We start from the raw sequence: 456763 nt of genomic DNA on the forward strand, positions 1-456763 counted from the left end.
CCCGGAGCAGTTCCTCGATGTCGCCGGAGGGCGAGTGTCGACCAGGCCGATCAAGGGCACCCGGCCGCGGGGCGCCGATGCCGCCGCCGATGCGGCGCTCGCCGACGAGCTGCTGGCCAGTGTCAAGGAGCGCGCCGAGAACGTCATGATCGTCGATCTCATGCGCAACGACCTCTCGCGGGTGTGCGCGCCGGGGTCGGTCGGGGTCGATGCGCTCCTGGCCGTCGAGAGCTACCCGGCCGTGCACCAGCTCGTGAGCACGGTATCGGGGGAGCTGCTGCCGGAGGCCACCGTCGGCGACCTGCTCGACGCCGCCTTTCCCGCCGGGAGCATGACGGGCGCCCCGAAGCTGTCGGCCATGACGATCCTGCACCGGCTCGAAGGCGGCCCCCGCGGGGTCTACGCGGGCTGCTTCGGCTGGGTCGGCACGGGCGGGCGGGCAGACCTCGCCATGGTGATCCGCTCGATCGTCGCGACGCCCGATCTCACGTGGGTCGGGGCCGGCGGCGGCATCACGTGGCTGTCGGATGCCGCGGCCGAAGTCGCCGAGGTGGGGCTGAAGGCGCGCGCCCCGCTGGCCGCCCTGGGCGCGCTGCCACCGCCGGGATGGACCGAGGCGGTCCGCTAGTCTGGAAGGTGCGCTGTGCGCGCTCCTGAGCCTCAGATTGGTACCCGTTCCCGTGAGTCAGATCCCCGCCGCCGATTCCTCCGCGCCCTCGGACGCCTACGACGCCTATGCCGTGCAGCAGAAGTGGCAGGCGCGCTGGGCCGAGGCCGATCCGTTCAAGGCGGGCGGCGACGACGACACGCGTCCGCGCAAGTACGTGCTGGGCATGTTCCCGTACCCCTCGGGCGACCTGCACATGGGCCACGCCGAGAGCTACGCCTACGTCGACATCGTGGCGCGGTTCTGGCGCCACCGCGGCTACAACGTGCTCAACCCGATCGGGTGGGACTCGTTCGGCCTGCCGGCTGAGAACGCCGCCATCCAGCGCGGCGCCGACCCGCGCGCCTGGACCTACGCCAATATCGAGCAGCACAAGAAGAGCTTCCGCGAGTACGGCTCGTCGTACGACTGGAGCCGCATCCTGCACACGAGCGACCCGGAGTACTACCGCTGGAACCAGTGGCTGTTCCAGCGCCTGTACGAACGGGATCTCGCGTATCGCAAAGAGAGCCCGGTCAACTGGTGCCCCAACGACCAGACGGTGCTCGCCAACGAGCAGGTCGTCGACGGGCGCTGCGAGCGCTGCGGTGCCGAGGTCGTCAAGAAGAAGCTGACGCAGTGGTACTTCAAGATCACCGACTACGCCGACCGGCTGCTCGACGACCTGAACCAGCTCGAGGGCTTCTGGCCGTCGAAGGTCATCCGCATGCAGCGCAACTGGATCGGCCGCTCGGTGGGCGCCGACATCGACTTCGAGATCGAGGGCCACCCCGAGAAGGTCACGGTCTTCTCCACCCGCCCCGACACGCTGCACGGTGCGACGTTCTTCGTCGTCGCCCCCGACAGCGACCTTGCCGCAGAGCTCGCCGCCGGCGCTCCCGCCGAAGTGCGCATGCGCTTCCAGGACTATCTCGACAGCGTCGGACGCGAGACCGAGATCGAGCGTCAGTCGACCGACCGCCCGAAGACGGGCGTGTTCCTCGAGCGCTACGCGGTCAACCCGATCAACGGCGAGCGCCTGCCGATCTGGGCCGCCGACTACGTGCTGGCCGACTACGGTCACGGCGCCGTCATGGCTGTGCCGGCCCACGACCAGCGCGACCTCGACTTCGCCCGCGCCTTCGACCTGCCGGTCAAGGTCGTCGTCGACACGACGGCGCCGGTCACCGGCTCGATCTCGGTGATCGAGCTCGACGACGAGGGCAACCCCGTCGACCCCGCCGGCGACCTCGCCGACCTCGACCCCGCGCAGACGGGCATCGCCCTCACCGGCGAGGGCCGACTGATCAACTCCGGCGCTCTCGACGGTCTCAGCAAGCGCAACGCCATCGCGCGCATGATCGAGCAGCTCGAGAAGCTCGGTGCGGGGCGCGCGGCCAAGTCGTATCGCCTCCGCGACTGGCTCATCTCGCGCCAGCGCTTCTGGGGCACCCCGATCCCGATGATCCACACCGCCGACGGGCGCATCGTGCCGGTGCCCGACGACCAGCTGCCGCTGACCCTGCCCGACGCGCAGGGCCTCGACCTCACCCCGAAGGGCACCTCGCCCCTGGGCGGCGCGACCGAATGGATGCAGACGGTCGACCCCGAGACGGGGGAGCCGGCGCTGCGCGACCCCGACACGATGGACACCTTCGTCGACAGCTCGTGGTACTTCCTGCGCTTCCTCGCGCCGAACGACCACGCAGAGGCCTTCCCGGTCGCCCAGGCGCACCGCTGGGCGCCGGTCGACAGCTACATCGGCGGCGTCGAGCACGCGATCCTGCACCTGCTGTACGCCCGGTTCATCACCAAGGTGCTCTTCGACATGGGTCTGGTCGACTTCACCGAGCCCTTCTCGAGCCTCATCAACCAGGGCATGGTGCTGCAGGACGGCTCGAAGATGTCCAAGAGCAAGGGCAACCTCGTCGAGTTCGCCTCGAGCATGGTGGACCCAGGAGCGGATGCGGTGCGCACCGCGATCGCCTTCGCCGGACCCGTCGAAGACGACATCGACTGGCAGGACGTCTCCACCACCGGTTCCCAGAAGTTCCTGGCGCGCGCCTGGCGCATCGCGAAAGACGTCTCGAGCGCCCCCGATGTGGTGTGGGCCGAGGGCGATCAGGCGCTGCGCCGGGTCACCCACCGCCTCCTCGCCGACGCGCCCGGTCTGGTCGAGCAGACGAAGTTCAACGTCGTCGTGGCCCGCCTCATGGAGCTCGTCAACGCGACCCGCAAGACCATCGACAGCGGTGCCGGCCCCGCCGACCCCGCCGTGCGCGAGGCCGCCGAGGCGACTGCGATGGTGCTCGATCTGTTCGCCCCGCACACGGCGGAGGAGATGTGGGAGATCCTCGGCTACTCCGGCTTCGTCGGCCTCGTGCCGTGGCGCCAGGCGGACCCGACGCTCCTGGTCGAGGAGTCGGTGACGGCGGTCGTGCAGATCGACGGCAAGGTGCGCGCGACCCTCGAGGTGCCCGCTCGCATCGACGGCGACGCGCTGGAGGCGCTCGCCCGCGCCGATGAGCGCGTGCTGCGCTCGCTCGGCGACAAGCAGATCGTGCGGGCCATCGTGCGCGCTCCGAAGGTGGTCAGCTTCAGCACGCGCTGAGGCCTCCTCCCCACCCCGGGCGCCGCAGCCGAGTCTGCCCTGATCGGAGGCGGCCGCATCCGTCGTCGTCGTCGACACGCCTAGCGTGACGTCGATGAGACGAGCGGAGCAGGCAGAGCGCGCGTCGCCGCGTGTGCGCATCGGCGTCGGCGCGGCGATCGTGCTGGCGATCGCGGCGCTGGCGGCCACGGTCGTCGTCGGCATCGTGCGCAGCGCGCTGACACCCGTCGACGTGGTCTCGACCGCCGTCACGCCGACGGTCACCCCCGCGCCGGCCGAGCAGCTGTTCGTGCACGTGACGGGCGCCGTGCACGAGCCGGGGCTGTTCGTGCTGCCCGCCGGTTCCCGGGTGATCGACGCGGTCTCCGCCGCGGGCGGACTCGCCGACGACGCCGCGCGGGAGGGGGTGAACCTCGCGCGCGAGGTCGCCGACGGCGAGCTGCTGCACGTGCCGGCCATCGGCGAAGAGCCCTCGACCGCCCCCGCCGGCACCGAGCCGACCGATGGCATCGTCGACCTCAACACCGCCGACCTCGCGGCCCTCGACACGCTGCCGAGAGTGGGGCCCGCGATCGCGCAGCGCATCATCGACTGGCGCGAGCAGAACGGGCCGTTCACGAGCGTCGAAGATCTGCTGGCGGTGCCCGGAATCGGCGAGAAGATGCTCGCGTCACTGCGGGAGCTCGTGCGCGTGTGATGCGGATGCTGCGCCTCGCCCCCGTCGCCGCGTGCGCGTGGCTGACGGCGGGCCTGCTCGTGGCCGCGCCGCACGCCGCGGCCCCGGCTGCACTGGCGCTGTGGGGCGCGGCCCTCATCGCGGTGGCTGCCGCGCTGCGGTGGCCGGGGGCGGTGGTGGTGGTCGCCGCCTTCGCCCTCGCCGCCGCAGCGGCGACAGCCTCGAACCTGGCCCTGGCCCAGCCCGCGCGCGAACGGCTGATCGAGCTCGGGCTCGACGGCGGTCGCGCCGTCGAGGTGCACGCGCTCGTCACCGGCAAGATCGAGCCGCGCGGGGTCGACGAGCTGGCGTTCGACGCCCAGGCGACACTCGTGGTCGTCGGCGCGGCGCAGACGGCGGTCGCGGCGCCCGTGCGGATCGTCGTTCCGCGCGCGGGCGTCGCCCCCGGCACGCCACTCGACATCGGGAGCACCGTCGTCGCCGCGGGCACGACATATCCCGGTCGCACCGGCGAACGGGCGGTGCTCGTGGTCGATGCGACGCGGGGGGTGGAGGTGTGCGCGCCCCCAGGCGGCGTGCTCGCTCTCGCGAGCACGCTGCGGCACGGTCTCGTGGCAGCAGTCGACGAGCTGCCGGCACCCGGCGGGCAGCTCGTGCCGGGGCTCGCGGTGGGCGACACCTCGCTCGTCGGGGCCGACCTCGACACCGCGATGAAGACGTCGTCGCTGTCGCATCTGACGGCCGTCAGCGGGGCCAACTGCGCGCTGGTGACCGGGCTCGCGTTCGCGATCGCCGCGGGGTGCGGCTGTTCGAGGCGGCTGCGGGTGGGCGTCGCGCTCGGCGCGCTGTCGGGCTTCGTCGTGCTCGTGAGTCTCGAGCCCAGCGTCGTGCGCGCGGCGGCGATGTCGGCCGCGGCGATGCTGGCGGTGCTGCTCGGGCGCCCTGCCGTCGGGGCGGCGAGTCTGTGCCTGGGGATCGCGGTGCTGCTGATCGCCGACCCGTGGCTGTGCGGCTCGCTCGGGTTCGCCCTGTCGGTCGCGGCGACCGCCGCCCTGCTGCTGTGCGCGGGGCCCGTCGCGGTGGCGCTCGCGCGCGTGCTGCCGCGGCTTCTCGCCCTCGCGCTGGCGGTGCCGCTGACGGCACAGCTGGCCTGCGGTCCGCTGCTGGTGCTGATCGATCCCACGATCTCGGTCTACGGGGTGCCCGCGAATCTGCTGGTGGGGGCCGCCGCGCCTGTGGCCACCGTGCTGGGGCTGGCGGCATGCATCGCCGCACCGGTGGCGGTGCTGCAGTTGGGCCTGGCGGCGCTGGCCTGGCTGCCGGCCGCATGGATCTCGGGTGTCGCCACCACGGTCAGCGCGCTGCCGGGGGCGCGGCTGGCGTGGCTGCCCGACGGTGCGGGAGCGCTGCTGCTGGCGGGGGTGGGCGCGGCGACTCTCGGAGTGCTGCTGCTGCGGCACCGGCCGCGCATGCGTGCCGGTGCCGCGGCGGCGCTGGCTCTCGTGGCCGGAGTGTCGGCGGGCGGCGCTCTGCTCGACGGGGCGGCGGGCCGCTTCACGGTGCCCGCGCAGTGGGCGGTGCTGGCGTGCGATGTCGGCCAGGGCGATGCCGTGCTCGTGAAGAGCGGCGGCGCCGTCGCCCTGATCGACACCGGCCCCGACCCCGCGGCACTCCACCGGTGCCTCGATCGGGTGGGGGTCGGCCGCATCGATCTGCTCGTGCTCACGCACTACGACCTCGACCATGTCGGCGGCGTGGCGGCCGTGATCGGGCGCGTCGGGTTCGTGCTGCACGGCCCCGCGGGTGAGCCCGACGAGGTGGACGTGGTGCGGAGGCTGACCGACGCGGGCGCGGCCGAGGCGACCGCGCAGCAGGGGATGAGCGGTGTGCTGGGCGACGCGCGGTGGCGCGTGCTGTGGCCGCGTGCCGACGATGCCGCGTTCCCGTCTGGCAACGACGCGAGCGTCGTGCTCGACGTGCGCGGCGGGGCGATTCCGCCCTCGCTGCTGCTCGGCGACCTGTCGGCGGCTCCGCAGCAGACGCTCGCGGCGAGCGGTGTGCTCGATCCGCCCTACGCCCTCGTGAAGGTGGCCCACCACGGCAGCGCCGACCAGCATCCGCCCCTCTATGCGCGGGCCGCGCCCCGCGTCGCGCTGGTCACCGTCGGCCTCGACAACGACTACGGTCACCCCAGAGCCGAGACCCTCGCCCTGCTCGACGAGCTCGGGGCGGCCATCGCACGCACCGACCTCGAAGGTCTCGTCGCGGTGTGGATGCAGGACGACGGGGTGGCGGTGTGGCGCGAGCGGGCCGAGGTCGGCGCCCCCGATTAGGCTGGGACCATGGCGACCACCGCGCGACGCGCCCCCGCGACCAAGGCGAAGAGCGCGATCCCGCAGCTGTCGTGGCGCAGCCCCCAGCCCGCGCCCATCGTGCTGATCTCGGGGCCGGAAGAAGTGTGCGCGGAGCGCGCGACGGCCGGCGTGCGCGACTACCTGCGCGCCGAAGACCCGAGCCTTGAAGTCACCGACCTGCGCGCCGACGATTACGCCGCGGGGTCGCTGCTGGCCGTCACCTCGCCGTCGCTGTTCGGCGAGCCTCGGCTGGTGCGCGTCACCGGCGTGGAGAAGTGCTCCGACGCGTTCCTTGCCGAAGCCGTCGCCTACCTCGACCAGCCGCAGGAGGGCGCGACCGTCGTGCTGCGCCACACCGGAGCGAGCGTCCGAGGCAAGAAACTGCTCGACGCGATCCGCGCGGGCTCGGGCGGGGGAGTCGAGATCGCCTGCCCGGCCGTCAAGCGCGACTCCGATCGCTTCGACTTCGCCGCCGGCGAGTTCCAGGCGGCGCGCCGCCGCATCGCGCCCGCCGCGCTGCGGGCGCTCGTGGGCGCCTTCAGCGACGATCTCACCGAGCTCGCGGCGGCCTGCCAGCAGCTGATCGGCGACGTCGACGGCGACATCACCGAGCAGGTGGTGGCCCGCTACTACGGCGGCCGCGTCGAGACGTCGGCCTTCACCGTCGCCGACACCGCGATCGCCGGGCGCTACGGCGAGGCGCTGATCGCGCTTCGGCACGCGCTGGCCTCGGGGGCCGACCCCGTGCCGCTGGTGGCGGCGCTCGCCTCGAAGCTGCGCACGATGGCGCGCGTCGCCGGCAACCGAGAGCCCTCGGGCGCACTCGCGGCGCGCCTGGGCATGAAGGACTGGCAGGTCGATCGTGCCCGGCGCGACCTCGCCGGCTGGAATGAGGCGTCGCTGGGCATGGCGATCCAGGCTGCGGCGAGGGCCGACGCCGAGGTCAAGGGCGCGTCGCGCGACCCGGTCTTCTCACTCGAGCGGCTCGTCACCGTCATCGCGACCAGGGCGCCCTTCGCCGACCCCGTACGCTGACGGCTCGGCGCCCGGGCGCACGAAAAAGCCCGCCCCCAGGGGGAGCGGGCTTCTTCAGAAGCTCTGGTCAGAGAGCCGAGACCTGCTTGGCGATGGCCGACTTGCGGTTCGCCGCCTGGTTCTCGTGGATGACGCCCTTGCTGACGGCCTTGTCGAGCTTGCGCGACGCGGTCTTCAGAGCCGCCTCGGCAGCGGCCTTGTCGCCACCGGCGACGGCCTCGCGGGTGCGACGCACCGCGGTCTTCAGCTCGCTCTTGACGGCCTTGTTGCGCTCGTGCGCCTTCTCGTTGGTCTTGTTGCGCTTGATCTGCGACTTGATGTTTGCCACGTGTGGACTTTCGTTTCGGAGTGACTGGACGGTGTCCCGCGTCGGTAGAGGGGCCGCCGCGCGACGTTCGTGAGGGGTGGGTATCCCACACGCAAGCCAAACAAGGAGTCTACCAGCCTCGACACTCCCGAGCGAACCCGGCCGCCTGCGGGGGAATCGGGCGCGACGGTGCCATCATCGTCACTGATGCGGCGCGCACCCGAACCGCGCCCGATCGCGACGAAGGAGCCTCGCGTGCCACCGACCCCTGCCGTCGATCTCGGCGTCTTCCCCCGCGGCTTCCGCTGGTCGGCCGCGACGGCTGCCTTCCAGATCGAGGGGTCGCGCACCGCGGACAGCCGCGGACGCTCGATCTGGGACGACTTCGTCGACACACCGGGCGCCGTGCGCGACGGGTCGACGGCCGAGCCCGGCCCCGACAGCTACCGTCGGTGGGCCGACGACGTGGAGCTCGCCCGCGCGCTGGGGCTCGACCGCTATCGCTTCTCGATCTCGTGGACCCGCGTGCAGCCCGAGCCCGGTGCGGCGCCGAGGCGAGAAGGCCTCGACTACTACCGCCGACTGTCCGACGCGCTGCTCGAGGCCGGCATCACCCCGTTCGCGACCCTCTACCACTGGGACCTGCCGGCGGCGCTCGAAGAGCGCGGAGGCTGGCTCGACCGCGACACGGCGCTGCGGTTCGAGGAGTTCGCCGGTGTCGTCGCCGAGGCTCTGGGCGACGGCATCCGCCACTGGTACACGATCAACGAGCCGGTATCGACCTCGCTGCAGGGCTACGCCGTCGGCACGCTCGCCCCGGGGCGCCAGCTGCTGTTCGGGTCGCTGCCCACGGTGCACCACCAGCTGCTCGCGCACGGACTCGCCCAGCGCGTGCTGCGGCAGTCGGGGGCCGCCGAGGTCGGCATCGTCAACAACCACACGCTCGTGCGGCCCGCGTCGGCGGGCGAAGCCGACCAGCTGGCGGCGGGCGTCTACGACCTGCTGCACAACCGGCTGTTCGCCGACCCCGTGCTGACGGGCGACTACCCCGACCTCGCGGCCTTCGGGCTGCCGCCGATGCCCGTGCGCGAGGGCGACCTGGCTCTCATCGCCGCCCCGGGCGACTTCTACGGCGTCAACTTCTACAACCCGACGACCGTCGCCGCGGCGGCAGAGGGCAGCCCGATCCCGTTCGAGATCGTGCCGACGCCGGGGGCTGCGGTCACCGGCTTCGGGCCGGAATGGCCGATCGTGCCCGAGGCGCTCACCGAGCTGCTGGTCTCATTCCGCGACCGGTACGGCGACCGCCTGCCGCCGGTCGTCATCGGAGAGAACGGCGCGTCGTTCCCCGAGCCCGACGTCGCCACGGGCGAGATCGCGGATGCCGACCGCATCGGCTATCTCGCCGGCCACATCGCCGCCGTGGGTCGGGCGGTGGCCGCCGGCGTCGATGTGCGCGAGTACACGGTGTGGTCGCTGCTCGACAACTTCGAGTGGGCCGACGGCTTCACGCAGCGCTTCGGCCTGGTCCACGTCGACCACTCCACCGGCACCCGCACACCCAAGCGGTCGTTCCACTGGTACCGCACCCTGATCGAGGAGGCCCGCTCATGACCCGCACCCCCGGGCGCGTCGGCGCAACGTGGTTCACCCTGTTCACGCTCGCGTGGCTCGCCCTGTGGACGGTGCAGCTGACCCCGCTGCAGCTGCTCATCCCGCTGCAGCTGAACACCCCGGACGACGCCGACGGGTGGATCTCGGGCGTCGTCTCGTCGGGGCTCGTGCTGGCCGCCGGCGGCATCGCCGGAGTGATCGCGGGGCCCGTCGCCGGCGGTCTCTCCGACCGCACGCGCGGAGGATTCGGCCGGCGCCGGCCGTGGGCCCTCGCGGGGGTGGCGCTGGCGACGGTGTCGCTCGTGGGCATCGCGTTCGCGCAGGGGCCGTGGGGCGTGGGCATCGCGTGGGTGGGCGTGTCGGTCGGCACGGCGGTCGCCTCGGCCGCCTTCACGGCCCTCATCGCCGATCAGCTCACCTCGCAGCGCGGAACGGCGTCGGCCGCCGTCTCGTCGTCGCAGGCGCTCGGCATCGTCGTGGGCGTCGGGGTGATCGTGCTGCTGGAGCTGGGGATCGTCGTCGGCTACCTCGTGCTCGCCGGCTTTCTCGCCGTCGTCGGCGTCGCCGCCGCGCTGCTGCTGCCCGACCCCGCCGTGCCGGCGCAGTCGCGCGCCGCGCGCACGGTGCGCACGTTCTCGGATCGCATCGCTGCGCTGCGCGACCGCGATTTCGCATGGCTGCTGGCAGGGCGACTCACCGTCAACGTCGGCAATGCGCTGGGTACGGGACTGCTGCTGTTCTTCCTGCTCTACGGCCTGCACCGCGATGCGGCGGTGGCCGAAGACGAGCTGCTGCTGCTCATCGTGGTCTACACGGTGTTCGTGGTCGCCGCATCCGTCATCGCCGGCTGGTACTCCGACCGCACAGGGCGGCGCGTCGGCATCGTCGTCGCCTCGGCGATCGTGCAGGGCGTCGCCTCACTGGTGCTCGCCGCGATCCCGTCACTCGAGACGGCGATGGTCGCCGCGGCCCTCCTCGGCATCGGCTACGGCGCCTACATGGCGGTGGGGCTCGCCCTCGGCACCGACCTCCTGCCGTTCCCGGAGGACCACGCCCGCGACCTCGGCTTCGTGAACGTGTCGGCCAGTCTCGGGCAGCTGCTGGGTCCCCTCATCGGCGCGGGACTCGTCGCGCTCGTCGGCGGATTCTGGCTGCTGTTCGCCGTGGGCGGCGTGCTCTCGATCGCGGGCGGCTTCATGACGCTCGCGATCCGACGTCGCACGCCGGTCGCCGCCGCCGCGTGATCAGGCACGGGCGGCTTCGAGGGTCGTCAGGGCGACGTCGAGCAGCGCGTTGAACACCCGAGGGCGCATCGCGGTGACGAGGTGGCTCGTGCGGGGCACCACGATCAGCTCGGCGTGGCTCGCGATCTTCAGGAACAGCTTCTCGTTGAGCCGCAGCTGGTCGTACTGGCCGTTGATGAACCACAGCGGCACCGCGATGCGCTCGAGGGCCGCCAGCAGATCGAGCACCGACAGGCTCGCCAGCGCCACGTCCTGCGCGTCGTAGGCGTAGCCGCCGGCGCCGAAGTCGAGCCGCGTCTCCGGCGGCAGCGTGCGATCGAGCACGCGTTCACTCAGCCAGTAGCCGCGGTCGGGCAGCGCGTCGAAGCGCCGCGCGAGAAAGCGGTAGGTCGCAAGACCCGCGCCGCGGGGGAGCGCAGTGCAGGATGCCGCGATGAAGCCGTCGACGGGAGGCCGCTCGGCAGCGCCCACGTAGTCGATGCACAGGAGGCCCCCCATGGAGTGCCCGACCAGCAGCACCGGTCCGCGCTCGGCCGCCGCGCGCACGGCTGCGTCGATCGTGGCGAATGCGGAGTCGAGGGTGAACTCCTCGTGCATCCGCGCGCCGTGGCCGGGCAGATCCACCGCCGTGACGGGGTTGCCCCGCTTCTCGAGATGCTCGATCTGCGCGCGCCACATCGACGCGGACGTGCGGATGCCGTGCACGAGCACGACCTGCACGACCATGCGCCCAGGCTATTGCAGCGCGCGGCTCACAGGGCCCGAACTCAGAGGGCCCGAACTCAGAGGGCCTTGACGCGCACCCCCTTCGAGGTCGAGCCGCGCACGGCGTCCGCGTCGGCGGGCACGAACACGGCGGTGTAGGTGTGCGCCCCGCGGGCGATCTTCGACGGCAGCCGCAGCTTCGCGATGCCCCTGGTCACCTCGGCCGTGCCGACCACGGTATCGCCCTCGCGGAACTCCACGGTGCCGTCGGCCCGCGACCGGTCGGCCGTCACCACGACCGCCACGAGCGTCGTGCGGACCACTCCGTTGATGTGCACGGGCGGCACCGCCGCCAGCGTCGTGCGGGTGGTGACGCGCTCGTCGTCACCGGCCCGCAGCCCCACGAGCACGGGGTCGTGATCGGAGGAGCGATACGGGTCGGGGGCGTAGAACAGCGTGCCGTGGTAGTTGTAGCGGCTGTATTCCAGGGCGATCGACTCTCCGGAGTTGATGTTCCAGATGTCGCCGCCGGTGGCCCGCTGGGCGGCGGCGGCGCTCAGCAGGATGTGGTCGAGCGATCCCGAGAGCCCGGAGAACGAATACGACGACGTCGTGACGCCGAGCGCCTGCTCGGCGTCGGCGTAGCCGGCCTGGTAGAGCACCTGCAGCGGGTCCTCCTGTCCGTAGGAGTTGAAGTCTCCCGCCAGCACCACGGAGTCGATGTCGCCCCGGATCTCGTCGACCCAGTCCCGCAGCGCCGTCGCCTGGCGCACCCGCGACTCGTTCGAGGCGCCCTGGCCGTCGCCCGCGTCGACGTCTCCCGGCCACGGCCCCGCCGAGCCCTTCGACTTGAAGTGGTTCACGACGAACAGCAGGCGCTCGCCGCCGGCGGCGGGGCGGAACGCCTGTGCAAGAGGCTCGCGGGCGTTGCCGAAGGCCTCGTCGTCGGCCGACTGGTCGCCCAGCGCCCTCGCCTCGCCCGAGCGCGTCACCTCGTCGGGCTGATAGATGATCGCATTTGTGATGACGTCCTGCTCGGCTGCCGGCGGCAGCTCGGCGGACGACGGCACGTACGCCCACTTCTCACGCCCCGCCGCCGCGTTCAGCGCCGCGACGAGCGTCGCCGTGGCCTCGTCGGGCGTCTCGCCGAGGGCCGCCGAGTTCTCGATCTCCATGAGGCCGATCACCGAGGCGTCGAGCCCCTCGATGGCCGCGACGATCTTCTGCTGCTGCCGGGTCAGATCGGCCGCGTCCCACGCGCCGCGCTGCGCGCACCCGTCCCGCACCGTCACGCCGTCGCCGGTGCGGTCGGCGTAGGCCAGGCACGTGGAGGTCTGGGCTCCGAGTGTCGTGAAGTAGTTGAGCACGTTGAACGAGGCCACCGTCACGTCGCCGCCCACCTTCTCCGGGGCGCTCGTGCGGGTGTCGGCGAACCGCACGCCGTCGGCGCCCGAGCCGTCGGCGACGAGCGCCGAGACGGGGTTGAGCTTCCACGCGCCGTTGCGCCAGTCCACGATGACCGGCTCGGTGAAGGCGACGGCCGCCCCCACGACGACCGGCTCCGTCAGTGACACGTACGCGGGGGTCAGCCCGCTGTTGGCGGCACTCAGGAAGTTCGTCGACGCGCCGTCGTCGAGCGTGACCGCCCGCGCCGCGTTGTCTGCCGCGACGAATGCTGCCGCATCCGTCCCAGGGCGTGCGACGTCGGTGGGCTGACGCAGCGGCTCGGAGCCGGCGGCGAGACCCACCTCGCCGTACTGATTGGTCGAGAACGTGTTCGACACGGTGAACTCGCCCGCAGGGGCCACGAGCATCGATTCGAGGGTCTCCCGCTGCAGGTCGGTGGTCGGCCAGCCGACCGCGGCGGGCTCGACGGCCGCGGGCTCGTCGAGCACCGTGAGTCCGTCGAGGTTCGCGACGGTGAGCTCTGTGAGACCGCCGAACTCCGAGACCTCGCCGGTCACCTCGACGTGATCCCCGATGCGCACGGCGGCCACGGTCGCCCGCGAGTAGACGAACAGCGCGTCGGATGCCGTGTGGGTCGCGAGATCCAGGTCGCCTCCGGTGCCGGCGGTCTGGATGACGTAGCCGTTGAATCCGCCGGTCGGATAGCTCGCCGTCACGACGCCGCGCGTCGTCACGACCTCGCCGACGTGCGGCGACGCCGCACCCGTGCCCTGGATCTCGGCGATCGGCAGCACGGCGGCGTCGGCGACGGCGGCGTTCGCGGGGGCGGAAAGCGCCGCGGACACGAGCACGACGCTCGCGATCAGGGCGGTGCGCAGCAGCGCGGGGCGACGACTCACGGGGGCTCCTTCTGTTGGACGGACTGCTGTTCCCCAGAACTGCTCCCCAGATCTCCACCCTCACAGCACCCGCACAGCATCCGCAAGACCCCGCGTGCAAACGGCAGGCGAACAGCATCCGTAGAATCGAGGGGACATGTCACCGCGCGCCCTGAAGCCTCTCGAGCCGTCTGCGACCCCTCCAGAGCTGATCCGCAACTTCTGCATCATCGCCCACATCGACCACGGCAAGTCCACGCTGGCCGATCGGATGCTGCAGATCACCGGCGTGGTCTCCGACCGCGACATGCGCGCGCAGTACCTCGACCGCATGGACATCGAGCGCGAGCGCGGCATCACGATCAAGAGCCAGGCGGTGCGGATGCCGTGGGCCACCGCCGATCCCCGGGCGTTGAGCGAGCGAAGCGAGACGAAGCGCGGCGAGACGACCTACGCCCTCAACATGATCGACACCCCTGGCCACGTCGACTTCACCTACGAGGTGTCGCGATCGCTCGCCGCCTGCGAGGGTGCGGTGCTGCTGGTCGACGCGGCGCAGGGCATCGAGGCGCAGACGCTCGCGAACCTCTACCTGGCGCTCGAGAACGACCTGCACATCATCCCGGTGCTCAACAAGATCGACCTGCCCGCCGCCGATCCGGAGAAGTACGCGGCCGAGCTCGCGAACCTCATCGGCGGCAGGCCCGAGGACGTGCTGCGGGTCAGCGGCAAGACGGGCATGGGCGTCGAGGACCTCCTCGACCGGATCGTCGAGCAGATCCCGGCGCCGAAGGGCAACGCCGACGCACCGGCGCGTGCCATGATCTTCGACTCCGTCTACGACTCGTACCGCGGCGTCGTCACCTACGTCCGCATGGTCGACGGCAAGCTCGAGCCGCGTCAGCGCATCCAGATGATGTCGACCAAGGCGACGCACGACCTCCTCGAGATCGGCGTCTCCAGCCCGGAGCCGACGCCCACCAAGGGTCTCGGCGTCGGCGAGGTGGGCTACCTCATCACCGGCGTGAAAGACGTGCGCCAGTCGAAGGTCGGCGACACGATCACCGATCAGCGCAAGCCCGCGACCGAGGCGCTCGCCGGCTACACCGACCCGAAGCCGATGGTCTTCTCGGGCATCTACCCGATCGACGGCAGCGACTACGCCGAGCTGCGCGAGGCCCTCGACAAGCTCAAGCTCTCGGACGCGTCGCTGCAGTACGAGCCGGAGACCTCCGTCGCGCTCGGCTTCGGGTTCCGCTGCGGGTTCCTGGGCCTGCTGCACCTGGAGATCATCACCGAGCGCCTCTCGCGCGAGTTCGGACTCGACCTCATCACGACCGCGCCGTCGGTGCCGTACGTCGTGGCCACTGATACCGGCGAGACGGTCACCGTGACCAACCCGAGCGAGTATCCGGACGGGCGCGTCGCGGAGGTGTCGGAGCCGGTCGTCAAGGTCGGCATCCTGCTGCCGAAGGACTACGTCGGCACCGTCATGGAGCTGTGCCAGTCGCGCCGCGGGTCGCTGCTGGGCATGGAGTACCTCTCGGAGGACCGCGTCGAGCTGCGCTACAACATGCCGCTGGGCGAGATCGTCTTCGACTTCTTCGACCAGCTCAAGTCCAAGACGCAGGGCTACGCGAGCCTCGACTACGAGCCGGCCGGCGAGCAGACCGCCGACCTCGTGAAGGTGGACATCCTGCTGCAGGGCGAGAAGGTCGACGCCTTCAGCTCGATCGTGCACCGCGACAAGGCCTACGCGTACGGGCTCATGATGACCGAGCGGCTGCGCAAGCTCATCCCTCGCCAGCAGTTCGAAGTGCCCATCCAGGCGGCCATCGGCGCGCGCATCATCGCCCGCGAGAACATCCGCGCGATCCGCAAGGACGTGCTGGCCAAGTGCTACGGCGGCGACATCACGCGAAAGCGCAAGCTGCTCGAGAAGCAGAAGGAGGGCAAGAAGCGCATGAAGATGGTCGGTCGCGTCGAAGTGCCCCAGGAGGCGTTCATCGCCGCGCTCTCGGGCGACGTCGAGGGCAAAGACAAGAAGTAGGCTGGCACCCATGCGTCGGGGCAACTTCACGGACGACACGGTCGACTACGCCGCCGTCGGGGCGACGCAGGCGCCCGATCTGATGCAGTATCCGCCCGAGCGCAGCATGCCCGCCGAGGAGTCGTGGCGGCTCGGCAGCGGCGAGGAGCGCTTCCGCACCGCGGGCGATGCGCTGCTGTCGTGGTCGGCGCTCACGGGGGCCGGACTCTCGCTCGACGAGGTGCGCCCCGCATCCGGTCCGATGTACTCGGGCGTGAGCTTCGACGCCGAGGGGCACCCGATCGCACCCAGCCGCAGCGAGGCCGAGCAGCGGTTCGACTCGGACGGCACGCCCTACGTCGCCGCCGGAACGACGGTGCGCGTGTCGGGGCGCGTGCGCGGCATGAGCGCCGACGGACAGCTTCGGGTGATCTTCGCCGTCGACGAGCCGCGCCGCGTGGGCTTCGCCCTGGGCACGGTGGGCGACTCGGTCGTCTCGGGCGAGGAGTCGTTCATGATCGACTGGTACGACAACGACGAGGTGTGGTTCACGGTGCGCGCGTTCGACGCTCCCACGGCGCTGGTGTACCGCACGCTGCGCGGCATGGTGCGCCGGCGGCGCCGTGAGCTGTTCCAGCGGTACCTGCGCGCGATCTCGCCGCTGTACGCGACACCGCAGTGAACAGCTGATGGGCGCGGCGCTTCCCCTCGGCGACCCGGCCCCCGACGACGGGATGCTGCCGGACGGCATCGTCATCGACGGGCCCTTCTCGGTGTACCTGCACGTGCCGTTCTGCCGCGTGCGCTGCGGGTACTGCGACTTCAACACGTACACGGCCACCGAACTGCGCGGCGCTCGGCAGGACGCCTACGCCGACACGCTGCTGCAGGAGGTCGCGCTGGCCCGCGCGGTGCTCGAGGCGGCCGGCCCGCTGCGCCCCGCCGAGACTGTGTTCTTCGGCGGCGGCACGCCCACGCTCCTGCCCGCGGGAGATCTGGGGCGGATGCTGGCGGGCGTGCGCGATGCCTTCGCCCTGGCCCCGGGGGCCGAGGTGACCGTCGAGGCCAACCCCGACACGGTGACCGGCGCCGTGGCCGAAGAGCTCGCCGCGGCCGGCGTCACCCGCCTGTCGATCGGGATGCAGTCGGCCGTGCCGCACGTGCTGGCGGCGCTGGATCGCACGCACGACCCCGCGAACGTCGCGACGGCCGTGGCGGCCGCGCGTTCGGCAGGGCTGGACGTGAGCGTCGACCTCATCTACGGGGCGCCGGGGGAGTCGCTGGACGACTGGCGCGCGTCGGTCGAGACCGCCGTGGCGCTGGAGCCCGACCACATCTCGGCCTACGCGCTCATCATCGAAGAGGGCACCAAGCTCGCCCGCCGCATCTCGCGGGGTGAGGTCGACGCCCCCGACGACGATCTGCAGGCCGACATGTACGAGCTCGTCGACGACCTGCTCGAGACCGCGGGCTTCGGCTGGTACGAGGTGTCGAACTGGGCACGCGACGACGCGCACCGGTCACGTCACAACCTCGCCTACTGGCGCGGCGCCGACTGGTGGGGCTTCGGCCCCGGCGCGCACAGCCACATCGGCGGTCTGCGGTTCTGGAACGTCAAGCACCCCGCCGCCTACGCGCAGCGGCTCGCCGCCGGCACGTCGCCCGCGGCCGCCCGTGAGCGCCCGGATGCCGCCGCCCGCGCCCTCGAAGACGTGCTGCTGCGCTCCCGCATCCGCGAAGGGCTGCCGATCTCGGAGATCGCCGACGACCGCCGCACCGCCGTCGCCGGGCTCATCGCCGACGGTCTCGTCGAGGCGCCCGCCGCGCTGCGTGGGCGCATCGTGCTGACCCGCCGCGGGCGCCTGCTCGCCGACGCCGTCGTGCGCGCCCTGACCGACTGACCCTCGCGGGTCAGCGCACCCGCGGGGCGGGCAGGGCGGCGGCGGCCTCGGCCCGAGGCAGCGGGGCGACGTGCGGTGCGGAGTCGAACACCTGAACCTCGCCGCCCGAGCCGAAGGCCGGCCAGCCCGGGTCGCCCGACGAGACGAAGCGCACCCAGTTGCCGTGCATGCGGTCGGCGAGCTGCTGCGGGGCGGCGGGCCCCAGCATCCGCACCGCCTCGTCGGCGGCGACGCGGTCGAACACGAACGCGATCTCAAGGGCGTGCGCGGCGCGCAGGTCGCGCACCGGCGAGGCCCACGCGAATTCGTACACGTAGGTCGGCGCGGTGCGGGCACGGGCGACGTCGATCATCGCGCGCCGCAGCAGCACATCGGTCGCGAGCTGACCGAACAGTTCGCCGGTCGACGCGTCCGGCCAGTCGTGGCGGTAGGCGCGCAGCGCGCGACCGCTGATCTTGAGCGCGAGCCGGGCGAGCTGCAGTTTCAGGGGGCTGATCGCGGCGAGTGCCGCCGGCGGGAACCAGAGGCGGTACTCATCGGTGTTGGTGCCGATGACCAGAGGAACCGCCGACGCTGCGAGCGCCTCGTGCGGCGACACCGGCAGTGACGCGGGGTCGACCGCGAGCGCGAATCCCGGCGCACCGCCGAGCGGCGACGAGCCGGCGGCCAGCTCACGCCTGGCCTCCAGCAGCCGCTCGGGCGGGAGCCCCGCGAACGCCTCACGCGTCGCGGGCACCCCGAGATGCTTCGCCAGCGCGCGGGTCACGCGCCCGGCGCGCTCGGGCGTCTCCGCCACGAGCGGCCCGCTCTCGATCACGGCGCGCGCGATGAGCGGTGCTGTGTCGGGCCTGGCGAGCAGTGCGGCCACGAGCGCTCCTCCGGCCGACTCGCCGACGATCGTGATGCGCGCAGGGTCGCCGCCGAACGCCGCGATCTCGTCGTACACCCATCGAAGCCCGGCAGCGGCATCCGACAGGCCGAGGTTGAGGGGCGCCCCCTCGAGCACCGAGAACCCCTCGACGCCGACGCGGTGGGCGATCGAGACGAACACCACGCCGTCGCGCGCGAACGCCGTGCCGTCGTAGAGCGGCAGGGCGGGCGTGCCGCGCTCGAGCGCGCCGCCGTGCAGCCACACCATCACCGGCAGCCCGCCGCCGTCGCGAGAGGACGGCGTCCACACGTTCACCGTGAGCACGTCGTCGCCAGGGATCTCGACGGTGCCCAGCAGCTCGCCGATCGGTCCGTAGTACGGATGCTGCGGCACGGTCGGGCCGAAGGCCGTCGCGTCGCGCACCCCCTGCCAGGCCGGCGCGGGCTCGGGGAGGGCGAAGCGGCGCTCGCCGAACGGCGGTGCGGCGTAGGGGATGCCCAGGAACCTCTCCACTGCGCCCGTGCGCGCGCCGCGCAGGTGACCGGAAGAGACCGTGATCGTCGTCGTCGACGCGTGCGATTCGCTCATCGCGGCCGAGTCTAGCCATCGCCCGCGCGGGGGCAGGGGATAGAATTGGCACTCGAGCGTTGTGAGTGCCAACGAGGAGGCGACATGGTCACCGATCGCGGTCTTCAGGTGCTGCGCGCCATCGTGCAGGACTACGTCGACACGCGCGAGCCCGTGGGCAGCAAGACCATCGTCGACCGGCACGCCTTCGGGGTCTCGGCCGCGACCATCCGCAACGACATGGCGGCGCTCGAAGAAGAAGAGCTCATCGTCGCCCCGCACACCTCGTCGGGCCGCATCCCGACCGACAAGGGCTACCGCGTCTTCGTCGACCACCTCGCCCAGATCCGTCCGCTCAGCCCGGCCCAGCGCACGGCGATCTCGTCGTTCCTCGAGGGTCCCGCCGACCTCGACGATGTGCTCATGCGCACCGTGCGCGCCCTCACGCAGGTCACCGGCCAGGTCGCGATCGTGCAGTATCCGTCGTTCGCCCGCGCGCACGTCTCGCACGTGCAGCTCGTCGCCCTCGGCGGCGGGCGGATGCTGGTGATCCTCGTCACCGATACGGGACGCGTCTCCCAGCGCATCACCTCGGTCCGAGAGGATCTCGACGACGACGGCCTCGAACGCCTGCGCACGACGGTCGCCGACCTCATCGTCGGCCGTTCGGTGCGCGAGGGCGCCCAGCTGGTCGCCGAGCATCTCGCCGCCGTGCCGGAGGCCGCCTCGAGCCACGAGACCGCGGTCGCCGTCGTCGTGCGCGTCGTCGCCGAAGAGCTCGAGGAGTTCCGCCAGGACCGCCTCGTGATGGCCGGCGCCGCGAACCTCGCCAAGCGCGAGGCCGACTTCCGCGGCAGCATCTATCCGCTGCTGGAGGCGATCGAAGAGCAGGTCACGCTGATGCGGCTGATGACCGAGATGGTCGCCGACGAGCAGGGCCTGGCCGCCAGCATCGGCCGCGAGAACGATGCGTTCGGCCTCTCCGAGGCCTCCGTCGTCGCCTCCGACTACGACGCGACAGGCTCACGTGCCCGCGTCGGGCTGATGGGCCCGACCCGCATGGACTACTCCTCGAACCTCGCCGCGGTCCGTGCCGTGGCGCGCTATCTCACCCGGATGCTGGAAGACGACGACTCCGCGCGGTGACGCGGGCGCCCAGCATCCACCTCGGAACGATCCCGCGCCCCGCGCGGCAGGAAGGCGAAAGTGGCTGACCACTACGAAGTCCTCGGAGTCTCTCGCGACGCGACCCCCGACGAGATCAAGAAGGCGTACCGCCGGCTCGCGCGCGAGCTGCACCCCGATGTGAACCCGGGCGAGGAGGCGTCGGAGCGCTTCAAGCTCGTCACGCACGCCTACGACGTGCTCAGCGACCCCGAGCAGCGTGCGCGCTACGACCGGGGCGGAGACCAGCCGTTCGGCGGCCCGGGCGGCTTCGGCGGGTTCGGCGACATCTTCGAGACGTTCTTCGGCGGGGCGGGCGGCCAGCGCGGCAATCGGCCGCGGTCGCGCCGAGAGCGCGGGCAGGACGCCCTCGTGCGCGTCACTCTCGAGCTGAAAGACGTCGTGTTCGGCGTGCACCGCGAGCTCGAGGTCGACACGGCGGTGCTGTGCGAGACGTGCGACGGCTCGTGCTGCCAACCGGGCACCTCGCCGGTCACGTGCGACATCTGCCACGGCACCGGCCACGTGCAGCGTCAGGTGCGGAGCCTGCTGGGCAACGTCGTGACGAGCCAGCCGTGTGGCGTCTGCCAGGGCTACGGCACGACGATCCCGTACCCGTGCGCCACCTGCCAGGGGCAGGGCCGCGTGCGCGCCCGCCGCACCGTGTCGGTCGACATCCCCGGCGGCGTCGAGACCGGGCTGCGGCTGCAGCTGCCGGGCTCGGGCGAGGTCGGCCCCGCCGGAGGCCCCAACGGCGACCTCTACATCGAGGTCTCGGTCGACAACGACGCGATCTTCAGCCGCGACGGCGACGACCTGCTCGCGACGCTCGAGGTGTCGATGCCCGATGCGATCCTCGGCACGACGACCACGATCGAGTCGCTCGACGGTCCCGTCGACCTCGAGGTGCGCGCAGGCGTGCAGGCCGGCGACGTGCTCACCATCAAGGGCCGCGGCATCACGCCGCTGCGGGGAACCCAGCGCGGCGACCTGCGGGTGGGCGTGCACGTGGTGACCCCGACCCGCCTCGATCACAAGGAGCGCGCCCTCATCGAGGAGTTCGCCAAGAAGACCAAGGCGCCGGGGCCGAAGCTCGCCGAGTTCCACCAGGGGCTGTTCGCCAAGCTCCGCGACCGGTTCCGCGGCTGAGCCATGGCGCTGCACTTCGTCGTCGATGAGGCAGGCCGCGCCCGGCCGGGCGACACGGTCACCCTCACCGGCGCCGAGGCGCACCACGCCGCGGTCGTGCGGCGGCTGCGCGTGGGCGAAGAGGTGACGCTCGGCGACGGCCGCGGCGCGTGGCTGACGGGGGAGTGCGCCGCGGTCGCGCCGAAAGAGGTCGTCGTGCGCATCACCGCGCGCAGCGACGCCCCGGCGCCGACCCCGCGGGTCGTGCTCGTGCAGGCGCTGGCCAAGGGCGACCGCGACGAGCTCGCGGTGCAGGCGGCCACCGAGCTCGGCGTCGACGAGATCGTGCCGTGGCAGGCGGCGCGCAGCGTCTCGCGGTGGGACGGACCGAAAGCCGAGAAGGGCCGCGCACGCTGGCAGACGATCGCCCGTGAGGCCGCCAAGCAGGCGCACCGGGCGTGGATCCCCGAGGTGGCGGCTCCGGCGCGCACGTCGTCGCTGGCGGAGCTGGCGGCATCCGCCCACGTCGTCGTGCTCGAGCCGACCGCGCCGCACGCGCTCACCGCGCTGGACTTCACCGACGGGCGAGACGTCGTACTGGTCGTCGGCCCGGAGGGCGGCATCGCGGCGGACGAGCTCGACGCCCTCGCCGCAGCGGGGGCGACCCTCGCCCGACTCGGCGACACCGTGCTGCGCACCTCGACGGCGGGGCCCGCCGCCCTCGCCGTCGTCAGCGCCGCTCTCGGTCGCTGGTGATCCGGCCCACGCGTCGGGCCGCTCGATAGACTGTGGAGATGAGCGAACCCTCGATCTTCACGCGGATTCTTCGGGGAGAGATCCCCTCCGAGATCATCGCCGAGACCGACAACGTGTTCGCGATCCGCGACATCGCCCCCAAGGCTCCGGTGCACCTGCTGGTGATCCCCAAGACCGAGCGGTATCGCGACGTCGTCGCGCTCGCCGCGGGCGATCCCGCCCTGCTCGCCGAGGTGGTGGGCCTGGCGAACACCCTCGCCGTCGAGCACACCGGCGGCGACTTCCGCCTGATCTTCAACACCGGCGCCGACGCCGGGCAGACCGTGTTCCACGTGCATGCCCACGTGCTCGGCGGAGGGCTCGACGAGAAGAGCATGAATGCCTGACGATTCGCCGACCGTCGAGACCGTCTACGCCGACGGCGTGGCGATGGTGCAGCTGCTCGGTCCGCAGGACCGCCTGCTGAGGGTCGTCGAGCGCGAGCATCCCGACGTCGACGTGCACGTGCGAGGCAACGAGATCACCTTGACGGGGGATGCGGCCGCCGTCGCCGCCGCGAGGACGCTCGTCGACGAGCTCATCGCCATGGCGCGTGCGGGGCACGGTCTCGACCCCGCCGACATCGCCGCCTCGAACCGCATGCTGCGCGCCGAGGGCGGACCGCGGCCGTCCGAGGTGATGGGCGAGGCGATCCTCTCTTCCCGGGGCAAGGTGATCCGCCCCAAGACCGCCGGCCAGAAGGCCTACGTCGACGCCATCGATGAGAACACGATCGTCTTCGGCATCGGCCCCGCCGGCACCGGCAAGACCTACCTCGCGATGGCCAAGGCCGTGCAGGCGCTGCAGCGCAAAGAGGTCAGTCGGATCATCCTGAGCCGCCCCGCGATCGAGGCCGGCGAGCGGCTCGGGTTCCTCCCCGGCACCCTCTCCGACAAGATCGACCCGTACCTGCGCCCCCTCTACGACGCGCTCAACGAGATGCTCGACCCCGAGCTCGTGCCCAAGCTCATCGCCTCCGGCACGATCGAGGTCGCACCGCTCGGGTACATGCGCGGAAGGACAATTAATGACTCGTTCGTCGTGCTCGACGAGGCGCAGAACACGACGCCCGAGCAGATGAAGATGTTCCTGACCCGCCTCGGGTTCGGCACGCGCATGGTCGTCACCGGCGACATCACGCAGGTCGACCTGCCGCAGGGGGCATCGGGCCTGCGCCTGGTCACCCGGGTGCTCAAAGACATCGACGACATCCACTTCAGCCTGCTCACCAGCGACGACGTCGTGCGGCACACCCTGGTCGGGCGCATCGTCGACGCCTACACCGAATACGACGAGCAGCGCCTGGCCGCCCGCCGCGAGCGCGACGAGGCGACCGAGTTCGCCGGCCGCGCCGAGCGGCGCGCCGGCGCGCGCGGCGGCGGCCCCCGAGACCACCTTCCGAAGCGAGGACGCCCATGACCATCGAGATCGGCAATGAGTCCGCAGTCTCCATCGACGAGACGGTGCTGCTGCGACTGACCGAGCACAACCTCGCCGAGCTCAACGTCAGCGCCGACGCCGATGTGGCGATCCTGCTCGTCGACGAGGGCGCGATGGAGGCGCTGCACGTGCAGTGGATGGATGAGCCGGGGCCGACCGATGTGCTGAGCTTCCCGATGGACGAGCTTCGCCCCGGCACCGACGACAACCCGACGCCCGCGGGGCTGCTCGGAGACATCGTGCTGTGCCCGCAGGTGGCGGAGACGCAGGCGGTGGCCGCCAAGCACTCCACGATGGACGAGCTGATCCTGCTCACGACGCACGGCCTGCTGCATCTGCTCGGCTTCGACCACGCCGAGCCCGACGATGAGCGTGAGATGTTCGCCCTGCAGAAGGAGCTCATCGTGAGCTTCGCTGCGGCCGAACGCCGCAGACACCGCGCATGACGCCGCTTCTGCTGCTGGTTGCGGCGATCCTCCTGGTGGCTTTCGGCTCGCTCATGGCAGCATCCGATGCCGCACTGGGGGTCACCTCGCGCGCCGACCTCGCCGAGATGGCCGCCGAGGGGCGCAACGGCACCTCGATCCAGCGCATCGCCGACGACCCCGAGGCGCACGCGACGGCGGTGCTGTTCATCCGCATCCTCTCCGAGACCACGGCAGCGGTGCTCGTCACCGTCGCCTTCACGCTGCTGTTCGAGAACCTGTGGTGGGCGATGCTCGCCGCCGCCGTCCTCATGACCGGCATCTCGTTCGTCGTGGTCGGCGCGAGTCCTAGCAGCGTCGGCCGCCAGCACGCGAAGAGGCTGCTCCGAGGGGCAGCGCCGCTCATCCACGGCGTGCGCGTCGTGCTGGGCCCGCTCGCCCACGGACTCGTCGTGCTCGGCAATCGCGTGACGCCCGGGGTCTCGTCTGGCTCGTCGTTCGCCTCCGAGGAGCAGCTGCTGAGCATCATCGACGAGGCCGCCTCGCAGGACCTCATCGAAGAAGACGACCGCGAGCTCATCCACTCGGTGTTCGACTTCACCGACACCTTCGTGCGCGCCGTCATGGTGCCGCGCACCGACATGCTCACCGTCGATGCCCGCGCCTCGATGCACGATGCGATGACCCTCTTCCTCGACAAGGGCGTCTCGCGGATGCCGGTGGTCGACGACGAGGCGGACGACGTGACCGGGGTGCTCTACCTGAAGGACCTCGTGCCGTTCGCGTACCGAGACGACGCCGGCTGGCGCGACGCGCCGATCAGCCGCATCGCGCGCCCCGCCGTGTTCGTGCCGGAGTCGATGAAGGCCGAGACCCTGCTGCAGCAGATGAAGCGCGACGCCGTGCACGTGTGCCTCGTCATCGACGAGTACGGCGGCGTCTCGGGCCTGGTGACACTGGAAGACCTCATCGAGGAGCTCGTCGGCGAGATCGCCGACGAGTACGACCCCAAGGGCGACGAGGTCGTCGAGCTCGAGCCCGACCGCTTCCGGGTGAGCGCCCGCCTCGGCCTCGACGAGGTCGGCGACCTGTTCGGCATGGAGTTGGACGACGACGAGGTGGACTCGATCGGGGGCCTGCTCGGCAAGGCGCTCGGGCGGGTGCCGCAGCCGGGCGCGACCGCCGAATACGCGGGCCTCGTGCTCACCGGCGGCACCTCGCGCGGCCGAGGCCGAGGGCTTGCCACCGTCTTCGTGGAGAGGGGCCAGTGATGGCGCAGCAGGAGTTTCACTCGGGGTTCGTCACGTTCGTCGGGCGTCCCAACGTCGGCAAGTCGACCCTGACCAATGCCCTCGTGGGCGAGAAGGTCGCGATCACCAGCGACAAGCCGCAGACGACGCGCCGCGCCATCCGCGGCATCGTCAACCGGCCCACGGGTCAGCTCGTGATCGTCGACACCCCCGGCATCCACAAGCCGCGGACGCTCCTCGGCCAGCGCCTCAACGACCTCGTCGACAGCGTGCTCGGCGACGTCGACGTGATCGGGTTCTGCGTGCCGGCGACCGAGAAGGTGGGGCCGGGCGACCGGCGCATCGCGGAGTCGCTCGAGGGGTATCCCCGCGCGAAGAAGGTCGCCATCGTCACGAAGACCGATGCGGCCTCGCGCGATCAGATCACCGAGCGCCTGATCGAGGTCGACGCGCTGCGCGAGGACTGGGCCGCGGTCATCCCGCTGTCTGCGCTCACCCGCGAGCAGCTCGACGTGCTCACCGATGAGCTGCTGGGGCTGATGCCCGAGGGGCCCGCGCTCTACGAGGAGGGCGTCGTCACCGACGAGTCGATCGACGACCGCATCTCGGAGATCATCCGCGAAGCGGCCCTGGAGGGCGTGCGCGACGAGCTGCCGCACTCGATCGCCGTCACGATCGATGACATCTCCGAGCGCGACGACGGCGATCTCACCGACATCTACGCCAACATTGTGGTCGAGCGCGACAGCCAGAAGGCCATCATCATCGGCCACAAGGGGTCTCGGCTGCGCGACGTCGGTGCGCGCGCCCGCGCGCAGATCGAGCCGCTCGTCGGCACCCGCGTGTTCCTCAAGCTCCACGTGCGGGTCGCCAAGGAATGGCAGCGCGACCCGAAGCAGCTCGGCCGGCTCGGCTTCTGACCGATTGAGGCAGCCCCGGTCTAGTCGGCCCGGAGGGCCATGCGCCACGCGAGCTGCACGAGTTCGTCGTGGGCGAGGTCGTTGTGGGCGCCGGAAGCCCCATCGAGTCGATCGATCACGAGGGCCGCATCGAGGTTGTAGACCGTCGCGTCGGCGAAGTCGACGGCATCCGATCGCGAACCGGGCTCGAGCGGCGGCAGCTCGACGGCACCCGGCACACCCTGGATGCCCCACGTGCCGATGCCGCCGTACGTGGGCAGGTCGTCGCCCAGCAGGTACTGACCGGCCAGGGCGACCGCGAGGGGATAGAAGCGCCCCACCGCGTAGTCCCACTTCGAGCGGGTCGCGACGATCGGGCCCGCGGTGAACGAGGGCGTCACGACGTCGGCGAAATAGCCGCGCCCGCCCCCGATGTGGGCGGGGACGTGGTCGGCGAACGCCCACAGCGACACGGCGCCCTGTACGAGCAGCAGCGAGTCGACGGGCCGCGGCGGGGGCGACGCGACCTCGCCGCCGCCTCGGACCGCGCCCGAGACCACGACCGTGCCGAAGCTGTGGCCGATGAGGTGCACGCGTGCGGGGCTCGCCGCCATGATGGCCCGCACGAGCTGCGCGGCGCCGGTCTCGCCGAACTCGCGCGCCTGATTCTTGGCGTGCCAGAAGGTCAGCTGGCGCAGTGGCGTCAGCACGGCCTCGCGGAGCTTGCGGAACCACCCGTCGCCCAGCAGGCCATCGGCATCCGCCTGTTCGGCGGCGGACTCGTCGAACACGGCCCCCGCATCCCACCCCGATCCCAGCAGCGGTTCGTCCCCGCCCGCCCCCAGGCTCTCGGCGATGGAGCGGTAGGCATCGGCGACGTCGGGCGGGAGCGCGTCGGATGCTGCCGCATCCCGCTCGGGATCGATGTCGGCCGCGTGGGCGATGACGGTGTGCAGGGCCGCACGCACCTCCGCACTCGCGTCGAGGATCGCCGCGTACTCGTCGACCGCCTCGTCGACGGTGATCGCCTCGGGGTCGGACTCGTCGCCGAGTAGCCCGCTCGGCGCGGCGGCGACGGTGCGCTCGCTCCACGCCTTGCTCGGCCAGTGCACTCCGATCACGAGGGGCCGCACGCCGTCGTCGGCCGTGTCGGGGTCGCCGGCTCCCACCCAGCGGTCGTACTGGGCGATCGCGTCCTGATAGTCGCCCTGCCACCCGTGGCTGATGACGAACACGTCGGTGATCGCCCGCGCGGGGTCGGCGATCGCGGCGAGCGCCGCCTCGCTCGCGATGGTGCCGTCGGAGTCCGGCTGCTCGTGACCGTGCGCGTCGTAGGCGATCAGGTGGTACTCGCGGTCGGTGCCTGGGATGCGTCGCAGTGCCATGGGGTCCTCGGTTCAGCGGGCGGGAAGGGCGGGAGAGACGACCGTGTCGACGTCGCAGTGCACGCCGTAGAGCAGCCCGAGAGGGTTGGCGTGGTCGGCGAGGAACCGCCGCCGCAGCGTCAGCACCGTCTCGCCGAGCGGCGTGCCGGCGAACAGCTCGTCGAAGAACGCCTTGGCCCATTCGCTCGCGAACAGCGCGGGCGTCTTGCACTCGGTGCCGATGACGCCCCTGGCCCCCTTCGCGAGGAAGTACGACACGAATCCGCCGTAGAACAGCGGAGTCAGCTCGCCCGACTCGCAGGCGTTGATGAACACCAGCGGATGCCCCGGCAGCCGGTCGCCGGTCGGCGCATAGACCTCGAGCTCGCCGAGGGTGAGGCTCTCGGAGCCGGTGAGGATGAGACGGGAGGCGTCGGTGTCGGCGGCGGATGCTTCGGCGTGGCAGTAGAGATAGAGCACGGCATCTGAGGCGGAGGCGACAGTGCCGCGGTGAGGTCGGCGCGGGTCGTGCCCTCGGTCAGCGCGACGCCCCGATCGTGCCAGTAGGCGCGCTGCGCGGCGATCGGCTTCGACGGCATCTGCTGGTCGATCGTCTCGTTGTAGACGGCGCGCACGGTCAGCTCCGGCGTCGATGCGATCGCCGGTGGGGGAGGCACGGTGTCGAGCTGCACCAGCGGCACCTGTTCGACGATGTGGCGCATGCCGACGAAGGCGTCCCACGTCAGCGCCGCGGGGTCGAACCGATCGGTCAGATACATGAGCGCCCACGGCACCGGAAAGCCCGTCGAGACGACCTGCAGGGTCGAGACGCCCTCGGCGAGCCGCCCGCGCAGCCAGTCGCCGACGGCGCGCAGCTCGGCGCCGGCCTCGTTGCCGGCGAACACGGCCTGGTAGAGCCGGTAGCCGGCGAAGGCGAGATCGGCCAGCAGCGCCGCATTGTCTTCGGGCGGAATGGTCATCTCCAGCGCCACGTGGCTCTTCTTCACCGCCGCCAGCAGCACCGCCCGGACGGCGTCGATGCGGGCGGCCAACTGCACGGGGGTGATCTCGATGCGGATCGGATCGGGGCTCACCTGCCGCGCGATGAGTTCGTAGCCCCAGTCGGCGGGCGTCACCTGCAGCGACGCCGTGCGCGCATCGAGCACGGCCGCCGCCGCCGCGGGGCGCCCTCGGCCGAGCGCCGTGGGTGCGGCGTCGGTGCCCACGTCGAAGGTGATGTCGAGGCGCTGCACGAAGTTGCCCGACGCAGACACGATCACCGTGAGAGTCGAGGGGCCCTCGTGCCGCGCGGTGATCTCGAACAGCGCCCGGTTCGAGGTGCCGTCGCGGCTGAGTCGCAGCTGCTGCGCGAAAGGGGGCACGGTGAAGTCGGCGCTCGAGATCTCGACGGTGAGGTCGATCGTGCTCGCCCCGACGGGGAGGGGCACGGCGGCGGCAGCGGCCGCGACGGCGGTGTCGCTGCGCTCGCCGAAGAAGACGGAGAGGATGCGGGCCGCCTCCACCTGCACGGGCGCCGAAGGGTCGTCGAGCTCGGCGTTGAGCCAGCTGCGGATGAGGTCGGCATCGGGATCGCCGGGCGGTGCCTCCGGGGGCGGCGGAGGCGGCACTGATGACGCCGGCGGCGCGGGAGCGGGCGGCACCTCCGCACCGGCCGACACGGGCGTCAGCGCGCGCTCGACCTGTGCGATCGCAGTGTCGACCTCCTCGTCTTCGCCGGCGCCGAAGCCCATCTCGCCGGCGTCGACGTCGGCCTGATAGGCCGCGGCGAGGTCGGGGCGCTCGTCGAGCACGCCGGCGACCACGAGGGCCTGGTCGGCGAGGGTGGCGGCGGTGCTCCAGCGCGGATCGGCCGTGACGGCGTCGTAGAGCGCCGCGACCGAAGCCGGGAAGAACTCCGCGATGAAGCCGCGACCGCGCGGATCGCGGAACGCTCCGGCGAGCACGACGAACTCGAAAGCCCGCTCCGCCGTCGCGAACATGGCGCCCCCGCCCCGGCGCTCCCCACGAACGCCCTGGCCGACAGGCTAGTGGCCCGCCGAACCGGCGGCGACCCCTCAGCCGACCTCGTGCAGCGCCGAGCGCACCACGACGACGTCATCGCCGTAGGTCTGATCGGCCCAGGCCTGCAGCCCGCCGTCGTCCCACACGACGTCGGCCCAGACGTACCCGCGGTCGGTGGAGGCGGCCACGAGGCCGAGGCCGGCGAGGTCGTCGGTGACCGCGGTCTGCACGTCGGCGAGGCGCGCAGCATCCGTCTGGCCGTCCACCCCGCCGGTGGGATCGTCGATCGGCATCGGGTCGTAGAGGGCGAGGAGCACCGGCGCGGCGGTCACGGTGAAGGTCTGCAGATCGTAGGTGCCCTGCACGGCGTAGGCGCCCCACGTCGTCTCGCCCGACGACTCCGCGCCGTCGACGCCCTCCCACGACCAGCCTTCGAGCGGGATGCCGGAGCACTGCGGCGGGTACGACTCCGCGACCGCGCCCAGACACATCTCGACTTCGCCGCCGCGGTCCATCACGGTGCCCTGGCCGATCACCTCGCCCGCCGGGGGCACCAGCGCGACGTCGGTGGGGGTGCCGGAGGCAGGGGAGTCGGCGCCCGACGCGCACCCCGCGAGGGCGAGGGCGAGGGCCACGACGCCCGCCGAGAGGGACGCACTGCGCAGAGGTCTCATACCGTTCGAGTGTCCCGCAGGCCCCGGTCGTCTCGCCCGCACCCCGGGAAGCCTGTTACCATCGGCTCATGCGCTTCGGCGGGCTCCTCCTTCTTAGCCGCCGCGACGAGACCTCGTTCTAGGGCCTTCCTCGTCGCGGAGCTTCTCGTTGGCCCGCATCATCCGGCACAATGCCAGCCCTGTCTCGGGGCGAGGAAAGAAGCGACGACATGGAAAACACCCAGAAGCCCTCCGGACTGCCGATCCACAAGTATCGGCCGTTCCACGAGCAGATCCGCGTCGATCTGCCCGACCGCACGTGGCCAGACAAGCGCATCGAGGTGGCACCTCGGTGGTGCGCCGTGGACCTCCGCGACGGCAACCAGGCTCTCATCGACCCGATGAGCCCCGAGCGCAAGCGCATCATGTTCGATCTGCTGGTTCGGATGGGCTACAAAGAGATCGAGGTCGGGTTCCCGAGCGCGAGCCAGACCGACTTCGACTTCGTGCGGCAGCTCATCGAAGAGGACCTGATCCCCGATGACGTCACCATCCAGGTGCTGACGCAGGCCCGCGAGCACCTCATCGCACGCACCTACGAATCCATCCGCGGGGCCAAGCAGGCCATCGTGCACCTGTACAACTCGACGAGCGTGCTGCAGCGCGAGGTCGTGTTCCGCACCGACCGGCAGGGCATCATCGACATCGCCCTCGAGGGTGCCCGGCTGTGCCGCGAGTTCGAGAAGACGGTCCCCGAGACCCAGGTCTTCTACGAGTACTCGCCGGAGAGCTACACCGGCACCGAGCTGGAGTTCGCCCTCGACGTCTGCAACCAGGTCATCGAGGTCTTCGAGCCCACGCCCGAGCGCAAGGTCATCATCAACCTGCCCGCGACGGTCGAGATGGCCACCCCCAACGTCTACGCCGACTCGATCGAGTGGATGAGCAGGCGTCTGGCGCACCGCGAGAACATCATCCTCTCGCTGCATCCGCACAACGACCGCGGCACCGCCGTCGCCGCCGCCGAGCTCGGCTACATGGCCGGCGCCGACCGCATCGAGGGATGCCTGTTCGGCAACGGCGAGCGCACAGGCAACGTCGACCTGGTCGCCCTGGGCATCAACCTGTTCACGCAGGGCATCGACCCGCAGATCGACTTCAGCGACATCGACCAGGTCAAGCGCACCGCCGAGTACTGCAACCAGCTGCCGGTGCACGAGCGCAGCCCGTGGGCGGGCGACCTCGTCTTCACCGCCTTCAGCGGATCGCACCAGGACGCCATCAAGAAGGGCTTCGAGGCCATGGAGGCCCGCGCCGACGCGGCCGGTGTCACCGTCGACGAGATCGAGTGGGCCGTTCCCTACCTGCCGATCGACCCGAAAGACCTGGGGCGTTCGTACGAGGCCGTCATCCGCGTCAACTCGCAGTCGGGCAAGGGCGGTGTCGCGTACCTGCTGAAGACCGACCACGCGCTGGATCTGCCGCGCAAGCTCCAGATCGAGTTCTCGGGCGTCGTGCAGACGCGCACCGACGCCGAGGGCGGCGAGGTCACCAGCGACGAGATCTGGTCGATCTTCACCGACGAGTACCTGCCCTCCACGGTGCACGAAGACAAGTGGGGCCGCTTCGAGCTGCTGAAGACCCGCACGCAGAGCGACATGTCGGGAGAGGTCACGCTCGAAGTCACGCTCCGCGACGGCGATGAGCGGACGGATGCCGTCGGCACCGGCAACGGACCGGTCTCGGCGTTCCTCGAGGTCGTGCGCGCCCGTGGGTTCGACATCTCGCTGTACGACTACGTCGAGCACACGCTCTCGACCGGCGGCGACGCGCAGGCTGCGGCCTACGTCGAGCTGCAGGTCGACGACGAGCGCCTGTGGGGCGTGGGCATCGACGGCGACATCTCCACGGCGAGCCTCAAGGCGATCGTCTCGGCCGTCAACCGCGCGATCCGCACCCGCGAGGCCGCGCGCGAGCTCGCCGCCGTCTGACGGTCGGGCCGTTTCGTCTCGCTGCGCTCGCTCAACGCCCGGGTTGCTGTTCCCCGGGCGTTGAGCGAGGCGCGCAGCGCCGAGACGAAACGGGTGCGGCTTGCCGGGCGTTGAGCGAGGCGCGCAGCGCCGAGACGAAACGGGTGCGGGGGCCTCAGGGCTTGACGATCGGGATCGCCGCGGTCTCCACCGCGACCTTGCGGCGATACAGGCGCCGCTGCTCCGGCAGCGAGATGTCGAACATCACGGCCAGCAGCCGGATGATCGTCGTCACAGAGCCTCCCACGATGGCCGCCGCCACGAGTGGCGCGCCCAGCGCGTGGGCGACCGCCAGCACCAGGCACCCCGCACCCGCCGCGACGGCGTAGAGCGAGCCGACGTGCATGATGGCCACCGGCAGCCCCATGATGACGTCGCGCAGGATGCCGCCGCCGACCGCCGCGCACACGCCCACGAACACGGCGGGCACGAGCGGGAGCCCGACGGCGAGCGCCTTGCTGGTGCCGAAGGCGCCGAACAGGCCGATCACGACGGCGTCGAGCCCGATGATCAGGCGGTTGAGCCGCTGGAAGAGCCCGGCCAGCAGCATCCCGACGAGAGCTGCGAGGATCGCCGTGAGCAGATACCAGTTGTTCTGCAGCGTGTTCAGCGTCGTGTTCAGCAGCAGGTCGCGGATGAGACCGCCGCCCATGCCCACGACGATGCCGATGATGGTCACCCCCAGCAGATCGAGCCGGCGCTGACCGGTGAATCCGGAGGCGAAGAGGGCGCCCTGCACGCCGCCGAGGCCGACGGCGATGAGATCTGCCCACAGCGGGATGACGAAGAGCGGTTCGGTCACGCCTCCCATTGTCGCAAGGGCGGGGATAATCGAGTGTGCCCACTTACCGCGACGAGGTCGTGGTCCTGCGCACCCACAAGCTGGGTGAAGCCGACCGGATCGTGACGATGCTCAGCCGCCGCCACGGCAAGCTGCGCGCCGTCGCCAAGGGGGTGCGGCGCACGTCGTCGCGCTTCGGGGCTCGGGTTGAGCCGTTCATGGTCGCCGACGTGCTGCTCTACCAGGGGCGCTCGCTCGACATCATCCAGCAGGCCGAGTCGCTCGGGTCGTACGGCGCCGACATCGCGGTGCACTACGACCGCTACACGGCCGCCCACGCGATGGTCGAGGCGGCCGACCGGCTCAACGAGGCGGAGGCCACCCCCCAGCAGTACCTGCTTCTGGTCGGCGGACTGCGCTCGCTCGCCCGCGGGGATCACGCCGCCCGCAGCATCCTGGACTCGTATCTGCTGCGGGCGATGGCGCTGTCGGGGTGGGCGCCGGGCCTCGGTGAATGCGCGCGGTGCGGCAAGCCGGGTCTGCACACGGCGTTCGTCGCGCAGCTGGGCGGGCTCGTCTGCGGCGACTGCACACCCGTCGGCGCCGCTCGCGTCGACCGGTCGACCGTCGACCTGCTCACGTCGCTCATGGCGGGGGAGTGGGACGGCGTGGATGCTGCCACTCCCGCCTCGACGGCGGCCGCGTCGGGCCTGGTCGCCGCCTACACCCAGTGGCACCTCGAGCGCGGCATCCGCTCGCTCGCCCATGTCAGCGCCCCGGAGGGCCCGCGATGACCCCGAAGCCCTACACGCACCGCGACGCCGTGCCCTACCGCCCGCTCGACTGGACGGGGCAGTACCCGCCGTCGTTTCCCAAGGGGAGTGTGCCGAACCACGTCGCCATCGTGATGGACGGCAACGGACGGTGGGCGAACCGCCGCGGCCTCACTCGCGTCGAGGGGCACAAGGCCGGCGAGGAGGTGCTGCTCGACGTCGTCGCCGGGGCGGTGCAAGCCGGCGTCAAGAACCTGTCGGTGTATGCGTTCTCGACCGAGAACTGGGCGCGCTCGCCCGAAGAGGTGCGCTTTCTCATGGGCTACAACCGCGACGTGCTGCACCGCCGGCGCGACCAGCTCAACGAATGGGGCGTGCGGGTGCGGTGGGCGGGGCGGAAGCCCCGCCTGTGGGGCTCGGTGATCAAGGAGCTGCAGTTCGCCGAGCAGCTCACCGCCGGCAACGACGTGCTCACCCTCACGATGTGCGTGAACTACGGCGGGCGGCTCGAGCTGGTCGACGCCGTGCGCCGCATCGGCGACGAGATCGCGGCCGGACGCCTCAAGCCGTCGGCCGTCACCGAGAAGCTCATCCGGCGTCATCTGTACGTGCCCGATATGCCCGACGTCGATCTGTTCCTGCGCTCCAGCGGCGAGCAGCGCACGTCGAACTTCCTGCTGTGGGAGTCGGCGTACGCCGAGATGGTGTTCCTCGACACGCTGTGGCCCGACTTCTCCCGAGAAGAGCTCTGGCGCGCGATCGAGATCTACCTCGCGCGAAGTCGGCGCTTCGGCGGTGCCGTCGATGCGCCGAGCGATTCATGAGCGTGCGGGAATAGAGCCCGAGCGCAGAGAGGTTGCACATGTCATGACGGACGCCATCAAGATCGACGTGTGGAGCGACATCGCCTGCCCCTGGTGCTACATCGGCAAGCGCAATCTCGAGAGCGGGCTGGCGGCAGCATCCGCCGATGACGACGCCCCCGAGGTCGAGGTGACCTTCCACTCGTTCGAGCTCTCGCCCGACACGCCCGTCGACTTCGACGGCGACGAGCTGGACTTCCTCGCGACGCACAAGGGGATGCCGCGCGATCAGGTCGCCCAGATGCTCGAGCGCGTCACGGGCGTGGCCGCGGAGGCGGGCCTGGAGTACCGCTTCGACCTGCTCAAGCACACCAACACCGTCAAGGCGCACGAGCTGCTGCACTTCGCGAAGGAGCAGGGTCTTCAGCACGAGCTGAAGGAGCGCCTGATGTCGGCCTACTTCACCGAGGGCCGCCACCTGGGTCGCGTCGACGAACTCGTCGTGCTCGGCGCGGAGGTGGGGCTCGACGCCGACGCCGCGCGCGCCGCGCTCGAGACCGGCTCGTACACCGACGCCGTGCGCGCCGACCAGGCCCAGGCCCGCGCTTACGGCATCAACGGCGTGCCGTTCTTCGTGATCGACGGGCAGTACGGCGTCAGCGGCGCCCAGCCGGCCGACGCGTTCGCGCAGATCGTGCGGCAGCTGTGGGCCGAGCGCGCCGCCGACCCCTCCGACGCGGAGTCGGTCGCCTAACGGGGGAGGTTCGCCTCGATCACGGCGACGATCTCGGGGTCGTCGGGCTTGGTCTGCGGGCGGAAGCGGTGCACCTCGCCCGAGGGCGTGAGCACGAACTTCTCGAAGTTCCACATGACCGGGCCCTTGGCGCCCTCGGGGTTGCGTGACTTCTTCAGCGCCTTGAACAGCGGTGCCGCATGGCTGCCGTTGACCTTGACCTTGTCGGCGATGGGGAAGCTCACCCCCCACGTGACGGAGCAGTAGTCGAGGATCTCGTCCATCGAGCCCGGCTCCTGCCCCATGAACTGGTTGCACGGGAAGCCCACGACCGTGAACCCGCGGTCGGCGTAGGCGCGCTGCAGCTCCTCGAGCTGCTCGTACTGCGGCGTGAGGCCGCATTTCGAGGCGACGTTGACCACGAGCAGCACGCCGTCGCCGTAGTCGGCGAGGGACTTCTCGGCGCCGTCGGCCGCCAGGAACGGGATGTCGCGGATCTCCACAGTCTGGGTGTCTGCCATGTTGTCCACGATAGGCCCCGCCGTGCACGCCGTGGGCCGCGCGCGTCTGGGAGAATGGACAGGATGTCCACCTCCCTCGCCACCGCGCCCGCGCTGCGCATCGGGCCGCTCGCGCTCGATGCGCCCGTCGTGCTCGCGCCGATGGCGGGCATCACCAACACGGCGTTCCGGCGGCTGTGCCGGGAGTACGGCGCCGGCCTCTACGTCAGCGAGATGATCACGACGCGCGCCCTCGTCGAGCGCAACGCCACGACGATGCGCCTGATCACCCACCACGACTCCGAGAAGCCGCGCTCCATCCAGCTCTACGGTGTCGATCCCGCCACGACCGAGGCGGCCGTGCGGCTGCTGGTCGAAGAAGACCGCGCCGACCACATCGACCTCAACTTCGGCTGCCCCGTTCCCAAGGTCACCCGCAAGGGCGGCGGGTCGGCGCTGCCGTGGAAGCTAGGCCTGTTCCGCGAGATCGTCACGCGCGCCGCGGCCGCCGCCGGCAGCATCCCGCTGACGATCAAGATGCGCAAGGGCATCGACTCCGACCATCTCACCTACCTCGACGCCGGGCGCATCGCCGAAGACGCCGGCGTCGCGGCCATCGCCCTCCACGCCCGTACAGCCGCAGAGTTCTACTCCGGTCATGCCGACTGGGAGGCCATCTCGGCACTGAAGCAGGCGATCACGAGCGTGCCCGTGCTCGGCAACGGCGACATCTGGAGCGCCGACGACGCCGTGCGCATGATGGCGGAGACCGGCTGCGACGGGGTCGTCGTCGGCCGCGGGTGCCTGGGCCGCCCGTGGCTGTTCGGTGAGCTCGCGGCCGCGTTCGGCGCCGAGTCGCGCCCCGTCGATGCGACGCTCGGGTTCGTCGCGGCGGCCTTCCGGCGGCACGCGGAGCTGCTGGTCGAGTTCTTCGAAGACGAGGATCGCGGATGCCGTGACATCCGCAAGCACGTCGCGTGGTACTTCAAGGGGTATCCGGTCGGCGGTGAGACCCGTGCGCGGTTCGCGACGGCTTCGAGCCTGGCCGAGATCGACGAGCTGATCGAGACCCTCGACCTCGACGCGCCCTACCCCGGGGCCGCGGCGGAGGGTCAGCGCGGGCGCGCGGGTACGCCCAAGCGACCGGCTCTGCCCGATCGGTGGCTCGAGTCGCGCGAGCTCGATGCGGCCGAGACGTGCGCCATCGCCGAAGCAGAGATCGACAGCAGCGGTGGCTGACCGTTCGGCAGGCTCGGGGATCGCGGCAGACGAGGCGATCACGGCCGCCCGCCCCGACGGCTACGACGAGCACTCCGCTGCGCGCTTCCATGCCGAGCGCCACCGTTCGCAGCGTGACGACTTCGCCCGCGACCGCGCGAGGGTGCTGCACTCCGCGGCGCTTCGCCGCCTCGCCGCGAAGACCCAGGTGCTCAGCCCCGCCAGCCCCGCCGACTTCGCGCGCAACCGACTGACGCACTCGCTCGAAGTCGCACAGGTGGGGCGCGAGCTCGCCACGGCGCTGCAGCTGTCGCCCGACGTCGTCGACACCGCGTGCCTCAGTCACGACCTGGGCCACCCTCCGTTCGGCCACAACGGCGAGCGCGCTCTCAACGAGTGGGCAGAAGACATCGGGGGCTTCGAGGGCAACGCGCAGACCCTGCGCATCCTCGCGCGCCTCGAGTCCAAGGTGCTCGACGACACCGGCCGCAGTTTCGGCCTCAATCTCACCAGGGCGAGCCTGGACGCGGCGTGCAAGTACCCGTGGACGGCCGACAGCCCCCTGCCCGATCCGGGAGGAAGGCTCAAGTTCGGCGTCTATCCCGACGACGAAGACGTCTTCCGCTGGCTGCGCGAGGGGGCCCCTGGGCGCGTCCGCTGCATCGAAGCGGAGGTCATGGACCTCTCCGACGACATCGCCTACTCGGTGCACGACTTCGAAGACGCCATCGTCAACGGCTACCTCGACCCCGCTCGACTGGCCGACGCGGGCGAGCATCAGGCGCTGCTGTACGCGATCCAGACCTGGGTCGGGTTCGACTTCGCCCGCGACGAGCTCGAAGACGCGCTCTACCGCCTCATGCGCATGCCGGAGTGGTTCTCGTCGTTCGACGGCACTCGGCCCGCCCTCGCGCGGCTGAAGAACCTCACGAGCGACCTCATCGGCCGCTTCGCCCGCGCGGCCACCTCCGCCACGCGCGACGCGTACCCCTCGGCCGTCTTGACCCGCTACCGCGCGCACGTCGTCGTGCCTCGCATCATCGAGGCCGAGATGGCTGTGCTCAAGGGCATCATCGGCGCCTTCGTCGTCTCGATCGACGGACGCAGAGAGCTCTACAAAGAGCAGCGTCGCGTTCTCAAGCGCCTCGCCACGGCGCTGTGGGAGCATCCGGAGCACCTGGATCCCCTCCATGCCGCCGACTTCGCCGCGGCCGCCGACGACACGACCCGCCGGCGCGCGATCGTCGATCAGGTGGCGAGTCTCACCGACCAGCTCGCGATCGCATGGCACGGTCGCCTTGTGGGAGAGGTGGATGCCGCATCCCTCGGCATCTGGGCGCCGCCGCCCCGATCGACCGAGGCCGCCCGCTGATGGCCGGGCGCATCGCCCAGGCCGACGTCGAAGAGGTCAAGGCCCGCACGAACATCGGCGACATCATCGGCGAGCGCGTCGCGCTGAAATCGGCCGGCGTCGGATCCCTCAAGGGCCTGTGCCCCTTCCACGACGAGCGCAGCCCGAGCTTCCACGTGCGTCCGCAGGTCGGCTTCTACCACTGCTTCGGCTGCGGCGAATCGGGCGACGTGTACTCGTTCCTCCGCAAGATGGACCACCTCTCGTTCACCGAGGCGGTCGAGCGGCTCGCGGGGCGCATCGGCTTCACGCTGCACTACGAAGACGGGGGAGCGGCCCCCGAGACGACGGGGCGGACACGCCTGTACGCGGCAAACAGCGCGGCCGCCGAGTACTTCCGCGCGCAGCTGGCCACACCCGAGGCCGATGCCGGCCGCCGGTTCCTCGGCGAGCGCGGCTTCGACGCGGGGGCGGCCGCCCACTTCGGCGTCGGCTATGCGCCCAAGGGGTGGAACGGGCTGCGCGATGCGCTGCGTGCGCAGGGCTTCAGCGACGAGGAGCTCGCCACGGCTGGGCTCGTCTCGCAGGGCCAGCGCGGCGTCTACGATCGGTTCCGCGGGCGCGTCGTCTGGCCGATCCGCGACGTCACCGGTCAGGTGATCGGGTTCGGCGCGCGGAAGCTCTACGACGACGACCAGGGGCCGAAGTACCTCAACACCCCCGAGACGCCGCTGTACAAGAAGACCCAGGTGCTCTACGGGCTCGACCTGGCCAAGCGCGACATCTCGCGCAGCCACCGGGTCGTGGTCGTCGAGGGCTACACCGACGTCATGGCGTGCCATCTCGCGGGCATCACGACGGCGATCGCGACCTGCGGCACGGCTTTCGGCACCGAGCACATCACGGTGCTGCGGCGCGTGATGGGCGACGACTCGGCCGCGGGCGAGGTCGTCTTCACGTTCGACCCGGATGCCGCCGGACAGAAGGCCGCGCTGCGCGCGTTCGGCGAAGAGAAGCGCTTCGCGGCGCAGACCTACGTCGCCGTGGCTCCCGAGGGCCTCGACCCGTGCGATCTGCGACTGCAGCGCGGAGACGGGGCGGTGCGCGCGCTCATGGAGACGAAGGTCCCCATGTTCGAGTTCGTCATCGACCAGCGCATCGCCGGCTTCGATCTGGCCAGCGTCGAGGGGCGCGCAGGGGCGCTGCGCTCCGCCGCCCCGATCATCGCCGACATCCGCGACCCCGCGCTGCGCCCCGGCTACGCACGCGTGCTCGCCCGTCGGCTCGGTCTCGACCTGCCCGAGGTGACCTCGGCGATCCAGCGCGCCGGCCGCGCCGCGACCCGCTCGGGCGAGCCCGAGCGTCGGGCGGCGCCCGAGCCGGCCCCCGAGCAGGTCGCCGTGCGGGTGACCTTGGCCGACCTGCCTCGCACCGCCGATGCGGCGCTGGAGCGCGGAATGCTGATGGGGGCACTGCAGTTCGGGCATCGCATCGACGCGGCACTGCTCTCTCGGGCGCTGGCGCTGCCGCTGCGCTACCCGGCCCTCGACGCCGTGCGCCAGTCGGTGGCGGCGGCGGCCGACCGCGATCGCGCCGGGTGGGCGGTGGATGCGGTCAACGCCGTGCGCGAGCCGTATCGCTCGCTGGGGGCAGAACTCCTGACGGCCGACTTTCCCGCGCTGACCGACGACGAAGCCGTGGCGTCCGCCGCCGACCTCGCCCGCCGCATCCTGCTGCGGGCGCTGGAGCGCGAGAAGACCGAGCTTCTCGGGTCGATCCAGCGGCTCGCGGCGGATTCGCCCGAGGGGCGCGACGTGCGGGTGCGCCTGCGCGCCATCGACGCAGAACGCCAGAGCGTCGCCGACGCCCTGGACTGACGGTGGCGACCCTCCGCGCGAGCGGGCAGGATGGGGCCATGCACCGATCCAGCGCCGTCGACGTCGCGATCCGCTGCCGTGACCTCTCGATCGAGCGCGCCTCGCACGGCGGCGGGGCCTCGAGGGTCATCGACGGCGTCTCGTTCGAACTGCCGCACGCGGGCACTCTTGTCGTGATGGGTCCGACCGGGGCCGGCAAGTCGACACTGCTGGGGGTGCTCGCCGGCAACAGGGACGAGGGCGTGACGGTCGTCGGGGGAGACGCCGAGGTCGAGGGCATTCGCGTGCGTCGCCCGGGGCGCCGCATCCGCGCGCTCACCTACGTCACCGGATACCTTCCGCAGTCGGCGGGGGCGACGCTGCCGGCGCGGCTCACCGTCGCCGATGTCATCGCCGACCCGATCACCAGCCGCGACCGCCGCGTCAACCGCCGTGCGCTGGCGGTGCGCGTGGCGACCCTGCTCGACGAGTTCTCGCTCCCGCTCGGGGCGGCGAACAAATATCCCTACGAGCTGAGCGCGGGCATGCGGCAGCGGGTCGCCCTGGCGCGTGCCCTCGTGCTGCAGCCGAAGCTGCTGATCGCCGACGAGCCGTTCGCGAACATGGACGTCGAGGTGCGCCGAACGGCGCGCGCGGCCGTGCAGCGCCGCCGAGACGACTACGGCATGTCGACACTCATCGTCTCGAACGAGGCATCGGTCTCGGCAGATCTTGACGCCGAGGTCATCGTGATCCGCGCGGGGCACGTCATCGCGGCCGGCCGCAGCACCGACTCACTGCTGTGGACTCCGAGCGGCGACGCCGACCCCCGACTCGTCTCCTCATGACGTCACGGAGCACTCCGGAGCTTTGCTAGTATGGACAAGTTGTCGCCGCGAGGCGGCGGCTGATCCTCGGTAGCTCAATTGGCAGAGCAGCCGGCTGTTAACCGGCAGGTTCTTGGTTCGAGTCCAAGCCGGGGAGCGAACGCCCCAGGGCTCCACCCCTGGGGCGTTCTTCATTTCCGGCGCGACTCGCGCGTCTGGTCAGCGGGCGGCCAGAGCACGACCACGAGACCCGCCGCGGCGAGCACGGCCATGGCGATCGTCAGCAGGGCGACGGAGCCGAATTCCAGCATCCCTGCCCCCCACGCGGCGAGTGCCGAGACGGCCAGGCCCGCCAGCGCGAACGCCGTGGGTGCCCCGAGCGCCCGCCACACCGATCGCGACACGCGCGCCCAGGGGCGGCCGAACGACAGGGCGGTCGCGCAGAGGTGCCAGCCCAGCAGCAGCACCGCCAGCAGCACGGCCGGCCACAGCCCGATGCCGATCGCGGCGGCCTGGATCACCAGCACGATGCCTGCCACGAGCGGCATCGCGGTGCGTGGCACGGCCACGGCGACCCCGACGACGACGATGCCCACGACCGCCAGCACCAGGGTGGGATCCAGGAGCACGAGAAAGAGCTGGGCGCCGCCCCCGCAGGCGAGCATGGCGAGGCGCCACCACCACGCGGACGGCGGCAGTCGTCGTGCCGCCGTGAGCGCGCCGGCCGCCGCCTCGGCCAGCGCGCTCACGGCGCACCCGCCACGGTCGCACCCGGTCGCAGGCGCGCACCGGAGCGCCCCGCCGCGAGGGATGCCGCCAGCGCCGCGACGGCGGCGACGCCCTGCCACGGGGCGACGGGGATGCCGAGGCGGCGCAGGCGCCGCAGGTCGACCTCGCGCTCGAGGCGCCGCAGCGCCCACGCCTCGTCCCACCAGATGCTGCGGCCTCGGCTGCCGCGCCCCGCGGCGGGCTGCGGTGCGCCGAGGGCCGCGGGCAGTGTGTCGACGACCACGACCGTCGCGCCGCGGTGCGCGAGCCGTACGATCTCGTCGAGCACGCGGGCATCGAGGAGCGCCGAGCACACCACGGCGAAGGTGCCTGGGCGCAGTCGTGTGACCGGTCGTGCACGCGGCCACGGGTCGACACCGGTCTGCGCGTGCGCGAGCCGTTCCGACAGCGCGGTGAACTGCCGCGCCCCGGCGCGCGGCGGCACCGAGCCGACCAGCGGCCCCAGATCGTGCAGCCCGACGCGGTCGCCGAGGTGCAGATAGTGCTCGGTCACCGCCACGGCGGCGGCGACCGTGGTGTCCAGGCTCGAGGCGAAGGGGGTGCCGGGGGCGAGGTCCGCCGTCGTCGCGTCGGAGAGGGTGTCGAGCACGACCAGCACATCGGTGTCGCGCTCGGCGTGGGTCGCGTTGGTGTGCAGTCCGCCGGTGCGGGCGGTGACCGGCCAATTGATGCGGGAGAGCCTGTCGCCCGCACGGAAGAGGCGGATGTCGGCCAGCGCGCTGCCGTCGCCCAGTCGCGGGCTGTGATGGAGCCCCGCGATGCCGATCGGATGCGGCAGCGTGTCGCCCCGACCTGGCGCGTCCCGCGCGACCGCCACGGCGAGGTTCTCGCCGCGGATGCGCGTGGTCGCCGCCCACATGCCCCAGGAGTCGGTCACGCGCACCTGCGGCGCCGGCAGCTCGATGCGCCCCCAGCGCGTGGCGCGCACGCGCACGCGCACCGGCTCGTCGGTGGCGCACACGGCGCCCCAGCGCGGCCGGTAGACGGCATCGAGCACGGGGTCCATCCGCAGATCGATGGTGCGTTCGGCGACGCTCGTGCGCGCCGTCAGCTCCACCGTCTCGCCCACCGCGAGCCGATGCGCCGTGAGACGGGCGTGGGGTGCCTCCTCGCCCGCGGGAGGCCGACGGAAGACGCTCATGACGCTCCAGACCACGAGGGGAGCGCCGATCACGAGCAGGTGCGGCTGTGCCGTGAGCACCGCGACGATCACCGCGAGGGCCGCCAGCACGGCGGCCCGCACGAGTGCGGCGGTGGGGCGGTAGCGCATCTCAGGCGTCCGGCAGGTACCGGGTGGGAACGGGAACGCGCGAGACGACTCCCTCGATGACGGTGGCCGCGCTCACATTGCTGAGCCAGAGCTCGGGGCGCACCGTGACGCGGTGGGCGAGGGCGGGAACGGCGAGCAGCTTCACGTCATCGGGCGTCACGAAGTCCCTGCCCCTGATCAGGGCGTAGGCGCGGGCGCAGGCCAGCAGTGCGAGGCTTCCGCGCGGGGAGGCGCCGACCAGCAGCGAGCCGTCCTGGCGGGTCGCCGCGGTCAGCGCGACGGCGTAGCGGCCCACCTCGGGGTGGAAGAAGACGCCCTCGGCCGCCGCCTGAACACCCCGAAGCCCCTCGGCATCGAGCACGGGCTCGATCTGCACCTCTTCGCGCCGCCGCTCGATGCGCCGGCGCAGCACCTCCCACTCGGCGTCCTCGTCGGGGTAGCCGAACCGCAGGCGCAGCAGGAATCGGTCGAGCTGCGCCTCCGGCAGCGGGTAGGTGCCCTCGGTCTCGATCGGGTTCGCCGTCGCCATGACGTGGAAGGGGCTCGGCAGGGCGTGCGTCGTGCCCTCCACCGTCACCTGGCGCTCCTGCATGGCCTCCAGCAGAGCCGCCTGCGTCTTCGGGGGCGTGCGGTTGATCTCGTCGGCGAGCAGGAACCCGGCGAAGACCGGGCCTGGGCGGAACACGAAGTCGCTGCGTGACTGGTCGTAGACGTAACTGCCGGTGAGGTCGGCCGGCAGCAGATCGGGGGTGAACTGCGCGCGCCGGAAGTCCAGCCCGAGCGCCTGCGCGAAGCTGCGCGCCGCGAGCGTCTTGCCGAGGCCGGGGAAGTCCTCGATCAGCGCGTGGCCGCCGGCGACGACGGCGGTGAGCACGAGTTCGAGCGCACCGCGCTTGCCGACGACGGCACGCTCGACCTGGTCGAGAACGCGCGCGCAGGATGCCGTGGCTTCGGGGATGGTGGGGGTCACAGGCTGTTCAGCTCCCTGATGATCGTGCGCAGCCGGGCGCGGCTGAGCGGGCGGGGGTCGGATCGCACGTAGGCATCGACGGTCGGCGGCAGTGGCCGACCGTCGGCGAGTTCGTCGGCCAGTGCCGTGATGGCCGTATGGAGGGCGCCGACCGTCATCGGCCTGGAGCCCTGCGAGCCGCGCAGCTGCGACTCCCACGCGCGGGTGCGGCGGTCGACGTCGAGCGCGCCGAAACGCCGAGGCATCATCGGGGCCGGTTCGCTCTGGTCGTCCGGCGCGACGAAGACCCGCTGGAAGAACCAGACCACGAGTCCCGCTCCCATGCCCGCGAGCGCCCACGCATCCCAGCGGATGCCGAAGCCGATGAGTGCGAAGGCCGTCGCGCCGATGAGGGCCACCACGACGCCGCCGAGCAGATAGAGCGGCAGCATCCGCCTGACACGCCTCATCGCTGCACCCGTCCGGTCTGCACGGCGGCCTCGACCTCGGTCAGGCAGGCGACCGCTTCGTCGACGGCGGTGCGGGGGAGGTGATGGTCGGAGAACAGTGCGGTCGCGTAGAGGTCGGCCAGCCGCCGCGAAGGACCGGCGGGCACCTCGAGCGCGCCGAGCATGTCGATGACGTACTCCGACGCGGTGCGGCTGGCATCGCGCGGGATGCCGGCATCGGCGGCGAGCGCCTCCAGTGCCTCCCAGCAGCGCACCACGACGAGGTTCGCGTCGTCGTCGACCTCGATGCTCGCCCGCGCGCGCCGCACCACCTCGGCGACCGCCGCCGCATCGACCGACTGCTCCTCGGCGGCATCCTCCTCCTCAGGAGGCGTGCGCGACGCGATCCCGCGGGCCAGGCGCACCACGACGACGATGACGAGGGCCCCGATTCCCACGACGGCCAACACCTCCAGCGCCGTCAGCGCGACGTCGCTGAGCGTGTCGGTATCGGCGTCGACCGCCGACACGTCGTCGGAGACGTCGGGCTGCTCGATGGGCGCGGTCGTCGCCTCGGGGGCGTCGATGCCGCTCTCCCAGCGCGGCAGCGAGGTGACGACGGATGCCGGGGCCAGCGCACTGCCGAGGGCGAACAGCAGCAGCACGCCCACGGCGACGCCGAAGCCCAGAGCGGTTCGCCGGCGTGCGGGGGTCATCGGGGCTCAGGCGTCGATGTCGTCGACGCCGGGCATCCACTGTGCGCCGGGGCGACCCCAGCCGCGCTTGCGCGCGATCTTCTGCACGGTCTTCCAGTCGCCGTCGTCGAGTCGGTCGATGTAGAGCACGCCGTCGAGATGGTCGAACTCGTGCTGCAGGATCCGCGCGCGCCAGCCGTCGACGTCGATCTCGACGGGCGCCCCCTCGAGGTCGGTGCCGGTGAGCCGAACGCGGTCGGAACGGCGCAGCCCGAACCGCTCTCCGGGGAACGACAGGCAGCCCTCGGACTCGTCATCGGGGTCGGGAGCGCCCGGCTCGAGCGGATGCATCCACAGTTCGGGGTTGATCACGACACCGCGCCACGGTGCGCCGTCGTCGTCCTGGTAGGTGTACGTGAAGATACGGAGCCCGACACCCACCTGCGGTGCCGCCAGGCCCACGCCGGGGGCGGCATCCATCGTCTCGAACATGTCGGCGACGAGCGTGCGGATCTCGTCGGTGACCTCGGTCACGGGGTCGGCGGGAGCGTGCAGGACGGGATCGCCCATGATGCGAATCGGCAGAACGGCCACTCCTTGAGCCTAGTCGGCGGGGTCGGCAGGTATCGTCGAAGCGTGATGCTGGGTGCGGGGGGCGTGATCGACGACGTGGGCGATCAGCTCATCGGCGTCTTCGAGAACCCCGGACTGCTCATCGGCATCCCCCTGGCCCTCGTCGGTGCGATCCTGATGTCGTTCGGTGCGCAGTACCAGCACCGCGGTGTCGCGAAGGTCGAGCGGCTCAGCGGACAGGCCGGCGCCGCGGGCCTCACCGGCGCTCAGCTGAAGCGCCTGCTGACCCGTCCTTCGTGGGTGATCGGCACGGTCATGCTGGGGCTGGCGATCGTCTGCCAGCTCTCCGCGCTCGCCTTCGCACCGCTCATCGTCGTGCAGCCGATCGGCGCGTTCGCCCTCGTCGTGACGACGCTGCTGAACGCCCGCATCAGCGGGGTCTCGCCGACCCGCAGATCGATCACCGCCATCGTGCAGTGCGTCGGCGGCATCTTCATCTTCGTCACCATCGCCGCGCTCGTGGCCACCGAGGAGCCGGTCAGCGACACGCAGCTGATCATCGTGCTGGGCCTTCTGGTGCTCGTGATCGGCGTGCTCTCGTCGGTCTGGCTGTGGCTGCGCTCGCGGGTCGGAGCGCTGTTCTACATCGTCGCGGCCGGGGTCATGTACGGCTTCGTCGCCACCCTCGCCAAAGTGGTCATCAGCCGCATCCAGCACCAGAACTTCGAGTGGCTGACGCTGCTGTGCGTCGTCGGCGTGGTCGCCGCGGCCTCGCTGGGCGCCTACTTCGTGCAGACCGCCTACGCCTCCGGCCCGCCCGACCTCGTGATCGCGGGGCTCACCGTGATCGATCCGATCGTCGCGATCATCATCAGCATCGCGGTGCTGCGCGAGGCCGCTCACGCGCCGCTGTGGGCCTACATCGGCTTCGTGATCGGCGGGGCGATCGCCACGTGGGGGGTGTTCCAGCTCGCCCGCTATCACCCTCAGGTCATCGGAGACAGTCAGGAGCTGCCGCTTCAGCGGGGGAGCGGACCCGGCGACGCGGCCGCACCGAAGACGGGATCGATCCGCATCACCGAGGCCGTGCAGAAGGTGTGGCCGGACCCGCCCCTGCCCGAGCGTCGACGCGGCGATCGCGGCGACCCGCGCTAGGCTCGATGCGTCACCTCGGTGGCGCGGGGCGGTGGCCAAGCTGGTCAAGGCAGCGGGCTCATAACCCGACGATCGCGGGTTCAAGTCCCGCCCGCCCTACGTGAATGACAGGCTTGTCATTCCCGTCATCCGCCCGGCATAATGGGCGCAGCACAACCGAACAGCACATCGCCGTATCCGCATCCGGTCAGGTCGTAGGGGAAGACGCACCTGACGAAACGGAGAGATCATGGCGACACCTCAGGCGCGCGGAGTGGTATTCGTCCACTCGGCGCCACGCGCGTTGTGCCCCCACCTCGAGTGGGCGGTCGGTCGTGCTCTCGGGCGCGCCGTCAGCTTCGACTGGGCCGATCAGCCGGTGCTCGCCGGCAGTCGTCGGGCCGAGTTCTACTGGGAGGGCTCGGTCGGCACCGGTGCGGCCCTCGCCACGGCGATCCGCGGGTGGGAGCATCTGCGGTTCGAGGTGACGGAAGACCCGACCCCGAGAAGCGACGGCGGACGCTGGCTGCACACCCCGAGCCTGGGCATCCACTACGCGCAGACGGATGCCGCGGGCAACGTCGTGATCGGCGAAGACCGCATCCGCTACGCCATGGAGATCGCGGCCGGCGACATGGCCGAGCTCACCCGTGAGCTCGATGTCGCGCTGGGCGCCGCGTGGGACGAGGAGCTCGAGCCGTTCCGCCACGCGAGCGACGATGCCCCCGTCGTCTGGCTGCACAAGGTCGGCTGACCCGAAGGCCTCGGGAGCGCGAGGCCCGATTACCGGCCGTCGGAGAGATCTCCGGAGACCGGGAAAGCGAATCGCCTCCCGAAAACGACAGACGCCCCCTGGTCGAAGAACCGGGGGCGTCTGTCGTGAAGGCGATCAGACCGAGGCGAACGCCGCAACCGCGTTGTGGCCGCCGAAGCCGAACGAGTTGCTGATCGCGAGCTGATCGCCCGCTCCGAGCGCCTGCGTCTCGCCCGAGATGCGGAAGGGCACCTCGGGGTCCTGCGTCGTGATGTTGATCGTCGGGGGAGCGACACGGTCGCGCAGCGCGAGCACCGTGAAGATCGCCTCGAGGGCGCCGGTGCCGCCCAGGAGATGGCCCGTGGAGGCCTTGGTGGCCGACACCGGGATGTCGTCGATCCGCGCGCCGAACACGCTCTTGAGGGCGACGTACTCGTTCGGGTCGCCCACGGGCGTCGAGGTGGCGTGCGCGTTGACGTGCGTCACGTCGTCGGGCGAGGCGCCGGCCATCTCGAGGGCCAGCCGCACGGCACGCGCGGCGCCGGTGCCCTCGGGGTCGTTCGCCGTGATGTGGTACGAGTCGGCGGTGACGCCTCCGCCGACGACGGCGGCGTAGATCTTGGCGCCGCGGGCCTTGGCGTGCTCCTCGGTCTCGAGGATCAGAACGGCCGCGCCCTCGCCCATGACGAACCCGTCGCGGTCGATGCTGCCTGGCCGAGACGCGTGGGCGGGGTCGTCGTTGCGCTTGGAGAGCGCCTGCATCGACGAGAACGACGCGATCGTCACAGGATGGATCACCGATTCGGTGCCGCCGGCGATCACGACGTCGGCCAGCCCCGCGCGCAGGTGCTCCACGGCGTTGACGATCGACTCCGTGCTCGATGCGCAGGCGCTGGCCACGGTGCGGGCGAACGCGCGCGCGTGGAAGTGCAGCGAGAGGTTGCCGGCGGCCGCGTTCGGCATGAGCATCGGCACCGTCATCGGCATGACGCGGCGCGGGCCCTTCTCGCGCAGCGTGTCCCACCCGTCGAGGAGGGTCCACAGGCCCCCGATCCCGGTCGCGAAATCGACGCCGAGGCGTTCGGGATCGACCTCTGGGCTGCCGGCGTCCTGCCACGCCTCCTTGGCCGCCACGAGGGCGAACTGGGACGACGGGTCGAGACGCTTGGCGATCGGGCGCTCGAGCACGGTGTCGGGGCGCACCGCGGCCTCGGCGGCGAAGGTGACGGGAAGGTCGTACTTCTCGACCCACTCGTACTCGAGGGTGCGCGCGCCGGACTCGCCGCGCAGCAGCGCGGCCCAGCTCTCCGGGGCCGTGCCGCCGATCGGGCTGGAGGCGCCGATGCCGGTGACGACGATGCGGGGTGTGCTCATGTCTGGTGTTCCCTCAGGGTGTGCCGGTGGGGGCTGGGCCCCCACCGGAAGGTCGCTACGCCTGGTTCGACGAGATGTAGGTGACGGCGTCGCCGACGGTCTTGAGGTTCTTGACCTCGTCGTCGGGGATCGTCACGCCGAACTTCTCCTCGGCGTTGACGACGATGGTCATCATCGAGATCGAGTCGATGTCGAGGTCGTCGGTGAACGACTTCTCCAGCGCGACCTCGTCGGCCGAGATGCCGGTCTCGTCGGTGATCAGCTCGGCGAGACCCGCGAGGACCTCATCGTTGGTGAATGCCATGGTTTCTCCTTGTTCTACGGGTGCCCGGGAGGGCGGTTTTCAGTCTAGGGTCGGGCGATCTTCTGTCAGGGGAGCACGACGACCTGGGCGCCGAAGACGAGCCCGGCGCCGAAGCCGATCTGCAGGGCCAGGCCGCCGCTGAGTTCGGGGTGCTCCTCGAGCAGGCGATGGGTGGCCAGCGGGATCGACGCCGCCGACGTGTTGCCCGTCGTCTCGATGTCGCGGCCGATGACGACCGTCTCGGGAAGACCCAGCTGCTTGGCGAATTCGTCGATGATGCGCATATTGGCCTGGTGCGGCACGAACGCGGCGAGGTCTGCGGCGGTGACTCCGGCCTCGGCGAGCGCCTGACGGGCGACCTTGACCATCTCCCACACGGCCCAGCGGAACACCGTGGGTCCCTCCTGGCGCAGGGTCGGCCACGGGGCCTGGCCATCGCGGAACTCGGTGAGGGTGTGGTTCATGCCCACGGCCTCGGCCTTCGATCCGTCGGAGCCCCATACCGTCGGGCCGATGCCCGCCGTGTCGCTCGGGCCCACCACGGCCGCTCCCGCACCGTCGCCGAGCAGGAACGAGATGCTGCGGTCGGCGGGGTCGACGATGTCGCTGAGCTTCTCTGCGCCGATGACGACGGCGTAGTGCGCGGCGCCGGAGCGGATGAGGGCGTCCGCCTGGGCGACGCCGTAGGCGAAGCCGGCGCACGCCGCGTTCAGGTCGTAGGCCGCCGCCGGATTCGCCCCGATGCGGTCGGCGACGATCGCCGAGACCGACGGCGACTGCTTCGGGTTCGAGATCGTCGCGACCACGACCAGGTCGATGTCGGCGGGGTCGACACCCGAGCGCTCCACTGCCTCGCGCGCGGCATCCGTCGCCAGTTCGATCGCCGTCGTTCCGGCGTCGGCGCGCATCCGCGTCACGATGCCGGTGCGCTGCCGGATCCACTCGTCGCTCGAGTCGATCGGGCCGATCAGGTCGTCGTTGGGCACCGCGTTCTCGCCTCGTGCCGCGCCGTACGCGTAGATGCGGGTGTGTGCGGGGCCGGTGGGCTGGGTCAGGCTCAGGGTCATGCGGATGCTCCGGTGAGAAGTTCGGCGGCGGCCGCGAGGTCGTCGGGGGTCTTGACCGCCACCGCCGGCACACCGCGGAGGGCCCGCTTGGCGAGCCCTACGAGGGTTCCGGCGGGGCTGAACTCGATGATGCCGGTCACTCCGGCGGCGGCGAAAGCCTCCATGCACAGATCCCACCGCACCGGCGAGGCCACCTGGCTCACCAGCAGGTCGACGGCGGTGTCGGCGGCATCGACGACCGAGCCGTCGCGGTTGGTCCACAGCGTCGTCGTCGGAGCGGATGCGGACACCTGCGCGGCCGCGTCGCGCAACGTCTGCACCGCCGGGGCCATGTAGCGGGTGTGGAAGGCACCCGCGACCTGCAGCGGGATGACCCGCGTGGATGCCGGGGGCTCCGCCGACAGGCGTGCGAGCGCGTCGAGGGAGCCGGCGGCGACGAGCTGCCCGCCGCCGTTGTAGTTGGCGGGGGTGAGGTCGAGTTCGGTCAGCCGCGCCACGACGGCGTCCTGATCACCGCCGATGACGGCGCTCATGCCGGTCGGCTCGGTGGCCGCTGCCGCCGCCATGGCACGGCCGCGGATGCCGACCAGACGCAGCGCATCCTCTTCGGACAGCACCCCGGCCGCTGCGGCGGCGGCGAACTCGCCGACCGAGTGGCCGGCGACGCCCGAGACTCCGGAGCGGTCGGCCAGGGCGTTCCACGACAGGAGGCTCGCCGCGACGATGAGCGGCTGCGCGATCCGGGTGTCGCGGATCGCATCGGCATCCCACTCGGTGCCGGCCGCGACGAGGTCGACGCCCGACCACTCGGCGTACGCGTGCAGGCGCTCGGCGGTGCCGTCGAGCTCGAGCCAGGGGGTCAGGAAACCGGGGGTCTGCGAACCCTGACCGGGGAAGACGGCGATGATCACCCTTCCATCCTGCCAAGGATCGCCGTGCCGTTCTGGCAGAGGTGGCACAAGATTGCGCCAAGGCTTTGTGCGCGGTGAACAGCCTCAGGCGCCGGGGCGTCGCGTCGCCGCCGAGCGGCGGCGGGTCGCGTCGGTGCCGATGGAGCCCAGAATGAGGGCGGTCTGCAGGATCAGCGCCTCGCGGGGACCGGTGGCGTCCCATCCGATCACGTCCGAGACGCGCTTGAGTCGGTATCGCACCGTGTTGGGGTGGACGAACAGCTCACGCGCCGTCGCCTCCAGCGAACGGCCGTTGTCGAGATAGCTCCACAGGGTCGCCACGAGGTCGGTGCTGTGGGCCTGCAGCGGGCGGTAGATCTTCTCCACCAGGGTGAGCTTGGCCAGCGGATCACCGGCGAGCGCCCGCTCGGGCAGCAGATCGTCGGCTTCCACGGGGCGCGGCGCATGCCGCCAGGCGCGGGCGACCGCGAAGCCGGCCAGAGCCGCCCTCGCGCTCTGGCTCGCGTCGACCAGTGCCGGCACCTGCGGCCCCAGCACCAGCAGCCCCGGTCCGAAGCCCGGCTCGAGGCGACGTGCGATCTCGATGAACGGGAGCTCGGCGGCATCCTCGGTCCGATGCGGCGTCTCCGACCGCCCGATCACGAGCACCAGGCGCGAGCCCTGCACGCCGATCAGCACGTCGACGTCGAGCTTGCGCGCGGTGCGGCGCAGCTGATCGACGTCGAACTGCGGCGGGGTGGTTCCCACCAGCACCGCGACCTCGCCGTGCCCGTGCCAGCCGAGCGCGGCGATGCGGCTGGGCAGCTCCTCATCGGCTTCGCCGGTGAGGATCGAGTCGACCACGAGCGCCTCCAGGCGCGCGTCCCAGAGCCCTCTCGCCTCGGCGGCCCGCGCGTACACGTCGGCGGCGGCGAAGGCGACGTCGCGCGAGTAGAGCAGGATCGCCTCTCGGAGGTCTTCGCCGCGCCCGGCCACACGCTCCTCGGTCACTCCGACGGTGACGCGGATGAGCTGCAGCGTCTGGGTGAGGCTGACGCTGCGCAGCAGCTCACGCGGCGCCGCGGCGAAGATGTCCGCCGCGATCCAGGGAGTCGAGGTGGGATCCTCGTACCACTGGATGAACGAGGTGATGCCCGCCTGGGCGACCAGGCCCACCGCCGACCGCCGTGCCGGCGGCATGTCCGCGTACCACGGCAGAGTGTCTTCGAGGCGCTTGATGGTCGCCGTGGCGAGGTCGCCTGAGATGCGGCGGAGCCACGCGAGCGTCTCGCTCTTGTCGGCAGAGGTGCGGTCGGCCATGGATGCTGTCAGCTCTCGCCGCCCGCGTTGCCGCTGGTGCCGGCGCTGACGTCGTGCAGGCGGTACTTCTCGATCGCCTGTCCGGCCAGAGCCCGGTCGACTTTGCCCTCCTCCGCGAGCGACTGGAGCGTGCGCACCACGAGCGACGGTCCGTCGATCTTGAAGAAGCGACGGGCGGCGGCGCGCGTGTCGGAGAAGCCGAAGCCGTCGGCGCCCAGGGTCGCGAAGCGCTGCGGCACCCACGGGCGGATCTGGTCCTGCACGGCGTGCATGAAGTCGCTCACCGCGACGACGGGGCCCTCGGCGTCGCGCAGCTTCTCGGTGACGTAGGCGGTGCGGGGCTCCTCGTCCGGGTACAGGAAGTTGTGCTCGTCGGCGGCGAGACCGTCGCGGCGCAGCTCGGTCCACGACGTGACCGACCACACGTCGGCCTGCACGCCCCAGTCGTCGCGAAGCAGCTGCTGGGCCTCCAGCGCCCACGGCACGCCGACGCCCGAGGCGAGCAGCTGCGCGCGGGGGCCTTCGCCGTCGGCGGTGGAGATGCGGTGGAGACCGCGCAGGATGCCGTCGACGTCGACGCCCTCGGGCTCCGCCGGCTGCACGAGCGGCTCGTTGTAGACCGTGAGGTAGTACATGACGTTGGGGTCGGGGTGCTCGCCGCCGTACATGCGGTCCAGGCCCGCCCGCACGATGTGGGCGATCTCGTAGCCGAACGCCGGGTCGTACGACACGGTGGCCGGGTTGGTGGAGGCCAGCAGGTGCGAATGGCCGTCGGCGTGCTGCAGACCCTCGCCGGTCAGCGTCGTGCGTCCCGCCGTGGCGCCGATGATGAAGCCGCGCGCCATCTGGTCGCCCGCCGCCCACTGGGCGTCGCCCGTGCGCTGGAACCCGAACATCGAGTAGAAGACGTAGATCGGGATGAGCGGCTCGCCGTGGGTGGCGTACGAGGTGCCGGTCGCCGTGAAGGCGGCGAGGGCTCCGGCCTCGTTGATGCCGACGTGCATGATCTGCCCCTGCGGGCTCTCCTTGTACGCCAGGAGCAGCTCGCGGTCGACCGACGTGTAGTTCTGGCCGTGCGGGTTGTAGATCTTGGCGTTCGGGAAGAACGCGTCGATGCCGAAGGTGCGCGCCTCGTCGGGGATGATCGGCACGATGCGGTTGCCGAAGTCCTTCGCACGCAGCAGGTCCTTCAGCAGTCGCACGAACGCCATCGTGGTGGCGACCTCCTGCGTGCCCGAGCCCTTCTTGGGGAGGGCGTAGGTCTCGTCTCCAGGGAGGGTGAGCCCGACGTGGTGGCTGCGTCGCTCGGGAAGGAATCCGCCCAGGGCGCGGCGCTTCTCGATCATGTACTGGATCGTCTCGTCGCCGGGGCCGGGGTTGTAGTACGGCGGGAGGTAGGGGTTCTCTTCGAGCTGCGCGTCGCTGATCGGGATGCGCATCGAGTCGCGGAAGTGCTTGAGGTCTTCCAGCGTCATCTTCTTCATCTGGTGGGTCGCGTTGCGCCCCTCGAAGTGGTGGCCGAGACCGTAGCCCTTGATCGTCTTGGCGAGGATCACGGTGGGCTGGCCCTTGTGCTTGGACGCGGCGTCGTACGCGGCGTACAGCTTCTGGTAGTCGAGGCCGCCGCGGCGGAGCTTGCCCCAGATGTCGTCGTCCGACCAGTTCTCGACCATCTTGGCGGTGCGCTCGTCACGGCCGAAGAAGTGGTCGCGGATGAACTTGCCGTCTTCGGCGCGGTAGGTCTGGAAGTCGCCGTCGGGGGTCGTGTTCATGAGGTGCACGAGGGCGCCCTCTGGGTCCACCTGCAGCAGTTCGTCCCAGCCGCGGCCCCACACGACCTTGATGACGTTCCAGCCTGCGCCGCGGAAGAAGCTCTCCAGTTCCTGGATGATCTTGCCGTTGCCCCGCACGGGGCCGTCGAGGCGCTGGAGGTTGCAGTTGACGACGAAGGTCAGGTTGTCCAGGCCCTCGTTGGCCGCGACCTGCAGCTGCCCGCGGCTTTCGACCTCGTCCATCTCGCCGTCGCCGAGGAAGGCCCACACGCGCGAGTCCGACAGATCCTTCACGCCGCGGTTGGTGAGGTACTTGTTGGTCATCGCCTGGTAGATCGCGTTGATCGGGCCCAGACCCATCGACACGGTCGGGAACTGCCAGTACTCCGGCATCAGCCGAGGGTGGGGGTACGACGGGATGCCGTCGGGGGCCTTCGACTTCTCCTGACGGAAGCCGTCGAGCTGGTCTTCGGTCAGGCGGCCCTCGAGGAACGAGCGCGCGTAGATGCCCGGCGAGGCGTGCCCCTGGATGAAGATCTGGTCGCCGCCTGCGGGGTCGTCCAGGCCCCGGAAGAAGTGGTTGAAGCCGACTTCGTAGAGGGAGGCCGACGACGCGTAGGTCGAGATGTGACCACCCACGCCGATGCCAGGACGCTGCGCGCGGTGCACCGTGATCGCGGCGTTCCAGCGGATCCAGCGGCGGTAGCGGCGCTCGAGCTCCTCGTCACCGGGGAAGGACGGCTCGTTCTCGGGCGCGATCGTGTTGATGTAGTCCGTCGTCGGCACCTGCGGCACGTTCAACTGCAGCTCGTGCGACTTCTGCAGCAGGCTCAGCATGATCTCGCGACCGCGGCCGGAGCCCTTGGCATCCACGAGCTGCTGCAGGGACTCCTGCCACTCCGACGTCTCGTCGGGGTCGCTGTCGAGAGGGCCCTGCGAGTACGGATCCTGGTCGTTGACAGTCACGTGAGACCTTTCGTCGTCTGGCAGATCGTGCCAGGGATTCGCTACCGGAACGGTGCAGACATTGTTTGCCGTGCACAACGCACCACCGACCAGCCTAGCCACTGAACGGGTGCCAGGATGGACAGCATGACGATCGAGATCGGCGACCAGGCACCTGACTTCACGCTTCCCGCAGCCGGCGGCGGCACCCTCACCCTCAGCGACCTCTGGCGCGAGTCCCCGGTGGTGCTCGTCTTCTTCCCGCTCGCGTTCTCCGGGCGCTGCCAGGGCGAGCTGTGCGAGATCCGCGACAACATCGCGGTGTTCGAGCAGAGCGGCGTGACGGTCGTGGGCATCTCGGTCGACAGCACCCACGCGCTGCACGCGTGGGCCGAGCAGCAGGCGTATCCGTTCGCCCTGGTCTCCGACTTCTGGCCGCACGGCGAGGTCGCGAGGGCCTACGGCGCGTTCCTCGCCGAGAAGGGCATCGCGACGCGTGCCAGCTTCCTCATCGACACGACCGGTGTCGTGCGCTGGAGCGTCGTCTCCGACCCGGCGACCTCGCGGTCCCTCGACGGCTACCGCGAGGCGATCGCCGCCCTGTGAGAGTGGGCCCTGCCGGGATCGAACCGACGACATCCACGGTGTAAACGTGGCGCTCTACCAGCTGAGCTAAGGGCCCTGACCCGACAAGTCTAGAGTTCGGGCATGGACGACGACTTCCCGCAGTTCTCGGCTGCCCTGTCCGACGCGCTCAAGGACCGGGATCTCGCGCGCATCTCGGAGCTGCTCGGCGACCACGACGCGGGCGACATCGTGCGCGCCCTCGAGCGCGAAGACGCCGCAGACCGGGCCGTGCTGTACCGGCTGCTGCGTCGGGAGCACGCCCTCGAGGTGTTCGAGCTGCTGGAGCCGGGTCTTCGCGCGGAGCTGTTCGCGGGGCTGCGCGACGAAGAGGTGGCGCGGCTGTTCGAGCAGCTCGACCCCGACGACCGCGCCCAGCTGGTCGACGAGCTGCCCGCGGGCGTCGCGAAAGACCTCATGAGCGGGCTCTCGGCCAGTGAGCGCGAACTCACCGCCCCGATCCTCGGCTACCCGCGCGGCGCGATCGGCCGCCACATGAGCACCGAGTTCGTGCGGCTGCAGCCGCAGCTCACGGTGGGAGACGCGCTGACGCACGTGCAGCTTCGAGGACCCGGTGCCGAGACGGTCTACATGCTGCCGGTGACCGACCCCGAGCGGCGCGTCGTAGGTGTCGTCGGGCTGCGCGAGCTCGTCATGGAGCCCGGCGACCTGGGCCTCGCCGAGGTCATGACCGAGGCGCAGGTCGTGCGCGCGGTCGACCCCGCCGAGCAGGCCGCGCGGCGCGTGGTCGACGGCCAGCTGCTGGCGGCGCCGGTGGTCGACTCCGAGGACCGTGTCGTCGGCATCCTCACGATCGACGATGCGGCCAGGATCCTCGAAGACGCCGAAGACGAGGATGCGGCGCGCCAGGGTGCATCGGAGCCGCTGCGCCGGCCGTACCTGACCACTCCGGTGTTCGGCATCGTGCGCGCGCGGGTGGTGTGGCTGCTGGTGCTGGCGGTCTCGGCGCTGCTGACCGTTCAGGTGCTCGGCATCTTCGAAGACGCGATCGAACAGGTCGTGACCCTCGCGCTGTTCGTGCCCCTGCTCACCGGCACGGCGGGCAACACGGGCTCGCAGGCGGCCACCACCGTCACACGTGCGCTGGCGCTCGGCGAGGTCACCTCGCGCGACGTGCTGGTCGTCGCGTGGCGTGAGGTGCGGGTGGGGGCGACGCTGGGGGCACTGCTCGGTGCGCTGGGCTTCGTGCTGGCCACCCTCGCCTTCGGCATCGATTTCGGTGGCGTCATCGGCATCACCCTCGTCGTGGTCTGCACGATCGCGGCGACCGTGGGCGGGGCGATGCCGATGCTCGCGCGGGCGGTGCGTGCCGACCCCGCGGTGTTCAGCACGCCGTTCATCTCGACCTTCTGCGACGCGACGAGCCTCGTGGTCTACTTCGTCGTCGCGACCTGGCTGCTGGGGCTGTAGCTACCGGGTCTGTTCGCCGCCCTCCGCCTTGCGCACCGGTGCGACGACGTGGGGCAGCGACGGGTCGATGTAGCCGGGCTGGCCGACGCGCGAATGGCGGTGCGAGTAGCCGAAGTAGATGATGATGCCGATCGCGAGCCACACGAGGAACCGCAGCCAGGTCTCGACCGTGAGGTTGAGCATGAGGTACAGGCACACGAGCGCCGACAGCGCGGGCAGCCACGGATTCCACGGCACGCGGAACGGGCGCGGCAGGTCGGGCCGGGTGCGCCGCAGGGCGATCACGCCGATCGAGACGAGCACGAACGCCGACAGTGTGCCGATGTTCACCATCTCCTCCAGGATGCCGACGGGCGTGAATCCCGCAACGACGGCCACCACGAGGGTCACGATGATCGAGATCAGCCAGGGGGTGCGCCGGGTCGGGTGCACCTTCGCGAGCCCCGCCGGCAGCAGGGCGTCCCTGCTCATCGCGAAGATGATGCGCGTCGCACCGATCAGCAGTGTCAGCACGACCGTCGTCAGGCCCGCGACGGCTCCGGCCGAGATCACCGTGGCCATCCAGGTGGCGCCGTGCTGGGCGAACGCGTTCGCGAGCGCGGCGGCCGGGTCGAGCTGGTCGTACGAGACCATGCCGGTCACCACCAGCGCCACCGCGCAGTAGAGCACGGTGCAGATCACGAGTGAGGCGATGATGCCGATCGGCAGGTCGCGCTGGGGCCTGCGGGTCTCTTCGGCGGTGGTGGCCACGACGTCGAAGCCGATGTAGGCGAAGAACACCAGCGCGGCCCCCGCGAAGATGCCGCCGATGCCGAAGGCCGTCGGCTCGGCGCCGGAGAGGAACTGCAGCAGCGGCTGGTGCAGCCCGGTCGCCGCCTCCCGAGCCGCTTCGGGCGGCACGAACGGCGAGTAGTTCGCCGGGTCGATGAACCCGATGCCGGCGAAGATCACGAACAGCACGATGAACAGCTTCACCGCGACCAGCACGAGGTTGACGCGCATCGACTCCTTGATGCCGAAGGTCATGAGGCCGCCCAGCACAAGTACGAGCAGGATCGCCATCACATCGACCGTGCCGCCGTAGCCGATCGCCTCGGGGATGGGCGCACCCAGCTGTTCGAGCAGCACCCCGAGGTAGGCGCTCCACCCCTGGGCGACGACACTCGCCCCGAGGAACATCTCCAGGATGAGATCCCACCCGATGATCCACGCCAGAAGTTCGCCGAGCGCGGCGTAGGAGAACGTGTAGGCCGACCCCGACACCGGCACCGTGGAGGCGAACTCCGCGTAGCACATGGCCGCCAGCGCGCACGCGACGGCCGCGACGATGAAGCTCACGACGATCGCGGGACCGGCGACCTCGTGGGCCGCCCGACCGGTGAGCGTGAAGATGCCGGCGCCGATGACGACACCCACTCCGAAGAGGGTGAGATCCAGCGCCGACAGCGATTTCTTGAGTCTGAACTCCGGTTCGTCGGTGTCTGCGACCGACTGCTCCACCGATTTCGTGCGCATGATGTTCATGGCCGTGCCCTTCGCCAGAGGATCGTTGAATGCTAGCGGCGGCACGTGCCCGACGTCACCCCTTCGAGCCGTCCGGAGCCCAGGGTAGGTTGGAATGGTGAACGCCAGTCCCGACGACCAGCGTCGACTCCTCGACGTCGCCGCTCTCGATGCCCGCATCCGCACGGCGGACCACGCCAGGAAGAACCCGCCGCAGGCGGCGCGCGTGCAGGAGCTTCTCGCGCGGCGGCAGGAGCTCTCGCAGGAGCTGTCGACCCGACTCGGAGCGCGCGACGATCTGCGCGCGGATCTGGCCCGCCTGGAATCCGATGTCGCCGTCGTCGAGGCGCGCAGCGCGCGCGACTCCGAGCGCCTCGCCTCGTCGAGCAACGTCAAGGAGGCGCAGGGGCTCGAGAGCGAACTGGCATCGCTGGCCCGCCGCCGCAGCGATCTCGAAGACTCCGAGCTCGAGATCATGGAGCACCTCGAGACGGCCGACGCCGCCGTCGCCGAGCAGGAGGGCCTGATCGCCGAGACCAACGCCGAGGGCGCCGAGCTGAGCGCGGCCGCCAAACGCGTCGTCGCCGAGGCGAACGCGACGTGGGAGGCGGCGACACGCGACCGGGCCGCCGTCGCCGGCGAGGTGCCGGCTGACCTCCTCGCCCTCTACGACAGGCTCGCCGTGCGCAGTGCGGGCGCAGGGCTGCTGCGCGGCAGCACGTGCGAGGGGTGCCACATGGTGCTCTCGGGCACCGACCTGGCGACCCTCCGACAGACCGCCCCGGATGCCGTGGCCACCTGCCCCGAATGCGGCTGCATCCTCGTGCGCGCGGGGGAGTAGCGACGTCTGTCCGACCGGTCTGGGTCGCGCTGGGCCGTGACGGCGCATCGATCATCGTCGCCGAGCTCGGAGCCGACGCTCAGGAGCTGACCAGGCGCTCGTGCGCGCCCGAGCAGCTCGCGGGAGTCGTCGCCGAGCTGGAGGGCGAAGCGGCGCCGCGATGGGTGCTGGGCGACACCGTGCAGTGGCAGCCAGGACTGCTCGCTGCGGGCGTGCGCATCTCGCGCTGTCATGACCTGCGGCTGTGCCATGCGATCCTGCGCGACAGCGCGTGGGTCGAGGATGCGGCGCTGTCCGCGCACACCGAATGGGATGCGGCGGCGATCGGTGACGCCGAGGGCCCGCAGACGCTGTTCGACTGGGACGACGCCGCCGCGGGGCCGGCGGGCCCGCCGCAAGGCATCGACGAGGTGCTCGCGGAGTTCGCACGGCAGCGCACGGCGGTGGAGGACTCCAGCCAGACCGGGCGTCTGCGTCTGCTGCTGGCGGCCGAGTCGGCGGGTGCCCTGATCGCGGGTGAGCTGCGGGCGGCCGGGCTCCCGTGGGACGTCGCGGAGCACGATCGGCTGCTGCGCGGGGAGCTGGGCGATCCACCCGTCGCCGGTGGCAGACCGGCGCGCATGATGGAGCTCGCCGCCGAGGTGCGCGCCGCGCTGGGTGATCCCGCGCTGAGTCTTGACTCTCAGCCGAAGCTCCTTCGGGGGCTGCATCGGGCGGGAGTGCTCGTCGAGTCGACCAGCAGGTGGGAGCTGCGGGAGCAGCAGCATCCGGCGATCGCGCCGCTGCTGGAATACAAGAAGCTCTCGCGGCTGTTCAGCGCGAACGGGTGGGCGTGGCTCGACGAATGGGTCGTCGACGGCCGCTTCCGCCCTGTCTACGTGCCGGCCGGGGTCGTCACGGGGCGATGGGCGTCGTCGGGGGGAGGAGCCCTGCAGATCCCGAAGCTGCTGCGGGGCGCGATGCGTCCCGACCCCGGCTGGCGGCTCGTCGTGGCCGACGTCGCCCAGCTCGAGCCGCGCATCCTCGCGGCGATGGCGCGCGACCCGGCGCTGGCCGCCGCCGCCAGAGGCCGCGACCTGTATGCCGGCATCGTCGACACCGGCGCGGTCACGACGCGCGCCGAGGCCAAGATCGCGCTGCTGGGCGCGATGTACGGGGCGACGACCGGCGACAGTGGACGACTCGTGCCGCGGCTGCGCCGATCGTTTCCCCGGGCGATGGCGCTCGTCGACGACGCGGCGGCCACGGGGGAGCGGGGCGGCAGCGTGACGACGTGGCTCGGACGCAGCTCTCCCGAGCCGTCCGCGGGGTGGGCTCAGGCGCAGGCGGCCGCCGGCCGCGTCGGAGCCGATGCTGCCGAAGAGGTGCGGGCGCGTCGCAGAGCGCGGGACCGAGGGCGATTCACCCGCAACTTCATCGTGCAGGGCACCGCCGCCGAGTGGGCACTGGCCTGGATGGCCGATCTGCGCGCCCGCCTCGCCGCGATGCCGGCGGTGGCCGAGGAAGGGGCGGCGCACCGCTCCGGCCCGGTGTTCGCCCGACGGGCCCACCTCGCGTTCTTCCTGCACGACGAGGTCATCGTGCACACCCCCGCGGAGCAGGCGGATGCTGTCGCCACCGCGCTCGCCGAAGCCGCGGCATCCGCCACGGGACTGCTGTTCGGCGAGATTCCGCTGGACTTCCCGCTGGACGTCGAGGTCGTGGACTGAGACGCCGTCGACACGCGGACGGGCTCGGGCGAAGCTCACCCGCAGGCGACCGTCGCGCCGAGATCGACGGCGGGAGTCGAGATCAGCGGAGTGTGCAGGATCTGCGGATCCACGGCACCGGCCGCCGCGCTGACGAAGCGGAACTCCACGGCGGCGGACTCGCCGGGTCGAAGCGTCACGCGCGCCATGCTGGTGGGGAACCCCGCCTCGTCGACGTCGGCCGACAGCGCCTGGTCGCCGTCGATGCGCACGCCGGCGAAGTAGCTGCCCGCGGGGGCTGCGACGGCGACGTTGGTGGCGATGAGGCCGGCCGGCGTGCCGAACCGCCCACCGCCGGTCATGCTCTTGGTCAGCGACGTCGCGGCGTCTTCCGGTGCTGTGCTGGTCAGCTCCACCGTGACGGCGACCTCGGCCAGCCCGTCTGCGCGGCACTGAGCTGCTCCCGCGGTGATGGACACGTCGAGGAGACTGTCCATCTTCGATCCGGTGGCGTCGTTGAGGTAGACGGCGTAGGCGTCGTCGCCGGCCAGTCGATGGCGTGCGCTCGGTCCGCCGAGCACGGTGTCGGCGAAGACGGACTGCGCCGTCGGATCGGCGCTCCACACCGAGACGCGTCCTTGCGCGACCGGGTCGGCCAGGGCGCGGCCCCAGACGACGGGATCGATGCCCTCGGTCAGCAGCTGCTCGAAGATCGCCCTGGTCACGTGCTGCTGGAAAGCGGTCTGGGCGGCGGGGTCGGCCCTCGTGTAGGGGTCGATCAGCAGGCGCTTCACCAGGTTCTCGGCGGTGATCTTCGACCCGTCGTCGAGGGTCACCGGGCCGGTCGCGGCCAGCAGGCTCTTGAGGACGAGCGGATCCATCGACACGACGGCATCGGGTGCGGTGCCGGTATGGGCCTTCCACCACTGCGCGGCGAGACGGCCTGTCACCTCGAAGTCCGACGTGATCGACACGTTCTGCACGAAGCGGGCGACGTCGTCTCCGTACATGGCTGCCACACTGTCGGGCAGACTCACCAGGGCGGCCGATTCCTTCGGGAAGCGGCTCGAGTCGGCCTGGCCCGTGATCTCCAGATGACCGTCGTCGGCGCTCAGCAGCACGAAGGATCCGGTGGCGCCGCCGCCGGTGCGCAACTCCGCATTGTTCTGCAGCATGAGCAGGATCTCGCGCTCGCCGTCGGCTCCGAGCATGGCCGGCAGCACGTCGGTGACGGCGGCGAGCTGCTGGGCGGCGGGTGCCGCGGTGGTGACCACCTGCTGCATCCGCGTGACGCCGTCGGCGACGGGCGAGAGCAGCTCGTCCGGCTCGATCCCGCTCATGGCGTGCTGCGCCGTCGCGAGCGCGTCGGCGGCATCGGCCACGATGACGTGCGCCTTCGCCAGGGCGTCGAGGTCGATCGCCTCGTCGCCGGGGGAGGCCGGTTCGGCGAGCAGCTCGCCGAGCGGCACGAGGGCCGCGTCGCTGATCGCATCGACCTGGGTCGCCACGATCCGTACGGCGGTGAAGTTGGCGCCGAGCAGCGGAAGGGCCTGAAGCACTCCCCAGGTCGGGTCATTCGCGGCGTCCGCCGCGGCGCGGGCATCGTCGCTGATCTGCGACACCGCCGTGGCGATCCCGGAGGAGTCGCCCGCGCGCGCGGCCGTTGTCGCATCGTCGACGGCTGTCGACAGTGCGGCGACGCTGCGCTGCGCGACCCACGCCCGAGACGCCGCCCACGCGAACCCGGCGATCAGCGCGACCAGCATCGCCCCGCTCAGCAGCAGGGCGATGCCGGTCGTGCGATCGCGTTCGGCGCCCGGCGTCACCGCTGAGCGCGACGCGGCCTGGCCAGTGCGAGCCCGACGCCCACCAGCGCGATGACCCCAGCGAAGGCTGCCACGTTCACGAACGGGAAGTCCGATCCGGTGGCGGGCAGCTCTTCAGAGGCCGACAGCACCGCAGGCATCGCGGCGCACTCCGGAGTGGCCGGCGGATAGGCCAGCGGCACCTCCTTCGTCGGGTTCACCGACAGCACGGCCGTCACGTCACCGCGTGTCCAGGCGTAGTTGTCCGATGTCTCGACCCACGCGCCGTTCTCGTACGCCCAGCCCGGCCACCCCGTCGGATTGCCCGATGCGTCGACGCTCGCCCCCGGCCACAGCACGCGGCCCGACAGCTGATTGTCGACGAGCGTTCCCAACGGCAGCGTCACGCTGTGCGTGGCGTCGCTGATGATGAGACTCGCCGTGTGACCGGTGGCCAGATCGTCCGGATCGACGAGCTCGACGTCGTAGAAGATCCACGGAGCGTCTTTGATGCACTCGCCGACCGCGGTCGAACCACCCAGCGTCGGCTGCTTCGGCTCGTCCGGTGTGTAGTGATCGTCAGCGTTGGCAGCGGCAGCGCCGCCGAACGCAAGGAAAGCCGTGAGCGCGAGCACGGCAATAGTTCTGCGCATGATTCCCCCCAGTGCGACTCGGCGACGATCCCCATCGTCTTCCGGTCGTGGACTGAGGCTACATCATCCGAGCCGAGGGCGGTATACCGCAGATGCTGTGTGTCGCGGATTAGGATCGAGATGCGAATGGGTCGGCTGGACGGTCGCGTTGCGGTACGCCGCACCGAGGAACGTCCGGGCTCCACAGGGCAGGGCGGTGGGTAACACCCACCCGGAGCGATCCGCGAGACAGTGCCACAGAGAGCAGACCGCCGCGGCTTCGGCTGCGGTAAGGGTGAAAGGGCGGTGTAAGAGACCACCGGGATCGTGGTGACACGATCCGCACGGCAAACCTCGCCCGGAGCAAGGCCAGACAGGGGATGATGACGCGGCCCGCCGAGTCCCCGGGTAGGCCGCTGGAGCGGCACGGCAACGTGTCGCCGAGAGAGATGACCGTCCACGGGGCTGCGGCCCCCGGACAGAACCCGGCGTACAGGCCGGCCCATTCGCCTTCTCGCCCGACGACGACCTCAGTCGGCGGCCAGCGCCGCTGCGCCGATGATGCCCGCGTTGTTGCGGTGCACGGCCGGCACGATCGGGGTGTTCAGCTGCAGCAGCGGCAGGAACTCGTCGGCGTGCTTGGAGACCCCGCCGCCGACCACGAACAGGTCGGGGCTGAAGAGGAACTCGATGTGGCTGTAATACCACTGCAGCCGCTTGGCCCACTTCTTCCACGTCAGGTGATCGCGCTCCATCGCCGAATAGGCGGCGTAGGCCTCCGCATCCCGACCGTGCCGCGCGCGCTGCACGTGGCCGAGCTCCGAGTTGGGGATCAGGACGCCGTCGTAGAGCACTGCGGTGCCGATGCCGGTGCCGAGAGTGGTCAGAATCGTCAGGCCCGCCTTGCCGCGCGCGGCGCCGTAGCGCACTTCGGCGATGCCGGCGACATCCGCGTCGTTGGCGAAGTGGATCTTGCGGCCGAGCCCCTCGGTGAAGAACCTCTCGGCTTCGAACCCGATCCACCGGTCGGAGACGTTGGCCGCCGACAGCGTGCGCCCGCCCTTGACGATCGCGGGGAAGGCGACCCCCAGCGGGATCGAGTGGTCGTCGCCGACGCCGAGGCGGTCGAGCACTTCGCGCACGGCCGCCAGCACGTCGTCGGGCTCGGCGCCCTCGGGGGTGGAGACCTTGACACGATCGCTGACCAGCACGCCCTCGGCGAGGTCGACGATCCCCGCCTTGATGCCCGTTCCGCCGATGTCCACCCCGACTGCGCGCGTGCTCTGCGATGCCATGGCCCCAGCCTATCCAGCACTGCGCCGGCGATCAGTAGGATCGAAGCATCCGTACCCGAGGGTGCGGCAGCGACAGGAGACGGGCGTGACGAGCGACAGCGAGAAGTACTGGTACAACCTCTCGACCGGCCAGGTCGAGAAGGGGTTCGAGTCGCCGGCGATCGACCGTGCCGGTCCCTTCGACACCGCCGAAGAGGCAGCCAAGGCGCCCGAGGTGCTCAAGGAGCGTTCGCGCGCCTGGGCGGAGGAAGATGCACGAGACGACGCCTGGGGTTCCGAGACCGCAGGGGAAGGGCAGTGATGGACAAGCAGCGTGACTTCGTGCTGCGCACGATCGAGGAGCGTGGGGTCAAGTTCGTCCGGCTGTGGTTCACCGACGTGATCGGCACCCTCAAGTCGGTCGCGATCGCTCCCGCCGAGGTCGAAGGCGCCTTCAGTGAGGGAATCGGCTTCGACGGGTCGGCCATCGAAGGCCTCACCCGCTCCTACGAGTCGGACCTGCTCGCCCACCCCGACCCGACGACCTTCCACACGCTCCCCTGGCGCGGCGAGATCGATCCGACCGCGCGGATGTTCTGCGACATCACGACGCCCGACGGACAGCCGGCTGTGGCCGACCCGCGGCACGTGCTCAAGCGCGCGCTCAACAAGGCCGCCGACGCGGGCTTCACGTTCTACACGCACCCCGAGATCGAGTTCTACCTGCTGAAGTCGTCGAGCTACGGCCCCGAGGGGCCGGAGCCGGTCGACTCGGCGGGGTACTTCGACAACGTGCCGGGAGGCACGGCGCACGACTTCCGCCGTCGCTCGGTGCGGATGCTGGAAGACCTGGGCATCTCGGTCGAGTACAGCCACCACGAGGGCGGCCCCGGCCAGAACGAGATCGACCTGCGTTACGCCGACGCCCTCGCCACGGCCGACAACATCATGACCTTCCGCACGGTCGTCAAAGAGGTCGCCATCGAGCAGGGCGTCTATGCGACGTTCATGCCCAAGCCCCTCAGCGGCAAGCCGGGAAGCGGCATGCACACGCACATGTCGCTCTTCGAGGGAGACCGCAATGCGTTCTTCGAAGAGGGCGGCCAGTATCAGCTGTCGAAGGTCGGCCGTCAGTTCATCGCGGGCCTGCTGACGCACGCCAGCGAGATCTCGGCGGTGACCAACCAGTTCGTCAACTCCTACAAGCGGCTGTGGGGAGGGGACGAGGCCCCGAGCTTCATCTGCTGGGGGCACAACAACCGCTCCGCGCTCGTGCGTGTGCCGATGTACAAGCCCAACAAGGGCCAGTCCACGCGCGTCGAATACCGCGGGCTCGACTCCGCCGCCAACCCGTACCTCGCCTTCGCGCTGCTGCTGGCCGCGGGGCTCAAGGGAATCGAAGAGGGGTACGAGCTCCCGCCGGAGGCGGAGGACAACGTGTGGTCGCTCACCGACAGCGAGCGCCGTGCGCTGGGCTACGCACCCCTGCCGGCGAGCCTGGACCATGCGCTGGAGTTCATGGAGGAATCGGAGCTCGTGGCCGAGACCCTCGGCGAGCAGGTCTTCAACTACGTGCTGCTGAACAAGCGGCGTGAGTGGGCCGAGTACCGCAGCCAGGTGACGCCGTTCGAGCTGAAGAGCAACCTCGAGATGCTCTGAGCCTCCGGCTGCGATGAGCGAACGCACCTCGGCACGCACCGACCTGGCCAGGCTGGGCTTCGGCGACAGCGCCCGCACCGACGAGCTGCTGTCCGAGCTCGAGGAGTCGACCGGTCTCGGCCGTGCCGCGCTGCTCGCCGACGTCGTCGCCGCGGCCGATCCCGACGGAGCGCTGGCGTCGCTCGCGCGCATCGCGCGGCGCGACGCCGAGCCCGTCGCGCGCCTGTTCGCCCACGCCCAGGGGCGCAGGGCGATGTGGGCGCTGCTGGGCGGCTCGGAGGGCTTCGGCGCGTTCTATCTGCGGCATCCGCGCGAACTCGACGATCTCGTCGACGCCGGCACCGCACTGCCGTCGCGGCAGGAGCTGACCGACGAGCTGCTCGACGCGGTGGGCGCCGTCGACGGGTTCGCCGCGGTCGCCGACGAATCGGCGTGGGTGGCGCTGCGGGTGCGCTATCGGCGGCTGCTCGCCCGCATCGCGGCCTTCGACCTGCTGCACCCCGCGCCCGTCGAGATCGTGCCGTCGGTCGCCGCTCGGCTCGCCGATGCCGCGGGAGCGGCGCTGGAGGCCTCGCTCGCCGTCGCGCGGGCCCGCGTCGCAGGCGGCGGTGCAGGGGTGGGGCTGTTCCCTCACGAACAGGTCGCCGCCACGAGGCTCGCCGTGATCGGCATGGGCAAGACCGGCGCGCGCGAACTCAACTACGTGAGCGACGTCGACGTCATCTTCGTCGGGGGAGCAGACGACGCCGTCGCCGAAGAGCTCGGCGAGAGTCGGGTCATCGACATCGCCACCCGCCTGGCCGTGCAGACGATGCGGGGTCTGTCGGGGGTGGAGGTCGAACCGCCGCTGTGGGAGGTCGATGCGAACCTGCGCCCGGAGGGCAAGCAGGGCGCCCTCGTGCGTACGCTCGATTCGCACGTCTCGTACTACGAGCGGTGGGCGAAGAGCTGGGAGTTCCAGGCCCTCCTGAAGGCCCGCCCGATCGCGGGCGACTCCGAGCTGGGCGAGGCCTACATCGCGGCGGTGCAGCCGAAAGTGTGGACCAGCGCCGCGCGCGAGAACTTCGTCGACAGCGTGCAGCGCATGCGCGAGCGGGTCACCGAGCACATCCCGGCCGCCGAGGTGCCGTTCCAGATCAAGCTGGGCCCCGGCGGCATCCGCGACATCGAGTTCACGGTGCAGCTGCTGCAGCTCGTGCACGGCCTCTCCGACGAGGGCATCCGCCAGCGGGGCACGCTGGAGGCCCTCGACGCGCTGGTCTCCGAAGGCTACATCGGGCGGGCGGATGCGGCGGCCTTCGCCCATGATTACCGCGTGCTGCGGCTGCTCGAGCATCGCGGTCAGCTGCGCCGGCTCAGCCGTACGCACCTCATGCCTGACGACGACGACGCGCTGCGGGTGCTCGCCCGCTCGACGCGCCTGGCCGACTCGGGCGCCGGCGTGTTCGCGGTATGGGAGGCGACCAAGCGCGAGGTGCGCGACATCCATGTGCGGCTGTTCTACCGCCCCCTGCTGTCTGCGGTGGCGGCGCTGCCGGCCGAAGAGCGCGCGCTGTCGACCGAGCAGGCCCACGACCGGCTCGCGGCGATCGGATTCACCGATGCCGCGGGCGCCCTGCGTCATATCGCCGCCCTCACCAGCGGCCTCAGTCGCAAGGCGACGATCCAGCGCCATCTCATGCCGGTCATGCTGCGGTGGTTCGCCGACGGCGTCGACCCCGACTACGGTCTGCTCGCATTCCGGCGCATCAGCGAGCGGCTCGGCGACACCCCGTGGTTCCTGCGGATGCTGCGCGACTCGTCGGCGGCGGCCGAGAGTCTCACGCGGGTGCTGTCGGGGTCGCGCTACGTGGGCGAGCTCATGGAGTGGATCCCCGAGTCGGTGGCCTGGCTCGACGATCCCGACCTGCTGCGGCCGCGCTCGGGGCGTGTGCTGCAGGAGGAGGCCAGGGCGATCCAATCGCGGCACGAGACCACGGTCGAGGCGATGCGCGCCGTGCGCGCGCTGCGGCGACGCGAGCTGCTGCGCACCGCGATGGCGGCTCTGCTGACCGAGATGACGATCGAGCAGCTCTCGGCATCCCTCACGACAATCACCGAGGTGACGATCCAGGCGACCCTGCGCGCCGTGCGCCGCGAGGTCGTGCCGCCGCAGGACGCGGCGCTCGATTTCTCGGTCATCGCGATGGGCCGCTTCGGCGGCGCCGAGCTCGGCTTCGGGTCGGATGCCGATGTCATGTACGTCTACGAGGCCAACGGCATCGAGCCAGAACGCGCGCACAACCTCGCGCTGCAGCTGGTCGCCGGGCTGCGCACGCACTCCGAGGACCATCGGGTGCCGCTGGACCTCGACGCCGATCTGCGACCGGAGGGCCGCAACGGCCCGCTCGCACGCTCGCTCGATTCGTTCGCGGCCTACTACGGTCGCTGGTCGCTCTCGTGGGAGGCGCAGGCGCTGCTGCGGGCGCGGGGGATCGCGGGCAGCGTCAAGCTCATCGAGAAGTTCACCGAACTCGCCGACCGGGTGCGCTACCCGGCTCAGGTGCAGCTGCAGGATCTGCGCGAGATCAAGCGCATCAAGGCTCGCGTCGAGAATGAGCGACTCCCGCAGGGGGTCGACCCCGCGCGCCACCTCAAGCTCGGGCCCGGCTCGCTCAGCGACGTCGAGTGGCTCGTGCAGCTGCTCCAGCTGGAGCACGGGGCACGCGTGCCGGGGCTGCGCACCACCTCGACGCTGCACGCCCTCGCCGCCGCGCAGGAGGCCGGGCTCATCCCGGAGTCGTCGGCCGCGCGGCTGTCGGACGCGTGGCGTCTGTCGAGCCGTCTCCGGTCGGCCAACACGCTGCTATCGGGGCAGACCAGCGACGTGCTGCCGCCCGATCGTCGGAAGCTCGACGGCATCGGACGCCTGCTGGACTATCCGCCGCGCTCCGCCACGCGCGTGGAGGAGGACTACTTCGGGGCGACCCGGCGCGCCCGGCGTGTGTTCGAGAAGCTCTTCTACGGGTGAGACCGGCAGCAACGGGAAGAGCCCCGGGGATCCCCCCGGGGCTCTTCCTTCGCGGATGCTGGAACGTCAGACCCCGAAGTAGAGCTCGTACTCGAACGGGTGCGGGCGCGCTGCCAGCGGCTTGATCTCGTTCTCGATCTTGTACTCGATCCAGGTCTCGATCAGCTCGGGCGTGAACACGTTGCCCCGGGTGAGGAACTCGTTGTCCGCGCGCAGGGCCTCCAGCGAGTCCAGCAGCGAGTTCGGAACCTGCGGGATGTTCTTGGCTTCCTCGGGCGGGAGCTCGTAGAGGTCCTTGTCGACCGGCTCGTGCGGCTCGATGCGGTTGATGATGCCGTCCAGGCCCGCCATCATCTGCGCCGCGAAGGCCAGGTAGGGGTTCCCGGAGGCGTCGGGCGCGCGGAACTCGATGCGCTTGGCCTTGGGGTTGGTGCCGGTGATCGGGATGCGGATCGCCGCCGAGCGGTTGCCGGCCGAGTACACCAGGTTGACGGGAGCCTCGTAGCCCTTGACCAGGCGCTTGTACGAGTTGAGAGTCGGGTTGGTGAACGCGAGCACCGCGGGAGCGTGGGCGAGGATGCCGCCGATGTACCAGCGGGCGATGTCGGACAGACCGCCGTAGCCCTTCTCGTCGTAGAAGAGGGGCTTGCCGTCGAGCCACAGCGACTGGTGGGTGTGCATGCCCGAGCCGTTGTCGCCGAAGAGGGGCTTGGGCATGAAGGTCGCGACCTTGCCCCACTGGTCTGCCACGTTCTTGACGATGTACTTGAACTTCAGGATGTCGTCGGCCGCGTGCACCATCGTGTCGAAGCGGTAGTTGATCTCCTGCTGGCCGCCGGTGCCGACCTCGTGGTGGGCGCGCTCGAGGATGAGGCCCGACTCGATGAGGTGGAGGCTGATGTCGTCGCGCAGGTCGGCGGTCTTGTCGACGGGCGCGACGGGGAAGTAGCCGCCCTTGTAGGGCGTCTTGTTGGCGAGGTTGCCGCCCTCTTCGGTGCGGCCGGAGTTCCAGGCGCCTTCCTCGGAGTCGACCGAGTAGAAGCTCGCGTTCTGCTTCACCTCGTAGCGCACGTCGTCGAAGATGTAGAACTCGGCCTCGGGGGCGAAGAACGCGGTGTCGGCGATGCCGGTGGAGGCGAGGTACTTCTCGGCCTTCTTGGCGACCTGGCGCGGATCCTTCGCATAGATCTCACCCGTGCGCGGGTTGTAGATGTCGAAGACCATCACGAGGGTCTTCGCCTCGCGGAACTGGTCGAGGTAGCCGGTGGAGACATCCGGGATCAGCTGCATGTCCGACTCGTGGATGTTCGCGAAGCCGCGGATCGACGAGCCGTCGAAGAGCTGGCCGACGGTGAAGAACTCCTCGTCGACGGTCGAGGCGGGAATGTTGAAGTGCTGCTGCACACCAGGAAGATCCGTGAAGCGGATGTCGAGGAACTTGACGTCCTCGTCCTTGATGAACTTGAGCACCTCGGATGAATCTTTGAACATGGAGTCTCCAAGATCGGGTGGGTACGGCTCGCTGCGGAGCGGGCTGGTCAGCACGCTATCGGGGAGGCATTGCCCCGCAGTATCCCCTCTGTTTCCGGCATGTTACGCACGCAGCAGAACGGTGCCGGAAGCCTTGTCGTGAAGCCCGCGCTGATCGGCGTCCCAGATCACGGCAGGAATCACGATGATCAGCAGCAGAGTGCGCACGAGGGGACGCCACGGGCCCACCCACGCGCCGTCGAGGCGCACGAGCTTCATTCCCATGAGCCGATGCCCTGGGCTGCCCTGCAGCGTCGGCAGGAAGACGACCTGGATGAGAGCGAAGATGGCGAGGATCGCCATCGAGTCCCACGCGAAGAAGCCCGAGATCAGGTAGGCGGCGCCGTAGTCGATGAACAGGGCGCCGACTCTTCGGCCCAGCCGCCCGATCGAGCCGCTGCCGTCGGCGGGCAGCCCGAGTCGCTCGCCGGGGTAGGCGCTCGCATCCGTCGTCACGTCGGAGGTCACGTCACCGAGGGCGGGGCGCGCGTGCCTTGGTCGGGTCGATCCCCTTCGGGATCGGCAGCGACGTCAGCGACTGCGAGACCGAGTCGATGCGCTTGATGACGGCGGCCATGGTGCCGCGGTCGATGGTCTTCTTGATGGACTTGATCGTCGGGGCGAGCTTGGAGATCGGCACCTCGTCGTCGCCGTGGCCGACATAGAGCACGGTGACCGGCACACCCGATGCCACGCGCTGGACCTTCGCACGCTCGTCGTTCACGAGCCGCGTGAGGCGCCCGCGCGCGCCCTCGCCGACGATCACCACTCCGCCGCGGCCCACGGCGCGGTAGACGGCCTCCTGGGTCTTCGGGTTGATGCCGACGGGCATGTCGGAGGCCTGCCAATTGCGCCCGAGCGACGACGACAGCACGTGGCCGGCGGCGCCGGGCATGCCGTCGATCTTGCGGTACATCGCGCTCGTCGACAGGCGGGTCATGAGCATGAGCGAGCCCAGGACGCCGGCCATGAGACCCGTGACGCCCCACAGGATGATGCTCCACAGGGCGATCGGCGGGATCACGAACCCGACGCCGACACCCGCGGCGATGCCCAGCAGCACGATGCCTGCCAGGGCGAACGGCAGCCAGCGATAGGCCTCGCGGGTGAAGGTGAAGAGGGTGCGGATCTGCGAGAAGAAGCCGGGCCGCTTCTCCGGCGCGGTACTGCGTGCTGCCATGCCCTCCAGCCTACCCGGCGCCGGTGCAGGAGATTCTCCTCCCCGGCGCGATGGTCAGGCGGGTTATGCCGCATGAGGGGGGATCCCGGCCCGAGCGCCCGGTCGCGGCGGCAGGCTCGAGGCATGACCGAGTCCCTCCCCGCCCTGCTGCAGGGTGATCTGCGCGAGGTGCGTGCGCTCGGTGGGTCGGAGTCGCCGTGGCCGGGGATGCTGGTGCGCGAGGCCGGCGGCGCGCTGCGGATCGCGGTGGATGCGGCGGATCTGGGTGCCGAGTGGCCGGGGTGGTCGCTCGACGGAGAGCATCTGCTGGCGCCGGTCGAGGTCGTGCGCACCGCCGAGGGCCACTGCGCCCTGATGCCGACGTGCATCGAGCCCCTCGCGGCGTTCCTCGTCCGACGTGGAGAGCATGCTCTCGGGCCGGGCGAGATCGTGACGCTCGCGGTGAGCGTGCTGCGGGGTGCGCGAGAGGCGGACGGACGGCACGGATGCTGGTGGGTCGCCGCCGACGGACGCCCCGTGCTCGCGATCGGCGCCGAACCCGAAGAGCCGGCGACCGCGCCCCTGGCGGCGCTGCCGGTGCCCGCATCGCTCGCCGCGGTGTGGACGACGGTCGAGGCGGTGCGGGGAGGCGCCGAACTCTCCTGCGACGACGAGCGGTGGGAGCAGGCCGAGCTGGCGCTGTTCGCGGCGGCCGAACCCGCTCCGCTCGCCGTGGCCGGCCCCTCGGCCGTGCCGATGGCCGTGCCGGCGCCGTCTCCGTCGCCGCGGGACACGTGGTTCGCCCACGCCGTGCGCCACGTCGACGTCGAACTGGCCGAGCTCGTGTCGCGGGGCACGACCGGACTGTGGCACCTGCTGCGGCGCGACAGCTCACCGCAGCGCACCCGTCGTCGCGCGTGGGCGACGGCCGGCGCGGTGGCGGCGGTCGTGCTCGTGCTGGGTGTGCTGTGGCCGGGCGAAGAGAAGACGGGCCAGGGACCCGTGGCGGCGGCATCCGCTTCGCCCGCAGCCGCCGGCACCCCGATCCCGACGGCGGCGCCCGCAGCCGTCGACGGTGGCGTCGCGCCCGACGTCGGCGACCTCGCTGCGGTCGCCGACGCTCTGCTGACGGCGCGCACGAGGTGCGCGGGGGAGCGTGGCTGCCTGTCGGAGGTCGCGGCCGATCCGGAGGTCGAGTTCCCCTCAGGGGCGATCGACCTGCCGGCCTCTCAGCGCACGGTCGTGCTCGTCGACGACTACGGCGGGGCGGCGGTGGTGCGCGTGCAGCCGACCGCCGACGGGGCTCCTGCCCAGTACGTCGCGATCGTCGCCCAAGACGGAGAATGGCTGCTGCGCGACGCCTATGACGTCGCGCAGCAGCCGTGAACTCGGTGGCTCAGATGCCGGTCTGACCCTCGAAGGCGGCGGCTTCGAGGCGCGCCTTGACGGCACCGAGGAAGCGCGCCGCGTCGGCGCCGTCGACGATGCGGTGATCGTACGACAGGGCGAGGTAGACGTAGGAGCGGATGCCGATCGCCTCGACACCGTCGACCTTCACGACGCCCGGCTCCTTGACGACCGCGCCGGTGCCGAGGATCGCCGACTGGGGCAGGAACACCACCGGAGTGTCGAACAGGGCGCCCCGCGAGCCGGTGTTGGTCACCGTGAAGGTGCCGCCGGCCAGCTCGTCGGGCTTGAGCTTGTTGTCACGCGTACGCGCCGCGAGGTCGGCGATCTCGGCCGAGATCTGCGCGAGCGTCTTGCCGCCCGCGTCGCGCAGCACCGGCGTCAGCAGGCCCCGCTCGGTGTCGACGGCGATCGAGATGTTCTCGGTGGCCGGGTAGACGATGTCGGTGCCGTCGACGGTCGCGTTGATGACCGGGTGCGCCTGCAGCGCCTCGGCGGCGGCGAGCACGAAGAACGGCAGGAACGAGAGCTTTCCGCCGGTGGCCGCCACGAAGTCGGACTGCACGGCCGCGCGGTAGGCGGCCACCTTCGTGACATCGACCTTGACGACGGTCGTCAGTTGCGCCGTCTGCTGCATCGAGGCCACCGCGCGCTCGGCGAGCACCTTGCGCAGACGCGACATCGGCTGGGTGGTTCCGCGCAGCGGCGAGACCTCCACCGGTGCGGGGGCGGCTGCTGCCGCGGGGGCGGGGGAGGCTGCGGGAGCCTTCGCGGCCTCGGCGGCCTTCAGCACGTCTTCCTTGCGGATGCGTCCGCCGACACCCGTGCCGGTGACCGTGGCCAGGTCGACGCCCTGCTGCTGCGCCAGACGGCGCACGAGCGGCGTGACATAGGCGACGTCGTCGCCCAGCGACGCGGCGGGTGCGGCGGGAGCAGCGGCGGCGGCCGGGACCGGGGCGGGCGCGGCGGCGGGCGCAGGTGCCGGGGCGGCCGCTGCCGGGGCCGGGGCGGCCGGAGCTTCGGCGGCGGGCACCGGGGCGGCGGGAGTCTCAGCGGCAGGGGCCTCGGCGGGCGCGGCGGGAGCCTCCGCGGCGGGAGCGGCAGCGCCGTCGCCGATCTTGGCGAGCACCGAGCCGACGGCGACGGTCTCGTCTTCCTGCACGAGGATCTGCTGCAGCGTGCCGGCGAACGGCGACGGGATCTCGGTGTCGACCTTGTCGGTGGAGATCTCCAGCAGCGGCTCGTCGACGGCGACGTCGTCGCCGATCTGCTTGAGCCAGCGGGTCACGGTGCCTTCGGTGACGCTCTCGCCGAGTTCGGGCAGCACGACGTCCTTGCCGTCGCCGCCGCCCGCGGCGGGCGCCTCGGCGGCCGGCGCCTCTGCGGCAGCGGGAGCCTCGGCGTCGGCGGCGGGCTGCTCGGCAGGCGCCTCCTGTGCGGGCTCGGCGGCCTGCTCCGGGGCGGGGGTCGACGCCGGTGCGCCGGAGCCGTCGCCGATCTTGGCGAGCACGGCGCCGACCTCGACGGTCTCGTCCTCCTGCACCAGGATCTCTTCGATCACGCCGCTGACCGGCGAGGGGATCTCGGTGTCGACCTTGTCGGTGGAGATCTCGAGGAGACCCTCGTCTTCCTGGACGGTGTCGCCCACCTGCTTGAGCCAGCGGGTGACCGTACCCTCGGTGACGCTCTCGCCGAGCGCGGGGAGGACCACGGAAGTGCTCATGGACTTGTCTCCTTCAAGATGTCGAATTCTGGGTCTAGCTTAGTGAGCCGCCGCAGCGGCATGGTTCAGAGCGCGTGCAGCGGCTTGCCCGCGAGCGCGAGGAAGGCCTCGCCGAGGGCTTCGCTCTGCGTCGGGTGCGCGTGGATGTAGGGCGCGATGTCTTCGGGGTGCGCCTCCCAGGCGACCGCGAGCTGCCCCTCGGTGATCAGCTCGCCGACCCGGTCGCCCACGAGGTGCACGCCCACGACGGGGCCGTCGACGCGGCGCACGACCTTGACGATGCCCGCCGTGCCGAGGATCTCGCTGCGACCGTTGCCGGCGAGGTTGTACTCGTAGGCGACCACGCTGTCGGCGCCGTGGCGCTCGACCGCCTGCGCTTCGGTAAGCCCGACCGAGGCCACCTCGGGCGAGCAGTAGGTCACCTTCGGGATGTCGGTGTCGGCGACGACGACGGGGGAGAGGCCCGCGATCTCCTCGGCGACGAAGATGCCCTGCTGGAAGCCGCGGTGGGCCAGCTGCAGCCCCGCGACGATGTCGCCGACCGCCCAGACGTGCGCCGCCGCGGTGCGCAGGCGCTCGTCGGTCTGCACGAAGCCTCGGTCGAGCGCGACGCCGGCCTCTTCGTAGCCGAGGTCGGCCGTCGCGGGCCCGCGGCCGACGGCCACCAGCAGATAGTCCGCCTCGAGGCTGGTGCCGTTCTCGAGGGTCACGGTGACCGCATCCGGAGTCTGCACGGCCGAGGCGAAGCGCACCCCGAGCGAGGTCGAGATGCCGCGCTTGCGGAACGCGCGCTCGAGAGCCTTGCTGAGGGCGATGTCTTCGTTGGGCACGAGGTGATCGAGGGCCTCGACGATCGTCACGTCGACGCCGCACGAGCGCCAGACGCTCGCGAACTCGACGCCGATGACGCCGCCGCCGAGGATCACGACGCGGGAGGGGAGCTCGTCGAGGGCCAGGGCCTGGTCGCTCGTGATGACGCGCCCGCCGATCTCGAGACCGGGGAGCGTGCGACTGTACGACCCGGTCGCCAGCACGACGTCGGTGCCGACATAGAGGTCGTCGCCGACGCGCACGGCGGGGCCCGCCTCGAGCCGGCCGGCACCGGCGACGACCGTGATCCCGCGGGCCTTCACGAGTCCTTCCAGACCCTTGAACTTCTTGGCGACGATGCCCTCGCGATAGGCCGAGACAGCGGGCAGGTCGATGCCGTCGAAGCTCGCGCGCACGCCGTACCGGGCCGCATCCTTCGCGGACTCGGCGACCTCCGCGGCGTGCAGCAGCGCCTTGGTCGGGATGCAGCCGCGGTGCAGGCACGTGCCGCCGACCTTGTCCTTCTCGATCAGCGCGACCGACTGGCCGAGTTCGGCCGCCCGCAGCGCGGCGGCGTACCCGCCGCTGCCGCCGCCGAGCACGACGAGGTCGAACCGGTGCTCGCTCATGCCTGCGCGCCGTTCTCGATGAACCGGATGAGCGAGCGCACGGTCGCGCCGGTAGGACCCTTGTCGGTGTAGCCGAAGCCCCCGCCCTTGTTCATGCCGACGCCGGCGATGTCGAGGTGCACCCAGGGGATGCGGGGCGCATCGGGCTCGTCGGAGGTGCGCCCCACGAAGTGGCGCAGGAACAGGCCGGCGAACAGCGACCCGCCCGCCGGGTCGCCCACCTTGGCGTTCTGCAGGTCGGCGATGGGGGAGTCGAGCTCGTCGACCATGTGGGCAGGCAGGGGCAGCTGCCACGCGAGCTCGCCGACGGATGCGGCGGCGGCGAGGTAGTCGGCGACGGCGGCGTCGTCGCCCATGACTCCCGTGTGCCGCGTGCCGAGGGCGACCGTGATGGCGCCGGTGAGCGTGGCGATGTCGACGATCACGTCGGGGTGCTCGCGGCTGGCGGCGGCCAGCCCGTCGCCGAGCACGAGCCGGCCTTCTGCATCGGTGTTGAGCACCTCGACGGTCGTGCCGTCGAGCATCCGCAGCACATCGCCGGGGCGCGTCGCGCGGCCGGAGGGCATGTTGTCGGCCAGGCACATCCAGGCCGTGACCCTGATCGCGAGGCCGCGCTCGGCGACGGCGCGCAGCACCGCCAGAGCGGTGGCCGCGCCGCACATGTCGTACTTCATGCCGACCATCCCCGCCGGGGGCTTGAGCGAGAGGCCGCCGGTGTCGAAGGTGATGCCCTTGCCGACGAGCGCGACGTGACGTGCGGCGCCGGCGGGGGCGTAGTCGAGGCGCACGAGTCGCGGAGGGCGGTCGGAGCCCTGGCCGACGCCGACGATGCCGCCGAAGCCGCCGTCGCGCAGCGCCTGCTCGTCGTAGACGGTGACATCCACCGGCAGATCGGCGACAGCGGCCACGGCGCGCTGCGCCGCGTCGTCGGGGCCGAGCCATTCGGCGGGGATGCCGACGAGGTCTTTCACCAGCGCGACGGCCTGCGCGTCCGCGACGACGGCTGCGGCATCGGCTGCGGACACCTCGACTGCCGTGTGCACCACGACATGGGAGGCCCGCGGTTTGGGTGCCTCTTTCTTGTAGCCGTCGAATCGGTAGGCGCCCAGGGTCGCGCCCTCGGCAGCGGCCACGGCGAGGTCGTCGGCGCCCAGAACCTGCACGGCCACCGTGTCGAAACCGGTGAGCTGACGGAACGCGGCGCCGACGGCGTCGCGCACGGAGGCGGCGGTGAGCGACGGGCCGACGCCGACGACGGCGAGCGGGAGGGCGGTGCTCTCGGGGGCGTGCACCCGCTGGAACGAGCACGCGGCACCCGTGAAGCCGACGGCCTCCAGCGCGTCGGCCAGACCCGGCCACTCCGCCAGGAGGTCGGCATCCGCGCCGGCGAGCGCGGGGATCGCGAGCACGATCGCGTCGGCTTCTGCTTCTCGGAGGGGATCGGTGTGGAACGTGAGGTCGGGAAGCGACATGGCTCCATCCTACGGACGCGTGTTCGCTGTGAGCGGGACGCGCCCGACCCGTCGCCCGCGTGCGGCTCGTAGCATTGACCCATGCCCCTTCCGTCCGCTCTGTACGAGACCGCGGCCTCTGCGCCTCCCGTCCCGCGCGGGCTGCCTCTGGTGATCACGCTCACCGGTTTCGCCGATGCCGGGGGCGCCGTCGGGCGCCTCGTGGAGTACGTGCGCGACGAACTGGAGCCGACGCCGCTGACGGTGTTCAGCAACGACGTGCTGCTGGACTACCGCGCCCGTCGGCCGATCATCTCGTTCGACCACGATCACCTCACCGGCTACCGGCCGCCCCGGCTCGAGCTCTCGCTCGCCCACGACGCGCTCGGCCAGCCGTTCCTCAGCCTTGCGGGCTACGAGCCCGATTTCGCCTGGGACGCCTTCAGTCACGCCGTCGTCGCGCTCGCCGACGACCTGGGTGTGAGCACCGTGACGTGGGTGCACGCCATTCCGATGCCGGTGCCGCATACGCGCCCGATCGGCGCGACGGTCAGCGGCACGCGCACCGAGCTCACCCGCGCGCACTCGGTGTGGCAGCCGCAGACGCAGGTGCCGGCCAACATCGGCCATCTGCTCGAATACCGATTCGCCGAGTCGGGTGCTGCCGTCGCCGGCTTCGCGCTGCTCGTTCCGCACTATCTGGCCGACACCGACTACCCTGCCGCCGCCCTTGCGGGCCTCGACTCGCTGACGGCGGCGACGGGCCTTGCCTTCAGCGGCGACACGCTGCGCGGGGAGAACCGCGAATACCTCGAGAAGGTCGACGACCAGGTCGGCGGCAGTGACGAGCTGTCGCGGATGCTGCAGGGCCTGGAGGAGCGATACGACTCCTACATGGCCGGTTCGACGCGTGCGACCCCGATGATCCACACCGGCGATCTGCCCAGCGCCGACGAGCTCGCCGCCGAGCTCGAGCGGTTCCTCGCGACGCGTCCGTCCGGCGATGACGAAAAGCGGCCCTGACCGGGAATGCCCGTTCACGCCGACGCGTTCTCTTCTCTGACACCGATACACAGGCGGGGTGCGTGAGCTCGCCGTCGAGTGTGCGAGAATGGACTATCTGACCCGTTGTCGATTCCGGCCTTCGCAGTGCATGCGCGAGGTGGGGACTTGACAAGGGTCTTACTAGTGTCCGAAACCGACCGGAGGACAGGCGGGGCCCGTCCACCGGTGAAAGGCGAAACGTGACCGCAGGCACGAAGACCACCACACGCACCGCGAAGGACACCGAGGCGCCCGAAGAGGCGACCGGCACCGCGGCCAAGACCACCGCCCGCAAGCCCGCGGCGAAGTCCGCTGCGAAGACCACGGCCGCCAAGGCCACGGCGAAGGCTCCGGCGCGCACCGCGAAGCCCAAGGCGACGACCAAGAAGGCCTCCAAGGCGACCGCCGGCGACGACGAACTCGACGACGAGGACCTCGGCGACGACGAAGAGCTGAACACCGACGACTTCGGCGACGACGCAGACGACACCGCCCCCAAGAAGAAGGGTGCCGCGAGCAAGGCCGCAGCATCCGCTTCGGAGGAGGACGGCGACGCCGAGGCGGAGGCCGAGTCCGACGAGGAGGAGGAGACGAAGCCTGCCTTCAGCGAGCCGCTGCCGACCGGCGCGATCGTCATCACGAGCTCCGACGAAGACGACGTTCCCGTCTACTCGACGCAGATCACCGGCGCGACCGCCGACCCCGTCAAGGACTACCTGAAGCAGATCGGCAAGGTGCCGCTGCTGAACGCGGCCGAAGAGGTCGAGCTGGCGATGCGCATCGAGGCGGGCCTGTTCGCAGAAGAGAAGCTGTCGAAGATGTCGGCGGCCGAGAAGTCGTCGCAGCTGGGACTCGACCTGCAGTGGGTCGCCCGCGACGGCCAGCGCGCGAAGAGCCACCTGCTGGGCGCGAACCTGCGTCTGGTCGTCTCGCTCGCCAAGCGCTATACCGGCCGCGGCATGCAGTTCCTCGATCTCATCCAGGAGGGGAACCTGGGCCTCATCCGTGCCGTCGAGAAGTTCGACTACACGAAGGGCTTCAAGTTCTCGACGTACGCGACGTGGTGGATCCGTCAGGCCATCACCCGCGCCATGGCCGACCAGGCCCGCACGATCCGCATCCCGGTGCACATGGTCGAGGTCATCAACAAGCTCGCCCGTGTGCAGCGTCAGATGCTGCAGGACCTGGGCCGAGAGCCCACGCCCGAAGAGCTCAGCCGCGAACTCGACATGACGCCCGAGAAGGTCGTCGAGGTGCAGAAGTACGGCCGTGAGCCGATCTCGCTGCACACCCCGCTCGGCGAGGACGGTGACAGCGAGTTCGGCGACCTCATCGAAGACACCGAGGCGGTGGTCCCCGCCGACGCGGTGGGCTTCACGATGCTGCAGCGTCAGCTCGAGTCGCTCCTCGACTCGCTCAGCGAGCGCGAGGCGGGCGTCATCCGCATGCGCTTCGGACTCGGCGACGGTCAGCCCAAGACCCTCGACCAGATCGGCGACACCTTCGGCGTGACGCGTGAGCGCATCCGTCAGATCGAGTCGAAGACGATGGCCAAGCTCCGCCACCCGTCGCGGTCGCAGTCGCTGCGGGACTACCTCGAATGAGCGGCGACGGCACCGCCGGCCAGGCCAACGCAGGCAAAGCACTCACCGTCACCCTCGAAGGGGCGACGTATGCGCGGATCCCGATCCGCACGCGCGTCGTCATGCCCGGTGACGACCTCGACGCGTTCATCCGCGAGTATGCGGTCGATCAGGTGGAGGCGGGCGACCTCCTGTTCGTGACCGAGAAGATCGTCGCGATCACGCAGGGCCGCTCGTTCCCGATCGACTCGGTGCAGCCGCGCAAGCTCGCCTTCTTCCTATCGAAGTACGTCACCCGCACGCCCTACGGCATCGGGCTGGGCATGCCCGAGACGATGGAGATGGCGCTGCGCGAGTGCGGGACCCCCCGCATCCTGCTCGCCGCCTCGGTCGCCGCGGTGACGAAGGCCTTCGGCCGCAAGGGCGATTTCTACCGCATCGCCGGCGACAAGGCGCGCGCGATCGACGGCCCCACCAAGGGCACGATCCCGCCCTACAACAAGGCCGTCGTGCTCGGCCCCGACAAGCCCCGCGAGGTCGCAGAGCGACTCAAGGCGCTGCTGGGCGTCGACGCCGATGTCGCCGTGGTCGACATCAACGACCTGGGCGGCAACATCCTGGGCTCGACGCTCGACAAGGCGGGCGAGAAGCGGCTCGTCGCGATCCTGCGCGACAACCCGCTCGGCCAGGGCCACGAGTCGACGCCGCTGGGCATCGTCCGCCCGGCCTGAGAGAAATCACGACGAAGGCCCGCCCCCCTCGGGGAGCGGGCCTTCGTCGTGGGCGGCGGGGGAGTCTCGATACGCCCGCTTCGCGGGCTACTCGACCTTGACCCGAGTCGCATCAACGCTGCTTCGCAGCATTGATCCGACTCGCGTCAAAACCCGATCGCGGCGCGGTAGCGGGGCTTGTGGCCGGTGCGGATGCCGGTCACGCTCGGCTTGTTCTCGTAGACGCCGGCGCCCCAGTTGCCCTCCACCAGAACGGGGCCGTCGGGGGTGACCACGATGTCCCAGCCGACGTAGCGGATCTGCGGCACGACGCGGGCCACCGTGTCGACGAAGGCCTTGACCTCGTCGATCATCGGCAGCTGGAAGTCGGCGATGCGGAACCCCGAGTCGGGGTGCACCTCGTGTACGTGGGCGTGCGAGTCGTAGCCGGGGCCCACGGCGTGTCCGTCGTCGTCGAGCATCGTGTAGAAGCCGCCGAAGGTCATCTGGTCGCTCACCGCGCCGCGGCCGAACTTCTGCGCCATCGCGAGGATGTGGGTCTGCTCGCCGTCGAAGAACGCGGTCACGCGGGTCGTGTTGACGGTGCCGGGGCAGACGGCGGCGAGATCCGGATGCTGCGCGATGACCTCTTCGACGAGCATCTCGCCGCGGTCGAGCAGCCCACGGTGGAAGTCGTCCCAGTCGGTCACGTCGGCCGCGTGGTAGCGGTGCACACCCGTGCCGGCAGAGCCGACCGGCTCCTTCGTGACGATGGTGCCCTGGCGCTCGGTGAACGAGCGAAGCTCGGTGGCGCCTCCCTGCTCGACGACCATCCACTCGCGCCGCAGGTACGCCGAGAACGTGCGGTCGAAGGCGACCTTGTCTTCGAACAGGTGCCGGTAGGCGGGGTCGTCGTGGCGCTGCGAGATCTGGTTCGACACCGGGTGGGTCATGTAGGTGTCGCGCTCGGCGCGGGTGAGGATCGCGAAGTCGTAGTCGACGTAGTCCTGGAACCCGACCTGGTTGAAGCCCGCCTGCCAGAGCATGTCGACGACGACCGCCGGAGTCCATTTGCCGTGCGCGTGCGCGGTCTCTTTCGCGCGCTCCAGCACTGATCCGACGTCGATGCGCCTGGCACGGCCGACGAGGTAGCGAAAGCGGGACGAGAGGCCGAGGCCCTGCTGAGACATGCACGCTCCGAGGTGGTTCGAGGGGACCCCGATAGTCTAGATGCCGTGACGGCGGCGACCCTGGGCGAGCGCGGCGGCGCCCGCAGGAGCGCCCCCCGCGCGATCGTCGACCACTGCGTCCTCGCCGCCAATGCGCGTGCGCTGGTCGGGGCATCCGCGGCGCCGGTCGCAGCGGATCTGCGCCGTGACGCGTGGGGCCACGGCCTCATCGAGGTGTGGCGCACACTGCGCGCGAGCGGCATCGACGCGTTCGTCGTCGACGACGACGCGCGCGCGGCCCTGGGCATAGCGGGCGCGGATGCCGGCACCCTTCGCCGCCGGGGCGACACCGCCGAGGCGCCAGCTGCCGCCGACCTCTACGGTCTGCCCGGCGGCGCCGGCACGCCCGTGCTGCGCCTGCACGGCTCGGTGCTCTCCGTCAAGCCGCTGCGTGTCGGGGAGGGCGTCTCATACGGCTACCTGCACCGCGCGGCGGTCGACACCCGCATCGCCCTGGTCGCCGGCGGCTACGCGCAGGGCGTCGTGCGCTCGCTCGGCGGCGCCGTGGGCGTGCGCATCGGCGGCGAGCGGCGCCCGATCGTCGGCCGTATCGCGATGGACGTGTGCGTCGTCGACCTGGGCGAGACGGCCGCCGCGCGCGGCGACGAGGTCGTCTTCTTCGGCGACCAGGGGGCGGGGCATCCGCCGCTGGCCGATTGGACGGAAGCAACGGGACTCACGGCGGCCGAGATCGTCACGACGGTGGGGCTGCGCGCACAGCGGGAGCACGTCTCGTGAGCGGCGTGCTGCGCGTCGACCTCGACGCGTTCGCGGCGAACCTCCGGGAGATCGCGGAGCGGGTGGCGCCGGCGACCCACATGCTCGTCGTGAAAGACGACGCTTACGCACACGGGATCGAGCCGATCGTGCGGCGTGCCTGGATCGAGGGCGTGCGCTGGTTCGGCGCCTTCGACGTGCGCACGGGGCTGGCCGTGCGCGAGGTTCTCGGCGACGACGCCCGCATCTTCGTGTGGATCGTCGCGACCGCCGAAGAGGCAGCAGAGGCGGTGGCCGCCGGCCTCGATGTCGGCGTCGGTGATCCGCTGCTGCTCGAAGACGTCGCTGCCGTCGGTGGAACCGCGCGTGTGCACCTGAAGATCGACACGGGCCTGCACCGCAACGGCGTGCGACCTGAGGACTGGCCGCAGTTCACGGCTCGGGCGGCAGAGCACGAGGCGGCCGGGGCGATCGAGGTGGTCGGCATCTGGAGCCACATCGCCGAGGCCTCCGACGCCGAGGACGACGCCTCGCGCGCCGTCTTCGACGAGGCCGTGCACGTCGCCGAAGCCGCCGGGCTGCGTCCGCGACTGCGGCACCTCGCCGCGAGCGCCGCGTCGTTCGCCTGGCCGGAGTTCCGCTACGACCTCGTGCGGGTCGGGGCCTTCGCCTACGGCATCCGCCCCGCAGACGGCCCCGCCGAGAGCGAGCTCGGCATCCGCCCCATCGCATCGCTGGTCGCGCCGGTCGAAGGCGTCGCCGACGGCGTGGTGCGGATTGGGCTCGGCAGCCTCGACGGGCTGCCGTCGACGCTCGCCGGAGTGCTGACCATCGCGACTGAGGGCGGAGTGCGGATGCTGCACGCCGTCGATGCGACGGCGAGCACGGTCGACGGCTGGCCCGGCGCGACGGCCGGCGACGAGGTCGTCGTGCTCGGTGCGGGAGCTGAGCTCAGTGCGACCGATGCGGCCGAGCGGATCGGGACGATCGGCGAGGAGATCGCGCTGCGGATCTCGCCGCTCGTGCGCCGCGAGTACCGCTGAGGCTGCGGGTCAGACCGACTCGAGCAGGCGCGCGGTCTCGTCGTGCCACGAGGTGGCGACGGCGCGCAGCTTCTCTTCGTACTTGCGGCCGTGGTGCGCGCAGAAGAGCAGCTCGCTGCCGTTGACCTCTGCGGCGATATAGGCCTGTGCGCCGCAGGAGTCGCAGCGGTCGGCTGCGGTGAGTCGGTACTCGAGGACGGCGGTGTTCTCAGTCGGTGTCGAAAGCGTGGTCATCTCGGGTCCTCCTCGTGCGAATCGTGTGCTCTTCGGTTCCGTTCGGGTCTTCACATACAACCACGCGGATGTTTCGGTCATGCCGCGATCAGGTCACATTTCGCTGAGCGCGTACGTGTCTGTGCGAACGCCCAGAGTCGGTCCGATCACCGCGCGTGTGTCCTGATCGGGCGTGTCGCAGACCCCGGATACGCTTGGAGATTGTGACAGCCGAGTACTCCGCCCATCATCTCCAGGTGCTCGAAGGTCTCGAGGCCGTCCGCAAGCGACCCGGCATGTACATCGGCTCGACGGATTCGCGCGGCCTCATGCACTGCCTGTGGGAGATCATCGACAACTCCGTCGACGAGGCCCTCGCCGGCCACGGCTCGCGCATCGACATCGTGCTGCACGCCGACGGCAGCGTCGAGGTGCGAGACCGCGCCCGCGGCATCCCCGTCGACATCGAGCCGCGCACCGGCCTCACCGGCGTCGAGGTCGTCTTCACCAAGCTGCACGCCGGCGGCAAATTCGGCGGTGGCTCCTACGCGGCCTCCGGCGGACTGCACGGCGTCGGCGCATCGGTGGTCAATGCGCTGTCCGAGCGCCTCGACGTCGAGGTCGACCGCGGCGGCAAGACCTGGGCGATGTCGTTCCACCGCGGCGAGCCCGGCACGTTCGCCAACGGCAGCCCCGACTCGACCTTCACGCCGTTCGAGCGCAGCTCCGAGCTGCGGGTCGCGGGCAAGGCGGCCCGCGGGGCCACGGGCACCCGCATCCGCTATTGGGCCGATCGGCAGATCTTCACGAAGGATGCCGCCTTCGCCCTCGCCGAGCTGGAGCAGCGCGCTCGGCAGACCGCGTTCCTGGTGCCGGGGCTCGAGATCGTGATCAGGGACGAGCGCTCCGACTCCGAGCGCACCGAGCCGACCGAGACGAGCTTCCGCTACGACGGCGGCATCTCGGAGTTCGCCGAGTTCCTCGCGCCCGATCCCGCCGTCACCGACACCTGGCGCCTCACCGGCACCGGCAGGTTCACCGAGACGGTGCCGGTACTCCAGCCCGGCGGCGCGATGGTCGCCACCGAGGTCGAGCGCGAGTGCCACGTCGACATCGCCGTGCGCTGGGGCACCGGCTACGAGACGGTGAACCGCTCGTTCGTCAACATCATCGCCACCCCGAAGGGCGGCACCCATCAGCAGGGCTTCGAGCAGGCGCTCATGAAGGTGCTGCGCGCCCAGATCGACCAGAACGCGCGAAAGCTCAAGGTCGGCAACGACAAGCTCGAGAAGGACGACCTGCTGGCGGGCCTCACCGCCGTGGTCACCGTGAGTCTTCCCGAGCCGCAGTTCGAGGGGCAGACCAAAGAAGTGCTGGGTACGCCGGCCGTGCGCTCGATCGTGGCGTCGGTGGTGACCAAGGAGCTCGGCGCGCGGTTCGCCTCGACCAAGCGCGACGACAAGGCGCAGACCGCGCAGCTGCTGGACAAGGTCGTCTCGGAGATGAAGGCGCGCATCTCGGCGCGCACCCACAAAGAGACCCAGCGGCGCAAGAACGCGCTGGAGTCGTCGTCGCTGCCGGCCAAGCTCGTCGACTGCCGCGCGAACGACGTCGACGGCACCGAGCTGTTCATCGTCGAGGGCGATTCGGCCCTGGGTACCGCCAAGCTCGCCCGCAACAGCGAGTTCCAGGCGCTCCTGCCGATCCGCGGCAAGATCCTCAACGTGCAGAAGGCCTCGATCAGCGACATGCTCGGCAACGCCGAGTGCGCCTCGATCATCCAGGTGGTGGGCGCCGGCTCGGGTCGCAGCTTCGACCTCGACGCCGCCCGTTACGGCAAGGTCATCATGATGAGCGACGCCGACGTCGACGGCGCCCACATCCGGACGCTCCTGCTGACGCTCTTCTTCCGCTACATGCGCCCGCTCGTCGAGGCGGGGCGCGTCTACGCCGCCGTGCCGCCGCTGCACCGCGTGATCGTCATGAACCCGGGCAGCAAGCCGAACGAGACGATCTACACCTACAGCGAGCAGGAGCTGCATGCGCTGCTGGCCAAGCTCACCAAGTCGGGCAAGCGCTGGCAGGAGCCGATCCAGCGCTACAAGGGCCTCGGCGAGATGGATGCCGAGCAGCTGGCCACCACGACGATGGACCGCTCCGGCCGCACCCTCCGACGCGTGCGCCTGGAAGATGCCGAGGCAGCCGCATCCGTCTTCGAGATGCTGATGGGCAACGAGGTCGCGCCCCGCCGCGAGTTCATCGTGGACTCCAGCGCGCGGCTGAGCCGCGAGCGCATCGACGCCTGAGCCGCTACCGCCGCAGTTCGCGCGAGATCGCCCGTGCGGCGGCGCGCGCGTCGAGCGAGATCTGGAACAGCACGCCCTTGAGCGGATTCACCAGCCCCACGAACCGCAGCCCGGGCGCTGCGGGCGCGGATGCGGCGCCGTGCGCCACGGGCACGCCTCGGCCGTCGAGCACGCCGAGGTGTCCGACGATGGGTGCGAGCCCCGTCGTGTAGCCCACCGCCGCGATGACGGCGTCGACGGTCAGGCGGCTGCCGTCGACCAGCACGACCTCGTCGCCGTCGAAGCGGTCGAGCGCCGGGGTCGGGGTGACCGTGCCCGCCTTGAGGGACGCGACCAGACCGACGTCGATCGTCGGGGTGTGGCCCGTGGCCCTGGCCTGGGCGACCACGCCCGCCCGGGGTGCGGGCATGCCGTAGCGGGTCAGGTCGCCCACCGTGAGGCGCTGCAGCAGCCGGTTGCCGCCGTCGACGAGCCACGACGGCAGGAAGTCCATCGGCACCGCCAGCAGCGTCGTCGGGAACGGCCCGACCTGCCGAGGGATGATGTTCGGGGGAGTGCGCACCGCGATGTGCACCGAGGCCGCGCCGGTCTCGGTCAGGTCGGCCGCGATCTCTGCCCCGGTGTTGCCTGCACCGACCACGAGCACGCGCCTGCCGACGAACGGCCGCGCGTCGCGGTACTGCGAGGAGTGCACGATCTCGCCCGCGAACGTCTCCTGCCCTGGCCAGTGGGGTGCGATCGGCACGCCGTTGTAGCCGGTCGCGACGACCACCTGACGGGCCGAGAGGGGGCCCGCCGAGGTCTGCGCCGTCCAGCCATCGGCGGTGCGATCGAGACGCTCGACCACCGTGCCGAATCGGGGACGGATGCCGGCGCGCTGCGCGAACACGCGCAGGTACCTGGCGACGTCGTCTTTGGCCGTCCAGCGCCCGAACCTGCGGGGCATCCGCAGCCCCGGCAGCGCCGACTGGATGCGCGGGGTGTGCAGGTGCAGCCGGCTGTAGCGGCGCTCCCAGCTCTCGCCGACGGCCGCGCCCTTGTCGACGACGAGCACGTCGACGCCGCGCCGCCGCAGGCACGCCGCCACGGCGAGCCCGGCCGGGCCCGCACCGATCACCAGGACTTCCGCATCGTCGCGCGTCACGACCCAGAGGTTAGCGCCGCGCGGTGCGCGGGTCGATGAGGTGCCGTTCGTGCGGCGTGTCCGGCTGCCGCTGTTCCCACTTGCGCGCCAGGTCTCAGCATCCGCCCCACAGATCGATGGCGCGGATGCGGCAAAGTGGCGCGCCCGGGTGATCGAGGTCGCCGGGGCATGGCGCGGATGCGGGGACGTGGCGCGGTTCGGTGACCCCGGCGTGGGGGCTACCGCACGGCGGTGCCGACCGCGGCGATCACGCCGTCGAGGGGCTGGCCCGACGCATCCCGCTTGGCGCCCGCCTCGGGCAGCTGGCGCACAGAGCCGTCGGCGCCCACGGCACGCGGCTCGGCACCCACCCACGCGAGGGTGAGGGTGTCTTCGCCCTTCAAGAACCGCTGCGCCCGCACGCCGCCGGTGGCCCGGCCTTTCGGCGGGAACTCGCTCAGGGCCGACACCTTGCCGCTGCCCGCGTCGGCGCCCAGGAGCGCCTGACTGGAGCCCGCGATCGTGACCACCGAGACATCTGCCGCCGGATCGATCACCCCGAAGAAGACGACCCGCTCGCCCGCGGCGACCCGGACGCCTGCCATGCCGCCGGCGGCACGACCCTGCGGGCGCACCGAGTCGGCCTCGAAGCGCAGCAGCTGCGCGTCGCTGGTGACGAAGACGAGCTCGGTGCCCTCGGGTGCGAGGGCGGCGCCGACGACGCGGTCGCCGGGCTTGAGCGCGATCACCTCGATGTCGTGCTTGTTCGCGATCTCGCTGGGGGCGAACCGCTTGACGACACCCTGCAGGGTGCCCAGCGCCACCGGCGGGTTCTCGGTCAGCGGCACGAGGGCGACGACGTGCTCGTCTTTGCCGAGGCCGAGGTACTGGTCGACGCGGGCGCCGGCGGCCGGCTGCACCGAGTTGCCCGGCACGGAGGGCAGATCGACGGGGGAGAAGCGGATGAGGCGTCCCGCGGTCGTCACGGCGCCGAGCTCTCCGCGGGTCGTGGTGTCGACCGCCGAGCGGATGGCGTCGTGCTTGGCGCGCCGAGCGGGCGGAACGATGCCTCCACCGGGGGCGTCGGCGGCGAGATCGGCGCGCACCATGCGCCCCGTGGCCGAGAGGAAGACGCGGCACGGGGCATCGGCGATCTGCAGGTCGGCGGGGGCGGCTGCCCGCGATCGCGGGGCGACCGGGCCGCCGTTGAGCAGCAGTGTGCGCCGCGGCGTGCCGAAGGTGTCGGCGGCGGCTTCGAGCTCGCGGGCGACCTGCGCGCGCAGCAGCGTCTCGCTGCCCAGCAGCTCGATGAGCGCGGCGATCTCGGCCTGCAGACTGTCGCGCTCGGCCTCGAGCTCGATGCGCGAGAACTTCGTGAGGCGGCGCAGGCGCAGCTCGAGAATGTATTCGGCCTGCTTCTCGGAGAGGTCGAAGACGTCCTGCAGCCGGGTGCGGGCCTGCTCTCCGTCGTCGGAGGCGCGGATCACCTGGATGACCTCGTCGATGTCGAGGATCGCGATGAGCAGGCCCTCCACGAGGTGCAGCCGATCGCGGCGGCGGGCGAGGCGGAACTCGCTGCGGCGGGTCACGACGCGAAGCCGGTGGTCGAGGTAGACCCGCAGCAGCTCCTTCAGGCCCAGCGTCTGCGGCTGGCCCTCGACGAGGGCGACATTGTTGATGCCGAACGAGTCCTCCAGCGGCGTCAGCCGGTATAGCTGCTCGAGCACCGCCTGGGCGTCGAAGCCGGTCTTGATGCCGATCACCAGCCGCAGACCGTTGCGTCGATCGGTGAGGTCGGTGACATCGGAGATGCCGGTCAGCTTCTTCGAGCCGACGGCATCCTTGATCTTCTCGATGACCCGCTCGGGGCCGACCTGGTAGGGGAGTTCGGTGACGATGAGCCCGGTGCGGCGGGGCCCCAGCTGCTCGATGGAGACCTTGGCGCGGGTGCGGAACACGCCGCGCCCCGTGGCGTAGGCGTCTTTGATGCCGTCGAGCGAGGTGATGATGCCGCCGGAGGGCAGGTCGGGGCCCGGCACGAACTCCATGAGCTCTTCGACGGTGGCCTCCGGATGCTCGAGCAGATGCACGGCGGCGCTGACGACCTCGATGAGGTTGTGCGGCGCCATGTTGGTGGCCATGCCGACCGCGATACCGGCAGCGCCGTTGACGAGGAGGTTCGGGAACGCGGCGGGAAGCACCTCGGGCTGGAGGAACTGCCCGTCGTAGTTGGGGATGAAGTCCACGACGTCTTCGTCGAGGTTCTCGGTGAGGGCGAGCGCGGCGGGGGCGAGGCGGGCCTCGGTGTAGCGGGGGGCGGCAGGGCCGTCGTCGAGCGACCCGAAGTTGCCGTGCCCGTCGACCAGCGGCACGCGCAGCGAGAACGGCTGCGCGAGGCGCACGAGGGCGTCGTAGATGGGGGCGTCGCCGTGCGGATGCAGCTTTCCCATCACCTCGCCGACGACGCGGGCGCTCTTGACGTGGCCGCGGTCGGGGCGCAGCCCCATGTCGGCCATCTGGAAGAGGATGCGCCGCTGCACGGGCTTGAGGCCGTCGCGCGCGTCGGGAAGCGCACGCGAGTAGATGACAGAGTAGGCGTATTCGAGGTACGACCCCTGCATCTCGGCGGAGAGGTCGATGTCTTCGATCCGCTCGTCGACGGGGGGCTGAGAAGGCTGTGCGGGCATGCGATTCCGGGTCTGATCTACACCGACGGGCCGCGCGCGCACCGCTGTGCGAGACTGGCCCCGATGTCTCTCAGCCTACCCGCGGACCCGCCCGCAGCCCGGAGCCTCACCGCACTGCTGCCACAGCTGATCCTCGCTCTCGAGGGCCGCTCCGGCTGGTTCGCGCCGGCCTCCAGCGCGATCGTGCTGGTCGTCGACGGTCTCGGCGCGCACAACCTCGCCGCCCGCTCCGGACATGCGCGGTTCCTCGCCGGCGCGGGTGGGCGCAGAGACACCGCACGCACCGTGTTCCCGTCGACGACCGCGACCGCGCTCACGAGTCTGCTCACCGGCCGCGCGGCCGGTGAGCACGGCATCGTCGGCTATCGGGCGCTCGAACCCGGCCGCGACCTGGTGCTCAATCAACTGCGCGGCTGGGACACCGATGCGCTGCCGGTGACCTGGCAGCGCGCGCAGCCGCTTCTGGAATCCGAAGCCGCCGCGGGGCGGCCATGCTTCGTCGTGTCGAAGCACGAATACGCCGGCACCGGGTTCACCGAGGCGACGATGCGCGGCGCGCAGTTCCACGGCGCGCGTGAGCTCGACGAGCGCATGCGTCTGGCGGCGGGGCTCGCGCAGCAGCATCCGGGCGCTCTCATCTACCTCTATGCGCCCGAGCTCGATGCCGTCGGACATAAGCACGGCTGGGAGTCCGACCGGTGGACCGCGGCTCTCGAATCGGTCGATGCGGCCGTGCGCCTGCTGGCAGAGACCGCCGACCCCGGCACGGGCATCGTCGTGACCGCCGACCACGGCATGATCGACGTGCCGCGGCATCGCCAGATCCTGCTGAGCGACGGCGACCGACTCGTCGCGGGAGTGCGTCACATCGGCGGAGAGCCGCGGATGCTGCACCTCTATGCCGAGCCGGGTGCTGCCGATGACCTGCTCGCGGCGTGGCGCGCGGCCGAGTCGGCACGCTCGTGGGTGCTCGGCCGCGGCGAAGCCGTCGAGGCGGGGCTGTTCGGCGACGTCGACCCTGCCGTGCTGCCACGGATCGGCGATGTGCTCGTGGCCGCGCGGGCGGGAGTGGCGTACTACGACGACCGACTCGACGACAAGGCGCCGCAGAAGATGGTCGGCCAGCACGGCTCGCTCACCGGCGAGGAGCGGATCGTTCCCCTCCTCAGGCTGGGCGCCTTCGCGGCCTAGGCCGATCAGCTGTCTTCGGTGCGGGCTCCGAAGACGATCTCATCCCACGACGGCATCGACGATCGGCCCTTGCGCCTGCCCGCCTCGGCGACCGCTGGTCGGTCGGGCTCGGGCTCGGGCTCTGCCGGCTGCTCGTCGTAGCCGGGCTCGAGCGCGTCGAACAGGGCGACCCGATGGGCGGGCTCGGCATCGGTCTCGTCGCTGCCTGGCAGCGGTTCGCGCTGACCCCGCCGACGCCGCAGCGCCTCGAGCAGGTCGGCGGTCTCGGCCGACGGCGAGCTCTCCTGCGTGGCGCGCTTGATCGCGGCCTGCTGCACGGCGGGTGCGACAGGGGAGGGCAGATCGGGCGATTCGAGGTCGGCGTCGGGCAGGCGCCGCGGTCCGAATGCACCGCTGTCGAAGCGGGAGTCGTCTTTGGGGGCCGAATCGAGGGCGCGCAGGCGCGGGATCAGACCCTCGGGCAGCGACCCCTGGCGCGAGAGCTGGATCGCGTCGGAGTTCAGCGGCGAGAGCGTGGAGCGACGAGGATCGAAACTCCAGCGGGCATCGTGATCGACCTCGGCCGAGGTGAACTCGAGCTTGACGATCCAGCCGTTCTGCTCCTTCCAGCTGGTCCAGCGCTCGCTCGTGGCAGCGGCCTCGGCGAGCTTGGCCCGCACGGCCGCGCCGAAGGTGGGGTGCACATCGTGCTCGAGGTCGGTGCCGAGCAGCACCGGAACGGCGAGAGCCAAGCCGACGATGTGCTCGCGCTCGGCGAGGATCGGCCCTTCGTAGCGCACGACGTCTTCGACTCTGGCGCCCAGGAGTTCCGCGACCTCGGGCGCCGACAGACCGGAGCGGATGTGCGACTGGATCTCGCGAGGACTGACCGCGCTCGTCGCCGGCGTGCCCTCGCGCTCGCGACGCGCCTTGCGCAGTTCGATGCGCAGCACGTCGTCGAGGGCGAGGGAGAACCTCTCGCCCGACTCGTTGGCAAGGACCAGGACGTCGTCCTCCGTCCCGATCACCTTGAGCTGTTCCATGGGGAATCGCCTCTCCGATCCAGCGGTGTGCGCCCATGGTTTCACAGGGGTCGCCGCAAGCAGGGAATATCCCGCGCGCGCCGTGAGTTTCACGGGGCGACACGGCACACCACCCGCCCGAGCGCATTTGCCAAATGATGCCGCGTCATGCAAACTATCGCCGCCCGAAAGGGCCGCAGACCTCGAGCAATACGGAAGTTGAGACAGCCGCACATGGCCACCGATTACGACGCCCCCCGCAAGACCGAAGACGACAGCGAGTCGATCGAGGCTCTCAAGGAGCGCGTGCCGGACAAGCTCTCCGGCGCCGTCGGCGACGAGGATGCCGACAACCCCACCGGCTTCGAACTGCCCGGCGCCGACCTGTCCGACCTCGAGCTGGATGTCGTCGTGCTCCCCGCTCAGGAAGACGAATTCACCTGCTCGAACTGCTTCCTGGTGAAGCACCGCTCGCAGTTGGACCACGAGACCAAGAACGGCCCTATCTGCACGGAGTGCGCGGCGTAGCCTGCGCCCTCCTGATCGCCGCGGCCAGTCGGTCGGGTGTTCTCGACGAGATCACCCAGACCGACACCGGGTCGTCGGGGTCGTCGACGGGAACCGTCACGATGCCGTCGACCCCGCCGCGGATCAGATGCCACGAGGTGGCAGACAGCCCCGCGCCGCGGGCGTGGCGAGCGTCCTCGCCGGACAGGGCGACAGGGGCGCCCAGCTCATGGGCGTCGATGTGGGAACGCCCCGCGATCAGCATCCCGTCTTCGACTCGCACAGCGGGCGAGAGCATGACGAGCGACAGCACGACCAGCACCCCGACCACGACGCCGACGACGAGCGCGACCACGCTGTCGAGCGGCGCGAACACGAGCGCAGCCATCGGCGCGCACATGGCGGCGCTGACCAGCGCCCAGAGCGATGGGCTGAGTCTTTCGCGGTATCTGACGGCGGTGCCGGCGCCGTCCCGCGCTGCTGTCTTGTGCATTACCCTCGTTGGGTGACCGAAAGCGTGGACGTTCCCATCATCGCATCCGACGCGCCGGTGTACGCCCACCCCGGAGACGCCGGAGCGGACCTCGTCGCCGCAGAGGCGGTGCGTCTGGAGCCCGGTCGCCGCGCGCTCGTGGGCACCGGAGTGCGCATCGCCCTCCCCGACGGCTACGTCGCCTTCGTCGTGCCGCGCAGCGGTCTGGCCGCCAAGCACGGCATCACGATCGTCAACTCGCCCGGCACCGTCGACGCGGGCTACCGCGGCGAGATCAAGGTGTCGCTGCTGAACACCGATCTCGACGAGGCGTTCGAGGTGAACGTGGGCGATCGCATCGCGCAGCTGATCGTCATGCCCGTGCCGCGTGCGCGATTCGTGCCCGTCGAGGAGCTGCCGGACAGCGCGCGCGGCGAGGGCGGATTCGGCTCGACCGGTTACCAGAAGCAAGGAGTGCCGGCATGACCGACCAGACCCCCGCAGGCGAGCCAGAAGAGGTGGACGCCGAGATCGTCGAGGAGGCGGCTGCGGCGTTCTCGCCGGAGCAGCGTGCCGCCGCAGGGCCCTTCGACGAATCGGAGGCGAACCCCGTCCGCCCCTACATCGACCTGGGCGGTGTCAAGGTGCTGCCCCGAGAAGGACTCAACCTTCGTCTCGAGGTGGAGGAGCAGACCAAGCGCATCGTCGCGGTGGGGCTCGACTACGCGGGCTCGACGCTGCAGGTGCAGCCGTTCGCCGCGCCCCGCTCGAGCGGGCTGTGGGAAGAGACGCGCGAGCAGATCCGCGAGCAGATCCGCACTCAGGGCGGCCGCGTGCAGGAGCGCCAGGGTCCGCTCGGCCCCGAGCTGCTGGCCGAGGTCCCGGTCGTCGCGGGCCCCGACTCGGCCGCCGGAAAGCGCCTCGCGCGATTCGTCGGCGTCGACGGGCCCCGCTGGTTCCTGCGCGGCGTCATCGGGGGAGCGGCGACCAGCGACGTGGATGCTGCGGCCAAGGTCGAAGACCTGTTCCGCTCGCTCGTGGTCGTGCGCGGCGGCGCGCCGATGCCCCCGCGCGACCTCATTCCGCTGAAGATGCCGGCCTCGCCGGGCAGCGCGTGAGTCTGACCCCGCCTCCGGCCGAGCCTGAGGGGAAGCCGGAGCCGACGGCATCCGATCTGCTCGGGCAGGCCCTCGGCGACGCCGCGCGACGCGCGGGCCTGGACCCCGACGCCGATGCCGGCACCGGCCGGGTCGTGTTCGCCGCGATGGGCGGAGTGCGGGGCGTCCTGGAGTCGGTGCTGCCGAGTCTCGTCTTCCTGCTCGTCTACACCTTCACGACCGACCGGGCCACCGGCGAGGCGAATCTCTGGCTCGCCCTCGGGTTGAGCGTGGGGCTCGCCGCCGTCTTCACGGTCGCGCGGCTGATCGCCCGGACGCCGGCGACCGCCGCGTTCGGCGGACTCATCGCGGCGGGCGCGGCCGCCGGCCTCGCGCTGTGGACAGGGCGCGGTGAAGACAACTTCCTCCCGGGGTTCATCACCAACGTCGCCTATGGTTCGGCCCTCCTCGTCTCGGCGCTGATCGGCTGGTCGCTGATCGGGCTGGCCGGGGGCTTCCTCATGGGCGAGGGCACTGCGTGGCGCGCAGACAAGCGCAAGCGTCGCGTGTACTTCTGGCTCGCGATCGCCTGGGCCGCGCTGTTCGCCGCGCGCCTTCTCGTGCAGGTGCCGCTCTACTTCGCCGGCGACGTCACCGCGCTCGGAACGGCGAAGCTGATCATGGGGCTTCCGCTGTTCGCGCCCCTGCTCGCCGTCACCTGGCTCGCCGTGCGGGCGCTCTATCCGCGGTCGGCGGAGTGATACATTTATCTTGACATCAAGATAAATTTCACCCTCGCGCGGTTAGGTGAACCTCACTAGCCGAGCCACCCGGCGCGGGGGATGATGGGAGGCACGGGCCCCGGCCCCCTCCCGCCGCCGACGAAGGAGACAGACGTGTCCACGGTTGACAGCTTCGGTGCCAAGAGCACCCTGACGGTCGGCAGCACCGACTACGAGATCTTCCGGCTCGACACGGTCGCCGGCTACGAGAAGCTCCCCTTCAGCCTCAAGGTGCTGTTGGAGAACCTGCTGCGCACCGAAGACGGCGCCAACGTCACGAAGGCGCAGATCGAGGCCCTCGGCTCGTGGGACCCCGACGCCGAGCCCGACACCGAGATCCAGTTCACCCCCGCACGCGTGGTGATGCAGGACTTCACCGGTGTGCCCTGCATCGTCGACCTCGCCACCATGCGCGAGGCCGTGACCGCCCTGGGCGGAGACCCGAACCGCATCAACCCGCTGTCGCCGGCCGAGATGGTCATCGACCACTCCGTCATCGCCGACCTGTTCGGCCGTGAGGACGCACTCGAGCGCAACGTCGAGATCGAGTACGAGCGCAACGGCGAGCGCTACCAGTTCCTCCGCTGGGGCCAGACGGCCTTCGACGACTTCAAGGTCGTGCCGCCGGGCACCGGCATCGTGCACCAGGTCAACATCGAGCACCTCGCGAAGGTCATCTACGACCGCAGCGTCGACGGTGTGCTGCGCGCCTACCCCGACACGTGCGTCGGCACCGACTCGCACACCACGATGGTCAACGGCCTCGGCGTGCTGGGCTGGGGCGTCGGCGGCATCGAGGCGGAGGCCGCCATGCTCGGCCAGCCCGTCTCGATGCTCATCCCGCGCGTCGTGGGCTTCAAGCTCACCGGCGAGATCCCCGCCGGCGTCACCGCCACCGACGTCGTGCTCACGATCACCGACATGCTGCGCAAGCACGGCGTCGTCGGCAAGTTCGTCGAGTTCTACGGCGCCGGCGTCGGCTCGGTGCCGCTGGCCAACCGCGCCACCATCGGCAACATGAGCCCCGAGTTCGGCTCGACCGCCGCCATGTTCCCGATCGACGATGTGACGCTCGACTACCTGCGTCTCACGGGTCGCGACGAGCAGACCGTGGCGCTCGTGGAGGCCTACGCCAAGGAGCAGTCGCTCTGGCACGATGCCGCCAACGAGCCCAACTACAGCGAGTACATGGAGCTCGACCTCTCGACGGTCGTGCCCTCGATCGCCGGCCCCAAGCGCCCGCAGGACCGCATTCTGCTGAGCGAGGCCAAGAGCCAGTTCGAGAAGGACATCGTCGGCTACGCGACGGCGTCGACCTCGACCGACATCGTGGACCTCGAGTCGAAGCACTCGTTCCCCGCCTCCGACCCCGGCTCGGGCCCCGGGGACGAGGAGCCCGTCACCCGCGAGGTGCACATCAACAGCGGTGCTCCGGCGAACGCCTCCAAGCCCGTCAAGGTCACCCCGCCCGAGGGGAGCCCCTACATCCTCGACAACGGTGCGGTGACCCTTGCGGCCATCACCTCGTGCACCAACACGTCGAACCCGTCGGTGATGATCGCGGCGGGCCTGCTCGCCCGCAAGGCGCGCCAGAAGGGCCTGAAGCAGAAGCCGTGGGTCAAGACGACGCTCGGCCCCGGCTCGAAGGTCGTCACCGACTACTACGAGAAGTCCGGCCTGAACGAAGACCTCGAGGGCCTCGGCTTCTACACCGTCGGCTACGGCTGCACGATCTGCATCGGCAACTCGGGTCCGCTCATCGACGAGGTCTCGGCCGCGATCAACGAGAACGACCTGGCCGTCACCGCGGTGCTCTCGGGCAACCGCAACTTCGAGGGCCGCATCAGCCCCGACGTCAAGATGAACTACCTGGCCTCGCCGCCGCTGGTGGTCGCCTACGCTCTGGCCGGCTCGATGAACTTCGACTTCGAGACCGACCCCCTGGGCACCGACACCGACGGCAACGACGTGTTCCTCAAGGACATCTGGCCCGCCCCCGACGAGGTGCAGGAGATCATCGACTCGTCGATCTCGCGCGACCAGTTCATCACCCAGTACGCGACCGTCTTCGACGGCGACGAGCGCTGGCAGAACCTGCCGACCCCCACGGGCCCCGTCTTCGAGTGGGACGACGCGTCGACCTACGTGCGCAAGGCGCCCTACTTCGACGGCATGTCGATGGAGCTGACCCCGGTCACCGACATCTCCGGAGCCCGCGTCATGGCGACTCTGGGTGACTCGGTCACGACCGACCACATCTCGCCGGCCGGCAACATCAAGGCGGGCACCCCGGCCGCGCAGTACCTCACCGAGCACGGCGTCGCGCAGAAGGACTTCAACTCCTACGGCTCGCGCCGCGGCAACCACGAGGTCATGATCCGCGGGACGTTCGCCAACATCCGCCTGAAGAACCTGCTGGTCTCGGCCGTCAACGACGGTGCGATCGTCGAGGGCGGCTACACCCGCGACTTCACCCAGGAGGGCGGCCCGCAGTCGTACATCTACGACGCGAGCCAGAACTACCAGGCCGAGGGCACGCCCCTCGTGATCTTCGGCGGCAAGGAGTACGGCTCCGGCTCGTCGCGCGACTGGGCGGCCAAGGGCACGAGCCTGCTGGGCGTCAAGGCGGTCATCACGGAGAGCTTCGAGCGCATCCACCGCTCGAACCTCATCGGCATGGGCGTCGTGCCGCTGCAGTTCCCCGCTGGGCAGAGCTGGTCGTCGCTGGGCCTGGACGGCACCGAGGTCGTCTCGATCACGGGTCTCGAGCAGCTCAACGAGGGCGTCACCCCGAAGACGGTGCGCGTCGTCGCCTCCCCGAGCGAGTTCTCGCCCGAGGGCAAGCAGACCGTCGAGTTCGACGCCGTCGTGCGCATCGACACGCCCGGTGAGGCCGACTACTACCGCAACGGCGGCATCCTGCAGTACGTGCTGCGCTCGCTCGTCTGAGCGCAGTCGAGAAGGTCCCCGGTTCGCCCGAACGGGGGACCTTCTCCGTGTTCGCAGAGACTCCTCGCGTAGACTCGACGGATGCTGCGGCATCCCGCATCACGATGACGAAAGGCGGACGGCATGGGCCTTCTGGAGACGATCGGCGGTCCCCGTGACCTCGACGACCTCTCCATGGAGCAGCTCACGCAGCTCGCCGATGAGATCCGGGCGTTCCTCGTCGAGAACGTCGCCCGCACCGGAGGCCACCTCGGTCCGAACCTCGGCGTCGTCGAGCTCACGATCGCGCTGCACCGCGTGTTCGACTCGCCGAACGACCCGGTGATCTTCGACACGGGCCACCAGTCGTATGTGCACAAGCTGCTCACCGGCCGGCAGGACTTCACGCACCTGCGCGAGCGCGAGGGGCTGGCCGGCTACCCGCAGCGCTCCGAGAGCGAGCACGACGTCGTCGAGTCCTCGCACGCGTCGAGCTCGCTGAGCTGGGCCGACGGCGTCTCGCGCGCCCTCACCCGCACCGGACGCCGCGACCGCCACGTCGTCGCCGTCGTCGGCGACGGCGCCCTGACCGGCGGCATGACGTGGGAGGCGCTCAACAACATCTCCGACGACAACGACCGCAACCTCGTCATCATCGTCAACGACAACGGCCGCTCCTACGCGCCGACGATCGGCGGCATGGCGCGCTACCTCAACCGCGTGCGCACCGCCGACACCTATCGCAACCTCCGAGACACCTCGTCGAGCTTCTTCGGGCGGCTGGGGCCGGCCGGCCGCGCCGTCTACCGCGGCGTGCGCGGCGGCACGCACGGATTCCTCTCCCGCTTCACCAACAACGCGGCGCTGTACTCCAACCTCGACATCAAGTACCTCGGGCCCGTCGACGGGCACGACCTCGAGACGCTCATCGAGACCCTGCGGCTCGCGAAGGCCTACGGCGCCCCCGTGATCGTGCACGCGATCACCGAGAAGGGCCGCGGCTACGCCCCTGCGCTCCAGGACGAGGCCGACCAGTTCCACGCCGTCGGCCGCATCGACCCGGTCTCGGGCGAGCCGCTGGGCTCGTCGAGCGCGAGGGGATGGACCGACGTGTTCTCGGACGAGCTCGTCGCCATCGGCGAGGAGCGCGAAGACGTCATCGGCATCACTGCCGCGATGCTGCGCCCCACCGGGCTGCTGGAGTTCGCCCAGCGCTTCCCCGACCGCGTCTACGACGTCGGCATCGCCGAGCAGCACGCCGTGGCCTCTGCGGCCGGCCTCGCCTACGGCGGGCTGCACCCCGTCGTCGCGATCTACGCGACCTTCATGAACCGCGCGTTCGACCAGGTGCTGATGGACGTGGCGCTGCACCGCGCGGGAGTCACCTTCGTGCTCGACCGCGCAGGTGTCACCGGCCCCGACGGCCCGAGTCACCACGGTGTGTGGGACCTCGCGATGCTGCAGCTCGTGCCCGACATCCGCATCGCCGTTCCGCGCGACGAGGCGCGCCTGCGCGAAGAGCTGCGCGAGGCGGTCGCCGTCGACGACGCCCCCACCGTCATCCGCTACCCCAAGGGCGCCGTCGGCGCCGAGCTGCCCGCCGTCGAGCGCCTCGCCGACGGCGTCGACGTGCTCGCTCGCTCGGGCGGCGAAGACGTGCTGCTGGTGGGCATCGGCCCGATGGCCCACCTCGCGATGGACGTGGCCGAGCGGCTGCGCGCGCAGGGCATCGGCGCGACCGTCATCGACCCCCGCTGGGTCGTTCCCGTGCAGCCCTCGGTCGTCGAGCTGGCGGCGTCCCACCGCCTCGTGATCACCCTCGAAGACGGCATCCGCGTCGGGGGCATCGGCACGCGCGTGCGTCAGGTGCTCCGAGAGGCGGGGGTCGACACCGCCGTCGATGAACTCGGGCTTCCCGACGCGTTCATCCCGCATGCGTCGCGCGAGCAGATCCTCGCCGAAGCGGGGCTCACTCCCGCCAAGATCGCCCAGGACGTCGTGGCGCAGGTGCTCGGCACCCGCATCCCGGTGGCGCGCCCTGCGACGGCGGAGCTGCCGCTGAGCGAATGGGAGCGCGGCCGGGCCTGACCCGCCGCTCGCCACCCGGAGCATCCGCCCGCGCTGCGGGCCCAGCATCCGCGCGCCCTCGCCCGAAGCGAGGGGATATGCCGAAGCGAGGGCCCTTCGCGTCGGAAAGGCCCTCGCTTCGCGAGATCTCCTCGCCTGGGGCGAGGACAGGCGTCAGGATGCGGCGATGCCGCGGATCGCGGGAGTGTGGAAGGTGCCGGCGAACACGCGCTCGGAGGCTCCCTCGCGGTCGAGGTAGGGCGTCGCCCCACCGTCGATGAACGGCCAGCCCGCGCCGAGGATGAGGCACAGGTCGATGTCCTGCACCTCGGGCACCACGCCTTCGTCGAGCATGATGCGGATCTCCTGCGCGAGGCCGTCCTGCACGCGGCGCAGGATGGTGTCGGCCGACGCGGGGGCCTTGCCCACCGCGTCCTTGACGACCTTCGCGGCCTCCTTGGTGAATCCGGTGACCCGGCCGCCCTTGTCCTTCTCGACGACCTCTGCCAGCTCCGCGAGCGCGTGGAAGTTCTCGTTCGCATAGAACCGGTCGGGGAAGGCGTGCGACATCGTGTCCTGCACGTGGGCGGCGACCTTCCAGCCGACCAGGTCGATCAGCTGGAACGGGCCCATCGGCAGGCCGAGCGGCGCGAAGGCCTTCTCGACGTCGGCGACAGGGGTGCCCTCGTAGACGGCGCGCGCCGCCTCGCCCATGACCTTGGCGAGCAGTCGGTTGACGACGAACCCGGGAGCGTCGGCGGTGAGCACGGCGTTCTTGCCGAGTCCTCTGGCGACCACGAATGCGGTCGACAGCGCCTCTTCTGCCGTGTGCGGGGTCTTCACGATCTCGATGAGCGGCATCACCGCGACCGGGTTGAAGAAGTGGAAGCCGACGAGCCGCTCGGGGTGGGCGAGCTTCGCGCCGATCTCCTCGACAGACAGCGACGACGTGTTGGTCGCGAGGATCGCGTCGTCGGCGATGTGCTGCTCGATCTCGCCGAACACCTGCTGCTTGACGCCGACCTCTTCGAAAACGGCCTCGATCACGAAGTCGCAGTCGGCGTAGAGGCTCTTGTCGGTTGTGCCGGTCACGAGGGCGCGCAGCTTGTTGGCCGAGTCGGCGTCGAGCCGCCCCTTGGCCTCGAGCTTGCCGATCTCGTCGTGGATGTAGGCCACACCCTTGTCGACACGCGCCTGGTCGAGGTCGGTGATGAGCACCGGCACCTGCAGGCGACGGACGAACAGCAGAGCGAACTGGCTGGCCATGAGACCCGCGCCGATGATGCCGACCTTCGTGACCTTCTTGGCGAGCGCCTTGTCGGGGGCTCCCACCGGGCGCTTGGCGCGCTTCTGCACGAGATCGAAGGCATACATCGATGCGGCGAACTGGTCGCCCGTGACGAGTTCGGCCAGCGCCTCGTCTTCGCGGGCGAAGCCCTCGGCCTTCGTGCCGCTCTTGGCCTTGTCGAGCAGCTCGAGCGCGTAGTACGGCGACTTCGGCACCGTGCCGATCTTCGACTCGAGCATGCCGCGGGCCATCTTGATCGCGATGGGCCACTTGGTGAGGCGCTCGATCTTGCCCGGCTCGTTCTTGCGCTCGACCTTGATGGTCTTGCCGAGCACGCCGTCGGCCCAGGCCAGCGAGTCCTCGAGGTAGGTCGCCGCGGGGAAGATCGCGTCGACGATGCCGTAGTCGAAGGCCTGCTGCGGCTTGAGCATGCGGTTCTGCTTGAGCGGGTTCGAGATCACGACCTCGAGCGCGTTCTCGATGCCGATGAGGTTCGGCAGCAGATACGCACCGCCCCACCCGGGGATGATCCCGAGGAAGACCTCGGGAAGGGCGATCGCGGCAGCCGACGCGTCGACGGTGCGGTACGTGGAGTTCAGCGCGATCTCCAGGCCCCCGCCGAGGGCCAGGCCGTTGACGAAGGCGAAGGTCGGCACGCCGAGCTCGCCGAGCATGCCCAGCACCTTGTGGCCGAGCTGGGCGACCAGCTTCGCCTCGGCGGGCGAGCCGACGCGCGAGATGTCGCTGAGGTCGGCGCCGGCGGCCAGGATGTACTGCTTGCCGGTGATGCCGACGGCCTGGATCTCGCCGGCAGCCGCGCGGGCCTTGAGACCCTCGAGGGTCTCGCCGAGCCGGGTCATGGTGGCGGGGCCCAGCGTGTTGGGGCGGGTGTGGTCGCGCCCGTTGTCGAGCGTGATCAGGGCCAGCACCTTGCCGGAGGGCAGGCGCACGTCGCGCACGGGGGACTCGGTGATGACCTCGCCCTCGGTCTTGGCGAGGATGGGGGAGAAGTCGATGTTCGCGTACTGCTCGGAAACGGTGTTCGTCATCGTCGTGTCGCCCCTCAGCGCTTCTTGCCGTTGTAGTGCGGGTTCTCCCAGATCACGGAGCCGCCCTGCCCGAGACCCACGCACATCGCCGTCAGGCCGTAGCGCACGTCGGGGCGCTCGGCGAACTGCGCCGCGAGCTGGATCATCAGGCGCACACCCGAAGCGGCCAGCGGGTGGCCGAGCGCGATCGCGCCGCCCCACTGGTTGACGCGGGGGTCGTCGTCGGCGATGCCGAAGTGGTCGAGCAGCGAGATCACCTGCACGGCGAAGGCCTCGTTGAGCTCGAACAGGCCGATGTCGTCGATCGACAGCCCCGCCTTGCGCAGCGCCTTCTCGGTCGAGGGGATCGGGCCGATGCCCATGATCTCGGGCTGGACGCCCGCGAACGCGTACGAGACGAGCTTCATCTTGGGCTTCAGGCCCAGCTCCTTCACGGCGCCGCCTCCCGCCAGCAGCGACATCGTCGCGCCGTCGGTCAGAGGCGACGAGGTGCCGGCGGTGACGCGGCCGTGCGGGCGGAAGGGGGTCTTCAGCGCGGCGAGGTCGTCCATCGTGGTCTGCGGGCGGCGGCCCTCGTCTTCGGTGGCGAGGCCCCACGCGCCGTCGGCGCCCTTGGTGGCAACCGACACCAGGTCGGGCTGGAACTTGCCGGCGTCGTACGCGGCCTGAGCCTTGTGCTGGCTGAGCATGCCGAACCGGTCGGAGCGCTCCTTGGTCAGCTGCGGGAAGCGGTCGAAGATGCGCTCGGCCGTCACGCCCATGTTGAGAGCGCCGGGGTCGACCATCTTCTCTGCGACGAAGCGCGGGTTGGGGTCGGCGTTGCCGCCGATGGGGTAGTGCCCCATGTGCTCGACGCCGCCGGCGAGGGCGAGGTCGTACATGCCGACGCCGATCGAGCCCGCCATCGTGGTCACGCTCGTCATGGCGCCCGCGCACATGCGGTCGATCGCGAAGCCGGGAACCGTCTGCGGGAGCCCGGCGAGGATCGCGACGGAGCGACCGAGGGTCAGTCCCTGCTCTCCGGTCTGGCTCGTCGCGGCGATCGCGACGTCGTCGATGCGGTCTGCGGGAACCAGCGGGTTCCGCGCCATCAGGCCGATGGTCGCCTTGACGGCGAGGTCATCCGCTCGGGTGTTCCAGTACATGCCCTTTTCGCCGGCGCGCCCGAAGGGGGTGCGCATTCCATCGACGAAGTAGACGTCCGAAAGCTCGGCCACTCTGCCTCCAAAGTTTGGGATTGAGTCCAGCCTACGGTGAGACTCGGTCTCACCCAACCCGTTGGGTCGAACCTACGAATGGGCCTCGGGAGCATCGGGCGGGCTTTGCTTCGAGTTTACAAAGGCGGCCGCGATCACCGGCGCGGTCTGGGCGACCTGCCAGCGTCGCGCCCCCAGAGCCAGGAGTGCCTCGCCGACGGATGCCGCGTCCACCGGCTGCGGGGGCGACCACGCGACGCGTCGCAGCAGCTCGGGAGTCAGCAGGTTCTCTGTGGGCATCGCGAGCGTCTGCGCGAGCGCCTCGACGAGGGGCCTGGCCGCCTTCAGCCGTGCGTCGGCCTCGGGATTGCGGTCGGCCCACGCCCGCGGCGGCGGGAGCGTGTCGGAGTTCGACACGCGCTCGACGGGCAGGTCTTTCTCGGCGCGGCCGCGCTCGATCGCGCTCCACCAGCGGTCCAGCTGACTGCGGCTCGCACGCCCGGTGAACTCCTTGACCCCCGCGAGCTCCTGCTTCGACTTCGGGGTGGCCAGAACGGCGGCCACGAGCGCCCGATCGGGCACGAGGCGGCCCGGAGCGGTGTCCTGCTCCTGGGCGAACTCCTCGCGCGCGGTCCACAGTGCGCGCGCGACGGCGAGCTGCTGCCGGCCGCGAACGGTGTGCAGGCCGCTCAGGCGCCGCCACGGCTCACCGGGGCGGGGCTTGGGTTCGCGGTGCAGCACGGCGTCGAACTCCTCGGCGGCGAACTCGGTCTTCTCCTGTTCGGCGAGCTCCGCGACCAGCACGTCGCGCACGTCGATGAGGTGCTCGACATCGAGCGCCGCATATTCGAGCCAGGACTGCGGCAGCGGACGCGTCGACCAGTCCGAGGCCGAATGCGCCTTCGCCAGCGTGATGCCCAGGGCGTCCTCGACGACGGCACCGAGCCCGACCCGCTCGTGGCCGAGCAGGCGCGCCGCCAGCTCGGTATCGAAGATCGTCGGGGGCACGAGGTCGAGTTCGCGCAGCGACGGCAGGTCCTGGCTGGCCGCGTGCAGCACCCATTCGACGTCGCCGATCGCGCCCTGCAGGGCGGAGAAGTCGCCGATCGGCGGAGGGTCGAACAGGAAAACGCCCGCGTCGCGGCGGAACACCTGGATGAGATAGGCGCGCTGGGAGTAGCGGAAGCCGGAGGCACGTTCGACATCGACGGCGACGGGACCGACGCCGGCGGCGAGGGCGGCGGCGGCAGAGCCGAGGCCTGCGGCATCCGTGATGACGTCGTATTCAGTCACGGGCCACCCGCGTCCCGATCGTCACGATGTCCTCGGAGCCCGGCGGCAGCCCGGCCAGCATGCACACCAGCTCCGCCCATGCCTCGATGTGCGCACCCACCGGTCCTCGGGGCGACCACGACGCGCGCAGCTCGATCTGTGCGCCGTCGCCTTCGTCGGCGAGGGTCCCGAAGCCGCGCGAGAGCGTCTTGGTCGCGGTGCCCGACGCCGCGGCGTACTGCGCCCCGCGGGAGTCGAGAGCGTCGACGAGCCAGGACCAGGCGACCTCGGCGAGCAGGGGATCGGTGCCGATGTCGGGCTCGAGCGGCGCCTGCGCGAAGCACACGATGCGCCACGGGCCCTCCCACGGCGCGGGTTCGTCGGGGTCGTGCAGCAGCACGAGCCGTCCCGTGCCGTAGGGGGAGTCGACACCCTCCTGCTCGGGCCGCACGTCTCCTGCCAGGGCCATGGCCTCGGGTGCGAGTCCGGTGGGAGCGGGGATCTCGCGCACAGAGAAGTCGGCGCGGAAGTCGGTGGAGCGCACCTCCTTCGCCGCATCGGCGAACGCCGCCGACGCGGGGGGAGGGTTCTCTGCCACGCCGACAGACTAGAGTGGGCGTCCGATGGTCGTCTCCAGGCGCGCCGCGAACGGCGCCCCCTCATCCGCATTCATCGGCGCTGTCCGCGCCGCGATCGCTCTGCTGAGCGCTCTGCTGACCGGGGTGCTCGCCGCGATCGGCGTCGCGAGCCTCGTCGCGGCGCGTCGTGTGGTCACACCTGCCGCGCGGGTGCCGGACACCCGCATCCTCGACCTCGACACCGCCGCGCAGACCATCACTCTCTCGCGCACCCCCGACACCGAGCTGCCCGGCCGGTACGGTCTGTTCACGAGCGGCACCTCGCCCTATCTCAAACTCGGCTCGGTGCTGGCGGAAGACGCGGGGTCGGTCAAGCGCAAGCTGCTCACACACGTCGCCGACAGCGCCCGGCTGAGCTCCGAGGCCGCGTTCAGCGGCTGGTACTACGGCGGGCCCGCCGAGCTTCAGCTGGCCTACCACGACGTCACGGTGCGCACCGCCCTGGGCCCCGCGCCGGCGTGGCTGTTCGCAGGGGGCGACCACGCCGACACGTGGGTCGTGCAGGTGCACGGCCGCGGCACCACGCGTGCGGAATGCCTGCGCGCCGTGCCGCTGTTCGACGCCCTCGGCTTCACGTCACTGGTCGTGTCGTACCGCAACGACACCGAAGCGCCCCGCACGCGCACCGGCACCTACACGCTGGGTGCGACGGAGTGGCGCGACGTCGACGCCGCCGTCGACTACGCCCGCACCCACGGTGCTCGACGGGTCGTGCTGATGGGCTGGTCGATGGGCGGTGCGATCGTGCTGCAGACCGCGCTCGAGACCCGCCACCCCGAGCTCATCGCCGGCGTCGTGCTCGAGTCTCCTGTGATCGACTGGCGCATCGTGCTCGACTATCAGGCGCGGCTCAACCGGCTTCCGCACGCCGTGACGGGGCTCGCGATCGGCGCGCTGGGCTCCGACTGGGCGGCACCCGTGACGCGGGGGGCGATCCCCTTCGACCGGCTCGATGTCGTCGCCCGCGCGGGGGAGCTGCAGCATCCCGTGCTCATCCTGCACAGCGACGACGACGGGTTCGTGCCGTCGGACGCATCGCACGCGCTCGCGTCGGCACGCCCGGATCTGGTCGAGCTGCGCGTCTTCGACACCGCCAGGCACACCAAGCTCTGGAACTACGACCAGGAGCGGTGGAGCGACAGCATCCGCGCGTGGCTGCGTCGCACCGGCATCAGCGCGCCCGCAGACGCAGATAGCTGAAGCCCGCCGCGTCGACGAGCAGGCCGGCGGGCGTCGTGCCGACGCGGTGCGAGACCGGCAGGAAGGGGCGCGCCGCGGGGGCGATCGTCGGGGCCACGGTGACGCAGTACTCGTCGATCAGGCCCGCGTCGGCGAACTGCGCGGCCAGCGACGGGCCGCCTTCGCACACCAGCCGCCGCAGTCCTCGGCGGGCGAGCGCGTCGACGATGTCTTCTGGGCGCAGATGCCCGCCGGCCGAGGCGACCGGCACGACCGTCGCGCCGGTCGGAAGCCGTTGCGACACGTCGTCGGCGCGCTCCTGCGGGCACACCACGAGCACGCGCTCGGCCGAGCCGTCGTCGTCGAGGCGGTGGCCGGACAGATCGCCGGAGGAGGTCACGACCGCGAGGCGCGCGGTGCGCGGCACGACGTAGCCCTCGGCGCGCACGCTCTGCGCGCCGACCACGACGGCATCGGCGTCGGCCCGGATGAGACCGAGGATGCGGCGGTCCAGAGTGCTCGTGAGCGTGTCGCTCGTGCCGTCCTCACCCGCGGCCGCGCCGGTCAGGCTCGTGATCATGTTCAGCCGCAGGTAAGACTCCTCCGCGCGCCGGTAGCGCTCGGCGAGCCAGTCGCGGCCGGCGGCGGTCGCGACATCGACGACGGCGCCGGCGGAGGGGATCACCTCGGTGACGAGCTGGGACATCGGTGTCATCCTGTCACGGCGTAGGGTGGGAGGCGCCCGCCGGCACGTGCGTCGCGGTGCATCCCCGAACCTCACTCCGCCCCACAGGATCGCCGCATGACCGCCACCGCGTCGCCCACCGGCCTCGTGCACCTCGTCGACCGCAGCCCGCAGCTCTCCGGCGCCGACATGGTCGCAGCCCTCGTGCCGCCGCCGCAGTTCGACGGTGCGACCTTCGACTCGTATCGCGCCGATGCGGCCTTCCCGTCGCAGCAGGGCGCGAAGGACCGCCTCATCGCCTTCTGCGGCGCGGGGGCGCCCGCTGCCCGCGGAGGGTTCTTCCGTCGTGCCAAGAAGGAGCCGGAGACCAAGCCGGGCGTCTATCTCGACGGCGGCTTCGGCGTGGGCAAGACCCACCTGCTCGCCTCGATCTACCACGCGCTGCCGGCGCGGCGGAAGTACTTCGGCTCGTTCATCGAGTACACGGCGCTGGTGGGAGCCCTCGGCTACCAGAACACCGTCGAGCTGTTCCGCGGTGCCGACCTCCTGTGCATCGACGAGTTCGAACTCGACGACCCGGGCGACACCATGGTGATGACGCGGCTGCTGGGCGAGCTGGTCGGGGGCGGCACGCGGCTGGCTGCCACCTCCAACACCCCGCCCAATGCGCTCGGCGAAGGGCGGTTCGCGGCGCAGGACTTCCTGCGCGAGATCCACGCGATGGCCTCGAGCTTCGAGACGCTGCGCATCGACGGCACCGACTACCGGCATCGCGCCGTCGACGGGCACGCCGTATCTCTCGCCGATGACGCCTACCGCGCCGACCTCGACGCGTTCGCGGCGGCCGGCACAGCATCCGACGACTCCTTCACCGAACTCGTCGCGCACCTGGCCCATGTGCATCCGTCGCGCTACATCCGCCTCATCGACGGACTGTCGGCGATCGGCCTGCGCGACGTGACGACGTTCACGGATCAGTCGGCCGCCCTGCGCTTCGTCGCCTTCATCGACCGCGTCTACGACGCGCAGCTGCCGATCCGCGCGACGGGCGTCTCGCTCGACCTCGTCTTCCCCGATGAGATGCTCGGCGGCGGGTACCGGAAGAAGTACCTGCGCGCCATCTCGCGACTGGTCGCCTCGACGCTGGCCTGAGGCGGCGCCTCCGCGGCGCTGAAACGTGATGTTTACGTCTGCGGGGGTCGTGTAACCGGCGCGAAACACGACGCGCACGCCTGCCGAAACCCTCCGTCGCCACACTGGGGACACCCGACGACCGCCGACCCGACTTGCGCGGCCCACGGGGACACCTCGAGTAACACGACATGGATGAGGAATCTCATGGACAGCGGTAACCTCGCCTGGTCCGTCGCAGCGACGGCGCTAGTGCTCTTCATGACGCCCGGTGTGGCGTTCTTCTACGGCGGACTCGTCAAGGCGAAGAGCGTCGTCAGCATGATGATGATGAGCTTCGGAGCTCTCGGACTCGTCAGCGTGCTGTGGATCCTCTACGGCTTCAACATGAGCGCCGTCGAGAGCACGTGGGCATTCGCCGGAAACCCCTTCGCCGACTTTGGCCTGAACGGCGCCGACAGCGACACCCTCGTGGGCGTCACGTTCGGTGCGACCTTCGCGATCATCACCGTGGCCCTGATCTCGGGCGCCATCGCCGACCGCGCCAAGTTCGGTGCGTGGATGATCTTCGCGGGCGTCTGGTCGACCATCGTCTACTTCCCGGTGGCCGCATGGGTCTGGGGCGGCGGCTGGATCATGGGCCTGGGTGAGACCTTCGGCTTCTCGACCACCGTCATCGACTACGCCGGTGGCACCGCCGTCCACATCAACGCGGGTGCCGCAGCGCTGGCGCTGGCGCTCGTGCTCGGCAAGCGCATCGGCTTCCAGAAGGGCATCTCCAAGCCCCACAACGTGCCGCTGGTGATGCTCGGTGCCGCGATCCTGTGGTTCGGCTGGTTCGGCTTCAACGCCGGCGCCGAGGGAACCTTCGGCCTGCTGGGCACCGACGGCTCGTCGGTCGGCCTCATCATCGTCAACACGCTCGGCGCGACCGCCGCGGCCATCCTCGGCTGGGTCATCATCGAGAAGCTCAAGGACGGCAAGTCGACCTCGGTGGGCGCCGCCTCGGGTGCCGTCGCCGGCCTCGTCGCCATCACCCCCTCGTGCGCCAACCTCACGCCGGGCTGGGCGCTGCTGCTCGGCCTCATCGCCGGTGCCGTCTGCGCCCTGGCCATCGAGCTGAAGTGGAAGCTCGGCTACGACGACTCGCTCGACGTGGTCGGCGTGCACCTGGTCGGCGGCCTCATCGGCACGCTGTACCTCGGCTTCTTCGCGACCGGCACGGGCCTGTTCCTCGGCGGCGGCTGGGAGCAGCTCATCCTGCAGTTCATCGCCGCGGTGGGCGTGCTGGTCTACTCCTTCGTCGTGGCCTGGGTGCTGGGCTTCGCGATCGAGAAGACGATCGGCTTCCGCATCAAGAACGAAGACGAGCTCGCCGGTGTCGACACCGTCGTGCACGGCGAAGAGGGCTACGCGCTCGCAGAGCAGGCCTGATCTTCGGCAACACAGCACTGAAGGGGCGTCGCGGTTTCGACCGCGGCGTCCCTTCGGCGTGCGGAGCGGATGCGGCGCGCTAACGTGACCGCTATGGCCAGAGGATCCTGCGCGCGCTCACCGACCTGCTGCGGCCCTCCCGGCGGAGCGCGGGCTCGGCGGCGCCGGGGCGGCGCTCCGAGGGCGCAGGAGCCGGCATGAGCTCTGACGAGCTCTCGCCCGGCCAGAGCGGCCGGAGCGCGACGATCGAGATCGATCCGTCCGTCGCGGGCGGGCTGCGCATCACCTATGCACCGGAGCGGGATGGCGACCCCGACGCGGGGGAGGTCGTGTGGACCTGGGTGCCCTACGAAGAGCGCGACGGCCGAGGCAAGGACCGCCCTGTGCTGGTGATCGGGCGGCAGAACGCGGACCGCGTGTACGCGGTGCGACTGACGAGCAAGTCGCACGACGGTGATCGCGACTATCTGCCGATCGGCAGCGGCCCCTGGGACTCGCAGGGGCGCCCCTCGTGGGTCGACATCGAGCAGCTCTACAGCGTGCACGTCGACGGCATGCGCCGCGAGGCATCCGCCCTCGATCTCGACGCGTTCACCCGCGTCGCCGCCGCTCTGCATCGCCGCTATGGCTGGGCCGTGGGCGAGTAGGAGGGGAAAGGCGAAGGGCCCGGCGAACCGGGCCCTGCTGGTGGGCGATACCAGACTCGAACTGATGACCTCTTCCGTGTGAAGGAAGCGCGCTACCAACTGCGCCAATCGCCCGTGACCCCAGGGGGCCGAGTATCGATCCTAGCGGATCCGGAGGGATGGTTCGAACCGAACGGCAGGACACGCGCGGGGTGCGCCCGGTTTTGCAGTTGCCGGTTCGTCGGCTAAAGTCATACGAGTGCCCGGGGCAACCAGGGTCACGCGGATGTAGCGCAGTTGGTAGCGCATCACCTTGCCAAGGTGAGGGTCGCGAGTTCGAGTCTCGTCATCCGCTCGAGTGCAGGGGTCTTCTTCGGAGGGCCACGGCACGTGGGGTCAAACCACACGCGGTGGCGTGGCCGAGCGGCTAGGCACCGGCCTGCAAAGCCGTTTACACGGGTTCGAATCCCGTCGCCACCTCCACTCCTCAACTGAACAGCCTGTACAGGCGCGATTGGCGCAGCGGTAGCGCGCTTCCCTGACACGGAAGAGGTCACTGGTTCGATCCCAGTATCGCGCACCACCTGAAAAACCCCCGGTCACCCCGGGGGTTTTCGCATTCTCCGGCTGGGGCGTCGAGGGGGACCTCTACCGTCTGGGAGACGATCGGCCGACCGTGCACACTGTCACGGTGTATCCACACTTCGAGGAGGTGCGGCGATGACGCCGAGCACGGGACGAGTCGTCGCGGCGGTGGTGGCGCTGTCAGCGGGGTTGAGCGGCTGCGCGAGCGCGCCCGCTGAGGCGCCCGCTGAGGCTGATGTCGTGCGCGCCGAGGGGATCGACGTGCGTGTCGTGACGCTGGAGGATGCGGCATCCGCCGGCGCCGTCGCCGACGCCGTGCGTGCTCTCGGTGTCGAGACCCTGAGCCTTGCGCCACGCGAGGGGAACGTCGTGCTGTCGCCCTCGAGCCTCGGGACGGCGCTCGCGATGCTCGCCGACGGTGCCGACGGTGCGACCCTGGCCGACCTGGAGCGGGTGCTCGGGGCGTCGGGGGAGGAGCGGCGGGATGCCTTCGCCGCACTGCGAGGGGACCTCGCCGAGCTCGACGGGGACCCCGTCGCCGCGGCGGAGGGCGATGTGCCCGACGGTCCGATCGTGCACATCGCCGATCAGGTGGTGGTCGATGACGGGTTCTCCCTGCGCGACAGCTATCTGGAGGCTCTCGCCGACGGGTTCGACGCGGGGGTGCAGCACGCCGACCTGGGGTCGGATGCGGGCATCCGGGTGCTCGACGACTGGGTGCGCACGAACTCCGGCGGTCTGATCGAGAAGTCGGCGATCCAGGCCGACGCCGACCTGCGGCTCGTGCTGCAGGATGCGCTCGTGCTCGCCGCCCGCTGGCAGACGCCGTTCCCGTTCGAGCAGACCGCGGGGCGCTCGTTCACCCTCGGTGACGGCACCGTGATCGAGTCCGACGCGATGCTGCAGAACGAGGCGGCATTCGCATCGGCCGAAGTCGACGGGTGGCAGGCCGTACGGCTGCCCTATACCGAGGCGCTGCACGCCGATCTGCTGCTGCCGCCGGCCGGGACCGATCCGGCCGAGCTCACCCCCGAGCTCCTGCGCGAGCTGGCGTCGGAGTTGGATGCAGCGACCCCGGCCGAGATCGAGGTGCAGCTGCCCGTGCTCGGTCTCGCCCCGGAGCCGCTCGATCTGAGTGGGCTGCTCCCGAACCTCGGCCTGGCCTCGCTGGGCTGCGGATCCGCCGACCTGTCGGGTATCGGGCAGGGCGATCTGTGCGTCGGCCAGGCGATGCAGTCGGCCGTGCTCAGGGTGGACGAAGACGGCACGGTCGCTGCGGCGGTCACCGAACTGGGTGTCGTCGAGACGGCCGCCCGCGTTCCCGACCGTGCCGTGCATTTCGACCGGCCGTTCGTCTTCACCGTCGTCCACGACGACACCGACCTGCCGCTGATCGTCGCCGCGGTGCGCGACCCCCGCGGGTGACGGGTCAGGCGAACCGCCGCCGGTAGATCGCCATTGCGACCGCGTAGGCCACGCCGAGGATGGCGACGCACCAGGCCAGCGCGATCCAGATGGCGGAGTCGACCGGCTGGCCGGTGAACAGGCTCCTGATCGTGTCGACGATCGCCGTCACGGGCTGGTACTCGGCGAACACCCGCACGGGCCCCGGCATCGAGGCGGTCGGCACGAACGCCGAGCTGATGAACGGCAGGAAGATCAGCGGATACGAGAACGCGCTCGCGCCGTCGACGGTCTTGGCCGAAAGCCCTGCGATGACCGCGATCCAGGTGAGGGCGAGGGTGAACAGCACGAGGATGCCGGTGACGGCGAGCCAGTCGACGACGCTCGCGCCGGTGCGGAACCCCATGAGCACGGCGACCCCGACGACGACCGCCAGCGACACGAGGTTGGCCACGAGAGACGTGAGCACGTGTGCCCACAGCACGCTCGAGCGCGCGATCGGCATCGACTGGAACCGCTCGAAGATGCCGCCCTGCAGATCGAGGAACAGCCGGTACGACGTGTAGGCGACCCCCGAAGCGATCGTGATGAGCAGGATGCCGGGGAGCAGGTAGTCGACGTAGGCGCCCGATGCGGGCCCCGTGTCGATGGCGCCGCCGAAGACGAACACGAACAGCAGCATGAGGGCGACGGGGGTCACCGCCGTCGTGATGATCGTGTCGAGGCTGCGGGTGATGTGACGCAGCGACCGCCCGGTGAGCACGGCGGTGTCGGCGACGAAATGCGTGGTCATTGCTTCTTCTCATGCGCGGTGTCGCCGACGAGGGCGAGGAAGACCTCTTCGAGCGTCGGCTGCTTCTGCACGTACTCGACCCTGGCGGGCGGCAGCAGGGCCTTCAGCTCGGCGAGCGTGCCGTTCACGAGGATGCGGCCCTCGTGCAGGATCGCGATGCGATCGGCCAGCTGCTCGGCCTCGTCGAGGTACTGGGTGGTCAGCAGCACCGTGGTGCCGCCGGAGGCCAGCTGCGTGATCGTCTGCCACACCTCGAGGCGCGCCTGCGGATCCAGGCCCGTCGTCGGCTCATCGAGGAAGACGACCGGCGGATCGCCGATGAGACTCATGGCGATGTCGAGCCGGCGCCGCATGCCGCCCGAGTAGGTGCCGACGCGGCGGCTCGCGGCATCCGTCAGCGCGAAGCGCTCGAGCAATCGGTCAGCGACCGCGCCAGGAGCGGCCACGTGGCGCAGCCGCGCGACGAGCACGAGGTTCTCGCGTCCCGTGAGCACCTCGTCGACGGCCGCGAACTGCCCGGTGAGGCTGATCGCCTCGCGGATGCTGCCAGGGTGCGCCGCGATATCGATCCCGTCGATGGCGGCAGTGCCGGCATCCGCCGTCAACAGCGTCGAGAGGATGCGCACGAGGGTCGTCTTGCCGGCGCCGTTGGAGCCTAGGAGGGCGAACACGGTGCCGCGCGCGACCTCGAGGTCGACGCCGCGCAGCACATGCAGATCGCCGAAGGACTTCTCCAGGCCCGCGACCTGGATCGCAGGGGCGCTCATGACCGATCGCCCCCGTCGAGACCGGCAACACCGTCGAGGCCGTCGATCGCGGCGATGAGCCGCGCGCGCTCCTTGTCGATCCACTCCCTGGCCGCGTAGGCGCGCACGAAGCCCTCGGCGAACTCCACGGGGTCGGCGCCGGTGATCTCGCGCACGGGTGTCTCGTCGGCGGCCGCGCGCTCCCACAGATCGGCGAAGTCGCCGAACATCGCGACCAGGGTGTCGCCGTCGGTGATGCCTCCGTAATACATGACGTACCGCTCGAAGGCCGCCGCCGCCGTGCGATACGGCTCGGGGAGCGCCTTGACGCGCGCCTTGTAGTCCCGCCACTGCTTCTTCTGCTCGAGAGGTCCCGTCAGGGCCTCGATCCACTTGGCCACCATGTCACTCGCCTTTCCCGTGAAGCTCTTCCAATCGGTCTGCGAGGAAGCTCCACGTCCTCCAGAACTCATCGAGGTAGTCGCGCCCCTGCGCGTTGAGGGTGTAGACCTTGCGCGGCGGTCCCTTCTCGGAGGGCACCTTCTCGACGTCGACGAGGCCGCGCTGCTCGACCCGCACGAGCAGCGCGTACACGGTGCCCTCGGCGATGTCGGCGAAGCCGCGCTCGCGCAGCCATGCCGTGATCTCGTAGCCGTAGGCGGGCCGGCGGGCCAGGATCGCGAGCACGATGCCCTCGAGAACGCCCTTGAGCATCTCGGTCGCCTGCTTGCCCATCGGTGTCGCCTCCTGGCTACTCACTGTCACTGACTACCGGTAGATAGTAACACTGAATACCGAGCGCGCAACAGTCGATCCGCGCGCTGCGGCCGGCGTCAGGCGGCGAGGGGCAGCACCGCGAGGGCGACCACGATCGGCGCCGTCACGAGGCCCAGCACCACGTAGCGCCGCCAGGGCACCTCGACGCCCACGGCGCGCAGTCGCTCGTGCCACAGCAGCGTCGCCAGCGACGCCCACGGTGTGATGAGGGGCCCTGCGTTGACGCCGATCAGCAGGGCGGCCAGGCGCGCGGGGGAGTCGCCGGCTGCTGACTCCAGCGCCAGGTAGGCGGGGAGGTTGTTGGCGGCGTTGGCCGACAGCATCCCGAGCCCGGACAGGCGCCACAGCGCGATGAGGTCGTCGCCACCGCCCGCGGCTGCCGCGGTGAGCGCTCCAGACCCCCACGCCTCGAGCACCCCGACGGCCAGGAACAGTCCGGAGGCGAACACCACGAGCTGCCACGGTACGAGAGAGATGTGCAGGGCCTGGGGCGAGCGCGACGCGAACACGCCCACCAGCACGAGGGCGGCCACCACCGAGGGCAGCCACGGCGGCAGACCGCTGACCAACAGCGGCATCAGCGCGATCACGACGACGGATGCGGCGACCAGCTGCCCGCGATCGGCCACCCCGGGCGCCGGCCCCGGCGTGTAGCGTCCGCGCAGTCGTCGCCAGAAGACGACCACGAGCACCGCGACGGTGACGAGCACGGCGACGAGGGCCGACGGCCCCAGCAGCACCAGGAATCCGAGCGGGTGCCCGAGGTCGAGGCGGTGCTCGGCGAGGAGGTTGGTGAGGTTCGAGACCGGGAGGAAGAGCGATCCGGTGTTGGCCAGCCACACCGTCGCGAAGGCGAACGGCAGCGGCGGCAGGCCGTTGGCCCGTGCGACGGCGACGACCACGGGGGTCAGCAGCACCGCCGTGGTGTCCAGCGACAGGAAGGCCGTCGCGAGGATCGCCAGAAGCACGACGAGGGCCCACAGCATCCAGGTCCGTCCGCGCGCGACGCGCGCCAGCCACGCCGCCGCCACGTCGAACACGCCCGCGGTCGCCGCGAGCTCGGCGACGACCGTGATCGCGACCACGAACAGCAGCACGGGCCACACCCGCTCTGCGATCGCGCCGACCTCGTCGAGGCTCAGCACGCCGAAGGCGACGGCGATCGCGCCGAGCGCCAGCAGCACCGCACCCGAGATCGCCGTTCGCACCCACCCATTGTGGGGGTCGCGAGCCCGGAGCCCTTGGCACGCGACGATAGACTGGCGGGATGGAACCCGACCGATCGACCCGCACCCCGGCGGCGACCGTCGGGGCCGCACGGCTCGCCGGCGCGCGAACGCGTCAGGCCTGAGCGGGCGGGGCGCATGGGCGCCCGAAGCTGAGCGATAGCCTTGATTCCGAGCCACCTCTGGAGATTCCCTTGACTGACGTCGATCTCCCGTCGGACGTGTCGTACCCCGCCGACGGTTTCGCCCTGTTCCCCGATCGCTCCGTCGTCGCGCTGCGCGTGAACGGCGAGCTGAAAGACCTCTCGACGGTGGTGACCGAGGCCGACGCCGTCGAGCCGGTCACCGTCGACAGCGCCGACGGCCTCAGCATCCTGCGCCACTCCACGGCGCACGTGCTCGCGCAGGCCGTGCAGCGCATCCGCCCGCAGTCGAACCTCGGCATCGGCCCGCCCATCGAGAACGGGTTCTATTACGACTTCGGCGTCGACGAGCCCTTCACCCCTGAAGACCTCAAGGCGATCAAGAAGGAGATGGAGCGCATCGTCCGCGAGGGCCAGCGGTTCGTGCGCCGGGTCGTCACGGCCGACGAGGCGCGCGCCGAGCTCGCCCACGAGCCGTTCAAGCTCGAACTGATCGACCTGGCCGGCGGACCCGGTTCGGGGGCGGATGCCGCAGAGGGCGCCTCGGCCGAGATCGGGGCCGGCGAGCTCACGATCTATGACAACGTGACCCGCGACGGCGAGACGGCGTGGAAAGACCTCTGCCGCGGCCCGCACGTGCCTGGCACCCGCATGGTCGGCAACGGCTGGGACCTCACCCGCGTCGCCGCCGCCTATTGGCGCGGCAGCGAGAAGAACCCGCAGCTGCAGCGCATCTACGGCACCGCGTGGCCCACGAAGGACGAGCTGCGCGCCTATCAGGAGCGCCTCGCCGAGGCCGCGCGCCGCGACCACCGCAAGCTGGGCGTCGAGCTCGACCTCTTCTCGTTCCCCGAGGAGATCGGGCCTGGGCTGTCGGTCTTCCACCCCAAGGGCGGCATCATCCGCTACGAGATCGAGCGCTACATGCGCGAGCGGCTGCTGGCGAACGGCTACGAGGTGGTGAACACCCCGCACATCACCAAGGCAGACCTCTTCATGACCAGCGGTCACCTGCAGTGGTACGCCGAGGGCATGTACCCCCCGATGCAGCTCGACGAGATCGTGGACGCAGAGGGCAACGTCACGCGCAAGGGCCAGGAGTACTACCTCAAGCCCATGAACTGCCCGTTCCACAACCTGATCTTCCGCTCGCGGGGGCGCAGCTACCGCGAGCTGCCGCTGCGTCTGAGCGAGTTCGGGTCGGTGTACCGCTACGAGAAGAGCGGCACGCTGTCGGGCCTCACGCGCGTCCGAGGCATGACGCAGGACGACACCCACATCTACGTCACCGCCGATCAGGTCAAGGGCGAGCTCGAGCACAGCCTCGAGTTCGTGCTGCAGACCCTGCGCGACTACGGCCTGAACGACTTCTACCTCGAGCTGTCGACGAAGGAGGAGGGCAACCCCAAGTTCATCGGCGACGACCGCCTCTGGGCGGAGGCGACCGAGACCCTGCGCGAGGTCGCCGAGGCGTCGGGCCTCGAGCTCGTGCCCGACCCGGGCGGGGCGGCGTTCTACGGCCCGAAGATCTCGGTGCAGGCGCGTGACGCGATCGGCCGCACGTGGCAGATGTCGACGATCCAGCTCGACTTCAACCAGCCCGAGCGCTTCGAGCTCGAGTACACCGGCCCGGATGGCGAGAAGCACCGCCCGGTGATGATCCACCGCGCCCTCTTCGGCTCGATCGAGCGGTTCTTCGCGATCCTGCTCGAGCACTACGCCGGCGCCTTCCCGGTGTGGCTGGCGCCCGTGCAGGTGGTCGGCATCCCGGTCGCCGACGACTTCGCGCCCTACCTCGACGAGATCATCGCGAAGCTGCGGGCAGCCGGCGTGCGCGCCGAAGTCGACCACTCCGACGACCGCATGCAGAAGAAGATCCGCACGCACACGACGCACAAGGTGCCGCTGCAGCTCATCGCGGGCGCGCAGGACAGCGCCGGCGGCACGGTGTCGTTCCGCTTCCGCGACGGCACGCAGACCAACGGGGTGCCCGTCGACGAGGCGATCGCCCTCATCCGGCGCGCGATCGACGGCAAGAAGCTCGTCGACACGGCGGAGGATCTGGCATGACAGCGGATGCTGCCGCCACCGGCCCCGCCGCGGAGCCCGTCGACGGGCTCGAGGCGGCAGCATCCCTTCCCGGCGTCCCCGACGCGTTCCAGCGCCTGTGGACGCCGCACCGCATGGCCTACATCAATGCCGGGGCCGACGTGCACCGCGGTGACGGGTGCCCGTTCTGCGCCGCACCGGAGAAGGCCGACGCCGATGGCCTGATCGTGCACCGCGGGCGCACGGCGTACGTGCTGCTGAACCTCTTCCCCTACAACTCGGGGCACCTGCTCGTGTGCCCCTACCGCCACATCGCGACCTACGACCAGGCCACGGCCGAAGAGGTCGCCGAGATCGGCGAGCTCACCCAGGTCGGCATGCGGGTGCTGCGCAGCGTCTCGCGCTGCGACGGCTTCAACATCGGCATGAACCAGGGCGCCGTCGCCGGAGCCGGCGTCGACGAGCACCTGCACCAGCACATCGTGCCGCGGTGGGCGGCCGACGCGAACTTCTTCCCGATCATCGCCCGCACCAAGGCCCTGCCGCAGCTGCTCGGCGAGGTGCGCGAGGCCGTCGCCTCGGCCTGGCCGCAGGCCTGAGCGCGGGCACGGCCGTCGGCCTGGCCGCCGGCCCGACTTCGCCAGATCAGGAGATCTCGCCGGCACAGGTCGATCCGTGCGAGAGCGACCTGTATCAGCGAGATCAGGAGATCTCGCCGGGGCAAGGGGCGGGTCAGCGCACGCGGGTGACCTCGAACTGCAGGCGGGGGTGTGCGTAGAACTCCTGCGACTCGACGAGCTGCAGCTCGCGCTGCCCCGAGTCGTAGGTGGTCTGCAGCAGGTCGTAGACGCTCGAGACCGTCTTGGCGAGAGCGGATGCGGCATCCCCGTTCGCGCGGTAGTGCGCCGTGAAGAGGGCGGCGGTCACGTCGCCGGAGCCGTTGGCCTTCATCGGGATGTGCGGGGTCTGCACGATCCAGGCGCCGTCGCCCGTGACGGCGAGCATCTCGATCGTGCCCTCGGGGCGGTCGGGCCGCTCGACCGAGGTGACGAGCACCGTCGACGGCCCCATCGCGCGGGCGGCGTCGGCCGAGGCGAGGGTGGATTCGAGATCCGAAGGCTCGGTCTCGGTGAGAAAGCCCAGCTCGAACTGGTTCGGCGTGATGATGTCGGCATGCGGCACGACCCGCTCTCGGAGCAGGATCGGGATGGCCGGTGCCACGAAGCATCCGCTCTTCGCGTTGCCCATGACCGGGTCGCACGAGTAGACGGCCGAGGGGTTGGCGGCCTTGACGCGGGCGACGGCGTCGAGGATCACGTCGCCGATGCCCTCGGAGCCCTGGTAGCCGCTGAGCACGACGTCGATCTCGCCGAGCACGCCGCGCTCCTCGATGCCCGTGATGACCTCGCGCACGTCGTCGGGCGAGATGAGCGGCCCCCGCCACGCGCCGTAGCCGGTGTGGTTGGAGAAGTTCACCGTGTAGACCGGCAGCACCTCCACGCCGATGCGCTGCAGCGGGAACACCGCGGCCGAGTTGCCGACGTGGCCGTAGGCGACGGCCGACTGGATCGAGAGGATCTTCACCGCTCGATCATCCCACCTCGCGCGGCGCCGCAGCGCCGACCGCGGCGGCCAGGTCGACGGCGAGGCGCTCCGCGTCCTCGTCGGTGAGATCGTGCACCGTCAGCCGCAGGCGCGATGCCGCGGCCTCGTCGGCGAGCACGAATTCGTCGCCGGAGCGTGCGAGCCAGCCGCGGCGCATGAGCTGCTCGGTCACCGCGCGCGCCGGCACCGGCAGACCGACCCAGAGGTTGAGCCCGTCGACGGCGGTCGCCTCGATGCCGTGGGCGACCAGGCGCTGGGCGAAGGCCGTGTTGCGCGCCGCGTAATGCGCCGCGGCCGAGCGGACGCCCGCTGCCACGGAGCGGTCGGTCAGCAGCGCGTGTGCGAGGCGCTGCAGCAGATGGCTCACCCACGTGGTGCCGGGGCTCAGGCGCATCGCGAGGCGCTGCGCCGTGTCGGGGTCGCTCGCGGTGACCGCGAGGCACATGTCGGGACCGAGGAACTTCGACACCGAGCGCACGAGCGCCCAGCGGCGGTGGTCGGGGCCGATGAGCGAGTGGTAGGGCTGCGACGAGAGCATCGAGAAGTGGTCGTCTTCGATCACCATCACGAACGGATGCTGCGCCAGCACATCGCGCAGCGCCTGCGCGCGCTCGGCGCTGAGGCTCGCCCCTGTGGGGTTCTGTGCGCGCGGCGTGCACACGACCGCGCGGGCTCCCGCCTCGAGCGCCGCGCGGAGCCCATCGACGGTCATGCCCTCGGCGTCGACCGGCACCGGCACCGGGCGGTAGCCGCCCAGGCGCACGGTGTTCATGCTGGACAGGAAGCACGGGTCTTCGAGGGCGACGGCGTCGTCGCGAGTGAGGGTCTGGGCCAGCAGTCGCTCGATCGCGTCGGAGGCGCCGCTGGTGATGGTCAGGCGCATCGGGCGGTCGCCGACGGCCTCGCGCATCCAGGCCGTCGCCCAGTTCTCGAGGTCGCGGTCGATCACCGGCTCGCCGTAGAGCACGGGGCGGCCCGCCATGCCCGCGAGCGCAGCGGAGGGGTCGGGGATGAGGTCGGGGTCGGGGTTGCCGGTGCCGATGTCGCGCAGCACGGTGCCGGCAGCGAACCCCTCCTGCGCGACGGGGGCGAGCCCCGCGACCCTGGTGCCGCCGCGGCCGCGGCTGACGACGAGCCCCGCCTGGGCGAGGTGGCGGTAGGCGGCGACGACGGTGTTGCGGTTCACGCCGAGCCGGTCGGCGAGGCTGCGCACCGGTGGCACGGCCTCGCCGGGGCGCAGGTCGCCGCGCTCGATCAGCTCCCGCACGCTGTCGGCGATCTCGGTCGCCGTGGAGCCCGCGATCGGCGCGGTGGTGTCAGCATCCGTCGTCATGTGTCCTCACCCCGCTCAGCCTACGTCGTGGGCCATGCTATCTTTTGGCCTAGGCCAATCCCGAGTCATTTCCGAGGAGTCATCGTGTCCGCATCCACCACCGGTTCTTCCCGCGTCAAGCGGGGTCTCGCCGAGATGCTCAAGGGCGGCGTCATCATGGACGTCGTCACCGCCGACCAGGCCAAGATCGCCGAAGACGCCGGCGCTGTGGCCGTCATGGCGCTCGAGCGGGTGCCCGCCGACATCCGCGCGCAGGGCGGAGTGTCGCGGATGAGCGACCCCGACATGATCGACGGGATCATCGAGGCCGTCTCGATCCCGGTGATGGCCAAGGCCCGCATCGGCCACTTCGTCGAGGCGCAGGTGCTGCAGGAGCTCGGCGTCGACTACATCGACGAGTCCGAGGTGCTCTCGCCCGCCGACTACGTCAACCACATCGACAAGTGGGGCTTCACCGTGCCGTTCGTGTGCGGTGCGACCAACCTCGGCGAGGCGCTGCGGCGCATCAACGAGGGCGCGGCGATGATCCGCTCCAAGGGCGAGGCCGGCACGGGCGACGTGTCGGAGGCGATGAAGCACATCCGCAAGATCAAGGGCGAGATCGCCGCGCTGACGTCGCTGTCGAAGGACGAGCTGTACGTCGCGGCGAAAGAGCTGCAGGCGCCCTACGAGCTGGTCGCAGAGATCGCCGAGACCGGCACGCTGCCGGTCGTGCTCTTCGTCGCGGGCGGCGTCGCGACGCCGGCGGATGCGGCCATGATGATGCAGCTGGGCGCCGACGGCGTGTTCGTGGGCTCGGGCATCTTCAAGAGCGGCAACCCGGCCGAGCGCGCCGCGGCGATCGTGAAGGCGACGACCTTCTACGACGACGCGAAGGTCATCGCCGACGTGTCGCGGGGCCTGGGAGAGGCCATGGTCGGCATCAACGTCAGCGACCTTCCGGCGCCGCACCGCCTGGCCGAGCGCGGCTGGTGATCACTCACCCTCGCGTCGGAGTGTTCGCCCTGCAGGGCGACGTGCGCGAGCATGCCCGCGTGCTCACGGGGCTGGGTGCCGAGGTCTCGCTCGTGCGGCGGCCCGACGAGCTCGCCGCCGTGCAGGGACTCGTCATCCCCGGCGGCGAATCGAGCGTCATCGACAAGCTCGCGCGCGCGTTCGGGATGCAGGGGCCCCTGCGCCAGGCGATCGCCTCAGGTCTGCCGGTGTACGGCACCTGCGCGGGGCTGATCCTCCTCGCCGACCGCATCACGGGCGCGATCGACGGCCAGGAGACCCTCGGCGGGCTCGATGTGACCGTCGCCCGCAACGCCTTCGGCAGCCAGGTCGACTCGTTCGAGACCGAGCTGGCGGTCGCGGGTTTCGACGGGCCGCCGGTGCACGCCGCGTTCATCCGCGCGCCGCTGGTCACCGAGGTCGGACCGCGGGCGACGGCACTCGCCGCGCTGTCCGACGGGGGAGTGGTGGCCGTGGCGCAGGGGGCGCTCCTGGGCACCGCGTTCCACCCCGAGGTCTCGGGCGAGACGCGGTTCCACGAGCTGTTCCTGCAGAACGTGCGCGCGGCCTGACGCTCAGGCGGCGGCCAGCCGCGCGATCGCGGCCACCGTGAGGTCGACGTCGTGCGGCGTCGTCGCCCACGACGACATCGAGCACCGCAGCACGGCGCGCCCTCGCCACTCGGCGCCGGTGAGAGCCGCGGTGCCGTCGGCGAGGATCGCGGCCCCGAGCGCGCGGGTGCGTTCGTCGTCGTCGAGGCGGAACATCACCTGGGTGTAGACGACGTCGTTGACGATCTCGACGCCCGGCACGGCGCGAAGCCCCGCCTCCAATCGCCGCGCGTTCTCGACGAGGCGGTCGACGAGCGCGGCGACGCCGACACGGCCGAGCGCGCGCAGCGCCGCCCACACCGGCACGCCGCGGGCGCGCCGCGACAGCTCGGGGGTGACATCCCACGGATCGAGGCTCGAGTACACGAGGTAGTCGCCGCCGGCGCGGAACATCGCGATCGAATCGGCGGGATCGCGCACGACGGCGATGCCGCAGTCGTAGGGCACGTTGAGCGTCTTGTGCGCATCGGTCGTCCACGAATCGGCGCCGTCGAGGCCGGAGGTCAGGTGCGCGAGTGCGGGGGAGGCTCCCGCCCACAGGCCGAAGGCGCCGTCGACGTGCACCCATGCCCCGTGCGCCTTCGCCATCGGCACCAGCTCCGCGAGCGGATCGAATGCCCCCGTGTGCACTTCGCCCGCCTGCAGGCAGACGATGGTCGGCGCGTCGGATGCGGCTGCCAGCGCCTCCGCGAGCGATGCCGGCAGCATCCGCCCCTGGTCGTCGGCGTCGACGACCACGAGCTCGTCGAGACCGACGCCCGCGAAGCGCAGGGCGCGGTCGATCGAGCCGTGGCGGTGCGCGCCGACGATCACCCTGGTCGTCGGCGCCCCGCGCAGACCGCTGCGGGTGAGATCCCAGCCCGCGCGGCGCAGCACGGCGTGCTGGGCGACCGACAGGCACACCCAGTTCGACATCTGCGCACCTGTGACGAAGCCCACCGAGGCGGTGGCCGGCAGCCCCAGCAGGTCGCAGATCCAGGCGCCGGCGACCCGCTCCATCGCGACGGCGGCGGTGGTCATGGTGCTCGAGCCCGCGTTCTGGTCCCAGGCCGACACGAGCCAGTCCGCAGCGAGCGCCGCGGGGAGGGTGCCGCCGATGACGAAGCCGAAGAAGCGGCCGCCGGGAATGCCGACGAGCCCCGGCCCCGCCCGCTCGGCGAGGTCGGCCACCACCTGCTCGGCGTCGGCGCCGCGCGCAGGCAGGGCGCCCCCGAACGCGTCGACCATGGTCTCGAGATCAGCTCGCGGCCACACCGGGCGGTTGTCGAGTCCTGCCAGGAACTCCACGGCGGCGCGGTGGGCGGCCTCGAGCGCGCGTGCCCGCTCGTCCATGTCTGTGAAGTGTCGCCGAGGGCGGACGCTGATACAAGGGGCGCCGCGGTGCACGGCGGTCGCGGCATCCGGTCGCCTAGAATCGATCCCATGTCCGGACACTCCAAATGGGCGACGACCAAGCACAAGAAGGCCGTCATCGACGCGCGCCGTGCCAAGTCGTGGGCCAAGCTCATCAAGAACATCGAGGTCGCCGCCAAGCTCGGCGGCGCCGACCTGCAGGGCAACCCGACCCTGTTCGACGCGGTGCTGAAGGCGAAGAAGACCTCGGTTCCCAAGGACAACATCGACCGCGCGATCAAGCGCGGCGCCGGCATCGGCGGCGAGTCGGTCGAGTACTCCTCGATCATGTACGAGGGCTACGGCCCCAACGGCGTGGCCCTCATGATCGAGTGTCTGACCGACAACAAGAACCGCGCGGCCGCCGAGGTGCGCACGGCCCTCACCCGCAACGGCGGGACGCTGGCCGACCCCGGGTCGGTCGCCTACAACTTCACCCGCAAGGGCGTCATCGTCGTCGGCGGCGAGGGCACCAGCGAAGACGACGTCATGCTCGCCGTGCTCGAAGCCGGCGCAGAAGAGATCGAGCCGCACGCGCAGGGCTTCGAGGTCATCACCGAGGCGTCCGATCTCGTGACGGTGCGCACGGCCCTGCAGGAGGCCGGCATCGACTACGAATCGGCCGACGTGGAGTTCGTGCCCAACCTCAAGGTCGAAGTCGACGCCGACACGGCGCGCAAGGTGTTCCGCCTCATCGACGCCCTCGAAGACAGCGACGACGTGCAGAACGTCTTCAGCAACTTCGACCTGACCGCCGAGGTGCAGGCCGAGCTCGAGAACGACGAGTGACGCGAGCCCGGTCAGTGCCGCGCGCCTGGGCCCCGACGTCGGAACCCGCGCCTAGCGTGGGGGAGTGATCTCCCGCCGCACCGGAACCCTGCGCGTGCTGGGCGTCGACCCGGGGTTGACCCGGTGCGGCGTCGGCGTCGTGGATGTCGCGGCCGACCGCTCGGCGTCGCTTGTGCACGTGGGCGTGGTGCGCTCCGACCCCGGCATGCCGATCGAGCAGCGACTGGCGGCCATCGCCGCCGGCATCCGCGCTGTCGTCGACGAGCACGGACCCGCCGTGATCGCGGTGGAGCGCGTGTTCGCCCAGCACAATCGCGAGAGCGTCATGGGCACGGCGCAGGCCAGCGGCATCGCGCTGCTGGTCGCCGGCGAGCGGGGCCTTCCGGCCGCGACGCACACGCCCACCGAGGTCAAGGCCGCCATCACGGGCTACGGCCAGGCCGACAAGCGGCAGGTGCAGACGATGGTCGCCCGCGTGCTGCGACTCGACGAGCTGCCCCAGCCCGCCGACGCCGCCGACGCGCTCGCACTGGCCCTGTGCCATGCGTGGCGGGGCGGCGCCCCCGCCGCGGCATCGTCGAGCGCACTCACCCCCGCGCAGCGCGCGTGGGCGGATGCCGAGCGTCTCGCGCGCCGGTGACCCGCGCCGGCGACGGCGGGGCGGCGCGCGTGTCGCTCGAACAAACCTCCGAATCGGAACGTAGGCTCGGGGCATGATCTCTTCACTGCGCGGCCGGGTGCTGCACGTCGACGCCGACTCCGTGATCGTCGAGGTGGGCGGTGTGGGGTTCTCGGTGGCCGTTCCCGCACCCCTGGCCAGGGCGACGCACACAGGCACCGAGCTGCACCTGCACACGAATCTCGTCGTGCGCGAAGACGCGCTCTCGCTGTTCGGCTTCGAGACGAGGGAAGAGCTCGTCGTGTTCACCCAGCTGGTCTCGGTCACCGGGGTCGGACCCAAGTCGGCGCTCGGAGTGCTCTCGACGCTGACCGTGCCGCAGATCGCCGACGCCGTCACGAGCGACGACGACGCGCCGTTCCGCCGGGTGTCGGGCATCGGCCCGAAGACGGCGAAGCTCATCGTCGTGCAGCTGGCCGGCAAGCTCGCGCCGTCTGTCGCGACCGCGCCGGGGACCCCGGCGGCACCGATCGGAGTCGTCGACCAGGTCGCCCAGGCGCTCGTGGGGCTCGGCTGGTCGGAGCGCACCGCCGCCGAATCCGTCGCGGCGGTCGCGGAAGGGGCGAGCGAGGCAGACCGCAGTTCGGTGCCCGCGCTGCTCCGGCTGACGCTGGCGGCACTGGGACCTGCGCGACAGGGGGCAGGGCGTGGATGAGCTGAGAGACGCCGACACGCCCGTCGACGAGACCGAACTCGCCATCGAGGGTGCGCTGCGCCCCGCGTCGCTGTCGGAGTTCGTCGGCCAGCAGAAGGTGCGAGGCCAACTGCAGCTGCTGCTCGAGGCCGCCCGCATCCAGCAGCGTCCCGCCGACCACATCCTGCTGTCCGGCCCCCCTGGCCTCGGCAAGACGACCCTCGCGATGATCGTCGCCCACGAGAGCGGCAGGCCGCTGCGGCTGTCGAGCGGCCCCGCGATCCAGCACGCCGGCGACCTCGCGGCGCTGCTGTCGAGCCTGACCCCCGGCGAAGTGCTCTTCATCGACGAGGTGCACCGCATGGCGCGCTCGGCCGAAGAGATGCTGTACCTGGCCATGGAGGACTTCCGCATCGACATCATGGTCGGCAAGGGCGCCGGCGCCACCAGCATCCCCCTCGATCTCGCCCCCTTCACCCTGGTGGGCGCGACGACCCGTTCCGGTCTGCTGCCCAACCCGCTGCGCGACCGGTTCGGGTTCACCGCGCACCTGGAGTACTACGAGGCCGAAGAGCTCGAGCACGTGCTGGAGCGATCGGCGCGGATGCTGGGGGTCGAGCTTCCCCCCGCGGCGCGCGCCGAGATCGCGCGCCGCTCCCGCGGAACCCCCCGCATCGCCAACCGGCTGCTGCGGCGGGTGCGCGACTATCTGATCGTGCACGCCGACGGTGCCGCGAGCACCGCCGCCGTGGACGCGGCGCTCGACCTCTACGACGTCGACCGCATCGGCCTCGATCGCCTCGACCGCGCCGTGCTCGAGGCGCTCGTGCGCCGCTTCCGCGGGGGGCCGGTGGGACTGAGCACCCTCTCGGTCGCGGTGGGTGAGGAGGCCGAGACGATCGAGTCGGTCGTCGAGCCCTACCTCGTGCGGATCGGCTTCATGGGGCGCACCCCTCGAGGCCGGGTCGCGACTCCCGAGGCCTATGCGCACCTGGGTGTGCCGCACGCGGACTCGGTGCTGAGATTCGATGACCTATAATCGCTGAAGGCTCACGGCGCGCTGTCGCGTGTGCGCCAACCTCCCCGAAAGGTCTTCCCCCTCATGGCTGATTGGCTCCTGCCAGCCCTCCTCGTCGTCCTGCTCGTCTTCATGTTCTGGAGCTCGCGCCGCCGCATGCAGAAGCAGAAGCTCGAGCAGGAGGAGAAGGCCGCCCAGACCGTCCCCGGCGCGGAGGTGCTGCTGCAGGGCGGCCTCTACGGAACGATCGTGTCGTTCGACCCCGAGAACCTCGATCAGCCGGCCGTTGTCGAGATCGCCCCCGGCGTCGAGATCAAGGTGCACAGCCAGGCGATCCTGCGCGTCGTGACGCCCAGCGAAGACGAGACGGTCGAAGCCGACGGCTCGCACGACGAGCTGCCCGCCGAGCCGCACGTGGAGACCCTCGACGAGACGGCCGCGCGCCTCGCCGACGAGGGCAAGCCCGACACCGACACCAAGCCCCAGGCCTGACCCGACCCGCCCGTTCGGGCACCCGAGAAAGCTGACCGCACGTGGCGACATCCACCCCTGTCCGGCACGCCTGGCGCGCGCTGACCACGCTCCTGGTGATCACGGCCGTTCTGTTCGGCATCAACGCGCTCGGCGTGTACGTGTTCGGCAAGAGCTCGTGGACCCCTGAACTCGCGCTCGACCTGCAGGGCGGCACCCAGATCGTGCTGGAGGCGCAGACCGCCGACGGCGCGGCGCCGTCGGCAGAGCAGCTCGACCAGGCCGTGACGATCATCCGCCAGCGCGTCGACGCCTCCGGCGTCGGCGAGGCCGATGTCACGACCGAGGGCGGCAAGAACATCGTCGTGCAGATCCCCGGCGAGGCCGACGAGGCCACGCGTGAGCGCATCGAGGCCTCGGCCCAGCTGCAGCTGCGCGCCGTGCTCTACACGGGGGCCCCGGCCAACACCTACGTCGGTGAAGACGGCACGGCGACGCCCTACCCGACGCCAGACCCTTCGCTGAACTCGACGCCGACCGCCTCGCCGAGCAACGGCAGCGACCCCGCGTGGATCACCGACGCGCTGTACGCCGAGTACCTCGCATACGACTGCACCGATCCCGCCAACGACCCGGCCAGCGCCCCCGAAGACGAGCCGCTGATCACGTGCGACGCGACGGGGAGCGTCAAGTACATCCTCGGTCCGGTCGAACTCGACGGCACCTCGATCACCGATGCGAGCGCGGGCCTGGACCAGACCAACGGCCAGTGGACGGTCAACCTCAAGTTCGACGAGGCGGGCACCACCACCTTCGGCGAGATCAGCCAGCGCCTCTACGGTGCCGAGGAGCCGCTGAACCAGTTCGCGTTCGTGCTCGACGGCTCGGTGCTCTCGGCGCCCTCGATGAACGCCGTGATCCTCGGCGGCAACCCGAGCATCTCGGGCTCGTTCACGCAGGACACCGCACAGACCCTCGCCGACCAGCTCAAGTACGGCGCCCTGCCGCTGAGCTTCGAGGTCGTCAGCTCCGACACCATCTCGGCGACGCTCGGCTCGCAGCAGCTGCAGATCGGCCTCATCGCCGGCCTCATCGGCCTCGCGCTGGTCGCGGTCTACTCGCTGATCACCTACCGCGCCCTCGGCTTCGTGATCATCGCGTCGCTCGTGGTGATGGCGGTGCTCACCTACATCACGATCTGCATCCTGGCCTGGCGCCTGGGCTTCCGCCTGTCGCTGGCCGGCGTCGCGGGTCTGATCGTGACGATCGGCTTCACCGCCGACTCGTTCATCGTCTACTTCGAGCGCATCCGCGACGAGCTCCGAGACGGCAAGTCGATCACGGGCGCCGTCGAAGACGGGTGGGGGCGCGCCAAGCGCACGATCTACATCTCGAAGTCGATCAACATCCTCGCCGCGGTGGTGCTCTACATCCTCGCCGACGCGACCGTCAAGGGCTTCGCGTTCACGCTCGGCCTGACCACGGCGATCGACATCCTGATCTTCATCATGTTCACCCACCCGGTCATGCAGCTGCTGGCCCGCACCCGGTTCTTCGGGTCGGGGCATCCGCTCTCGGGTCTCGACCCGACGGCGCTCGGCGCCGTCTACCGCGGCCGGGCGCAGTTCCGCGCGCCGGCAGCCGCCACCGCCGGCAAGACGCAGGCCGAGCGCCGCGCCTCCCGGTCGCGCGGCGAGGCGGAGCGACGCCAGACCATCGCCGAGCGCAAGCAGGCGGAGATGTCGGCGCAGAACAGACCCGGCAAGGCGACGGAGGGAGACGACTGATGCGCTCCATGAATCAACTCGGCAACGACCTGTACACGGGCAAGACCTCTTTCCCGTTCGTCGGCAGGCGCAATGTCTGGTTCCTCATCGCGGCACTGCTGGTGATCGGCTCGGTGCTCGTGCCGCTCGTGCGGCCGGTGCAGTTCTCGATCGAGTTCACCGGCGGCTCGCAGTTCACCGTCTCGGGTCTGTCGAGCCCGGATCAGTCTGTCGCGACGGATGCTGTGCACAGCGTCGTCCCCGATGCGACCACCAAGGTCACCACCGTCGGCGACACGGCCGTGCGGGTGCAGACCGACCAGATGACCCCCGACGAGACGCAGGCGGTGACCGCCGCCCTCGCCGAGGCGTACGACGTGCCCACGAGCGAGGTGACGGCCTCGTTCATCGGACCCAGCTGGGGCGCCGACGTGACCAGGCAGTCGCTGTGGGGTCTGGTGATCTTCCTGGCGCTGACCTTCCTGATCCTCGCCCTCTACTTCCGCACATGGAAGATGTCGGCCGCGGCGATCATCGGCGTCGTGGACGTGCTGATCATCACGATCGGCATCTACGCCCTGGCCGGGTTCGAGATCTCGCCGGCGGCGGTGATCGGGTTCCTGACGATCCTCGCCTATTCGCTCTACGACACGACGGTCGTCTTCGACAAGATCCGCGAGAACACAAGCGAAGACGGAGAGGTCTCCGGACGCACGTTCGGCGAGTCGGTCAACCTCGCGGTGAACCAGACCCTCATCCGCTCGATCAACACGACCGTCGTGGCGATCCTGCCGGTGGGTGCCATCCTGTTCATCGGCGCGTTCTGGCTCGGAGCCGAGACGCTCAGCGACATCTCGCTGTCGATGTTCGTGGGCATCATCGTGGCCGCCTACTCGACGCTCTTCGTCGCCGCGCCGCTGTACTCGCTCTTCCGCCAGAGCGAGCCGGAGCTGCGCAAGAGGGACGAGCGGGTGCTCGCCGCACGCACGCGCGCCGGCATCCCTGCGTGAATCCGGGCATCCGAGGCCGGGCGTAGGATTGAGCCGTTCAGCGGAGGGGAGGATTCGGATGGCTGAGACCGTCCCGTCCGCCCAGTCCTCCTCGCTGCGTCGGCTCGTTCCGCGCATCTTCTCGCGGTCGGCCCGGCGTGACGACGTCGAGCAGCTGCTGCGCACGGTGCGCACGCACCACCCTCGAGGCGACCTCTCGATCATCGAGCGCGCCTACGAGGTCGCGGCCAAGGCGCACACGGGGCAGCAGCGCCAGAGCGGCGAGCCCTACATCACCCACCCGCTGGCGGTCGCCCAGATCCTCGCCGACCTCGGGCTCGGTCCCAAGGCGATCGCGGCCGCACTGCTGCACGACACCGTCGAAGACACCGGCTACGGCCTCGACGAGCTGACCGCCGAGTTCGGCGACGAGGTCGCGCTGCTGGTCGACGGGGTGACCAAGCTCGATAAGGTCAAGTACGGCGAGAGCGCGCAGGCCGAGACGGTGCGCAAGATGATCGTCGCGATGTCGAAAGACATCCGGGTGCTCATCATCAAGCTCGCCGACCGACTGCACAACGCCCGCACGTGGGGCTTCGTGCCGCCCGAGAAGGCGGCCAAAAAGGCGACCGAGACTCTCGAGATCTACGCTCCGCTGGCCCACCGCCTCGGCATCCAGACGGTCAAGAGCGAGCTGGAAGACCTCTCGTTCGCCGTGCTGCACCCGAAGCTCTACGCCGAGATCGAAGACCTGGTCAAGCAGCGCACTCCCCAGCGCGAGCAGTACGTGCACAACGTCATCGAGGCGGTCGAAGCCGACCTGAGAGAGCTGCGCATCCGCGGCCGAGTGATGGGCCGGCCCAAGCAGCTGTATTCGGTGTACCAGAAGATGGTGGTGCGCGGCCGCGAGTTCGACGACATCTACGACCTCATCGGCATCCGCGTGCTCGTCTCGAGTGTGCGCGACTGCTACGCCGTGCTCGGGGCCATCCACGCGCGCTGGACGCCGCTGCCCGGTCGCTTCAAGGACTACATCGCCACCCCGAAGTTCAACCTGTACCAGTCGCTGCATACGACCGTCATCGGGCCCGGCGGCCGCACCGTCGAGATCCAGATCCGCACGAACGAGATGCACCAGCAGGCGGAGTACGGCGTCGCTGCGCACTGGAAGTACAAGGAGCAGGTCAACGGCGGCAAGAGCGGCAAGTCGACCGACACCGACATGGCGTGGCTCGCGCACATCTCGGACTGGCAGGCCGAGACCGCCGACCCCGGCGAGTTCCTCGATTCGCTGCGGTTCGAGATCGGCGCCAAGGAGGTCTACGTCTTCACGCCCAAGGGGCGTGTGATCGGCCTGCCCAAGGGCGCCACTCCCGTCGACTTCGCCTACGCCGTGCACACCGAGATCGGGCACCGCACGATGGGCGCCAAGGTCAACGGGCGGCTCGTGCCGCTGGAGACGGAGCTGTCCAGCGGCGACGTCGTCGAGGTGTTCACCTCGAAGAACCCCGACGCGGGCCCCAGCCAGGACTGGCTCGGATTCGTCAGGAGCACGCGGGCGCGCAACAAGATCCGCGGCTGGTTCACGAAGGAGCGCCGAGAAGAGGCGGTCGAGCAGGGCAAGGAGGCGATCGCCCGCGCGATGCGCCGGCAGAACCTGCCGCTGCAGCGCCTCATGAGCCAGGACTCCTTCGCCGAGGTCGCCCATCAGCTGCGCTACGAAGACGTGTCGGCCCTCTACGCCGCCGTCGGCGAGGGGCACGTCTCGACGCAGTCGGTGATCGAGAAGGTCACGGCGCTCGTGCGCGCCGAGGAGGACACCTCGACGGGCGTCATCGATCTTCCGCATGTGGGTCGATCCCGTCAGCCCCGCAACGGCGACTCGGGTGTGCTCGTGCGGGGAGCTCCCGACATCCTCGTCAAGCTCGCCAAGTGCTGCACTCCGGTGCCTGGCGATCAGATCGTCGGGTTCGTCACGAGGGGGAGCGGCGTCTCGGTGCACCGTGCCGATTGCACGAACGTCAAGTCGCTCATGCAGGACCCCGAGCGGCTCATCCCGGTCGAGTGGGCGCCGACGACCAAGAGCGTGTTCCTCGTGCAGATCCAGGTGGAGGCGCTCGACCGCTCTGGCCTGTTGAGCGACATCACGCGCGTGCTCAGCGAGCATCACGTCAACATCCTCTCGGCGTCGGTGCAGACCAACAACGACCGGCTGGCGCTGAGCCGCTACGTCTTCGAGATGGGCGACATCGTGCACCTCGATCGGGTGCTCAACGCGGTGCGCCGCATCGACGCCGTCTACGACGTCTACCGCGTCACGTCTTCCTGAATCGCCTTGAGCAGCCGCATGGCCGCGCCGCGGTGCGGCAGCGGACCGCGTTCGTCGAGCCACGCCAGGGTGCGTTCGATCAGCGCCGGTGCTGTCGCCGCGAGCAGCTCGGCCGCCGCGCGATGCTCGTCGTCGGGCATGCGGGCGAGGTCGGCCAGTGTGCGTTCGGGCGTGGTCACCCGCACGCCGCCCACGACCATCAGATCGCGCTCGTCGACACGCAGATCGCGGTAGACGAATCGGCGCCCCACGACGTGGTGCAGCCGCCGGTCGACGGCCCGCTGCACGGTGTGCCGACCCGGCGGCTCCGGCAGCGCGCCGTGGATCCAGGCGGCGCTCAGATGGGTCGCCGCGAGCGTGTCGCCCAGCAGCGCCTCCAGCGATCGCGCACGCAGCGCCGGGGTCTCGACCGCATCGGCCGGAAGGTAGGCCTCGCCGAGTTCGACGACGTGCCCGTCGAGGCACGCCGCGGTCAGCTCAGCCTCGGAGAGGCGGGCGCCTGCGAAGAAGAGGAACGGCGAGGGCATACCGCGAGTGTGCCCCGAGCGCGCGCGCCGTGCCTGCTCCGTCCGCAGTCTGTGGACAGCTCCGCGCCGCCGCGCGGCGGGGGAGGAGCGGATGCCGCCGCGCGCCGGCGCGCCGCGGGTCAGCCGCCGAGTGCCGTCAGCCAGGTCTTGCGTGCGGCGAGCGCCTCTTTCGCCTTCGCGGCAGCGGCCTTGTCGCCCGACTTCTCGGCGGCGGCCAGCTCGGCCTCGAGCTTGTCGATCGCGTCCGTGAGCTGGCGCGTCATGTCGTTCGCCCGCGCCTTGGTCTCAGGGTTGTTGCGCTTCCAGTCGACGTCTTCGCGCTGGCGGAGGGCCTGCTCGACCTTGCGCAGCTCGTCGTCGAGGGCTCGCTCCCGATCACGCGGGAAGATGCGGCCGATCTCGTCCCAACGGCGCTGGATGCCGGTCAGAAGCGTGCGTGCCTTCGCGAGCTCCCGCTCGTCTGCGACGGCCTTCGCCTCGTCGAGCAGCTGCTTCTTGGCGTCGATCTTCTCGACCGAGGCGGCAGCATCCGCGGCCTCGCGGTCGCTGCGCGCACCGTACAGGGCGTCGCCGGCGGCCTTGAACCGCGCCCACAGGGCGTCGTCGGCCTTCTTGCCGGCGCGGCCTGCGGTCTTCCACTGGTCGAGCAGCGTGCGGTAGTCGCCGATGCCGTCCTCGCCCTTGGGCGCGAGCGCTTCTGCGCGCTCCACGAGACGCGCCTTGGCGTCGCGAGCGGAGCGGTGGGTCTCGTCGAGCTCGGCGTAGAACTCGCGACGGTGCTTGTCGACGATCGAGCGGGCGTCGCGGAACCGCTTCCACAGCTGCTGCGCGATGCCCTTGGGAAGCCGCGGACCGTTCTGCTGGTGGTTCTGCCAGCTGTCGAACAGCGCCGTCAGCTCGGCTGAGGCCTGCTTCCACTGCACACTGCGCGGGTCGCGGGCCGCGAGCGCTTCGGCCTGCTCGACGAGCACGGTGCGCTCGCGGATCGCCTCGTCGACGGCCTCTCGCGCCGCGGCGGCCTCGGAAGCGGATGCCGTGGCCAGCTCGTCGGTGAGCACCGTGAGCCGCGCCTCGAGCGCGGCGAGGTTGCCCACCGCCGCGGCGCCCGACACCTTCTCGCGCACGGCGATCGCCGTGGCACGCAGGTCGGCGGCCGATGCGCCGCCACCGCGGTGGCGCTGCTCGAGCAGCACGACCTCGGCGGCGAGGTCGGCGTACTTGCGCTCGAAGTAGGCGAGGGCCTCGGCGGGCGTGCCGTCGGGGTATTGCCCCACCTCGCGCCACTGGTCGCCCTCACGCACCGACACGGTGCCGTCGTCGGTGACACGACCCCACGGCTCGGCGTCATCGGCGACCGGCGCGGCGGGAGCAGCAGGCTTCTTCGGCGCAGACGGCACCGGGCGCGGCAGTGCGGACGGGCGCGGAACCGGGGTCGGACGCGGGGCGGCGGGAGCGGGTTCCGCCGTCTCGGGCTCTGCCGTCTCGGCTGCGGGCTCTTCGGCCGCGGCGGGCTCTTCGGCGGCCACCGGCTCTTCCGACTGCGCGGCGGCCGGCTCTGCGCCGTCGGCGGCGGGCTCGTCGGCCGACGGGTCGTCGGAGGCGATCGCCTCTTCCGGCGCCGGAGCGGCGGCGGTCTCGGGGACGGCGGCGTCTGCGGCCTCGTCGGCGGGGTTTTCGGGAGTCGAATCTGCTGCGGCAGTCACGGGATGCACCTCATCGCGGCTCACGCCGCCTGTGGGGGATGGACGCGCCCCAGCCTAGTACGGCGGGCGCGCGGCGACACGGGCGTGCGGCGCGTTACGGGGTCGCCGTCGGTGTGGCGGCGTCGCTGGCCGTGGGCTCGGGCGTCGCGCTGTCGGTCGGTGCGGGAGTGCTCGTGGCCGACGGGGTGGGAACGGGCTGGCCGGGGCCCACCGAGAAGTACGCCCACTGCGCGCCGAGGATCGCGACGATCAGCACGGCGCCGATGACGGCCGCCATGACGTTGTCGCGGGTGCGCCGGTGCTCCTGCGCCTCATGGAGCTGCTGCCGAGCCTGATACAGCCGGGCGCGCTCGCGTGCCTCGCGCGCGGCGCGATCCTTACCCACTGCGGCCACGGGCCCCTCCTCTGCGTTCGACGCACGATCCTACGCACCGCGCCGATGCGTCTCAAAAAGCCGCGGTGTCGGCCGGGCCGATTAGCCTGGACCGGTGAGCTCACCCACCGCGCTGTTCCAGGGGCAGACGCCGCTCGCGGTGCGGATGCGGCCCACCTCGCTCGACGAGGTCGCCGGCCAGTCGCACCTGCTGCGGCGCGGCTCGGCGCTGGTGACCCTCGCCGATCCCGAGGCGTCGGCGCGCTCGGCGAGTTCGGTGATCCTGTGGGGCCCGCCTGGCACCGGCAAGACGACCCTCGCCCAGGCGATCGCACGATCGTCGGGGCGGCGCTTCGTCGAGCTGTCGGCGGTGACGGCGGGCGTGCGCGACGTGCGCGAGGTGATGCAGGAGGCCCTCACTCAGCGCGACCTCTACGGCGCGTCGACGATCCTCTTCCTCGATGAGATCCACCGCTTCACCAAGGCCCAGCAGGACGCCCTGCTCCCCGGCGTCGAGAACGGCTGGGTCGTGCTGATCGCCGCGACCACCGAGAACCCCTCGTTCTCGGTGATCTCGCCGCTGCTCTCCCGCTCGCTGCTGCTCACCCTGCGCCCGCTCACCGACGACGACCTCGGCATGCTCGTCGACCGCGCGGTCGAAGATGCCCGAGGGCTCGCCGGCGCCGTGGCGCTGCTGCCCGAGGCCCGAGAGGCGCTCGTGCGGCTGTCGTCGGGCGACGCGCGGCGCGCACTGACGGCGCTGGAGGCGGCCGCATCCGTCGCCGAGACCGGGGCGACGGCCGACGCGGATGCCGATGCCGACGACGCCGAGCAGGCACGCGCCGAGGTGCCAGAGGTCACCGCCGAGCACGTCGCGCAGGCCGTCGACCGCGCACTGCTGCGCTACGACCGGCAGGGCGACGAGCACTACGACGTCATCAGCGCGTTCATCAAGTCGATCCGCGGCTCCGATGTCGACGCGGCGATGCACTATCTGGCGCGCATGGTCGAAGCGGGCGAAGACCCTCGGTTCATCGCGCGGCGCCTGATCATCTCGGCCGCCGAAGACATCGGGCTGGCAGATCCTCAGGCGCTGCAGATCGCGGTGGCCGCCGCCGACGCCGTGCAGTTCATCGGCATGCCGGAGGGCCGCATCCCGCTCGCCGAGGCCACCGCGTATCTCGCCACCACCGCGAAGTCCAACGCCGCCTACCTCGCGATCGACAAGGCGATCGCCGACGTTCGTGCCGGCGGCTTCGGCCGCGTGCCGGTGCACCTGCGCGACGCGCACTACCCGGGCGCCAAGCGCCTCGGCCACGGCAAGGGCTACGTCTATCCGCACGACAGCGAGATCGGCGTCGCCGCGCAGCAGTATCTTCCCGACGAGCTGCGAGGGCGTCGCTACTACGAGCCCAAGGCGCTCGGGGCCGAGCGCGAGGTGCAGGCGAGGGTCGAGAAGATCCGCCGCATCCTGGGGGAGTGATCGGGCTGTGACGACTTTCGAGCTGCGCCCGTGGGCGCACCGCGACGCCGAGGCGCTCGCGCGCGCCGTGCGCACGACCCCTGACCTCGATCGGCAGTTCGGCGGCGACGCGCCTGCGGCGCTGGATGAGGCGCAGCGGTGGATCGCGACGCAGCTCGCGACGACCGACACGCACCGCGGCTGGGCGATCACCGCCGACGACGTGCCGGTCGGCAGCATCGGCCTGTCGCACATCGAGCGCCGTCACGGCACCGCGTGGGCGCACTACTGGCTCGCCCTCGACGCCCGCGGGCAGGGTCTTGCCACCCGTGCCCTCGCCTCGGCGGCGGAATGGGCGTTCGCGCAGGGCCTGCACCGGCTCGAACTCGGCCACCGCGTCGACAACCCGGCGTCGTGCCGGGTCGCCGTGCGCGCGGGGTTCGGCGCCGAGGGCGTCGAGCGCGAGAAGCTGCGCTACGGGGATGCGCGCTTCGACGTCGAACTGCACGCGCGCCTGGTGGGCGACGCGGACCCCGGCGTGCAGCCGCTGGAGTTCGCCGCGCCGTCGTGGGAGGACAGGGTCGCGGCGGTCTGGGCGGATGCCGCGGCCCTCGAATGACCGCATCCCGTCGCCGACCGCGCCTCTGATAGACTTGACCGGCTCGAAACGGAGTTTTCGGGCATCCCCTCTCTTCTGAACCACCTTCCGGCATGCCCCGGCGTGCAGCCCGGACAGGGCGAAGACAGGGAGATACGTCCGCGAGCCGTGACAGTCACGGCCGCGTCATCGAAAGGAAACTTCGTGGCTACGAAGTCCCAGGACCGCCGCAAGGTCCGCCTCTCCCGTGCGCTCGGCATCCCGCTGACGCCGAAGGCCGCCCGCTACCTCGAGAAGCGTCCCTACGCTCCGGGCGAGCACGGCCGCACCAAGCGCAAGCAAGACAGCGACTACGCCGTCCGCCTTCGCGAGAAGCAGCGTCTGCGCGAGCAGTACGGCATCCGCGAGAAGCAGATGCGCAACACGTTCAACGAGGCCCGCCGCAAGGACGGTCTGACCGGTGAGAACCTCGTCGAGCTGCTCGAGATGCGTCTGGACGCGCTCGTGCTGCGCGCCGGCTTCGCCCGCACCACGGCGCAGGCCCGCCAGCTGGTCGTGCACCGTCACATCCTCGTCGACGGCCAGCTCGTCGACCGCCCGTCGTTCCGCGTGAAGCCGGGTCAGCTCATCCACGTCAAGGCCAAGAGCGAGGGCACCGAGCCCTTCCAGGTCGCAGCCGCCGGCGGTCACGCCGAGGTGCTGCCCCCGGTTCCCGGCTACCTCGAGGTCGAGCTCGACAAGCTGCAGGCCAAGCTCGTGCGTCGCCCCAAGCGCGCCGAGGTTCCTGTCACCTGCGAGGTGCAGCTCGTCGTGGAGTACTACGCGGCTCGATAAGGCGCGTTTCGTCTCGCTTCGCTCGTTCGACGAGCGGGGCATGAAGGGCGTCGGGGAGACCCGGCGCCCTTCGTCGTATCCGATTACGATGGACGGTGCCGCGTGTGCGGCCTGAGAAGGGGTCACGATGAAGAACGTCCTGTGGTTCGTGCTCGGCATCGCCGGCGGCTTCGTCGTCGCGCACTTCATGAACAAAGACCCCCGAGGCCATCAGGTGCTCGCCGAGGTCGACGCCCGCATCACAGAATTCACCGATCGCATCGGCGAGGCCTACCGTGAGCAGGAGGCCCGCCTGGCCGACATCGTCGACAGCGCGAAGGATGCCGCATCCGATGCCGTCGACAGCGCGAAGGACGCCGCCTCCGGCGCTCTGGACAGCGCGAAGGATGCCGTCGCCGAGGCCGTCGACACCGTCTCTGACGCCGCACGCAAGCTCGCCGACTGACGTCGGCTCCGATTCCCCTCGTCCCCGCCGGGGACACGCACGCCCACCCGAGGAACACCCCCACGCATATGAAGACCGCCGAGATCGCGCGCCGCTACCTGGATTTCTTCGAGAAGAACGGTCACACCATCGTGCCCTCGGCCTCGCTGGTCACCGACGACCCCGCGCTGCTGTTCACCGTCGCCGGCATGGTGCCGTTCATCCCGTATCTGTCGGGTGACGTTCCCGCGCCCTATCCGCGAGCGGCCGACAACCAGAAGTGCATCCGCACCAACGACATCGAAGAGGTCGGCAAGACCCCGCGGCACGGCACGTTCTTCCAGATGCTCGGCAACTGGTCGTTCGGCGACTACTTCAAAGAAGGAGCGATCCGCTTCGCCTGGGAACTGCTCACCAGCGCCGAGGAGGACGGCGGCCTCGGCTTCGACCCGAACGACCTCTGGGTCACCGTCTACGAAGAGGACGACGAGGCGCACGATCTCTGGCTGCGCCTGACCGACCTGCCCGCCGAGCGCATCCAGCGCCTGGGCAAGGACACGAACTATTGGTCCACGGGTCTGCCGGGGCCCGCAGGCCCCTGCTCGGAGATCTTCTTCGACCGCGGTCCCGCCTACGGCATCGACGGCGGTCCCGCGACCGACGACGACCGCTACGTCGAGATCTGGAACCTCGTGTTCATGCAGTACGAGATCACCGACGTGCGATCAAAGTACGACTTCACGATCGTGGGCGAGCTGCCCAACAAGAACATCGACACCGGCATGGGCCTCGAGCGGATCGCCTTCATCAAGCAGGGCGTCGACAATATGTACGAGACCGACCAGGTCCGCCCCGTGCTCGATGCGGCGGTCGAACTCAGCGGCAAGACCTACGGTGCGAACCACGAAGACGACGTGCGCTTCCGCGTCGTCGCCGACCACGTGCGCTCGGCGCTCATGCTGCTGGCCGACGGCGTCACGCCCTCCAACGAAGGCCGCGGCTACATCCTGCGCCGGCTCATGCGCCGAGTCATCCGCGCGATGCGCCTGCTCGGTGTCGACGGGCCGACGTTCGCGACACTGTTCGCCGTCTCGCGCGACGCCATGAAAGAGGCCTACCCCGTCGTCGAGAGCGACTGGGAGCGCATCTCGCAGTACGCCCTCGCCGAGGAGGCGACCTTCCTGCGCACCCTCGCTGCCGGTTCCGAGAACCTCGACGCATCGATCGCGGCGGCGAAGGAGGCCGGGGTCACCCGGATCGGCGGTGCCGAGGCGTTCCTGCTGCACGACACCTACGGCTTCCCGATCGACCTGACGCTCGAGATCGCCGAAGAGGCGGGCCTATCGGTCGACCGCGACGCCTTCGACACCCTCATGCAGGAGCAGCGCGCCCGTGCGAAGGCGGACGCCCGCTCGCGCAAGCGTCAGCTCGCCGACACGAGCGTCTACCGCGACTACCGCGCGCAGGGCGAGACCGTCTTCACGGGCTACACCGACCTCGAGACCTCGTCTCGCGTGCTCGGCGTGCTCGTCGACGGACTCTCGGTCGACCGCGCGACGACCGGTCAGATCGCCGAGGTGATCCTCGCCGAGACGGCGCTGTACGCCGAGAGCGGCGGCCAGGTCGCCGACAAGGGCGTCATCGTGGGCCCCGGCTTCGAGCTCGAGGTGCTCGACGTGCAGAAGCCCGTGCCCGGACTCATCAGCCACACCGTCGAGGTGACCACCGGCGAGGTCGCGGTCGGCGAGCCGGCGACGACCGTCGTGGACGCGGTGAACCGCCGTGCCGCGCAGCAGGCGCACTCCGCCACCCACCTCGTGCACGCGGCCCTCCGTGACACGCTCGGCAAGAGCGCGACGCAGGCCGGCTCGCTCAATCGCGCGGGCTACCTGCGCTTCGACTTCGCGTGGGGACAGGCGCTGTCGGCCGACACGCGCACCGAGATCGAAGAGATCGCCAACAACGCGGTGCGCGACAACCTCGAGGTGACCACGCGCATCATGGGCCTCGACGAGGCCAAGGCGCTCGGCGCGATGGCGCTGTTCGGCGAGAAGTACGGCGACACCGTGCGCGTCGTCGACATCGGCGGCCCGTGGTCGCGCGAGCTGTGTGCGGGAACCCACGTGGCCTCCAGCGCCGAGGTGGGCCTCATCAACCTCGTCGGCGAGTCATCGGTGGGCGCCTCCAACCGCCGGGTCGAGGCGCTCGTCGGACTCGATGCGTTCCGCGAGCTCGCCGCTGAGCGCGCGATCGTCTCGCAGCTGACCGCGAGCCTCAAGACCCCGCGCGACCAGCTGCCCACGCGCATCGCCGAGCTCGCCGCGAGTCTGAAGGCCGCCGAGAAGAAGATCGCGCAGTTCGAGGCGAAGGCGCTCGGCGACCGGCTGCCCGCGCTCGTCGCTGGCGCGTCCGCCGAAGGCCCCTACCGAGTCGTCGCCGAGTCGCTCGGCACGGCGTCGTCGGCCGACGACGTGCGCACGCTCGCGCTGCAGGTGCGCGACCGGCTGGGCTCCGAGGCGGCGGTGGTGGCTCTGGTAGCCGCGATCGACGGTCGACCGGTCGTGATCGTCACGACGAACGAGGCCGCCCGTGCCGCCGGCGCCAAGGCCGGCGTGCTCGCCAAGGCCGCGGCCGCGGCGCTCGGCGGCGGCGGCGGCGGTCGCGACGACATCGCGCAGGGCGGCGGTGCGGACGCTGCGGCGCTGCCGGCCGCGCTCGCCTCGGTGAAAGACGCCCTCGGGGCCGCATGAGCGGGTTCCGCCGCGGGGTGCGCCTCGGCATCGATGTCGGCAGGGCGCGCGTCGGCGTCGCGCGCTGCGACCCCGACGGGATGCTGGCGACGCCGGTCGAGACCGTGCCGCGCGACGACGCCTCCGTGGCGCGGGTACTGGCCCTGTCGGTCGAGCTCGACGCGGTCGAGGTGCTCGTCGGGCTCCCGCTGAACATGCAGGGCGACGACACGGCCTCCACGCACGACGCGCGCGAGTTCGCCGCGGCGCTGGCGAGCGCGGGCGATCTGCCGGTGCGGCTCGTCGACGAGCGCCTCAGCACCGTCTCGGCCCACGCCCAGCTGCGCCAGGCCGGGCGTTCGCAGCGATCGTCTCGTAGCATTGTGGATCAGGTCGCCGCCGTGGTCCTCCTTCAGCAGGCACTCGATGTCGAGAAGAGCACCGGCAGGCCGCCAGGAACCCCCGTCTCACCCAGCCAGGAGCCCGCCTGACATGCCCGAAACGCCGTCGCCCGACGACCAGTTCGCGGATCTGTTCCAGAAGCTCCCCGACCCCGCTGCGCGCAGCGGCTCACCTGAGCAGCCGACCGCCCCGCTGTCGCGCCGAGAGGCGCGCGAGGCCGCCGCGCGTGAGGAGGCGGCGCCGGCGCAGCCCGCCGCGGCCGCATCGGTGCAGGCGACTCCGGGCGAATCGACGCCGGCGGCGCCCGCATCCGCCCCGCGTTCTTCGACGAGCGGACTGGACGACCTCTTCAGCGGGCACCGCTCCACCGACGACATCGGCCGCACCCCGCCGCCGCCCGACAAGCGCCGTCGCCGGATCGGCGGCTGGATCGCGCTCGGCATCGTGCTGGTCGTGCTCGGCGGCATCGCCGCCGGCGGGCTGTGGGTGTGGAACACCTACGAGGACAAGATCCGCGAGGTGATGGGCTGGGAGGAGCCCAAGGACTACGAAGACGGGCTCGCCCACGGCGAGGCCGTGCTCACGATCGTCTCCGGCGACACCGGGCAGTCGATCTCGCAGAGCCTCTACGAAGAGGGTGTGACGAAGACGTCGGAGGCGTTCTACGACTACCTCATCGACTCGGGGCAGAACCCCACCTTCGAGCCGGGCTCGTACGGACTGCAGCTGCAGATGACCTCGGCGGCGGCGCTTGCGGCGATCCAGGATCCCGAGAACCGTCTCGAGAACACCGCACAGCTGCGCGAGGGCCTCACCGTCGATCAGTCGCTGACGATCCTCGCCGAGGGTCTCGGCATCCCCCTCGAAGACTTCCAGGCGGCGATCGCCGACCCGGCGGCGTATGGCGTCGACGTCGACTCTGCGATCGCGGACGCCGGCGGGCAGCCGCTGGAGGGCTGGCTGTTCCCCGCGACCTACACCTTCGGCCCCGACGTGACCGCCGAAGAGGTCATCCAGACGCTCGTCGACCGCACCGTGGAGTCGCTCGACAACGCGAACGTGCCGGAGGCCGACCGGCAGGAGATCCTCACGATCGCCTCGATCATCCAGCGCGAGGCGCGGTACGAAGACGATTTCTACAAGGTCTCGCGCGTGATCCAGAACCGCCTGCAGCCAGGCAACCAGGAGACCTACGGGTACCTGCAGATGGACTCGACGGCGCAGTACGGCTACGGCGAGATGCACGACGGGACGGCGAGTTCATCGGCGGAGGCCCTCGCCGACGACAACCCGTGGAACACCTACAAGGTGCAGGGGCTGCCCGTGGGGCCGATCTCGAACCCGGGCGACACGGCGATCGACGCGGCGATGCATCCGGCCGACGGCGATTGGCTCTACTTCGTGACGGTGAACCTGAACACCGGTGAGACGGTGTTCACCTCGAACCTCGCCGATCACGAGAAGGCCGTGGCGCAGTGGCAGGCGTGGTGTGCCGACAACCCGGACGCGGGGTGCTGACCGGAACGCGGCTCGCGGTGTGGGGCGACCCCATCGCGCACAGCCTGTCGCCCGTGCTGCACGGCGCCGCCTATCGCGTGCTCGGACTCGACTGGACCTACGAGCGGCGGCAGGTGCCCGAGTCGCTGTTCGACGAGTTCCTCGCGGGCCTCGACGAGTCGTGGCGCGGGCTGTCGTGCACGATGCCGCTCAAGGCGGCGGCCTTCGCGGCCTCGGCCGAGCGCGACCGCCGCGCCGAGCTCACCGGGGCCGTCAACACGCTGCTGCTCGAGCCCGCCGGCATCCGCGGATTCAACACCGACGTGGGCGGCATCGTGCGGTCGCTGCGCGAAGAGGGCGTGGACCGCGTCGACGACGCCCGCATCGTGGGCGCCGGCGCGACGGCGGCCTCGGCTCTCGTCGCGCTGGCCGAGCTCGGCGCGACGCACGTGGAGGTGGTCGCCCGGCGCCCTCTCGCCGTCGCGCCGCTGGAAGAGCTCGGCGATCGCCTCGGCGTCGTGGTGCTCCCCGTGCCCTTCGACGCCGCGGGGCACGCGGCCATGCCGGTGACGATCGCCGCGCTCCCAGGCGGAGCGCGGGTGGCCCCGGCATCCGTCGAGGCGCTGCGCGATGCAGGGGGCCTGCTGGTCGACGTCGTCTACGGGCACTGGCCCACCGCGCTGTCGGCCGCGTGGGAAGACGCGGGCCTGCGCGCGGTGTCGGGCCTCGGGATGCTGCTGCACCAGGCCCTGCTGCAGGTGCGGGTCTTCGTCGGCGGCGACGTGGAGGCGCCGCTTGCGGGCGAAGACGTCATACTCGCCGCGATGCGCGAGGCCCTGGCCGGGCCCGTGGGAGGATAGAGCAATGCTCCGCGTGCTCACCGCCGGCGAATCGCACGGTCCCGAACTGGTCGCCATCATGGAAGGACTGCCCTCGGGCGTCCCGATCTCACGGGCGGCGATCCAGGCCGATCTCGCCCGCCGCAAGCTCGGCTACGGCCGCGGCTCTCGGATGAAGTTCGAAGAGGACGAACTCAGCATCTCGTCGGGCGTCGTGCACGGCACGACACTCGGCAGCCCGATCGCGCTGCGCATCGGCAACACGGAGTGGCCCAAGTGGGTCGAGGTGATGAGCGCCGATCCCGTCGATCTCACCGACCGCTCGCGCGGGCGCGGCGCCGCGCTGACCCGGCCCCGCCCCGGTCACGCCGACCTCGTCGGCATGCAGAAGTACGGGTTCGACGAGGCGCGGCCGATCCTCGAGCGGGCGAGTGCCCGCGAGACGGCGGCGCGCGTGGCCCTCGGCGCGCTCGCGCGCGCCTTCCTGGGCGAGCTCGGCATCCGTCTGGTCAGCCACACCCTTTCGATCGGCCCCGTGCAGGTGCCGGAGGGCGCGCCGCTGCCCACCCCCGACGACGTCGACGAGCTCGACGCCGATCCGCTGCGCTGCTTCGACGGCGCCACGAGCGCCCGCATGGTCGCCGAGGTCGACGACGCGCGCAAAGACGGCGACACGCTCGGCGGCATCGTCGAGGTGCTCGCCTACGGTCTGCCGCCGGGGCTCGGGTCGCACGTGCACTGGGACCGGCGCCTCGACGCCAAGCTCGCACAGGCGCTCATGAGCATTCAGGCCATCAAGGGCGTCGAGGTCGGCGACGGCTTCGAGACGACGCGGCGACGCGGCTCCGCCGCCCACGACGAGCTGTTCTCGACCGCCGACGGCATCACCCGCTCGAGCGACCGCGCGGGTGGCACCGAAGGTGGCATGTCCACCGGCACCGTGCTGCGCGTGCGGGCGGGCATGAAGCCGATCGCGACGGTGCCGCACGCCCTCCGCACCATCGATGTCGCCACCGGCGACACGGCCTCTGCCCACCACCAGCGCTCCGACGTCTGCGCCGTGCCGGCGGCCGGTGTCGTCGCCGAGGCGATGACCGCGATCGTGCTGGCAGAGGTCGTGCTCGAGAAGTTCGGCGGCGACAGCGTCGCCGAGACCCGCCGCAACATCGAGGGCTACCTCGCCGCCATCCCCGCGGCACTGCGCACGGCCGCCGACAGCGACGCGGCGCTGCTCGAGCATGACCCCCGCTGACGCACGCGCGATCGTGCTGGTCGGGCCGATGGGCGCCGGCAAGACGAGCGTCGGGCGCCGCGTCGCACGCGCGCTCGGTGTGCCCTTCAGCGACACCGACAAGATCGTCGTGCGCGATCACGGACCCATTCCCGAGCTTTTCGTCACGCACGGCGAAGCACGGTTCCGTGAGCTGGAGCGCGCGGCCGTGGCGGAGGCCCTCTCGACGGGGGGAGTGGTCGCGCTCGGCGGCGGGGCGGTGCTCGACGCGCAGACCCGTGCCGCGCTGGCCGAGCACCGGGTGGTGCTGCTGACCGTCGCTCCGCACATCGTGTCGTCGCGGATCCTCGGGTCGGGGCGGCCGCTGCTGGCGGGAGACGACGACCCGATCGCTCGCTGGCGTCGCATCTATCAGGAGCGCAGACCGGTCTACGAGCGGGTGGCCGACGTCACGTTCGACACCTCGTCCGGGCCGCTGTCGAACGTCGTCGCCGACATCGTCGCCTGGGCGCAGGCCCCATCCACCGAGGAGGAGCGTTGACCGAGACCACCAGCATCCGGGTGACCGGAGACAAGCCCTACGAGATCCTCGTCGGCCGCGGCATCCTGGCGCAGCTGGGCGAGGTCATCCCTGCCGCCGCCCGCAAGCTTCTCATCGTGCACCCGCCGACGCTGCGCGAGCGTGCGGAGCAGCTGCGTGAGCAGCTGCAGACCGCCGAGCGCGCGGTGCTGCTGGCCGAGATCCCCGACGCCGAAGCGGGCAAGCGCGTCGAGGTCGCCGCATTCTGCTGGCAGGTGCTCGGTCAGGCCGATTTCACCCGCACCGATGCGATCATCGGGTTCGGCGGCGGAGCCGTGACCGACCTCGCCGGGTGGGTCGCCGCGAGCTGGCTGCGCGGCGTCGCGGTCGTTCAGGTGCCCACGACGGTGCTTGCGATGGTCGACGCCGCCGTCGGCGGAAAGACCGGCATCAACACGGCCGAGGGAAAGAACCTCGTCGGAGCGTTCTGGCCCCCGCACGCCGTCGTCTGCGACCTCGAGTTGCTCGACTCGCTCAGCCGCAACGAGCGGGTCGCCGGCTTCGCCGAGGTCGTCAAGGCCGGATTCATCTGGGCGCCGGAGATCCTCGACATCATCGAGGCCGACCCCGAAGCCGCCGTCGACCCGACGACCCCCGGATTCCGCCGTGCCGTCGAGCTGGCGATCGACATGAAGGCCCGCGTCGTCGGAGAGGATCTGCGCGAAGCCGGGCTGCGCGAGATCCTCAACTACGGCCATACCCTCGGTCATGCGATCGAGCACGCGGAGCGCTACCAGTGGCGCCACGGCGCAGCGATCTCGATCGGCATGGTCTTCGCCGCGGAGCTCTCTCGCCTGGCCGGTCGCCTGAGCGACGAGGTGGTGCAGCGGCATCGCGACATCCTCGGCTCGCTCGGGCTGCCGATGACCTATCGGCCGGGCGCGTGGCAGCAGCTGCTGGCGACGATGCAGCGTGACAAGAAGGCGCGCGGCGGGATGCTGCGCTTCATCGTGCTCGACGACCTCGCGCGCCCCACGGTGCTGCAGGCTCCCGACGAGTCGCTGCTGTTCGCGGCCTACCAGGAGGTCGCGGGGTGACCACGCCTCCTTCCGTGCGGCGGGTTCGCGCGGGGGAGTGGAGGATGGTGCGCGACCTTCGCCTCGCCGCAGTGGGCGACCCTGATGCGTCGATCGCGTTCCTCACGACGCTCGCCGAGGAGTCGGCTCGAGACGAGCGCTTCTGGCGTGAGCGGACGGAGAGTGCGGCCGACAGCGTCGATGCGGCACAGTTCGTCGCGATCGTCGAGGAGGAGTGGGTGGCGACGGCCACAGTGCTCGTCCGCGCCGCAGGGACTCGCGACCACCTCGGTCACGAGGTCACCGAGCGTCGTGCCGACGTGGTGGGCGTATACGTGGACCCCGCCCACCGCGGCCACGGGTGGGTGAGGATGCTCTTCGACCGGATCTCCTCGTGGGTCGTTCCCTCGGGAGTCGGCGCCCTCCACCTCGACGTGCACGCGGAGAACGCCCGTGCACAGGCCGCGTATCGCAGGGCCGGCTTCGCGCCGACCGGTCGCACGTTCACGGGCCCGATCGGCCCTGAGCTCGAGACGCGGCGCGATCTCACCCCGCCGATCTCGTCTCGCTGACGCCCTGGTCGCCCCTGCCCGGCTCGCCGCCGCACTTGTGCTGCGGTGGCGTGGCCGTTCCCTCATCGAGCGTCTTCCCTCCCGTCGCATGTCTTCTCTCCCGTCGCGAGTCTTCCCTGCCGTCGCGTGTCTTCTCTCCCGTCGCGAGTCTTCCCTGCCGTCGCGTGTCTTCTCTCCCTTCGCGTCTCTCCCTCCTGCAGCACGTCCCCTCCCACGACACTCCCGCGTTGATGTCACCTCGTCATCAGTTCGGGAGTCGCGGGGAGTGATGACCAGAGTCCGGGGGCGTGTGTCGAGGTCTGATGTGGGGCGCGGGAGGAGGGACGGAGGACGTCGCGCGGCGGCCGTGTCGGTGGGCAGTGGCATCCTCGCGGCATGCAGGCAAGCGAACCCGGGGTCGCCGCGGATCGGTTCGACCTCTCCGGCCATGTGAGGCGGGCGAGGCGCCGGGGCGACCTCAGTCAGCGTGATCTCGGCGCGGCGACGGGGATCGACCAGGCCACCATCGCCCGGGTCGAGCGGGGCCGTGACCTCGGTGTGCGGGCGTTGGAGCGGATCCTCGCGACGGCGGGCCTGAGCCTCGCCGTCGTCGACACGACGGGAGCCCCCGTCGCACCCATGCCCGACGATGTGTTCCACGACCGGGCGGGGCGCCGGCGGCCGGCGCACCTCGACGTGCACGCCGCACCGGAGCTCCCCACCATCCGGATGCTGCTGCACGACTGCGACCCGATAGGCAGCAGCGAGGCGTGGCACCATCAGCGTCGGGAGCGCGATCGCCTCCGCGGGCGGAGCGGTGACGATGCCGCGACGGAGCAGCTGACGACGGGTGTGGCACGCGAACGGCTTCGGAAGACGCGGATGCCGCGCCCGCGCACAGTGACGCAGGACGCGGCATCCGCTGAACCGGGTTCAGGCGGTGACGAGCTGATCCTTCTCGGCGCGCAGGCCGAGCTGAGCGGTCGGCACGTCGCGCGTCTCACGGGCGGTGAGCGCGCTGGCGGCGGCGATGAGCGCGACCACGGCGGTGAAGATGCTGATCACGACCCAGCCGCCGTCGGCCACGCCGCCGAGCGCCGTGACGATGGCAGGGGTGAAGCCGGCCAGCAGGAATCCGAGCTGGGTGCCGATCGCCATGCCCGAGAACCGCACGCGGGTCGAGAACATCTCGCCGTAGAACGAGGGCCAGACCGCGTTGGCCGCGGCGTAGCCGCACGAGAACGTGAGCACCGCGAGCACGAAGGTGAGCACGGTGTTCCCGCCCGACATCGACAGCATGTAGAAGGGCATCAGCGCGGCAGACGACAGGGCGCCGTAGATGAACACGGGCTTGCGGCCGATGCGGTCGGCGAGCTTGCCGAACAGGGGCTGGGTGCCCAGCGCGAAGAAGTTCGCGACGACGACGAGCCACAGGGTCAGGCTCTCGGCCAGACCCACCTCCTTGCCGTAGGCCAGGGCGAGGTTGCCGAAGACCGTGGAGACGGCCGCGATGAACGCGCAGCAGATGACGCGCAGCACGTCGCGCCAGTGGTCGCGAAGGAGCGGCACCAGCGGCACGCGGGCGATGCGGCCCTCGGCCTTGGCGGCCTCGAACTCGGGCGTCTCGTGCAGCGAGCGGCGGATGAAGTAGGCGACGAGCACGACGACCGCGCTCAGCCAGAACGGGATGCGCCAGCCCCACGTGTATTTGATCTCGTCAGGCAGGGCCACGACGGGGATGAAGATGAGCGCCGCGAGGATCTGCCCGCCCTGGGTGCCCGTGAGCGTCCAGGACGTGAAGAACGAACGGCGGTCGTCGGGGGCGTGCTCCAGCGTCAGCGAGGAGGCACCGGCCTGCTCACCGGCAGCGGACAGACCCTGCAGCAGCCGGCAGAGCACGAGCAGCACGGGGGCGGCCCAGCCGATCTGCTCGAAGGTCGGGAGGCAGCCGATGATGAAGGTCGAGATGCCCATCAGCAGCAGCGTGAACATGAGCACCTTCTGGCGGCCGATGCGGTCGCCGAAGTGCCCGAGGAAGAAGGCGCCGACGGGGCGCGCGATGTAGGCGAACCCGAAGGTCGCGAACGACATCACGAGGGCGGCTTCGTCTCCGGAGGGGAAGAACACCACGGGGAAGATGAGGGCGGCTGCGGAGCCGAAGAGGAAGAAGTCGTAATACTCGACAGCGCTGCCCATGAAGCTGGCGATCGCCGCCCTCACGGGGGTCTTCCGCGTCGTTGCGGACGTGGTCATGTGTTCTCTCCTATCAGATGAGGATGGGTTGGGGGTCGACAAGGGTCTGGAAATGGCGGGTCATGCGCTCGGCATCCGGGCGCACCCCCGTGATGAGCTCGAAGGCGTCCACCGCCTGGTGCACCGCCATGCGGCCGCCGTCGAGGGTGCGGCAGCCGCGGGCGCGGGCCGCCTGCAGCAGTGCGGTGTCGAAAGGGCGGTAGACGATGTCGGCCACCCAGAGTCCCTCGTGCAGCAGCTCGGGCGGGAACGGCGTGCCCGGGTGCTCCTTCATGCCGGTGGGCGTGCAGTGCACGATGCCGTCGACGCGTCCCAGCAGATCGGGCAGGGCGACGACGGATGCCGCCGCCACGGCGCGCTCGTGGCGTGCGGCCAGTTCGTCGGCGAGCTCGCCGGCGCGCCCGAGGTCGAGGTCGACCACCGTCAGGCGCACGACGCCCAGCCGCAGGAGCGCGTCGGCGACGGCGGAGCCCGCACCTCCCGCACCCATGATGACGACGTCGTCGAGGGCGGCCCCGGGAAGGCCCGCGCGGAATCCGGCCTCGAACCCCGTTGTGTCGGTGTTGTAGCCGATGCGGCCTTCGGGGGAGAAGACGACGGTGTTGACGGCGCCGAGGGCGGCGGCCCGAGGGTCGACGCGGTCGAGGTGGTCGAGCACGAGGCGCTTGCACGGGTGCGTGACGTTCAGCGCGTCGAAGCCGAGGCGCTGCGCCCAGTCGAGGATCTCGCCGATCCGCTCGGGGGCGAGGTGGAGGTCGATCAGGTCGATCGTGCGGTAGACGTAGTCGATCCCGAGCGCGCGTGCCTCGACCATGTGCATCGGGGGCGTCAGAGACGGCGTCACGCCGGTGCCCACGAGCCCGACGAGATAGGGGCGCGGCTGTTCCACGAGCACTCCTTCGTACGTGCGGTCAGTCAGCTATGTACTAACTGGTACGTTCACCATACACGCGATCGGAGGGCTGTCAAGGGTGGGATCGAAACGGCTCAGGCCGACAGCCAGCTGACGACGACGTCGCCGATGACCGACCGGAGGTGCCGGCGCTGCGCCGGATCGGCGAAGTCGAGGCCGAACAGGTAGCCGAACGTCCACCGGTTGGCGACCTGGAACACGCAGTAGGAGCTGATCACCAGGTGCACGTCGATCGCCTCGACTTCGTCGCGGAACACACCGGCTGAGCGACCACGGTCGAGGATCTCGTCGAGCAGCGTCTTGGCCGGCTGCGCGAGGGCGCGCAGGCTCTCGATGCGGCGGATCGACTCGCCGCGGTGGATGTTCTCGATCGCCACGAGCCGCACGAACGCGTCGTTGCCGACGTGGTGATCGAACGTGAGTTCGGCGAGCTGCCGGATGGCCGCGACCGGGTCGGTGCGGTCGACGTCGATCGCGCGCTCGGCCTCGCGGATGCCGCGGTACGCGTTCTCGAGCACGGCCTCGTAGAGGCCCTCTTTGCTGCCGAAGTAGTAGTAGATCATCCGCTTGGTGGTGCGGGTGCGCTCGGCGATGTCGTCGACGCGGGCGCCGGAGTAGCCCTGCTCGGCGAAGACCTGGGTCGCGACCTCGAGAAGCTCGGAGCGGGTGCGTTCGGCGTCTCGCTGGGGGATCGTCACCCTCTCAGGATATTCCCGTTGAATGTACCGGCTGGTACATTGCTGGGCATGCGGACCTCCATCGCGACCGTGTGCGTCAGCGGAACCCTTGCCGACAAACTCCACGCCTGCGCCGCTGCAGGATTCGACGGCGTCGAGATCTTCGAGCCCGACCTCATCGCGGCGCCCGAGAGCCCGGAGGAGATCCGCGCGCTTGCGGAGCGCCTGGGGCTGAGCCTGGATATGTATCAGCCGATGCGCGACGTCGAAGGCGTCGACGAGGAGGAGTTCGCCCGCGTGCTGCGGCGCGCCGAGGCGAAGTTCCGGCTAATGCAGCGGCTCGGCATGGACCTCGTGCTGTGCTGCAGCAATGTCGCCACCGCGACGATCGACGACGACGAGGTGAGCGCGTCGCAGCTGCGCCGGCTCGGCGATCTGGCCGCAGGCTACGGCATCCGCATCGCCTACGAGGCGCTCGCGTGGGGGCGCTTCGTCGACGACTACCGCCGGTCATGGGACATCGTGCGGCTGGCAGACCATCCGGCCGTGGGCATCTGCCTCGACTCCTTCCACATCCTCTCGCGCGGACACGACCCTGCGGCGATCGCCGAGATCCCCGGCGAGAAGATCTTCTTCGTGCAGCTCGCCGACGCGCCGCTGCTGTCGATGGACGTGCTCTCGTGGAGCCGTCACCATCGCCTCTTCCCGGGGGAGGGCGGCTTCGATCTCACGGCCTTCGTCGGCCACATCCTGCGCGCCGGCTACCTCGGCCCCCTCTCGCTCGAAGTCTTCAACGACACGTTCCGTCAGACCGACGCCGCCCGCACGGCGGCGCATGCCCGTCGGTCGCTGCGCTGGCTCGAAGACGGCGTCGCCCGCGCAGGGGCTCTTCCCGATCCGGGCACCGTCGCACTCCTGCCCGACAGCGCAGCGCCGTCGGGGTTCGACTTCGTCGAGATCAAGGCAGAAGACACGTCGGAGGTCGAGCAGGTGCTGGCCGCCGTCGGCTTCACGCCGCGAGGGCGCCACCGCACCAAGCCCGTCACCCTGTGGAGTGCCGGGAGGGCCCGCGTGGTGCTCAACGAGCAGCATGCCCGCGACCTCGCACCGCACCTCGCGGCGATCGGCTTCGAGGTCGACGACGCGGATGCGGTCACTCGCCGTGCGGCAGAGCTGCGCCTGCCGAGGGCCTATCGCCGCACCTATGCGACCGAGCAGCCCCTGCCGGCCGCGGTCGCCCCCGACGGTACGGAGGTCTACTGGGCGCAGGCTCCCGACGCGGGGGAGCCTGCGTGGGTCGCCGAGTTCGAGCACGGCGAGCGCGCGGTGCCCGGTTCGATCGTGCGGGTCGACCACGTGAGTCTCACGCAGCCCTGGCAGGTGGTCGACGAGTCGGTGCTGTTCTACACCGCGACCTTCGCCCTGCGCTCCGAGAGCGCGACGCAGGTCGCCAGCCCCCGCGGTCTCGTGCAGAGCCGCGTGATCGCCTCGCCGGACGGCGGCATCCGCATCCCGCTGAACGTGGCGCCCCCGATCGTCGCCGATCCCGGACCCGCCCGAGGGCTCGCGCAGCACGTCGCGTTCTCGTGCAGCGACGTCGCCGCCGTCGCGCGGCGGGCCAGAGAGCGTGGCCTGGCGCTGCTGGAGATCCCCGACAACTACTACGCCGACCTCGCCGCGCGCACCGATCTCGGAGACGACGAGATCGCGCGGCTGCGTGATCTCGGGATCGTCTACGACACCGACGGCGAGGCGGAGTACCTGCAGTTCTACACGCGCACGTTCGGCCAGGTGTTCTTCGAGTTCGTCGAGCGCCGAGGCGGTTACGGAGGGTACGGAGCGGGGAACGCACCGGTGCGGCTGACGGCCCAGAATGCCTTCGCGGGCGCTGGTAGGGTGCAGCCGTGACCACGCCCCACCGTCTGCTGCTCGTCAACGGCCCCAACCTGAATCTGCTCGGCACGCGCCAGCCCGAGATCTACGGCAGCGACACCCTCGCCGATGTCGAGGCGGTCACCGAGGCTGCCGCATCCGCCCTGGGCTTCGAGGTGCGTGCGCTGCAGAGCAATCACGAGGGCGTGCTCATCGACGCGATCCACGAGGCCAGGACCGACTGCGCCGGCATCGTGATCAATGCGGGCGGGCTCACCCACACCTCGGTGGCCCTGCGCGACGCGCTCGCCTCGGTGGCGCTGCCGGTGGCCGAAGTGCACATCTCGAACATCCACGAGCGCGAACCGTTCCGCCACTTCTCCTACATCACCGACGTCGCGATCGTGCACGTCATAGGCGAGGGCGTGCCCGGCTATGCGACGGCCACTCGGCGCCTCATCGAGGCGATCGCGGGCGTGGCCGAGGGGTGAACGGCTCCGCACGCCGCGGCGCATCTCATTGCGCGTGAGTGCGCGCTGACGTAGACACGGAGCAACCGACGAACGGAGCTCCGATGTACTACAGCAGCGGCAACTACGAAGCATTCGCCCGGCCTCGCAAGCCCGACGGCGTCGACGACAAGTCCGCCTGGTTCGTGGGAGCGGGGCTGGGCAACATGGCCGCGGCGGTGTTCATGATCCGCGACGGCCGGATGGCCGGCGAGCGGATCACGATCCTCGAGGAGCTGAAACTGCCCGGCGGGGCGCTCGACGGCATCAAGTATCCCGAGAAGGGCTTCGTCATCCGCGGCGGGCGCGAGATGGAAGACCACATGGAGTGCCTCTGGGACCTCTTCCGCTCGGTTCCCTCTCTCGAGGTCGAAGATGCGAGCGTGCTCGACGAGTTCTATTGGCTCAACAAGGACGACCCCAACTACTCGCTGTGTCGCGTGACCGAGAAACAGGGGCAGGACGCCCGCACCGACAAGCTGTTCGCCCTCTCGGATGCGGGACAGAAGGAGATCGTGAAGGTCATCCTCGCGACGCGCGAGGAGATGGAGGACAAGCGGATCGACGAGGTCTTCACCGACGCGTTCTTCTCCAGCAACTTCTGGATCTACTGGCAGACGATGTTCGCCTTCGAGACCTGGCACTCCGCCCTCGAGATGAAGCTGTATCTGCATCGGTTCATGCACCACATCGGCGGGCTTCCCGACCTCTCTGCACTGAAGTTCACCAAGTACAACCAGTACGAATCGCTCGTGCTGCCGATGTACCGGTGGCTGCTCGAGCAGGGGGTCACGTTCCTGTTCGAGCACACGGTGACCGACGTGCAGTTCGACTTCTCCGCGGGGCGCACGGTGGCGACCCGGATCGACTGGGTGGCCGGTGACGGGCGGAGCGGGGGAGTCGACCTCACCGAGGACGACCTGTGCCTGGTGACGATCGGCTCGCTCACCGAGAACTCCGACGACGGCGACCAGCACACGCCGGCGCGGATCAAGGACGGCCCCGCGCCCGCATGGGACCTGTGGAAGCGGATCGCGGCGAAGTCGCCTGATTTCGGGCATCCCGAGGTCTTCTGCGGCGACATCGCCAAGACCAAGTGGGAGTCGGCCACGGTGACCACGGTCGACGAGCGCATCCCCGCCTACATCGAGAAGATCGCCCAGCGCGATCCGTTCAGCGGCAGGGTCGTCACCGGGGGCATCGTCACGGCGAAGGACTCGTCGTGGTACCTCAGCTGGACCGTCAACAGGCAGCCGCATTTCAAGGCCCAGAAGCCGAACGAGATCGTGGTGTGGGTCTACGGGCTCTTCGTCGAGCGGGACGGCGACTTCGTCGGCAAGCCGCTGCAGGACTGCACCGGCGAGGAGATCACCCAGGAGTGGCTGTATCACCTGGGCGTGCCGGTCGACGAGATCCCGGAGCTGGCGGCATCCGGGGCCAAGTGCGTGCCGGTGATGATGCCGTACGTGACGGCGTTCTTCATGCCGCGCCGGGCGGGCGACCGCCCGCAGGTGGTGCCGCCGGGAAGCGTCAACTTCGCCTTCATCGGGCAGTTCGCCGAGACCACGCGCGACTGCATCTTCACGACCGAGTACTCGGTGCGCACCGCGATGGAGGCGACCTACCAGCTGCTGGGCATCGACCGAGGGGTGCCGGAGGTCTTCAACTCGACCTACGACATCCGCTATCTGCTCAAGGCGACCACGCGCCTGCGCGACGGAGCGGCCGTCGACATCCCCGGTCCGAACTTCGTCAAGGGCAGGCTGCTCGACCGTCTCGACAACACCCAGATGGGGGTGCTGCTCACCGACTTCGGCCTGCTGCCGGCGCACGGGGACACCGTGGCGAGGGCACGGGCAGACGACGCCGTCGAGTGATCAGGCGGGCGCGGTGAGCGGCTGGCGGGCCGGCAGCGCCGCGCACACGCCGATCGCGACGACCGTGAAGCCCACGGCGACCCAGAAGGCGATGTCGAACCCGTCGGCCACGGCGGCGATGCTCGTCGCGTCGGCGGTGACGGCCTCGAGCACGACGGCGAGGATCGCCGTGCCGAACGCGCCGCCGAGCTGCTGCGCGAGGCGCGTGATGATGCTCGCGTGCGGCACGGCGTCTCGATCCAGCCCGACGAAGGCGACCGACATGACCGGGATCATGACGGCGCCCATGCCGAATCCTCGGACCAGCAGCACGGCCATCAGCAGCCACTGGCTCGTGCCGCCGTCGGCGAGGGCGAACGGCACGGTGGCGAGCCCCATTACGGCGAAGCCGCCGATCGCCACCGTGCGGGCGCCGATCGAGTCGGTGAGGCGCCCGGCGAGCGTACGGCTGAGCAGGGCCCCGATGCCCTGCGGGATCAGCAGCAGCGCCGCCCCGAGCGCGTCCATGCCGTGGACGAGCTGGAAGAACAGCGGCAGCAGCAGCATGGCGCCGTACAGCGACGCTCCGGAGAGGAAGAGCACGGCGGAGGCGGAGGCCACCGAGCGGGTGCGCAGCAGTGCGACGTCGACGAGGGCAGACTGCGGATGCCGCAGCTGCGTGATCATGAAGGCGATCAGCAGCGCGACGCCGGCCACGAGCGGCGCCCACACGTCGGTGCGCGAGAAGCCGCCGTCGCCGCCGGCGTTGGACAGTCCGTAGAGGATGCCGACGAGGGCGGGGGAGACGAGCACCAGCCCCACCCAGTCGAGCACCGGCTTGCCGCGGGGCTCGTCACGGGGGAGGAACCGCCACGCGAGGGCGAGCCCGATGAGGCAGAACGGCACGTTCACCCAGAAGATCCAGCGCCAGTCGAGGTAGTTCAGGATCAGGCCGCCGATCGTGGGTCCGAGGATCGGCCCCAGGGCGGCGGGCAGGCTCACCATGGCCATGAGGCGGCCGAGACCCGCCCCGGTGGGCACCTGCTGAATGGCGAGGGTCGCCATCAGGGGCATCATGAGCCCGCCGCCGAGGCCCTGCAGCACGCGGAACGCGATGAGGCTCGGGGCGTCCCACGCGAGGCTGCACGCGATCGAGGCGACCAGGAACACGGTGAGCGCGAACATCCAGACCCGCTTGCCGCCGAAGCGCGCCTGCGCCCACCCCACGACGGGGATCGCGACCCCGAGTGCCAGCAGGTAGGCGGTCGTGACCCACTGGATCGTGCTGATGGACACGTCGAGCTCGGTGGCGAGGGTCTTCAGCGCGATGCTCATGATCGTGCTGTCGAAGATCACGGCGAGTCCGCCGACCACGAGCACGAGAGCGGAGACGATCGCCGTGCGCGGCACGGCGGGTGCGGAGGTCTGGGTCATGCGGATTCCTTCTTAAGATACGTTGCTGTACCTAATTCCCCGAGTGTACGCCGCCGCGATAAGATACACAAATGGATCTTGAGGCGACTCCGAAGCGCCGCCGCGGCAAAGACCTGGAAGACGCGATCCTGCGCGCCGGGTGGGAGCTGCTGCTCGATGCGGGATATCACGGCTTCACGATCGACGCCGTCGCCGATCGCGCCGAGACCAGCCGATCGGTGCTCTACCGCCGCTGGGACGACCGCGCCGCCCTTCTGGACGCCGTGCTCACCTTCGGACTGAATCAGGGGCGCCGAGACGAGCCCGAAGACACCGGCACGCTCCGCGGCGACATGATCGCGGCATTGCAGAGCGCCAACGCGCGCAACAGCGCGATCGCGCCGCTGCTGAGCGTGTTCATGGGGGAGTACTACGCCGCCTCCGGCCAGAGCGTGGCCGACGTCCGGGCGCGGGCCTTCGGCGACCGCGCCGGGCGGTCGCTTCGCATCATCCTCGAGCGCGCCGTCGCCAGGGGTGAGGCCGACCCCGCTCGGCTCACCCCGCGGGTGCGGACCGTGGCCACCGACCTCTTCCGCCACGATCTGCTCATGAACGCGAGACCCCTCACCGACGAGCAGATCGTCGAGATCATCGACGAGGTGTTCCTGCCGCTGGTGGCGCCCGCGAGGGCGTGAGCGCGCCGCATCCCGTAGAATCGAATGTCGGGCGTGACCTGCCCACTTCCGCGCCCCCTCGGGCCGCGATCGCACATCGACTTCACGAACGGAACTCCACACCCATGGCATCGACCGCAGACATCAAGAACGGCGTCGTCCTCAACATCGACGGACAGCTCTGGAGCGTCGTGGAGTTCCAGCACGTCAAGCCCGGCAAGGGCGGTGCGTTCGTGCGCACCAAGCTCAAGAACGTCATGACCGGCAAGGTCGTCGACAAGACGTTCAACGCGGGCGCCAAGGTCGAGACCGAGAACGTCGACCGCCGCGACTTCACCTACCTCTACAACGACGGCGAGGGCTTCGTCTTCATGGACGTCGCCGACTACGACCAGATCACGGTAGGAGCCGCCACCGTCGGCGACGCCGCCAACTTCCTGCTCGAGAACCAGCAGGTGCAGATCGCCCTCAACAACGGCAACCCGCTGTACATCGAGCTGCCCGCCTCGGTCGTGCTCGAGATCACCTACACCGAGCCTGGCCTCCAGGGCGACCGCTCGTCGGCGGGCACCAAGCCCGCCACGGTCGAGACGGGCTACGAGATCCAGGTGCCGCTGTTCCTCGAGACCGGCACCAAGGTCAAGGTCGACACGCGCACCGGGGACTACCTCGGCCGCGTCAACTGAGCGCGTGAGCGCCCGTTCCAAGGCGCGCAAGCGCGCCCTCGACATCCTCTTCCAGGCCGACGTGCGCGGCGAAGACGTGCCGGTGATGCTCGCCGCCGAGGCGCAGCGCGCCGCCGGCGAACCCGACCGTCAGGCCTCGTGGCTGTATGCCCGCGAGATCGTCGACGGGGTCGTCGACAACCTCGGCGAGATCGACGAGCAGATCACGACCTACGCCAAGGACTGGACCCTCGCGCGCATGCCCGCCGTCGACCGCGCCGTGCTGCGCATCGGCGTGTGGGAGATCCTCTTCAACGACGAGGTGCCGGCGGCGGTCGCCATCGACGAAGCGGTGGAGCTCGCGAAGGAGTACTCGACCGACGAGTCGGGCTCGTTCGTGCACGGCGTGCTGGGTCGCATCTCACGCGCCTCCTGATCCCACGCGGCCGCTGTCGGCGCCGTCGGCCAGGATGGATGCTGTGACCGCGCCCGCCGACCGCCCCTCGCCGTGGCGGGCGGCGCTCGCAGCCCCCTCCGCGGGGCCGCAGGTGCCGCTCGCGCTGGGCGTCGAACTGCGCAGCCGCGAGCGCAGCGCGGGCGCGTGGTCGGCGGCGAAGGCGCAGACGGCCACCGCACGCATGCTGGCCCGCGGTACCGCCGGTGACCTGCAGGTGGGGCTGCGCCCGCTCTCGCGCAGCGCGGCGACCGGCGGCTGGATCCGCTCCGATGTCTCGTGGGACGTGGTGCGGCGCGCGTCGGGCAGGTTCGACCCCGAGCACGTCCGGTGGTTCCGCGAGCTCTACGGCATCGCGCATGACGCGCGACTGCTCGGGGGCTACACCGACGCATCGGACTGGCTGACCCTCGACACGGTCGAGTCGCGGCATCTGTGGGCGCACCTCGCGGCGGCCGAGGGCATCGGGATCCCGCTCGTGCCCGTCGCGAAAGACCACGACGTGAGCCTCGTCGCCCAGGCTGCGGTCGACGTCGCGCTGTCGGGCGACGGAGAAGGACTGCGGCTCGACGCGCGCGTGAGCATCGCCGGCGCCGAGGTGCCCGCATCCACGGTGCGCCCGGTGGCGCGCACGGGCCTGTACGCCTACGCGCTCGAGGGCCCCCGCGTGCGCCTCACGCTGGCCCCCGCCGCCCTCGGCGACGCGGCGCACGCGGTGCTCGCCGCGGCCGCACCGATCTTCGTTCCCGCGGGAGAGGTCGACGAGTTCCTGCGCGACGCGTACCCGCGCATGGCGCGTCGAGAGCCGGTGCGTGCAGCGGGAGGCCTGACCCTGCCGCGACCCGAACAGGTCTCGCTCGTGCTCGTCGCGGCCTTCGCCGCCGGCGACGTCGTCGACTACCGCTTCGAGTGGGTGCTGCCGGGCACGGGGCGGGTGCCGTTCGACGCCGCGCACCCCGAACTCGACGACGCATCGGCGCTGCGGAGCGCGACCGTGCAAGCGTGGACGGATGCCGGCGAGCTGCCGTTCGCGGCGGCCGCGCGGCTCCGCGGCGTCGACACCGCCGAGTTCGCGGCCCAGGTGCTGCCCGCCCTCGAAGAGGTCGAGGGCCTGCGGATCGAGGTGACCGGCGCCCCGAAGCGCTACCGCGAGCTCGGCGGCGACCCGCGCATCACGGTGTCGACCGTCGAGACCACCGACCGCGACTGGTTCGACCTCGGCGTGCTCGTCGAGATCGACGGCCGCCGCATCCCGTTCACCCCGCTGTTCACGGCGCTGGCGCTGCGGCGCAAGAAGCTGCTGCTGTCGGACGGCCGATACTTCTCGCTGGCACACCCCGCCCTCGACCGCCTTCGAGAGCTCATCGACGAAGCGGCCGAGCTGGACGAGTGGGAGACCGGGCCGCGCATCTCGCGCTACCAGCTGCCGCTGTGGTCGGAGTTCGAAGACCTCGCCGACGAGGCTGCGCCGGCCGTCGCATGGCGCGAGACGGCGAGCGCGCTGCGCGAGGTCGCCGGCGTCGAGGCGATCGCACCACCCCCGGGGCTGCGGGCCGAGCTCCGGCCCTACCAGCGCGACGGCTGCTCGTGGCTCGCCTTTCTGTGGCGCCACCGCCTCGGCGGCATCCTCGCCGACGACATGGGCCTCGGCAAGACCCTGCAGGTGCTCGCGCTGCTGCAGCACGCGAGGGAGACCGGCGAGACCAGACCCTTCCTGGTCGTCGCCCCGACCTCGGTTCTGGCGACCTGGCGCGACGAGGCGGCCAGGTTCACGCCGGAGCTGCGGGTGCGCATCGCGGGGGAGACCTCGGCCAAGGCCGGCACGCCGCTCGCGGTCGTCGCCGCCGACGCCGACCTGGTCGTCACCTCCTATGCGCTGCTGCGGCTCGGCGACGACGAGTTCGGGGGCATCGACTGGGCGATCGTCGTGCTCGACGAGGCGCAGTTCGTCAAGAACCCGCAGACCCGGCTCTACCGCGCGGCGAAGCGCCTGCGCGCCGAGATCGTGCTCGCCGTCACCGGGACGCCGCTGGAGAACTCGCTCGTCGAGCTCTGGACGCTGCTCTCGCTCACCTCGCCCGGACTGTTCGCCTCGGGCAGGCGCTTCCGCGAGGAGTACGTCAAGCCGATCGAGCAGGGCAAGGTGCCAGAGAACGAAGAGGGTGGGCCCTATCGCGCGAAGCGTCTCGACCGCCTGCGCCGCCGCATCCGACCCTTCGTGCTGCGGCGCACGAAAGAGCTCGTGGCCCCGGAGCTGCCCGAGCGTCAGGAGCAGGAGGTGCGGGTCGAGCTACCCGCGGCGCACCGCGCGCGGTACGACATCGTGCTGCAGCGCGAGCGGCGCAAGGTGCTGGGGCTTCTCGACGACCTCGACCGCAACCGGTTCATCGTGTTCCGATCGCTCACGCTGCTGCGGATGCTGGCGCTCGCCCCCGCGCTGATCGACCCCGCCGACGCGCGGCTGGGCTCGAGCAAGATCGAGGCGCTCCTGGAGCGGGTCGACGAGGTGGCCGCCGAGGGCCACCGGGCGCTCGTGTTCAGCCAGTTCACCTCGTTCCTCGATCTCGTCGAACGCGAGCTCGACGCTCGCGACATCTCCTACGTGCGACTCGACGGGTCGACGCGGCGCCGTGAGCAGGTCATCGCTGGCTTCCGCGACGGCGATCAGCCCGTCTTCCTCATCAGCCTCAAGGCGGGCGGCTTCGGGCTGACCCTCACCGAGGCCGATCACGTGTTCCTGCTCGACCCCTGGTGGAATCCCGCCGCCGAGGCGCAGGCCGTCGACCGAACCCACCGCATCGGGCAGACCCGGCCGGTCAACGTCTACCGGCTGATCGCGGCCGGCACGATCGAAGAGAAGGTGCTCGAGCTGCAGCAGCGCAAGGCGCGCCTGTTCCGATCGGTGATGGACGACGACGAGCTGTTCGCGCAGGCCCTCACCGCCGACGACATCCGAGGGCTCTTCGAGACGGGCTGATCGACACGCCACGGGGTGCCATTTGCCCGGCTCGCCCTCAGGGGGTGTGCGGCACCCTCCCGTAAACTCGGCGCTGAAGGAGATCAGTATGCGCATCACGGGGCTCGGACACGCGGGCATGTTCATCGAGACGACGGGCGGCAGCATCCTGTGCGACCCCGTCATCGGGCCGAGCTTCTTCGGATCGTGGTTCCCGTTCCCCGACAACCGGGGACTCGACTGGGAGCGCTTCGGCAGAGCCGACTTCCTCTACATCTCGCACCGCCACCGCGACCACTTCGACCCGCGGCTGCTGCAGCGCTACGTGCGCAGCGACATCCCGGTGCTGCTGCCGGAGTACCCCACCGACGACCTCGAGACCGATCTGCGCGCGCTCGGCTACGACAACATCGTCTACACGCAGGCGGGCGTCCCGCTGGAGTACGACAACGGCCTGACGATCATGGTCACGCCGCTGCGCGCCCCCAGCGACGGGCCGATCGGCGACTCGAGCCTGTCGGTCGACGACGGCACCGCCAGCATCCTGAACCAGAACGACTCGCATCCACTCGACCTCGAGAGACTGCTCGGATTCTCGAAGCCCGACGCGTACTTCACGCAGGTCTCCGGAGCGATCTGGTGGCCGATGGTCTACGACCTGCCGCAGGACGCCAAGCAGAATTTCGCGAAGCTCAAGCGCGACGCGCAGAACAAGCGCGCGATGTACTACATCGAGAAGGTCGACGCCGAGCACGTGTTCCCGATGGCGGGGCCGCCGATGTTCCTGCGGGAGGAGCTGTTCCGCTACAACGGCTGGGGCGAGCACGACGACTCGATCTTCACCGATCAGGCGCAGTTCCTCGAGCACATGGCGGCGCTGCGTCCAGAGCAGAAGGGGCACCTGTTCGTCCCCGGCACGCAGGTCGACCTCGATCACGCCGACGCGACGGTCACCCAGACGCTGTACACCGAGGCCGAGATCGCGCACGTCTTCGACCAGAAGTGGGACTATCTCGCCGCCCAGCGCGACAGCCGGCAGGACGAGGTCGCCGCGGAGGAGGCCACTCGGGCTGCCGTACTGCCCCCCGACGAGATGCTCGCCGCCATCAAGGAGTGGTGGGAGCCGCTGCTGCGGCGCGCCCGCACGATCCGCAGCGGTGTCGGCGGCAACGTGCGCTTCCGCATCGGCGACCTCGACATGGTCGTCGACTTCCCGAGGGCCAAGGTGCGCGAATACGCGGGGGAGGAGTGCATCTACTGGTACACGATCCCCGCCGATCTCGTCTCGACCAACATCGCCGACGGCGAGATCGACTGGTCGAACTCGATCTTCCTGTCGATGCAGTTCGAGGTCGGCCGCAGCGGCAAGTTCAACGAGTTCCTCACGACCTTCCTCAAGTGCCTCTCGCGCGACCGCATCGAGTACGTCGAGAACTGGTACGCCGAGCAGACCGACCAGACCGAGGATGCCGAGATCGGCGACTGGCAGGTGCAGCGCCGCTGTCCGCACCTGCGCGCCGATCTCACCAAGACCGGCAAGATCGAGGACGGCGTGCTGACCTGCGCCCTGCACGACTGGAAGTGGGACCTCGCGTCGGGCAAGTGCCTGACGACGCCCGGCCACCCCATCCGGGCCAGCAAGCTCGAAGACGCCACCCAGCCCGCCGCGTGATCGGACCCGGTCGTTGAGCCGCCGCGCACTCCCGAGAGGCTCCGGGCGTTGAGCGAGCCGGAGGCGAGACGACGCGCAGCCCGCACGCCGATCCGCAGCGTCGATCCTCTCCATCTCGTCGACGTGTTCGTCTATGTCGTGGTGCTCAATCTCGCGGTGCAGTGGTTCCCCGGGGTCATCGCCGAGTCGTTCACGGTGTCGCTGCTGACGGCGGTGCTGCTCAAGCTCGTGCTCGAGGTCGTGCTTCGCGCCAAGACGTGGGTGCTCGCCCGCATCCGCTCCGCCTCGACGGCGCCCGGCCGCATCGTCTCGGCGGGGATGCTGCTGCTTCTGCTGCCGGCGAGCAAGTTCCTGGTGCTGTGGCTCGAAGACCTCGTCTTCGGCGACGCGGTCGCTCTCGGCGGTTTCTGGTCGGTGACGCTGCTGATCTTCGCGCTCATGGGCGCCCGCTGGGGCGTCCGCGCGCTTTTGGCGCGCTAAGGTGGACCGAACCACAAGCAACCTTTAACCCCGTCCTGTGAGGCGGAGAAGGGAGCGGCGGATGAGCACGCGCACCGTGCTGCACGAAGCCGACATCGCCCGTGCCCTGACTCGGATCTCGCACGAGATCCTCGAGTCCAACAAGGGCCCGCACGACCTGGTGCTGCTGGGCATCCCGACCAGGGGCGTTCCCCTGGCGGACCGCATCGCCGCCCACATCGCCGAGTTCTCCGGGCAGGCCGTGCCCACCGGATCGCTCGATGTCACGATGTACCGCGACGATCTGCACCGCAATCCCACCCGCGCCCCGCATCCGACTCAGATCCCGGCGGGTGGACTCGACGGCAAGGTCGTCGTGCTGGTGGACGACGTGCTCTTCTCGGGCCGCAGCATCCGCGCCGCCCTCGACGCGCTGCAGGACATCGGGCGCCCTTCCGCCGTGCGCCTGGCGACCCTCGTCGACCGCGGGCATCGCGAGCTCCCCATCCGCCCCGACTTCGTCGGCAAGAACCTGCCGAGCTCCCGCGACGAGCGCGTCAACGTACAGCTCGCCGAGATCGACGGCATCGACGAGGTGACGATCGGATCATGAGGCACCTGCTCGACACCCGCACCCTCGATCGCGCCGCCGCGATCCGCATCCTCGACGTCGCCGAAGACATGGCAGACACCCAGCAGCGCGAGGTCAAGAAGCTGCCGACCCTCCGCGGCAAGACGGTCGTCAACCTCTTCTTCGAAGACTCCACCCGCACCCGCATCTCGTTCGAGGCTGCGGCCAAGCGCCTGAGCGCCGACGTCATCAACTTCTCGGCGAAGGGCTCCAGCGTCTCCAAGGGGGAGTCGCTGCAGGACACCGCGCAGACCCTCCAGGCGATGGGGGCGGATGCCGTCGTCATCCGCCACGGCGCCTCCGGCGCGCCTCGGACCCTCGCCACGAGCGGGTGGATCACGGCGGGCGTCGTCAACGCTGGCGACGGCACGCACGAGCACCCCACCCAGGCGCTCCTCGACGCCTTCACGATGCGCAAGCGCCGCCACGGCGCCGCGAGCCGCGGGCGCGACCTCGCGGGGCTGAAGGTCACGATCGTCGGCGACGTGCTGCACTCGCGGGTCGCGCGCTCCAACGTGTGGCTGCTGACGACGCTGGGCGCCGAGGTCACCCTCGTCGCCCCGCCGACCCTCGTTCCGCAGGACGTCTCGGCGTGGCCGGTGACGGTGCGCTACGACCTCGACGACGCGATCGCGCACGAGCCGGACGCCCTGATGATGCTCAGGATCCAGCTGGAGCGCATGAATGCCGCGTATTTCCCGACTGAACGGGAGTATTCGCGCCGGTGGGGACTCGACCCGCGGCGGCTGGCGGCTCTCGGGCCGGATACGATGGTCATGCACCCCGGCCCGATGAACCGCGGCCTGGAGATCTCCGCTGAGGCAGCCGATTCGGCACGCTCGACGGTGCTCGAGCAGGTCGCCAACGGAGTCTCGGTGCGCATGGCTGTGCTGTACCTGCTGCTGGCGGGCGAGCCCGCCCACGACGGAACATCCACGCGCGAGAACGAGAAGGAGGCGGATCGATGAGCGAGACCCTCCTGATCACCGGTGCGAGGCTCACCGGGGCGGATGCTGCAGACATCCTCATCGAAGGCGGCATCATCACCGAGGTGGGCACAGGCCTGTCTCGCTCCGGCGCGACCGTCGTCGATTCCGACGGACTCATCGCCCTGCCGGGGCTGGTCGACCTGCACACCCACCTGCGCGAGCCCGGCTACGAGGCCTCCGAGACGATCCTCACCGGCTCCCGCGCCGCCGCCGCCGGCGGCTACACGACCGTCTTCGCGATGCCGAACACCTCGCCGGTGGCCGACACCGCGGGCGTCGTGGAGCAGGAGCTCGCCCTCGGCGAGGCGGCCGGCTACGTCACGGTGCAGCCGATCGGCGCCGTCACCGTGGGGCAGCAGGGCCAGCGTTTGGCCGAGCTCGGCGCCATGGCCTCCTCGCGCGCCCGCGTGCGCGTGTTCAGCGACGACGGCTTCTGTGTGTGGGACCCGCTCATCATGCGCCGCGCTCTGGAGTACGTGAAGGCGTTCGACGGCGTCGTCGCCCAGCACGCGCAGGATCCGCGGCTGACCGAGGGCGCACAGCTCAACGAGGGCATCGTGTCGGCAGAGCTCGGCCTCGCCGGCTGGCCGGCCGTCGCCGAGGAGTCGATCATCGCCCGCGACGTGCTGCTGGCCGAGCACGTCGGCTCGCGCCTGCACGTCTGCCACCTCTCGACGGCGGGCTCGGTCGACATCATCCGCTGGGCCAAGAAGCGCGGCATCGATGTGACCGCCGAGGTCACCCCGCACCACCTGCTGCTCACCGACGACCTGGCCCGCGGCTACGACGCGCGCTTCAAGGTGAACCCGCCGCTGCGAACGGCAGAAGACGTGCAGGCGGTCCGTGAGGGGCTCGCCGACGGCACGATCGACATCGTCGCGACCGATCACGCGCCGCACCCCGCCGAGGCGAAGGCGTGCGAGTGGCAGGCGGCGGCGAACGGCATGGTGGGCCTGGAGAGCGCACTGCGCGTCGTGCAGCAGGCGATGGTCGACACCGGGATGCTGCAGTGGCACGATGTCGCGCGCGTCATGTCGCACACGCCGGCCCGCATCGGGCGGCTCGCCGGCGCCGGAACGGCCATCGAGGCCGGGCAGCCGGCATCCATCACGCTCTACGACCCCCGCCCGTCGCGCGCGTTCGCGCTCGACGATCTGCACGGCCGCAGCGTCAACTCGCCGTACCTGGGCAGGGAGCTCCCCGGCGAGGTGCGCTGGACGATCCACCGCGGCACCGTGACGGTGCGCGACGGCGCGCTCGTTGAGAACCCGGAGGTCTCCGCATGAGCCGCGAGGGCGCCCTCACCGTCATGATCGTCGTGGCCGTGCTGCTCCTCGCCGTCCTCGCGTGGGCGTGGTGGCGGCGCAGCCGCCGCGATGGAGCACCGCTCGTGGCACCGGGCGAGCTGCCCCAGGGCGCCGCGGTCGTCGCCTCGTTCGACGGCTTCTACGTGGCGACCACCCACCACGACCAGCCGCTGGAGCGCATCGCCGCCCCCGGTCTCGCGATGCGCTCGAAGGTCTCGGTGACGGTCGCCGACGCCGGCGTGGCGCTCGATCTCACCGGGCAGCCGCGCTACGTCATCGCCCGCGACGCGATCACCGGCGTCGGCCAGTCGACCGTCGCGATCGACCGGGTGGTCGAGAAGGACGGACTGACCCGCATCTCGTGGCGCGCTCTCACCGGCGACGTCGTCGACACCTATCTGCGCCCCCAGGGCGCCTCGGCCCGCGCCCTGACCGACGCGGTGGCCGGCATCATCCCTCAGACGGCAACAGGAACGGAAGCATGACCCTGTTCACGACAGACCCCGCCGTGCTCGTGCTCGAAGACGGCACCCGCCACCTCGGGCGCGCCTACGGCGCCCGCGGAACGACCATCGGCGAAGTCGTCTTCGCCACCGGCATGACCGGCTACCAGGAGACCCTCACCGACCCCTCCTACGCCGGCCAGATCGTGCTGCAGACGGCGCCGCACATCGGCAACACCGGCATGAACGACGAAGACCCCGAGTCCCGGCGCATCTGGGTCGCCGGCTACATCGTGCGCGACCCCTCACGGGTCGTGTCGAACTGGCGCGCCGACGAGTCGCTCGACGACGCCCTCACCCGCGACGGCATCGTGGGCATCAGCGGCATCGACACCCGCGCGATCACGCGCCACATCCGCTCGGCGGGCTCGATGCGCGGCGCGATCTTCTCGGGGGACGCCGCCGGCGCGGATGCCGAGGAGCAGCTGCGCATCGTGCGCGAGGCCCCGCAGATGGCCGGGCAGAACCTCTCGGCTGCCGTCTCGGTGGCCGTCGTCGAGGTGACGCCGGCCACCGGCGAGCGCATCGGCAACCTCGCGGTGCTCGACCTGGGCGTCAAGCAGGCCACGATCCTCAACCTCGCCGACCGCGGCTTCGACGTGCACGTGCTGCCGCAGGACGTCACGATCGACGACATTCGCGCGATCGACCCCGTCGCGGTGTTCTACTCGAACGGACCGGGCGACCCGGCCGCATCCGGTGATCACGTCGCGCTCCTTCGCGACGTGCTCGATGAGCGCCTGCCGTTCTTCGGCATCTGCTTCGGCAACCAGCTGCTGGGCCGCGCCCTCGGCTTCGGCACCTACAAGCTGCCCTTCGGCCACCGCGGCATCAACCAGCCCGTGCTCGACAAGGCGACCGGCCGTGTGGAGATCACCGCCCACAACCACGGCTTCGCCGTCGACGCGCCCATCGAGGGCGTCGTCGACAGCCCGAACGGCTACGGCCGCGTGGAGGTCAGCCACGTGGGCCTCAACGACAACGTCGTGGAGGGCCTGCGCGCCCTCGACCTGCCCGCTTTCTCGGTGCAGTACCACCCGGAGGCGGCGGCTGGCCCGCACGACGCCAACTACCTGTTCGACCGCTTCCGTGACCTCGTCGTCGCGACCCTCGAGGAGAAGAATGCCTAAGCGCGACGACATCAACAGCGTCCTGGTGATCGGCTCCGGCCCGATCGTCATCGGCCAGGCGTGCGAGTTCGACTACTCCGGCACTCAGGCCTGCCGTGTGCTGCGAGAAGAGGGCGTGCGCGTCATCCTCGTCAACTCGAACCCCGCGACGATCATGACCGACCCCGACTTCGCCGACGCGACCTACGTCGAGCCGATCACCCCCGCGGTCATCGAGTCGATCATCGCCAAGGAGAAGCCCGACGCGATCCTGCCGACCCTGGGCGGCCAGACGGCGCTGAACGCCGCGATGGCCCTCAACGAGCAGGGGATCCTCGACAAGTACGGCGTCGAGCTCATCGGCGCCAAGGTCGACGCGATCCGCAAGGGCGAAGACCGCCAGATCTTCAAGGAGCTCGTGCTCGAAGCCGGCGCCGACGTCGCCAAGTCGGTGATCTGCCACTCGATGGACGACCTGCTCGCCGGCGCCGCCGAACTCGGCTACCCGCTCGTCGTGCGGCCGTCGTTCACGATGGGCGGTCTCGGCTCGGGCTTCGCCTACGACGAGACCGACCTGCGCCGCATCGGCGGCGCGGGCCTGCACGACTCGCCCACGAACGAGGTGCTCCTGGAGGAGTCGATCCTCGGGTGGAAGGAGTACGAGCTCGAGCTCATGCGCGACACCGCCGACAACACGGTCGTCGTCTGCTCGATCGAGAACGTCGATCCCGTCGGTGTGCACACCGGCGACTCGATCACGGTCGCCCCCGCGCTCACCCTCACCGACCGCGAGTACCAGAAGCTCCGCGACATCGGCATCGACATCATCCGCGCCGTCGGCGTCGACACCGGCGGCTGCAACATCCAGTTCGCCGTCGACCCGGCCACCGGGCGCATCATCGTCATCGAGATGAACCCGCGCGTCTCGCGCTCGTCTGCGCTGGCCTCGAAGGCGACCGGCTTCCCGATCGCCAAGCTCGCCGCCAAGCTCGCTATCGGCTACCGCCTCGACGAGGTGCCCAACGACATCACGCAGGCGACCCCCGCGAGCTTCGAGCCGACGCTCGACTACGTCGTGGTCAAGGTGCCGCGGTTCAACTTCGAGAAGTTCCCGGCCGCCGATGTGACCCTCACCACCACCATGAAGTCGGTGGGCGAGGCGATGGCGATCGGCCGCAACTACGCGACGGCGCTGCAGAAGGCGCTGCGCTCGCTCGAGAAGCGCGGGTCGTCGTTCCACTGGGGCGACGAGACCCGCTCGGTCGCCGAGCTGCTCGAGATCGCGAAGACACCGACCGACGGTCGCATCGTCGTGTTGCAGCAGGCGATGCGTCTGGGCGCGACGATCGACGAGGCCTTCGAGGCCACCAAGATCGACCCCTGGTTCCTCGACCAGATCGCCCTCATCAACGAGGTGGCGGACTTCGTGCGCACCGCGGGGGAGCTGGATGCCGCGACCCTGCGCATCGCGAAGGAGCACGGCTTCAGCGACGCGCAGCTCGCTCAGCTGCGCGGTGTCTCCGAGGCCGAGGTGCGCAGCATCCGCCACGCCCTCGACGTCCGCCCCGTCTACAAGACGGTCGACACGTGCGCGGGGGAGTTCCCGGCGCTGACGCCGTACCACTACTCCAGCTACGACGCCGAGACCGAGGTCACCCCGTCGGAGCGCACCAAGGTCGTCATCATCGGCTCGGGGCCCAACCGCATCGGTCAGGGCGTCGAGTTCGACTACTCGTGCGTTCACGCGTCGTTCGCCCTCGCCGACGCCGGCTTCGAGACCGTCATGGTCAACTGCAACCCCGAGACCGTCTCGACCGACTACGACACGAGCGACCGCCTCTACTTCGAGCCGCTGACGCTCGAAGACGTGCTCGAGGTGCTGCACGCGGAGTCCCGCTCCGGCGAGATCCTCGGCGTCATCTGCCAGCTGGGCGGTCAGACCCCGCTGGGTCTTGCCAAGGGCATCGAAGAGGCCGGCTACACGATCCTCGGCACCAAGCCCGCCGCGATCGACCTCGCCGAGGAGCGCGAGCTGTTCTCGCGCCTGCTCGACGACGCGGGGCTCGTCGCACCGCGCAACGGCACCGCGATCGACGTCGACGGCGCGGTCGCCGTGGCCGAGGAGATCGGCTACCCGGTGCTCGTGCGCCCCAGCTTCGTGCTCGGCGGCCGCGGCATGGAGATCGTCTACGACACCGCGAGCCTGCGCGACTACTTCGTGCGCGTCGCCGATCAGGCCATCATCGGCCCCGGCATGCCGCTGCTGGTCGACCGCTTCCTCGATGACGCCGTGGAGATCGACGTCGACGCGCTCTACGACGGCGACGAGCTCTACATCGGCGGCGTCATGGAGCACCTCGAAGAGGCCGGCATCCACTCCGGCGACTCGTCGTGCACACTGCCGCCGATGTCGCTGGGCCGCTCCGACATCGACCGCGTGCGCGTCGCGACGCGCGCCATCGCCGAGGGCGTGGGTGTGCGGGGCCTGCTGAATGTGCAGTTCGCGATCAGCGCCGGCGTGCTCTACGTCATCGAGGCGAACCCGCGGGCGAGCCGCACGGTGCCCTTCGTCTCCAAGGCGCTCGGCATCCCGCTCGCGAAGGCCGCCGCCCGCATCATGGCCGGTGCCACCGTGGCCGAGCTCAAGGCCGAGGGGATGCTCCCCGCGCAGGACGGCTCGCGCGTGCCGCTCGACGCCCCCGTCGCCGTCAAAGAGGCGGTGCTGCCGTTCAAGCGGTTCCGCACGAAGGACGGTCGCATGGTCGACTCGGTGCTGGGTCCCGAGATGCGCTCCACGGGCGAGGTCATGGGCATCGACCGCGACTTCCCGACGGCCTTCGCCAAGAGCCAGGACGCGGCCTACGGCGGCATGCCGCTGGAGGGCACCGTCTTCCTCTCCGTCGCCGACGACGACAAGCGCGCCGTGATCCTGCCCGCCCACCGCCTGCAGGAGCTCGGCTACACCCTGGTCGCCACCGAGGGCACCGCCGAGATCCTCGCGCGCAACGGCATCCGGGTGGGCCTGGTGAACAAGTACTCCGAGACGCACGAGACGGGCGAGACGAACATCGTCGACCTCATCAACGCGGGTGAGATCGACATGGTCGTCAACACCCCGTCCGGGGGGATGGCGCGTGCCGACGGCTACGAGATCCGCGCCGCGGCGGTCGCCGCAGACAAGGCGCTGTTCACGACGATGGCAGTCCTCGGCGCCGCCGTCAGCGCGCTGCCGGTGCTGCGGGCGGGCTTCGACGTGAAGAGCCTGCAGGAGTACGCCGCGGAGCGGGCGGCCCGGGTATGACCTCTGCCTTCGGCGCGCGGCTGCGCTCGGCCCTGGCCGAGCGCGGTCCGCTGTGCGTCGGCATCGATCCGCACGAGGGTCTGCTCGCCGAGTGGGGGATGGATGCCTCCGCAGCCGGCGTCCGGGAGTTCGGGTTGCGTGTGGTCGAGGCCGCCGCAGGCCGCGTCGGCGTCGTCAAGCCCCAGGTGTCGTTCTTCGAGCGCTGGGGCGCTGCCGGCTACGCAGCGCTCGAAGAGGTCATGGCCACAGCCCGTGCGGAGGGCCTCCTCGTGATCGCCGACGCCAAGCGCGGCGACATCGGCACCACGATGGACGGCTACGCGGCCGCCTGGCTCACCGCCGGCGCGCCGCTGGAAGCAGACGCCCTCACCGTGAGTCCGTACCTCGGCCCCGACTCGCTCCGCGGCACCATCGCGACAGCGGTGCGCGCCGACAAGGGGCTGTTCGTCCTGGCCGCCACCTCGAACCCCGAAGGGTTCGGCCTGCAGTCGGCCGAAGTGCTCGTCGCCGACGCGCAGGAGGGGCAGACCGTCGCCGACTGGGTCGCGCACGGCGTCGCGTGGGCCAACGGCAGCGCCGTCGCCGCGGGCGGCCTCGGCTCGATCGGACTCGTCGTGGGCGCCACCGTCGACCGCGACACGATCGGCCTCGGTGACACCGCGCTGGAGGGCGCACCCATCCTGGCGCCTGGTTTCGGCGCCCAGGGCGCCCTGCCGAGCGACCTCCATCGCATCTTCGGCCCGCACGCGCGCAACGTCGTCGCGAGCGAGAGCCGCAGCATCCTGTCGGCAGGGCCGGGGGGCATCGCCGACGCCATCACCACCCGCAATGCCGAGTACAGGAGAACCCGTGCCTGACGCTCAACGTCCCCCCGAAGTCGACCGCGTCGCCGCCTCCCGGCGCGCCGTGGCCGCACGCCGCGCCCGCGCGGCGCTGAAGAAGGATGTCGCCATGCGCGTCATCTCGCCCCAGGAGCTGCTGCGGCGCGCCTGGGCCGACCCCGATTCGCCCGCAGCCGCGATGCGCGTGCCCGAGTTCCTCACCGCGATCCCCGCGATCGGCGAGGGCAAGCGCGACCGTATCCTGGCCGATCTGGCGATCTCTCCGGTGAAGCGGCTCGGAGGTCTCGGCACTCGGCAGCGCACCGCGCTGCAGCAGTTCCTCGATCGCCGTTGGCCAGAGCCCCGGCCGCGCCCCGCGCGCAGCAGCCTGCTCGTGCTGGCCGGCCCCACGGCCGTGGGCAAGGGCACGGTAGCGGCGCGCATCAAGGAGCTGCATCCCGAGATCCACCTGTCGGTCTCGGCCACCACCCGGCCGCCGCGCCCCGGCGAGGTCGACGGCGAGCACTACTACTTCGTCGACGACGCCGAGTTCGACCGTCTGATCGAAGACAGCGAGCTGCTCGAGCACGCCACGGTGCACAACCGGTTCCGCTATGGCACGCCCCGAGGCCCGATCGAGCAGGCGCTGGAGGACGGCCGCACGGTGCTGCTAGAGATCGACCTGCAGGGCGCTCGGCAGGTGCGTGCGGCCGAGCCCAGGGCCAACCTCGTCTTCCTGCTGCCGCCCAGCTGGGACGAGTTGGTGCACCGGCTCGTCGGCCGTGGAACCGAAGACGACGAGGAGCGGGCACGTCGCCTGCGCACGGCCAAGACCGAGCTGGCGGCTCAGCCCGAATTCGACCACCACGTCGTCAACGACACCGTCGACTCCGCCGCCGAGCAGGTCGCAGCCCTCGCCCGCTGACCCGCGACGGCGCGAGCTGCGCGTCCGGTAGAATGGTTCGATGCCCGGGCGTCTGCCGGGGCGACAGACTTTCCCCCACCGACACTCAGGAGGTCCCTCATGGCCAACCGCGACCAGGGCATCATCGACCCGCCCATCGACAGCCTGCTCGAGAAGGTGGACTCGAAGTATCAGCTCGTGATCTACGCATCCAAGCGTGCGCGCCAGATCAACGACTACTACTCCGACCTGCACGAGGGCAACCTCTTCGACAACGTCGGCCCTCTGGTCGACTCGACGGTCGAAGACAAGCCGCTGACGATCGCGATGCACGAGATCCACGAGGACAAGCTGCGCCTGCGCACGGCAGAGTAAGTCCTCCTCCCCGACGGCCGGCCCGCCGAGGCGTTCCACATCCTGCGATGTCGGACGCGTCGCGTGTCGGCCGTCGCGGGCATACTGTGAGCGCACCCCACCCCCTTCTGGAGCATCGATGACCGCCCTTCGCCTGTTCACCTCGGAGTCTGTGACCGAAGGGCACCCAGACAAGATCTGCGACCAGATCTCGGACTCGATCCTCGACGCCCTGCTGGCAGAAGACCCCGACAGCCGTGTCGCCGTCGAGACGCTCGTGACGACCGGCCTCGTGCACGTCGCCGGCGAAGTGCGCACCGACGGCTACGTAGACATCCCCGGCATCGTCCGCCGCGTCGTCAACCGCATCGGCTACACCTCCAGCGACACCGGCTTCGACGGCGACTCGTGCGGCGTCACGGTGTCGATCGGCGAGCAGTCCGGCGACATCGCGGCGGGCGTCGACAACGCGCTCGAGCACCGCGAGGGCGGCTCGGTCGACCCGATCGAGGCACTGGGCGCGGGCGACCAGGGCATCATGTTCGGCTACGCGACGACCGAGACGCCGCAGCTCATGCCGATGGCGATCTGGACCGCGCACCGCCTGGCCGAGCGGCTGAGCGACGCGCGCCGCAGCGGCGCCCTCGGGTTCCTCCGCCCCGACGGCAAGACGCAGGTGACCCTCGGCTACGACGGCGCGGTGCCGACGACCGTCGAGACCGTCGTGCTGTCGACCCAGCACAATCCCGACATCTCGATTCCGGCGCTGCGCGCCGCCGTGCAGGCCGAGGTCATCGACCCCGTGCTCGCGCAGACGGGACTCGACCTGTCGGACGTCCGCTACGTCATCAACCCCGCAGGCCCCTTCGTCACCGGAGGTCCCAAGGGCGACGCGGGACTCACCGGCCGCAAGATCATCATCGACACTTACGGCGGCGCGGCCCGCCACGGCGGCGGCGCGTTCAGCGGCAAGGACCCGTCGAAGGTCGACCGCTCCGCCGCGTATGCCATGCGCTGGGTCGCCAAGAACGCGGTCGCGGCGGGGCTCGCCGACCGCCTCGAGGTGCAGGTGGCCTACGCGATCGGCAAGGCCAACCCCGTGGGACTGTACGTCGAGACGTTCGGTACGGGGCACGTCTCCGATGAGCAGATCACGGCGGCGATCCGCGAGGTGTTCGACCTGCGTCCCGCCGCGATCATCCGCGACCTCGATCTGCTGCGCCCCATCTACGCACAGACGGCGGCCTACGGCCACTTCGGCAGGGAGCTGCCGGAGTTCACGTGGGAGCAGACCTCCCGCGCCGACGACCTGCGCGCGGCCGCCGGACTCTGAGGTGAGCGCGCGCCGAGGTCGCGCATGACGATGCGGCGCGTGGCGCGCGTGCTCATCGACTCGCCGCTGCCGCAGCTCGACCGTATCTTCGACTACGCGATCCCCGATGAGCTGGCGGCGGATGCCGCGCCCGGTGTGCGGGTGAAGGTTCCGCTGCGCAGCGCCGGGCGCATGATCGACGGCTACCTCGTCGAGATCGTCGACCTCGACACGGCGGACCGCCCGCTGTCCGAGCTCGACGCCGTCGTCTCACCGGTGCCGGTGCTGACCCCCGAACTGTATGCGCTGGCACGTCGCGCAGCCGATCGGGCAGCGGGGTCGGCATCCGACATCCTCCGCGTCGCCATCCCGCGGCGCATGGTGCGCGCAGAGAAGGCGTGGCTGGCCGCCGGTGCGCGCGAGATCGCGCAGGTGGGTGCCGAGGCGGCGCAGTGGGCGCAGCGCGTGCTCTCCGCCTTCCCCGGACTCGCCGAGGCCGTCTCGGCGGGCGAGCGGGTCGCCGTCGACGCGCCGGCGCACCCCGTGCAGCCGGCGCCGGGGCTCGACGTCGGCGCGTGGGCCGAGCTGCTGTCGGCCGCCGCCGTGCAGACCCTCGCCGCCGGCCGCAGCGCCGTGCTGGTGGTGCCCGACCACCGCGACCAGGCTCAGCTCGAGGCGATGCTCGAGGTGCACGCTCCCGACCGCGCCGTCGTACGGGTCGATGCGCGCCAGAGCGCGCCGGAGCGCTACGCCGCGTATCTGAGGATCCTCGACGGCACCCCCTGCATCGTCGTCGGCAACCGCTCCGCCGTCTATGCACCCGTGCACGCGCCGGGTCTCGTGGCGCTGTGGGATGACGGGGATCCGCTGCTGTCCGAGCCGCTGAGTCCCGGGGTGCACGCGCGCGACGCGGCACTGCTGCGGCAGGAGCTCGAGCACTCGGCGCTCGTGTTCGCCGGCCACACCCGCACCACCGACGTCGAGCGACTGGTCGGCATCGGCTGGGTCCGCAGCATTCTCGCCGCTCGTCGCACGAGCCCCCGCATCGTGCTGAGCGCGACGCGCGAGGGCGAGTCGCGCGGCGCCCGTGTGCCGTCGGCCGCCTTCGCCGCCGCGCGCGAGGCGCTGCACGAGGGGCCCGTGCTGGTGCAGGTCTCTCGGCCCGGCTTCGCCCCCGTGCTCGTGTGCGGCGACTGCCGTCGCCCCGCCCGGTGCGCCCACTGCGCCGGGCCGCTGCGCGCGCGGCGCAGGGGAGCGGTGCCCGAGTGCGCGTGGTGCGGCCGCAGCGCGGCAGGGTGGCGCTGCCCGCACTGCGAGTCCGAGCGGTTCCGCATGGCCTCGTCGGGCAGCGAGCGCACCGCCGACGAGCTCGGCCGGGCGTTCCCCGGCGTGCGTGTGATCGTCGCCGACGGCGAGCACCCCGTCTCGCACGTCGATGCCCGCCCGTCGCTCGTGGTCGCGACCCGTGGCGCGGAGCCCATCGCGGCGGGCGGCTACCGCGCCGTGATCCTTCTCGACGGCGATCGGATGCTGCAGGCAGAGGATCTGCGCGTGGGCGAGTCGTGTCTGCGCTGGTGGTCGAATGCGGCCGCCCTGGCGCGGCCGGGCGCTCCCGTGCACCTGGTCGGCGTCGCGGGCCCTGTCGCCAGGGCGCTGGCCACCTGGACGCAGTCCGCCTATGCGCGGGCGGAGCTCGCCGAGCGCACTCCACTGCGGATGCCCCCCACCGTGCGCGTCGCGTCGCTGACCGGCGGCCGCCCAGCGGTGCAGCACGCGCTGACCGTTCTGCGCGAAGAGGTGCCGTCGCTCGATGACGAGGCCGTGCTCGGGCCGATGGCGGAGGGCGAGGGCGTGCGCGCACTCGTGCGCTTCGACTACGCGAGCGGGCGCGCCGTGACCGAGAGCCTGCGGGCCGCCGTGGTCGCCGATGCCGTGCGTGCGCGCAAGGCGCCCAAGGGGCGACCGGCGGTGCCCCGCAATACACTCAGAGTGCGGGTCGACGTGCCCGATCTCGACCTGTGAAGGAACCCATGCGCCTCGTCTTCGCCGGCACTCCCGACGCCGCCGTGCCCTCGCTGCACGCCCTCGCAGCGAGCTCCCACGAGATCGTCGCCGTGGTCACCCGGCCCGACGCCCCCCTCGGGCGCAAGCGCGTGCTCACCCCCTCGCCCGTCGCGGCGGCGGCGGCGCAGCTGGGGCTCGAGGTCGTCAAGGCCGAGCGCCTCGACCCCGCAACGACCGAGGTCATCCGGGCCCTGCGTCCCGACCTCGGCGTCATCGTCGCCTACGGCGGACTCGTGCGCGAGCCGCTGCTGTCGAACCCGTCGCACGGATGGGTCAACCTGCACTTCTCGAAGCTGCCGCAGTGGCGCGGAGCGGCGCCGGTGCAGCGCGCGATCATGGCGGGGGAGACCGAGCTCACGGCGAGCGTCTTCCAGCTGGTAGCCGCGCTCGACGCCGGCGACGTGTTCGCCGAGCGCACGCTCGCGATGCCCCAGGACGTCACCGCCGGCGATGCCCTCACCCTGCTCGCCGCCGACGGTGCGCATCTGCTGGTCGACGTCGTCGACGCCATCGCCGACGGCTCGGCGCAGGCGCGGCCGCAGACCGGCGAGGCGACCTACGCGCACAAGCTCTCCGACGACGACGGCCGCATCGACTGGCAGCAGCCGCGCGCGGGCGTGCTGGCGCGTTGGCGCGGAGTCACGCCCGAGCCAGGGGCGCACACGGTGCTCACCGGTGCGCGAGTCAAGCTGCTCGCGGTGCGCGCAGCATCCGCCGATGACGCCCCGCTCGCACCGGGCGAGATCGCGCTGCAGGAGCGGGAGCTGCGGGTCGGCACCCTCGACCATCCGGTCGTGCTCGAGCGGGTGCAGCCGGCCGGCAAGGGGGCGATGGCCGCAGCCGACTGGTGGCGCGGCCTGCGGGTCGAGACGGCGCGCTTCGACCCGGCGCCGGATGCCGCAGCCGCCGCGCAGAGCGGGGCGCAGGCATGACCGCGGTCAGTCCCGCGCGCCAGGTCGCGTTCGAGACGATCCGTGCCGTGCACGAATCCGACGCCTACGCCAATCTGCTGCTGCCGCGCGCGATCGCCAGGGCCCAGCTGAGCACGGCCGATGCGGGTCTTGCCACCGAGTTGACCTATGGAACGCTGCGGCGCCAGGGCACGTACGACGCGGTCGTCGGCATCGCGGCAGAGCGCAGCATCCACGACATCGATCCACCCGTTCTCGACGCGCTGCGGCTGGGCGTGCACCAGCTGCTGTCGACCAGGGTCGCCTCGCACGCCGCCGTCAACGAGTCGGTCGAGCTCGCCCGCGGGGCGGGCGGACGCGCGGCCGCGGGGTTCGCCAATGCCGTGCTGCGCCGGGTGTCGCGCGAGAACCCCGGCGACTGGCTCGCACGCATCGAGCAGGGCGCGCGCTCCGACGACGAACGTCTGGGGCTGACGACCTCGCACCCCGTGTGGGTCGTGCGGGCGTTCCGCCGGGCTCTCGCCGCCGAGGGCAGGGCCGACGAGCTCGATGCGCTGCTGGCCGCCGACAACGCGTCGCCGCGGGTGACGATGACGGCGCTGCCCGGCCTCGCCGACGTGCCCGACGACGCTCAGCGCACGCCGTTCTCGCCGGTCGGGTTCCGCCTCGCCGGCGGCGATCCCGAGGGCATCATCACGGCGTCGGGCGGCACGCTGCGCGTGCAGGACGAAGGCTCCCAGCTCGCCGCCCTCGCGCTCGCCCGCGCCGTGCCGGTGGTGCCGGGGGAGCGCTGGCTCGACCTGTGTGCGGGGCCAGGCGGCAAGACCGCGATGCTCGCCGCCGAGGCGCTCGCCCACGGTGCGACCCTCGATGCCAACGAGGTCGCCCACGCTCGCGCAGGACTCGTGCGGCAGGCGGTCGCCGGTGTTCCGCTGGCGGTCGAGGTGACCGAGCAGGACGGCCGCGAGCGCGCCGCGGAGGCCGCCGGCGAGTACGACCGGGTGCTCGTCGACGCGCCGTGCACGGGCCTCGGGGCGCTGCGCCGGCGCCCGGAGGCTCGATGGCGCAAGGCGCCGTCCGACGTCCCCGACCTCGCCGCTCTGCAGGGCGAGCTGCTGAGAGCCGCCGTGACCGCGATCAAGCCGGGCGGCATCGTGGCCTATGTCACGTGCTCGCCGCATCTGGCCGAGACCACGACCGTCGTGGCCGAGCTCCGTCGCGAACTCGGCGATGCGATCGAGGAGCTCGACGCCCGCGCCGTCGTGCGCGCCGTCTCGCATGCCGAGCCCGACCTGCCGCCGCAGGCCGACGGGTCGGGGCGCGCACAGCTGTGGCCGCATCGGCACAACACCGACGCCATGTCGATCTCGCTGCTGCGCAAGCGCTGATACGCTCCGCGCGCCGGTCGCGCCGGCCCTCTGCGACGCAGCCTGCCCGACCGGTGGTCGCACTTTAGTGTTACCGCGGTGCCGGGTTGCCGCAGGTTGTGCGACCGGAGGGGCGGATGGTGTGCAGAAGGTGCGGGTGCGGCATCCGTAGGTCGCAGGTTGTGCGACCGGTGGGGTGTGCGGTGCGCAGAAGGTGCGGATGCGGCAACCCGAACGCGCGGATTGTGCGACTGGCCGGGGAGCCGGTGCGGCTCCGGCATCCCCGTGCCCGCAGGTTGTGCGACCAGTCGGAGTGCCGCTGCGCAGAAGATGCGGATGCAGCATCCGAACCCCGCAGGTTGTGCGACCGCGTGGCGCCCCGGGGTACAGAACCTGAGGATGCGGCCGGTCTGGGTCACACTATAGTGTGACCAACCCGGTCGCCTGGCGGCCCCGAGCCCCGACCCCCGAGCCCCGGACCCCCGACCCCGCACCCCACCCCCCGCAGCGATAATGAGACGGTGACCGACAGCATCCGGATCAACCCGAGCATCCTGGCCGCCGATTTCGTCAACATGCAGCGCGACCTCGCGCGCATCGCCGCCGCCGACTTCGTGCACGTCGACGTCATGGACAACCACTTCGTGCCGAATCTCACCTTCGGCCCGCAGATGGTCGAGCGCATCCAGGCGACCAGCCCCGTTCCGCTCGATGTGCACCTCATGATCGACGACCCCGACCGCTGGGCCCCCGGCTATGCCGAGCTCGGCGCCGCGAGCGTCACGTTCCACCTCGAGGCCGCCCACGAGCCGGTCGTCCTCGCCAGGCGGCTGCGGCAGATCGGCGCCAGAGCAGGCGTCGCCGTCAAGCCCGCGACCCCCGTCGAGCAGCTGTTCGATGTGCTCGACGAGTTCGACCAGATCCTCGTGATGACCGTCGAGCCCGGCTTCGGCGGTCAGGGATTCATGGCCGAGCAGCTGCCGAAGCTGCGGCGCCTCGCCGACGAAGCCCGCCGCCGGGGGAGCGCGGTCTGGCTGCAGGTCGACGGCGGCATCGCCGAGTCGACGATCGCGCGCGCGGCAGAAGCGGGAGCCGACACGTTCGTCGCGGGCTCAGCCGTGTTCGGCGCTCATGATCCGGATGCCGCCATCGCCGGTCTCCGACTCGCGGCGGCGCAGCACTCCCACTGACCGGTAGCCTGTCAGGGTGAAGACGTTCGACGCCCTGTTCGCCGAGCTCGCCGCCAAGGCGGTCGAGCGCCCCGAGGGATCGGGCACCGTCGCGGAGCTCGACGCCGGCGTGCACGCGATCGGCAAGAAGATCGTCGAAGAGGCCGCCGAGGTGTGGATGGCCGCCGAGTACCAGTCCGATGCGGAGACGGCCGAGGAGATCTCGCAGCTGCTCTACCACCTGCAGGTGCTGATGCTCGCCAAGGGACTGACCCCCGAGGACGTCTACCGACATCTGTGAGCGCGCCCCTCCGCCCGCCCACGAACCGAAAGCCCTCACCCATGCTGCGAATCGCCGTGCCGAACAAGGGCTCGCTCGCCGAGACCTCCTTCGAACTGCTCGCCGAGGCCGGATACACCGGCCGCCGCGACCCCAAAGACCTGCACGTGATCGACCCGGTCAACGACGTCGAGTTCTTCTACCTGCGTCCCAAAGACATCGCCACCTACGTCGGCTCCGGCGCCCTCGATGTGGGCATCACCGGCCGCGATCTGCTGCTGGACGCGCGGATGCCGGGTGCCCGCGAGATCGAGGCCCTCGGGTTCGGCGGCTCGACCTTCCGCTTCGCGGGCCCTCCCGGCCGGTACTCCGAGCTGGGCGAGCTCGAGGGGCTGCGCGTCGCGACCGCCTACCCGGGCCTGGTCGACGCGTTCCTCGACGAGCAGGGCGTCGCCGTCGACCTCGTGCCGCTCGACGGCGCGGTCGAGTCGGCCGTGCAGCTGGGTGTCGCCGACGCGGTCGCCGACGTGGTCTCCACCGGAACGACGCTGCGCCAGGCGGGCCTGGAGATCTTCGGCCCCGTGCTGCTGGAGTCGGAGGCGGTGCTCATCACCGGCCCCCGTGAGGCCGACGGCACCGAGACGCTGCTGCGGCGCCTGCGCGGCGTCATGGTCGCGCGCCGCTACGTGCTCGTCGACTACGACCTGCCGGTCGCCCTCGTCGAGCAGGCCGTCGCGATCGCGCCCGGAATCGAGTCGCCCACCATCTCGCCGCTGCGCGACCCGGAGTGGGTCGCGGTGCGCGTCATGACCCCTCGGAAGGGCGTCAACAACGTCATGGACGAGCTGTACGCCATCGGCGCCCGGGCGATCCTGGTCAGCGCCATCCACAACGCGAGGCTGTGATGAGTCTCGTCTGCCGGGTGATCCCGTGCCTCGACGTCGCCGCCGGGCGGGTCGTGAAGGGCGTGAACTTCGAGAACCTGCGAGATATGGGCGACCCCGTCGAGCTCGCAGCGGAGTACTTCCGCCAGGGCGCCGACGAGATCACCTTCCTAGATGTCACCGCGACCGTCGACGAGCGGGCCACCACCTACGACGTGGTCCGCCGCACGGCGGAGGAGGTCTTCATCCCTCTCACCGTCGGCGGCGGAGTGCGCACGGCCGACGACGTCGCGCGGCTGCTGGGCGTGGGCGCCGACAAGATCGGCGTGAACTCCGCCGCGATCGCCAGGCCCGCCCTCGTCGACGAGATCGCCGACCGGTTCGGCGCGCAGGTGCTCGTGCTCTCGCTCGACGTCAAGCGGGCCGCCCCCGGCACCGACGAGCGCTACCCGTCGGGTTTCGTCGTCACGACCCACGGCGGCCGCACCGAGACCGACCTCGACGCACTCGCGTGGGCGCAGGAGGCGATCGACCGCGGGGCGGGGGAGCTGCTGGTCAACTCCATCGACGCCGACGGCACGAAAGAGGGCTTCGACCTCGAACTCGTCGGGCTCATGCGCGAGATCTCGTCGGTGCCGGTGATCGCCTCCGGTGGCGCGGGCGCCGCGGCCGACTTCGCCCCCGCGATCCACGCGGGAGCCGACGCGGTGCTGGCCGCATCCGTCTTCCACTCCGGCCAGCTGACCATCGGTGAGGTGAAGGCCGCCATGAGTGCGGCCGGGATCGAGGTGCGCGCATGACCGCATCCGTCGACGACCGCATCGCGCGCGTCGCGTTCAACGAGCAGGGGCTGGTCGCCGCCGTCGTCCAGCAGTGGGACACCCGTGAGGTGCTCATGCTCGGGTGGATGGATGCCGAGGCCCTCCGGCGCACGCTCACCACCGGCCGCGTCACGTTCTGGTCGCGCTCCCGTCAGGAGTACTGGCGCAAGGGCGACACGTCGGGCCACGCCCAGTTCGTGCGGTCGGCCAGGCTCGACTGCGACGGCGACACGGTGCTCGTGGAGGTGGAGCAGGTGGGGGTCGCGTGCCACACCGGCACGCGCACGTGCTTCGACGCCGACGATCTGGCGCCGCTCGTGACCGATCTGCAGCCGGGACGCACGGAATGAGAGCTCGCGCGCGCCTGCTGTCGGTGCTCGTGATGCTCGCCACCGGCGCCGTGGGGGTCATCTCGTCGACGCAGACGTGGCTCACCGTGGTGCTCGACGACGGTGCGCAGCACGAGCTCGCCGTCTCGGGTGCGGCGGCGCTGCCGGTGCTGGCGCCGCTGAGTCTGGCCGTGCTCGCCCTCGGCGGCGCACTGTCGATCGTGGGCAGGGTGCTGCGCTACGTCTTCGGCGCCCTCGCCGTCGTCATCGGCGTCGTGCTGTTCGCCCTCACCTGGCCGATCGCGATCGCGCACCCCGTCACGGCGGTCGCGAGCGTCGTCACCGAGGCGACCGGCATCGCGGGCATCCAGGCGATCGCCGACCTCGTCGCCGACATCGCGGCGACGCCCTGGCCGGTCGTCTCGCTCGTCGCGTGGTGCGTGCTGATCGCCGCAGGAGTGTTCACGCTCGCGACCGCCCACACCTGGGCGGCCACCGGACGACGGTACGACACCGCCGCCGACCACTCGGCCGCCGCTCCGACGGCTGCCGCGGGGTCGCGCCCGCACGACGCCATCGACGACTGGGACGACCTGTCGCGCGGCGACGATCCCACGACCTGACCCCCGCTAGACTGGCGGAACCCGCGCACACCACGGAGGAGATCCATGAGCACCAACCCCATCGGCGACCCCGGCCACGGACACTCGCCGGCGGCGTGGACCGCCGTCATCATCATGCTGATCGCGGTGACGCTGGGCACGGTGTTCTTCTTCCTCGACCTGCCGGTGCTGGTCTGGGCCAGCGCAGGCCTGCTCGTCGTCGGGCTCCTCGTCGGCTGGGGCATGGCCAAGGCCGGCTACGGCGTGAACGGACCGAAGTACGCGCCGAAGGCGCACTGACGTGCTCGCCGACCTCACGGCCGGCGCGGTGGCGGATGCCGAAGAGCGCGCGCACTCCCGCTCGCTGGCCGACGTCGAGCGCGATGCTCTCGCGCAGGCGCCCGCGCGCGACGCGTTCCTCGCGCTGACGCCCGCCGACCGCGTCAAGATCATCGCGGAGGTCAAGCGTGCGAGTCCGTCGCGCGGCGACCTCGCGAGCATCCCCGACCCGGCGCTGCAGGCGCGGCTGTACGAGCAGGGCGGCGCGAGCGCCATCTCGGTGCTGACCGAGCAGCGCAAGTTCAAGGGGTCGCTGGCCGACCTCGAGGCCGTCAAGGCCGAGGTGTCGCTGCCCGTGCTGCGCAAGGACTTCATCGCGACGCCGTACCAGGTGCTCGAGGCCCGCGCCTCCGGCGCCGACCTGGTGCTGCTGATCGTCGCGGCGCTCGACCAGGCGCTGCTGACCGAGCTGCACGCCCTCGTGATCGAGCTCGGCATGACGCCGCTGGTCGAGACGCACTCGGCCGACGAGGTGTCGCGCGCCGTCGACCTCGGGGCGCGCCTGATCGGCGTGAACGCGAGAGATCTGTCGACGTTCGAACTCGATCGCGATCTGTTCGGCCGGGTGGCCGGCAGCATCCCCGACGATGCGATCAAGGTCGCCGAGTCGGCGGTGCTGCGCCCCGAAGACGTCGCCCACTACCGGCAGGCCGGCGCCGACGTCGTGCTCATCGGGGAGGCGCTCGTGACGGGCGACCCGGTGGCCACTCTCGAGGCGTTCCTCGCCGCCGGCGAGGGGAGCGTGCAGCGATGACGAGTCTGCGCGACGCCCACGGACCCTTCTTCGGCGACTTCGGCGGGCGATTCATGCCCGAGTCGCTCATCGCGGCGATCGACGAGCTCACCGCCGTCTATGAACAGGCCATCGCCGACCCCGCCTTCATCGCCGAGTTCCAGGGGCTCCTGAACTCCTATGCCGGCCGCCCGTCGATCATCACCGAGGTGCCCCGGTTCGCCGAGCACGCAGGGGGAGCGCGGGTGTTCCTCAAGCGCGAAGACCTCAACCACACGGGATCGCACAAGATCAACAACGTGCTCGGCCAGGCCCTGCTCACCAAGCGTCTGGGCAAGACCCGCGTCATCGCCGAGACCGGCGCGGGGCAGCACGGCGTCGCCACGGCGACGGCCGCCGCCCTGTTCGGCTTCGACTGCACCATCTACATGGGCGAGGTCGACACCGAGCGGCAGGCGCTGAACGTGGCGCGGATGCGGCTGCTCGGCGCCGAGGTGGTGCCCGTCACGACGGGCTCGCGCACGCTGAAAGACGCCATCAACGACGCGTACCGCGACTGGGTGGCCAGCGTCGAGACGACCAATTACATCTTCGGCACGGCCGCGGGCCCCCACCCGTTCCCCGCGATGGTGCGCGACTTCCAGAAGGTCATCGGCGAAGAGGCGCGCGCGCAGCTGCTCGACGAGGTCGGCCGCCTGCCCGACGCCGTGCTGGCCTGCGTGGGCGGCGGGTCGAACGCGATCGGCATGTTCGACGCGTTCCTCGACGACGAGGGCGTGAAACTCTACGGCGTCGAGGCCGCCGGCGACGGGGTCGACACCGACAAGCACGCGGCGTCGATCGAGCGCGGCCGTCCAGGCGTGCTGCACGGCGCGAAGACCTTCGTGCTGCAGGACGACGACGGCCAGACCATCGAGTCGCACTCGATCTCGGCGGGTCTGGACTACCCGGGCGTCGGCCCGGAGCACTCGTGGCTGGCCTCCATCGGCCGCGCCGAGTACATCCCGGCCACCGACGACGAGGCGATGCAGGCGCTGCGACTGCTCAGCCGCACCGAGGGCATCATCCCCGCCATCGAGTCGGCGCACGCCCTCGCGGGGGCTCTGCGCATCGGGCGCGAGCTCGGTCCCGATGCCGTGCTCGCCGTGTGCCTGTCTGGCCGCGGCGACAAAGACATGGACACCGCGGCCCGCTACTTCGGCCTGTACGACGGGGAGGACCCGGTGGACATCGCGCCCCCCGCAGACGCCGCCAAGGGCGAGGGGACCGAGCTGTGACCTCGCGCGTCGCCGCCGCCATCGCCGCTGCCCGCGCCCAGGGCCGAGGGGCGTTCATCGGCTACCTGCCGCTGGGCTTCCCCGACCTGCAGACGAGCATCGACGCGGCCGTCGCCCTCGCCGAGAACGGCGCCGACATCCTCGAGCTCGGCCCGCCGTACTCCGACCCCGTGATGGACGGCACCGTCATCCAGGAGGCCACGCAGGCGGCCCTCGCCGGCGGCTTCCGGCTGCGCGACACGTTCACGGCGATCCGCGAGATCACGGCCAGGGTCGACGTGCCGGTGGTCGTGATGACCTATTACAACCCCGTGCTCCAGTACGGCGTGGACCGTTACGCCGACGACCTGCTCGCCGCGGGGGGTGCCGGCCTGATCACCCCCGACATCACCCCGGATGCCGCCGCCGACTGGATCGCGGCGAGCGAGCGCACGGGCCTGGATCGCATCTTCCTCGCAGCCCCCACCTCGACCGACGAGCGTCTCGAGCTGATCGCGCGCTCCTCGACCGGGTTCGTCTACACCGTCTCGACGATGGGCATCACGGGGGAGCGGGCAGAGCTCGACGCCGCCGCCCGCCGCCTCGTGGAGCGCCTGCGCGCCCACGGGGTCCAGAACGCATGCGTGGGCATCGGCATCTCGACGGCCTCGCAGGTCGAGGGAGTGCTGGAGTACGCCGACGGAGCGATCGTGGGCACGGCGCTCGTGCGCGCCCTGCGGGACGGCGGGGTCGACGGCCTCGCCGAGACGGCGCGCGCGCTCTCCGCCGGCGCCCGCTGACGCCGAGGGGACGGGGCACGCGCCGACGGCGGATAGACTGCCCCTCGTGCTTTCCACCGCCCTGAACGTCGTCGCCAGCATCCCGAGCCCCTCGGTCAGCTACATCGACCTCGGCCCGCTGCGCATCCACTTCTACGCCCTGTGCATCATCGCGGGCATCATCGTGGCGGTGCTGATGACGAACCACCGCCTCACCAAGCGCGGCGGCGAGCCCTGGGTGGTCATCGACATCGCGCTGCTGGCCGTGCCGCTGGCGATCATCGGAGCGCGCATCTATCACGTGCTCACGCACCCGGGCTTCTACTTCGGCGAGGGCACCGACCCCTGGGCGGTCTTCCGCATCTGGGAGGGCGGCATCGCCATCTACGGCTCGCTCATCGGCGGCGCGATCGGCGCATGGCTGGGATGCCGCTGGACCGGCATCCGCTTCACGAGCTTCGCCGACGCGCTGGCCCCCGGCCTCATCGTCGCGCAGGCGCTGGGCCGCTTCGGCAACTGGTTCAACCAGGAGCTGTTCGGTCTGCCGACCGACGTGCCGTGGGGGCTGGAGATCCCCAGCGACAACCCCGCTTTCCCCGCCGGCCTCGCCGACGGCACGCTGTTCCACCCCACTTTCCTCTACGAGGTGATCTGGAACCTGCTCGGCGCGGCCGTGCTGCTGTGGGCAGGGCGCCGCTTCACGCTGCAGTGGGGGCGCCTCTTCGGTCTCTACCTCATCTGGTACAGCGCGGGCCGCATCGTGTGGGAGTCGATCCGCATCGATCCGAGCGAGATCTTCCTGGGCCTGCGGGTCAACGTGTGGGCGGCGATCCTCGGCGTCGTGCTCGGCCTCGTCGTGATGATCGTGCAGAAGCGTCGGCACACCGGGCTCGAGCCGTCGGTCTACGTCCCCGGCCGCGAGTGGTCGCCGACGAGCACGGTACAATCACAGGACAGCACCGACTTCGTCGACACCAGCGCACCATCTGCCGACGAAGACGCCGCAGGCACCGCCACAAGCACACTCGCCGCGAAATAGCGCACGCGCTCAGCGTGCAGGGCCGACGTCGTCCCATCTTGAACATCAAAGTGAGGACGGTTGGTATGCCATCGACCCCCCGTCGCTATGCGAAAGAACCGGTCGCACTGCGGCCCGCCTCCGGCGGCTTCCCGGCCCGCCAGGGCATGTACAACCCCGCATTCGAGAAGGATGCCTGTGGCCTGGCCATGGTCGCGACACTGCGCGGCCACGCCGGCCACGACATCGTCTCGCTCGCGCTGACCGCGCTGCGCAACCTCGAGCACCGCGGCGCCATCGGCTCCGACGCGGGCACCGGCGACGGGGCCGGCATTCTGACCCAGATGCCCGACGAGTTCCTGCGGGCGGTCGTCGACTTCGATCTTCCTCCGGTGGGCGAGTACGCCGCGGGGCTCTCGTTCCTGCCGCTCGACGAGCAGGCCCGCGCCGAGATCAAGGCGGGGGTCGAGCAGGTCGCCGCGTCCGAGGGGCTCACCGTGCTGGGCTGGCGCGTCGTTCCGACCGAGCAGGAGCACCTCGGCAAGCTCGCCTTCGAAGCGCGGCCCGCCTTCGAGCAACTGTTCGTCTCGCGCCCGGCCGTCGGCGACCAGCCCGCGCTGTCGGGCATCGACCTCGACCGACGCGTCTACCGCCTGCGCAAGCGCGCGCGGCGCGAGCACGACGCCTATTTCGTGTCGCTGTCGTCGCGCACGCTCGGCTACAAGGGCATGGTCACCACCTTGCAGCTCGAGCCGTTCTACCCCGACCTGCAGGACGAGCGCTTCGCGACCGAGCTTGCCGTCGTGCACTCGCGCTACTCCACCAACACCTTCCCGTCGTGGCCGCTCGCGCAGCCGCTTCGGATGCTGGCCCACAACGGCGAGATCAACACGGTCAACGGCAACCGCAACTGGATGCGGGCGCGCCAGTCGCAGCTCGAGTCCGAGCTCATCGGCGACATCCGGCCGCTGCTGCCGATCTGCACCGAGGGTGCCAGCGACTCGGCGTCGTTCGACGAGGTGCTGGAGCTTCTGACCCTCACCGGACGCAGCCTCCCGCACGCCGTCATGATGATGGTGCCCGAGGCCTACGAGAAGCAGGCCGACGTCGACCCGGAGCTGCGTGCCTTCTACGAGTACCACTCGATGCAGATGGAACCGTGGGACGGACCGGCGGCGCTCATCTTCACCGACGGCACGCTGGTCGGCGCCACCCTCGACCGCAACGGGCTGCGCCCAGGCCGGTGGACCGAGACCACCGACGGGCTCGTCGTGATCGGCAGTGAGACCGGCGTGCTCGACTTCGAGCCCGAGCGCATCAAGCGCCGCGGGCGACTGCGCCCCGGTCGCATGTTCCTCGTCGACACGGCCCAGGGTCGCATCATCGAGGAAGACGAGATCAAGCGCGGGCTCTCGGAGCTCGAGCCGTGGCAGGAGTGGCTGGATGCCGGACGCGTGCGGCTGGCCGACCTGCCCGAGCGCGAGCACATCGTGCACCCGATCGCCTCGATCACCCGACGCCAGCGCACCTTCGGCTACACCGAGGAGGAGGTGCGCATCCTGCTGACCCCGATGGGGCAGAACGGCGCCGAGCCGCTCGGAGCGATGGGCAGCGACGCACCCATCGCGGTGCTCAGCGAGCGCCCGCGGCTGCTGTTCGACTACTTCGTGCAGCAGTTCGCGCAGGTCACCAACCCGCCGCTGGACAGCATCCGCGAAGAAGTCGTGACGTCGCTGTCGCTGGGCCTGGGGCCCGAGCGGAACCTGCTCGACTGGGGCCCCGACCACGCGCGCACCGTGACGCTCGACTTCCCGGTGATCGACAACGACGAACTCGCCAAGCTCCAGCACATCGACAAGGCGCTCCCAGGGCGACGCTCGGTCATCATCCGCGGGCTCTACCACCTCGATGCCGCCCCTGGCGGGCTCAAGGCGCGCCTCGACGAGATGTGCGAAGAAGTCGACCGCGCGATCGCCGAGGGGGCGGAGTTCATCATCCTGTCGGACCGCGACTCCAACAAGGACCTCGCGCCGATCCCGTCGCTGCTCATGGTCTCGGCCGTGCACCACCACCTCATCCGCAACGAGAACCGCATGAAGGTGGGTCTCGTCGTCGAGGCCGGCGATGTGCGCGAGGTGCACCATGTCGCGACGCTGCTGGGCTACGGCGCTTCTGCGGTCAACCCCTACCTCGCGATGGAGACGGTCGAGTACCTCGTGCGCTCGGGCTTCATCACCGGCATCAGCCCTGAGAAGGCCGTCAAGAACCTGATCTACGCCCTGGGCAAGGGCGTGCTGAAGATCATGTCGAAGATGGGCATCTCCACGGTGTCGTCGTACGCGGGCGCGCAGGTGTTCGAAGCCGTCGGACTGTCGCAGGACTTCATCGACGAGTACTTCACGGGCACCGAGTCCAAGCTCGGCGGCATCGGCATCGAGCAGATCGCCGAAGAGAACCGGGAGCGCCACGACTTCGCCTATCCGGAGGACCAGGCCGTGCGCGCGCACGAGCGCCTGTGGACCGGCGGCGAGTACCAGTGGCGCCGCGACGGTGCGCCGCACCTGTTCAACCCCGACACCGTCTTCCGGCTGCAGCACTCCACGCGCACGCGCCGCTACGACATCTTCCGCGAGTACACGAAGCTCGTCGACGATCAGTCAGAAGAGCTCAAGACGCTGCGCGGCATGTTCAAGCTGCGCACCGGGCACCGCCAGCCCGTGCCGATCGACGAAGTGGAGCCCATCGCCTCCATCGTCAAGCGGTTCTCGACCGGCGCGATGAGCTACGGCTCGATCTCGAAAGAGGCGCACGAGACCCTCGCCATCGCGATGAACCGCCTCGGCGCGAAGTCGAACACGGGCGAGGGCGGCGAAGACGTCGAGCGCCTCATCGACCCCGAGCGCCGCAGCGCCATCAAGCAGGTGGCCTCCGGTCGGTTCGGCGTGACGAGCATGTACCTCACGCATGCCGACGACATCCAGATCAAGCTCGCCCAGGGCGCCAAGCCCGGCGAAGGCGGCCAGCTGCCGCCTGGCAAGGTGTACCCGTGGATCGCGCGCACCCGCGGCGGCACCGCGGGCGTCGGCCTCATCTCGCCGCCTCCGCATCACGACATCTACTCGATCGAAGACCTCAAGCAGCTGATCTTCGACCTCAAGCGCGCCAACCCCGCCGCGCGCGTGCACGTCAAGCTCGTGAGCCAGTCGGGCATCGGCGCCGTCGCCGCCGGCACAGCCAAGGCCCTCGCCGACGTCATCCTCGTCTCGGGGCATGACGGAGGCACCGGTGCGAGTCCGCTGAACTCGCTCAAGCACGCGGGAACTCCGTGGGAGCTGGGCCTGGCCGAGACCCAGCAGACCCTCATGCTCAACGACATGCGCGACCGTGTGGTGGTGCAGGCCGACGGCCAGCTCAAGACCGGCCGCGACGTGATCGTCGCGGCGCTGCTGGGCGCCGAGGAGTTCGGATTCGCGACGACGGCGCTCGTGGTCGAAGGCTGCATCATGATGAGGGTCTGCCACCTCGACACGTGCCCCGTGGGCGTCGCGACGCAGAACCCCACGCTGCGCGCGCGCTTCACCGGCAAGCCGGAGTTCGTCGTGAACTTCATGGAGTTCATCGCGCAGGAAGTGCGGGAGTACCTCGCCGAGCTCGGGTACCGCTCGCTCGACGAGATCGTCGGCCACAGCGAGCTGCTCGACGTCGACGGCGCGGTCGAGCACTGGAAGGCCAGCGGGCTGGACCTGCGGCCCATTCTCGAGGGCCCCGCGTTCGCCGCGGATGCGCCGCGGCGCAACAGCCGTGCGCAGGACCACGAGCTCGAGGAGCATTTCGACGTACAGCTCATCGAGCGTGCGCAAGACGTCATCGCCCACGGCGGATCGATCGAGATCGACCTGCCGGTGCGCAACACCGCACGTGCGGTGGGCACGATGCTGGGCAATCGCGTGACGCTCGCGCACGGCCAGAACGGCCTGCCCTCCGGCTCGATCACGGTGAGCCTGACCGGTTCGGCCGGCCAGTCGTTCGGCGCGTTCCTTCCCGCCGGCATCACGCTGCGACTCGAGGGCGACTCGAACGACTACGTCGGCAAGGGCCTGTCGGGCGGCCAGATCGTGGTGCGCCCGCCGCGCGCCGCCGTCTTCGACGCGTCGCAGAACGTGATCGCCGGCAACGTCATCGGCTACGGCGCGACGCAGGGAACGATGTTCCTGCGCGGCGTCGTGGGGGAGCGGTTCCTGGTGCGCAACTCCGGGGCGACCGCCGTCGTCGAAGGGGTCGGCGACCACGCGCTCGAGTACATGACGGGCGGGCTCGCCGTGATCCTCGGCGGCACCGGCCGCAACCTCGGCGCCGGCATGTCGGGCGGCACCGCCTACGTCTACGACCTCGATCGCAAGCTCGTCAACCGCGAGGCGCTCTCGGGCGGCGAGCTCGAGCTCGGTCCGCTGGGATCGGGCGACGCCGAGATCCTGCGCGATCTTCTCGAGCAGCACGTGGCGGAGACCGGCTCGACACTGGGGCAGCAGATGCTCGACGACTTCGAAACGGAGTCGGCGAAGTTCGTGAGGGTGATGCCCCGCGATTATGCCGCGGTGCTGCAGACCCGACAGGAGGCTGCGGCCGAGGGGCTGGACCCCGACGGCGACGTGGTCTGGACTCGCATTCTGGAGGTGACGGGTGGCTGACCCGAAGGGCTTTCTCAAGGTCACCGAACGAGAGGTGCCGGCTCGGCGCCCCGTTCCGGTGCGCATCCTGGACTGGAAAGAGGTCTATGAGCCCGGCGACTCGGCGGTGCTGCGGCGCCAGGCGGGTCGCTGCATGGACTGCGGCATCCCGTTCTGCCACAAGGGATGCCCGCTGGGCAACCTGATCCCGGAGTGGAACGACCTCACCTGGCGGGGTGAGGGACGCTCGGCCATCGAACGCCTTCACGCCACGAACAACTTCCCGGAGTTCACCGGACGCCTGTGCCCGGCCCCCTGCGAGAGCTCGTGCGTGCTGGGGATCAACCAGCCCGCGGTGACGATCAAGCAGATCGAGGTCTCGATCATCGACGAGGCGTTCGCCAGCGGCTGGGTCGAGCCCGAGCCGCCCGGGCGCCTCACCGGCAAGACCGTCGCGGTCGTCGGCTCCGGGCCCGCAGGTCTTGCCGCTGCCCAACAGCTCACCCGCGCGGGGCACACCGTCGCGGTCTTCGAGCGCGACGACCGCATCGGGGGCCTCCTGCGCTACGGCATCCCCGATTTCAAGATGGAGAAGCGGCACCTCGAGTCCCGCCTTCGTCAGATGCAGGACGAGGGCACGCGCTTCCGCGCCGGCGTCGAGATCGGCACCGACATCACGTGGGATGAGCTGCGTGCGCGCTACGACGCAGTGGTCATCGCGACCGGGGCCACGGTTCCGCGCGAACTCGCCATCCCCGGGCGCGATCTTCCCGGCGTGCACTTCGCGATGGAGTACCTCGTCGAGTCGAACAAGGCGACCGCCGGCGACAGCGTTCCCAACCAGATCTCCGCCGAGGGCAAGCACGTCGTCGTCATCGGCGGCGGTGATACCGGCGCCGACTGCATCGGCACCGCCCACCGTCAGGGCGCGCTGAGCGTGACCAACCTCGCGATCGGCAAGCAGCCTGCGGACGCCCGCCCGGAGCACCAGCCGTGGCCCATGATGCCGACCGTCTTCGAGGTGCAGTCTGCGCACGAAGAGGGCGGCGAGCGCCAGTACCTGGCCTCCACGGTCGAGTTCCTCGGCAACGAGGTCGGCGAGGTGCGCGCACTGCGGCTGGCCGAGACCGAGTACACCGCCGACGGGCGCCGCGTGCCCAAGAGCGGCACGGAGCGCGAGATCCCGGCAGACCTCGTGCTGATCGCGATGGGCTTCACCGGCCCGGAGCGGGCGCTGCTCGAAGAACAGCTCGGGGCCCGGTTCAGCTCGCGGGGCAATGTCGAGCGCGCCGCCGACTACCAGACCACGGCTCCCGGCGTGTTCGTGGCCGGCGACGCCGGCCGCGGCCAGTCCCTCATCGTGTGGGCCATCGCCGAGGGCAGGGCGGCAGCATCCGCCGTCGATGAGTACCTGATGGGATCGACGTCGCTGCCGGCGCCGGTCCGCCCGACCGATATCGCGATCGGACTCCAGCCCGCGTAGGCTGGATCCGTCGCCTGTCACCCCTGAATCGGAGAGAACACACACCGATGAGACGTGCAAAGATCGTCGCCACCCTCGGGCCCGCGACTTCGAGCTATGAGATGGTCCGAGCGATCATCGATGCCGGAGTCGACGTCACCCGATTCAACCTCAGCCACGGTGACTACTCCGAGCACCAGCAGCGCTGGGCCAACGTGCGCAAGGCGGCAGACGACGCCGGCCGCGCCGTCGCCATCCTGGTCGACCTGCAGGGCCCGAAGATCCGTCTGGGCAAGTTCGCCGACGGCCCGCACGAGCTCGCAGTCGGCGACGTCTTCAAGATCACCACCGACGACATCGAAGGCACCAAGGAGATCGTCTCGACGACCTTCAAGGGTCTGCCGGGTGACGTCAAGGCGGGGGACTTCCTGCTGATCGACGACGGCAAGGTGCGCGTCGAGGTCACCGATGTCGACGGGCCCGTCGTCACGACGAAGGTCATCGTGGCCGGTCCGGTCTCGAACAACAAGGGCATCAACCTGCCCGGCGTCTCGGTGAGCGTTCCCGCGCTGAGCGAGAAGGACGAGTCCGACCTGCGCTGGGGTCTTCAGCAGGGCGCCGACCTCGTCGCCCTCTCGTTCGTGCGCAACGCCAAGGACGTGAGCCGCGTGCACGAGATCATGGCCGAAGAGGGCCGCAAGGTCCCCGTGATCGCCAAGATCGAGAAGCCCCAGGCCGTCGACAACCTCGAAGAGATCATCGACGCGTTCGACGGCATCATGGTCGCCCGCGGCGACCTCGGAGTCGAGCTGCCCCTGGAGGCGGTGCCGATCGTGCAGAAGCGTGCGGTCGAGCTGTGCCGCCGCATGGCCAAGCCGGTCATCGTCGCGACGCAGATGCTCGAGTCGATGATCGAGAACCCGGTGCCGACCCGTGCCGAGACCAGCGACGTGGCCAACGCCGTGCTCGACGGCGCCGACGCGGTCATGCTCTCGGGTGAGACGAGCGTGGGCAAGTACCCCGTCGTGGTCGTCGAGACGATGGCGCGCATCGTGGAGTCGACAGAAGAGCACGGCCTGGAGCGGATCCGTCCGTTCACCGCCAAGCCGCGCACGCAGGGCGGCATCATCACGCTGGCTGCCGAAGAGGTCGCGGAGTTCGTCGAGGCGAAGTACATCTGCATCTTCACCGAGTCGGGCGACACCGCCCGCCGCATGTCGCGGCTGCGCCCCGGCATCCCGATGATGGCGTTCGCCGTCGACCCGGCGATCCGCCGCCGCATGGCCCTCACGTGGGGCGTGCAGTCGACGCTCGTCGAGCACGTCGCCCACACCGACCTCATGTTCGTGCAGGTCGACGACTTCTTCCTCGGCAACGGACTCGCCGCCGAGGGCGACAAGGTCGTCGTGATCTCGGGTTCGCCCCCAGGGATCATCGGATCGACCAACGACATCCGCATCCACCGGATCGGCGACGCCGTGCACGGCAACGCCCCGATCTATCGCGAGTAACGGGCGATCTCACCCGTCTCGGACGACTCGCACCGACGGTCGCGCTCACTACGCTGAGCGCGACCGTTCGTGTTCTGCGAGGAGTGTGCGATGTTCCTGTGGTGGCTGCTGAGTCTGGTCTACGTCGTCTCGTACGTCTTTCTGCTGATCTTCGTCATCACCGATCTCTTCCGCGACGAGAGTGCGGGCGGCTGGGTGAAAGCGCTGTGGATCATCTTCCTGATCTTCGTGCCCTTCCTCACGGGGATCGTGTACGTCATCGCCCGCGGTGACGGCATGGCCGCGCGCGCGGCGGCGGTGCGGGGGCGGGCGCCGGAGGACGATGACTACCGCCCTGCGGCGTCGGCGACGCCGGACGAGGACATCGCGCGCGCGCAGCGACTTCTGGATGCCGGGACGATCTCTCAGGGCGAGTTCGAGGCGCTCAAGAGCAAGGCGCTGGGCAACCGGTTCTACGGTGCGTGAGGGGCCGCTCGGAGGGTGCCGGTGGTGGGAGTCGAACCCACACGCCCTCGCGGGCAACCGAGTTTGAGTCGGTCGCGTCTGCCATTCCGCCACACCGGCCAGTGCGGATCGACCATACCGTAAGATTCAATGGTGACTGAGCAAGAGCAGACCGCTGCGCCCACCGCATCCGCCCCTCGCCGGGTCGTCGTCGCAGAGGATGAGTCGCTCATCCGCCTCGACATCGTCGAGATCCTGCGCGACAACGGCTTCGATGTCGTCGGCGAGGCCGGCGACGGCGAGACCGCCGTGCAGCTGGCCACGGAGCTGCGTCCCGACCTCGTGATCATGGACGTGAAGATGCCGCAGCTCGACGGCATCTCCGCCGCCGAGAAGCTCTCGAAGAACCACATCGCCCCCGTCGTGCTGCTGACCGCGTTCAGCCAGAAGGAGCTCGTCGAGCGCGCGAGCGAGGCCGGAGCACTGGCCTACGTCGTCAAGCCCTTCACCCCGAACGACCTCCTGCCGGCGATCGAGATCGCCCTGGCGCGCTACGAGCAGATCATCACGCTCGAAGCCGAGGTCGCCGACATGGTCGAGCGCTTCGAGACCCGCAAGCTCGTCGACCGCGCGAAGGGCCTGCTCAACGAGAAGATGGGCCTGTCGGAGCCCGAGGCGTTCCGCTGGATCCAGAAGGCGTCGATGGACCGCCGCCTCACGATGCAGGACGTCGCCAAGGCGATCATCGAGCAGCTCGCCCCCAAGAAATGAGTCGGCTGCGGGTCAATGCCGCGCAGCGGCGTTGACGCGAGCCGACTCAGGTCGCATCTCGATACGCGCTTCGCGCTACTCGATAACCGTAGGCCGCGCAGCTGCCGTATCGAGACCTCCTGGATGATCCGGGGGCCTCAGGAGGCCGGCAGCTCCTTGATCATGTTGGTGATGCGCACCGTCGAGCACCGGCGACCCTGATCGTCGGTGACGACGATCTCGTGCACGGTCAGGGATCGGCCGAGGTGGATGGGCGTGCACACGCCCGTGACGACGCCCGAGGTGGCGGAGCGCGTGTGGGTGGCATTGATGTCGATGCCCACCGCGAGGCGGCCGGGGCCGGCGTGATAGTTCGCGTGCATCGATCCGAGCGACTCGCCCAGCACGACATATGCGCCGCCGTGCATGAGTCCGACGGGCTGCGTGTTGCCCTCGACGGGCATCGTGGCCACGGCGCGCTCGGCCGTCATCTCGACCCACTCGAAGCCCATCTTCTCGGCGAGGGCGCCGACGCCGCGATGGGTGGCCCACTCGAGTCCTTCGGAGTGCGTGCGGGAGTCTGCCATGGCTCGCTTTCGGGTCGGCGGGGTGTCGTACCCGGCGCCTAAGCTTGCAGGGTGACGGACTCCGCAAAGCCTACCCTCCTGGTCGTCGACGGTCATTCGCTGGCATATCGGGCGTTCTTCGCCCTCCCGGTGGACAACTTCACGACGAAAGACGGCCAGCACACCAACGGCATCTACGGCTTCCTGTCGATGTTCGTCAACCTCGTCAAGGCCGAGAAGCCGACCCACCTCGCGGTCGCCTTCGATACGTCGCGGCAGTCGTTCCGCACCCGGGAATACGCGGAGTACAAGGCGAACCGCTCGGAGTCGCCGGCCGAGTTCAAGGGGCAGATCCCGCTGCTGCAGGAGTGCCTGGCGGCGATGAACGTGACGGTGCTCACGAAAGAAGACATCGAGGCAGACGACATCCTCGCGACCCTCGCGACCCAGGGCGCCGACCAGGGCTACGACGTGCTCGTGTGCTCGGGCGACCGCGACACCATCCAGCTCGTCACCGACGACGTCACGCTGCTCTACCCGAGCGTGCAGGGCGTCTCGCAGCTCAAGCGCTACGACCCCGCCGCGGTGCAGGAGAAATACGGCCTGCCGCCGCAGAACTACCCCGATATCGCCGCCCTCGTGGGGGAGACCAGCGACAACCTGCCCGGCGTGCCGAAGGTGGGGGAGAAGACCGCGGTCAAGTGGCTCACCCAGTGGGGGAGCCTCGACGCCCTGCTCGAGAACGCCGACAAGATCTCCGGCGTCGTGGGCGGCAACCTCCGAGAGCACCTCGACGACGTGCGCCGCAATCGTGCCCTCAACCGCCTGCTGCGCGATGTGGAGCTGCCGGTGGGCCCCGCCGATCTCGCGGTGCAGCCGATCGATGCGCAGGCCGTGCGCGACATCTTCGCCCGTCTCGAGTTCCGCACGCTGCTGCCCCGGGTGTTCGAGGCCTCCGGAATCGTGGCCGCCGACGAGCCGGTCGAGCCTGCGACGCCGCTCCCCACCGCGACACAGCTCGACCCGGCCGCCCTTGCTGCCTGGGCGGCATCGGCCGAGAGCGAGCTGGGCGTCACGGTCGCGGTCGATGGTGGCAGACCCGCGCGGATCGGGCTCGCCGGCGCGACCGAGGCCGTCGAGACGACCTGGACGACGGATGCCGCAGCCGCTCTCGCGCCCTGGCTCGCCTCGGACGCCCCCAAGGTCTTCTCCGACGCCAAGCCGCAGCTCAAGGCGCTGCGTCGCGACGGCCTTGCCGTGGGCGGACTCGCGTTCGATGCTCTGCTCGCCGGGTGGCTGCTGCGCCCGAGCCTGCCGGACAAGTCGCTCGCAGACCTCGTCGACCGCTACCTCGGCGAGAAGCTGCCTGAAGCCGACCCCACCCAGCTCGTGCCCGAGACGGAGGGTGCGACCCCCGGCCAGCTCTCATGGTTCACGGTGCGTGTGGTCGAGGCGCTGCGCGCCGAGCTGCCCGAGAGCGTGGCGGAGGTGCTGACAGACATCGAGCTGCCGACGCTGCTGGCGCTGGCCGATATGGAGCTGGCCGGCGTCGCCGTGTCGCACGAGAAGCTCTCGGGGTTCTCGGGCGAGCTCTCGACCAGGGCCGACGCGCTCGCGCAGGACGCCTATGCCGCGATCGGGCGCGAAGTGAACCTCGGCTCGCCCAAGCAGCTGCAGGAGGTGCTGTTCGACGAGCTGCAGCTGCCCAAGACGCGCAAGACCAAGACCGGGTACACCACCGACGCCGCCGCCCTCGCCGACCTGCAGGAGAGCGTCGACCACCCGTTCCTCGCCCTGCTGCTGGCCCACCGCGAGGCCACCAAGCTCCGCCAGATCATCGATTCGCTCGACGTCGCGATCGCTGCCGACGGCCGCGTGCACACGACCTACGTGCAGACCGGCAGCCAGACGGGACGCCTGTCGAGCACCGACCCGAACCTGCAGAACATCCCGGTGCGCACGGCCGAGAGCCGCCGCATCCGCGCCGCCTTCGAGGTGGGCAGCGGCTACGAGACGCTGCTGACGGCCGACTACTCGCAGATCGAGATGCGCATCATGGCGCACCTGTCGGGTGACCCCGGCCTGATCGAGGCGTTCAACTCGGGGGAGGACCTGCACCGGTTCGTCGGTGCCCGTGTGTTCGGCGTCGAGCCGGCAGAGGTCACGCCGTTCATGCGCACGAAGGTCAAGGCGATGTCGTACGGACTGGTCTACGGCCTCAGCGCCTTCGGCCTGTCGAAGCAGCTGCGCATCGAGCAGTCCGAGGCCAAGCAGCTGATGATGGAGTACTTCGCGCGGTTCGGCGCCGTGCGCGACTACCTGCGCTCGTCGGTCGAGCAGGCCAAGATCGACGGCTACACCGAGACGATCTTCGGGCGCCGCCGCCCCTTCCCCGACCTGTCGAGTCCCAACCGCGTGCTGCGCGAGAACGCCGAGCGGGCCGCGCTGAACGCCCCGATCCAGGGCAGCGCCGCCGACATCATGAAGATCGCGCTGTTCCACATCCACGAGCAGTTCGCCGCCGAGGGACTGGCCTCCCGCATCCTGCTGCAGATCCACGACGAACTCGTGATCGAAGTGGCCGACGGCGAGTGGGATGCCGCGGAGCGCATCGTGCGCGAGCGCATGGGCGACGCGGCGACGCTCTCGGTGCCGCTGGACGTGCAGATCGGCAGAGGCGCGAACTGGGACGACGCCGCGCACTGAGACACGCGCGCATCGACGGTGCGCCGACCGCGCGCGGAACGGGGCGGGTCGACGTAGGCTCGAGGGATGACAGATTCTGCCCGCACCCCGACGCCGATCGACACGATCGCCGACGCCTGGGTCGACACCCTCGCCGAACTCGAGCCGACGCTGGCGACCTACATCGGCCGCTTCGAGTACAACGACCGCTTCGGCGACACCTCGCCGGCCGGGCACGACGCCCTCGCCGCCGCCGCGCGGGCGACCCTCGCCGACATGAAGGCCGCCACGCCGGTCGACGACATCGACGCCGTCACCCGCGACGACCTCGTCCGCGAGCTCGAGCTGAGCCTCGAGCTGTACGACGCGAAGTGGCACCTGCGCGACCTCAACGTGATCGCCTCTCCCGCGCAGGATCTGCGGTCGGTCTTCGACCTCATGCCCACCGACACCGCCGATGACTGGGCCGTCGTCTCCACGCGTCTGCGCGCGCTGCCCGCCGCGATCGCCGGCTACATCGAGACGCTGCGCGAAGGCATCTCGCAGGGCATCGTGCCCGCCCGCCGCCAGGTGAACGAGGTCGTCACCCAGATCGCCCGCTACACCTCCGACAACGGCTTCTTCGCGGAGTTCGCCGGCAACGCGGCACCCGCCGAAGGGAGCCTTCCGGCATCCCTCGCCCGGCAGCTCTCCGACCACGCAGGGGCTGCGCGGGTCGCCTACGACGAGCTCGCCCAGTTCCTGGCGGGCGAGCTCGCTCCGGTGGCAGGCGAGGCCGACGGCGTGGGCCGCGAGCTGTATGCGCTGCACTCCCGCCGGTTCCTCGGCGCCGAGATCGATCTCGACGAGACCTACGAGTGGGGCATCGAGGAGCTCGCCCGCATGGTCGCCGAGCAGGAGTCCATCGCGAACGAGATCCTCCCGGGCGCCACGGTCGAAGAGGCCGTCGCGTTCCTCGAGAAAGGCGCGTCGCGCAAGCTCGTCGGCACAGAGGCGCTGCAGAAGTGGATGCAGGAGACCAGCGACCGGGCCGTCGCCGAGCTCGGCAAGAGCCACTTCGACATCGCCGAGCCGATCCGCAGGCTCGAGTGCATGATCGCGCCCACGAAGGAGGGCGGGATCTACTACACGGGTCCGACCGACGACTTCTCGCGCCCTGGCCGCATGTGGTGGTCGGTGCCCGGGGGCGTCGAGGACTTCGACACCTGGCGTGAGCTCACGACCGTCTACCACGAGGGCGTGCCCGGTCACCACCTGCAGATCGCGCAGGCGGTCTACAACCGTGCGCAGCTGAACTCGTGGCGACGTCTGCTCGCCGGCACGAGCGGTCACGCCGAGGGCTGGGCGCTGTATGCGGAGCGGCTCATGGAGCAGCTCGGCTACCTCGACGACCCCGCCGACCGGCTTGGCATGCTCGACGGCCAGCGCATGCGTGCCGCGCGCGTCGTGCTCGACATCGGCGTGCATCTGGGCAAACCGCGTCCCGATGGCGAGGGCACGTGGGATGCCGACTACGCGCTGGAGTTCATGCGCCGCAACGTCAACATGTCCGACGAGTTCGTGCAGTTCGAGGTCAACCGCTACCTCGGCTGGCCGGGGCAGGCACCCTCGTACAAGGTGGGGCAGCGCATCTGGGAGCAGCTGCGCGACGACGTGAGCGAGGCGCAGGGCGACGCGTTCGACATCAAGGCGTTCCACAAGCGCGCCCTCGACATCGGCGGCGTCGGCCTCGACACGCTGCGGGCCGCGCTCGCGCGCTGACGCGCATCGACCGGATGCCGAGGTCAGCGGCCCAGCAGGGCAGTGACCTCGGCATCCGTCGTCTGGGTGAAATCGTCGTAGTACTGCCCGACCGCCCAGAAGCCGCGCTCCCTGTGCGGACAGACGAACTCGTCGACCTCGGCGGGAGGGGTCCAGGATGCCGGTGCCACCGGCACCGCGAGGATGAGGCGCGCACAGCCCTGCGCCCGCACCGCCAGGCACGCCGCCGCAGCGGTGGACCCGGTCGCGATGCCGTCGTCGATGACGATCGCAGTGCGCTGCGCGAGGTCGGCGCCCAGCGCCCCGAACGTGCGGGAACGGCGCTCCAGTTCGGTGCGCTCGCGCCGCTCGGTCTTCTCCAGCTCGCGCTCGGAGACGTGCTCGGCGCGCACGGCGCGGCCGTCGATCACTCTCACCCCGTCGGCGATGGCGCCGACGGCATACTCCTCGTTCCGAGGCGACCCGAGCTTGCGCACGACGGCGGCCGCGAGCGGCAGGTCGAGCGCGCGGGCCACCTCGGCCGCCACCACGACCCCGCCGCGGGGGATGCCGACGGCGACGGCATCGGAGCCCAGCCAGGCCTCGAGCGCCTGCGCCAGGTGCCGCCCGGCATCGGAGCGGTCCGCGAAGATGGCCACAGCGTCACGCTACGCCCGAGGCGGGAATGAAAGCGGCCCGGCGCCGGTTCGTATGCATGCGCATGGAATGGAGACGCACATGACCATCGACCCCACGGCAGTGGAATTCGGCCTCGACACCTTCGGCGACGTCACCCACGACGACGCCGGCACGCCGCTCAGCGACGCCCAGACGATCCGCGACGTCGTCGACCAGGCGGTGCTCGCCGACGAGGTCGGCCTCGCCTTCTTCGGGGTGGGGGAGCACCATCGCCACGAGTTCGCTGTGTCGAGTCCCGAGATCGTGCTCGCAGCCGCCGCGGCCCGCACCCGCAGCATCCGCCTCGGCACCGCCGTCACGGTGCTCTCGAGCGACGACCCGGTGCGCGTCTACGAGCGGTTCGCGACCCTCGATGCCGTCTCGAACGGGCGCGCCGAGGTGATCCTCGGTCGGGGCTCGTTCACCGAGTCGTTCCCGCTGTTCGGCTACGACCTGCGTGACTACGAGCGCCTGTTCGAAGAGAAGCTCGAGCTGTTCGCGCAGCTGATGACCGAGAGGCCGGTCACATGGCAGGGCACGATGCGAGCGGCCCTCGAAGGGGCCGATGTCTTCCCCAAGACCGAACGCGGACTCACCGCATGGGTGGGCGTGGGCGGCAGCCCCGAGTCGGTCGTGCGCACCGCCCGCTACGGGTACGGCCTGATGCTCGCGATCATCGGCGGCTCCGCGGCGCGATTCCGTCCGTACGTCGACCTGTTCCACCGCTCGCTCGACTCGTTCGGGCAGCCGGCACGACCCGTCGGTGTGCACTCGCCTGGTCACATCGCCGACACGGATCAGCAGGCGTGGGAGGAGCTCTATCCCGCGATCGAGGCGAACCGCAACGCCATCGGCGCCGAGCGGGGCTGGCCGCCGTACAGCCGGCTGCAGTTCCAGCACGACGTCGGTCCCGAGGGCTCCGTGTACGCCGGTGCGCCCGAGACCGTCGCCCGCAAGATCGCCGACACTGTGCGGACCCTCGGCGCGCGGCGGTTCGACCTCAAGTTCTCCAACGGCACGCTCTCGCACGGGCGGATGCTGCGCTCGATCGAGCTGTACGGCACGCAGGTCGCCCCGCGCGTGCGTGAGCTGCTCGCCGACGGCTGACCGGCAATACGATGGCGGGATGACCGACGCCGCTCCGGGCGCAGCGACCGCTGACGCCGGAATCTCCCCGCGCCTCGACCGCCTGCCCTTCACCCGCCGCCACCTCCGTGTGCTGACCGGATCGGGCATCGGCTGGGCGCTCGACGCGATGGACGTCGGACTCATCTCGTTCGTCATCGCCGCGCTGGCCGCGCAGTGGTCGCTCGACCCCGGTCAGACGGCCTGGATCGCCTCGATCGGCTTCGTGGGCATGGCGATCGGCGCGACCGTCGGCGGGCTGCTGGCCGACAGGTTCGGCCGACGCCAGGTGTTCGCGGTGACCTTGCTCGTGTACGGAGTCGCAACGGGTGCGAGCGCACTCGTGGGCGGGCTCGCGCTGCTGCTCGTGCTGCGGTTCCTCGTCGGGCTGGGCCTGGGCGCCGAGCTGCCGGTCGCGAGCACCTACGTGAGCGAGTTCGCCCCTGCGCGCATGCGGGGCCGGCTCATCGTCATCCTCGAGGCGTTCTGGGCGGTCGGCTGGACGGCCGCGGCGCTGATCGGCTACTTCGTCATCCCCGCCTCCGACGCGGGCTGGAGGTGGGCGTTCGCGCTCGGCGCGATCCCCGCCTTCTACGCACTTGTCGTGCGGTGGGGTCTTCCCGAGTCGGCGAGATGGCTCGAGCGGCGAGGCCGCAGTGGCGAAGCGGATGCCGTCGTGCGCTCGTTCGAGCAGTCGCCCTCGTTCGGCGGCGCCGCGCGACGGCTCGAGAGCACGCCGGCGCCGGTCGCCGCTGCGCCCGAGGCGGCCGCATCCCGTGCCTCGCAGCGGCTCGCGGCTCTCTGGTCGCGCGAGTTCCGCCTCCGCACGGCGTGCCTGTGGCTCGTGTGGTTCTGCGTCAACTTCGCCTACTACGGGGCCTTCATCTGGATCCCGTCGATCCTCGTGGCTCAGGGGTACGACCTCGTGCGTTCGTTCGGCTTCACGCTCGTGATCACCCTCGCACAGCTGCCCGGCTATGCCGTCGCCGCATGGCTCATCGAGGTGTGGGGGCGCCGGGCGACGCTGTCGGTGTTCCTCGTCGGCTCCGTGGTCTCGGCTCTGCTGTTCGGCACGGCGGCGGGGGAGGGCGGGGTCATCGCGGCCGGCATGGCGCTGTCGTTCTTCAACCTCGGCGCCTGGGGCGCCCTGTACGCCGTGACGCCCGAGATCTACCCGACGTCGCTGCGCGCAACCGGGTCGGGCTGGGCGGCAGGTGTCGGCCGCATCGCGTCGATCGTCGCCCCGCTGTCGGTGCCGGTGCTGCTGGCCGCCGGGGGAGCGCCCCTGCTGTTCACGGTGTTCGGCGTCTTCTTCGCCGTCGCGGCGGCCGCCGCCTGGGGCCTTGCCGACCGCCGCGGCCAGGCCCTCGACGACCGCTGACCTCACCCCCTGTTCCGATTACGGCCACGACGCGCCGCGCCCGGGGTGCGGGCACGCGGCGCGTCGCGACCGTAACCGGTGCGGGGGAGGGGCGCTTAGGCTTGTGCGGTGGATGCTGTGCGGTTCGTCGCGATCGGAGACTCGTTCACCGAAGGGGTCGGCGACGAGCTGCCCGACGGTCACGTGCGGGGCTGGGCCGATCTCGCCGCACAGGGCTGGGCCGATGCGGCGGGGGAGCAGGTCCACTATGCGAACCTCGCGATCCGCGGCAAGCTCGCGTGGCCGATCGTCGAGCAGCAGCTCGAGCCCGCCCTGGCGCTGAAGCCGACGCACCTGTCGTTCAACGGCGGCGGCAACGACATGCTGCGCCCGCGCACCACGATCGCGCACATCGTCGACGCCTTCAGCCGCGTGCTGCAGCGGTGCGACGAGGAGGGCGTGCGGCTCATCCTGCTGTCTGGGGCGAACCCGTCGGCGCAGCTGCCGATGTCGAAGCTCATCCAGCGTCGCGGCGACGATCTCTCGGCCGCCGTCGTGGCACGCGTGGCCGATCGACCCGACGTCGTGCGAGCGCTGAACTGGCCCGACCGGGAGCTGTCGCTGCCCGGGTACTGGTCGCAGGACCGTCTGCACATGAACGCGCGTGGACACCACCGTGTGGCGGCCCGAGTGCTGACGGCGCTGGGTCTTCAGGCCCCAGACGACTGGTGGTCGCTGCCCGAGCTGCCCGACTTCGCCCGCCTGGGCGGCCGCGAGTACCTGCGCGAGCACCTGGGCCCGTGGGTGCGCAGACGGGTCACCGGCACCTCGTCGGGCGACGGCCGCGAGCCCAAGTTCGGCGAGTGGGTCGTGCGCGAGCCGCAGCGCTCGTGAGCGAGGACCTCGAGCTCGCCCGCGTCGACGGGTTCGAGCTGGGCGTGTTCGCCGTGACCGAAGAGCAGCTCGGCGCACTCCTCGGCGAGACGGCGCAGCATCCGCGTCGCCCCGCCGTGCGCGTCAGCTGGCTGCGGGCGATCCGCTTCTGCAACGCCGCGTCGGAGTGGGAGGCGCTCGACGCCGCCTACTCGTTCGACGGAGAGGATGTCACCTGGCACCGCGACGCCGACGGATACCGGCTGCCGACGGAGCGTGAGTGGGAGCTCGCATGCCGTGCGGGGTCGACGGGCGCCCACTACGGTCCGATCGCCGAGATCGCGTGGACGAGCGCCGACGGGCTCGGCACGCCGCAGGATGTCGGCGGTCGACTCCCCAACCTCTTCGGCCTCTTCGACATGCTCGGCAACGTGTGGGAGTGGTGCTGGGACGAGTTCGACATCGGCGACCGGCGCCGTGTGATCCGGGGTGGCGGATTCGCCGACGACCGCCAGCTCGTGCGCGCGACGACGCGACGCGGTGCCGATCCGCGGTCAGGTCAGCGCGATGTCGGCTTCCGCGTCGCGCGGGGTCCACTCGACTGACTCCGCACGCGGGGCGCTCCCGCCCGCCATGTGGCACACATGGCGGGGGAGAGGGGCGGATGCTGCGCCACGCACAGCCGGTGGGCGCTGTCAAGCCCTCATTCACGAGGCGACGGGTCGGCCAGGATGGGGCGTTGTGCCGGATGGGCACGTTCGACCCGAAGGAGCATGTCATGAGCATCGGAGCAGGAGTCGCACTCTTCGTCATCGGAGCGATCCTCGTGTGGGGCGTCAACGTCGAGGTGGAGTGGGTGAACCTCGACATGATCGGGTACATCCTGATGGGCGCCGGCGTGCTGGTGTTCCTGCTCGGCCTCGTGCTGATGATGCGCCATCGTCAGACCGAGACCGTCACGCACACCTCCGTCGACCCGGCGGCCGGTCAGAGCACGACGCGTCGGTCGACCTCGATCTCGGGCGACGAGGTCGTCTGAGCGGAGCCCTCAGCGACGGCGGCGTGGTTCGTCGAGGCCGAGCAGTTCGCGGGTTCTGCGGCGCTCGACCACGATGAACCACGCCCCGACGGCCCACAGCGGCACCTGGGTGAGAAAGGCGACGCGGAAGGCCTGCAGATCGTAGGTATCGGGTGTGCCGGCACCCTGTAGATCGAGCGCGAAGCCGATCGCGAAGATCGCGATGAGCGCCGCGAGGAATCCGCCGACGTTCGTGATGCCGGTCGCGGTGCTCAGCCGATGGGCCGGGTTGTGCGTTCGCGCGTGATCGAACGCGATCATCGAGGCCGGTCCGCCCATCGCCAAGGCGAAGGCGAGCGCGTACAGCAGCCACAGCGGCGCCGGCACCGGCCATGCGATCACCACGATCCACGCGACCGCCTGGGTCGCCACGGCCGGCAGCACCAGTGCTCGTGAGCGCAGGTGCGGGATGCGGCGCGAGAGCTCGCCCATGACGGGTCCCAGCAGCATCCCCACGACGACATAGGCCGAGGTGACTGCGGTCGCCTGCCCCCGGGTCAGCCCCTCGCCGGCGGTGAGGAACGGCACGCCCCACAGCAGGATGAACGCCGTGCCGGCGAAGGGCGTCGTGAAGTGCGACCAGAAGGCCAGGCGTGTGCCGGGGTGCGCCCAGGCGGCGCGGATGCCGACCCCGGTGTCCATCGACGAGCGCACGATCTGCACCGAGCCGGTGCCGGTGTCGACGGTCACGTCGGCGGCGACCTCGGGAGGGTGGTTGCGGATGAGCAGGAAGACGAGGATCGCGAACAGTGCGCACAGCCCCGCGATGCCACCGAACGCGATCGTCCAGCTCGTGGTGTGCAGCAGCAGGGCGAGTGGAGCCAGCGACAGCAGCTGGCCCGCTTGGCCGACCAGACCCGTGAGCTGGCTCATCAACGGACCTCGCTGGGAGGGGAACCAGGTGGCGATCAGGCGGAGCACGCTCGGGAAGATCGCCGCGTCGCCGGCACCGAGCAGCGCGCGGGCGGCGATGGCGACGCCGACGCTCACCGAGAGGGCCATCGTGAGCTGACCCACCGCCATCAGCACCATGCCGATCGTCATGATGGGGCGCGCGCCGAACCGGTCGAGCAGCAGTCCGATCGGAATCTGCATGCCGCCGTAGACGGCCAGCTGCACGACGGCGAACATCGACAGTGTCGACGCGTCGGCGTGGAAGCGCTCGGCGGCGTCGACTCCGACGGCGGACAGTGAACTCCGGTTGACGACCGCGAGCATGTAGGCGGTGACCCCGACGGCCCAGATGAGCCACGCCCGCCAGCCGGGGGCGGGAGCGAGGGGAGTGGTCACGGTGCGCCCAGCCTATCGCCGGCCGTGGCAGGGCTCCGCGGCAACCGCGCTCAGGCGCGCGGAACGAGATAGGTGAGTTCGGCGAACTGTCCGTTCTGACCGACCGACGCCAGATGCAGGCGGTCGGAATCGAAGCGGCGGGGGAGCAGCGGGCGCCCGGAGCCGAGCGTGACAGGTGCCACCGACAGGCGGATCTCGTCCAGCAGCCCTGCGTCGGCGAACTGCCCCGCGAGGTCGCCGCCTCCGACGACCCAGACGTCGCCGGGCCCCGCCGATTCGCGGATGCGATGCCAATGGTCGACGACCGCACCCTCGGCGAAGCGCACGTCGGCGCCGGCGACCTCGGGAAGCACTCGCGACGTGAACACCCACGTGGGACGCGCGCCGTAGAAGCCGGGCCACTTCTCGGGGTGGTCGACGAGATCTTCGTGCCGCAGTACCCACTCGTACGTCGTCGAGCCCTGGACGATCGCTCCGACGCCCTCGAGGAACGCGGGAAACCCGTCGCGTTGCTGCTCGACGGCGAAGAGCCAGTCGAGCGAGTCGTGCTCGTCGGCGAGGAACCCGTCGAGCGTCGTCGCGGTGTAGTAGATGACGCGGGTCATGCGCTCCACGCTACCGAGGGGAGTCAGCTGCGGGGCGTCACGTTCGTATGAAGTGACATAATGTGCATTATCGGCGATACCGACGCGCGTCTTCCCGTTCGCAATCGGGCGTGGATGCGCCAGGATGGTGCAGACGACAGCTGGGGGCCTATGTCTGCCGAATCCCACCGGTCGAGCGAACTCGCCGACCTCGACGAGCTGCTGCGCGCCGATGCGGGCGACGACGACGCGGATGCTGCGCACGAGCGTCCGCGTGGACGCCGCGCCGGCCGCATTGCGCTCGCGATCACCGCCATCGTGCCGCTCGTGCTGATGGCCGCCGCCGGCGGCTACGTCGCGTGGGCGCTGAATGCACCTCTGCCGGAGCCCGTGTCGAGCTTCCGCACCGTCGAACCGCCGGCGACCGATGCGGTGTCGCTCGCGCTGCCGTCGGGCGGAGCATCCGCCATCAGCATCGCGGGTGGCGAGGACTATCTCGGAGATGAGGCCGACGGCATCTGGGCTTCCAGCGGATCGAACGAGCCGCGGTCGATCGCGAGCATCAGCAAGCTCATCACGGCTCTCGTGATCCTCGATGCCCACCCGCTCGACGGCCCGGACGACGCCGGCCCCACGATCACGTTCAGCGAAGCCGACCACCGGCTCTACGACCAGTTCTACGTGCGCGGTGCCACGATCGCGGCGATGCCCGCCGGCAGCACGATGTCGCTGCGTGACGCACTGGCCACGATCCTCATTCCATCGGCGAGCAATTACGCGGTCGCCGTGTCGTCGTGGGCCTACGGGTCGCAGTGGGCCTTCCTGCAGGCCACCCGCGAGTGGCTGCGCGGGAACGGGCTCGATGACACGACGATCGTCGAGCCGACCGGCCTCGATGCGCGCAACACCAGCACGCCCGCCGATCTGATCGCACTCGGCAAGCTCGCCGCGGCCGACCCGACGATCGCGCAGATCGTCGCGACCCCGTCGTTGTCGCTCCCCGGCCCCGGGCTCATGGTCAACACCAATGATCTGCTCGGCGTCGCTGGTGTCACGGGGCTGAAGACGGGCAATCTGGGCACGGGCAGATACAGCCTGCTCTACACCGCCGATCTCGAGATCTCGGCGACCGAGACGCTCAAGGTCACCGGTGTGATGCTCGACCGGTATTCCCGCGCCGCCGTCGCCGACGACGTCACGGCTCTGCTGGCCAGCATCCGCTCCGGCTTCCGCGAGGTGCCGGTGGCGGCGCGCGGCGAGGTCGTCGGCTCGTTCTCGACGCCGTGGGGATCGACCGCCCGTGCGGTCGTCGCCGACGACACGGCGATCTTCGCGTGGTCCGACACCCCGATCGCCGCGACGATGACCACCGCCTCTCCCCCGGCGTTCGCCGACGGCGAGGTCGTGGGCACGATCACCTGGACGGCGGGCCCGCACACCGCCACCGCAGACATCGTGATCGACGGCGATCTCGAGCCCCCCACCGACTGGTGGCGTCTCACTCACCCGGAGGAGCTGACCGCCTCGACGCGCGCAGCCGAGGCCGCTCCCCTGTCACCGTGACGGCATGCGCCGCCGATCTACGGCCCGACGTACTGCGCCAGGTGCTCGCCCGTGAGGGTCGTCCGGTCGGCGATCAGCTGTGCGGGGGTGCCCTCGAACACCACCCGGCCGCCGTCATGCCCTGCGCCGGGGCCGAGATCGATGATCCAGTCGCCGTGCGCCATGACGGCCTGGTGGTGCTCGATGACGATGACCGATCGCCCCGAGTCGACGAGGCGATCCAGCAGCGCGAGCAGCTGCGCGACGTCGGCCAGGTGGAGTCCCGTCGTGGGCTCGTCGAGCACATACACATCGCCCTGCTCCGCCATCGCCACCGCGAGCTTCAGCCGCTGGCGCTCACCGCCTGACAGCGTGGTCAAGGGCTGACCGAGACTGACGTATCCGAGTCCCACATCGTCCAGGCGCCGCAGCACCGCGTGCGCGGCCGGCACCTTCGCTTCGCCCGCTGCGAAGAACTCGAGCGCTTCGGCGACCGGCATCGCCAGCACTTCGCTGATGTCCTTGCCGCCCAGGCGGTACTCCAGCACGGTGCCGTCGAACCGCCTGCCCTCGCACACCTCGCACGGCGAAGAGACGGTGGCCATCGGCCCCAGATCGGTGAAGACCACGCCTGCCCCGTTGCAGTTGGGGCAGGCGCCTTCGCTGTTCGGGCTGAACAGCGCCGGCTTGACTCCGTTCGCCTTCGCGAAGGCCTTGCGGATCGGCTCGAGCATGCCGGTGTAGGTGGCGGGGTTCGATCGGCGAGAGCCGCGGATGGCGCCTTGATCGATCACGACGACGCCGTCGCGTCCGGCGACGGAGCCGTGGATCAGCGAGCTCTTGCCCGACCCGGCCACGCCCGTGACGACGGTCAGCACGCCCAGCGGGATGTCGACGTCGACGCGCTGGAGATTGTTCGCGGAGGCCCCGCGCACCTCCAACCTGCCTCGGGCGGGGCGCACGGCATCCTTCGGTCGCGCCCGATCGTCGAGGTGGCGGCCGGTGAGGGTGTCGCTCGCGCGCAGCTCGGCGAGCGAACCCTCGAACACCACCTCTCCCCCGGCGCCGCCCGCGTGCGGACCGAGGTCGACGATGTGATCGGCGATCGCGATCGTCTCGGGTTTATGCTCGACCACGAGCACGGTGTTGCCCTTGTCGCGCAGCTGCACGAGCAGATCGTTCATCCGCTGGATGTCGTGCGGATGCAGGCCGATCGTCGGCTCATCGAACACGTACGTGACGTCGGTGAGGGCGGAGCCGAGGTGCCGGATGAGCTTCGTGCGCTGGGCCTCTCCCCCGCTGAGAGTGCCGGAGGGGCGCTCCAGCGACAGGTAGCCGAGCCCGATGTCGACGAACGAGTCGAGGGTCTCGCGCAGGGTCTGCAGCAGCGGTGCGACGGAGGGATCGTCGAGGGTGCGCACCCAGTCGGCGAGGTCGCTGATCTGCATGGCGCAGGCATCGGCGATGCTCACTCCCCCGATCGTCGACTCGCGTGCGTGCGGGGCGAGTCGCGTGCCTGCGCACTCGGGGCACGTCGTATAGGTGACGGCGCGGTCGACGAACGTGCGGATGTGGGGCTGCATCGCGTCGCGGTCCTTCGACAGCATCGATTTCTGGATGCGGGGCACCAGGCCTTCGTAGGTGATGTTGATGCCGTTGATCTTGACCTTGGTCGGCTCCTTGTAGAGAAAGTCCTGGAGCTGCCGCTTGGAGTATTCCCGGATCGGCATGTTCGCGTCGACGAAGCCGGACTCGCTGTACAGGCGCACGTTCCAGCCGTCGGCGGTGTACCCGGGGATCGTGAGTGCGCCCTCGGCGAGCGACTTCGCGTCGTCGTAGAGCTGGGTCAGATCGATGTCGGTGACGCTGCCCATGCCCTCGCACCGCGGGCACATGCCGCCCAGCTGCGAGAAGCTGCGCTTCTCGGCGAGCTGCCTTCCGCCGCGCTCGACGGTGATCGCGCCCGCGCCGTGCACGGTGGGCACGTTGAACGAATACGCCTGCGGCGAGCCGATGTGCGGGCTGCCGAGCCGGCTGAACAGCAGCCGCAGGAAGGCGTTCGCGTCGGTCACGGTGCCCACCGTCGAGCGCGGGTTCGATCCCAGCCGCTCCTGATCGACGATGATGGCCGTGGTGAGCCCTTCGAGCCGATCCACGTCGGGGCGGGCCAGTGTCGGCATGAACCCTTGGACGAACGAGCTGTAGGTCTCGTTGATCATGCGCTGCGACTCGGCGGCGATGGTCTCGAACACCAGCGAGCTCTTGCCCGATCCCGACACGCCGGTGAACACCGTCAGTCGCCGCTTGGGGATGTCGAGGTCGACGTCTTTGAGGTTGTTCTCGCGCGCACCGAGCACGCGGATGAGGTCGTGGCGGTCTGCGGGATGAGTCACGTGCGCGATGCTGTCACGCCGACTCGCGCACTGTCCAGCCGAACCGCTCGCCTAGGCTCGGAGCATGCTCGACACGCTCACCGGTTTCGTCGTGGTGGGCGTCGCGATCGTCGTCGGCTGGATCATCGGGCGAATCGATCTGCTGGGCGAGCACGCGCGTCCCGTGCTCAGCAGACTCATCTTCTTCGTGCTGTCGCCGTTTCTGCTGTTCACGGTCCTGTCGCAGACCGACGTGCGGATGCTGTTCTCCGCACTTCTGCCCGCCTCCGCCCTGACCGCCGTCGTTGTCATCGGCGCGTATGCCGCCGTCGCCCGATGGGTCTGGCGGCGTTCGGTCGGTGAGACGCTGGTGGGAGCGCTGTCGGCGGGACAGGTCAACTCCAACAACATCGGCATCCCGCTCTCGCTGTATCTGCTCGGCAACGCCGCCTACCCCGCGCCGGTCATCCTGCTGCAGCTGCTCGTGTTCACGCCCGTCTCGATGACGATCTTCGAGGCCATCACTTCGGGTCGCCGCTCGATCTGGGGTCCCCTCCGGCGTACGCTCACCAATCCGATCGTCATCGCCTCGGTGCTCGGGGTCGCCGTGTCGCTGAGCGGGATCGAGCTGCCGCCGATCGTGATCGAGCCGGCGAACCTGATCGCGAACGCGTGCGTGCCGGTCCTGCTGATCTCCTACGGCATCTCGCTGCACGGGCAGCGCGTGCTCGGCGCGGCAGGACGCCGTCGCGATGTGCTGCTGGCCTCGGCGCTCAAGCTCGTCGCGATGCCGCTCATCGGCTGGGCGGTCGCGCAGTTCGTCTTCGGCATGTCGGCGCACGAAGTGCTCATCGTCGTCGTGCTGGCGGCCCTTCCGACCGCTCAGAACGTCTTCAACTACTCCCAGCGCTACGGCATCGGCGAGACGATCTCGCGCGACACCATCTTTGTGACGACACTCGGTTGCGTACCGGTGCTCATGCTCGCCATGCTGATTCTGGGCTGATCGCGCCGGGGTTCCCAGGCGCGACACGCCCCTCGCTCCCCCGCCGAACCTTCAACCTGGGGTTTATGCTGACGGCAGACCTCTCAGGTAACTCTCAGAAAGGACGCTCATGTCCGAGTCGCTCGAAAAGTCGGCTGTCAACGGCATCCGCACCGCCATCGGCATCGGCGGCGTGCTCGCCGTCATCGCCGGCATCCTCATCCTGGTGTGGCCGGTCAAGACCGCCATGGTCATCACCGTCATCCTCGCGATCTACGCCGTCGCGGCGGGCCTGGTCTACCTCGGCCTCGGCATCTTCTCCAAGGGCAAGGGCGGCTGGTCGCGCATCGGCCACATCGTCCTCGGGCTGCTGTTCATCATTGCCGGTGTCATCGCCTTCGCCAACCTGCAGACCACGACCGCGTGGCTCGCGGTGATCGTGGCGATCATGGTGGGTATCGCGTGGATCGTCGAGGGCGTCGTGTCGCTGTCGACCCTGGGCGATGCCGTGTCGAAGGGCTGGACGGTCTTCTTCGCGATCGTCAGCATCATCGCCGGCATCTACCTGCTGTTCACGCCCTTCGTCGGTGCGCTGGCGCTGTGGTGGCTGCTGGGCATCGCGCTGATCGTCATCGGCATCGTCAACGTCGTGCGCGCCTTCACCTTCGGCAAGCACGCCTGACCTCGAACGGCGAAGGGGCTCGGGATCGCACGATCCCGAGCCCCTTCTCTCATGCCTCAGGCGGCAGCATCCGCTCCCACCAGTCGAGCACGGCGGCGAACCGCTCGACGCGGTGCCGCGGCTGTCCGGACCGGGTCAGCTCGTGGTTCTCGCCGGGGAAGATCAGCAGCTCGGCCGGCGTGCCCTGGCGCTTGAGCGCACTGTAATAGCGGGTCGCCTGTTCGAGCGGGCACCGGTAGTCGAGCTCCGAGTGGATCACCAGGGTCGGCGTCGTGACCCGGCCGACCACCGCCATCGGGCTCTGCCGAGCGATGTCGTCGGGTGAGACGCCGACGTACTCGTCGCCGAAGAACGACCCGATGTCGCTCGTTCCCTGAAAGCTCGTCGGCTCGAGGAACCCCCTCTCGACGATGGCACCTGCGAAACGGTGCTCGTGCGCGATGATCCAGGCGGTGAGGTAGCCGCCGTACGACCCGCCCATGATGCCGACACGACTCCCGTCGAGTCGGGGATCGGCGTCGAGGGCGCCGTGGAGGAAGTCCATGACGTCGGTGTGGTCGACGGTGCCCATCGCGCCGCGGATGCTGCGCCCGTGCGCGCGCCCGTAGCCCGCGGAGCCGCGGGGGTTGCAATAGACCACGGCATAGCCGGCGTCGACGAGCACCTGCGTCTCGTCGAACAGGTGCACGCCGTACGACGCGAACGGACCTCCGTGGATCTGCAGGATCACCGGGAACGGGCCCTCGCCCTCGGGCGCGGCGACCCAGCCGTGCACCGGATACCCGTCGCGCGCCGTCGCGGTGAACTCGGTCGGCTCCGCGAGGCCTGTCTGCCCGATCGCGGAGCCGAAGCCCGTGAGCGGTCGTACGGAGCCGCCCGAGACAAGAACGAGCTCGCCGAAGGTCGTCGGCGTCGCCACGGCGGCGACGACCCGATCGCCCGCGGCGGCGTGCCCGGTCACCTCGACGTCGCCGCCGAGCAGCTCTGAGATCTCACCCTCGCGGGTGACCCGTACGAGCCGCACGCGACCCCGCGTGCGATCCTGCACGAGGAAGTCGTCGCCGTACGCCGTGATGTGGCTGCCGACCTCGCCGAGGTCGATCGTGTCGGCGTCGGTGAGCCGGCGCGGACCCTCGTCTTCGAGCAGCCACAGCCCGACTCCTGGTGCGATGAAGTCCTGCCCCGCGTCGCCGACCTCGTCGGCCAGGACGGCGATGGTGCCGTCTGCGGCGACCTCGAGCCCGCTGAGCGAGAGCCCCGCCGAGCGGTCGAGTACGGTGCGCTCCCCCGATCCGTCGGCGGCGACGGCGATCAGCACGGTGCGCAGGTCGCGGCGGTCGGATTCGATCGCGTCACGCGAAGTGAGGATCTCGCCTCCCGAGAACGCGAGCCCGGCGTGGTCGTCTGATCCGGAGGTGAGCTGTCGCGGTGCCGAGGCGATGACGGTGCGCTTCGGCGGCTCCTCGCCCTCGGGGAGCACGGCCGGTGCGGGCTCGTAGAACGGCTCGGCGAGCGGGTCGGGTGCGGCGACGACGAACAGGTGGGTGGGCCGGTCGGCGAGGTAGCCGAGGCCGTTGGCGTGCCAGCGGATGCCGGTGATCCGCCGCGGCGCCTCGGCATCGGCGCCGAGCCCGTCCACGGTGCCGTAGCGTCCCGGTTCTGCGACCCGCGCGAGGTAGGCGAGCGTCGCGCCGTCGGGCGACCACGCGAACTCCGACACGCCGAGCGCGGCATCCGTCGCCTGCACGGGCTCGCCGCCCGCGGCGGCGACGACGTGCACCTGGGGCCTTGCCTTCGCATCGCCGCGGAGGAAGGCGATGCGGGCGCCGTCGGGCGACAGGCGGGGCGCCGCATCCGCCGTGCCCCGGGTGAGGCGACGCGGAGCGCCGTCCGGCAGATCGACGCGCCAGAGCTGCCCCACGGCGCGGTTGGCGGTGAGGTCGGGGCGCGAGGCGGCGAAGACGGCGAACGAGCCGTCGTGCGCCACCTGCGGCCGACCGACCGAGACGAGCTTCTCGATGTCGGCGGCGCGCACGCTCACTCCCCCGTGAACGAAGAGGTGTCGCCGACGAGGCGGGTGTTGTCTGCAGGCACGGGGTCGAGGGCGGCGCGCGCGACCTCCGCGGCGAACTCCGCGACGTTGTAGAGCTTGCCGGCGTCTTCGCGCCGAGCGGCGATGGCCCCCGGGTTGGCGCGTTCGAGCAGGGTCGCGGTGATGGTGCCCTCGATCATGTCGCCCGAGACCACGGTAAAGCCGATGCCCTTCGCCTCGAGGGCGGGGATGCGCTCGCGCAGCGCGTCTTCGCCCGCGCGCTTGGAGAGGGCGACCGGCTCGTACTCTGCCATCGTCGCGGTCGTGCGGATGAAGTGGGCCTGGTGACTCGTGACGAACACGACGCGGGAGCCCTCGCCCAGGAGCGGCAGGGCGGTCTCCAGCACGTTCACCTGCGCGTCGCGGTTCAGAAGCAGCGCATAGTCCTGGGCCATTCCGGACTCCATGCCGCCGGAGGCGTTGAGCACGAGCACGTCGAGCGAGCCGAAGGTGCGGGCGACCTCGTCGAACATCGCCTGCACCGATGCGGGGTCGGTGAGGTCGGCGCCCACGACGAGAGCCTCGACGCCCAGTTCGCGCAGCTCGGCCGCCAGCTTCTCGGCGCGCGGGGCCTTGTTGCGGAAGTTGATCACGACGTTCGCGCCCGCCTGGGCGAAGTAGCGCACGGTATCGGCGCCGATGCCGCGAGACGATCCGGTGACCAGTGCGGTCTTGCCTTCGAGGGAGCCGGCGGGAAGAGGGGCGATTGTCTCAGTCACGCCTCGACCTTACCTTCGCCGGTGCGGCCACTTCTGTGACGTTGCCGCCTCTGTTGACATAGCCGCGTGATAGGTTCGCAACAACGGGGAGGCCGACGTGGAGTTCATCCAGACCATCGAAGACTTCGCGTGGATCGGGTGGCTCGTCCTGATCCTCGTGTTCCTGGTGATCGAGATGCTCACGCTCGATTTCACCTTCCTCATGCTCTCGATCGGCGGTCTCGCCGGCCTCGGAGCCGATCTGCTGGGCGCTCCGCTCTGGCTGCAGGTGATCATCGCCGCGGCCGTCGCTGCCGTGCTGATCCTCGTGCTCAGACCTCCGCTGCTGCGCCGACTGCGCCGAGGGGAAGACCCGACCCCGTCGAACGTCGATGCGCTGCTCGGTCTTGCGGGCCGCGTGCTCGCCACCACGTCCGAGGTCGCAGGGCAGGTCAAGCTCGCCAACGGCGACATCTGGACCGCGCGCGTCGAGGGGCGCGGCGCACTCGACCCCGGCACGCCCGTGCGTGTCGTCCGCATCGACGGCGCCACCGCCTTCGTCCGACCCGAGCTGGAGGAGCAGACTCCGTGAACGACTTCGAAAGCATGATCCCGACCGCCGTCGGATGGCTGCTGGCCATCGCGGTCTTCATCTTCGTGCTGGTGGTGATCGTCCGCGCGATCCGCATCATCCCGCAGGCCAACGCCGGCATCGTGGAGCGCCTCGGTCGCTACCACAAGACGCTCATGCCCGGTCTGAACCTGCTGGTGCCCTTCATCGACCGGCTGCGGCCGCTCATCGACCTCCGCGAGCAGGTCGTCTCGTTCCCTCCGCAGCCGGTGATCACCGAAGACAACCTCGTCGTCTCGATCGACACCGTCATCTACTTCCAGGTGACCGACGCGCGGGCGGCGACCTACGAGATCGCCAACTATCTGGGCGCCGTCGAGCAGCTGACCACGACGACCCTGCGCAACGTGGTCGGAGGCCTGAACCTCGAAGAGGCGCTCACCAGCCGCGACGAGATCAACGGTCAGCTGCGGGTCGTGCTCGACGAGGCCACGGGCAAGTGGGGCATCCGCGTCGGCCGAGTGGAGATCAAGGCGATCGACCCGCCGCACTCCATCCAGGACTCGATGGAGAAGCAGATGCGCGCCGAGCGTGACCGTCGCGCCGCGATCCTGACGGCCGAGGGCACCAAGCAGTCCGCGATCCTCGAGGCGGAGGGGCAGCGTCAGGCCGAGATCCTCAAGGCCGAAGGCGACAAGCAGGCCGCAGTACTGCGCGCACAGGGCGAGGCGGAAGCCATCACGACGGTGTTCAACGCGATCCACGTGGGCAAGCCCGACGAGAAGCTGCTGGCCTACCAGTACCTCCAGACCCTGCCGAAGATCAGCGAGAGCCCCTCGAGCAAGCTGTGGATCATCCCGAGCGAGCTGACAGAGGCGCTCAAGGGAATCGGCGGCGCGTTCTCGGGCGCGGTGAGCGATGCGGCCCAGCGCGCGCAGGAACGAGAGATCCCGCCCGCACCGTGACCCACCCCTGGTTCGCGCCGACGGCGCGCCCGCGGATCCTCGCTCATCGGGGGCTGGCGACGGCGACGGACGCCGAGGGCAGGGCGATCGTCGAGAACTCCCTGCTGGCGGTTGCCGCCGCCCACGCGCTGGGTGTCGACTACGTCGAGAGCGACTGCCACGTCACCGCCGACGGCGTCGTGGTGCTCTTCCACGACGACGACCTGCACCGCGTGACGGGCGACCCCCGACGCGTGGCGGAGGTCACCGCCGCCGAACTCGAGCGCATCATGGAGCCGCGCGGCGGGCTGCTCACTCTCGCCCACGCCCTCGACGCGTTTCCCGACCTGCGCTTCAACCTCGACGTCAAGGCCGAGGCGGCCGCGCTGCCGGTCGGCCGACTGGTCGCCCCGCACGTGCAGCGGGTGCTGGTGACGAGCTTCTCCGACCCGAGGCGCCGGCGAGCCCTGGCCGCGGCGCTCGAGGCGACCGGAGGCTCGCGGCCGGCGACGTCGGCGGGCACGGGCACCCTCGTGCGACTGCTCGTCGCCCTCGCCGTGCGCGCCGATCGCTGGGCCGCCCGGCTCCTGCGCGACGTCGACGCCCTGCAGATCCCTGAGCGACACCGTCGAGTGCGCGTGCTCTCGACGCGTCTGCTGACCGTCGCCCACGCGGCCGGAGTCGAGGTGCACGTGTGGACGATCAACGCGCCCGACGACATGCGCCGCCTCGCCGCCCTGGGGGTCGACGGCATCGTCACCGACCGGGCCGACCTCGCCGTCGAGGTCTTCCGTCGCGCGTAGCAGATTTCGGCGATCGGCGGGCCTGAGCATCCACTGTGAATGCCTTCTGCATGCCCTCCGTTCGGATGATCCGCACAGGTCGCTTCGTTATACCTGAAGACGCGACGAGAGGACCACACAATGGCAGAACGCAGCCTTCGCGGCGTGCGACTCGGCGCCCAGAGCCTACAGAGCGAAGAGGGCGTCGTTTTCCACGACCGTGCACAGCACACCTACACCTGCACGTCCTGCGGACGTGACACCGTCCTCACCTTCGCGGCCGACGCCGAGGTGCCCGACGCCTGGGAGTGCCGCACGTGCGGTGCCGAGGCTCTGCGGCGCGTGGGCGACACGACCGCGACGGTCGATCACAGCGACGACAAGACCCCGCGAACGCATTGGGACATGCTGATGGAGCGTCGTACGCTTCCCGAGCTCGAGGAGCTGCTCGAAGAGCGCCTCGCCTACGTGCGCGCGCGCCGCGGCGCCGCCGAGAAGGCGACGGCCGACAAGCTCAGCGCCTGAGGCGCGTCTCGGCACACACCGGCCTCAAGAGGTTCCGGCGCTTCGGCGCCGGAACCTCTTCGTCGTTGCGAGGCCCGCGAGAACGAGGGCGGCGAGGCTGCCCCACCCGATGATCCCGGCGACGGCCGGCCCGATCACGACGGCCGGGGTGAGACCCGTGCGCAGCGGCACGTCGGTGAGCATGTAGCCCGCCACACCCGCGTCGAGGCCGTCGATCGTCGTGCCGTCGGGGGCGATGACCTGACTGGTGCCGACCGTCGACAGATTGACGACGGGGCGCCCCGTCTCGATGGCGCGCATGCGCGCGAAGCCCAGCTGCTGCAGGTTCTCGTCGGTGTCGCGGAAATCGGCGTTGTTCGTCTGGAACATGTAGACCTCGGCGCCGTCACGCGCGCCCTGCCAGATGACGTCGTCATAGATCACGTCGAAGCAGATCGCGAGGCCCACCCCCACGCCGTCGACGTCGAAGAAGGGGGCGTTCGTGCCGGGCGTGTACTCGCGCTGGATGAGTCCGACGAGGTCGGGCACGAGCATCTCGTAGAACCAGCGGTCGGGAACGTACTCCCCCATCGGCACCGGATTGCGCTTATCGTGCAGCTGCACCGCGCCTTCGCCGCCGACCCACAGCATCGAGGTGTTGAACACCGCTCCGTCGCGCTCCGTCGCGGCGTTGACCAGCAGCGGCGCGTCGACCTGATCGGCGAGGGCATCGAGCATGCGCGCCGTGGTGTCGTTCGACAGCGGGTCGGAGTCGATGCCGCCCTCTGGCCACAGCAGCACGTCGAGGTCTTCGCCGAAGAGCGGCGCGGATGCCGTCAGCTGCGCCTCGAGCACCGAGTTGCGCTCTCGATCGTCGAAGTAGCCCGAGGGGCCGTTGCCCTGCACGCTGCCGACGCGCATGGTGCCGGCATCCGTCGTGGGGAACTGCGGGGTCACCAGCAGCACGACGACGGCGGCGGCGACCGGGGTCGCCGTGCGCAGATCCGAGAAGGCGCCGAGCCGCACCCACTCGATGAGTGCGGCGCAGACGAACACCATGAGAAAGCTCAGCCCGGTCACCCCCGTCCACGAGGCGACCTCGGCCAGCGGACTCGTCGATTGGCTCATGCCGATGCGCGCCCACGGGAAGCCCGTGTAGGGCCATGACCCCATGAACAGCTCGCGCATCGTCCACAGCCCCGCAACAAGCGCGGGGAGGGCGACCAGGCGCCACCAGCGCCCCGGCCGCACGCGGGGCATCCAGCGGTAGGCGAGGGTGATCGGCATCGACCCGAGCGCGATGAACAGGGTCTCGATGCCGGCGAGGGCGAACCACGGGATCACGCCGAGGTAGCGGGTGATCCAGTCGATCAGCAGCAGATAGAACGTCGCGCCGAAGACGAGGCCGACGAGCACCGCACCGCCGAGGCTGCGCCCGACGAGGGCGATCAGCGACAGCGCGACCCCGACGAAGGCGAGCGGCCACCAGCCCGTGGCGGGGTAGGCCAGCTGCAGCACGAAGCCCGCGAGAGCGGCGACGGGAACGGCGGCCCACAGCGGCAGGAGCGCGCGCACAGGCGCCGGGGTGTCGGGCACCCCTCCACCCTACGTGCGCCGCGGAGGGTCAGACCGACGCGTACGAGACGATGCCCCGCCGAACGTTCTCGAGCGCCGTGCGGGCGGTCGCGGCCACCGGGGCGTCGGCGACGATCGAGAGCTGGTCGAGCAGATCGATCGTCTGCTTGGCCCACCGCACGAAGTCGCCGGCGGCCATGTCGGCCTCGTCGAGCACGCGGTCCAGCAGCGCGCCGCGCGCCCACGAGTGCATCGCCTGGCATAGCCCGACGGCGGGCGGCTCGGAGCCGGGCAGCCGGTGGTCGCGCTCGAGGTCGTCGAGGCGCTGCCAGAGGTCGTAGGTGGCCGCCAGCGCATCGCGGAAGGCGCCCCGAGGCAGTCGTCGCTCGCCTCCGGCGTCGTCGCGGCGAGGCTCGTAGACCAGGGCGCAGGCGAGAGCGGCGAGGGATGCGGCGTCCAGCCCGTCCCACAGCTTCAGGCGCAGCGCCTCGGCCACGAGCAGGTCGCGCTCGCCGTAGATGCGGCGCATCGTGCGGCCGGCCGGCGTCAGGGTCGTCGCGCCGTCGGCCTCGACTCGCACATAGTCGAGCGCCGCGAGCACGTCGACGACGCGGTCGAAGATGCGGGCGACCGTGCCGGTGCGGGTCTCGATCTGGCGGCGAAGCCCGTCGATGGTGCGCTTGAGGCGGAAGTAGCGCTCGGCCCAGCGGGCGTGGTGCTCGCGGTCGGGACATTCGTGACACGGATGCCGCTGCATCCGCTTGCGCAGTGAGGCGATCTGCTTCTGGCGGGCGTCGCGCGTGGCCCGAGAGGCGTTGGCATCTTTGCGGTTGAGCTTCTCGAGGTCGGCCAGCTCCCGGCGGATCGAGCCGTATTCGACGAAGTCGCCGCGGTCGCAGGTCATCGCCTCGCGATACCCCTGAAGCGAGGCCTCCTGGTCTTTCACCTCTCGGGCAAGACCCACGACGGCCCGGTCCGCCTGGAACTGCGCGAACGACGACTCGAGGATCTCGCGGGCGCGCGCACGCCCGAACTGATCGATGAGGTTGACGGCCATGTTGTAGGTGGGGCGGAAGCTGGAGTTCAGCGGATACGTGCGGCGGGAGGCGAGCGCGGCGACGGCCTGCGGGTCGAGCCCCTCGGTCCACTGGATCACCGCGTGGCCTTCGACGTCGATCCCGCGGCGGCCGGCGCGGCCGGTGAGCTGGGTGTACTCCCCCGAGGTGATGGCGACCCTCGCCTCGCCGTTGAACTTCTCGAGCTTCTCGAGCACGACGGTGCGCGCCGGCATGTTGATGCCGAGCGCCAGGGTCTCGGTCGCGAAGACGACCTTCACGAGCTTGCGGCGGAAGAGCTCTTCGACCACCTCTTTGAACGCCGGCAGCAGTCCCGCGTGGTGCGCGGCGGCACCCCGCTCGAGATTCTCGCGCCACTCCCAGAAGCCCAGCACGGCGAGATCCTCGTCGGGAAGTGCCCGCGTGCGCTCCTCGACGATGGCGCGGATCTCGCTTCTCTCGGCGGGCGTCGTCAGCCGCAGCCCGAAGCGGCGAACCTGCTGCACCGCCTGATCGCAGCCGACCCGGCTGAAGATGAAGAAGATCGCCGGCAGCAGGTTGGCCCGCCCCAGCAGCTCGACCACCTCGGGCCGGTCGAGACGTTCGATGCGCTGCACGTTCGCCGAGCGCACGGGCCGCTTGCCGCCTTTGTGCGGGCGGCGCCGCGGATCGTCGTGGCCGCTCGAGCGCGACTGCTGGGCACGACGGTTGTTCTCGAAGTTGGGGCCCTTGAACGAGCGGATGCGCATGAGCTCCTGGTTGACCTGAGCCGTGGCGATGCCCGCGCGGTCGTCGAACAGGGGCAGCAGGTCGCCGCGCACGAGCACGTGCTGCTCGAGCGGCACGGGGCGGGTCTCCGAGACGATGACCTCGGTGTCTCCCCGCACGGTGTCGAGCCAATCGCCGAACTCCTCGGCGTTGGAGACCGTCGCCGACAGCGATACGAGCCGCACCGCCGGCGGGAGGTGGATGATGACCTCCTCCCACACCGCCCCGCGGAACCGGTCGGCCAAGTAGTGCACCTCGTCCATCACGACGAAGCGCAGGCCCCGGAGGGCCGGCGAATCGGCGTAGAGCATGTTGCGCAGCACCTCGGTGGTCATCACGACGATGCGCGCGTTGCCGTTGATGTTGGTGTCGCCGGTGAGAAGGCCCACGGCATCCTCGCCGTAGACCTGCTGCAGTTCGCGGAACTTCTGGTTCGACAGCGCCTTCATCGGCGTCGTGTAGAACGCCTTCTGATCGGAATGCTGCATCGCCAGGTGGATGGCGAACTCGCCGACGATGGTCTTGCCGGCGCCGGTGGGAGCCGCCACGAGTACGCTGCGGCCGTCTTCGAGGGTGCGGCACCCTTCGAGCTGGAAGGGATCGAGGGCGAAGCTCTGGGCCGCCGCGAACTCCGCCGTGAGCGGATGGCTGCGCGAGGCCTCTGCCGCCGCGTAGCGCGCGGCGGGGTCGGTCACGCGCCGGTCTCCGGGGGCAGCAGGTCACCCTCGCGTTTGCGCTTGCGACGGTCGAAGAGCATCGACACACCGGCGGCGGCGAAGAACAGCACGATGAGGATGCCGGCGAGCATCAGCATCGAGACGACGTCGGCGGCAGGGGTCGCGACGGCGGCGAACAGCGTCGCGATGAGCACGGCGGCACGCCAGCCCTTGAGGATGCCTCGTCCCGACATGACTCCCGCGAGGTTCAAGGCGACCAGGAACACCGGCAGCACGAACGAGACGCCGACCACGAGCAGCAGCTTGAAGACGAAGTCGTAGTAGTACGACGCCGTGTAGAACTGGGCCGTGCCCTCCGGGGCGAAGGTCGCCATGATCTCGACCATGTGCGGCAGCACGATCCAGCCGACGACGGTGCCGGCGAAGAACAGCGGAACGGCGGCGCTGACGAAGCCGATCGTGTAGCGCACCTCTTTGCGGGTGAGTCCCGGCATGAGGAAGGCCCACACCTGCCACAGCCACACCGGCGCCGACAGCAGCAGGCCGATCGCGAAGGCGATGCGCATGCGCATGTCGAACGGCGCCGTGACGGTGTCGAAGTTGAGCTGCGCGAGCTGATCGCCGCGGCGGTCCGCGACCATGCGGATCGGCTCGGTGAGCAGCTCGATGACGGGACCGGTGATGATGAAGGCGATCACCATGCCCACCACGAGCGCGATGGCGGCGATCATGAGACGCTTGCGCAGCTCCAGCAGATGCTGGGCAAGCGTCATCCGACGGTCGTTGCGGGGCTCGGCCGGCTCCTCGACGCGCGGGGGTCGTTCAGCGACCACGTCGGGTCAGGATTTGGGATCTGCGGTTCCACCCGCGGTCGCCGACGTGTCGGCCTCGGAGGTGACCGTCGTCGTCGGCGCGGCGGGGGCGGCCGGAGTCGTCTTGACGTCGTCTTCCTTCATGGCCTTCATCTCGCCCTTGAAGACGCGGGCCGACTGGCCGACGCTCTTCGCGAGGGCCGGGAGCTTGGCGGCGCCGAACAGCAGCAGGATCACCGCGAGGATGATCAGGAGGTGCGGCCACCCGAATGCGTTGCCCATGGGGAGTTCTCCTCGTCGATTGCGGTGTGCCCTCAGTGTAACCCGCTCCGCCCTCGCGCGACCGCGCGCGGCGCGCGGGGTCAGCGGTACTGCGCGAGCCCTGCGGCAGCCCACTCCGCCGCAGCGCGGCGCGCCGACTCGGGTTCGAGCACCTCGAGCTCGCCGCCGAGCTTGGCGACCAGGCGCCGCAGGCTCACCTCATCGGCGACCGGGATCGTGGCCGTCGAGACTCCGCCTGCCGTCTGCACCTCGGCGCGGCCCAGGTACTCCCCCAGCAGCGGGGCCACGGATGCCGCGAATCGCGCGGTGACGACGAGATCACCGTCGCCCGTCTCGAACCAGCCGGGAACCCGCTCCTCGCCGTGGGTGATCGCGATGCCGGTGAGCTCGAGATCGCTCACGCGGTCGAGGTGGAAGGTGCGCATGGCCTGGCGCAGGTGGCACCAGCCCTGCAGGTACCACTGGCCGTCGGCGATCTGCACCTTCACGGGGTCGACCGTGCGGGTGGTGGCGGCAGCATCCGGTGCCTTGTAGGTGAACGACACGGCGACACCGCGCGCGAGCGCGTCGGCGACCACCTCGCGGGCGGCGTCGACCGGCCCCGGCACGACGATGACGTCGGCGGGGGTGCTCGAGGCGCCGAGGGCGAGCTTGGCCAGCAGCCCCGCGAACACGTCGCTGTCGGCCACGCCGGGAAGAGTGCGGGCCAGCTGCAGACCGGCCAGCAGGGCGGCCGCCTCGCGCGCCGTCAGCCGCGGCGCGCGCTGCAGCCCCACGGTGTTGGTGAGCGAGATGAGGTCGCGCTGATCGAGCAGGTCCCAGTCGATGTCGAAGAGGTCGTTCGACATCTGCCAGTAGCCCGAGTCGCCCGGCAGGCCGATCACGGTGAGCTTCTGCACCATCTCGCGCATGACGGCGGGCGTGACATCGAATTCGTCGGCCGCCTCGATGACCGACACCTCGCCCTTGCCGACCAGATACGGCACCAGCTGCAGCATGAGGGCGGCACGATCGGTGGCCACCAGCGGCGCCCTGCCGCCGGTCACAGGACTGCTCCATTGCGCTCGGCGGCACCGCGCAGCCGCACGATCACCTTGTCGCGCAGGTCGGCGGGCTCGACGACCCGCACCTCCGGACCGTACGAGGCCAGTTCGTCGGCGAAGATGTGCGCATCGACATAGGGCACGCGGATGCCCTGGTCGGCGGGCGCCGCACGTCGGCCCAGCCGGAGCGCGGCCTCGGTGCCTGGGTGCACCTCGAGAAGCGCGTGCTGACCGGCCGCGACGGCGTCGAGCCCTCGGCGCGCGCGATCGCCGGCGCCCTCGCGCAGGGCGGGATCGAAGCTCTGGCGCGTCGTCGACACCGGGCCCACGATGCGCGAAAGCAGAAAAGTGCGGTCGGCCCCCGCATCCACGTCGATCCCGAACACGTGCCAGCGGGCCTCGTACTCGACGAGCGCGAGCGGCTGCACCCGACGCTGACGTGGCTGCTCCTCCCCCGGCTTGAGGTAGGGGAAGGCCACCGTGCGACTCTGCTCGATCGCCTGCTGAAGGGCGGGGAACGAAGGCTCGTGGATGCTGATGCGCGGCGCGTAGCCCATGATCGGCGCGTCGACGTCGTTGCCGAGAGCGCGGATCTTGCGCAGGCCCGACCGGGCGTCGGCCGACATGGAGCTCTCGCTCCACACCCCGCCGGCCAGCGTCAGCAGCGCGAGTTCGGCTGGGGTGAACTCCATCTGCTCGGGCAGCGCATACTCCGCGCTCGGGATGCGGTAGCGGGCCTCCCGCAGATCGTCGGGGTCGGCCCAGTCGCCGATCGTGTCGATCGGCACGCCGAGTCCGCGGAGGTTCTCCTTGTCGCGTTCGAACATCTTCTCGAGCGCATCTTTCGAGGCGCCGGCCTCGGTCTGCTCGCGGTAGCCGGACACGCTGGAGAGCACGGTGTCTTTCGTGATGCCCTGCTCGGTCGCCATCAGCGCGACGACGAGGTTGACCAGCCGCTCCTCGGGGGGGATCTTCGTCGGGTTCGCTGCCACTCCCTCATAGTAGGGCGCGGCAGGCGGCTCACTGCGTGGCGGCCTGGTCGAGTCCGAGGATGTCGACGACGAACACGAGCGTGGAATCCGCCGGGATGCTGCCCTGCTCCTGATCGCCGTAACCCAGGTCGGGCGGGATCACGATCATCAGCTGCGAGCCGACCGTCGCGCCCTTGAGCGCGTCGGCCATGCCTTCGACGACCCCGTCGAGGGTGAGCGAGGCGGGAGTGCCGTCCCACGTCGTGTCGAACACGGTCTTGTCGGCCCACGTGACGCCCGTGTAGTGCACCCGCACGGGCTGATCGCCGGTGACTTCGGGTCCGTCGCCCTTGATGAGGGTCTGCACCACGAGGTCCTCGGGCGCGGCGCCGTCGGGGATGACGACGCCGGGGCGCCCGTCGGGAGCGCGCACGACGCTGGGAAGCCCGTTGCCGGTGTTGAACTGCAGGTCGCCGGTGGCGTGCGGCAGGTAGACCTTGCGCACGTCGACCACGGCCAGCGCCGAGTCGTCTTCGCCGAGGCCCAGGCTCGCGACCGTGTCGGCCGAGATGTCGCCGGGGGCCAGGCCGATCGCGACGCGCGAGCCCTCGGTCGCGCACTCGAGCGCGTCGCCGAAGCCGGGCAGCAGCGTCGTCCACTGCGACAGCAGGGCCGGCTGGCTGAGGTCGCCCGAGTAGGTCGACTGCACGAGGGTCGTGCCGGTGGCGCCGTCGATGAGCGTCAGCTCGAACACCACGAGCTGCGACTCCGAGGTGATCGCAGTGCCCTCGCCGGTGATGAGGTCTTCGGCGACGGTCTCGTCGGCGCGGAACGGCGTGTACACATCGACGCTGGGCGCCGAGCCGAACTCGCCTTCGACGCTGACATTGTCGAGCACCGTGCCGGTGCCGCTGGGGCGCGTGCACCCTTCCGCGCCGGACGCGGCCGAGCAGCCGACGAGTCCTACCGAGACGAGGGCGAGGGCCGCGACGGCCGCAGGGATCTTGCGCACCGGGCTAGTTTAGGCGTCTTCGCCGGACTCGCCCGACGCCGCTTGACGGGCGCCCTCCGCGGCGCGCTGCGCCTCGCGCACGCGCTTGCGCAGGTTCTTGTCGGTGATCTGGCGGTCGCCGACGGCACCCGGGGTCCACAGCTCGACATCCTCGTCGCCGTAGCTCGACTTCGATGCGCGCCGTTTCTGCTCGGGCGCGACGGCACCCGGGGCGAGGCGCCGCGCCCAGATGAGGAACCCGGTGTGGGCGACCATGCGGTGGTCGGGGCGCACGGCGAGTCCCTCGACGTGCCAGCCGCGCACCATGGTCTCGCTCGCGTCGGGCTCGGTGAACAGGCCGGTGCCGCGCAGGTATTCGGCGACGCGGCTCAGCTGCGTGGCCGTCGCGACGTAGCAGAGCACGACCCCGCCCGGAGTGAGGGCATCGGCGACGACGTCGATGCACTCCCACGGTGCGAGCATGTCGAGCACGACGCGGTCGACGGATGCCGGGGCCACCGCGCGCGGCAGGTCGACGGCGAGGTCTCCCACCACGACCTCCCAGTTCGCAGGGACGGCGCCGGTGAAAGTCTCCACGTTGGCGCGGGCGACCTCGGCGAAGTCCTCACGGCGCTCGAACGAGATGAGTCGGCCCTCCTCGCCGGTGGCCCGCAGCAGCCACAGCGACAGCGCACCCGAGCCGACTCCGGCTTCGACGACGACCGCCCCGGGGAAGATGTCCGCCTGCGACACGATGTGCGCAGCATCCTTCGGGTAGACGATCGCCGCTCCGCGCGGCATCGACATGACGAAGTCGCGCAGCAGGGGGCGCAGGGCGAGGTATTCGTGACCGCCGGAGTTCGTGACGACCGAGCCGTCGGGCAAGCCGATGAGCGCCGTGTGCTTGAGCACGCCGTGGTGGGTGTGCAGTTCGCCGTCTTCGCGCAGCGTGATCGTGTGCAGCCGGTTCTTGGGTCCGGTCAGCTGCACGCGGTCGCCGACCCGGAACGGGCCGCTCGGTCGGGGGCCGGTCATCGTGCGTTCTCCTCGGTGCGGCGCGCGACGCGGGCGTCGTGCAGATCGAACACATCCTGTGCGGTGCGGCCGTCGAGCGTCGGCCAGATGGCGTGCACGCCGGTGCCGGTGAGCGACACCATGTGCGGCACGCCGAGCGTCGTCGTGCCGGCGGCGACCGCCGAGCGCGCCCCGTTGGGCGAATCCTCGATCGCAACCGTGTCGCGCGGGTCGACCCCGAGCGCCTCGCAGGCCTGCAGGTAGGGATCGGGGAAGGGCTTGGGCCTGGTCGCATCGTCGCCGGCGATCACGACGTCGAAGGCGTCGAAGTCGATGAGGTCGACGACCGTCTCGGCCATCCGCGAGAGCGACATCGTCACGAGCGCCGTGCGCACGCCCGCCTCGCGCAGGCTCGCCAGCAGCTCCCGTGCGCCGGGGCGGAAGGGCACGCCCTGCGTGCGCAGCGAGGTCATGACCTCGTCGGTGAGGAAGTCGACGATCTCGTGCACGCCCATGCGGACGCCCGCCTCCTGGAAGATGCGGGCGGCATCCTCGAGCCCGAGGCCCACCATGCCGAGCGCCTGCTCGTGGGTCCAGGTGCCGCCGAAGCGCTCGACCAGCGGGGTCTCGGCAGCGATCCAGTAGGGCTCGGTGTCGACCAGGGTGCCGTCCATGTCCCAGAGGACGGCGGCCAGAGCGGGAGAAGTCACTGCTTCATGGTATCCGGGCCGGTCCACAGCCCTTCCCGGCGCCAGCGGCCTATTCTGGGAGGACGCCCGAACGGCGGGCGAAGGAGGTCGTGTGGACGCACTGGGTCGCAAGGTTCTGGTCACCGCGTTCGACGGATGGAACGACGCCGGCGAGGCCGCATCGGCGGCCGTGTCGCTGCTGCGCGAGCAGGGCAGCTACGAACCGGTGTACTCGGTCGACCCCGAGTTGTACTTCGACTACCAGTACACGCGGCCCCAGGTGAGCATCGACGCCGACGGGCGCCGCACGCTCTCGTGGCCTGAGGCGACCCTGCTGCGGCCGGCGAAGACGACCCGCGGCGGCACGCAACTATGGCTGCTGACGGGTGTCGAGCCGGCCAGGGCCTGGCAGGCGTTCGCCGCCGAGTTCATGGATGTGGCGCTGCGCGAAGACATCACGGGGTTCGTCTCGATCGGCTCGATGATGTCGGATGTGCCGCACACCCGGCCCATCTCGGTGTTCGCCGGCAGCGACAACGAGCACGTGCGCGCCGCCCTCGAACTCGAGCGCAGCACGTACGAGGGCCCCGTCGGGATTCTGAGCGTGCTGTCGCAGGCGGCCGACGCCGCCGGAATCGCGACGGCGACCCTGTGGGCGAGCGTGCCGCACTACGTGGCCGGGCACACGCCCTCGCCCAAGGCGACCCTTGCGCTGCTCGATCGGCTCGAGGACCTCACCGGGGCGACGGTGCCGCGCGGCGACCTCGCGACCGAGGCCAAGGCCTGGGAGGCCTCGATCGACGCGGCCGCTGCCGACGACGAGGAGATGACGGAGTACATCCGCCAGCTCGAGCGCACCCGCGACACGTGGGACTCCCCCGAGGCCTCCGGCGACGCGATCGCCCAGGAGTTCGAGCGGTACCTGCGCCGCGGCGGAGAGGGCCCGACCAAGCCCGGCCGCGACGACCCCCGGCGCTGACGCCCAGCGCCGCTGCGCGTGCGCTTCGAGCGGCGCGGCATGTGCCCTTCTCGCCACGGTCAGCGCCAGCATCCGCGCCCCCGCCCGCCGAGATCAGGTGATCTCGCCGCTGCAGGTCGTTCGGACGCTGAACGGCCTGTGTCGGCCGAATCACCTGGTCTCGGAACGCGTGACCTTCGGATGCTGAACGGCGTGATCGGTCGAATCACCTGATCTCACACCGAACGGATGTGGTGGCCCCCGCATCCGACACCGCCCGATCCCTCCACCCGGCCGCCCAGATCAGGTGATCTCGCCGCGGCAGGTCACTCGGCGGCGAAACGACCTGCCTCGGCCGAATCACCTGATCTGGCGAGCGGATGCGGCGACATCACCTGATCCGGCAGGGTGAAGCCGCGCCCGCCTCTCAGGAGGCCTGCAGCACGCCCGTGCCCAGCAGCACGAAGACCGTGCCGCCGAGCAGGATGCGGTAGATCACGAACGGCAGGAAGCTGTGGCGCGAGATCCACCGCATGAAAAACGCGATGACCCCGAGCGCGACGACGAAGGCGACCGCCGTGGCCACGGCGGTCTCGCCGAGGGTGAAGACCCCCGGCTCGTCCCAGCTCTTGAACAGCTGGTAGAAGCCGCTGCCGAAGACGGCGGGGATCGCCAGGAGGAACGCGTACCGCGCGGCGGCCGCCCGCTCATACCCGAGGAAGAGCCCCGCCGTGATCGTGCCGCCCGAGCGCGAGACGCCGGGGATGAGGGCGAGCGCCTGGGCGAAGCCGTAGATCACGCCGTGGCCCACGGTGATGTCTTCGAGCTTGCGGCGCTTCGCGCCCACCCAGTCGGCGATGCCGAGCAGGATGCCGAAGGCGATGAGCATCGTCGCGGTGATCCACAGCGACCGCAGCACCGTCTCGATCTGGTCTTGGAAGAGCAGACCCAGCACCACGATCGGGATCGAGCCGACGATGATGAGCCAGCCCATCTTGGCGTCGGGGTCGCTGTGCGGCAGCTTTCCGGCCAGCGCCTGGAACCAGTGCGAGACGATGCGCACGATGTCGCGCCAGAAGAACAGCACGACGGCCGCCTCGGTTCCCAGCTGCGTGATCGCCGTGAAGGCGGCACCAGGGTCGGCGGCGTTCGGCAGGAACTCGCCGAGGATGCGCAGGTGCGCGCTGGAAGAGATGGGCAGGAACTCGGTGAGGCCCTGCACCAGGCCGAGGACGATCGCTTCGAAGAGGTGCTCCACGGGGGCCTTTCAGTAGGTGCGGATGAGGTCTGCGAGCACGCGCTGGCCGAACACGAGCGATTCCACCGGAACCCGCTCGTCGACGCCGTGGAACATGCCGGTGAAGTCGATGCCGGCCGGCAGGCGCAGCGGTGCGAAGCCGTAGCCGGCGATGCCCAGGCGCGAGAGCGCCTTGTTGTCGGTGCCGCCGCCCATGAGGTACGGGATCACCGGCACGCCGGGGTCGTGGCGGTCGAGGGCGGCGACCATCGCCTCGACGAGGGGCCCAGAGAAGGGCACCTCCATGCCGATGTCGCGCACGACCGTCTCGACCTCGATCTCGTCGCCAACGATCGCGCGGATCTCGGCGAGCACGGCCTCTTCGGTGCCGGGCAGCGTGCGCACATCGATGAGGGCCTCGGCGCGGTCGGGGATCACGTTGTGCTTGTAGCCGGCGGTGAGCCCCGTGGGGTTCGTCGTCGTGCGCAGCGTCGAGCGCAGGAACGGGGATGCGGCGCCCGCTCGCTCGACGAGGGCGTCGGGGTCCGCGGTGCTCTCGCCGGCGAGGCTCGCGACCGCATCGAGGAACTGCGCCGTCGTGTCGGTCAGTTCGATCGGCCACGGTGTGCGGCCGAGCCGCGCGACGGCCTCCGAGAGCTTCGTGATGGCGTTGTCGGTGGGATAGCTCGATCCGTGGGCGGCGCGACCGCGGGCGACGAGCTTGAGCCAGATCAGCGCCTTCTCGCCCACCTGCAGCAAATAGGCCCGGCGGCCGGCCACATCGATCGAGTATCCGCCCACCTCGCTGATCGCCTCGGTGGCGCCGGCGAACCACTCCGGACGGTCGTTCGCGACGAGCATCGACCCCTCGACCCCGCCGTTCTCCTCGTCGGCGAAGAAGGTGACGATGAGCTCTCGCTCGGGCAGATCGCCCGCACGCAGGATCTCGGCGACCGAGGTGAGGATCATGGCGTCCATGTCCTTCATGTCGACCGCTCCCCTGCCCCACAGCATCCCGTCGCGGATCTCGCCGGCGAAAGGGTCGACGCTCCAATCTTCGGCGACGGCGGGAACGACGTCGAGGTGGCCGTGCAGCACCAGAGCGGGCTTGGCCGGGTTGCGGCCGGGGATGCGCACCGAGACGTTCGTGCGACGGTCGATCGGCTCGTAGTACTCGGGCCTCAGGCCGAGCCGCTCGAGGTAGGCGCCGACGTACTCGGCCGCTTCGCGCTCGCCGCGGGCCCTGCCGCCGCCCCAGTTGGTCGTGTCGATCCGGATGAGATCGCGCGCGAGGCGCACGACCTCGGGCAGGTCGTCGTGGGGTGCGGGCATGCCGACCAACCTACCCCGGCTGTCGGGCATGGGCCGATTCGTTCGCACGGTCGGATCATGGTAGTGTCGATCCTCGGTTGCGAAACCGAAAAAACCACTCTGCGCGGGTGGCGGAATAGGTAGACGCGCTAGCTTGAGGTGCTAGTGCCCGTATAGGGCGTGGGGGTTCAAGTCCCCCCTCGCGCACAGAACGAAGGCCCCCTTTCGAGGGGGCCTTCGCTGTTTCCGACGGATGCGGATGCTGCCGCGACAGCGAGCCGTCAGCCCACCGAGACCCCGAACACCAGCCCCAGCAGGTAGGTGATCGCCGCGGCCCCGAAGCCGATCGCGAGCTGGCGCAGAGCGCGGCGCAGCGGCGGGCCGCCGGAGAGCAGCCCGACCATGGCACCCGTCGACATCAGCGCGATGCCGACCAGCAGGAGCGCCAGCACGACGGCCGAGACGCCGCTCAGGCCGATCAGCCACGGCACGACCGGGATGATCGCCCCGGAGGCGAAGAAGAGGAAGCTCGAGATCGCCGCGCCGAAGTCGCTGCCCACCACTTCGTGCGTGTCGATCGGGCCGGTCTCGGCCCGCACGTAGGGCACGGACCGATCGGAGGCCTGGGCGGCCTCCACGACGGCGCGCGCTCGGTCGAGGGCCTCCGCCGCCGGAATGCCGCGGGTGCGGTACACGAGCGCGAGTTCGTTGGCATCGAGGTCGAGGTCGGGCAGGTTCGCATCGGCGTAGTCGCTGGGCTCGGTCGCGGCCAGGAGCTCCCGCTGCGAGCGCACCGAGACGAACTCGCCCGCCCCCATCGACAGGGCCCCGGCGAGCAGGCCCGCGACGCCGCTGAACAGCACGAACTGCGGCGAGACCCCGGTGGCGCCGATGCCCATGACGAGCGCGAGGTTCGAGACGAGTCCGTCGTTGGCCCCGAAGACCGCGGCGCGGAAGGTGCCGGACAGTCGCCGCCGCCCGCGGGCGGCGAGACCGCGCACCACCTCGCGGTGGATCTTCTCGTCGGCGGCCATCGCGGGGCTCGCGAACGGCTCGTTGTCGTAGGGCGAGCGCCCCTCGGCGTTCTGGGCGAGCGCCAGCACGAAGATCGAGCCGAACCGGCGGGCCATCCAGGCCAGCATCCGCGTTCCGGTGTCTGCGCGGGGCAGTCGAGCGGGCTCACCGCCGAGCAGCGACAGCCAATGCGCCTCGTGGCGCCCCTCGGCGTCGGCCAGTGCTCGCAGGATCTCGCGCTCCTCGCCCTCGCGTCGTTCGGCCAGATCCCGATAGACGCGGGCCTCGGCGCGCTCGTTGACGAGGTACTGCGCCCACCGTCTGCGGTCGCGGGCGGTGGGCGTGGTGGGCGCGCTCATGAGAGCCTCCGAAGCGGCTGTGGGGTGCGGGGACCCGTCAACGCTAGCCAGCGGCCGGGGGCGGTGGGCGCTCTGCGGCATGATTGCCAGCATTTCGGATCTCCGAAGCGCTGCGGGTGCTCAGGAGTGGACGCGCCGCCGCAGCACGTCGATGCGGGCCTGCAGCTGCACGACGGTCGCGTGCGAGACCGCCGGCCCGCCGCAGATGCGGCGGAGCTCTGCGTGCACCAGCCCGTGGGCCTCGCCGGACTGTCGCGCATAGAGCCCCACCAGGCTGTTGAGCAGCTGACGCTGCTCTTTGAGGGTGCGGTGCAGCGCCTGCGGAGGTGCGGCGGCCTCGCCGCCTTCGCCCGCCGCCTGCTCCTTCGCCTCGCGCACCTTGCGGTGCCGGCCCTGGCGCGCCTGCCGCTGCATGAGCAGTTCGTGCACGTGCTCGGGTTCGAGGAGCCCGGGAAGACCCAGGAACTCCTCCTCTTCCGGTGTGCCGGGCACGGCGAGCTGGCCGAACTCGCGCCCGTCGTAGAGCACGCGATCGAAGTGCGCGAGCGAGCCCAGGGCTTGATACGTGAACTCGTAGGTGAGGTCGTCGGAGGCCTTGTCGCCCTGCTCGGCGGCCTCCAGCAGCGAGTCGTCGAGCGCCCACTCGTCGTCGCCGTCGCTCTCGCGGTCGAGGGCGTGATCGCGCTGCACCTCCATCTCGTTCGCGAGGGCCAGCAGCTGCGGAACGTTCGGCAGGAAGACGGATGCGGTCTCTCCGCGCCGCCGCGCCCGCACGAAGCGGCCGATCGCCTGGGCGAAGAACAGCGGCGTCGAGGCGCTCGTGGCGTAGACCCCGACCGCGAGGCGCGGAACGTCGACGCCCTCAGACACCATGCGCACCGCGACCATCCAGCGAGAGGTGCCCTGCGAGAAGGTCTCGATGCGGCCGGAGGCCTCCGCCTCGTCGGAGAGCACGACGGTGGCGGGCTCCCCCGTGATCTGCTGCAGGATCTCGGCATAGGCGCGCGCCGCGGTCTGGTCGGTGGCGATGATCAGCCCGCCGGCGTCGGGGACCTGCTCGCGCACCTCGCTGAGGCGTCGGTCCGCCGAGCGCAGCACGGCGGGGATCCACTCCCCCTCGGGGTCGAGCGCGGTGCGCCAGGCCTGCGCCGTGATGTCTTTCGTGTTGTCCTGCCCGAGCTGGGCCTCCATCTCGTCGCCGGTGCGGGTGCGCCACCGCATCTGCCCGGCGTAGACGAGAAAGAGCACGGGCCGCACGACGCCGTCTTGCAGGGCCCGTCCGTAGCCGTAGGCGTAGTCGGTGCGCGAGAGGCGGATGCCCTTGGCGTCGGGGTGGTACTCGACGAACGGGATCGGGGCGGTGTCGCTGCGGAACGGCGTGCCGCTCAGCAGCAGCCGGCGGGTCGCCCGGCCGTACGCCTCTCGGAGCGCGTCGCCCCAGCTCAGGGCGTCGCCGCCGTGGTGCACTTCGTCGAGGATCACCAGGGTGCGCGCGTCGGCGGTCACGCGCTGGTGCACCGACGCCTTGACGGCGACCTGCGCATACGTGACCGCGACGCCGTGGTACTGCCGCGCGGGGAGGCCGTGCCGGTTGCTGAACGCCGGATCGAGGCGGATGCCCACGCGTGCGGCCGCGTCGGCCCACTGGGTCTTCAGGTGCTCGGTGGGGGCGACCACGACGAGCCGGTCGACGACGCGGCGCCGAAGCAGCTCGGTCGCCAGGCGCAGGGCGAAGGTCGTCTTGCCGGCACCGGGGGTCGCTGCGGCGAGGAAGTCGCGGGGGCCCTTTCCGACGCCGTCGGGGCCGTCCATGGCGAAGTACTGGTCGAGGGCTTCGGCCTGCCAGGCCCGCAGACGCTGCGCTGTGCCCCATGGCGCGCGCTGCGGGAACGAGGGCGAGAGGTGCTCGGCGGCGAAGCTGCCGAAGTGCTCCGGCTGCTCGAGAGCGTGGGTCTCGTGCGTCGAGTCGCTCGTCGAGGCGGGTGCGGCAGCAACCTGCATCGTCGTCGGCTCGTCCTGCACGGCTCCCCTTCCCGTCGCGCCCGGAAGGCGCGCGAGAGACCACCCTAAGCGATGCCACCGACCCTCTCGCGCAGCGCCGAGGGTACGCTCGAACAAGACCCAGTGAGGAAGCGATGCCGACGACGAGTGACCCGAGAACCCCGTTCATCCCCAATGACGGCACGCATCCGTGGCGCCGATATGTGGCGATCGGCGACTCGTTCACCGAGGGGGTCGGCGACCCCGAGCCCGATCTTCCGAACGGGCTGCGCGGCTGGGCCGACCGTGTCGCCGAGGTGCTGGCGAACCAGGTCGACGACTTCGCCTACGCGAACCTCGCGGTGCGCGGCAAGCTCATCCGTCAGATCCTCGACGACCAGATAGAGCCGGCGCTGGCGCTGCAACCCGACCTCGTCACGTTCTCGGCCGGCGGCAACGACGTGATCCGCCTGGGCGGTGATCCGGATGCCGTCGCCGTGCTGTTCGAAGACGCCGTGCGGCGCCTGTCGTCCGACGGCGCCACGGTCGTGGTGTTCACGGGGATCGACACGAACTTCACCCCGGTGTTCCGCGGCATCCGCGGACGCGTGGCGATCTACAACGAGAACATCCGCGCGATCGCCGAGAGCTACGACGCGATCGTCGCCGACCAGTGGGCGCACAAGACGGTGCAGGACATGCGGTTCTTCGACGACGACCGCCTGCACATGAATCCGCTCGGCCACCACGAGACGGCGCGCATGGTGCTGCGCACGCTCAACGTGCCCAACGACCTGCAGCCGATGCAGCCCGACCCGCTGCCGGCCCGCACGTGGCGCGAGGCGCGCTCGGGCGACCTCGTGTGGGCGCGGGAGCACCTCGTGCCGTGGGTGCTGCGGCGCCTGCGCCACCAGTCGTCGGGAGACAACATCACGGCCAAGCGCCCCGAGCCGCTGCCGGTGGTCACCCTCGCGCCCGCCAAAGACAGGCTCGCGGGCCCGGGCCAGCAGGTCTAGCGGCGCTCGGCCTCAGCATCCGCTCGCGGCATCAGGAGCTTCGGCTGAGGCAGGTCGTTCTGTCTCCGAATGACCTGTGTTGGTGAGATCACCTGTTCTGGGCGCTGGACCAGCGGTGCAGGCCTTGGGCGATCGCGGTGATGACGGTGTCGCGCACGTAGTCCCACTCGAAGAAGACCTGGGCGTAGTCGAACCGCAGCACGGTGTAGCCCCGAAGAGCCAGCCGGGCGTCCTGCTCCAGGTCGCGGCGACGCGAGGCGGCATCCGAGTGGTGGGCGAACCCGTCGAGCTGCACGACCAGCCTGTCGCCGATGAGGCCGTCCACGCGGTGGCCGTCGATGAGCGCCTGCTGTCGCACCTTCACGCCGATGAGCCGCATCCCGTCGGTGAACTCCGTCTCCATGCCCGAGTCGGAGAGATCGTGGGCGATGCTCGCGATGCGGGCGGCGGCAGTGCTTCGCCACGCCACCCGCGACAGTACGACGGGGTCGACTTTTCGCAGGCGGACCGCGGATTCCCAGAGCGCCAGCGCATCCTTGGGATCAAGGCACCGCGCCGCGTGGAAGAGCATGTTGAGCACGGGATCCTCGTTCGCGCTGCGCCCGACCGGAGCGGGACCGACGGCCCAGTGCACGGTCGCATTCTCCGGGTGCAGCCGCGACGCGGTTCCCTGCACCGCGACATGGGTGGCGGTGTTCGCGGGTGTCCACAGCCCGAGCAGCTCCGCCAGGCTCACGCAGGTGACGCGGCCGCCCAGCTCGGCGGCCCGTCGACGCCGTTCGTCGCAGTCAGGCGACACAAGCCACGATCTGCGCACCCGGCCGACGACCCCGTCGCGCACCGCCTGCGCCTGTTCCGACGGGCTGAATCCGCCGGCGCGCGCGACGGCGGAGTGCGCGACTCCGTTGTTGCTTGCGATCCACGTCCGGAACAGTGTCTGGCGGTCGAGGGCCTTCGCGGTCACGGTCGCGTTCGTGGTCATGAGCCGACCCTGACGGATGCAGCAGCATCCGCGCGAAACGCACCCGTGATCCGGGCAAAGCCGCTGACGACACGTCTCTGGGGAGGAGGTGAGCCGGGTCCCCTCTCGCGAGATCAGGAGCTTCGGCTGAGACAGGTCATTCCGTCGCCGAACGACCTGTGCCGGCGAGATCTCCTGATCTGAGCAGATAGCAGAGCAGGAGCGGATGCGGGGCGTTGGAGCGTCCGCACGCGCGAGATCAGGAGCTTCGGCTGGGACAGGTCGATCCGGCCGAGATTGGCATGTACCGGCGAGATCTCCTGATTTCGCCGCGAGCGACGAACGAGGCAGTGGAAGCGGATGCTGCCGCGCCGAGGTCAGCCCTTGCCGAGCAGCTTCTGCAGCTCCGCGAGGTCGGCCTCGCTGGGCGCACCCGTCGCGCCGCCCAGGCCGAAGCCCGATCCTGTGGGTGCGGCGGGAGCCGCGGCGATGCCGGCGTTCTCGGCGGCGCGCTTGGCGGGGTTGCCCGACCGCGAGCCCTTGGCCTTCTGCTGCTTTCCGCGCTTGCTCGAGGCGCCGGGGCGCCCCATCGAGCCCATGCCCGGGATGTTGGGCACACCGCCGCGGGCGACGGTCTTCATCATCTTGGCGGCCTGCTCGAAGCGCTGCACGAGCTGGTTGACGTCGGTGACGGTCATGCCGGAGCCGCGGGCGATGCGCAGGCGCCGAGAGCCGTTGAGGAGCTTCGTGTTGCGGCGCTCGGCGGGGGTCATCGAGCGGATGATCGCCTCGGTGCGGTCGATCTCGCGCTCGTCGAAGTCGTCGAGCTGCTGCTTCATCTGGCCCATGCCCGGGAGCATCCCGAGCATCTTCTTCATCGAGCCCATCTTGCGCATCTGCTGCATCTGCTCGAGGAAGTCCTCCAGCGTGAACTGCTCGGTCGCGATCTTCTCGGCGACCTTGCGGGCCTCTTCCTCGTCGAACGCCTGCTGCGCCTGCTCGATGAGGGTGAGGATGTCACCGAGGTCGAGGATGCGCGAGGCCATGCGGTCGGGGTGGAAGGCCTCGAGGTCGTCGAGGCCTTCGCCGGTCGACGCGAAGATGATGGGACGGCCGGTGACCGAGGCGACAGACAGCGCTGCGCCGCCGCGGGCGTCGCCGTCGAGCTTGGAGAGCACGACGCCGGTGAAATCCACACCCTCCTGGAAGGCCTTCGCGGTGTTGACCGCATCCTGACCGATCATGGCGTCGATGACGAAGAGCACCTCGTCGGGGTCGACCGCCTTGCGGATGTCGGCGGCCTGCTTCATGAGCTCGGCATCGACGCCCAGGCGGCCCGCCGTGTCGATGATGACGATGTCATGCTGCTGACGGCGGGCGGTCTCGACGCCGTCGCGGGCAACGCGCACCGGATCGCCGACGCCGTTGCCGGGTTCGGGCGCATAGATCGCGGCACCGGCCTGCTGGGCGACGACCTGCAGCTGGTTCACGGCGTTCGGCCGCTGGAGGTCGGCGGCGACCAGGAGCGGGGTGTGGCCGTCCTTCTCGAGCATCTTGGCGAGCTTGCCGGCGAAGGTCGTCTTTCCCGAGCCCTGCAGGCCCGCGAGCATGATGACGGTCGGCGGGGTCTTGGCGAACTCCAGCCGGCGCTGCTGGCCGCCGAGAATGGCGACGAGCTCTTCATTGACGATCTGCACGACCTGCTGCGCCGGGTTCAGCGCCTTGTTCACCTCGTCGCCGAGGGCGCGCTCGCGCACCTTGCCGGTGAACTCCTTGACGACTTCGAGGGCGACGTCGGCATCGAGCAGTGCGCGCCGGATCTCGCGGACGGTGCCGTCGACGTCGGCCGGGGTGAGCTGCCCCTTCTTGCGAAGGTTGCGGAAGGTCTCGGTGAGCCGGTCGGAGAGGGTGCCGAAAGTAGCCATGATCCCCCGATTCTACGGGCTGGTGGCCGGCCGGTTGAGCGCGCGCGGGTCAGGGCGCGTACGAGAGGGCATCGTCGACCAGGGCGCTGAGTGAACTGCGCCCCGGCCCCGCCTCGGACCAGCTCCACACCGCCGCCAGCAGCGCCCCCGCCCACGCCGCAGCGCGCACCTGCGCCTCCAGCGGACGGGTACCGTCCCGCTCCAGACGATCCGCGACGGCGTGCGCCAGCCGCACCTGGCGGACGGCCCGTTCGCGTTCGAGGTCGTCGCCGATCCCCATCGCGGATGCCTGGGCCACCGCCAGAGCGAGACTGTCGGGTGCGAAGCCGTCGCCGATGCTGCGCACGGCCTCCCGCGCGGGCGCGGCGCCATCCCGCAGGGCGGATGCGGCAGCATCCAGTCGCTCGTCGAAGGCCCCCCACAGCACGTCGGCCTTCGAGGAGAAGTAGTTGAAGAAGCTCGAGCGGCTGACCCCCGCCCGCCGCGTGATGTCGTCGACCGTCGTCGCCGCGTACCCCTGCTCGAGGAAGAGCTCGCTGGCGGCCTCGGCGAGTGTCTCGCGTGACGACGCTTTCGGACGGCCCACGGTCATCCCCTCAGCGTAGAGCGCGCTCGAGCTCAGCGGCGAGCGTATTGTTGGACGCGATCCAGAAACGCCATGAGCGAAGGAGAACCGTGCTCGACATCCTCTCCCCCGGCCTCGCGCCGCACTTCGTGCCCTACCAGGAGGGCTGGGACCTGCAGCGTCGTGTCCACGCCGAGGTGGTCGCCGGTTCCCGCCCCGACACGCTCATCCTCCTCGAGCACGATCCGGTCTACACGGCGGGGGTCCGCACGGCCCGCCACGAGCGCCCCACCGACGGCACGCCCGTCGTCGACGTCGACCGCGGCGGCAAGATCACGTGGCACGGGCCTGGGCAGCTCGTGGGCTATCCGATCGTGCGCCTGCCCGAGCCGATCGACGTCGTCGCCCATGTGCGCCGCCTCGAAGGTCTGCTCATCGACGTGCTCGGTCGCCACGGCATCGAGGGCTTCCGGGTGGAGGGGCGCAGCGGCGTGTGGGTGCACCGCCCGCTCGGCGACGACAAGATCGCCGCGATCGGCGTGCGGGTGCAGCGGGGGGTGACGATGCACGGCTTCGCCCTCAACTGCTCGAACTCCCTCGCCCCCTTCACCGGCATCGTGCCGTGCGGCATCTCGGATGCCGGGGTCACCACGATGAGCGAACTGCGGGCGCGAGAGGTCACCCCCGCCGACGTCGTCGCCGATGTCGAGGCGGCCTTCCGCGTCGAGTACGCGGCGGTCGCGGCATGAGCGCCTGCGGTCAGCCCTCGAGCCCGGGGGCGACGGCACCGGAGGGGCGGCGGATGCTGCGCCTCGAGGTGCGCAATGCCCAGACGCCCATCGAGCGCAAGCCCGAATGGATCAAGACCCGGGCGCGGATGGGCCCCGAATACCAGGCGCTGCAGTCGCTCGTGAAGACCGAAGAGCTGCACACCGTCTGTCAGGAGGCGGGCTGCCCCAACATCTACGAGTGCTGGGAAGACCGAGAGGCCACGTTCCTCATCGGCGGATCGCAGTGCACTCGGCGGTGCGACTTCTGTCAGATCGACACCGGCAAGCCCGCCGACTACGACACCGACGAGCCGCGCAGGGTGGCCGACAGCGTCAAGCGGATGCAGCTGCGCTACGCCACGGTCACGTGCGTCGCCCGTGACGACCTCCCCGACGGCGGGGCGTGGCTCAACGCCGAGACGATCCGCCGCATCCATCACGAGAACCCCGGCACCGGGGTGGAGCTGCTCGCGACAGACTTCAATGGCGACCCGGCGCTGCTGGGCGAGGTGTTCGCGGCGCGTCCGGAGGTGTTCGCGCACAACGTCGAGACGGTGCCGCGCATCTTCAAGCGCATCCGCCCCGCGTTCCGCTACGAGCGCTCGCTCGACGTGCTCACCCAGGCGCGGGCGGCGGGCCTCATCACGAAGTCGAACCTCATCCTCGGCATGGGCGAGGAGCCCGAGGAGGTCTTGCAGGCTCTGCACGACCTGCACGAGGCGGGCACCGACATCGTCACGATCACGCAGTACCTGCGCCCCACTCCCCGCCATCTCCCGGTGGCGCGGTGGGTCAAGCCGCAGGAGTTCGTGGAGTTCAAAGACGAGGCCGAGCGCATCGGGTTCCTCGGCGTGCTCGCCGGTCCCCTCGTCCGGTCCTCGTATCGCGCGGGGCGGCTCTGGGCGCGCTCGATGCTCTCGAAGGGCCGCGAGATCCCCCCGGAGTTCGCGCACCTGGCAGCCGAGGTGGCCGACGAGGGGCGTGCATTCGCACAGGCTGTCTGACGCCGGCGCCTGACAGGCGGCGGGCGGTTCCGTAGGGTGGGGCCATGAGCGAACGACCTGTGGCGACGGCATCCGATCTCCTGCGCGGCTTCACCGAGGCCGAACTGCAGCAGAAGGCGAAGGACCATCTCTGGATGCACTTCGCCCGGCAGTCGGTCATGACCGACGGCCCCGGCGTGCCGATCATCGTCAAGGGCGAGGGGCACCACATCTGGGACTCCCAGGGCAAGAAGTACATCGACGGGCTCGCGGGGCTGTTCGTCGTGGCCGCCGGCCACGGCCGGCGTCGCCTGGCCGAGATCGCGTCGAAGCAGGCCGAGCAGCTCGCGTTCTTCCCGATCTGGTCGTACGCGCACCCCGCCGCGATCGAGCTGGCCGACCGCATCGCCGACCACGCCCCCGGCGACCTCAACAAGGTCTTCTTCTCCACGGGCGGCGGCGAGGCCGTCGAGACGGCGTTCAAGCTCGCCAAGTACTACTGGAAGCTGCAGGGCAAGCCCACCAAGCACAAGGTGATCTCGCGTTCGGTGGCCTATCACGGCACGCCGCAGGGGGCGCTGGCGATCACCGGAATCCCCGCGATGAAGGAGATGTTCGAGCCGCTCACCCCCGGCGGGTTCCGCGTGCCGAACACGAACTTCTACCGCGCGGCCGACATGGGCGCCCCCACCGGGAGCCTTGAGGAGTTCGGCGTGTGGGCGGCCGACCGCATCGAGGAGATGATCCAGTTCGAGGGGCCGGACACGGTCGCCGCCGTGTTCCTGGAGCCGGTGCAGAATTCCGGCGGGTGCTTCCCGCCTCCGCCCGGATACTTCCAGCGGGTCCGCGAGATCTGCGACCGCTACGACGTGCTGCTCGTCTCCGACGAGGTCATCTGCGCGTTCGGTCGCATCGGCCACATGTTCGCCTGCGACGCCTATGGCTACCAGCCAGACATGATCACGTTCGCCAAGGCGGTCACGAGCGGGTACTCGCCGCTGGGCGGCACCGTCGTCAGCGACCGCATCTACGAGCCGTTCGCCCACGGCGACCGTGCCTTCTATCACGGCTACACCTTCGGCGGGCATCCGGTGTCGGCCGCCGTGGCGCTGGAGAACCTCGCGATCTTCGAGGAGGAGCGTCTGCTCGAGAACGTCCGCGAGAACTCCCCCGTGTTCCGCTCGACCCTCGAGAAGCTCACCGACCTGCCGATCGTCGGCGACGTCCGGGGCGACGGCTACTTCTTCGGTATCGAGCTCGTCAAAGACAAGGTCACGAAGGAGACCTTCGACGACGACGAGTCGGAGCGGCTGCTCAGAGGGTTCCTCTCCAAGGCGCTGTTCGACGCGGGCCTCTACTGCCGCGCCGACGACCGCGGCGACCCGGTGATCCAGCTCGCGCCGCCGCTGACCATCGGCCCCGCCGAGTTCGACGAGATCGAGCAGATCCTGCGGAGCGTGCTGACGGAGGCCTGGACGCGTCTGTGAGGTTTCGATACGCCGCCTGCGGCGGCTACGACCATCGAGTAGCGCGAAGCGCGTATCGAGATGCGGCCTAGACGCGCCACGCCTCAAGGCCGCTGCGCGGCATTGACCCGTGGCGCGTCTAGTCCGCGCTGGTGACCGACTGCACCGCGCCGTCGGAGTCGAGGTTCACCAGCAGAACGTCGTCGGTCTGGTCGGGGTCGAGCGCATATTCGAGCACCGCGAACGGGTCGGAGCCGCCGTGCTCATCGGCGAGGATCGTCATGCTCATCAGCTGCAGCGAGCGGATGATGTCGATGTGGGTGTCGCCCGAGATGTCGACGAGATAGTCCTCGATCTCTTCGCCGAGGTGCTCCTGCTGCTGAAGCAGATACTCCGTCACCTCGCTCGTGCGATCGCTGAGTTCGGCGACCATGGCGTTGCGGGCGCTGCGATCGATCGACTCGAGCGCCGAGACGAGCCCCGCGGCGACGTCGAGGGCTGCTACCGAGACGTCGTCCTGATCGGGCGCGGTCAGATCGACGGTGACCGTCTGATCTCCGAGCTCGACGTTCTCCGACCAGAAGATCGATCCGTCGGGCCCGGACTCCAGCAGTCCGAAGAAGTCGTGCTCGATCGCCATACGCCCATGAAACCAGCCTCGCCGCTCAGGCGAAAGTCCGGTCTCGCTCCGGCGTGTCAGTCGACGAGCGAGGCCGCGAACACGTGCGGCGTGAAACCGGTGAGGTCGCCGATCTCCTCGCCCTGGCCCAGCAGCTTGACCGGGATGCCGGTGCGCTCCTGCACCGCCAGCACGAATCCGCCCTTGGCCGAGCCGTCGAGTTTGGTCAGCACGAGCCCGGTGACCCCAGCGTGCTGGAGGAACGCCTCGGCCTGCATGACGCCGTTCTGGCCCGTCGTCGCGTCGAGCACGAGAAGCACCTCGCTGATCGGCGCCTGCTTCTCGATGACGCGGCGGATCTTGGTGAGCTCGTCCATGAGCCCTCCCTTGGTGTGCAGGCGCCCCGCCGTGTCGACCAGCACGATCTCGGTGCCGGTGCGCTTGGCGTAGTCGATGGTCTGGAACGCGACGGATGCCGGGTCCTGGCCCTCCTGCTGCGGGCGCACGATCGCCGCTCCCCCGCGCTCGGCCCACGTGGCCAGCTGGTCGACGGCCGCCGCACGGAACGTGTCGGCGGCGCCGACGACGACCGACCGGCCGTAGCGCTGCAGGAACTTGGCGAACTTGCCGATCGTCGTCGTCTTTCCGACGCCGTTGACTCCCACCACGAGCACGACGGCCGGGCGCTCGGTCAGCCGCAGGGTGGTGTCGAATTTCGCGAAGTGCTCTTCGAGCGACTCCTTCAGCATCCGCTGCAGGTCGCGCGGATCGGTCGTGCGGTAGCGCTCGACCTTCTCCTGAAGCTCTTCGACGAGCCGCTCGGTGATGTCGGGTCCGAAGTCGGCGGTCAGCAGCGCCGTCTCGAGGTCTTCCCACGTCGTCTCATCGATCGTGGGCTTCACGAACACGCCGCGCAGCGCGCGACCGAGTGACCATCTCTCCGCCATTGCTCCAGCCTACGAGTTGTCGTGCACGGCGGGCGTCAGCTCGCGGCGCGGTCGACGACCCGCTGGCCGACGACCGCCGAGACGCCGTCCTGGCGCATCGAGACGCCGTAGAGCGCGTCGGCGATCTCCATCGTCCGCTTCTGATGCGTGATGACGATGAGCTGACTCGACGCACGCAGCTGCTCGAAGACACCCAGGAGCCGGCCGAGGTTGGCGTCGTCGAGAGCCGCCTCGACCTCGTCGAGGATGTAGAAGGGACTGGGGCGGGCCTTGAAGATCGCCGTCAGCAGCGCGACGGCGGCCAGCGACCGCTCGCCGCCCGACAGCAGCGAGAGCCGCTCGATCTTCTTGCCGACCGGGCGCACCGCCACTTCGATGCCCGTCGTGAGCGGATCGTCGGGATTGGTCAGCGAGATGCTGCCCGAGCCGCCGGGGAACAGGATCGGGAACACCTCGCCGAAGGCGGTCTTGGTGTCTTCGAAGGCGGCGAGGAAGATCACCTGCATCCGCTCGTCGAGCTCCTCGATGATCGTCAGAAGATCCGTGCGGGTCTGGGCGAGGTCTGCCAACTGCTCGGTGAGGAACTTGTGGCGCTGTTCGAGCGCGGCGAACTCCTCGAGGGCCAGCGGATTCACCCGTCCGAGCTGCACGAGCTTGCGCTCAGCGTCGTGCAGCCGACGCTTCTGCGCTGCCCGGTCGAAGGCCGACTCCGCGCCGTCATCGCCGGTGATGGGCTGATCGGGGCCATATTCCGAAATGAGAATGTCTTCGTCGAGGGCGAGCTCCGAGGCGACGCGTTCGAGCAGGCCGGTGACATGCAGGCGCTTCTCGTGGATCTGGAGCTCGAGTCCGTGCACGCTCTCGGTCAGCGATGCGAGGCGCTCGCGCACCACACCGTCCTGGGCACGCAGCTCGGTGAGCTCGGCCGACACCGCCGAGCGCGCCGCCTCGGCGGTGGCGAGGGCCACGCGCGCCGCGCTGACCGAGCGATCGACCGAGTCGAGCACGGCGGGCAGCTGTGCAGAGACGGATGCGGCGACCTCGCGCTGCGCGCGGCGCACGACGGCGCGGCGGGCGGCCTCGGCTGCCGCATCTCGTTCGCGTTCGCGCTGCCGCTCCAACTGCACGACACGCGACTCACCGGCCCGCACGCGCTCGCGAAGGGTCTCGACTTCGAGCCTGGCCGTCATCTCGTGCTCGCGAGTCGCCTCGAGGGCGACCAGCAGCCCTTCGCGTGCCGACGCGTCGAGGATGGGCCTGGGCGCTTCGAGCGCTTCTGCCAGTCGGGCCTGGGCCACCCGTGCCGCGCCGTCGGCATCGGCGACGGCGGCCTGAGCCTGTGCGAGCCCCGCTTCGAGTCGCTCGCACTCCGCCACCGACGCCTCGTGCCGCACGGATGCGCGATTGACCTGCTCGGTGTGCGCGGCCAGTGCGGCGTCATGGGCGCGCAGCGTCTGGAGGGCTGTCTTGCTGCGCTGGCGGGCTTCGTCGAGGTGCGCGGTGCGGTCGCCGAGGGCTTCGCGCAGCGAGTCGGCGACCACGGTCATCTCGGTGCGGCGCACGGCGGCCGCGTCACGCTCGGCGGCGAGCTCCAGTCTCGACCGACCGCTCCCGGATCCTGCGTGCACGGTGAACGCGGTCACGACTTCGCCGGCGCGGGTGACGATGGTGATCGGCGTTGCGTGGTCGGCTGCCGCGGCGCCCGCCTCGAGGGCGGCCTCGAGGTCGTCGGCGATGACGGTGTGACGCAGGATGCCGAGCACGCCCTCGGGGGCCTGCACGACGGCGAGGGCGGCGGTGACGCCGGGGAGGTCTGGCACCTGTGCGGCAGCCCCAGGGGCGTCGGCGATCGCGAGGTCGACCGCGCCCAGATCTTCGTCCCGCGCCGTCGCGGCCGCGCGCCGCGCCGCGTCGCGGGTCTCGACGAGCACGCCTTCGGCGAGCGGGCCGAGGGCGGCGGCGATCGCCGCCTCGAAACCCGAGGTCACCTTGATCGCGTCGCCGACGAGGCCCCGCACGCCGGTGGCGCCACGGGCGACCAGCTCGGCCGCGGCGTTGCGCACGTCGAGTGCGCGGCCGAGGGCCGTGGTCTGCGCGGTGAGTGCCTCGACCTCGCGTTCGGCGGCATGCAGGCGCTCGCGAAGTTCGGTGACGGCATGCTCGGCGTCGGCGGCGTCACGCTGAGCGCGCTCGTATGCTGCGGCGTACTCCGCCGACGAGCCCTCGGGAACAAGTGCCGGGTCGACGCCGGCCAGGGCCTCTTCGGCGTCCGTGCGGCGGGCTACCGCAGCCTCGAGGGCGCGCTGCTGGCGCTCGACGGCGCTGCGCACGGCGCCGAGGGCCGATTCCGCGGCCTCCGCGGTGCCGCGCAGGCTCGTGATGCGCATGTCGTGCTCCGAGACCAGTGCGCTCTGCGCCGCGATGTCGGTATCGAGGGCGTCGAGCTCGGCCCGCGCCCGCATGACCGCGCGCGCGGCCTCGGCAGCGGCATCCTGCGCGTCGCCCAGGCCCGCCGCGATCTCGTCGATCTCGGTGCGGGCGTCGTCGATCATGCCCTGCGAGACGGTGGTGCGCTCGACGTCCTGCTCGTCGTCGGCTTCCGCCAGCAATGCCAGGCGCTGCCCCGCGAGCGTGTACAGACCGCGCAGTCGCTCCTGCACGCGCTCGAGTTCGAACGCGGTGCGACGGGCATCGTCGACCTGCTCGGACTGCTGCTGCGCCTCGAGCTGCTCGAGGCGCGCGCGCACCTGCGTCGCCTGGTCCTGCAGCACGAGGCGCTCGGCGTGACGCTCCTGCTCGCTGCGCGCGTGCGAAGCCAGCTCGCTGCGCAGGCCGACGAGTTCGTCCGCGAGCAGTCGCGCCCGTGCGTCGCGCACGACCGCCGCGATGCCGGCGGCCTCCCTGGCGATCTCGGCCTGCTTGCCCAGTGGCTTGAGCTGACGCCTCAGCTCACCGGCCAGATCGCTCAGGCGCGTGAGGTTGGTCTCCATCGCGTCGAGCTTGCGGAGCGTCTTCTCCTTGCGGCGGCGATGCTTGAGGATGCCGGCCGCCTCCTCGATGAAGCCTCGGCGGTCTTCCGGGGTCGCCTGCAGCACGCTGTCGAGGCGCCCCTGGCCGACGATGACGTGCATCTCGCGGCCGAGCCCCGAGTCGCTGAGCAGCTCCTGCACGTCGAGCAGACGGCACGCCTCGCCGTTGATGGCGTATTCGCTGGCGCCGTTGCGGAAGAGCGTCCGGCTGATCGTGACCTCGGAGTACTCGATCGGCAGCGCACCGTCGCTGTTGTCGATCGTCAGCTGTACCTCGGCGCGTCCGAGGGGCCCGCGGGTCGCCGTTCCGGCGAAGATGACGTCTTCCATCTTGCCGCCGCGCAGCGTCTTGGCCCCCTGCTCGCCCATCACCCAGGCGAGTGCGTCGACGACGTTGGACTTGCCCGATCCGTTCGGCCCGACGATGCAGGTGACCCCGGGCTCGAGTGCGAAGGTCGTGGGCTGCGCGAACGACTTGAAGCCCTTGAGCGTGAGGCTCTTCAGGTGCATCCGTGGTCCTTCGGGGTGGGGCGGTCCGGTCCACCGTAGCGGATCGGCCGACCCACCCCGTCGAGGCGCGGCGAGACGCTCAGACCTGGGTCTTGCGCTCGGCCAGAAGCTGGCGCACGACACCGAAAGCGCCGAGGATCGCGAACCCGATCGTCATGACGATGGTCATCGTCATCTCTTCCCACAGCTGCGGGTTGTCGGTGATGTTGTACCAGTAGTCGCCCCAGAACAGCTCGTCGGTCAACGAGGCCGGCATCGGGTAGCCGAGGGCGCTTGCGACGTCGAAGACGAGTCCCCCGAGGAACGCCAGCACGAGGGTGACCGCTGCGACGGCGACGATCACCGCGATCCCCGCGCCGCCGACTCGTCCCCCGCTGCCGCGGCGGTAGAGCCACGCACCGCCGGCGACGACGGCGAACGCGACCAGCGCTGAGATGAAGCCCAGCTGCCAGATCACGCACCACAGTGCGACACCGAGGGGCAAGGCGGCGAGGGCGAACAGCGCGCCCCGTGCGACGTTCTCGGCGGGCAGGGCCGCGGCCGCTGACGCGGCCGGCGGCTCGGCGGTGGTCGAATCGGCGTGCGCGCTCAGGTCGGCGCTGTCGGGCGGGGATGCGGGGAGGTCGGTCATGTGAATCCGTATCTCGGGGGGTGAGATGCGCCGGGCGGCGCGTAGGAGACGATAGCCCTCGCATGGTGGATTCATAGGCAACTCGCAGGGTCGCCGTGCGGCGTGTCTCGATGCGACCGCGGCCTTCCCCACTTGACGGCGCGGAGAAAGGGGACTAGCGTCACTACCCGCATCCGAAGCACGAAAGGAGGTCACCGATGCTGCACATGACTCTCGGCGCTCTGCCGACAACCGCGCCGATGGGCGCAGTCGCTCCGGTGACCCGCTGCTTCGCGGGGATCACTCCCACCGCCGCCTGATCGGGTCGCCGGAGCACTCTGCCCGCCGCACGGCGTTCGTGTCTGCGCGCCGCGGCCGGCATCTCCAGCTCCGCGCACGCCGCCGCTCGATGAGCCGCGCCGCCGCCTCAGGCCACCCCGCATCGGCGTGCACATGCACGCCCACCCGCAACCGCACACCATCCGACACCATCCGGAAGAGACCATGGACGACACCACGACCCAGACCCGGTCGCTCGATCTGGCCCGGCGCATCACCGCGCCGATCCCGCTCGAATCCGATCGCATCGCGCTGAGCGACCGCCTCTCGCTGCGCCTCGGTCTGTGGCTGCTGCTGCGCAGCGCCCGTCGCATCGACGAGCGCGCCGAGCACGATCCGCAGCACGACCGCTACGCCGAGCACACGCGAAGGCGCGACAACGAGCGCGCCAGAGACACCCGCGAGAGCGCGCAGCTGCAGGAGCAGCTTCTGCATCTGTCACGCATCTGACCCGTCCGGGGGCGCATTCCGCCCCCGGACGGACCCACCCACGAGGAGAGGCCACCATGCCCACCACCGTCACCGAGGCGGAGTTCCGCCCGCTCACCATTCCCGCCGCCGTCGATGCCGACGACGCGGCCGACTTCATCGCCATGGTTCGCGCGCGCAACGAGATCTACCGCGAGATCGCCGGTCACGGCGACGAATCGATCTCGCCCGCCGAACTGCTCCCCCACTATCAGGCCGATCCTGACGAAGACCGCTTCGTCTGGATCGTCGTGGCAGACCAGGAGGTCGTCGGCCGCATCGGCGTCGACATCCCCCGGCACCCCGGATCGCGCTCGGCATACTGGATCGTCGAGCTGCTGCGGCGCGTGCAGGGCCGAGGCATCGGCGCACGCGCCTACGAGCTCGTCGAGAAGGTGGCGCGCGAGCACGGTCGAACCGTGCTGCAGTCCTGGGCGCAGCATCCGGCAGCCGCCGGCCGTCAGCTGAGTCCCCCCACGGGATTCGGCGCGATCCCCGAAGACCGCGCGGCGCGGTTCTACCTGCGCAACGGCTACGCGCTGGAGCAGGTGGAGCGCAACAGCGCATTCGACCTCACCGGCTCGTTCGACACCGTTCGGCGCCTTCTCGCGGAGGCCGAACACGCCGCGGGCGGTTACAGGATCGTGCAGTGGTCGCCGCCGACGCCGCCGGAGCTCGCCGAGGGCTACGCCTGGATGAAATCGAGGATGAACACCGACGCACCCGCCGCGGGGATGGAGTTCGACGAAGAGGTGTGGGACGCCGAGCGCGTCGCGCGCCACGACGCGCGCTACACCGACCCGGGGCGGCTGCTGCTGGTCACCGCCGCGCAGCATGTCGCGACCGGTGAGCTCTGCGCCTTCAACGAGCTCGTCGTGGGTGTCGACCGCACCGAGGCGTCGCATCAGGAAGACACCCTCGTGCTGCGCGAGCATCGCGGCCACAAGCTCGGCACGCTCGTCAAATGCGCGGGGCTGCTGTCGTGGCGGGAGCTCGTGCCCGACTCTCCGCGCGTGCTCACCTACAACGCCGAGGAGAACCGGCCGATGCTCGACATCAACGAGGCGATCGGGTTCGTGCCGATCGCCTACGAGGGCGCATGGAAGAAGGTGCTGACATGACGCCCGCCACACTCGAGGTGGAGCGGATCGGGGTTCCACCGTCGCTCGCCGACGCGCAGGCAGAGCCGTTCGCGGCCATCGCCCGCCTGAGCAACGCGATGTGCCGTCACGACACCGGCCACGCGCACTTCGACACGACCCCGGGCGAGATGCTGCCGTCGTGGCACGACACCGCCGATCGGCGACACACCGGTTTCGCGGTGCGCCGCGACGGCGAAGTGCTCGGCGTGGCCGTGCTGCAGATTCCCACCGAAGCAGACGCCCGCAATGTCGAGTTCGACATCATCGTCGATCCGCGACGGTGGGGCGAGGGTGTCGAAGACGAGCTGGTGCGGCAGGTCGAATGCGAGGCCGCAGCGCTGGGGCGTACGGCGCTGCAGACCTACACGCTGCATCGCGCGGATGCTGTCGCCCGCGTCATCGCGCCGGAAAGCGGCTGGGGCGGTGTTCCGGCCGACGACAGGCAGACCAGGCTCATGCGCGCGGCCGGCTATCGGCTCGAGCAGGTCGAGCGCAACAGCGTGCTCGACCTGCCCGGCTCTCGCGAGGCGATCGAGCGCATGCTGCAGACGGCGCGTGAAGCGGCGGGAGCCGACTATCGGGTGCTGACCTGGACCCTCCCCACACCCTCCGAGCACCTCGACGGCTTCGCCTTCGCGATCTCGCGCATGTCGACCGATGTGCCGATGGCGGGCATGCTGCAGGCCGAGGAGGTGTGGGACGCCCACCGCGTGCGCCGACGTGACAGGCGTCTGATCGACAGCGGTCTGACCGTGTCGGTCGCCTGTGCCCAGCACGTGGCGACGGGCCGCATCGTGGCCTACACCGAGCTGACGATCGGAGACGACCCCACGGGCGCCACTCATCAGTGGGGCACCCTCGTGGTGCGCGAGCATCGGGGCAGGCGCCTGGGAATGCTCGTCAAGTGCGCCAACCTGCTGCGCTGGAGCGAGATCGCCCCCCGCTCACCCCTGGTGTCGACCTTCAACGCGGAAGAGAACCGCCACATGCTCGACGTCAACGAGGCGATGGGGTTCGTGCCGGCCGCCCTCGCGGGCGCGTGGCAGAAGACGGCGGCGCCGATCAGCTGAGGCGCTGGCAGTGCGGGCAGTAGTGGCTCGAGCGGTTCATGAACTCGACCCGAACGATGGGCCGCCCGCATCGGGGGCAGGGCTGTCCGGGGCGACCGTAGGCGTTGAGCGAGTGCGCGAAGTAACCGGCCTGGCCGTTGACGTTGACGTACTGGGCGTCGAAGCTCGTGCCGCCTTCGGCCAGTGCCTTCTCGAGCACAGCACGCACCTCGGCCAGCAGCCGTGTCACGCGACGCGTCGGAAGCGTGTCGGCCGGCGTCCCAGGGTGCAGGCGCGCGGCCCACAGCGCCTCGTCGGCGTAGATGTTGCCGATGCCGCTCGCCACGGTCTGGTCGAGCAGCACGCGCTTGACGGCCGAGCGCCTGCGTGCGAGGGCTCTGCGGAACCAGCGGTCGTCGAACGCGGGGTCGAGCGGGTCGCGCGCGATGTGCGACACCTGCGTGGGCACGGCCGCGAGGGCGTCGCCGCGGCCGCCGGGTGCGGCATCCGCCGTCGGCACGAGCGTGTCGAGGGCCAGCGAGCCGAACGTGCGCTGGTCGCGGAACAGGATCGACAGCTCACCGTGCAGCGGATGCTGCAGCTCGATGCGGATGCGCTCGTGCGGCTCCTGCGGGCTGCCGGCCTGTCGCAGCAGCAGCTGTCCGCTCATGCCGAGGTGGCCGATGATCGCCTCGGTCGGCTCTGTCGCGGTCAACGGCAGCCAGAGGAATTTGCCCCGCCGCACGGCGGAGCGGATGACGCGGCCGGTGAGGGCCGCCTCGAAGTCGGCGGGTCCGGCGCCGTGGCGCGTGAGCGCGCGCCCGTCGAGCACGGTCACGCCGGTGATGAGGGCGTCCGTGACGGCGGGTTCGAGGCCGGCGCGGACGACCTCGACCTCGGGAAGCTCAGGCACGTCCGCTGAGCAGGCGCCAGGCGGCGAGGGCGGCCGCGCCCTCGGCCTGCTTCTTGCTGGTGCCGACTCCGGTGCCCACGATGTCGCCGGCGGCGACCGTCGCGGTGAACTCACGGCTGTGATCGGGCCCGGTCGCGGTGACCTCGTAGGCGGGAGCCGGCGCCGACATCGCGGCGGTGAGCTCTTGCAGCGCCGTCTTCGGGTCCATCGCCGCGCCGTAGCGCTCGGGGTCATCGAGCAGCGGCTGCACGAGGCGCAGCACGAGGGCGGTCGCCGCGTCGGGCCCCGCCGACAGATAGGTGGCGCCGATCAGCGCCTCGGTGGTGTCGGCGAGGATCGAGTCCTTGTCGCGTCCACCGGTCAGCTCTTCGCCGCGGCCGAGCAGCACGTGAGCGCCGAGCCCGATGCCGCGGGCCACCTCGGCCAGCGCGACGGTCGACACGACAGCGGCGCGACGCTTGGCGAGGGCTCCCTCGTCGAGGTCGGGGTGGCGCGTGTACAGGCGAACCGTCACAGCCTGGCCGAGCACCGAGTCGCCGAGGAACTCGAGCCGCTCGTTGTGCGGGAGGTGCCCGTTCTCGTAGGCGTACGAGCGATGCGTGAGCGCAAGCGACAGAAGCTCGGAGTCGATGTCGACTCCGAGCTTGTCGGTGAGCGCCGTGCGCTCAGAGGTGACGTCGGTCACGATCCCGGCCGGGATCAGACGTCGGCGACCTTGCGGCCCTTGTACTCCAGGAACAGCTCGGTGCCCTGCGAGTCGGTGACGACCTTGGCCTGGTGGGGACGGCTGTAGACGACCTTGCCGTTCTCGACGGTCTTGACCAGCGCGGGGGCCTCGGCCTTCCACTGCGCACGACGCGAACGCGTGTTGGAGCGGGAGACCTTCCGCTTCGGGGGGTTACCTGCCATGGCTTGCTCTCTTCTGTCTCGCGGCCGGGCGCAGGGCGCTCAGCCGTCGTGGTCTGTGGTGTAGTCCTGGAGCGCGGCCCAGCGCGAATCGACCTGCTGGGGCTGCGGGGTTCCGGTGCTCTCGGTCAGTCGCTCGCCCGTGACCGGATCGAGGCCGGGGCAATCCGGCTGACACACCGGCTGAAACGGAAGCGACAGGACCATCGCATCCCTGACCAGAGTTTCAAGATCCACGTGGTCGTCTTGAACCTCGAAGTCAGTTGCTTCCTCCCCAGGATACGCGAAAAGCTCCTGAAACTCGACTTCGACAGGCGCGTCGATGTCGGTCAGGCATCTTCCGCAGACGCCGCGATAGTGCGAGAGGGCCGTTCCCGACACGAGGATGCCCTCGTGCACCGACTCGAGTCGCACGTCGAGCTGCACCTCCTCGCCGGCGTCGACGGCCACGAGTCCCTCGCCCCATTTCTCGGGGGTGGGCACGTCGATCTCGAACTCGCGCATCTCGCCGGGGTGACGCACGATGTCGTGGGCGCTCAGCACGAAGGGGCCCGAGATGTGTCTTCTCACGGTGGTCAATCGTACCCGCGCGCGACTGTGCAGCGGCCGTGCGCGGCCGGTGTCAGATGCCGCGGGCGCCGGTGTCGAGAAAGCGGGCGACGGCGGCGGGGACGAACGGCGACACGTCGCCGCCGAGCGAGGCCACCTGGCGCACGAGCGAACTCGACACGAGGGCATGTGCGGGGTCGGGCAGCAGGAACACGGTCTCGACGTCGGCCAGGTGGCGGTTCACGATCGCCATCGGAGTCTCGTACGCCACGTCGACCTGGGAGCGGATGCCCTTGACCAGCACACCGGCGCCCACGTCGGTGACGTAGTCGACGAGCAGACCCATGCTCCACGACGCGACGACGACCTCGCCGTCGATGTCGCTGTCGGCGATCGACTGCTCCAGCAGCGACAGACGCTGCGCGATCGGCAGCATGGCCTCTTTGCCCGGGTTGTGCACCACCAGCACATGCAGGGTGTCGTACAGGCGTGCAGCCCGGCGGATGACGTCGAGGTGACCGAGGGTCGGCGGATCGAAAGACCCCGGGACGACGGCGATCCGACTGTTCATACGTCTCAGCCTATCCGCGCGCCGCCTCAGTTCTTGGCCAGCGCCGCCCGTTCCTCACGGCCCACCCTGCGCTCGATGGCGTCGGCCAGTCCGGTGTGCTGGAGCAGCGTCGGGTCTTCGGCGAGCACGCGCTCCGCCTCGGCTCTGGCCTCGGCGATGATGTCGGCGTCTTTGACGACGCGCAGCAGCTTGAGCGACGACCGCGCTCCCGACTGCGCATCGCCGAGCACATCGCCCTCCCCGCGCAGCTCGAGGTCCACCTCGGCCAGCTCGAACCCGTCGAGAGTGGCCGCGACGGCCTCGACCCGCGCTCGTGCGGGGGTGCCGGGGGCGGCCTCGGTCACGAGCAGACAGAGCCCTGGCACGCTCCCCCGGCCCACTCGGCCTCGCAGCTGATGCAGCTGCGAGACGCCGAACCGGTCGGCCTCGAGGATCGCCATGGTGGAGGCATTGGGCACATCGACGCCGACTTCGACGACGGTCGTCGCCACGAGCACATCGATCTCGCCGCGCGAGAACGCCTGCATGACGCCGTCTTTCTCGTCGGAGGGCATCTTGCCGTGCAGCATCGCGAGGCGGATGCCGGCGAACGAGGGCAGCTGAGAGGCCAGGTGCGCGGCCTGCACCACGCCCCAGCGGGGCTTCTTGGCTTCTCCCTCGACGGGTGGCGCGGTGTCGGCGTCGTCGCCGGCGGCAGCCTCGGCGTCGATCGCCGCGCAGACGACGAACGCCTGGTGACCCGCGCCGACCTCTTCTGCGATGCGCTCCCAGACCCGGCCGAACCAGTTCGGGCGCTCGGCGAGCGGTGCCACGAAGCTCTGGATGCTGGCGCGGCCGGTGGGCATCGTGCGGATCGTCGACACGTCGAGGTCGCCGAACACGGTCATCGCCACCGTGCGCGGGATCGGCGTCGCCGTCAGCACGAGGGCGTGCGGCGCCGACCCCTTCGCCCGCAGCGACTCGCGCTGCTCGACGCCGAATCGGTGCTGCTCGTCGACGACGACGAGGCCGAGATCGGCGAAGGTCGTCGCCTCGCTGAGCAGAGCGTGGGTGCCCACCACGATGAGCGACTGCCCGGAGGCGGCGCGCAGGGCGGCCTTGCGGCGCTCGGCCGCCGGCAGCTGTCCCGTCAGGAGTGTCGGCATGAGCTCAGGTGCGAGCCGAGGCCCCAGCATCCGCGCGATCGAGCGCACGTGCTGCGCGGCGAGCACCTCGGTGGGTGCGATGAGGGCCGACTGCCCGCCGCTCTGGGCGACCTGCAGCATCGCCCGCAGCGCCACGAGCGTCTTGCCCGAGCCGACCTCGCCCTGCACCAGCCGGTTCATCGGCCAGTCGCCCTCGAGGTCGTGGGCGATCTGGGCGCCGACGGCGACCTGATCGGGGGTGCGTTCGAACGGCAGTGCCGCATCGAAGCGCTCCAGGATGCTGCCGGCCGGGCGCGCGGTCGCCGACAGCGCGCGCACGAACTGCCGCTGCTGCAGCAGCGCCGTCTGCAGCACGAACGCCTCGTGCATGCGCAGCGTGTCGCGCGCAGGGGCCATCTCGTCGTCGAAGGCAGGGCGGTGGATGCGCTCGATCGCGGTGCGCGCATCGATGAGGCCGTGCCGCTCGCGGAAGAGCGAGGGCAGCGGATCGTCGATCGGTCCGAGACCGTCGAGCACGAACGCGACGGTCTTGGCGATCGTGAAGCTGGGCACCGAGGCGGTGGCGGGATAGATCGGGATAGGCAGGTGGGCGTTGGCCTGCGCTGTCAGCACGGCGGTGGCCTCGTCGTCGAACAGTTCGTAGTCGGGGTGCGCGAGCTGCTTGGCGCCCCGGTACTCCCCGACCTTTCCGGCGAAGATGCCGCGGCGGCCAGGGGTGAGGTCTTTGAGCCGCCACGGCTGGTTGAAGAAGGTGAGCGAGAGGTCGCCGTGGCCGTCGCTGATCACGAGCTCCTGCAGCGTGCCCCTGCGGTTCTGCATGCGCCGCTCGCCGGCGCGTTTGACCTCGGCCACGATCGTGACCTGCTCCCCCACCGGCAGCGACGAGATCTGGGTCAGCTCGCCCCGCTTCGCGTAGCGGCGGGGGTAGTGCTGCAGCAGATCGCCCACGGTGCGCATGCCGAACGCCTTCTCGAGCGCGGTCGCCGTCTTGCCCCCGACGGCGCCGTCCAGGCGCGTGCGTAGGGTCCACTCCGGCATGCGACGAGTCTAGGTCGGCGCGCCGACACCTTGGCCTCACCGCCGACGCATAGCCGGCTGGCTTACGCTGGCCTGATGATCCGCCGGCTCCTCGCCCGCGTCTACTGGGCGTGCAGCCGGTGGACGCTCAAGACCGAACCCGCCCCCGATCGCCCGACGGTGCTGTTGGGCGTGCCGCACACCTCCAACTGGGACTTCGTGCTCATGCTCGGCATCGCCTGGCGCCTGGGCATCCCCATGCGCTGGCTCGGCAAGAAGAGCCTGTTCGCCGGCTGGGCGGGGCCCGTCATGCGGGCTCTGGGCGGCATCCCCGTCGACCGCGACGACCCGTCGCGGGTCGTCGGCGACGTCGTCGCCCGCATCCGCTCCGGCGAGACGTTCGGACTGGTCGTGACCCCCGAGGGCACGCGTGGCGCGGGCAGCTACTGGAAGAGCGGCTTCTACCGCATCGCGCGCGAGGCGGGGCTCGATGTCACCCTCGGCTACGTCGACCGCACGACGATGACGACGGGCCTCGGTCCCACGATCCGCCTCACCGGCGACGTGCGCGCCGACATGGACGTCATCCGCGCCTTCTACGCCGACAAGTCGGGGCTGCGGCCCGAATACCGCACCGAGCCGCGACTGCGCGAAGAGGACGCGGCCGCGGTCTGACGCCGCGGCTATCGTGAGAGCGTGACACGCATCATCGCGGGCCGCGCCGGCTCGATCTCACTCGAGGTGCCCGACGCCGGCACCCGCCCGACGAGCGATCGTGTGCGCGAGTCGCTCTTCGGCGCCCTCGAGTCGGCGGACGCCCTGCGCGGAGCGGCCGTGCTCGACCTCTACGCCGGGTCGGGCGCGCTGGGGCTCGAGGCCGTCAGCCGCGGCGCCGCGTCGGCCGATCTCGTCGAGAAGGGGCAGAAGGCGGCCGCGATCGCCCAGCGCAACGCGGCCAAGGTGCTGCGCGCGATGGGCGGCGACGCGCAGGTGCGCGTGCACCGGAGCGCCTGCGACGCCTATCTGAAGGCGGCGCGAGGGCCCTTCGACCTCGTCGTGCTCGACCCGCCGTACGATCTGCCGCAGGCCGAGCTGGCGGCCGCGCTCGAAGCGCTCGTTCCGCTGCTCGCCCCGGAGGCGACCGTCGTCGTCGAACGCGCGACGCGCTCGGGGCCGCCGGCGCTCCCGGCGGGACTTGTCGCCGTTCGAGACCGCCGCTACGGCGACACGACGCTGTGGTGGTCTCAGCCCGCCGCCGGCTCAGAGCGGTAAGGATCCCAGCCGCCCCGGCCCGAGAAGACGACTCCGTCGACCCGCACAGGTCCTTCGGCCGCGGGCACCACGGCGCCGATGGCGCGGAAGCCGTCTGGCAGCGCCGCGGTGGGCGGGAAGGCCGCCAGCAGCGCGTGGTCCTCGCCGCCGGCGAGCGCGAACTCGTCGCCGCCCAGGAGCGCCGAATCGATGTCGACCGTCACGCCGGAGGCTGCGGCCAGGCGCGACGCGTCGAGGGCGAGCCCGTCGGAGACGTCCATCATCGCGGTCGCGCCGCTGCGTGCCGCCACGACGCCTGCCGCGATCGGCGGATGCGGTCGCAGCTGCCGCGACACGGCATGCCGCTCCGCCGCATCGAGCTCGTCGAGCCCGGCTGTCGGGCGCGCGGTGCCGTCGGCATCCGCCCAGCGGTCGAAGAGGATCGCGAGACCGCGTGCGGCGATGCCGGCGTCGCCGCACAGCGCCAGCACGTCGCCGGCGCGGGCGCCCGAACGCACCACCGGCGCGGACGCGGCGAGGGTGCCCAGCGCCGTCACGGCGACCGTGAGCGTGCGCGAGACGGTGAGGTCTCCGCCCTCGACGGCGCACTCCGGCGCGAGCGCGGCGCAGGCCCCACGCAGACCGTCGGCGATCGCGAGCACGAACGACAGCCGCGTCTGCGGGGGCAGCGTGAGGGCGACCAGCAGCGCCGTGGGCGATGCGCCCATCGCCGCGATGTCGGCGAGATTGACGGCGGCGGACTTCCAGCCCAGGTCGAATCCGCTCGACCACGCCAGCCTGAAGTCGGGGCCCTCGACGAGCGTGTCGACCGAGGCGACGATGCGCTCGCCCGGCGCGGCGAGCACGGCGGCGTCGTCACCGGCGCCGACGAGCGCCCGCCCCGGACCCAAACGCGTGAGGATCGCCGCGAGCAGCTCTCGCTCGGTGAGCGCCGAGACCGTCGGGTCGGCGGCGTCGGGGGTCATCCAGCCAGGTTAGCCTGGAGGGGTGCCCCGCCGATCCCTCGCCCTCGTGCTGGCCGCGGCGCTCGCAGCCACCCTCACGGGATGTGCGACGACGGTCTCGCTGACGCCGGCTGCGGATGCGAACGCCGCCGAATGCGCCGACGTCACGGTGCGGCTGCCCGACACGCTCGACGGACAGCCGCGACGCTGGACGGATGCCCAGGCGACGGGAGCCTGGGGCGAGCCGACGGCGATCATCCTCTCCTGCGGCGTCGAGCCTCCTGGACCCACGACGCTTCCGTGCCAGACCGTCGACGGCGTGGATTGGATCGTCGACGACACCGATGCGCCGAACTACCGCTTCACGACGTTCGGCCGGGTGCCGGCGGTCGAGGTCTACCTCGACTACGACGTGGCGTCGGGTCAGGGTGCCCTCTCCGGCCTGTCCGCCGCGGTCAAGACGCTGCCGACCGACGGCTCGCCCTGCACCGAGCGCGGCTGACCGGCCGTCAGGCGGCGGGCTCCAACGCCATGTCGATCAGCTCGGAGATCAGCTCGGCGTAGGTCATGCCCGAGGCGATCCAGCACTTGGGGAACATCGAGATGGGCGTGAACCCCGGCATCGTGTTCAGCTCGTTGACGACCAGGCCGTCGGCCGTGAGGAAAAAGTCCACGCGGGCGAGTCCTCGACCCTCGACGGCATCGAACGCGCGCACCCCGAGATCCTGGATCGCGGCGATCTGGTCGGCGTCGAGGTCGGCGGGGCACACGACGTCGGCGCCGTCGCCGCCCAGGTACTTGCCCTCGAAGTCGTAGAACTCCCTCGTCGTGAGCACGATCTCACCGGGCAGGGAGGCACGGGAGGCTCCGCCCTCGCGGCCCTGCAGGATCGCCACTTCGACCTCGCGGCCGCTGATCGCCGTCTCGACGAGCACCTTGCGGTCCTCCGCGAACGCCATCGCCAGTGCGTCGTCGAGCTCGTCGGCCGTGTGCGCCTTCGACACGCCCACGCTGGATCCGGCCCTGGCGGGCTTCACGAACGCCGGATAGCCGAGCTCCTCGATGTCGGCGCGTACGCCGCGCTCGTCGTCGCGCCAGCGCTCGGCGGTGACCGTCACCCAGGGCGAGACCGGGATTCCGGCTGCCTGCAGCACGATCTTCATGAAGTGCTTGTCCATGCACAGCGCGGAATCGAGCACCCCGCCGCCGGCATAGGGCAGCTCGAGCGTGTCGAAGAAGCCCTGGATCGTGCCGTCCTCGCCGTGGGTGCCGTGCAGGATCGGCAGCACGACGTCGACGACGCCGAGATCGTCGACGGTGCCGTCGGCGCGGCGCACGCGCAGCATCCGCTCCGCTCCCGGCTCGGGCCACACGATGCGGGTGCCGTTGTCGACGACTTCGGGCAGCCGATCGGCGACGAGGGCGAACTTGTCGGGGTCGTCGTCTTCGAGCACGAAGACGCCCGCTCGGGTGAGTCCGACCGGGATCACCCGGTAGCGGTCACGATCGATCGCGTGGAGCACTCCGCCCGCCGTGGCGGAACTGATCGAGTGCTCGCTGGAGCGACCTCCGAAGAGCACCACCACCGCCGGCTGATCCATGCTGCGTCCTCTCCCCTTGGGGGTCGTCGTCGTCGGTCGTCAGGTGCGGGGCGATCTCCCGCGGGTCCATCGTGCCGTCGAGCACGCGCTTGACCTGCTCCACGATCGGCATCTGCACGCCCGCGGCGCGTGCCAGCTGCAGCACGGGCGCCACCGAGGCCAGTCCCTCCGCGGTCTGGTTCATCTGCTTGACCACGTCCTGGAAGCTGTAGCCCTGGCCCAGCAGACGCCCCGCCGTGTTGTTGCGGCTGAGCGGGGACTGGCAGGTCGCGATGAGGTCGCCGAGGCCGGCGAGACCCTGCAGGGTCTCGGGCTGCGCGCCCTGTGCGACCGCGAAATCCGTCATCTCGACGAGACCCCGCGTGATGATGGAGGCCTTCGTGTTCTCGCCGTAGCCGACGCCGTCGACGATGCCGATCGCGACGGCGATGAGATTCTTGAGCACTCCGCCGAACTCGGTGCCGATGACGTCGGTGTTGACGAACGTGCGGAAGTACTTGTTGCGGGCGCGCCGCGCGACGGCATCGGCCGTCTCCTGACTCGTCGACGAGATGACGGCGGCCGTCGGCTGCTCGCGGGCGATCTCGAGGGCGAGGTTGGGGCCGGAGGCGACGGCGATGCGATCGGGGTCGCAGGCGAGCTCCTGCTCGATGACCTGGCTCATGCGCAGGCCGCTCGCCTTCTCGACGCCCTTCATCAACGAGACGACGGGGGCGTTCGAGCCTGCGAGCAGTGGCCTGATCGCCTTGAGGTTCTGCCGCGCGGCCTGGCTGGAGATGGCGATGTACACCTGATCGGCGCCGTCGAGCGCCTCGGAGAGGTGATGAGTCGCGTACATCTCGCGGGGCAGATTGACCCCGGGAAGGTATTCGCTGTTGCGCTTGGCCTCGTGGATCTCGAGCGCGGTCTCGGGGCGGCGCGCCCACATCGTCACGTGGGCGCCGCCGTCGGCGAGCACTTTGCCGAAGGTCGTGCCCCAGCTGCCCGCGCCGATCACCGCGACGCGGGGCCGGTCGGCATCCCGTCTAGGACTCAAGGCGACCCGTCTCCTTCTGGCCGTGGGCGGAGGGGTCCCACCGCACGGCGGGGGCCGGCTCCGCGCGCAGTTCGGCGACCAGGCCGCTGATGGCGGCCATCACCTTGTCGGTCGCGGCCGTCAGGGCGGCGGCCTCGGTCTCGCGGCCGGCGAACTCCGACAGGTCGACCGGCGGGCCCACGAGCACGCGCACGCGGCGACGCAGCGGCCACAGGCTGAGCTTGCCGTAGCGCGGCAGGATGTCCTGCGCGCCCCAGTGCGCCATCGGCACGACCGGGATGCCGCCCGCGAGGGCGAGCCGCACGGCGCCGGTCTTGCCGCGCATCGGCCACAGGTCGGGGTCGCGGGTGAGCGAGCCCTCGGGGTACACGATCACGCCGCGGCCGTGCTCGACGAGGTCTGCCGCGCTCTGCATCGTCTGACGCGCCGCGGCGGCGGAAGCCGCGCGGGCGACGGGGATCATGCCGGTCGCCCGCAGCGCCCAGCCCAGCACCGGCACGCGGAAGAGGCTCTCTTTGGCCATGAACCGCGGTGCACGGCCCAGCCGCCACACCGCGACGGCGACGATCAGCGGGTCGATCTCGGTGGCGTGGTTGGGCGCCAGCACGTAGGCGCCCGTCCGAGGAAGATGCGCGCCGCCGCGCACCTCGATCTTGGCGATGAGTCCCACCAGGGGCACGACGATCGCCGCCAGAGGCCAGAACAGGGTCGGTCGCGTCTTCTCGGCCGTGGCCTTCGGGCGGCGCTCACGCGCAGGGCGGTCAGCCGATGACATCGAAGTCCGCGCCGAGAGCGGCGAGCTTGTCGAAGAGCTTCTCGTAGCCGCGGCTGAGGATGCCCACGCCCGAGACGACCGATTCGCCCTCGGCGGTCAGCGCCGCGATCAGGTGCGAGTAGCCCCCACGCAGATCGGGCACCTCGATGCGGGCGCCGTGCAGCGGCGTGGGGCCGTTGATGACGGCGGCCTGCTCGAGTTCGCGCTGTGCGACGCGGCGGTAGTCGCCGTCGAGGCCGTGCGGGTGCACGACGATGTCGGCACCCATCTTCACGAGCGCATCGGTGAACCCGAAGCGGTTCTCGTACACGGTCTCGTGCACGATCGACTCCCCCTCGGCCTGCGTGAGGGCGACGATGAGGGGCTGCTGCCAGTCGGTCATGAAGCCGGGGTGCACGTCGGTCTCGACGGTGACGGGCGTGAGCGGACCGCCGCGGCGGAAGTTGATGCCGTCTTCTCGCACGTCGAACCAGCCGCCGACCTTGCGGAACACGTTGAGGAAGGTCAGCATGTCCTGCTGTTTGGCCCCGCCGACGAAGATCTCACCGTCGGTGGCCAGGGCCGCGCACGCCCACGAGGCCGCTTCGTTGCGGTCGAAGATCGCACGGTGGTCGTAGCCGCGCAGCGTGTCGACGCCTTCGATGAAGATGACGCGATTCGGCTCGACGGTGATGATCGCGCCCATCTTCTGCAGCACGGCGATCAGGTCCATGATCTCCGGCTCGATGGCGGCGTTCTTGAGCTCCGTGATGCCCTCGGCCTTCACGGCGGTCAGCAGCACCTGCTCGGTGGCGCCGACACTCGGGTAGGGCAGCTCGATGTGGGCGCCCTTCAGACCGTTCGGTGCCGTGATGCGGATGCCCTCGTAGCTCTTGTCGACGATGGCGCCGAAGGCGCGCAGCGCATCCATGTGGAAGTTGATCGGACGGTCGCCGATACGGCATCCGCCGAGGTCGGGGATGAGGGCTTCGCCGAGCAGATGCAGCAGAGGCCCGCAGAAGAGGATCGGGATGCGGGAGGCCCCGGCGTGGGCGTCGATCTCTTCGAAGTGGGCGGCGACCGCGCCGCTCGGGTCGAGGATGAGCTCGCCCTCGTTCTCGCCGTCGGCGACGGTGACGCCGTGCACCTCCAGCAGCGACCGCACGACCTTGACATCGCTGATCGAAGGGACGTCGCGCAGGATGCTGGGTGTCTCGCCCAGAAGGGCGGCCACCATCGCCTTGGTCACGAGGTTCTTCGCGCCCTTGACCTCGACGCGGCCGCGCAGCGCGCGCCCGCCGCGGACGGCGAGCACTTCGCCTGACCCTCCTGACGGTGACACTGCGGACTCGTTCAGGAGTGTCTTCATACGGTGGGCCTCGCTTGGTTCTCTGAGTTCATGGTCCCGGGATGCCGGGGCCGTCGTCTGCTCCCGTCGTGGGGAAGCATCCGACTCACTGCACGGGCAGCGTCCGTGGACGCCACGCCTCGCGGCGGGCCTCGAACTGCGCGATCTTGTCTTCGTCACGCAGGGTGAGTCCGATGTCGTCGAGCCCTTCGATGAGCCGCCACCTAGTGTAATCGTCGATCTCGAACGGCACCCGGAGCTCGCCGAGCACGGCCTCGCGGGCTTCGAGGTCGACGGTCATCGAGACGCCGGGCGCAGCATCCAGCGCCCTCCAGAGCCGCTCGATGTCGGCCTCGGAGACGACGCCGGCCAGAAGGCCCTGCTTGCCCGCGTTGCCGCGGAAGATGTCGGCGAAGCGAGGGCTGAGCACGACCGCGAAGCCGTAGTCGCGCAGCGCCCACACGGCGTGCTCTCGGCTGGAGCCGGTGCCGAAGTCCGGGCCCGCGACGAGGATGCTGGCACCCGCGTAGGCCGGCTGGTTGAGCACGAACTCGGGATCCTGCCGCCAGTTGGCGAACAGGGCGTCGTCGAAGCCCGTCTTGGTGACGCGCTTGAGGTAGACGGCCGGGATGATCTGGTCGGTGTCGACCGCGGAGCGCTTCAACGGCGCCGCGATGCCGGTGTGTGTCGTGAACTTGTCCATCAGAGGCCCACCTTCTCTCGCGCGGGCAGATCAGAGGGGCTCGCGAGGTGGCCGAGCACCGCGGTGGCGGCGGCGACCAGGGGCGAGACCAGGTGGGTGCGTCCGCCCTTGCCCTGGCGCCCCTCGAAGTTGCGGTTCGACGTCGAGGCGCAGCGCTCCCCCGGTGCCAGCTGGTCGGGGTTCATCCCCAGGCACATCGAGCAGCCGGCGAAGCGCCACTCGGCGCCGAAGTCGATGAACACCTTGTCGAGGCCCTCGGCCTCCGCCTCCAGGCGCACGCGAGCGGAGCCGGGGACGACCATGACCCGCACGCCATCGGCCTTCGTGCGGCCTTCGATGACCGAGGCGAAGGCGCGCAGGTCTTCGATCCGGCTGTTGGTGCACGAGCCCATGAAGACGGCGTCGACGGGCACGTCCTTCATGGGTGTGCCGGCGGCGAGGTCCATGTATTCGAGCGCGCGCTCGGCGGCGGCCCGTTCGTTCGGGTCGGCGAACGACGCGGGGTCGGGCACGGCCTCCGACAGCGACACGCCCTGGCCGGGGTTGGTGCCCCACGTCACGAAGGGCTCGAGCTCGTTCGCGTCGAGGAACACCTCGGCGTCGTAGACGGCGCCCTCGTCGGACGGCAGAGTGCGCCAGTAGGCGACGGCGTCGTCCCAGTCCTTGCCCTTGGGCGCGTGCGGCTTGCCCTCGACGTAGGCGAAGGTCGTCTCGTCCGGCGCGATCATGCCGGCGCGGGCGCCCGCCTCGATCGACATGTTGCACATCGTCATGCGCCCCTCCATCGAGAGGGAGCGGATGGCGCTGCCGCGGTATTCGAGCACGTACCCCTGTCCGCCGTTGGCGCCGATCTTGGCGATGATCGCCAGGATGATGTCTTTCGCGGTGACGCCGGGGCGGAGGTCGCCCTCGACCGTGATGGCCATGGTTTTGAAAGGCTTGAGCGGCAGCGTCTGGGTCGCCATGACGTGCTCGACCTCGCTGGTGCCGATGCCGAACGCCATCGCGCCGAAGGCGCCGTGGGTCGACGTGTGGCTGTCGCCGCACACGACCGTGATGCCGGGCATCGTCAGGCCGAGCTGCGGGCCGACGACGTGCACGATGCCCTGCTCGCGGTCGCCCAGCGAGTGGATGCGCACGCCGAACTCCTCGGCGTTGCGTCGAAGGGTCTCGATCTGGGTGCGGCTGGTGAGGTCGGCGATCGGCTTGTCGATGTCGAGCGTCGGGGTGTTGTGGTCTTCGGTGGCGATCGTCAGATCGAGGCGGCGGAGCGCCCGACCCTCGGCGCGCAGACCGTCGAAGGCCTGCGGGCTCGTGACCTCGTGGACGAGGTGCAGGTCGATGTAGATGAGGTCGGGCTGGCCGTTCTCGCCCTTGACGACGAGGTGGTCGTCCCAGACCTTCTCGGCCAGCGTGCGCGGCCGTTCGGGGATGACAGCAGTGTCGGAAACAGGTGTGCTCATTGCCTTGTCGTTCTCCTGAGGAAGAGGATCAAGCCCGCGACGAACTCCGCGACGAGGGAGGCCTGGGAACTAGGACTCGTCGCGGCCGCTAAGGAGAAGGCGAGCGATCCGCACCCTGGGAGCCTACCACCGCCCGCTCAGGCCGGGCGGCGCCCCTCGCGCCTCGCGGCGCGCGGAGACGAGACTCGCGATGGTCGCGACCGCCATGGAGACGATGATGACGGCCAGCGACAGCCACGTGGAGATCTCGGGCGCCCACTCCACCGGCTCGCCGCCGTTGATGAAGGGCAGTTCGTTGACGTGGAGGGCGTGGAAGAACAGCTTCAGACCGATGAAGCCGAGGATGAAGGCGATGCCGTAGTGCAGGTACTTGAGGCGGTCGAGCAGGCCCCCCAGCAGGAAGTAGAGCTGGCGCAGGCCCATGAGGGCGAAGAGGTTCGCCGTGAAGACGATGAACGCGTTGTGAGTGATGCCGAAGATCGCCGGGATCGAGTCGATTGCGAAGATGAGGTCGGTCACGCCGATGACGATGAAAACGAGGATCATCGGGGTGAAGATCTTCTTTCCGTCGACCACGGTGCGCAGTTTCGCGCCGTCGTAGTGGTCGCTGATGTCGATGAAGCGGCGCAGGAACCGCACGATGCCCGATTCGGCCTTCGCCTCGTCTTCGTGGGCGCCGGGGAACGCCTGACGCCACGCGGTCCACACCAGGAACGCGCCGAAGATGTAGAAGATCCAGCTGAAGTTCTCGATGAGGGCGGCGCCCAGCATGATGAAGATCGCTCGAAGCACGAGCGCGATGATGATGCCCACCATGAGCACTTCCTGCTGATAGCGCCGAGGCACCGCGAACTGGCTCATGATCAGCACGAAGACGAACAGGTTGTCGACCGACAGGCTGTATTCGGTGAGCCACCCGGCGACGAACTCGCCCATCGCCTGCGGGCTCTGGGTGACCCACAGCAGCACGACGGCGAACACGAGCGCGAGCCCGACGTAGAACACGACCCACAGGGTCGCCTCCTTCATCGACGGGATGTGCGGACGCTTGAGGATGAGCAGCAGGTCTGCGAGCAGGATGAGCGAGAGCACCACGAGTGCGGTGATCTCGAACCAGACCGGGATCTCGAAGCCCATGTGCGCCTTTCGGAGGGTGCGGCAAGCGTCGAGAGTCTCTCCCCCGCCCCGTCTCCGGTGGCGGCGCGTGCCCGGAGACCCACCGACGGGACTCGTGATGACGGACGCGCGAGAGCGGGATACTCCCTCTCGCGAGAGGCAACATTACAGGGTCGGGATGCCGCATCCTTCTCATTCCGAGACGAACCCGCAATCTTCGACACTCCCCTGCTGAGAGACAATGGCACTCCGCGGCGCACCGCCGCCGCGGCATCGGTGGATCTGGGAGGACGATGCCCGATCAGCGCGACGACGCCGACCTGGTGACCAGGGCCGCCGGCGGCAGCGAACACGCGTTCCGGCAGCTGTATCGCGCCTACGCGCGGCCGGTGTACTGGATCGCGCACGGACTGCTGCACGACGCGTCGGATGCAGAAGACGTGCTGCAGGAGACGTTCCTGGTGGCGTGGCGGAAGCTCGCGGGGTTCGAACTCGCGGGCGATTCGCTGCTGCCCTGGCTGGCGACCATCTGCCGCTTCCAGGCGGCGAACCGCATGCGCACGCAGCGCCGGGATCGCGAACACACCGCGAACGCGGTCGACGACACGCTGCCGGCGACCGTCGACGTGGAGCAGCAGGTGATCGCCGACGATCTGGCGGCACGGATCGCCGACGCCGTCGGCGGCCTCGGCGAACTCGATCGCGAGATCTTCCGGCTGTGCGCCGCCGAGGGCTACGCCTACCAGGCTGCCGCCGAGCGCCTTGGGGTCGCCCACGGCGTCGTCAGAAACCGTCTCTCCCGCATCCGCACGCGCCTGCGGACCGTCGTTGAGGAGAGCACATGAACGAGCGGATCGCCGAGGAGCAGCCGCTCCCCGAGCTGAGCGATCGCCGCGTGGCCGAGTTGGAGATGTCGATCTTCCGCCGCATCGGCTCGGAGCGCCGTGCCGCGCAGCAGCGTCGCCGCCGCATCTGGATCGGCGCGGGCGCCGCCGCCGGCGTCATCGTGATCGCCGCCGTGATCGCACCGGTGCTGCCGGCGGTGATGGTGGGATCGTCGTCGGGGTCGTCGAGCGCGGAGTCGGCGGCCGACGCCCCCGTGCAGAGCGATCAGGACATGGCCGGGGGCGTGGACGAGACGTCCGGCGGGTCGGCGGGCGAGGAGGGTGAGGCGGCCGCGCGGCAGATCATCGCCACGGCGAACGCGGCCGTCACGGTCGCCGACGTCGAGGCCGCGGCCGAGACCATCGCCGATGAGGCGGTCGACCGCGGCGGGTACGTCGAGTCGATGAGCGTCGGAGGCTCGGGGGGCGAGGCGCCCGTCGACGCCGACGGGGTGATCGTCGGCCCGTATCCGTCTGAGGGTGGCGGGTGGATCACGGTGCGGGTGCCGGCCGACGAGCTCACCGGCGCACTGGGCACGCTGTCGGACGTCGGAGAGGTGACCTCGTCCGAGGTCACACGTTCCGACGTCACCGGACAGACCGTCGACCTGCAGGCGCGCATCGACGCGGCACAGGCATCGGTCGACAGGCTCACCGTGCTCATGTCGCAGGCCGGCGACCTGGGAGACCTGATCGAGGCCGAGTCCGCCCTCGCGGACCGGCAGGCGAACCTCGAGAGCTACCAGCAGGAGTTGAAGCTGCTGAAGGATCAGGTGGCGATGTCGTCGCTCACCGTGTCGCTCTCCCCGGAGGTCGCGGTGGCGACGGCCGATCCGGCCGGCTTCGGCGACGGGTTCGCAGCCGGGTGGAGCGGACTGGTCGCGACGCTGAACGGCATCGTGGTCGCCCTCGGGTTCCTCCTGCCGTGGATCGTGCTCGCAGGTGTCGTGCTCGTCGCCGTCTGGGCGGCGCGGCGCGGGCTGCGGGCCCGTCGCACTCGCTCGCGCACGCCCGAGGACGGCGAGGGCGGCTCGATTTTGTGAGCCGCGCGGGCCGTGGCATACTTGAACGGTTGCCTCCGGAGCTCCGGAGAACACGGCCCCATCGTATAGCGGCCTAGTACGCCGCCCTCTCACGGCGGTAACGCGGGTTCGAATCCCGCTGGGGTCACAGTGAGAAAGAGCCGGTCCGACAGGGCCGGCTCTTTTGTTTCGCGCGCAGGTTGCCCGCCGAGCGGGTGCGCGGTTGACTCGGATCATGCGAGTGACCAAACACGAACACGCCGGCCTCACGATCCGCGAAGGTGGGAAGACCCTCGTGGTCGATCCGGGGAATTTCACCGATCCGCTGTTCGATCTCGGCGATCTCGTCGCCGTGGTGCTCACCCACGAGCACCCCGATCACTGGACGCCCGAGCATCTGGATCGCCTGCGCACCGCCTACCCCGGCGTGCCGATCTACGGCCCGGAGGGCGTTGTCAAGGCGGCGGCCGGGTACGACATCATCGCCGTGCACCCCGGCGACACGCTCGCTGTCGATCCGTTCACGCTGCGCTTCTTCGGCGGCACGCACATCGAGATCCACTCGTCGATCCCCCTCATCGACAATGTGGGCGTGCTCGTCAACGACGAGTTCTACTACCCCGGCGACTCGTACACGGTGCCCAAGGGCGCCGACGTGCAGCTGCTGGCAGCGCCGATGGGCGGCCCGTGGCTCAAGATCGGCGAGGCGATGGACTTCGTGCTCGCGGTGTCGCCGCGGCGCGCCTTCGGCACGCACGACATGGGGCTGTCGGTCATCGGCCGCGGCATGCACCGGGCGCGCCTGAAGTGGGCGACCGAGCAGGGCGGCGGGGAGTTCTTCGAGCTCGATCCGGGAGACAGCGTCGACCTCTGAGGAGGCCGCTTTCAGACGGAAAGACGGATGCCGGGACCCTCGGGCCCCGGCATCCGTCGTCTGTCGTCATTCACTCCGCGTCGAGATCGGTCTCCAGCAGCGTCACGAGCTCGTCGAGCGCCCGGTCGGCGCCGTCGCCCTCGGCCTTCAGCGTGACGACGGTGCCCTGTGTGGCGCCGAGCCCCATGAGGGAGAGGATGCTGCCCGCGTTCAGATCCGGACCGCCCTCGACCGCGATGGTCACCGGCACGCCCTTCTCCTGAACGGCCTGGACGAACAGCTTCGCGGGGCGGGCGTGCAGCCCGGAGCTGCTGGCGATGGTGGCCTGACGTTCTGGCATTTCTCTCCTTAGGTGCTCACGCGGGGACCGCGGTGGCCGCGGCGGCGTCCGCCTCGGCCTGCTGCAGCGACTTCGGGGCGATGAACCGCTTGAACGTCACCACGAGCAGGGCTGATACGACCGTACCTGCCGCGAGTGCGACGAGGAAACCCCAGATCGGGTTGATCGCGAACAGCACGAAGATGCCGCCGTGCGGGGCGAGCAGCTGCACGCCGAAGGCCATGCTGAGGCCTCCGGTGAGGGCGCCGCCGACCATGGAGGCGGGGATCACGCGCAGCGGGTCGGCCGCGGCGAACGGGATCGCCCCCTCCGAGATGAACGCCGCTCCCAGCAGCCATGCCGCCTTGCCGTTCTCGCGCTCGACGGGGGTGAACAGCGGCCGTGCCAGCACGGTCGACGCGAGGGCCATCGCCAGCGGGGGCACCATGCCCGAGCACATGACGGCCGCCATGATCATGTAGGGCGCGGGGTTCTCCGGGGAGCCGGCCGCGAGTCCCGCGACCGCGAACGAGTAGGCGACCTTGTTGATCGGCCCGCCCAGGTCGAAGCACATCATGAGGCCGAGGATGACGCCGACCACGATGATCCCCGACGTGTTCGACAGCGCCGTCAGCCAGTCGTTGAGCCACGTCATGAGCGTCGCGATGGGCTTGCCGAGCACGAGGATCATGAGGCCCGAGGCGACGATCGAGCCGAGCAGCGGGATGATCACGACGGGCATGAGGCCTCGGAGCCAGCGCGGCACGTTCCAGGTGCCGATCCACCACGCGGTGACACCGGCGAGGAGGCCGCCCACGATGCCGCCGATGAAGCCGGCGCTCATGAACGAGGCGATCGCGCCGGCGACGAAGCCAGGAGCGATGCCAGGGCGGTCGGCGATAGCGAAGGCGATGTAGCCGGCCAGGGCGGAGACGAGGAAGCCCATGCTCGTCGCACCGATCTGGAAGGCGACGGCGCCGAGGTAGTAGATCAGTCCCTCCGGCGGCAGGTTCCAGATCGCATAGTTCTGCAGCGTGTAGACCGCGTTGCTCACCGTCGCGTCGGGGTGCGTGAGGGCGATGTCGTAGCCGCCCAGGAGGAACCCGAGGGCGATGAGCAGGCCACCGCCGGCGACGAACGGGATCATGTAGCTGACGCCGGTGAGCAGGATCCGCTGGATGTTCGCACCCCACGACAGCTTCTCGGTGGGCCCGGTCGCGGCGGCGACGCTGCCGGTCGTGCTCACCCGAGCCCCTGACGGGTTCTTGGCGACCGCGATCGCCTCGTCGATCATCTGGCGCGGCTGCTCGATGCCGCGCTTGACGCCCGAGCGCACGACGGGCTTGCCGGCGAACCGCGCCTCGCCTCGGACGTCGACGTCGTTGGCGAAGATGACGGCATCCGCGGCGTCGATGACGCTCTGATCCAGGGGCTTGTAGCCGCTGGATCCCTGCGGCTCTACGACGAGGTCGATCCCGGCCTCCTTGCCTGCGGCAGTGAGGGCGTCGGCGGCCATGAAGGTATGGGCGATGCCGGTGGCGCACGAGGTGACCGCGACGATGCGGGCCGGGTGGCCGTCGATCGTGAGCGATTCCGCCGTCGCGACGGATGCTGCCCCCGGTGCCGTGGGAGCGGCCGTGGCTGCGGCATCCCCTCCCCCGATCGCCGCGTCGACGATCGCGACGACCTCGTCGGCGGTCGTCGCCGCGCGCAGTCCGCCCGTGAAGTCGGACTGCATGAGGCTGCGGGCGAGCTTCGAGAGCACCGCGAGGTGCGCCTCTGCCGCGTGCTCCGGCGCCGCGATGAGGAACACGAGATCGGCGGGTCCATCGGGCGCGCCGAAGTCGACCCCTGGACTCAGTCGCGCGAACGCGAGCGAGGCCTCGGTGACCGCGGCGCTCTTGGCGTGCGGGATCGCGATGCCGCCGGGCAGGCCCGTCTCGTCTTTCGCTTCACGGGCGAGGGCGTCGTCGGCCAGAGCGTCGGCGTCGGTCGCCCTGCCCTGGGCGGCGACGCGGGCGGCCAGGGCGCGGATGACGGCTGCCTTGTCATCGCCGAGGCCCACGTCGAGGCTGACGAGCTGTGGAGTGATGGTGTCGCTCACGGTGTTCTCCTGATCGGTGTCAGTGGCGCAGGGCCAACTCCCGCACGGGCACGTCGCCGGTGGGAAGGTCATCGGGCGCGGGCGCCTGCGTGCCCGGCAGAGAGGCTGCGGCGGAGCCGTAGCGGATCGCGGAGCGCAGGCGCTCCGGAGCGGGAAGCCCCGCCACGTCGGCGAGCAGGTAGCCCGCCAGTGAGCTGTCGCCCGCTCCCACAGTGCTGGCCACCGTGATGGGCGGCGGTACGCCCGCCCAGGCGCCGTCGGCGGTCACGAGCACGGCGCCCGCACCCCCGAGGGTGATGAGGGCCGCGCGCACCTTGTCGGGCACGAGCGCGCGGGCGATCTCGCGCACGGCGGCAGCGAGATCGTCGCCGTCGGCGATGTCGACTCCGGCGAGTTCGGCGAGTTCTTCGTCGTTGGGCTTGATGAGGTCGACGCCGGCCGAGGCGACGACGGCGTGCAGGGCGGCGCCCGAGGCGTCGACGGCGATCCGGGGGCCGTGTCCGGCGGTGCGCACGGCCTCGACGACGCGCACGTAGAAGTCGTCGCCGCAGCCGGGGGGCACCGACCCGGCCAGCACCAGCCAGTCCGCGGAGGCGGCGGCATCCACTACTGCCGCGATGATCGCACGCGTCTCGTCGTCGCTGCGCACGGTGCCGGGGAGGTTGAGCTTGGTGGTCACGCCGTCGCGGTCGGTGATGGTGAGGTTCGCACGCGCGTGGCCGGTGACCGGCACGCGCTCGGCGGCCACACGCGACGCGCGCAGCGCGGCGTCGAACGGGTCGTCTGCGCCGAGCGGCAGCACCGCGAGGGTGGGATGGCCGGAGGCGGCGACGACCCGCGAGACGTTGATGCCCTTGCCTCCGGCGTCTTCTCTGGCCCCGCGGGCGGACTGCACCTCGCCGACCCGCAGCGGCTCGTCAAGAGCGATCGTGCGATCGAGGGAGGGGTTGGCGGTCAGGGTGATGATCATGCGATGCAGACCTCCACATCGGCGGACTCGAGGGCGACGGCGAGCTCGTGCTGCGGGGTCCTGTCGGTCACGAGCACGTCGAGGTCGTCGAGCGCGGCGAACGAGACGAGCAGCTCGCGGTCGTGCTTCTCGGCGTCGGCGGCGACGACGACGCGCCGGCAGGCGGCGACGATCGCGGCCTTCACCGATGCCTCCTCGGGGTCGGGGGTGCTTACGCCGAAGCCGGCGGCGATGCCGTTGGTGCCGATGAAGCCGATGTCGGGGCGGAAATGCGAGATCGCCCGCACGGTCTCGGCGCCGACGGCGGCGGCGGTGATGCCGCGCACCCGCCCGCCGATGACGGTGAGCTCGATGCCCCTCGCGCCGGCCAGCGCGCCGGCGAGCACCATCGAGTGCGTGACGACGTCGATGCCGCCGTCGAGGTCGGTGCGCCCGATCAGCGCGTGCGCGATCGCCGCGGTGGTGGTGCCCGCGTCGAGGTAGAGGGAGCCGCGAAAGCCGGACGGCACGAGGTCGATGCACCTGCGCGCGATCGCCGCCTTCGCCGCGCTCGCGCGGCCTGTGCGCGTGGCGACAGAGGTCTCGGCGGTGCTGGAGCGCTCTGCCGTGACGGCGCCGCCGTGCACGCGGCGCAGCGCCCCGGCCCGTTCGAGCAGATCGAGGTCGCGGCGCACGGTCTCGGTCGTCACGTCGAAGCGGCGCGCGAGGGAGACGACGCTGACGCGCCCCTCGTCGGCGAGCTGCCGCTCGATGAGCGCCTGCCGCTCCGTTGCGTACATCGACATCCTCCTCGAATAGCCACACACTACAACACGAAACAACACAAAAACAAGACCAGGATTAGGGTCGGATCGTGCCGGACAAGCCCACCGCAGAGGTCGTCGTGGACGAGACGCTCGTGCGCGCGCTGCTGCGTGACCAGTGCGCAGAGCTGTCGGGTGCGCCTCTGCATCACGCGGCCGACGGCTGGGACTGTTCGGTGTGGCGCGTGGGTGACCGCCTGGCAGTGCGCCTCCCCCGCCGCGCCGCCGCAGCGGACCTCATCGCGCACGAGCAGACGGCTCTTGCGATCATCGGTCCGCAGATCGAGCAGACCGGTGTGCGTGTGCCGCTGCCGCTCGTCCACGGTCGGCCGACAGCCGGGTACCCCTGGTCGTGGTCGGTCGTCCCCTGGATCACCGGGATGCCGGGACTCGCGGTCGCCCGCGAGCAGCGCCGCGGCTGGGCATCGTCGCTCGCGGCAGCCCTGCGCGCACTGCACCGGCCCGCGCTCGCTGACGCGCCGGTCAACCCTGTGCGCGGGCGGCCGCTGGCAACCCGTGACGAGGCGGTCTCGGCGCGGTTCGAGGCCGCGCGGCGGCGCGGCTCGGCCGCGGAGGAGGTGCTCACCCATGCGCAGCGACTGTGGCGCGACGCCGTCGAGACGCCGGACTGGAGTGCTCCGCCGGTGTGGATCCACGGAGATCTGCACCCGGGCAATCTCGTCGCCATGGGCGGGCGCCTGGTGGGCGTCATCGACTTCGGTGATGTGACCGGCGGCGATCCGGCCTACGACCTCGCCGTCGCGTGGCTCGCGTTCGACGCCGCCGGCCGCACGCTCTTCCGGGCGGAGCTGCCCGGAGTCGACGAGGCCACCTGGGTACGCGCCCGAGGATGGGCCGCGGCGGTGGCCGTGCTGCTGCTCGAGCACAGCGACGACAATGAGCCGTATCGCCTGCTCGGGTCGGAGGCGCTGGCAGAGCTCGTCTGCGAACCCTGACGGTCAGTCTTCCGCGGCTGCCGGTGCGACGTACACCTCGACGGCGCCGTCACCGTGCCGGGTGAACCGCACGACACTGCCGACCTCCAGATCATCGCTCAGCGGCGAGTCGGCGGTGACGGTCACGTCCACGACCGGGTCGAGCCCCGCCGGCGTGCAGCCTGCGGCTGCCCACTCGGCGGCGACGGCGACGAAGAGGCACTGTGCGCCCTCGTCGTTCACGCCCGCCCAGGGGCGTGCGGCTTCGAACGCCTGGAACGCCGTGAGCTGCTGCCTCGTGAGTCCGTACCAATCGAGAGCCGAATCCGCCGGGAAGCCGCCCGTCGCCTGCGCGGCCGACACGGGCGCGAGTGTCGCTGTGGGGCGGGGCGCCAGCAGCGCCGTGGCGATGAGCGCGGCCGCGGCACCGGCTGCCGCGGCGGCGGCGAGCAGGGGCCACCGGCCGATCCGATGGCGAAGCGAGGGGGCGACGGCAGCACCGTCGTCTCCCGCGACGGGGGGTGCAGTTACGGCATCGCTCGGCGTGCTCGGTGGCCTCGGCGCGTCCGCGGGCGGTGCGGGAGTCGGTCTCGGCCCGTCCTGCGCCCCGGATCCTGCGTCGCGTCCAAGGGTTTCGAGTTCGCGCAGCCGTGCGAGCGCAGTCGCATCGCCCGAGATATCGCCCCCTGGACCATAGGCGCGGCGGCGCAGGGCGGCGAGTTCGGCATCCGCTTCGGGTGGGCGGCCGGCGACTCCCATGCGGTCCATTATGGGGGCCCACGCCGTCGCGTTTGTAGACCACGCACAAGAAACTCGGTCTCGCAAGTGATGACACTGGGACTCTCGTGCAGACACTCGCGTCGATGCGGGGCGCGGGGGCTCGTCCTGCTACTTTCAGGGAACTCTCAGGCAGGCCCCCGCGATCACGATGCCACTGTCGGCGCCGTGAGGGGGGATCCCCCGAACGATCTCTGCCAGGCCGCCCGCGGCCGATCCGGAGTGCCCATACGCCTGCGCGCAGGCGCGACACCATGGAGTCCTCAATGACGAGAACAGCAACACATACGCACGGCCTCGGCATGCGCATCACCGTCATCGTGCTCAGCGTCCTGCTGGCAGCGATGGTGTTCGTGTACGTCGCGACCATCAGCAAGATCGCCGACGGCGCCGGCCAGTTGGCCTCCGGTGCCTCCCAGGCCGATGACGGTTCCGCTGAGCTTGCGGCGGGAGCCGTGACGCTTGCGAGCGGCGCCGATGATCTGTCGACCGGTGCGACTCAGCTCGAAGAGGGTGCGGCGTCGGCTCACGAGGGCTCGACGAAGGTCGCCGACGGCGCCGCGTCGGCGTCGGCCGGCGCGTCGAAGCTCTCGGCCGGGGCCACGACGCTCGCCACGGGTGCGCAGACGCTCGCCGACGGCACGGTCACGAACCGCGATGGCGCGGTCAAGCTCAACGCGGGGGCGGCGAAGGCGGCCGCCGGCGCGTCGCAGCTGGCCGAAGGCGCCGACGATCTGTCGGCAGGGATCGACAAGGCGGGTGCGGGCATCGCGAAGCTCGACGCCGGTGCGGGTTCGCTCGCGGCGGGCACGAAGGATCTCTCGACCGGTGCGAAGAGCCTGTCCGACGGTGCCGACGCGGCCGCCGCCGGGGCCGCCACCGTCGCCACCGGCGCGGCGAACCTCGCCAAGGGCGTGGCAGGGTCGCAGGCATATGCCGGTGCCATCCTGGCGGCACTTCCCAGCACGTCGACCGAACTGCAGAAGCTGCAGAACCTCGCTGGTGCGGCGACGTCGCTCCAGACGGCTGCGGCGAACGCTGTCACGCACTCCACGCAGCTCAAGGCCGCTCTCGCGACGTTGAGCGACAGCGACCTCACGAACGACGCCTCGATGACGACGATCATGACCCTCGCCGCGCAGGTGGAGGGCGAAGTGGCCGCGATCGCGACTCCCGCAGCCTCGGCTCCGACTCTCGCTGCCGGCGTGCTGGGCGCGCGCGGCGGCGTCAGCAACCTGATCAACGGGGACGCCGCCAACCAGTGGCCGGGGCTGGTCGCACTGACCGACGCGACGAAGGGCGCCCCCGCGCTGGCCGCGGGCGCTGCGGACCTGTCCGCGGGCATGGACGAGATCGCCGACGGGGCGACCACGCTCGCCGCCGGTGCGGCCAAGCTCGACGACGGCGCCGGCCAGGTCAGCGACGGACTGTCGACCCTCGCCGCCAAGTCGGGCGAGCTCGTGGCCGGCGGACAGAAGCTCGCGACGAAGTCGGGCGAACTCGCCACCGGCGTCAGCACGATCGCCGGCGGCACGCAGCGCCTCAGCGATGGGTCGCTGCGCCTCATGAGCGGTGCGCAGAACCTGGCGACCGGTGCCGGCACGCTCTCCAGCGGGGCCTCTGACCTCGCCGTCGGTGCACAGACCCTCGCTGACGGTGCGGCCGACCTCGACAGCGGTCTGGGCGAGCTCTCGGCAGGCACGGTGACGCTCGCCGACGGCTCGGTGCAGCTGGCCTCCGGCTCCGAGACGCTGTCGGCCGGCGCCGCCTCGCTCAGCGACGGAAACGGTCAGATCGCCGACGGCTCCGACCAGCTCTCCAGCGGCGCCTCGGGCGCACTGCCCACGCTGGTTCCGTGGATGCTGATCCTCGGTGCCTTCGGCGCGATCGCCCTCGCCCTCTGGGCGGTCCACCGCATCCGCTCGCGCAGCGAACTCGCTGTCGCCTGATCCCCCCCCGAATCGAAGCGCCCGTCGCGGATCCCCGATCCCCGGCGGGCGCTTCGGCGTCCCGTCGGTCACCGACCCGCAACTTGGCGGCTTCGGTCGCCTCCTCCGGGTCGCGGGCGGCAGAAGGTGCCAACTCGCGGGCAGGAAGGGAAGAAACAAGAAACCCCCGCCTGAGCGGGGGTTTTTCCTTGCTGGGGTACCTGGACTCGAACCAAGAACAACTGAACCAGAATCAGCCGTGTTGCCAATTACACCATACCCCAAGGGGGTTCGGCCGAAGCCTTACCGAGGGTCAAGCTTAGCCCACGGTGAGCACCTCGCCAAACCGGCGGCGTGTCACCCGCGCGTCGCGACGAGCGCCCCGAGCCGACGGATCGACTCGGCCTTGCCGAGCAGCTCCATCGACTCGAACAGCGGCGGCGAGACCCGCCGCCCGCTGAGCGCGACGCGCAGCGGGCCGTAGGCCACACGGGGCTTGAGGTCGAGGCCGTCGATGAGGGCGACACTCAGCGCGTCCTGCACGGCGGCTGCGGTGAACTCCGACTCCGGTACCAGCTCGAGGGCCGAGACCGAAGCCACCAGCACCTCGTTCGCGTTCGCCGGCAGCGACGCCAGCGCGTCGTCCTGGTAGGCGATGTCGTCCGTGAAGAGGAAGCCCAGAAGGCCGGGGACATCTCCGAGCACCTGCACCCGCTCCTGCACGAGCGGGGCGGATGCCGCCACCAGGGCAAGCTGATCGACGGTGGGCTCTGCGGCCACGACCCCGGCGGCGGCGAGATACGGGACGATGCGCGCCGCGAAGTCGTCGGGCGCCAGCATCCGGATGTGATCGCCGTTGATCGACTCGGCCTTCTTCTGGTCGAACCGGGCGGGATTCGGGTTGACGTCGACGATGTCGAAGGCGGCCGTGAACTCCTCGAGCGAGAAGACGTCGCGGTCGGGGCCGATCGACCAGCCGAGCAGGGCGAGGTAGTTCAGGAGCCCCTCGTGGATGAATCCGCGCTCGCGCTGCAGGAACAGATCCGCCTGCGGATCGCGCTTGGAGAGCTTCTTGGTGCCGGTCTCGCCGAGCACGAGCGGCATGTGGCCGAAGCGCGGGACGAAGTCGGTGACTCCGGCATCGACGAGTGCGGCGTACAGCGCCAGCTGGCGGGCGGTCGAGGGCATGAGGTCTTCGCCGCGGATGACGTGCGTGATGCCCATGAGGGCATCGTCGACCGGGTTCGTGAAGGTGTACAGCGGCTGGCCGCCCGCGCGCACGATGACGAAGTCGGGGAAGGAGCCTGCCGGGAAGGTGACCTCGCCGCGGATGAGGTCGACGTAGGTGACGTCGTGGTCGGGCACGCGCACGCGCCAGGCCGGCTCGCGACCCTCGGCGCGGAACGCCGCGCGCTGCTCGTCGGTGAGGTCGCGGTCGAAGTTGTCGTAGCCGAGCTGCTTCGCTCGCCCCGCGGCCTCGTTGCGGGCGTCGATCTCCTCTGCCGTCGAGTAGGACTCGTAGACCGTCCCGGCGGCCTTCAGCTGCTCGAGCACGCCCGCGTAGATGTCGAGGCGCTGACTCTGCCGGTAGGGCGCGTGCGGCCCGCCGACCTCGACGCCCTCGTCCCAGTCGATCTCGAGCCACGTCAGCGCATCGACGAGCTGGCGGTAGCTCTCCTCGCTGTCGCGCGCGGCGTCGGTGTCTTCGACGCGGAAGATGAGCTTGCCGCCGGTGTGCCGGGCGTAGGCCCAGTTGTACAGGGCCGTGCGGACCATGCCGACGTGCGGCAGTCCGGTCGGCGACGGGCAGAAGCGCACGCGGACGTCGGTGCCGGAGGCGGTGGTGGTGCGGGGATCGGGTGAAGAAGGCATCCCCACGATTCTAGGCGCGCGTGCGCGGCGTGACGGAGGCGACGACCGTCTCGAGGGCCTCGATCACGGCGGCGACGGCGGGGATGCGGTCGGCCCCGTGTGCGGTGACGACATGGATCGTGCGGGCGTCGGCCGCAGGCAGGGGCCGCGTGACGACGCCGTCGAGGGTCGGGAACGACTCGACCGCCATGCGCGGCAGGGTCGCGACACCGATGCCCTGAGCGACGAGGCTTTCGACGGCGACCGTGTTGTCGGTCTCGAACCCGATGCGCGGAGCGAATCCGGCGCGTTCGCAGACCTCGAGCAGGTGCCCGCGGCAGCGGGGGCACCCGGCGATCCACTGCTCCCCCGCCAGATCGGCCATCGACCCTCCTCGGCGCGCGACAGGGTGGGCCGAGGGCAGCACCAGCAGCAGGTCATCGACGCCGATGTCGCGAACCGTCAGACCGCGTGCGCTGGTGCCGTGCGGGTCGTGCCGGTCGCCCGGGTAGCCGAAGGTGAGGGCGATGTCGACCTCGTCGTCACGCACGGCGGCGACAGCCTCAGGCGGCTCGGCCTCGACGTAGGTCACGGTGAGGCCGGGGCGCGTGCCGGAGAGCGCGGCCAGCAGCCGCGGGACCACGGTCGGGGACGCAGAGGGGAAGCCCGCGAGCCGCACGGTCGCTGCCTCGACGCCCTTCAGCCGAGCCAACTCGTCTGCAGCAGCGTCGAGGGCGCCCGTGACGGCGGGCGCGTGCCGGGCGAGCACGCGGCCCGCGGCCGTCAGGCGCATGCGCCTTCCCGCTCGTTCGACGACGGGCACTCCCAGCCTCTGCTCGAGGCGGCGCATCTGCTGGCTCAGCGCAGGCTGGCTGTAGCCGAGCAGCCGAGCGGCGCCGGTGAGCGAGCCGGTGTCGGCGATGGCCTTGACGACCCGCAGGCTCGCGGCGTCGAGTTCGAGTTCGGGCATGCTTCATACATAACACATCCGCATGTTCAGCATTGAACACCTGCCGTAGACGTATATGCCGGCGCAACGGATGCTGGAGCGATGGACGTCATGGGCGAGACCGCGCCGCATCCGCTGGCCGCGCAGTTCGCGAACGGACGCGGGTACCTCGCGGCCTGCACGGCGGGACTGCCGATGTCGGGCACGCGCCGCGCGGTGCGTGACGACCTCGACCGGGCCCCCGACCCCGAGCGCTATTGCGCCATCGTCGAGCGCAGCCGCGGCCACTTCGCCCGCCTCGTCTCGATCGCCGCCGAGCGCGTCGCGATCGGCTCCCAGACCTCGGTGCAGGTCGCGCTGGTCGCGGCCTCCCTCCCGCCGGGTGCAGAGGTGCTGTCTCCGGATGGCGAGTTCTCGTCGCTCGTTCTGCCGTTCGTGCAGGCGGGAGCGCGCGTGCGCACGGCACCGCTCGAAGACCTCGCGGGCGCCGTGGGCCCCCGGACGCGACTCGTGGCCTTCTCGCTCGTGCAGTCGGCGACGGGAGAGGTGGCCGACGTCGACGCGATCTGCCGCGCGGCCGCCGCGGTCGGCGCACGCACCGTGTGCGACATCACGCAGGCCGCGGGATGGCTGCCGGTCGACGCCACGCGGTTCGACGCCGTCGTCTGCCACACCTACAAATGGCTGTGCGCGCCACGTGGCGTCGCCTTCCTCGCGCTCAGCGCCGAATTCGCCCGCACGCTGACCCCCGTGCAGGCCGGCTGGTACGCCGGCGACGACCCCTGGGCGTCGTGCTACGGCGCCGAGGTCGATCTGGCCGGCTGTGCGCGCCGCTTCGACGTGTCGCCCGCCTGGCAGGCGTTCGTCGGAGCCGAGCCGGCGCTCGCGGCCTTCGCGGATGCCGATCTCGACGCGATCCATCGGCACGACACGGGTCTGGCCGCCGCGTTCCGGGAGCGCGTCGGCCTCGCGTCGGCAGAACGACCGAGCGCCATCGTGACCTGGGACGACCCCGAGGGCGACGACCTCGCGCGCCTGCAGGCCGCAGGGCTCACAGCATCCGGTCGGAACGGCCGCGCTCGCGTCGCGTTCCATGTCTTCAACGACGACCGCGATCTCGACGAGGCCGTCGCGGCGCTGCGGGGCTGATCAGCGCCGGCCCATCGGGGCCAGCGCCACGACGACGGCCACGATCGACAGGGCCACGAGTGCGAGACCGCCGTAGCCGATCCAGCCGAGCACGATGCCGGCCAGAATCGCCCCCGTTCCCCCGACGAGGCTCATCGCCAGGTCGCTGCGGCCCTGGCGCCTCGTGCGCAGCTCTTCGCTCGACGATTCGGTGAGCAGGGCGGATCCGGCGACCGTCGACGCGCTCCAGCCCAGCCCGAGCAGCACGAGGGCGACGGTGACGCCCACGGTCGAGTCCTGTGCGATCGCGGCGGTGAGCAGGGATGCGGCCAGCAGCGCCTGCCCGACGAGCACGGTCGCGATCCGACCCAGACGGTCGGCGAGGATGCCGAAGACGGGCGCGAGCGCGTACATGCCGGCGATGTGCAGGCTGATGGTGAGACCGACCACCTGGATCGATGCGCCGTGGTGGGTCAGGTGCACAGGGGTCATCGCCATGACGGCGACCATCACGCCGTGCGCACCGGCGACGGCCACGATCGCGTACCGGGCGGTGCGGGGGCGATCCGCGCGGGCGATCGCGGAGCCGGCGCGCCCTCCCACGGCGCCGACCAGCCGCTGGGCGAGCAGCAGCGGGTCGGGGCGCAGCCCGATCAGATACAGGGCGACGCCGAGCAGCTGCGCCACGACGGTGAACACGTAGGGGCCGGTGAGTGCCGGCATCCCGAGCGCGTCGCCGATGACCTCCCCTGGGCCGATGAGATTCGGCCCGAGCACGGCGCCGATCGTGGTCGCCCACACGACGATCGACAGGTCGCGGCCGCGCGAGCGGTCGGTCGAGAGATCGACCGCGGCGAAGCGGGACTGCAGGTTCGCCGCCTGCCCCGCGCCGATGAGCGCGAACCCGGACAGCAGGAGGGGGAACGAGCGCAGGGCGGCCGCGACGATGACCACGGCGACACCGCCCAGGGCGATGAGCATTCCCGACGCGAGGGAGATCCGGCGACCGCGTCCGCGTGCGAGAGCGGCGAGGGGAACAGCCAAGAGCGCCGTGCCGAGGGTGATCGCCGCGGTCGCGAGGCCCGAGAACGCCTCATCGCCGGAGATATCGGCCGCCAGCAGCGCGCCGAGCGAGATCGTCGCGCCGAACGCGATGCCGCCGAGGATCTGCCCGAACGAGAGAACCCACAGAGTGCGGCGCCTGATCGCGATCAGGCCCGCTTCGTCCAGTGGGGGTACCGGCTGCTGGCCCTCGGGTGCCCGGGCCTCAGGCATTCCGGGCCGTGTTGCGCAGGATCCCCAGCCCCGTGATCTCGACCTCGACCGCGTCTCCGGCCTCGAACGGGCCGACGCCGGCGGGGGTGCCGGTGAGGATCACATCACCCGGCAGCAGGGTGAAGGCAGCGGAGGCGTAGGCGATGATGTCGGAGACCGAGTGGATCATGTCGGATGCCGGGGCCTGCTGCTTCACCTCGCCGTTCAGGCGCGTCGTGACCTGGGCGGCATCGATGTCGAACTCGGTCTCGATGGCGGGCCCCAGCGGGCAGAACGTGTCGAAGCCCTTCGCCCGCGCCCACTGGCCGTCGGCGTACTGCAGGTCTCGGGCGGTGACGTCGTTGGCGATCGTGTAGCCGAAGACGTAGTCGAGGGCCTTCTCGGTCGGCACGTTCTTGGCGATGCGCCCGATGACGACGGCCAGCTCGCCCTCGAAGTCGGTGCGCTGCGACTGCGGCGGGCGCACGATCGCATCGCCCGGCCCGATGACGGCGGTGTTGGGCTTGAGGAACAGCAGCGGCGCCGCGGGAGCCTCCCCGCCCATCTCGGCGGCGTGGTCGTGGTAGTTCTTGCCGACGCACACCACCTTCGAGCGCGGGATCACCGGCGCCAGCAGCGCGACGTCGGCGAGCGGCACGCGCTCGCCCGTCGTGTCGAAGCCGGCGAACATCGGGTCGCCGGCGAGCACGACGAGTTCGCTCCCGTCGACGATCCCGTACTTGATGGCGTCCTGGTGGCTGAAGCGCGCGATCCTCACCCGCCCAGCCTACCGGGGCGGTCTCAGGCGTCGAGGCGGAGGAGCCACCCGTGCCGGTCTTCGCGGCGGCCGTACTGGATGTCGGTGAGCTCTTCCCGGAGCGACAGCGCGAGCGAGCCGGTCGGCTGCTCGTCGATGAAGTCGGCGCCCTTGAGCGTGCCGATCGGGGCGACGACGGCGGCGGTGCCGCACGCGAACACCTCGACGATCTCGCCGGAGGCGACGCCCTCGCGCCACTCGGCGAGCGAGACGTGACGCCCCTCGACCTTGTGACCGCGGTCGCGCGCCAGCTGCAGGAGGGATTCGCGGGTGACGCCCTCGAGGATCGAGTCGGACTGCGGCGTCACGATCGTGCCGTCCTTGTAGACGAAGACGATGTTCATGCCGCCGAGCTCTTCGACGTCGCCGTTCTGGTCGAGGAAGACGACCTGGTCGCAGCCCTGCTCGTAGGCCTCGGCCTGCGGCAGCAGGCTCGCGGCGTAGTTGCCGCCGGTCTTGGCGGCGCCCGTGCCGCCCTTGCCGGCGCGCGCGTAGTCTTCGCTGAGCCAGATCGACACCGGCTTCGCGCCGCCCTTGAAGTAGGCCGCCACGGGAGAGGCGATCAGGTAGTAGGCGACCTTGTTGGCGGGGCGCACGCCCAGGAAGGCCTCCTTGGCGAACATGAACGGGCGCAGGTACAGGCTCTGGTCGGCGCCGGAGGGCACCCACGCGCCGTCGACGGCGATGAGTTCGCGCAGCGACTGAATGAAGTACTCCACCGGCAGCTCGGGCAGGGCGAGACGGCGGGCGCTGCGCTGCAGGCGCCGGCCGTTCTGCTCGGGGCGGAAGGTCCACACCGACCCGTCCTCGTGCCGGTAGGCCTTGATGCCCTCGAAGATCTCCTGCCCGTAGTGCAGCACGGCAGCGGCCGGGTCGAGCGAGATCGGCCCGTAGGGCTGCACACGCGGGCGGTGCCAGCCGCCGCCGACCGACCAGCAGATGTCGACCATGTGGTCGGTGAAGGTCGTGCCGAACACGGGGTCGCGCAGCAGCTCTTCGCGCTGGGCGGCCGACTTCGCGGCGAGGTTCTTCGTGACGGCGAACTCGAGCGGGGCGAGGGCGGCGTCGGTGCTGGTGAGGGTCATGTTCACGTCCTGGCTTTCTGTGCGCGTAGGCGCTGCCCCCAGGGTACGCCCGGGGTCACGGCGGCTACGGCTGCAGGCGGGCGGCGATCGCGTCGCCGACCTCCGCAGTGGATCGGATGCTGTCGCCCCGCGCCGCGATGTCGTCTTCGACGGCCAGGGTGACGGCGTCGGCCGCATCGTGCAGCCCGAGGTGATCGAGCAGCAGAGCGGTGGAGAGGATCGCGGCCGTGGGGTCGGCCTTCTGCTGTCCCGCGATGTCGGGCGCCGAACCGTGTACGGGCTCGAACATCGAGGGGAATGCGCCGTCGGGGTTGATGTTGCCCGAGGCTGCGAGGCCGATGCCACCGGTCACGGCGCCGGCCAGGTCTGTCAGGATGTCGCCGAAGAGGTTGTCGGTGACGATCACATCGAAGCGGCCCGGGTTCGTGACCAGGAAGATCGTCGCCGCGTCGACGTGCAGATAGTCTACGGCGACCTCGGGGTGCTCCTGCGCCACCTCGCCGACTACGCGCGACCAGATGGAGCCCGCGTGCACGAGCACATTGGTCTTGTGCACGAGGGTGACCTTCTTGCCACGCCGCTCGGCGAGGTCGAACGCATAGCGCACGACCCGCTCGACGCCGAAGGCCGTGTTGACGCTCGTCTCGTTGGCGACCTCGTGCGGGGTGCCCTTGCGGATCGCGCCGCCGTTGCCGACATACGGACCCTCGGTGCCCTCGCGGACGACGACGAAATCGATGTCTCCGGGGGCGGCGAGGGGGCCCGGGACCCCGGGGTAGAGCTTCGACGGGCGCAGGTTGACGTAGTGGTCGAGCTCGAACCGGAGCTTCAGCAGCAGTCCGCGCTCGATGTTCGCGTCTTTCAGACGGGGGTCGCCAGGCACTCCCCCGACCGCGCCGAGCAGGATCGCGTCGTGACCCTTGATGGCGGCGAGGTCGTCGTCGGTGAGCGTGTCGCCGGTCTCGAGATACCTCGCCGCGCCGAGTGAGAAGCGCGTCTTGTCGAACGTGACGTCGGAGCCGGCGGTCGCGGCGTCGAGCACCTTCTCGGCCTCTGCGACGACCTCTGGGCCGATGCCGTCACCCGGGATGACGGCCAGCTTCACGACGCGCGACATTGCTCTCCTTCTCAGCGGCGGGATTCCTCCAGCGTAGTGGCCGCGACGACCGCGGCGACGACGACCAGGACGGCCCCGATGAGCGCGGCACATCCTGCGCCGGCGTCGAAGGCGAGCGCGGCGGCCTCGCGCAGCGAGGCGGCGGCGTCGGGTGCGAGTCCGTCGGCCGTGGCCATCGCCCCCGCGAGCGTCTCGCGGGCAGAGGCAGCCGCATCCGCCGACAATCCGGCCGGCAGCGCCAGGTTCGCGCGGTACGTCGCGGCCAGGATGCCGCCGATCACCGTCGTGCCGAGCACCGCGCCGACCTCGTATGCCGTCTCCGAGACGGCGCTGGCTGCGCCCGCCTTGGACGGCGGTGCGCTGGCGAGCACGAGCTCGTTCGACACCGTCTCGGCCGCCCCGATGCCGATGCCGAGGTTCATGAAGGCGGCGACCAGCAGCGGCAGGGAGCCCGCGGTCATGCTCACCCACACGAGCAGATAGCCGGCGACCGAGAACACGAGCGCCGACGGCACGACGATGCGGGGCGACACGCGCGCAGAGATCGGCACGACGACCAGGCCCGAGACGATCATGAGGGCGAGGCCGGGCACGAGGGCGAGGCCCGCCTGCATGGGGCTGAGCCCGACGATGAGCTGCAGATGCTGTGAGACGAAGTAGAGGAAGCCGACCAGGGCGACCACGCTCAGCAGGTTCACCAGCACCGATCCGCTGAACGAGCCGCGGCGGAACAGCGCCATGTCGAGCATGGGCACGTCGAGGGCGAGCTGGCGCCGTACGAACAGCACGCCGGAGCACACGCCGGCGGCGACGAGCACGCCGATGAGGGCGGTCGGGCCGTGCACGGCGAACTCCTTGATGGCATAGACCACAGGAACCATCGCCCCCATCGACAGCAGGATGCTGATCGCATCGAGGCGGCCGGGGTGCGGGTCGGAGCTCTCGGGCACGAGCAGCGGCGCGAGCACGAGCAGCGGCACGAGCACGGGAACGGCGAGGAGGAACACCGAGCCCCACGCGAAGTGCTCCAGCAGCACTCCGCCGACCACCGGGCCGAGCGCGGCACCGGCCGAGAACGCCGCCGCCCAGACGGCGATCGCGAGGCGTCGCTGGGCGCGATCGGTGAAGATGCCGCGGATCAGAGACAGCGTCGACGGCATGAGCATCGCGCCGAACACGCCCATCGCGGCGCGCCCGGCAATGAGGGCTCCCGCGGTCGGGGCGAAGGCCGACAGCGCCGAGACGAGGGCGAAGCCGGTCGCGCCGATGAGCAGCATCCTGCGCCGGCCGAACCGATCGCCGAGCGTGCCCATCGTCACGAGCAGTCCCGCCAGCACGAGCGGATAGGCGTCGACGATCCACAGCTGCTGGGTCGCGGTCGGGCCGAGCTCGAGCGCGATCTGCGGCAGCGCGAAGCTCAGCACCGTGTTGTCGACCGAGATCAGCAGCACGGGCAGCATGAGCACGACCAGGGCTGCCCAGCCGCGCCACCCGACGCGCTGCGCGCGGGTGTCGGCGAGGGTGAGTTCCTGGGTGAGAGTCATCATTTGTCTATACCGTCCAGCCGGTATAGTAACAGCATCCGCCCTCCCCTGCCAGGATGGAACCGATGAGCAGACCCCCGCGCGCCCGCGACAGCGTGCTTGACGCGTTCGAGCAGCTGCTGATCTCCGATGGAGCGAGGGCCGCCACGATGGACGCCACAGCGCGAGCGGCCGGGGTCTCCAAGGGGGGCCTGCTGTACCACTTCGCCTCGAAGGACGCTCTGGCGGCCGGGGTCATCGAGCGGCTGTCGGCGCTGGTCACTGATGACGTGGATGCCATCCGCACCGCCCCGGAGGGACCGGTCGCCTTCTTCCTGCGGTCGTCGGTGATGGCCGACGATCCACTCGATCGCGCGATCATCGCCGTCTCGCGCCTCGCCCAGGCCGGCAGCGCCGCGGCCAACGCGGCCCTCCGCGAGATGCGGGAGCGCTGGGAAGAGGCGCTGCGCCCGCACGTGCGCGATCAGGCCGCGCTCGACCTCGTGATCCTCGTCAGCGACGGGCTCTATTTCAACAACGCCCTCGGCGGCGACACCGCCACGGCGCCGGTGCCCGAGGGCGCCGCCCTCGACGCGCTCATCGCGCTCGTCGAGGGCAGCGTGCGGTCCTGACTCAGGCCTCGGTGATCTCGATCTGGCGGAAAAGATCGGCATCGATCGCGGCACGCACTTCGTCGAGCAGCTCGTCGGCGACGGGAGAGTCGACCGTCAGCACCGAGAGGGCCTGACCGCCGGCGGCCTGCCGCGCGATCTGCATACCGGCGATGTTGATGCCCGCCTCGCCGAACTTCTGGCCGTAGACCGCGACGATGCCGGGGCGGTCGGTGTAGAGCATGACGATGTGGTGCTGCTCGATCGGCAGCTCCAGCGCGTAGCCGTTGATGCCGACGAGCTTCTCGATCTGCTTGGTGCCGGTCAGGGTGCCCGAGACGGCGAGCTGCGAGCCGTCGGACAGGGCGCCGCGCAGGGTGATGACGTTGCGGTACTCGGGGCTGTCGGCATCCACCAGCAGCCGCGATTCGATGCCGCGCTGATCTGCCAGCAGCGGCGCGTTCACATACGAGACCGTCTCGCTGACGATGTTGGTGAACACGCCCTTGAGGGCGGCGAGCTTGTAGACGCTGACGTCGTACTGGCTGAGCTCGCCGTGCACCTCGACGTCGAGCGACGTGAGCGGAGAGTGCGCGAGCGCCGCGAAGATCTGACCGAGCTTCTCGACGAGTGGGATGCCGGGGCGCACGTACGGGTCGATGACGCCGCCGGCGACGTTGACCGCGTCGGGCACGAGCTCGCCGTCGAGGGCGAGGCGCACGGACTTCGCGACCGAGATGCCGGCCTTCTCCTGCGCCTCGTCGGTCGAGGCGCCCAGGTGGGGCGTCACCACGACGTTGGGAAGCGAGAGCAGCGGGAACGCCGTGCCCTCGGGCTTGGGCGGTTCGCTCGTGAAGACGTCGAGGCCGGCGCCGGCGATCGTGCCCTCGGTGAGCGCCGTGTGCAGCGCCTCTTCGTCGATGAGACCGCCGCGGGCGACGTTGACGACATAGGCGGTCGGCTTCATCAGCGCGAACTGCTCGGTCGAGATCATGCCGGTCGTCTCGGGGGTCTTCGGCATGTGGATCGTGACGAAGTCACTCTGGGCCAGGAGCTCGTCGAGGGTCACCAGCTGCACGCCCAGCTGCTGCGCGCGGGCGCTCGTGACGTAGGGGTCGTACGCGATCACTCGCGTGTCGAAGGCCTGCACTCGGGCGGCGACGAGCGCGCCGATGCGGCCGAGTCCGATGATGCCGATCGTCTTCTCGAACAGCTCGGTGCCGGTGAACGAGCTGCGCTTCCACGCGCCGCCGGCGAGCGACCCGTGCGCGGCGGGCACGTGGCGGGCCAGGCTCAGCATGTGGGTGACGGTGAGCTCGGCGGCCGAGATGATGTTGGAGGTCGGCGCGTTGACCACCATGACGCCGGCGGTCGTGGCCGCCTTGATGTCGACGTTGTCCAGGCCCACACCCGCACGGGCGATGACCTTCAGCACGGGCGCCGCGGCGATGGCCTCGGCGTCCATCTTCGTCGCCGAGCGGATCAGCACGGCGTGCGCGTCGGCCAGAGCCGGCAGCAGCGCCGCCCGATCGGCCCCGTCGACCGAGCGGACCTCGAAGTCGGGACCGAGCGCATCGATCGTGGCGGGTGAGAGTTCTTCGGCGATCAGGACGACGGGCTTGGACACGCTGGCAGACACCTTCGAGGCAGGAAGTGGGATCGCCACCAGCCTAGTGGCCGGTTCACATGCGCCTTGCCGTGTGACAGAGATCGTCAGGCGCCGTAGAGACTGGATGTCACCGACGCGTAGGCGAAGATGTCGAGCCAGAAGACCGCGACGAGGCACAGCCCCGTCAGCAGCACGAGCGTCAGCTCGAAGAAGCGCCGACGCCATCCGATCGCGAACGCACCGGCGAACACGGCGAGGGGGAACACGATCGGCAGGGCCAGCACGAACCACCCGTAGGCGCTCAGGCCCACGTCTCCCCCGGCCTGCTGCACCATGAACGACACGGCGCCCCACACGGCGTAGGCGTAGAGCAGGCCGAACAGGCCCGCGGTCACCGCGATGACCCACACCGGCAGCGCGGTGCGGCGGACGGATGCTGTCGCCTCGGCCATCAGCGCACCCCCGCCATGAGGAACGGCCACGGAATGAGCACGACGACGCCGACGATGAGCGGCAGCATCCGCTTCCAGACCGCGGCGCCGCGGGTGAGCACGAGCGTCGTCGCGAACCACACGAGCGGGGCGAGCGAGGCGAGGAGCCACGCCGCCGTGAAGCCGGCCGGCTCGAGGAAGAGCTGTGCGACCAGATTGAGGCTCTGACCGCCGACGAACCAGCCGACGGCGTAGAGCAGGTGGATGCCCCCGAGCACGCCGAAGGTCACGAGCGCGACGTTGCCGAGGGGCGCGGGCTCGCCCGTGATGTCAACGGTCGATGCCGTCGCGGGCGAATCCTGCGCCGGAGCCACCGCGGCATCCAGGGCCTCGCTCCCCTTGCCGACCGCGGTATAGCCGGCGGGAAGCCGCGAGGGGGCCGGCGCGTCGTCCACCCCGGCATCGAGGGTCGGGTCGTCGTCGCCGTCCCAGGTCAGGGCGTCGTCGTCTTCGCGTGGCACCCCTCCAGCGTAACCGGCGAGGTCCACAGGCTCTGCCCGCGTCGACTCCGATGTCGACAGAGCGCGCGGGGGCGGCGCGGCTCGGTGTGCGCCGCCCCCGCGCGTCACATCGCCGGCACAGCGGGAGTGCCGCCCGAGCCGCGACGATGCAGATGCACGTGGGTGCGCACCCAGTGGGCCGTGCGCCGCAGCATCCGCCTGGCTGAGGACTCCGGCGCGACGAAAGTGGCGCGCCGCCCCTGCTGCTGACGGCGCAGCCTCGCCTGTTCCACCAGCTCCGCCGTCTGACGCTGAGCGTGGTCGTACGCCACGGCGCTCATGTAGCTGTCCATGTCCTCGTCACTCCGCTATGAAGGCGGCGCCGCTGTGCGCGCCCCCGCCCTGTCCGCCGACTCGTTCGTCGGCACCTGCCGAGCCGGCGTTCGCCACCGCCGCGACGATGCCGAGTCCCGCCGCCAGCAGCACCGCGGCGATGCCGGCCATGACTCGTGTGCGAATGGCCGTGGTGTCCATGACCGTCCCCCGTTTCTGCCGCTGCCCGCTGCACCGGCTGATTCCACGGTGCGGCGCCGGGGTACCCGCGGCGTACGCGGCGATACCCATCCGGTACCCGTCGCTCACGCGGGCTGTTGACGGGTACCCATGCCGGGCCCACACTGCTCGCATGAGCGTGAGGGTGCTGGGGCCGCTCGACACCGGGGCGGCGCTGAGTCCGAGGGAGCGGACGATCCTGAGCGCGCTCATCGTGCGGCGCCCCGATGCGATCCCGCCCGGTGAGCTCGCCGACGCATGCTGGGGCGCCGACGCTCCCCCGACCTGGGCGCAGCAGGTCAAGAAGTCCATCTCGACGATCCGTCGGATGCTGGGGGCAGACAGTGTGCGCACGTTGGGCGCCGACTACGCCTTCGGCCTCGACCCCGACACCCTCGACGCGACGCGCTTCGAACGACTGGTCTCGGCGGCTCGCCAACAGCAGCTCCACGGCGAGCACGATCGCGCGATCGATGCCTACCAGCGCGCCCTCGCGCTCTGGCGCGGTCGGCCCTTTCCCGACATCGCCGACTGGGAGCCGGGTGTCGTCGAGACGATGCGGCTGACCGAGATCCGCGACAGCGCCGCAGAAGAGCTGCTCGACGCACGACTGAACGCGGGCGATGAGCGCGCGGTCATCCCCGACGCCGAGCGTCTGGTGCGCGAGAATCCCCTGCGTGAGGACCGGTGGGCGATTCTGGCGCTGGCCAACTATCGCGCCGGGCGCCAGGCCGAGGCGCTGGCGACGGTGCGCGCGGCCCGGGAACGTCTGCTCGACGAGCTGGGCATCGAGCCGGGCGCGCGGCTGCGCGATCTCGAAGTGGCCATGCTGCGCCAGGATCCGGGCCTGGTGCGCACGGTCGCGACGCCGAGCGCCTCATCGCAGTGCCCCTATCCGGGGCTGGCGGCATTCGGCCTCGACGACGCCGAGGTGTTCTTCGGCCGCGAAACCGACGTCGAGGCGCTCGTCGATCGTCTGCGCCCCGGCGCTCTCGTCGCCGTCGTCGGCCCGTCCGGGTCGGGCAAGTCGTCTCTCGTGCTCGCCGGCGTGCTCCCCCGCCTCGTGGCGGGCGGCCGCGTCGCGCGGATCGTGCGGCCGGGGACCGGCGGCGCGGCGTCGTTCGCGGATGCGGTGGAGCGCGGCGGCGTGGTCGTCGTCGACCAGGCCGAGGAGCTGATGCAGGTCACCGGTGCCGAGATCGAGGACTTCTGCGCGCGTGCGGCCGAGTTCCTCACCGACGGTGGCACGATCGTGCTCACGCTGCGCTCCGACTTCCTCGACCGAGCCACCGCGCTCCCCCATGTCGGCGAGGCCGTCGCCCGCGGCGTCTACGCCCTGGCCCCGCTGTCGGCGGCGAGTCTGCGCGAGGCGATCGAGCAGCCGGCGCGGCACGCCCACCTGAGGTGGGAGCCCGGCCTGGTCGAACTCGTGCTGCGCGACGCCGCCGACAGGTCGACGACGCTGCCGCATGTGTCGCACGCGCTGCGAGAGACCTGGGCGCGCCGCGCCGGGGCGGTGCTCACGGTCGAGGGGTATGAGGCGACGGGCGGCATCGCCGGTGCGATCGCGCAGTCGGCCGAGACGCTCTACCGGCAGCTCTCGCCTTCCGAGCGGACGCTGTGCAGAGCTCTCATGCTGCGGCTGGTCGCCCGCGATGCCGAGGGGCTCTCGCTCCGCCGCCGCACTCCCCTCCCGGCACTGCTGGCCGATGCCGATCGGCGCGGCGTGATCGAGAAGCTCGTCGCCGCGCGGCTCGTCGTCGTCGACGGCGAGGCGATCATGATCGCGCACGAGGCGATCGCCACCGCCTGGCCGCGCCTGGACGGCTGGCTGGAGGAGGATGCTGCCGGCGCTCGGCTGATGGGGTCGCTCGAACTCGCGGCGCAGACCTGGGACGCCGATGGCCGCCCGGCCGACGCCCTGCTGCGCGGCGGCCGCCTGCAGGCGCTGCGTGAGTGGCGGGAGGACGCCCAGCCCGATCTCACCGAGGCCGAGGCCGCCCTACTGGATGCGTCGACGACGGCCGAGCGCGACGAACTCTCGGCGCTGCAGGAGCACACCCGCCAGCAGCGCCGGCAGAACCGGCGCCTGCGCTGGGCGCTGGGCGGCATCGGCGTGGTGCTCGTGGCGGCGGTCGCCGCGGGAGGGCTGGCGGCAGCATCCGCCCGGAATGCCACCGTGGAGGCCGTCACCTCACGGGCACTGAGCCTGCGCACGACCGACCGCGAGCTGGCGGCCCTGATGGCCGTCGCCGCGCACGAGTCCTGGCCTGGCGACGAGCGCACGTCGACCGCCCTGGTCGGCTCGGTGACCGAAGCGGCGGGCTATATCGGCACCACCTACGTGCCCGATGCCCAGTGGCGGGTCGGCGTGTGGCCGATCCCCGGCACGACGCAGGCGGCCATCGTGCGCGATCAGGTCAACGTGGAGATCATCGACTACGTGACGGGCGAGCGGATCCGCAGCCTCACGCCGGCGCTCGAGCGTCCTCCGGGGATCATCCGCCCCTGGGTGCGGGTGAGCGCCGACGGCAGCACGATGGCGATCGCTCAGCACTTCGCCGACCCGCAGACCGGTGCAGGCGAGGTCGAGCACGTGTCGTTCTTCGATCTGGAGTCCGGTCGGCAGGTCGGCTCGACGATCGTGACGACGACCGCCACCGACACGATCTCGCTCAGCCCGGACGGCGCCCATCTCACCTGGGCCGCGACCGGAACGCTCGTGGTCGTAGACCGCGACACCGGTGAGGTGCGCACCGCCGAGGTCGAGACGACTCCGCCGGAGGCGATGTCGTGGTCGGCGGCGTCGGCGTATGGTTCAGACGGCTCGCTGCGCGTGGCCACCGTCACGGGGCGCCTGCTCGAGATCGACCCCGAGACACTCGCGGTGCGGGGCAGCGTCGCGATCCCGCCGCGACGCATGAACAACGCCATCCTCATCGCCGACGACGGCACCGTGTTCGGCATCGGGATCGAGGGGGTCGCCGTGATCGACTCGGCCGGTGTGCAGGTGTGGACGCGGGGCTTCGAACGCACCTGGGAGTGCTCCCGTCCCCTCGTGAGCTCGACCACCGAGATCGCCGGGTGCGGCGACGAGCGCGGCAGCGTGCAGCTGTGGAACCTGCGCACCGGGATGCGCATCGCCGAGCCGTTCGACTATCAGGGTGGAGGCTCCGGCGACCTGGCGCTCGTGGACGGCGATCGGGAGCTGCTGCTGCTCAGTGCGATCCTTCCCCGCATCGGGCGGCTGCGCGTCGACGGCTCGGGCGCAGGCGCCGAGATCGTCGCGCGCGGTCAGACGACGGCGGCGGGCTTCAGCCCCGACGGCACCCGCATCATCGTGCGGGGAGAGGTGGTCGAAGGCGCAGAGACACCGCTGAGCGTGTGGGACGTCGAATCGGACGAGGCCGTGTTCCGCATCCCCGACGACGTCGTGGACGACTACGACGGCTACCTCGCCTCCGATCCGCGCTGGCTGACCGATGACCTGCTGGGCATCTGGCGCATCGACACCGACGACGACGGCACCGAGACGCCGCACATGACCGTGCTCGACATCTCGACCGGGCGCTTCGTCGCCACCGAGCTTCCCGACGACACCTGGGACGTGTATCCCTCGCCCGATCGCGACCGCTTCTACGTGACGCAGGCCGTGCCCGACGAGAACTCGTTCCCGCAGTTCGAACCGTGGGTGAGCGTGTTCGACCCGTCGACGCTGACGCTGCTGCCGCAGCGCTTCAACGCAGCCGACTACCTGTATTCGGTCGCCTCGTCGACCGACGGCTCGCAGGTGTTCGTGACCCGCTGGATCAACGACTCGCTCGGGTTCCGCACATCGGTCTATGACGGCGCCACCGGCGAGGCGACCGGAGAGGGCCTCGAGCGCATGTTCAGCGTGGCCTGGGCCGGCGGAGACACCGTCATCGGCGCGGGCGACACCGGGCTGTACGAGTATTCGTCTCGCACGCTCGAACGCATCGGCACGCTCCCCGCGCAGAAGTCGCGGGTCTCGAAAGTGTCATTGACCGGCGATCTCCAGACGCTCATGTCGGCGTCGACCGGCGATGACGGCGTGTCGCTGATCGACCTGGCCACCCGCCGCAGGCTCGGCGACGCGATGTTCGCCGGCGACGACGGGATCGCCGACGTCGCGCGTGACGGTTCCGCGTTCGTGATTTCTGTGCCGCAGGGCGTGGCGCTCTGGAGCCTGGATCCGGACGCCCAGTCCGACGCGCTCTGCCGCATGGCCGGCCGCGAACCCACGGCCGACGAATGGGCGAACTACTTCAGCGAGCTGGGCGCCCAGCATCCGCTCTGCGCAGACGTGCTCGGATAGCGCGGATGCCGGAAGCCCGGCCCCCTTGTAAGGGGCCGGGCTCCGTGTGGCTCTGAATCAAAGCCGGCTCGGCGGGTCAGCCGAGGCCTGGGTCACCGAGGGTCAGCGTGCGGCCGAACCCTCCGTGTAGTCCTCGTCCTGCTGCTTCCAGGCGAACAGGCCACGCAGCTCCTTGCCGACCTGCTCGATCGGGTGCTGCGCCTCCTTCTCGCGGAGAGCGTGGAACTCGGGGGCGCCGGCGTCCTGGTCCGCGATGAAGCGCTCGGCGAAGGCACCCGACTGGATGTCGGCGAGCACGCCCTTCATGTTCTCCTTCACCGAAGGATCGATGACGCGGGGGCCCGAGACGTAGTCGCCGTACTCGGCCGTGTCGGAGATCGACCAGCGCTGCTTGGCGATGCCGCCCTCCCACATGAGGTCGACGATGAGCTTGAGCTCGTGCAGCACCTCGAAGTAGGCGATCTCGGGCTGGTAGCCGGCCTCGGAGAGCGTCTCGAAGCCGTACTGCACCAGGTGGCTCATGCCGCCGCAGAGCACCGCCTGCTCGCCGAACAGGTCGGTCTCGGTCTCTTCCGTGAAGGTCGTCTTGATGACGCCGGCACGCGTGCCGCCGATCGCCTTCGCGTACGAGAGCGCCGTGGCCCATGCGGTGCCCGACGCGTCGCGCTCGACGGCGATGATGTCGGGGATGCCGCGGCCGGCGACGAACTCGCGGCGCACGGTGTGGCCGGGGGCCTTCGGCGCGATGAGGATCACGTCGACGCCCTCGGGCGCGTCGATGTAGCCGAAGCGGATGTTGAAGCCGTGCGCGAAGGCGAGCGTCTTGCCGGGGGCGAGGTTCGGAGCGATCGACTCGCTGTAGATGCCACGCTGGTGCTGGTCGGGCGCGAGGATCATGACGAGGTCGGCCCACGCGGTCGCGTCAGCGACCGAGAGCACCTCGAAGCCCTCGTCCTTGGCCTTCTGGGCCGACTTCGAGCCGTCCTTCAGCGCGATCGCGACCTCGACGCCCGAGTCGCGCAGGTTCAGCGCGTGGGCGTGGCCCTGCGAGCCGTAGCCCACGATCGCGACCTTCTTGCTCTGGATGATCGACAGGTCGGCGTCGTTGTCGTAGAAGATCTCAGCCATGTTGTGTGTGTTTCTCCTTGTATCGGTCCCCGAGCGTGTCGAGGGGTCGGTCGTTGTTCAGCCGCGCAGCACGCGCTCGGTGATGGACTTGCCGCCGCGGCCGATCGCCAGCAGGCCCGACTGCGACAGCTCTTTGATGCCGAAGGGCTCGAGCGCGCGCAGGAGCGCCTCGACCTTGCCCTTGTCACCGGTGACCTCGATCACCAGCGCGTCGCTCGCGTAGTCGACCACCGACGCGCGGAAGAGGTTGACCACCTCGATGACGTTCGACCGCGTCGCGTTGTCGGCGCGCACCTTGATGAGCATGTGCTCACGCTGCACGGATGCCGACGGCTCCAGCTCGACGATCTTGATGACGTTGACGAGCTTGTTCAGCTGCTTGGTGACCTGCTCCAGCGGCAGCTCGTCGACGTCGACGACGACCGTGATGCGGGACAGCCCCGGCACCTCGGTCACCCCCACGGCGAGGGATTCGATGTTGAAACCGCGGCGGGCGAACAGTCCTGCGACGCGGGTGAGCAGACCCGGCTTGTTCTCGACGAGAAGGCTCAGCACATGGCTCGACACGACTCAGTCCTCCTGCTCGAACGCCGGCGCGTGGTCGCGCGCGTACTGGATGTAGCTGTTGCTGACCCCCTGCGGCACCATCGGCCACACCATCGCGTCGGCGCTCACGACGAAGTCGATGACGACGGGGCGGTCATTGGTCTCGAGAGCGGTCTGGATGGCAGCATCCACGTCTTCTTCTCGCTCCACGCGGATCGCGAGGCACCCGTAGGCCTCGGCGAGCTTCACGAAGTCGGGAATGCGCACCGTGCCGTGCCCGGTGTTGAGGTTGGTGTGCGAGTAGCGGCCGTCGTAGAAGAGCGTCTGCCACTGGCGCACCATGCCCAGGCTCGAGTTGTTGATGATCGCGACCTTGATCGGGATGTTGTTGATGGCGCAGGTGGCCAGCTCCTGATTGGTCATCTGGAAGCAGCCGTCGCCGTCGATCGCCCACACCGTGCGGTCGGGTTCGGCGACCTTGGCCCCCATCGCGGCGGGAACCGAGTAGCCCATCGTGCCGGCGCCGCCGGAGTTGAGCCACGCGTTGGGGCGCTCGTACTTGATGAACTGCGCCGCCCACATCTGGTGCTGGCCGACGCCGGCGGCGTAGACGCCCTCGGGGCCGGTCAGCTCGCCGATCCGCGAGATGACATACTGCGGCGACATGAGCCCGTCGGCGGGCGGCGTGTAGCCGAGGGGGAACTCCTCGCGGAGCCCGTCGAGGAACGCCCACCACTCCGAGGTGTCGGGTCGCGCCGCTGTCGTGGCGCCGTGATAGGCGGCGGCGAGGTCGACGAGCACCTCTTTGAGGTCACCCACGATCGGCACGTCCGCGGTGCGGATCTTCGAGATCTCGGCGGGGTCGATGTCGACGTGCACGACCTTCGCGTTGGGGGCGAACAGCGCCGCCTTGCCGGTGACGCGGTCATCGAAGCGCGCACCGAGGGCGATGATGAGGTCGGACTCCTGCAGCGCCAGCACCGCGGGCACCGTGCCGTGCATGCCGGGCATGCCGAGGTGCTGCGGGTGCGAGTCGGGGAAGGCGCCGCGGGCCATCAGGGTCGTCACGACGGGTGCGCCTGTGGCCTCGGCGAGTTCGCGCAGCTCGCCCGATGCGTGCGAGCGGATCACTCCGCCGCCCACGTACAGCACGGGCTTGACCGATTCGGCCAGCAGCTGCGCGGCGGCCTGGATCTGCTTGCCGTGGGCCTTGGTCACGGGGCGATAGCCGGGGAGCTCGACCTTGGGCGGCCAGATGAAGGGCGCCTCCGCCTGCTGGGCGTCCTTCGTGATGTCGACCAGCACCGGTCCCGGTCGACCGGTCGAGGCGATCTCCCACGCCGCGGCGATGGCGGCGGGGATCTCGTCGGCCGTCTTCACGAGGAAGGAGTGCTTGGTGATCGGCATCGTGATGCCGACGATGTCGGCCTCCTGGAACGCGTCGGTGCCCATGAGGTTCGAGAACACCTGGCCGGTGATGCACAGGATCGGCACCGAGTCCATGTAGGCATCGGCGATCGCGGTCACGAGGTTCGTCGCGCCGGGGCCCGACGTCGCGATCGCGACGCCGGTCTTTCCGGATGCTGCGGCATAGCCTTCGGCGGCGTGCCCGGCGCCCTGCTCGTGACGCACCAGGATGTGCCGGATCTCGGAGGTGTCCATGAGCGGGTCGTAGACCGGGAGGATCGCTCCGCCCGGCAGACCGAAGACATCGGTCACGCCGAGCATCTCGAGCGAACGGACGACCGCCTGAGCGCCCGTCAGCACAGGTGCGCCGGCGGTGCGGGCCGGAGGTCGTGGAACCACGGTGGCGGAATCGGAGGGCATGGTGATGCTCCTTGAAATGCAGACAGAAGGAGAAGGTCGGGCCGGGGCTACCCCGTGACCGCGCCCTCCGCAGCGGAGCGCACGAGCTTGGAGTACTTGGCCAGAACGCCACGGGTATAGCGCGGGGGCAGCGGCTCCCAGCCTTCCCGGCGGGAGCTCAGCTCGGCCTCATCGACGAGTAGGTCGAGAGTGCGAGCCGCGATATCGACCCGTATCAGATCACCATCGCGCACGAAGGCGATGGGACCAGCGTCCACCGCTTCGGGTGCTATGTGGCCGATGCACAGGCCGGTTGTGCCGCCTGAGAATCGTCCGTCCGTCAAGAGTAGTACATCTTTTCCGAGTCCCGCGCCCTTGATCGCGGCCGTGATCGCGAGCATCTCGCGCATGCCGGGGCCGCCCTTGGGGCCCTCGTAGCGGATGACCACGACGTCGCCCGCCTGGATCTCGCCGGCCTCCAGGGCGTCCATCGCCGAGCGCTCGCGCTCGAACACGCGGGCGGGGCCTTCGAACACGTCGGCGTCGAAGCCCGCGGACTTCACTACGGCGCCCTCCGGGGCGATCGTGCCGTGCAGGATCGTGAGTCCGCCGGTCACGTGGATCGGGTCGTCGAAGCGGTGGATGACGTCGCCGTCGACCGGGTCGGGATCGAGGTCACGCATGTTCTCCGCGAGGGTCTTGCCCGTGACCGTCAGCGCGTCGCCGTGCAGCAGGCCCTCGTCGAGCATCGCCTTGAGGATCACCGGGATGCCGCCGTGCTTGTCGACGTCGTTCATGACGTACTTGCCGAACGGCTTCATGTCGGCCACGTGCGGCACCTTGTCGCCGATGCGGTTGAAGTCGTGCAGGTTCAGCTCGACCTCTGCCTCGCGGGCGATCGCGAGCAGGTGCAGCACGACGTTCGTCGAGCCGCCGAGCGCCATCGCGAGGGCGATCGCGTTCTCGAAGGCCTCGGGGGTGAGGATGTCGCGGGTCGTGATGCCCTGCTTGAGCAGGTTGATCACGGCCTCGCCTGAGCGGTGTGCGAAGTAGTCGCGGCGACGGTCGGCGGAAGGGGGCGCGGCCGAGCCTGGCAGGCTCAGACCCAGAGCCTCGGCGACCGAGGCCATCGTGTTGGCGGTGTACATGCCGCCGCACGCGCCTTCACCGGGGGCGAACGAGCACTCGATGCGCTTGAGCTCCTCCTCGGTGATGCGGCCGGCCAGGCACGCGCCGACGCCCTCGAAGGAGTCGACGATCGTGATCTCCTTGAGCGAGCCGTCGGGCTGCTTGAGCCAGCCGGGGGCGATCGAGCCGGCGTAGAGGAAGACGCTCGACAGGTCGAGGCGGGCGGAGGCCATCAGCATGCCGGGGATCGACTTGTCGCAGCCGGCCAGCAGCACGGTTCCGTCGAGGCGCTCGGCCATCACGACGGTCTCGACCGAGTCGGCGATGACCTCGCGCGAGACCAGCGAGAAGTGCATGCCCTCGTGGCCCATCGAGATGCCGTCCGACACCGAGATGGTGCCGAACTGCAGCGGGTAGCCGCCGCCGGCGTGCACGCCCTCTTTCGCACCCTGAGCGAGGCGGTCGAGGCTGAGGTTGCAGGGGGTGATCTCGTTCCAACTCGAGGCGATGCCGATCTGCGGCTTGTCCCAGTCTTCGTCACCCATGCCGACGCCGCGCAGCATTCCGCGCGAGGTCGTGGCCTCGATGCCGTGGGTGACGACGCGGCTGCGGGGCTTGATGTCGATCTGATCGGGGGCGGATGCTGCGTCTTGGGGCATTCTCGAAGTCTATTCCTGCGCGGGGGCGCCGGTTGCGAAGCCCGCGCGCATGGCGGCGAGCCGCGTCAGCAGCGCCGCGAAGGCCGGGATGTCGGCGACGCGCACGGCCGCGGAGCTCCGGCCCTCCCCCACCCGGACGCCGAGGTCGCGGGCGCCCAGACTCGCGATCGCGTCTTCATCGGTCACGTCGTCGCCCGCGAAGAGCACGGCCGTCGCACCGGTCGTCTCGCGCAGCGCCGCGACCGCGGTGTCTTTGCCTTCGTGCCGAAAGGCGAACTCGACGATGTTGTGCCCCGTCCGACGCCGCCAGTGCGGGGCCTCCGCCGCCACGAGCGCGTCGACGGCCTCGTTCGCCGCGGCGGAGTCCTCCGGCGACGAGAGTCGCGTGTGCAGGCCGAAGCCGAAGCTCTTCGGTTCGATCCACACGCCCGGCCGGTCGGCCACGGCCGCCTCGGCGCGCGCACGCAGCCGGTCGCGGCGCTTCTGCTCGTCTTCGGCGTCGGCGGGCACCGCGACGCCGTGCTCCGGCGTCCAGAACTCGACTCCGTGGGAGCCCGCCAGCAGCACCCGCGACGCGTCGTCGTGCTCGGCGATCTCACGCAGATCGTGCAGGCTCCGCCCCGAGACGAAGGCCACCGTCGTGCGCGGCAGCGCGACCAGCGCGGCGACGGCATGCCGGGTCTGCGGGGTCATCCTCGCCGTCATCGGCTCGTCGACCAGCGGCGCGAGCGTGCCGTCGAAATCGAGCGCGACCAGCAGCGTGTCGGTCGAGGCGACCCGGGCGAGCGCGGCATCCGCTTCGATCGAGGCGGTGGCGGCGTCGATGGTCATCTCGTGCCCTGCGCCCGGCTGTCGGCGCGCACCCGGGCGAGCGCGTCGAGGAACGACCGCGACCAGGCGTCGACGTCGTTCTCGATCACGCGGCGGCGCAGCGACCGCATGCGGCGGCCCTGCTCAGCCCCCGGCATCGTGATCGCGCGCTCGATGGTGTCTTTCAGCGATCCGATGTCGTGCGGATTGACCCGCAGCGCCATGCCGAGTTCGTCGGCCGCTCCCGCGAACTCGCTGAGCACGAGCACTCCGCGGTTGTCGATCCGAGAGGCGACGTACTCCTTGGCGACGAGGTTCATGCCGTCGCGCAGCGCCGTGACCAGCATGACGTCGGCGGCGAGGTACAGCGCCACCATCTCCTCGCGCGGGTAGCCCTGGTGCAGGTAGCGGATCGCGGTGTGGCCCATCGTGTCGAAGTCGCCGTTGATGCGACCCACCGTCAGCTCGATCTCGTCGCGCAGCTGCATGTAGGCCTCGACGCGCTCCCGACTGGGGCTGGCGACCTGCACGAGGGTCACGTCTTCGACATTGACGCGCTCATCGTGGAGCAGTTCGCCGAAGGCCTTGAGGCGATGCCGGATGCCCTTCGTGTAGTCGAGCCGGTCGACGCCGAGCAGGATGCGCTTCGGATTGCCGAGGCTCTCGCGGATCTCGGCGGCGCGGGCCTGCACTTCGGGCCTGCGGGCGAGTTCGACGTACGCGTCGACGTCGATCGAGATCGGAAAGGCCTTCGCCAGCGCGACGCGCGTCGAGCCGTCTTCCTGGGGGATGCGGATGCCGGAGGCCCGCGTCTCGTAGTGGAAGAGCCGGCGGATCGAGCGCGTGAAGTTGCCCGCGTCGGCGACCCGCTGAAAGCCGATCACGTCGGCGCCCATGAGTCCCTCGAGCACCTGCTTGCGCCACGGCAGCTGCGAGTAGAGGCCGTATGCCGGGAAGGGAATGTGGTGGAAGTAGCCGATCGTGAGGTCGGGCCGAAGCTCGCGCAGCATCTTCGGGACGAGTTGCAGCTGGTAGTCCTGCACCCACACCGTTCCGCCCTCCGAGACGACGGATGCGGCGGCCTCGGCGAACCGGCGGTTGACCTCGACGTAGGTCTCCCACCAGAGCCTGCGGTACCGGGGAGGGGAGATCACATCGTGATAGAGCGGCCAGAACGTGTCGTTCGACATGCCCTCGTAGTAGAGCTCGACGTCGTCGGCGCTCAGAGCGACGGGAACGAGCAGCATCCCGTCGAATTCGAACGGATCCAGAGTGAGATCGGGCTGCCCCGCCCAGCCCACCCATGCTCCGTCGGTGCGCTTCATCACCGGCTCGAGGGCGGCGACCAGTCCCCCCGGAGAGTGTTTGAACTCGCCGTCTGCGCCGCGGTCCACGGGAAGACGGTTGGCGACGACGACGAACTCAGCTGTGGACACGAACGCTCCCGGTTTCGGCTCTGACCTTCCAGGCTACCGGCGGACCGGTAGCGTTGTGGCATGCGCGACTACCTCTTCGGAACGGGCATCGTCGGTGCCATCACCAGCGGCCTCACCCTCATGCGCACCATGCGCGGTGGAGCGCCCTTCACGTGGCGGGCGGCGCTGGCCATGATCAGCTGGCTGATCACCCTGGCCCTCGCCATCGGCGCGATCGTCGACACGCGCAACGCTCGCCGCGGCCACTCGGTCGCGGCAGATTCCCCCGTCGCCGAGAAGCAGCACAAGCTCGCGGCGAAGGGCGCGCGCCGCCACCGCTGAGCGGCTACAGCTCCAGCTCGTAGTGCACGAAGCCCGACTTCTGGGCGACGCGGTCGTAGAGCGCCCTGGCGGTCGTGTTGGTCTCGGCCGTGAGCCAGTAGACCTTTTCGCAGGAGTTCTCGCGCGCCCACCCGGCGACATGCGCGATGAGCGCCCCGCCTGCGCCGACCCCGCGGGCGGCGGGATCGACGAAGAGGTCTTCGAGGTAGCAGTAGGTCGTCGTGGCCCAGGTCGCCGGGTGCGTGAGCCAGTGCACGATGCCGACCGCACGCCCCTCGTCGTCCCGCGCGATCGCGCCGTGCAGGTCGACGCCGTCGACGAGCCGACCGAAGGTGCGCGCCGTCACGTCGTCAGAGAGGTCGGCCTCGTAGAACGTGAGGTACCCCCGCCAGAGGCCGAGCCACTCGTCGTGATCCGACTCGGTGAGTGCGTGGATGCTGAGCATGCCGCCCACGCTACCGAGTAGTGACTCACCGTGTGAGGATCAGGGCGTCGCCCTGTCCGCCTCCCCCGCACAGCGCCACAGCAGCGGTGCCGCCGCCGCGGCGGACGAGTTCGTGCACGGCGTGGACGACGAGCCGGTTGCCGGAGGCGCCCACGGGGTGTCCGAGGGCGATGCCGCCGCCATGGATGTTCACGACGTCGTCTGCGAGCCCCAGCTCGGCCTGCGATCGGGCCACGACGGCGCCGAACGCCTCGTTGATCTCGACGAAGTCGAGGTCTGCCACGGCGATGCCCTGCTTCTGCACGGCCTTCGCGATGGCGTGCGCCGGCTGAGCGTGCAGCGAGTTGTCCGGCCCCGCGACCTGGCCGGACGCGCCGACGACCGCCAGCACCTCCCAGCCGTTCTCGTCGGCGTGCGACCGGGTCGTCAGCACGACCGCCGACGCTCCGTCGGAGATCTGCGACGAGTTGCCTGCCGTGATCGTCCCGCCCTCGGAGAACGCCGGGCGCAGGCCCGCGAGGGTCTCGACGGTCGTCTCGGGGCGGATGCCTTCGTCGCGGTTCACGACAACGGGCGCGCCTCGGCGCTGCGGGATCTCGACCGGCACGATCTCGGCATCGAAGACGCCCGCCTCAGCCGCCGCGGCAGCACGCTGGTGGGAACGGGCGGCGACCGCATCCTGCGCCTCCCGCGTGACCTCGTAGCGCGGATTCAGCCGCTCGGTCGAAGCGCCCATGCTGTCCCGGTCGAACGCGTCGGTCAGGCCGTCGTACGCCATGTGGTCGAGCACCTCGACCGATCCGTAGCTCCAGCCCTCGCGCGAGCCCATCAGCAGATGCGGCGCCCTGCTCATCGACTCCATGCCGGCTGCCACGACCACGGTCGCATCTCCCAGGCGCAGCATCCGCGCGCCGTCGATGATCGCGGTCAGACCCGACAGGCACACCTTGTTGATCGAGCCGGCGTGCACGTCCCACCCGATGCCGGCCCCGATCGCAGCCTGGCGGGCGGGATTCTGGCCCGCCCCGGCGGGCAGCACCTGGCCGACGAGCACGGCGTCGACCGCGGCGGCGGGAATGCCGCCCTTCTCGAGTGCTCCGGCGATCGCTGCCGACCCGAGCTGCACCGAGCTGAGGGTCGACAGCTGGCCCTTGAGCCGCCCCTGCGCCGTGCGCGCGGCGGCGACGATGACGACGTCGTCGTGGTTCATGTGTCTATTCTCCTTCGTCGCCCGACAGGCGCACGATCAGCGGGGGCTCGGTGGCGGCGACGACCTCGTCGACCGTGACGCCGGGCGCGGTCTCGACGAGCACGAGCCCGTCGGCGGTGACGTCGATGACGGCGAGGTCGGTGATGATGCGGTCGACGACCCCGCGGCCGGTCAGCGGCAGCGAGCAGCCGTCGACGATCTTCGCCGAGCCGTCGCGGGCGACGTGCTCCATCAGCACGATCACGGTGGCCGCGCCGTGCACGAGATCCATCGCGCCGCCCGGGCCCTTGACCATCTTCCCGGGGATCATCCAGTTCGCGAGGTCGCCCGCGGCCGATACCTGCATGGCACCGAGGATCGCCGCGTCGATCTTGCCGCCGCGGATCATGCCGAAGCTCGTCGCCGAGTCGAAGAATGCGGCGCCGGCAAGAGTCGTCACGGTCTCTTTGCCCGCGTTGATGAGGTCGGGGTCGACCGAGTCCTCAGCGGGGTACGGACCGACCCCGAGAATGCCGTTCTCGGACTGCAGCACGACGGTGACGCCGTCCGGCACGTAGTTGGGCACGAGGGTCGGCAGACCGATGCCGAGGTTGACGTAGGCGCCGTCGCCGAGCTCGCGTGCGGCGCGGGCGGCCATCTCGTTGCGCGTGAGTGCCATCTCAGGCCTCGCTTCCTGTATCGGAGGACCGAACGGTGCGACGCTCGATGCGCTTCTCGATGCCCGTGCCCACCTCGACGATCCGGTGCACATAGATGCCCGGGAGGTGGATGCCGTCGGGATCGAGCTCTCCGGGCTCCACCAGCTCCTCGACCTGCGCGATGCACACCCGACCCGCCATCGCGGCGAGCGGATTGAAGTTGCGGGCCGCCTTGTTGAAGACGAGGTTGCCGTGCCGGTCGCCACGCAGGGCGTGCACGAGGGCGAAGTCGGTGACGATCGCCTCTTCGAGCACGTAGTCCCGCGTCGTGCCGTCGACGGCGAAGCTTCGCACGTCCTTGGCAGGCGAGGGCACGGCGACCGAGCCGTCGGGCGCGTAGCGACGAGGGAGTCCGCCCTCGGCGACCTGCGTTCCGACGCCGGTCTGGGTGAAGAAGGCGGCGATGCCCGAACCGCCGGCGCGGAGCTTCTCGGCGAGGGTGCCCTGGGGGGTGAGTTCGAGCTCGAGCTCACCCGAGAGGAACTGGCGTTCGAACTCCTTGTTCTCGCCGACGTACGACGAGGTCATCTTGCGGATGCGCTTGGCGTTCAGCAGCACACCGAGGCCCCAGTCGTCGACCCCGCAGTTGTTGCTGACGATGCTGAGGTCGCTCGTGCCCTGCGCGAGCAGCGCCTCGATGAGGGCGATGGGGTTCCCAGACAACCCGAACCCGCCGACGGCCAGCGTCGCCCCGTCGGGGATGTCGGCGACCGCTTCGGCGGCCGATCTCCAGGTCTTGTCGATCACGGACGACTCCTTCGTTGCGTGCGTGGGCGCCTGCGGGGCGGGACCTCCATCGTGCGCGGTGCGAGCGGGATCGCCCGCACGCGCGCTTGCGATGTGGATACCGGTGCGCATAGTGTCCACATCATGGACGCAGCGAAGTCCGGCACCGTGCCCGGGGCTCAATCCGTCGGCCGCGCGGCGCGGCTGCTGCGACTGGTCACCGGCGCTGGAGCCGAGGGGCTCACGGTCGGCGATCTCGCACGGCAGGCCGAGCTCACGCGGCCCACGGCGCATCGGCTGCTGACGGCGCTCCGGCACGAGGGTCTCGTCGATCACGATGAGCGCAGCGGCCGCTGGATGCCGGGCCCGGAGCTCTATCTCATGGGTACGGTGGCGGCATCCCGTTACGACATCACCTCGATCGCGCGGGATATCGTGCGATCGCTCGCCGTGCGCACGGAAGAGAGCGCGTTTCTATCGGTGCGCCGGGGTGACGAGACCGTATGCCTGCTCCGTGAGGAGGGGAGCTTCCCCATCCGCTCGTTCGTCCTGGCCGAAGGGGTGCGCTTTCCGCTCGGCGTGGCGTCGGCCGGGTTGGCTGTGCTGGCGTTCCTGCCGCCTCACGATGTGGACGCGTACTTCGAACGCCATCCCGAGCTGGCACAGCGATGGGGCTCGGCGCACAGCGAGAAGCGCCTGCGGGCGCGACTGCGCGACACGAAGGAGCGCGGATACGCCGTGAATCCGGGGCTGATCCTCGAAGGCAGCTATGGGCTCGGGGTCGCAGTGTTCGATCGCGACGGACATCCGCAATGGGCGCTGAGCCTCACGGGTGTCGAGTTCCGCTTCGGCCCCGAGCGCCTCGCCGAACTCGGCCGCACGCTGCTGGCCCACGCGCATCAGCTCACGACGAGGGTCGCCGCTGCGCGCTGAGGCTCAGCGGGCGGTCCAGCCGCCGTCGATCGTGTAGGAGGCACCCGTGACCATGCCGGCCTTGTCGGAGACGAGCCAGCCGGCGAGCGAGGCGACCTCGTCGACCTCGACGAGCCGCTTCACGGCGACGTCAGCCAGCATGATCCGCTCGACGACCTCGTCTTCGCCGATCCCGTGGATGCGCGCCTGGTCGGCGATCTGCTTCTCCGCGAGGGGCGTGCGCACGTAGGCGGGGTCGATGCAGTTGCTCGTCACTCCGTGCGGCCCGCCTTCCAGGCCCGTCACCTTCGACAGACCCTCGAGCGCGTGTTTGGCCGTCACGTAGGCGACCTTGTAGGCGCTGGCGCGCAGCCCGTGCGCACTCGAGATGTTCACGACGCGCCCCCAGCCGCGCGCGTACATGCCCGGCAGCGCCGCGCGCGTGAGCAGGAACGGCGCTTCGACCATGAGCCGCTGGATGAACCGGAAGGTGTCGGGGTCGTACTCGTGCAGGGGTGCGACCTTCTGGATCCCGGCATTGTTCACGAGGATGTCGACGTCGAGGGAGAGGTCGTCGAGAGCCGGCGTGTCGCTGAGATCGACGACCCACGACTCCCCGCCGACAGCGGTGGCGGCAGCATCCGCCCCCGCGGCGTCGATGTCGGCGACGATCACGTGCGCTCCGCGTCGAGCGAACTCCTCCGCGCACGCGAGGCCGATGCCGCCTGCGGCGCCCGTGACGAGCGCGCGTCGTCCGGCGAGATCCTGCTCCTTCATGTCAGCAGACTCGACCGCATCCGCCGACACGTCAAGATCGCTGTACATACCGGCAGTATATAACAGGGGTATGCTTTGGTCCGTGACCCACGAGAAAGACATCGAACACCTCATCTTCGCCGCGCACGCGCTCGCGCGCATGACCGCGGCCGAGACCGGCAGCCAGACGCCGGCGGCGCAGTGGCGCACGATCGCGTTCCTCGAGGAGCGAGGGCCGCTGCGACTGGGCGAGCTGGCGGCTCTCAGCCGCGTGACCCAACCCGGCATCACCCGGCTGACCGGACAGATGGCCGACGCGGGCCTCGTCGAGCGCACCGCCGACCCGGCGGACTCGCGCGTCACCGTGATCTCGCTGACCGATGCCGGCAGCGCGGCGCTCGATCAGTGGCGCACGCAGCTGACGGCCGCCCTCGCTCCGCGCTTCGACGACCTCGATGAGAGGGAGTGGGAGGCGCTGCGCACGACGGCGGCCGTGCTCGCCCGCAAGACCGGCGCGCTGGAGGCCACCCGATGAGCCACGCGAGCACGGGATCGGTGTGGCGTCAGCCCAAGGCCGTGTGGGCGGTCGCGTTCGCGTGCGTCGTCGCCTTCATGGGCATCGGCCTGGTCGATCCGATCCTTCCCGCCATCGCCGAGTCGCTCGAGGCCTCCCCCGTCGAGACCGAGCTGCTGTTCACGAGCTATCTCGTCGTGACGGGTCTGGCGATGTTCGTCACCAGCTGGATCTCGAGCCGCATCGGCGCGAAGGCGACGCTGCTGATCGGTCTCTCCCTCATCGTCGTGTTCGCACTGCTGTGCGCGCTGTCGGGCAGCGTCGATGCGATCATCGGCTTCCGCGCGGGGTGGGGCCTGGGCAATGCGCTGTTCATCTCGACGGCTCTCGCGACGATCGTGGGAGCCGCCTCCGGTGGCAGCGCAGCGGCGATCGTGCTCTATGAGGCAGCGCTGGGCCTCGGCATCGCCGTGGGGCCCCTCCTGGGCGGCATCCTCGGCGAGGTCAGCTGGCGCGGGCCGTTCTTCGGTGTGGCGGCGCTCATGGCGATCGCCTTCATCGCCATCGTGGTGCTGCTGCGCACCGATGCCGAGACCCGTCAGCCGATCCCGTTCTCGGCGCCGTTCCGCGCCCTCGGGCGCCCCGCGCTCGCGGTGCTGGCGGCGGCCGCGGTCTTCTACAACATCGCGTTCTTCGTGCTGCTCGCCTTCTCGCCCTACCCGCTCGGGTTCGGGGCGATGGGCATCGGCCTCACCTTCTTCGGTTGGGGCGTGGCGCTGGCGATCACGAGTGTCTGGGTGGCGCCGCTGATGCTGCGCCGCCTCGCCCGCACGACGGCCATGCTCATCGTGCTTCCGCTGCTCGCGATCGATCTGCTGGCGGCGGCCGTGCTCTCGGCGGACCCTGCGGGGCTCGTGGTGTGCATCATCGTCGGCGGCCTGCTCCTGGGCCTGATGAACACGATCCTCACCGAATCGGTGATGGAGGCCACCGATCTGCCCCGGTCGGTGGCCAGCTCCGCCTACTCGGCGGTGCGGTTCCTCGGCGGTGCCGCCGCTCCCCCGATCGCGACGCTGCTGTGGCACGCCTACGGCCCCGCCGTGCCGTACGTGTTCGCCGCGTGCTCGATCGCCGTGGCTGCCGCCGTCATCGCGTTCGGCCGCCGGGCGCTGGCGCGCATCGACGAGCGCGAGGCGGATGCTGCCGAGGAGGCCGTCGCGGTGCTCATCGGAGACGCCGCGTAGCGGCATCCGTCCGGGAGATGCGAAAGGGACCCTCGTGGAGGGTCCCTTTCTGCGTGGTGCACCCCCAGGGACTTGAACCCTGAACCCACTGATTAAGAGTCAGTTGCTCTGCCGATTGAGCTAGAGGTGCGGATCGATCCGCCGTGGCGAACCGAGGACCAACGTTACCATCACGATTGCGTCTCCCGAAATCGGCGCGACCCCGGGCGCGTCTACCATGGTGGTTGTGACTGCTCCCCCCTCGACTGTGCGCTTCGATGCGCCCTACGACGGGGATCTGTCGGCCGATCTGGAGCTCGCGCTTCGCCTTGCGGATGCTGCCGACGCGGTCGCGATGGCCCGCTTCGACGCACCGGACCTCGACGTGCAGCTCAAGGCAGACGCGACGCACGTGACCGAGGCCGACCTCGCGACCGAGCGGGCGATCCGTGATCTGCTGGCCGCCGAGCGCCCCGAGGACGGCGTGTTCGGTGAGGAGTTCGGCTCCGCAGGGTCGACCGAGCGCCAGTGGATCATCGATCCGATCGACGGCACCGCCAACTACCTCAAGGGCATCCCGATGTGGACGACGCTCATCGCGCTCGTCATCGACGGGGTGCCCCGCGTCGGCGTCGCCAGCCAGCCCGCGATCGGGCGCCGGTGGTGGGCAGCCACGGGGCTCGGCGCATGGACGAACTCCACGGCCGGACCGCGCCGCATCCGGGTGTCGGCCGTCGCCGACGTCGCCGAGGCGTCGGCGAGCTTCCAGAGCATCACGCAGTGGCGCGAGGTCGGCCGCACCGACGCGCTCCTGCGGCTGACAGACGCGGTGTGGCGCGATCGGGGCTACGGCGACGCGTGGCCCTACATGCTCCTGGCCGAGGGGCGTCTCGAGTTCGTCGCCGAGTTCGGCGTGAAGGAGTACGACATCGCCGCCCTCGTGCCGATCGTGCACGAGGCCGGCGGACGGTTCACCTCGTACGACGGCGACGACACCCTCTCGGCACGCTCGTCGCTCGCGACCAACGGCCGCCTCCACGATGACTTCCTCGATCTGCTGCACCGCCCATCGACGCCCCCGGAGCCCACTGAATGACTCGCACGACGTCTCGTCTCGGCCTCGCACTCACGCTCGCTCTGACGACCGCCCTCGCCACTGCCTGCAGCTCGACCGCGCCGGAGGCGGTGGAGACGACCGCCGCACCGACGGCAGCGGCGACGACGGCCGCGCCGACCCCCGACGCGACCCCCACCGAAGAGCCCGTCTCGTCTGACGCGCCCACCTGCGAGACGATCATCCCGGCGTCGACCGTCGCGGAGTTCGAGGACCTCGAGTGGACGGCCCAGGAGGAGCCCTTCGTGCTCGCGGGTGACGAGATCACCGGTGGCCTGCAGTGCAAGTGGGGCGACCTCACGGCGGCGACCGACCACATCCAGATGTTCGGTTGGGCACCCATCGACGAAGCCGATGCGATCGCGGCGCAGGACCAGCTCGTCGCCGACGGGTGGAGCCTCGAAGAAGGCGACGAGGGGATCTACGTCACCGAGAGCGCCGAGACGGCCATCTACACCGACGACGACGGCTACGGGTGGACCTATCTGTTCGGCGACGGCTGGGTGAAGTTCGCCGACACGAAGCAGAGTCTGCTCCTGGTCGAATGGCCGCAGGCCTGACCCGTGGCGATCGGGGCGACGGTCCACACCTTCGCGGTGGAGCTGGCAGACGTCGACCGCGGGGTCTACGAGCAGCTCTCGCTGCGCGTGGCGCAGCATCCGTCTGAGACGGGCGTCTTTCTGCTCACGCGGGTGCTCGCCTATTGCCTCGAGTACGAAGAGGGCATCGCCTTCAGCGAGGGGATCTCGGCCACCGCCGAGCCGGCCGTGTTCGTACGCGATCTCACCGGCGCGCTCCTGGCCTGGATCGAAGTGGGCGCGCCCGATGCCGCTCGACTGCACGACGGCAGCCTCAAAGCAGACCGCGTCGCGGTCTACACGCACCGGGAGCCGACGCGCCTCGCCGCCGGCTGGGCGGGTAAGCGCATCCACCGAGCCGACGAGATCAGACTGCGCAGCTTCGACCAGGGCTTCGTCGAGGCCGCCGCCGCGGGGCTCGAACGTCGCAACAGCATGACTCTCTCGGTCACCGAGAGTCAGCTGTATCTCGAGCTCAACGGCGCCACCTTCGACAGCGCGCTGCACGAGACCGCCATCGCGTGAGGCGCTCAGGTCTGGCGGCGGATGAACCCCATCAGCCAGGCGATGACACCGACGATGAGCAGCACGAGGCCGATCCACAGCAGGAACTTCGCCGCCTCGACGAAGACGCCCAGCAGAAGCAGCACGATGCCGACGATGATCAGCAGGATCACGAGTGAGGTCATGATGAGACTCCATCACATCGGCGCACGCGTGTACCGGGGGTTGACAGCAGCGCTGCCGCTTCGGTAGCGCACTCGCCCACGGGCACTCGTGCCGGTAGCGTCGGATCGGCGGGACGCATTCGGCAGGAGGATCGCTGTGGAGAAGTTCGACGTGATCGTCGTGGGGGCCGGCGTCGCGGGCCTCACCGCCGCACGGCTGCTCTCCCGAGCGGGGCGCAGCGTCGTCGTGCTCGAGGCTCGCGATCGCATCGGCGGACGGGTGCACACCGATCGGTCGAGCGGGCTCGCGACCGACCTCGGTGCCTCCTGGATCCACGGCATCGACGATTCGCCGGTTGCGGCCGCGGCAGCGGCCTTCGGCATGTCCACCGTCGAGTTCACGGTGGGCAGCTACCAGCCCGACAGCCGACCGATCGCCTACTACAACCCCGACGGCGAGCGACTGACGGATGCTGACGCCCAGCGCTTCGCCGACGACGTGCACGCGCTCGATGCCGAACTTCTCGGCGTGGTCGCCGCCTCCGCGCCGGACGCCTCGTATCGCGATGTGACGGACGCTGCTCTGGCCCGGATGGGCTGGGACTCCGAGCGCACGGCGCGGGTGCGCGAGTACCTGGAGCACCGCTCCGAGGAGCAGTACGGCGCCTGGATCGATGACCTCGCCGCGCACGGCCTCGATGACGATCAGGTCGAGGGCGACGAAGTCGTGTTCCCGGGCGGCTACGACCGCCTGCCCGAGCACCTCGCCGCAGGCATCGACGTGCGGCTCGGACACGTCGTCGCCGCGGTGCGATGGTCGCCGTCCGGAGCTGTGGTCGAGACCGCCGACGCGGCGTTCTCCGCCGGCAGCGCAGTGGTCACGGTGCCCGTCGGGGTGCTGCAGTCGGCGGACTTCTCGATCGACCCGCCCCTCCCCGAACCGGTCGCCGGGGCCCTGTCGCGGCTGCGCATGAACGCGTTCGAGAAGATCTTCGTGAGCTTCGACGAGAAGTTCTGGGAGGACGACGTGTATGCGATCCGCCGGCAGGGTCCGCGGGCCGCGTGGTGGCACTCCTGGTACGACCTGACGGCCCTCCACGGCGTGCCGACGCTCCTGACGTTCGCCGCGGGCCCGGCGGCCGTCGAGACCCGCCAGTGGAGCGACGAGCAGGTGGTGGCCTCGGTGCTCGAGGGCCTGCGCGAGCTGTACGGCGACCGGGTCGGGGTGCCCATGCAGGTGCGCCGCACGGCCTGGCAGGACGACCCGTTCGCGCACGGCGCCTACGCCTTCATGACCGTCGGCTCCACCACGGCCGACCACGATGAGCTGGCGACACCGATCGGGGGCGTGCTGCATCTGGCCGGCGAGGCGACCTGGACCGATGACCCGGCGACGGTCACCGCGGCGCTGATGTCGGGGCACCGTGCCGCCGAGCGCGTGCTCGGCCGAGAGATCCCGATCGCCGAGATCTGGGCGGGCGACTGAGGTTCCTCCTCAGCGGGGCAGGAAGTTCTCGCGTGCCAGCGGCGCGATCTCGAGTTCGTCGGTCTCGCCCGCTCCGACCCAGCGCAGCTCGTCGATCTCCGCCGCGATGACCGGCACCTGAGCGCCGATGGCGACCTCGAACACATCGGCGACCACCGCGAAGCCCGGCTCGTTGGCGGCCGCGGCGGTGAACTCTCCCAGCGGCCGCAACGAGCCGGCATCCAGCACCAGACCGAGCTCTTCGGCGAGCTCGCGCCGCAGTGTCTCGGCGGGCGTCTCCCCCGGCTCCGGCTTGCCGCCCGGCTGCATGAACGCCGTCGTACCTGCTTTGCGCACCAGCAGCAGGCGGCCTCCGGCGTCGACGATCACCGCCGCCGAGACGCGGATGCTGCGGGCTGCGGTCGGATCGTCGAGGGTGCTCACCGCAGCACGCTAACAGCAGTCGTCCACCTCGCCCGCCGTAGAATCGGGTGTGCCTCCCGAGACCCCCGCCGAATCCGCGCCGACCCGCATCATCGATCCCGCCGACCTGGCGACGACCCTGCGGGTGCTCGAGAGCATGGCGGGCCTCGACGAGACCCACCCCGATTTCATCGCGGTGCGCCGGGGCACCGCCCAGATGTTCCGCGCCGTCAAGCGCCACCGTCGCCGCGAGATCCGCGAAGCCGCCGCGGCCGCCGACAGGGCTGTCGTCGCCGCCACCGCCACGGGGGCGCCCGACCGGATCGACGACGAGACCCGCGGCATTCCGATCTCCACCTCGACGACCGCGCCGACCGCCGGGACGCTCCGCAAGGCGCGCGACTGCTACATCTGCAAGCAGCCGTACACCGTCGTCGACGCGTTCTATCACCAGCTGTGCCCCGACTGCGCGGCGATGAGCCACGCCAAGCGCGACGCCCGCACCGACCTCACCGGCAAGCGGGCGCTGCTGACCGGCGGCCGCGCCAAGATCGGCATGTACATCGCGCTGCGGCTGCTGCGCGACGGCGCGCACACGACGATCACGACGCGCTTCCCTCGCGACGCCGTGCGGCGATTCTCGAGCCTGCCCGATGCCTCCGAGTGGCTCGACCGGCTCAAGATCGTCGGCATCGACCTGCGCGATCCCGCCCAGGTGCTGGGCCTGGCAGACGACGTCGCCGCGGCCGGTCCTCTCGACATCCTCATCAACAACGCCACCCAGACCGTTCGCCGCTCCCCGGGCGCGTACCAGCCGCTCGTCGATGCCGAACTCGCACCGCTGCCCTCGGGGCCGCTTCCCGAGCTCGTGACCTTCGGGCACACCAACGACCAGCATCCGCAGGCGCTCGAGCGCTCGGTCTCGGCGCACCCGATCCTCGCGGCGGCCGCGTCGCGGGCCGACGAGCTCACCGAACAGGCGATGGCGGCGGGCTCCAGTTCGCTCGAGCGGCTCGCCGCCGGCACGGCGATCGACGCGGGCGGGCTCATCCCCGACGTCGATCACGTGAACTCGTGGACGCAGCGGGTCGAAGACGTCGATCCCCTCGAGATGCTCGAGGTGCAGCTGGCCAACACGACCGCGCCCTTCCTGCTGATCTCCAAGCTCCGCCCCTCGATGGCGGCCAGCACCGCCCGGCGCACCTACATCGTGAACGTCAGCGCCATGGAGGGCGTGTTCAACCGCGGTTACAAGGGCCCCGGGCATCCGCACACCAACATGGCCAAGGCGGCCGTGAACATGCTCACCCGCACGAGCGCGCGCGAGATGTTCGAGAGCGACCGCATCCTGATGACGAGCGTCGACACCGGCTGGATCACCGACGAGCGCCCGCACTACACGAAGGTGCGTCTGGCTGAAGAGGGCTTCCACGCGCCGCTCGACCTCGTCGACGGCGCCGCCCGCGTGTACGACCCGATCGTCCGCGGCGAGGCCGGTGAAGACCTGTTCGGCGTGTTCCTCAAGGACTACGCGCCGGGCCAGTGGTGAACCGCATCCGCCTGCCCGAGGTCGGCCACCGGGTGGTGGTGCGCTACCTCCTGCCCGACGGGATGGCGACCGACGCCCTCGGCGAACTGCTCAGCGCGGATGCCGAGACCGTGGTCGTCGACGGCAAGCGGGGCATCGAGCACATCCCGCGCGAGACCATCGTCGCCGCGAAAGAGGTTCCCCCTCCTCCGGCGCCCCGCCCGCTACCTTCGATCGAGCCTTGACGACCGTCCACCTGTCGGATCGGTGGGGCGGATGCTGCGTGCGAGCGCACTCCCGGCGCCACCGGCCCCGCGGCTCCGACGCCTGAACGGGATCCGCGGGGGCCGTGAGGCTCAGAACTTCAGCAGCACCTTGCCCGCACGCCCAGGGGCGTCACTGACGGCGACGGCCGCGCGCACCTGGTCGAACGGGAACACGGCCTCGACCGGCAGCTGCACCTGGCCCGAGCCGATGCGCTGCACGAGTTCGCCGAACAGCGCGGCCCGCGCCGCGGCATCCATCGAGGCGCTCACCTTGCTGCCCCAGAAGCCCTTCACGACCGCCTGCTTGAAGATCAGGTCGCCCGAGCCCAGCTCGAGGGTGGGCGAGGCCATCGCGCCGAACGAGACGAGCGTGCCGCCCTCGCCCAGCAGCGACAGCAGGTCGCCGGCCGCGCTCCCGCCGACCGAGTCGACCGCCGCCCGAGTCGCCGCGCCGTCGAGCACGGCCGCGGCGCGTTCCCGCCAGTCGGGCTGCTCGGTCGAGACGACATCGTCGATGCCGGCCTCGGCGAGCTCCGCGACGCCGGCGTCACGACGCACCAGCCCCAGCACGCGTACCCCGCGGGCCGCGGCGAACTGGGCGAGCAGGCGCCCGACGGCGCCGTTCGCGGTGTTCTGCACGATCCAGTCGCCCTCGTGCACCTCGAGGAACTCGAGCAGGCTCAGTGCGCTGAACGGCATCGACACCAGCTGGGCCGCGGTCTCGTCGGAGAGCGAGTCCGGCACCGGGATGAGCGCCTTCGCATCGGCCACGAAGTACTCTCCCCACACGCCGAACGTGCCGCCCGTCGCGACGCGGCGTCCGACCTCCAGGCCCTCGACGCCTTCGCCCACGGCATCGACGATGCCGACCGCCTCTGTTCCGGCGGCGGCCGGGAGTTCGGGCTTGTAGCCGTAGGTGCCGCGGATCGTCCACAGGTCGTGGTTGTGGATCGGAGAGAGCAGCGTGCGCACGCGCACCTGCCGCGCACCCGGCTCCGGCAGGTCTCGGTCGACGACGTCGAGAACCTCGGCCGGGTCGCCGAAGGTGGAGTGACTGAGTGCGCGCATGGTGGTGCTCCTTGGGATCGTGGCCGGCGGGGTGGCGACAGGGCCGTCTTCCAGTCTCCCCCGCATTCGCACACCGAGGGCCGATCAGGTGGAGCCTCTTTCGCGCGGCCCGCAGAACAGCCGTGCGCGCACGCAACAAGGCCCCGGGTTCTGCACAGATGCGCAGAGCCCGGGGCCTGAACTCGTGACAGCGGTTGAGTGGAGATGGGGGGAATCGAACCCCCGTCCATCGCTGGGATACTGCGGATTCTCCGGGCGCAGTCTGTAGAGGCGTTCTGCTCGGCTCCGACCTTTGTCACAGACACCTAAGTCGACGAGCCCAGCCTGATAAGAGTCCCGCGTGACGCTCAGGCGTCGTCACGCAGCAAGATCCCTAGATGACGCCAAGGACCGTGACGGGATCAGTCACGGATTGACGGACTCGGGCTCGCTGCTCAGGCAGCGAGGGCGAAGTCGGACTGCTTCTTTTCGGCAGTTATTGGTTTGCAGGGGGCGTTCACGAGATAACCCTGCATCCTCGGCCCGCTTCACGCAGATTCACAGGCGATGTCGAAACCGATCATCCCCGTGGTGCCCTGTCATGCAGGGCTGACCTCTTCGCAGAGGGCCGCTGTCACGCTGTGGAGTTGTCGATCCTGGGGAGCTGTCGCACCCGAGCGTCCCAGAATACAACGAATCCGCGACACCGGCCATTCCGGCACGGGTCCGCGGTCGCCGCCTGGGTAATGTCATCGGGTGAGCACGAAGAACCTCTGGATCGTCGCGGGCGCAGCGGTCGCCGTCGTCGCAGCGCTGATCATCGCCCTGGTCGCTTCCGGCGCGGGCGCGCCCGCACCCACGCCGACTCCGACCGTGAGTGCCACGCCCACGCCGACGCCGTCGGCCACGACACCGACGCCCACGCCGACCCCGACGCCGACCGATTCGGGCGCGCCGCAGGCGGAGGGCACCTGCCAGAACACCGCGACCCCCGAGTTCCTCGCGATGATGGACGACCGCGAGTGGACCGTGAAGAACACGGCGGGCCAGGAGTCGGGCGCGAAGCCCTTCGCCGTCTTCCCCGATGGCAGCCCCGACGGCTGGATCTCGTGCCGCTGGGCGGCCGATCCCGATGCGGCCACCGACAACATCATCGACCTCGCGTGGGCGCCGTTCACCGTCGACCAGATCGACGGCGCCACGGCGGCGCTCGACGCCGAGGGCTACAGCCACAAAGACGGCGGGGCCGGCGGCATCCTCTACGTCTACGACGACGAGTCGGGCGGGCCAGAGGGCGACGCCTACCTGTTCACCCAGTACGACGTGCGGTGGGCGATGACCGAAGAGGAGCTGGGCTTCATCCAGGCTCCGGCGGCCCAGTGACCGGCGGGGTCGTCGCCCGTCCGCACGTCGCGGAGCGGCTCGCGAAGCTGATCCAGCAGCCGACCGTCTCGGCCGAGCGCGAGACCAGAGGCGACGCGCCCTTCGAGGCGCTCATCGCCCTTCTTCCCGAGCTGTACCCGCTCGTGCACCGCGAGCTGAGCCTCGAGCGGGTCGGGCCCTCCGGCCTCCTGTACCGCTGGGCGGGAGTGAGCGCGCAGCATCCGCTCGTGCTCATGGCGCACTACGACGTCGTGCCGGTCGACCTCACCGACGACTGGACGCATCCGCCGTTCGCCGGCGTGGTCGAAGACGGCTGGGTGTACGGGCGCGGCGCGCTCGACGACAAAGGACCGCTCGTGGTCGTGCTCGAGGCCGTCGAGAATCTGGTGGCCGCGGGCTTCACGCCCGCTCGCGACGTCTACCTCTCGTTCGGCGGGGACGAGGAGGTGTTCGGTGCGAGCGCCGAAGCCGCCGCCGCGCTGCTGGCCGAGCGCGGCATCGAGCCGTGGCTCGTGGTCGACGAGGGCGGCGCCGTCGTCGATGCGCCTCTGCCGTTCGTCCGAGGCCAGGCGGCGATGATCGGCGTGGGCGAGAAGGGCATCCTGACGCTGCGGCTGACCGCACGCGCCGACGGAGGGCACGCCTCGGCTCCGCCGCCGCTGACCGCCGTGGGGCGCGTCGCCCGGGCGGTTCACCGGCTCACCCCCGGCACTTTCCGCCCGCGCGTGCCCAGGGCGATCTCGCGGATGCTGCGCCTGCTCGCCGATCGAACGCCGGGGCCGGCGCGGCTGCTCTATCGCGCCCTCGCGGCCGCCCCTCCGGTCACGGCGCGGGTGCTGGCCGCGATGGGCGGGGAGCCTGCGGCGATGGTGCGCACGACCGTCGCCGCCACGATGCAGTCGGGCGGCACCGCCGACAACGTGCTGCCCTCGCAGGCGTCGGCGACCATCAATCTTCGGATCGCGCTCGGCGAGACCGTCGAGTCCACCGTGCGGCGGGTGCGGCGCCGTATCGCCGACCCCGAGGTCGCCGTCGAGATCGTCTCCGGCGATGAGCCGTCGCCGGAGACGTCGGTCGACGGACCCCAGTTCGCGCTGCTGGCCGAGGCCCTCGGCGTCTCCCACCCGGAGGCCGCGGCGGTGCCCTATGTCATGATGGCCGCCACCGACTCTCGGGCCTTCCACCGCCGCTTTCCCGCAGTGTTCCGCTTCGCGCCCCTGGAGATGAGCGCCGCCCAACGCGCCGCCATCCACGGCGTCGACGAGCGCGTCGAGATCGCGGCCCTCGAGCGCGGCGAGCGGTTCCATCGCGAGCTCATCCAGCGGCTACAGTGATCGCACCCGCACCCCGCTTCAGAACGGAGCACCGATGACGCAGCGCGTCTCCATCGGCACGCTGGCAGGCGTCGTCGGCTTCCTGGCCTTCGTCGAGTTCACCTCCGGCGTGCTGCAGGGCTACTACACGCCCATGCTCACCGACATCGCCCGGCACCTGGGCATCCACGACGCCGACGTCAACTGGCTCGAGGGCACCCAGCTCATGCTGTCGGCCCTGGTCGTGCCCGCCTTCGCGAAGCTCGGCGACATGTACGGCCATAAGCGGATGCTGGTGATCTCCACGGCGGTGACGGCTGCGGCATCGCTGGCGCTGCCGTTCACCGACTCGTTCGCGCTGTTTCTGGCGGCATGGGCGATCCAGGGCTTCTACGTCGTGTGGCTGCCGCTGGAGATCGCGCTCATCTGGTCGCGCTCTCGCCGGATGGAGGGCCGCTCCGTCATCACGGCACGAGCAGCGGGGTTCCTCGTGGCAGCGCTCGAGGCCGGCGCCATCACCGGCGCTCTCGTGGGCGGCGCGCTGATCGACGAGCTCCCCCTCACGGTGGTGCTGCTCGTTCCCGCGCTGCTGGTCGTCGTCTGCTTCTTCGTCATCCTCTTCGGCGTGCGGGAATCGCCCGAGACCACGGGCGGGCGTCTCGACACGGTGGGTCTCACCCTGGTCTCCATCGCCCTGCTCGCCTTCACGGGCGGCCTCAGCCTGCTGCGCCTGAACGGCCCCGCCGATCCGTGGGCGTGGGCGGTCGTCGCGCTCGGCATCGCGCTGCTGGTGCCGTTCGCGCTGTGGGAGCTGCGCCACGACGACCCGCTCATCGACGTGCGGATGTTCCGCTCCCCCGCCCTCGGCCCGGTGTTCCTGACCGCCGGCCTTTTCGGGGTGAGCGTGCTCGGCGCGCAGGCGCCTCTTTCGACGTTCGCCCGCACCGACCCCGAGGTCTACGGCTACGGCCTGGGCACGACGGGGTTCGCGACATCGCTCATCATCGGGGTGTACCTCGTCGCGATGATCACGGGTGCTCTGCTCTATCCGCTCGTCTCACGGCTGCTCACCCCGCGCGTCACCCTCATGATCGCGGCGCTGCTGGTGGGTGTCGGGTTCCTTCTGTTCCTTCCCTTCCACGCCGCCTACGCGCAGGTCATCTCGAACATGGTGATCGTGGGCCTGGGCTCGGGGGCGCTGGTCGCCGCGCTGCCCGCTGCCGCAGCATCCGCCGCGCCACCGACACAGACGGGCGTCGCGACGGGCCTCACCAACTCGGTCAAGACCGTCGGCGGGGCGATCGCGTCGTGCGTGTTCGGCATCGCGCTGTTCCACGGCGCGACGGGCTCGGGCGTCGCCGCCGATGGCACCGCGGGCTCGTTCTCGGGGTACCTCACGGTCTGGGTCGTCTGCGGCGTGACCGCGCTGGTCGCCGCCGTGCTGCTGCTGTTCGTGCCCCGACGCGCCTTCACCGATGACGCGCTCGTCGCCGCCGAGTACAGTCAGCGATCATGAGCGACGTCATCATCACGGTGCGCGGAGAGCGCGAGCATCGGGTCGCGCCGGAACAGGCCGTCGCCCGCATCGTGGTGCGGGCCGACGGACCCGACCGCGGCGAGGTCGTCGAGCGGATGACCGCCGCCGCGACCGTGCTGCGCGACGATCTGACGGCGCGCAAGACGGCGGGCGGCATCGCGGACTGGTCGAGCAGGCGCGTATCGGTGTGGGCGGATCGCCCGTGGAACGCCGAGGGCAAGCGGCTCGCGCCGGTGCACCGCGCGTCGGTCGAGATCACGGCGACGTTCACGGATTTCACCGCACTGTCGTGGTGGCTCAGCGAGATCTCCGACCGCGACGAAGTCGCCGTCGAGGAGGTCAGCTGGGAGCTCACCCCCGAGACGGCGCGCCGCGTCGAGGCCGACGTCGCCGCATCCGCCGTGCAGGTCGCCGTCGCGCGCGCGACCGCCTACGCCGCCGCGATCGGGCTGACCACGGTCGTTCCCGAGCAGATCGCCGATCTCGGGCTGCTGTCGTCGGGCGGTGCCGAGACGGCGGCTCCCCGCATGATGAAGGCGGCGATGATGTCGGATGCCGGCGGCTCCGGCGCGCCGTTCGCCTTCGAGCCGGAGGAGATCACCGTCACCGCGGCCGTCGAGGCGCGCTTCCGCGCGCGCTGACGCCCGGCAGCGTCACTCGCCGAGACGGTTGCGCGAGCGCATGGCGCGTTCTGCCTCGCGCTTGTCCTGGCGCTCTCGCAGTGTCTGGCGCTTGTCCCACTCGTGCTTGCCCTTGGCCACCGCGATCTCGACCTTGGCCCGCCCGTCCGAGAAATAGAGCTTCATCGGGATGAGCGTGTACCCGCCCGCCGAGACGGCGTGCGAGAGCTTGACGATCTCGTCTTTGTGCAGCAGGAGCTTGCGGATGCGCTTGGCCGAATGGTTGGTCCAATGCCCCTGCGAGTACTCGGGGATGTGCACGGCGTCGAGGAACGCCTCGCCGTTCTGGATGTAGGCGTAGCCGTCGGCGAGGTTCGCCCTGCCCTGCCTGAGTGACTTCACCTCGGTGCCGGTGAGCACGAGACCCGCTTCGTAGATCTTCTCGATGTTGTACTCGTGGCGCGCGCGACGGTTGGTCGCGATGACCTTCTCGCCGCGTTCCCTGGGCATGGCCTTCTCCTGGGTCGTCGCCGCGCCCGGTGCGCGGCAGCCTGTCAGTCTATCCGACGCGCGGGCGCACTCAGGCTCGGAGCCAACGACGGATGGCGAACCCGGCCGAGAACGCGGCCAGCACGACGCCGATGCCGACGATCACCGGGATGACCACGGCGAGGTCGGAGACGCCCACCCACGTCGCGATGAAGGTGATGCGCTCGCGCAGGTAGTCGTTGACGCCGAACTCGACGATCCCCCACACCGCGACGCTGGCCAGGGCCGAACCGATGAGCGCCGCGAAGACGCCCTCGAGGATGAACGGCGTCTGGATGAACCGGTTCGAGGCGCCCACGAGCCGCATGATGCCGAGCTCGCGGCGGCGGGCGTACGCCGACAGGCGGATCGTCGTCGCGATCAGCAGCACCGCGGCGATGAGCATGAGCCCGGCGATGCCGACCGCGACGTAGGTGGCTATGGTCAGCGCGGAGAACATCGGCTCGAGGTAGGCCATCTGGTCCTGCACCTCTTCTACCCCGGCCATGCCGCTGAAGGCCTCGCGGATGACGTCCGACTGCGTCTGGTCGACGAGGTTGATGCGGAAGACGGCGTTGATCTGGTCGGCCGTGATGAAGTCCTCGTAGCCCTCGCCCAGCAGCTCCAGCGCCTCGGCGTACGCCTGCTCGTTGTCGAGATAGGTGTAGTCGCGGATGAGCGGGGCCAGCGCCGGGCCCTCCAGCTCGGTGCGCACCTGCTCGGTCTGCTCTTCGGTGGCGAGCCCGTCGGTGCAGGTGTCGGTCTGCGACACCGTGGTGCACATGTAGACCTCGACCTGGGCGCGGTCGGTCCAGAAGTCGCGCATCTGGGCGATCTGCATCTGCATGAGGATGGCCGAACCCACGAAGGTGAGCGAGACGAAAGTCACGAGCACGACCGAGATGACCATCGAGGCATTCCGCCGCAGGCCCGTGAATGCCTCGGAGAGGATGAGTCCGAATCTCATGAGGTGGGTCCTACGCTGTCGTCGGGGTCGGACTCGCCCAGGCCCAGCCGGTCGGCCAGCCCCAGCTCGTCGACGTCGACCTCGGGGATGTCCGCGATCGGGATCGGCGATGTCGTCGAGCGCGCGACCGCGTCGTCGGCGGATGCCGGCGCCTCAGGACGCGCCGGGGGTGCGGCATCCGTCTCCTCCGGCGGCGCGACGACCGCCGGGGCCGCATCGGCGAGGGCGACTTCTCGCTGAACCTCGAGCACGGCGGTGAGGGCCGCCACAGCGGCGGCACCCCGCTCGACGGCGGGGGTGAGCGAGGGGATCGCCGAGGTGTCGCCGTAGCCGCCGTGGCGCTCGTCACGCACCATGACGCCGTTCTTGAGCTCGATCACGCGACGCTGCATCTGATCGACGAATCCGGCCTCGTGGGTGGCCATGAGCACCGTCGTGCCGTTGGCGTTGATGCGCGCCAGCAGCTGCATGATGTCCACCGAGGTGGCCGGGTCGAGATTGCCGGTCGGCTCGTCGGCCAGCAGCAGCTGCGGGCGGTTGACGAGGGCGCGGGCGATCGCCACGCGCTGTTGCTCACCGCCGGACAGTTCGTGCGGCAGCCGCTTCTCTTTGCCGTCGAGACCGACCAGGGCCAGCACCTCGGGGACGGCCTGATGGATGAAGGCGCGCGACGAGCCGATCACCTGCAGGGTGAAGGCCACGTTCTGGAAGACGGTCTTGCCCGGCAGCAGTCGGAAGTCCTGGAAGACGGCGCCGACATGCCGGCGGAAGTAGGGCACCTTGCGGTTCGAGAGCGTGCGGAGGTCTCGGCCCAGCACGACGACGCGACCGTCGGTGGGGCGCTCTTCTCGCAGGATCAGGCGCAGGCACGATGACTTGCCCGAGCCGGATGCGCCGACCAGAAAGACGAACTCCCCGCGCAGCACCTCGAAGTCGACCCTGTCGAGGGCGGGTTTCGGGGAGCCGCGGAAGTTCTTCGTGACGTTCTCGAAGCGGATCATGGCCTGTCGAGCCTAAGCGGCCGCCCCGGTCACGCCCGCTGCGACACCCTTATTCGATCAGTCGTCGTCGTCCTTGCGCTTGCGCCAGCGGATGCCGGCCGAGATGAACCCGTCGATGTCGCCGTCGAAGACGGGGCTGGGGTTTCCGACTTCGTAGCCGGTGCGCAGGTCCTTCACCAGCTGCTGGCCGTAGAGGAAGTACGAGCGCATCTGGTCGCCCCAGCTCGCCGTGATGACGCCGGCGAGCTCCTTCTTCGTCGCCGCCTCCTGCTCCTTCTGCAGAAGCATCAGACGGGTCTGCAGCACACGCATCGCGGCGGCGCGGTTCTGGATCTGCGACTTCTCGTTCTGCATCGACACGACGATGCCGGTCGGCAGGTGCGTGATGCGCACGGCGGAGTCGGTCGTGTTGACCGACTGGCCTCCGGGGCCCGACGAGCGGAAGACGTCGACGCGGATGTCGCCCTCCGGCACGTCGACCTCCTGCGCTTCCTCCATCACGGGGATGACCTCGACGGCGGCGAAGCTCGTCTGCCGCTTGTCGGCGGAGCCGAACGGGCTGATGCGCGCCAGGCGATGCGTGCCGGCCTCGACCGAGAGTGTGCCGTACGCGTAGGGGGCGTCGATCTCGAACGTGGCCGACTTGATGCCGGCGCCCTCGGCGTAGGACGTGTCCATGACCTTGACGGGGTACTTGTGACGTTCGGCCCAGCGCAGGTACATGCGCATGAGCATCTCTGCGAAGTCGGTGGCGTCGTCGCCGCCGGCGCCCGAGCGGATCGTCACGACGGCCGCGCGGTCGTCGTACTCGCCGTCGAGGAGGGTCTGCACCTCGAGGTCGCCGATCACCTTCTCGAGCGCGGCGAGTTCACGCCGCGCCTCCTCGGCCGAATCCTCGTCCTCCATCTCGTTGGCGAGCTCGACGAGGACGTCGAGGTCGTCGAGACGCTGCTCGACCTCGGTGACCCGCTTGAGCTCTGCCTGACGGTGGCTGAGGGCGCTGGTGACCTTCTGCGCCTTCTCGACGTCGTCCCAGAGGTCGGGCGCGCCGGCCTCGTCGGAAAGGCGCGCGATATCGGCGGTGAGCGCCTCGACGTCCACCACGGCCTTGATGTCGGCGAAGGTGGTGCGCAGGGCCTGGATGTCGGCGGAGAGATCGAGTTCGAGCATGACACTCCAGACTAACGTGGATGCGGTGACCGACCGTGAGGAGCCGCTGAACCCGCGGGCGCTCCTCTGGCGCTTCGCGCCGATGATCTACGGCCCGACGGTGCTGTTCGCCCTCGGCGAGGGAGCCGTCATCCCGCTGATCCCGGTGATCGCCGCCGAGCTCGGCGCCGATGTGCCTGTCGCAGCCCTCATCGCCTCGGCGCTCGTGGTCGGCCAGCTCTGCGGCAATCTGCCGGCCGGCTGGGCCGTCGCCCGCATCGGCGAGCGGCTTACGATGGCTTTCGCGGGCGTCATCGCCGTGGGCGGCGTGGTCGCGATGGCCGTGGCTCCCGTGCTCGCGGTGTTCGCCGCGTCCGTCTTCCTCATCGGCTTCTGCGCGGCGGCGTTCGGGCTCGCGCGCCACTCGTTCATGACGACGCGGATGCCGCTGGCCTACCGCGCCCGTTCGCTGTCGCTGCTGGGCGGCACGTTCCGCCTGGGCATGTTCGTCGGCCCCTTCGTGGCGGCCGCGCTTCTCGCGATCTTCGGCGACGAGCACGCCGCGATCTGGTTCTTCGGCGCATGCCTGGTGGCATCGGTGCTGCTCGTGCTGCTCGGGCCCGACCCCGAGGCCGAGTTCGCCGATGCGCCGTCCGGCGCAGACCCGGCAGCGGCAGAAGACACCGGAGAAGCGGTGACCGGGTCGATCCCGACGGCACGCGGTGCGGGACGAGTGGGCGTGTTCGCCACGATGTGGCGGCACCGCGCGGTGCTCTCCCGGCTCGGTGTCGCGGCGGCGTCGCTGTCGGCGGTGCGGTCGGCCCGGCAGGTCGTGCTGCCGCTGTGGGGCGTGTCGATCGGGCTCGACGCGTCGACCATCGCGCTGGTCGTGGGCATCTCGGGAGCCATCGACTTCGCGCTGTTCTACGCCAGCGGGCAGGTCATGGATCGGTTCGGTCGGCTGTGGGCGGCGCTTCCGGCCATGGTGCTCATGGGCGGCGGCTTCATCGCCCTCGCCTTCACGCACGACCTCTCCTCGAACGCCATGTGGTTCGCGATGTTCGCCGCCGTGCTCGGCGTGGGCAACGGGCTGTCCAGCGGCATCCTGCTCACTCTCGGCGCGGATGTCGCACCACCGGCCGATCCTGCCCCGTTCCTGGGCTCGTGGCGCACCCTGACCGACGCCGGCGGCGCTCTGGCCCCGTTGCTGGTGTCGGCGGTGGCCGCAGCCACCTCGCTCGCGGTGGCGACGGGGGTCGTCGGGCTCATCGGCTTCGCCGGTGCCGTCGCCTTCGTGCGCTACGTGCCGCGGTTCGTGCCGCGCCCGCGGGAGTGAGTCAGCGCAGCGCACTGCGACTGGTCGCCGTCGACTGCAGCGCGATGCCGTCTGGCACGAACAGGGTGAGCACGGGCGGGCGCCAGGTGTCTGCGAGGGTGACGCGCGCCGAGGTGCCGTCGGGGCTGGCAGCGGTCACCACGACGGCTGCGGCGCCGGCCGAGGCCAGCAGAGCGGCCGCGCCGCGGGCGACGTCGGCGTCGGTGAGGCGCGCGTGCGGTTCGCCGCTGGAGACCTCGAGCGTGAACTCGTCGGCGGCGGCCAGGGCAGCGGCATCGGCCCAGCCGTCCAGCCGTTTCTGCGTCAGATACAGGCTCGTCGCGTCGACGCACACCAGGATCGCGGCCAGCGCGATGAGCGCGTAGGCGATCGTGAGGGGCAGGATGCTGCCGTCGTCGCGCGTCATCGGCTCCCCCACAGTCGAGAGATCTTCTGCGCCGACGCCGATTCGACAGCCACCGAGGCCAGGTCGGAGAGACCGAGCGCCTCGGGCACGAGCGGCAGGGCGACCTGCGTAGACACGGTGACGACGAGGGTCGCCCCCGCCCGCGGACACTCCCCGGCCGGGCGGCAGGTCAGCGCCACCTCGACCGCATCGGCGTCGAGCCCGTAGCCGTCGACGACCGAGGCGACGATCAGGTCGACCCGCTCGGCAGCCTCCGTCTCATCGGATGCCGTGGCCACGGCGCGCGCGACATGCCTCGCCGCGGCGTCGACCCCCATCGTCTGACCCTGGATCTGCCCCAGGGCGACGACGAGGTAGACCAGCGGCACCAGCAGCACGACACCGGCGAGGATGAACTCGAGCGCGGCCGATCCGGCGTCGTCAGTCCAGCGACTCGAGCGGGGCACGGGCGGTCACCTCCAGCATCCGACTCGCACCCAGCAGTCCCGCCAGCGGAAGCGTCGCACGAACGGTGACTTCGACCGCGGGCGCTCCGAGAGCCTCCGTGCGCCGCGCGCTCACGTCGGCGTCGTACGCGTCGCCCACCGAACGGGCGATGAGCGCCCGCGTGCGTTCGGCGCCCTCGGCGAGGGACGTGTCGGCGAGGGCGGCGTGGTAGGCGCCGTCGGACGCGGCATCGTGCAGCACGTTGCGCACGTACACGGCCAGCCCGAACTGCAGCACGGCGAGGGTGAGCACCGTCAGCAGCGCACCCACGAGCACGAACTCCACGGGGCTCGAGCCGCGCTCGTCGCCGAGCCGAGGCCGAGCCATGCGTCACAGACCCGAGACGCTCGCGATGGCCTGCTCGAACAGGCCGGTCAGCGCGGGGCCGGCCACCGCCCACAGCAGAACGACGATTCCTGCCGTCATCAGCGTGATGAGCACCCACCCGGGCACGTCGCCGCGCTCGTCGTCGAGCTCTGCCCTCAGCCGCGCGCGTGCGCGCACGAGTGCCTGCTCCAGTGATGCACGATTCATGTGCGTTCTCCTTTCCATCGGTCACCCGATTCCGAGTCGGAGCATGAACACGCCGGGGAACACGGCGATGAGGATGCTCAGCGGGAGGATCAGGAAGACCAGCGGGAAGAGCATGAGGATCTCCCGACGACCCGCCTGTTCGATGAGGCTGCGCTTGGCGTCTTCCCGTGCGTCGCCGGCCTGCGACTGCAGCACCTGCGCCAACGGTGCTCCTCGGTCGATCGCCGCGACCAGCTGATCGACGCTGCGGCGCAGCGCCGGCAGGTCGACGCGCTGCGCGAGCTCTTCCAGAGCGTCGGTCAGAGTCGAGCCGGTGCCGACCGACAGCAGGGCGACGCGCATCTCGGCTGCGAGCTGCCCCGCGCCGACCTCGGAGACGCGCCGCAGCGAATCTAGGATGCCTTCGCCCGCCGACAGGCACAGCGAGAGGAACTCGAGCACCGTGGGCAGCTCGTCGGCGATGCGGGCCGTGCGTGCGCGTGCCGCGCGCGTGAGCTGCAGGTCGCACGCGACGAGTCCCGCCACCGCCCCGAGAAGAGGAAGCAGAGCGGATGCGGGGCTCCCGGCGCCCGCCAGCACGAGCACCACGACGGTGACACCGCCGACGGCCAGTCCCGCGAGCGCCCAGGCGAGCCGGCGGGCACGGAAGGCAGCGGCATCCGCGGGCAGGCCCGCCTGACGCAGGCGTCGCTCGAGCGCCGGCGACGCCCCCGCAGCCCTGCTCCCGCGCGCGCGCCATCGCCGCGCGAGCGAGCGCACGTCGACTGCCGCCGCCTGCGGAAGCGACACTCCCCGCGGGTCGGTGACGTCGCGGATGTACGGACCGATGCGCCGCGCGAGCGAGGGGGCGCCCCACCGCGGTGCCGCAGAGAGCGCCAGCAGCACGCCCGCACCCAGCGCGGCGCCGAGGAGGATCGCGAGGGCCGCCGCCGTCATCCGAACCACCGCCGAGGCTCGGGAAGACGACCGACGCGCACCATCAGCCGGTAGGCCACCACCGAGACGATCGCGCTGACCACGATGAGCACGACGCCTTCGGCCGTCGCATACGCACGGGCCGCCTCTGGACGGGTGGACAGCAGCGCGAGGATCACCCAGGGTGCGGCGACCCCGAGCACCGCGGCGCCGCGCGTCCAAGACTGGCGGGAGTCGACCTCCGCCCGCAGCGCCGCATCGGCGCGCACCGAAGCCGCCAGCGACCGCAGCACCGTCGTCAGCTCGGTGCCGCCGACCTGGCGCGCCATCCGCAGAGTCTCGATCACGCGATCACCCACGGGGTCGGCCAGTGCGCCCTTGAGCGTGCGGGCACTGGAGTCGAAGTGCCCGGACGCGGCCAGATCGCGCGCGAAGCCGACGAAGGGCTCGCGCAGGGGGTCGGGGGCGGAGGTGGCCAGATCGGCCACGGCGTCGGGGAGCGATCGCCCCGCGCGCACCGAGGCGATGAGCAGGTCGCACACGTCGGGCCAGAGACCGCGCCGGGTGCGCACGAGGCGCGCGGCGCGGACGCGCAGCCAGGCGAGCGGAGCAACTCCGCCGGCGAGGGCCGCAAGACCGGCGAGCACCGGCACGGGGCTGATCAGCCAGGCGACAGCACCGGCCAGGGCAGCGGATCCCGCGCATGCGGCGGGCAGAGCGCCGCTCGGCGCCGCGTGCAGACCCGCGGCATCCAGCAGCGCCCTGGTCGCGTCTGCGCGCTCGTCCCGTGCGCGCGTCCGGACCTTGCGCGGCCACACCCACGGAGACACCACCAGCAGCACTCCGGCGGCGAGCATGGCACCCCAGACGAGGGTCATGTCGGCGCCGCACGATAGAGCGTGCGCGTCTGGATGACCCCGTCGACGACCCCCGTGGGCGCGACGATCTCGACGATTCGTCGCCGCCCCGAGCGGCCCTTGGCGCAGTGCACGACGAGGTCCACGCACGACGCGACCGCGGGCACCACGAAGCCCGCGTCGATGTTGCGCCCCGCCAGCAGCGGCAGCGCGGCGAGCTTGCTCAGCGCCTCGCGCGCCGAGTTCGCGTGGATCGTGGCTGCACCCGGCACGCCCGTGTTCAAAGCGAGCAGCAGGTCCAACGCCTCGGCATCGCGCACCTCGCCGATCACGAGTCGATCGGGCCGCATGCGCAGCGCCTCCTTCACGAGTCGCCGCAGCGACACCTCGCCGGTGCCCTCGAGGCTCGGCTGCCGACCCTGTAGCGACACGAGGTCGGCGCGGTCGACGGCCAGCTCGAAGGTCTCCTCCACCGTGACGATGCGCTCCTCCGGCGGGCACGCGGCGATGAGTGCTCCCAGCAGGGTCGTCTTTCCCGCGTGGGTCGCGCCCGACACGAGGACGCTGCGGCCTTCTGCCAGTGCGTCTCGGAGCATCCGCGCCACCTCGTCGGGGAGGGCGCCTGCGGCGACCAGGCCGTCGAGGTCGCGGTAGGCCGGGAGGAACCGCCGGAGGTTGACGACCCAGTGACGACGCGTGATGTCGGGAATGACCACGTGCAGCCGGGAGCCGTCAGGCAGCGACGCATCGACGAACGGCGAGCTGAGGTCGACCCGACGGCCGGTGGCATGCAGCATCCGCTCCACGAGGTCGCGCACGGACTCGTCGGTCAGGGCGAGCGGCACACGTTCGCTCACACCGCCGCGGGCGACGAAGATGCGATCGGGGGCGTTGATCCACAGCTCCTCGACGGTCGGGTCATCGAGGTAGCGCTGCAGCGGTCCGTAGCCGGCCACGACCGCGAGCACGTCGCGCACACACGCGCCCTCGTCGTCGACCGGGGCGACTCCGCGCGCCAGCGCGAAGTCGTTGTGACGGCGCACCTCGGCACGCGCCACCTGTTCCGCCGCCTGCGGATCGCGCGCCGGATCGATGCGCTCCTCCCGCAGCCGGTCGCGCACGCGCTCGGTCACGACGGCCGAGGGTGCCGCAGACGCGACGGGCGCGAGGCTCATCGCGCCATGATGCCAACGCGCTGCGCCGAGCCGCTGAAGTTATCCACAGCGATTCGGGGGGAATCCCCCACAGGAGACGCACAGTCGTCTCACTAGACTGATTCCACTCGCGGGAGTGGTGAAATCGGCAGACACGCAGGATTTAGGTTCCTGTGCCTTCGGGCGTGTGGGTTCAAGTCCCACCTTCCGCACGAGTCGTCGCTCACCACCCAGCCACCGCCGTATGACGGGACCACCCTTGCATCAGATCGCCCTGATCCCCTGGCTCGATCCAGAGACGATCATCGCCGCCGCCGGCCCCTGGGCGCTGCTGGTGGTGTGCTTCATCGTCTTCGCCGAGACGGGACTGCTCGTCGGCTTCCTGCTCCCCGGCGACACGCTGCTGGTGATCTCGGGGCTGCTCACGCACACCAACGACATCTTCGGCCTCAACATCTGGATCGTGGCCCTCCTGATCGCCCTGGCCGCCTTCATCGGCGGCGAGGTCGGCTACCTCATCGGCCACAAGGGCGGCCCCGCCGTCTTCGAGCGCAAGGAATCGGGGCTGTTCAGCCGCAAGAACGTCGAACGCACCAACGCCTTCTTCGAGCGCTACGGGGGTCTCACGGTGATCCTCGCCCGGTTCGTTCCGATCGTGCGCACCTTCGCCCCGGTCGCCGCGGGTGTCGGCCACATGCCCTGGCGCCGGTACAGCCTCTACAACCTCATCGGCGCGCTGCTCTGGGGCTTCGGCCTGGTCATGCTCGGCTACGTCATCGCCTTCATCCCGCCGGTCGCCTGGTTCGTTCAGGAGTACATCGACCTGATCCTCCTCGCCGCCGTCGGCGGAACGGCCCTCGTGACGCTGTGGCACTACTTCGCCGAGCGCCGCAAGGCGCGCGCCGAGACGGCAGCGGGCCTGCCCGCGGTCGATCCCGTCGTGACCGACGGCCCCGAGACGGAGCCCGGCAGCTAGGCCGACTTCTTCTTCGCGCCCTTCTTCTTCGACGGCGCGGATGCTGCCGCATCCGTCGCGCCGGTGCGTGCCGCCCGAGAGCGCTCGACGCTGGCCCGCAGCGCCTCCATGAGGTCGATGACCTCGCCCTGCGGCTCGTCGGCCTGCTCGCCGAAGGTCTCGGACGTGTCGAGCGCCTCGCCCTTCTCGAGCTTCGCCTCGATGAGGGTGCGCAGCTCCTGCTGGTATTCGTCGGCGAACTGCGAAGGATCGAAGTCGCTCGAGAAGCTGTCGACGAGCGACGCCGAGAGCTCGAGCTCCTTCGCCGAGATCTTCACGGGTTCGTCGAGCGCCGCGAAGGCCGCTTCGCGCACCTCGTCGGCCCACAGCAGCGTCTGCAGCACCAGCACGTCGTCGCGCACCCGCAGCGCCGCCAGCCGGGTCTTCTGCCGCAGCGAGAAGCGCACGATCGCGGTGCGCTCGGTCTGCTCGAGGGTCTTGCGCAGCAGCACGTACGCCTTCGGAGATGCGGAATCGGGCTCGAGGTAATAGGCCCGGTCGAGGGTCAGCAGGTCGACCTGATCGCTCGGCACGAACTCCACGACCTCGATCTCCCGGCTGCGCTCGGCCGGCAGCGAGGCGATGTCGGCGGAGGTCAGCACGACGGTGCGCTCGCCGTCGTCGTAGGCCTTGTCGATGTCCTGATACGCGACCGTCTGACCGCACACCTCGCACGTGCGCTGGTAGCGGATGCGTCCGCCGTCCTCCCCGTGCACCTGATGCAGCGGCACGTCGTGGTCTTCGGTCGCGGAGTACACCTTGACCGGAACGTTCACGAGTCCGAACGTCAGCGCACCCTTCCAGATCGCCCTCATGCCCCCAGTACACACTGGGAAGCCCCGCCGAAGCCAGGGGTTGCGCTCGCCCGTGCGGCGGGTCGCACGGCAGGATGAAGCCATGCCGGGCGAGCAGCTGGTCACGATCGAGGGGCGACGGCTGCGCCTGACGAACCTCGACAAGGTGCTGTATCCGTCCACCGGCACGACCAAGGGCGAGGTGATCGACTACTACTCCCGCATCGCCCGGATGCTGCTGCCGCACCTCGCGGGTCGCCCCGTCACCCGCATCCGCTGGCCGGAGGGCGTCGACCATCCGTCGTTCTTCGCGAAGGACCTCGAGCGCGGCGCGCCCGACTGGGTGGCGCGGCGCGCGATCGACCACTCCGGCGGCGCCAAGGACTATCCGCTCGTCGACGGGCTGCCGACGCTCGTGTATCTCGCCCAGGTGGCCTCGCTGGAACTGCACGTGCCGCAGTGGCGCTTCGACGAGAAGGGACGGCGCGCACACCCCGACCGACTCGTGCTCGACCTCGATCCCGGCCAGGGGACGGGGCTGGCGGAATGCGCTCAGGTGGCACGCTGGGCGCGCGACATCCTCACCGGCATGGGGCTCGGGCCCGTGCCGGTGACCAGCGGCAGCAAGGGCATCCACCTCTACGCCCCGCTCGACGGCGCGCAGACGAGCGAGCAGGTGACGGCGGTCGCGCACGAGCTCGCGCGGGCCATCGAGGCCGATCATCCCGACCTCGTCGTCAGCCAGATGGCCAAGATCCAGCGCGGAGGCAAGGTGTTCATCGACTGGAGTCAGAACAACGGCGCCAAGACCACGATCGCGCCGTACTCGCTGCGCGGCCGCGACCAGCCGACCGTCGCGGCGCCGCGCACCTGGGAGGAGCTCGACGATCCTGAGCTGCGCCACCTCCTGCTCGACGAGGTGCTCGAGCGAGCGACGCGCGGCGACCTGCTGGCCGCGCTGAGGCCGCAGCCCACGGCATCCGCTCCGCTTGCCGCCTACATCGCCAAGCGCAGCGCGAGCGCCACGCCCGAGCCGGTGCCGGCGTCTCCCACCGCCGACGCGTCGGCACCCGCCGGCCGCCCACGGTTCGTCATCCAGGAGCACCACGCGTCCCGGCTGCACTGGGACTTCCGGCTCGAGCACGACGGCGTGCTGGTGAGCTGGGCCGTGCCCAAGGGGGTGCCCGCCGACTCGGGGCGCAACGCGCTCGCGGTCATGACCGAAGACCACCCGCTGGAGTACGCCGGCTTCGAGGGCCACATCCCCCGTGGCGAGTACGGCGCGGGCACGGTCACAATCTGGGACGCCGGCGACTATGACCTCGAGAAGTGGCGCGACGACGAGGTCATCGTCACAGTGCACGGCCGCCCAGGGGGGCCGCTCGGCACGGTGCGACTCGCCCTCATCCGCACGGGGGGCATCGGCGAGAAGTCGACCTGGCTGCTGCATCGCATGAAGACGGATGCGGCAGGCAGGACGCAGGAGGCCCTCACCCCCGCCGAGGCGGTCGCCACCGTGCCCGCGTCGGACGTGCGAACGACGCGGTCCCCGCGGCCGATGCTGGCCACCGGGGCGACGCCCGCGCTCGCCCGCAGCGCCGCGCGACGGTGGGGCGCGTGGGCGGAGGTCAAGTGGGACGGCATCCGGGCGCTCGGCGTGTGGGACGGCACGGCGCTGCGGCTGTGGGCCCGCAGCGGCACCGAGATCACGGCGCGGTACCCCGAGTTGACGGCGGGCGACCCGGGATTCGGGCCCGAGCCGGTCGTGCTCGACGGCGAGATCGTCGCCCTCGACGCGCAGGGCCGCCCGAGCTTCACGCGCCTGCAGAACCGCATGCATCTGACCAAGCCCCGTGAGATCGAGCGCGAGGCGCAGCGCACACCCGTGCGCTGGTTCCCTTTCGACGCGCTGGGTCGCGGCGACAGCGACCTCGACGATCTGCCGCTGCGCGAGCGTCGCGCGCTGCTCGAGCAGGTGTGCGGATCGACGATCCCGCAGATCGTGCTGCCCCCCGTGTTCGACGACGTCGACGACGCGCTCGCCGCGAGTGCGCAGTTCGGGCTGGAGGGGGTGGTGGTCAAGAACCCGGACTCCCGCTACCGCCGGGGGGCCCGATCGGATCAGTGGCTGAAGGTCAAGCTGACCCGCATGCAGGAGGTCGTGGTCGGCGGCATCCGACCGGGCCGCGGCGGACGCACCGGCGCCATCGGGTCGCTCCTGGTCGGCATCCCCTCCGCCGACGGCCTGCAGTATGCGGGCCGCGTCGGCACGGGCTTCGGCGAAGCCGCCCTCGCGCGCCTGGAGGGGATGCTGCAGCCCCTGCGCACCGACGAGAACCCGTTCGTCGGCGTTCCCGCCGCCGACGCGTCGGACGCGCTGTGGGTGCGTCCGGAGGTCGTCGGAGAGGTGGAGTTCGGCGAGCTCACGCCCGCCGGCATCCTCCGTCACTCCCGCTGGCGGGGCCTGCGGCCCGACAAGTCCCCCTCGGACGTGGTCGTCGAGAAGTGATCAGGCGTGCGCGTCGTTCTCGACGTGCCCGGCGGGCTCGAGCTGGAACGTCGAGTGGGCGACGTCGAAATGCTCTGCGAGGCACGACTGCAGCGTGCTCAGCAGCGCCGGCGCGTCGCCTGCTGCCAGGTGCTGCGGATCGACGACGACATGGGCCGTGAACACCGGCGCCCCTCGCGTGAGCTGCCACACGTGCACATCGTGCACATCGACCACGCCGGGCGCGGCGAGGATATGCGCGCGGATGTCGGCGACGTGCACGCCGGCGGGCGCGCTCTCACTGAGCACCGCGGCGACCTCGCGCAGCAGCGTCACAGCACGGGGCAGGATCATCGCGGCGATGAACAGCGATGCGACCGCGTCGGCCGGCATCCATCCGGTCGTCGCGATCACGATCGCCGCGACGATGACGGCGGCAGAGCCGATGAGATCGCCGAGCACCTCGAGGTACGCGCCGCGCACGTTGATGCTCGTGCGCTGGGCGGCGCTGAGCAGCCACAGCGACACGGCATTGGCGACCATGCCCGCGATAGCGGTCCCGAGCATGAGGCCGCCCTCGACCTCCGCGCGCGATCCGTCGAGCAGACGCCGGATCGCCTCCACGGCTACCCAGACGGCCAGCACGATCAGGATCACGGCGTTGATCGCCGCGCCGAAGACCTCGGCGCGCTGATAGCCGAAGGTGCGCCGGTCGTTGGCGGGGCGGGCCGCCACGACGCTGGCGATCAGGGCGATGACCAGGGCCGCGGCATCCGTGAACATGTGCGCCGCGTCAGCCAGCAGCGCGAGCGATCCCGACAGCACCGAGCCCACGATCTGCAGCACCATGACGACGCTCGTGATCGTAAGCGAGATCGCCAGCAGGCGACGATGGCTCGCCCCTCTGATCCCGTGCGCGTGCCCGTGCGCGTGGTCGTGCATGTCTTCAGGCTATTGCGGGCGCCCCCGTGCGGCGGGCGGGTGCAGCCAATCGGGAATGAGGACGATTATCGGTCGCGACCGAGCTGCTCCAGCAGCGGCACGAGCGCGGCGAACGCGCGCGCCCGGTGCGAGAGGGCGTTCTTCTCGTCGGCCGTCCACTCCCCCACGGTGCGCTCGGCGTCGGACGCCTGGCCGTCGGGAATGAACACCGGGTCGTACCCGAAGCCGCCCGCTCCTGCGGGCGAGGTCGCGAGCCGACCCGGCCACACGCCTTCGACCACGTGCTCGGCGGCATCCGGCACGACGAGGGCGATCGTCGAGACGAACTGCGCCGTCCGATGGGGGTCGGCGATGTCGCTGAGCTGGTCGAGCAGCAGCTCGAGGTTCGCGACGGCGTCTTTGCGGTGCCCGGCCCAGTACGCGGAGAACACGCCGGGCGACCCGCCGAGCACGTCCACGCTGATGCCGCTGTCGTCGGCGAGGGCGGGAAGCCCCGTGTGGGCGGCCGCCGCGCGCGCCTTGATGAGCGCGTTGGCCGCGAACGTCGTGCCGTCTTCGACCGGCTCGGGACCGTCGTAGCCGATGACCTCGAGGTCGGGGCGGGTGGCGGCCACGATCGCCTGGAACTCCTCGACCTTGTGCGGGTTGTGCGTCGCGAGCACGATCCGCGGCATCGTCAGCGCTCCGCCGCCAGCGCCGAACTCTGCAGGTCGCGCAGCTGTGCGCACCCGTTCACGCCCAGCTCGAGCAGCGCGTCGAGCTCGCGCTTGTCGAACGGCGCGCCCTCGGCCGTGCCCTGCACCTCGACGAACAGGCCACGGCCGGTGACCACGACGTTCATGTCGGTCTCGGCGCGCACGTCTTCGACGTAGGCGAGGTCGAGCATGGGTTCGCCGTCGATGATGCCCACCGAGACGGCGGCGACCGAATCGATCAGCGGGGTCGACTTCTGCGCGATGAACTTCTGCCTCCGGCCCCACTCGATCGCATCCGCCAGCGCCACGTAGGCCCCCGTGATCGCCGCCGTGCGGGTGCCGCCGTCGGCCTGCAGCACGTCGCAGTCGATCACGATGGTGTTCTCGCCGAGCGCCTTGGTGTCGACGACGGCGCGCAGCGCCCGCCCGATGAGCCGCGAGATCTCGTGCGTGCGTCCGCCGATGCGCCCCTTGACCGACTCGCGGTCGTTACGCGAGTTCGTGGCCCGTGGCAGCATCGCGTATTCGGCCGTCACCCAGCCCTTGCCCTTGCCGGTGAGCCAGCGGGGCACGCCGTTCGTGAACGACGCCGTGCACAGCACCTTGGTGCCGCCGAACGAGATGAGCGCCGAGCCCTCGGCCTGCGCGCTCCAGCCGCGCTCGATCGTGATGGGGCGGAGCTCGTCGGGTGTGCGCCCGTCGGCGCGGATGATCTCGGTCATGGTTCTCCTTCGGAAGCGGATGCCGTCAGCGCGGCAGATCGATGGCGCCCGTCTGCACGAGGCGCACGGTGCTGACCTCGCGCCCCATCAGCCGGTGCGCGAGGTGGAGGAAGTCGTCGGCGGAATCGCCCGTGGCCTCGTAGTCGTGCGCGGCCACGGCGTCGGGGCCGGCGAGCAGGTCGCGCGAGACGAGTTGGCGGTAGACGTCTTTGGCCGTCTCGGTGTCGCTCGAGACCAGCGACACGTCGGGGCCCATCACATAGCTGATCGCACCCTCCAGGAACGGATAGTGGGTGCAGCCGAGCACGAGCGTGTCGACGCCGGCGTGCCGAAGCGGTGCCAAGTACTCCTCGGCCACCGCCAGCACCTCCGGCGAGTCGGTGATGCCGGCCTCGACGAACTCGACGAATCGCGGGCACGCCTGGGCAAACACCTGCAGGTTCTCGTTGACTTCGAGCATGTCCTGGTAGGCCCGGGAGCCGATCGTGCCCGTCGTGCCGATCACCCCGATGCGGCCGTTGCGCGTCGTCGACATCGCCGTCCGCACGGCGGGGCCGATCACCTCGACCACCGGCACGTCGTAGCGCTCGCGCGCATCGCGCAGCATGGCGGCCGACGCGGTGTTGCAGGCGATCACGAGCATCTTCACGCCCTCGTCGACGAGGGTGTCGAGCACTTCGAGGGCGTAGCGGCGCACGTCGGCGATCGGCTTGGGGCCGTAGGGCGAGTGCGCCGTGTCGCCGATGTACCGGAGGGATTCGCGCGGCAGCTGGGCCGAGATCGCGCGTGCGACGGTGAGCCCGCCGACGCCGGAGTCGAAGATTCCGATCGGGGCGTCGTCCACGTCCCCAGCCTACGCCAGCGGGTACGCCCGCCCACGTCAGTAGGCTGACCGCATGAGCGCCTCCACCGCCCTGCTCACCGACCGCTACGAGCTCACGATGCTCGACGCCGCGCTGCGCGACGGCACCGCACAGCGTCGCTGCGTCTTCGAGCTGTTCGCGCGGCGCCTGCCCGGCGGCCGCCGCTTCGGGGTCGTGGCCGGCACCGGCCGGCTGCTGTCACTGCTGAGGGAGTTCTGCTTCGGCGACGACGAGCTGAAGTTCCTGCGCGACGAGAAGGTCGTGGATGCCGCGACCGTCTCGTTCCTCGAGGGCTATCGCTTCTCGGGCACGATCACCGGATATCGGGAGGGCGAGCTGTACTTCCCCGGGTCGCCCGTGCTCACGGTGGAAGGGACGTTCGCCGAGGCGGTGATCCTCGAGACACTCGCGCTGAGCGTGCTCAACCACGACTCGGCCATCGCCACCGCCGGGGCACGCATGAGCATCGCTGCGGGAGATCGGCCACTGGCGGAGATGGGCTCGCGCAGAGCCGGCGAGTCCTCCGCCGTCGCCGCGGCCCGCGCGGCCTACATCACCGGCTTCGGCGCGACGAGCAACCTCGAGGCAGGACGCCGGTGGGGCGTTCCGACGATGGGCACGGCTGCTCACGCCTGGACGCTGCTGCACGACTCGGAAGAAGACGCCTTCCGCGCGCAGGTCGAAGCGCTCGGCACCGACACGACCCTGCTCGTGGACACCTACGACATCGCCGAGGGCGTGGCCACCGCCGTCCGCGTGGCCGGCACGGCCCTCGGCGGCGTGCGCATCGACTCGGGCGATCTGCCGATCGTCGCCGCACAGGTGCGCGAGCAGCTCGACGCGCTGGGGGCCTCGCAGACCCGCATCACGGTGACCAGCGATCTCGACGAGTACGCGATCGCCGCACTCGCCGCCTCCCCGGTCGACGCCTACGGCGTGGGCACCTCGCTCGTCACCGGCTCGGGCACGCCCACCGCCGGCATGGTGTACAAGCTCGTCGCCCGGCAGGATGCCGCAGGCGGCTGGGTCTCGGTGGCGAAGGCCTCGGCCGACAAAAGCTCGAAGGGCGGTCGCAAGGCCGCCTTCCGCACCCTCGACGCCGGCACCGCGACGAGCGAGCTCATCGCGGTCTCGGACGGCTTCGAACAGCTCGAGACGGCAGCGGCCCATCCCGACGCGCGCGCCTTGCAGACGCAGCTGGTGGTCGAGGGCGAGATCGACACCACCGCGGAGGGGGCCGACGGCGTCGCGGTCGCCCGTGCGCACCACGCCAGGGTGCGCGAGGAACTGCCGGTCAGGGCGCTCGCGCTCAGCCGATCGGACCCGGCGATACCCACGGTCTACATCGACGCGTGAGGGCTCAGCCGACCATCGATTCGTAGATCTCTTTGCAGGTGGGGCACACCGGGAACTTCTCCGGATCGCGACCGGGGGTCCACTTCTTCCCGCAGAGTGCTCGCACGGGCTTGCCGGTCAGCGCCGACTCGAGGATCTTGTCCTTCTTCACGTAGTGCGAGAAGCGCTCGTGATCCCCCGGTTCGATCTGCTCTTCCTGGAGGAGCTCTTCGAGCTCGCGGTCGAGCGTGGCCAGTCCGCCCTGATCGGGGCTGTCTCCGGGGGTGCTCATGCCAGCCAGTGTAGCCGCCGGGCCCGCACCGAGGGCGGCTCAGGTCGACTCCGCGAACTCCATGATCCTGCCCGCACGCCGGCGGAAAACGACCGAGCCGATCGCGATGCCGGCCACGAGCGTGCCGACTCCGATGCCGATGCCCGCCCACATCGCGGACTCGGCCGCCTCGATGTCGTCGGTCAGCGCGATCCAGGCCCACCAGAGGGCCGGGGCGCACAGCGCGAGCGAGCCGAGCATCACCAGCGCCTGCGCGATGCCACCCGCCGAATCGAACCGCTGCGGCTGTCGAAAGGGGCTCTCCCCCGGCGGGGAGACGGCATACGGCGCTGCAGCCGACGCGATGCTCGAAAGCCCGAGGCCCGCACCGAAGAGCCCCGTGCACACCCCGATCATCGCGGGCAGCAGCGCCCACCTCCCGTGCACCGAGATCGCCAGCGGCATGACCACCGCCAGCGCGGGAAGGCCCACGAGCAGCACCGGCACGAGCCGCCCGACCCGATCCGAGACGCCTCGCACTCCCGCCGAGATGTGCATCCAGACCGCGGTCGAGTCATAGGCGAGATCGTTGTGCGGCAGCCAGCCCAGGAAAAGAGCGATGAAGGGCACCGGGATCAGTGCGACCGTCTGCAGCGGCACGCCCACGATCAACAGCGGCGCCATCGTCAGTGCGGCGGTGATCGGCACCACGACGAGATTCACGACGTAGCGGCGGTCGCGCAGCCAGTACATGAGGCTGCGCGCCGCGATGGCGCCGCCGGGGGTGCCGGGGGCGACGGCGAACCAGCCCAGCCCTCCGCGCTCTCGCGTGGCTCGTGGGCGCTCGGTCGTGGTCAGCAGCACCCGCACCAGCAGCATCCACACCAGCCACAGCACTACAGGCGATCCGATCGCCACCACTGCCGGCACCGTCGGATCTGCGCCCTCCGCGACGACGGCGGGAATCGCCCACGCCGCACCGAGCGGTGTGACCGCGAGCACATCGACGGCCTCGCTGAGCTGACTGGGCACCGTGCCATGCCAGTCGAGCGATGCGAGGAACACCCCCACCGGCACGACGACCACCACGATCGTCAGCGCGAACAGCCCCGACAGCTCGCGCGAGCGACGCTCGCGCAGGAACAGTGCCGTCAGTGCCATGCAGACCCGCGCCAGCAGCACGCACACGGCGATGCCGAGCGCCACGCTGACCCCGGCCAGCAGGGGCGAGACCCCGCGCTCGGTCCAGACGATCGCGACGCAGATGCCGACGGCGAGAACCACGAGCACCGGCACGCTCAGCGCGCCCGCCAGCGCGAGCGCCGCCGCGAGGCGTCGGGGGGCCAGTCCCAGCACAGCGAAGCGGCGCGGGTCGAGGGGGTCTTCGACCGCCGCGACGAGCGGCGCGAGGGCGAAGCCGAAGGCGACCGCCGATCCGCCCAGCACCGTCACGACGCGCACCACCTCGTCATCGTCTCCGCTCAGCCCCAGGACGGCCCAGCACGCGGCGCCGGTGGCGGCCATCAGCAGCACGAGGCCGGTGACCACCCTGGCGACGTGCCGGGCGTCGCCCCGCAGCGTGCCGATCAGCAGATCGAATCTCAGCCGGAGAACGTGTGCAGCCATTCCAGGCCCTCCACGTCGCTGAGGCCCCCGGCGAGCTCGACGAAGCGCTGCTCGAGTGTCAGCTCGCCGCGGACATCGTCGACCGTTCCCTCGGCCAGCACCTGTCCGGCCACGATGACCGCGACTCGAGTGCACACGCGTTCGACGAGGTCCATGCCGTGACTGGAGAGGATCACCGTGCCGCCGTGGGCGACGTAGGTCGACAGGATGTCGAGGATGACGGCGCTGGAGACGGGATCGACCGCTTCGAACGGCTCGTCGAGCACCAGCACGCGCGGCGAATGGATCATGGCGCCGGCGAGCATGATCTTCTTGAGCATGCCTGCCGAGTAGTCCGAGACGACTCGGCCCAGCGCATCGGCGAAGTCGAAGGCGCGCGCGAGATCGGCAGTGCGGCTCTCGACCACGGCGGGCCGCAGGCCCCGCAGCACGCCGTAGTAATAGAGCAGCTGCCGACCGGTGAGTCGATCGAACGTCCGCAGACGGTCGGGCAGCACGCCCAGCATCCGTTTCGCGCCGACCGGATCGGATGCCGCATCCACACCGGCGACGGTGAGTCGGCCGGCGTCTGGCCGAAGGAGGCCGGCGATCATCGAGAGCGTGGTGGTCTTTCCTGCGCCGTTCGGACCCACGAGACCGTAGAAGGTGCCCGCCGGTACTGTCAGGTCGATGCCGTCGACGGCGCGTGTCTCGCCGAACGACTTCGTGATGCCGCGCAATGCCAGTGCCGGCTCTCCGTCGGTCGCCGCAGGCGCCGTGAACACTTCGGCGACATCGTCGGCGTGGTCCGGGTTCGCCGCAGGCTGCGGCGCACCCGGCTCGATCTCGGGCAGTGTGTCGACTACGCCATCGGGCTCGACTGCGGCGTCGGGCTCGACTGCGGCCGCGGCTGCCGCCTGAATCCCGATCTCGACGTCGGCTTCGGGCGCGACCTCGGTCTCCGGGGCGGGTGTCGACGACTCCGGCAGCGGCGGCTGCGGAGGGATCTCCGGCAGCGGGAGCGGCGGCTGCGGAGGGATGTCCCGCGGCGGGAGCGGCGGCTTCGGGGGGATCACGAGGTCGGCCTCGGGAACGGTCGGCGTGGTCGCGGAACCCCCGGTCGACCCGGACTTCTTCTTCGGGGCCGGACGCGCAGCGGCCGGCTTGCGCTTCTTCGCCGGCGCCTTTCCCGCGCGCTGCGGCGCGATCCGCTTCGCAGCGGCCTCCGCCGCCACCTCGGGCTCGGTCTCATCGGGCTCGGAGGGCAGCGGGAGGGACGGCGTCACCGATCCAAAGTATCAACCGGAACCGGCACCGGCCAGGCTTGACGGACGGCCCGGAGTATGCCACCGCAGATCACGAAACCGCAACGGGCTGCCGCCGTTCTGGGCCTTCCCAGCCAGCGCCGCTAGCATGGGCGATGGCACGAGGGAGTGTCACATCGGTGAACACACCGCGACTTTCCCCACTTCAGGAGCAGATCCGTGACCATCCAGACCGTCATCCTCGCCGCAGGCATGGGCTCTCGGCTCGGACGCAGCCTGCCCAAGCCGCTCACTCAGCTCGGCGACGGCCGCAGCATCATGCAGCAGCAGCACGACAACATCCGCGCAGCCTTCGGCCGCGACGCCCGGATCACCGCTGTCGTCGGCTACCGCGCCGAGACGATCGTGGAGGCCTTCCCCTCCGCCGATTATGTCTACAACGACCGGTACGACCAGACGAACACCTCGAAGAGCCTGCTGCGCGCGCTCAGCGCGACCGGCAAGGCCGGAGTGCTCTGGATGAACGGCGATGTCGTCTTCGACCCCCGCGTCCTGGGACGTGCGATCGCGCTCATCGAGCAGCAGCAGTCGTTCGTCACGGTGAACACGTCCAAGGTCAGCGATGAAGAGGTCAAGTACACGGTGGATGCCGGTGGGCACATCGACGCGCTGTCGAAGACGGTCGTCGGGGGCATCGGCGAGGCCGTGGGCATCAACTACATCTCCGCGGCCGACAAGCGCGCCTTCGTACGGCACCTGCACCGCGTCGATGATCAGGACTACTTCGAGCGCGGTCTCGAACTCGCGATCGCCGAAGACGGGCTCAAGCTGCGCCCGCTCGACATCTCAGACCTGTACGCCGTCGAGGTCGACTTCGCCGAAGACCTCGAGCGCGCGAACCTGTTCGTCTGACGGCGGTCATCCAGCAAAGGCGCGGCGGCCGCGCATAGGATCGCACGCGTGGCAGAGAAGGTGCATCGCATCCACTCCCTCCCCGGTGACGCGCCGTGGGCAGGGGGTCTGCCGCCTGCGGGGTCGGACGAGCACCCGCTGACCGTGCGGGCCCTGGACCGCGTGCTCGCCGTGCAGCGACCCGCCGTGCTGGCGCACCTGCGCAGCATCCGCCTGCGACACCCCGGTGCGGGGCCGGCCGAGATCATCCGGCTGCTCGAGCGGCGTTACCTCGCCGCCGTGACCACCGGCGGCGCGGCCGTGGGCGCGACCGCCGTCGTCCCCGGGATCGGCACGGGCATCACCCTCACCCTGAGCGGTGTCGAGACCCTGGGATTTCTCGAGGCGTCGGCGCTGTTCGCCCAGTCGATCGCCGAAGTGCACGGCATCCCCGTCGCCGATCCCGATCGCGCTCGCGCGCTCGTGATGACCCTGCTGCTCGGCAGAGAAGGGGTCGACCTCGTCGCACAGCTCGCCGGGCAGGCCACGGGTCGCGGGCCGACACGGTCGGCGTACTGGGGCGAACTGGTCACCAGCACCCTGCCGCGGGCAGCGGTCGGACCGATGGTCGATCAGCTCAAGCGCGCATTTCTGCGCCATTTCGCGACCCGCGGCGGTGCATCGTTCATCGGCAAGGCGCTTCCCTTCGGCATCGGCGCCGCCGTGGGCGGCGCGGGCAACCACGTGCTCGGGCGCCGCGTCGTGGTCAACTCACGACGTGCGTTCGGGATCCCGCCGCTCGTGCTGCCACCGGAGACCGCTCCCCGTGAGGGGGCGACGAAGGTCGAGCTCAGCGCGGGGCGCGGCATCCGCCGCATCGGCGGGGCGGTGGTCGGCGGCATCGCGACCGGTGCGACCGCGGCCGGCGGTGCCGTCAAGAAGGCGGCGGCCGGGGTCGGTCGACGACGGGAGGTCACACCCCCATCGGACGACGACGCGGCCGCGCCCGGCGACTCCTCCCCATCTCGTCGTTAGTTCGGATTCTCCCCCGTCATCCGCATTCCGGCGCAACCGGACGCCTGCGGCGTCGGCTGCCGCTCCTAGCGTGCGGACATGCTCAGAGCGCTCGAATCCCCCGCCCCCGTCCGTCCGGTGCCCTGGCGCGCGGAGCGCGCCGCCGGAGCGCATCCCCGCGTGATCAACGCCGGCCGAGAGCCGCTAGATTTCGTGCGCGCGTTCATCGACGCCGCCCCCGTGCGCGCCACGGAGCACTGGGGCCAGGTGCTGCCGGGCGAAGCGATCGAGATCTGCCTGTGCGACGCCGACGTCGAGCGCACCGAGGCGATCGTCACGATCGCCTGGTTCCAGCCACGCGACGGCCTCGAGTACCTGTGGCGGCTCGTGCTGTGATGCGCCGGCCCGCACAGTGGGAAGATGGCGATATGGGAATCACGGCGCACCGCCCAGAAGACCCGACGGAATGGGCAGGACTGCCCAGCGAGCCCGTGCGGCGCACGACGCCCGCCGAGCAGCTCGACGCCGCGATCGAGGACGACGGCATGGGGCTCGTCACCGGAGGAGACGTGTCGTGGGTCGCCGTGCCCCTTGCCCCGCCTGCTGACGGTTCCGACGCCTCCGACCGGCCGGGTCCCCCGCGCTGACGCCTCCTCCACGGCCCGCACTTTCGACGGGTAGTGCCAGGATCCGCCGGCTCGCCCGCTCCAGGCCGCGGCGGAGTCCCACCATGGCGGGATGACCTCACCACCACCCGTCGTTCTGACATCGGCGACCGCCGCGGACTTCCTGGCCTCACTGCCGGCTCTCGCCGGCTGCACGACACGCGAGTCGCTGCTGATCGTGCCCTTCCACGGCCGCCGCACGCTCGGGGTCATGCGCTTCGATCTGCCCCAGCCCGACGACCCGAGCGTCCTGGACCACCTCGCCGCCGTCGCGATCGGGATGCTCTCGCGCATGTCCACGTGCGATGGCGCGGCCCTCGTCGTCTACTGCGGCATCGACTTCCCCACGGCGTGGCGGCGGTGGGAGCCCCTGCACCGCACGCTCGGCGGGCGCCTCGACGAAGCGGGCTTCGCTGTCATCGACGCGCTGTGCGTCGCGAACGACGGCTGGGGCAGCCGCTCCGCCCCGGTCGTGCCGCCCGGCGGCAGGCCGCTGCGCGAGATCGACGACAGCGAGATGACCGCCGCGCTGGCCGCGCACGGGCTGGCGGGACGACCAGGAGAGTACGACGCCGACGCGCAGCTGCCGCCTCCGGAGCGCAGCCGCGCAGCGCGGCTGGGCGAAGCGGTGGCGCGGCTGGCGGAACACGGGGAGGAGGTGGATGCCTTCGGCATCGTCTCCGCCGCTGGAACCGTCGACCCGGTCGCACTCGTCGAACGCCTGCTCCCGCGCGCGTCGCAATCCGGCCCGCTGCGCGAGCTCGCCCACCTGGTTGCGGCCTGCACCGTGCCGGCGACGCGCGATCAGATCATCCTGCAGATCGCGTTCGGCCAGGACATGTCACGGCGCGTCGCCCGCACGCACGCGCACCTGCACGACCTGCAGGCCCGAACGGGGGCATCGATGGACGACGTGGTGGCGAGCGAGACCGCGCAGGGCCGACCGCCGTTCGGGGACGATGGGACGCTGCTGATGGGGAGATCCGACCGGATTCCCGACGCGGAGCGCCTGCGGCAGGGCATCGCCCTGCTGCGACACGCGGCGGCGCACGTCGAGGGCCGTCACCGCGCCGGCGCGCTGTGCGTGCTCGCCTGGCTGAACTGGGCGATGGGCCGCTCGACCGTCGCGCTGCGCCATGTCGAGCAGGCCATGACGGCCGACCCTGCGCTCACGATGGCCCCGCTGCTGCGGCGGCTGTTCGACAGCGGCACCCTGCCCGACTGGGTATACCGATGTCGCGACGACGCGGCCGCGCCCGAGCAGATGCCCCGTCGCGCATAAGCTCTCACCGTGGCCCCCGCTCTCATCACGCTTCTGCTGCTCAACGCCCTGTTCAATGCGGTCGTGTGGCCGCGCTTCTACGGCCGGGTCGCCAAGGATGCACGTGCACGGGATGCCGACGGCAAGCCCACCGCGTTCCTCATCGTGCATGCCGTGCTGATCGGGACGGCGCTGCTGCTGGCCGTGGTCTCGGCCGTGGTGGCGGTGGCCGCGATCTTCACCGGCGTGTGATGCGCTGAACCGGATCCGCGCGCGGCACGCCCCGCTGTCCTACTCTCGGATCATGGACAGCACCCTCGCGTGCCTCGCGGCGTGGATGCCGCAGCAGCGGTGGTACGGCGCGAAGGGGCGCCGACCGCACCTGCGGCTGGTGTCGTGGTGGGACCACGAGAGCCACGAGGAGTCGGTGCGCGTGCGCACCTATCTCATCGCCGACGAGGGGGCGCTGCCTCCCGTGCTCTATCAGGTGCCGATCGTCGCACGCGAGACGGCGGGTGTCGACGCGTCGGGTCCCGCCGTCATCGGCAGCCCGGAGCCGGGGACGACACTCATCGACGGCCCTCACGACCCCGCGTACACCCGGGCGCTCCTGCGTCTCATCGCGACCGGGGCCACCGCCCGCGGACCGCATACCGGTGCGAGCGGCCATCCGCTCACCGGTGCAGCGATGACGCCGCACAGCGCCTCGGTGCTCACCGGTGAGCAGTCGAACACATCCATCGTGTACGACGCAGACGGGGGCGCCGCACCCGTCATCTGCAAGGTCTACCGCCAGCTGCAACCGGGCCTGAATCCCGATATCGAACTGCAGACGGCGCTCGCGCGTGCGGGCTCGCCCCATGTGCCTGCTGTCTTCGGTCACCTCGAGGGCGCCTGGCCCGACCCGGCGGGAGGCGGAACCGTGAAGGGCTCGCTCGCCTTCGCGCAGGAGTTCGTCGCCGGTGCGCAGGACGCGTGGCGGGTCGCCCTGCGCACCGCGGCCGCCGGCCGGGGCTTCGAGGACGACGCGCGCACCTTGGGCGCTGCGACGGCAGAGGTGCATCGCACCCTCGCCCGCGTGCTGCCCACTGTGGAACCCACGTCGGGCGACCGCGATGCCGTCGCCGAGGCATGGCGCAGGCGGCTCACCATCGCCATCGCGGAGGTGCCGGATCTCGCCGATCGACGCGGCGCCATCCAGGATGTCTACGACCGTGCCCTCGGTGCGTCGTGGCCGCGGCTGCAGCGGATCCACGGCGACTACCACTTGGGACAGGTGCTGCGGGTGCCGGGTGGGCAATGGATCCTGCTCGACTTCGAGGGCGAGCCGATGCGGCCGATGCGCGAGCGGCTGCTGCCCGACCTCGCCCTGCGCGACGTCGCGGGCATGCTCCGCTCGTTCGACTACGTGGCAGGCTCACTCCGCCTCTCCGTCGCCGAGCACGCCGGGGGCGACCGTCGAGCCAGGGAGTGGGCGGCGACGGCCCGCGCCGCCTTCCTCGGCGGGTACGCGGCAGCATCCGGTGCGCCCCCCGGCGACCACCGTGAGCTCCTCGCGGCGCTCGAGCTCGACAAGGCCGTGTACGAGGCGATCTACGAGGCGCGCAACCGCCCTTCGTGGGTCGCGATCCCGCTGCGGGCGGTCGCGAGTCTGTCCGGGTCGTTCTGAGAGTCGGCACAGCCGCGGTGGCTACCCTGGATCGCCTATGACCAGTTCGACACCCACGCCGCCCGCACGCAGCGCCACAGGCCGTCTGCGCAGTCTCGACGGCATCCGGGGGCTCGCAGCGACCGCGGTGCTGCTGCATCACTGGCTGCTCATCGCCGCCCCCTGGCTGAGCGGGACCGTGGTGTGGGCGTGGATCTCGCAGTCGCCGGCGAAGATCTTCACGGTGGGCACGGAGGCGGTGCTGATCTTCTTCGTGCTGTCGGGGCTCGTCGTCGTGCTGCCGGTGTTCAAGCCGGGCTTCTCCTGGACGGGCTTCCTGGCGGCGCGGGTCGTGCGGCTGTACGGCCCGGTGATCGTCGCGCTGCTGTTCGCGGCGGCGCTCATCATGCTCGTGCCGCGCACCGCCGCGATGCCCGAGGGGTCCTGGATGGCCGACACCCACGCCACCAGCGTCGCGCTGCCCGCGCTTGTCGAGCAGATCACGCTGCTGCCGCATCAGTATCCGCTGGACAATCCGCTGTGGTCGCTGCGCTGGGAGGTGATCTTCTCGGTGCTGCTGCCGATCGCCGTCGCCATCGCACTGCTCGTGCGCCGCTGGTCGTTCGCCGCCGCGCTGCTGTGCTGCGCGCTCAGCGTCGTCGGCCGCATCACCGGGCTGAGCATCATGCTCTACCTGCCGCTCTTCCTCATCGGCACGATCATGGCCACGCGTCTTCCCGAACTGCTGGCGTGGGCCCACCGCCCGCGGCCGCGCTGGTTCTGGCCGCTGTTCACCGTCGCCAGCCTGGCGCTTCTGACGGCCAGCTGGCTGTGTCGCCCGTTCGCGCCCGCCGGGACCGAGCTCAGTGAAGCGCTGTGGGCGCTGGCGGCGCCTGGGGCGGCGGGGGTCGTGCTCGTCGGTCTCGGCTGGCCGGCTGCCGGCGTGGTCCTGCGCACGCGCGTCGTGCAGTGGCTGGGCAAGGTGTCGTTCAGCCTCTACCTCGTGCACGTGCCGATCCTCGCCACCCTCGCCTACGCGTTCGGCTCGGAGAACTGGGGTCTCGTGGGGCTCGTCGGCATCCCGCTGAGCTTCCTGGTGGCCTGGGGGTTCTATCACCTCATCGAAGCTAAGCTTCATCGAGTGGCGCGCCGCGTGCAGCAGAGCGTTGCCGCACGTGCGCGCAGCAGGGTCGTCGATCCGCTGACCTGACACCGCCCTGCGCGAACCGACTGATCGCAGCTCAGACAGGACCCATCCACTCTTCATGCCTCTTCCTCTCCCCTCGGCCCTCGCCCGCCCGCTCAGGATCCTGGCGCGCACCGCGAAGTCGGAGCGCCTGGCAGCCGCGCGCACCCGCGCGATCCGGCCCCGCACCGTGCTCTACGAGTCGTTCGGCGGCAACGGCGCGCTGTGCAACCCCGAGGCGATCTTCCGCGGGCTCCTGGCCGATCCGGACTTCACCGACCTCTCGCACGTGTGGGCGGTGCGACCGGGTACGGCAGACGAGCTGCGGGCCGAGTTCGCCGGCGCCGAGAACGTGACCTTCGTCGAACGCGACAGTGCGGACTACTGGGAAGCGCTGTCGACGGCGCGCTACCTGATCAACAACGCGACCTTCCCGCCGCAGTTCGGAAAGCGCCGAGGCCAGGTGTACGTCAACACCTGGCACGGCACACCGCTCAAGCTGATGGGCTTCGATATGCCCGGGGGCGCCTGGGAGTCCGCGAACACGCTGCGCAACTTCCTCTCGGCCGACTTCCTGCTGGCAGCCAACCCGTTCATGGCCGAGACCATGTACGAAGGGGCCTACCAGCTGCGCAATCTCTATCAGGGGCTGATCGTCGAGGAGGGCTACCCCCGCATCGACCGCCAGCGACTGACGGATGCCGATTCCCGCGCTCTTCGCTCCGTGCTGTCCGCCCGTCTCGGCGCCGAACTGGCGGACGATCGCATCGTGCTGTTCGCGCCGACCTGGCGTGGCGCGTCGTTCGCGTCGCCCGATGCCGACCTCGAGCGGCTCGCGGCGCAGGTCGCGAGCCTGCGCAGCGAGCTCGGCGACGGCGTGCAGGTGCTGCTGAAGACCCACCAGGTCGTCCATGACCTCGCCGCGCGGGTGCCGGCGCTGCGCGACGTGCTCGTTCCGAACTCGATCCCCTCCAATGTGCTGCTCGGCGCGGCCGACGCCCTCGTCACGGACTACTCGTCGATCTTCTTCGATTACCTCGCGACGGGTCGCCCGATCGGCTTCCTCGTGCCGGACGACGCCGAGTACGAGGCGCAGCGCGGCACGTACATGAGCCTCGATGAGCTCCCCGGCCCGGTGGAGCGCGACGCCTCCGTGCTCGGCCGACGGCTGCGCGGCCTCCTGAACGGGGAGGATCCGCAGCATCCGCGCTACATCGAGTGGGCGCAGCGATTCGTGCCCTTCGACGACGGCTCCGCCACCGCGCGGGTGATCGACGTCGTGTTCCGCGGGCGCACGGAGGGCCACCGGGTGCGCCGCGCCGCCAGCGACGACCGCCCCCGCCTGCTGCTGTACCTCGGCGGGATGCGACTGAACGGCATCACGAGTTCGGCCGTGAACCTCGTGAACACGATCGACCCGGACCGCTACGACGTCACCGTGCTCATGGCGCTGCCCCGCGGAGCCGTGACGCGCCTGAACCAGGAGCGGATCGACCCTCGGGTGCGACAGGTGTTCCGCATCGGCGGCATGAACGGCCCGAAGTACCGTCAGGTGCTGCGGCGACTGGACGACCGCAGCACAGATCCGCTCCGTGCGCATGCCCATGCCGGTCACGGCAGGCTCTGGCAGGACGAGTGGTCGCGCATCTTCGGCGCAGCGCGGTTCGACTGGATCGCCGACTTCAGCGGGTACAGCCCGTTCTGGGCGCATCTCATGCTGCACTCCCCCAGCGCCGTGCGCGCCATCTGGCTGCACAACGAGATGGCCGCAGACCGCGAGCGCAAGGTGGGCGGCAGGCAGCCGCACCGGCGCAGCCTCGGGCGCGTCTTCAGCATGTACCGCACCTACGATCAGCTCGTCTCGGTGTCGGAGCACCTCACCGCCCTCAACCGGGAGGAGCTCGCCGAGTTCGCTCCGAAGTACCACTTCCACACTGTGCGCAACCTCCCCGACCAGGGCAGGTTCGCCCAGTTGCGTCGGGAGGGCGCCGTCGCCGACGAGGTGGCAGAAGGCGAACCCGAGCCCGATTGGCTGCGGGCGCTGACCGGCGACACGCGCACGGTGCGCCGATTCGTCTCGGTGGGGCGCCTGTCGACCGAGAAGAACCACGCACGCCTGATCAGAGCTTTCGCCGACGTGCACGCCGACCACCCCGGCACTCAGCTGTTCATCGTCGGCGGCGGCCCGCTCGAGGCTGAGCTGCGCGCACAGATCGCCGCAGCGGGCCTCGGGCACGCGGTCTTCCTGACCGGCGCCCAGCACAACCCCATCGGGATCATGGACGCGTGCGACTGCTTCGTGCTCTCGAGCGAATACGAGGGTCAGCCGATGGTTCTTCTCGAGGCGGCGCAATGCGAGCTGTCGATCGTGACGACCGCCTTCGCCTCCGCGCGCGGCGCGCTCCCGGGTGAGACGATGCTCATCGTGGACAAGGACGACACCGCACTGGCGGAGGGGATGCGCGCGTTCCTGCGCGGCGACGTCGCCCCCAGCACGATCGACATCGCGCAGTACGTCGCGGCCACCCGCGGGCAGTTCGCCGCGCTCATCCCGCCGCGCTCGTCATGACAGACCCCGGCAGGGATGCCCCCGTGCCGCCCGCCGGGTCGGGGGTGAGCTTCGTCATGCCCGTGCTGAACGAACGCGACTACCTCGAGCGCGCCGTACGCACCGTGCTGGCGCAGCGGGTCGACGGACCGTCAGAGCTCGTGCTCGCGCTCGGCCCCTCCCACGACGGCACCACCGAGCTCGCCGAGCGCCTCGCGGCGGAGGATCATCGCATCCGCCTCGTCGACAATCCCGCAGCCGACATCCCGGTCGGGCTCAACCTCGCCATCCGCGCCTCGTCGCATCCGACGGTCGTGCGCGTGGATGCGCACTCCGAGCTCGAAGCGGACTACGCGAGGGCCGCCGTCGCGGTGCTCGACCGCGAACGGGCCGCCAACGTCGGCGGCGTCATGCGCGCCGACGGCCGCACTCCGTTCCAGCGCGCCGTCGCCCGCGCGTACAACTCGCCGATCGGACTGGGCGGCGGCGCCTATCACGGCGGCCATGCGGCCGGCCCCGCCGAATCCGCGTATCTGGGAGTCATGCGACGGGCCGTGCTCGAGGAGGTGGGGATGTTCGACGAATCGATCCGCCGCGGCGAGGACTGGGAGCTGAACCTCCGCATCCGCTCTGCCGGCTACCGGGTCTGGTTCGATCCCGCGCTGTCGGTGACCTACTGGCCGCGCGAGAGCTGGCCGCGGCTCGCACGGCAGTTCTTCGCGACGGGCCAGTGGCGCGGCGAGCTCGTGCGCCGGTTCGGCAGACGCAACGCCCTGCGCTTCTTCGCCCCGCCCGCCCTCGTGCTGGCGGTGGTGCTCAGCCTCGTCGTCTGGGCGCTGCAGCTGGCCGGCGTCATCGAGGGCGGCTGGTCGCTCCTGGCGTCGCTGGCCCATCTGCCCGTCGCCGCGTACGCGGTGCTGGTGATCGGCGTCGCCGTCGGCACGGGCGGAGGGCGCGGATGGCGGGACAAGGGATGGACCCTCGCGGTGCTGCCGACGATGCACCTGTCGTGGGGCGCGGGATTCCTTCTCGGGGCGGCACGCGGAGCACACGACAGCGTCGACACGTCGCGCCTCGTGCGCAATACGCCGCTTCCGTGAGCGATCAGGCCCGGACGAACCCCTGGTCGAGGATGCGCGAGACGACCCGCTCTGCCGCATGGCCGTCGTCGCGCGCGTTGAATCGGCGGCGCCACTGCGCATAGCGCGGGGCGAACTCGTCGGCGAAAGGGGCACGCAGCACGTCTTCGAGCTGCTCCTGCGTGTGCACGACGGGGCCGGGTGCGTGCGCGACGAGGTCGAAGTAGAACCCGCGCAGCTCCCCCCGGTAGTGCTCGAGATCGGGCACGAGGAAGATCATCGGCTTGCCCGTCACGCTGAAGTCGAACATCACCGACGAGTAGTCGGTGACGAGCACGTCGGCCGCCAGCAGCAGTTGCGCCATATCGGGGTAGCCGGTCACATCGATCACCCTCGCGCCCGTGGCGTCGCTCCCCGGCAGCAGGGTGCGCGAGTGTCCGCGCACCAGCACGGTGGCATCGGTCGCCGCGGCGAGGGCCGCCGGGTCGACGAAGTCGACGATCTGCTCCCGGTCGTCACGCCACGTCGGCGCGTACAGCAGCACGCGTTCGCCCGCAGGGATCCCCAGCGTCTGCCGCGCGGCCGCCGGGTCGCCGGTGACCAGCACGTCGTTGCGGGGGTAGCCCTCGACCCAGACGGGTCGCCGGCCGAACGCGTACGCACGGCTCAGGATGCGCGCCGCGTACGGGTTCTGCGCGAGCAGCACGTTCCACCGTCGCGACTCCTTGATCACAGCCCCCGCACGCCGCAGCGCGAAACCCGGACGGTGCAGCGCGAGGCGCTTGAGCGGAGTGCCGTGCCACGTCTGCACCACCACCTGCCCCGGCCTGCGGGCGAACCGTCGGCGCAGCCAGTCATTGACCACCAGCAGGCGCGCAGCGCCCCGAGCGCGCCACCACTGCGGGCTTCCCTCGACGACCGCCACCGCGCCCTCCGGCACGCCGACCGACAGATCGGTGACGCTCCAGTACCGGGTGACGCCGGGAGCGCGCCTGGCCAGCTCGCGGTCGATCGCGAGGGGATTGCACCCGGCGGATCGCCCGTAGAAGCTCTCGAAGAAGACGGCGTTCTCGAGCTCCGCGCTTCCCGTCGCATAGCGCCGCTCGAGGGCGTCCTGGGCCTCACCGGAGTCGTAGGCGGGGTCCACGGGAGGCCCGATCCGCACGATGTCGTCGGCGATCCCGGCCCGCAGTTGTTCGAACCGGGTGAGCGGAGCGGGGGCGAGGGCGGAGAGAGGCTCGCCGTCGGCGACGATCCGGTACCCGCCGGACGGGAGCGGCAGCAGCGCACCGCCCCACCGTGCCGCGCGCAGGGGCAGGTCTGCGGTCCACCCCTCGGCGCTCGCGCGCACGACACCCTCGGTCTGCGCGCGCGGACCTTCGAGGCGCACGCGCGCCGGCGGCGTACCCGTACCCGTCACCACCAGCAGGTCGTGGTCGATGTCGAAGCGCGTTCCGATCATGCGGCAGGCTCCCGCCGCAGCAGGTGCAGCACGACGCGATAGACCCGCTCCGTGCTGCCGCCGTCGCGGAAGGCGTGCACACGCGCATCGAGTTCGCGCGCCCGCGCCAGTGCGCGCTCGCGCGTCGATTCGTCGCCCAGCACCGCCGCCAGCTGCACCGCGGCCTCCTCCCAGTCGGTCGCCCACTTCTCGCCCGCGACATCGCGGTAGCGGCCGTAGAACCCCCGGCGCACACCGTACTCGTCGGCATCCGGCGCGAGGAAGACCACCGGCAGCGGCACCAGCGAGGTATCGAAGACGAGCGACGAGTAGTCGGTCACGAGCACGTCCATCGCCGGCAGCAGCGGCGTGATGTCGCGGACGAGATCGCTCGACAGGCCCCGCACGCGTGACGTCGCCGCGGGCGGCTCGTAGTCACCCGCGCCCAGAGGATGCGATCTCACGAACAGCATCGCGTCGTGCCGATCGAGCACGTCCACGATGCGGCTCCACTGCGCGGGCGTCGGCACGGCCGGGTCGGAGTCGCCGTCGCGCCACGTCGGCGCGTACAGCACGGCGCGGGTGTCGTCGGGGACAGGACCGACCAGACGCGTGAGCTCCGCCCGCGCCGCCGCGCGGCGCTCTGGCGCCGTGGCGCGCGAGAGCACGTCGACGCGGGGCTCCCCCGTGACCGGCACGCGTGCGTCCGGCAGTGCGAACGCGGATTCCAGACGGCCCCGCGCAAGATCGGAGGCCGCCGGCAGCACCGCGATGCGCCGCGTCGCCGAGCGGTACATCTCGCCCAGCACGCGGCGCACGAGCGCGGACCCCGGCAGGATGCTGCTGCGCAGCGTCTCGGGCGAGTCCAGCCCGATGCGCTTGAGCGGGATCCCGTGCCACAACTGCACGACGAGTGCGCCCGACACGGCATACCGGTTGACGTCGCCGAAGCCATGGGTCACGACCACCACGCGCGCGCGGGCCGTGCGCCAGAACCCGCGCAGCGACGTCTTGGGAAGGGTCGGGATGCCCCTCGCGCGCGCATCCGCCTCGTCGCGCGCGGAGCCGGTGAGCCAGACCATGTCGTGACGGCCGGCGGCGTGCTCCCACAGGGCCAGTGCACCGTCGCCGATCCCCGCACCGCAGCCGAACACCCAGCGGTCGTCGCTGCGAGGGATCAGAAGGGTCGCGAGGCGGCCCGCGGCGTACAGCGGGATGCTCAGCAGCTTGCTCGCATTGCCGGCACCGAACGAGAATGACGCCACCCCGCGAGCCTATCGCGGGGTGGCGTCGTGCTCCGTGCCGGGGGCTACTGCTCGAGCGTGCCCAGGGTCACCGTCGCGTCGTGGCTCTCGCCATCGCGCACGTAGGTCAGCGTCGCCTCGCTGCCTGCGGCAGCGGCGCGCACCTGCGCCGTGAGGTCGACCGAGTCGGTGATCGGCACGCCGTTGAACACCGTGATGATGTCGCCCTTCTGCAGGCCCGCCGCGGCGGCCGCGCCGCCGGCGACGGCCTCGTCGATGTAGGCGCCGGTGATCTCGGTGCCCTCGACGGATGCCGCCGACATGACGTTCGCGCCGAGAAGGCCGTGGGTGGCCGCGCCGTCGGCGATGAGCTCGTCGCTCACACGCTTGGCGATGTTCGACGGGATCGAGAAGCCGACGCCGATCGATCCGGACTGGCCGGACGACGAGTCGCTCGCCGACGCGATCGCGACGTTGATGCCGATGAGCTTGCCCTCGCTGTCGACCAGTGCGCCGCCCGAGTTTCCGGGGTTGATGGCCGCATCCGTCTGGATCACCGCGATCTTGATCGTCTCCGAGGTCGACTGCTGGCTCTGACCGTCGCCGAAGTCGAAGAAGAACGGCGAGTCGCCGCTCTCACCGCCCTGGCCGGAATCGCTGTCGCTGTCGGCCGAGTCGGGAGCGGCGGACGAGGCGATCTCGATCGAACGGTTCAGGGCGCTGACGATGCCCGTGGTCACCGTGTTCGACAGGCCGAGGGGGGCGCCGACGGCCACCGTCTCGTCGCCGACGTTCAGCGCAGACGAGTCGGCCCATTCGATGGGCGTCATGTCGGTCGCGCCCTCGAGCTTGATGACCGCCAGATCGTAGGTCGGGTCGGTGCCGACGACGGTCGCGTCGTAGACCTTGCCGTCCGACGTGGTGACGCTGATCGTGGCACTGCCGGTCGCGCCGTCGAGCGTGACGACGTGCGTGTTCGTCAGCACGTAGCCGTCGCTGGTGAGCACGACACCCGAACCGGTGCCGCCGCTGCTGCCGCTGCTGGCCGAGATCGTGACGACGCTCGGCACGACCTTCGCCGCGATGGCGGTGGTCTGATTGACCGAGTCGGTGTCGTTGACCGTGACCGTCGTGGGCCCGGAGGCCGCCGTCGAGGTGGTCTGGCCGAACACGTTGACTCCGGCATAGGCTCCGCCCAGTCCCGCCGCGCCGCCGACGAGCGCCGCAGCGACGAGGAGTCCCACCACCTTGCCCGCGCCGGACTTCTTCTCGGCCGCGGGAGCGGTGGTGACCGTCGGAGCGGTGCCGCCGACCGGCTGGCCGAATCCGCCCAGGGGCAGCGTCGGCTGGGTCTGCGACGCGGCGCCGTAGGGGGGTTGGCCGGCATAGGCGGGAGGGCGCGGGGTGCCGTAGGGCAGGGTCGGCTGAGTGCCCTGCTGCCAGCCGCCGGTGGCGGTCGGCAGCGGCGGACGCGGAGGAACGGGCTGACCCTGGGCCGTCGGATTCTGGGCCGTCGGATTCTGGGCCGTCGGGTTCTGGGGTGTCGGGTTCGCCGCTGCGGGAGGCTGAGACGCCGCCGCAGCGTCGTCGGGGGTCGACGCGGGCGTCGAGGTGTTCTCGGGACGCTCGCCCTGGGTGTCGCTCATCGTTGCTCCTTCTTCCAAGCAGGATCCACCTTGGTCGGCGATGCTGTGCGTTTCTTATGGTCGCGCCGGGACTCGACTATGCGCTGACTGCGCAGACGTCGAGTAACGTGTCGACGATGTCCGATCTTCCCGGCGCGTGGCGCCGCACGGCCGCAGGCGCGGGCCTGCTCGATGGCGACGGTCGATCCCATCCCACCATCTTCGCCGAGATGTCGGCCCTCGCGGCGCAGACCGGCGCCCTCAATCTGGGCCAGGGCTTCCCCGACGAGGACGGGCCGGCCGTCGTGCTCGAGGCGGCAAGGACCGCGATCGCCGACGGTGCCAATCAATACCCGCCAGGGCGCGGCGACGCCGTGCTGCTCGAGGCGATCGCCGCGCACCAGCGGCGCTTCTACGACCTCGCGCCCGACCCTGGCCGGGAGGTGCTCGTGACGGCCGGCGCGACCGAGGCACTGGCCGCCACGCTGCTGGCGCTCATCGACGGCCCAGACGACGAGGTCGTGGTCTTCGAGCCCTTCTACGATGCCTACGCCGCGATCGTCGCGCTCGCGGGCGCCCGCCTCGTCACGGTGGCGCTCCGCTGGCCGGACTTCCAGCCCGACCTCGAGCGCCTGCGCGACGCCGTCACCGATCGCACGAGGATCATCCTCGTCAACGACCCGCACAACCCCACCGGTGCCGTGTTCGCCCCAGAGGTGCGCAGCGAGATCGTCCGGCTGGCCGAACGCCACGACGCGATCATCGTCACCGACGAGGTCTACGAGCACCTCGTCTTCGACGGACCGCACGTGCCGATCGCCACTCACGACGGCGCGGCCGAACGCACCCTCACCATCTCGTCGGCGGGAAAGACCTTCTCGACGACCGGCTGGAAGATCGGGTGGGTGACCGGCCCCTCCGCGCTGATCGACGCTGTGCTCACCGTCAAGCAGTTCCTCACCTACGTCAACGGCTCGCCGTTCCAGCCGGCCATCGCCGCGGGGCTCGCTCTTCCCGACGCGTTCTTCACGGGCATCGCGCAGACCCTCGCCGCCAAACGCGATCTGCTCGTTGCCGGACTGCGCGCCGCCGGTCTGCCTGTCTCGATCGCGGGCGGCGGCTACTTCACCGTCGCGGACGCCGCAGGGTGCGGCGCGACGGATGCTGCGGCTTTCTGCCGCGCGCTCCCCCGACGCGCCGGTGTCGTCGCGATCCCCCTCACGGCCTTCGTGACGCCCGCGCACCGCGGCGACTACGCGACGCTCGTGCGCTTCGCCGCGTGCAAGAAGCACGACGTGCTGGCGGAGGCGTCACGTCGGCTGGCGGCGCTGGGCGCCTGACTCACCCGGCAGCGCGCGGCACCACGTCATAGCGACGCAGCTGCAGTGCGGGGTTGACGCGCCGCACGTCCTCGACGACGGCGCGATCGACCTGCCCCACCGCCACTTCCGTGCCGGTGCCCGCGCCCGCCACCTGCACACCGCGCGGATCGATGATCGCCGACAGCCCCACCCCCAGCGGCGGCGGGTGGTCGGCCGCTGCCACGTAGACCGTGTTCTCGATGGCCCTCGCCTGCAGCAGGGTGCGCCAATGCTGCTCCTTGAGCGGGCCGCGCACCCACTCTGCCGGAACGAGCAGCACGTCGGCCCCTGCGTCGGCCAGCACGCGGGCCGACTCCGGAAAGCGCAGGTCGTAACAGGTCATGAGCCCGAAGCGCAGTCCCTCCACGACGAAGGTCTGCGGGGCTTCGAGTGTGCCGGGCTCCACCCAGTCCGACTCTCGCTGGCCGAATGCGTCGTACAGGTGCTGCTTGCGGTACACAGCGACCACACCCGAGGCGTCCACCGCGACGGCCGCGTTTCTGACGCGGCCGTCCGAGCCGCTTTCGAGAAGTCCCGCCACCACGTGCACGCCATGGTGCTCGGCCATGCGCTGCAGAGCCGCCGAGAAGGGGCCGGACACGGGCTCGGCGTTCGCGGCCAGTGACGCGTCGAAAGGATCGACGAAGTAGCTCGCATATTCCGGCAGCAGCACGAGACGAGCGCCGCGCGCGGCCGCTGCCGCGACGAGCGCATCGATCGCGGCGAGATTCGCGGCGCGATCCGCGATCGGCGCGAACTGCGCGACCGCGAGGTTCAGCGCATCGCCCGCGCGGCTCACAGCGGCCTCCCGGTTGAATGGCGCGCGCGAACGACGACAGGTGCGGCGATCCACAGCAGCACGATGACAGCCGACAGCGCGATCACGATGATCCACGCCGCGCCCGCATCGAGCACGACGTCGAAGACGAAGGCGACGACGCCGACGACCAGAAGCGCGACCGTCACCAGCACCGTGACGAGAGCGGCGTGCCCGTAGGCGACGACCTGGGGCTTCGCGCGGCGGCGGAACAGCATCCGATGGAGCGCGACAGGGGCCAGCGCCAGGATCGAACTGAGTGCGGCGAGCACCACCAGCACGAGGTACAGCGTCGACTGCGACGCATCGAGGTCGCCGAACGCGGGCTGGAAAGCGAGGGCGAGCAGGAAGCCCGTGAGGATCTGACTTCCCGTCTGCAGCACGCGCAGCTCCTGCAGCACGTCGTTCCAGTTGCGGTCGGCACGTTCGGCCGGAGACTCGTCGCGGCCGTCCCGCAGGTCATCGCCGTTGTCGGCGTCGCGAACCGGGGGCATGCAGTCATCTTCGCCGTGCGGCGGCGGTGACGGCAACCGCGACGGCGGAGAGCCGACGCCGTGGTGCGACCCGCTTCGAATCCGTGCTAGGCTCTTTACTTGTGCCGCGGGGTGGAGCAGCTCGGTAGCTCGCTGGGCTCATAACCCAGAGGTCGCAGGTTCAAATCCTGTCCCCGCAACAAATGAAGGCCCCGGAAGCATCGCTTCCGGGGCCTTCGCCTTCGCCGGAATGTGCCCGCACAGGGCGCTCGTCCCCTCAGACGTCGGGGTCCATGGCGGTTCCCATTTCGCTCAGGAACCGGGCGATCACGTCGAGCTCCTGCTCGTCGTACTGCATCACGACGCCGCGCATCGCCCCGAGGCGTGCGCCGAAATGCCGATAGAAGGCTGTGCGCGCTTCGTCGGTGAGCACGACGATGCGCGCGCGACGATCGAGCGGATGCGGCTGCCTGCGCAGGTGGCCCGAAGCGGTGAGCCGATCGAGCAGCTTCGTCGTCGAGGCGGTCGAGATGCGCAGGTGTTTGGCGACCTCGTGCGGGCTGACTGCTCTTCCCTGCTGCTCGCGCATGATCATGAGACGGAGAGCGGCGACGTCGGTCGCATTCATGTCCATGTCGCCCTTCATGCCGCTGTGCATGCGCTCCATCGCGTCGCTGAAGGCGCGCACGCCCGCGAGCACGTCCATCGCGGACTGCTCCTGCGGTGTGGCGGGAACCCATCTGTCTGACACGTAGACACTTCCTCCTCTCATGCGTAGCATCGATCGCAGGGATTCGCTAGACAAACTAGCAATTGAGGGGACTCGATGAGCGAAACGCTGACCGACACCGAACTCGTCGTACTCGTCGACGACGAGGGCCGCGAGATCGGCACTGCGCCCAAGTCCACTGTCCACGGTAGCGACACCGCGCTGCATCTGGCTTTCTCCTGTCATGTGCGCAACGAGGCGGGCGAGGTGCTGGTCACCAGGCGTGCGCTCGAGAAGGCGACATGGCCAGGGGTGTGGACCAACGCGTTCTGCGGTCACCCGCGGCCGGCGGAGCCGGTGATCCACGCCGTGCACCGCCGCGCAGAGCAGGAACTGGGTCTGACGCTCGACAGAGTGGAGGTCGCACTCCCCCTCTTCCGCTACCGCGCCGTAGACGCCGCGGGCATGGTCGAGCACGAGATCTGCCCCGTGTACATCGCCACGACGTCGCAGACGCCGTCGCCCGATCCGCGTGAGGTCGCGGAGGTGCGCTGGGTGGCTCCGCAGGATCTCGCCGATGCGCTCGAGGCCACGCCATGGGCGTTCAGCCCGTGGCTCGTGCTGCAGGCCCAGCAGCTGCACCTGTTCGGCCCGACCGGCACCACTGCGCGTTCATGACCGCCGCACGAGAGCCGCTCGCCCAGTTCGACCGCGCTGCGCAGCACGCCGCCGCCGTCGTCATCGGCGAGTACTCGACCTCATTCGCCCTGGCCTGCCGGCTGCTCGGTCGGCGCGTGCGGGTCGACATCCGCTCGATCTACGCACTCGTCAGGGTCGCCGACGAGATCGTCGACGGTTCGGCGGCCGGGGCGGGCCTCGCGCCGGCCGCCCAGCGGGAGGTGCTCGACGAGCTGGAGGCCGAGACACTGTCCGCCGTCTCGAGCGGCTTCAGCGGCAACCTCATCGTGCACGCGTTCGCCCGCACGGCGCGCACGTGCGACATCGGGCCGGAGCTCATCATGCCGTTCTTCCGCGCGATGCGCACCGACCTCGATGTCTCAGTGCACGACCGCACCTCGCACGACGACTACGTGTACGGCTCGGCCGAGGTGGTCGGACTCATGTGCCTGAAGGCGTTCCGCAACGCCGGAAGGGCGCAGCCCGCCCCGCCCGATGCTCTGCTCGAAGAGGGCGCGCGCCGGCTCGGCCGCGCCTTTCAAGACGTCAACTTCCTTCGCGACATCGCTCAGGATCGCGACCGACTCGGCCGCGACTATCTCGCCGTGGACTCGACTGACGGCCGCACGGCGGTGCTGGACCGCATCGACGCCGACCTCGCCGCGGCGTCGCTCGCCGTCGCCGAGCTCCCCGACGACTGCCGACGGGCGGTCACCGCCGCCCACGACCTGTTCGCCGAGCTGTCGCGCCGCCTGCGGGAGCGACCGGGCTCCGAGCGCGTGCGCGTGCCAGACGCGGTAAAGGCGGCGATCGTCGCCCGCGCCTGGCTGGGCTTCGCCCCGCGGAGGACGAGCTGATGCGCGGCCCGCGCACGGCGGTCGTCGTGGGGGGCGGCATCGCCGGCCTCGCCAGCGCTGCGCTGCTCGCCCGCGACGGGTGGGACGTGACGCTCGTCGAGAAGCAGCCAGAGGTGGGTGGGCGCGCCGGGTCTTGGTCGGCCGGCGGCTACCGCTTCGACACCGGGCCGTCGTGGTACCTCATGCCGGAGGTGTTCGACCGCTTCTTCCGGCTGTGCGGAACGACGGCGGCCGCCGAGCTCGACCTCACGACGCTCGACCCCGGCTACCGCGTCTACGCCGAGGGGGAACCGACTCCGTTCGACGTGCCCCGAGGCCGGGATGCGGCGGCAGCCCTCTTCGAGCAGCGCGAGCGGGGCGCAGGTGCCGCTCTGCACGACTACCTCGACTCGGCTGCCGAGGCCTACGCCCTCGCCGTCGACCGGTTCCTCTACGACCCGTATGCCGACACCGCGGGGCTGCGCGATCGCGAGCTCCTGCGGCGGCTGCCCGCCCTCGCCCCGCTGCTGACCCGATCGCTTCAGCGCCACGTCGCGTCTCGATTCCGGGATCCGCTTCTGCGCCAGATCCTCGGGTACCCGGCCGTGTTCCTGGGCGGATCACCCTCGCGCGTGCCGGCGCTCTACCACCTCATGAGCCACCTCGATCTCGAGCAGGGCGTGCAGTACCCCCGCGGCGGCTTCGCAGAGGTCATCGCCGCCGTCGCGCGCCAAGCGCAGCTGCACGGCGTGCGCGTGCGCACGGGGGCCGAGGTCGAGAGCATCGCCGTGCGCGACGGGCGCGCCCGCGGCGTCGTGCTGACCGGAGGCGAGGCGATCGACGCCGACGTCGTCGTCTCGGCGGCCGATCTGCACCACACCGACACCACTCTGCTGCCCGCGGGGAGCCGTGACCGCTCCGAGCGCTGGTGGCGGCGACGCACCGCGGCACCCGGGGCGCTGCTGCTGCTCTTGGGTGTGCGCGGCGAGCTGCCGGAGCTCGCGCACCACACGCTGCTGTTCACGCGGGATTGGCGGCGGAACTTCGACGACATCTTCGCGCAGCCCGGCAGGGTGCCCGACCCCGCCTCGATGTACGTCTGCCGCCCGAGCGCGAGCGACCCCGACGTCGCCCCGCCCGGTCACGAGAATCTCTTCGTGCTCGTCCCGATCCCCGCCGACTTCGGACTGGGTGCGGGCGGCGTCGACGGCGAGGGATCCGCGGCGGCCGAAGCGGCCGCCGACCGCGCGATCGCGCAGCTGGCGCAGTGGACCGCGGTCCCGGACCTCGCCGAGCGCATCGAGGTGCGCCGTGTCATCACTCCCACGGACCTCGCGAGCGACCTGCATGCGTGGCGCGGAAGTGCGCTGGGGCTCGCGCACACGCTGCGTCAGAGCGCCGTGATGCGCCCCCGCAACCGTGCACGATCGGTCGACTGCCTCTTCTTCGCCGGCGGATCGGCGCTGCCGGGAATCGGACTGCCGATGTGCCTCATCTCGGCCGAGCTCGTCTCGACGCTGGTGCGCGCGGAGCTCGCGGGCGGACGCCCCGCCGCCCGCATGACAGCGGAGGCGTGAGGCGTGCCGGGGACCTATCTGCTGGCCCTGCTGCTGTCAGCGGCCGGCGTCGCCCTGCTCGACGTGCGCCATCGGCTCGCCGCACGGCGCTCCCCCTGGCGCGCCGCCGTCGCCGTGGCGGCGGGCAGCACCGTGCTGCTCGCGGCGGATGCGGTCGCCATCTCCCGCGGGATCTTCGTGCGCGGCGACTCGGCGATGCTGATCGGCATCGACCTCGCGCCGCACCTGCCCCTCGAGGAGCCGCTCTTCGTCGCCTTCCTCTCCTATCTCGCTCTCGTGGTCTGGTGCGCGCTGGACCGCGTGCTGTCGGAGCGCGCCGCCGGGGAGAAGTCGTGACCTACGCCGTGCTCTCCGCCGTACTGCTGCTCGTGGCCGCCGCTGTCGCCGCCGCCAGCGCCCGGCGCCCCCGGTTCGCCCACCGCATGGCCTGCTCGGCGGCCGCGGCGGCGGTCCTGTGCATCCTGACCGCCGTCTTCGACAACCTGATGATCGCCGCCGACCTCTACCGCTACCCGGCCGAGCACCTGAGCGGCTGGCGCATCGGACTGGCGCCTCTCGAAGACTTCGCCTACCCGATCTGCGTCGCCTTCCTCGTGCCGTCGGTCTGGGTGCTCACCGAGCGCAGGGCCGCATGACGGCGGGGAGAGCGTCGTCGAGGGGGATGCTGAAGCAGCTCCTCGTCGCCTCGCGGCCGGTGAGCTGGGTCAACACCGCCTATCCGTTCGCCGCGGCGTACCTCGTGACCACCGGCGGGATCGACGCGACGTGGGTCGTGGGCACCGTCTTCTTCCTCGTGCCGTACAACCTCGCGATGTACGGCATCAACGACGTGTTCGACTACGAGTCCGACCTGCGCAATCCGCGCAAGGGGGGCGCGCACGGCGCCGTGCTCGATCCGCGCGCACACCGGGTCACCCTGTGGGCGGCGGCACTGAGCTGCCTGCCGTTCGTCGTGTACCTCGGGGTGGTGGGCTCGCCCGCGTCGTGGGTCGTGCTCGCGCTGAGCCTGTTCTTCGTCGTGGAGTACTCGGCTCCGCCGTGGCGGCTGAAAGAGGTGCCCATCGCCGACTCGGCGACCAGCAGCATCCACTTCTTCTCCCCTGCCGTCTACGCTCTCGTGCTCGCCGGAGCGACCTGGACGCCGGGGCTCGTCGCCCTCATCTGCGCCTTCGCACTGTGGGGCGTCGCCTCGCACGCCCTCGGCGCGGTACAGGACATCGTCGCCGATCGCGAAGCGCGCATCTCGTCCATCGCGACCGCGCGAGGCGCGCGGTGGACGGTGCGTTTCGCGATCGCGTGCTATGCGGCGGCCGCCGTGCTGGTGCTCGCCACGGCATGGCCGGGTCCGCTCGCCGCGGTCGTGGCCGTGATGTACATCGTCAACGCCTGGGCCTACCGCAACGTGGCAGACCACCAGGCGACGGCGGTGACCGCCGCCTGGCGCAGGTTCCTGTGGCTCAACCAGATCGCGGGCGCCGCGGTGACGGTGCTGCTGATCTGGTACGTCGCGATCGGGTGATCACCCTCCGAGCGCGATGAGCTTCTCGACGGCTGCCGTGAGCCGGTCGTCCGCCTCGCCGTAGGCGGCCCAGTCACCGGCCTCGAGGGCCTCCTGGCGGTCGAGCATCGCCTTCTGCGCCGCCTGCAGCGCCGCCTGGTAGTCGTCGGTCGGCTGCTCGCTCGTGCCGCCGGACTCGCTCGGAGAGGGAGTCGGCGTCGGCGTCGCGGTCGCGCCCGGCGTGGGGGTGACGTTCTCATCGCCCGTCTCCGCGCCGGAGTTGCCGCCGAAGAGCGAATCGAGCGCCTCGCTGAGCGTGTCTTCGAACGCCACGTCGCCGCCGAAGGCGACCAGGATCTTGCGCAGGGTCGGCAGCTGCGTGCCGCTGGAGGCCTGCACGAAGACGGGCTGGACATAGAGCAGGCCGCCGCCGACCGGGAGGGTGAGCAGGTTGCCGTTGAGCACCTCGGACTGGCCCTGCTTGAGCAGGTTGATCTGCGACGAGATCGTCTCGTTCGAGTTGAAGGTGTTCTGCACCTGGCCGGGACCCGGCACCGTCGTGTCGGCGTCGATCACCAGCATCCGCAGCTTCCCGTAGTCGGCGCCGACCTTGCCCTTCTCCCCACCCGCATCGGAGTCGACGGAGAGATAGCCCATCAGCACGTTGCGCGATGCCGCGCCCAGCGACGACGGGATGAACGAGGTGAACATCGAGTAGGTCGCCTCGTCCTGCCCCGGCATCTGCATGGTCAGGTAGTACGGCGGCTGCAGGTTGGTGTCGTCCTGGGGGTCGTTCGGGGTGGTCCAGGCGTTGTCGCGCTGGTAGAACGACTGCGCGTCGTCGACGTGGTAGACCCCGAGCATCGCCCGCTGCACCTTGAACAGGTCGGTCGGGTAGCGCACGTGGCTCATGAGGTCGGCCGACATCTCGCTGATCGGCTCGAGCGTCGAGGGATAGACCTTCTGCCACGCCTGCAGGATCGGGTCTTCGTCATCCCAGGCGTAGAGCGTCACCGAGCCGTCATAGGCGTCGACAGTGGCCTTGACGGAGTTGCGGATGTAGTTGATGTTGTCGAGGCCGAAGCGCTCGACGGTCGTGTTCGAGTCGGAGATCGCCTCCGACAGGCTCACGGTCGTGGAGTACGGGTAGTTGGCGCTGAGCGTGTAGCCGTCGATGATCCAGACGATGCGACCGTCCACCACGCTCGGGTACGGGTCGCTGTCGAGGGTCAGGTACGGCGCGACCTTCTGCACGCGCTCGGCGGGGTCGCGATCGTAGAGGATCTGCGACTCCTCGTTGAGGTAGTCGGAGAACAGGATCTGCTCGGACTGGAACTTCAGCGCGTAGATGAGCCGGTTGAAGACGTTCCCGAGGCTCGGCCCGCCATCGCCCGAGAAGGTCGTCTTGGTCTCGCTCGCGCCGTCTTCGCCGGCCGGGTAGTCGAGCTCCAGGTCGGTCGCCCCCTCGGGCGCGCCCACGATCGAGTAGGTCGGCGAGTACTCACCGAAGTAGACGCGCGGCTCGAAGTTCTCGAGGTCGGAGAGGAATCCGGATGCCGGGATGCCCTGCTCGAGGAAGACCGGATCGCCGTCGGAGGTGCGGTCGTTGCCCTTGAGCGCGACGATCCCGTAGCCGTGCGTGTACACGAGCGCGGAGTTCTGCCAGTCGGCCGCCGCGCCCAGCTGCTCGAGGTTGAGCTCGCGCACCGAGACGATCGTGTCCTGAGACTGGCCGTCGATCTCGTAGCGGTCGACGTCGAGCGGGTCCTGGAACTGGTAGTACGAGCGGTACTGCTCGAGCTGGCGCACCGTCGGCGAGATGATCGCGGGATCCATCACGCGGATCGAGGCGGTCGTCTCGGCGTCGTCGCGCAGCTGCCCTTCCTTCGCGTCGGTCTTGGCGGCGTAGTTGGTCTTCTCCAGCTCATCGATGCCGTACGCGGCCTGGGTCATGTCCACGTTGCGCTGGTAGTACTCCTGCTCGAGCGAGAAGCGGTTCGGCTGCACCTGGAAGGTGTTGACGACCCACGGGTAGCCGATGCCCAGCACGATCGACGAGACCACGAGCAGCGCGGTGGCGATGAGCGGGTAGCGCCAGCGGCCGATGATGGCGGTCACGAAGAACAGCACGGCGACCACGGCGGCCACGATCGCGAGGATCGTCAGCCCCGGGATGACGGCGTTGGCCGTCGTGTAGCCGGCGCCGGTGATGCGGTCCTCGGTCTGGGTCAGGGTCTTGTAGCGGTCGAGCCACAGGCTCACCCCCTGCACGGCGAGGTAGAGGCCGGCGAGGACGGCCAGCTGGATGCGTGCGGACTTCGAGATGCGCAGCTCCCGCTCGCCCACCCGCACGGAGCCGTAGAGGTACGAGACGAGCACGGTCACGAGCAGGCAGATCAGCAGCACCGCCGAGACGAAGCCCAGCAGCGCACTGTAGAAGGGCAGCCCGAAGAGGTAGAAGCCGGTGTCGAGTCCGAACTCCGGATCGGTGGTGTCGGTGGCGACGCCGTTGAGCCACAGCCACGTGGTCTGCCACTGCGCGGAGGCGGCGAAGCCGGCGAAGAAGCCGAAGAACACCGGGATGCCCCACATCGACAGGCGCCGCAGGGGCTCGACGACCTCCTGGTAGCGGTCGAGTTGCGAGCTCAGGCGCGCGTACACCGGGCGCAGCCGGTAGGCGAGCTGGATCGCGACCCACACCGGCACCGCCATGCCCACGAAGCCGATGACGAACATCACGACGCGGGCGGTCCACTGCGTCAGGAGCACCGACTCGAATCCGAGCTGGTCGAACCAGAGCCAGTCCGCGTAGAGCCCCGCGAACAGGAAGAACGCCACCACCAGCGCCGCGATGATCGCCAGCGAGATGGCGATGACGCGTCGTGATCGGGAGGGCGTGGCTTGATTCGGCGCTGAGGTCGTCGTCACCCTCACATCCTAAGCGGCCGATTCAGGGCGGATGCTGGGGGAACGCCTAACCGCAGGTGGGCAGGGCGCCCAGGTCGCCGTCGTCGCGGATCGCTTCGAGCACGGCGAGGGAGTCGTCGAGGGTCTCGACCGAGAACACCTGGAGTCCCGCCGGCACATGGCCGACGACCTCGTCGCAGTTCGCCGCGGGAGCCAGGAACCACGTCGCCCCCGCATCCCGCGCGCCCCACAGCTTCTGACGGATGCCGCCGATCGCCCCGACCGTGCCGTCGGCGCTGATCGTGCCGGTGCCGGCGACGCGCTCGCCCCCGTTGAGCTCACCGGGGCTGAGCACGTCGATGATGCCGAGCGCGAACATCATTCCGGCGCTGGGCCCCCCGACGTTGTCGAGCTGGATGGTCACGTCGATCGGGAAGACGTAGTCGTTCATGAGCGTGATCCCCAGCAGCCACGTCGTCGTGCCGTCCGATTCCTCGGAATGCGGGGTGACCTCGACGGTCTGCTCGGCGTCGTCGCGGATGACCGTGAGCTCGATCGGGTCTCCCTGACCGGCGTTCACGATCTCGCGGAGGGCCGCCGCATCCGCGACAGGCGTGCCGTTCGCGGCCGTGATCACGTCCCCCTCTTCGACGAGACCGGTCGCGGCGGCGCCGTCGACGACCGAGTACACCGTCAGCTGCGACTGCACGTCGTAGCCGAGCTCGGTCAGCGCCGCCGCCGTCGCCTCCTTCTGCGAGTCGACCATGAGCGCCGCGCTCTCTTCGTTGCGCTGCTCGGTCGTCTGCCCCTCGGGGAAGACCGAGTCGATCGGCAGCACCGCCTTGCTGCGGTCGAACCACGCCGCGGCGAGCTCGAACCATGACGGCGTGCGCTCGCGGTTGCCCACCACCTGCACCGTGAGCAGGTCCAGCGACCCTCCCGTCTCGTAGGTCTGGGCGCCGTCGACCGAGATCAGCGGCACGTCCTCGCCGTCGGAGCCCTGCACGGTGCCCAGGGTGTCGTAGACGGGCCCCGGCTGCTGGATCACATATCCGGTGGGGAGGAACGTCAGCACCAGCAGCACGACCAGAGCGAGGGCGAGCGCGCCCATTCCCGCCTTCATGCTGCGCGGGATCTCGCGCCGCGGGGCGGGCTGGATGGTCACGTTGTCGTCGAACAGCGCCACAGGTGCCTCTCTCTGCCAGGTCGTTCGCGACCGGCGTAAGGCGATCGGGGCCGGGCCGGGAGGTGCGATGAGCGGTGCGACTAGCGTAGGACCAACTGGTCTTGAACCGGCTGAGAGGGTGACGACGTGGCAGAAGACGACCGCAGTCCCGAAGAAGAGTTCCAGGAGCTGATCCGTCAGCTCTTCGGCGGCGCGGGCGGGGTCGACCCCGAACAGCTGTCCAAGCTCAGCGGCATGGACATCGACCCTGCGATGATGCAGCAGCTCATGCAGCAGCTGCAGCAGGCGTTCGCCGCCGGCGGCCCCGACGGCGGGATCGACTGGGAGCTCACCCGCCGCCAGGCGCTGCACATCGCCAACCAGGACGGTCTGGGCATCACCTCGGGGCAGCGCGGCGATCTCGATGAGGCGTTCGCACTCGCGACGCTGTGGCTGAGCGAGGCCACGGCGATCTCGGGGCTCGCCACCGCCCCTCAGGCGCTCACCCGCGGCGCGTGGGTCGAGGCGACGCTGCCGGTGTGGCAGGCGCTGGCGGAGCCGGTGGCGACCAGCATCGCCGATGCGCTCACCGGGGCGCTGAGCGAGCAGGCGCCCGACGACATGCAGAGCCTCATCCAGGGCGCCGGCCGATTCATGCGCACGGTGGGCGGATCGCTGTTCGCGACGCAGCTGGGGCACGTCGTGGGCAACCTGTCGAAAGAGGTCGTCAGCGGCGGCGATGTCGGCATCCCGGTGATGCCCGACGGCGAGGCGGCGATCCTGCCGCAGAACTTCTCCGACTTCGGCGAAGGGCTCGAGATCCCCGAGGATCAGCTTGCCCTCTACATCGCGACCCGCGAGCTCGCCCACGCGCGCCTGTTCCGCCACGCCCGCTGGCTGCGGCTGCACGTCATCTCGCAGGTGACGGACTTCGCCCGCGGCATCCGCGTCGACACGTCGGCGCTCGAAGATCTCGCCGGTCGGTTCGATCCCAGTGAGCCCGATGAGCTCCGTCGCGCGCTCGAGAGCGGGGCGCTGCTGCCTCCGCGCAGCCCCGAGCAGGACACCGCTCTGGCGCGACTCGAGAACCTCCTCGCCACGATCGAGGGCTGGGTCGATGTCGTGACCGCACAGGCCACCGGGCGCCTGCCGATGGCCGATCGCATCGCCGAGGCGGTGCGACGTCGCCGTGCCGTCGGCGGACCCGCGGAACAGGCGCTCGCGTCACTCGTGGGGCTCACGCTGCGCCCGCGGCGCATGCGCGAGGCCGCGGCGATGTGGCAGGCCGTGACGGATGCCGTGGGCGTCGGCGCCCGCGACGCGCTGTGGGACTATCCCGACCTCATGCCCACCGCCGACGACCTCGACGATCCCGCAGCGCTGGTCGCTCGGCTCGAGGCGCGTGCCCGCGGCGAAGAACCGGAGCGCGACGAGCTCGACGACGCGCTCGCGCGTCTGCTCGCCGGCGAGGAACCCGCAGCTCCCGCAGCGGAGGAACCCGCCGACGGCGACGACGACGCTCCCGACGAGCCGCGTCCGGTCTGACAGGGCTCCTCCCCAGCGCCGACATCGGGTGGCGGGGGTGCGCACCCTGTGGACAGCGTGCGCAGCCGTTCGCCCGCCCGGCGAGAATCGGGGCATGCTGCGCCTCGACCCCGCGTATCCCCCGCTGTGGCGGTCGGCGAGCTCTGTGCAGTTCGGCCTCGACGCCGTGGTGGTCGTCGATGCCGGCGAACGATGGCAGCAGCGGCTGCTGCATGAACTCACGCGCGGCATCCCCGACGATGTCGTCTCCGGCGTGCTGGTCTCGATCGGAGCACCACGCGCTCCGTCGCAGCAGATGCTGCAGGCGCTGCGACCCGTGCTGATGGCCGCGACGACGACGTCCCGATCTGTGACGCTGCAGGCTCCGGCAGCCCTGCCGAGCGCGCAGGTGCAGACGCTCGCGACGGCCCTGCGCGCGTCAGGGCGAGCGGTCGAGGTCGAGACGTGGTTCGGCGTCGAGTCGCGCGAGGTCGATCGCCCGTCCGGGGCGCCCGTCGTGCTGCTGGCGCACCATCTGGTCGAACCGCGGCGGGCCGCCGAGCTGATGTCGCACGACGTCCCGCACCTGCCGCTTGTGTTCACCGGGCGTCGCGCCGTGATCGGCCCCCTCGTGGTGCCCGGCCGCACGGCCTGTCTCGCCTGCGATGCGGCGCACGAGCGGGAGCGCGATGCCGAGTGGCCGATGCTCGCCGCTCAATTGCTGGCACGCGACCCGCTCGTCGTCGACGACGCGCTGCTGCTGCAGGCCGGCGTCATCGCGGCGCGGCTCATCGACGGCGCGGGCGGTCGGTCGACGGTGCTCCACGCCGGGTCGTGGCGCCGGTCGATCCGCGCGCATCGACCTCACGCGTCGTGCCTGTGCCGAGCTCACGCAGGAATCGAGACGGCGCCCGACCACGCTCCCCCGTCGACCACGACAGCTCGAGGGTCCGCGCGGCGCGCGTGATGCCGACGTAGGCGAGACGCCGCTCTTCGTCGACCGCCTCGGGGGTGGTCGCCCAGCCGATGGGCAGCTGCCCGTCGGCGAGTCCGGCCAGGTGCACGTGCTCCCACTCAAGACCCTTGGCCGCGTGCAGCGTCGCGAGGGTCACGGTGCGCATCGTCAGTTCGTCCTGGGTCTGTGCGCGGGCCGTGAGCTCATCGGTGAACGCCCTCAGCGTCGTGCCCGTCGGGGCCTCTTCGGCCAGGCGCAGGATGGCGGCCCTGGCCTCCCACGCATCACGCAGCGCCCCGCCCGCCTGCGGCGGCTCGTCGCTGTAGCCGAGCGAGCGCAGCACGTCGCGCACGGCGACGAGGAATCCCGACTCCAATGGTGCGACCGAGGCACCGCGCAGCGCGAGCACCGCTTGGCGCACTTCGGGGATGTCGAAGAACCGTCGCCCGCCGAGCACCGTGGTCGCGATGCCGCGCGCGGCCAGGGCCTGGGCGAGCATCGCGGACTGGGCGTGCGCCCGATACAGCACGGCGATGCGGTGCGGATCCACTCCACCGGCGATCTGACCGGCGATGCGCTCGGCGATCCCCTGCGCCTCGTGCGCATCGTCGGCGTAGGCCGTGACGGTGGGCAGGTCGCCGGCCGCGCCGGCGTGAGCGGAGGTCAGCTCGAGGGCGCCCCGGCGACCGTTCATGAGCGCGTTCGCCACGGCGAGGATGCCGGGTGTCGAGCGGTAGTTCGTCTCGAGCCGCACGACCTTGGCCTGCGGGAATCTCGAGGCGAATTCGAGAAGGAACCGCGCGTCGGCGCCCGCGAAGGAGTAGATCGTCTGGCTCGCATCGCCCACGACGCACAGGTCGCGCCGATCGCCCAGCCACAGTTCGAGCAGTCGGTTCTGCAGAGGTGAGACGTCTTGGAACTCGTCGACCGTGAAGTGGCGGTACTGCTCGTGCACCGCCGAGGCGACCTGCGGCTCCGCCTCGAGCATGCCGGCGCAGGCCAGCAGCACGTCTTCGAAGTCGAGTCTGCGCCGCTCGTCTTTGAGCTTCTCGTACGCGCGCTGCAGGTCGACCACACGTGAGACGTCATAGCGTCCGACTCCGGCGGGGCGGGCCGCGGCGTAGTCGTCGATGCTGCGCATCGTGACCTTCCGCCACTCGATCTCGGAGGCGATGTCGCGCAGGGTCGCGGTGTCGGGCTCGAGGCCGATGCCGTCGGCCGCGTGGGCGAGAAGGCGCACCTTGTTGTCGACGAGCCCGGGTGCGGTGTCGCCGGCGAGCGTCGGCCAGAAGAAGTTCAGCTGCGCCAGGGCCGCCGCGTGGAAGGTGCGCGCGGCGACGCCCGAGACGCCGAGTCTGCGCAGGCGTCCGCGCATCTCGCCGGCGGCCTTCGCGGTGAAGGTCACCGCCATGACCCTTCCAGGCGAATAGGCGCCGGTGTCGACCCCGTGCGCGATGCGGTGCGTGATCACGCGCGTCTTGCCGGTGCCGGCGCCGGCGAGCACCGAGAGCGGTCCCCGCAGGGTCGTGACGGCCTCGCGCTGCTGGTCGTCGAGCCCGTCGAGTGCGCCGCCGCTCATCGGCCCGCGTGCCAGTCGGCGATCAGCTGGTGGGCGATCGATGCCGTGCCCGGCAGCATCACGTCGCCCTCACCACGAAGACCCTCGCCGATCTCGGCGCGCGTGAACCAGCGCACCTCGGCGATCTCGTCGCCGTCGGCGACGGCCGCATCGGACAGCGCCTGCGCCCGGTACCCGAGCATGAGCGAGCGCGGGTACGGCCACGACTGCGAACCGCGGTACTCGAGGGCGCCGACCTCGACGCCCGACTCCTCCCTCACCTCACGACGCACGGCCTCTTCGGCCGACTCCCCCGCCTCGACGAAGCCCGCGAAGCACGAGTAGCGGTTCACCTCCCACAGGGCATTGGAGCCCAGCAGCAGCCGATCGGGGTCGTCACGGTGCGTGACGGCCACGATGACGGCGGGATCGGTGCGCGGAAAGTGGTCGCGGCCGCACGCGTCGCAGTGCCGCGCCCACCCCGCGTTGACGATGCGGGTCTGCCCGCCGCACGCAGGGCAGAAGGGCGCACCCAGCAGCCACCGGCCCAGTGCCAGCGCGGCCACGAACGCGGCGGCGTCGGCGGCGGTCAGCATCCCCCCGGCCACGCGCAGCCCCGCCCACCCGCCCGGTGCGTCGAACGGCGCATCGTCGGAGTGTGCGAGCACGGCCGCCAGCAGCGCTGAGCCCTCGTCGTCGCGCCCCAGGAAGGCCCACAGCGCGCCGGCGGGCACCGCGGCGGGGGCCACGAGCTGCAACCCGTCGCCGTCGAACGGCGCCCTGTCGCCGGCGACGACCAGCACGCGCGTCGACGAGTCGGAGCGCAGCCGATCGAGCAGGCCGGGCTCGCTGCGCTCATCCCCCGCGCGGTCGAGTCCCCCTCTGGCCAACGGCGGCTGCGGAATGTCGGACATGGGCATCGCGGCCTCTCTGCGGATCGCACACGCGGCCTGTCGACAAGCGGGCGTGGCGCGGGGGTGCACCGGCGCGCCACGCCTACCCTGGGCACATGGCACGCTCACCCCTCACTCTAGCCGCGTCGGTCACCTCGGCTCTGCCCCGGGTGGGCGTCGTCTCGGTGGCTGCTCTGACGGAATCGGCGGCCGGCCGCTACGACAGCGCACTGGTCGGTCTCGATGACGGACGCAGCGTCGTGGTGCGGGTTCCCGCCACCGCAGAGGCGGCGACCGACCTCGTCGCCGAAGTGCGGGCGCTGCGGGCTCTGACGCCCGGTGTGCGCGCCCTTCTTCCCTTCCGCGCACCCGAGCTCCTCGGCGAGACGGGACTCGACCGCGCGAGGGTCGTGGTCGTCGATCACCTGCCCGGCTACCGCGTCGATGCGGCGCACGTTCCCGCCGGCCCAGGCATCGCCACGAGCCTCGGGGCGGCGCTGGCGGCGCTGCACAGCCTCCCCCTCTCGGTCGTGCGCACCGAGGGTCTTCCGGTGCGCACTCCCGAGCAGGTGCGCGACGATGCTCGTCGCCTCATCGATCGCGCGTCGGCGACCCATCGCACGCCGATCTCGCTGATCGCCCGCTGGACACGCGCGGTCGAGAACGACGACCTGTGGCGATTCGAGGCGGCAGTCGTGCTGGGCGGCGCCTCGGCGGCGGCCTTCCTGTTCGACGATGTCGACGGGGTGCCGACGATCACGGGCGCGCTCGAGTGGGCGGGGCTGTCGGTGGGCGACCCCGCCGCAGACCTGCAGTGGCTCTCGGCGGCGCCCGACGCGGCCGGCGAGGTCTTCGACGCCTACGCCGCCGCCAGCGCACGCACCCCCGACGCACTCGTGCGCGAGCGGGCCAGGCTGTACGCCGAGCTCGAGTTCGCGAAGTGGCTCGTGCACGGCTACGACGCCGACCGCGCCGACGTGCTCGACGACGCCGAGGCTCTGCTGCGCTCGCTCGCCGACGGCACCTCGGGCGAAGACATCGTCGCCGTCTCGGCGCACGGCGTCGACGACGCGATCGCGCTGCTCGACCGCGTGCCCGAACGCGCCGATGCGGCGGGAGACACCTCGCTGCAGACCGACACCTACGCGGCCGACGACCTGTCGCTGTGGAGCGAGGAGCTGCCCGCAGACACGACCGCCGAGCGCGAGCCTTCATCCGCCGCCGACCAGACCGTGGCGGAGCCCCCCTCGGAGGCCCCCGCCGACGATCCCGAGCGCACCCAGCCGATCGCTCCCGTCGACGTCGACGACTTCGTGCCGCTGTCGTTCGCCACGGGCGAGCTCGACGCGGCGCTGGCCGCCCCGCGAGAGCGGGCGCAGACCTCGGACTGGACCGAGGCGCAGGCCGAGGTCGACAGCGCGCGGGCGGCCGACGCGGCCCTGCGACGCTGGCTCGCCGACTGACCGGGTACCGGAGGGCTTACCCCCGCAGCACGAGGTCTGCCGCGACATAGAACAGCACGACGTCGATGCTCTCCAGCGGCACGCCGTTGCGGCGGTGATAGGCCTCGCGATACAACTCGAGCTGCAGCATCCGCTGGGCTCTCTCATCGTCGGTGCGCGGCGCCGCACCCGTCTTCCAGTCGACGATCTCGATGCGGTCGCCGCGGGCGTACACGGCATCGAGCTTGCAGATCACGACGTGCGGCGTGCCGTCGAGGGCGGTCGTGGCGAAGTCGATCTCGGTCTCGACCTCGAGCGGCTGCAGGTCCGCCCACTCGCTGCGCTCGAACGTCTCGCGCAGGCGTGCCAGCGCCTCGGCATCCGCGAGGGTGGCCGCGGATGCCGGCGCGTCGTCTTCGAGCTCCCACAGGGCGTCGTCGAGCCCGCCCGCACGCCCGACCAGACCTGAGCGCTGCTCGACCCAGGCGTGGAACAGGGTGCCCAGGCGCGTCTGGCGATAGGGACGCTCGGGCAGCGGACGGGCGAGTCTGGCCACGGCGCCGTCGTAGTCGACGACGAAGTCCTTGTAGCGGGAGGCGGCGATACGGGTGGGAGCGGCGCCGGGAGCACGCCTGTTGCGCTCTTCGCGCTCGGCCAGCAGCAGGGCGAGGTCGCGGTGAGCGGGAGGCCGCGGCGACTCCCGCGCGCGGCGCACGGCGTCCGCGGCGCGTTCGACAGCGGCGCGTCGAGCGCCCAGCGGGTCGATCGGCCACTGCAGCAGGCGGCGTTCGCCGAGATAGGGGTTCTCACCGGGTTCGGTCTCATCGAGGGCGACCCCGAGGCCCTCGGCGATCTCGGTGAAGAAGACGCTGCGCTCGCGAGGCTTCTTCGTGCCCGACCACGCCGCCCCCGTCAGCAGCAGGTGGTCGCGGGCGCGGGTCACGGCGACGTAGGCGAGTCGCCGGTCCTCGTCGAGCTGGCGCTGCCGACCGGCGGCGAAGAACTCGTCGAAGGCGACCTTGAGGTCCTGCTGGGTGGGGCTGGTGTCTGCATCCCAGCGCAGCGTCGGGAGCCACGGCGCATCGCCGCGGAACTCGTAGGGCAGAATGCCGAACCGCAGCCACCCCTTGCGGTCGCGCGGCATGCTCGGCAGCTCGTCGGTGACCATGCGCACCACCGCCACGGCGTCCCACTCCAGCCCCTTGGATCCGTGGATGGTCAGCAGCTGCACCACATCGGGCTCTGGAGGCTCGGTGCGGGGCGCGAACTCGTCGAGCTGCTCGGCGTGATCGAGCCACGCCAGCAGATTCGAGATCGATCCGCTGTCGTCTGCGGCGAGGAAGCCGTGCAGCTCGTCGACGAATGCGCGTAGCTGCGCCGAGGCGATCCTCGCGGGGCCGCGCAGCTCGTTGGCGGCCAGCTCGATGTCCAGTCGCAGCTCGCGTTCGACCAGCCTGACCAGTTCGGGGATCGGCATGCCCGCCGCCCGCCGCAGCTCGGCGAACACGACACCGGCCTCGTGGAGGCGCTCGCGGGCCGCGGGCGTGAGACCTGCGAGCCAGCCGTGGTCGGGGCGGGTGCGTGCGACGAAATCGAGAGCGTCGATGAGCGAGCCCTGATCGTCGCCGGCGCTCGCCCTGATCTGCGCGACCACCTCCGGCGCCAGCGGCTGCAGCGCCGTGTCATGGCGGGCCAGCCGCACCGCCAGCGCCGACAGCTCGCGCAGATCGGGCAGCCCGATCGCCCACCGCGGGCCGGAGAGGAGTCGGATGAGCGCCGAGCCCGCCGCCGGATCGCTGATCACGCGCAGCGCCGCGACGACGTCGACGACCTCTGGGGTCGACAGCAGGCCGCCGAGCCCCAGAATCCGGTGCGGAACACCCCGGCGACCCAGCGCATCGCCGAAGCGCACCATGTGCTTCTTGCTGCGGAACAGCAGCGCACCCGTCGTGGCGAGGCCCCCGACGGCCCGCGCCCGACGCACGGACGCGAACCACTCGGCGACGCGGTCGGCCTCGGCGTCGACGTCGTCGTCGAAGGCCAGATCGACCTGGCCGGCCGATGCACCAGGGCGGGGTCGCAGCTCGGCCACCTCGACCGGGGCGTGCGCCGACAGCTCTGCGAGCACGGCGTTCGCCGCGCCGAGCACGCGGATGCTGTTGCGCCAGCTCGTCATGAGCGAGAAGCCCGCGCACCCGCCGTCCTGGGCGAACGCGGCGGCGAAGCCCCCGAGGTTTCCGGCGCTCGCCCCGCGCCAGCCGTAGATCGCCTGGTGCGGGTCGCCGACAGCCATGACCGCGGTGCCGGCGAACAGCCCGGCCAGCAGGTCGGTCTGCACGACCGAGGTGTCCTGGTACTCGTCCAGCAACACGACGCGGTAGCGCCCTCGCAGCTCATCGCCGACGACAGGGTGCCCACGGACGATCTCGACCGCCGCCGCCACCTGATCCGAGAAGTCGAGCACCCCGCGGCGCAGCTTCTGCGCGGCGTACTGGCGGGCGAGATCGGTCAGCAGCGCCAGATCGTCGACGTCGGCGGCGGCATCCGCGACGTCTTTGTAGACGACGGTGCCCTTGCGCGTCGACGGGCGCTCGAGCACATCGCGGAAGCGCGCGGGGAAGGCCGCCAGCTCGTCGAGGGCGACGAGATTGTCGACGCTGTCGCGGGCGATGCGCAGCGCGCCGTCGACGAGTGTGCCGACGCTGCGCTCGACCGCGGCCAGTCGGGGATCGTCAGAGGCGAACAGCACCTGGCGCATGAGCAGCCACGCGGCCGACTCGCTCAGCACGACGGCCTCGGCGTCACGGCCGATGCGCACCGCGTGCTCGCGCACGATCCGGTCGGCGAAGCTGTTGTAGGTCGCGACCGTGGGGCGGTGCAGGAGCGCGTCGGGCTCGACCTCGGCCGCCACCGCACCGCACTCGATCGCCAGCGCATCCAGCACGGCGTGCCGCTCGCGCCCGCGGCCCCCGCTGCGCTCCAGCTCACCGAACACGTCGAGCCTTCCGGCCGCGTGGAGCGCCGGCAGGTGCGGGAGCAGTCCGCGGCGCTCGAACTCCGAGAGCCGGTCGAGCCGCGCGCGGATGCGTTCGGCCAGCTCCCCTGCCGCCTTGCGGGTGAAGGTGAGCCCCAGCACCTCGTCTCGACCGACGAGGCCGTTGGCGACGAGCCACACGACGCGCGCCGACATCGTCTCGGTCTTGCCGCTGCCGGCGCCGGCCACCACGAGCGCCGGCTGCAGCGGCGCCTCGATGACCGCCGTCTGCTCGAGGGTGGGCGGGAACTGACCGAGCGCGGCCGCGATCACGCCTGCCGCGAGCGGTGCCGTCATGACGCGCTCACCGCCCCGATGGTGTGGATGCGGCAGAGTCCGTAGGAGTGCTCGTCGCGGCAGTGCTCCTCGTAGGGCGCCGCGAAGGTCGTGCCGCGCATCACCTCGACGGCGGCCGCGATGCGATCGTGGAAGGCGGTGCGCGTCTCGTCGTCGAAAGGCGGCTGCCGAGGAGTGACGTAGTCGACCCGCGAGGTGGGCCGCAGCACGAGCAGCTTCGCACCGCCCGGCGGGTGGCCTGCGGCCTCGGGGATCGCGCCGGATTCGAACGCCAGCTGGTACGCCGCGAGCTGGGGGTTGTCGACGACACCCTGGTCGCGCTGAGGTTCGCGCTTGCCGGTCTTCAGATCCACGATCACGACCGTGCCGTCGGGGGCGAGCTCGACGCGGTCGATGTAGCCCGAGAGCACGACGCCATGCGGGTGGGCCGGCTCACCCGGCAACGGCACCGGCACCTCGAAGTGCGGCTCTGCGCCGATGAGTGTGCCGCCGTCCCGATCGAAGTCGCGCAGATACGCGTGCAGACGGCGCACGAGATCGCGCGCCGTCGCGCGCTGCGCCTCTTCGCGCCAGCCCGACTCGAAGCTCAGCTCACCCCAGCGCGACTCGACGGCTGCCCAGAGCGCTGCTTCGTCGGCCCCGTCGGCGTGTTCGAGGGCGGCATGGATGATGGTGCCCAGGCCCGCCGACGTGTTCGACGCGTCGCCGCCGAGGTCGGCGATCACCCAGTTGAGCTCGCACTCCTCGAGGGCGTGCAGACGTGAGGGCGACACGCGGATGTCGGCGACCTCGAGGTCGCGCAGCGGTCCGCGCGCGCTGGGAGCGGTCACGCCGTACCACTGCTCCGGCGCCGCGCCCGGTATGGCGGCATCGGCGAGCAGAGCCAGCTGACCGGCCGCGAACACCGCATCCGCCCCCGTCGTGAGGGCGCGCCGGTGCTGGGCGACCAGCCCGCGCAGCGAGAGCGGATGCTCAGCGGTCGGGGCCTGCGGATCGGGGAAGAACTCGGCGAACACGCTGGGCCCGGTGTCGTCGTCGTCCACGGCGGTCATCACCACCCTGGCAGAGGCGCGCGACACGGCGCGCACCAGCAGCCGGAGTTCGTCATGCATCGCGGAGCGACGGCGATCGAGGGCTGCCGGCTCATCTCGGCCGGCAGCGGCGTCGGCGAGGCGCCACGTCTCCAGCAGCGATCCGCGCAGGCGCGTATTGGGCCAGACGCCGTCCTGCAGACCGGCGATCACGACGGTGTCGAACTGCACGCCGAGTGCCGAAGCCGGGGTGAGGATGCGCGCGGCGTCGTCGGGCAGCACGGCATCGAGGCGATCGTCGGCGACGTCGCTGTCGAGAATGCTGCGCACGAATGCCCGCGGATCGGGGTCGAGCGTGCGCTCGACGAAGCGCTTGGCCGACTGGAACAGCGCCACGACGGCGTCGAGGTCGCGCCCCGCCTGGTCGGCGAGCGGTCCGCGCCCGGCCGCGAGATCGCTCCACACGCGCTCGAGCCCGCTGCGCTCCCACACCACCCACAGCACTTCGTGCGCCGTCGCGCCCTCGGCCAGCAGCCGCGACACCTCGTGCAGAGTGCGCGCCAGCACGCCGGCGCGCCGCGCCTCGCGTGTGTCGAGCAGGTCGAGCTCCAGCGGGGTGCGCATCGCGTCGACCAGCAGCTCGCGCCCGCTGCGCTCCCCGCCGGCGGACAGCTCGGCGTGACGCAGCGCCGACCGCAGGCGTCGCAGACCGATCGCGTCGAGGCGACCGTACGAGCCCACGAGCAGGTCCGACAGCTCGTCGGCCGACCACTCGTCGGCGGCGGCCAGCTCGACGACGCGCACGAGATCGCGCGCGGGGGCGAGCACGCCCAGTGGGCTGCCTGGGCCCGCCGTTCGAGCCGGCACGTCGCGCGCGCTCAGCTCGGCCTCGAGCGTCTGCACCTGACGGGTGTCGTGGGCGATGACGGCCAGGTCGCCCCAGGGCACCCCGTCGTGCAGCCGGCGCTCGCGCAGCAGGCGTGCGATCGCATCGCACTCCTCTGCCGCCGATCGCGCGACGAGGGCCTGCACCGAGGCGTCGGGCTGGGCGCCCGTCGGTCGCTGACGATGGGCGACGACGCCGACGGCCCCGATGTGCTGCGTCAGCCGTCGAACGAGGTCGACCTGCGCCGCACTGCCCCGATGCGCCGTCGACAGCACATGCGGGGTGCCCAGCGCCGCCGCCAGTCGCGCGAAGTTCTCGGGGGTCGCGCCCCGGAACGATCCCGCCCCCACGTCGGGGTCGCCGAGGGCGAGCACGGCCACGCCGCGGGCGGCGCACGCCTCGACGAGCTCCACCCCGCCGAGGGTGAGCTCTTGCGCGTCGTCCACGATCAGCACGGCCATCTCGTCGAGCAGCTGCGCCCCGGGAAGCCCCGCACGCACGATCGCGACCGCCTCGCGCACGAGCCCGGCCGCGTCGCGGTGCGCTCCGCGCATGTCGTCTCGGACCTGGATGTATTCGCTCGAGAACGAGGCCAGCGCCGTCCACACCGCGAGATCCCGCTGGGCGCCCCACTGGGTCAGCTGGGCGGGAGGGATGCCGAGGGCGGTGCATTCCGCCAGGAACGCCCGAACCTCGGTGCGAAAGCCCTTGGTCGCCCTGATCTGCGGCGTCAGCCATTCCGGCCAGCGGCTCTCGCCGCTCTGCTCGTCTTCGACGTCGCCTGCCAGCAGATCGGCGATCAGCTGGTCTTCGTCGGCGCCGGTCAGCAGCTGCGGCGGCTCGCGCCCGTCGGCGACCGCGCCGGCGCGCACCAGTTGAAAGGCGAAGGAGGCGATCGATCGCGCAGGGGCGCCCGAGGTCGCCCGCGCGATCGTCAGCGACAGCCGGTCGCGCAGCGCGGTCGCGGTCTGCCGCGACGGGGTCAGCACGACGATCGCGTCGGGGTCGACGCCTGCCGCGATCAGTGTGCGCACTCGCTCGAGGGCGACCGCCGTCTTGCCTGTGCCGGGTGCGCCGACGACGACGGCGGAGGCTGCGTGCGGCAGTTCGATGACGGCACGCTGCGCCGCATCCCAATCCTCCACCCCCGCAACGTTAGCGGCGCCCGACGACATCACGGTGCCGTAGGCTGGCGATGCGCCCGCAGAGCACGGCGGGGCAGAAGGGCACTCACGTGGAGATCCGCATCGGCATCGTCAACACCGGCCGCGAGCTCAACTTCGAGACGAACGACTCGGCCGCAGACGTCAAGAAGTCGGTCGCGAGCGCCCTCGACTCCGGAGCCACCCACGTGTCGTTCACCGACGCCAAGGGCAACAGCTACATCGTGCCGACCGCGGGCATCGCCTTCGTCGAGTTCGGCACCGAAGAATCACGTCGCGTCGGCTTCGTCGCCTGACATGGAGATCGTCTACGCCCTCATGATCGGGGCGGTGTGGGGTCTGGCGGCGCATTTCATCGTCCCCGGGCGCGCGCGGCGCGGCGCCGCGATCGGTCCCTTCGCGGGTGCCGTGATCGGCGGACTCACGTGGCTCGTCATGACATGGGCGGGTGTGGGCACCGACAGCGCCTGGCTGTGGATCGTCGCGTTCTTCACCCCGCTGCTCAGCTTCGTCGTGGTGGGGGCGCTGACGGCGACCCGTCGCAGCCACGACGAGCGGGCCCGCGCCGCGCTGCGCGTCTGAACCGCGGGCGGCGGATGCCGATCGCCTCGGTGTGCGCTACGCCGCGAGTCCCATGTCTTCCATGCGGCGCGCATGCGCTGCCATCAGCGCCGTGAACACGGGCTCCACCTTCTTCTCGCCGGCGGGGTCCAGCGCCGTCTGACGCAGCGCCGCGCGGGCGATCAGCAGGGTGTCGCCCACGAGGCGCCTCCCCCACATGGCCAGCAGCGACTTCCACTCGCCGTCGTCGCTGGCGATGGTCTGCGCGATCATCTCGACGATGGCCTGCCGATCGCTGTCCGCCTCGAGCGTGCGGGCCACCCGCCTGCCGGTCTCGCCGTAGCCCGCCGACAGCGCCTCATAGAAGTCGTCGAGCATCCCGGCCGTGATGTGCACCGACATCATCGTCTCTTCGGGTCGCACCCCGTGGGTCGCGGCGCGGAACGCGTCGAGCGGCTCGCGGAACGGGAGCATGAGGGCCGTCGGGTCGGCGCCACGCTCGCGGATGATCGCGACGAGTCGCTCGTGCTTGGTCAGCGCGGCGCCGGCGGCCTTCGACAGGGCGTCTTTGCGATCCAGCTCCGGTGTGGAGGCGATCAGCTCAGACAGGGTCTCGAAGAACCCCAGCTGCAGGTAGGCGGCCTGGCCGAGGAAGGTGTCGATGTCGGCGGCGAGCTCCTCGAAGTCGACGCGCCGTGCGTCACCGAGGTCTCCACGGGCCCGAAGCTGCAGGTGGCGCCCCTCGGGACGACGCTGCCAGAACCACTTCACCACGGCTACAGCCTAGAGCCGGTAGGCTGGTCTGCGTCCCCGGCTGTGGATCGGGGCCCCGCGCCTGCGGCTGAGTGAAGGGCGTGGATCCGACATTCCCAGGCGCTCATCTCACCGCCGGACAGGTTCATATCGTGACGACCTTCGCCGAACTCGGCGTCGATCAGGACATCGTCGACGCTCTCGCTTCGAAGGGGATCGTGGACGCCTTCCCCATCCAGGAGCAGACGATCCCCCTCGGCCTTCCCGGCCAGGACATCATCGGCCAGGCCAAGACCGGCACCGGCAAGACGTTCGGCTTCGGCATCCCCGTCGTGCAGCGTCTCGGCCTCGACCCTGAGCATGGCGTCAAGGCCCTCATCGTGGTGCCCACTCGTGAGCTCGCTGTGCAGGTCTACGAAGACATGGACATGCTCACGCAGAACCGCTCGACCAGCGTCGTGGCGATCTACGGCGGCAAGGCCTACGAGGGTCAGATCGAGCAGCTCAAGGCCGGCGCGCAGATCGTCGTCGGCACGCCCGGTCGCCTCATCGACCTGGCCGGGCAGCGACTCCTCGACCTCTCGAACGCCACCGAGGTCGTGCTCGACGAGGCGGACAAGATGCTCGACCTCGGCTTCCTCCCCGACATCGAGAAGATCTTCCAGAAGGTGCCGGCGGTGCGCCACACGCAGCTGTTCTCCGCCACGATGCCCGGGCCCATCGTCGCCCTCGCGCGCCGGTTCATGACCAACCCCATCCACATCCGGGCCAACGACCCCGACGAGGGGCTCACGCAGGCCAACATCAAGCACCTCGTCTACCGCGCCCACTCGCTCGACAAGGACGAGGTGATCTCGCGCATCCTGCAGGCGGAGGGACGCGGCAAGACCGTGATCTTCACGCGCACCAAGCGCGCCGCCCAGCGACTGGTCGACGAGCTCAGCGACCGCGGCTTCAACGCGGGCGCCGTGCACGGCGACATGAGCCAGGAGGCCAGGGAGCGCTCGATGGCCGGTTTCAAGGCCGGCAAGAAGGACGTGCTCATCGCCACCGACGTGGCAGCCAGAGGCATCGACGTCGACGATGTCACGCACGTCATCAACCACACGATCCCCGACGACGAGAAGACCTATCTGCACCGCGCAGGTCGCACCGGCCGCGCCGGCAAGACCGGCATCGCGGTGACCTTCGTCGACTGGGAAGACCTGCACAAGTGGGCCCTCATCAATCGTGCGCTCGAGTTCGGCCAGCCCGAGCCCGTCGAGACCTACTCGTCGAGCCCGCACCTGTTTGAAGACCTCGACATCCCCGCCGGCACGAAGGGCCGCATCGCGACGGCCCCGAAGACCCAGACGATCCGCACGCAGCGTGCGCAGCCGGCCAGCGCCTCCGACGCCGCCGCAGAGGGCACCGCCGAGGCGGGTTCGCGCCGTCGCCGGCGTCGCCGCTCGGGCCAGGAGCGCGTCGGGGCGACCTTCGCCGAGGGTGCGGATGCCGCCGGCGCACCGTCGACCGCCGATTCCGGAGCGGCCGCCGAGCGCGGCACCGACGGAGCAGGCACGCACGACGGCGCGGGCAGAGAGCACCACGACGGCAAGCCGGCAGCGGCGCGTCGCCGTCGGCGACGTCGCGGTGGCGGTGGCGGCGGCTCGGCCGCAGGCGCTGCCGCCGGGGTCTGACGACACACTCGCCCGCAGGCGTCCGCGCCCCCTCTCCGGCCCGCTATGTTGAAACCGAGCGGCACCGTGCCGCCGTTTCCGAAAGAGGCAGAGAGTGCGATTCTTCGAGACCGTCGAGTACCAGGGATTCTGGGGCTCGTTCTGGGACCTGATCTGGTGGTTCCTGTGGCTGTTCGTCTTCTTCGCGTACCTGATGGCGCTGTTCGCGATCATCGGCGACCTGTTCCGTGACCGCAAGCTCAGCGGAGGGTGGAAGGCGGTCTGGATCTTCTTCCTGATCTTCTTCCCGATCATCACGGCGCTCGTCTACCTGATCGCCCGCGGCGGCGGCATGGCCGAGCGCGGCGCGGCCCAGGCGCAGCAGTACAAGGCGGCGCAGGACGACTACATCAAGTCGGTCGCAGGCACGAGCCCGACCGACGAGATCGCGAAGGCGAAGTCGCTGCTGGACGCCGGCACGATCACCCAGGCCGAGTACGACCAGCTCAAGGCCAAGGCGCTGGCCTGACCGACGCCGCGAAGCGCCCTCGTCCGCCTACGGGTAGACGGGGGCGCTTCCCGTTGCGGCGTCGATGATGCGCTGCACCATCGCGTCGGCGGTGGTGTTCTCCCCCGGCAGGTTGGGCTTTCCTGCCCCGTGGTAGTCGCTGGACCCGGTCACGATGAGATCGCGCGCGGCCGCGAACCGGCGCAGCACGGTCAGCCCCTCCGCGGTGTTCTCACGGTGATCGAGCTCCAGCCCGGCAAGGCCCAGGTCGACGAGGTCTTCCAGAAGCTCGAGCGGCAGCATCCGCCCGCGGCCCGCCGGAGTCGGATGGGCGATCACCGGCACGCCGCCGGCTGCCACGATGAGGCGCACCGCGGCGCGGGCGTCGGGAGCATAGTGCGGCTCGTAGTAGCCCTCGCGAGGATGCAGGATGCCGTCGAACGCCTCGCCGCGGTCGGCGACGATGCCCCGAGCGATGAGCGCGTCGGCGATGTGCGGACGCCCGACCGTCGCACCATCGGTCGTCTGCGCGGCGACGTCGTCCCAGGTGAGCGGATAGTCACGCCCGATCGCCCGCACGATGCGCTCGGCACGGCCCAAGCGATCGTCGCGCACCCGCTCGGTCTCGGCCCGCAGCGCCGCATCGTCGGGGTCGATGAGGTAGGCGAGCACATGGACGCTGCGCCACTCGTGGCGCGCCGACAGCTCCATGCCGGGGAGCAAGGTCATCCCGAGCGACAGCGTCGCCTCAACGGCCTCCGCCCAGCCGGCGGTCGTGTCGTGATCGGTGAGAGCGACCGTGCGCAGGCCGTGCCGGTGCGCCGCCGAGATGACGCCGGCGGGCGGCTCGGTGCCGTCGGAGTGGATGGAGTGCAGGTGCAGGTCGCTCGGCCCTGCGAAGCGCTGCGATCCACCCACTCTGCGAGCGTAGCGCGCCGCGCCGCTGGCCGATCTCCCAGCCTGCTGACATAGAGTCGCCGTCGTGCTTCGCCTGCTGGGGGTCCTCGTGACCGTGGTCTGCGCGATCGCCGCCGCCGTGCTGACCTGGCCGTCGTTCTTCCGCGTCGATCGTGTGTTCCCGATCGCCCAGATCGTGTCGTTCCGCACCGTGCTGGCCATCGGCTTCGCGCTGCTGGCCGTGCTCGCGCTCCTGTTCGCACTGATCCGGCCGTTGCGCGGCTTCGCCCTCTCGCTGGCGCTCGTCATGGCGGCGGCCGCCGTCGCCGGCGGGACGATCGTCGTCATGCGGGGAACGGGCACCTCGGCGCTGCCGGCCAAGGGCGACGACAGTGTGCGCGTGCTCACCTGGAACACGGCGGGCGCGGACATCGCCGATACGGTCGCGCAGATGGCCGTCGCGATGGAGGCCGACGTCGTGGCGCTGCCCGAGACGACCATCGAGACCGGCGAGGCCGTCGCCCTGGCGATGCGCGATCTCGGTCATCGCATGTGGGCCTATCACGCCGAATACGGCGACGACGGCTGGGGAGCCCTCTCGACGACGCTGCTGATCTCACCCGACCTCGGCGACTACGCGGTGATCGAGTCGTCGATCGACGGATCGTCCAATACGTCGACGGTGCCGAGCGCCGTGGCGATGCCGGTCGACGGCGACGGACCGACCATCGTGGCGGCCCACGCCGTGGCGCCGCGGCAGGACGACATGGGGCACTGGCGCAACGATCTGCAGTGGCTGGCCGATCAGTGCGGTCAGTCGAATGTGATCCTCGCCGGTGACTTCAACGCGACCGTCGACCACTTCGGTCAGCTCGGAGTCGACGGCGGTATGCTGGGACGCTGCACCGACTCCGCCGTGCAATCGGGCAACGGCGCCGTCGGCACCTGGCCCACCGACCTCACCGCCCTTCTGGGCGCTCCCATCGACCACGTCATGACCGGCGACGCGTGGGTGGCCACGGGATCGCTGGTGCTCACGACCCTCGACGATTCGGGAAGCGACCACCGTCCCCTGGTCGTGCAGCTCGAGCCGGCAGGGTGACCGGTCCGGTCGTGCGTGCGAGACTGGGGGCATGAGCACGACCGGCGAAACCTCCCCCACTGCGACCACCGACGCCCCCGCCGTGGAGCCCGCCGCGGAGCCGACCGAGAACTCCACGACGAACAGGCGCCAGCCCTTCCCCCGGGGGTTCCTCGACTCCATATCGACGGGCTGGGCCGACCGTCCCGAGCACACTCCGCCTGCTCGACCGCAGGCATCCTTCGCCGCGGCGCGCCGCGCCGCCGTCTCGGCCGCCTTCCCCGGAAAGCGCGTGGTCGTACCGGCGGGATCGGTGAAGCAGCGCAGCAACGACACCGACTATCCGTTCCGGGCGCATTCGGCGTTCTCCCACCTCACCGGCTGGGCTGCCGACTCGGTGCCCGACTCGGTGCTCGTGCTCGATCCGACCTCCGACGGCCACGACGCCACCCTCTACCTGCGCGAGCGCGCCGACCGCACCACCGCCGAGTTCTACGGCGACGCCTCCATCGGCGAGTTCTGGATCGGCCCGCGGCCCGCCCTCGGCGGGGTGGCCGCAGACCTGGGAGTCGCGACGGCGCACATCGACGAGTTCGCGCCTGCGGACGGCGATCTGACCGTCGACGACGACGACGAGCTCACGCGCTTCGTCTCCGAGCTGCGTCTCGTCAAAGACGAGTACGAACTCGAGCAGATGCGCCTCGCGGTGGAGGTCACCTCACGCGGGTTCGACGACATCATCGCGAACCTCCCCCGCGTCATCGAGCACCCCCGCGGCGAGCGGATCGTCGAGGGCGTCTTCCACCAGCGCGCGCGCAGCGACGGCAACACCGAAGGCTACGACACCATCGCCGCCTCCGGCCCGCACGCCTGCTACCTGCACTGGACCCGCAACGACGGCGCGGTCGTACCGGGAGATCTCATCCTCATCGACGCGGGTGTGGAGGTCGACAGCCTGTACACCGCCGACATCACCCGCACCCTGCCGGTCTCCGGCACCTTCACCGACGTGCAGCGCAAGGTCTACGAGACGGTGCGCGAAGCGGCGGATGCGGCCTTCGCCGCCGCGAAGCCGGGCGTGAGGTTCCGCAGCGTCCACGAGGCCGCCATGAAGGTGATCGCCGCGCGCACCGCCGAGTGGGGTCTGCTTCCGGTCACCGCCGACGAGGCCCTGGACGCCGACGCCGGCGGCCAGCACCGCCGCTACATGGTGCACGGCACGTCGCACCACCTCGGCATCGACGTGCACGACTGCGCGCAGGCGCGTCGCGAGATGTACTACGACGGGCTGCTCGAGCCGGGCATGGTCTTCACGATCGAGCCTGGCCTGTACTTCCAGATCGACGACCTCACGGTGCCCGAGGAGTACCGCGGCATCGGCGTGCGCATCGAAGACGACATCGTCATGACGGCGGAGGGCCCCGTGAACCTGTCGGCCGGCATCCCGCGCACCGCCGACGAGGTCGAGGCCTGGATCGCACGCCTCAACCCGTGACCTTCGCCCCCGCGCCCGCCTTCACGACGCGGCCCCAACTCACCGGCACTTTCGGCATGGCCGCCTCGACGCACTGGCTGGCCACCGCAGCCGCGCAGGCGATGCTCGAGCGGGGCGGCAACGCGTTCGACGCGGTGGTGGCCGGCGGCTTCGTGCTGCACCTGGCAGAGCCGCATCTCAACGGTCCAGGCGGCGACCTCGTCGGCATCTTCACGACCGCCGACGACCCGGCGAGCCCCCTCGTGCTGATGGGACAGGGGCCGGCACCGGCCGCAGCGACCATCGGGCACCTGCGCGGCGAGGGACTCGACCTCGTCCCCGGTGCGGGCGCCCTCGCCGCCGCCGTGCCCGGTGCCGTCGACGCGTGGCTGCTGCTCCTGCGCGATCACGGCACGATGGAACTCGACGAGGTGCTCGAGCCGGCGATCCGGTGCGCCCGCGATGGGACGCCTGTGCTGCCGACCACCGCAGCGACGATCGCCCGCGTCGCCGACCTCTTCCGCGATCACTGGCAGACCTCGGCATCGCTGTGGCTGCCAGAGGGCGGGGTGCCGCAGGCGGGGTCGCTGCACCGCAACCCGGTGTACGCCGAGGTCCTCGAGCGGCTCGTGGCGGCCGGCGCGGATGCGCCAGATCGCGAGACGCGCATCGACGCCGCACGGCACGAGTGGAGCACGGGCTTCGTCGCACACGCGGCGGCCTCCTTCGTCGCCGGTCCGCACCGCCACTCCTCGGGCACCGATCACGCCGGCGTCATCACGGTGGACGACTTCGCCGCCTTCACCGCCGGATACGAGGATGCCGTCAGCATCCGCTTCCGCGGCGTCACGGTCGCCAAGGCCGGCGCGTGGACGCAGGGGCCCGCGCTGCTGGAGGCCCTGCGCATCCTGGAGCCCCTTCCCGACGGCCGGCTCGATGTCGCGAGCGCCGAGGGCGCCCACACCGTGATCGAGACGCTCAAGCTGGTGCTCGCCGACCGCGACGCGTACTTCGGCGACGGAGCGCCGCTCGACGAGCTCCTGTCGGCGGAGTACGCCGCCGCACGGCGTGCGCAGCTCGGAGAGACGGCGTCGCGCGAGTGGCGGCCGGGCGCGCTGAAGGCGCGGGAGCCGTTCCGCCCGCCGCTGCGCCGCGACCGCGACCGGCAGGCCGCCGGCACGGGAGAGCCGACCGTCGACCATCGAGGTGCGACGCGCGGCGACACCTGCCACATCGACGTCGTCGACCGCTGGGGCAACATCGTCTCGGTGACCCCCTCCGGCGGCTGGCTGCAGTCGTCGCCGACGATCCCCGAACTCGGGTTCTGCCTGGGCACGCGGCTGCAGATGACCTGGCTCGACGAGGACTCGCCGTCGGCGCTGCGCCCAGGCGCACGACCGCGGACGACCCTCACCCCGACCCTGCTGCTCGACGATGCCGGCGCGATCGCCGCCCTCGGCACCCCTGGAGGCGACCAGCAGGACCAGTGGCAGCTGCCGATGCTGCTGCGCATGATCGTCGGCGGGTACACGGCGCAGGAGGCCATCGACGCCCCGACGCTGCACACCACGGCCCTCATCGACTCGTTCTGGCCGCGCACGTGGGAGCCGGCGGGCGTCTACGTCGAAGACCGGCTCGGCGAGGAGGTGATCGCCGACCTCGAACGGCGCGGCCACGATGTCGTGCGCGCAGGCGATTGGCGGCTCGGTCGGCTCTCGGCCGTCGGCATCGATCGGGCGCACGGCACGCTGTGGGCCGCGGCGAACCCGAGGGGCATGCAGGGCTACGCCGCGGGGCGGTGACGCGCGGGCCTGTCAGCCGAGGGCGCGCATCCACTCGACCACGGGGGAGGCCAGCTGCTCACCGACCTCGTCGGCGGGGAGCTTGCGACCGGCGACCTCGAACGAGTGGCCACCGCCCTCGACCCAGTGCGCCTGCGCCTCGCGGCATGCGGCGATCGCCTCCCGCAGCTGCGTGAGCGGCTGCACGAAAGGGTCGTTCGTGCCCTCGACGAACAACTGCGGCTGCGCGATCGCCGGCAGGTGGGCGACGCGGGGCTTCTCGGGCTTCCCCGGCGGATGCAGGGGGTAGCCGAGGTAGACGAGCCCTGTCGGCGCGATCGCCCCCTCGGCCGCTGCCATCGAGGCCATCCGCCCGCCGTAGGACTTGCCGGCCGCGAACAGCGGCGCCCTCGAGCGTTCGAGAACGAACCGCTCGACGGCCGACCAGGTCGCGATCGCGTGTGCCGCAGGCCCCGGCATCCGCCTTCCCGCCTCCAGGTAGGGGAACGTGAAGCGCACCGTCGCGACGCCGTGCGCACGCATGCCGCGGGCGAACCCGACGAGGAACGGATGCTGCATCCCGGCGCCCGCGCCGTGCGCGATCGCGACGGTCGCCCACGGCTCCCCCGGCGACTCGGCGATCGCCGAGATCTCGACCGTCCCCGCCGACAGCGCGACGGCGATGCGGTCGGACTCAGCGGGCGTCGTCACCGGAGCGCTCGGGCTCGGCAGTCGAGGGCTCGGACTCGGCGGGTGTCGTCGATGGCGGTGACGGCTGCTCCGCGACAGGTGCGGGCGCGGGGTCGACCCGCTCGCCGTACTGCGGGGGTGCGGTCACCCGCTGGCCGTACTGCGGAGGCTCGCCGCGATCGGGCGTGGGCTGGGTCGCCCTGGTCGCCGAGGGACTCTGCACCCCCAGCACCTGCCGCGCACGCGGTGCGCTGTGCGAGGCGACGGTGACCTCGTAGTGGTCGGCGAGCACCTGCATCACCGACGCGTAGTCGCGACGGCGTCGGATGATCGAGTAGCTCACGATGCTCGTCATCATGCCGATCGCGATGCCGATCAGGAGCACCCCGACGAACACCTGGATCTGCACCGACGGCATGCCCAGCACGAAGATGGCCGCGAACAGGAAGCCCAGGAAGAGTCCGTTGACGGCGCCCGACCTGGCGGCCCTGGCATATCCCAGCCTGCCGGTGATCCGTTCGATCGAGCGGAGCTGGTTGCCGACGATCGCGATCTCTCGGGCGGGGATCTCGGCGGCGATGAGTGCCGAGACGGCCTTCTGCGCCCCCTCGTAGGTGGGAAAGCTCGCGACGGTCGGCCCGACCTCGTCGCCGGCCTGCGGACGCGCTGCCCCGAACATGCTCATCTCCCCATCCTCGCATGCACCCCGCACTACGCTGGTTGGTGTGAGCACGCAGAGGGTATTCGTCGCGCGCCTGGCAGGGTGCACGGTCTTCGACCCCGCGGGCGACCGGCTCGGCAAGGTCCGAGACGTCGTCGTCATCTACCGAAAAGACGATCCGCCCCGGGTGATCGGCCTCATCGTCGAGATCCCCGGGCGCCGCCATGTCTTCCTCTCGATCGGCCGCGTCACCTCCATCGCGACCGGTCAGGTCATCACCACCGGCCTGATCAACGTGCGCCGCTTCCAGCAGCGCGGCGGCGAGGTGCGCGTCATGGCGGAGCTCCTCGGCCGCAAGGTGTACTTCGCCGACGGCTCGGGGCACGCCGTCATCGAAGACGTCGCCATCGAGCGCAATCGCCTCGGCGAGTGGGACATCGGGCAGCTGTTCCTGCGCAAGCCCAAGACCAGCGCATCGCCGTTCGCGAAGGGCCCGACGACGTTCGCCGCGTGGTCCGACGTCGCCGAGCGGCAGAACCCCGGCGAAGCGCAGTCGGCCGAGCAGCTGGTCGCCAGCTACTCCGAGCTCAAGCCGGCAGACCTCGCCAACACGCTGCTCGACCTGCCAGAAGAGCGCCTCATCGAGGTGGCGGAGGAGCTGCCGGACGACCGGCTCGCCGACGCCCTCGAAGAGATGCCTGAGGACGAGCAGGTGCACATCCTCGAGGCGCTCGGCGACGAGCGCGCCGCCGACATCCTCGACCAGATGGAGCCCGACGACGCCGCCGACGTGCTCGCGCAGCTGCCGGAGGATCAGCGCGAGGAGCTGCTCGACCTCATGGAGCCCGAAGAGGCCGACGACGTGCGCGCACTCCTGAAGTACGGGCCCGACACGGCGGGCGGTCTCATGACCAGCGAGCCGATCGTGCTGTCGGCAGACGCCACGGTCGCCGAGGCGCTCGCTCTCATCCGCCGGCACGAGCTGCATCCGGCACTCGCCGCCGCGGTGTTCGTGACGCTCCCTCCCTACGAGACGCCCACGGGCCGGCTCCTCGGCACCGTGCATTTCCAGCGGATGCTGCGCTACCCGCCCCATGAGCGACTCGGCGCGATCATCGACGACACCCTCGACCCGGTGCCCGCGACCGCCTCTGCGGCCGAGGTCGCCCGACTGCTGGCGTCGTACAACCTCGTCTCGCTGCCGGTCGTCGACCCCGCCCACCGGCTCGTCGGCGCGGTGAGCGTCGACGACGTGCTCGACTACCTGCTGCCAGAGGACTGGCGCTCGCACGACCCTGAGCACGAGCAGGCGACCGCGCCGGCGGCCAACGCACCCGCGGTCGGCGGGAGGAGGCGATGATGGCACGCGCGACCCGCCAGGTGGCACTGGATGCCCCCCGCGGGCGATCCGGCATGCTGCAGCGCACCCCGCAGCCTTCGCGCGACCGGTTCGGCCGCTTCACGGAGTGGATCGCCCGCGCCATGGGCACGCCGATGTTCCTGCTGCTGCTGACGCTGTTCTGTCTGCTGTGGATCGCGTGGAACACCCTCATGCCCGAATCGGTGCGCTTCGACTCTGCCGCCAACGGCTTCACGGCGCTGACCCTCATGCTCTCGCTGCAGGCATCGTATGCCGCGCCCCTCATCCTGTTGGCGCAGAACCGTCAGGATGACCGCGACCGCGTGCAGATCGAGCAGGATCGCCAGCGCGCGGAGCGCAATCTCGCCGACACCGAGTACCTCGCCCGAGAGATCGTCGCACTGCGCATGGCGCTCACCGACATCACCGATGCCGCCGTCACCCGCGACGTGCTGCGCTCAGAGCTGCGGGGCCTCGTCGAGCAGCTCGACGAGCGCGCCGCTGCCGACGACGACCGCACGCCGTGACGCTCCTCGACGACGCGGTGCGACGGGCCGTCGGCGCCGTCGTGGACCCAGAGCTGCGTCGCAGCCTCGCCGACCTCGACATGCTGCGCGAGATCACGGTGACCGGCCGGACGGCACAGGTCGGCATCGCCCTGACCATCGTCGGGTGCCCGGCCGCCGACCGCATCTCGGCCGACGTGCGGGCCGCCGCTGCGGCCGTCGACGGGATCTCCGACGTCGACCTCCGCGTCGGGGTCATGACGCCGGACGAGCGGCGCGCTCTCACCGAGAAGCTCCGCGACGGCCGCCCGGCCCGCCAGATGCCCTTCGGCCCCGACTCGCTCACTCGCGTCGTGACCGTGACCAGCGGCAAGGGCGGCGTCGGCAAATCGACGCTCACGGCGAACCTCGCCGTCGCCCTCGCCCGCCGCGGCCTGTCGGTGGGCCTCATCGACGCCGATGTGCACGGCTTCTCGATCCCGGGGCTCATGGGCCTCGTCGACGCGACCGGCGCGGTACCGCAGCCCACCCGCATCGACGACCTCATGATCCCGCCGATCGCCCATGGCGTGAAGGTCATCTCGATCGGCATGTTCCTGCGCCGCGGCGACGCCGCCGGGCCGGTGGGCGCCGTCGCCTGGCGCGGGCCCATGCTCCACCGCACCGTGCAGCAGTTCCTCACCGACGTCTGGTTCGGCGACCTCGACCTGCTGCTGATCGACATGCCGCCGGGCACCGGCGACATCGCGATCACGGTGGGACAGCTTCTGCCGCACTCCGAGGTGCTCGTGGTCACGACGCCCCAGGCCGCCGCATCCGACGTCGCCGTGCGCAGCGGGCTGCTGGCCCACCAGACGGGGCAGCGCGTGATCGGCGTGATCGAGAACATGGCGGCGATGACCCTGCCCGACGGCACGGTCGTCGATGTGTTCGGCAGCGGCGGAGGGGCCGCCGTGGCCGCAGCCCTCGGCGCCGACCGGCCCGTGCCGCTGCTGGCATCCGTGCCGCTGAGCCCCGCGTTGCGGGTCGCCGCCGACGCGGGCGAGCCGATCGTGACGCGTGCGCCGGAGGATGCCGCGGCCCACGCGATCGAGGAGGTGGCGGCCGCACTCGCGCGCGCTCCACGTGGGCTCAGCGGGCGCGCCCTGCCGGTGCGGCCGAGCTGATCAGGTCGCTTCGGAGTCGAACGGCGGCACCTCACCGGGTGCGAGCGCGATCGGCGCCTTCTTCGTCGGCGCGGCGGGCGCGGTCGAGGTCGCCACGGCGGCGCCTGTGGCAATGGGAGCATCGTCCAGGAGCGCCTCGCGGATGATGCGCCGCGGGTCGTACTGACGGGGGTCGAGGCTGCGCCAGTCGACGTCGTCGAAGTCCTCGCCCATCTCGTCTTTGACCCTCGTCTTCGTGGACGAGAGGAAGTCGCGCACCCGGTGGGTCATGCGGGCAAGGCCCTCCGCATACCGCGGCAGGCGCTCTGGGCCGATGATGAGTGCGGCGATCACGCCGAGCAGCAGCAGCTTCTCGATGGTGATGCCGTTGAACATGGTCCCAGGTTACCGTCGCGCCTGCACCGCCCCGCGCCACGGCGCACCTAGGCTGTCAGCGGAGGAATCATGGGCGAGTACGACGCGAACAACCGCTTCGCCGCTGAGGCGACGATCGAGCCGGACCACATCACCCGGGCTCGCGGTTTCGCCCTCGAGTTGGGCGTCGCTCCGGTGAGCGCCGCAGTGGGCGCCCAGTGCGCCGTGATCGCCGCCGCCTCGCAGGCGCTGAACATCGTCGAGATCGGCACCGGTGCCGGGGTGAGCGGCCTCTGGCTGCTGCACGGCTCGCCGCGGGCGACGCTCACGACGATCGACAAGGAGCCCGAGCACCTCGGGGCAGCCCGGCAGGCGTTCGCCGACGCGAAGATCCCGCCGGCACGCGCGCGCTTCATCACGGGGCGGGCCGCAGAGGTGCTCCCCCGCATGAACGAGGCCTCCTACGACATCGTGCTGATCGATGCCGACCCCGACGGCGTCATCGAGTACGTCGAGCACGGACTGCGGCTCGTGCGCGCGGGCGGCACGGTGCTGGTTCCGCGAGTGCTCGCCGGCGGCGCCGTGGCCGACCCGGTGCGACGCGACGCCGTGACCACCGCCTACCGCTCGCTCATCCAAGAGACACAGTCGTCCCCCGCTGTCGTCGGTGCTCTCTCCATCGTCGGCGAGGGACTGCTGCAGCTTGCGACGGTCGCGCGCGATTGACCCCTGATACGACGGAACGGCCGGTCAGACGACCGGCCGTTCCGATACGGATGCTGCAGGATCAGGCTGCGCTGACGACCCCGCCCAGCACCTCGTAGAGTTCCTTCGCCTCGGCGTCGTTCACGGAGACGACCAGGCGCCCACCGCCCTCGAGCGGCACCCGCACGATGATGAGGCGGCCCTCCTTCACGGCCTCCATCGGACCGTCTCCGGTTCTCGGCTTCATGGCTGCCATCGCGGCTCCCTTTCGTCGTGGATGTGATTCACAAGTTTATCGTGAGGTCAGCACAAGAGGTGAATCGTCGGTAACCGAAACGCTCACGGGATCTGCCAATACGTGTTGCCGAGTGCATACATGTTGTAGATCCACCACCATTGACCGACCAGACACGCCGTCAGCACCCCCGCGCGCCACGTCCGCGACCGCGGCAGAGCGACCGCGCCCCACAGGGGCGAGAGCGGCACGAGAAGGCGGAAGATGCTGGACTGCGGGAAGAACACCGCGAGCAGATAGAGCAGATAGCTCGCGGCCCACAGGCGCAGATCGGATCCCAGTCGACGCACGTGCGGTTCGAACAGCAGCAGCGCGGCGATCCCGACCACCCCGACGATCAGCGCGACGTACCCGACCACCGCGGTCATCCCCCACGAGGTGAACCAGAACGCCGCCGCCTGCACGAACCCGTCGAACGGCACGAACGCGGGCTGCGCGTCGGCGATCCAGTTGCGCCGCCAGGCGAGTTCGGTCGCGAGGTACGCGCCGGGGTCACCCGTGGCGATCCCCGCCAGCACCTGCCACGAGAAGCCCACCGCGACGGCGAGCAGCCCCGTCGCCACGATGTGCACGACATCGCGGACGGGCAGCGGATCGGTGCGCCGCTGGAACCACCGCACGATGCCGTGCAGCGCAAGGAGCAGGGCGAAGGCGAGCACCCCCGGCCGCGTGTAGCCCATCAGGGGAATCAGCAGATACAGCCACCCGTAGCGTCGCCGCAGCAGCGCCCACAGCGCCAGGAAGAGCCAGAGCAGGAACAGCGACTCCGCGTAGCCGACGTGGAACAGCGCCGCCAGCGGGCCGCACGCGAAGAAGACGGCGGCCCACGTGGCAGCCACCTCGCCGATGCGCTCGCTCAGCATCCGATACAGCACGTAGGTGGCGCCGAACCCGGCGGCCAGCGATACCACGACCGCGCCGGCCCCCCACGAGCCCATCACCGCACCGACGAGTGCCGAGAGATATGCGTAGACGGGCATGAATGCCCACTGGTTCTCGGCGACGAGCCCCGAATCGGTCAGCGGCAGGTCGGACGGGTACCCGTTGACGGCCACGTACCAGTACCACTGCGCGTCCCATCGCAGCAGCAGCTGCCCGAGATCGGCCGGGTCGCCGCTGTTGTGCGCCGCCACCTGCGCGGCGATCGCGAGCAGCGCGAACGTCACGACACGGGCCGCGACATAGATCAGGGCGATGCGCGCGAGCGGAGCGAGTCGCACCCCCGCCGTCGCGCGGCCGGTCAGCTCAGCCACGCACGCAGGCCGTGCTCGACGGCCTCGATCTGCGCGAGGGGAACTCGCTCTTCGTCGTGGTGGGCGAGGTGCGGATCGCCGGGCCCGTAGTTGACGGCGGGCACGCCCATGGCCGAGAAGCGGGCGACGTCGGTCCAGCCGTACTTCGGCTGCGGCGTCGCGCCGACCGCGGCGACGAACTCCTGCGCGAGCGGCGCGTCGAGCCCGGGGCGCGCGCCTTCGGCCACGTCGACCACCTCGACCTCGAACCCCTCGAACACGTCGCGCACGTGCTGCTCGGCCTCTGCCGCGTCGCGGCTGGGCGCGAAGCGGTAGTTGACCTCGACTTCGCACGCGTCGGGGATGACGTTGCCGGCGATGCCGCCCGAGATCGCGACGGCATTGAGCCCCTCGCGGTAGTCCAGCCCGTCGACCGTCACGGTGCGGGGCCGGTAGTCGGCGAGCCTGCGCAGCACAGGGGCGGCCTTGTGGATGGCGTTCTCGCCGATCCAGGCCCGCGCGCTGTGCGCGCGCACGCCGTGAGTGCGCACGAAGGCGCGGAGGGTGCCGTTGCACCCGCCCTCGACCTCGCCGTTGGACGGCTCCCCGAGGATCGCGAAGTCGGCCGCGAACAGGTCGGGTCGCGTCGCGGCGAGCAGCGTCAGGCCGTTGCGGGCGGAGTCGACCTCTTCGTGGTCGTACCAGAGCCACGTGATGTCGAGCCGGGGGTCGGCGAGCTCGGCGGCGAGCTTGAGCTGCACCGCCACTCCCGCCTTCATGTCGACCGTGCCCCGCCCCCAGAGGTAGGACTCCCCGTCGATCTCGATGTCGCGCGTGGGCACATTGCCGTTGATCGGCACGGTGTCGATGTGGCCGGCGATCGCGACCCGGGCGGGGCGCCCGAGCTGCGTGCGCGCGACGATCGTGTCGCCCTGGCGGAAGACCTCCAGGTGCGCGCACGCTGACACGGCGTCGAAGATCGCGTCGGCGAGCGTGGTCTCGTCGTCCGAGACGCTCGGGATGTCGCAGATCGTACGGGTCAGATCGACAGAGGTCGCGGAGAGATCGAGCACCGGCATCCCCCGATTCTAGCGAGGCGCCCACGGGCGATACCGTGGAGGGATGAGCGAACAGCGATGGATCTGGGGCGCAGGGCTTGCCACGCACGCCGCCGACGGCACGACCCTCGACGCCTGGTACCCCGCGGTGCACACGGGCCGCCTGCCCGACGACCCCGCCGAGCACCTCGGTCCGCTCGCCGGACTCGAGGGTCCCGACCCGCGCCGGGCGGTGACGGTCGAGACGGTCGTCGTCGAGATCGACCTCGACGAGGCCCCCGCTTCCACCCCCGATGCCTATCTGCGCCTGCACGCCCTGTCGCACCTGGTCGTGCGGCCCAACGAGGTGAACCTCGACGGCATCTTCGCGCATCTGCCGAACGTCGCGTGGACCAACGCCGGTCCCGTGCACCCCGCCGACCTCGAGCGCCTTCGGCCCCAGCTGCTGCGCGCCGGCATCCACGTGACCGGCCTCGACAAGTTCCCGCGGCTCCTCGACTATGTGACCCCGGCGGGCGTGCGCATCGCCGACGCCTCGCGCGTGCGCCTGGGCGCTCATCTGGCGCCGGGCACGACCGTGATGCACGAGGGCTTCGTCAACTTCAACGCCGGCACCCTCGGCGCCTCGATGGTCGAGGGCCGCATCTCGCAGGGCGTCGTGGTGGGCGACGGCAGCGATATCGGCGGCGGCGCATCGATCATGGGCACGCTCTCGGGGGGCGGCGCGCACCGGGTGTCGATCGGCGCCAGGACGCTCCTGGGTGCCAATGCGGGCATCGGCATCTCGCTCGGCGACGACTGCGTCGTCGAGGCGGGACTCTACGTCACGGCGGGCACGAAGATCGTGCTCGCCGGCGAGGCGCCGACGGCGGACGGCAGCAGGCCCGTCGTCAAGGGCGCCGCGCTCTCCGGAGCCTCCGGCATCCTCTTCCGCCGCAACTCGCTCACCGGCGCGGTGGAGGCCGTGCAGCGGACGGGCGTGGGCGTCACCCTCAACGCGGCCCTGCACGCCTGACGCGCGACGACGCGAGGCTCTAGAGTCGGGCCATGACCAAGCGTCTGTCGAAGGACATCTACGAGCGGGAGCTCTCCGCCCTGCAGGCGAAGCTCGTCGACATGCAGGCGTGGGTGCAGGCCACCGGCGCCCGCATCGTCATCATCTTCGAGGGCAGAGATGCCGCAGGCAAGGGCTCGACGATCAAGCGCGTGTCGGAGTACCTCAACCCCCGCGTGACGCGGATCGTGGCCCTTCCCACCCCCACCGAGCGCGAGCGGAGCCAGTGGTACTTCCAGCGCTACATCCAGCACCTGCCCGCGGCGGGCGAGATCGTGCTCATGGACCGCTCGTGGTACAACCGCGCGGGGGTCGAACACGTGATGGGCTATTGCACCAACGCGCAGTACCACCGGTTCCTCCACCAGGCGCCCATCTTCGAGCGGATGCTGGTCGAAGACGGCATCCTGCTGCTGAAGTACTGGTTCAGCGTCTCGGACACCGAGCAGGAGCGCCGCTTCCGCTCGCGCGCCGAAGACCCGATGCGCCGGTGGAAGCTGAGCCCCAACGACGTGCTGTCGATCACCAAGTGGGAGGACTACTCCCGCGCGAAGGACGCCATGTTCGTGCACACCGACATCCCGGAGGCGCCGTGGTGGGAGGTGCCCAGCGACGACAAGCGCCGCAGCCGCATCAACATGATCGCGCACCTGCTCTCGCGCGTGCCGTTCCAGATGGTCGAGCGCGAGGAGGTCGTCATTCCGCCGCGCCCCGAATCGGGCGGCTACGAGCGCCCGCCGCGCAACCTCGACGGCTATGTGCCCGACTACGCGGCGACGCTCACCCACCGCACGCCGGCCGCCGACGAGTGAGCCGGCTCACCGCCAGACGATCCGATCCTCGACGTCGTCGGCGCGCAGGTGCACGCGCGGCCCCTCGACCTCGCGCACGCGACCGCCGAGCCAGTACGTCTGATCGGGCCCCCATCCGGCGATGACGCTCGCCCACCCGTCGTCGACCTCGATCGCCCGTCCGGCAGCCGTGAGGTAGGCCCACGCGGTCAGGTGCACGGCGTCCCACTCCTGCGCGACCGCGCCCCAGTCCGGCAGCAGCCAGCCGCCGTCGCGGCCGGTCGCGCGGTACCAGTCGTGGCGCCGGCTCGCGGTGGCCTGCAGCGGATGCCGCCGGCACAGCTCGACCCAGTCGTCGGCGCCGACGATCTCGAACGTGCGTCCGCCGCCGCGCACCGGCACGGCGACCGCCCGTGTCGCCCCGAATCCGTCTTCGAGCATCGGGATGCCCGCTGGCACACCAGAAGGCAGAAGCCCGGTGCTCGCCGGCGCACCCGTCGGAAACGACCACCACGTGCCGCTCCAGTTCGCCGCGGGGTCCACCGGCCGCTCGGCAGCGGCCCTGCGCTCCTCCTCGCGCGTATCGACGCTCCAGGCGGCTGCAGCGCCCGCGGCCGGGTCGAAGGGCGCCCCGTCGTCGATCGGATCGAACTCCACCGCCCACTGCTCCGGGGTGCGTACGCGGCGCCACCATGCCGCCGAGGGGTGGGCGGCGAGACCGTGCCCGATCTCGTCGAGCGCGGCCCGCACGGCGGGTTCCGCCGCGACCAGATCGTCGCCGTCGAGCGGCTGCCAGTAGGCGGCGGCGTCGACACTGCGGCGCAGCGCCTCTTCGAGCGCACCGGCCTCCGGATCCAGCGTCCCGACACCCCGCACGCGGGCGGCGAGGTCGTCGATCGTGTGGTCGACCGGCACCGGCTGTCGTGACGTGTCGGTGAAGGGCGTGCCGTGCTCGTCCCACCCGAACCGTGTGATCGACGCGCCCGACGCGAGTGCCGCGTTGTACGACAGATCCCCCATCAGGCGACCGACCTCGGGGTCGGCCTCACGCGTGAGTTCCAGCAGCAGGCGGCGGCCGCGCGGGCCGGCCGAGAGACCTGCCGAGCGCGCCTCAGTCACGCACACGCACCGATAGGCAGGTGACGCATCCCTCGAGCTTCTCGAACTCCGTCACCTCGGCCGTCACGACCTCGAGTCCGCGCTTCCGGTAGACCTCCGCGGTCTCGGGCGCGTCGGCCGACATCAGCACCGTGCGCTCGTCGAGCACGACCACGGCGGTGCCGTGCTCCTCCGGGATGCCCACGAAGACCGGGAACGACTCCGGCGCGTCGACCAGCGGCGCATAGCCGACGACGGTGCCGTCGGGGAGCGCCGTCACCGCCGACTTCAGGTGCAGCACGCGGTGCACGGGAACCTCGACGATGCTCCAGCCGCGGGGCTCCAGCATCCGTCGCAGCTGCGCGATGCCCTCGGCGTCGGTGCGCGACGACGCGCCGACATAGACGACCCGCCCCACCTTGAGCACGTCTCCCCCGTCGAGCGTGCCGGGGGCTGCGACCTCGGCCATCTCGAGGTCGAGCCGGGCGACGGCCGCGCGGATGCTGGGCGCCTCGCCTCGGCGCGATGCGGCGCCGGCACGGCACAGCACCGCCAGATCGTCGAAGACGATGACGGCGTCTTCGACGAAGACCCCGTCTGGCTGGTCGTCGGCGGGATCGACCTCGACGATCTGCCAGCCTCGGGCGCGGAAGACCTCGACGTAGCCCTCCCACTGCTCGAGTGCGACGACCGGGTCGACGGGAAGACGCTCGAGGTGCGTGAGCTCGCCGTCGGCCAGCCGCGGCGAGGGCCTGCGCACCAGCAGCCGAGGTGCCGTCATGAGCCGAGGATCCGCGCGCGGGCGTCGCGGCGCTCGTCGGCGCTGATGACTCCGCGGGCGACGAGGTCGTCGAGCTCGGCCAGACGCTCTTCGACGGTGCGCTCGGCGGGCGCCGGGGCCTGCGGACGCAGAGCCTCACTGTTCACGAGCTTGGCCGCGATCGCGGCGTCGGCGGCGAGCGGGTCGATTCCGGCGTTCTTCAGCACCGTGTACTTGCGCACCGCCACCACGATGCCGAACACGACCACGCCGATGAAGATCACGATGAAGATCGCCATGAACACGCCCATCCCGGCGAAGATGCCGGTCGGCTCTCCGAAGCCCGGCACCTGCACGACATCGTCGGGAATCGGGAAGTCGTCGAGGAAGCGCACGCCGGAGATCATGCCCCGACCCTAGCGCGGCGCGTGCCCCGCGCGGTCAGACCGCGCCGGGGTAGTCGCGCTTGCCGGCGCCGACGTAGAGCTGCTGCGGGCGCCCGATCTTGGTCTGCGGGTCGCCCTGCATCTCGGTCCAGTGCGCGAGCCACCCAGGCAGTCGCCCGATGGCGAACAGCACCGTGAACATGCGCGTCGGAAAGCCCATCGCCTTGTAGATGACGCCGGTGTAGAAGTCGACGTTCGGGTAGAGGCGGCGCTCCTTGAAGTAGTCGTCTTCGAGGGCGACCTGCTCGAGCTCCTGAGCAAGGTCCAGCAGCGGGTCGTGCACGCCGAGCTCGGAGAGGATCTCGTCGGCCGACTCCTTGACGAGCTTGGCCCGAGGGTCGTAGTTCTTGTAGACGCGGTGGCCGAAGCCCATGAGCTTCACCCCGTCTTCCTTGTTCTTGACCCGCTCGACGAAGCGCTGCACGCTCTCGCCCGACTCCTGGATGCGCGCGAGCATGTCGAGCACCGCCTCGTTCGCACCGCCATGCAGCGGGCCGTACAGGGCGTTGATGCCCGCCGAGATCGACGAGAACTGGTTGGCGCCGGTCGAGCCCACCAGGCGCACCGTCGACGTCGACGCGTTCTGCTCGTGGTCCTCGTGCAGGATCAGCAGCCGCTCGAGCGCCCGCGACATGACCGGGTTGATCTCGTAGGGCTCGGAGAGCACTCCGAAGTTGAGCTTGAGGAAGTTGTCGACGAAGCTCAGCGAGTTATCGGGGTAGAGGAAGGCCTGGCCGATGCTCTTCTTGTGGGCGTAGGCGGCGATCACCGGGAGCTTCGCGAGCAGACGGATCGTGTTCAGCTCGACGTGCTCGGGGTTGGCGGGGTCGGACTGGTGCTCGTAGTAGGTCGACAGCGCCGCGGTGGCCGACGAGAGCACCGACATCGGGTGCGCCGTGTGCGGCAGCGACGAGAAGAAGCGCTTGAGGTCTTCGTGCAGCAGCGTGTGGTGGCGGATCTTGTCGTCGAACTCGGCGAGCTGGTCGGCGGTGGGCAGTTCACCGTAGAGCAGCAGCCAGGCGACCTCGAGATACGTGCTGTTCTTGGCCAGCTGCTCGATCGGGTATCCGCGGTAGCGCAGGATCCCCTGGTCGCCGTCGATGAAGGTGATCGCCGACTTCGTGGCCGAGGTGTTGACGAAGCCGTAGTCGAGCGTCGTGAAACCGGTCTGGCGGGTGAGCGTCGAGATGTCGATGCTGGGAACCGAGCCGTCGGTGCCGGCGAGCAGTGGCAGCTCCGCGGTCGTGTCGCCGATCGAGAGAGTGGCCTTCTGGTTCTCGGTGCCCGCTTCGCTCACGGCGCCTCCTCGCGATTCATGGTCGTGCCGGGGTGTCCGCACAAGGTCGCGGGATGCCGCCGACCGTGCCGCTACAGCCTATCGGGCCTTGCGGCCCACTGCGGACAGGGCCAAACAACGCCGACATCCGATGGAGGTTTCCACCGGATGTTGTCGCCGCCGGCCGCGCGGCGCTCAGCGCGAGGTGAGCCTGGCCGCCGCGGCGGCGATGCGCTCGTCGGTCGCGGTGAGCGAGAGCCGGATGTGCTCGCCGAAGTGCGCACCGTAGAAGTGCCCAGGACCGGCGAGGATGCCGAGGTCGGCGAGCCTGCCGAGGCTCTCCCATGCGTCGCGGCCCTCGGTCGCCCACAGGTAGAGCCCCGCCTCGCTGCCGTCGATGCGGAAGCCTGCGGCTTCCACGGCGGGCTTGAGCACGGCGCGGCGGGTGCGATAGAGCTCCTTCTGCGCGGCGACGTGCGCGTCGTCGCCCAGTGCGACCGTCATCGCCGCCTGCACGGGGAGGGGCAGCATGAGCCCGAGGTGCTTGCGGGAGGTCAGGAGCCTCGACACCAGCTCGCCGTCGCCGGCGAGGAACGCGGCACGATACCCCGCGAGGTTCGACTGCTTGCTCAGCGAATAGATCGCGAGCACGCCCTCGGCGCTGCCGCCGGTGACCAGAGGATCGAGCACCGAGGGGATCGGCTGGCAATCCCACGGGGCGTCCCAGCCGAGCTCCGCATAGCACTCGTCGCCCGCGATCACGGCGCCGAGTTCCCGCGCCCGCGCGACGGCGACCGCGAGGGCGGTGGCATCCCAGACGCGACCGTCGGGGTTGCCGGGCGAATTGATCCAGACGAGCCTCGTGCCCGCCGGCCACGCCGCCGGATCGTCTTCGGCGAGCGGGGTGGCACCCACCAGACGCGCGCCGACCTCGTAGGTCGGGTAGGCGGCGCGCGGATGCACGACGACATCCCCGGGGCCGAGCCCGAGCAGCAGCGGCAGCAGCGCCACGAGCTCTTTCGAGCCGACAGTCGGGAGCACCTGATCGACCGTGAGCGACGAGACGCCGCGGCGGCGCGAGAACCACTCCACGATGGCCTCGCGCAGCGCCGGAGCGCCGACGGTCTGCGGGTAGGCGTGCGCGTCGGTGGCGGACTTCAGCGCGGCGGCGACGACATCCGGCGTCGGGTCGACGGGAGAGCCGATCGACAGATCGACGATGCCGTCGGCGTGCGCGCGCGCTCGGGCGGCGTAGGGTGCGACGGCATCCCAGGGGTAGTCGGCGAGGTCGAAGACGCCCATCGGCCGGTCAGTCCTGCGGCGGGAGCGCGGCGATCAGCGGGTGGTCCTTGTGGATCACGCCGACCTTCGCAGCGCCTCCGGGAGAGCCGACCTCGTCGAAGAACTCGACGTTGGCCTTGTAGTAGTCCTGCCATTCATCGGGCAGATCGTCTTCGTAGTAGATCGCCTCGACGGGGCACACCGGCTCGCACGCACCACAGTCCACGCACTCGTCGGGGTGGATGTACAGTGACCGGTCCCCCTCGTAGATGCAGTCCACGGGGCACTCGTCGATACAGGCCCGGTCCTTCACATCCACGCACGGAAGTGCAATCACATAAGTCACCTGAGCAGTCTACCGATCGGCCGAGACGGGTCCGTCCGGACGCGTCACATGAAGCCGCTCAGGCCAGGCGACCGCGACGGCCACCAGCAGCGGCACGGCGATGGTCCAGACGACTCCGAGCATGCTCTGCGGAACGATCACCGAACCCCCGGGGCCCGTGCCCGAGACCACGAGCGTCGCGATCATCATGCCGAACCCGGTCGCCAGCGTCGCCCAGCGGTCGAGGGTCAGCAGACGCACCGCCGCCAACAGCGCCGCGGAGCCGATGACGGCCAGCACCAGGCCGAGCGGGAACCAGCCCAGCTCGTATGCATGCGAGACGGTGCCCGCCAGGCCGTAGACGGCGCCGACAAGAAAGGCGACGACCCACGTGGCGATGCGGGCGAACAGGGCGCTTCTCATGAGTCCATTCTGCCCGCGTGCGGCCAGCGATCGTGCGGATGCCGCATCCGCCGCGCGCCGCATCGCATCACGCGGCCCAGCCCCACAGCCGCAGGAGTGCCGCCACGACGGCGGCCGCGACGACCACCACGAGGAAGGGCGCGCGCAGCAGCAGCAGTCCCGCGGCCACGAGCACCGCGGGAACGCGCGCGTCGACGACGACGGCCTGCCCCACCCCGAGGGTCTGCACGGCCACGAGCGCCGACAGCAGCGCCACGGTGAGGAGGTCGGCGGTGCGGGCAGGGCGCTCCGCTTCGAGCCAGCGCTGCGGCACGAGGTAGCCGAGCGTCTTCAGCGCCACGCACAGGATCGCCGCGATCCAGATCGCACTCCACAGGGTCATGGCAGTCCCTCCCGCTCCGGCACGTCGGGCGGCTCGTGGAACGCGTCGGCGCCCTGCGGATCTCCCGGCGGGCGACCGAGCCAGTTCGTCCACCCCACGACGATCGCCACGAGCGCGGCGACCAGCACCGGCAGCCCCGGCATCATCACGGGGGTGAGGATCGTTGCCACGACCGCCGCCGCTACGCCCACCGCGATCGGCTGACGCGACCGCAGTCGCGGCCAGAGGAGGGCGAGGAACGCGGCCGCCGCGGCGGCATCCAGTCCGTAGGCCCGCGGGTCGCCCAGCACGTCGCCCAGCAGGGCGCCCGCGAGGGTCGACGCGTTCCAGCCGAGGTAGATGCCGATGCCGGTGGCCCAGAACCCCACGGTGCGTGCGCGTGAGGTCGTCTGCGCGAGCGACACGGCCGTCGACTCGTCGATCGTGAACTGCGCCGCGGCGGCGCGGCGCCAGAAGCCGCCGCCGATCACCGGCGACATGCGGATGCCGTAGGCGACGTTGCGCACGCCCAGCAGGGCCGCCGACGCGATCGCGGCAGGGGCTGCCGCGATACCGCCGGCGCCGATCACGCCGACGAAGGCGAACTGCGAGCCGCCCGTGAACATCACGAGGCTCAGCACGCAGGTCTGCCACACATCGAGGCCGGCCGCCACGGCAAGAGCCCCGAACGAGACGCCGTAGGCGCTCGTCGCCAGAGCGACGCCGATCGCGTCACGCCACGCGCGACGCGTCTCGGCGGAGGGGTCGGGCACGGCGGTCACCGATCGAGCCTATCGACGCCGCCGGGCGCATTCGTCGGGCCACCGGCGCACGGGTGGTCCGGCGGGTAGCCTCGGATCATGCACCGCATCTACACGATGGCCGTCGCCAGGGTCTATCCCCTCTACGTCGAGAAGCTCGCCAGGAAGGGGCACACCCAGGAGGAGCTCGACGAGGTCATCGAATGGCTCACCGGGTTCGACCAGGCGCGCCTGCAGCATCACCTCGACGCAGGCACGACCTTTCAGGACTTCTTCGCCGACGCCGATCTCAACCCGAACGCGGCGCTGATCACCGGGGTGATCTGCGGCATGCGCGTCGAAGAGATCGAAGACCCCCTCATGCAGCAGATCCGCTACCTCGACAAGCTCGTCGACGAGGTCGCTCGCGGCAAGGCGATGCACAAGGTGCTGCGCACCGCCTGACGCCGATCAGGCGTTCGCGTCCTGCTTCTTCAGGCGGCTCGCGGCGCGTCCGCGCTCGGTCGCGTCGAGCACGACCTTGCGGATGCGCACCTTCTCGGGCGTGACCTCGACGCATTCATCGTCGCGGGCGAACTCGAGGCTCTCTTCCAGCGACAGCTGGCGCGGCGGCGTCATCGACTCGAACGTGTCGGCCGTGGAGGAGCGCATGTTGGTGAGCTTCTTCTCCTTGGTGATGTTCACATCCATGTCGTCGGCGCGCGAGTTCTCGCCGATGACCATGCCCTCGTACACCTCGTCCTGGGGCTGCACGAAGAAGCTCATGCGCTCCTGCAGGGCGATGATCGCGAAGGGCGTGACGACGCCCGAGCGGTCGGCGACGATCGAGCCGTTCTGGCGCGTGACGATGTGACCGGCCCACGGCTCGTAGCCGTGCGAGATGGCGTTGGCGATGCCGGTGCCGCGGGTCGTGGTGAGGAACTCGGTGCGGAAGCCGATGAGACCGCGCGAGGGCACGATGAACTCCATGCGCACCCACCCCGTGCCGTGGTTGGTCATCGTGTCCATGCGCCCCTTGCGGGCGGCCAGCAGCTGGGTGATCGCGCCGAGGTACTCCTCGGGGGCGTCGATCGTGAGGTGCTCGAAGGGTTCGTGCACCTTGCCGTCGATCTTCTTGGTGACCACCTGGGGCTTGCCGACGGTGAGCTCGAAGCCCTCCCGCCGCATGTTCTCGACGAGGATCGCGAGGGCGAGCTCGCCTCGGCCCTGCACTTCCCACGCGTCGGGGCGGCCCACGTCCACCACCTTGAGCGACACGTTGCCGATGAGCTCGCGGTCGAGGCGGTCCTTGACCATGCGGGCCGTGAGCTTGTGCCCCTTGACCTTGCCGACCAAGGGCGACGTGTTGGTGCCGATCGTCATCGAGATGGCGGGGTCGTCGACCGTGATGGCCGGCAGCGCCCGCACGTCTTCCGGGTCGGCGATCGTCTCGCCGATCGTGATCTCCTCGATGCCGGCGATCGCGACGATGTCGCCGGGGCCGGCCGACTCGGCGGGGTAGCGCTCGAGGGCGCGGGTCTTGAGGAGCTCCGTGATGCGGGCGTTGGAGTGCGTGCCGTCGTGGCGCACCCACGCGACCGTCTGACCCTTCTTCAGCGTGCCGTTGAACACGCGCAGCAGCGCGAGACGGCCGAGGAACGGCGACGAGTCGAGGTTCGTCACCCATGCCTGCAGCGGCGCCTCGTCGTCGTACGAGGGGGCGGGCACGTGCTCGAGGATCGCCTCGAACAAGGGCTCGAGGTCGTCGTTGTCCGGGAGGTCGCCGTTGGCGGGGCGGGTGCGCGACGCCGCGCCCGCGCGACCCGACGCGTAGACCACGGGCACGTCGAGCAGGGCGTCGACGTCGAGGTCGGGTACGTCGTCGACGAGGTCGGAGGCCAGGCCCAGCAGCAGGTCGTGCGCCTCCTCCTCGACCTCGGCGATGCGCGCGTCGGGGCGGTCGGTCTTGTTCACGAGCAGGATGACGGGAAGCTTGGCCTCGAGCGCCTTGCGCAGCACGAAGCGGGTCTGCGGCAGCGGGCCCTCGCTCGCATCGACCAGCAGCACGACGCCGTCGACCATCGACAGGCCGCGCTCGACCTCTCCGCCGAAGTCGGCGTGGCCGGGGGTGTCGATGACGTTGATCGTCACCGGCACGTCGGTGTGCACGCCGTTGTAGGTGATCGCCGTGTTCTTGGCGAGGATCGTGATGCCCTTCTCACGCTCCAGGTCGTTGGAGTCCATCGCGCGCTCTTCGACGTGCGCGTGCTCGCCGAACGAGCCCGTCTGGCGCAGCATCGCGTCGACGAGTGTGGTCTTGCCGTGGTCGACGTGCGCGACGATCGCGACGTTGCGGAGATCGGGACGAAGGGCGCGCGCCATGAGGGTTCCTTGGAAGAAGAAGGGGATGCACCCGGACTCGGGTGCATCCCATTCTACAAGGCGGATGCCGCAGCGTGCGGCGCGGGCCGGATCAGCTCGCCGGGCGGTAGCGCTCCTGGTCGGCCAGCAGCGCCGCACGCGCCTCGCGGCGCGCGCGCTGCTCGGTCGGATCGGGCACCGGGACGGCCGCGATGAGCCGCTGCGTGTAGGCGTTCTGCGGGTTGCGCAGGATCTGCTCCTTGGTGCCCTGCTCGACGATCTTGCCGTGCTGCATCACGGCGATGCGGTCGGCCAGCAGGTCGACGACGGCGAGGTCGTGCGTGACGAACAGGGTCGCGAACTGCTTCTCCTGCTGAATGCGCTGGAGCAGCTCGAGCACGCGCGCCTGCACCGAGACATCGAGCGCGCTCGTCGGCTCGTCGGCGACGAGCACCGTCGGGTCGAGGGCGAGTGCGCGCGCGATGCCGATGCGCTGGCGCTGACCGCCCGAGAGCTCGTGCGGGAAGCGGTTGCGGAAGTCGCGGGGAAGCTCGACGAGGTCGAGCAGCTCCTCGACACGCTTCGAGATCGCCTTGTGGTCCCAGCCGGCGAGCTCCAGCGGCTCGCCGATCGAGACGCCGACGGGCCAGCGCGGGTTCAGTGAAGAGCCCGGGTCCTGGAAGACGATGCCGAGCTTGCGGCGCACGGCACGGAGGTCCTTCGCCTCGACGCCCGCCATGTCCTGGCCGGCGACGCGGAGCGTCCCCTCGGCGACGGGGATGAGCCCCACGATCGCGCGGGCGATCGTGGTCTTGCCGGAGCCCGACTCCCCCACCAGGCCCAGCACCTCGCCGGGCTGGATCGTGAGGTTGGCGTCTTCGACGGCACGGAAGGCGGGCACGCGGCCGCGCTTGGGGTAGTCGATGCTCAGGTGCTCGAGCACGAGCGCCGCAGACGACGAGTCGCCGCGCGCAGCGGCATCCGCCCCCGCCTCGCCGAGACCGAGGTGCGGAACCGACGCCATGAGCGCACGCGTGTAGGGGTGGTGCGCGTCGCCGAAGATGCGGCCGACCGGGCCGTGCTCGACGACGTCGCCGTCTTTCATCACCATGACGTCGTCGGCCATGTCGGCCACCACGCCCATGTCGTGGGTGATGAGGATGATGGCCGAATCGAGCTTCTGGTGGAGGTTGCGCAGCAGATCGAGGATCTCGGCCTGCACCGTGACGTCGAGCGCGGTCGTCGGCTCGTCGGCGATCAGCACGCGAGGATCGAGCGCGATCGACTGCGCGATCATGGCGCGCTGCCGCTGGCCGCCGGAGAGCTGGTGCGGGTAGGAGTTGAACGCCTTCTCGGGGTCGGGCATCTCCACGAGCCCCAGCAGCTCGATCGCGCGCTCCTTGGCCTGCTTGCGCGTCATGCCCTTGCGGTGCGTCAGCAGCGTCTCGGAGATCTGGAACCCGATCGTGTAGACGGGGTTCAGCGCCGTCATCGGCTCCTGGAAGATCGCAGCGATGCCCTCGCCTCGGACCTTGCGCAGCTCCTCGGGATGAGCCCCGATGACCTCGCGTCCGGCGAGCTTGGCCGAACCCGTCACGCGGGCGTTCTTGGGCAGCAGGCCCATGATGGCCATCGAGCTCGTGCTCTTGCCCGAGCCGGACTCGCCGACGATGGCCAGCACCTTGCCGGGCATGAGGTCGTAGCTGACGTGCTTGGCGGCGGCGGCCCAGCTGCCGCCGACCCAGAACTCGACGCTCAGGTTCTTCACCGAGAGCGCGGGGCCCCCCGTGGGTACGGCCGCGGTGTGCGCTCGGCGGCGGTCGTTCGTGCTCATCGGCTGGTCTCCCGTGTCAGGATGGGCGAATGCCACAACCGGTCGTCTTTCGTCCTCGCGGCGGGCTGATCCTCGCCGTGATCGCCATCGCGCTGAGTGCGGTGGTGCTCGTCTTCGCCGGCATCACCGGCGGCGCTGAAGGCCTCGTGCTGTGGGGCTGGCCGATCGTGGCCTTCGCCTGGCTGGCGTGGCTCGTCTACATCCACCCCTGCGTCGTGATCACCGACGGTTTCGTCGAGATCCGCAACATCCTCCGCACGCACCGCGTGCCGTGGGGCGACGTCGACGAGGTCGGTTCGCAGTACGCCCTGACGGTCCGCACGCGCGCGGGGCGCAGCATCCGCGCCTGGGCGGCACCGGCCCCCAGCGCCCGCCGTGCCATGAGCACGCGCCGCGAAGAGGTCGCCCACTCGCCCGGCGACGGAGACATGCGCCGCCCGTCGGATGCCGAGGGCACCGAGTCGGGCGATGCCGCGACCATCGTGGGTCGGCACCTCGAGAGCTACCGGCGTGCCGGCGGACCCGCCCTCCCGGGCAGCGCGACGACCACCTGGAACGTTCCGCTGACGGTCCTCACGGCGGTGCTGCTGGTGGCCGCCGCGGCGAGCCTCGTGGGCGCGGCCGCTCACGGCTGACCGTCCTTCGGCGACTCGCCGTCGACGTCGGTGGCGGGGCGCTCGGCCGGGTCCTCGATCACCGACTCGTCACGCACGGTGACCTGGTCGGCGATCTCGGGGTCGTCGTAGCTGGTCTCGCCCTCGACGATCTGCACGCCCTGCACCGACGGCACGGCGGCGGCGGCGCGACGCGCCTTGCGCTTGCTGACCTTCGACTGCTGCCGCGGGTCGAACGCATCGCGCAGACCGTCGCCGATGAAGTTGATGCACAGCGCCAGGATGATGATGAACAGACCCGGCCACCAGAACAGCCACGGACGGGTGCGGAACGCCTCGCGGTAGGTCGAGATGATCTGACCCAGCGACACGTCGGGATAGGTGATGCCGAATCCGAGGAAGCTCAGCGCCGCCTCCGTCAGCACCGCCGCGCTCATCAGCAGCGTCGTGTTGACGATGATGATGCCGACCGCGTTGGGCAGGATGTGCTGGAAGATGATGCGCCGGTTGCTGGCGCCCGCCACGCGCGCCGCATCCACGAACTCGCGTTCGCGCAGCGCGAGGAACTCGCCTCTGACCAGGCGCGCGAGACCGGTCCAGCTCAAGATGCCCAGGAAGATGCCGAACACGATCGCGTTGCCGCCGAAGATGCGGCCGAAGATCGAGCCGATGACGATGATCGGGATGATGATGATCACGTCGGTGAAGCGCATGATCAGCGAGTCGATCGTGCCGCGGTAGAAGCCAGACAGCGCTCCCAGCAGCACGCCGATGCCCAGCGACACGGCGCCGACCAGGAACATCACGGTGATCGACTGCTGCGTGCCGCGCATGACCTGCGCGAAGACGTCCTTGCCGAGGGTGTCCTGACCGAACGGGTGCTCGCCGAGGCTGAACGGCCAGAGCGTCAGCGTCGGCAGGCCGCCGTTGACCACGGGGTAGGTGGTGAACCAGTCCAGCGGCCACCAGCCCTGGATGCGCCAGCCGTTGATCTCGAGCGTGCCGTCGGGGGTGGCCTGCAGGCTGCCGGTGCCGCCGATGACGGTGCCGACCGAGGTGAAGGCCAGGAGGATCACGAGGACGAGCACGACCATCGCGATCATCGCGCCGGTGTGACGGAAGAACCGGCGGCGCACGAGCGCGCCCTGACTGAGGCCGGCGACGGCCTTCTGCTCGAGCGACTGCTCGGATCCGCGGTCCTGAGGGGCGTCGGTGGGAAGTGTGGTCGACATGATTCAGCTCACCCGGATCCGGGGGTCGAGTGCGGAGTACAAGAGGTCCGCGATGAGGTTGAAGATGACCGCCAGCACACCGGTCACGACGAAGAAGCCCATGACGAGGTTCACGTCGCCGGCGCGGAGGCCGTCGGTGAACAGTGCGCCCATGCCCTTCCACGCGAAGATCGTCTCGGTGATCACCGCGCCGCCGATGAGCGCGCCGATGTCGAAGGCGATGATCGTCGCGATCGGGATGAGCGCGTTGCGCATCGCGTGGCGGACGATCACGGTGCGCTCGGTGAGACCCTTGGCGCGCGCCGTGCGCACGTAGTCCTGGTTGAGCACCTCGAGGAGGCTCGATCGCGCGTAGCGCGTGTACGACGCGATCGACACGACCGCCAGCGCGATCGTCGGCAGGATCAGGTGGGCGAACCCGTCGAGGATCTGGAACCACATGTCGCCCTGCAGGTTCGGGGTCTCGGATCCGATCGTCGCGATGACGCCCGACTGCGGAATGCGGTCGAGGTAGTCGGGGTAGATCAGCAGCACGCGGTCGACGACGACCACCAGGAACGTGATGAAGCTCACGATGCCGGCGGTGCGGGCCACCTGCTTCTTGTCGTCGCCGCCGATGAGGAAGCCGACGCCCACGCCCACCGCGATGCCGACGATGGCCAGCAGCCACAGCATCCATCCGGTCGGGACGTAGAGGAACAGATACTGCAGGGGGTACCAGAGGGCCACCCAGATGCCCACGACGATGAGCGAGGCGATGAGGGCGCGGCGGTTCGACAGCCCCGTCGAGACCGCGGTGACGCCGAATGCGGCGGCGATGCCCGTGATGATGATTCCGATAAGGCCGACCGAGGGCTGGGCGAACCAGCCGGTGAGGTCGAGGACGAGCAGGAGCCCCGCGGAGCCCACGAAGCCCGACGCGAAGGTGATGAGCCTGGTCTTCCAGCTGCCGCCCAGAGCGGCGGCGAGGATGAAGCCCGTGAGGAACCCCACGAGCGGGTAGACCCACCACTCGATCACCGGATTCGCCAGGAACGCGTTGAAGCGGATGGCGCCGAACTCCTTGAGGAGCACCGCGACCCAGAAGATCGGCAGCGAGTAGACGATGAAGGTCAGGAAGGTGACCGAGTAGTCGAAGGCGCTGTACTGGCGGAGGGCCGTCAGGATGCCGATCGTGAGGCCGACGAGGATCGCGATGATGGTCGCGGCGGTCACCAGCTGGATCGTCGATCCGGCGGCGGTGGCGACCGCTTCGGTCACCTGCTGGTTGCTGCGGCTGAAGGCGATGCCCAGGTCGCACTGGAACACGAGGCACTTCGAGGCGCCGGCGAGCCAGGTGAAGTAGCGCAGCACCGGGTGCACGTCGAGGTGCAGCAGCGCGATGCGGTTGTCGATGAGCTCCTGGCGGTTCGCGGCGTTGCTCTGCTTGAGGTCGGCAAGGGGGTCGGTTCCGATCGCCGTCAGTGTGTAGACGATGAAGGAGGCGACGAGGAGGACGAGGACGGTGGCGCCGAGTCTCCTCAGAATGAAGGTCAGCACGGAAGCGCTCGCTCCAGGTTCGGGGCAGGGGTCATTGATTCGATCCGATCGGGATGCGGTATGCCCAAATTACTACGTCGGGGGCTTCGTCGAAGAATGGACGCCCGCCCGACACGACTGTGGGTGCCGAGGGTCTCTCGGCACCCACAGTCTGTATCCGGTTGTCCGGCACGAAGGGGGCGGCGGGCAGCCGCCCCCTTCGTGTGGCCGATTACTCGGCCGAGGCGTTGGCCGGAGCCCACTCCCAGAAGTTCCAGAAGTAGTCGGGGCTCAGCGGCATCTGCTTGACACCCGTCACGTTCTTGCTCGAGACGGTGAGTCCAGGGAACTGGAAGATCGGGATCGTCACGGCGTCGGCCCAGATGAGGGTCTCGGCCTGCGTGAGGAGCTCGGTCTGCTTGTCGGCGTCAGCGGTCACGTTGAGCTCGGCCAGCAGGTCGGTGACCTCCTGGTTGCAGTAGCCCATGTAGTTGCCGCCCTTGGCTGCCGGGTCGTCGTAGCACGCGTAGATCTGGTCGGATCCACCGACGGCCAGCGAGGTCTGCGACCACGCGAAGATCGTCGCGTCGTGCGGGTTGACCGGCTCGGCCGACGGGTCGGTGAAGACCCAGTTCGGCTCGCTCTGGTCGACCAGCTTGAAGCCGGCCTTGGCAGCCGAGGCCGCGATCAGCTCGAACTCCTGCCCACGACGGACGTTGCCCTCGGGGTACCAGAAGCCGACCTCGATCTCGCCCGAGACGCCCGCCTCGTCGAGCAGCGCCTTGGCGCCCTCGATGTCGACGTCGGTGTAGTCGGCGGAGCCGTTGGCCTCGGTCAGCACCGGGTAGCGCACCGTGTCGGCCGCGCTGACGAGGTTCGCGTTGCGCACGACCGCGTCGGACTGCAGCGGAACGATGATCTTGTCGACGATCTCCTGGCGCGGGATCGTCTTCAGGAACGCCTGGCGGACCTTGAGGGCCTTGGCCTCGTCACCGTCGTAGGTGGCGGGGTCGAACGGGCCGCCGTTGTTGACCGTGAGGTCCACGTGCTCGTGCGACGCCTGGATGCCCTGCTGCACCTCGGCGGTGTCGATCGACTGCGCGAGCTGGAGGATGTCAGACGTGGGCTGGCCCGACCAGATGTCGAGCTCGCCCGACTGCAGAGCCTGCAGCGCGGTGGTCGAGTCGGCGATGGCGCGCACCGTGATCTTCTCGTACTTCGGCGACTCGCCCCACGTGAACAGCGGGTTGGCGACGATCGTCGTGTACTCGTCTTCCTTGGTGTCGAGCAGGTTGTACTGACCGGCGGTGAGGAAGGCGGCGGGGCTCTCAGGCATCGTCGTGTAGACGTAGGCGTCGTTCCACGCGGTGGCGAGGGCGGTCAGCACCTCGGTGTCGCCGTCCTGGATGGCCGAGATGACCTTCTCCTTGGCACCCTCGGCGAACTTCTTGGCCGCGTCGGTGTACTTGGTGAAGTCGTCGTCCGACTGCGAGCTCTGGTAGGTGTCCCAGGCGGCCTGCACGTCGGCGTACTCGTCGGGGTAGGCCAGGGCGTAGGTGCCGTGGGCCGACACGCCGAGGGGCTGGATGAGCTCCCAGTCGACGTAGGGCTCGTCGTAGACGAGGGTGATCTCCTTCTCGCCGACCTCGGGGGTCGCGGTGATCAGGTTGTAGCCGGTGGTGGCCGCGGGGCCCCAGCCGCCCTCGACGTTGCCCGACATGGCTGCCCACTGCATGAGCATGTCGGCCTCGTCGATCGGCACACCGTCAGACCAGACGGCGTCGGCCGTGATCTTGTAGTCGACGGTCAGCGGGTCGTCGCTCGTCTTCTCGTAGGTGCCGAAATCCGTGTTCTTCACGAGCTCGGGGGTGTTGTCGTAGTAGGCCCACGACGACGCCGAGTCGGTCAGGTACTTGATGTTCGCGTTGGCGGTGTTGTTTCCGGCGCTGCTGTTCGAGTTGAACGCCATGAAGCCTTCGTTGTAGGCGGTGTTGATCTCCGTGCCTTCAACGACTTCCGACTGGTACGGGTTTCCGCAGCCCGAGAGCACGAGTGCTCCCGCGGCAACGACACCCACGCCCGCCATAAGACGTGCGATCTTCACATTTCCTCCTGTGCAAGGGTTAAGTGCCCAGCCTGTGGCAGCTCTGGACACGGACACGGCAACCCTAAGCACGCCCCCTCGCACCGGCAAAACGCCTTGGGAAACCGTTACATATCCTTTACTCCGCGTGACATGGCTGTGCCATTCTGACAACGTGCCCGGCTCGACACCCTCAGATCTGCCCAGTCTTCCGCCCCTCACCCGCGGAGAGCGGGTGCGCGTGCGGTGGGAGATCTGGATCGTCCTGGCCATCTCGGTGGGCCAGTCGGCGCTGTACAGCCTGCTGTCGTTCGTTCGCTCGATCCTGCGCGCCCTCGAGTCCAGCGGCACGCTCGCCGATCAGCAGACGACGCTGAACCCGACGCGCGATTCCGCCGCGTTCTGGGATGCCCTCTACCAGCTGCTCAGCATCCTCTTCTCGCTCTCGCTCGTGGCGATGGTCGTCTACCTGCTGTGGGAGCCCGGGTCCAACGCGCTGCGGCGCATCGGCCTCGACTTCCGCCGCTTCGGGTCGGACGTCGGCCGCGGTGCGCTGCTGGTCGTCGTGATCGGCGTGCCGGGACTCGCGCTGTACGCCGTGGGACGGATGCTGGGCCTCACCCTCCAGGTGAGCGCGTCGCCGCTGGATGCCGCCAGGTACACCGTGCCGCTGCTGGTGCTCGCCGCCGTGCGGGCTGCCCTGGTGGAAGAGGTGGTCTTCATCGGGTACCTCTTCGACAGGCTGCGCCGGCTGGGGTGGTCCTCGTGGTCGATCATCCTCACGACGGCGGGACTGCGCGGCGCGTACCACGCCTACCAGGGCGTCGGCGCGATCGTCGGCAACGTCGCGATGGGCGTCGTGTTCGGCTGGTGCTACCGGCGATGGGGCCGCGTCATGCCGCTCGTCGTGGCCCACACCCTCATCGACGTCGTCGCCTTCGTCGGCTATCCGCTCGCGGTCGTGCTGTGGCCGGGCGTCTTCGCCCCCGCGGTCTCCCCCACCCCCACCCCCACCTCCACCGCCACCCCCTAGCCGTCCACGCAGCCGCCGACGTCGCCGCCGCGAAACCCCCACCATCACACGTGAGACCCCGAATTGAGCGCCAGACCCCCCGCCCGCACGAGGGTCTCGGCGTGAAGGGCGGGTTTCGGCGAGCTTGCCCGGCGCGGATGCGGCGGCCTCCGCTGACCGCTGTGCGCGCAGCGTCCGCTCCTCCCCAGCCCGCGTGATGGAGCTTCTGTGCCCGGTGGGGCGGATCCGATCACACCTCCTGTCAGGTCGCTGAGAGGCTCTCGCCATGCCCGTGCTCACCGCATCCACGACGATCCGACAGAGCCCCGTGCTGCTGATCACGGCGCGCGACCGCGCGCTGCGCGAGGTGCTGCCCAAGGGCGCACCCGTCGTGCGCGTGTGTCGCGGCGTGGTCGCGCCGAAGCGCGAGTGGGAGGCGTTGCGGCCGTGGGAGCGGTATCTGGCCCGCGTGCATGCGGTCGCCCTCACCCACCCCGGCGTCGTGTTCACGCTCGAGTCGGCCGCGGCACTGCTCGGGATGCCTCTCTTCGGCGAACCACGCCATGTGCATGTGCTCGCCGTCACGGGCAAGTCCCGGCAGTTCGACGGTGTCGTGGTGCACAGCTCCAAGGGTCAGCCCGATCTCATCGAGCTCGACGGCCACGTGCTCACCTCCGTGGCACAGACGACGGTCGACCTCTGCCGGGTCCTCCCTCCCGCTTTCGCGCTCGCGACCGCCGATGTGCTCCTGCGCGCCGCCGCCGCTGCCGGCGAGGCGACCATCGATCTCAGAAAGCACGCGCGTGCGACGGCGAACCGCCGAGGGCTCCGCCAGGTCGACTGGGTGGCGGCCCGTGCATCCGCCGCGGCGGAGTCGCCGGGCGAGAGCGTCAGCCGCGCTGTCATCGAGTGGCTGGGGTACGAGGAGCCCGAACCGCAGGAGGTCTTCCACTTCGAAGATGTCGAAGACCGTGTGGACTTCTTCTTCCGCAGAGTCCGCGTCGCGGGCGAGTCCGATGGCTACGGAAAATACGACGCCGACGACGCGGAGGCCTCAAAGCAGCACTTCGTCGACGAGAAGCGACGCGAAGACCGGCTGCGACGCCATCTCGGCGGTTTCGCGCGATGGGACTGGGCCGACGCGATGCGGTTCGAACCCCTCGACCGAGCGCTGCGCAGCGCGGGGCTGAGCCCTCTCTACCCGCGTCACGCCGCGATGCTCGCCACGCTCAAGAGCAACCCCCGGTCGCTTCCGCCCGTCGCCTCGTCGCGCCGGCCGCCGGGCGAGCGCTGATCCCCGCGTCGGCTGCCCGATCGCAGACCACCGGACGCCCGCCGCACCCCGCTTCCCACCGCGGAGATGCCGAAACCCACCGCCGGCGCCGATACCCCGCGTTGCGACGTGGGCTTCGCGACCAGACACGGGTCTCGGGTTGCTGTGACGTGGGCTTCGGGGCCAGAGACGGGTCTCGGGTTGCTGTGACGTGGGCTTCGGGGCCAGGCGGGTCTCGGGGCCGAGAGCGGGCTCTGGGCCGCCAGTGGACCGAAGGTTCCGGGGCGGTCTCGACCCGAGCGCTGAGACCCGCTCCCCACACCGAGACCCTCACGTCGGGCGTGGGTCTCGGTGCAGGAAGTGGGTCTCGGCGCGTGCGCGACGGGCTTCGCGCCCGCCCGCGGCTAGGCGAAGGCCTCGGGCGGGGGGCAGGCGCAGACGAGGTTGCGGTCGCCGTAGGCCTGGTCGATGCGGCGCACCGGCGGCCAGTACTTGGTCCGCACGAGCGCGTGCACGGGGTAGACGGCCTCTTCGCGGGAGTACGGACGCCGCCACTCCCCCTCGATCACCGACTGCGCCGTGTGCGGGGCGTTCACGAGCGGGTTGTCTGCGGCATCCCATTCGCCCGATGCGACCCGGTCGGCCTCGGCGCGGATCGCGATCATCGCCTCGATGAACCGCTCGATCTCGCCGAGATCCTCGGATTCGGTGGGCTCGATCATGAGCGTGCCCGCCACGGGGAACGACATGGTCGGGGCGTGGAAGCCGTAGTCGATGAGGCGCTTGGCCACATCGTCGACGGTGACGCCCGTCGCCTCCTTCAGGGGCCGGAGGTCCAGGATGCACTCGTGCGCGACGAGTCCGGCGGCCCCGGTGTAGAGCACCGGGTAGTGCTCGCGCAGCCGGTGCGCGATGTAGTTGGCCGACACCACGGCGGCGGCCGTCGCCTTTCGCAGGCCCGCGGCGCCCATCATCCGCACGTAGGCCCACGAGATCGGCAGGATCGAGGCCGAGCCGTAGGGCGCCGCCGAGATCGGGCCACCGTCGAAGACGAAGCCGCCGGCATGGTCGGCGCGCTGGGCGAGCGGGTGCGAGGGCAGGTAGGGCGCGAGATGCGCCTTGGCCGCGACAGGCCCCACACCGGGGCCGCCCCCGCCGTGCGGGATCGCGAAGGTCTTGTGCAGGTTCAGGTGCGACACGTCGCCGCGGAGGTCGCCGAAGCGCGCGAACCCGAGCAGCGCGTTGAGGTTGGCGCCGTCGACGTAGACCTGTCCGCCTGCGTCGTGCACGGCCTGCGTGATCTCGAGCACGTCGTGCTCGTAGACGCCGTGCGTCGACGGGTAGGTGATCATGAGGGCGGCAAGCGCATCGGCGTGCGCCGCGATCTTGGCGCGCAGGTCGTCGAGGTCGACGTTGCCGGCCTCGTCGCATGCGACGACGACGACCTTCATGCCCGCCAGCACCGCAGACGCCGCGTTCGTGCCGTGCGCCGAGGAGGGGATCAGGCACACCGTGCGGCCCTCGTCGCCGTTCGCGAGGTGGTACCCGCGGATGGCCAGCAGCCCGGCCAGCTCGCCCTGCGAGCCGGCGTTCGGCTGCAGCGACACGGCGTCGTAGCCGGTGACCTCTGCCAGCCACGTCTCGAGCTGCTCGATCATCGCGAGGTAGCCGGTCACGTCGTCGGCCGGGGCGAAGGGGTGGACGCCGGCGAACTCCGGCCACGACACGGCCGCCATCTCGGTGGCCGCGTTGAGCTTCATGGTGCACGACCCGAGCGGGATCATGCCGCGGTCGAGGGCGTAGTCGCGGTCGGCGAGCTGCTTGAGATAGCGCATCATCGCCGTCTCGGACCGGTGGCTGTTGAACACCGGATGCTGCAGGTACCCCTCGACCCGGTGCAGGTCGGCGGCGACGCGGGCAAGCGGCACCGCGGCCTCGAACGGCACGGCGCGCTCGCCCTGCTCTCCCCCGCCGATGACCTCGGCCTCGGGGACGCCGAACGCCCACGCGACGGCGGCGAGGTCGGCGGCGGTCGTCGTCTCGTCGACCGAGACCCCGACGGTCGCATCCGACGCCAGGAAGAGCTGGTAGCCGCGCTCACGCGCGCGGTCGACCACGCGCTGCGCCGACCCTGGCACGGTGACGCGCAGGGTGTCGAAGAACGCGTCGGAGGCCAGGCTCAGGCCGTACGAGCGCAGCACCGAGGCCAGCGCCTCGGCCTTGCGGGCGACGTCGGTCGCGATCGCCTTGAGGCCCTGCGGCCCGTGGTACACCGCATACATCGAGGCCATGACGGCCAGCAGCACCTGCGCCGTGCAGATGTTGGAGGTGGCCTTCTCGCGGCGGATGTGCTGCTCGCGCGTCTGCAGAGCGAGCCGATAGGCGGGGTGGCCGGCGGCATCCTGCGAGACGCCGACGAGGCGTCCAGGCAGCTGCCGCTCGAGGCCTGCGCGCACCGCCATGTACCCGGCATGCGGGCCGCCGAAGCCGAGCGGCACGCCGAAGCGCTGCGTCGTGCCGACCGCGACGTCGGCGCCCAGCGACCCGGGCGAGCGCAGCAGCGTGAGCGCCAGCAGGTCGGCGGCGACGACGACGAGCCCGCCCCCGGCATGCACCGAGGCGATCACGGCGGAGGGGTCGCTCACGCGCCCCGACGCGCCCGGGTACTGCACGAACGCGCCGAACGCCTCGGGCAGCTCCCCGAGGGCGGCCACGTCGAACTCGACGAGCTCGATGCCGACGGCGGCGGCACGGTGGGCCAGCAGCGCCTTCGTCTGCGGCAGCGCGTCGGCGTCGACCAGGAACACGTTCGAGGTCGAGCGCGACCCGCGGCGGGCCACCAGCATCCCCTCGACGACGGCCGTGGCCTCGTCGAGCATCGACGCGTTGGCGGTCGCGAGCCCCGTGAGGTCGGTCACCATCGTCTGGAAGTTGATGAGCGCCTCCAGGCGCCCCTGCGAGATCTCGGGCTGGTACGGCGTGTAGGCGGTGTACCACGACGGGTTCTCGAAGACGTTGCGTGCGATGACGGCGGGCGTGTGGGTGTCGTAGTAGCCGAGGCCGATCATCGGGCGCGCGGTGCGATTCTGCGACGCGAGCGCGCGCAGCTCGGCGAGGGCCTCGGCCTCGGTCGCCGCGGCCGGGATGCCGCTCGTCGACCGAGGTGCGACGTGGATCGATGCCGGCACCGCCGCCTCGACGAGCGCCTCGACGGTGTCGTACCCGAGCGCGTCGAGCATGACGCGCTGCGCGTCGGCGTCGACGCCGATGTGACGGTCTGCGAACCCGGTCACGCCTCGCCGCCCGTGAGCGCCTCGTAGGCGGCGCGGTCGAGCAGGGCCTCTGCGGCCGACGCGTCGACGCGCACCTTGATGAGCCACCCCGCGCCGAAGGCATCGGAGTTGACCAGCGACGGGTCGTCGACGACGGCGTCGTTGAGCTCGACGACCTCGCCCGACAGTGGCGCGTAGAGCTCGCCGACCGACTTGGTCGACTCGATCTCGCCGCACACCTGGTCGGCGGTGAGGGCGGTGCCCGCGGCGGGCAGGTCGACGTAGACGACGTCGCCGAGCTTGTCGGCGGCGTAGTCGGTGATGCCGACCGTGGCCACATCGCCCTCGAGGGCGACCCACTCGTGCTCGGCGGTGTATCGGAGGCTGTTCAGATCGGTCACTTCGCGTTCCTCTTGTAGAAGGGCAGGGTGGCGACGGTCGCGGGGATGCGGGTTCCGCGCACGTCGATGGTCAGGTCGGTTCCGGGGGCGCTGTGGGCGGGCGAGACGAAGGCCATGGCGATCGGATGCTGCAGCGTGGGGCTCAGGGCGCCGCTGGTGATCTCGCCCACGCGCTCGTCGCCGGCGTACACCTCGTAGCCCGCACGCCCCGCACGCTTGCCGTCGGCGACGAGGCCGACGAGCACCGGCGCGTCGGCGGCGACGACGGAGGCCAGGCCCGCCTTGCCGACGAACTCGCCCTTGTCGATCGCAACGACGCGACCGAGGCCGGCCTGAGCGGGGACGATGTCGAGCGAGAGCTCGTGGCCGTACAGCGGCATGCCGGCCTCCAGGCGCAGCGTGTCGCGCGCCGCGAGCCCTGCAGGCACGAGACCGAGGGGTGCCCCGGCGTCCAGCAGGGCGTCCCACAGGGCGCCGGCGGCGGCGACCGGGATCATGAGCTCGTAGCCGTCTTCTCCGGTGTAGCCGGTGCGGGCGATCAGGAGCGCCTCGCCGCCGAACTCGCCGCGGACGGCCGCGTAATAGGGCACGTCGGTCAGCGCCCGCTCGAGGCCCTCGATGCCCGGCGTCGCCTCGACGATCTGCCTGGCGACCGGCCCCTGCACCGCGATGAGCGCGAAGCTGTCGCTCGCGTCCTCGACGGCGGCGACGCCCTGCCCGATGGCCGCGAAGTCGGCGGCGCGCTCCGCGAGGGCGGTGGCGACGGCCTCCCGGTTGCCGGCGTTGGAGATGACGAGGAACCAGCCCTCGTCGAGCCGGTAGACGATGACGTCGTCGACGATGCCGCCCGATGCGGCCAGCACGAGCGAGTACTTGGCCTTGCCCACCGGCATCGTCGAGAGGCGTCCGGCCAGCGCATAGTCGAGGAAGGCTCCGGCGCCGTCGCCCTCGACGATGAACTCGGCCATGTGCGAGATGTCGAACAGTCCCGCGGCCGTGCGCACGGCGTGGTGCTCGGCGAGGTCGGAGGTGTAGCGCACCGGCATCATCCACCCGCCGAAGTCGGTGAACGAGGCGCCGAGGGCCTCATGGCGCGCGCGCAGCGACGTGTACCGCGGGTCGGCGGTCGGATCGGACATGAGTTCTCCCGGTTCGGCGAGCAGACGCCGAACGGCGCCTGAGAACTCCCCCTCTGTCATGGGCCTGAGAGTTTCGCGCCCTCGCAGCGGGAGGAGGCTTTCACCGTCGGCGGATGCCACAGGGCATCGCTTTTCAGAGCGGCCGGTGCGTCGCGGTACGCGTACCTGAGAGATTGGCGGGGAGGCTTGCTCCTTCGGTGCCCGGCGTGGTGCGCTCCGGGGCTCTCCCGCGACGAACATGCGGCCCGATGTTCGATTGCCCGGCCAGCATACCGGGCGGGATCACCCCGTGCACGCTCCCGTCGACACCTCGCGTGTCAGGGTCGGCGCCACCTCCGCGACGGGGTCGAGCTCTGCCATCGTCATGGCGTAGCCGAGCTCGGCGTCGTCTTCGGCGCGGGCGAAGACGATGCCGGCCACCGTGCCGTCCTCCGTCAGCAGCGGCCCACCGGAGTTGCCCGGCCGCACTTCGGCGGCCAGGGCGTAGACGTCGCGCAGCTGCACTCCGGTGTCGTAGATGTCGGGCACCGGCACGGCGCCCGCGCTGAGCACCTTCGCGGCGCCCATCGAGAACGGTCCGCCGTAGGGGTAGCCCTGCACGACAGCGCTCGCGCCGACCTCCAGCGTGTCGCCGAGGTCGAGGGGCTCTGCCGTGAGGCCGTCGGCGGCGAGGACGGCGAGGTCGTGCTGCGGGTCGAAGTACACGACCCGCGTCTCTACGGTCTCTCCCCCGGGGAACTGGGCGACCGGGCGGTCGACGCCGGCCACGACGTGGGCGTTCGTGACGATGCGGTCGTCGGCGACGACGAATCCGGTGCCGCTGGAGCTCGTGCCGCACGCGTAGGCGGTGCCCGAGACGCGGGCGACGGATGCTGCCGCCAGGGCGAGCTCGGGATCGTCGAGGTCGACGTCGGGCAGGGCCGTGTCGGCATCCACGTCGAAGAGGAGCCCCAGCGCGGGAAGCCCCTCCGGCAGCACCGCCTGGCGCAGCCGGGCGAGCCCCTCCGAGACGGGCGTCGGAGTGAGCCCGTCGATCGTGCGCAGCACCTGGGACGATCCGAGTGCCGACGAGATGATGGGCGCGCCCGTCACCGAGACGGTGGAGGCGACGAGCGAGAGCGACAGGGCCGTCACGACGACGCTCAGCGCGCCGCCCAGCATCCGATCGAACACGCGCAGCGGCGTGCGTTCGACACCGCGGCTCAGCACGTCGCCGACCGCGCCGCCGATCGCCGTGCCCGCGATGACGAGCACGACCGCGAGCAGGATCACCGCGAGCGTGCGCCACTGCGGCCACGGCCACGCGTCGTTGACGATCGGAACGAGCCAGAACGCCGCCGCGCCGCCGACGACGAGGCCGATGAGCGACCCTGCGCTCGCGACGAGCCCTCGCACGAGCCCGACGATCAGAGCGACGACGAGGATCGCGATCAGCGCGATGTCGACGAGGGTCACCCGCACAGCGTAGGCAGGGAAGCTGGGCGATCGCCCCGGTTGCGGTTCTGGTCAGCATGACTCTAAGATGGGCGCGTCCCCACTTAGAGTCACTGTGACACGAACCACGGGGACACGAACCCATGAGCAGCGAAGACATCACCCGCGTGGCCGTCTCCACGGTCATCCTGAGCCTGAAGCGCGAGCCCGGCGACGAGCACGCGTCGGTCGTCATGCCGCTCGTGCGCCGCGTGCGCGATCCCTTCGAGGGCCGGTGGGCGCTCCCCGGGGGCTGGCTCGACGTGCACGAAGGGCTCGACGCGGCAGCCTCCCGCACCCTCGCCGAGACGACGGGGCTCTCGCCGAGCTACCTCGAGCAGCTCTATGCCTTCGGCGCCGTCGACCGCTCCCCCACCCGGGTCGTCTCGATCGTCTACTGGGCGCTCGTGCGCGCCGACGAGGTCGAGCAGGCCCACCCGCAGGAGAACGTGGCCTGGTTCGACACCGCAGACCTGCCGCCGCTCGCCTTCGACCACGACGAGATCGTGGGCTACGCCCTGTGGCGCCTTCGGAGCAAGGTCGGCTACAGCCGCATCGCCCACGGGCTGCTGCCGGGCGAATTCACCCTCGCCGAGCTGCGCGAGGTCTACGAGGCGATCTTCGGGCGGCGCCTGGATCCTGCGAACTTCCGCCGCCAGGTCGAGAACTCGGGAAACCTCATCCCGACCGACCGCTTCCGCACCGGCAGCCACCGCCCCGCGCGCCTGTACCGCTACAACCGCGAAGTCGAGCTCGCCGACCGCGGCCCCCTCACCCACGGCCTCGCGCCGGCTCCCCTCCCCAGCGAATCGAGCAGATCATGACCGCCACCGCACTGTCCCTCCAGCCCCGCCCCATCGACCCGTCCGTCGACCACGAGATCCAGGCGATCGTCTCGGGCGACCTCGTCGGCGAGACGTGCAACACCGACCTCGCCGCCGGCCCCTGGGACTTCGATTCCCGCCCCGGCTACGGCCCCGGCGCCTCGATGGGCGACGTCATCCCCACCGGCGCCCCGCGGCAGGGAGAGCTCCCCGCCGAATACCGCGCGGCCTCCGACGAAGAGCTGGCGGCACGCATCCGCGCCGCCAAAGCGACCCTCGGCGACCGGGTCGTGATCCTCGGGCACTTCTACCAGCGCGAAGAGGTCGTGGAGCACGCCGACTATCTCGGCGACTCGTTCCAGCTCGCGGGCTTTGCGAAGCAGCATCCGGCGGCCGAGGCGATCGTGTTCTGCGGCGTGCACTTCATGGCCGAGACCGCCGACCTGCTCTCACAGCCCGAGCAGGCCGTCATCCTGCCGAACCTCGCGGCCGGCTGCTCGATGGCCGACATGGCCGACATCGACCAGGTCGAGGAGTGCTGGGAGCAGCTGAGCGAGCTCTACGGCGACATGGAGGCGGTCGACGCCGACGGCCGCGTGCCCGTCGTGCCGGTGACCTATATGAACTCGTCGGCGGCCATCAAAGGGTTCGTCGGGCGGCACGGGGGCATCGTCTGCACCTCGTCGAACGCCCGCACAGTGCTCGAGTGGGCGTTCGCCCGCGGCCGGCGCGTGCTCTTCTTCCCCGACCAGCACCTGGGCCGCAACACCGCCAAGGCGATGGGCGTGCCGCTCGCGCAGATGCCGATGTGGAACCCGCGCAAGCCCCTCGGCGGCTCGTCGGCCGCCGAGCTGCAGGAGGCGACCGTGATTCTGTGGCACGGCTTCTGCTCGGTGCACCGGCGGTTCACCGTCGCCCAGATCGACAAGGCCCGCGCCGAGCACCCCGGCGTGCGCGTCATCGTGCATCCGGAATGCCCCATGGAGGTCGTCGACGCCGCCGATGAGGCGGGCTCGACCGACTACATCCGCAAGGCGATCGCCGCCGCGACCGAGCCGACGACCTTCGCCGTGGGCACCGAGATCAACCTCGTGCAGCGCCTGGCCGCCGAGCACCCCGAGCACGAGATCTTCTGCCTCGACCCGGTCGTGTGCCCGTGCTCGACGATGTACCGCATCCACCCCGGCTACCTCGCGTGGGTGCTCGAAGAGCTCGTCGCGGGCCGCGTCGTCAACCGCATCACGGTGCCCGCAGACGTGGCCGACCCTGCGCGCGTCGCCCTCGAGCGGATGCTGGCGGCCCGGCCATGACGACGCCGCACGCGGTCGTCGTCGGCAGCGGCATCGCCGGGCTCACGGCGGCGCTGCACGCCGCGGCGAGCGGCTGCCGGGTGACGCTTGTGACGAAGGACGAGCTCGAGCACGCCAACACGCGCTTCGCGCAGGGCGGCATCGCGGGGGTCATGTTCGACGACGACTCCGCCGAGGACCACGTGCGCGACACGCTCGTCGCCGGCGCCGGGCTGAACGACCCCGAGGCCGTGCGGGTGCTCGTCGACGAGGGGCCTGCGCGCATCCGCGAGCTGATCGCACTCGGTGTCGCCTTCGACCGCGACGCCGACGGCGCGCTGGTGAAGGGCCTCGAGGCCGCCCACTCCTACCCGCGCATCCTGCACGCCGGCGGCGATGCGACCGGCATCGCCATCGAGCGGGCCCTCGTCGCGCATCTTCGGGCGGGCGAGGTCGAGGTGATCGAGCACGCCTTCCTCGTCGACCTCGTCGTGACCGCCGGCCGCGTCACCGGCGTCGACCTGCTGGTGGGACAGAGCCGCACCTCTCTGACCGCAGACGCGGTGATCCTCGCCACCGGCGGCGCGGGCCAGCTCTACGAGCACACCACGAATCCACCGGTCGCGACCGGCGACGGCATCGCCGCGGCGCTGCGCGCGGGCGCGGCGGTGCGCGACCTCGAGTTCTTCCAGTTCCACCCGACGGTGCTCGCGGTCGGCGACGCGTTCCTCGTGTCGGAGGCCGTGCGCGGAGAGGGCGCGACCCTTCTCGACGCCGAGCGCCGCCGGTTCGCCTTCGACGCGCACCCCGACGGCGAGCTGGCGCCCCGCGACGTCGTCGCCCGCGCGATCGCCGAGCGCATGGCGGCGCAGCACGGTGCACCGGTGCTGCTGGACGCGACCGGGCTGCGCCCCACCCCTGCAGAGACAGCGGCTTTCCTGGCGCGGCGTTTTCCGACGATCGACGCGGCGGTCAGGGCACGAGGTCTCGACTGGGCGCGCGAGCCGATCCCGGTGACGCCCGCCGCGCACTACCTCATGGGCGGCGTGGTCACCGATCTGCGCGGCCGCACGAGCCTCCCGGGGCTCTACGCCGTCGGAGAGGCCGCCTGCACCGGCGTGCACGGCGCCAACCGGCTCGCCTCGAACTCGCTGCTCGAAGGTGCGGTCTTCGGCGCGCGCGCCGGCGATGCGGTGGCGGCGGATGCCGCATCCCTGGCATGGCCGGTGGCCCCGGCATCCGCCCCGCGCGAGCCGAGGGACTCGGGCGGCGTCGCGCCGGCCTTCACCCGCGCCGCGCTGCAGGAGCTGCTCTGGGAGCACGCCGGACTCGTGCGGGACGCGGCGGGGCTCGAGCGTGCCGCATCCGTGCTCGCCGCGTGGCGCGCGCAGCCCCGCACGCCGTGCACGGTCGCCGAGTTCGAGGACGACAACCTGCTCGCGGTCGGCACGGCTCTCGTCGACGCGGCCCTGGTGCGCACCGCATCGGCCGGAGCGCACTTCCGCTCCGACGCGGCGGCGACCCCTCTCGCGGTCCCCCGTGCCGCTGCACCCGAATCACATGCTGACCAGCCGATCGCGCTGAGCGCGGCGCGACTCACGCCGCTCACCACCCGAGAAGGAGCAGCCTGATGCTCACCCGCGCCGTCATCGACCGCGTCGTCACCGCCGCTCTCGAAGAGGACGCGCCGTGGGGCGACCTCACGAGCGACTACCTGATTCCCGCGGATGCCGTCGCCACCGCGGACCTCGCCGCCCGCGAGCCGGGGGTCTTCAGCGGCGCGGAGGTGTTCGAGGCGGCGTTCCGGCTGACCGACCCTCGGGTGCACGTGCAGCCGGTCGCCGAGGACGGCGAGTGGTTCGAGCCGGGCGCCGTGCTCGCCGTCGTCACGGGGCCCGCCCGCGCCGTGCTCACGGCGGAGCGGATCGGCCTCAACTTCGCCCAGCGCATGTCGGGCATCGCGACCCTCACGGGGCGCTACGTCGCCGAGGTCGCCCACACCGGTGCGCGGATCGTCGACACCCGCAAGACCACGCCGGGGCTGCGGGTGTTCGAGCGCCATGCCGTGCGCAACGGCGGCGGCTACAACCACCGCTTCTCGCTGTCTGACGCGGTGATGGCCAAAGACAACCATCTCGCGGTGCTCACCCGTCACGGCGCCTCGCTCACGCAGGCGCTGCTGGCCGCGCGCGCCCGCCTGCCGCACACGGCCCACCTCGAAGTGGAGGTCGATCGCGTCGACCAGATCGAGGCGGTGCTGGCCGCTGACGTCGACACGATCATGCTCGACAACTTCTCGCTCGACGACCTGCGCCGCGGGGTGGAGCTCATCGCGGGGCGCGCGACGGTCGAGGCGTCGGGCGGGGTCACCCTCGAGACGGTGCGCGCGATCGCCGAGACCGGGGTCGACGTCATCTCGGTGGGCGCACTCACCCACTCGGCGCCGGCGCTCGACCTGGGCCTCGACATCCGCATCTCGACCGAGGGCTGACCGTGCTCTACCTCGACAGCGCGGCGACCACGCCGGTGCGCCCCGAGGTGCTCGAGGCGATGCTGCCGTTCCTCACCGACCGCTTCGGCAATCCCTCGAGCCACCACACCGTGGGCGAGCAGGCGGCCGCCGCCCTCGACGACGCGCGGCGACGGGTCGCGACGGTGCTCGGCTTCCGCCCCGGCGACGTCGTCTTCACCTCCGGCGGCACCGAGGCCGACAATCTCGCCATCAAGGGCATCGCGGTCGCCGCGCTGGTGAACGACGCGAAGCGACATGTCGTGACGACGCCGATCGAGCACGAGTCGATCCTCGCGTCGGTCGACTACCTGCAGCGCGTGCACGGGTTCGATGTGACCCTCGTGCCCGTGGACGGTGACGGGCTGGTCGATCCCGCGGAGGTCGCCGCATCCGTCCGAGACGACACGGCGCTCATCAGCATCGGGTACGCCAACAACGAGGTGGGCACCGTGCAGGATGCCGCCGGCCTCGCAGCCGTCGCGCACGAGCATCGCGTGCCGCTGCACCTGGATGCCGTGCAGGCGGCCGGCTGGCTGCCGCTTTCGGGGCTCGGCGCCGATGCCCTCTCGATCGCGGGACACAAGCTGGGCGCGCCGCAGGGAACCGGCGCCCTCGCGGTCCGAGGGCGCGTGCCGGTCGAGCCCCTGCTGCACGGGGGCGGCCAGGAGCGCGGACGCCGCAGCGGCACCGAGAATGTCGCAGGGGCCGTGGCCCTGGCCACTGCCCTGGAGCTCGCCGAGCGCGAGCGTGAAGCGGATGGGGCGCGGATCGGAGCTCTGCGCGACGCCTTCATCGGCGGCGTGCTCGCGGCCGTACCGGCCGCCCGGCTCACCGGCCACCCGGTGCGGCGCCTCCCCGGCACCGCGAGCTTCACGTTCGCCGGCACGAGCGGCGAGGCGGTGCTGCTCGAGCTCGAACGGCGAGGTGTCGTCAGCTCGAGCGGCTCGGCGTGCGCCGCCGGCAGCGACGAGCCCTCGCACGTGCTGCTCGCCATGGGGATCGAGCCCGAGGTCGCCCAGACCGCCGTGCGCTTCACCTTCGGCCACGGCGCCGACGTGCCGCCCGAGGCTCTCGCGGCGGCGGTCGCCGCATCCGTCGCCGCCGTCGGCGGCTGACCCCGACCGCCACGCGAGCACCTAGACTCGCCCCGTGCAGCCCGTCGTCACGATCATCGTCCCCGGCTTCGAGGTGGCGCCCTACGCGCACGAGGCGCTGGAATCGCTGCGCGCGCAGACGCTGACCGGGTGGTCGGCGATCCTCGTCGACGACGCATCGACCGACGGCACCGGCGAGATCTTCGCCGCTGCCGCCGAGGCAGATCCGCGGTTCCGCCTCGTGCGGCACCGCACCCGCCAGGGGCTCGCCGTCGCCCGCAACACGGGGCTCGATCTGGTGCGCACGCCGCTGGTCGGCTTTCTCGACGCCGACGATGTGCTCACGCCAGGGGCTCTCGAGCGGCTCGTCGGCGTGCTCGACGACACCGGCAGCGACTTCGCCGTCGGCGCGTACGTGCGGCTGCGGCCCGATGCCGACGGCGGCTATGCCGCGGGCGAGGTGCAGCCGTGGGTGGCTGCGGCGACCGATCCCGAGCGGCGGCGCACGACGATCGACGAGCACCCCGAGGCATCCGGCAACATCGTCGCCTGGTCGAAGGTGAGCCGCATGGACCTCTGGCGGCGCACCGGGCTGCGCTTCCCCGCCGGTCGCCTGTACGAAGATCAGGTGGTCGCCCAGCAGATGTACGCGGCGGCTCGCGGATTCGACGTCGTGCCCGATGTCGTCGTGCAGTGGCGCGTGCGCGCCGACGGCACGTCGATCACCCAGACCAAAGACGCACTGCCGGTGCTGCGCGAGTACCTCGCGGCGATGGCCGGGGGGATCGGCGTGCTCGAGGCCGCGGGGCATCGGGCCGCCGTGCGCGCCCGGGTGCGACTGATCCAGCAGATGGATCTGCCGAGCCTCGTCGAGATCGCCCAGACCCACCCGGACGTGACCTACCGCCGCGAACTCGGCGCGTTCGTGCGCGACCTCGCCGGCCGCGGCGGCGACCTCCCGCCGTCGGATGCGGCCGCCGCCGCATCCCTCTGGTGACCGTCCCCGCCTGATGCCCCCTCCCCGCGAGTTGGCACCTGTTGCCGCTGGTGCGGGGGCTCGGGCGACCAGAGGTGCCAAGTCGCGGGTGTGAGAGGGTGCGCGCGCTGATCTCGCGAGTTGGCACCTGTCGCCGCTTCGGCATGTGCGAGACCGACGAGAGGTGCCATATTGCGGGGAGGTGGACGCACCGATCGGCTCCTGCACAGTGTGCGGGTCGAGGCAGTTGTGCCCGGATGACCCCGGCCGCTCGCCACGGATCCGCGCGATCCCACAGAGTGGGCGGATGCTGCATCCTCGCCCCCTTCCCGCGACGCTCGGCGAGGCCTTCACGCGGGAGGAGGCGCTCGAGGCCGGTGCGACGGATCGACGCCTGCGCGCAGCCGACCTCGAGCGGCCGTACCGTGGGGTGCGGCAGCGCGTAGGGACCGATGCCACCGAAGACGACACGTCGCCGAAGAGCGGCTGGGAGCAGGAGCGGGCCGCGCGAGCCGCCGTGCTCCGGCGGGTGCGCGCGTACGCACTGGTGATGGAGCCGCACGCGTTCTTCATCGGGCGTACGGCGGCTGTCATCCACGGCTGTCAGGTCGCGAACACCGGGCCCCTCGACGTCGGCGTGCTCGCGCCCCACCGCGCGCCACGCCATCGGGACATCCGTGGCTTCCAGTTGACCTCGAGACTCGGCACGGTCGTCGAGGCCTCGGGGTTCAGGGTCACCGATGTGCCCACGACGTGGGCGACCCTCGCGCGTGACCTCCCACTGCGGAGACTGATCGAGGTGGGCGACGCTCTCGTGCGCATACCCCGAGACGAGCGCGGACAGCCGCGACCCGAGGCGCAGCTCGCATCGCCGACCGCCTTGCGCCACGCCGCCGACCTGTCACGTCGACGGGGTGCACCGAAGCTGCGGGAGGCGATCGAGTTCATCCGCGTCGGGAGCGCGTCACCACTCGAGACCGACGTCCGTCTGGACGCAGAGCTCGCAGGACTCCCCGAACCCGAGCTCGACGTCGACATCCACGATCGCGAGGGCCGACGGATCGGCATCACCGAGCTCGTCTACCGACAGCAGAAGGTCGTCGTCGAGATCGAGGGCGACCAGCATCGTGTCGACGAGAACCAATGGAACCGCGACATCGAGAAGTACAACGCGTACACAGCAGAAGGGTGGGAGGTCGTCCGACTCACCCGCGAGCACATCGTCGGCGAGCATCCGACGGCCGTGGCGACGGTGCGTGCCGCGCTGCGGCGGCGTGGCTGGCGCGGCTGAGCCGCCCCGCATCCTCCTCGACGTGGCGTTTTCGGTCGCCCGCCAGCGCCCGGAGCGACTACAGGTGCCAAGTTGCGATGGGTGGCTCGAGTCCAACCCCACCGCAATATGGCAGGTCTGGGCGGTCTCGGACGGTCCCGACGGCAACAAGTGCCAAGTTGCGGGGTCTGGAGGGGCGCTGTGGGCGCACGTTCAGTCGAGAGGGGGCTCGGGGGGCAGAGCGGGGGCGGGCTGCTCGTCGACCAGCAGCTCGATCGCACCGGTGACGGCGGCATCCGCCGGCTCGCGATCGGCGCGACGGTCGGGCAGCGCCGCAGGCTCGGCCTCGCCTTCCGCGGCCAGCACCCGCACGCCGGCGAGCTGCTCCGATGCCAGCTGCGCGTACAGGCCGTCCCGCGCCAGGAGCTCGGCGTGGGTGCCCGACTCGACGATCCGCCCTGCATCCACGACGTGGATGACATCGGCCGAGATCACCGTCGACAGGCGGTGCGCGATCGAGAGGGTCGTGCGTCCGCGGGATGCCGCCTCCAGCGCCTCCTGCACGACACGTTCCGACACGGTGTCGAGCGCCGAGGTCGCTTCGTCGAGCAGCAGCACCGGCGGGTCCTTCAGCAGCACGCGTGCGATCGCGATGCGCTGCTTCTCGCCGCCCGACAGGCGGTAGCCGCGCTCCCCCACGACGGTGTCGTAGCCGCGCTCGAAGCCGGCGATGACGTGGTGGATGTTCGCCGCGGTGCAGGCGGCGACGAGCTCCTCGTCGGTGGCCGCCGGCTTGGCGTACCGCAGGTTCTCGGCGATCGTCGCGTGGAAGAGATATGTCTCCTGCGAGACGATGCCCACCGCATCGATGATCGAGGCCTGTGTCAGCGAGCGCACGTCGGCACCCGCGAACAGCACAGCGCCCTCTGTCGCCTCGTACAGCCGCGGCGCGAGGTAGAGGATCGTGGTCTTGCCCGCCCCCGACGGTCCGACGAAGGCGACGTGCTGCCCCGGCGCGGCGGTGAACGACACGTCGTGCAGCGTCGGGCGGGCGGATGCCGCCGCATCCGGATATCGGAAGCCCACGCCGCGGAACTCGACGCGGCCCACGGGAACGGGCGCCGACGCCACGGGCGCGGCATCCGGCGCATCCTGGATGAGCGGAACGAGATCGAGGTACTCGAAGATGCGCGCGAACAGCGCGCCGGAGGTCTGCACGTCCAGCGCGACCCGCATGAGCCCCATGAGCGGCTGCAGCAGGCGCGCCTGCACGGTCGTGAACGCCACGATCGTGCCCGCCGTCAGCGCCGACGAGGCGTCACCGGTGAGCAGGAACCCCGTGACGAGGTAGATGACCGCCGGCACGCTCGCCATGAGCACCTGCACCACCGCGAAGAAGCCCTGCCCGCTCATGGCCCTGCGCACCTGCAGCACGACCTGGTTGTCGTTCTCGGCGCGGTAGCGAGCCGATTCGGCGGGTTGGCGGTTGAACGCCTTCGACAGCAGGATGCCGCTGACCGACAGTGTCTCCTGCGTGATCGAGGTCAGCTCCGACAGCGACTCCTGCGTCTGGCCGGCGATCCGTGCGCGCACCTGGCCGACGCGGCGCTGCACGACGATCAGCACCGGCATGAGGGCGACGGCGATGAGGGTCAGCCGCCAATCGAGCAGGATCATCGCCACGAGGGAGGCGATGACGGTCACGACGTTGCCGAGGATGCTGGTGACGGTGTTCGTGAGCACGCCCGACACTCCGCCGACGTCGTTCTGCAGTCGGGACTGGATGACACCGGTCTTGGTGCGAGTGAAGAAGCCCAGCTCCATCGCCTGCAGATGATCGAACAGCTTCACCCTGAGGTCGCCGGTGACCCGGTTGCCGACGGTGGAGGTGAGCCACGTCTGCACGACGCCGAGGGCCGCCGACAGCAGGAACAGCGCCACCATGAGCACGACCAGCCGCACGAGCAGCGCGAGGTCGGGTGCGCTCCCGTCGACGGGGAACAGCGCGTCGTCGAAGATGCGCTGCACGATCAGCGGCGGGATCACTGCGATGCCGGCCGAGACCATGACGATCACCGCGGTGAGCGAGATCCGGCCGAGGTAAGGGCGGAACAGCGCGACGATCCGCGGGCCGAGATCCGGGATGCGGGGAGCCTCGGCATTCTGTCTGCGCTGCGCGTCTTCGTCCACCGCGCCGCGGAATCCGCCGCGCATCCCCGGGTGACCGGCCGGACCCATGCTCATCGAGCCAGCGTAACCGGCGGGAATGGGATGTCGGCCGCGGTGGTTATCATCGAAGCTTGCCTTCGCGACGCGTCCGTTCCGGCCGCTGTCGAACGACCACGCCGCGACCCCGAGGAGACGACATGGCTGCCACCGACACCGCGTCCACACCCACCGTCAGAACTGCCCAGCTCACGAGCGAGCAGACCCGCGTCATCTGGCTGCTGCTGGCCGCCGCGTTCGTCGCGATCCTCAACGAGACGACGATGGGCATGGCGATCCCGCACCTCATCACCGACCTCGGCATCACGGCGCTCGCCGCCCAGTGGCTCACGACCGCGTTCATGCTCACGATGGCGGTCGTCATCCCCATCTCGGGGTTCCTCCTGCAGCGGTTCACGACGCGCCAGGTGTTCGTCACCGCGATGACCCTCTTCTCCGCGGGAACACTCATCGCGTTCCTCTCCCCCGGGTTCACCATGCTGCTGGTCGCACGGGTCGTGCAGGCCTCGGGCACCGCGATCATGATGCCGCTGCTCATGACGACGCTCATGACCGTCGTACCGGCCCATGCCCGCGGCCGCATGATGGGTCGGGTCAGCATCGTCATCGCCCTCGCACCCGCGATCGGCCCCACGCTGTCCGGACTGCTGCTCGAGACCGTGGGCTGGCGCTGGATCTTCGGCGTCGTGCTGCCGATCGCCCTGGTCGCCCTCTTCGCGGGCGCCAAGTGGATCCACAACCTCGGCGAGCCGACGCATGCCCCGATCGACATCCTCTCGGTGGTCCTGTCCGCCTTCGGCTTCGGCGGCATCGTCTACGGTCTCAGCCTCATCGGCGGGGCCTCGTCGCACGGCGGGACCGAGGCCGAGGCAGCCGCGGCAGCCGCCTCGACGACCATGCTCGTCGTGTCGTTCGTCGTCGGCGGCATCGCCCTGGGCCTGTTCCTCTGGCGCCAGGTCGTGCTGCAGCGGGTCGACGACGCCCTGCTCGACCTGCGCGTCTTCCGCTCGGCGAACTTCTCGCTCGCCGTCGCGCAGCTCACGATCATGTCGGCCGCCTTCTTCGGCGCCATCACCGTGCTGCCGCTGTACCTGCAGAATGTGCTGGGCCACCCCGCCATCGAGGCGGGTCTGGCTGTGCTCCCCGGGTCGCTCGTGATGGGCTTCGCCGGCCCCGTGATCGGCCGCATCTACGATGCCCGCGGCACGCGCACGCTGCTCATCCCCGGCGCGATCATCACGGTCGGCATGCTCTGGTACTACACGACCTTCGATGAGCACACCTCGATCTGGCTCGTCGCGGGTGCCCAGACCGTGCTCTCGCTCGGCCTCGCACTCTCGTTCACTCCGCTGTTCACCGCGTCGCTGGGTTCGCTCGAGCCGCGCTTCTACTCCTATGGCAGTGCCGTCGTCGGCACAGTGCAGCAGGTGGCGGGCGCAGCCGGCATCGCCCTGATGATCACGGTGATGACATCGGCGACGGCGGATGCTGCCGCCTCCGGTGCCACCGAGGCTGCGGCCGGCGCAGCCGGCACCCACGCGGCGTTCCTCGTGGCCGCGATCGTGTCGCTGCCGCTGCTGGTGGGTGCCGCGCTCATCCGCAAGCCAGAGGACGACGGCGTCGCGGCGGTCGCCGCCCACTGACCTCGGGTCAGGAGAGCTGGCCGGCGATCTCGTCGGCGTCGCTGTGGATCGTCGCACTGTCGACGAGGTCGCTCGCTCCGTCGAGCAGCGTCTGCGTCCACTGGTCCACCAGGTGCTGCGCGTCACCCGAGTCGACGATCTCCGCCTGCAGCCGCTCGAGCTCGCTCCGGTAGAGGGCGGCGAAGTCCGCATCGGCGAGGAAGCGCTCGGCGAGCACGTTCGACCCGCCGAAGCCTCCGCCCTGGCCGCCGCCGAAGCCTCCGCCGCCGTCACCACCGGCATCACCTGGGCGGCCACCGCCATCTCCTCCGCGGTCGCCGCCATCACCGCCACCGCCGCCGAACCCCCCACCCCCGGGGCTCGCGCCGAAAGCGAGGTTGAGGTCCCAGGTGACCACGGTCATGCGGGAGGTGGCGGGGTCGTAGTAGAGGTAGGAGTTGTTGCCCGGCCCGTCGATGTCGTCGGAGTTGCCGACGAGCTCTTGGAAGGCGAGGTAGGTGGCGAACCCATCGACGTCGAGATGCTCGTCGAGATCGGCGGCGAAGGTCTCATCGTCGACCTCGTTGATCCACTCCAGGAAATCGATCAGCGGCTGCAGATCATCGCCGCCGCCCTCCTGGTCGAACACCTCGGCGTAGGCGTCTGCGTCATCGCCGCGATAGCTGTAGTCGCCACCGGCCTCCGCCTTGTAGAGCATCCCGTCGCCGAGCTCGCGCTCCATCCAGCCGTCATCGGGATTCTCGATCACCAGCCGCAGCCGCTCGTCCGATCCGTCGGCGCTGAAGCGCACGGCGATCGCCTGCTGCGAGGCCAGACCCGCCTCTGCGAGCATCCCCAGTGCCACGGCCTCGTTCAGGGCGGTCTCGCTGCTGTTTCCGCGCACGACGAGCTCGGTGGTGCCGTCGTGGTTCTGGCCGTCGACGTACTTGTCCAGGCGCACCAGCCACGGGAGATCCTCCGGGCTCTCGCTGCTGAGCTCGGCGTCGGCCGATGTGGACAGGCCCCTCAGCGACGAGTTGCCCTTGAGTTTGAGCCCGGCATCCTCGTAGGTCTCGCCGTCGATGACCACCGTCGCCTCGATCCAGTCCTTCTCTTCGGTGTCGAGGTAGGTCTGGATCATCGCGTCGTAGTCGGACTGGTCGTAGTCGACCGAGATCGTGTGCACGACCTCGGAGTCCCACAGGTCGGACTCCGCACCGGTCGCGTCCGAGGCTGGCGTGGCCGTGCACCCGGTGAGCACCAGAGCGCACGCCATCGCGATCAGGGCGAAGCGACGGAGGAAGGCGACCATCCGTCCAGTGAACAACAGCAGGTTATGGCGCGGTTATGAACACCGTCTTGTCGGATCCCACAGCATTCCGTGTGGTCTGACCACTTGGGCGTACCGTGGGGGTGAGGACGGCGACCGTCCGTCCGATGGAGGAAAGAATCATGAGTGCCAACGTTGACACACGGGTTCGTGACGACCGCGGCGTCGTGCCGCAGGGCGTCATGCGGGCCGCCGTGGTCGTTGCCCCCGACAAGCCCCTTCTCGTCACCGAGGTGCCGATCCCGGCGCCCGGCCCCGGGCAGGCCCTCGTCCGCGTGATCACCACCGGCGTCTGCCACACCGATCTCCACGCCGCGCGCGGCGACTGGCCCGTGCCGCCGAAGGCGGATCTCATCCCCGGTCACGAGGGCTATGGCGAGGTCGTCGCCCTCGGCGAGGGTGTGACGACGCTGTCGGTCGGCGAGAAGGTCGGCAACGCGTGGCTGTGGAGCGCCTGCGGCACGTGCGAGTACTGCCGCACCGGCTGGGAGACGCTGTGTCTGCAGCAGAAGAACGGCGGCTACGGCGTCGACGGCTCGTTCGGCGAGTACATGCTGGTCGACGAGCGGTTCGCCGCGCGCATCCCCGAGGGCTCCGACCCCGACGAGGTCGCGCCGATCCTGTGCGCCGGCGTCACGGTGTACAAGGGGCTCAAAGAGACCGAGGTGAAGCCGGGACAGTGGGTCGTGATCTCGGGCATCGGCGGGCTCGGCCACGTCGCGGTGCAGTACGCCGTGGCGATGGGCATGCGGGTCGCGGCGGTCGACGTCGACGACGCCAAGCTGCTGCTGGCCAAGCACCACGGGGCTGAGGTCACCGTGAACGCCGCCAAGACCGATCCCGTCGCCGCCATCCAGGAGCGCACGGGAGGCGCGCACGGCGTGCTCGTCACGGCGGTGCACACCGAAGCGTTCGGCCAGGCGACGGGCATGTGCCGCCGCGGCGGCACGGTGGTGTTCGTGGGGCTCCCCCCTGGCACCTTCCCCGCCGACATCTTCTCGACCGTGCTGAACCGCATCACGATCCGCGGCTCCATCGTCGGCACCCGCCAAGATCTGGCGGAGGCCCTCGACTTCTACGCGCGGGGCAAGATCCACCCGACGATCACCGAGGAGAAGCTCGACGACATCAACGACGTCTTCGAACGCATGGAAGCGGGAAAGATCGAAGGCCGCATCGTCATGCGGTACGTCGACGCCTGATCCGCACGTCACGGGGCGGGGCTTCAGCCCCGCCCTTCGTCGTTCATTCGAGCGGGATGCCGGCGGTCTGGCACGTCGCGCAGTACTGCCACGACGTGCTCGACGTCGAGTGGTCGCGCACGGCGTCGCCGCATCTCGGGCACGGCGCTCCCCCTCGGCCGTGCACCTGCATCGCCGCGACCTTCGCGGCTTTGAGCGCGTGCGGAGGGATGCCGCGACGTGCGGCGATCGCGGCGCGCACGACACCGGTGGTCGCCGCGAACAGCGCGTCGCGCCCGACCTCGTCGAGAGCCGATGCGTGCGCGACGGGCGACAGGCGCGCTTCATGAAGGATCTCGTCGGAGTAGGCATTGCCGATGCCGGCAAACGACTCCTGCTCCTGCAGCAGCGCTTTGAGCTGCTTGCGCCGGCCGGCGACCACCGCATCGAAGCGCTCGAGCGTGAACCCATCGCTCGCCGGGTCCGGCCCGAGCCCGGCGATCGCCGGCACATCGAGCGGATCGTCGACGACGTGAAGCGCGAGCGAGAGCCACTGCCCGGCATCGGTCAGATCCAGCATGTCGTCGTCGAGCTCGATGCGCGCGATCACCGGCGCACCGCCGGGTGCCGCCTCGCCGTTCCAGCGCGCCCACCCCGCCCGGCCGAACGAGATCACGAGCGCGCCGGCATCCGTCGAGACGGAGAGGTGCTTGCCGAACCGGCGCACGCCGGTCACCGTCGCTCCTTCGAGCGACGCGGGCGGTCGGTCGCGCGTCTTGATCGCGCGGAACTCGTCGACCTCGACGCGCGTGATGCGTCGCGACGTCAGCCGCTCGTCGAGGAACTCGGCGAGAGCCTGCACCTCGGGCGACTCGGGCATGGCGTCATCCTGCCACGCCACGCCGACAGCGCATCAGACGCTGCAGCAGCCTCCGCCGCAGCACGACGCGCCTTCGTCGCTCACGAGCAGATTCTTGTCGTCGGCGACCGCGGGCAGCGGCTGCAGCGTGGGCGTCGGCAGGTTCGATGTGGCCATTGCTCCATGCTACGTCCGCGCGCGCGAGGGTGGACGCGCAGCCCCCGCGGGTCGCGTACCGTTGAAGCGAGGAGGGCTCAGCATGAAGATCGTCGCAGGAGCCGACTGGCGTGACGGGCTGCCCTTCGAGGCGCCCGTCCTGGTGTCAGAAGTCATCCCGGGAGAACCGACCCGCTGCTTCACATGCGGCACCGATTCGGCGCTGCGGGAGCGCACCGAGCTGTGGGCGGTGAAGCACCGCCACCCCAAGCAGCACGCGGGCTTCGTGCGCTTCTACTGCGCAGAGCACAAGCCTGCTCCGCCGGCGCGCCCGCAGGTGACGCCCGACGTGCGCCCGGCATCCCGGGCGCCGCGCGCCGCGCGTGCCGAGCGCTCGTCCACACCCGCGCGGCGCGCGGCAGCCGCGGAAGAGCGGCCGAAGGCGCTGTGCCCGAACTGCTTCGTCGAAGTGCCCCCCAGCGGCGTCTGCGGCATGTGCGGAGAACGCGTCGACTGACACCGCCGGTCCGCGAACCATGGGGGTTCGCTTTACGTCATTGCCATTGACTTTACAGTGTGTATAGTGGATGCACGCCGAGGGCGACGAGCTCTGCAGTCGCCCCCGGCTTCCAACGCTCCACAGCGCGAGGCACCGATGGCGGTGTCCGTCGCGGAAAGGCACGTTCAATGGCGGACACGGCTTTGCTCGGCGACCCCACGGTCAACACGGTGCTGGGACCCGTCCCCGCGGCCGACCTCGGCGTCACGGCCGTCCACGAGGCTCTGCTCTCGGTGTACCCGGGGGCGCAGTACGCGCCCGACATCACGATCGATCGCGCTGAGATCTTCGAGATCCTCGTGACCAGACTGGCCGCTTTCCGGGCGGCCGGCGGCGGCACGATCGTCGATAGCACCGGCATGTTCCACGGGCGCGACGTCAAGCTCTATGAGGCGCTCTCGCGCGCGACGGGAGTGCACATCGTCGCGTCGACCGGTCAGGGACCTGAGGAGCTGCTCGGCGGCTACTTCCTCACTCCGCAGACGAATCCGCCCACTCCGTGGCCCGCCGACAGGTTCGCGGCGCTGTTCGGCAGAGAGGTCGACGACGGCATGGTCGTGCCCCGGGTCGAGCGGCGCGGTGGCGCCGGTCTCATCGCGATCGCCGCCACCCGGGGGGGCATGACGGCCACCGACGAGAGCCTCGTGCGCGGCGGCGCCCGCGCGGCCCTCGCCACCGGCGCACCGGTCTCGCTGCGCTTCGGCGCCGACGCGCTCCACGATCTCGACATCGCCCTGTCCGAGGGCCTCGGTGCCGACCGCATCGTCGTGGGCGGTCTCGACAGGCGGGATGCCGTCGCCACCGGCGCGGCGCAGCTCGTCGCCGCGCGCGGCGCCTTCGTCGCCCTCGACCACGTCGGGCGCGCCGACGCCGATGTCGTCACCGATCGGGAGCGTGTGACGATCGTGCGCGAGCTCATCGCGGCGGGCCACGGCGACCGGATCCTGCTGTCGAGCAACGTGGTCGGCGTCGCCAAGGGGGTCCCCGATGACGCCCTCCCCTACGAGCTCGTGCTCACCGGCTTCGCGCCCACGCTCCTCGCCGCCGGCGTCTCCGACCACGACGTGCGCCGCATCCTCGTCGACAACCCCCGCGCCCTGCTCACGGTGCGCGCCGCGCAGAACTGAGAGCCCCATGTCGAAGGTGAACACGGTGCTGGGCACGATCCCGGCCGAAGAACTCGGATTCGTCTCGGTGCACGAGCACATCGGCTACGGCATGCCGGGCAGCGAGCTCGACACGACGTGGTGGAAGTCGCCGGAGCAGCGCTACGACGAGACGGTGCCGAAGCTGCGGGCGTTCCGCGAGTACGGCGGCTCGACGATCGTCGACGCGACCGGCATCTGCAACGGCCGCGACGTCGACTACTACAGGTCGCTCTCGGAGAAGACCGGCGTGCAGATCATCGCGTGCACGGGCTTCGTCGGCGGCGACACCGCCCTGGCCCACTTCGCCAGGGCGTCAGTCGAGTACCTCGCCGAGGTGTTCGTGCACGAGATCACCGTCGGCATCGGCACGACCGGCGCCAAGGCCGGTGTCATCAAGGTGGGCGTCAGCCGCGGCGGGCGCATGACCGAGCTCGACAAGCGCATCTACCGCGCCGCCGCGCGCGCCGCCCGCGAGACGGGCGTGCCGATCCTCACGCATCTCGCGATCGACGCCGAGAACGCCGTGGCGATCTTCCAGGAGGAGGGCCTCCCCCTCGATCGCGTGCTGTTCGGCCACGTCGACGACGGCGTGAACGCGCCGATCACGCGCGACACCTGGATCGCCGAGCAGGGCGGTCGTCTGGGCTTCGACACCTTCGGGTACGAGACCGAGCTCCCCGATCCGCCGTTCTGGGCGCGCCCCCGCAAGGAGCGCCTCGATCACTTCCTCGGGTTCGTCGAGCGCATCGGCATCGACAGGGTGCTCGCCGCCGCCGACGCCAACTGCAGCCCGCTCGGCTGGCCGGGGGTCAAGGGGCACACCGTGAACTACCTGTTCGAGCAGCTCATCCCGGATCTGAAGGACGCCGGGTGGAGCGACGCGCAGGTGCGCACGCTCTTCGTCGACAACCCCGCCAACTTCCTCACGATCAAGAACTGAACACCCTCACCGCCTGGCCGGCGCATCGACGCGTCGAAAGAGAGAGATCCATGAAGACCGAAGAACTCCGGACCCTCCGCATCGCCATCGTCGGCGGCGGCTACGGCGGTGCCGCCGCCGCGGTCGCGCTGCGCCACGCCGGTGCCCAGAACGTGCACGTCTACGAGCAGGCCGCCGCGCTCGCGCCCATCGGCGCCGGCATCGGCATCCGTCCCCCGGCCGTCGAGCTGTTCCGTACGTGGGGCATCTGGGACGAGATCGCGAAGGTCTCGGGCGCCAGCGACCACCTCGAGATCCTCACCGCCGACGGCACGATGGTGCTGGCGCAGGAGGAATGGCCAGGGCTCAACGACTACGCCCAGCCCAACCACAACCGCATCATCCACCGCGGCGACTTCATCGACGTGCTGCTGGGCGCCCTTCCGGCCGACTCGGTGCATCTCGGCCACCGCCTCGAGAGCATCGTCGATGACGGCGCCACCGCAACCCTGCGGTTCGCGAACGGCGAGGTCGTCGAAGCCGACCTCGTGATCGCCGCCGACGGCATCCGCTCGGTCGTCCGCCACGCTCTCTTCTCGCAGAAGCCGCCGGTGTTCGCCCACGAGCATGCGTACCGAATCGTCGTGCCGATCGACCAGTCGCACGGGCTCGTCTCCGATGCGAATCCGCGCTTCTACATAGGCCGAGACGGCGTCATCGCCTACAACCTGCCGCTCGCCTACCGCGGCGAGCTCTCGTACGACATCACGGCGCCCTCCGACGACGACACGTGGGCGCCCGAGATCAGCAACGACTACCTCGTGTCTCTCCTCGACGGCTTCGATGAGCGCATCGTCGCCGTGGCCCGCGAGCTCGACATCGACCAGGTCACGAGCCGCTCGGTGTACGACATCGACGCGGTCGACACCTGGCACACCGACAGCGTCGCCCTGCTCGGCGACGCCGCCCACGCGATGCTGCACCACCAGGGCTGGGGCGCCAACTCGGCGATCCTCGACGCCGAAGGGCTCGCGACCGCTCTCGTCGCAGCAGACACGGTCTCCGAGGCACTCGCCGCCTACCAGGCGGTGCGCAAGCCCATGACCGACCACCTGCAGGCCATCTCGCGTCAGGGCTGGAACGGCGAACAGGTCGAGTCGGCCTTCCCCGCCAACGCCTGATCCGGAGCCCCTCATGCCGATCCACCCCGAGATCGCGAAGATCCTCGCGGTCATCCCACCCGCAGGCGCCACCCCGCCCGACGTCACCGCCTGGCGCGCGATGGGCGAACAGCACGTGCCGCCCGCAGACGAGCGGATGCCGCAGCTCCACGCCGTCGACGACGCCGTCGTGCCGGGGCCCGACGCCGACGTCCCGGTGCGGATGTACACGCCGGTCGAAGCCGACTCCTACGGGATCCTCGTGTACCTCCACGGCGGCGCGTTCTTCTCGGGGAGCCTCGACACCCACGACGCCGTCGCGCGGGCGCTGGCGGCCGCATCCGGCTTCCGGGTGATCTCGGTGGGCTACCGCCTGGCCCCCGAGCACGCCTTTCCCGCCGGGATCGACGACAGCTACGCCGTCGTGACGTGGATCGTCGAGCACGGCGACGAGCTGAAGTGGGACGGCACTCGGCTCGCCGTCGCCGGCGACAGCTCGGGCGGCACGTTCGTCGCGGCCGTCGCGGCGAAGGCGCACGACGAGGGGCGCGACGCGATCACGCACCAGGTGCTGCTCTACCCGTCGGTCGACCTCGACTTCGACCTCGACCGCTACCCGTCACGGCGTGAGAACGCCTTCGGCTACGGGCTCGAGTCGGTCGCCCTCGCCCCGCACAACTCCTTCTACCTCGACGGCGGCGCCGATCCGGCCGACCCCCTGGTCTCGCCCATCCGACGCGCAGATCTGAGCGGACTGCCTCAGGCGCTCGTCGTGACCGCCGAGTTCGATCCGCTCCGCGACGAGGGCGAGGCGTACGCGCAGCGCCTCGCCGATGCGGGCGTGCCCGCCACCGTGCACCGGTACGCGGGAGCGAACCACGGGTTCGTCGTGAACTTCGGGTGGATCCCCGAGTTCGCCGCCGTCTTCGCCGAAGTGGGCGACTTCGTGAACGACCGCCGATCATGACGGTGCGCATCCACCCGCTCGTCTCCCCCTGGGGCCGGTTCACCCTGCGCAGCTTCTTCATCGATGCCCCCGAGCCCGCGATCGTCGACACCGGCATCGCGACCTCGCCCGCAGAGGGCATGGCGCCCGCGCTCGAGGCGCTCGGCCGTCGCATCGAGGGCGTGCGCTGGATCCTGCTCACCCACGGACACATCGACCACGTCGGCGGCGCCCACGCGCTGTGGGAGCTCACCGGACGCAGGGCCGAGGTGGTGGTGCACGAAGCGGATGCCCCCTTCGTGCGGTCGCGTCGCGCCCACGTCGACGAGTTCCTGGAACTGCGGGGCGACTACATCCACGACCCGCAGGCCCAGGCCCGAAAGACCGCCGACGCCGCCGCGCAGATCTCCGGCGAGTTCGAGCCGACCCGGCTGGTGCGCGGCGGCGAGGTGCTCGACCTCGGCGGCGACGTGCGCGTGCGCGTGCACGCGATGCCCGGGCACACATCCGGCGCCGTCGCCTACGAGGTCGAGGGGCAGGGCGACGTGTTCGTCGGCGATTCGGTGCAGGCCTACGGCGCCGCGAGCGGATTCCCCGGCTACGAGGATGCCGACCTCTACCGCGCGAGCATCGAGCACCTGCGCGACAGCGTGCGGCCGCAGCGGCTCTACCTCGGTCATTCCTACCGGCGCGCCGACGGCACCCCGTTCCCCGAAGTGCTCGACCAGACCGACACCCGCGAGGCGATCGACGGGAGCCTCGAGCTCGAGACCCGCATCCGCGCCGCCGCGCGCGACCAGGCCGAACTCGGGTTCGACCCCACCGACTCCCCCTACTCCCCGTTCGCCGCCGCCGCCGCTTCGCTCGGCTACACCGGCGACCCCACCCTCGAGCCATCGCCGTTCTTCACGACGATGCACGCCTACCGTCGGCTGTTCGCCGGCGTTGAAGGAGGACCACAGGCATGACGCACCAGACGACGTTCACGGCGGGTGGCCGCAGCATCCGCATCACGAAAGACCTGCGCGTGCCGATGCGCGACGGGGTGGAACTCGCCGCCGACGCCTACACGGGCGACGACGACGCGCCGCGGCCGGCCCTCGTGGCCCTGAGCCCGTACGGCAAGGAGCTGCAGGCGCTCGCCCTCACGATGCCCCCGCAACGCCGCCCTTCGCCGATGTGGGACGGCTGCATCGAGGCGGGCGACATCGCCCGCGTCGTCGACGAGGGCTACGTGCACGTGATCGGCGATCTCCGCGGCTCCGGGGCCTCGGAGGGCGAGCACATCGGCAACTACAACGCCGGTGGCGTGCCCCTCGGGCAGGACGCCTACGACTTCATCGAGTGGGTCGCCGCCCAGCCCTGGTGCGACGGCAGCGTCGGCATGATCGGCATCTCGTACTTCGGATCGATGCAGGTGCTCGCCGCCGCCGAGCGCCCCCCGCACCTGAAGGCCATCTTCGTCTCGGGCGGCCACTACGACTTCTACGAGACCACCTATCACGGCGGAGTCATGTGGTTCATGCCGCGGGCGGCCCGCGAGGGGCGTGGCGGTGACAGCGGCTGGGCGTTCACCGACCGCACGAAGAGCCGGATGCTCGAGAACGTGCCCGCCGACGAGGTCGCAGCGCGGGTGGCCGAGCGCCTCGCCGACCCCGACGTGGCGGCATGGCCGAACCTCGTGCACACGCTGCACTACCCGACGCACCACGAGGCGTGGTTCGACATCATCACGAACAACTTCGACGGCGAGTGGTACGAGGAGCGCAACCCGATCACCCTCGCCCGCAACATCGAAGTGCCCGTCTATCTGCAGATCGACCAGGGCCGCGGCTGGACGGTCGACGGCACGATCGAGCTGTTCGAGGGCCTGCAGGGCCCCAAGCGCCTCGACATCGGCTCGTACCCCCCGATGCAGTCCCGCCCGTGGGTCGAAGAGCACGACAAGATGTTCCGCTGGTACGACTACTGGATCAAGGGCATCGACAACGGGATCATGGACGAGCCCGCTCTCAACGTGTTCGTCGAGGGGTCGCGCGAGGTCGTCTCGGCCGCCGCGTGGCCGCCGAAGCCCGTCGAGCACCGGGCGCTCTACCTGCGGCCCCGTGGTCGACTGCTGACCGAGCCCGAGCCGATGGGCGTCGAGCACGTCGCGACCGACGGATTCTTCCAGGCGCCGCTGACCGTCACCGACAGAGTCGAACTGCTCACGTGGTCGACGCCGGCGTTCGAAGAGCAGACCGAGATGATCGGGCCGGGCGCCGCACACCTGCACGTCGCGATCGACCAGGACGACACGAACTTCATCCTGCGCCTGTGGGATGCCGGGCCCTCCGGCACACGGCAGCTCATCACCTCGGGCTACCTCAAGGCCTCGCAGCGCGCGCTCGACGCCGATCGCACGCGCGAGGGCGACCCGCGTCACCCGCACACGCGCGAAAGCGTCGAGCCGGTCGTGCCGGGCGAGGTCGTCGAGTACGTCGTGCGCCTGTACCCGTTCGCGGCGACGTTCCTTCCAGGGCACACGCTGGTGGTGGAGCTCTCGAACGATGAGCCGCTGGTCGACGAGCACAACTCGCTGCTGCCACCCGACGCGTTCCACCTGCCGGTGGGCCGCCCCGTGACGCACACGATCTACCGCGACGCCCGGCATCCGTCGCGTCTGGTGCTGCCCTTCACGGTCTGAGCGCGGCCCCCGGAGGCACAGCTCACTGAGATTTCGGCCGACGCGCCGGGGCGACCGCATCCGCCCCGGCGCGTCCGCGCCGACATCAGCGACCTGTGCAGCCCTTGTGCATGAGGCCCGAGACCGTCCAGACCTCTCCGTTGACCGTCACGACATAGGCCGTGCCGCCGCGGAACGAGACCGACACGGGCAGGTCGAGCTCGTCGGCCACGACCGAGAGCCTCCCGCGGGTGCCGACCAGCAGCAGCTCGCCGCTGTCGGGCAGCGCCGGCGAACCCGGCGGCACGTCTCCCGGCGAGTCGCCCTGCGACACGGCGTAGAGGCCGCACGGACCGAACTCGACGTCGGTGAGCAGACTGTAGCCCGACGCCACCTCGACCGGGCGCGGCTTCGTCAGCCCGAAGACGAGCACGGTGCCGGTCGACGGGTCGTGCGGCACGGGCCCGGCCTCCGCCATGAACACGAGCCTGCCGCGCGCGGCGAGGCCCGTCGGCACCGTGTTCTCAAACTGCACGAGTGCGCGGATGCGGCCCGACATCGACACCTTCAGCACCCGGTTGTGGTGGCCGTCGGTCACGAGGAATCCGCCCGTGACCGGCTCCAGCGCGAACGGCACACCCCGCGTGAGGAAGAAGTCGATCTCGGGCGGAGGCGGATTGCGCAGCGACCAGTCGCCGATGTCGGCGATGACCGTGAAGCTCGTCGGCCCGTCGATGCGGTAGATGCCGTCGACCTCATTGGACGGGGCGCCCGGCACGTCGTCGCCGACGTTGGCGACCAGCACGTAGGCCGTCTTGTCGACGAACGCGATGTCGATCGGTCCGCCGATCGGGATGACGGCTTTCGGCAGCCCGGTCGCGAACGGCGTCGCGGCCCCCGTGCGCGGATCGATGCGCGTGACCTGGCCGATCGCGCCTTCGACCACGTACAGGGCGCCGTCTGGCCCGATCGTGCTGCCGCTGGTGCCCTGCAGCCCGTCGGCCAGCAGCGAGAGGGTGGGAGCGGTGTGCCTGCCCGAGGGGGCGGCGGCACTCGCTGCGGCTGGTGCCAGCAGCGACGAGATCACCAGCGCCGCGGCGGCGGCGCCGGTGAGCAGCGTTCTTCTGATTCGCATGAGGATTCCTCCGGTCGACTGTGTCGTCGCCGGTCGTCCAGCGTGATTCTCCTGAGGCCGGCGTGTGGATGCACCGCACAGACGCGTCAGAACACCGCTGCATGCTCCGTCGTCAGTGCAGCTGGCACACAGGATCCTCCCGCGCACGGGCGGGGTCAACACCCTTTCGTGCGTCGCGCTCAGTTCAAGGCGGAGGTGAGCCGCATCACTCCATCGAGGAACGTCGAGCTTCGAGGCTCCTCGCGCCACTGCGCGAGGGTGAGCTCTCGCCCCGCCTGCCGGTAGTCCTCTTCGACCTCGCGCATCTGCGCGACGAAGCCCGCACCGCGCACGAGCATCATGACTTCGGCGTTGAGGCTGAAGGAGCGGATGTCCATGTTGCTCGAGCCGATCACGGCGATGTCGTCGTCGATGGAGAAGTGCTTGGAGTGCAGGATGTAGGGCGCCGGGTAGAGGAAGATCCGCACCCCCGCCTCCAGCAGCACTTCGTAGTACGAGCGCTGGGCGTGCCACACCATGAACTGGTCGCCGATCTCGGAGACGAACAGCTGCACCTCGAGCCCGCGCTGACACGCGGTGGTGATCGCGTAGACCATCGCCTCGTCGGGGACGAAGTACGGACTCGTGATGATGACGCGCTCGGTCGCCCCGTGGATGAGCGAGAGGAACAGGCGCAGGTTGTTCTCGGTGTCGTACGCGGGACCGCTCGGCACCACCTGGCAGAGCAGATTCTCATCGCTGCGCGCCACGTCGCCCGCCGCCAGCGTCTCGGCTGACGCGAGCTCGCCCGTCTCGACCTTCCAGTCCGAGAGGAACACGGCGTTGATCGCCGCGACCGCGGGCCCCTCGATGCGCGAAACCAGCTCCTGCCACATCAGCCCACGCTTCTGGTTCTTCGGCGAGTTGTAGTCGCGCGAGATGAGGTTCTGCGAGCCGAGGTAGCCGACCGTGCCGTCGACGACGACGATCTTGCGGTGGTTGCGCAGGTCGGGGCGCTGGTACTCGCCGCGCAGGGGCCGCACCGGCAGCATCCACGCCCACTGCACGCCGATGCGGTCGAGCAGTGCCGTCGTCTCCTTCCAGTTGCCGAGGCGCCGCGTGGCGACGTAGTCGGCCAGCAGCCGCACCGTGACCCCCCGCGCGACGGCGCGCTCCATCGCGTCGAAGAAGCCCTGCGTCGTGGTGTCGCACGAGACGATGTAGAACTCGACGTGCACCCAGGATGCCGCCCGGTCGATGTCGGCCGCCATCGCGTCGATCGACTGCCGATAGTCGGCGTACAGCCGCGCACCGTTGCCGTCGACCGGCGGCAGATGGGTCAGCGCGGTGTTCTGCGCGAGCACCGTCGCGAACGACGCCGACCAGTCGCCCTCGACAGGTGTGACCTGCTCGCCCGCCCGCGCTGCGATCAGTTGGTCGATCGATCGCTGCTCGTCTCGGCGTTTCGCCGGCAGCCGGAAGCTGCCGATCAGCAGATAGAAGACCCATCCCACGAGCGGCACGATGACGATCAGCAGGATCCACGCCATCGCCGCCGTGGGCTTGCGCCGCCGGGGGATGACGATGAGAGCGACGGCGATGATCGCCGCCTGCACGGCCAGGCCGATCAGCCAGCCGAGATTCGCGCCGAGCGCTCCGTTCACCGTGACCTCCCGAGAGCCGTTCCCTCGTGTCTACCGCAGAACGGATGCTGCGCGGTTCACCCCCGGCGGACGATTCGGGCGCGATCCCAGAGAATGGGACCATGACCTCCACCCCCACCGTGCTGTTCGTCTGCGTGCACAACGCCGGCAGGTCGCAGATGGCCGCGGGCTACCTGCGCGAGCTCGGCGGCGGGCGCATCGAGGTGCTCTCGGCGGGCTCCGAACCGGCCGACCGGATCAACCCGGTCGCGGTCGCCGCCATGGCCGAGGAGGGCATCGACATCGTGGGCGAGACCCCGAAGGTGCTCACCGTCGATGCGGTACGCGAGTCGGACGTCGTCATCACTATGGGCTGCGGCGACACGTGCCCGATCTTCCCCGGCACGCGCTACGAGGACTGGCAGCTCGACGACCCCGCAGGCCAGCCGATCGAGGCCGTCCGCGCCGTGCGCGACGAGATCCGCGCGCGCGTCGAAAGACTCGTGGACGAGCTGCTCCGCTGAACGCGGTCAGAGCTCGGCGACACGCCCGGACTCGACGCGCCAGTGCCGGTCGGTGCGCACGGTCTGCAGCATCCGCCGATCGTGGGTGACCAGCAGCAGGGTCCCCTCGTACGACTCCAGCGCCTGCTCGAGCTGTTCGATCGCCGGCAGGTCGAGGTGATTGGTCGGCTCGTCGAGCACGAGCACGTTGACCCCGCGCGCCTGCAGCAGAGCGAGCGCGCCGCGGGTGCGCTCCCCCGGCGACAGCTCACCCGCGGGACGCGAGACGTGATCGGCCTTCAGGCCGAACTTGGCCAGGAGCGTGCGCACCTCGGCCGAGGCCATCTCGGGCACGAGCTGCTCGAACGCGCCGGCCAGCGGCAGCGGGCCGGTGAGCAGCGACCGCGCCTGGTCGATCTCGCCGATCTGCACGTTCGCGCCGACGCTCGCAGACCCCGAATCCGGATGCTGTCGCCCCAGCAGCGCCCGCAGCAGCGTCGACTTGCCGGCGCCGTTGGGCCCGGTGATGCCGATGCGCTCCCCCGCGTTGACCTGCAGCGACACCGGCCCGAGCGTGAAGTCGCCCTGGCGGTACGCGGCAGCGCTCAGCGTCGACACGACGGTGCTCGCGCGAGGCGCCGCGCCGATCGTGAACTGCAGCTGCCACTCCTTGCGCGGCTCCTCGACCTCGTCGAGCCGCGCGATGCGGCTTTCCATCTGCCGCACCTTCTGCGCCTGCTTCTCGCTGGACTCGGTCGACGCCTTGCGACGGATCTTGTCGTTGTCGGGGGCCTTGCGCATCGCGTTGCGTACGCCCTGGCTCGACCATTCCCGCTGCACGCGGGCCCGCGCGACCAGATCGGCCTTCTTCTCGGCGAACTCGTCGTACTTCTCGCGCGCGTGCCGCCGAACCGTCGCCCGCTCCTCGAGATAGGCGTCGTATCCGCCGCCGTAGAGCCGGTTCGTGTGCTGCGCGATGTCGAGTTCGAGCACGCGCGTCACGCTGCGCGCGAGGAACTCGCGGTCGTGACTGACCAGCACGACGCCCCCGCGGATGCCGCGCACGAACGCCTCGAGTCGCTCCAGTCCGTCGAGGTCGAGGTCGTTCGTGGGCTCGTCGAGCAGCACGATGTCGAAGTGCGACAGCAGCAGTGCCGCGAGTCCGACGCGGGCGGCCTGGCCGCCGGACAGCGACGTCATGAGCGTGCGCTCCGGCGCGTCGCCGAGATCGAGTCCCAGGTCGTCGAGCACAGCGGGCAGGCGCTCGTCGAGGTCGGCGGCGCCGCTGGCCAGCCAGCGCTCGAGTGCCGTCGAGTACACGTCGGCGGGATCGGCTCCGGTGACCGGTGCCGGGTCGGCGAGAGCCGCGGCCGCCGCATCCATGTCGCTCGTCGCCTGCGCGCACCCGGTGCGCCGCGCGACGTACGCCGCGACGCTCTCGCCCTCGAGCCGCTCGTGCTCCTGCGGCAGCCAGCCGACGAACGCATCGGCGGGTGCGACCGAGACGCTCCCACCCTGAGGCTGGTCGACGCCGGCCAGCAGCCGCAGCAGCGTGGACTTGCCCGCGCCGTTCGCACCGACCACCCCGACGACGTCGCCCGCCGCGACGGTCAGGTCGACTCCCTCGAAGAGTGTGCGGTGTCCGTATCCGCCGGCAAGGTCTCGGGCCACCAGTGTCGCGCTCACCGATCAATCCTGCCATCACGTCCGCACCGCATCCCTGAGCGACGAACGGTACCGCGCGCAGGAGTGGCTCAGCGGCACCGCGCCGCACGGACGACGGCCGCGTCGCTGCTCGCGTTGCGCAATGCGCCATCGTGCCCTCGTCGCCGCCGTCATGATGACCTCGCTCGCGCTCACTGCGTGCACCGCCGTGTCGCCCGCTGCGTCGCCCTCCGCCTCGGACCCGGCGGCAGGTGCCCCCGCAGTCCCCTCTCCGACCGCGTCCGAGACGGTGACGACGGCCGTTCTCGTGGTCTCCACGACGGGCGTCGCCGTGCAGTCGGGCAGCGCCGTGGAGGAGATCGCCTACTCCGACGGTGCCGCACTCGTCGCCGCCGTGACCGCCGCCAGCGGGATCGACCCGGTCGTCACCGAGGAGGACGTTCCCGCCCCGTACGAGGGCACGGTGACGACATACGATTGGGGCGACGGTGCCGTGGTGATGGTGGGCGACGGCCCCGGCGTCTCCATCTCGGTGCGTCGAGAGACCCTCGCCGGGCTGCCGGTGTCGACCCCTTCGGGCATCGCGGTCGGCTCCGACCGGGCCGACGTCCTCGCTGCGGGAGGCCTCGCCATCTCGGACGAAGACCAGGACGGAACCCCCGAGCAGCTCAGCGTGGATCCGCTGGATGCTGCCGGCACCGAGTCGCTCACGAGCCCGGGCACCGTCGGCACGACGTTCGTCCTCGTGATCCTCGACGGTGACACGGTCTCCGGCATCCAGGCGCCGGGCAACGACTTCGCCGACGTATGACGCACCGGCAGCGTGAGCGGATGCGGATGGAGATCATCATCGAGGCCGACGGCGAGCACACCTGCTGCGGCCTCGAAGTCACGCGCTATCAGCGAGTGACGTGGACGTACCTCACCACCCGCGACGGCCGGTTCTTCCAGGCCCTCCATCCGCTCGACGTCCCGGTCTCCGAGGTCACCGGGA

Annotated in this window: 415 protein-coding genes, 14 tRNA genes, 2 other RNA genes, 1 pseudogene and 2 riboswitches (2 of these 434 running past the window's edge); of the genes and pseudogenes, 233 read left to right on the forward strand and 199 right to left on the reverse strand. The window is 70.7% G+C overall.

Annotation, left to right across the window (positions count from 1 at the left end):
* From OAW74_RS04695 to holA, 5 genes are all read left to right on the forward strand, one after another.
* Positions 1-628: the end of an anthranilate synthase component I family protein gene (locus tag OAW74_RS04695; protein WP_262873170.1), read on the forward strand. The gene continues 677 nt to the left of window position 1, outside the view; the window shows 628 of its 1305 coding nt (coding positions 678-1305); its start codon lies beyond the left edge, outside the window; its stop codon occupies positions 626-628.
* 52 nt (positions 629-680) lie between these two features.
* Positions 681-3257 carry a leucine--tRNA ligase gene (gene leuS, locus OAW74_RS04700; protein ID WP_262873171.1) on the forward strand — a complete coding sequence of 859 codons (2577 nt, stop codon included), beginning with the start codon at positions 681-683 and terminating at the stop codon, positions 3255-3257.
* Between the two features lie 94 nt (positions 3258-3351).
* Positions 3352-3954 carry a ComEA family DNA-binding protein gene (locus tag OAW74_RS04705; RefSeq protein ID WP_262873172.1) on the forward strand — a complete coding sequence of 201 codons (603 nt, stop codon included), beginning with the start codon at positions 3352-3354 and terminating at the stop codon, positions 3952-3954.
* A 5-nt stretch (positions 3955-3959) separates the two neighbouring features.
* Entirely contained in the window at positions 3960-6266 is a 2307-nt protein-coding gene (locus OAW74_RS04710) for a ComEC/Rec2 family competence protein (RefSeq protein WP_262873173.1), read from the forward strand.
* A gap of 9 nt (positions 6267-6275) precedes the next feature.
* Positions 6276-7322, forward strand: coding sequence for a DNA polymerase III subunit delta (gene holA / locus OAW74_RS04715; protein ID WP_262873174.1), 1047 nt, complete (start codon positions 6276-6278; stop codon positions 7320-7322).
* Positions 7323-7389: 67 nt separating this feature from the next.
* Here the strand turns inward: holA and rpsT are convergent, their stop codons facing one another.
* On the reverse strand, positions 7390-7650 hold the full coding sequence (gene rpsT, locus OAW74_RS04720) for a 30S ribosomal protein S20 (protein WP_262873175.1): 261 nt from the start codon (positions 7648-7650) through the stop codon (positions 7390-7392).
* 234 nt (positions 7651-7884) lie between these two features.
* On the opposite strand from rpsT, the gene OAW74_RS04725 reads away from it, so the two are divergent.
* Together OAW74_RS04725 and OAW74_RS04730 are read left to right on the forward strand one after the other, a co-directional pair.
* Complete coding sequence (locus OAW74_RS04725; protein WP_262873176.1) at positions 7885-9243, forward strand: GH1 family beta-glucosidase; 1359 nt, start codon at positions 7885-7887, stop codon at positions 9241-9243.
* On the forward strand, positions 9240-10487 hold the full coding sequence (locus tag OAW74_RS04730) for an MFS transporter (protein WP_262873177.1): 1248 nt from the start codon (positions 9240-9242) through the stop codon (positions 10485-10487). Before OAW74_RS04725 ends, OAW74_RS04730 begins: the two co-directional genes overlap by 4 nt.
* On the opposite strand, the gene OAW74_RS04735 is transcribed toward OAW74_RS04730, so the two are convergent.
* Positions 10488-11213 (reverse strand): alpha/beta fold hydrolase, encoded by a 726-nt coding sequence (locus tag OAW74_RS04735; protein ID WP_262873178.1) that lies wholly within the window; start codon positions 11211-11213, stop codon positions 10488-10490. It lies immediately after the preceding gene.
* Between the two features lie 56 nt (positions 11214-11269).
* Positions 11270-13498 (reverse strand): ExeM/NucH family extracellular endonuclease, encoded by a 2229-nt coding sequence (locus OAW74_RS04740; RefSeq protein WP_262873179.1) that lies wholly within the window; start codon positions 13496-13498, stop codon positions 11270-11272.
* Between the two features lie 136 nt (positions 13499-13634).
* On the opposite strand from OAW74_RS04740, the gene lepA reads away from it, so the two are divergent.
* From lepA to hemW, 3 genes are read left to right on the forward strand one after another with little or no spacing between them, the layout of a single operon-like run.
* Positions 13635-15527: a translation elongation factor 4 gene (gene lepA / locus OAW74_RS04745; protein WP_262873180.1), complete on the forward strand. Its 1893-nt coding sequence runs from the start codon at positions 13635-13637 to the stop codon at positions 15525-15527.
* A gap of 10 nt (positions 15528-15537) precedes the next feature.
* Positions 15538-16188 (forward strand): DUF1990 family protein, encoded by a 651-nt coding sequence (locus tag OAW74_RS04750; RefSeq protein WP_262873181.1) that lies wholly within the window; start codon positions 15538-15540, stop codon positions 16186-16188.
* 7 nt (positions 16189-16195) lie between these two features.
* The gene (gene hemW / locus OAW74_RS04755) at positions 16196-17407 is read left to right on the forward strand and encodes a radical SAM family heme chaperone HemW (protein ID WP_262873182.1); all 1212 of its coding nucleotides are present in this window, start codon (positions 16196-16198) and stop codon (positions 17405-17407) included.
* Between the two features lie 10 nt (positions 17408-17417).
* Here hemW and OAW74_RS04760 read toward each other — a convergent pair whose 3' ends face one another.
* Positions 17418-18866 carry a carboxylesterase/lipase family protein gene (locus OAW74_RS04760; RefSeq protein ID WP_262873183.1) on the reverse strand — a complete coding sequence of 483 codons (1449 nt, stop codon included), beginning with the start codon at positions 18864-18866 and terminating at the stop codon, positions 17418-17420.
* An 84-nt stretch (positions 18867-18950) separates the two neighbouring features.
* On the opposite strand from OAW74_RS04760, the gene hrcA reads away from it, so the two are divergent.
* The 8 genes from hrcA to era are packed head-to-tail and all read left to right on the forward strand — an operon-like array spanning position 18951 to position 25967.
* Entirely contained in the window at positions 18951-19991 is a 1041-nt protein-coding gene (hrcA, locus tag OAW74_RS04765; protein WP_262873184.1) for a heat-inducible transcriptional repressor HrcA, read from the forward strand.
* Positions 19992-20051: 60 nt separating this feature from the next.
* The gene (dnaJ, locus tag OAW74_RS04770; RefSeq protein ID WP_262873185.1) at positions 20052-21158 is read left to right on the forward strand and encodes a molecular chaperone DnaJ; all 1107 of its coding nucleotides are present in this window, start codon (positions 20052-20054) and stop codon (positions 21156-21158) included.
* 3 nt (positions 21159-21161) lie between these two features.
* Positions 21162-21893, forward strand: coding sequence for a 16S rRNA (uracil(1498)-N(3))-methyltransferase (locus OAW74_RS04775; RefSeq protein WP_262873186.1), 732 nt, complete (start codon positions 21162-21164; stop codon positions 21891-21893).
* Positions 21894-21931: 38 nt separating this feature from the next.
* Positions 21932-22279, forward strand: coding sequence for an HIT domain-containing protein (locus OAW74_RS04780; protein WP_262873187.1), 348 nt, complete (start codon positions 21932-21934; stop codon positions 22277-22279).
* Positions 22272-23351 carry a PhoH family protein gene (locus OAW74_RS04785; protein ID WP_262873188.1) on the forward strand — a complete coding sequence of 360 codons (1080 nt, stop codon included), beginning with the start codon at positions 22272-22274 and terminating at the stop codon, positions 23349-23351. Before OAW74_RS04780 ends, OAW74_RS04785 begins: the two co-directional genes overlap by 8 nt.
* Positions 23348-23818, forward strand: a complete 471-nt coding sequence (gene ybeY, locus OAW74_RS04790; RefSeq protein WP_262873189.1) for an rRNA maturation RNase YbeY — start codon at positions 23348-23350, stop codon at positions 23816-23818. The genes OAW74_RS04785 and ybeY overlap by 4 nt, the downstream gene beginning before the upstream one ends.
* Positions 23815-25068: a hemolysin family protein gene (locus OAW74_RS04795; protein WP_262873190.1), complete on the forward strand. Its 1254-nt coding sequence runs from the start codon at positions 23815-23817 to the stop codon at positions 25066-25068. Before ybeY ends, OAW74_RS04795 begins: the two co-directional genes overlap by 4 nt.
* Complete coding sequence (gene era, locus OAW74_RS04800) at positions 25068-25967, forward strand: GTPase Era (protein WP_262873191.1); 900 nt, start codon at positions 25068-25070, stop codon at positions 25965-25967. Before OAW74_RS04795 ends, era begins: the two co-directional genes overlap by 1 nt.
* 20 nt (positions 25968-25987) lie before the next feature.
* Here the strand turns inward: era and OAW74_RS04805 are convergent, their stop codons facing one another.
* The 3 genes from OAW74_RS04805 to OAW74_RS04815 form a co-directional block, all read right to left on the reverse strand.
* The gene (locus OAW74_RS04805; RefSeq protein ID WP_262873192.1) at positions 25988-27331 is read right to left on the reverse strand and encodes a hypothetical protein; all 1344 of its coding nucleotides are present in this window, start codon (positions 27329-27331) and stop codon (positions 25988-25990) included.
* A gap of 12 nt (positions 27332-27343) precedes the next feature.
* Positions 27344-28099 (reverse strand): CHAT domain-containing protein, encoded by a 756-nt coding sequence (locus tag OAW74_RS04810; RefSeq protein ID WP_316250205.1) that lies wholly within the window; start codon positions 28097-28099, stop codon positions 27344-27346.
* 1286 nt (positions 28100-29385) lie between these two features.
* Positions 29386-30006, reverse strand: a complete 621-nt coding sequence (locus tag OAW74_RS04815; RefSeq protein WP_262873193.1) for a hypothetical protein — start codon at positions 30004-30006, stop codon at positions 29386-29388.
* A 209-nt stretch (positions 30007-30215) separates the two neighbouring features.
* Here OAW74_RS04815 and leuA point away from each other — a divergent pair, with 209 nt between their 5' ends.
* Positions 30216-31976 (forward strand): 2-isopropylmalate synthase, encoded by a 1761-nt coding sequence (gene leuA, locus OAW74_RS04820; RefSeq protein ID WP_262873194.1) that lies wholly within the window; start codon positions 30216-30218, stop codon positions 31974-31976.
* Between the two features lie 154 nt (positions 31977-32130).
* Here the strand turns inward: leuA and OAW74_RS04825 are convergent, their stop codons facing one another.
* The gene (locus OAW74_RS04825) at positions 32131-32817 is read right to left on the reverse strand and encodes a trimeric intracellular cation channel family protein (protein ID WP_262873195.1); all 687 of its coding nucleotides are present in this window, start codon (positions 32815-32817) and stop codon (positions 32131-32133) included.
* A gap of 35 nt (positions 32818-32852) precedes the next feature.
* On the opposite strand from OAW74_RS04825, the gene recO reads away from it, so the two are divergent.
* The 3 genes from recO to OAW74_RS04840 are packed head-to-tail and all read left to right on the forward strand — an operon-like array spanning position 32853 to position 35126.
* Positions 32853-33590 carry a DNA repair protein RecO gene (recO, locus tag OAW74_RS04830; protein WP_262873196.1) on the forward strand — a complete coding sequence of 246 codons (738 nt, stop codon included), beginning with the start codon at positions 32853-32855 and terminating at the stop codon, positions 33588-33590.
* Positions 33587-34393 (forward strand): isoprenyl transferase, encoded by an 807-nt coding sequence (locus tag OAW74_RS04835; RefSeq protein WP_262873197.1) that lies wholly within the window; start codon positions 33587-33589, stop codon positions 34391-34393. The genes recO and OAW74_RS04835 overlap by 4 nt, the downstream gene beginning before the upstream one ends.
* A gap of 43 nt (positions 34394-34436) precedes the next feature.
* Entirely contained in the window at positions 34437-35126 is a 690-nt protein-coding gene (locus tag OAW74_RS04840) for a DsbA family oxidoreductase (protein WP_262873198.1), read from the forward strand.
* Here OAW74_RS04840 and OAW74_RS04845 read toward each other — a convergent pair.
* Complete coding sequence (locus tag OAW74_RS04845; RefSeq protein WP_262873199.1) at positions 35123-35626, reverse strand: glutathione peroxidase; 504 nt, start codon at positions 35624-35626, stop codon at positions 35123-35125. The two genes, OAW74_RS04840 and OAW74_RS04845, sit on opposite strands and share 4 nt — an antisense overlap.
* Before the next feature lie 63 nt (positions 35627-35689).
* On the opposite strand from OAW74_RS04845, the gene dusB reads away from it, so the two are divergent.
* The 5 genes from dusB to OAW74_RS04870 all read left to right on the forward strand — a co-directional run bounded on the left by dusB (position 35690) and on the right by OAW74_RS04870 (position 41014).
* Positions 35690-36844, forward strand: coding sequence for a tRNA dihydrouridine synthase DusB (gene dusB, locus OAW74_RS04850; RefSeq protein ID WP_262873200.1), 1155 nt, complete (start codon positions 35690-35692; stop codon positions 36842-36844).
* On the forward strand, positions 36837-38195 hold the full coding sequence (locus tag OAW74_RS04855) for a deoxyguanosinetriphosphate triphosphohydrolase (protein WP_378733384.1): 1359 nt from the start codon (positions 36837-36839) through the stop codon (positions 38193-38195). The genes dusB and OAW74_RS04855 overlap by 8 nt, the downstream gene beginning before the upstream one ends.
* Complete coding sequence (gene dnaG / locus OAW74_RS04860; RefSeq protein WP_262873201.1) at positions 38195-40051, forward strand: DNA primase; 1857 nt, start codon at positions 38195-38197, stop codon at positions 40049-40051. The genes OAW74_RS04855 and dnaG overlap by 1 nt, the downstream gene beginning before the upstream one ends.
* A 38-nt stretch (positions 40052-40089) precedes the next feature.
* Positions 40090-40878 (forward strand): ATP-binding cassette domain-containing protein, encoded by a 789-nt coding sequence (locus tag OAW74_RS04865; protein ID WP_262873202.1) that lies wholly within the window; start codon positions 40090-40092, stop codon positions 40876-40878.
* Between the two features lie 63 nt (positions 40879-40941).
* A tRNA-Asn gene (locus OAW74_RS04870) sits at positions 40942-41014 on the forward strand.
* Between the two features lie 34 nt (positions 41015-41048).
* Here the strand turns inward: OAW74_RS04870 and OAW74_RS04875 are convergent.
* Genes OAW74_RS04875 through def form a run of 6 tightly spaced genes read right to left on the reverse strand, consistent with a single transcriptional unit; the run spans position 41049 to position 45603 of the window.
* Complete coding sequence (locus OAW74_RS04875; RefSeq protein WP_262873203.1) at positions 41049-41606, reverse strand: hypothetical protein; 558 nt, start codon at positions 41604-41606, stop codon at positions 41049-41051.
* Positions 41603-42916 carry a DUF58 domain-containing protein gene (locus OAW74_RS04880; protein ID WP_262873204.1) on the reverse strand — a complete coding sequence of 438 codons (1314 nt, stop codon included), beginning with the start codon at positions 42914-42916 and terminating at the stop codon, positions 41603-41605. The genes OAW74_RS04875 and OAW74_RS04880 overlap by 4 nt, the downstream gene beginning before the upstream one ends.
* A gap of 1 nt (position 42917) precedes the next feature.
* On the reverse strand, positions 42918-43886 hold the full coding sequence (locus OAW74_RS04885) for an AAA family ATPase (protein ID WP_262873205.1): 969 nt from the start codon (positions 43884-43886) through the stop codon (positions 42918-42920).
* Positions 43883-44335, reverse strand: a complete 453-nt coding sequence (locus OAW74_RS04890; protein WP_262873206.1) for a hypothetical protein — start codon at positions 44333-44335, stop codon at positions 43883-43885. Before OAW74_RS04890 ends, OAW74_RS04885 begins: the two co-directional genes overlap by 4 nt.
* Positions 44332-45030, reverse strand: a complete 699-nt coding sequence (locus OAW74_RS04895; protein ID WP_262873207.1) for a DUF4129 domain-containing protein — start codon at positions 45028-45030, stop codon at positions 44332-44334. Before OAW74_RS04895 ends, OAW74_RS04890 begins: the two co-directional genes overlap by 4 nt.
* A gap of 6 nt (positions 45031-45036) precedes the next feature.
* On the reverse strand, positions 45037-45603 hold the full coding sequence (def, locus tag OAW74_RS04900; protein ID WP_262873208.1) for a peptide deformylase: 567 nt from the start codon (positions 45601-45603) through the stop codon (positions 45037-45039).
* A 45-nt stretch (positions 45604-45648) separates the two neighbouring features.
* Here def and OAW74_RS04905 point away from each other — a divergent pair, with 45 nt between their 5' ends.
* From OAW74_RS04905 to OAW74_RS04915, 3 genes are all read left to right on the forward strand, one after another.
* Positions 45649-46737, forward strand: coding sequence for a multidrug DMT transporter permease (locus OAW74_RS04905; protein WP_262873919.1), 1089 nt, complete (start codon positions 45649-45651; stop codon positions 46735-46737).
* Positions 46738-46762: 25 nt separating this feature from the next.
* Positions 46763-46836, forward strand: a tRNA-Ile gene (locus OAW74_RS04910).
* Positions 46837-46966: 130 nt separating this feature from the next.
* Positions 46967-47470 carry a DUF3145 domain-containing protein gene (locus tag OAW74_RS04915; RefSeq protein WP_262873209.1) on the forward strand — a complete coding sequence of 168 codons (504 nt, stop codon included), beginning with the start codon at positions 46967-46969 and terminating at the stop codon, positions 47468-47470.
* A 135-nt stretch (positions 47471-47605) separates the two neighbouring features.
* Here OAW74_RS04915 and OAW74_RS04920 read toward each other — a convergent pair whose 3' ends face one another.
* The 6 genes from OAW74_RS04920 to aceE all read right to left on the reverse strand — a co-directional run bounded on the left by OAW74_RS04920 (position 47606) and on the right by aceE (position 55163).
* Entirely contained in the window at positions 47606-48844 is a 1239-nt protein-coding gene (locus OAW74_RS04920; protein WP_262873210.1) for a beta-ketoacyl-[acyl-carrier-protein] synthase family protein, read from the reverse strand.
* A 55-nt stretch (positions 48845-48899) separates the two neighbouring features.
* Positions 48900-49148, reverse strand: coding sequence for an acyl carrier protein (locus tag OAW74_RS04925; protein WP_065570643.1), 249 nt, complete (start codon positions 49146-49148; stop codon positions 48900-48902).
* Positions 49149-49213: 65 nt separating this feature from the next.
* Positions 49214-50215: a beta-ketoacyl-ACP synthase III gene (locus OAW74_RS04930; RefSeq protein ID WP_262873211.1), complete on the reverse strand. Its 1002-nt coding sequence runs from the start codon at positions 50213-50215 to the stop codon at positions 49214-49216.
* Positions 50212-51126 carry an ACP S-malonyltransferase gene (locus OAW74_RS04935; RefSeq protein WP_262873212.1) on the reverse strand — a complete coding sequence of 305 codons (915 nt, stop codon included), beginning with the start codon at positions 51124-51126 and terminating at the stop codon, positions 50212-50214. The genes OAW74_RS04930 and OAW74_RS04935 overlap by 4 nt, the downstream gene beginning before the upstream one ends.
* Positions 51127-51210: 84 nt before the next feature.
* Complete coding sequence (locus OAW74_RS04940; protein WP_262873213.1) at positions 51211-52425, reverse strand: PucR family transcriptional regulator; 1215 nt, start codon at positions 52423-52425, stop codon at positions 51211-51213.
* An 8-nt stretch (positions 52426-52433) separates the two neighbouring features.
* Positions 52434-55163 (reverse strand): pyruvate dehydrogenase (acetyl-transferring), homodimeric type, encoded by a 2730-nt coding sequence (gene aceE / locus OAW74_RS04945; RefSeq protein WP_262873214.1) that lies wholly within the window; start codon positions 55161-55163, stop codon positions 52434-52436.
* Between the two features lie 126 nt (positions 55164-55289).
* On the opposite strand from aceE, the gene OAW74_RS04950 reads away from it, so the two are divergent.
* Entirely contained in the window at positions 55290-55748 is a 459-nt protein-coding gene (locus tag OAW74_RS04950) for a peroxiredoxin (protein ID WP_262873215.1), read from the forward strand.
* 3 nt (positions 55749-55751) lie between these two features.
* On the opposite strand, the gene OAW74_RS04955 is transcribed toward OAW74_RS04950, so the two are convergent.
* Positions 55752-55824 (reverse strand) — tRNA-Val (locus OAW74_RS04955).
* Between the two features lie 26 nt (positions 55825-55850).
* On the opposite strand from OAW74_RS04955, the gene mgtE reads away from it, so the two are divergent.
* Positions 55851-57197 (forward strand): magnesium transporter, encoded by a 1347-nt coding sequence (gene mgtE / locus OAW74_RS04960; protein WP_262873216.1) that lies wholly within the window; start codon positions 55851-55853, stop codon positions 57195-57197.
* Here mgtE and OAW74_RS04965 read toward each other — a convergent pair whose 3' ends face one another.
* Positions 57198-58721, reverse strand: a complete 1524-nt coding sequence (locus OAW74_RS04965) for an amino acid permease (protein WP_262873217.1) — start codon at positions 58719-58721, stop codon at positions 57198-57200. It abuts the gene before it with no gap.
* A 97-nt stretch (positions 58722-58818) separates the two neighbouring features.
* Between OAW74_RS04965 and OAW74_RS04970 the strand changes: the two genes are divergently transcribed.
* Together OAW74_RS04970 and OAW74_RS04975 are read left to right on the forward strand one after the other, a co-directional pair.
* The gene (locus OAW74_RS04970) at positions 58819-59541 is read left to right on the forward strand and encodes a zinc ribbon domain-containing protein (RefSeq protein WP_262873218.1); all 723 of its coding nucleotides are present in this window, start codon (positions 58819-58821) and stop codon (positions 59539-59541) included.
* On the forward strand, positions 59508-61250 hold the full coding sequence (locus tag OAW74_RS04975) for a bifunctional 3'-5' exonuclease/DNA polymerase (RefSeq protein WP_262873219.1): 1743 nt from the start codon (positions 59508-59510) through the stop codon (positions 61248-61250). The genes OAW74_RS04970 and OAW74_RS04975 overlap by 34 nt, the downstream gene beginning before the upstream one ends.
* A 35-nt stretch (positions 61251-61285) precedes the next feature.
* Here OAW74_RS04975 and OAW74_RS04980 read toward each other — a convergent pair whose 3' ends face one another.
* Positions 61286-63055, reverse strand: coding sequence for a DUF4012 domain-containing protein (locus OAW74_RS04980; RefSeq protein WP_262873220.1), 1770 nt, complete (start codon positions 63053-63055; stop codon positions 61286-61288).
* On the reverse strand, positions 63052-63687 hold the full coding sequence (locus OAW74_RS04985; RefSeq protein ID WP_262873221.1) for a cell wall protein: 636 nt from the start codon (positions 63685-63687) through the stop codon (positions 63052-63054). Before OAW74_RS04985 ends, OAW74_RS04980 begins: the two co-directional genes overlap by 4 nt.
* A gap of 127 nt (positions 63688-63814) precedes the next feature.
* Here OAW74_RS04985 and rnpB point away from each other — a divergent pair.
* Positions 63815-64175, forward strand: an RNA gene (gene rnpB / locus OAW74_RS04990) — RNase P RNA component class A.
* A 21-nt stretch (positions 64176-64196) separates the two neighbouring features.
* Here the strand turns inward: rnpB and ppgK are convergent.
* On the reverse strand, positions 64197-64961 hold the full coding sequence (gene ppgK, locus OAW74_RS04995) for a polyphosphate--glucose phosphotransferase (protein WP_262873222.1): 765 nt from the start codon (positions 64959-64961) through the stop codon (positions 64197-64199).
* Positions 64962-65046: 85 nt separating this feature from the next.
* Between ppgK and OAW74_RS05000 the strand changes: the two genes are divergently transcribed.
* Genes OAW74_RS05000 through OAW74_RS05010 form a run of 3 tightly spaced genes read left to right on the forward strand, consistent with a single transcriptional unit; the run spans position 65047 to position 69609 of the window.
* Positions 65047-65262, forward strand: a complete 216-nt coding sequence (locus tag OAW74_RS05000) for an SPOR domain-containing protein (RefSeq protein WP_262873223.1) — start codon at positions 65047-65049, stop codon at positions 65260-65262.
* Positions 65262-66599 (forward strand): type I glutamate--ammonia ligase, encoded by a 1338-nt coding sequence (gene glnA, locus OAW74_RS05005; protein WP_262873224.1) that lies wholly within the window; start codon positions 65262-65264, stop codon positions 66597-66599. The genes OAW74_RS05000 and glnA (OAW74_RS05005) overlap by 1 nt, the downstream gene beginning before the upstream one ends.
* Positions 66600-66612: 13 nt before the next feature.
* Complete coding sequence (locus OAW74_RS05010) at positions 66613-69609, forward strand: bifunctional [glutamine synthetase] adenylyltransferase/[glutamine synthetase]-adenylyl-L-tyrosine phosphorylase (protein ID WP_262873225.1); 2997 nt, start codon at positions 66613-66615, stop codon at positions 69607-69609.
* A gap of 66 nt (positions 69610-69675) precedes the next feature.
* Here the strand turns inward: OAW74_RS05010 and glnA (OAW74_RS05015) are convergent, their stop codons facing one another.
* From glnA (OAW74_RS05015) to OAW74_RS05025, 3 genes are all read right to left on the reverse strand, one after another.
* Positions 69676-71100: a type I glutamate--ammonia ligase gene (glnA, locus tag OAW74_RS05015; protein WP_262873226.1), complete on the reverse strand. Its 1425-nt coding sequence runs from the start codon at positions 71098-71100 to the stop codon at positions 69676-69678.
* Between the two features lie 102 nt (positions 71101-71202).
* Complete coding sequence (locus OAW74_RS05020; protein WP_262873227.1) at positions 71203-71607, reverse strand: RDD family protein; 405 nt, start codon at positions 71605-71607, stop codon at positions 71203-71205.
* Position 71608: 1 nt separating this feature from the next.
* Positions 71609-72319, reverse strand: a complete 711-nt coding sequence (locus OAW74_RS05025) for a DUF4191 domain-containing protein (RefSeq protein ID WP_262873228.1) — start codon at positions 72317-72319, stop codon at positions 71609-71611.
* 123 nt (positions 72320-72442) lie between these two features.
* Here OAW74_RS05025 and OAW74_RS05030 point away from each other — a divergent pair, with 123 nt between their 5' ends.
* Positions 72443-73684 (forward strand): hypothetical protein, encoded by a 1242-nt coding sequence (locus tag OAW74_RS05030; protein WP_262873229.1) that lies wholly within the window; start codon positions 72443-72445, stop codon positions 73682-73684.
* A 10-nt stretch (positions 73685-73694) separates the two neighbouring features.
* Here the strand turns inward: OAW74_RS05030 and sucB are convergent, their stop codons facing one another.
* The 3 genes from sucB to OAW74_RS05045 form a co-directional block, all read right to left on the reverse strand.
* The gene (sucB, locus tag OAW74_RS05035) at positions 73695-75428 is read right to left on the reverse strand and encodes a 2-oxoglutarate dehydrogenase, E2 component, dihydrolipoamide succinyltransferase (protein ID WP_262873230.1); all 1734 of its coding nucleotides are present in this window, start codon (positions 75426-75428) and stop codon (positions 73695-73697) included.
* 65 nt (positions 75429-75493) lie between these two features.
* Complete coding sequence (lpdA, locus tag OAW74_RS05040; protein WP_262873231.1) at positions 75494-76867, reverse strand: dihydrolipoyl dehydrogenase; 1374 nt, start codon at positions 76865-76867, stop codon at positions 75494-75496.
* Complete coding sequence (locus OAW74_RS05045) at positions 76864-78339, reverse strand: leucyl aminopeptidase (protein ID WP_262873232.1); 1476 nt, start codon at positions 78337-78339, stop codon at positions 76864-76866. The genes lpdA and OAW74_RS05045 overlap by 4 nt, the downstream gene beginning before the upstream one ends.
* A gap of 81 nt (positions 78340-78420) precedes the next feature.
* On the opposite strand from OAW74_RS05045, the gene OAW74_RS05050 reads away from it, so the two are divergent.
* From OAW74_RS05050 to OAW74_RS05060, 3 genes are all read left to right on the forward strand, one after another.
* Positions 78421-79341, forward strand: coding sequence for a proteasome assembly chaperone family protein (locus OAW74_RS05050; RefSeq protein ID WP_262873233.1), 921 nt, complete (start codon positions 78421-78423; stop codon positions 79339-79341).
* Between the two features lie 221 nt (positions 79342-79562).
* Positions 79563-80966 (forward strand): RNA polymerase sigma factor, encoded by a 1404-nt coding sequence (locus tag OAW74_RS05055; protein ID WP_262873234.1) that lies wholly within the window; start codon positions 79563-79565, stop codon positions 80964-80966.
* The gene (locus OAW74_RS05060; protein WP_262873235.1) at positions 80963-81676 is read left to right on the forward strand and encodes a coenzyme F420-0:L-glutamate ligase; all 714 of its coding nucleotides are present in this window, start codon (positions 80963-80965) and stop codon (positions 81674-81676) included. The genes OAW74_RS05055 and OAW74_RS05060 overlap by 4 nt, the downstream gene beginning before the upstream one ends.
* Positions 81677-81822: 146 nt before the next feature.
* Here OAW74_RS05060 and OAW74_RS05065 read toward each other — a convergent pair whose 3' ends face one another.
* Complete coding sequence (locus OAW74_RS05065) at positions 81823-82845, reverse strand: sugar-transfer associated ATP-grasp domain-containing protein (RefSeq protein ID WP_262873236.1); 1023 nt, start codon at positions 82843-82845, stop codon at positions 81823-81825.
* A gap of 45 nt (positions 82846-82890) precedes the next feature.
* Between OAW74_RS05065 and OAW74_RS05070 the strand changes: the two genes are divergently transcribed.
* Both OAW74_RS05070 and OAW74_RS05075 read left to right on the forward strand, forming a co-directional pair.
* Entirely contained in the window at positions 82891-83622 is a 732-nt protein-coding gene (locus tag OAW74_RS05070; protein ID WP_262873237.1) for an alanine racemase C-terminal domain-containing protein, read from the forward strand.
* Positions 83619-84644, forward strand: coding sequence for an alanine racemase (locus OAW74_RS05075; RefSeq protein ID WP_262873238.1), 1026 nt, complete (start codon positions 83619-83621; stop codon positions 84642-84644). The genes OAW74_RS05070 and OAW74_RS05075 overlap by 4 nt, the downstream gene beginning before the upstream one ends.
* Positions 84645-84653: 9 nt before the next feature.
* Here the strand turns inward: OAW74_RS05075 and OAW74_RS05080 are convergent, their stop codons facing one another.
* Positions 84654-84878, reverse strand: coding sequence for a DUF7455 domain-containing protein (locus OAW74_RS05080; RefSeq protein ID WP_262873239.1), 225 nt, complete (start codon positions 84876-84878; stop codon positions 84654-84656).
* 203 nt (positions 84879-85081) lie between these two features.
* Here OAW74_RS05080 and OAW74_RS05085 point away from each other — a divergent pair, with 203 nt between their 5' ends.
* Positions 85082-87163 carry a DNA gyrase/topoisomerase IV subunit B gene (locus OAW74_RS05085; RefSeq protein WP_378733398.1) on the forward strand — a complete coding sequence of 694 codons (2082 nt, stop codon included), beginning with the start codon at positions 85082-85084 and terminating at the stop codon, positions 87161-87163.
* Positions 87164-87167: 4 nt separating this feature from the next.
* Here the strand turns inward: OAW74_RS05085 and OAW74_RS05090 are convergent, their stop codons facing one another.
* Entirely contained in the window at positions 87168-88307 is a 1140-nt protein-coding gene (locus tag OAW74_RS05090; protein WP_262873240.1) for a flavin-containing monooxygenase, read from the reverse strand.
* Positions 88308-88525: 218 nt separating this feature from the next.
* Positions 88526-90973 carry a DNA gyrase/topoisomerase IV subunit A gene (locus tag OAW74_RS05095; protein ID WP_262873241.1) on the reverse strand — a complete coding sequence of 816 codons (2448 nt, stop codon included), beginning with the start codon at positions 90971-90973 and terminating at the stop codon, positions 88526-88528.
* Between the two features lie 63 nt (positions 90974-91036).
* Here OAW74_RS05095 and OAW74_RS05100 point away from each other — a divergent pair, with 63 nt between their 5' ends.
* Complete coding sequence (locus OAW74_RS05100; RefSeq protein ID WP_262873242.1) at positions 91037-92164, forward strand: alkaline phosphatase family protein; 1128 nt, start codon at positions 91037-91039, stop codon at positions 92162-92164.
* A gap of 5 nt (positions 92165-92169) precedes the next feature.
* Here the strand turns inward: OAW74_RS05100 and sepH are convergent, their stop codons facing one another.
* Positions 92170-93186, reverse strand: coding sequence for a septation protein SepH (gene sepH / locus OAW74_RS05105; protein ID WP_262873243.1), 1017 nt, complete (start codon positions 93184-93186; stop codon positions 92170-92172).
* Positions 93187-93399: 213 nt separating this feature from the next.
* On the opposite strand from sepH, the gene OAW74_RS05110 reads away from it, so the two are divergent.
* Positions 93400-93693, forward strand: a complete 294-nt coding sequence (locus tag OAW74_RS05110; RefSeq protein WP_262873244.1) for a DUF4193 domain-containing protein — start codon at positions 93400-93402, stop codon at positions 93691-93693.
* Here OAW74_RS05110 and OAW74_RS05115 read toward each other — a convergent pair.
* Positions 93668-94165, reverse strand: a complete 498-nt coding sequence (locus OAW74_RS05115; protein ID WP_262873245.1) for a DUF3093 domain-containing protein — start codon at positions 94163-94165, stop codon at positions 93668-93670. The two genes, OAW74_RS05110 and OAW74_RS05115, sit on opposite strands and share 26 nt — an antisense overlap.
* A gap of 12 nt (positions 94166-94177) precedes the next feature.
* Here OAW74_RS05115 and dut point away from each other — a divergent pair, with 12 nt between their 5' ends.
* The 5 genes from dut to dxs all read left to right on the forward strand — a co-directional run bounded on the left by dut (position 94178) and on the right by dxs (position 101039).
* Complete coding sequence (gene dut, locus OAW74_RS05120; RefSeq protein ID WP_262873246.1) at positions 94178-94630, forward strand: dUTP diphosphatase; 453 nt, start codon at positions 94178-94180, stop codon at positions 94628-94630.
* Positions 94627-95262: a DUF3710 domain-containing protein gene (locus OAW74_RS05125; RefSeq protein ID WP_262873247.1), complete on the forward strand. Its 636-nt coding sequence runs from the start codon at positions 94627-94629 to the stop codon at positions 95260-95262. The genes dut and OAW74_RS05125 overlap by 4 nt, the downstream gene beginning before the upstream one ends.
* Positions 95259-96002 carry a DUF3159 domain-containing protein gene (locus tag OAW74_RS05130; protein ID WP_378733403.1) on the forward strand — a complete coding sequence of 248 codons (744 nt, stop codon included), beginning with the start codon at positions 95259-95261 and terminating at the stop codon, positions 96000-96002. Before OAW74_RS05125 ends, OAW74_RS05130 begins: the two co-directional genes overlap by 4 nt.
* Before the next feature lie 135 nt (positions 96003-96137).
* Positions 96138-98972, forward strand: a complete 2835-nt coding sequence (locus tag OAW74_RS05135; protein ID WP_378733405.1) for an aconitate hydratase — start codon at positions 96138-96140, stop codon at positions 98970-98972.
* A gap of 123 nt (positions 98973-99095) precedes the next feature.
* Positions 99096-101039 carry a 1-deoxy-D-xylulose-5-phosphate synthase gene (dxs, locus tag OAW74_RS05140; RefSeq protein WP_262873248.1) on the forward strand — a complete coding sequence of 648 codons (1944 nt, stop codon included), beginning with the start codon at positions 99096-99098 and terminating at the stop codon, positions 101037-101039.
* A gap of 153 nt (positions 101040-101192) precedes the next feature.
* On the opposite strand, the gene OAW74_RS05145 is transcribed toward dxs, so the two are convergent.
* From OAW74_RS05145 to OAW74_RS05160, 4 genes are all read right to left on the reverse strand, one after another.
* Positions 101193-103355 carry a 3-hydroxyacyl-CoA dehydrogenase NAD-binding domain-containing protein gene (locus tag OAW74_RS05145; RefSeq protein WP_262873249.1) on the reverse strand — a complete coding sequence of 721 codons (2163 nt, stop codon included), beginning with the start codon at positions 103353-103355 and terminating at the stop codon, positions 101193-101195.
* A gap of 14 nt (positions 103356-103369) precedes the next feature.
* On the reverse strand, positions 103370-104572 hold the full coding sequence (locus OAW74_RS05150; RefSeq protein WP_262873250.1) for a thiolase family protein: 1203 nt from the start codon (positions 104570-104572) through the stop codon (positions 103370-103372).
* Between the two features lie 72 nt (positions 104573-104644).
* On the reverse strand, positions 104645-105844 hold the full coding sequence (locus tag OAW74_RS05155; RefSeq protein WP_262873251.1) for a ribonuclease D: 1200 nt from the start codon (positions 105842-105844) through the stop codon (positions 104645-104647).
* Positions 105837-106421, reverse strand: a complete 585-nt coding sequence (locus OAW74_RS05160; protein WP_262873252.1) for a DUF3000 domain-containing protein — start codon at positions 106419-106421, stop codon at positions 105837-105839. Before OAW74_RS05160 ends, OAW74_RS05155 begins: the two co-directional genes overlap by 8 nt.
* 25 nt (positions 106422-106446) lie before the next feature.
* Here OAW74_RS05160 and OAW74_RS05165 point away from each other — a divergent pair, with 25 nt between their 5' ends.
* Positions 106447-107661, forward strand: coding sequence for an alpha/beta hydrolase family protein (locus tag OAW74_RS05165; protein WP_262873253.1), 1215 nt, complete (start codon positions 106447-106449; stop codon positions 107659-107661).
* Here the strand turns inward: OAW74_RS05165 and OAW74_RS05170 are convergent.
* Positions 107633-108346, reverse strand: coding sequence for a dihydrofolate reductase family protein (locus OAW74_RS05170; RefSeq protein WP_262873254.1), 714 nt, complete (start codon positions 108344-108346; stop codon positions 107633-107635). The two genes, OAW74_RS05165 and OAW74_RS05170, sit on opposite strands and share 29 nt — an antisense overlap.
* A 96-nt stretch (positions 108347-108442) precedes the next feature.
* Here OAW74_RS05170 and zapE point away from each other — a divergent pair, with 96 nt between their 5' ends.
* The 3 genes from zapE (at position 108443) to OAW74_RS05185 (ending at position 111537) form a co-directional block, all read left to right on the forward strand.
* Positions 108443-109477, forward strand: coding sequence for a cell division protein ZapE (gene zapE / locus OAW74_RS05175; RefSeq protein WP_262873255.1), 1035 nt, complete (start codon positions 108443-108445; stop codon positions 109475-109477).
* Positions 109478-109663: 186 nt separating this feature from the next.
* The gene (locus tag OAW74_RS05180) at positions 109664-110890 is read left to right on the forward strand and encodes an ammonium transporter (protein ID WP_262873256.1); all 1227 of its coding nucleotides are present in this window, start codon (positions 109664-109666) and stop codon (positions 110888-110890) included.
* Between the two features lie 197 nt (positions 110891-111087).
* Entirely contained in the window at positions 111088-111537 is a 450-nt protein-coding gene (locus OAW74_RS05185; protein WP_262873257.1) for a type II toxin-antitoxin system PemK/MazF family toxin, read from the forward strand.
* 38 nt (positions 111538-111575) lie between these two features.
* On the opposite strand, the gene OAW74_RS05190 is transcribed toward OAW74_RS05185, so the two are convergent.
* Positions 111576-111651, reverse strand: a tRNA-Val gene (locus OAW74_RS05190).
* 147 nt (positions 111652-111798) lie between these two features.
* Between OAW74_RS05190 and OAW74_RS05195 the strand changes: the two genes are divergently transcribed.
* The 4 genes from OAW74_RS05195 (at position 111799) to OAW74_RS05210 (ending at position 113526) form a co-directional block, all read left to right on the forward strand.
* A tRNA-Gly gene (locus tag OAW74_RS05195) sits at positions 111799-111871 on the forward strand.
* Between the two features lie 54 nt (positions 111872-111925).
* Positions 111926-111999, forward strand: a tRNA-Cys gene (locus tag OAW74_RS05200).
* A 25-nt stretch (positions 112000-112024) separates the two neighbouring features.
* Positions 112025-112099: transfer RNA gene (locus tag OAW74_RS05205), tRNA-Val, on the forward strand.
* A gap of 137 nt (positions 112100-112236) precedes the next feature.
* The gene (locus OAW74_RS05210; protein ID WP_262873258.1) at positions 112237-113526 is read left to right on the forward strand and encodes a serpin family protein; all 1290 of its coding nucleotides are present in this window, start codon (positions 112237-112239) and stop codon (positions 113524-113526) included.
* 4 nt (positions 113527-113530) lie between these two features.
* Here OAW74_RS05210 and OAW74_RS05215 read toward each other — a convergent pair whose 3' ends face one another.
* The 5 genes from OAW74_RS05215 to OAW74_RS05235 form a co-directional block, all read right to left on the reverse strand.
* Positions 113531-114298 carry an ABC transporter permease gene (locus tag OAW74_RS05215; RefSeq protein WP_262873259.1) on the reverse strand — a complete coding sequence of 256 codons (768 nt, stop codon included), beginning with the start codon at positions 114296-114298 and terminating at the stop codon, positions 113531-113533.
* Positions 114295-115065 (reverse strand): ABC transporter ATP-binding protein, encoded by a 771-nt coding sequence (locus tag OAW74_RS05220; RefSeq protein WP_262873260.1) that lies wholly within the window; start codon positions 115063-115065, stop codon positions 114295-114297. The genes OAW74_RS05215 and OAW74_RS05220 overlap by 4 nt, the downstream gene beginning before the upstream one ends.
* Positions 115062-115448, reverse strand: a complete 387-nt coding sequence (locus tag OAW74_RS05225; RefSeq protein ID WP_262873261.1) for a DUF1048 domain-containing protein — start codon at positions 115446-115448, stop codon at positions 115062-115064. Before OAW74_RS05225 ends, OAW74_RS05220 begins: the two co-directional genes overlap by 4 nt.
* A 1-nt stretch (position 115449) precedes the next feature.
* Complete coding sequence (locus tag OAW74_RS05230) at positions 115450-115779, reverse strand: PadR family transcriptional regulator (protein ID WP_262873923.1); 330 nt, start codon at positions 115777-115779, stop codon at positions 115450-115452.
* A 98-nt stretch (positions 115780-115877) separates the two neighbouring features.
* A complete protein-coding gene (locus OAW74_RS05235) occupies positions 115878-117029 on the reverse strand; it encodes an SLC13 family permease (RefSeq protein ID WP_262873262.1) in 1152 nt (383 codons plus the stop codon).
* A 212-nt stretch (positions 117030-117241) separates the two neighbouring features.
* Between OAW74_RS05235 and thrS the strand changes: the two genes are divergently transcribed.
* Both thrS and OAW74_RS05245 read left to right on the forward strand, forming a co-directional pair.
* Complete coding sequence (gene thrS / locus OAW74_RS05240; RefSeq protein ID WP_262873263.1) at positions 117242-119260, forward strand: threonine--tRNA ligase; 2019 nt, start codon at positions 117242-117244, stop codon at positions 119258-119260.
* The gene (locus tag OAW74_RS05245; RefSeq protein WP_262873264.1) at positions 119257-119838 is read left to right on the forward strand and encodes an HIT family protein; all 582 of its coding nucleotides are present in this window, start codon (positions 119257-119259) and stop codon (positions 119836-119838) included. The genes thrS and OAW74_RS05245 overlap by 4 nt, the downstream gene beginning before the upstream one ends.
* Before the next feature lie 133 nt (positions 119839-119971).
* Here the strand turns inward: OAW74_RS05245 and pdxY are convergent, their stop codons facing one another.
* Complete coding sequence (pdxY, locus tag OAW74_RS05250; protein WP_262873265.1) at positions 119972-120823, reverse strand: pyridoxal kinase PdxY; 852 nt, start codon at positions 120821-120823, stop codon at positions 119972-119974.
* A 7-nt stretch (positions 120824-120830) separates the two neighbouring features.
* Entirely contained in the window at positions 120831-122177 is a 1347-nt protein-coding gene (locus OAW74_RS05255) for an aminotransferase class I/II-fold pyridoxal phosphate-dependent enzyme (protein ID WP_262873266.1), read from the reverse strand.
* An 84-nt stretch (positions 122178-122261) separates the two neighbouring features.
* On the opposite strand from OAW74_RS05255, the gene pdxS reads away from it, so the two are divergent.
* Positions 122262-123152, forward strand: coding sequence for a pyridoxal 5'-phosphate synthase lyase subunit PdxS (gene pdxS / locus OAW74_RS05260; protein WP_262873267.1), 891 nt, complete (start codon positions 122262-122264; stop codon positions 123150-123152).
* Positions 123152-123742, forward strand: a complete 591-nt coding sequence (gene pdxT / locus OAW74_RS05265; protein ID WP_378733660.1) for a pyridoxal 5'-phosphate synthase glutaminase subunit PdxT — start codon at positions 123152-123154, stop codon at positions 123740-123742. The genes pdxS and pdxT overlap by 1 nt, the downstream gene beginning before the upstream one ends.
* 3 nt (positions 123743-123745) lie before the next feature.
* On the opposite strand, the gene OAW74_RS05270 is transcribed toward pdxT, so the two are convergent.
* Complete coding sequence (locus OAW74_RS05270) at positions 123746-125113, reverse strand: pyridoxal phosphate-dependent decarboxylase family protein (protein WP_262873268.1); 1368 nt, start codon at positions 125111-125113, stop codon at positions 123746-123748.
* 90 nt (positions 125114-125203) lie between these two features.
* Between OAW74_RS05270 and OAW74_RS05275 the strand changes: the two genes are divergently transcribed.
* The 8 genes from OAW74_RS05275 (at position 125204) to OAW74_RS05310 (ending at position 133848) form a co-directional block, all read left to right on the forward strand.
* Positions 125204-125962, forward strand: coding sequence for a YebC/PmpR family DNA-binding transcriptional regulator (locus tag OAW74_RS05275; protein WP_262873269.1), 759 nt, complete (start codon positions 125204-125206; stop codon positions 125960-125962).
* A gap of 64 nt (positions 125963-126026) precedes the next feature.
* Positions 126027-126602, forward strand: a complete 576-nt coding sequence (gene ruvC / locus OAW74_RS05280) for a crossover junction endodeoxyribonuclease RuvC (protein WP_262873270.1) — start codon at positions 126027-126029, stop codon at positions 126600-126602.
* 73 nt (positions 126603-126675) lie between these two features.
* Positions 126676-127296 carry a Holliday junction branch migration protein RuvA gene (ruvA, locus tag OAW74_RS05285; protein WP_262873271.1) on the forward strand — a complete coding sequence of 207 codons (621 nt, stop codon included), beginning with the start codon at positions 126676-126678 and terminating at the stop codon, positions 127294-127296.
* Entirely contained in the window at positions 127289-128314 is a 1026-nt protein-coding gene (gene ruvB, locus OAW74_RS05290; protein ID WP_262873272.1) for a Holliday junction branch migration DNA helicase RuvB, read from the forward strand. The genes ruvA and ruvB overlap by 8 nt, the downstream gene beginning before the upstream one ends.
* Positions 128315-128377: 63 nt before the next feature.
* The gene (locus tag OAW74_RS05295; protein ID WP_262873273.1) at positions 128378-128785 is read left to right on the forward strand and encodes a preprotein translocase subunit YajC; all 408 of its coding nucleotides are present in this window, start codon (positions 128378-128380) and stop codon (positions 128783-128785) included.
* Between the two features lie 41 nt (positions 128786-128826).
* A complete protein-coding gene (gene secD / locus OAW74_RS05300) occupies positions 128827-130551 on the forward strand; it encodes a protein translocase subunit SecD (RefSeq protein ID WP_262873274.1) in 1725 nt (574 codons plus the stop codon).
* Complete coding sequence (gene secF, locus OAW74_RS05305; protein WP_262873275.1) at positions 130551-131540, forward strand: protein translocase subunit SecF; 990 nt, start codon at positions 130551-130553, stop codon at positions 131538-131540. The genes secD and secF overlap by 1 nt, the downstream gene beginning before the upstream one ends.
* Before the next feature lie 58 nt (positions 131541-131598).
* Positions 131599-133848 carry a RelA/SpoT family protein gene (locus tag OAW74_RS05310; protein ID WP_262873276.1) on the forward strand — a complete coding sequence of 750 codons (2250 nt, stop codon included), beginning with the start codon at positions 131599-131601 and terminating at the stop codon, positions 133846-133848.
* Here OAW74_RS05310 and OAW74_RS05315 read toward each other — a convergent pair.
* The 3 genes from OAW74_RS05315 to OAW74_RS05325 all read right to left on the reverse strand — a co-directional run bounded on the left by OAW74_RS05315 (position 133827) and on the right by OAW74_RS05325 (position 136472).
* Positions 133827-134375 (reverse strand): type IV toxin-antitoxin system AbiEi family antitoxin, encoded by a 549-nt coding sequence (locus tag OAW74_RS05315; RefSeq protein ID WP_262873277.1) that lies wholly within the window; start codon positions 134373-134375, stop codon positions 133827-133829. The genes OAW74_RS05310 and OAW74_RS05315 overlap by 22 nt on opposite strands.
* A 119-nt stretch (positions 134376-134494) precedes the next feature.
* Complete coding sequence (locus tag OAW74_RS05320; RefSeq protein ID WP_262873278.1) at positions 134495-136078, reverse strand: DUF349 domain-containing protein; 1584 nt, start codon at positions 136076-136078, stop codon at positions 134495-134497.
* A gap of 94 nt (positions 136079-136172) precedes the next feature.
* Positions 136173-136472 carry a dioxygenase gene (locus OAW74_RS05325; RefSeq protein WP_262873279.1) on the reverse strand — a complete coding sequence of 100 codons (300 nt, stop codon included), beginning with the start codon at positions 136470-136472 and terminating at the stop codon, positions 136173-136175.
* A gap of 145 nt (positions 136473-136617) precedes the next feature.
* On the opposite strand from OAW74_RS05325, the gene OAW74_RS05330 reads away from it, so the two are divergent.
* From OAW74_RS05330 to OAW74_RS15525, 13 genes and pseudogenes are all read left to right on the forward strand, one after another.
* A complete protein-coding gene (locus OAW74_RS05330; RefSeq protein ID WP_378733662.1) occupies positions 136618-137934 on the forward strand; it encodes a replication-associated recombination protein A in 1317 nt (438 codons plus the stop codon).
* 7 nt (positions 137935-137941) lie between these two features.
* Positions 137942-138532 (forward strand): GNAT family N-acetyltransferase, encoded by a 591-nt coding sequence (locus tag OAW74_RS05335; RefSeq protein ID WP_262873281.1) that lies wholly within the window; start codon positions 137942-137944, stop codon positions 138530-138532.
* Between the two features lie 183 nt (positions 138533-138715).
* On the forward strand, positions 138716-139345 hold the full coding sequence (gene rpsD / locus OAW74_RS05340; protein WP_262873282.1) for a 30S ribosomal protein S4: 630 nt from the start codon (positions 138716-138718) through the stop codon (positions 139343-139345).
* A 127-nt stretch (positions 139346-139472) separates the two neighbouring features.
* Positions 139473-139790, forward strand: a complete 318-nt coding sequence (locus tag OAW74_RS05345; protein WP_262873283.1) for a perilipin family protein — start codon at positions 139473-139475, stop codon at positions 139788-139790.
* A gap of 68 nt (positions 139791-139858) precedes the next feature.
* Positions 139859-142519 carry an alanine--tRNA ligase gene (alaS, locus tag OAW74_RS05350; protein ID WP_262873284.1) on the forward strand — a complete coding sequence of 887 codons (2661 nt, stop codon included), beginning with the start codon at positions 139859-139861 and terminating at the stop codon, positions 142517-142519.
* Positions 142516-142989: a Holliday junction resolvase RuvX gene (ruvX, locus tag OAW74_RS05355; RefSeq protein WP_262873285.1), complete on the forward strand. Its 474-nt coding sequence runs from the start codon at positions 142516-142518 to the stop codon at positions 142987-142989. The genes alaS and ruvX overlap by 4 nt, the downstream gene beginning before the upstream one ends.
* A 1-nt stretch (position 142990) precedes the next feature.
* A complete protein-coding gene (gene mltG, locus OAW74_RS05360; protein ID WP_262873286.1) occupies positions 142991-144418 on the forward strand; it encodes an endolytic transglycosylase MltG in 1428 nt (475 codons plus the stop codon).
* Complete coding sequence (locus OAW74_RS05365; RefSeq protein WP_262873287.1) at positions 144412-145257, forward strand: shikimate dehydrogenase family protein; 846 nt, start codon at positions 144412-144414, stop codon at positions 145255-145257. The genes mltG and OAW74_RS05365 overlap by 7 nt, the downstream gene beginning before the upstream one ends.
* Positions 145258-145261: 4 nt before the next feature.
* Positions 145262-146488 (forward strand): chorismate synthase, encoded by a 1227-nt coding sequence (aroC, locus tag OAW74_RS05370; RefSeq protein ID WP_262873288.1) that lies wholly within the window; start codon positions 145262-145264, stop codon positions 146486-146488.
* The gene (locus OAW74_RS05375; protein ID WP_262873289.1) at positions 146475-147008 is read left to right on the forward strand and encodes a shikimate kinase; all 534 of its coding nucleotides are present in this window, start codon (positions 146475-146477) and stop codon (positions 147006-147008) included. Before aroC ends, OAW74_RS05375 begins: the two co-directional genes overlap by 14 nt.
* Entirely contained in the window at positions 147005-148084 is a 1080-nt protein-coding gene (gene aroB, locus OAW74_RS05380; RefSeq protein ID WP_262873290.1) for a 3-dehydroquinate synthase, read from the forward strand. The genes OAW74_RS05375 and aroB overlap by 4 nt, the downstream gene beginning before the upstream one ends.
* Positions 148085-148128: 44 nt before the next feature.
* Entirely contained in the window at positions 148129-148635 is a 507-nt protein-coding gene (locus tag OAW74_RS05385; protein WP_262873291.1) for a GNAT family N-acetyltransferase, read from the forward strand.
* 375 nt (positions 148636-149010) lie between these two features.
* Positions 149011-149217, forward strand: a pseudogene (locus OAW74_RS15525) (helix-turn-helix domain-containing protein); the annotation flags it as partial.
* A 330-nt stretch (positions 149218-149547) separates the two neighbouring features.
* Here the strand turns inward: OAW74_RS15525 and OAW74_RS05390 are convergent.
* The 3 genes from OAW74_RS05390 to OAW74_RS05400 form a co-directional block, all read right to left on the reverse strand.
* Positions 149548-150867 (reverse strand): MFS transporter, encoded by a 1320-nt coding sequence (locus tag OAW74_RS05390; RefSeq protein ID WP_262873292.1) that lies wholly within the window; start codon positions 150865-150867, stop codon positions 149548-149550.
* Positions 150868-150880: 13 nt separating this feature from the next.
* Positions 150881-151756, reverse strand: coding sequence for a shikimate dehydrogenase (locus OAW74_RS05395; RefSeq protein WP_262873293.1), 876 nt, complete (start codon positions 151754-151756; stop codon positions 150881-150883).
* A gap of 98 nt (positions 151757-151854) precedes the next feature.
* Positions 151855-152478, reverse strand: coding sequence for a TetR/AcrR family transcriptional regulator (locus OAW74_RS05400; protein ID WP_262873294.1), 624 nt, complete (start codon positions 152476-152478; stop codon positions 151855-151857).
* A 48-nt stretch (positions 152479-152526) separates the two neighbouring features.
* Here OAW74_RS05400 and OAW74_RS05405 point away from each other — a divergent pair, with 48 nt between their 5' ends.
* From OAW74_RS05405 to OAW74_RS05415, 3 genes are all read left to right on the forward strand, one after another.
* On the forward strand, positions 152527-154365 hold the full coding sequence (locus OAW74_RS05405; protein WP_262873295.1) for a sugar phosphate isomerase/epimerase and 4-hydroxyphenylpyruvate domain-containing protein: 1839 nt from the start codon (positions 152527-152529) through the stop codon (positions 154363-154365).
* A complete protein-coding gene (gene aroQ, locus OAW74_RS05410; protein ID WP_262873296.1) occupies positions 154362-154820 on the forward strand; it encodes a type II 3-dehydroquinate dehydratase in 459 nt (152 codons plus the stop codon). The genes OAW74_RS05405 and aroQ overlap by 4 nt, the downstream gene beginning before the upstream one ends.
* An 83-nt stretch (positions 154821-154903) precedes the next feature.
* Positions 154904-156715 carry an oleate hydratase gene (locus tag OAW74_RS05415; RefSeq protein WP_262873297.1) on the forward strand — a complete coding sequence of 604 codons (1812 nt, stop codon included), beginning with the start codon at positions 154904-154906 and terminating at the stop codon, positions 156713-156715.
* On the opposite strand, the gene OAW74_RS05420 is transcribed toward OAW74_RS05415, so the two are convergent.
* On the reverse strand, positions 156716-158128 hold the full coding sequence (locus OAW74_RS05420; RefSeq protein WP_262873298.1) for an MDR family MFS transporter: 1413 nt from the start codon (positions 158126-158128) through the stop codon (positions 156716-156718).
* Between the two features lie 71 nt (positions 158129-158199).
* Here OAW74_RS05420 and OAW74_RS05425 point away from each other — a divergent pair, with 71 nt between their 5' ends.
* The 34 genes from OAW74_RS05425 (at position 158200) to OAW74_RS05590 (ending at position 196875) form a co-directional block, all read left to right on the forward strand.
* Positions 158200-158802 carry a TetR/AcrR family transcriptional regulator gene (locus OAW74_RS05425; RefSeq protein WP_262873299.1) on the forward strand — a complete coding sequence of 201 codons (603 nt, stop codon included), beginning with the start codon at positions 158200-158202 and terminating at the stop codon, positions 158800-158802.
* Positions 158803-158906: 104 nt separating this feature from the next.
* On the forward strand, positions 158907-159467 hold the full coding sequence (gene efp / locus OAW74_RS05430) for an elongation factor P (protein ID WP_262873300.1): 561 nt from the start codon (positions 158907-158909) through the stop codon (positions 159465-159467).
* A gap of 4 nt (positions 159468-159471) precedes the next feature.
* Positions 159472-159882 (forward strand): transcription antitermination factor NusB, encoded by a 411-nt coding sequence (gene nusB, locus OAW74_RS05435; RefSeq protein WP_262873301.1) that lies wholly within the window; start codon positions 159472-159474, stop codon positions 159880-159882.
* Between the two features lie 43 nt (positions 159883-159925).
* Entirely contained in the window at positions 159926-162877 is a 2952-nt protein-coding gene (locus tag OAW74_RS05440; RefSeq protein WP_262873302.1) for a DEAD/DEAH box helicase, read from the forward strand.
* Positions 162878-162965: 88 nt separating this feature from the next.
* Positions 162966-164528 carry a Rieske 2Fe-2S domain-containing protein gene (locus tag OAW74_RS05445; RefSeq protein ID WP_262873303.1) on the forward strand — a complete coding sequence of 521 codons (1563 nt, stop codon included), beginning with the start codon at positions 162966-162968 and terminating at the stop codon, positions 164526-164528.
* A 48-nt stretch (positions 164529-164576) separates the two neighbouring features.
* Entirely contained in the window at positions 164577-165008 is a 432-nt protein-coding gene (locus OAW74_RS05450; protein WP_262873304.1) for a hypothetical protein, read from the forward strand.
* Between the two features lie 61 nt (positions 165009-165069).
* Positions 165070-165600 carry a bifunctional pyr operon transcriptional regulator/uracil phosphoribosyltransferase PyrR gene (gene pyrR, locus OAW74_RS05455; protein ID WP_262873305.1) on the forward strand — a complete coding sequence of 177 codons (531 nt, stop codon included), beginning with the start codon at positions 165070-165072 and terminating at the stop codon, positions 165598-165600.
* On the forward strand, positions 165597-166586 hold the full coding sequence (locus OAW74_RS05460; RefSeq protein WP_262873306.1) for an aspartate carbamoyltransferase catalytic subunit: 990 nt from the start codon (positions 165597-165599) through the stop codon (positions 166584-166586). Before pyrR ends, OAW74_RS05460 begins: the two co-directional genes overlap by 4 nt.
* A complete protein-coding gene (locus OAW74_RS05465) occupies positions 166583-167893 on the forward strand; it encodes a dihydroorotase (protein ID WP_262873307.1) in 1311 nt (436 codons plus the stop codon). The genes OAW74_RS05460 and OAW74_RS05465 overlap by 4 nt, the downstream gene beginning before the upstream one ends.
* Positions 167890-168399 carry a PH-like domain-containing protein gene (locus tag OAW74_RS05470; protein WP_262873308.1) on the forward strand — a complete coding sequence of 170 codons (510 nt, stop codon included), beginning with the start codon at positions 167890-167892 and terminating at the stop codon, positions 168397-168399. Before OAW74_RS05465 ends, OAW74_RS05470 begins: the two co-directional genes overlap by 4 nt.
* Positions 168396-169547 carry a glutamine-hydrolyzing carbamoyl-phosphate synthase small subunit gene (gene carA / locus OAW74_RS05475; protein ID WP_262873309.1) on the forward strand — a complete coding sequence of 384 codons (1152 nt, stop codon included), beginning with the start codon at positions 168396-168398 and terminating at the stop codon, positions 169545-169547. The genes OAW74_RS05470 and carA overlap by 4 nt, the downstream gene beginning before the upstream one ends.
* Entirely contained in the window at positions 169540-172827 is a 3288-nt protein-coding gene (carB, locus tag OAW74_RS05480) for a carbamoyl-phosphate synthase large subunit (RefSeq protein ID WP_262873310.1), read from the forward strand. Before carA ends, carB begins: the two co-directional genes overlap by 8 nt.
* On the forward strand, positions 172824-173684 hold the full coding sequence (gene pyrF / locus OAW74_RS05485) for an orotidine-5'-phosphate decarboxylase (protein WP_262873311.1): 861 nt from the start codon (positions 172824-172826) through the stop codon (positions 173682-173684). The genes carB and pyrF overlap by 4 nt, the downstream gene beginning before the upstream one ends.
* Positions 173656-174573: a guanylate kinase gene (gmk, locus tag OAW74_RS05490; RefSeq protein ID WP_378733429.1), complete on the forward strand. Its 918-nt coding sequence runs from the start codon at positions 173656-173658 to the stop codon at positions 174571-174573. The genes pyrF and gmk overlap by 29 nt, the downstream gene beginning before the upstream one ends.
* Positions 174574-174672: 99 nt before the next feature.
* The gene (gene rpoZ, locus OAW74_RS05495; RefSeq protein ID WP_262873313.1) at positions 174673-174927 is read left to right on the forward strand and encodes a DNA-directed RNA polymerase subunit omega; all 255 of its coding nucleotides are present in this window, start codon (positions 174673-174675) and stop codon (positions 174925-174927) included.
* A 118-nt stretch (positions 174928-175045) separates the two neighbouring features.
* The gene (gene metK / locus OAW74_RS05500) at positions 175046-176239 is read left to right on the forward strand and encodes a methionine adenosyltransferase (protein ID WP_262873314.1); all 1194 of its coding nucleotides are present in this window, start codon (positions 175046-175048) and stop codon (positions 176237-176239) included.
* Positions 176240-176269: 30 nt separating this feature from the next.
* Positions 176270-178240, forward strand: coding sequence for a primosomal protein N' family DNA-binding protein (locus OAW74_RS05505; RefSeq protein WP_262873925.1), 1971 nt, complete (start codon positions 176270-176272; stop codon positions 178238-178240).
* Between the two features lie 8 nt (positions 178241-178248).
* Positions 178249-179214: a methionyl-tRNA formyltransferase gene (fmt, locus tag OAW74_RS05510; RefSeq protein WP_262873315.1), complete on the forward strand. Its 966-nt coding sequence runs from the start codon at positions 178249-178251 to the stop codon at positions 179212-179214.
* Complete coding sequence (locus tag OAW74_RS05515; protein WP_262873316.1) at positions 179211-180581, forward strand: RsmB/NOP family class I SAM-dependent RNA methyltransferase; 1371 nt, start codon at positions 179211-179213, stop codon at positions 180579-180581. Before fmt ends, OAW74_RS05515 begins: the two co-directional genes overlap by 4 nt.
* A gap of 500 nt (positions 180582-181081) precedes the next feature.
* Positions 181082-181750: a ribulose-phosphate 3-epimerase gene (gene rpe, locus OAW74_RS05520; protein ID WP_262873317.1), complete on the forward strand. Its 669-nt coding sequence runs from the start codon at positions 181082-181084 to the stop codon at positions 181748-181750.
* A gap of 16 nt (positions 181751-181766) precedes the next feature.
* Entirely contained in the window at positions 181767-182030 is a 264-nt protein-coding gene (locus tag OAW74_RS05525; RefSeq protein WP_262873318.1) for a phosphoribosyl-ATP diphosphatase, read from the forward strand.
* A 41-nt stretch (positions 182031-182071) separates the two neighbouring features.
* Complete coding sequence (gene hisG / locus OAW74_RS05530; protein WP_262873319.1) at positions 182072-182914, forward strand: ATP phosphoribosyltransferase; 843 nt, start codon at positions 182072-182074, stop codon at positions 182912-182914.
* Positions 182914-183693, forward strand: coding sequence for an imidazole glycerol phosphate synthase subunit HisF (gene hisF, locus OAW74_RS05535; protein WP_262873320.1), 780 nt, complete (start codon positions 182914-182916; stop codon positions 183691-183693). The genes hisG and hisF overlap by 1 nt, the downstream gene beginning before the upstream one ends.
* A complete protein-coding gene (gene hisI, locus OAW74_RS05540) occupies positions 183690-184064 on the forward strand; it encodes a phosphoribosyl-AMP cyclohydrolase (RefSeq protein ID WP_262873321.1) in 375 nt (124 codons plus the stop codon). Before hisF ends, hisI begins: the two co-directional genes overlap by 4 nt.
* Positions 184061-184666, forward strand: a complete 606-nt coding sequence (locus OAW74_RS05545; RefSeq protein WP_262873322.1) for a Trp biosynthesis-associated membrane protein — start codon at positions 184061-184063, stop codon at positions 184664-184666. The genes hisI and OAW74_RS05545 overlap by 4 nt, the downstream gene beginning before the upstream one ends.
* 45 nt (positions 184667-184711) lie before the next feature.
* The gene (locus OAW74_RS05550; RefSeq protein ID WP_262873323.1) at positions 184712-184945 is read left to right on the forward strand and encodes a DUF6704 family protein; all 234 of its coding nucleotides are present in this window, start codon (positions 184712-184714) and stop codon (positions 184943-184945) included.
* Between the two features lies 1 nt (position 184946).
* Positions 184947-185738: an indole-3-glycerol phosphate synthase TrpC gene (gene trpC / locus OAW74_RS05555; RefSeq protein WP_262873324.1), complete on the forward strand. Its 792-nt coding sequence runs from the start codon at positions 184947-184949 to the stop codon at positions 185736-185738.
* Positions 185735-186994: a tryptophan synthase subunit beta gene (gene trpB, locus OAW74_RS05560; protein ID WP_262873325.1), complete on the forward strand. Its 1260-nt coding sequence runs from the start codon at positions 185735-185737 to the stop codon at positions 186992-186994. Before trpC ends, trpB begins: the two co-directional genes overlap by 4 nt.
* Complete coding sequence (gene trpA, locus OAW74_RS05565) at positions 186991-187773, forward strand: tryptophan synthase subunit alpha (protein ID WP_262873326.1); 783 nt, start codon at positions 186991-186993, stop codon at positions 187771-187773. Before trpB ends, trpA begins: the two co-directional genes overlap by 4 nt.
* Before the next feature lie 46 nt (positions 187774-187819).
* Positions 187820-188791 (forward strand): prolipoprotein diacylglyceryl transferase, encoded by a 972-nt coding sequence (lgt, locus tag OAW74_RS05570; RefSeq protein ID WP_262873327.1) that lies wholly within the window; start codon positions 187820-187822, stop codon positions 188789-188791.
* 65 nt (positions 188792-188856) lie between these two features.
* Entirely contained in the window at positions 188857-193458 is a 4602-nt protein-coding gene (gene gltB / locus OAW74_RS05575) for a glutamate synthase large subunit (RefSeq protein WP_378733436.1), read from the forward strand.
* Positions 193451-194920 carry a glutamate synthase subunit beta gene (locus tag OAW74_RS05580; protein ID WP_262873328.1) on the forward strand — a complete coding sequence of 490 codons (1470 nt, stop codon included), beginning with the start codon at positions 193451-193453 and terminating at the stop codon, positions 194918-194920. The genes gltB and OAW74_RS05580 overlap by 8 nt, the downstream gene beginning before the upstream one ends.
* Before the next feature lie 47 nt (positions 194921-194967).
* On the forward strand, positions 194968-196410 hold the full coding sequence (gene pyk, locus OAW74_RS05585) for a pyruvate kinase (protein ID WP_262873329.1): 1443 nt from the start codon (positions 194968-194970) through the stop codon (positions 196408-196410).
* A gap of 90 nt (positions 196411-196500) precedes the next feature.
* Positions 196501-196875 (forward strand): SHOCT domain-containing protein, encoded by a 375-nt coding sequence (locus OAW74_RS05590; RefSeq protein WP_262873330.1) that lies wholly within the window; start codon positions 196501-196503, stop codon positions 196873-196875.
* Between the two features lie 16 nt (positions 196876-196891).
* On the opposite strand, the gene OAW74_RS05595 is transcribed toward OAW74_RS05590, so the two are convergent.
* A tRNA-Leu gene (locus tag OAW74_RS05595) sits at positions 196892-196974 on the reverse strand.
* Positions 196975-197004: 30 nt separating this feature from the next.
* Between OAW74_RS05595 and OAW74_RS05600 the strand changes: the two genes are divergently transcribed.
* Positions 197005-197625: an ANTAR domain-containing response regulator gene (locus tag OAW74_RS05600; protein WP_262873331.1), complete on the forward strand. Its 621-nt coding sequence runs from the start codon at positions 197005-197007 to the stop codon at positions 197623-197625.
* A 137-nt stretch (positions 197626-197762) separates the two neighbouring features.
* Here the strand turns inward: OAW74_RS05600 and OAW74_RS05605 are convergent, their stop codons facing one another.
* Complete coding sequence (locus OAW74_RS05605; RefSeq protein WP_262873332.1) at positions 197763-198191, reverse strand: PaaI family thioesterase; 429 nt, start codon at positions 198189-198191, stop codon at positions 197763-197765.
* 51 nt (positions 198192-198242) lie between these two features.
* Here OAW74_RS05605 and polA point away from each other — a divergent pair, with 51 nt between their 5' ends.
* Positions 198243-200876: a DNA polymerase I gene (gene polA / locus OAW74_RS05610; protein ID WP_262873333.1), complete on the forward strand. Its 2634-nt coding sequence runs from the start codon at positions 198243-198245 to the stop codon at positions 200874-200876.
* Positions 200877-200942: 66 nt separating this feature from the next.
* Positions 200943-202616: a DUF885 domain-containing protein gene (locus tag OAW74_RS05615; RefSeq protein WP_262873334.1), complete on the forward strand. Its 1674-nt coding sequence runs from the start codon at positions 200943-200945 to the stop codon at positions 202614-202616.
* Positions 202617-202639: 23 nt separating this feature from the next.
* On the opposite strand, the gene OAW74_RS05620 is transcribed toward OAW74_RS05615, so the two are convergent.
* Complete coding sequence (locus OAW74_RS05620; RefSeq protein ID WP_262873335.1) at positions 202640-203254, reverse strand: phosphoribosyltransferase; 615 nt, start codon at positions 203252-203254, stop codon at positions 202640-202642.
* A 79-nt stretch (positions 203255-203333) separates the two neighbouring features.
* Between OAW74_RS05620 and OAW74_RS05625 the strand changes: the two genes are divergently transcribed.
* From OAW74_RS05625 to OAW74_RS05645, 5 genes are all read left to right on the forward strand, one after another.
* Positions 203334-204380, forward strand: coding sequence for an LLM class flavin-dependent oxidoreductase (locus tag OAW74_RS05625; RefSeq protein ID WP_262873336.1), 1047 nt, complete (start codon positions 203334-203336; stop codon positions 204378-204380).
* 19 nt (positions 204381-204399) lie between these two features.
* The gene (locus tag OAW74_RS05630; protein WP_262873337.1) at positions 204400-205779 is read left to right on the forward strand and encodes an MFS transporter; all 1380 of its coding nucleotides are present in this window, start codon (positions 204400-204402) and stop codon (positions 205777-205779) included.
* A 108-nt stretch (positions 205780-205887) separates the two neighbouring features.
* Entirely contained in the window at positions 205888-206652 is a 765-nt protein-coding gene (locus tag OAW74_RS05635; protein WP_262873338.1) for an SGNH/GDSL hydrolase family protein, read from the forward strand.
* On the forward strand, positions 206649-207236 hold the full coding sequence (locus OAW74_RS05640; protein WP_262873339.1) for a formylglycine-generating enzyme family protein: 588 nt from the start codon (positions 206649-206651) through the stop codon (positions 207234-207236). Before OAW74_RS05635 ends, OAW74_RS05640 begins: the two co-directional genes overlap by 4 nt.
* A 173-nt stretch (positions 207237-207409) precedes the next feature.
* Positions 207410-207670: a DUF6458 family protein gene (locus OAW74_RS05645; protein ID WP_262873340.1), complete on the forward strand. Its 261-nt coding sequence runs from the start codon at positions 207410-207412 to the stop codon at positions 207668-207670.
* A gap of 9 nt (positions 207671-207679) precedes the next feature.
* Here the strand turns inward: OAW74_RS05645 and OAW74_RS05650 are convergent, their stop codons facing one another.
* Together OAW74_RS05650 and OAW74_RS05655 are read right to left on the reverse strand one after the other, a co-directional pair.
* Positions 207680-208927, reverse strand: coding sequence for an MFS transporter (locus OAW74_RS05650; RefSeq protein WP_378733664.1), 1248 nt, complete (start codon positions 208925-208927; stop codon positions 207680-207682).
* A 122-nt stretch (positions 208928-209049) separates the two neighbouring features.
* Positions 209050-209604 (reverse strand): dihydrofolate reductase family protein, encoded by a 555-nt coding sequence (locus tag OAW74_RS05655; RefSeq protein WP_262873342.1) that lies wholly within the window; start codon positions 209602-209604, stop codon positions 209050-209052.
* Between the two features lie 150 nt (positions 209605-209754).
* On the opposite strand from OAW74_RS05655, the gene OAW74_RS05660 reads away from it, so the two are divergent.
* Positions 209755-211146, forward strand: coding sequence for a D-alanyl-D-alanine carboxypeptidase family protein (locus OAW74_RS05660; RefSeq protein ID WP_262873343.1), 1392 nt, complete (start codon positions 209755-209757; stop codon positions 211144-211146).
* A 17-nt stretch (positions 211147-211163) separates the two neighbouring features.
* Here the strand turns inward: OAW74_RS05660 and OAW74_RS05665 are convergent, their stop codons facing one another.
* Positions 211164-213518 (reverse strand): excinuclease ABC subunit UvrA, encoded by a 2355-nt coding sequence (locus OAW74_RS05665; protein WP_262873344.1) that lies wholly within the window; start codon positions 213516-213518, stop codon positions 211164-211166.
* A 64-nt stretch (positions 213519-213582) separates the two neighbouring features.
* Between OAW74_RS05665 and OAW74_RS05670 the strand changes: the two genes are divergently transcribed.
* Together OAW74_RS05670 and OAW74_RS05675 are read left to right on the forward strand one after the other, a co-directional pair.
* Positions 213583-214503, forward strand: coding sequence for an AEC family transporter (locus OAW74_RS05670; RefSeq protein WP_262873345.1), 921 nt, complete (start codon positions 213583-213585; stop codon positions 214501-214503).
* 109 nt (positions 214504-214612) lie between these two features.
* Entirely contained in the window at positions 214613-215164 is a 552-nt protein-coding gene (locus tag OAW74_RS05675; protein ID WP_262873346.1) for an HdeD family acid-resistance protein, read from the forward strand.
* A 49-nt stretch (positions 215165-215213) separates the two neighbouring features.
* On the opposite strand, the gene OAW74_RS05680 is transcribed toward OAW74_RS05675, so the two are convergent.
* The gene (locus OAW74_RS05680) at positions 215214-217199 is read right to left on the reverse strand and encodes a S9 family peptidase (RefSeq protein WP_262873347.1); all 1986 of its coding nucleotides are present in this window, start codon (positions 217197-217199) and stop codon (positions 215214-215216) included.
* Positions 217200-217201: 2 nt separating this feature from the next.
* On the reverse strand, positions 217202-217975 hold the full coding sequence (locus OAW74_RS05685; RefSeq protein ID WP_262873348.1) for an SDR family oxidoreductase: 774 nt from the start codon (positions 217973-217975) through the stop codon (positions 217202-217204).
* 97 nt (positions 217976-218072) lie between these two features.
* On the opposite strand from OAW74_RS05685, the gene OAW74_RS05690 reads away from it, so the two are divergent.
* The 4 genes from OAW74_RS05690 to OAW74_RS05705 all read left to right on the forward strand — a co-directional run bounded on the left by OAW74_RS05690 (position 218073) and on the right by OAW74_RS05705 (position 220776).
* Positions 218073-218546 (forward strand): NfeD family protein, encoded by a 474-nt coding sequence (locus tag OAW74_RS05690; RefSeq protein ID WP_262873349.1) that lies wholly within the window; start codon positions 218073-218075, stop codon positions 218544-218546.
* Between the two features lie 14 nt (positions 218547-218560).
* Positions 218561-219490, forward strand: a complete 930-nt coding sequence (locus OAW74_RS05695; RefSeq protein WP_262873927.1) for an SPFH domain-containing protein — start codon at positions 218561-218563, stop codon at positions 219488-219490.
* Positions 219487-220272 carry a glycerophosphodiester phosphodiesterase family protein gene (locus OAW74_RS05700; protein WP_262873350.1) on the forward strand — a complete coding sequence of 262 codons (786 nt, stop codon included), beginning with the start codon at positions 219487-219489 and terminating at the stop codon, positions 220270-220272. Before OAW74_RS05695 ends, OAW74_RS05700 begins: the two co-directional genes overlap by 4 nt.
* Positions 220273-220392: 120 nt before the next feature.
* Positions 220393-220776, forward strand: a complete 384-nt coding sequence (locus OAW74_RS05705) for an RNA polymerase-binding protein RbpA (protein ID WP_262873351.1) — start codon at positions 220393-220395, stop codon at positions 220774-220776.
* A 24-nt stretch (positions 220777-220800) separates the two neighbouring features.
* On the opposite strand, the gene lnt is transcribed toward OAW74_RS05705, so the two are convergent.
* The 9 genes from lnt to OAW74_RS05750 form a co-directional block, all read right to left on the reverse strand.
* Entirely contained in the window at positions 220801-222351 is a 1551-nt protein-coding gene (lnt, locus tag OAW74_RS05710; protein ID WP_262873352.1) for an apolipoprotein N-acyltransferase, read from the reverse strand.
* 28 nt (positions 222352-222379) lie between these two features.
* Positions 222380-224848 (reverse strand): DEAD/DEAH box helicase, encoded by a 2469-nt coding sequence (locus OAW74_RS05715; RefSeq protein ID WP_262873353.1) that lies wholly within the window; start codon positions 224846-224848, stop codon positions 222380-222382.
* The gene (tatC, locus tag OAW74_RS05720) at positions 224845-225603 is read right to left on the reverse strand and encodes a twin-arginine translocase subunit TatC (RefSeq protein ID WP_262873928.1); all 759 of its coding nucleotides are present in this window, start codon (positions 225601-225603) and stop codon (positions 224845-224847) included. Before tatC ends, OAW74_RS05715 begins: the two co-directional genes overlap by 4 nt.
* A 66-nt stretch (positions 225604-225669) precedes the next feature.
* Entirely contained in the window at positions 225670-225924 is a 255-nt protein-coding gene (tatA, locus tag OAW74_RS05725; RefSeq protein WP_262873354.1) for a twin-arginine translocase TatA/TatE family subunit, read from the reverse strand.
* A gap of 80 nt (positions 225925-226004) precedes the next feature.
* Positions 226005-226970 (reverse strand): helix-turn-helix transcriptional regulator, encoded by a 966-nt coding sequence (locus tag OAW74_RS05730; RefSeq protein WP_262873355.1) that lies wholly within the window; start codon positions 226968-226970, stop codon positions 226005-226007.
* On the reverse strand, positions 226967-227896 hold the full coding sequence (locus tag OAW74_RS05735) for a helix-turn-helix transcriptional regulator (RefSeq protein WP_262873929.1): 930 nt from the start codon (positions 227894-227896) through the stop codon (positions 226967-226969). The genes OAW74_RS05730 and OAW74_RS05735 overlap by 4 nt, the downstream gene beginning before the upstream one ends.
* A 91-nt stretch (positions 227897-227987) precedes the next feature.
* Positions 227988-228950, reverse strand: a complete 963-nt coding sequence (locus tag OAW74_RS05740) for an FKBP-type peptidyl-prolyl cis-trans isomerase (RefSeq protein ID WP_262873356.1) — start codon at positions 228948-228950, stop codon at positions 227988-227990.
* Positions 228951-228959: 9 nt separating this feature from the next.
* Positions 228960-229964 (reverse strand): tRNA (adenine-N1)-methyltransferase, encoded by a 1005-nt coding sequence (locus OAW74_RS05745; RefSeq protein WP_262873357.1) that lies wholly within the window; start codon positions 229962-229964, stop codon positions 228960-228962.
* Complete coding sequence (locus OAW74_RS05750; RefSeq protein ID WP_262873358.1) at positions 229961-230653, reverse strand: HAD family hydrolase; 693 nt, start codon at positions 230651-230653, stop codon at positions 229961-229963. Before OAW74_RS05750 ends, OAW74_RS05745 begins: the two co-directional genes overlap by 4 nt.
* 91 nt (positions 230654-230744) lie before the next feature.
* On the opposite strand from OAW74_RS05750, the gene OAW74_RS05755 reads away from it, so the two are divergent.
* A complete protein-coding gene (locus OAW74_RS05755; protein WP_262873359.1) occupies positions 230745-231611 on the forward strand; it encodes a PAC2 family protein in 867 nt (288 codons plus the stop codon).
* Between the two features lie 406 nt (positions 231612-232017).
* Here OAW74_RS05755 and OAW74_RS05760 read toward each other — a convergent pair whose 3' ends face one another.
* Positions 232018-232848, reverse strand: a complete 831-nt coding sequence (locus tag OAW74_RS05760) for an undecaprenyl-diphosphate phosphatase (RefSeq protein WP_262873360.1) — start codon at positions 232846-232848, stop codon at positions 232018-232020.
* Positions 232849-232857: 9 nt separating this feature from the next.
* Positions 232858-234159, reverse strand: a complete 1302-nt coding sequence (locus OAW74_RS05765; RefSeq protein WP_262873361.1) for a M20/M25/M40 family metallo-hydrolase — start codon at positions 234157-234159, stop codon at positions 232858-232860.
* 101 nt (positions 234160-234260) lie between these two features.
* On the opposite strand from OAW74_RS05765, the gene OAW74_RS05770 reads away from it, so the two are divergent.
* Positions 234261-234345, forward strand: a tRNA-Leu gene (locus tag OAW74_RS05770).
* Positions 234346-234419: 74 nt separating this feature from the next.
* Here the strand turns inward: OAW74_RS05770 and OAW74_RS05775 are convergent.
* Both OAW74_RS05775 and OAW74_RS05780 read right to left on the reverse strand, forming a co-directional pair.
* Positions 234420-235511 carry a VIT1/CCC1 transporter family protein gene (locus OAW74_RS05775; RefSeq protein ID WP_262873362.1) on the reverse strand — a complete coding sequence of 364 codons (1092 nt, stop codon included), beginning with the start codon at positions 235509-235511 and terminating at the stop codon, positions 234420-234422.
* A 120-nt stretch (positions 235512-235631) separates the two neighbouring features.
* Positions 235632-237512 carry a DEAD/DEAH box helicase gene (locus OAW74_RS05780; protein ID WP_262873930.1) on the reverse strand — a complete coding sequence of 627 codons (1881 nt, stop codon included), beginning with the start codon at positions 237510-237512 and terminating at the stop codon, positions 235632-235634.
* A 134-nt stretch (positions 237513-237646) separates the two neighbouring features.
* Here OAW74_RS05780 and OAW74_RS05785 point away from each other — a divergent pair, with 134 nt between their 5' ends.
* Entirely contained in the window at positions 237647-238507 is an 861-nt protein-coding gene (locus OAW74_RS05785) for an SGNH/GDSL hydrolase family protein (protein WP_262873363.1), read from the forward strand.
* A gap of 88 nt (positions 238508-238595) precedes the next feature.
* Here the strand turns inward: OAW74_RS05785 and OAW74_RS05790 are convergent, their stop codons facing one another.
* The 3 genes from OAW74_RS05790 to OAW74_RS05800 form a co-directional block, all read right to left on the reverse strand.
* Positions 238596-239489, reverse strand: a complete 894-nt coding sequence (locus OAW74_RS05790; RefSeq protein ID WP_262873364.1) for an endonuclease domain-containing protein — start codon at positions 239487-239489, stop codon at positions 238596-238598.
* A 356-nt stretch (positions 239490-239845) separates the two neighbouring features.
* Positions 239846-241393 carry a signal recognition particle protein gene (gene ffh / locus OAW74_RS05795; protein WP_262873365.1) on the reverse strand — a complete coding sequence of 516 codons (1548 nt, stop codon included), beginning with the start codon at positions 241391-241393 and terminating at the stop codon, positions 239846-239848.
* A gap of 49 nt (positions 241394-241442) precedes the next feature.
* Positions 241443-241985 carry a TetR/AcrR family transcriptional regulator gene (locus OAW74_RS05800; RefSeq protein WP_262873366.1) on the reverse strand — a complete coding sequence of 181 codons (543 nt, stop codon included), beginning with the start codon at positions 241983-241985 and terminating at the stop codon, positions 241443-241445.
* Between the two features lie 83 nt (positions 241986-242068).
* Here OAW74_RS05800 and lipB point away from each other — a divergent pair, with 83 nt between their 5' ends.
* From lipB to OAW74_RS05815, 3 genes are read left to right on the forward strand one after another with little or no spacing between them, the layout of a single operon-like run.
* Positions 242069-242707 (forward strand): lipoyl(octanoyl) transferase LipB, encoded by a 639-nt coding sequence (gene lipB / locus OAW74_RS05805; RefSeq protein ID WP_262873367.1) that lies wholly within the window; start codon positions 242069-242071, stop codon positions 242705-242707.
* A complete protein-coding gene (gene lipA, locus OAW74_RS05810) occupies positions 242704-243732 on the forward strand; it encodes a lipoyl synthase (protein ID WP_262873368.1) in 1029 nt (342 codons plus the stop codon). Before lipB ends, lipA begins: the two co-directional genes overlap by 4 nt.
* A 44-nt stretch (positions 243733-243776) precedes the next feature.
* Entirely contained in the window at positions 243777-245198 is a 1422-nt protein-coding gene (locus tag OAW74_RS05815) for an aspartate aminotransferase family protein (protein ID WP_262873369.1), read from the forward strand.
* 118 nt (positions 245199-245316) lie between these two features.
* Here OAW74_RS05815 and OAW74_RS05820 read toward each other — a convergent pair whose 3' ends face one another.
* From OAW74_RS05820 to OAW74_RS05835, 4 genes are all read right to left on the reverse strand, one after another.
* Positions 245317-245817: a DUF2004 domain-containing protein gene (locus tag OAW74_RS05820; RefSeq protein WP_262873370.1), complete on the reverse strand. Its 501-nt coding sequence runs from the start codon at positions 245815-245817 to the stop codon at positions 245317-245319.
* Positions 245818-245873: 56 nt separating this feature from the next.
* Complete coding sequence (gene ftsY / locus OAW74_RS05825) at positions 245874-246743, reverse strand: signal recognition particle-docking protein FtsY (protein WP_262873371.1); 870 nt, start codon at positions 246741-246743, stop codon at positions 245874-245876.
* A 35-nt stretch (positions 246744-246778) separates the two neighbouring features.
* On the reverse strand, positions 246779-250282 hold the full coding sequence (gene smc, locus OAW74_RS05830; protein WP_262873372.1) for a chromosome segregation protein SMC: 3504 nt from the start codon (positions 250280-250282) through the stop codon (positions 246779-246781).
* 79 nt (positions 250283-250361) lie between these two features.
* Positions 250362-250913 carry a hypothetical protein gene (locus OAW74_RS05835; protein WP_262873373.1) on the reverse strand — a complete coding sequence of 184 codons (552 nt, stop codon included), beginning with the start codon at positions 250911-250913 and terminating at the stop codon, positions 250362-250364.
* 483 nt (positions 250914-251396) lie between these two features.
* On the opposite strand from OAW74_RS05835, the gene OAW74_RS05840 reads away from it, so the two are divergent.
* Genes OAW74_RS05840 through OAW74_RS05850 form a run of 3 tightly spaced genes read left to right on the forward strand, consistent with a single transcriptional unit; the run spans position 251397 to position 253911 of the window.
* A complete protein-coding gene (locus OAW74_RS05840; protein ID WP_262873374.1) occupies positions 251397-251681 on the forward strand; it encodes a hypothetical protein in 285 nt (94 codons plus the stop codon).
* A gap of 56 nt (positions 251682-251737) precedes the next feature.
* Positions 251738-252820, forward strand: coding sequence for a GNAT family N-acetyltransferase (locus OAW74_RS05845; protein ID WP_262873375.1), 1083 nt, complete (start codon positions 251738-251740; stop codon positions 252818-252820).
* Entirely contained in the window at positions 252817-253911 is a 1095-nt protein-coding gene (locus OAW74_RS05850; protein WP_262873376.1) for a GNAT family N-acetyltransferase, read from the forward strand. Before OAW74_RS05845 ends, OAW74_RS05850 begins: the two co-directional genes overlap by 4 nt.
* Here the strand turns inward: OAW74_RS05850 and mutM are convergent.
* The 6 genes from mutM to OAW74_RS05880 form a co-directional block, all read right to left on the reverse strand.
* On the reverse strand, positions 253904-254803 hold the full coding sequence (gene mutM, locus OAW74_RS05855) for a bifunctional DNA-formamidopyrimidine glycosylase/DNA-(apurinic or apyrimidinic site) lyase (RefSeq protein ID WP_262873377.1): 900 nt from the start codon (positions 254801-254803) through the stop codon (positions 253904-253906). The genes OAW74_RS05850 and mutM overlap by 8 nt on opposite strands.
* The gene (gene rnc, locus OAW74_RS05860; RefSeq protein WP_262873378.1) at positions 254796-255488 is read right to left on the reverse strand and encodes a ribonuclease III; all 693 of its coding nucleotides are present in this window, start codon (positions 255486-255488) and stop codon (positions 254796-254798) included. The genes mutM and rnc overlap by 8 nt, the downstream gene beginning before the upstream one ends.
* A 14-nt stretch (positions 255489-255502) precedes the next feature.
* Positions 255503-255712: a 50S ribosomal protein L32 gene (rpmF, locus tag OAW74_RS05865; protein WP_050721097.1), complete on the reverse strand. Its 210-nt coding sequence runs from the start codon at positions 255710-255712 to the stop codon at positions 255503-255505.
* 39 nt (positions 255713-255751) lie between these two features.
* On the reverse strand, positions 255752-256267 hold the full coding sequence (locus OAW74_RS05870; protein ID WP_262873931.1) for a YceD family protein: 516 nt from the start codon (positions 256265-256267) through the stop codon (positions 255752-255754).
* Positions 256268-256331: 64 nt separating this feature from the next.
* Positions 256332-256829: a pantetheine-phosphate adenylyltransferase gene (coaD, locus tag OAW74_RS05875; protein WP_262873379.1), complete on the reverse strand. Its 498-nt coding sequence runs from the start codon at positions 256827-256829 to the stop codon at positions 256332-256334.
* Between the two features lie 26 nt (positions 256830-256855).
* Positions 256856-259012: an ATP-dependent DNA helicase RecG gene (locus tag OAW74_RS05880; RefSeq protein ID WP_262873380.1), complete on the reverse strand. Its 2157-nt coding sequence runs from the start codon at positions 259010-259012 to the stop codon at positions 256856-256858.
* A 75-nt stretch (positions 259013-259087) separates the two neighbouring features.
* Here OAW74_RS05880 and OAW74_RS05885 point away from each other — a divergent pair, with 75 nt between their 5' ends.
* Together OAW74_RS05885 and rsmD are read left to right on the forward strand one after the other, a co-directional pair.
* The gene (locus OAW74_RS05885) at positions 259088-259666 is read left to right on the forward strand and encodes a 1-acyl-sn-glycerol-3-phosphate acyltransferase (protein WP_262873381.1); all 579 of its coding nucleotides are present in this window, start codon (positions 259088-259090) and stop codon (positions 259664-259666) included.
* Positions 259667-259687: 21 nt separating this feature from the next.
* Entirely contained in the window at positions 259688-260263 is a 576-nt protein-coding gene (gene rsmD / locus OAW74_RS05890) for a 16S rRNA (guanine(966)-N(2))-methyltransferase RsmD (RefSeq protein WP_262873382.1), read from the forward strand.
* Here the strand turns inward: rsmD and thiL are convergent.
* Positions 260236-261228 carry a thiamine-phosphate kinase gene (gene thiL, locus OAW74_RS05895; protein ID WP_262873383.1) on the reverse strand — a complete coding sequence of 331 codons (993 nt, stop codon included), beginning with the start codon at positions 261226-261228 and terminating at the stop codon, positions 260236-260238. The two genes, rsmD and thiL, sit on opposite strands and share 28 nt — an antisense overlap.
* A 22-nt stretch (positions 261229-261250) precedes the next feature.
* On the opposite strand from thiL, the gene OAW74_RS05900 reads away from it, so the two are divergent.
* Entirely contained in the window at positions 261251-261709 is a 459-nt protein-coding gene (locus OAW74_RS05900) for a DUF3515 domain-containing protein (protein ID WP_262873384.1), read from the forward strand.
* Positions 261710-261716: 7 nt separating this feature from the next.
* On the opposite strand, the gene OAW74_RS05905 is transcribed toward OAW74_RS05900, so the two are convergent.
* From OAW74_RS05905 to OAW74_RS05935, 7 genes are all read right to left on the reverse strand, one after another.
* On the reverse strand, positions 261717-262808 hold the full coding sequence (locus OAW74_RS05905; protein ID WP_262873385.1) for a D-alanine--D-alanine ligase family protein: 1092 nt from the start codon (positions 262806-262808) through the stop codon (positions 261717-261719).
* A complete protein-coding gene (locus OAW74_RS05910) occupies positions 262708-263844 on the reverse strand; it encodes an NAD(P)H-dependent glycerol-3-phosphate dehydrogenase (RefSeq protein WP_262873386.1) in 1137 nt (378 codons plus the stop codon). The genes OAW74_RS05905 and OAW74_RS05910 overlap by 101 nt, the downstream gene beginning before the upstream one ends.
* Positions 263834-264619, reverse strand: a complete 786-nt coding sequence (locus OAW74_RS05915) for a lysophospholipid acyltransferase family protein (RefSeq protein ID WP_262873387.1) — start codon at positions 264617-264619, stop codon at positions 263834-263836. Before OAW74_RS05915 ends, OAW74_RS05910 begins: the two co-directional genes overlap by 11 nt.
* On the reverse strand, positions 264606-265967 hold the full coding sequence (murA, locus tag OAW74_RS05920; RefSeq protein ID WP_262873388.1) for a UDP-N-acetylglucosamine 1-carboxyvinyltransferase: 1362 nt from the start codon (positions 265965-265967) through the stop codon (positions 264606-264608). Before murA ends, OAW74_RS05915 begins: the two co-directional genes overlap by 14 nt.
* A gap of 85 nt (positions 265968-266052) precedes the next feature.
* Positions 266053-266649, reverse strand: a complete 597-nt coding sequence (gene leuD / locus OAW74_RS05925) for a 3-isopropylmalate dehydratase small subunit (RefSeq protein WP_262873389.1) — start codon at positions 266647-266649, stop codon at positions 266053-266055.
* Positions 266649-268112, reverse strand: a complete 1464-nt coding sequence (gene leuC, locus OAW74_RS05930; protein WP_262873390.1) for a 3-isopropylmalate dehydratase large subunit — start codon at positions 268110-268112, stop codon at positions 266649-266651. Before leuC ends, leuD begins: the two co-directional genes overlap by 1 nt.
* Positions 268113-268235: 123 nt before the next feature.
* The gene (locus OAW74_RS05935) at positions 268236-269249 is read right to left on the reverse strand and encodes a TerC family protein (protein WP_262873391.1); all 1014 of its coding nucleotides are present in this window, start codon (positions 269247-269249) and stop codon (positions 268236-268238) included.
* Between the two features lie 272 nt (positions 269250-269521).
* On the opposite strand from OAW74_RS05935, the gene OAW74_RS05940 reads away from it, so the two are divergent.
* From OAW74_RS05940 to OAW74_RS05955, 4 genes are all read left to right on the forward strand, one after another.
* Positions 269522-270073 carry an RNA polymerase sigma factor gene (locus OAW74_RS05940; RefSeq protein ID WP_262873392.1) on the forward strand — a complete coding sequence of 184 codons (552 nt, stop codon included), beginning with the start codon at positions 269522-269524 and terminating at the stop codon, positions 270071-270073.
* Positions 270070-271155 carry a DUF4349 domain-containing protein gene (locus tag OAW74_RS05945; RefSeq protein WP_262873393.1) on the forward strand — a complete coding sequence of 362 codons (1086 nt, stop codon included), beginning with the start codon at positions 270070-270072 and terminating at the stop codon, positions 271153-271155. The genes OAW74_RS05940 and OAW74_RS05945 overlap by 4 nt, the downstream gene beginning before the upstream one ends.
* Positions 271156-271209: 54 nt before the next feature.
* Positions 271210-271282: transfer RNA gene (locus OAW74_RS05950), tRNA-Glu, on the forward strand.
* 87 nt (positions 271283-271369) lie between these two features.
* A complete protein-coding gene (locus OAW74_RS05955) occupies positions 271370-272008 on the forward strand; it encodes an MBL fold metallo-hydrolase (protein WP_262873394.1) in 639 nt (212 codons plus the stop codon).
* Between the two features lie 70 nt (positions 272009-272078).
* Here the strand turns inward: OAW74_RS05955 and OAW74_RS05960 are convergent, their stop codons facing one another.
* Genes OAW74_RS05960 through OAW74_RS05975 form a run of 4 tightly spaced genes read right to left on the reverse strand, consistent with a single transcriptional unit; the run spans position 272079 to position 276180 of the window.
* Entirely contained in the window at positions 272079-272348 is a 270-nt protein-coding gene (locus OAW74_RS05960; protein WP_262873395.1) for an HPr family phosphocarrier protein, read from the reverse strand.
* A 16-nt stretch (positions 272349-272364) separates the two neighbouring features.
* Positions 272365-274431, reverse strand: a complete 2067-nt coding sequence (locus OAW74_RS05965; protein WP_262873396.1) for a PTS fructose transporter subunit IIABC — start codon at positions 274429-274431, stop codon at positions 272365-272367.
* 19 nt (positions 274432-274450) lie between these two features.
* On the reverse strand, positions 274451-275401 hold the full coding sequence (locus OAW74_RS05970) for a 1-phosphofructokinase family hexose kinase (RefSeq protein WP_262873397.1): 951 nt from the start codon (positions 275399-275401) through the stop codon (positions 274451-274453).
* Positions 275398-276180: a DeoR/GlpR family DNA-binding transcription regulator gene (locus OAW74_RS05975; protein ID WP_262873398.1), complete on the reverse strand. Its 783-nt coding sequence runs from the start codon at positions 276178-276180 to the stop codon at positions 275398-275400. Before OAW74_RS05975 ends, OAW74_RS05970 begins: the two co-directional genes overlap by 4 nt.
* Before the next feature lie 74 nt (positions 276181-276254).
* Here OAW74_RS05975 and OAW74_RS05980 point away from each other — a divergent pair, with 74 nt between their 5' ends.
* Positions 276255-277160 (forward strand): aminoglycoside phosphotransferase family protein, encoded by a 906-nt coding sequence (locus OAW74_RS05980; protein ID WP_262873399.1) that lies wholly within the window; start codon positions 276255-276257, stop codon positions 277158-277160.
* Positions 277161-277163: 3 nt separating this feature from the next.
* Here the strand turns inward: OAW74_RS05980 and OAW74_RS05985 are convergent, their stop codons facing one another.
* Positions 277164-277898, reverse strand: coding sequence for a hypothetical protein (locus OAW74_RS05985; protein ID WP_262873400.1), 735 nt, complete (start codon positions 277896-277898; stop codon positions 277164-277166).
* A 284-nt stretch (positions 277899-278182) separates the two neighbouring features.
* Between OAW74_RS05985 and OAW74_RS05990 the strand changes: the two genes are divergently transcribed.
* Entirely contained in the window at positions 278183-279865 is a 1683-nt protein-coding gene (locus OAW74_RS05990; RefSeq protein ID WP_262873401.1) for a hypothetical protein, read from the forward strand.
* A 191-nt stretch (positions 279866-280056) separates the two neighbouring features.
* Here the strand turns inward: OAW74_RS05990 and OAW74_RS05995 are convergent.
* The 3 genes from OAW74_RS05995 to OAW74_RS06005 all read right to left on the reverse strand — a co-directional run bounded on the left by OAW74_RS05995 (position 280057) and on the right by OAW74_RS06005 (position 282665).
* A tRNA-Gln gene (locus OAW74_RS05995) sits at positions 280057-280128 on the reverse strand.
* Between the two features lie 73 nt (positions 280129-280201).
* On the reverse strand, positions 280202-281716 hold the full coding sequence (gltX, locus tag OAW74_RS06000; protein ID WP_262873402.1) for a glutamate--tRNA ligase: 1515 nt from the start codon (positions 281714-281716) through the stop codon (positions 280202-280204).
* Between the two features lie 10 nt (positions 281717-281726).
* Positions 281727-282665: a LysR family transcriptional regulator gene (locus OAW74_RS06005; protein ID WP_262873403.1), complete on the reverse strand. Its 939-nt coding sequence runs from the start codon at positions 282663-282665 to the stop codon at positions 281727-281729.
* An 81-nt stretch (positions 282666-282746) separates the two neighbouring features.
* Here OAW74_RS06005 and OAW74_RS06010 point away from each other — a divergent pair, with 81 nt between their 5' ends.
* A complete protein-coding gene (locus OAW74_RS06010; protein ID WP_262873404.1) occupies positions 282747-283793 on the forward strand; it encodes an aminotransferase class V-fold PLP-dependent enzyme in 1047 nt (348 codons plus the stop codon).
* On the opposite strand, the gene OAW74_RS06015 is transcribed toward OAW74_RS06010, so the two are convergent.
* From OAW74_RS06015 to OAW74_RS06035, 5 genes are all read right to left on the reverse strand, one after another.
* Positions 283794-285047: an MFS transporter gene (locus OAW74_RS06015; protein WP_262873405.1), complete on the reverse strand. Its 1254-nt coding sequence runs from the start codon at positions 285045-285047 to the stop codon at positions 283794-283796. It lies immediately after the preceding gene.
* On the reverse strand, positions 285040-285804 hold the full coding sequence (locus tag OAW74_RS06020) for a fumarylacetoacetate hydrolase family protein (RefSeq protein WP_262873406.1): 765 nt from the start codon (positions 285802-285804) through the stop codon (positions 285040-285042). Before OAW74_RS06020 ends, OAW74_RS06015 begins: the two co-directional genes overlap by 8 nt.
* A 23-nt stretch (positions 285805-285827) precedes the next feature.
* The gene (locus OAW74_RS06025) at positions 285828-286928 is read right to left on the reverse strand and encodes a branched-chain amino acid aminotransferase (RefSeq protein WP_262873407.1); all 1101 of its coding nucleotides are present in this window, start codon (positions 286926-286928) and stop codon (positions 285828-285830) included.
* A gap of 64 nt (positions 286929-286992) precedes the next feature.
* A complete protein-coding gene (locus OAW74_RS06030) occupies positions 286993-288045 on the reverse strand; it encodes a 3-isopropylmalate dehydrogenase (RefSeq protein WP_262873408.1) in 1053 nt (350 codons plus the stop codon).
* Between the two features lie 11 nt (positions 288046-288056).
* Positions 288057-289589 carry an MFS transporter gene (locus OAW74_RS06035; protein ID WP_262873409.1) on the reverse strand — a complete coding sequence of 511 codons (1533 nt, stop codon included), beginning with the start codon at positions 289587-289589 and terminating at the stop codon, positions 288057-288059.
* Between the two features lie 65 nt (positions 289590-289654).
* Here OAW74_RS06035 and OAW74_RS06040 point away from each other — a divergent pair, with 65 nt between their 5' ends.
* Positions 289655-290200: a TetR/AcrR family transcriptional regulator gene (locus OAW74_RS06040; RefSeq protein WP_262873410.1), complete on the forward strand. Its 546-nt coding sequence runs from the start codon at positions 289655-289657 to the stop codon at positions 290198-290200.
* A gap of 1 nt (position 290201) precedes the next feature.
* Here the strand turns inward: OAW74_RS06040 and serA are convergent, their stop codons facing one another.
* From serA to OAW74_RS06065, 5 genes are all read right to left on the reverse strand, one after another.
* Complete coding sequence (serA, locus tag OAW74_RS06045) at positions 290202-291806, reverse strand: phosphoglycerate dehydrogenase (protein WP_262873411.1); 1605 nt, start codon at positions 291804-291806, stop codon at positions 290202-290204.
* 86 nt (positions 291807-291892) lie between these two features.
* Positions 291893-292240 (reverse strand): bacitracin resistance protein, encoded by a 348-nt coding sequence (locus tag OAW74_RS06050; protein ID WP_262873412.1) that lies wholly within the window; start codon positions 292238-292240, stop codon positions 291893-291895.
* The gene (locus OAW74_RS06055; RefSeq protein WP_262873413.1) at positions 292240-292740 is read right to left on the reverse strand and encodes a DNA polymerase III subunit gamma/tau; all 501 of its coding nucleotides are present in this window, start codon (positions 292738-292740) and stop codon (positions 292240-292242) included. The genes OAW74_RS06050 and OAW74_RS06055 overlap by 1 nt, the downstream gene beginning before the upstream one ends.
* A gap of 104 nt (positions 292741-292844) precedes the next feature.
* On the reverse strand, positions 292845-293060 hold the full coding sequence (locus OAW74_RS06060; protein ID WP_262873414.1) for a hypothetical protein: 216 nt from the start codon (positions 293058-293060) through the stop codon (positions 292845-292847).
* Positions 293061-293079: 19 nt separating this feature from the next.
* Positions 293080-293253 carry a hypothetical protein gene (locus OAW74_RS06065; RefSeq protein ID WP_262873415.1) on the reverse strand — a complete coding sequence of 58 codons (174 nt, stop codon included), beginning with the start codon at positions 293251-293253 and terminating at the stop codon, positions 293080-293082.
* A 151-nt stretch (positions 293254-293404) separates the two neighbouring features.
* On the opposite strand from OAW74_RS06065, the gene OAW74_RS06070 reads away from it, so the two are divergent.
* Positions 293405-297607 (forward strand): nSTAND1 domain-containing NTPase, encoded by a 4203-nt coding sequence (locus OAW74_RS06070; RefSeq protein WP_262873416.1) that lies wholly within the window; start codon positions 293405-293407, stop codon positions 297605-297607.
* 102 nt (positions 297608-297709) lie between these two features.
* Here OAW74_RS06070 and ilvC read toward each other — a convergent pair whose 3' ends face one another.
* Genes ilvC through OAW74_RS06100 form a run of 6 tightly spaced genes read right to left on the reverse strand, consistent with a single transcriptional unit; the run spans position 297710 to position 305120 of the window.
* Positions 297710-298735 carry a ketol-acid reductoisomerase gene (ilvC, locus tag OAW74_RS06075; RefSeq protein WP_262873417.1) on the reverse strand — a complete coding sequence of 342 codons (1026 nt, stop codon included), beginning with the start codon at positions 298733-298735 and terminating at the stop codon, positions 297710-297712.
* A 57-nt stretch (positions 298736-298792) separates the two neighbouring features.
* The gene (ilvN, locus tag OAW74_RS06080) at positions 298793-299302 is read right to left on the reverse strand and encodes an acetolactate synthase small subunit (RefSeq protein ID WP_262873418.1); all 510 of its coding nucleotides are present in this window, start codon (positions 299300-299302) and stop codon (positions 298793-298795) included.
* Between the two features lie 3 nt (positions 299303-299305).
* Entirely contained in the window at positions 299306-301108 is a 1803-nt protein-coding gene (locus tag OAW74_RS06085; RefSeq protein ID WP_262873419.1) for an acetolactate synthase large subunit, read from the reverse strand.
* Positions 301109-301155: 47 nt separating this feature from the next.
* Positions 301156-302874, reverse strand: a complete 1719-nt coding sequence (ilvD, locus tag OAW74_RS06090) for a dihydroxy-acid dehydratase (protein ID WP_262873420.1) — start codon at positions 302872-302874, stop codon at positions 301156-301158.
* Positions 302875-302883: 9 nt separating this feature from the next.
* Positions 302884-303705 (reverse strand): trehalose-phosphatase, encoded by an 822-nt coding sequence (gene otsB, locus OAW74_RS06095; protein WP_262873421.1) that lies wholly within the window; start codon positions 303703-303705, stop codon positions 302884-302886.
* Positions 303702-305120, reverse strand: coding sequence for an alpha,alpha-trehalose-phosphate synthase (UDP-forming) (locus OAW74_RS06100; RefSeq protein ID WP_262873422.1), 1419 nt, complete (start codon positions 305118-305120; stop codon positions 303702-303704). The genes otsB and OAW74_RS06100 overlap by 4 nt, the downstream gene beginning before the upstream one ends.
* Positions 305121-305180: 60 nt before the next feature.
* Between OAW74_RS06100 and OAW74_RS06105 the strand changes: the two genes are divergently transcribed.
* Positions 305181-305441 (forward strand): hypothetical protein, encoded by a 261-nt coding sequence (locus OAW74_RS06105; RefSeq protein ID WP_262873423.1) that lies wholly within the window; start codon positions 305181-305183, stop codon positions 305439-305441.
* Between the two features lie 4 nt (positions 305442-305445).
* On the opposite strand, the gene OAW74_RS06110 is transcribed toward OAW74_RS06105, so the two are convergent.
* Genes OAW74_RS06110 through OAW74_RS06125 form a run of 4 tightly spaced genes read right to left on the reverse strand, consistent with a single transcriptional unit; the run spans position 305446 to position 308541 of the window.
* Positions 305446-305886, reverse strand: coding sequence for a GNAT family N-acetyltransferase (locus OAW74_RS06110; RefSeq protein ID WP_262873424.1), 441 nt, complete (start codon positions 305884-305886; stop codon positions 305446-305448).
* A gap of 25 nt (positions 305887-305911) precedes the next feature.
* Positions 305912-307096 (reverse strand): acetyl-CoA C-acetyltransferase, encoded by a 1185-nt coding sequence (locus OAW74_RS06115; RefSeq protein WP_262873425.1) that lies wholly within the window; start codon positions 307094-307096, stop codon positions 305912-305914.
* 4 nt (positions 307097-307100) lie between these two features.
* Entirely contained in the window at positions 307101-307754 is a 654-nt protein-coding gene (locus OAW74_RS06120; RefSeq protein ID WP_262873426.1) for a 3-oxoacid CoA-transferase subunit B, read from the reverse strand.
* A gap of 1 nt (position 307755) precedes the next feature.
* A complete protein-coding gene (locus OAW74_RS06125) occupies positions 307756-308541 on the reverse strand; it encodes a CoA transferase subunit A (protein WP_262873427.1) in 786 nt (261 codons plus the stop codon).
* Between the two features lie 123 nt (positions 308542-308664).
* Here OAW74_RS06125 and OAW74_RS06130 point away from each other — a divergent pair, with 123 nt between their 5' ends.
* Positions 308665-309453, forward strand: coding sequence for an IclR family transcriptional regulator (locus OAW74_RS06130; RefSeq protein ID WP_262873428.1), 789 nt, complete (start codon positions 308665-308667; stop codon positions 309451-309453).
* Positions 309454-309456: 3 nt separating this feature from the next.
* Here OAW74_RS06130 and OAW74_RS06135 read toward each other — a convergent pair whose 3' ends face one another.
* Positions 309457-310209 (reverse strand): SDR family oxidoreductase, encoded by a 753-nt coding sequence (locus tag OAW74_RS06135; RefSeq protein WP_262873932.1) that lies wholly within the window; start codon positions 310207-310209, stop codon positions 309457-309459.
* An 82-nt stretch (positions 310210-310291) separates the two neighbouring features.
* On the opposite strand from OAW74_RS06135, the gene OAW74_RS06140 reads away from it, so the two are divergent.
* Both OAW74_RS06140 and OAW74_RS06145 read left to right on the forward strand, forming a co-directional pair.
* The gene (locus OAW74_RS06140; RefSeq protein WP_262873429.1) at positions 310292-310723 is read left to right on the forward strand and encodes a MarR family winged helix-turn-helix transcriptional regulator; all 432 of its coding nucleotides are present in this window, start codon (positions 310292-310294) and stop codon (positions 310721-310723) included.
* Positions 310720-311946 carry an MFS transporter gene (locus OAW74_RS06145; RefSeq protein WP_262873430.1) on the forward strand — a complete coding sequence of 409 codons (1227 nt, stop codon included), beginning with the start codon at positions 310720-310722 and terminating at the stop codon, positions 311944-311946. Before OAW74_RS06140 ends, OAW74_RS06145 begins: the two co-directional genes overlap by 4 nt.
* Positions 311947-312000: 54 nt before the next feature.
* Here the strand turns inward: OAW74_RS06145 and OAW74_RS06150 are convergent.
* Positions 312001-312076 (reverse strand) — tRNA-Lys (locus OAW74_RS06150).
* Positions 312077-312163: 87 nt separating this feature from the next.
* On the opposite strand from OAW74_RS06150, the gene OAW74_RS06155 reads away from it, so the two are divergent.
* Genes OAW74_RS06155 through OAW74_RS06165 form a run of 3 tightly spaced genes read left to right on the forward strand, consistent with a single transcriptional unit; the run spans position 312164 to position 314142 of the window.
* Positions 312164-313021, forward strand: a complete 858-nt coding sequence (locus OAW74_RS06155) for an inositol monophosphatase family protein (RefSeq protein ID WP_378733476.1) — start codon at positions 312164-312166, stop codon at positions 313019-313021.
* Positions 313018-313599 carry a hypothetical protein gene (locus tag OAW74_RS06160; RefSeq protein WP_262873432.1) on the forward strand — a complete coding sequence of 194 codons (582 nt, stop codon included), beginning with the start codon at positions 313018-313020 and terminating at the stop codon, positions 313597-313599. The genes OAW74_RS06155 and OAW74_RS06160 overlap by 4 nt, the downstream gene beginning before the upstream one ends.
* Before the next feature lie 3 nt (positions 313600-313602).
* Positions 313603-314142, forward strand: a complete 540-nt coding sequence (locus OAW74_RS06165; RefSeq protein ID WP_262873433.1) for a YaeQ family protein — start codon at positions 313603-313605, stop codon at positions 314140-314142.
* Positions 314143-314147: 5 nt separating this feature from the next.
* Here OAW74_RS06165 and OAW74_RS06170 read toward each other — a convergent pair whose 3' ends face one another.
* Positions 314148-314306, reverse strand: a complete 159-nt coding sequence (locus OAW74_RS06170) for a hypothetical protein (protein WP_262873434.1) — start codon at positions 314304-314306, stop codon at positions 314148-314150.
* Positions 314307-314442: 136 nt separating this feature from the next.
* Between OAW74_RS06170 and OAW74_RS06175 the strand changes: the two genes are divergently transcribed.
* Complete coding sequence (locus OAW74_RS06175; protein ID WP_262873435.1) at positions 314443-315771, forward strand: flavin monoamine oxidase family protein; 1329 nt, start codon at positions 314443-314445, stop codon at positions 315769-315771.
* Positions 315772-315780: 9 nt separating this feature from the next.
* On the opposite strand, the gene OAW74_RS06180 is transcribed toward OAW74_RS06175, so the two are convergent.
* On the reverse strand, positions 315781-316194 hold the full coding sequence (locus tag OAW74_RS06180) for an NUDIX hydrolase (protein ID WP_262873436.1): 414 nt from the start codon (positions 316192-316194) through the stop codon (positions 315781-315783).
* Between the two features lie 49 nt (positions 316195-316243).
* On the opposite strand from OAW74_RS06180, the gene OAW74_RS06185 reads away from it, so the two are divergent.
* Together OAW74_RS06185 and OAW74_RS06190 are read left to right on the forward strand one after the other, a co-directional pair.
* Positions 316244-317722: an SDR family oxidoreductase gene (locus OAW74_RS06185; RefSeq protein ID WP_262873437.1), complete on the forward strand. Its 1479-nt coding sequence runs from the start codon at positions 316244-316246 to the stop codon at positions 317720-317722.
* Complete coding sequence (locus OAW74_RS06190; RefSeq protein WP_262873438.1) at positions 317716-317946, forward strand: putative acetyltransferase; 231 nt, start codon at positions 317716-317718, stop codon at positions 317944-317946. The genes OAW74_RS06185 and OAW74_RS06190 overlap by 7 nt, the downstream gene beginning before the upstream one ends.
* Positions 317947-318057: 111 nt before the next feature.
* Here OAW74_RS06190 and OAW74_RS06195 read toward each other — a convergent pair whose 3' ends face one another.
* Both OAW74_RS06195 and ssrA read right to left on the reverse strand, forming a co-directional pair.
* Positions 318058-319035, reverse strand: coding sequence for a zinc-binding dehydrogenase (locus OAW74_RS06195; protein ID WP_262873439.1), 978 nt, complete (start codon positions 319033-319035; stop codon positions 318058-318060).
* Between the two features lie 196 nt (positions 319036-319231).
* Positions 319232-319602: a transfer-messenger RNA gene (gene ssrA / locus OAW74_RS06200) on the reverse strand.
* Positions 319603-319770: 168 nt separating this feature from the next.
* On the opposite strand from ssrA, the gene OAW74_RS06205 reads away from it, so the two are divergent.
* The 4 genes from OAW74_RS06205 to OAW74_RS06220 are packed head-to-tail and all read left to right on the forward strand — an operon-like array spanning position 319771 to position 323888.
* Complete coding sequence (locus OAW74_RS06205) at positions 319771-320397, forward strand: hypothetical protein (protein WP_262873440.1); 627 nt, start codon at positions 319771-319773, stop codon at positions 320395-320397.
* Positions 320394-321731 carry a M20/M25/M40 family metallo-hydrolase gene (locus tag OAW74_RS06210; RefSeq protein ID WP_262873441.1) on the forward strand — a complete coding sequence of 446 codons (1338 nt, stop codon included), beginning with the start codon at positions 320394-320396 and terminating at the stop codon, positions 321729-321731. The genes OAW74_RS06205 and OAW74_RS06210 overlap by 4 nt, the downstream gene beginning before the upstream one ends.
* A 34-nt stretch (positions 321732-321765) precedes the next feature.
* Entirely contained in the window at positions 321766-323226 is a 1461-nt protein-coding gene (locus OAW74_RS06215; protein WP_262873442.1) for an MFS transporter, read from the forward strand.
* Positions 323223-323888, forward strand: a complete 666-nt coding sequence (locus OAW74_RS06220; RefSeq protein WP_262873443.1) for an SIMPL domain-containing protein — start codon at positions 323223-323225, stop codon at positions 323886-323888. The genes OAW74_RS06215 and OAW74_RS06220 overlap by 4 nt, the downstream gene beginning before the upstream one ends.
* A 12-nt stretch (positions 323889-323900) precedes the next feature.
* On the opposite strand, the gene smpB is transcribed toward OAW74_RS06220, so the two are convergent.
* The 4 genes from smpB to prfB all read right to left on the reverse strand — a co-directional run bounded on the left by smpB (position 323901) and on the right by prfB (position 327533).
* On the reverse strand, positions 323901-324377 hold the full coding sequence (gene smpB / locus OAW74_RS06225; RefSeq protein WP_262873444.1) for an SsrA-binding protein SmpB: 477 nt from the start codon (positions 324375-324377) through the stop codon (positions 323901-323903).
* A gap of 70 nt (positions 324378-324447) precedes the next feature.
* On the reverse strand, positions 324448-325362 hold the full coding sequence (gene ftsX, locus OAW74_RS06230) for a permease-like cell division protein FtsX (protein ID WP_262873445.1): 915 nt from the start codon (positions 325360-325362) through the stop codon (positions 324448-324450).
* Positions 325359-326363: a cell division ATP-binding protein FtsE gene (gene ftsE / locus OAW74_RS06235; RefSeq protein ID WP_262873446.1), complete on the reverse strand. Its 1005-nt coding sequence runs from the start codon at positions 326361-326363 to the stop codon at positions 325359-325361. Before ftsE ends, ftsX begins: the two co-directional genes overlap by 4 nt.
* Positions 326364-326420: 57 nt before the next feature.
* Positions 326421-327533 carry a peptide chain release factor 2 gene (gene prfB / locus OAW74_RS06240; protein WP_262873447.1) on the reverse strand — a complete coding sequence of 371 codons (1113 nt, stop codon included), beginning with the start codon at positions 327531-327533 and terminating at the stop codon, positions 326421-326423.
* Between the two features lie 82 nt (positions 327534-327615).
* Here prfB and OAW74_RS06245 point away from each other — a divergent pair, with 82 nt between their 5' ends.
* Positions 327616-328848 carry an MFS transporter gene (locus OAW74_RS06245; protein WP_262873933.1) on the forward strand — a complete coding sequence of 411 codons (1233 nt, stop codon included), beginning with the start codon at positions 327616-327618 and terminating at the stop codon, positions 328846-328848.
* Position 328849: 1 nt separating this feature from the next.
* On the opposite strand, the gene OAW74_RS06250 is transcribed toward OAW74_RS06245, so the two are convergent.
* Genes OAW74_RS06250 through OAW74_RS06280 form a run of 7 tightly spaced genes read right to left on the reverse strand, consistent with a single transcriptional unit; the run spans position 328850 to position 333221 of the window.
* Positions 328850-329254 (reverse strand): pilus assembly protein TadG-related protein, encoded by a 405-nt coding sequence (locus OAW74_RS06250; RefSeq protein WP_262873448.1) that lies wholly within the window; start codon positions 329252-329254, stop codon positions 328850-328852.
* Positions 329251-329700, reverse strand: a complete 450-nt coding sequence (locus OAW74_RS06255; RefSeq protein WP_262873449.1) for a TadE family protein — start codon at positions 329698-329700, stop codon at positions 329251-329253. The genes OAW74_RS06250 and OAW74_RS06255 overlap by 4 nt, the downstream gene beginning before the upstream one ends.
* Positions 329675-330067, reverse strand: coding sequence for a TadE/TadG family type IV pilus assembly protein (locus OAW74_RS06260; RefSeq protein WP_262873450.1), 393 nt, complete (start codon positions 330065-330067; stop codon positions 329675-329677). The genes OAW74_RS06255 and OAW74_RS06260 overlap by 26 nt, the downstream gene beginning before the upstream one ends.
* A gap of 3 nt (positions 330068-330070) precedes the next feature.
* Positions 330071-330274 (reverse strand): hypothetical protein, encoded by a 204-nt coding sequence (locus OAW74_RS06265; RefSeq protein WP_262873451.1) that lies wholly within the window; start codon positions 330272-330274, stop codon positions 330071-330073.
* 21 nt (positions 330275-330295) lie between these two features.
* Positions 330296-331210: a type II secretion system F family protein gene (locus OAW74_RS06270; RefSeq protein WP_262873452.1), complete on the reverse strand. Its 915-nt coding sequence runs from the start codon at positions 331208-331210 to the stop codon at positions 330296-330298.
* Complete coding sequence (locus OAW74_RS06275; RefSeq protein WP_262873453.1) at positions 331207-332067, reverse strand: type II secretion system F family protein; 861 nt, start codon at positions 332065-332067, stop codon at positions 331207-331209. The genes OAW74_RS06270 and OAW74_RS06275 overlap by 4 nt, the downstream gene beginning before the upstream one ends.
* A complete protein-coding gene (locus OAW74_RS06280; RefSeq protein ID WP_262873454.1) occupies positions 332064-333221 on the reverse strand; it encodes a CpaF family protein in 1158 nt (385 codons plus the stop codon). Before OAW74_RS06280 ends, OAW74_RS06275 begins: the two co-directional genes overlap by 4 nt.
* 109 nt (positions 333222-333330) lie before the next feature.
* Here OAW74_RS06280 and OAW74_RS06285 point away from each other — a divergent pair.
* Positions 333331-333412, forward strand: a tRNA-Leu gene (locus OAW74_RS06285).
* A gap of 32 nt (positions 333413-333444) precedes the next feature.
* Positions 333445-334176, forward strand: coding sequence for a DedA family protein (locus OAW74_RS06290; protein ID WP_378733485.1), 732 nt, complete (start codon positions 333445-333447; stop codon positions 334174-334176).
* Here OAW74_RS06290 and ku read toward each other — a convergent pair.
* Positions 334173-335030: a non-homologous end joining protein Ku gene (gene ku / locus OAW74_RS06295; RefSeq protein WP_262873455.1), complete on the reverse strand. Its 858-nt coding sequence runs from the start codon at positions 335028-335030 to the stop codon at positions 334173-334175. The two genes, OAW74_RS06290 and ku, sit on opposite strands and share 4 nt — an antisense overlap.
* 82 nt (positions 335031-335112) lie before the next feature.
* Here ku and OAW74_RS06300 point away from each other — a divergent pair, with 82 nt between their 5' ends.
* The gene (locus OAW74_RS06300; protein WP_262873456.1) at positions 335113-337518 is read left to right on the forward strand and encodes an ATP-dependent DNA ligase; all 2406 of its coding nucleotides are present in this window, start codon (positions 335113-335115) and stop codon (positions 337516-337518) included.
* Here OAW74_RS06300 and OAW74_RS06305 read toward each other — a convergent pair whose 3' ends face one another.
* The 4 genes from OAW74_RS06305 to murI all read right to left on the reverse strand — a co-directional run bounded on the left by OAW74_RS06305 (position 337519) and on the right by murI (position 340700).
* Positions 337519-338439, reverse strand: coding sequence for a cation diffusion facilitator family transporter (locus OAW74_RS06305; RefSeq protein ID WP_262873457.1), 921 nt, complete (start codon positions 338437-338439; stop codon positions 337519-337521). It lies immediately after the preceding gene.
* A gap of 65 nt (positions 338440-338504) precedes the next feature.
* A complete protein-coding gene (rdgB, locus tag OAW74_RS06310; RefSeq protein ID WP_262873458.1) occupies positions 338505-339113 on the reverse strand; it encodes an RdgB/HAM1 family non-canonical purine NTP pyrophosphatase in 609 nt (202 codons plus the stop codon).
* A 2-nt stretch (positions 339114-339115) separates the two neighbouring features.
* Positions 339116-339856: a ribonuclease PH gene (gene rph, locus OAW74_RS06315; RefSeq protein ID WP_316250206.1), complete on the reverse strand. Its 741-nt coding sequence runs from the start codon at positions 339854-339856 to the stop codon at positions 339116-339118.
* 25 nt (positions 339857-339881) lie between these two features.
* Positions 339882-340700 carry a glutamate racemase gene (murI, locus tag OAW74_RS06320; RefSeq protein ID WP_262873459.1) on the reverse strand — a complete coding sequence of 273 codons (819 nt, stop codon included), beginning with the start codon at positions 340698-340700 and terminating at the stop codon, positions 339882-339884.
* Positions 340701-340752: 52 nt separating this feature from the next.
* Between murI and OAW74_RS06325 the strand changes: the two genes are divergently transcribed.
* Positions 340753-342075 carry a nicotinate phosphoribosyltransferase gene (locus tag OAW74_RS06325; protein ID WP_262873460.1) on the forward strand — a complete coding sequence of 441 codons (1323 nt, stop codon included), beginning with the start codon at positions 340753-340755 and terminating at the stop codon, positions 342073-342075.
* 4 nt (positions 342076-342079) lie between these two features.
* Here the strand turns inward: OAW74_RS06325 and OAW74_RS06330 are convergent, their stop codons facing one another.
* Genes OAW74_RS06330 through OAW74_RS06340 form a run of 3 tightly spaced genes read right to left on the reverse strand, consistent with a single transcriptional unit; the run spans position 342080 to position 345216 of the window.
* Entirely contained in the window at positions 342080-342346 is a 267-nt protein-coding gene (locus tag OAW74_RS06330) for a DUF3039 domain-containing protein (RefSeq protein ID WP_262873461.1), read from the reverse strand.
* A gap of 39 nt (positions 342347-342385) precedes the next feature.
* Positions 342386-343951: a hypothetical protein gene (locus tag OAW74_RS06335; protein WP_262873462.1), complete on the reverse strand. Its 1566-nt coding sequence runs from the start codon at positions 343949-343951 to the stop codon at positions 342386-342388.
* Positions 343927-345216 carry an ABC transporter ATP-binding protein gene (locus OAW74_RS06340; RefSeq protein WP_262873463.1) on the reverse strand — a complete coding sequence of 430 codons (1290 nt, stop codon included), beginning with the start codon at positions 345214-345216 and terminating at the stop codon, positions 343927-343929. Before OAW74_RS06340 ends, OAW74_RS06335 begins: the two co-directional genes overlap by 25 nt.
* A gap of 198 nt (positions 345217-345414) precedes the next feature.
* Between OAW74_RS06340 and OAW74_RS06345 the strand changes: the two genes are divergently transcribed.
* The 10 genes from OAW74_RS06345 to OAW74_RS06390 all read left to right on the forward strand — a co-directional run bounded on the left by OAW74_RS06345 (position 345415) and on the right by OAW74_RS06390 (position 355508).
* Positions 345415-346107, forward strand: a complete 693-nt coding sequence (locus tag OAW74_RS06345; RefSeq protein WP_262873464.1) for a phosphocholine cytidylyltransferase family protein — start codon at positions 345415-345417, stop codon at positions 346105-346107.
* A 48-nt stretch (positions 346108-346155) separates the two neighbouring features.
* Positions 346156-347121, forward strand: a complete 966-nt coding sequence (locus OAW74_RS06350) for a hypothetical protein (RefSeq protein ID WP_262873465.1) — start codon at positions 346156-346158, stop codon at positions 347119-347121.
* 78 nt (positions 347122-347199) lie between these two features.
* Positions 347200-347496, forward strand: a complete 297-nt coding sequence (locus tag OAW74_RS06355) for a hypothetical protein (RefSeq protein ID WP_262873466.1) — start codon at positions 347200-347202, stop codon at positions 347494-347496.
* A 32-nt stretch (positions 347497-347528) separates the two neighbouring features.
* Positions 347529-347747: a hypothetical protein gene (locus OAW74_RS06360; RefSeq protein ID WP_262873467.1), complete on the forward strand. Its 219-nt coding sequence runs from the start codon at positions 347529-347531 to the stop codon at positions 347745-347747.
* Between the two features lie 91 nt (positions 347748-347838).
* Positions 347839-349047 carry a DUF4192 domain-containing protein gene (locus tag OAW74_RS06365; RefSeq protein ID WP_262873468.1) on the forward strand — a complete coding sequence of 403 codons (1209 nt, stop codon included), beginning with the start codon at positions 347839-347841 and terminating at the stop codon, positions 349045-349047.
* A 9-nt stretch (positions 349048-349056) separates the two neighbouring features.
* Complete coding sequence (locus OAW74_RS06370) at positions 349057-349278, forward strand: SCO4848 family membrane protein (protein ID WP_262873469.1); 222 nt, start codon at positions 349057-349059, stop codon at positions 349276-349278.
* Between the two features lie 52 nt (positions 349279-349330).
* Positions 349331-350695: a maltokinase N-terminal cap-like domain-containing protein gene (locus OAW74_RS06375; protein WP_262873470.1), complete on the forward strand. Its 1365-nt coding sequence runs from the start codon at positions 349331-349333 to the stop codon at positions 350693-350695.
* 37 nt (positions 350696-350732) lie between these two features.
* Positions 350733-351884 carry an acyltransferase family protein gene (locus OAW74_RS06380; RefSeq protein WP_262873471.1) on the forward strand — a complete coding sequence of 384 codons (1152 nt, stop codon included), beginning with the start codon at positions 350733-350735 and terminating at the stop codon, positions 351882-351884.
* A 55-nt stretch (positions 351885-351939) separates the two neighbouring features.
* On the forward strand, positions 351940-354429 hold the full coding sequence (locus tag OAW74_RS06385; RefSeq protein WP_262873472.1) for a glycosyltransferase: 2490 nt from the start codon (positions 351940-351942) through the stop codon (positions 354427-354429).
* The gene (locus tag OAW74_RS06390) at positions 354426-355508 is read left to right on the forward strand and encodes a glycosyltransferase family 2 protein (RefSeq protein WP_262873473.1); all 1083 of its coding nucleotides are present in this window, start codon (positions 354426-354428) and stop codon (positions 355506-355508) included. Before OAW74_RS06385 ends, OAW74_RS06390 begins: the two co-directional genes overlap by 4 nt.
* Before the next feature lie 4 nt (positions 355509-355512).
* Here the strand turns inward: OAW74_RS06390 and OAW74_RS06395 are convergent, their stop codons facing one another.
* The 3 genes from OAW74_RS06395 to OAW74_RS06405 are packed head-to-tail and all read right to left on the reverse strand — an operon-like array spanning position 355513 to position 359818.
* On the reverse strand, positions 355513-356949 hold the full coding sequence (locus OAW74_RS06395; protein WP_262873474.1) for a CDP-glycerol glycerophosphotransferase family protein: 1437 nt from the start codon (positions 356947-356949) through the stop codon (positions 355513-355515).
* Positions 356946-358193, reverse strand: coding sequence for a CDP-glycerol glycerophosphotransferase family protein (locus tag OAW74_RS06400; RefSeq protein ID WP_262873475.1), 1248 nt, complete (start codon positions 358191-358193; stop codon positions 356946-356948). The genes OAW74_RS06395 and OAW74_RS06400 overlap by 4 nt, the downstream gene beginning before the upstream one ends.
* Before the next feature lie 44 nt (positions 358194-358237).
* Entirely contained in the window at positions 358238-359818 is a 1581-nt protein-coding gene (locus OAW74_RS06405; protein ID WP_262873476.1) for a S1C family serine protease, read from the reverse strand.
* A gap of 116 nt (positions 359819-359934) precedes the next feature.
* On the opposite strand from OAW74_RS06405, the gene OAW74_RS06410 reads away from it, so the two are divergent.
* Positions 359935-361137 (forward strand): aminotransferase class I/II-fold pyridoxal phosphate-dependent enzyme, encoded by a 1203-nt coding sequence (locus tag OAW74_RS06410; RefSeq protein ID WP_262873477.1) that lies wholly within the window; start codon positions 359935-359937, stop codon positions 361135-361137.
* Position 361138: 1 nt separating this feature from the next.
* Here OAW74_RS06410 and OAW74_RS06415 read toward each other — a convergent pair whose 3' ends face one another.
* Both OAW74_RS06415 and OAW74_RS06420 read right to left on the reverse strand, forming a co-directional pair.
* Positions 361139-361957, reverse strand: a complete 819-nt coding sequence (locus tag OAW74_RS06415; protein ID WP_262873936.1) for a carbon-nitrogen hydrolase family protein — start codon at positions 361955-361957, stop codon at positions 361139-361141.
* Positions 361954-362469, reverse strand: a complete 516-nt coding sequence (locus OAW74_RS06420; protein ID WP_262873478.1) for a DUF6328 family protein — start codon at positions 362467-362469, stop codon at positions 361954-361956. Before OAW74_RS06420 ends, OAW74_RS06415 begins: the two co-directional genes overlap by 4 nt.
* A gap of 105 nt (positions 362470-362574) precedes the next feature.
* Here OAW74_RS06420 and OAW74_RS06425 point away from each other — a divergent pair.
* A tRNA-Met gene (locus OAW74_RS06425) sits at positions 362575-362648 on the forward strand.
* 77 nt (positions 362649-362725) lie between these two features.
* On the opposite strand, the gene OAW74_RS06430 is transcribed toward OAW74_RS06425, so the two are convergent.
* Positions 362726-363199, reverse strand: coding sequence for a MarR family winged helix-turn-helix transcriptional regulator (locus OAW74_RS06430; protein WP_262873479.1), 474 nt, complete (start codon positions 363197-363199; stop codon positions 362726-362728).
* Between the two features lie 75 nt (positions 363200-363274).
* Here OAW74_RS06430 and idi point away from each other — a divergent pair, with 75 nt between their 5' ends.
* From idi to OAW74_RS06460, 6 genes are read left to right on the forward strand one after another with little or no spacing between them, the layout of a single operon-like run.
* On the forward strand, positions 363275-363835 hold the full coding sequence (idi, locus tag OAW74_RS06435; RefSeq protein WP_262873480.1) for an isopentenyl-diphosphate Delta-isomerase: 561 nt from the start codon (positions 363275-363277) through the stop codon (positions 363833-363835).
* Positions 363832-364692, forward strand: coding sequence for a phytoene/squalene synthase family protein (locus tag OAW74_RS06440; protein ID WP_262873481.1), 861 nt, complete (start codon positions 363832-363834; stop codon positions 364690-364692). Before idi ends, OAW74_RS06440 begins: the two co-directional genes overlap by 4 nt.
* Positions 364692-366248 (forward strand): phytoene desaturase family protein, encoded by a 1557-nt coding sequence (gene crtI, locus OAW74_RS06445; RefSeq protein WP_262873482.1) that lies wholly within the window; start codon positions 364692-364694, stop codon positions 366246-366248. The genes OAW74_RS06440 and crtI overlap by 1 nt, the downstream gene beginning before the upstream one ends.
* Before the next feature lie 3 nt (positions 366249-366251).
* The gene (locus OAW74_RS06450) at positions 366252-366584 is read left to right on the forward strand and encodes a lycopene cyclase domain-containing protein (protein WP_262873483.1); all 333 of its coding nucleotides are present in this window, start codon (positions 366252-366254) and stop codon (positions 366582-366584) included.
* Positions 366581-366883, forward strand: coding sequence for a lycopene cyclase domain-containing protein (locus OAW74_RS06455; protein ID WP_262873484.1), 303 nt, complete (start codon positions 366581-366583; stop codon positions 366881-366883). Before OAW74_RS06450 ends, OAW74_RS06455 begins: the two co-directional genes overlap by 4 nt.
* A 26-nt stretch (positions 366884-366909) precedes the next feature.
* On the forward strand, positions 366910-367767 hold the full coding sequence (locus OAW74_RS06460; RefSeq protein ID WP_262873485.1) for a prenyltransferase: 858 nt from the start codon (positions 366910-366912) through the stop codon (positions 367765-367767).
* Here OAW74_RS06460 and OAW74_RS06465 read toward each other — a convergent pair whose 3' ends face one another.
* Both OAW74_RS06465 and OAW74_RS06470 read right to left on the reverse strand, forming a co-directional pair.
* Complete coding sequence (locus tag OAW74_RS06465; protein WP_262873486.1) at positions 367768-370674, reverse strand: UPF0182 family membrane protein; 2907 nt, start codon at positions 370672-370674, stop codon at positions 367768-367770.
* A 46-nt stretch (positions 370675-370720) separates the two neighbouring features.
* Entirely contained in the window at positions 370721-371839 is a 1119-nt protein-coding gene (locus OAW74_RS06470) for a YlbL family protein (protein WP_262873487.1), read from the reverse strand.
* A 126-nt stretch (positions 371840-371965) separates the two neighbouring features.
* Here OAW74_RS06470 and OAW74_RS06475 point away from each other — a divergent pair, with 126 nt between their 5' ends.
* Positions 371966-373363, forward strand: coding sequence for a zinc-dependent metalloprotease (locus OAW74_RS06475; RefSeq protein ID WP_262873488.1), 1398 nt, complete (start codon positions 371966-371968; stop codon positions 373361-373363).
* A 767-nt stretch (positions 373364-374130) separates the two neighbouring features.
* On the opposite strand, the gene OAW74_RS06480 is transcribed toward OAW74_RS06475, so the two are convergent.
* On the reverse strand, positions 374131-375876 hold the full coding sequence (locus OAW74_RS06480) for an ATP-dependent helicase (protein ID WP_262873489.1): 1746 nt from the start codon (positions 375874-375876) through the stop codon (positions 374131-374133).
* Positions 375873-376775 carry an NAD(+) diphosphatase gene (gene nudC / locus OAW74_RS06485; RefSeq protein WP_262873490.1) on the reverse strand — a complete coding sequence of 301 codons (903 nt, stop codon included), beginning with the start codon at positions 376773-376775 and terminating at the stop codon, positions 375873-375875. The genes OAW74_RS06480 and nudC overlap by 4 nt, the downstream gene beginning before the upstream one ends.
* Before the next feature lie 89 nt (positions 376776-376864).
* Between nudC and OAW74_RS06490 the strand changes: the two genes are divergently transcribed.
* A complete protein-coding gene (locus tag OAW74_RS06490; RefSeq protein WP_262873491.1) occupies positions 376865-378211 on the forward strand; it encodes a phosphotransferase in 1347 nt (448 codons plus the stop codon).
* Positions 378212-378227: 16 nt separating this feature from the next.
* Here the strand turns inward: OAW74_RS06490 and OAW74_RS06495 are convergent, their stop codons facing one another.
* Together OAW74_RS06495 and OAW74_RS06500 are read right to left on the reverse strand one after the other, a co-directional pair.
* Positions 378228-381521, reverse strand: coding sequence for an ATP-dependent DNA helicase (locus OAW74_RS06495; RefSeq protein WP_262873492.1), 3294 nt, complete (start codon positions 381519-381521; stop codon positions 378228-378230).
* Positions 381518-384583 (reverse strand): ATP-dependent DNA helicase, encoded by a 3066-nt coding sequence (locus OAW74_RS06500; RefSeq protein ID WP_262873493.1) that lies wholly within the window; start codon positions 384581-384583, stop codon positions 381518-381520. Before OAW74_RS06500 ends, OAW74_RS06495 begins: the two co-directional genes overlap by 4 nt.
* A gap of 89 nt (positions 384584-384672) precedes the next feature.
* Between OAW74_RS06500 and OAW74_RS06505 the strand changes: the two genes are divergently transcribed.
* Both OAW74_RS06505 and OAW74_RS06510 read left to right on the forward strand, forming a co-directional pair.
* Positions 384673-384897 (forward strand): DUF3107 domain-containing protein, encoded by a 225-nt coding sequence (locus tag OAW74_RS06505; RefSeq protein ID WP_262873937.1) that lies wholly within the window; start codon positions 384673-384675, stop codon positions 384895-384897.
* Between the two features lies 1 nt (position 384898).
* Entirely contained in the window at positions 384899-385183 is a 285-nt protein-coding gene (locus tag OAW74_RS06510; protein ID WP_262873494.1) for a hypothetical protein, read from the forward strand.
* 36 nt (positions 385184-385219) lie between these two features.
* Here OAW74_RS06510 and OAW74_RS06515 read toward each other — a convergent pair whose 3' ends face one another.
* Positions 385220-385936, reverse strand: a complete 717-nt coding sequence (locus OAW74_RS06515) for a ferritin-like domain-containing protein (protein ID WP_262873495.1) — start codon at positions 385934-385936, stop codon at positions 385220-385222.
* A gap of 131 nt (positions 385937-386067) precedes the next feature.
* Here OAW74_RS06515 and OAW74_RS06520 point away from each other — a divergent pair, with 131 nt between their 5' ends.
* Complete coding sequence (locus OAW74_RS06520; RefSeq protein WP_262873496.1) at positions 386068-387594, forward strand: DEAD/DEAH box helicase; 1527 nt, start codon at positions 386068-386070, stop codon at positions 387592-387594.
* Between the two features lie 94 nt (positions 387595-387688).
* Complete coding sequence (locus OAW74_RS06525) at positions 387689-388102, forward strand: SHOCT domain-containing protein (RefSeq protein WP_262873497.1); 414 nt, start codon at positions 387689-387691, stop codon at positions 388100-388102.
* Between the two features lie 27 nt (positions 388103-388129).
* Here the strand turns inward: OAW74_RS06525 and OAW74_RS06530 are convergent, their stop codons facing one another.
* Entirely contained in the window at positions 388130-388999 is an 870-nt protein-coding gene (locus OAW74_RS06530) for a PHP domain-containing protein (RefSeq protein WP_262873498.1), read from the reverse strand.
* A gap of 64 nt (positions 389000-389063) precedes the next feature.
* Here OAW74_RS06530 and OAW74_RS06535 point away from each other — a divergent pair, with 64 nt between their 5' ends.
* The 3 genes from OAW74_RS06535 to OAW74_RS06545 are packed head-to-tail and all read left to right on the forward strand — an operon-like array spanning position 389064 to position 393335.
* Positions 389064-390080, forward strand: coding sequence for an endonuclease/exonuclease/phosphatase family protein (locus tag OAW74_RS06535; protein WP_262873499.1), 1017 nt, complete (start codon positions 389064-389066; stop codon positions 390078-390080).
* Between the two features lie 31 nt (positions 390081-390111).
* Positions 390112-391554, forward strand: a complete 1443-nt coding sequence (locus OAW74_RS06540; protein ID WP_262873500.1) for an aminopeptidase P family protein — start codon at positions 390112-390114, stop codon at positions 391552-391554.
* Positions 391551-393335: a gamma-glutamyltransferase family protein gene (locus OAW74_RS06545; RefSeq protein ID WP_378733502.1), complete on the forward strand. Its 1785-nt coding sequence runs from the start codon at positions 391551-391553 to the stop codon at positions 393333-393335. Before OAW74_RS06540 ends, OAW74_RS06545 begins: the two co-directional genes overlap by 4 nt.
* A 12-nt stretch (positions 393336-393347) precedes the next feature.
* Here OAW74_RS06545 and OAW74_RS06550 read toward each other — a convergent pair whose 3' ends face one another.
* Both OAW74_RS06550 and OAW74_RS06555 read right to left on the reverse strand, forming a co-directional pair.
* On the reverse strand, positions 393348-394025 hold the full coding sequence (locus OAW74_RS06550; protein ID WP_262873501.1) for an alpha/beta hydrolase family protein: 678 nt from the start codon (positions 394023-394025) through the stop codon (positions 393348-393350).
* Positions 394009-394689, reverse strand: coding sequence for a general stress protein (locus tag OAW74_RS06555; RefSeq protein WP_262873502.1), 681 nt, complete (start codon positions 394687-394689; stop codon positions 394009-394011). Before OAW74_RS06555 ends, OAW74_RS06550 begins: the two co-directional genes overlap by 17 nt.
* 40 nt (positions 394690-394729) lie before the next feature.
* Between OAW74_RS06555 and OAW74_RS06560 the strand changes: the two genes are divergently transcribed.
* The 3 genes from OAW74_RS06560 to OAW74_RS06570 are packed head-to-tail and all read left to right on the forward strand — an operon-like array spanning position 394730 to position 397697.
* Positions 394730-396025: a magnesium transporter gene (locus OAW74_RS06560; RefSeq protein WP_262873503.1), complete on the forward strand. Its 1296-nt coding sequence runs from the start codon at positions 394730-394732 to the stop codon at positions 396023-396025.
* Positions 396025-396552 carry a DUF1003 domain-containing protein gene (locus OAW74_RS06565; RefSeq protein ID WP_262873504.1) on the forward strand — a complete coding sequence of 176 codons (528 nt, stop codon included), beginning with the start codon at positions 396025-396027 and terminating at the stop codon, positions 396550-396552. The genes OAW74_RS06560 and OAW74_RS06565 overlap by 1 nt, the downstream gene beginning before the upstream one ends.
* A complete protein-coding gene (locus OAW74_RS06570) occupies positions 396549-397697 on the forward strand; it encodes an Mrp/NBP35 family ATP-binding protein (protein ID WP_262873505.1) in 1149 nt (382 codons plus the stop codon). Before OAW74_RS06565 ends, OAW74_RS06570 begins: the two co-directional genes overlap by 4 nt.
* Here OAW74_RS06570 and OAW74_RS06575 read toward each other — a convergent pair whose 3' ends face one another.
* Positions 397698-398072, reverse strand: a complete 375-nt coding sequence (locus tag OAW74_RS06575; RefSeq protein WP_262873506.1) for a Sec-independent protein translocase TatB — start codon at positions 398070-398072, stop codon at positions 397698-397700. It abuts the gene before it with no gap.
* Between the two features lie 69 nt (positions 398073-398141).
* Here OAW74_RS06575 and OAW74_RS06580 point away from each other — a divergent pair, with 69 nt between their 5' ends.
* The gene (locus tag OAW74_RS06580; protein ID WP_262873507.1) at positions 398142-398777 is read left to right on the forward strand and encodes an O-methyltransferase; all 636 of its coding nucleotides are present in this window, start codon (positions 398142-398144) and stop codon (positions 398775-398777) included.
* A gap of 61 nt (positions 398778-398838) precedes the next feature.
* Here OAW74_RS06580 and OAW74_RS06585 read toward each other — a convergent pair whose 3' ends face one another.
* The 3 genes from OAW74_RS06585 to dapE form a co-directional block, all read right to left on the reverse strand.
* On the reverse strand, positions 398839-399012 hold the full coding sequence (locus OAW74_RS06585; protein ID WP_262873508.1) for a DUF3117 domain-containing protein: 174 nt from the start codon (positions 399010-399012) through the stop codon (positions 398839-398841).
* Between the two features lie 83 nt (positions 399013-399095).
* Positions 399096-400304: a hypothetical protein gene (locus OAW74_RS06590; RefSeq protein WP_262873509.1), complete on the reverse strand. Its 1209-nt coding sequence runs from the start codon at positions 400302-400304 to the stop codon at positions 399096-399098.
* Positions 400292-401362, reverse strand: a complete 1071-nt coding sequence (gene dapE, locus OAW74_RS06595; RefSeq protein WP_262873510.1) for a succinyl-diaminopimelate desuccinylase — start codon at positions 401360-401362, stop codon at positions 400292-400294. The genes OAW74_RS06590 and dapE overlap by 13 nt, the downstream gene beginning before the upstream one ends.
* Positions 401363-401405: 43 nt before the next feature.
* On the opposite strand from dapE, the gene dapD reads away from it, so the two are divergent.
* Together dapD and ppk2 are read left to right on the forward strand one after the other, a co-directional pair.
* Positions 401406-402356 carry a 2,3,4,5-tetrahydropyridine-2,6-dicarboxylate N-succinyltransferase gene (gene dapD / locus OAW74_RS06600; protein ID WP_262873511.1) on the forward strand — a complete coding sequence of 317 codons (951 nt, stop codon included), beginning with the start codon at positions 401406-401408 and terminating at the stop codon, positions 402354-402356.
* A gap of 32 nt (positions 402357-402388) precedes the next feature.
* A complete protein-coding gene (gene ppk2 / locus OAW74_RS06605; protein ID WP_262873512.1) occupies positions 402389-403207 on the forward strand; it encodes a polyphosphate kinase 2 in 819 nt (272 codons plus the stop codon).
* A 6-nt stretch (positions 403208-403213) separates the two neighbouring features.
* On the opposite strand, the gene OAW74_RS06610 is transcribed toward ppk2, so the two are convergent.
* The 9 genes from OAW74_RS06610 to OAW74_RS06650 form a co-directional block, all read right to left on the reverse strand.
* Entirely contained in the window at positions 403214-404305 is a 1092-nt protein-coding gene (locus OAW74_RS06610) for a hypothetical protein (protein ID WP_262873513.1), read from the reverse strand.
* Positions 404298-405065: a dimethylargininase gene (ddaH, locus tag OAW74_RS06615; protein ID WP_262873514.1), complete on the reverse strand. Its 768-nt coding sequence runs from the start codon at positions 405063-405065 to the stop codon at positions 404298-404300. Before ddaH ends, OAW74_RS06610 begins: the two co-directional genes overlap by 8 nt.
* Positions 405062-405451: an SHOCT domain-containing protein gene (locus OAW74_RS06620; protein ID WP_262873515.1), complete on the reverse strand. Its 390-nt coding sequence runs from the start codon at positions 405449-405451 to the stop codon at positions 405062-405064. Before OAW74_RS06620 ends, ddaH begins: the two co-directional genes overlap by 4 nt.
* 34 nt (positions 405452-405485) lie before the next feature.
* A complete protein-coding gene (locus OAW74_RS06625) occupies positions 405486-406787 on the reverse strand; it encodes a citrate synthase (protein WP_262873516.1) in 1302 nt (433 codons plus the stop codon).
* 174 nt (positions 406788-406961) lie between these two features.
* Complete coding sequence (gene dapC, locus OAW74_RS06630) at positions 406962-408068, reverse strand: succinyldiaminopimelate transaminase (protein WP_262873517.1); 1107 nt, start codon at positions 408066-408068, stop codon at positions 406962-406964.
* Between the two features lie 7 nt (positions 408069-408075).
* A complete protein-coding gene (gene fdxA, locus OAW74_RS06635; protein WP_262873518.1) occupies positions 408076-408393 on the reverse strand; it encodes a ferredoxin in 318 nt (105 codons plus the stop codon).
* A gap of 9 nt (positions 408394-408402) precedes the next feature.
* Entirely contained in the window at positions 408403-408795 is a 393-nt protein-coding gene (locus OAW74_RS06640; protein ID WP_262873519.1) for a DUF6113 family protein, read from the reverse strand.
* Positions 408796-408862: 67 nt separating this feature from the next.
* Positions 408863-409177 carry an AzlD domain-containing protein gene (locus OAW74_RS06645; RefSeq protein WP_262873520.1) on the reverse strand — a complete coding sequence of 105 codons (315 nt, stop codon included), beginning with the start codon at positions 409175-409177 and terminating at the stop codon, positions 408863-408865.
* Positions 409174-409938: an AzlC family ABC transporter permease gene (locus OAW74_RS06650; protein WP_378733511.1), complete on the reverse strand. Its 765-nt coding sequence runs from the start codon at positions 409936-409938 to the stop codon at positions 409174-409176. Before OAW74_RS06650 ends, OAW74_RS06645 begins: the two co-directional genes overlap by 4 nt.
* 78 nt (positions 409939-410016) lie before the next feature.
* On the opposite strand from OAW74_RS06650, the gene OAW74_RS06655 reads away from it, so the two are divergent.
* Positions 410017-410361, forward strand: coding sequence for a DUF2200 domain-containing protein (locus OAW74_RS06655; RefSeq protein ID WP_262873521.1), 345 nt, complete (start codon positions 410017-410019; stop codon positions 410359-410361).
* A gap of 6 nt (positions 410362-410367) precedes the next feature.
* Here the strand turns inward: OAW74_RS06655 and typA are convergent, their stop codons facing one another.
* Positions 410368-412278, reverse strand: coding sequence for a translational GTPase TypA (typA, locus tag OAW74_RS06660; protein ID WP_262873522.1), 1911 nt, complete (start codon positions 412276-412278; stop codon positions 410368-410370).
* A 91-nt stretch (positions 412279-412369) separates the two neighbouring features.
* On the reverse strand, positions 412370-414091 hold the full coding sequence (locus OAW74_RS06665; protein WP_262873523.1) for an ABC transporter ATP-binding protein: 1722 nt from the start codon (positions 414089-414091) through the stop codon (positions 412370-412372).
* 29 nt (positions 414092-414120) lie between these two features.
* Between OAW74_RS06665 and OAW74_RS06670 the strand changes: the two genes are divergently transcribed.
* The gene (locus OAW74_RS06670) at positions 414121-414726 is read left to right on the forward strand and encodes a PH domain-containing protein (protein WP_262873524.1); all 606 of its coding nucleotides are present in this window, start codon (positions 414121-414123) and stop codon (positions 414724-414726) included.
* On the opposite strand, the gene OAW74_RS06675 is transcribed toward OAW74_RS06670, so the two are convergent.
* The 3 genes from OAW74_RS06675 to OAW74_RS06685 form a co-directional block, all read right to left on the reverse strand.
* On the reverse strand, positions 414717-415937 hold the full coding sequence (locus OAW74_RS06675) for an ABC transporter permease (protein ID WP_262873525.1): 1221 nt from the start codon (positions 415935-415937) through the stop codon (positions 414717-414719). The two genes, OAW74_RS06670 and OAW74_RS06675, sit on opposite strands and share 10 nt — an antisense overlap.
* A 3-nt stretch (positions 415938-415940) precedes the next feature.
* Positions 415941-417476 carry an ABC transporter permease gene (locus tag OAW74_RS06680; RefSeq protein WP_262873526.1) on the reverse strand — a complete coding sequence of 512 codons (1536 nt, stop codon included), beginning with the start codon at positions 417474-417476 and terminating at the stop codon, positions 415941-415943.
* A gap of 211 nt (positions 417477-417687) precedes the next feature.
* The gene (locus tag OAW74_RS06685; protein WP_262873527.1) at positions 417688-419559 is read right to left on the reverse strand and encodes an ABC transporter family substrate-binding protein; all 1872 of its coding nucleotides are present in this window, start codon (positions 419557-419559) and stop codon (positions 417688-417690) included.
* A gap of 154 nt (positions 419560-419713) precedes the next feature.
* On the opposite strand from OAW74_RS06685, the gene OAW74_RS06690 reads away from it, so the two are divergent.
* Positions 419714-420571: a CPBP family intramembrane glutamic endopeptidase gene (locus OAW74_RS06690; protein ID WP_262873528.1), complete on the forward strand. Its 858-nt coding sequence runs from the start codon at positions 419714-419716 to the stop codon at positions 420569-420571.
* A 265-nt stretch (positions 420572-420836) separates the two neighbouring features.
* Complete coding sequence (locus OAW74_RS06695) at positions 420837-421844, forward strand: hypothetical protein (protein ID WP_262873529.1); 1008 nt, start codon at positions 420837-420839, stop codon at positions 421842-421844.
* Positions 421845-422227: 383 nt separating this feature from the next.
* On the opposite strand, the gene gcvP is transcribed toward OAW74_RS06695, so the two are convergent.
* The 4 genes from gcvP to OAW74_RS06715 all read right to left on the reverse strand — a co-directional run bounded on the left by gcvP (position 422228) and on the right by OAW74_RS06715 (position 428090).
* Entirely contained in the window at positions 422228-425062 is a 2835-nt protein-coding gene (gcvP, locus tag OAW74_RS06700) for an aminomethyl-transferring glycine dehydrogenase (protein WP_378733669.1), read from the reverse strand.
* Between the two features lie 50 nt (positions 425063-425112).
* Positions 425113-425496, reverse strand: a complete 384-nt coding sequence (gene gcvH / locus OAW74_RS06705) for a glycine cleavage system protein GcvH (protein WP_262873531.1) — start codon at positions 425494-425496, stop codon at positions 425113-425115.
* On the reverse strand, positions 425493-426635 hold the full coding sequence (gene gcvT / locus OAW74_RS06710) for a glycine cleavage system aminomethyltransferase GcvT (protein WP_262873532.1): 1143 nt from the start codon (positions 426633-426635) through the stop codon (positions 425493-425495). The genes gcvH and gcvT overlap by 4 nt, the downstream gene beginning before the upstream one ends.
* 46 nt (positions 426636-426681) lie before the next feature.
* A riboswitch (glycine riboswitch) is annotated at positions 426682-426777 on the reverse strand.
* A 1-nt stretch (position 426778) separates the two neighbouring features.
* Positions 426779-426875, reverse strand: a riboswitch (glycine riboswitch).
* Positions 426876-426917: 42 nt separating this feature from the next.
* Positions 426918-428090, reverse strand: a complete 1173-nt coding sequence (locus OAW74_RS06715; RefSeq protein WP_262873533.1) for a MarP family serine protease — start codon at positions 428088-428090, stop codon at positions 426918-426920.
* Positions 428091-428212: 122 nt separating this feature from the next.
* Here OAW74_RS06715 and OAW74_RS06720 point away from each other — a divergent pair, with 122 nt between their 5' ends.
* The 7 genes from OAW74_RS06720 to OAW74_RS06750 all read left to right on the forward strand — a co-directional run bounded on the left by OAW74_RS06720 (position 428213) and on the right by OAW74_RS06750 (position 436094).
* Positions 428213-428932 (forward strand): NUDIX hydrolase, encoded by a 720-nt coding sequence (locus OAW74_RS06720; protein WP_262873534.1) that lies wholly within the window; start codon positions 428213-428215, stop codon positions 428930-428932.
* On the forward strand, positions 428929-430242 hold the full coding sequence (gene nadA / locus OAW74_RS06725; protein WP_262873535.1) for a quinolinate synthase NadA: 1314 nt from the start codon (positions 428929-428931) through the stop codon (positions 430240-430242). Before OAW74_RS06720 ends, nadA begins: the two co-directional genes overlap by 4 nt.
* Positions 430239-431852, forward strand: a complete 1614-nt coding sequence (gene nadB, locus OAW74_RS06730) for an L-aspartate oxidase (RefSeq protein ID WP_262873536.1) — start codon at positions 430239-430241, stop codon at positions 431850-431852. The genes nadA and nadB overlap by 4 nt, the downstream gene beginning before the upstream one ends.
* Entirely contained in the window at positions 431852-432712 is an 861-nt protein-coding gene (gene nadC / locus OAW74_RS06735) for a carboxylating nicotinate-nucleotide diphosphorylase (RefSeq protein ID WP_262873537.1), read from the forward strand. Before nadB ends, nadC begins: the two co-directional genes overlap by 1 nt.
* A gap of 2 nt (positions 432713-432714) precedes the next feature.
* Positions 432715-433848 carry a cysteine desulfurase family protein gene (locus OAW74_RS06740; RefSeq protein ID WP_262873538.1) on the forward strand — a complete coding sequence of 378 codons (1134 nt, stop codon included), beginning with the start codon at positions 432715-432717 and terminating at the stop codon, positions 433846-433848.
* Positions 433849-433882: 34 nt separating this feature from the next.
* Positions 433883-434824 (forward strand): glycosyltransferase family 2 protein, encoded by a 942-nt coding sequence (locus OAW74_RS06745; protein ID WP_262873539.1) that lies wholly within the window; start codon positions 433883-433885, stop codon positions 434822-434824.
* A gap of 286 nt (positions 434825-435110) precedes the next feature.
* Positions 435111-436094, forward strand: a complete 984-nt coding sequence (locus tag OAW74_RS06750) for a DUF559 domain-containing protein (protein WP_262873540.1) — start codon at positions 435111-435113, stop codon at positions 436092-436094.
* Between the two features lie 192 nt (positions 436095-436286).
* Here the strand turns inward: OAW74_RS06750 and OAW74_RS06755 are convergent, their stop codons facing one another.
* Positions 436287-438311, reverse strand: coding sequence for an ABC transporter ATP-binding protein (locus tag OAW74_RS06755; protein WP_262873940.1), 2025 nt, complete (start codon positions 438309-438311; stop codon positions 436287-436289).
* A 128-nt stretch (positions 438312-438439) separates the two neighbouring features.
* On the opposite strand from OAW74_RS06755, the gene OAW74_RS06760 reads away from it, so the two are divergent.
* Entirely contained in the window at positions 438440-439942 is a 1503-nt protein-coding gene (locus tag OAW74_RS06760) for a DHA2 family efflux MFS transporter permease subunit (protein ID WP_262873541.1), read from the forward strand.
* A 7-nt stretch (positions 439943-439949) separates the two neighbouring features.
* On the opposite strand, the gene OAW74_RS06765 is transcribed toward OAW74_RS06760, so the two are convergent.
* The gene (locus OAW74_RS06765) at positions 439950-441233 is read right to left on the reverse strand and encodes a CotH kinase family protein (protein ID WP_262873542.1); all 1284 of its coding nucleotides are present in this window, start codon (positions 441231-441233) and stop codon (positions 439950-439952) included.
* Between the two features lie 200 nt (positions 441234-441433).
* Between OAW74_RS06765 and adhP the strand changes: the two genes are divergently transcribed.
* On the forward strand, positions 441434-442453 hold the full coding sequence (gene adhP / locus OAW74_RS06770) for an alcohol dehydrogenase AdhP (RefSeq protein WP_262873941.1): 1020 nt from the start codon (positions 441434-441436) through the stop codon (positions 442451-442453).
* A 43-nt stretch (positions 442454-442496) separates the two neighbouring features.
* On the opposite strand, the gene OAW74_RS06775 is transcribed toward adhP, so the two are convergent.
* Entirely contained in the window at positions 442497-443312 is an 816-nt protein-coding gene (locus OAW74_RS06775; RefSeq protein ID WP_262873543.1) for a DNA-formamidopyrimidine glycosylase family protein, read from the reverse strand.
* A gap of 33 nt (positions 443313-443345) precedes the next feature.
* The gene (locus OAW74_RS06780; protein ID WP_262873544.1) at positions 443346-443468 is read right to left on the reverse strand and encodes a hypothetical protein; all 123 of its coding nucleotides are present in this window, start codon (positions 443466-443468) and stop codon (positions 443346-443348) included.
* 82 nt (positions 443469-443550) lie between these two features.
* On the opposite strand from OAW74_RS06780, the gene OAW74_RS06785 reads away from it, so the two are divergent.
* The 7 genes from OAW74_RS06785 to OAW74_RS06815 all read left to right on the forward strand — a co-directional run bounded on the left by OAW74_RS06785 (position 443551) and on the right by OAW74_RS06815 (position 450865).
* Complete coding sequence (locus OAW74_RS06785; RefSeq protein WP_262873545.1) at positions 443551-443964, forward strand: glucose-6-phosphate dehydrogenase; 414 nt, start codon at positions 443551-443553, stop codon at positions 443962-443964.
* A 170-nt stretch (positions 443965-444134) separates the two neighbouring features.
* Positions 444135-445133 (forward strand): phosphotriesterase family protein, encoded by a 999-nt coding sequence (locus OAW74_RS06790; RefSeq protein WP_262873546.1) that lies wholly within the window; start codon positions 444135-444137, stop codon positions 445131-445133.
* 7 nt (positions 445134-445140) lie between these two features.
* The gene (locus tag OAW74_RS06795; RefSeq protein WP_262873547.1) at positions 445141-446094 is read left to right on the forward strand and encodes a phosphotriesterase family protein; all 954 of its coding nucleotides are present in this window, start codon (positions 445141-445143) and stop codon (positions 446092-446094) included.
* A gap of 50 nt (positions 446095-446144) precedes the next feature.
* Positions 446145-447254 carry an FAD-dependent oxidoreductase gene (locus OAW74_RS06800; RefSeq protein ID WP_262873548.1) on the forward strand — a complete coding sequence of 370 codons (1110 nt, stop codon included), beginning with the start codon at positions 446145-446147 and terminating at the stop codon, positions 447252-447254.
* Between the two features lie 13 nt (positions 447255-447267).
* Positions 447268-448200 (forward strand): alpha/beta hydrolase, encoded by a 933-nt coding sequence (locus OAW74_RS06805; RefSeq protein ID WP_262873549.1) that lies wholly within the window; start codon positions 447268-447270, stop codon positions 448198-448200.
* A complete protein-coding gene (locus tag OAW74_RS06810) occupies positions 448197-449147 on the forward strand; it encodes an MBL fold metallo-hydrolase (RefSeq protein ID WP_262873550.1) in 951 nt (316 codons plus the stop codon). The genes OAW74_RS06805 and OAW74_RS06810 overlap by 4 nt, the downstream gene beginning before the upstream one ends.
* The gene (locus OAW74_RS06815) at positions 449144-450865 is read left to right on the forward strand and encodes a CocE/NonD family hydrolase (RefSeq protein ID WP_262873551.1); all 1722 of its coding nucleotides are present in this window, start codon (positions 449144-449146) and stop codon (positions 450863-450865) included. Before OAW74_RS06810 ends, OAW74_RS06815 begins: the two co-directional genes overlap by 4 nt.
* Positions 450866-450950: 85 nt before the next feature.
* Here the strand turns inward: OAW74_RS06815 and OAW74_RS06820 are convergent, their stop codons facing one another.
* Positions 450951-451979, reverse strand: coding sequence for a ScyD/ScyE family protein (locus tag OAW74_RS06820; RefSeq protein ID WP_262873552.1), 1029 nt, complete (start codon positions 451977-451979; stop codon positions 450951-450953).
* A gap of 179 nt (positions 451980-452158) precedes the next feature.
* Complete coding sequence (gene cls, locus OAW74_RS06825) at positions 452159-453622, reverse strand: cardiolipin synthase (RefSeq protein WP_262873553.1); 1464 nt, start codon at positions 453620-453622, stop codon at positions 452159-452161.
* 101 nt (positions 453623-453723) lie between these two features.
* Here cls and OAW74_RS06830 point away from each other — a divergent pair, with 101 nt between their 5' ends.
* Positions 453724-454125, forward strand: coding sequence for an arsenate reductase ArsC (locus OAW74_RS06830; RefSeq protein ID WP_262873554.1), 402 nt, complete (start codon positions 453724-453726; stop codon positions 454123-454125).
* Between the two features lie 6 nt (positions 454126-454131).
* Here the strand turns inward: OAW74_RS06830 and OAW74_RS06835 are convergent, their stop codons facing one another.
* Complete coding sequence (locus tag OAW74_RS06835) at positions 454132-455790, reverse strand: ABC-F family ATP-binding cassette domain-containing protein (RefSeq protein WP_262873555.1); 1659 nt, start codon at positions 455788-455790, stop codon at positions 454132-454134.
* A gap of 121 nt (positions 455791-455911) precedes the next feature.
* Between OAW74_RS06835 and OAW74_RS06840 the strand changes: the two genes are divergently transcribed.
* Together OAW74_RS06840 and OAW74_RS06845 are read left to right on the forward strand one after the other, a co-directional pair.
* Positions 455912-456580: a hypothetical protein gene (locus tag OAW74_RS06840; protein ID WP_262873556.1), complete on the forward strand. Its 669-nt coding sequence runs from the start codon at positions 455912-455914 to the stop codon at positions 456578-456580.
* Between the two features lie 26 nt (positions 456581-456606).
* Positions 456607-456763, forward strand: partial view of a hypothetical protein gene (locus OAW74_RS06845; RefSeq protein ID WP_262873557.1) — the beginning only. It continues 236 nt past the right edge of the window; only the first 157 of its 393 coding nucleotides appear in the window; it begins with the start codon at positions 456607-456609; its stop codon lies beyond the right edge, outside the window.

The sequence above is a fragment of the Microbacterium fluvii genome, from assembly GCF_025515205.1.
In the GTDB taxonomy this organism is placed as follows: domain Bacteria; phylum Actinomycetota; class Actinomycetes; order Actinomycetales; family Microbacteriaceae; genus Microbacterium; species Microbacterium fluvii.

Excerpts from the sequence above, each read along its gene's own strand:
- OAW74_RS05420 (WP_262873298.1), bottom strand. The coding sequence starts at position 158,128 with ATGACCCAGACCTCCGCACCCGCCGTGCCGCGCACGGCGATCGTCTCC.
- OAW74_RS06060 (WP_262873414.1), bottom strand. The coding sequence starts at position 293,060 with ATGAGCGCCGTGGCGTACGACCACGCTCAGCGTCAGACGGCGGAGCTG.
- OAW74_RS04950 (WP_262873215.1), top strand. The coding sequence starts at position 55,290 with ATGACGATCGAGATCGGCGACCAGGCACCTGACTTCACGCTTCCCGCA.
- OAW74_RS04920 (WP_262873210.1), bottom strand. The coding sequence starts at position 48,844 with ATGAGCACACCCCGCATCGTCGTCACCGGCATCGGCGCCTCCAGCCCG.
- OAW74_RS05110 (WP_262873244.1), top strand. The coding sequence starts at position 93,400 with ATGGCCACCGATTACGACGCCCCCCGCAAGACCGAAGACGACAGCGAG.
- OAW74_RS05905 (WP_262873385.1), bottom strand. The coding sequence starts at position 262,808 with ATGGATCAGCCGGCGGTGGTGGTGCTCTTCGGAGGTCGCTCCAGCGAG.
- pyrR (WP_262873305.1), top strand. The coding sequence starts at position 165,070 with ATGAGCACGCGCACCGTGCTGCACGAAGCCGACATCGCCCGTGCCCTG.
- OAW74_RS06585 (WP_262873508.1), bottom strand. The coding sequence starts at position 399,012 with ATGGCAGCCATGAAGCCGAGAACCGGAGACGGTCCGATGGAGGCCGTG.
- hisG (WP_262873319.1), top strand. The coding sequence starts at position 182,072 with ATGCTGCGAATCGCCGTGCCGAACAAGGGCTCGCTCGCCGAGACCTCC.
- ftsE (WP_262873446.1), bottom strand. The coding sequence starts at position 326,363 with ATGATCCGCTTCGAGAACGTCACGAAGAACTTCCGCGGCTCCCCGAAA.
- ruvX (WP_262873285.1), top strand. The coding sequence starts at position 142,516 with ATGAGCGGGTTCCGCCGCGGGGTGCGCCTCGGCATCGATGTCGGCAGG.
- leuD (WP_262873389.1), bottom strand. The coding sequence starts at position 266,649 with ATGGACAAGTTCACGACACACACCGGCATCGCGGCGCCGTTGAAGCGC.
- hemW (WP_262873182.1), top strand. The coding sequence starts at position 16,196 with ATGGGCGCGGCGCTTCCCCTCGGCGACCCGGCCCCCGACGACGGGATG.
- OAW74_RS05210 (WP_262873258.1), top strand. The coding sequence starts at position 112,237 with ATGACGCCGAGCACGGGACGAGTCGTCGCGGCGGTGGTGGCGCTGTCA.
- OAW74_RS06330 (WP_262873461.1), bottom strand. The coding sequence starts at position 342,346 with ATGAGCACCCCCGGAGACAGCCCCGATCAGGGCGGACTGGCCACGCTC.
- OAW74_RS06120 (WP_262873426.1), bottom strand. The coding sequence starts at position 307,754 with ATGGCACTCACGCGCAACGAGATGGCCGCCCGCGCCGCACGCGAGCTC.
- OAW74_RS06220 (WP_262873443.1), top strand. The coding sequence starts at position 323,223 with ATGAGCGACGTCATCATCACGGTGCGCGGAGAGCGCGAGCATCGGGTC.
- OAW74_RS05615 (WP_262873334.1), top strand. The coding sequence starts at position 200,943 with ATGACAGATTCTGCCCGCACCCCGACGCCGATCGACACGATCGCCGAC.
- OAW74_RS05935 (WP_262873391.1), bottom strand. The coding sequence starts at position 269,249 with ATGGGCTTCGAGATCCCGGTCTGGTTCGAGATCACCGCACTCGTGGTG.
- OAW74_RS06030 (WP_262873408.1), bottom strand. The coding sequence starts at position 288,045 with ATGTCGCGCGTCGTGAAGCTGGCCGTCATCCCGGGTGACGGCATCGGC.
- OAW74_RS05225 (WP_262873261.1), bottom strand. The coding sequence starts at position 115,448 with ATGGTGGCCAAGTGGATCGAGGCCCTGACGGGACCTCTCGAGCAGAAG.
- OAW74_RS04865 (WP_262873202.1), top strand. The coding sequence starts at position 40,090 with ATGCACCGATCCAGCGCCGTCGACGTCGCGATCCGCTGCCGTGACCTC.
- OAW74_RS05605 (WP_262873332.1), bottom strand. The coding sequence starts at position 198,191 with ATGGCAGACTCCCGCACGCACTCCGAAGGACTCGAGTGGGCCACCCAT.
- OAW74_RS06785 (WP_262873545.1), top strand. The coding sequence starts at position 443,551 with ATGAAGATCGTCGCAGGAGCCGACTGGCGTGACGGGCTGCCCTTCGAG.
- OAW74_RS04840 (WP_262873198.1), top strand. The coding sequence starts at position 34,437 with ATGACGGACGCCATCAAGATCGACGTGTGGAGCGACATCGCCTGCCCC.
- nudC (WP_262873490.1), bottom strand. The coding sequence starts at position 376,775 with ATGCCCATGTCCGACATTCCGCAGCCGCCGTTGGCCAGAGGGGGACTC.
- lpdA (WP_262873231.1), bottom strand. The coding sequence starts at position 76,867 with ATGAGCGAGCACCGGTTCGACCTCGTCGTGCTCGGCGGCGGCAGCGGC.
- OAW74_RS06270 (WP_262873452.1), bottom strand. The coding sequence starts at position 331,210 with ATGACGGCGGCGGCCCTCGCGATCCTCCTCGGCGCCGCGCTGGGTGCG.
- OAW74_RS04750 (WP_262873181.1), top strand. The coding sequence starts at position 15,538 with ATGCGTCGGGGCAACTTCACGGACGACACGGTCGACTACGCCGCCGTC.
- OAW74_RS05390 (WP_262873292.1), bottom strand. The coding sequence starts at position 150,867 with ATGACCACGTCCGCAACGACGCGGAAGACCCCCGTGAGGGCGGCGATC.
- nadB (WP_262873536.1), top strand. The coding sequence starts at position 430,239 with ATGACGACGCCGCACGCGGTCGTCGTCGGCAGCGGCATCGCCGGGCTC.
- dusB (WP_262873200.1), top strand. The coding sequence starts at position 35,690 with ATGTCCACCTCCCTCGCCACCGCGCCCGCGCTGCGCATCGGGCCGCTC.
- mgtE (WP_262873216.1), top strand. The coding sequence starts at position 55,851 with ATGGACGACGACTTCCCGCAGTTCTCGGCTGCCCTGTCCGACGCGCTC.
- OAW74_RS05835 (WP_262873373.1), bottom strand. The coding sequence starts at position 250,913 with ATGACCGACCTCCCCGCATCCCCGCCCGACAGCGCCGACCTGAGCGCG.
- OAW74_RS04975 (WP_262873219.1), top strand. The coding sequence starts at position 59,508 with ATGCGGCTGCATCCTCGTGCGCGCGGGGGAGTAGCGACGTCTGTCCGA.
- OAW74_RS04775 (WP_262873186.1), top strand. The coding sequence starts at position 21,162 with ATGGCGCTGCACTTCGTCGTCGATGAGGCAGGCCGCGCCCGGCCGGGC.
- mltG (WP_262873286.1), top strand. The coding sequence starts at position 142,991 with ATGCCCGAAACGCCGTCGCCCGACGACCAGTTCGCGGATCTGTTCCAG.
- OAW74_RS06025 (WP_262873407.1), bottom strand. The coding sequence starts at position 286,928 with ATGACCCTCACCAGCACCGACGCCGCCCTCGCCCCGCTCGAGTTCGCC.
- rpoZ (WP_262873313.1), top strand. The coding sequence starts at position 174,673 with ATGGCCAACCGCGACCAGGGCATCATCGACCCGCCCATCGACAGCCTG.
- OAW74_RS06495 (WP_262873492.1), bottom strand. The coding sequence starts at position 381,521 with ATGACGGCACCGCTCGCGGCAGGCGTGATCGCGGCCGCGCTCGGTCAG.
- OAW74_RS05470 (WP_262873308.1), top strand. The coding sequence starts at position 167,890 with ATGAGCCGCGAGGGCGCCCTCACCGTCATGATCGTCGTGGCCGTGCTG.
- OAW74_RS05010 (WP_262873225.1), top strand. The coding sequence starts at position 66,613 with ATGAGCGAACGCACCTCGGCACGCACCGACCTGGCCAGGCTGGGCTTC.
- OAW74_RS06040 (WP_262873410.1), top strand. The coding sequence starts at position 289,655 with ATGAGCAGACCCCCGCGCGCCCGCGACAGCGTGCTTGACGCGTTCGAG.
- OAW74_RS05850 (WP_262873376.1), top strand. The coding sequence starts at position 252,817 with ATGACGCCCGCCACACTCGAGGTGGAGCGGATCGGGGTTCCACCGTCG.
- OAW74_RS06790 (WP_262873546.1), top strand. The coding sequence starts at position 444,135 with ATGGCGGACACGGCTTTGCTCGGCGACCCCACGGTCAACACGGTGCTG.
- OAW74_RS05125 (WP_262873247.1), top strand. The coding sequence starts at position 94,627 with ATGACCGACCAGACCCCCGCAGGCGAGCCAGAAGAGGTGGACGCCGAG.
- OAW74_RS06760 (WP_262873541.1), top strand. The coding sequence starts at position 438,440 with ATGGCTGCCACCGACACCGCGTCCACACCCACCGTCAGAACTGCCCAG.
- ybeY (WP_262873189.1), top strand. The coding sequence starts at position 23,348 with ATGACCATCGAGATCGGCAATGAGTCCGCAGTCTCCATCGACGAGACG.
- OAW74_RS06050 (WP_262873412.1), bottom strand. The coding sequence starts at position 292,240 with ATGGCCGAGGCGACAGCATCCGTCCGCCGCACCGCGCTGCCGGTGTGG.
- metK (WP_262873314.1), top strand. The coding sequence starts at position 175,046 with ATGACCGCCCTTCGCCTGTTCACCTCGGAGTCTGTGACCGAAGGGCAC.
- OAW74_RS05230 (WP_262873923.1), bottom strand. The coding sequence starts at position 115,779 with ATGGGCAAGCAGGCGACCGAGATGCTCAAGGGCGTTCTCGAGGGCATC.
- OAW74_RS05960 (WP_262873395.1), bottom strand. The coding sequence starts at position 272,348 with ATGCCAGAACGTCAGGCCACCATCGCCAGCAGCTCCGGGCTGCACGCC.
- efp (WP_262873300.1), top strand. The coding sequence starts at position 158,907 with ATGGCATCGACCGCAGACATCAAGAACGGCGTCGTCCTCAACATCGAC.
- dapC (WP_262873517.1), bottom strand. The coding sequence starts at position 408,068 with ATGGGCGTCTTCGACCTCGCCGACTACCCCTGGGATGCCGTCGCACCC.
- OAW74_RS04815 (WP_262873193.1), bottom strand. The coding sequence starts at position 30,006 with ATGAGACCTCTGCGCAGTGCGTCCCTCTCGGCGGGCGTCGTGGCCCTC.
- OAW74_RS05775 (WP_262873362.1), bottom strand. The coding sequence starts at position 235,511 with ATGAGCGCGCCCACCACGCCCACCGCCCGCGACCGCAGACGGTGGGCG.
- zapE (WP_262873255.1), top strand. The coding sequence starts at position 108,443 with ATGACCGCCACCGCGTCGCCCACCGGCCTCGTGCACCTCGTCGACCGC.
- OAW74_RS05465 (WP_262873307.1), top strand. The coding sequence starts at position 166,583 with ATGAGCGAGACCCTCCTGATCACCGGTGCGAGGCTCACCGGGGCGGAT.
- OAW74_RS04845 (WP_262873199.1), bottom strand. The coding sequence starts at position 35,626 with ATGGCAGACACCCAGACTGTGGAGATCCGCGACATCCCGTTCCTGGCG.
- ddaH (WP_262873514.1), bottom strand. The coding sequence starts at position 405,065 with ATGACGGCACCTCGGCTGCTGGTGCGCAGGCCCTCGCCGCGGCTGGCC.
- OAW74_RS06265 (WP_262873451.1), bottom strand. The coding sequence starts at position 330,274 with ATGAATCGTGCATCACTGGAGCAGGCACTCGTGCGCGCACGCGCGCGG.
- OAW74_RS05275 (WP_262873269.1), top strand. The coding sequence starts at position 125,204 with ATGTCCGGACACTCCAAATGGGCGACGACCAAGCACAAGAAGGCCGTC.
- OAW74_RS06375 (WP_262873470.1), top strand. The coding sequence starts at position 349,331 with ATGGACAGCACCCTCGCGTGCCTCGCGGCGTGGATGCCGCAGCAGCGG.
- thiL (WP_262873383.1), bottom strand. The coding sequence starts at position 261,228 with ATGACCCCCGACGCCGCCGACCCGACGGTCTCGGCGCTCACCGAGCGA.
- idi (WP_262873480.1), top strand. The coding sequence starts at position 363,275 with ATGAGCGAAACGCTGACCGACACCGAACTCGTCGTACTCGTCGACGAC.
- OAW74_RS04835 (WP_262873197.1), top strand. The coding sequence starts at position 33,587 with ATGACCCCGAAGCCCTACACGCACCGCGACGCCGTGCCCTACCGCCCG.
- OAW74_RS06390 (WP_262873473.1), top strand. The coding sequence starts at position 354,426 with ATGACAGACCCCGGCAGGGATGCCCCCGTGCCGCCCGCCGGGTCGGGG.
- OAW74_RS06380 (WP_262873471.1), top strand. The coding sequence starts at position 350,733 with ATGACCAGTTCGACACCCACGCCGCCCGCACGCAGCGCCACAGGCCGT.
- OAW74_RS06215 (WP_262873442.1), top strand. The coding sequence starts at position 321,766 with ATGACGCAGCGCGTCTCCATCGGCACGCTGGCAGGCGTCGTCGGCTTC.
- OAW74_RS06335 (WP_262873462.1), bottom strand. The coding sequence starts at position 343,951 with ATGGCTGCACACGTTCTCCGGCTGAGATTCGATCTGCTGATCGGCACG.
- nadA (WP_262873535.1), top strand. The coding sequence starts at position 428,929 with ATGACCGCCACCGCACTGTCCCTCCAGCCCCGCCCCATCGACCCGTCC.
- hisI (WP_262873321.1), top strand. The coding sequence starts at position 183,690 with ATGACCGCATCCGTCGACGACCGCATCGCGCGCGTCGCGTTCAACGAG.
- OAW74_RS04890 (WP_262873206.1), bottom strand. The coding sequence starts at position 44,335 with ATGAGGCGTGTCAGGCGGATGCTGCCGCTCTATCTGCTCGGCGGCGTC.
- OAW74_RS05660 (WP_262873343.1), top strand. The coding sequence starts at position 209,755 with ATGTCTGCCGAATCCCACCGGTCGAGCGAACTCGCCGACCTCGACGAG.
- OAW74_RS06105 (WP_262873423.1), top strand. The coding sequence starts at position 305,181 with ATGCGCGACTACCTCTTCGGAACGGGCATCGTCGGTGCCATCACCAGC.
- ilvC (WP_262873417.1), bottom strand. The coding sequence starts at position 298,735 with ATGGCTGAGATCTTCTACGACAACGACGCCGACCTGTCGATCATCCAG.
- OAW74_RS05415 (WP_262873297.1), top strand. The coding sequence starts at position 154,904 with ATGTACTACAGCAGCGGCAACTACGAAGCATTCGCCCGGCCTCGCAAG.
- OAW74_RS06620 (WP_262873515.1), bottom strand. The coding sequence starts at position 405,451 with ATGATCTCCGGCGTGCGCTTCCTCGACGACTTCCCGATTCCCGACGAT.
- gcvT (WP_262873532.1), bottom strand. The coding sequence starts at position 426,635 with ATGTCCGATCCGACCGCCGACCCGCGGTACACGTCGCTGCGCGCGCGC.
- OAW74_RS05460 (WP_262873306.1), top strand. The coding sequence starts at position 165,597 with ATGAGGCACCTGCTCGACACCCGCACCCTCGATCGCGCCGCCGCGATC.
- lipA (WP_262873368.1), top strand. The coding sequence starts at position 242,704 with ATGAGCGCCTGCGGTCAGCCCTCGAGCCCGGGGGCGACGGCACCGGAG.
- secF (WP_262873275.1), top strand. The coding sequence starts at position 130,551 with ATGCGCTCCATGAATCAACTCGGCAACGACCTGTACACGGGCAAGACC.
- OAW74_RS06805 (WP_262873549.1), top strand. The coding sequence starts at position 447,268 with ATGCCGATCCACCCCGAGATCGCGAAGATCCTCGCGGTCATCCCACCC.
- gcvP (WP_378733669.1), bottom strand. The coding sequence starts at position 425,062 with ATGCTCGACGCGCTCGGGTACGACACCGTCGAGGCGCTCGTCGAGGCG.
- OAW74_RS04985 (WP_262873221.1), bottom strand. The coding sequence starts at position 63,687 with ATGCGCAGAACTATTGCCGTGCTCGCGCTCACGGCTTTCCTTGCGTTC.
- OAW74_RS05885 (WP_262873381.1), top strand. The coding sequence starts at position 259,088 with ATGATCCGCCGGCTCCTCGCCCGCGTCTACTGGGCGTGCAGCCGGTGG.
- OAW74_RS04730 (WP_262873177.1), top strand. The coding sequence starts at position 9,240 with ATGACCCGCACCCCCGGGCGCGTCGGCGCAACGTGGTTCACCCTGTTC.
- OAW74_RS05310 (WP_262873276.1), top strand. The coding sequence starts at position 131,599 with ATGGCTGAGACCGTCCCGTCCGCCCAGTCCTCCTCGCTGCGTCGGCTC.
- glnA (WP_262873226.1), bottom strand. The coding sequence starts at position 71,100 with ATGTTCAAAGATTCATCCGAGGTGCTCAAGTTCATCAAGGACGAGGAC.
- OAW74_RS05315 (WP_262873277.1), bottom strand. The coding sequence starts at position 134,375 with ATGCCCTCGCCGTTCCTCTTCTTCGCAGGCGCCCGCCTCTCCGAGGCT.
- OAW74_RS06440 (WP_262873481.1), top strand. The coding sequence starts at position 363,832 with ATGACCGCCGCACGAGAGCCGCTCGCCCAGTTCGACCGCGCTGCGCAG.
- OAW74_RS06015 (WP_262873405.1), bottom strand. The coding sequence starts at position 285,047 with ATGCCTGAGGCCCGGGCACCCGAGGGCCAGCAGCCGGTACCCCCACTG.
- sepH (WP_262873243.1), bottom strand. The coding sequence starts at position 93,186 with ATGGAACAGCTCAAGGTGATCGGGACGGAGGACGACGTCCTGGTCCTT.
- OAW74_RS05955 (WP_262873394.1), top strand. The coding sequence starts at position 271,370 with ATGCGAGTGACCAAACACGAACACGCCGGCCTCACGATCCGCGAAGGT.
- OAW74_RS06795 (WP_262873547.1), top strand. The coding sequence starts at position 445,141 with ATGTCGAAGGTGAACACGGTGCTGGGCACGATCCCGGCCGAAGAACTC.
- ilvD (WP_262873420.1), bottom strand. The coding sequence starts at position 302,874 with ATGCCCCAAGACGCAGCATCCGCCCCCGATCAGATCGACATCAAGCCC.
- rph (WP_316250206.1), bottom strand. The coding sequence starts at position 339,856 with ATGACCGAGATCATCCGCGCCGACGGGCGCACACCCGACGAGCTCCGC.
- OAW74_RS05185 (WP_262873257.1), top strand. The coding sequence starts at position 111,088 with ATGAGCTCTGACGAGCTCTCGCCCGGCCAGAGCGGCCGGAGCGCGACG.
- OAW74_RS06300 (WP_262873456.1), top strand. The coding sequence starts at position 335,113 with ATGCCGGGCGAGCAGCTGGTCACGATCGAGGGGCGACGGCTGCGCCTG.
- fmt (WP_262873315.1), top strand. The coding sequence starts at position 178,249 with ATGCGCCTCGTCTTCGCCGGCACTCCCGACGCCGCCGTGCCCTCGCTG.
- OAW74_RS05840 (WP_262873374.1), top strand. The coding sequence starts at position 251,397 with ATGGACGACACCACGACCCAGACCCGGTCGCTCGATCTGGCCCGGCGC.
- OAW74_RS05165 (WP_262873253.1), top strand. The coding sequence starts at position 106,447 with ATGGTCGTCTCCAGGCGCGCCGCGAACGGCGCCCCCTCATCCGCATTC.
- OAW74_RS05845 (WP_262873375.1), top strand. The coding sequence starts at position 251,738 with ATGCCCACCACCGTCACCGAGGCGGAGTTCCGCCCGCTCACCATTCCC.
- ruvA (WP_262873271.1), top strand. The coding sequence starts at position 126,676 with ATGATCTCTTCACTGCGCGGCCGGGTGCTGCACGTCGACGCCGACTCC.
- OAW74_RS05385 (WP_262873291.1), top strand. The coding sequence starts at position 148,129 with ATGGTGCGCGACCTTCGCCTCGCCGCAGTGGGCGACCCTGATGCGTCG.
- OAW74_RS06775 (WP_262873543.1), bottom strand. The coding sequence starts at position 443,312 with ATGCCCGAGTCGCCCGAGGTGCAGGCTCTCGCCGAGTTCCTCGACGAG.
- OAW74_RS06110 (WP_262873424.1), bottom strand. The coding sequence starts at position 305,886 with ATGCTCAGCATCCACGCACTCACCGAGTCGGATCACGACGAGTGGCTC.
- OAW74_RS05735 (WP_262873929.1), bottom strand. The coding sequence starts at position 227,896 with ATGGCGACCGAGCAGGGCATCACGAAAGACACCGTGCTCTCCAGCGTG.
- OAW74_RS05270 (WP_262873268.1), bottom strand. The coding sequence starts at position 125,113 with ATGGACGAGCGGGCACGCGCGCTCGAGGCCGCCCACCGCGCCGCCGTG.
- OAW74_RS06490 (WP_262873491.1), top strand. The coding sequence starts at position 376,865 with ATGGCACGCTCACCCCTCACTCTAGCCGCGTCGGTCACCTCGGCTCTG.
- OAW74_RS06810 (WP_262873550.1), top strand. The coding sequence starts at position 448,197 with ATGACGGTGCGCATCCACCCGCTCGTCTCCCCCTGGGGCCGGTTCACC.
- OAW74_RS05065 (WP_262873236.1), bottom strand. The coding sequence starts at position 82,845 with ATGTCTCAGCAGGGCCTCGGCCTCTCGTCCCGCTTTCGCTACCTCGTC.
- OAW74_RS06750 (WP_262873540.1), top strand. The coding sequence starts at position 435,111 with ATGCTGCATCCTCGCCCCCTTCCCGCGACGCTCGGCGAGGCCTTCACG.
- smpB (WP_262873444.1), bottom strand. The coding sequence starts at position 324,377 with ATGCCCAGGGAACGCGGCGAGAAGGTCATCGCGACCAACCGTCGCGCG.
- gltB (WP_378733436.1), top strand. The coding sequence starts at position 188,857 with ATGCCATCGACCCCCCGTCGCTATGCGAAAGAACCGGTCGCACTGCGG.
- OAW74_RS04735 (WP_262873178.1), bottom strand. The coding sequence starts at position 11,213 with ATGGTCGTGCAGGTCGTGCTCGTGCACGGCATCCGCACGTCCGCGTCG.
- OAW74_RS05550 (WP_262873323.1), top strand. The coding sequence starts at position 184,712 with ATGAGCACCAACCCCATCGGCGACCCCGGCCACGGACACTCGCCGGCG.
- murA (WP_262873388.1), bottom strand. The coding sequence starts at position 265,967 with ATGAAGACACTCCTGAACGAGTCCGCAGTGTCACCGTCAGGAGGGTCA.
- OAW74_RS04705 (WP_262873172.1), top strand. The coding sequence starts at position 3,352 with ATGAGACGAGCGGAGCAGGCAGAGCGCGCGTCGCCGCGTGTGCGCATC.
- OAW74_RS06035 (WP_262873409.1), bottom strand. The coding sequence starts at position 289,589 with ATGACTCTCACCCAGGAACTCACCCTCGCCGACACCCGCGCGCAGCGC.
- OAW74_RS05045 (WP_262873232.1), bottom strand. The coding sequence starts at position 78,339 with ATGTCGCTTCCCGACCTCACGTTCCACACCGATCCCCTCCGAGAAGCA.
- OAW74_RS06830 (WP_262873554.1), top strand. The coding sequence starts at position 453,724 with ATGACCTCCACCCCCACCGTGCTGTTCGTCTGCGTGCACAACGCCGGC.
- OAW74_RS05030 (WP_262873229.1), top strand. The coding sequence starts at position 72,443 with ATGACCGAGTCCCTCCCCGCCCTGCTGCAGGGTGATCTGCGCGAGGTG.
- hrcA (WP_262873184.1), top strand. The coding sequence starts at position 18,951 with ATGGTCACCGATCGCGGTCTTCAGGTGCTGCGCGCCATCGTGCAGGAC.
- otsB (WP_262873421.1), bottom strand. The coding sequence starts at position 303,705 with ATGACCATCGACGCCGCCACCGCCTCGATCGAAGCGGATGCCGCGCTC.
- OAW74_RS05215 (WP_262873259.1), bottom strand. The coding sequence starts at position 114,298 with ATGACCACGCATTTCGTCGCCGACACCGCCGTGCTCACCGGGCGGTCG.
- OAW74_RS06275 (WP_262873453.1), bottom strand. The coding sequence starts at position 332,067 with ATGACCCTCGTCTGGGGTGCCATGCTCGCCGCCGGAGTGCTGCTGGTG.
- OAW74_RS05785 (WP_262873363.1), top strand. The coding sequence starts at position 237,647 with ATGCCGACGACGAGTGACCCGAGAACCCCGTTCATCCCCAATGACGGC.
- nadC (WP_262873537.1), top strand. The coding sequence starts at position 431,852 with ATGCTCACCCGCGCCGTCATCGACCGCGTCGTCACCGCCGCTCTCGAA.
- OAW74_RS04780 (WP_262873187.1), top strand. The coding sequence starts at position 21,932 with ATGAGCGAACCCTCGATCTTCACGCGGATTCTTCGGGGAGAGATCCCC.
- dnaG (WP_262873201.1), top strand. The coding sequence starts at position 38,195 with ATGGCCGGGCGCATCGCCCAGGCCGACGTCGAAGAGGTCAAGGCCCGC.
- OAW74_RS04760 (WP_262873183.1), bottom strand. The coding sequence starts at position 18,866 with ATGAGCGAATCGCACGCGTCGACGACGACGATCACGGTCTCTTCCGGT.
- OAW74_RS06480 (WP_262873489.1), bottom strand. The coding sequence starts at position 375,876 with ATGAGCGGCGGCGCACTCGACGGGCTCGACGACCAGCAGCGCGAGGCC.
- OAW74_RS05295 (WP_262873273.1), top strand. The coding sequence starts at position 128,378 with ATGGCTGATTGGCTCCTGCCAGCCCTCCTCGTCGTCCTGCTCGTCTTC.
- OAW74_RS06675 (WP_262873525.1), bottom strand. The coding sequence starts at position 415,937 with ATGTCGACCACACTTCCCACCGACGCCCCTCAGGACCGCGGATCCGAG.
- lepA (WP_262873180.1), top strand. The coding sequence starts at position 13,635 with ATGTCACCGCGCGCCCTGAAGCCTCTCGAGCCGTCTGCGACCCCTCCA.
- OAW74_RS06145 (WP_262873430.1), top strand. The coding sequence starts at position 310,720 with ATGAGCCACGCGAGCACGGGATCGGTGTGGCGTCAGCCCAAGGCCGTG.
- OAW74_RS06540 (WP_262873500.1), top strand. The coding sequence starts at position 390,112 with ATGAGCACGACCGGCGAAACCTCCCCCACTGCGACCACCGACGCCCCC.
- OAW74_RS05025 (WP_262873228.1), bottom strand. The coding sequence starts at position 72,319 with ATGGCAGCACGCAGTACCGCGCCGGAGAAGCGGCCCGGCTTCTTCTCG.
- ku (WP_262873455.1), bottom strand. The coding sequence starts at position 335,030 with ATGAGGGCGATCTGGAAGGGTGCGCTGACGTTCGGACTCGTGAACGTT.
- carB (WP_262873310.1), top strand. The coding sequence starts at position 169,540 with ATGCCTAAGCGCGACGACATCAACAGCGTCCTGGTGATCGGCTCCGGC.
- OAW74_RS06580 (WP_262873507.1), top strand. The coding sequence starts at position 398,142 with ATGGGCGAGTACGACGCGAACAACCGCTTCGCCGCTGAGGCGACGATC.
- OAW74_RS06840 (WP_262873556.1), top strand. The coding sequence starts at position 455,912 with ATGCGCCATCGTGCCCTCGTCGCCGCCGTCATGATGACCTCGCTCGCG.
- OAW74_RS06385 (WP_262873472.1), top strand. The coding sequence starts at position 351,940 with ATGCCTCTTCCTCTCCCCTCGGCCCTCGCCCGCCCGCTCAGGATCCTG.
- trpB (WP_262873325.1), top strand. The coding sequence starts at position 185,735 with ATGACGAGTCTGCGCGACGCCCACGGACCCTTCTTCGGCGACTTCGGC.
- holA (WP_262873174.1), top strand. The coding sequence starts at position 6,276 with ATGGCGACCACCGCGCGACGCGCCCCCGCGACCAAGGCGAAGAGCGCG.
- OAW74_RS05975 (WP_262873398.1), bottom strand. The coding sequence starts at position 276,180 with ATGTACGCAACGGAGCGGCAGGCGCTCATCGAGCGGCAGCTCGCCGAC.
- OAW74_RS06160 (WP_262873432.1), top strand. The coding sequence starts at position 313,018 with ATGACTCGCACGACGTCTCGTCTCGGCCTCGCACTCACGCTCGCTCTG.
- OAW74_RS06245 (WP_262873933.1), top strand. The coding sequence starts at position 327,616 with ATGATCTACGGCCCGACGGTGCTGTTCGCCCTCGGCGAGGGAGCCGTC.
- dxs (WP_262873248.1), top strand. The coding sequence starts at position 99,096 with ATGGGCCTTCTGGAGACGATCGGCGGTCCCCGTGACCTCGACGACCTC.
- ppgK (WP_262873222.1), bottom strand. The coding sequence starts at position 64,961 with ATGGCATCGCAGAGCACGCGCGCAGTCGGGGTGGACATCGGCGGAACG.
- OAW74_RS05330 (WP_378733662.1), top strand. The coding sequence starts at position 136,618 with ATGCGGCCCACCTCGCTCGACGAGGTCGCCGGCCAGTCGCACCTGCTG.
- OAW74_RS05655 (WP_262873342.1), bottom strand. The coding sequence starts at position 209,604 with ATGACCCGCGTCATCTACTACACCGCGACGACGCTCGACGGGTTCCTC.
- OAW74_RS05060 (WP_262873235.1), top strand. The coding sequence starts at position 80,963 with ATGAGCGGCGACGGCACCGCCGGCCAGGCCAACGCAGGCAAAGCACTC.
- prfB (WP_262873447.1), bottom strand. The coding sequence starts at position 327,533 with ATGCTCGAACTCGATCTCTCCGCCGACATCCAGGCCCTGCGCACCACC.
- OAW74_RS06135 (WP_262873932.1), bottom strand. The coding sequence starts at position 310,209 with ATGAAGGAGCAGGATCTCGCCGGACGACGCGCGCTCGTCACGGGCGCC.
- OAW74_RS05815 (WP_262873369.1), top strand. The coding sequence starts at position 243,777 with ATGAGCGAACGACCTGTGGCGACGGCATCCGATCTCCTGCGCGGCTTC.
- OAW74_RS06420 (WP_262873478.1), bottom strand. The coding sequence starts at position 362,469 with ATGCCCCCGGTTCGCGACGCCGACAACGGCGATGACCTGCGGGACGGC.
- OAW74_RS05095 (WP_262873241.1), bottom strand. The coding sequence starts at position 90,973 with ATGCCCGCACAGCCTTCTCAGCCCCCCGTCGACGAGCGGATCGAAGAC.
- OAW74_RS04915 (WP_262873209.1), top strand. The coding sequence starts at position 46,967 with ATGGCGACACCTCAGGCGCGCGGAGTGGTATTCGTCCACTCGGCGCCA.
- OAW74_RS05050 (WP_262873233.1), top strand. The coding sequence starts at position 78,421 with ATGCCCCTTCCGTCCGCTCTGTACGAGACCGCGGCCTCTGCGCCTCCC.
- ftsX (WP_262873445.1), bottom strand. The coding sequence starts at position 325,362 with ATGAGATTCGGACTCATCCTCTCCGAGGCATTCACGGGCCTGCGGCGG.
- OAW74_RS05985 (WP_262873400.1), bottom strand. The coding sequence starts at position 277,898 with ATGGGAGTCGCCGGCCGCCCACCCGAAGCGGATGCCGAACTCGCCGCC.
- OAW74_RS06460 (WP_262873485.1), top strand. The coding sequence starts at position 366,910 with ATGCTGAAGCAGCTCCTCGTCGCCTCGCGGCCGGTGAGCTGGGTCAAC.
- OAW74_RS06305 (WP_262873457.1), bottom strand. The coding sequence starts at position 338,439 with ATGCACGACCACGCGCACGGGCACGCGCACGGGATCAGAGGGGCGAGC.
- OAW74_RS05600 (WP_262873331.1), top strand. The coding sequence starts at position 197,005 with ATGGTGACTGAGCAAGAGCAGACCGCTGCGCCCACCGCATCCGCCCCT.
- OAW74_RS06410 (WP_262873477.1), top strand. The coding sequence starts at position 359,935 with ATGTCCGATCTTCCCGGCGCGTGGCGCCGCACGGCCGCAGGCGCGGGC.
- crtI (WP_262873482.1), top strand. The coding sequence starts at position 364,692 with ATGCGCGGCCCGCGCACGGCGGTCGTCGTGGGGGGCGGCATCGCCGGC.
- OAW74_RS04905 (WP_262873919.1), top strand. The coding sequence starts at position 45,649 with ATGCTGGGTGCGGGGGGCGTGATCGACGACGTGGGCGATCAGCTCATC.
- OAW74_RS06665 (WP_262873523.1), bottom strand. The coding sequence starts at position 414,091 with ATGAGCACGAACGACCGCCGCCGAGCGCACACCGCGGCCGTACCCACG.
- OAW74_RS06130 (WP_262873428.1), top strand. The coding sequence starts at position 308,665 with ATGGACGCAGCGAAGTCCGGCACCGTGCCCGGGGCTCAATCCGTCGGC.
- OAW74_RS04805 (WP_262873192.1), bottom strand. The coding sequence starts at position 27,331 with ATGGCACTGCGACGCATCCCAGGCACCGACCGCGAGTACCACCTGATC.
- OAW74_RS04880 (WP_262873204.1), bottom strand. The coding sequence starts at position 42,916 with ATGCGCTACCGCCCCACCGCCGCACTCGTGCGGGCCGCCGTGCTGGCG.
- OAW74_RS06170 (WP_262873434.1), bottom strand. The coding sequence starts at position 314,306 with ATGACCTCACTCGTGATCCTGCTGATCATCGTCGGCATCGTGCTGCTT.
- OAW74_RS05145 (WP_262873249.1), bottom strand. The coding sequence starts at position 103,355 with ATGACGAACACCGTTTCCGAGCAGTACGCGAACATCGACTTCTCCCCC.
- OAW74_RS06695 (WP_262873529.1), top strand. The coding sequence starts at position 420,837 with ATGCCCGTGCTCACCGCATCCACGACGATCCGACAGAGCCCCGTGCTG.
- hisF (WP_262873320.1), top strand. The coding sequence starts at position 182,914 with ATGAGTCTCGTCTGCCGGGTGATCCCGTGCCTCGACGTCGCCGCCGGG.
- OAW74_RS04895 (WP_262873207.1), bottom strand. The coding sequence starts at position 45,030 with ATGACCCCCGCACGCCGGCGAACCGCTCTGGGCTTCGGCGTCGCCGTG.
- OAW74_RS05220 (WP_262873260.1), bottom strand. The coding sequence starts at position 115,065 with ATGAGCGCCCCTGCGATCCAGGTCGCGGGCCTGGAGAAGTCCTTCGGC.
- OAW74_RS06010 (WP_262873404.1), top strand. The coding sequence starts at position 282,747 with ATGGACGTCATGGGCGAGACCGCGCCGCATCCGCTGGCCGCGCAGTTC.
- OAW74_RS06575 (WP_262873506.1), bottom strand. The coding sequence starts at position 398,072 with ATGTTCAACGGCATCACCATCGAGAAGCTGCTGCTGCTCGGCGTGATC.
- OAW74_RS06815 (WP_262873551.1), top strand. The coding sequence starts at position 449,144 with ATGACGCACCAGACGACGTTCACGGCGGGTGGCCGCAGCATCCGCATC.
- gltX (WP_262873402.1), bottom strand. The coding sequence starts at position 281,716 with ATGCCTTCTTCACCCGATCCCCGCACCACCACCGCCTCCGGCACCGAC.
- OAW74_RS04795 (WP_262873190.1), top strand. The coding sequence starts at position 23,815 with ATGACGCCGCTTCTGCTGCTGGTTGCGGCGATCCTCCTGGTGGCTTTC.
- OAW74_RS06115 (WP_262873425.1), bottom strand. The coding sequence starts at position 307,096 with ATGAACCACGACGACGTCGTCATCGTCGCCGCCGCGCGCACGGCGCAG.
- OAW74_RS06065 (WP_262873415.1), bottom strand. The coding sequence starts at position 293,253 with ATGGACACCACGGCCATTCGCACACGAGTCATGGCCGGCATCGCCGCG.
- OAW74_RS05675 (WP_262873346.1), top strand. The coding sequence starts at position 214,613 with ATGTCCGAGTCGCTCGAAAAGTCGGCTGTCAACGGCATCCGCACCGCC.
- OAW74_RS06670 (WP_262873524.1), top strand. The coding sequence starts at position 414,121 with ATGCCACAACCGGTCGTCTTTCGTCCTCGCGGCGGGCTGATCCTCGCC.
- OAW74_RS05880 (WP_262873380.1), bottom strand. The coding sequence starts at position 259,012 with ATGCCGGAGTGGACCCTACGCACGCGCCTGGACGGCGCCGTCGGGGGC.
- aroC (WP_262873288.1), top strand. The coding sequence starts at position 145,262 with ATGCTCCGCGTGCTCACCGCCGGCGAATCGCACGGTCCCGAACTGGTC.
- OAW74_RS05375 (WP_262873289.1), top strand. The coding sequence starts at position 146,475 with ATGACCCCCGCTGACGCACGCGCGATCGTGCTGGTCGGGCCGATGGGC.
- OAW74_RS05445 (WP_262873303.1), top strand. The coding sequence starts at position 162,966 with ATGCGCATCACGGGGCTCGGACACGCGGGCATGTTCATCGAGACGACG.
- OAW74_RS06645 (WP_262873520.1), bottom strand. The coding sequence starts at position 409,177 with ATGACCCTGTGGAGTGCGATCTGGATCGCGGCGATCCTGTGCGTGGCG.
- OAW74_RS05945 (WP_262873393.1), top strand. The coding sequence starts at position 270,070 with ATGAACGAGCGGATCGCCGAGGAGCAGCCGCTCCCCGAGCTGAGCGAT.
- OAW74_RS06365 (WP_262873468.1), top strand. The coding sequence starts at position 347,839 with ATGACCTCACCACCACCCGTCGTTCTGACATCGGCGACCGCCGCGGAC.
- coaD (WP_262873379.1), bottom strand. The coding sequence starts at position 256,829 with ATGAACAGTCGGATCGCCGTCGTCCCGGGGTCTTTCGATCCGCCGACC.
- OAW74_RS06355 (WP_262873466.1), top strand. The coding sequence starts at position 347,200 with ATGCTCAGAGCGCTCGAATCCCCCGCCCCCGTCCGTCCGGTGCCCTGG.
- OAW74_RS06720 (WP_262873534.1), top strand. The coding sequence starts at position 428,213 with ATGAGCAGCGAAGACATCACCCGCGTGGCCGTCTCCACGGTCATCCTG.
- OAW74_RS05100 (WP_262873242.1), top strand. The coding sequence starts at position 91,037 with ATGTCTCTCAGCCTACCCGCGGACCCGCCCGCAGCCCGGAGCCTCACC.
- OAW74_RS05625 (WP_262873336.1), top strand. The coding sequence starts at position 203,334 with ATGACCATCGACCCCACGGCAGTGGAATTCGGCCTCGACACCTTCGGC.
- OAW74_RS05765 (WP_262873361.1), bottom strand. The coding sequence starts at position 234,159 with ATGCCCGCACCCCACGACGACCTGCCCGAGGTCGTGCGCCTCGCGCGC.
- OAW74_RS06360 (WP_262873467.1), top strand. The coding sequence starts at position 347,529 with ATGGGAATCACGGCGCACCGCCCAGAAGACCCGACGGAATGGGCAGGA.
- OAW74_RS05915 (WP_262873387.1), bottom strand. The coding sequence starts at position 264,619 with ATGTCATCGGCTGACCGCCCTGCGCGTGAGCGCCGCCCGAAGGCCACG.
- dapD (WP_262873511.1), top strand. The coding sequence starts at position 401,406 with ATGAGCGAACAGCGATGGATCTGGGGCGCAGGGCTTGCCACGCACGCC.
- ppk2 (WP_262873512.1), top strand. The coding sequence starts at position 402,389 with ATGACCAAGCGTCTGTCGAAGGACATCTACGAGCGGGAGCTCTCCGCC.
- OAW74_RS06640 (WP_262873519.1), bottom strand. The coding sequence starts at position 408,795 with ATGAGAAGCGCCCTGTTCGCCCGCATCGCCACGTGGGTCGTCGCCTTT.
- tatA (WP_262873354.1), bottom strand. The coding sequence starts at position 225,924 with ATGGGCAACGCATTCGGGTGGCCGCACCTCCTGATCATCCTCGCGGTG.
- OAW74_RS06510 (WP_262873494.1), top strand. The coding sequence starts at position 384,899 with ATGGAGATCGTCTACGCCCTCATGATCGGGGCGGTGTGGGGTCTGGCG.
- OAW74_RS05780 (WP_262873930.1), bottom strand. The coding sequence starts at position 237,512 with ATGCAGGTTGCTGCCGCACCCGCCTCGACGAGCGACTCGACGCACGAG.
- OAW74_RS05080 (WP_262873239.1), bottom strand. The coding sequence starts at position 84,878 with ATGACCACGCTTTCGACACCGACTGAGAACACCGCCGTCCTCGAGTAC.
- gmk (WP_378733429.1), top strand. The coding sequence starts at position 173,656 with ATGCCGAGTACAGGAGAACCCGTGCCTGACGCTCAACGTCCCCCCGAA.
- OAW74_RS06070 (WP_262873416.1), top strand. The coding sequence starts at position 293,405 with ATGAGCGTGAGGGTGCTGGGGCCGCTCGACACCGGGGCGGCGCTGAGT.
- OAW74_RS04940 (WP_262873213.1), bottom strand. The coding sequence starts at position 52,425 with ATGGCCGACCGCACCTCTGCCGACAAGAGCGAGACGCTCGCGTGGCTC.
- OAW74_RS06085 (WP_262873419.1), bottom strand. The coding sequence starts at position 301,108 with ATGCCCTCCGATTCCGCCACCGTGGTTCCACGACCTCCGGCCCGCACC.
- OAW74_RS06405 (WP_262873476.1), bottom strand. The coding sequence starts at position 359,818 with ATGAGCGACACCCAGGGCGAGCGTCCCGAGAACACCTCGACGCCCGCG.
- OAW74_RS05180 (WP_262873256.1), top strand. The coding sequence starts at position 109,664 with ATGGACAGCGGTAACCTCGCCTGGTCCGTCGCAGCGACGGCGCTAGTG.
- OAW74_RS05405 (WP_262873295.1), top strand. The coding sequence starts at position 152,527 with ATGCGGACCTCCATCGCGACCGTGTGCGTCAGCGGAACCCTTGCCGAC.
- OAW74_RS04965 (WP_262873217.1), bottom strand. The coding sequence starts at position 58,721 with ATGAACATCATGCGCACGAAATCGGTGGAGCAGTCGGTCGCAGACACC.
- dapE (WP_262873510.1), bottom strand. The coding sequence starts at position 401,362 with ATGCCGGTGCTCGATCTCTCCGCGACCTCTGTCGATCTGACCCGTACG.
- OAW74_RS06155 (WP_378733476.1), top strand. The coding sequence starts at position 312,164 with ATGGTGGTTGTGACTGCTCCCCCCTCGACTGTGCGCTTCGATGCGCCC.
- alaS (WP_262873284.1), top strand. The coding sequence starts at position 139,859 with ATGAAGACCGCCGAGATCGCGCGCCGCTACCTGGATTTCTTCGAGAAG.
- carA (WP_262873309.1), top strand. The coding sequence starts at position 168,396 with ATGACCCTGTTCACGACAGACCCCGCCGTGCTCGTGCTCGAAGACGGC.
- OAW74_RS06555 (WP_262873502.1), bottom strand. The coding sequence starts at position 394,689 with ATGAGCATGTTCGGGGCAGCGCGTCCGCAGGCCGGCGACGAGGTCGGG.
- OAW74_RS04925 (WP_065570643.1), bottom strand. The coding sequence starts at position 49,148 with ATGGCATTCACCAACGATGAGGTCCTCGCGGGTCTCGCCGAGCTGATC.
- pyk (WP_262873329.1), top strand. The coding sequence starts at position 194,968 with ATGAGACGTGCAAAGATCGTCGCCACCCTCGGGCCCGCGACTTCGAGC.
- OAW74_RS06565 (WP_262873504.1), top strand. The coding sequence starts at position 396,025 with ATGGCACGCGCGACCCGCCAGGTGGCACTGGATGCCCCCCGCGGGCGA.
- OAW74_RS06005 (WP_262873403.1), bottom strand. The coding sequence starts at position 282,665 with ATGCCCGAACTCGAACTCGACGCCGCGAGCCTGCGGGTCGTCAAGGCC.
- OAW74_RS05115 (WP_262873245.1), bottom strand. The coding sequence starts at position 94,165 with ATGCACAAGACAGCAGCGCGGGACGGCGCCGGCACCGCCGTCAGATAC.
- OAW74_RS06820 (WP_262873552.1), bottom strand. The coding sequence starts at position 451,979 with ATGCGAATCAGAAGAACGCTGCTCACCGGCGCCGCCGCCGCGGCGCTG.
- OAW74_RS05245 (WP_262873264.1), top strand. The coding sequence starts at position 119,257 with ATGACAGCGGATGCTGCCGCCACCGGCCCCGCCGCGGAGCCCGTCGAC.
- sucB (WP_262873230.1), bottom strand. The coding sequence starts at position 75,428 with ATGAGCACTTCCGTGGTCCTCCCCGCGCTCGGCGAGAGCGTCACCGAG.
- OAW74_RS06250 (WP_262873448.1), bottom strand. The coding sequence starts at position 329,254 with ATGACGCGCGACGACGGCAGCATCCTGCCCCTCACGATCGCCTACGCG.
- OAW74_RS05940 (WP_262873392.1), top strand. The coding sequence starts at position 269,522 with ATGCCCGATCAGCGCGACGACGCCGACCTGGTGACCAGGGCCGCCGGC.
- leuC (WP_262873390.1), bottom strand. The coding sequence starts at position 268,112 with ATGAGCACACCTGTTTCCGACACTGCTGTCATCCCCGAACGGCCGCGC.
- adhP (WP_262873941.1), top strand. The coding sequence starts at position 441,434 with ATGCGGGCCGCCGTGGTCGTTGCCCCCGACAAGCCCCTTCTCGTCACC.
- OAW74_RS05990 (WP_262873401.1), top strand. The coding sequence starts at position 278,183 with ATGACGAGAACAGCAACACATACGCACGGCCTCGGCATGCGCATCACC.
- OAW74_RS06290 (WP_378733485.1), top strand. The coding sequence starts at position 333,445 with ATGACGGGACCACCCTTGCATCAGATCGCCCTGATCCCCTGGCTCGAT.
- OAW74_RS06655 (WP_262873521.1), top strand. The coding sequence starts at position 410,017 with ATGCACCGCATCTACACGATGGCCGTCGCCAGGGTCTATCCCCTCTAC.
- OAW74_RS06260 (WP_262873450.1), bottom strand. The coding sequence starts at position 330,067 with ATGGCTCGGCCTCGGCTCGGCGACGAGCGCGGCTCGAGCCCCGTGGAG.
- OAW74_RS05820 (WP_262873370.1), bottom strand. The coding sequence starts at position 245,817 with ATGGCGATCGAGCACGACTTCTTCGGACTGCTGGAGTCCGGGCCCGAC.
- OAW74_RS05545 (WP_262873322.1), top strand. The coding sequence starts at position 184,061 with ATGAGAGCTCGCGCGCGCCTGCTGTCGGTGCTCGTGATGCTCGCCACC.
- OAW74_RS05170 (WP_262873254.1), bottom strand. The coding sequence starts at position 108,346 with ATGTCCCAGCTCGTCACCGAGGTGATCCCCTCCGCCGGCGCCGTCGTC.
- OAW74_RS05650 (WP_378733664.1), bottom strand. The coding sequence starts at position 208,927 with ATGCTCGCGGTCGTCAACCGGAGTTCACTGTCCGCCGTCGGAGTCGAC.
- OAW74_RS06395 (WP_262873474.1), bottom strand. The coding sequence starts at position 356,949 with ATGATCGGAACGCGCTTCGACATCGACCACGACCTGCTGGTGGTGACG.
- OAW74_RS05800 (WP_262873366.1), bottom strand. The coding sequence starts at position 241,985 with ATGACCGTGGGCCGTCCGAAAGCGTCGTCACGCGAGACACTCGCCGAG.
- ffh (WP_262873365.1), bottom strand. The coding sequence starts at position 241,393 with ATGGCTACTTTCGGCACCCTCTCCGACCGGCTCACCGAGACCTTCCGC.
- OAW74_RS05745 (WP_262873357.1), bottom strand. The coding sequence starts at position 229,964 with ATGACCGGCCCCCGACCGAGCGGCCCGTTCCGGGTCGGCGACCGCGTG.
- leuA (WP_262873194.1), top strand. The coding sequence starts at position 30,216 with ATGGAAAACACCCAGAAGCCCTCCGGACTGCCGATCCACAAGTATCGG.
- era (WP_262873191.1), top strand. The coding sequence starts at position 25,068 with ATGGCGCAGCAGGAGTTTCACTCGGGGTTCGTCACGTTCGTCGGGCGT.
- OAW74_RS05515 (WP_262873316.1), top strand. The coding sequence starts at position 179,211 with ATGACCGCGGTCAGTCCCGCGCGCCAGGTCGCGTTCGAGACGATCCGT.
- OAW74_RS06755 (WP_262873940.1), bottom strand. The coding sequence starts at position 438,311 with ATGGGTCCGGCCGGTCACCCGGGGATGCGCGGCGGATTCCGCGGCGCG.
- OAW74_RS05695 (WP_262873927.1), top strand. The coding sequence starts at position 218,561 with ATGATCCCGACCGCCGTCGGATGGCTGCTGGCCATCGCGGTCTTCATC.
- OAW74_RS05425 (WP_262873299.1), top strand. The coding sequence starts at position 158,200 with ATGGATCTTGAGGCGACTCCGAAGCGCCGCCGCGGCAAAGACCTGGAA.
- OAW74_RS04930 (WP_262873211.1), bottom strand. The coding sequence starts at position 50,215 with ATGACCCTGAGCCTGACCCAGCCCACCGGCCCCGCACACACCCGCATC.
- typA (WP_262873522.1), bottom strand. The coding sequence starts at position 412,278 with ATGGCGCGCGCCCTTCGTCCCGATCTCCGCAACGTCGCGATCGTCGCG.
- pyrF (WP_262873311.1), top strand. The coding sequence starts at position 172,824 with ATGACCTCTGCCTTCGGCGCGCGGCTGCGCTCGGCCCTGGCCGAGCGC.
- rpmF (WP_050721097.1), bottom strand. The coding sequence starts at position 255,712 with ATGGCAGGTAACCCCCCGAAGCGGAAGGTCTCCCGCTCCAACACGCGT.
- OAW74_RS06800 (WP_262873548.1), top strand. The coding sequence starts at position 446,145 with ATGAAGACCGAAGAACTCCGGACCCTCCGCATCGCCATCGTCGGCGGC.
- OAW74_RS05670 (WP_262873345.1), top strand. The coding sequence starts at position 213,583 with ATGCTCGACACGCTCACCGGTTTCGTCGTGGTGGGCGTCGCGATCGTC.
- OAW74_RS05505 (WP_262873925.1), top strand. The coding sequence starts at position 176,270 with ATGCGGCGCGTGGCGCGCGTGCTCATCGACTCGCCGCTGCCGCAGCTC.
- OAW74_RS04785 (WP_262873188.1), top strand. The coding sequence starts at position 22,272 with ATGCCTGACGATTCGCCGACCGTCGAGACCGTCTACGCCGACGGCGTG.
- OAW74_RS04710 (WP_262873173.1), top strand. The coding sequence starts at position 3,960 with ATGCTGCGCCTCGCCCCCGTCGCCGCGTGCGCGTGGCTGACGGCGGGC.
- smc (WP_262873372.1), bottom strand. The coding sequence starts at position 250,282 with ATGCACCTGAAGAGCCTCACGCTCAAGGGCTTCAAGTCGTTCGCGCAG.
- OAW74_RS06780 (WP_262873544.1), bottom strand. The coding sequence starts at position 443,468 with ATGGCCACATCGAACCTGCCGACGCCCACGCTGCAGCCGCTGCCCGCG.
- OAW74_RS05705 (WP_262873351.1), top strand. The coding sequence starts at position 220,393 with ATGGCAGAACGCAGCCTTCGCGGCGTGCGACTCGGCGCCCAGAGCCTA.
- OAW74_RS05630 (WP_262873337.1), top strand. The coding sequence starts at position 204,400 with ATGACCGACGCCGCTCCGGGCGCAGCGACCGCTGACGCCGGAATCTCC.
- OAW74_RS05255 (WP_262873266.1), bottom strand. The coding sequence starts at position 122,177 with ATGACGACGGATGCTGACACCACCGCGCCGATCGCGGGCTCCACGGCG.
- ftsY (WP_262873371.1), bottom strand. The coding sequence starts at position 246,743 with ATGGCGGAGAGATGGTCACTCGGTCGCGCGCTGCGCGGCGTGTTCGTG.
- glnA (WP_262873224.1), top strand. The coding sequence starts at position 65,262 with ATGGACAAGCAGCGTGACTTCGTGCTGCGCACGATCGAGGAGCGTGGG.
- OAW74_RS06280 (WP_262873454.1), bottom strand. The coding sequence starts at position 333,221 with ATGAGCCTCGCGCCCGTCGCGTCTGCGGCACCCTCGGCCGTCGTGACC.
- OAW74_RS05790 (WP_262873364.1), bottom strand. The coding sequence starts at position 239,489 with ATGACCACGAACGCGACCGTGACCGCGAAGGCCCTCGACCGCCAGACA.
- OAW74_RS06195 (WP_262873439.1), bottom strand. The coding sequence starts at position 319,035 with ATGCGCGCACTCAGTCACTCCACCTTCGGCGACCCGGCCGAGGTTCTC.
- OAW74_RS05345 (WP_262873283.1), top strand. The coding sequence starts at position 139,473 with ATGAAGAACGTCCTGTGGTTCGTGCTCGGCATCGCCGGCGGCTTCGTC.
- OAW74_RS05970 (WP_262873397.1), bottom strand. The coding sequence starts at position 275,401 with ATGATCATCACCCTGACCGCCAACCCCTCCCTCGATCGCACGATCGCT.
- OAW74_RS05645 (WP_262873340.1), top strand. The coding sequence starts at position 207,410 with ATGAGCATCGGAGCAGGAGTCGCACTCTTCGTCATCGGAGCGATCCTC.
- OAW74_RS06765 (WP_262873542.1), bottom strand. The coding sequence starts at position 441,233 with ATGGTCGCCTTCCTCCGTCGCTTCGCCCTGATCGCGATGGCGTGCGCT.
- OAW74_RS06325 (WP_262873460.1), top strand. The coding sequence starts at position 340,753 with ATGAGCGCCTCCACCGCCCTGCTCACCGACCGCTACGAGCTCACGATG.
- rdgB (WP_262873458.1), bottom strand. The coding sequence starts at position 339,113 with ATGCCGCGGATCGTGCTCGCGACGCACAACCCGCACAAGGTCGAGGAG.
- OAW74_RS05590 (WP_262873330.1), top strand. The coding sequence starts at position 196,501 with ATGTTCCTGTGGTGGCTGCTGAGTCTGGTCTACGTCGTCTCGTACGTC.
- tatC (WP_262873928.1), bottom strand. The coding sequence starts at position 225,603 with ATGACGCTTGCCCAGCATCTGCTGGAGCTGCGCAAGCGTCTCATGATC.